This window comes from Streptomyces sp. CB02980 (genome assembly GCF_014451325.2).
GTDB lineage: Bacteria > Actinomycetota > Actinomycetes > Streptomycetales > Streptomycetaceae > Streptomyces.
On the sequence record NZ_JACSCH020000001.1, the window covers coordinates 450,797 to 845,781 of the forward strand.

The 394,985-nt window shown below is 71.9% G+C and carries 313 protein-coding genes and 13 pseudogenes (1 of these 326 cut by a window edge); 144 read left to right on the forward strand and 182 right to left on the reverse strand.

Going from position 1 to position 394,985, the window contains the following annotated elements:
* Positions 1-927 carry the 3' portion of an oxygenase MpaB family protein gene (locus E0F75_RS02200; protein WP_187620691.1) on the forward strand. 237 nt of this gene lie to the left of the window's left edge, so only the last 927 of its 1,164 coding nucleotides appear in the window; its start codon lies beyond the left edge, outside the window; its stop codon occupies positions 925-927.
* Between the two features lie 263 nt (positions 928-1,190).
* On the opposite strand, the gene E0F75_RS02205 is transcribed toward E0F75_RS02200, so the two are convergent.
* Positions 1,191-2,237, reverse strand: a complete 1,047-nt coding sequence (locus E0F75_RS02205; protein WP_187620692.1) for a hypothetical protein — start codon at positions 2,235-2,237, stop codon at positions 1,191-1,193.
* A 222-nt stretch (positions 2,238-2,459) separates the two neighbouring features.
* Between E0F75_RS02205 and E0F75_RS02210 the strand changes: the two genes are divergently transcribed.
* The 3 genes and pseudogenes from E0F75_RS02210 to E0F75_RS02220 all read left to right on the forward strand — a co-directional run bounded on the left by E0F75_RS02210 (position 2,460) and on the right by E0F75_RS02220 (position 4,942).
* On the forward strand, positions 2,460-3,317 hold the full coding sequence (locus E0F75_RS02210; protein WP_187620693.1) for a maleylpyruvate isomerase N-terminal domain-containing protein: 858 nt from the start codon (positions 2,460-2,462) through the stop codon (positions 3,315-3,317).
* 120 nt (positions 3,318-3,437) lie between these two features.
* Positions 3,438-4,025 (forward strand): annotated as a pseudogene (locus E0F75_RS02215) (cation:dicarboxylate symporter family transporter); the annotation flags it as partial.
* Between the two features lie 263 nt (positions 4,026-4,288).
* Entirely contained in the window at positions 4,289-4,942 is a 654-nt protein-coding gene (locus tag E0F75_RS02220) for a GNAT family N-acetyltransferase (RefSeq protein ID WP_308189535.1), read from the forward strand.
* A gap of 246 nt (positions 4,943-5,188) precedes the next feature.
* Here the strand turns inward: E0F75_RS02220 and E0F75_RS02225 are convergent, their stop codons facing one another.
* Positions 5,189-5,623, reverse strand: coding sequence for an SSI family serine proteinase inhibitor (locus E0F75_RS02225; RefSeq protein ID WP_187620694.1), 435 nt, complete (start codon positions 5,621-5,623; stop codon positions 5,189-5,191).
* 470 nt (positions 5,624-6,093) lie between these two features.
* On the opposite strand from E0F75_RS02225, the gene E0F75_RS02230 reads away from it, so the two are divergent.
* Both E0F75_RS02230 and E0F75_RS02235 read left to right on the forward strand, forming a co-directional pair.
* Positions 6,094-18,945: a non-ribosomal peptide synthetase/type I polyketide synthase gene (locus E0F75_RS02230; RefSeq protein WP_187620695.1), complete on the forward strand. Its 12,852-nt coding sequence runs from the start codon at positions 6,094-6,096 to the stop codon at positions 18,943-18,945.
* A 180-nt stretch (positions 18,946-19,125) separates the two neighbouring features.
* Positions 19,126-19,791: a hypothetical protein gene (locus E0F75_RS02235; RefSeq protein WP_187620696.1), complete on the forward strand. Its 666-nt coding sequence runs from the start codon at positions 19,126-19,128 to the stop codon at positions 19,789-19,791.
* A gap of 74 nt (positions 19,792-19,865) precedes the next feature.
* Here E0F75_RS02235 and E0F75_RS02240 read toward each other — a convergent pair whose 3' ends face one another.
* The 4 genes from E0F75_RS02240 to E0F75_RS02255 form a co-directional block, all read right to left on the reverse strand.
* Positions 19,866-20,795, reverse strand: a complete 930-nt coding sequence (locus E0F75_RS02240) for an SCO0930 family lipoprotein (protein ID WP_187620697.1) — start codon at positions 20,793-20,795, stop codon at positions 19,866-19,868.
* A gap of 226 nt (positions 20,796-21,021) precedes the next feature.
* On the reverse strand, positions 21,022-21,750 hold the full coding sequence (locus E0F75_RS02245) for a zf-HC2 domain-containing protein (RefSeq protein ID WP_187620698.1): 729 nt from the start codon (positions 21,748-21,750) through the stop codon (positions 21,022-21,024).
* Complete coding sequence (locus tag E0F75_RS02250) at positions 21,747-22,325, reverse strand: sigma-70 family RNA polymerase sigma factor (RefSeq protein WP_187620699.1); 579 nt, start codon at positions 22,323-22,325, stop codon at positions 21,747-21,749. Before E0F75_RS02250 ends, E0F75_RS02245 begins: the two co-directional genes overlap by 4 nt.
* A 109-nt stretch (positions 22,326-22,434) precedes the next feature.
* Positions 22,435-23,448, reverse strand: coding sequence for a DUF1996 domain-containing protein (locus E0F75_RS02255; RefSeq protein ID WP_187620700.1), 1,014 nt, complete (start codon positions 23,446-23,448; stop codon positions 22,435-22,437).
* Between the two features lie 272 nt (positions 23,449-23,720).
* Here E0F75_RS02255 and E0F75_RS02260 point away from each other — a divergent pair, with 272 nt between their 5' ends.
* Both E0F75_RS02260 and E0F75_RS02265 read left to right on the forward strand, forming a co-directional pair.
* A complete protein-coding gene (locus tag E0F75_RS02260; protein ID WP_187620701.1) occupies positions 23,721-24,920 on the forward strand; it encodes a S8 family peptidase in 1,200 nt (399 codons plus the stop codon).
* Positions 24,921-25,035: 115 nt separating this feature from the next.
* Positions 25,036-25,830 (forward strand): YqjF family protein, encoded by a 795-nt coding sequence (locus tag E0F75_RS02265; protein WP_187620702.1) that lies wholly within the window; start codon positions 25,036-25,038, stop codon positions 25,828-25,830.
* Positions 25,831-25,843: 13 nt separating this feature from the next.
* On the opposite strand, the gene E0F75_RS02270 is transcribed toward E0F75_RS02265, so the two are convergent.
* The 10 genes from E0F75_RS02270 to E0F75_RS02315 form a co-directional block, all read right to left on the reverse strand.
* Positions 25,844-26,302 carry an SRPBCC family protein gene (locus E0F75_RS02270; protein WP_187620703.1) on the reverse strand — a complete coding sequence of 153 codons (459 nt, stop codon included), beginning with the start codon at positions 26,300-26,302 and terminating at the stop codon, positions 25,844-25,846.
* Positions 26,303-26,563: 261 nt separating this feature from the next.
* Positions 26,564-27,235, reverse strand: coding sequence for a FadR/GntR family transcriptional regulator (locus E0F75_RS02275; RefSeq protein ID WP_187620704.1), 672 nt, complete (start codon positions 27,233-27,235; stop codon positions 26,564-26,566).
* Between the two features lie 211 nt (positions 27,236-27,446).
* Positions 27,447-28,907 carry a polysaccharide lyase 6 family protein gene (locus tag E0F75_RS02280; RefSeq protein ID WP_187620705.1) on the reverse strand — a complete coding sequence of 487 codons (1,461 nt, stop codon included), beginning with the start codon at positions 28,905-28,907 and terminating at the stop codon, positions 27,447-27,449.
* 44 nt (positions 28,908-28,951) lie between these two features.
* Positions 28,952-30,283: an alpha-L-fucosidase gene (locus E0F75_RS02285; RefSeq protein ID WP_187620706.1), complete on the reverse strand. Its 1,332-nt coding sequence runs from the start codon at positions 30,281-30,283 to the stop codon at positions 28,952-28,954.
* 50 nt (positions 30,284-30,333) lie between these two features.
* Positions 30,334-31,602 carry an enolase C-terminal domain-like protein gene (locus E0F75_RS02290; RefSeq protein WP_187620707.1) on the reverse strand — a complete coding sequence of 423 codons (1,269 nt, stop codon included), beginning with the start codon at positions 31,600-31,602 and terminating at the stop codon, positions 30,334-30,336.
* Positions 31,599-32,609 (reverse strand): 5-dehydro-4-deoxyglucarate dehydratase, encoded by a 1,011-nt coding sequence (locus tag E0F75_RS02295; protein ID WP_229312437.1) that lies wholly within the window; start codon positions 32,607-32,609, stop codon positions 31,599-31,601. The genes E0F75_RS02290 and E0F75_RS02295 overlap by 4 nt, the downstream gene beginning before the upstream one ends.
* 36 nt (positions 32,610-32,645) lie before the next feature.
* On the reverse strand, positions 32,646-33,512 hold the full coding sequence (locus E0F75_RS02300) for a carbohydrate ABC transporter permease (protein WP_187620708.1): 867 nt from the start codon (positions 33,510-33,512) through the stop codon (positions 32,646-32,648).
* Positions 33,509-34,504: a carbohydrate ABC transporter permease gene (locus E0F75_RS02305; RefSeq protein ID WP_187620709.1), complete on the reverse strand. Its 996-nt coding sequence runs from the start codon at positions 34,502-34,504 to the stop codon at positions 33,509-33,511. Before E0F75_RS02305 ends, E0F75_RS02300 begins: the two co-directional genes overlap by 4 nt.
* Complete coding sequence (locus E0F75_RS02310; RefSeq protein ID WP_187620710.1) at positions 34,501-35,826, reverse strand: sugar ABC transporter substrate-binding protein; 1,326 nt, start codon at positions 35,824-35,826, stop codon at positions 34,501-34,503. Before E0F75_RS02310 ends, E0F75_RS02305 begins: the two co-directional genes overlap by 4 nt.
* Before the next feature lie 300 nt (positions 35,827-36,126).
* Positions 36,127-37,137 carry a hydroxyacid dehydrogenase gene (locus E0F75_RS02315; protein ID WP_187620711.1) on the reverse strand — a complete coding sequence of 337 codons (1,011 nt, stop codon included), beginning with the start codon at positions 37,135-37,137 and terminating at the stop codon, positions 36,127-36,129.
* Positions 37,138-37,390: 253 nt separating this feature from the next.
* Here E0F75_RS02315 and E0F75_RS02320 point away from each other — a divergent pair, with 253 nt between their 5' ends.
* Positions 37,391-38,029, forward strand: a complete 639-nt coding sequence (locus E0F75_RS02320; protein ID WP_187620712.1) for an SGNH/GDSL hydrolase family protein — start codon at positions 37,391-37,393, stop codon at positions 38,027-38,029.
* 155 nt (positions 38,030-38,184) lie between these two features.
* Here the strand turns inward: E0F75_RS02320 and E0F75_RS02325 are convergent, their stop codons facing one another.
* Positions 38,185-40,164, reverse strand: coding sequence for a DUF11 domain-containing protein (locus tag E0F75_RS02325; protein ID WP_187620713.1), 1,980 nt, complete (start codon positions 40,162-40,164; stop codon positions 38,185-38,187).
* Between the two features lie 474 nt (positions 40,165-40,638).
* Here E0F75_RS02325 and E0F75_RS02330 point away from each other — a divergent pair, with 474 nt between their 5' ends.
* The 7 genes from E0F75_RS02330 to E0F75_RS02360 all read left to right on the forward strand — a co-directional run bounded on the left by E0F75_RS02330 (position 40,639) and on the right by E0F75_RS02360 (position 46,507).
* Positions 40,639-41,877 (forward strand): serine hydrolase, encoded by a 1,239-nt coding sequence (locus E0F75_RS02330; RefSeq protein WP_187620714.1) that lies wholly within the window; start codon positions 40,639-40,641, stop codon positions 41,875-41,877.
* Between the two features lie 129 nt (positions 41,878-42,006).
* The gene (thpR, locus tag E0F75_RS02335; protein ID WP_187620715.1) at positions 42,007-42,630 is read left to right on the forward strand and encodes an RNA 2',3'-cyclic phosphodiesterase; all 624 of its coding nucleotides are present in this window, start codon (positions 42,007-42,009) and stop codon (positions 42,628-42,630) included.
* A 158-nt stretch (positions 42,631-42,788) separates the two neighbouring features.
* A complete protein-coding gene (locus E0F75_RS02340; RefSeq protein WP_187620716.1) occupies positions 42,789-43,481 on the forward strand; it encodes a VOC family protein in 693 nt (230 codons plus the stop codon).
* A gap of 192 nt (positions 43,482-43,673) precedes the next feature.
* Positions 43,674-44,585, forward strand: a complete 912-nt coding sequence (bla, locus tag E0F75_RS02345; RefSeq protein WP_374115362.1) for a class A beta-lactamase — start codon at positions 43,674-43,676, stop codon at positions 44,583-44,585.
* Positions 44,586-45,004: 419 nt separating this feature from the next.
* Positions 45,005-45,448: a DUF3995 domain-containing protein gene (locus E0F75_RS02350; RefSeq protein ID WP_187620718.1), complete on the forward strand. Its 444-nt coding sequence runs from the start codon at positions 45,005-45,007 to the stop codon at positions 45,446-45,448.
* Positions 45,449-45,521: 73 nt separating this feature from the next.
* The gene (locus E0F75_RS02355) at positions 45,522-46,001 is read left to right on the forward strand and encodes an RNA polymerase sigma factor (RefSeq protein ID WP_187621013.1); all 480 of its coding nucleotides are present in this window, start codon (positions 45,522-45,524) and stop codon (positions 45,999-46,001) included.
* Entirely contained in the window at positions 45,998-46,507 is a 510-nt protein-coding gene (locus E0F75_RS02360; protein ID WP_229312438.1) for an SRPBCC family protein, read from the forward strand. Before E0F75_RS02355 ends, E0F75_RS02360 begins: the two co-directional genes overlap by 4 nt.
* A gap of 27 nt (positions 46,508-46,534) precedes the next feature.
* Here E0F75_RS02360 and E0F75_RS02365 read toward each other — a convergent pair whose 3' ends face one another.
* From E0F75_RS02365 to E0F75_RS02375, 3 genes are read right to left on the reverse strand one after another with little or no spacing between them, the layout of a single operon-like run.
* Positions 46,535-47,365 carry an ABC transporter permease gene (locus E0F75_RS02365; RefSeq protein WP_187620719.1) on the reverse strand — a complete coding sequence of 277 codons (831 nt, stop codon included), beginning with the start codon at positions 47,363-47,365 and terminating at the stop codon, positions 46,535-46,537.
* Positions 47,362-48,579: an ABC transporter ATP-binding protein gene (locus E0F75_RS02370; RefSeq protein WP_229312439.1), complete on the reverse strand. Its 1,218-nt coding sequence runs from the start codon at positions 48,577-48,579 to the stop codon at positions 47,362-47,364. The genes E0F75_RS02365 and E0F75_RS02370 overlap by 4 nt, the downstream gene beginning before the upstream one ends.
* On the reverse strand, positions 48,579-49,382 hold the full coding sequence (locus E0F75_RS02375) for an ABC transporter permease (protein WP_187620720.1): 804 nt from the start codon (positions 49,380-49,382) through the stop codon (positions 48,579-48,581). The genes E0F75_RS02370 and E0F75_RS02375 overlap by 1 nt, the downstream gene beginning before the upstream one ends.
* Positions 49,383-49,582: 200 nt before the next feature.
* On the opposite strand from E0F75_RS02375, the gene E0F75_RS02380 reads away from it, so the two are divergent.
* From E0F75_RS02380 to E0F75_RS02395, 4 genes are all read left to right on the forward strand, one after another.
* On the forward strand, positions 49,583-50,464 hold the full coding sequence (locus E0F75_RS02380) for a winged helix-turn-helix transcriptional regulator (protein WP_187620721.1): 882 nt from the start codon (positions 49,583-49,585) through the stop codon (positions 50,462-50,464).
* Between the two features lie 285 nt (positions 50,465-50,749).
* Positions 50,750-52,720: an NAD(P)-binding protein gene (locus tag E0F75_RS02385; protein WP_187621016.1), complete on the forward strand. Its 1,971-nt coding sequence runs from the start codon at positions 50,750-50,752 to the stop codon at positions 52,718-52,720.
* Positions 52,721-52,896: 176 nt separating this feature from the next.
* Entirely contained in the window at positions 52,897-54,207 is a 1,311-nt protein-coding gene (locus E0F75_RS02390; protein ID WP_229312440.1) for a hypothetical protein, read from the forward strand.
* Positions 54,208-54,381: 174 nt separating this feature from the next.
* Positions 54,382-55,728 carry a phytase gene (locus E0F75_RS02395; protein ID WP_187620723.1) on the forward strand — a complete coding sequence of 449 codons (1,347 nt, stop codon included), beginning with the start codon at positions 54,382-54,384 and terminating at the stop codon, positions 55,726-55,728.
* 71 nt (positions 55,729-55,799) lie between these two features.
* On the opposite strand, the gene E0F75_RS02400 is transcribed toward E0F75_RS02395, so the two are convergent.
* Genes E0F75_RS02400 through E0F75_RS02420 form a run of 5 tightly spaced genes read right to left on the reverse strand, consistent with a single transcriptional unit; the run spans position 55,800 to position 63,261 of the window.
* Positions 55,800-58,787, reverse strand: a complete 2,988-nt coding sequence (locus tag E0F75_RS02400; RefSeq protein WP_187620724.1) for a DUF5682 family protein — start codon at positions 58,785-58,787, stop codon at positions 55,800-55,802.
* Positions 58,784-59,905, reverse strand: a complete 1,122-nt coding sequence (locus tag E0F75_RS02405; RefSeq protein ID WP_187620725.1) for an AAA family ATPase — start codon at positions 59,903-59,905, stop codon at positions 58,784-58,786. Before E0F75_RS02405 ends, E0F75_RS02400 begins: the two co-directional genes overlap by 4 nt.
* Before the next feature lie 22 nt (positions 59,906-59,927).
* Positions 59,928-61,358, reverse strand: a complete 1,431-nt coding sequence (locus E0F75_RS02410) for a VWA domain-containing protein (protein ID WP_187620726.1) — start codon at positions 61,356-61,358, stop codon at positions 59,928-59,930.
* Positions 61,355-62,749, reverse strand: a complete 1,395-nt coding sequence (locus tag E0F75_RS02415; RefSeq protein ID WP_187620727.1) for a hypothetical protein — start codon at positions 62,747-62,749, stop codon at positions 61,355-61,357. Before E0F75_RS02415 ends, E0F75_RS02410 begins: the two co-directional genes overlap by 4 nt.
* Positions 62,749-63,261 (reverse strand): hypothetical protein, encoded by a 513-nt coding sequence (locus E0F75_RS02420; protein ID WP_187620728.1) that lies wholly within the window; start codon positions 63,259-63,261, stop codon positions 62,749-62,751. The genes E0F75_RS02415 and E0F75_RS02420 overlap by 1 nt, the downstream gene beginning before the upstream one ends.
* Positions 63,262-63,273: 12 nt before the next feature.
* Between E0F75_RS02420 and E0F75_RS40650 the strand changes: the two are divergent.
* Positions 63,274-63,696, forward strand: a pseudogene (locus E0F75_RS40650) (GNAT family N-acetyltransferase); the annotation flags it as partial.
* A 22-nt stretch (positions 63,697-63,718) separates the two neighbouring features.
* Here the strand turns inward: E0F75_RS40650 and E0F75_RS02430 are convergent.
* The gene (locus E0F75_RS02430; protein ID WP_187620729.1) at positions 63,719-65,143 is read right to left on the reverse strand and encodes a tetratricopeptide repeat protein; all 1,425 of its coding nucleotides are present in this window, start codon (positions 65,141-65,143) and stop codon (positions 63,719-63,721) included.
* Positions 65,144-65,243: 100 nt separating this feature from the next.
* Complete coding sequence (locus E0F75_RS02435) at positions 65,244-68,141, reverse strand: CHAT domain-containing protein (protein ID WP_187620730.1); 2,898 nt, start codon at positions 68,139-68,141, stop codon at positions 65,244-65,246.
* Between the two features lie 48 nt (positions 68,142-68,189).
* Here E0F75_RS02435 and E0F75_RS02440 point away from each other — a divergent pair, with 48 nt between their 5' ends.
* Positions 68,190-68,546, forward strand: coding sequence for a hypothetical protein (locus E0F75_RS02440; RefSeq protein WP_187620731.1), 357 nt, complete (start codon positions 68,190-68,192; stop codon positions 68,544-68,546).
* Between the two features lie 2 nt (positions 68,547-68,548).
* Positions 68,549-69,607: a hypothetical protein gene (locus tag E0F75_RS02445; RefSeq protein WP_187620732.1), complete on the forward strand. Its 1,059-nt coding sequence runs from the start codon at positions 68,549-68,551 to the stop codon at positions 69,605-69,607.
* 98 nt (positions 69,608-69,705) lie between these two features.
* Here E0F75_RS02445 and E0F75_RS02450 read toward each other — a convergent pair whose 3' ends face one another.
* Positions 69,706-70,527, reverse strand: coding sequence for a DUF6042 family protein (locus E0F75_RS02450; RefSeq protein WP_187620733.1), 822 nt, complete (start codon positions 70,525-70,527; stop codon positions 69,706-69,708).
* 449 nt (positions 70,528-70,976) lie between these two features.
* Between E0F75_RS02450 and E0F75_RS02455 the strand changes: the two genes are divergently transcribed.
* The 4 genes from E0F75_RS02455 (at position 70,977) to glsA (ending at position 74,577) form a co-directional block, all read left to right on the forward strand.
* Entirely contained in the window at positions 70,977-71,660 is a 684-nt protein-coding gene (locus E0F75_RS02455; protein WP_187620734.1) for a hypothetical protein, read from the forward strand.
* A 276-nt stretch (positions 71,661-71,936) separates the two neighbouring features.
* Positions 71,937-72,599 carry a thioredoxin domain-containing protein gene (locus E0F75_RS02460; protein WP_187620735.1) on the forward strand — a complete coding sequence of 221 codons (663 nt, stop codon included), beginning with the start codon at positions 71,937-71,939 and terminating at the stop codon, positions 72,597-72,599.
* 68 nt (positions 72,600-72,667) lie between these two features.
* Positions 72,668-73,129 (forward strand): DUF3093 domain-containing protein, encoded by a 462-nt coding sequence (locus tag E0F75_RS02465; RefSeq protein ID WP_187621017.1) that lies wholly within the window; start codon positions 72,668-72,670, stop codon positions 73,127-73,129.
* A gap of 116 nt (positions 73,130-73,245) precedes the next feature.
* The gene (glsA, locus tag E0F75_RS02470) at positions 73,246-74,577 is read left to right on the forward strand and encodes a glutaminase A (RefSeq protein ID WP_187620736.1); all 1,332 of its coding nucleotides are present in this window, start codon (positions 73,246-73,248) and stop codon (positions 74,575-74,577) included.
* A gap of 18 nt (positions 74,578-74,595) precedes the next feature.
* Here the strand turns inward: glsA and E0F75_RS02475 are convergent, their stop codons facing one another.
* Both E0F75_RS02475 and E0F75_RS02480 read right to left on the reverse strand, forming a co-directional pair.
* Positions 74,596-75,030, reverse strand: a complete 435-nt coding sequence (locus E0F75_RS02475; RefSeq protein WP_187620737.1) for a hypothetical protein — start codon at positions 75,028-75,030, stop codon at positions 74,596-74,598.
* 179 nt (positions 75,031-75,209) lie between these two features.
* Complete coding sequence (locus tag E0F75_RS02480; protein WP_187620738.1) at positions 75,210-77,711, reverse strand: RICIN domain-containing protein; 2,502 nt, start codon at positions 77,709-77,711, stop codon at positions 75,210-75,212.
* A gap of 521 nt (positions 77,712-78,232) precedes the next feature.
* Here E0F75_RS02480 and E0F75_RS02485 point away from each other — a divergent pair.
* On the forward strand, positions 78,233-79,420 hold the full coding sequence (locus E0F75_RS02485) for a serine hydrolase (protein ID WP_187620739.1): 1,188 nt from the start codon (positions 78,233-78,235) through the stop codon (positions 79,418-79,420).
* A gap of 41 nt (positions 79,421-79,461) precedes the next feature.
* On the opposite strand, the gene E0F75_RS02490 is transcribed toward E0F75_RS02485, so the two are convergent.
* Positions 79,462-80,475 carry a LacI family DNA-binding transcriptional regulator gene (locus E0F75_RS02490; RefSeq protein WP_187620740.1) on the reverse strand — a complete coding sequence of 338 codons (1,014 nt, stop codon included), beginning with the start codon at positions 80,473-80,475 and terminating at the stop codon, positions 79,462-79,464.
* 351 nt (positions 80,476-80,826) lie between these two features.
* Here E0F75_RS02490 and E0F75_RS02495 point away from each other — a divergent pair, with 351 nt between their 5' ends.
* Together E0F75_RS02495 and E0F75_RS02500 are read left to right on the forward strand one after the other, a co-directional pair.
* Positions 80,827-81,792, forward strand: a complete 966-nt coding sequence (locus E0F75_RS02495; protein ID WP_187620741.1) for a glycoside hydrolase family 6 protein — start codon at positions 80,827-80,829, stop codon at positions 81,790-81,792.
* A 94-nt stretch (positions 81,793-81,886) separates the two neighbouring features.
* Positions 81,887-83,167: a glycoside hydrolase family 6 protein gene (locus E0F75_RS02500; protein ID WP_187620742.1), complete on the forward strand. Its 1,281-nt coding sequence runs from the start codon at positions 81,887-81,889 to the stop codon at positions 83,165-83,167.
* A gap of 115 nt (positions 83,168-83,282) precedes the next feature.
* On the opposite strand, the gene E0F75_RS02505 is transcribed toward E0F75_RS02500, so the two are convergent.
* The 4 genes from E0F75_RS02505 to E0F75_RS02520 form a co-directional block, all read right to left on the reverse strand.
* On the reverse strand, positions 83,283-84,266 hold the full coding sequence (locus E0F75_RS02505; protein ID WP_187620743.1) for an acetylxylan esterase: 984 nt from the start codon (positions 84,264-84,266) through the stop codon (positions 83,283-83,285).
* A 212-nt stretch (positions 84,267-84,478) separates the two neighbouring features.
* The gene (locus E0F75_RS02510) at positions 84,479-87,334 is read right to left on the reverse strand and encodes a glycoside hydrolase family 3 protein (RefSeq protein ID WP_229312441.1); all 2,856 of its coding nucleotides are present in this window, start codon (positions 87,332-87,334) and stop codon (positions 84,479-84,481) included.
* A 258-nt stretch (positions 87,335-87,592) separates the two neighbouring features.
* On the reverse strand, positions 87,593-88,114 hold the full coding sequence (locus E0F75_RS02515; protein WP_187620744.1) for a universal stress protein: 522 nt from the start codon (positions 88,112-88,114) through the stop codon (positions 87,593-87,595).
* 4 nt (positions 88,115-88,118) lie between these two features.
* Positions 88,119-89,378 carry an SLC13 family permease gene (locus E0F75_RS02520; RefSeq protein ID WP_187621019.1) on the reverse strand — a complete coding sequence of 420 codons (1,260 nt, stop codon included), beginning with the start codon at positions 89,376-89,378 and terminating at the stop codon, positions 88,119-88,121.
* Positions 89,379-89,634: 256 nt separating this feature from the next.
* Between E0F75_RS02520 and E0F75_RS02525 the strand changes: the two genes are divergently transcribed.
* Positions 89,635-91,800, forward strand: a complete 2,166-nt coding sequence (locus tag E0F75_RS02525) for a glycoside hydrolase family 9 protein (protein WP_187620745.1) — start codon at positions 89,635-89,637, stop codon at positions 91,798-91,800.
* Positions 91,801-91,900: 100 nt separating this feature from the next.
* Here the strand turns inward: E0F75_RS02525 and E0F75_RS02530 are convergent, their stop codons facing one another.
* From E0F75_RS02530 to E0F75_RS02580, 11 genes are all read right to left on the reverse strand, one after another.
* A complete protein-coding gene (locus E0F75_RS02530; protein ID WP_187620746.1) occupies positions 91,901-92,533 on the reverse strand; it encodes an LUD domain-containing protein in 633 nt (210 codons plus the stop codon).
* The gene (locus E0F75_RS02535; RefSeq protein WP_187620747.1) at positions 92,530-94,044 is read right to left on the reverse strand and encodes a LutB/LldF family L-lactate oxidation iron-sulfur protein; all 1,515 of its coding nucleotides are present in this window, start codon (positions 94,042-94,044) and stop codon (positions 92,530-92,532) included. Before E0F75_RS02535 ends, E0F75_RS02530 begins: the two co-directional genes overlap by 4 nt.
* Entirely contained in the window at positions 94,041-94,793 is a 753-nt protein-coding gene (locus tag E0F75_RS02540; RefSeq protein WP_187620748.1) for a (Fe-S)-binding protein, read from the reverse strand. Before E0F75_RS02540 ends, E0F75_RS02535 begins: the two co-directional genes overlap by 4 nt.
* A complete protein-coding gene (locus tag E0F75_RS02545) occupies positions 94,784-95,662 on the reverse strand; it encodes an amidohydrolase (protein ID WP_229312442.1) in 879 nt (292 codons plus the stop codon). The genes E0F75_RS02540 and E0F75_RS02545 overlap by 10 nt, the downstream gene beginning before the upstream one ends.
* Before the next feature lie 26 nt (positions 95,663-95,688).
* On the reverse strand, positions 95,689-96,000 hold the full coding sequence (locus tag E0F75_RS02550; RefSeq protein ID WP_187620750.1) for an L-rhamnose mutarotase: 312 nt from the start codon (positions 95,998-96,000) through the stop codon (positions 95,689-95,691).
* A complete protein-coding gene (locus E0F75_RS02555) occupies positions 95,997-97,028 on the reverse strand; it encodes an aldo/keto reductase (protein WP_187620751.1) in 1,032 nt (343 codons plus the stop codon). The genes E0F75_RS02550 and E0F75_RS02555 overlap by 4 nt, the downstream gene beginning before the upstream one ends.
* Entirely contained in the window at positions 97,025-97,798 is a 774-nt protein-coding gene (locus tag E0F75_RS02560; protein WP_187620752.1) for an SDR family NAD(P)-dependent oxidoreductase, read from the reverse strand. The genes E0F75_RS02555 and E0F75_RS02560 overlap by 4 nt, the downstream gene beginning before the upstream one ends.
* Entirely contained in the window at positions 97,795-99,132 is a 1,338-nt protein-coding gene (locus tag E0F75_RS02565; RefSeq protein WP_187620753.1) for an L-fuconate dehydratase, read from the reverse strand. The genes E0F75_RS02560 and E0F75_RS02565 overlap by 4 nt, the downstream gene beginning before the upstream one ends.
* Positions 99,133-99,146: 14 nt before the next feature.
* Positions 99,147-99,998: a fumarylacetoacetate hydrolase family protein gene (locus E0F75_RS02570; RefSeq protein WP_187620754.1), complete on the reverse strand. Its 852-nt coding sequence runs from the start codon at positions 99,996-99,998 to the stop codon at positions 99,147-99,149.
* Between the two features lie 428 nt (positions 99,999-100,426).
* Complete coding sequence (locus tag E0F75_RS02575; RefSeq protein WP_187620755.1) at positions 100,427-100,759, reverse strand: hypothetical protein; 333 nt, start codon at positions 100,757-100,759, stop codon at positions 100,427-100,429.
* Positions 100,756-101,571 carry a phytanoyl-CoA dioxygenase family protein gene (locus E0F75_RS02580; protein WP_187620756.1) on the reverse strand — a complete coding sequence of 272 codons (816 nt, stop codon included), beginning with the start codon at positions 101,569-101,571 and terminating at the stop codon, positions 100,756-100,758. Before E0F75_RS02580 ends, E0F75_RS02575 begins: the two co-directional genes overlap by 4 nt.
* 143 nt (positions 101,572-101,714) lie before the next feature.
* On the opposite strand from E0F75_RS02580, the gene E0F75_RS02585 reads away from it, so the two are divergent.
* The 3 genes from E0F75_RS02585 (at position 101,715) to E0F75_RS02595 (ending at position 106,212) form a co-directional block, all read left to right on the forward strand.
* Complete coding sequence (locus E0F75_RS02585; protein ID WP_187621020.1) at positions 101,715-102,515, forward strand: helix-turn-helix domain-containing protein; 801 nt, start codon at positions 101,715-101,717, stop codon at positions 102,513-102,515.
* Between the two features lie 194 nt (positions 102,516-102,709).
* A complete protein-coding gene (locus E0F75_RS02590; protein WP_229312443.1) occupies positions 102,710-103,642 on the forward strand; it encodes an expansin EXLX1 family cellulose-binding protein in 933 nt (310 codons plus the stop codon).
* A 137-nt stretch (positions 103,643-103,779) separates the two neighbouring features.
* Positions 103,780-106,212: a SpoIIE family protein phosphatase gene (locus tag E0F75_RS02595; RefSeq protein WP_187621021.1), complete on the forward strand. Its 2,433-nt coding sequence runs from the start codon at positions 103,780-103,782 to the stop codon at positions 106,210-106,212.
* A 21-nt stretch (positions 106,213-106,233) separates the two neighbouring features.
* On the opposite strand, the gene E0F75_RS02600 is transcribed toward E0F75_RS02595, so the two are convergent.
* A complete protein-coding gene (locus E0F75_RS02600; RefSeq protein ID WP_374115356.1) occupies positions 106,234-107,448 on the reverse strand; it encodes an RICIN domain-containing protein in 1,215 nt (404 codons plus the stop codon).
* Positions 107,449-107,788: 340 nt separating this feature from the next.
* Between E0F75_RS02600 and E0F75_RS02610 the strand changes: the two genes are divergently transcribed.
* Positions 107,789-108,511 (forward strand): FadR/GntR family transcriptional regulator, encoded by a 723-nt coding sequence (locus tag E0F75_RS02610; RefSeq protein WP_187620758.1) that lies wholly within the window; start codon positions 107,789-107,791, stop codon positions 108,509-108,511.
* A 64-nt stretch (positions 108,512-108,575) separates the two neighbouring features.
* Here E0F75_RS02610 and E0F75_RS02615 read toward each other — a convergent pair whose 3' ends face one another.
* A complete protein-coding gene (locus tag E0F75_RS02615) occupies positions 108,576-110,480 on the reverse strand; it encodes an alpha-L-fucosidase (protein WP_229312444.1) in 1,905 nt (634 codons plus the stop codon).
* Between the two features lie 530 nt (positions 110,481-111,010).
* Between E0F75_RS02615 and E0F75_RS02620 the strand changes: the two genes are divergently transcribed.
* Positions 111,011-112,117: a ricin-type beta-trefoil lectin domain protein gene (locus E0F75_RS02620; RefSeq protein ID WP_187620760.1), complete on the forward strand. Its 1,107-nt coding sequence runs from the start codon at positions 111,011-111,013 to the stop codon at positions 112,115-112,117.
* Positions 112,118-112,199: 82 nt separating this feature from the next.
* Here E0F75_RS02620 and E0F75_RS02625 read toward each other — a convergent pair whose 3' ends face one another.
* Positions 112,200-112,961 (reverse strand): class I SAM-dependent methyltransferase, encoded by a 762-nt coding sequence (locus tag E0F75_RS02625; RefSeq protein WP_187620761.1) that lies wholly within the window; start codon positions 112,959-112,961, stop codon positions 112,200-112,202.
* Positions 112,962-113,314: 353 nt separating this feature from the next.
* Between E0F75_RS02625 and E0F75_RS02630 the strand changes: the two genes are divergently transcribed.
* The 5 genes from E0F75_RS02630 (at position 113,315) to E0F75_RS02650 (ending at position 122,159) form a co-directional block, all read left to right on the forward strand.
* On the forward strand, positions 113,315-115,300 hold the full coding sequence (locus E0F75_RS02630; RefSeq protein ID WP_187620762.1) for a beta-galactosidase: 1,986 nt from the start codon (positions 113,315-113,317) through the stop codon (positions 115,298-115,300).
* Positions 115,301-115,316: 16 nt separating this feature from the next.
* Positions 115,317-117,452 (forward strand): alpha-galactosidase, encoded by a 2,136-nt coding sequence (locus tag E0F75_RS02635; RefSeq protein ID WP_187620763.1) that lies wholly within the window; start codon positions 115,317-115,319, stop codon positions 117,450-117,452.
* Between the two features lie 44 nt (positions 117,453-117,496).
* Positions 117,497-119,011 carry a glycoside hydrolase family 43 protein gene (locus E0F75_RS02640; RefSeq protein ID WP_229312445.1) on the forward strand — a complete coding sequence of 505 codons (1,515 nt, stop codon included), beginning with the start codon at positions 117,497-117,499 and terminating at the stop codon, positions 119,009-119,011.
* 131 nt (positions 119,012-119,142) lie between these two features.
* Positions 119,143-120,909, forward strand: coding sequence for a cellulase family glycosylhydrolase (locus tag E0F75_RS02645; RefSeq protein WP_187620765.1), 1,767 nt, complete (start codon positions 119,143-119,145; stop codon positions 120,907-120,909).
* Between the two features lie 233 nt (positions 120,910-121,142).
* A complete protein-coding gene (locus tag E0F75_RS02650) occupies positions 121,143-122,159 on the forward strand; it encodes a LacI family DNA-binding transcriptional regulator (protein ID WP_187620766.1) in 1,017 nt (338 codons plus the stop codon).
* A 70-nt stretch (positions 122,160-122,229) separates the two neighbouring features.
* On the opposite strand, the gene E0F75_RS02655 is transcribed toward E0F75_RS02650, so the two are convergent.
* From E0F75_RS02655 to E0F75_RS02685, 7 genes are all read right to left on the reverse strand, one after another.
* Positions 122,230-122,946 carry a hypothetical protein gene (locus E0F75_RS02655; protein WP_187620767.1) on the reverse strand — a complete coding sequence of 239 codons (717 nt, stop codon included), beginning with the start codon at positions 122,944-122,946 and terminating at the stop codon, positions 122,230-122,232.
* A gap of 39 nt (positions 122,947-122,985) precedes the next feature.
* The gene (locus E0F75_RS02660; protein ID WP_187620768.1) at positions 122,986-125,202 is read right to left on the reverse strand and encodes a glycoside hydrolase N-terminal domain-containing protein; all 2,217 of its coding nucleotides are present in this window, start codon (positions 125,200-125,202) and stop codon (positions 122,986-122,988) included.
* A complete protein-coding gene (locus tag E0F75_RS02665; protein WP_187620769.1) occupies positions 125,199-127,166 on the reverse strand; it encodes a beta-galactosidase in 1,968 nt (655 codons plus the stop codon). The genes E0F75_RS02660 and E0F75_RS02665 overlap by 4 nt, the downstream gene beginning before the upstream one ends.
* Entirely contained in the window at positions 127,166-129,394 is a 2,229-nt protein-coding gene (locus tag E0F75_RS02670; protein ID WP_187620770.1) for a sialidase family protein, read from the reverse strand. Before E0F75_RS02670 ends, E0F75_RS02665 begins: the two co-directional genes overlap by 1 nt.
* A gap of 133 nt (positions 129,395-129,527) precedes the next feature.
* Positions 129,528-130,454 carry a carbohydrate ABC transporter permease gene (locus E0F75_RS02675; protein ID WP_187620771.1) on the reverse strand — a complete coding sequence of 309 codons (927 nt, stop codon included), beginning with the start codon at positions 130,452-130,454 and terminating at the stop codon, positions 129,528-129,530.
* Positions 130,451-131,503, reverse strand: a complete 1,053-nt coding sequence (locus tag E0F75_RS02680; RefSeq protein WP_187620772.1) for a sugar ABC transporter permease — start codon at positions 131,501-131,503, stop codon at positions 130,451-130,453. The genes E0F75_RS02675 and E0F75_RS02680 overlap by 4 nt, the downstream gene beginning before the upstream one ends.
* The gene (locus tag E0F75_RS02685; protein ID WP_187620773.1) at positions 131,503-133,167 is read right to left on the reverse strand and encodes an extracellular solute-binding protein; all 1,665 of its coding nucleotides are present in this window, start codon (positions 133,165-133,167) and stop codon (positions 131,503-131,505) included. The genes E0F75_RS02680 and E0F75_RS02685 overlap by 1 nt, the downstream gene beginning before the upstream one ends.
* A 338-nt stretch (positions 133,168-133,505) precedes the next feature.
* Here E0F75_RS02685 and E0F75_RS02690 point away from each other — a divergent pair, with 338 nt between their 5' ends.
* Complete coding sequence (locus E0F75_RS02690) at positions 133,506-136,352, forward strand: glycoside hydrolase family 3 protein (protein ID WP_187620774.1); 2,847 nt, start codon at positions 133,506-133,508, stop codon at positions 136,350-136,352.
* Positions 136,353-136,468: 116 nt separating this feature from the next.
* On the opposite strand, the gene E0F75_RS02695 is transcribed toward E0F75_RS02690, so the two are convergent.
* On the reverse strand, positions 136,469-138,610 hold the full coding sequence (locus E0F75_RS02695; RefSeq protein WP_187620775.1) for a beta-galactosidase: 2,142 nt from the start codon (positions 138,608-138,610) through the stop codon (positions 136,469-136,471).
* 227 nt (positions 138,611-138,837) lie between these two features.
* On the opposite strand from E0F75_RS02695, the gene E0F75_RS02700 reads away from it, so the two are divergent.
* The gene (locus E0F75_RS02700) at positions 138,838-140,256 is read left to right on the forward strand and encodes a GH1 family beta-glucosidase (protein WP_374115357.1); all 1,419 of its coding nucleotides are present in this window, start codon (positions 138,838-138,840) and stop codon (positions 140,254-140,256) included.
* Positions 140,253-142,535, forward strand: coding sequence for an alpha-xylosidase (yicI, locus tag E0F75_RS02705; RefSeq protein ID WP_187620776.1), 2,283 nt, complete (start codon positions 140,253-140,255; stop codon positions 142,533-142,535). Before E0F75_RS02700 ends, yicI begins: the two co-directional genes overlap by 4 nt.
* Positions 142,536-142,632: 97 nt before the next feature.
* Here yicI and E0F75_RS02710 read toward each other — a convergent pair whose 3' ends face one another.
* From E0F75_RS02710 to E0F75_RS02760, 11 genes are all read right to left on the reverse strand, one after another.
* Positions 142,633-143,799 carry an aldose epimerase family protein gene (locus tag E0F75_RS02710; protein ID WP_187620777.1) on the reverse strand — a complete coding sequence of 389 codons (1,167 nt, stop codon included), beginning with the start codon at positions 143,797-143,799 and terminating at the stop codon, positions 142,633-142,635.
* Positions 143,800-144,006: 207 nt separating this feature from the next.
* The gene (locus E0F75_RS02715) at positions 144,007-145,473 is read right to left on the reverse strand and encodes a non-reducing end alpha-L-arabinofuranosidase family hydrolase (RefSeq protein ID WP_187620778.1); all 1,467 of its coding nucleotides are present in this window, start codon (positions 145,471-145,473) and stop codon (positions 144,007-144,009) included.
* Positions 145,473-146,228: a cupin domain-containing protein gene (locus E0F75_RS02720; RefSeq protein WP_187620779.1), complete on the reverse strand. Its 756-nt coding sequence runs from the start codon at positions 146,226-146,228 to the stop codon at positions 145,473-145,475. Before E0F75_RS02720 ends, E0F75_RS02715 begins: the two co-directional genes overlap by 1 nt.
* A complete protein-coding gene (locus E0F75_RS02725; protein ID WP_187620780.1) occupies positions 146,180-147,040 on the reverse strand; it encodes a PmoA family protein in 861 nt (286 codons plus the stop codon). The genes E0F75_RS02720 and E0F75_RS02725 overlap by 49 nt, the downstream gene beginning before the upstream one ends.
* On the reverse strand, positions 147,037-148,083 hold the full coding sequence (locus E0F75_RS02730; RefSeq protein ID WP_187620781.1) for a Gfo/Idh/MocA family protein: 1,047 nt from the start codon (positions 148,081-148,083) through the stop codon (positions 147,037-147,039). Before E0F75_RS02730 ends, E0F75_RS02725 begins: the two co-directional genes overlap by 4 nt.
* A complete protein-coding gene (locus E0F75_RS02735) occupies positions 148,080-149,114 on the reverse strand; it encodes an endo-1,4-beta-xylanase (RefSeq protein WP_229312475.1) in 1,035 nt (344 codons plus the stop codon). The genes E0F75_RS02730 and E0F75_RS02735 overlap by 4 nt, the downstream gene beginning before the upstream one ends.
* 29 nt (positions 149,115-149,143) lie before the next feature.
* A complete protein-coding gene (locus tag E0F75_RS02740; protein WP_229312446.1) occupies positions 149,144-149,671 on the reverse strand; it encodes a glycoside hydrolase family 30 beta sandwich domain-containing protein in 528 nt (175 codons plus the stop codon).
* Positions 149,569-150,519: a glycoside hydrolase gene (locus E0F75_RS02745; RefSeq protein ID WP_229312447.1), complete on the reverse strand. Its 951-nt coding sequence runs from the start codon at positions 150,517-150,519 to the stop codon at positions 149,569-149,571. The genes E0F75_RS02740 and E0F75_RS02745 overlap by 103 nt, the downstream gene beginning before the upstream one ends.
* A 36-nt stretch (positions 150,520-150,555) precedes the next feature.
* Positions 150,556-151,386, reverse strand: a complete 831-nt coding sequence (locus tag E0F75_RS02750) for a carbohydrate ABC transporter permease (protein ID WP_187620783.1) — start codon at positions 151,384-151,386, stop codon at positions 150,556-150,558.
* A complete protein-coding gene (locus tag E0F75_RS02755; RefSeq protein WP_187620784.1) occupies positions 151,383-152,372 on the reverse strand; it encodes an ABC transporter permease subunit in 990 nt (329 codons plus the stop codon). The genes E0F75_RS02750 and E0F75_RS02755 overlap by 4 nt, the downstream gene beginning before the upstream one ends.
* On the reverse strand, positions 152,365-153,657 hold the full coding sequence (locus tag E0F75_RS02760) for an extracellular solute-binding protein (protein WP_187620785.1): 1,293 nt from the start codon (positions 153,655-153,657) through the stop codon (positions 152,365-152,367). Before E0F75_RS02760 ends, E0F75_RS02755 begins: the two co-directional genes overlap by 8 nt.
* Positions 153,658-153,891: 234 nt before the next feature.
* Between E0F75_RS02760 and E0F75_RS02765 the strand changes: the two genes are divergently transcribed.
* The 5 genes from E0F75_RS02765 (at position 153,892) to E0F75_RS02785 (ending at position 160,697) form a co-directional block, all read left to right on the forward strand.
* Entirely contained in the window at positions 153,892-154,905 is a 1,014-nt protein-coding gene (locus E0F75_RS02765; RefSeq protein WP_187620786.1) for a LacI family DNA-binding transcriptional regulator, read from the forward strand.
* A 593-nt stretch (positions 154,906-155,498) separates the two neighbouring features.
* On the forward strand, positions 155,499-156,941 hold the full coding sequence (locus E0F75_RS02770) for an endo-1,4-beta-xylanase (protein ID WP_187620787.1): 1,443 nt from the start codon (positions 155,499-155,501) through the stop codon (positions 156,939-156,941).
* A gap of 74 nt (positions 156,942-157,015) precedes the next feature.
* Positions 157,016-157,270, forward strand: coding sequence for a hypothetical protein (locus E0F75_RS02775; protein WP_229312448.1), 255 nt, complete (start codon positions 157,016-157,018; stop codon positions 157,268-157,270).
* Between the two features lie 531 nt (positions 157,271-157,801).
* The gene (locus E0F75_RS02780) at positions 157,802-159,559 is read left to right on the forward strand and encodes a VCBS repeat-containing protein (RefSeq protein WP_187620788.1); all 1,758 of its coding nucleotides are present in this window, start codon (positions 157,802-157,804) and stop codon (positions 159,557-159,559) included.
* Between the two features lie 4 nt (positions 159,560-159,563).
* Positions 159,564-160,697 carry a hypothetical protein gene (locus E0F75_RS02785; protein WP_187620789.1) on the forward strand — a complete coding sequence of 378 codons (1,134 nt, stop codon included), beginning with the start codon at positions 159,564-159,566 and terminating at the stop codon, positions 160,695-160,697.
* A gap of 196 nt (positions 160,698-160,893) precedes the next feature.
* Here the strand turns inward: E0F75_RS02785 and E0F75_RS02790 are convergent, their stop codons facing one another.
* From E0F75_RS02790 to E0F75_RS02805, 4 genes are all read right to left on the reverse strand, one after another.
* On the reverse strand, positions 160,894-162,513 hold the full coding sequence (locus tag E0F75_RS02790) for a cation acetate symporter (protein WP_187620790.1): 1,620 nt from the start codon (positions 162,511-162,513) through the stop codon (positions 160,894-160,896).
* Positions 162,510-163,112, reverse strand: a complete 603-nt coding sequence (locus tag E0F75_RS02795; protein WP_187620791.1) for a DUF485 domain-containing protein — start codon at positions 163,110-163,112, stop codon at positions 162,510-162,512. Before E0F75_RS02795 ends, E0F75_RS02790 begins: the two co-directional genes overlap by 4 nt.
* A 461-nt stretch (positions 163,113-163,573) precedes the next feature.
* The gene (locus E0F75_RS02800) at positions 163,574-164,674 is read right to left on the reverse strand and encodes a molybdopterin molybdotransferase MoeA (protein WP_206706102.1); all 1,101 of its coding nucleotides are present in this window, start codon (positions 164,672-164,674) and stop codon (positions 163,574-163,576) included.
* Positions 164,675-165,142: 468 nt separating this feature from the next.
* Positions 165,143-165,562, reverse strand: a complete 420-nt coding sequence (locus E0F75_RS02805) for a molybdopterin-binding protein (RefSeq protein ID WP_187620793.1) — start codon at positions 165,560-165,562, stop codon at positions 165,143-165,145.
* A 515-nt stretch (positions 165,563-166,077) separates the two neighbouring features.
* Between E0F75_RS02805 and E0F75_RS02810 the strand changes: the two genes are divergently transcribed.
* The 7 genes and pseudogenes from E0F75_RS02810 (at position 166,078) to E0F75_RS02840 (ending at position 173,394) form a co-directional block, all read left to right on the forward strand.
* Positions 166,078-166,509 carry a VOC family protein gene (locus tag E0F75_RS02810; RefSeq protein WP_187620794.1) on the forward strand — a complete coding sequence of 144 codons (432 nt, stop codon included), beginning with the start codon at positions 166,078-166,080 and terminating at the stop codon, positions 166,507-166,509.
* Between the two features lie 324 nt (positions 166,510-166,833).
* Entirely contained in the window at positions 166,834-167,985 is a 1,152-nt protein-coding gene (locus E0F75_RS02815) for an SMI1/KNR4 family protein (RefSeq protein ID WP_187620795.1), read from the forward strand.
* A gap of 218 nt (positions 167,986-168,203) precedes the next feature.
* Positions 168,204-168,698: pseudogene (locus E0F75_RS02820) on the forward strand (IS110 family transposase); the annotation flags it as partial.
* Between the two features lie 391 nt (positions 168,699-169,089).
* Positions 169,090-170,055, forward strand: a complete 966-nt coding sequence (locus E0F75_RS02825; RefSeq protein ID WP_187620796.1) for a hypothetical protein — start codon at positions 169,090-169,092, stop codon at positions 170,053-170,055.
* 760 nt (positions 170,056-170,815) lie between these two features.
* Entirely contained in the window at positions 170,816-172,042 is a 1,227-nt protein-coding gene (locus tag E0F75_RS02830) for an MFS transporter (RefSeq protein ID WP_187620797.1), read from the forward strand.
* A 43-nt stretch (positions 172,043-172,085) separates the two neighbouring features.
* Positions 172,086-172,505 (forward strand): heme-binding protein, encoded by a 420-nt coding sequence (locus E0F75_RS02835; protein ID WP_187620798.1) that lies wholly within the window; start codon positions 172,086-172,088, stop codon positions 172,503-172,505.
* Positions 172,506-172,569: 64 nt separating this feature from the next.
* Complete coding sequence (locus tag E0F75_RS02840) at positions 172,570-173,394, forward strand: aldo/keto reductase (RefSeq protein ID WP_187620799.1); 825 nt, start codon at positions 172,570-172,572, stop codon at positions 173,392-173,394.
* Positions 173,395-173,490: 96 nt separating this feature from the next.
* Here the strand turns inward: E0F75_RS02840 and E0F75_RS02845 are convergent, their stop codons facing one another.
* The 5 genes from E0F75_RS02845 to E0F75_RS02865 all read right to left on the reverse strand — a co-directional run bounded on the left by E0F75_RS02845 (position 173,491) and on the right by E0F75_RS02865 (position 180,493).
* On the reverse strand, positions 173,491-174,663 hold the full coding sequence (locus tag E0F75_RS02845) for an alpha-hydroxy-acid oxidizing protein (RefSeq protein WP_187620800.1): 1,173 nt from the start codon (positions 174,661-174,663) through the stop codon (positions 173,491-173,493).
* A 136-nt stretch (positions 174,664-174,799) separates the two neighbouring features.
* A complete protein-coding gene (locus E0F75_RS02850; RefSeq protein WP_187620801.1) occupies positions 174,800-175,906 on the reverse strand; it encodes a hypothetical protein in 1,107 nt (368 codons plus the stop codon).
* A 163-nt stretch (positions 175,907-176,069) separates the two neighbouring features.
* Positions 176,070-178,235, reverse strand: coding sequence for a pectinesterase family protein (locus tag E0F75_RS02855; protein ID WP_187620802.1), 2,166 nt, complete (start codon positions 178,233-178,235; stop codon positions 176,070-176,072).
* 114 nt (positions 178,236-178,349) lie between these two features.
* Positions 178,350-179,558, reverse strand: a complete 1,209-nt coding sequence (gene fabV / locus E0F75_RS02860) for an enoyl-[acyl-carrier-protein] reductase FabV (RefSeq protein WP_187620803.1) — start codon at positions 179,556-179,558, stop codon at positions 178,350-178,352.
* Positions 179,559-179,782: 224 nt separating this feature from the next.
* The gene (locus tag E0F75_RS02865) at positions 179,783-180,493 is read right to left on the reverse strand and encodes an NPP1 family protein (protein WP_229312477.1); all 711 of its coding nucleotides are present in this window, start codon (positions 180,491-180,493) and stop codon (positions 179,783-179,785) included.
* A 403-nt stretch (positions 180,494-180,896) separates the two neighbouring features.
* On the opposite strand from E0F75_RS02865, the gene mgt reads away from it, so the two are divergent.
* A complete protein-coding gene (gene mgt, locus E0F75_RS02875) occupies positions 180,897-182,099 on the forward strand; it encodes a macrolide-inactivating glycosyltransferase (protein WP_229312449.1) in 1,203 nt (400 codons plus the stop codon).
* 132 nt (positions 182,100-182,231) lie between these two features.
* Here the strand turns inward: mgt and secD are convergent, their stop codons facing one another.
* Positions 182,232-184,622 (reverse strand): protein translocase subunit SecD, encoded by a 2,391-nt coding sequence (gene secD, locus E0F75_RS02880; RefSeq protein WP_187620805.1) that lies wholly within the window; start codon positions 184,620-184,622, stop codon positions 182,232-182,234.
* A 147-nt stretch (positions 184,623-184,769) separates the two neighbouring features.
* A complete protein-coding gene (locus E0F75_RS02885; protein WP_187620806.1) occupies positions 184,770-185,177 on the reverse strand; it encodes a hypothetical protein in 408 nt (135 codons plus the stop codon).
* A gap of 293 nt (positions 185,178-185,470) precedes the next feature.
* On the opposite strand from E0F75_RS02885, the gene E0F75_RS02890 reads away from it, so the two are divergent.
* From E0F75_RS02890 to E0F75_RS02925, 8 genes are all read left to right on the forward strand, one after another.
* Entirely contained in the window at positions 185,471-186,145 is a 675-nt protein-coding gene (locus E0F75_RS02890; RefSeq protein ID WP_187620807.1) for a 1-acyl-sn-glycerol-3-phosphate acyltransferase, read from the forward strand.
* A 182-nt stretch (positions 186,146-186,327) separates the two neighbouring features.
* On the forward strand, positions 186,328-187,077 hold the full coding sequence (locus tag E0F75_RS02895) for a cupin domain-containing protein (RefSeq protein ID WP_187620808.1): 750 nt from the start codon (positions 186,328-186,330) through the stop codon (positions 187,075-187,077).
* Positions 187,074-188,132: a hypothetical protein gene (locus E0F75_RS02900; RefSeq protein WP_187620809.1), complete on the forward strand. Its 1,059-nt coding sequence runs from the start codon at positions 187,074-187,076 to the stop codon at positions 188,130-188,132. Before E0F75_RS02895 ends, E0F75_RS02900 begins: the two co-directional genes overlap by 4 nt.
* The gene (locus tag E0F75_RS02905) at positions 188,129-189,232 is read left to right on the forward strand and encodes a hypothetical protein (protein ID WP_187620810.1); all 1,104 of its coding nucleotides are present in this window, start codon (positions 188,129-188,131) and stop codon (positions 189,230-189,232) included. Before E0F75_RS02900 ends, E0F75_RS02905 begins: the two co-directional genes overlap by 4 nt.
* The gene (locus E0F75_RS02910; RefSeq protein WP_187620811.1) at positions 189,229-190,248 is read left to right on the forward strand and encodes a hypothetical protein; all 1,020 of its coding nucleotides are present in this window, start codon (positions 189,229-189,231) and stop codon (positions 190,246-190,248) included. The genes E0F75_RS02905 and E0F75_RS02910 overlap by 4 nt, the downstream gene beginning before the upstream one ends.
* Positions 190,249-190,291: 43 nt before the next feature.
* Complete coding sequence (locus E0F75_RS02915; RefSeq protein WP_187620812.1) at positions 190,292-190,870, forward strand: hypothetical protein; 579 nt, start codon at positions 190,292-190,294, stop codon at positions 190,868-190,870.
* Positions 190,871-191,029: 159 nt separating this feature from the next.
* Positions 191,030-192,805 (forward strand): asparagine synthetase B, encoded by a 1,776-nt coding sequence (locus E0F75_RS02920; RefSeq protein ID WP_187620813.1) that lies wholly within the window; start codon positions 191,030-191,032, stop codon positions 192,803-192,805.
* Positions 192,806-192,839: 34 nt separating this feature from the next.
* Positions 192,840-194,219, forward strand: coding sequence for an aldehyde dehydrogenase family protein (locus E0F75_RS02925; protein ID WP_187620814.1), 1,380 nt, complete (start codon positions 192,840-192,842; stop codon positions 194,217-194,219).
* Positions 194,220-194,262: 43 nt separating this feature from the next.
* Here E0F75_RS02925 and E0F75_RS40335 read toward each other — a convergent pair whose 3' ends face one another.
* Entirely contained in the window at positions 194,263-194,691 is a 429-nt protein-coding gene (locus tag E0F75_RS40335; protein ID WP_308189536.1) for a DUF6086 family protein, read from the reverse strand.
* Between E0F75_RS40335 and E0F75_RS02935 the strand changes: the two genes are divergently transcribed.
* A complete protein-coding gene (locus E0F75_RS02935) occupies positions 194,575-195,339 on the forward strand; it encodes a class I SAM-dependent methyltransferase (protein ID WP_187620815.1) in 765 nt (254 codons plus the stop codon). The two genes, E0F75_RS40335 and E0F75_RS02935, sit on opposite strands and share 117 nt — an antisense overlap.
* Here E0F75_RS02935 and E0F75_RS02940 read toward each other — a convergent pair.
* The 8 genes from E0F75_RS02940 to E0F75_RS02975 form a co-directional block, all read right to left on the reverse strand.
* A complete protein-coding gene (locus E0F75_RS02940) occupies positions 195,336-195,803 on the reverse strand; it encodes an NUDIX domain-containing protein (protein WP_187620816.1) in 468 nt (155 codons plus the stop codon). The two genes, E0F75_RS02935 and E0F75_RS02940, sit on opposite strands and share 4 nt — an antisense overlap.
* A 110-nt stretch (positions 195,804-195,913) precedes the next feature.
* Positions 195,914-196,843: a glutaminase gene (locus E0F75_RS02945; RefSeq protein ID WP_187620817.1), complete on the reverse strand. Its 930-nt coding sequence runs from the start codon at positions 196,841-196,843 to the stop codon at positions 195,914-195,916.
* Complete coding sequence (locus tag E0F75_RS02950; protein ID WP_374115358.1) at positions 196,840-198,066, reverse strand: enoyl-CoA hydratase/isomerase family protein; 1,227 nt, start codon at positions 198,064-198,066, stop codon at positions 196,840-196,842. The genes E0F75_RS02945 and E0F75_RS02950 overlap by 4 nt, the downstream gene beginning before the upstream one ends.
* 181 nt (positions 198,067-198,247) lie before the next feature.
* Positions 198,248-199,048 (reverse strand): 4-hydroxy-tetrahydrodipicolinate reductase, encoded by an 801-nt coding sequence (dapB, locus tag E0F75_RS02955; RefSeq protein WP_187620819.1) that lies wholly within the window; start codon positions 199,046-199,048, stop codon positions 198,248-198,250.
* A 272-nt stretch (positions 199,049-199,320) separates the two neighbouring features.
* On the reverse strand, positions 199,321-200,004 hold the full coding sequence (locus tag E0F75_RS02960; RefSeq protein WP_187620820.1) for a GNAT family N-acetyltransferase: 684 nt from the start codon (positions 200,002-200,004) through the stop codon (positions 199,321-199,323).
* Between the two features lie 297 nt (positions 200,005-200,301).
* Positions 200,302-201,030, reverse strand: coding sequence for a ribonuclease H (locus E0F75_RS02965; RefSeq protein WP_187620821.1), 729 nt, complete (start codon positions 201,028-201,030; stop codon positions 200,302-200,304).
* Between the two features lie 64 nt (positions 201,031-201,094).
* Positions 201,095-202,012, reverse strand: coding sequence for an AAA family ATPase (locus E0F75_RS02970; RefSeq protein ID WP_229312451.1), 918 nt, complete (start codon positions 202,010-202,012; stop codon positions 201,095-201,097).
* Between the two features lie 2 nt (positions 202,013-202,014).
* The gene (locus E0F75_RS02975; RefSeq protein ID WP_187620822.1) at positions 202,015-203,223 is read right to left on the reverse strand and encodes an RNA ligase; all 1,209 of its coding nucleotides are present in this window, start codon (positions 203,221-203,223) and stop codon (positions 202,015-202,017) included.
* A gap of 191 nt (positions 203,224-203,414) precedes the next feature.
* Between E0F75_RS02975 and E0F75_RS02980 the strand changes: the two genes are divergently transcribed.
* Both E0F75_RS02980 and E0F75_RS02985 read left to right on the forward strand, forming a co-directional pair.
* Positions 203,415-203,747, forward strand: a complete 333-nt coding sequence (locus tag E0F75_RS02980) for a hypothetical protein (protein ID WP_187621040.1) — start codon at positions 203,415-203,417, stop codon at positions 203,745-203,747.
* A gap of 295 nt (positions 203,748-204,042) precedes the next feature.
* The gene (locus E0F75_RS02985) at positions 204,043-204,624 is read left to right on the forward strand and encodes a dienelactone hydrolase family protein (protein WP_187620823.1); all 582 of its coding nucleotides are present in this window, start codon (positions 204,043-204,045) and stop codon (positions 204,622-204,624) included.
* Here E0F75_RS02985 and E0F75_RS02990 read toward each other — a convergent pair.
* Complete coding sequence (locus E0F75_RS02990) at positions 204,614-205,045, reverse strand: protein phosphatase (RefSeq protein WP_187620824.1); 432 nt, start codon at positions 205,043-205,045, stop codon at positions 204,614-204,616. The genes E0F75_RS02985 and E0F75_RS02990 overlap by 11 nt on opposite strands.
* A 211-nt stretch (positions 205,046-205,256) precedes the next feature.
* Between E0F75_RS02990 and E0F75_RS02995 the strand changes: the two genes are divergently transcribed.
* Complete coding sequence (locus tag E0F75_RS02995) at positions 205,257-206,435, forward strand: YncE family protein (protein WP_187620825.1); 1,179 nt, start codon at positions 205,257-205,259, stop codon at positions 206,433-206,435.
* 6 nt (positions 206,436-206,441) lie between these two features.
* On the opposite strand, the gene E0F75_RS03000 is transcribed toward E0F75_RS02995, so the two are convergent.
* Both E0F75_RS03000 and E0F75_RS03005 read right to left on the reverse strand, forming a co-directional pair.
* Positions 206,442-207,011: an NADPH-dependent FMN reductase gene (locus E0F75_RS03000; RefSeq protein WP_187620826.1), complete on the reverse strand. Its 570-nt coding sequence runs from the start codon at positions 207,009-207,011 to the stop codon at positions 206,442-206,444.
* 134 nt (positions 207,012-207,145) lie between these two features.
* Positions 207,146-207,379 carry a hypothetical protein gene (locus tag E0F75_RS03005; protein ID WP_187621041.1) on the reverse strand — a complete coding sequence of 78 codons (234 nt, stop codon included), beginning with the start codon at positions 207,377-207,379 and terminating at the stop codon, positions 207,146-207,148.
* Between the two features lie 23 nt (positions 207,380-207,402).
* Here E0F75_RS03005 and E0F75_RS03010 point away from each other — a divergent pair, with 23 nt between their 5' ends.
* Positions 207,403-208,785: an FAD-dependent oxidoreductase gene (locus E0F75_RS03010; protein WP_187620827.1), complete on the forward strand. Its 1,383-nt coding sequence runs from the start codon at positions 207,403-207,405 to the stop codon at positions 208,783-208,785.
* A 129-nt stretch (positions 208,786-208,914) separates the two neighbouring features.
* On the opposite strand, the gene E0F75_RS03015 is transcribed toward E0F75_RS03010, so the two are convergent.
* Positions 208,915-209,742: a hypothetical protein gene (locus tag E0F75_RS03015; protein ID WP_187620828.1), complete on the reverse strand. Its 828-nt coding sequence runs from the start codon at positions 209,740-209,742 to the stop codon at positions 208,915-208,917.
* A 175-nt stretch (positions 209,743-209,917) separates the two neighbouring features.
* On the opposite strand from E0F75_RS03015, the gene E0F75_RS03020 reads away from it, so the two are divergent.
* The 3 genes from E0F75_RS03020 (at position 209,918) to E0F75_RS03030 (ending at position 212,013) form a co-directional block, all read left to right on the forward strand.
* Complete coding sequence (locus tag E0F75_RS03020) at positions 209,918-210,358, forward strand: GNAT family N-acetyltransferase (protein WP_187620829.1); 441 nt, start codon at positions 209,918-209,920, stop codon at positions 210,356-210,358.
* A 90-nt stretch (positions 210,359-210,448) separates the two neighbouring features.
* Positions 210,449-211,528: a dihydrodipicolinate reductase gene (locus E0F75_RS03025; RefSeq protein ID WP_187620830.1), complete on the forward strand. Its 1,080-nt coding sequence runs from the start codon at positions 210,449-210,451 to the stop codon at positions 211,526-211,528.
* On the forward strand, positions 211,525-212,013 hold the full coding sequence (locus E0F75_RS03030) for a carboxymuconolactone decarboxylase family protein (RefSeq protein WP_073902518.1): 489 nt from the start codon (positions 211,525-211,527) through the stop codon (positions 212,011-212,013). The genes E0F75_RS03025 and E0F75_RS03030 overlap by 4 nt, the downstream gene beginning before the upstream one ends.
* 75 nt (positions 212,014-212,088) lie before the next feature.
* Here E0F75_RS03030 and E0F75_RS03035 read toward each other — a convergent pair whose 3' ends face one another.
* The 4 genes from E0F75_RS03035 to E0F75_RS03050 form a co-directional block, all read right to left on the reverse strand.
* Positions 212,089-213,732: a GMC oxidoreductase gene (locus E0F75_RS03035; protein ID WP_187620831.1), complete on the reverse strand. Its 1,644-nt coding sequence runs from the start codon at positions 213,730-213,732 to the stop codon at positions 212,089-212,091.
* A gap of 82 nt (positions 213,733-213,814) precedes the next feature.
* Positions 213,815-214,591, reverse strand: a complete 777-nt coding sequence (locus E0F75_RS03040) for an aminoglycoside adenylyltransferase family protein (RefSeq protein ID WP_187620832.1) — start codon at positions 214,589-214,591, stop codon at positions 213,815-213,817.
* Positions 214,592-214,664: 73 nt separating this feature from the next.
* Complete coding sequence (locus E0F75_RS03045) at positions 214,665-216,098, reverse strand: aspartate ammonia-lyase (RefSeq protein ID WP_187620833.1); 1,434 nt, start codon at positions 216,096-216,098, stop codon at positions 214,665-214,667.
* 349 nt (positions 216,099-216,447) lie between these two features.
* Positions 216,448-217,563: an asparaginase gene (locus E0F75_RS03050; RefSeq protein WP_187620834.1), complete on the reverse strand. Its 1,116-nt coding sequence runs from the start codon at positions 217,561-217,563 to the stop codon at positions 216,448-216,450.
* A gap of 118 nt (positions 217,564-217,681) precedes the next feature.
* Here E0F75_RS03050 and E0F75_RS03055 point away from each other — a divergent pair, with 118 nt between their 5' ends.
* From E0F75_RS03055 to ehuA, 10 genes are all read left to right on the forward strand, one after another.
* On the forward strand, positions 217,682-218,146 hold the full coding sequence (locus tag E0F75_RS03055; RefSeq protein ID WP_187620835.1) for an Lrp/AsnC family transcriptional regulator: 465 nt from the start codon (positions 217,682-217,684) through the stop codon (positions 218,144-218,146).
* A 235-nt stretch (positions 218,147-218,381) separates the two neighbouring features.
* On the forward strand, positions 218,382-219,185 hold the full coding sequence (locus E0F75_RS03060; protein WP_187620836.1) for an endonuclease I family protein: 804 nt from the start codon (positions 218,382-218,384) through the stop codon (positions 219,183-219,185).
* Between the two features lie 363 nt (positions 219,186-219,548).
* Entirely contained in the window at positions 219,549-220,079 is a 531-nt protein-coding gene (gene ectA, locus E0F75_RS03065; RefSeq protein WP_187620837.1) for a diaminobutyrate acetyltransferase, read from the forward strand.
* A 52-nt stretch (positions 220,080-220,131) separates the two neighbouring features.
* Positions 220,132-221,403 (forward strand): diaminobutyrate--2-oxoglutarate transaminase, encoded by a 1,272-nt coding sequence (gene ectB / locus E0F75_RS03070; protein ID WP_187620838.1) that lies wholly within the window; start codon positions 220,132-220,134, stop codon positions 221,401-221,403.
* 105 nt (positions 221,404-221,508) lie between these two features.
* Positions 221,509-221,925: an ectoine synthase gene (locus tag E0F75_RS03075; protein ID WP_187620839.1), complete on the forward strand. Its 417-nt coding sequence runs from the start codon at positions 221,509-221,511 to the stop codon at positions 221,923-221,925.
* 47 nt (positions 221,926-221,972) lie between these two features.
* Positions 221,973-222,869, forward strand: coding sequence for an ectoine hydroxylase (gene thpD, locus E0F75_RS03080; protein WP_187620840.1), 897 nt, complete (start codon positions 221,973-221,975; stop codon positions 222,867-222,869).
* Positions 222,866-223,783 carry an ectoine/hydroxyectoine ABC transporter substrate-binding protein EhuB gene (gene ehuB, locus E0F75_RS03085; protein WP_187620841.1) on the forward strand — a complete coding sequence of 306 codons (918 nt, stop codon included), beginning with the start codon at positions 222,866-222,868 and terminating at the stop codon, positions 223,781-223,783. The genes thpD and ehuB overlap by 4 nt, the downstream gene beginning before the upstream one ends.
* Before the next feature lie 57 nt (positions 223,784-223,840).
* Positions 223,841-224,515 carry an ectoine/hydroxyectoine ABC transporter permease subunit EhuC gene (ehuC, locus tag E0F75_RS03090; protein WP_187620842.1) on the forward strand — a complete coding sequence of 225 codons (675 nt, stop codon included), beginning with the start codon at positions 223,841-223,843 and terminating at the stop codon, positions 224,513-224,515.
* Positions 224,515-225,150 carry an ectoine/hydroxyectoine ABC transporter permease subunit EhuD gene (gene ehuD / locus E0F75_RS03095; protein ID WP_187620843.1) on the forward strand — a complete coding sequence of 212 codons (636 nt, stop codon included), beginning with the start codon at positions 224,515-224,517 and terminating at the stop codon, positions 225,148-225,150. The genes ehuC and ehuD overlap by 1 nt, the downstream gene beginning before the upstream one ends.
* Entirely contained in the window at positions 225,140-225,955 is an 816-nt protein-coding gene (gene ehuA / locus E0F75_RS03100) for an ectoine/hydroxyectoine ABC transporter ATP-binding protein EhuA (protein ID WP_187620844.1), read from the forward strand. The genes ehuD and ehuA overlap by 11 nt, the downstream gene beginning before the upstream one ends.
* 63 nt (positions 225,956-226,018) lie before the next feature.
* On the opposite strand, the gene E0F75_RS03105 is transcribed toward ehuA, so the two are convergent.
* Positions 226,019-226,891 carry a SigB/SigF/SigG family RNA polymerase sigma factor gene (locus tag E0F75_RS03105; RefSeq protein ID WP_187620845.1) on the reverse strand — a complete coding sequence of 291 codons (873 nt, stop codon included), beginning with the start codon at positions 226,889-226,891 and terminating at the stop codon, positions 226,019-226,021.
* A 189-nt stretch (positions 226,892-227,080) separates the two neighbouring features.
* Here E0F75_RS03105 and E0F75_RS03110 point away from each other — a divergent pair, with 189 nt between their 5' ends.
* Positions 227,081-227,527, forward strand: coding sequence for an ATP-binding protein (locus E0F75_RS03110; RefSeq protein WP_187620846.1), 447 nt, complete (start codon positions 227,081-227,083; stop codon positions 227,525-227,527).
* A gap of 97 nt (positions 227,528-227,624) precedes the next feature.
* On the opposite strand, the gene E0F75_RS03115 is transcribed toward E0F75_RS03110, so the two are convergent.
* Positions 227,625-229,136: a SulP family inorganic anion transporter gene (locus E0F75_RS03115; protein ID WP_187620847.1), complete on the reverse strand. Its 1,512-nt coding sequence runs from the start codon at positions 229,134-229,136 to the stop codon at positions 227,625-227,627.
* Between the two features lie 388 nt (positions 229,137-229,524).
* Between E0F75_RS03115 and E0F75_RS03120 the strand changes: the two genes are divergently transcribed.
* Together E0F75_RS03120 and E0F75_RS03125 are read left to right on the forward strand one after the other, a co-directional pair.
* Positions 229,525-230,328, forward strand: coding sequence for an N-formylglutamate amidohydrolase (locus E0F75_RS03120; protein ID WP_187620848.1), 804 nt, complete (start codon positions 229,525-229,527; stop codon positions 230,326-230,328).
* Between the two features lie 369 nt (positions 230,329-230,697).
* The gene (locus E0F75_RS03125; protein ID WP_030314849.1) at positions 230,698-231,414 is read left to right on the forward strand and encodes a flavodoxin family protein; all 717 of its coding nucleotides are present in this window, start codon (positions 230,698-230,700) and stop codon (positions 231,412-231,414) included.
* Positions 231,415-231,568: 154 nt separating this feature from the next.
* Here E0F75_RS03125 and E0F75_RS03130 read toward each other — a convergent pair.
* A pseudogene (locus E0F75_RS03130) lies at positions 231,569-232,507 on the reverse strand (ABC transporter permease); the annotation flags it as partial.
* A gap of 70 nt (positions 232,508-232,577) precedes the next feature.
* Positions 232,578-233,375, reverse strand: a pseudogene (locus E0F75_RS03135) (helix-turn-helix domain-containing protein); the annotation flags it as partial.
* A gap of 347 nt (positions 233,376-233,722) precedes the next feature.
* Here E0F75_RS03135 and E0F75_RS03140 point away from each other — a divergent pair.
* Together E0F75_RS03140 and E0F75_RS03145 are read left to right on the forward strand one after the other, a co-directional pair.
* Positions 233,723-234,997: a VWA domain-containing protein gene (locus tag E0F75_RS03140; protein WP_187620849.1), complete on the forward strand. Its 1,275-nt coding sequence runs from the start codon at positions 233,723-233,725 to the stop codon at positions 234,995-234,997.
* A complete protein-coding gene (locus E0F75_RS03145; RefSeq protein ID WP_187620850.1) occupies positions 234,997-235,833 on the forward strand; it encodes a hypothetical protein in 837 nt (278 codons plus the stop codon). Before E0F75_RS03140 ends, E0F75_RS03145 begins: the two co-directional genes overlap by 1 nt.
* A gap of 82 nt (positions 235,834-235,915) precedes the next feature.
* Here the strand turns inward: E0F75_RS03145 and E0F75_RS03150 are convergent, their stop codons facing one another.
* Entirely contained in the window at positions 235,916-237,196 is a 1,281-nt protein-coding gene (locus E0F75_RS03150) for an MFS transporter (protein ID WP_187620851.1), read from the reverse strand.
* Between the two features lie 61 nt (positions 237,197-237,257).
* Here E0F75_RS03150 and E0F75_RS03155 point away from each other — a divergent pair, with 61 nt between their 5' ends.
* Positions 237,258-237,632, forward strand: a complete 375-nt coding sequence (locus E0F75_RS03155; protein WP_187620852.1) for a MerR family transcriptional regulator — start codon at positions 237,258-237,260, stop codon at positions 237,630-237,632.
* 117 nt (positions 237,633-237,749) lie between these two features.
* On the opposite strand, the gene E0F75_RS03160 is transcribed toward E0F75_RS03155, so the two are convergent.
* The gene (locus tag E0F75_RS03160; RefSeq protein WP_187620853.1) at positions 237,750-238,856 is read right to left on the reverse strand and encodes a helix-turn-helix transcriptional regulator; all 1,107 of its coding nucleotides are present in this window, start codon (positions 238,854-238,856) and stop codon (positions 237,750-237,752) included.
* Positions 238,857-238,975: 119 nt separating this feature from the next.
* Here E0F75_RS03160 and E0F75_RS03165 point away from each other — a divergent pair, with 119 nt between their 5' ends.
* On the forward strand, positions 238,976-240,469 hold the full coding sequence (locus E0F75_RS03165) for an FAD/NAD(P)-binding protein (RefSeq protein WP_229312452.1): 1,494 nt from the start codon (positions 238,976-238,978) through the stop codon (positions 240,467-240,469).
* Positions 240,470-240,599: 130 nt separating this feature from the next.
* Here the strand turns inward: E0F75_RS03165 and E0F75_RS03170 are convergent, their stop codons facing one another.
* The 3 genes from E0F75_RS03170 to E0F75_RS03180 form a co-directional block, all read right to left on the reverse strand.
* Positions 240,600-241,079: a (2Fe-2S)-binding protein gene (locus tag E0F75_RS03170; protein WP_030314833.1), complete on the reverse strand. Its 480-nt coding sequence runs from the start codon at positions 241,077-241,079 to the stop codon at positions 240,600-240,602.
* Between the two features lie 17 nt (positions 241,080-241,096).
* Positions 241,097-243,496, reverse strand: coding sequence for a molybdopterin cofactor-binding domain-containing protein (locus tag E0F75_RS03175; RefSeq protein WP_187620854.1), 2,400 nt, complete (start codon positions 243,494-243,496; stop codon positions 241,097-241,099).
* Between the two features lie 195 nt (positions 243,497-243,691).
* Entirely contained in the window at positions 243,692-244,150 is a 459-nt protein-coding gene (locus E0F75_RS03180; protein ID WP_229312453.1) for a hypothetical protein, read from the reverse strand.
* Between the two features lie 187 nt (positions 244,151-244,337).
* Here E0F75_RS03180 and E0F75_RS03185 point away from each other — a divergent pair, with 187 nt between their 5' ends.
* Positions 244,338-245,162, forward strand: a complete 825-nt coding sequence (locus tag E0F75_RS03185; RefSeq protein WP_187620855.1) for a type 1 glutamine amidotransferase — start codon at positions 244,338-244,340, stop codon at positions 245,160-245,162.
* Between the two features lie 117 nt (positions 245,163-245,279).
* Here the strand turns inward: E0F75_RS03185 and E0F75_RS03190 are convergent, their stop codons facing one another.
* Positions 245,280-245,705: a hypothetical protein gene (locus E0F75_RS03190; RefSeq protein ID WP_187620856.1), complete on the reverse strand. Its 426-nt coding sequence runs from the start codon at positions 245,703-245,705 to the stop codon at positions 245,280-245,282.
* Between the two features lie 168 nt (positions 245,706-245,873).
* Here E0F75_RS03190 and E0F75_RS03195 point away from each other — a divergent pair, with 168 nt between their 5' ends.
* A complete protein-coding gene (locus E0F75_RS03195) occupies positions 245,874-246,311 on the forward strand; it encodes an OsmC family protein (protein ID WP_073902499.1) in 438 nt (145 codons plus the stop codon).
* A gap of 54 nt (positions 246,312-246,365) precedes the next feature.
* On the opposite strand, the gene E0F75_RS03200 is transcribed toward E0F75_RS03195, so the two are convergent.
* On the reverse strand, positions 246,366-247,067 hold the full coding sequence (locus tag E0F75_RS03200) for an RraA family protein (RefSeq protein WP_187620857.1): 702 nt from the start codon (positions 247,065-247,067) through the stop codon (positions 246,366-246,368).
* Between the two features lie 297 nt (positions 247,068-247,364).
* Here E0F75_RS03200 and E0F75_RS03205 point away from each other — a divergent pair, with 297 nt between their 5' ends.
* A complete protein-coding gene (locus E0F75_RS03205; RefSeq protein ID WP_187620858.1) occupies positions 247,365-248,864 on the forward strand; it encodes an APC family permease in 1,500 nt (499 codons plus the stop codon).
* Position 248,865: 1 nt separating this feature from the next.
* Positions 248,866-249,282 carry a universal stress protein gene (locus E0F75_RS03210; RefSeq protein ID WP_187620859.1) on the forward strand — a complete coding sequence of 139 codons (417 nt, stop codon included), beginning with the start codon at positions 248,866-248,868 and terminating at the stop codon, positions 249,280-249,282.
* A gap of 36 nt (positions 249,283-249,318) precedes the next feature.
* Here the strand turns inward: E0F75_RS03210 and E0F75_RS03220 are convergent, their stop codons facing one another.
* From E0F75_RS03220 to E0F75_RS03230, 3 genes are all read right to left on the reverse strand, one after another.
* Complete coding sequence (locus E0F75_RS03220; protein WP_187620860.1) at positions 249,319-251,562, reverse strand: sulfatase-like hydrolase/transferase; 2,244 nt, start codon at positions 251,560-251,562, stop codon at positions 249,319-249,321.
* A gap of 406 nt (positions 251,563-251,968) precedes the next feature.
* Positions 251,969-253,459: a carboxylesterase/lipase family protein gene (locus tag E0F75_RS03225; RefSeq protein ID WP_187620861.1), complete on the reverse strand. Its 1,491-nt coding sequence runs from the start codon at positions 253,457-253,459 to the stop codon at positions 251,969-251,971.
* 58 nt (positions 253,460-253,517) lie between these two features.
* On the reverse strand, positions 253,518-254,789 hold the full coding sequence (locus E0F75_RS03230; protein WP_187620862.1) for an MFS transporter: 1,272 nt from the start codon (positions 254,787-254,789) through the stop codon (positions 253,518-253,520).
* 135 nt (positions 254,790-254,924) lie between these two features.
* On the opposite strand from E0F75_RS03230, the gene E0F75_RS03235 reads away from it, so the two are divergent.
* Both E0F75_RS03235 and E0F75_RS03240 read left to right on the forward strand, forming a co-directional pair.
* A complete protein-coding gene (locus tag E0F75_RS03235; protein WP_187620863.1) occupies positions 254,925-255,899 on the forward strand; it encodes a LysR family transcriptional regulator in 975 nt (324 codons plus the stop codon).
* Positions 255,900-255,947: 48 nt separating this feature from the next.
* The gene (locus E0F75_RS03240; protein WP_187620864.1) at positions 255,948-256,313 is read left to right on the forward strand and encodes a hypothetical protein; all 366 of its coding nucleotides are present in this window, start codon (positions 255,948-255,950) and stop codon (positions 256,311-256,313) included.
* Here the strand turns inward: E0F75_RS03240 and E0F75_RS03245 are convergent.
* From E0F75_RS03245 to E0F75_RS03285, 10 genes are all read right to left on the reverse strand, one after another.
* On the reverse strand, positions 256,304-256,651 hold the full coding sequence (locus tag E0F75_RS03245) for a DUF4440 domain-containing protein (protein WP_187621027.1): 348 nt from the start codon (positions 256,649-256,651) through the stop codon (positions 256,304-256,306). The genes E0F75_RS03240 and E0F75_RS03245 overlap by 10 nt on opposite strands.
* A gap of 71 nt (positions 256,652-256,722) precedes the next feature.
* Positions 256,723-257,232 carry a DinB family protein gene (locus E0F75_RS03250; protein ID WP_187620865.1) on the reverse strand — a complete coding sequence of 170 codons (510 nt, stop codon included), beginning with the start codon at positions 257,230-257,232 and terminating at the stop codon, positions 256,723-256,725.
* A 69-nt stretch (positions 257,233-257,301) separates the two neighbouring features.
* Positions 257,302-259,647 (reverse strand): arylsulfatase, encoded by a 2,346-nt coding sequence (locus E0F75_RS03255; RefSeq protein WP_187620866.1) that lies wholly within the window; start codon positions 259,645-259,647, stop codon positions 257,302-257,304.
* Positions 259,644-260,600 carry a formylglycine-generating enzyme family protein gene (locus tag E0F75_RS03260; RefSeq protein ID WP_187620867.1) on the reverse strand — a complete coding sequence of 319 codons (957 nt, stop codon included), beginning with the start codon at positions 260,598-260,600 and terminating at the stop codon, positions 259,644-259,646. The genes E0F75_RS03255 and E0F75_RS03260 overlap by 4 nt, the downstream gene beginning before the upstream one ends.
* Positions 260,597-262,519 (reverse strand): ABC transporter ATP-binding protein, encoded by a 1,923-nt coding sequence (locus E0F75_RS03265; RefSeq protein ID WP_187620868.1) that lies wholly within the window; start codon positions 262,517-262,519, stop codon positions 260,597-260,599. The genes E0F75_RS03260 and E0F75_RS03265 overlap by 4 nt, the downstream gene beginning before the upstream one ends.
* Positions 262,516-263,373 (reverse strand): ABC transporter permease, encoded by an 858-nt coding sequence (locus E0F75_RS03270; protein WP_187620869.1) that lies wholly within the window; start codon positions 263,371-263,373, stop codon positions 262,516-262,518. The genes E0F75_RS03265 and E0F75_RS03270 overlap by 4 nt, the downstream gene beginning before the upstream one ends.
* A 5-nt stretch (positions 263,374-263,378) precedes the next feature.
* Positions 263,379-264,323 (reverse strand): ABC transporter permease, encoded by a 945-nt coding sequence (locus E0F75_RS03275; protein WP_187620870.1) that lies wholly within the window; start codon positions 264,321-264,323, stop codon positions 263,379-263,381.
* Between the two features lies 1 nt (position 264,324).
* The gene (locus E0F75_RS03280) at positions 264,325-265,917 is read right to left on the reverse strand and encodes an ABC transporter substrate-binding protein (RefSeq protein ID WP_187620871.1); all 1,593 of its coding nucleotides are present in this window, start codon (positions 265,915-265,917) and stop codon (positions 264,325-264,327) included.
* Between the two features lie 318 nt (positions 265,918-266,235).
* Positions 266,236-266,307 carry a putative leader peptide gene (locus E0F75_RS40655; RefSeq protein ID WP_319313152.1) on the reverse strand — a complete coding sequence of 24 codons (72 nt, stop codon included), beginning with the start codon at positions 266,305-266,307 and terminating at the stop codon, positions 266,236-266,238.
* Between the two features lie 76 nt (positions 266,308-266,383).
* The gene (locus tag E0F75_RS03285; RefSeq protein WP_308189539.1) at positions 266,384-267,586 is read right to left on the reverse strand and encodes an ROK family transcriptional regulator; all 1,203 of its coding nucleotides are present in this window, start codon (positions 267,584-267,586) and stop codon (positions 266,384-266,386) included.
* 626 nt (positions 267,587-268,212) lie between these two features.
* Here E0F75_RS03285 and E0F75_RS03290 point away from each other — a divergent pair.
* Positions 268,213-269,163, forward strand: coding sequence for a TauD/TfdA family dioxygenase (locus E0F75_RS03290; RefSeq protein WP_187620873.1), 951 nt, complete (start codon positions 268,213-268,215; stop codon positions 269,161-269,163).
* Between the two features lie 304 nt (positions 269,164-269,467).
* Here the strand turns inward: E0F75_RS03290 and E0F75_RS03295 are convergent, their stop codons facing one another.
* On the reverse strand, positions 269,468-269,836 hold the full coding sequence (locus E0F75_RS03295; protein WP_187620874.1) for a cupin domain-containing protein: 369 nt from the start codon (positions 269,834-269,836) through the stop codon (positions 269,468-269,470).
* A 374-nt stretch (positions 269,837-270,210) separates the two neighbouring features.
* Between E0F75_RS03295 and E0F75_RS03300 the strand changes: the two genes are divergently transcribed.
* The 3 genes from E0F75_RS03300 (at position 270,211) to E0F75_RS03310 (ending at position 272,745) form a co-directional block, all read left to right on the forward strand.
* Positions 270,211-270,570 carry an SPW repeat protein gene (locus E0F75_RS03300; protein WP_229312454.1) on the forward strand — a complete coding sequence of 120 codons (360 nt, stop codon included), beginning with the start codon at positions 270,211-270,213 and terminating at the stop codon, positions 270,568-270,570.
* Positions 270,571-270,760: 190 nt separating this feature from the next.
* Entirely contained in the window at positions 270,761-271,114 is a 354-nt protein-coding gene (locus E0F75_RS03305) for a DUF805 domain-containing protein (RefSeq protein ID WP_187620876.1), read from the forward strand.
* A 341-nt stretch (positions 271,115-271,455) separates the two neighbouring features.
* A complete protein-coding gene (locus tag E0F75_RS03310; RefSeq protein ID WP_187620877.1) occupies positions 271,456-272,745 on the forward strand; it encodes an ATP-binding protein in 1,290 nt (429 codons plus the stop codon).
* Here E0F75_RS03310 and E0F75_RS03315 read toward each other — a convergent pair.
* Positions 272,723-273,661: a carbohydrate kinase gene (locus tag E0F75_RS03315; RefSeq protein WP_187620878.1), complete on the reverse strand. Its 939-nt coding sequence runs from the start codon at positions 273,659-273,661 to the stop codon at positions 272,723-272,725. The two genes, E0F75_RS03310 and E0F75_RS03315, sit on opposite strands and share 23 nt — an antisense overlap.
* A 186-nt stretch (positions 273,662-273,847) precedes the next feature.
* On the opposite strand from E0F75_RS03315, the gene E0F75_RS03320 reads away from it, so the two are divergent.
* Positions 273,848-274,399, forward strand: coding sequence for a YdeI family protein (locus tag E0F75_RS03320; protein ID WP_187621028.1), 552 nt, complete (start codon positions 273,848-273,850; stop codon positions 274,397-274,399).
* A 19-nt stretch (positions 274,400-274,418) separates the two neighbouring features.
* On the opposite strand, the gene E0F75_RS03325 is transcribed toward E0F75_RS03320, so the two are convergent.
* On the reverse strand, positions 274,419-274,928 hold the full coding sequence (locus E0F75_RS03325) for a GNAT family N-acetyltransferase (RefSeq protein ID WP_229312455.1): 510 nt from the start codon (positions 274,926-274,928) through the stop codon (positions 274,419-274,421).
* Positions 274,929-275,063: 135 nt separating this feature from the next.
* Between E0F75_RS03325 and E0F75_RS03330 the strand changes: the two genes are divergently transcribed.
* Positions 275,064-275,741 carry an NADPH-dependent F420 reductase gene (locus E0F75_RS03330; RefSeq protein ID WP_374115359.1) on the forward strand — a complete coding sequence of 226 codons (678 nt, stop codon included), beginning with the start codon at positions 275,064-275,066 and terminating at the stop codon, positions 275,739-275,741.
* A gap of 30 nt (positions 275,742-275,771) precedes the next feature.
* On the opposite strand, the gene E0F75_RS03335 is transcribed toward E0F75_RS03330, so the two are convergent.
* Complete coding sequence (locus E0F75_RS03335) at positions 275,772-276,779, reverse strand: hypothetical protein (protein WP_187621029.1); 1,008 nt, start codon at positions 276,777-276,779, stop codon at positions 275,772-275,774.
* Between the two features lie 512 nt (positions 276,780-277,291).
* On the opposite strand from E0F75_RS03335, the gene E0F75_RS03340 reads away from it, so the two are divergent.
* Positions 277,292-278,761 carry a PP2C family protein-serine/threonine phosphatase gene (locus E0F75_RS03340; RefSeq protein WP_187620881.1) on the forward strand — a complete coding sequence of 490 codons (1,470 nt, stop codon included), beginning with the start codon at positions 277,292-277,294 and terminating at the stop codon, positions 278,759-278,761.
* 265 nt (positions 278,762-279,026) lie between these two features.
* Here E0F75_RS03340 and E0F75_RS03345 read toward each other — a convergent pair whose 3' ends face one another.
* Positions 279,027-280,520, reverse strand: coding sequence for a hypothetical protein (locus E0F75_RS03345; protein WP_187620882.1), 1,494 nt, complete (start codon positions 280,518-280,520; stop codon positions 279,027-279,029).
* A gap of 231 nt (positions 280,521-280,751) precedes the next feature.
* Here E0F75_RS03345 and E0F75_RS03350 point away from each other — a divergent pair, with 231 nt between their 5' ends.
* The 3 genes from E0F75_RS03350 to E0F75_RS03360 all read left to right on the forward strand — a co-directional run bounded on the left by E0F75_RS03350 (position 280,752) and on the right by E0F75_RS03360 (position 286,520).
* The gene (locus E0F75_RS03350) at positions 280,752-281,879 is read left to right on the forward strand and encodes an aminoglycoside phosphotransferase family protein (RefSeq protein ID WP_187620883.1); all 1,128 of its coding nucleotides are present in this window, start codon (positions 280,752-280,754) and stop codon (positions 281,877-281,879) included.
* 351 nt (positions 281,880-282,230) lie between these two features.
* Positions 282,231-284,162 (forward strand): N-acetylmuramoyl-L-alanine amidase, encoded by a 1,932-nt coding sequence (locus E0F75_RS03355; RefSeq protein WP_187621030.1) that lies wholly within the window; start codon positions 282,231-282,233, stop codon positions 284,160-284,162.
* A 159-nt stretch (positions 284,163-284,321) separates the two neighbouring features.
* A complete protein-coding gene (locus E0F75_RS03360; protein WP_187620884.1) occupies positions 284,322-286,520 on the forward strand; it encodes a germacradienol/geosmin synthase in 2,199 nt (732 codons plus the stop codon).
* A 45-nt stretch (positions 286,521-286,565) separates the two neighbouring features.
* On the opposite strand, the gene E0F75_RS03365 is transcribed toward E0F75_RS03360, so the two are convergent.
* The 9 genes from E0F75_RS03365 to E0F75_RS03405 form a co-directional block, all read right to left on the reverse strand.
* The gene (locus tag E0F75_RS03365; protein WP_187620885.1) at positions 286,566-286,931 is read right to left on the reverse strand and encodes an RNA-binding S4 domain-containing protein; all 366 of its coding nucleotides are present in this window, start codon (positions 286,929-286,931) and stop codon (positions 286,566-286,568) included.
* Positions 286,932-286,948: 17 nt separating this feature from the next.
* Positions 286,949-287,449 (reverse strand): hypothetical protein, encoded by a 501-nt coding sequence (locus tag E0F75_RS03370; RefSeq protein WP_073902472.1) that lies wholly within the window; start codon positions 287,447-287,449, stop codon positions 286,949-286,951.
* Positions 287,450-287,505: 56 nt separating this feature from the next.
* A complete protein-coding gene (locus tag E0F75_RS03375; RefSeq protein WP_374115363.1) occupies positions 287,506-290,346 on the reverse strand; it encodes an AAA family ATPase in 2,841 nt (946 codons plus the stop codon).
* Positions 290,347-290,785: 439 nt separating this feature from the next.
* Positions 290,786-290,989, reverse strand: a complete 204-nt coding sequence (locus E0F75_RS03380) for a hypothetical protein (RefSeq protein ID WP_187620886.1) — start codon at positions 290,987-290,989, stop codon at positions 290,786-290,788.
* An 8-nt stretch (positions 290,990-290,997) separates the two neighbouring features.
* A complete protein-coding gene (locus E0F75_RS03385; RefSeq protein ID WP_187620887.1) occupies positions 290,998-291,417 on the reverse strand; it encodes an ACT domain-containing protein in 420 nt (139 codons plus the stop codon).
* 36 nt (positions 291,418-291,453) lie between these two features.
* Positions 291,454-292,623 carry a thiolase domain-containing protein gene (locus E0F75_RS03390; protein WP_187620888.1) on the reverse strand — a complete coding sequence of 390 codons (1,170 nt, stop codon included), beginning with the start codon at positions 292,621-292,623 and terminating at the stop codon, positions 291,454-291,456.
* Positions 292,613-293,683, reverse strand: coding sequence for a thiolase domain-containing protein (locus E0F75_RS03395; RefSeq protein WP_187620889.1), 1,071 nt, complete (start codon positions 293,681-293,683; stop codon positions 292,613-292,615). The genes E0F75_RS03390 and E0F75_RS03395 overlap by 11 nt, the downstream gene beginning before the upstream one ends.
* On the reverse strand, positions 293,680-294,639 hold the full coding sequence (locus E0F75_RS03400) for a Zn-ribbon domain-containing OB-fold protein (RefSeq protein ID WP_187620890.1): 960 nt from the start codon (positions 294,637-294,639) through the stop codon (positions 293,680-293,682). Before E0F75_RS03400 ends, E0F75_RS03395 begins: the two co-directional genes overlap by 4 nt.
* A 235-nt stretch (positions 294,640-294,874) precedes the next feature.
* Positions 294,875-295,684, reverse strand: a complete 810-nt coding sequence (locus tag E0F75_RS03405) for a crotonase/enoyl-CoA hydratase family protein (protein ID WP_187620891.1) — start codon at positions 295,682-295,684, stop codon at positions 294,875-294,877.
* A gap of 164 nt (positions 295,685-295,848) precedes the next feature.
* Between E0F75_RS03405 and E0F75_RS03410 the strand changes: the two genes are divergently transcribed.
* Positions 295,849-297,549, forward strand: a complete 1,701-nt coding sequence (locus tag E0F75_RS03410) for an acyl-CoA synthetase (RefSeq protein ID WP_187620892.1) — start codon at positions 295,849-295,851, stop codon at positions 297,547-297,549.
* A gap of 17 nt (positions 297,550-297,566) precedes the next feature.
* Here E0F75_RS03410 and E0F75_RS03415 read toward each other — a convergent pair whose 3' ends face one another.
* Both E0F75_RS03415 and E0F75_RS03420 read right to left on the reverse strand, forming a co-directional pair.
* Positions 297,567-297,980 carry a VOC family protein gene (locus E0F75_RS03415; RefSeq protein WP_187620893.1) on the reverse strand — a complete coding sequence of 138 codons (414 nt, stop codon included), beginning with the start codon at positions 297,978-297,980 and terminating at the stop codon, positions 297,567-297,569.
* Between the two features lie 140 nt (positions 297,981-298,120).
* Positions 298,121-298,786, reverse strand: coding sequence for an NADPH-dependent F420 reductase (locus E0F75_RS03420; protein WP_187620894.1), 666 nt, complete (start codon positions 298,784-298,786; stop codon positions 298,121-298,123).
* Between the two features lie 76 nt (positions 298,787-298,862).
* Between E0F75_RS03420 and E0F75_RS03425 the strand changes: the two genes are divergently transcribed.
* Positions 298,863-299,213 (forward strand): helix-turn-helix domain-containing protein, encoded by a 351-nt coding sequence (locus E0F75_RS03425; RefSeq protein ID WP_187620895.1) that lies wholly within the window; start codon positions 298,863-298,865, stop codon positions 299,211-299,213.
* 51 nt (positions 299,214-299,264) lie between these two features.
* Here E0F75_RS03425 and E0F75_RS03430 read toward each other — a convergent pair whose 3' ends face one another.
* On the reverse strand, positions 299,265-300,785 hold the full coding sequence (locus tag E0F75_RS03430; RefSeq protein WP_187620896.1) for an alpha/beta fold hydrolase: 1,521 nt from the start codon (positions 300,783-300,785) through the stop codon (positions 299,265-299,267).
* A 103-nt stretch (positions 300,786-300,888) separates the two neighbouring features.
* On the opposite strand from E0F75_RS03430, the gene E0F75_RS03435 reads away from it, so the two are divergent.
* Positions 300,889-301,704 (forward strand): pentapeptide repeat-containing protein, encoded by an 816-nt coding sequence (locus E0F75_RS03435; RefSeq protein WP_187620897.1) that lies wholly within the window; start codon positions 300,889-300,891, stop codon positions 301,702-301,704.
* Position 301,705: 1 nt separating this feature from the next.
* Here the strand turns inward: E0F75_RS03435 and E0F75_RS03440 are convergent, their stop codons facing one another.
* On the reverse strand, positions 301,706-303,742 hold the full coding sequence (locus E0F75_RS03440; RefSeq protein WP_187620898.1) for a serine/threonine-protein kinase: 2,037 nt from the start codon (positions 303,740-303,742) through the stop codon (positions 301,706-301,708).
* A gap of 104 nt (positions 303,743-303,846) precedes the next feature.
* Complete coding sequence (locus tag E0F75_RS03445; protein ID WP_187620899.1) at positions 303,847-304,623, reverse strand: GNAT family N-acetyltransferase; 777 nt, start codon at positions 304,621-304,623, stop codon at positions 303,847-303,849.
* 295 nt (positions 304,624-304,918) lie between these two features.
* Between E0F75_RS03445 and paaK the strand changes: the two genes are divergently transcribed.
* Both paaK and E0F75_RS03455 read left to right on the forward strand, forming a co-directional pair.
* A complete protein-coding gene (gene paaK, locus E0F75_RS03450; RefSeq protein WP_187620900.1) occupies positions 304,919-306,208 on the forward strand; it encodes a phenylacetate--CoA ligase PaaK in 1,290 nt (429 codons plus the stop codon).
* A 138-nt stretch (positions 306,209-306,346) separates the two neighbouring features.
* Complete coding sequence (locus E0F75_RS03455) at positions 306,347-307,963, forward strand: serine/threonine-protein kinase (protein ID WP_187620901.1); 1,617 nt, start codon at positions 306,347-306,349, stop codon at positions 307,961-307,963.
* A 51-nt stretch (positions 307,964-308,014) separates the two neighbouring features.
* Here E0F75_RS03455 and E0F75_RS03460 read toward each other — a convergent pair whose 3' ends face one another.
* Positions 308,015-309,523 (reverse strand): fatty acyl-CoA synthetase, encoded by a 1,509-nt coding sequence (locus E0F75_RS03460; RefSeq protein WP_187620902.1) that lies wholly within the window; start codon positions 309,521-309,523, stop codon positions 308,015-308,017.
* Positions 309,524-309,680: 157 nt separating this feature from the next.
* Between E0F75_RS03460 and E0F75_RS03465 the strand changes: the two genes are divergently transcribed.
* A complete protein-coding gene (locus E0F75_RS03465; RefSeq protein ID WP_187620903.1) occupies positions 309,681-312,128 on the forward strand; it encodes a penicillin acylase family protein in 2,448 nt (815 codons plus the stop codon).
* 30 nt (positions 312,129-312,158) lie between these two features.
* Here the strand turns inward: E0F75_RS03465 and E0F75_RS03470 are convergent, their stop codons facing one another.
* Together E0F75_RS03470 and E0F75_RS03475 are read right to left on the reverse strand one after the other, a co-directional pair.
* Positions 312,159-313,256 (reverse strand): calcium:proton antiporter, encoded by a 1,098-nt coding sequence (locus E0F75_RS03470; protein ID WP_187620904.1) that lies wholly within the window; start codon positions 313,254-313,256, stop codon positions 312,159-312,161.
* Positions 313,257-313,297: 41 nt separating this feature from the next.
* A complete protein-coding gene (locus tag E0F75_RS03475; RefSeq protein ID WP_187621032.1) occupies positions 313,298-313,702 on the reverse strand; it encodes a MarR family winged helix-turn-helix transcriptional regulator in 405 nt (134 codons plus the stop codon).
* A gap of 153 nt (positions 313,703-313,855) precedes the next feature.
* On the opposite strand from E0F75_RS03475, the gene E0F75_RS03480 reads away from it, so the two are divergent.
* Positions 313,856-314,770, forward strand: coding sequence for a nitroreductase/quinone reductase family protein (locus E0F75_RS03480; RefSeq protein ID WP_187620905.1), 915 nt, complete (start codon positions 313,856-313,858; stop codon positions 314,768-314,770).
* Between the two features lie 46 nt (positions 314,771-314,816).
* Positions 314,817-315,158, forward strand: a pseudogene (locus E0F75_RS03485) (TetR-like C-terminal domain-containing protein); the annotation flags it as partial.
* A 56-nt stretch (positions 315,159-315,214) separates the two neighbouring features.
* Here the strand turns inward: E0F75_RS03485 and E0F75_RS03490 are convergent.
* The 3 genes from E0F75_RS03490 to E0F75_RS03500 all read right to left on the reverse strand — a co-directional run bounded on the left by E0F75_RS03490 (position 315,215) and on the right by E0F75_RS03500 (position 318,750).
* Positions 315,215-315,919, reverse strand: coding sequence for a GNAT family N-acetyltransferase (locus tag E0F75_RS03490; RefSeq protein ID WP_187620906.1), 705 nt, complete (start codon positions 315,917-315,919; stop codon positions 315,215-315,217).
* A 153-nt stretch (positions 315,920-316,072) separates the two neighbouring features.
* Positions 316,073-317,629 carry an acyl-CoA synthetase gene (locus E0F75_RS03495; protein ID WP_187620907.1) on the reverse strand — a complete coding sequence of 519 codons (1,557 nt, stop codon included), beginning with the start codon at positions 317,627-317,629 and terminating at the stop codon, positions 316,073-316,075.
* Positions 317,626-318,750, reverse strand: coding sequence for a nitronate monooxygenase family protein (locus E0F75_RS03500; RefSeq protein ID WP_187620908.1), 1,125 nt, complete (start codon positions 318,748-318,750; stop codon positions 317,626-317,628). The genes E0F75_RS03495 and E0F75_RS03500 overlap by 4 nt, the downstream gene beginning before the upstream one ends.
* A gap of 172 nt (positions 318,751-318,922) precedes the next feature.
* Here E0F75_RS03500 and E0F75_RS03505 point away from each other — a divergent pair, with 172 nt between their 5' ends.
* The gene (locus E0F75_RS03505) at positions 318,923-320,731 is read left to right on the forward strand and encodes a serine hydrolase domain-containing protein (RefSeq protein ID WP_187620909.1); all 1,809 of its coding nucleotides are present in this window, start codon (positions 318,923-318,925) and stop codon (positions 320,729-320,731) included.
* 238 nt (positions 320,732-320,969) lie between these two features.
* Complete coding sequence (locus E0F75_RS03510; RefSeq protein WP_187620910.1) at positions 320,970-322,982, forward strand: sialidase family protein; 2,013 nt, start codon at positions 320,970-320,972, stop codon at positions 322,980-322,982.
* A gap of 92 nt (positions 322,983-323,074) precedes the next feature.
* Here E0F75_RS03510 and E0F75_RS03515 read toward each other — a convergent pair whose 3' ends face one another.
* The 8 genes from E0F75_RS03515 to E0F75_RS03550 form a co-directional block, all read right to left on the reverse strand.
* On the reverse strand, positions 323,075-323,851 hold the full coding sequence (locus E0F75_RS03515; RefSeq protein WP_187620911.1) for an alpha/beta fold hydrolase: 777 nt from the start codon (positions 323,849-323,851) through the stop codon (positions 323,075-323,077).
* A gap of 80 nt (positions 323,852-323,931) precedes the next feature.
* Entirely contained in the window at positions 323,932-324,840 is a 909-nt protein-coding gene (locus E0F75_RS03520; RefSeq protein ID WP_187620912.1) for a LysR family transcriptional regulator, read from the reverse strand.
* Between the two features lie 37 nt (positions 324,841-324,877).
* The gene (locus E0F75_RS03525; protein WP_187620913.1) at positions 324,878-326,077 is read right to left on the reverse strand and encodes a glycine C-acetyltransferase; all 1,200 of its coding nucleotides are present in this window, start codon (positions 326,075-326,077) and stop codon (positions 324,878-324,880) included.
* A gap of 3 nt (positions 326,078-326,080) precedes the next feature.
* The gene (gene tdh / locus E0F75_RS03530) at positions 326,081-327,115 is read right to left on the reverse strand and encodes an L-threonine 3-dehydrogenase (protein WP_187621033.1); all 1,035 of its coding nucleotides are present in this window, start codon (positions 327,113-327,115) and stop codon (positions 326,081-326,083) included.
* Between the two features lie 236 nt (positions 327,116-327,351).
* On the reverse strand, positions 327,352-328,962 hold the full coding sequence (locus E0F75_RS03535) for an NAD(P)/FAD-dependent oxidoreductase (RefSeq protein ID WP_187620914.1): 1,611 nt from the start codon (positions 328,960-328,962) through the stop codon (positions 327,352-327,354).
* 346 nt (positions 328,963-329,308) lie between these two features.
* A complete protein-coding gene (locus tag E0F75_RS03540) occupies positions 329,309-331,612 on the reverse strand; it encodes a serine/threonine-protein kinase (protein ID WP_187620915.1) in 2,304 nt (767 codons plus the stop codon).
* 26 nt (positions 331,613-331,638) lie between these two features.
* Positions 331,639-332,502, reverse strand: coding sequence for an oxygenase MpaB family protein (locus tag E0F75_RS03545; RefSeq protein WP_187620916.1), 864 nt, complete (start codon positions 332,500-332,502; stop codon positions 331,639-331,641).
* Between the two features lie 113 nt (positions 332,503-332,615).
* Positions 332,616-333,986: an FAD-binding oxidoreductase gene (locus tag E0F75_RS03550; RefSeq protein ID WP_187620917.1), complete on the reverse strand. Its 1,371-nt coding sequence runs from the start codon at positions 333,984-333,986 to the stop codon at positions 332,616-332,618.
* Positions 333,987-334,208: 222 nt separating this feature from the next.
* On the opposite strand from E0F75_RS03550, the gene E0F75_RS03555 reads away from it, so the two are divergent.
* Complete coding sequence (locus E0F75_RS03555) at positions 334,209-334,490, forward strand: pyrimidine/purine nucleoside phosphorylase (RefSeq protein ID WP_187620918.1); 282 nt, start codon at positions 334,209-334,211, stop codon at positions 334,488-334,490.
* Between the two features lie 142 nt (positions 334,491-334,632).
* On the opposite strand, the gene E0F75_RS03560 is transcribed toward E0F75_RS03555, so the two are convergent.
* From E0F75_RS03560 to E0F75_RS03570, 3 genes are read right to left on the reverse strand one after another with little or no spacing between them, the layout of a single operon-like run.
* The gene (locus E0F75_RS03560; RefSeq protein ID WP_187620919.1) at positions 334,633-335,883 is read right to left on the reverse strand and encodes an MFS transporter; all 1,251 of its coding nucleotides are present in this window, start codon (positions 335,881-335,883) and stop codon (positions 334,633-334,635) included.
* 7 nt (positions 335,884-335,890) lie between these two features.
* Positions 335,891-336,358: an ArsI/CadI family heavy metal resistance metalloenzyme gene (locus tag E0F75_RS03565; protein ID WP_187620920.1), complete on the reverse strand. Its 468-nt coding sequence runs from the start codon at positions 336,356-336,358 to the stop codon at positions 335,891-335,893.
* Between the two features lie 38 nt (positions 336,359-336,396).
* Entirely contained in the window at positions 336,397-337,764 is a 1,368-nt protein-coding gene (locus E0F75_RS03570; protein ID WP_229312456.1) for an NAD(P)-binding domain-containing protein, read from the reverse strand.
* Between the two features lie 324 nt (positions 337,765-338,088).
* On the opposite strand from E0F75_RS03570, the gene E0F75_RS03575 reads away from it, so the two are divergent.
* The 3 genes from E0F75_RS03575 (at position 338,089) to E0F75_RS03585 (ending at position 340,132) form a co-directional block, all read left to right on the forward strand.
* The gene (locus E0F75_RS03575; RefSeq protein ID WP_187620922.1) at positions 338,089-338,430 is read left to right on the forward strand and encodes a hypothetical protein; all 342 of its coding nucleotides are present in this window, start codon (positions 338,089-338,091) and stop codon (positions 338,428-338,430) included.
* A 65-nt stretch (positions 338,431-338,495) separates the two neighbouring features.
* Positions 338,496-338,858 (forward strand): helix-turn-helix transcriptional regulator, encoded by a 363-nt coding sequence (locus E0F75_RS03580; RefSeq protein WP_187620923.1) that lies wholly within the window; start codon positions 338,496-338,498, stop codon positions 338,856-338,858.
* A gap of 137 nt (positions 338,859-338,995) precedes the next feature.
* Positions 338,996-340,132: a hypothetical protein gene (locus E0F75_RS03585; protein WP_187620924.1), complete on the forward strand. Its 1,137-nt coding sequence runs from the start codon at positions 338,996-338,998 to the stop codon at positions 340,130-340,132.
* Positions 340,133-340,198: 66 nt separating this feature from the next.
* Here E0F75_RS03585 and E0F75_RS03590 read toward each other — a convergent pair whose 3' ends face one another.
* Positions 340,199-341,014: a sulfite exporter TauE/SafE family protein gene (locus E0F75_RS03590; protein WP_187620925.1), complete on the reverse strand. Its 816-nt coding sequence runs from the start codon at positions 341,012-341,014 to the stop codon at positions 340,199-340,201.
* Between the two features lie 173 nt (positions 341,015-341,187).
* Between E0F75_RS03590 and E0F75_RS03595 the strand changes: the two genes are divergently transcribed.
* Positions 341,188-341,700, forward strand: a complete 513-nt coding sequence (locus E0F75_RS03595) for a GNAT family N-acetyltransferase (RefSeq protein ID WP_187620926.1) — start codon at positions 341,188-341,190, stop codon at positions 341,698-341,700.
* Between the two features lie 119 nt (positions 341,701-341,819).
* Here E0F75_RS03595 and E0F75_RS40660 read toward each other — a convergent pair.
* Positions 341,820-342,011, reverse strand: a pseudogene (locus tag E0F75_RS40660) (ArsR/SmtB family transcription factor); the annotation flags it as partial.
* A gap of 135 nt (positions 342,012-342,146) precedes the next feature.
* Between E0F75_RS40660 and E0F75_RS03605 the strand changes: the two are divergent.
* A pseudogene (locus tag E0F75_RS03605) lies at positions 342,147-342,275 on the forward strand (phosphotyrosine protein phosphatase); the annotation flags it as partial.
* Between the two features lie 83 nt (positions 342,276-342,358).
* Here the strand turns inward: E0F75_RS03605 and E0F75_RS40340 are convergent.
* From E0F75_RS40340 to E0F75_RS03625, 4 genes and pseudogenes are all read right to left on the reverse strand, one after another.
* Positions 342,359-342,523 (reverse strand): annotated as a pseudogene (locus E0F75_RS40340) (ArsR family transcriptional regulator); the annotation flags it as partial.
* 57 nt (positions 342,524-342,580) lie between these two features.
* The gene (locus tag E0F75_RS03615) at positions 342,581-343,639 is read right to left on the reverse strand and encodes an ArsO family NAD(P)H-dependent flavin-containing monooxygenase (RefSeq protein ID WP_187620928.1); all 1,059 of its coding nucleotides are present in this window, start codon (positions 343,637-343,639) and stop codon (positions 342,581-342,583) included.
* A 75-nt stretch (positions 343,640-343,714) separates the two neighbouring features.
* Positions 343,715-344,800, reverse strand: a complete 1,086-nt coding sequence (gene arsB / locus E0F75_RS03620; RefSeq protein ID WP_187620929.1) for an ACR3 family arsenite efflux transporter — start codon at positions 344,798-344,800, stop codon at positions 343,715-343,717.
* Positions 344,797-345,105 carry a helix-turn-helix transcriptional regulator gene (locus E0F75_RS03625; RefSeq protein ID WP_187620930.1) on the reverse strand — a complete coding sequence of 103 codons (309 nt, stop codon included), beginning with the start codon at positions 345,103-345,105 and terminating at the stop codon, positions 344,797-344,799. The genes arsB and E0F75_RS03625 overlap by 4 nt, the downstream gene beginning before the upstream one ends.
* A gap of 71 nt (positions 345,106-345,176) precedes the next feature.
* On the opposite strand from E0F75_RS03625, the gene E0F75_RS03630 reads away from it, so the two are divergent.
* Entirely contained in the window at positions 345,177-345,596 is a 420-nt protein-coding gene (locus E0F75_RS03630; protein WP_187620931.1) for an arsenate reductase ArsC, read from the forward strand.
* 55 nt (positions 345,597-345,651) lie between these two features.
* Positions 345,652-346,599: a thioredoxin-disulfide reductase gene (trxB, locus tag E0F75_RS03635; protein ID WP_187621035.1), complete on the forward strand. Its 948-nt coding sequence runs from the start codon at positions 345,652-345,654 to the stop codon at positions 346,597-346,599.
* Positions 346,600-346,646: 47 nt separating this feature from the next.
* On the opposite strand, the gene E0F75_RS03640 is transcribed toward trxB, so the two are convergent.
* Positions 346,647-347,498: an MBL fold metallo-hydrolase gene (locus E0F75_RS03640; RefSeq protein ID WP_229312458.1), complete on the reverse strand. Its 852-nt coding sequence runs from the start codon at positions 347,496-347,498 to the stop codon at positions 346,647-346,649.
* Between the two features lie 221 nt (positions 347,499-347,719).
* Here E0F75_RS03640 and E0F75_RS03645 point away from each other — a divergent pair, with 221 nt between their 5' ends.
* Positions 347,720-349,639, forward strand: a complete 1,920-nt coding sequence (locus E0F75_RS03645; protein WP_229312459.1) for a pyridoxal-dependent decarboxylase — start codon at positions 347,720-347,722, stop codon at positions 349,637-349,639.
* 308 nt (positions 349,640-349,947) lie between these two features.
* On the opposite strand, the gene E0F75_RS03650 is transcribed toward E0F75_RS03645, so the two are convergent.
* Positions 349,948-350,712, reverse strand: coding sequence for a hypothetical protein (locus E0F75_RS03650; RefSeq protein WP_187620933.1), 765 nt, complete (start codon positions 350,710-350,712; stop codon positions 349,948-349,950).
* A gap of 456 nt (positions 350,713-351,168) precedes the next feature.
* Here E0F75_RS03650 and E0F75_RS03655 point away from each other — a divergent pair.
* Positions 351,169-351,310 (forward strand): annotated as a pseudogene (locus E0F75_RS03655) (IS5/IS1182 family transposase); the annotation flags it as partial.
* 133 nt (positions 351,311-351,443) lie between these two features.
* Here E0F75_RS03655 and E0F75_RS03660 read toward each other — a convergent pair.
* A complete protein-coding gene (locus tag E0F75_RS03660) occupies positions 351,444-352,331 on the reverse strand; it encodes a PhzF family phenazine biosynthesis protein (RefSeq protein WP_187620934.1) in 888 nt (295 codons plus the stop codon).
* 258 nt (positions 352,332-352,589) lie between these two features.
* Here E0F75_RS03660 and E0F75_RS03665 point away from each other — a divergent pair, with 258 nt between their 5' ends.
* Both E0F75_RS03665 and E0F75_RS03670 read left to right on the forward strand, forming a co-directional pair.
* Positions 352,590-353,258 (forward strand): TetR/AcrR family transcriptional regulator, encoded by a 669-nt coding sequence (locus E0F75_RS03665; RefSeq protein ID WP_229312460.1) that lies wholly within the window; start codon positions 352,590-352,592, stop codon positions 353,256-353,258.
* A gap of 897 nt (positions 353,259-354,155) precedes the next feature.
* Positions 354,156-354,338: a hypothetical protein gene (locus E0F75_RS03670; RefSeq protein WP_229312461.1), complete on the forward strand. Its 183-nt coding sequence runs from the start codon at positions 354,156-354,158 to the stop codon at positions 354,336-354,338.
* A 124-nt stretch (positions 354,339-354,462) separates the two neighbouring features.
* Here the strand turns inward: E0F75_RS03670 and E0F75_RS03675 are convergent, their stop codons facing one another.
* The 3 genes from E0F75_RS03675 to E0F75_RS03685 all read right to left on the reverse strand — a co-directional run bounded on the left by E0F75_RS03675 (position 354,463) and on the right by E0F75_RS03685 (position 357,150).
* Positions 354,463-355,164, reverse strand: coding sequence for a DUF1345 domain-containing protein (locus tag E0F75_RS03675; RefSeq protein ID WP_229312462.1), 702 nt, complete (start codon positions 355,162-355,164; stop codon positions 354,463-354,465).
* Between the two features lie 302 nt (positions 355,165-355,466).
* Positions 355,467-355,754, reverse strand: coding sequence for a hypothetical protein (locus E0F75_RS03680; RefSeq protein ID WP_187620937.1), 288 nt, complete (start codon positions 355,752-355,754; stop codon positions 355,467-355,469).
* Positions 355,755-355,818: 64 nt separating this feature from the next.
* Positions 355,819-357,150, reverse strand: a complete 1,332-nt coding sequence (locus E0F75_RS03685) for an FAD-binding oxidoreductase (protein WP_187620938.1) — start codon at positions 357,148-357,150, stop codon at positions 355,819-355,821.
* 285 nt (positions 357,151-357,435) lie between these two features.
* Here E0F75_RS03685 and E0F75_RS03690 point away from each other — a divergent pair, with 285 nt between their 5' ends.
* Positions 357,436-358,017, forward strand: coding sequence for a TetR/AcrR family transcriptional regulator (locus E0F75_RS03690; protein ID WP_187620939.1), 582 nt, complete (start codon positions 357,436-357,438; stop codon positions 358,015-358,017).
* A gap of 112 nt (positions 358,018-358,129) precedes the next feature.
* Here E0F75_RS03690 and E0F75_RS03695 read toward each other — a convergent pair whose 3' ends face one another.
* The 8 genes from E0F75_RS03695 to E0F75_RS03730 form a co-directional block, all read right to left on the reverse strand.
* A complete protein-coding gene (locus E0F75_RS03695) occupies positions 358,130-359,665 on the reverse strand; it encodes a class I adenylate-forming enzyme family protein (RefSeq protein WP_187620940.1) in 1,536 nt (511 codons plus the stop codon).
* A gap of 200 nt (positions 359,666-359,865) precedes the next feature.
* Positions 359,866-361,581 carry an aldehyde dehydrogenase family protein gene (locus tag E0F75_RS03700; RefSeq protein WP_187620941.1) on the reverse strand — a complete coding sequence of 572 codons (1,716 nt, stop codon included), beginning with the start codon at positions 361,579-361,581 and terminating at the stop codon, positions 359,866-359,868.
* Entirely contained in the window at positions 361,581-363,134 is a 1,554-nt protein-coding gene (locus E0F75_RS03705; RefSeq protein WP_187620942.1) for a GMC family oxidoreductase, read from the reverse strand. The genes E0F75_RS03700 and E0F75_RS03705 overlap by 1 nt, the downstream gene beginning before the upstream one ends.
* 84 nt (positions 363,135-363,218) lie before the next feature.
* Entirely contained in the window at positions 363,219-364,169 is a 951-nt protein-coding gene (locus E0F75_RS03710) for an alpha/beta hydrolase (RefSeq protein ID WP_187620943.1), read from the reverse strand.
* Positions 364,169-365,713, reverse strand: coding sequence for an NAD(P)/FAD-dependent oxidoreductase (locus E0F75_RS03715; RefSeq protein WP_187620944.1), 1,545 nt, complete (start codon positions 365,711-365,713; stop codon positions 364,169-364,171). Before E0F75_RS03715 ends, E0F75_RS03710 begins: the two co-directional genes overlap by 1 nt.
* On the reverse strand, positions 365,710-366,984 hold the full coding sequence (locus tag E0F75_RS03720; RefSeq protein ID WP_187620945.1) for an acyl-CoA dehydrogenase family protein: 1,275 nt from the start codon (positions 366,982-366,984) through the stop codon (positions 365,710-365,712). Before E0F75_RS03720 ends, E0F75_RS03715 begins: the two co-directional genes overlap by 4 nt.
* 2 nt (positions 366,985-366,986) lie before the next feature.
* Entirely contained in the window at positions 366,987-368,030 is a 1,044-nt protein-coding gene (locus tag E0F75_RS03725) for a phosphotransferase family protein (protein ID WP_187620946.1), read from the reverse strand.
* Positions 368,030-368,785: an SDR family oxidoreductase gene (locus E0F75_RS03730; RefSeq protein ID WP_187620947.1), complete on the reverse strand. Its 756-nt coding sequence runs from the start codon at positions 368,783-368,785 to the stop codon at positions 368,030-368,032. The genes E0F75_RS03725 and E0F75_RS03730 overlap by 1 nt, the downstream gene beginning before the upstream one ends.
* 191 nt (positions 368,786-368,976) lie before the next feature.
* Between E0F75_RS03730 and E0F75_RS03735 the strand changes: the two genes are divergently transcribed.
* From E0F75_RS03735 to E0F75_RS03790, 12 genes are all read left to right on the forward strand, one after another.
* Complete coding sequence (locus E0F75_RS03735; RefSeq protein WP_229312463.1) at positions 368,977-369,621, forward strand: TetR/AcrR family transcriptional regulator; 645 nt, start codon at positions 368,977-368,979, stop codon at positions 369,619-369,621.
* 291 nt (positions 369,622-369,912) lie between these two features.
* Positions 369,913-370,269, forward strand: a complete 357-nt coding sequence (locus E0F75_RS03740) for a hypothetical protein (protein WP_187620948.1) — start codon at positions 369,913-369,915, stop codon at positions 370,267-370,269.
* Positions 370,270-370,273: 4 nt separating this feature from the next.
* Positions 370,274-371,878: a transporter gene (locus E0F75_RS03745; RefSeq protein ID WP_187620949.1), complete on the forward strand. Its 1,605-nt coding sequence runs from the start codon at positions 370,274-370,276 to the stop codon at positions 371,876-371,878.
* Between the two features lie 170 nt (positions 371,879-372,048).
* Complete coding sequence (locus E0F75_RS03750; protein ID WP_187620950.1) at positions 372,049-373,023, forward strand: nitronate monooxygenase family protein; 975 nt, start codon at positions 372,049-372,051, stop codon at positions 373,021-373,023.
* 35 nt (positions 373,024-373,058) lie between these two features.
* Positions 373,059-373,943 (forward strand): crotonase/enoyl-CoA hydratase family protein, encoded by an 885-nt coding sequence (locus E0F75_RS03755; protein ID WP_187620951.1) that lies wholly within the window; start codon positions 373,059-373,061, stop codon positions 373,941-373,943.
* Between the two features lie 281 nt (positions 373,944-374,224).
* Positions 374,225-375,751, forward strand: coding sequence for a Re/Si-specific NAD(P)(+) transhydrogenase subunit alpha (locus E0F75_RS03760; RefSeq protein WP_187620952.1), 1,527 nt, complete (start codon positions 374,225-374,227; stop codon positions 375,749-375,751).
* A gap of 1 nt (position 375,752) precedes the next feature.
* Entirely contained in the window at positions 375,753-377,171 is a 1,419-nt protein-coding gene (gene pntB, locus E0F75_RS03765) for a Re/Si-specific NAD(P)(+) transhydrogenase subunit beta (RefSeq protein WP_187620953.1), read from the forward strand.
* Between the two features lie 234 nt (positions 377,172-377,405).
* Complete coding sequence (locus E0F75_RS03770) at positions 377,406-379,601, forward strand: SpoIIE family protein phosphatase (protein ID WP_187620954.1); 2,196 nt, start codon at positions 377,406-377,408, stop codon at positions 379,599-379,601.
* Positions 379,602-379,835: 234 nt separating this feature from the next.
* Complete coding sequence (locus E0F75_RS03775) at positions 379,836-381,086, forward strand: saccharopine dehydrogenase family protein (protein WP_187620955.1); 1,251 nt, start codon at positions 379,836-379,838, stop codon at positions 381,084-381,086.
* Positions 381,087-381,335: 249 nt separating this feature from the next.
* Positions 381,336-382,229, forward strand: a complete 894-nt coding sequence (locus tag E0F75_RS03780) for an MBL fold metallo-hydrolase (RefSeq protein ID WP_229312464.1) — start codon at positions 381,336-381,338, stop codon at positions 382,227-382,229.
* 105 nt (positions 382,230-382,334) lie between these two features.
* Positions 382,335-383,690, forward strand: a complete 1,356-nt coding sequence (locus E0F75_RS03785) for an FAD-dependent oxidoreductase (RefSeq protein WP_187620956.1) — start codon at positions 382,335-382,337, stop codon at positions 383,688-383,690.
* Positions 383,691-383,933: 243 nt separating this feature from the next.
* Positions 383,934-385,157: a cation:proton antiporter gene (locus E0F75_RS03790; RefSeq protein ID WP_187620957.1), complete on the forward strand. Its 1,224-nt coding sequence runs from the start codon at positions 383,934-383,936 to the stop codon at positions 385,155-385,157.
* A gap of 77 nt (positions 385,158-385,234) precedes the next feature.
* Here the strand turns inward: E0F75_RS03790 and E0F75_RS03795 are convergent.
* The 3 genes and pseudogenes from E0F75_RS03795 to E0F75_RS03805 all read right to left on the reverse strand — a co-directional run.
* Positions 385,235-386,419 (reverse strand): annotated as a pseudogene (locus E0F75_RS03795) (IS1380 family transposase); the annotation flags it as partial.
* A 190-nt stretch (positions 386,420-386,609) separates the two neighbouring features.
* Positions 386,610-387,398, reverse strand: coding sequence for a transposase (locus E0F75_RS03800; RefSeq protein WP_187620958.1), 789 nt, complete (start codon positions 387,396-387,398; stop codon positions 386,610-386,612).
* A gap of 42 nt (positions 387,399-387,440) precedes the next feature.
* Positions 387,441-388,010 carry a hypothetical protein gene (locus E0F75_RS03805; protein WP_187620959.1) on the reverse strand — a complete coding sequence of 190 codons (570 nt, stop codon included), beginning with the start codon at positions 388,008-388,010 and terminating at the stop codon, positions 387,441-387,443.
* Between the two features lie 458 nt (positions 388,011-388,468).
* Between E0F75_RS03805 and E0F75_RS03810 the strand changes: the two genes are divergently transcribed.
* The 3 genes and pseudogenes from E0F75_RS03810 to E0F75_RS03820 form a co-directional block, all read left to right on the forward strand.
* The gene (locus E0F75_RS03810) at positions 388,469-389,488 is read left to right on the forward strand and encodes a hypothetical protein (protein ID WP_187620960.1); all 1,020 of its coding nucleotides are present in this window, start codon (positions 388,469-388,471) and stop codon (positions 389,486-389,488) included.
* A gap of 13 nt (positions 389,489-389,501) precedes the next feature.
* Positions 389,502-390,587 (forward strand): hypothetical protein, encoded by a 1,086-nt coding sequence (locus tag E0F75_RS03815; protein ID WP_187620961.1) that lies wholly within the window; start codon positions 389,502-389,504, stop codon positions 390,585-390,587.
* A 235-nt stretch (positions 390,588-390,822) separates the two neighbouring features.
* Positions 390,823-391,269, forward strand: a pseudogene (locus E0F75_RS03820) (3'-5' exonuclease); the annotation flags it as partial.
* A 154-nt stretch (positions 391,270-391,423) separates the two neighbouring features.
* On the opposite strand, the gene E0F75_RS03825 reads toward E0F75_RS03820, so the two are convergent.
* The 3 genes and pseudogenes from E0F75_RS03825 to E0F75_RS03835 form a co-directional block, all read right to left on the reverse strand.
* Positions 391,424-392,614, reverse strand: a complete 1,191-nt coding sequence (locus E0F75_RS03825) for an acyl-CoA dehydrogenase family protein (RefSeq protein WP_187620962.1) — start codon at positions 392,612-392,614, stop codon at positions 391,424-391,426.
* 321 nt (positions 392,615-392,935) lie between these two features.
* Positions 392,936-393,136, reverse strand: a complete 201-nt coding sequence (locus E0F75_RS03830) for a hypothetical protein (RefSeq protein WP_030314702.1) — start codon at positions 393,134-393,136, stop codon at positions 392,936-392,938.
* A 357-nt stretch (positions 393,137-393,493) separates the two neighbouring features.
* A pseudogene (locus tag E0F75_RS03835) lies at positions 393,494-394,985 on the reverse strand (AfsR family transcriptional regulator); the annotation flags it as partial.

Genomic DNA, 394,985 nt, shown 5'->3' on the forward strand with positions numbered 1-394,985 from the left:
CGGCTGTTCTTCATCGACAACAACGTGCACATCGCCACCGCCCTGTCCTTCGCCTCCATGCCCGCCTGCTATCTCGTCCCCCACGTGGCGAAGCTGCTGTCGACGACCCACGGTCTGAACTACCCCTCGACGCGTATGGCGGCGACCGGCCAGTTCACCGTCTATCTGATGCAGCCCGATGCCTTCGAGGCCGGCAGCCGTTTCATCCCCGCCGCACAGAAGGTCCGTCTGCTCCACGCCTCCATCCGCCACCACCTCACGCGCGAGGACCGCTGGGACGCCGGGATGTCGGGGGTGCCGATCTGCCAGGAGGACATGATCGGCGGGCAGATGTTCTTCTCGCTGCTCGTCCTCGACAGCCTGCACCGCCTCGGCATCCACATGTCGCAGGAGGGAGCGGAGGCGTACTACTACGCCTGGCGTGTGGTCGGCGCGATGCTCGGCGTCGACCAGGACGCCGTCCCCAAGTCCCTTGACGAGGCACGCCGGTTCCTCGATCAGTACATGATCCGGTACATGGGGCCGTCCCCGGAGGGCGCCCACCTGACCCGGCAGCTCATCCAGCTCTACGAGGACATCGTGCCCGGGACGCTGCTCGACCCGGTCGTGGCCGCTCTCGTCCGGTACCTCATCGGCGACACCAGTGCCGACTGGCTCGAGGTTCCCAGCACGCCCTGGGACACCGTCGTCAAGGCCGTGCCCCATCTCCTGGGCGTACTGGAGACCGTCGAGGACCGCTCACCGCTCGGCGCCTGGGCGCTCGACCGGCTCGGGCACCTCACGACGGTCTTCGAGCTGTCCTCGCTCACCCGGGGGCGCGTCATGCACTACGCCATCCCCGAGCACCTCAGGAAGGAGTACGGCGTCCCCGACGCACCGTCCCGCGCCCGTCGTTGGACTCCACCTGCCGCCACGCTCGCTCCGTGAGCCGACCGCCCCGGGCTCAGGCGGCATCCCGCTCTGCTTGAAGCCGCACGAGATGCGGTCCCTCCCCGCACGCCTCGTGCTGGTATGCGCGGTCATGCGCCTGGCAGAAGTACGAGAACACCGTGCAGTCGTCCTCGTCGGTCGGCTCGTGGAAACCGGGCCCGGCTCGATACCCCGCGGCAGCAAGGGCTCAAGCCGGGCCCGGTGGCCAATCGTCAGATCCTCGCGTCCCGCAGACGCGAGCCGGTCGCGGGCGTTCTGTGTCAGGGAAGGGTGGCCGCGAGCGCCAGGCGGGTGGCGCGCTGACTGCGGTACGCCGCGAGGTCGTCCGCGACCTCGGAGGCGACGCGCTTCTGGTGGGCCGTCTCGATCGCGGCCCCGAAGCCGACCAGGTTCACCTTCCGCTTGCACGCGACGTCGCGGACTGCGGCCGCGATCGCAGCGGGCCCGTCGAGGTCGTCCCCGAAGTCGAGCTTGCGCGTCACCTCGTACGGGGTCTCGATGCCCGGATAGCCGGCGCGTGCCATGCAGCGCGACCAGAGCCCGAAGACCCGCTGCATCCGGGAGTCCGCCTTGGCACGGGTGTGGGCCTCGGAGGAGAGCATGAACGGGAAGAGCGCGTCGATGCTCGTCCGGGTGGGGAAATAGAGCGTGCGATATCCCTCGCCGAGGCAGCCGTGGACGGGGACGCTCACCCCGTTGACCTTGATCCCGGTGTCCGTCTCCTGCGCCTCCTCCTCGGAGAGCGGGTCCGGCATCGGGAGCGTGTCGCCCGGCCGGTGGCCGTACAGGGCGGTGAGGCCGTCGTCGTTCAGGGGCGGCTCCTCCGGGCGCGGCGGGCGGGGCGTGCCGGCGGTCGTGTCGTAGCCGTGCGTCGCCGCGAACGCCGGGTCGGCGAGCCCGAAGAGGTAGCGGTGGGGATCCTCGGGGCCGGTGACCGGCGCCGGGTCCTGGCGTACGTACGTGATGCCGTAGCGCGCCATGCACCGGGTGATCAGCCGATTCTGGGCGACGTCGGTCATGCGGCGTTCCGCGGCCGTGTCCGTCACGCTGTCGAAGGGAAGCTTCAGGTCGGCGGTGGCCGGGTTGATCAGGATGCGACCGAGGGCGGGCTCGCCGTTGCGCGGCTGTGCGGACTGCGCGGGCTGATTGGTCTGTGCGGGCCGGGTTGTCTGTGCGGGCTGAGCTGCCTGTGCGGACGGGGTTGTCTGTGCGGCTGCGGAGCCTGATGCGGCCGGCAGCCAGGTGAGTAACGCGGCTGTCAGTACGCCGGTCGCTGCCGCCGCTCGGCGGTGTCGGACGGAATGCATGCTGTGGTCTGCTCCCTGGTCGTGGGAATCGGATCTGTCGCGCTTCCGGCGGGAGTCTGCGGATCACGCGGGCGGGTGGGCAAGGCCATCGGCGACATATCGACGCCCTGTGACAGAACGGACTCATTGGATCGGGGTCGGATCGCCGTGCGGAAGCACTGTCGCAACCCCACTACCCGGCGGTAACCTTCGTTTCCCGTACGCGACTTGGGGGGGCGCTGCATGGGTACCGTCACGAGGTTCGACACCGTCGCGGAGCACGAGAGGACCCGTGCCGCACTGAGGGCCGTGGTCCTGCGCCTGGTCCGGCTCTTGCGGGACGTGCCGGACATGGAGGCGGCCTCCGGGGTCCCCGTGTGGACCGTGGGGGACGTCGGCACGCACCTCGCGGGCGTGCACTTCGCGTACTCCGCCGGTTTCACCGACGAGGCCATGGAGTGGGACGCCCTCCTCCCGCCGGGCGACGGCTCGTTCAGCGAGCGGATCGCGGCCTTGAACGCCACCTCCATCGGCCTCTTCGGCGGCGGGGAGCGTGCCCGTATCGGCGAGTTCATCGGCGAGCGGAGCGAGATGTTCCTGCGGGTCACCGAGGGGCTCGCACCTGACACCCCCGTCAACGCACCCTGGCTCGGGAAGGACCTGTCCCTCACGCTGGCGGCTGCGACCGGTCTGATGCTCAGCGAGACTCTCGTACACGGCCTGGACATCGCCCGCGGCGCCGGACTCCCCTGGCCGATCGGCCCCGACGAGGCGAGCCTCGTGCTCGGTCAGTCGATGCCGACGATGATGCCGCTGGGCCTGGACGCGGAGAAGGCGAGGGGCGTCGGCATCGCGTTCGACCTGGCCATCAAGGGCGGCCCGCGACTGGCGGTCGTCGTCGAGAACGGGGCGGCGACCGTGACCCGTGACGCCCCGCCGCGCGCGTACGACTGCCGGATCACGGCGGAGCCGGTCGCGTTCCTGCTGGTCTCCTTCCGCCGCATGCCCGTGTGGAAGGCGATCGCGTACGGGCGGATGCGGGCCGGCGGTCGCAGGCCGTGGCTCGCCATGCGGCTCGGCGAGCTCATCGGCAGTCCTTGATCCGAGGGCGTACGACGGGTTCGCGTCTTCACAGTGGTCAGCCGTTCCGACGGCATCTCACAGGCCGCGCCGCTGCACTCCGACGATCGCCGGCGCCGCCGTGCCCGGCGTCCAAGTCGCGTGCGCGCCGCAGGCTGCAGGGACGACGCGGTCGGGCTCGTACTGCCCACGGGCTACTCGTTCAATCTGGACGGGGCCTCGATCTACCTGTCCGTCGGGACGCTCTTCATCGCCCAGGCGGTAGGCGTCGACCTGACGCTGGGCCAGCAGATCACGGTGGTCCTGGTCCTGATGCCGACCAGCAAGGGCATGGCCGGTGTCCCCGGCTCGGCGTTCCTCGCGCTCTCCGCGACGGCTTCCGCCCTCGGGGTCATCCCGGCCGGTGCCGTGGCCCTGCTGCTCGGCGTCGACCGGATCATGGACGCGATGCGCGTCGCGACGAATCTGCTCGGCAACTGCGTGGCGGTCTTCGTGGTCTCGCGGTGGGAGGGCGCGCTCGACCGGGTGACGGCCAGGAAGGTACGGAACGGCGAGATCGAGTTCGTACCGGACAAGACGCCCGAGAAGTCGGTGAAGACGGAGGAGACGCCGGAGAAGGCGCCGGAGGACGCGCCGGGGAAGGCCTCCGAAGCTGGAGCGGCGGGCGAGGCGGTCGGGACGGCAGTGGCTGCCGAGACTGCACCCGAGGCAAAGTCCCTGCAAGCGTAGGCGAGTTGCCCGATTGAGGCGGCGGTTGCGGGGCCCGGCCGATGCGAGCCGGGCCCCCGGCCGGGCCACTCCTCCCCAGCCGGACCGCTGCTCCCCGCCGGTGAGAGGATCACGGCATGGCTGCTGACATGTCCCATGCTGATGCCGACGCCATCGCTGACCATCCGTTGCTGAACCGCGCCCGCAGGCTGTGGGAGACGCTGGCCAACGCGCCGGTGTCGTTTGCGTCGTCCGGTGGACCCGCTGGTCCCGCTGGTCCCGCCGTGGTCGTTTCGCCGGCCTCCGCACTGTGCCCGCCCTCCTGGGCGGGAATCGTGGTCCTGGGCGACGCGGCGATCGCCACCGCGCCCACGGAGAGCGCAGCCCTGGTACTGCGCCGCGCGCTCGCTTCGGTGCCGGTCGACTCGCTCACCCGGCCGGAGACGGTTCGGGCCGTACTGCCGGTGTCGGACGTGCCAGGTCCGGCGAGCTTGGCGTACCTCTCCGGCGCCGCCTTCCGTCCCGCGCACCCGGACGGCGCTGTCGAGCCCCTGGCCTCCGACCATCCCGACCTTCAGGGGTTGTTGCGGTCGGCCGAGCCGGAGGACGTCGCGGAGAGCGGTATGGAGGAGATCACCTCTCCAGCATTCGTCGTGCGCGAAGGAACGGACGTGGTGGCCGCGGCGGGATACCGCACCTGGCCCGCCGAGACCGCGCACGTCTGTGTGCTGACGCATCCGCGGTGGCGCGGCCGCCGACTCGCCCGCCACACGAGCTCCGCCGCCGTGGGGCACGCACTGGCCGCGGGCTCGCTCCCCCAGTGGCGTGCCCGCCCGCCGGCCTCTCGAAGAGTCGCGCGGTCGCTCGGGTTCCAGGAGCTGGGACGTCAGCTGAGCATCCGCTTGGCGGTGGACGCGCTCGGCGGCGCACGAGGGTGAGCTGCGCAAGGATGGTGCGACGTCCTGTTCGGTGTCGCGAACCGGCCGTTCCCCTGGGCCGTGGTTCACCTGGCATGGACAGGCCTCGAAGAACGTGCGCCGTGGCCGACGACAACGCCGCTTGCGAGCTTGGAGTGGTCACGGTGGTCAGCCGCTCCGTCTGGTGCTGGGCTTCATGTGGCGACCCTGCGTCGACTCACTCGGCGGGCGGGTGAGTCGACACGGCCGGGCTCACCGTGAGCGCGGTCAGGTGCCGGTCCTCGTGGGCAGTACAGGCGCGAAGTCGTCCCAGCGGGCGATCTCGCAGCCGTCCGTTCGCTTGTAGCTCGCGTCCACCGGTCGGCCCGCCCAGGTGCCCGTGACGTGGGCCGTGGCCGGTCCTCCGTACTGCATCGTGCAGAGGGAGTCCGGCGGCACCGGTGCGAAGGGGTCGGTGCCCCACGTGGTCAGTTCGTCGAGCCTGTCACAGGCCGTCTGCGGTGCGGGATGAGTGCCGGCCGCCGGATGGCAGATGAGCTCATACGTGCCGTCGGAGGCCCGGTCGGCGCTGTCGGTCACCGTCAGGGTGAGGTGGTCCAGAGGGACCGGTGCGGCTGCGGCGGCGGATGCAACCGAGGCGGTGGAACAGGTGGAGAGGGCGGCCAGGGCCAGGGCGAGCGCAAGGCCTGTGAAACGCGGCATGGACGACTCCGGGTCATGAGGATCGACGCGGCCCGGGACGACGGCCGGGCGGAGCGCCGACCGGGGGTGGTGGTGGGCGGGGTGCTGTGCCGAAGCACTTCCTCCGCCCCCAACCCCGTTGCACGCGAAGAGGTCACGCCGCACGGACTTCCGGCGCCGCCCCTCGGGCCTGATCAACCCCGATGGCCCACCGGCCCGTCGCGCCTTCCCACCGTCGCACCGTCACACCGGTGCCGCGGGCATCGGGCCATCAGGGCCATCGGCCGAGCCGACGGTGAATGCGACCGGTACTCGGCCAGTGCTGTGCGGGATCTGCGATCAGTCATGATGACTGGAGACTGAAACAGACCAGTCCAGTCCACTCCAGTCATGGATCAGCACAGAGCAGAGCACAGCAGAGCAGACCGGGGGCGGTCCATCTCGCACGGACCGCGGGAGGACCCACCTCGGGCGGATGCACGGGGGCGTTGATGCGGGGATACGGCGAGACAGTGCTGCTGGACGTGTTGGCCGGGGCGGCCGAGGCCGCACCCGGCCAGGCCATCGTCCATGTCGACGGGAACGGTGCGGAGAGGACCGTCAGCCATCGCGCGCTCTTCGCCGATGCCCTGCGCGTTGCCGGAGGATTCCTCGACGCCGGGCTCGCGCCGGGAAGCCATGTGGTGCTGCCCGCCGAGCGGAGCGAGGAGTTCCTGCCGCTCTTCTGGGGCGCCGTCGCCGCCGGGCTCGTACCGGTGCCGCTCGCCCCGGACGTACGGCGAGTGCTGCCCGTGTGGGAGTTTCTCGGCCGGCCGCCGGTCGTCGTCGGCGAATCCACCGCGTCGCTGCTCGACGCCTTGCCCGGCTCCGTACATCCCCTGACGCTCGACGAGCTCCGCCGGCACGCGGCTCCTCCGCGCCTGCCGCAGCGGGTGCCCGGCGACGTGGCGTTTCTGCAGTTCTCCTCCGGCAGCACGGGGGCCCCGAAGGGTGTCGAACTGACCCACGCGGCCGTTCTCGCCAATCTGGCGCAGATCCGTGCCGCGGCCGGTATCAACTCCGCTGATGTGCTCGCCACCTGGATGCCGTACTTCCACGACATGGGGCTGATCGGCACCCATCTCGTGCCGTTGTCGGCCCGGATCAGGCAAGTGCGGCTCGAACCGCTGACGTTCGCCAAACGGCCCCTTCGGTGGCTGGAGGCAGCCTCACGGCACCGGGCGACGCTGCTCTCGGCCGCCAACTTCGCCCTGGCCCTCGTCGAACGGCGCGTACCTGCGGACGCACTCGCACGTCTTGACCTGACGTGTGTACGGATGCTCCTGGTCGGCGCCGAGCCGATCTCGCCGGCCGTGTGGCGGGCCTTCGTCGGGCGGATGCGGCCGGCGGGGCTCCCGGCGTGCGCGCCCACGCCGGTGTACGGCCTCGCGGAGTCCACCCTCGCGGTCACCTTCCCACCGCCGGGGGAGGTCGCCCGGCCGCTCGCCCTGGACAGGGCCGCGCTCGGCCGCGGCCGCGCCGTGGACACCGCGCCCGGACCGGACGCGGTGGAACTGATGGACGTGGGCAGCCCCGTGCACGGGTGCACCGTACGGATCACCGACGACTCGGGTCGCCCCGTCGAGGAACGCCGGGTCGGCCACATCGAGGTCAGCGGCCCCCAGCTGGCCCGCGGCTACCACCGGGCCCCGGAGGCGACGGCGGACGCGTTTCGTGGTGCGTGGCTGCGCACGGGTGACCTGGGATTCCTGCGCGAGGGGCGTCTCTGTGTGACCGGCCGGTCCAAGGACGTCGTCTTCGTCGACGGGCGCACCCTGCACGCGTCGGACCTGGAGGAGGTCGCGGCGAACACTCCGGGGCTTGGTCGGTGCCCGGTCGCGGTCGTGGGATCGACCGATCCTTCGGACGGCGGCGGCGAGCGGGTGGTCGTCTTCCTCGCGCCCGCGCCTCCCCTGTCCTCCATGACCGCCGAGCTCCTGCACGCGGTCCGCGGACGGGTCCGCGAGGTTGTGGGGCACGAGGACGTACGGGTGTTGGCGCTGCCCGTACGCGGGTTCCCGCGGACGACGAGTGGCAAGGTGCGTCGCGGGGTCCTCCGCGAGCGCTTCGAGGGCGGGGAGTATCCGGAGATCGCGGGGCGGGCGGCCGTGGGGATGGTGGGCAGGGGAACCCTGACGGCCACGGCGACCACGGCGGCTTTGGCGACCACGGCGACCACAGCAGCTTTGGAGGCCGTGACGCATCCTTCTGAGGTGGGGACGAGGGCAGGCTCCCAGCCGGGTGCGGCGGTTGGTGCCCTGCCCGGGCAGCGGTCCGGGTCCGTGGAGGGGGAGCCGTCCGGCTCTCGTCGCGACGGCGGTGCGGGCGCCCCCTGTGCCGGCGACGGTCCGTCCGGAGCCCTTCCGTCGACCGGCGCACCGCTGCCCCGCCCGGACGTCGAAGCCGTCGTGCGCGGTATCTGGGCTCGGGCGCTGGGGCTTCCGGGCAGCGCCATCGGGCTGGACGACGACTTCCGGGCGCTCGGGGGCTCGTCGCTCAAGGCCATGGAGGTCCTGGCCGGGCTTGAGGACGCGTTCGACGTGGCGCTGCGCCCGTCCGACGTACGTGACCACACCACGGTGGCTGCCCTCGCCGGGCTGATTCTCGCCGGCGGCGGTTCTGAAGGCTCCGGGGCGAGTGAGTCCCAGCCGCACGCCACTCCGCACGAGTCGGCTCAGGCCGTCGCGCCGTTGGTCGCCGTCTCCGCACTCGCCTGTCGTTTCCCCGGGGCCGATACCCCCGAGGCCTTCTGGGACCGGCTCCTCGACGGCTACGACGCCGTCACCCCCGTACCCGACGGGCGATGGGCCGATCCGGCGGACGGACACGCCCGGTGGGGTGCGTTCCTCGACGAGCCCGGCGGTTTCGACGCGGGGTTCTTCGGGATCGGGGAGGAGGAGGCGCGGGCGGCCGACCCTCAGGCGCGGATTCTGCTGGAGCTCGCCCACGAGGCCCTGGAGCGGGCCGGCTATGCCGGGCCGCGGCGGCGCGGGCGCCGGGTGGGGGTGTTCGTCGCGGCCGGTGACAGCGGCTATCGGGGCGTTCTTGAACAGGGCTGCGGTGAAGGCGAGTTGCCCGCCGCCGCCCTCACCGGGAACCTTCCCAACATGCTCGCCGCGCGCGTCGCCCACTGCCTCGACCTGACCGGGCCCACGCTCGCGGTCGACACCGCCTGCTCCTCGGCCCTCGTCGCGCTCCACCTGGCGCGCCGCAGTCTCCAGGCCGGTGAGTGCGACATCGCCGTGGTCGGCGGCGTACATCTCCATCTCTCGCCGGCCGGCTACGCGCTCCTGGAGAAGGCGGGGGCGCTTTCCCCGACCGGACGTTGTCACGCGTTCGGCGCGGCGGCCGACGGGTTCGTCCCCGGCGAGGGCGGCGCGGCGCTCGTGCTGACCCGGCTCGACGAGGCACAGGAGGCCGGGGATCCCGTCCTCGCGGTGCTTCGCGGCACCGCCGTGAACAACGACGGCCGTTCGCTCAGTCTGATGGCACCCAATCCCCTGACCCAGCGTGAGGTCATCACGCAGGCGTACCGCGACGCGGGCATCGACCCCGAGAGCGTGTCGTACGTGGAGGCCCACGGCACCGGCACGCCGATCGGCGACCCCGTCGAGGTGCGCTCGCTCGCCCACGCCTTTCCGCCGCTTCCCGACGGACGGCTCCGCCTGCTCGGCTCGGTCAAGACGAACATCGGCCATCTGCTCAACGCCGCCGGAATGCCGAGCCTGGTGAAGGTGGTCCTCGCGCTCGGTCAGCGGCGCCTGCCGCCGTCACCGCTCCGGACCGCGCCCTCGACCGCGCCCTCGACCGCGTCGGTGCCGCCGCCGGCGCCGGCACCCTCGCTCTCGGCCTCGCCCTCGCCCGACCTGGCCGGGTCCGGGTTCGCCCTGGTGGATGCCGTACGCGACTGGGAGGCGCCCGGCCCGCTCGTCGCCGGGATCAACGCCTTCGGCTTCGGTGGCACCAACGCCCATGCCGTACTGGAGGAGCCGCCCGCCCCGCATCGGCCGGAGCGGGTGTCGTCACGCGGGCCCCGGCTGCTGACCCTGTCGGCTCATGGGGAGGACGGGCTGCGTGCCGCTGCCACCGGACTCGCCGCCCGTCTTCGCGACCACCCCCGTCTCGACGAGGGCGACGTCTGCGCCGCCGTCGCCGCCGCCCGTGACGAGGGGCCCGATCGTCTCTCCCTCGTCTCCGACGGTGATCTCGCCGCGCGGCTTGAAGCCGTACGCGACGGGGTGACGCCGGTCAGTCCCCCCGTACGGTCCCGGGCTCGGCTCGTTCTTCTCCTTCCCGGGCAGGGCGTACGGCCGCACGCTCAGATCCGCTCCCTGTACGCCGACGCGCCCGTCTTCCGCGAGGCGCTCGACGAGGCCTCCGGCCACGTCGGGGTGATCGGCGGGCGCAGTCTCGCCGCCTGGTGCCTCGATGACGACGAGTCGTCGCCCGACGCGCTCGCCCGTACCGACATCGCGCAGCCGCTCCTCGTCGCGTACGGAGTCGCGCTCGCCCGTCAGGTGCGGGCCTGGGGCATCACGCCGGACGCCGTCGCCGGGCACAGCGTCGGGGAGATCGCCGCCGCGTGTGTCGCGGGGACGCTCTCGCTCGCCGACGCCGTGCGGTTCGCCGCCGACCGTGGCCGCCTGATGGCCGAACTGTGTGCCCCCGGCGCCATGGCGGCCGTGCGGTGCAGTGAGGAGTCGGTCGCTGACGTGGTGGCCGGGGCGCGGGGCGCGCTGAGCCTCGCCGCCGTCAACGGTCCCGACCAGGTCGTCCTCGCCGGCACCGAGGCCGCTGTCGGGTGCGCGATCGTCACCCTGTCCGCTCGGGGCATCGTCGCACGTCGGCTCGGCGTGTCCCGGGCCTTCCACTCGTCCCTGATGGATCCGGCCCTGGACGCGCTCGCCGAAGCCGCGCGGACTCTCGTGCTCCGGCCGTCGGTGAACTCGACGAGGTCGACGATGTCGACACCGCTGATCAGTACGGTCACGGCCGGTTGGCAGCCCGTCCTGGACCCGGCCTATCTGCGTGGCCATGCCCGGCTGCCGGTGCGTTTCGGTGCTGCGGTGGAGCGGCTGCTCGGTGACGGGTACGACACGTTCGTCGAGCTCGGCGCCGACGCCCTCGGTGGCTCCGTGCGTGCCGTCGCGGCCGCGCATGCGCGCGGGGGTGGGGCGGTCGCCCTTGCCGCCGGGCACCGGGGCGGTGCCCGGGGGCTCCTGGAGACCGTCGGCCGGCTCTGGGAGCGGGGGGTGCCGCTGGACCGTACCGGGCTGGACGCCGGACGGGCCCGGATCTCCGGCATACCCACGTATCCCTATCAGCGGCGCCGCTACTGGCCGGCCCCCGCTCCCCGGCCGCGGCCGCCGCTGCTGCACCGGCTCGGGTGGGACGACGACGCCCCGTCGACCGTCGGATCCGGGCCGCGTTCCGTCCTTCTGGCGGGGCCGGAATCGCCGCTCTCCCGTGCGTTCGCGGACCGGCTCACGAGGCGGGGTGTCACTGTGGGCCGGGCAGCCGGGGACGTGCTGGTCGGCTGCGGGCCGGTGACCGAGGGCGCGTCGACCCCCGAGGTCGTCGTGCTGCTCGCAGGTCCCGCCGTGGAGCCGGAATCCGCCGACGCCCTCGACGCGGCCCACCGCGCCATGGCGGCCGGGCTTCAGGAGCTCCTGCCGGAGTTCGCGCTCCACCGCCCGCGCGTGCTCGTCGTCACCGAGGACGTCCACGTCACCGGTGCCGGACCCGAGCGTCCGCGCCCGGTGCAGGCGGTCCTGACCGGGCTGACCCTGGCGCTGCCCGAGGAGTTCCCCGGCGTGGTGGCCCACAACGTCGACCTGTCGTCCCTCGACGCGGTAGGCGCACGGCTCGACGCACTCGACCACGAGCTCGCCGCACGGCCCACCGCGCCGGACGACGGTGCGGACTTCCGCCCGGCGCACGCCGTCGCCTGGCGGGCGGGGCGACGCCTGAGCCGGACGACCGAGCCGGTCGCCACGGGGCCTGACAGCGGGCCCGACACGGGGCCTGGCACGGGACCCGACATGGGGCCTGGCACGGGACCTGACATGGGGCCTGGCACGGGACCTGACGCCGAAGTTGCGGCGTTGCCGCCCCACGGCACGTATCTGATCACCGGGGGAACCGGCGGTGTCGGCGCCGCGTTGGCCCGCGATCTCGCGGGGCGGGGCCGGCCCACCCTGCTGCTGACCGGCCGCTCCGCCGAGCCGCCCGCCGGGCTGCTCGCCGAACTCCGGGCGCTCGGCGCCACCGTGGAGTACCGCGCCGCCGATGTCTCCCGCGAGGCCGACGTCGACACGCTGCTGGCCGGTCTGCCGCGACTCGACGTGCTGGTCCACGCCGCCGGAGTCGTACGTCCTGGCACTCTGCGAGCCAAGACGCCCGACGAGATGGCCGAAGTCCTGGCCGCCAAGACGCGCGGCACCGACCTGCTCGCCCGTGGAGTCGTCAAGCACGACCTGCGCCCCTCCCTGTGCGTGGCGTTCTCCTCGGTCGCCTCGGTGCTGCCGGGCCTGGCGGGCGCGATCGGCGACTACGCCGCCGCCAACGCCTACGTCGACGCCTTCGCCTCCGCCGAACGCGCGGCAGGTCGGCCGTGGCTGGCGGTCAACTTCGCCGCGTTCGCCGAGACGGGACTCGTCGCCGGTACGGGACTCGTCGCCGGTACGGGAGCCGTCGCCGGTACGAGCACGTTCGCCCGCGGTGCCGGTGCCGGTGCTGGTACCGCCGCCGGCTCCCGTACCGCGACCGGTGCCGCGCGCGGGCCGCTGCCGCTGGCGACCGGCGAGGCACTGGAGGCCCTGCGTACGGCCTGCGGCATCGACGCCGCCCAGCTCATCGTCGCCGACCTCGGCCAGAGGGCCACCGCGCCTCGTACCTCGGCCGGCTTCCGCGTACCCCCGCTCCCCTCCACTCCCCCGACGCCCCCCACACGCACAGAACAGGCAGCGACCTCCCGACCGGACGGTGTGTCGGACGTCCTGCGGCAGCTCCTGTCCGACGCGCTCCACGTCTCCCCCGACGCCCTCGGTGACGACGAACCGCTCCTCGGCCTCGGGCTCGACTCGCTCATGGCCGTCGACCTCGTGAAGCGGCTGGAGCAGGAGCTGGACCGCTCCCTGCCCATCACTCTGTTCTTCGAGCACCGGACGCTGGGCGAACTCGCCCGCGAACTCGGGCGCGAACCCGCCCGGGAACCCGTCAGGTCCGAGGAGGACCTCTCCCCCGCCCTCCAGGAGTCCGCGGCAGCGCCGTCGACCGACGACGGCGTTCCCTTCCCCCTGACGCCGGTCCAGCTCGCCTTCCACACCCAGGGCGGGCTGTACCCGGATGTCCCCGCCTACGGGTACGTGACCCAGGACGTCCGCGGCCCCCTCGACCCCGATCTGCTCGGCAAGGCACTCGGCCTGCTCGCCGACCGTCACGCGATGCTTCGCATCCGGGTCCTCCCCGGGGATGCGGCACCCGCCCAGGCCGCCGCCGTACCGACCGGGTACGACGACACACGGACTCCCGATTGGTACGAGGTACGCGAGCTGCCCGGGACCCGTGCCGCCGAGGAGGAGTTCGAGGAGCTCGAAGAGGCCCTGTGCAACCGGCCGTTCGACCTCACCGTCGAGCCTCCGATCCGCGCCGTACTCGCCCGCGCCGGCGGTGGCGGGGACGGTGGCCCCGCCGCCGGTGGCGGGGACGGTGCCGGTGGCGGGGACGGTGCCGGTGGCGGGGACGGTGGGGTCGCCGAGGGGTTCACCCGTCTCATGCTCGTCGTGCACCACGCCGCCGCCGACGGCTTCAGCCTCAACATCCTCGGCGAGGAACTCTGGACCCTCTACACCGCCCTGTCGCTGGTGCGCGCCCCAGAACTCCCTCCGCTCAGCACCGATTTCGCCGCCTACGTCGCCCACGAGCGGTCCGAGCGTTCGGACGCCGTCCTCGCCGAGGACCGGGCGTACTGGCGTGAGGTACTCAGCGCGCAGAGCGAGCCGCTCGCGCTCCCGTACGACGGTGATCCGCTGGGCCTCCCCGAACCCCCGCTCCTCGCCCACCAGGTGGATCCGGGGCCCGGCCTGACGGCCGCACTCCGGGAGACGGCCGCCGCCCACGGCGTATCCCTCTTCCACCTGCTCCTCGCGGCATACGCGCGCTGCCTGTCGCGATGGAGCGGCGGGCGGGAGGACGTGACCGTGAACGTCGCCAGGGCCCGTCGCGAGACGCGGCTGGCCGGCATCGACCGGCTGGTGGGACCGCTGGCCGACACCCTCCCGATCCCTCTTCACGTCGGACCGGACGACTCGGTGCACGCCCTCGCGGTACGGCTCCGCAACGCGTGGCCCGTGAGTGAACGGCACAGCCGGCTCACGAGCCTGGACCTCGCCCGGCTCCTGCCGGCGAACGGGGCGGGACCTCGTACCGCCGCGCCCGCGTCCTTCAGCTTCGCTCGGTTCCCGGTCTCCGTCGACCCCGACTGCCCTGTGCAGGTGCGTCCGACCTCGGCCGGGACGGCCTCCGCCGCCACCCGGCTCAGCCTGCTGTGCTGGGAGTCCGACGGGGAGCTGGCCTTCTCGTGGAACTTCCCGGCGCGGCTCTTCGACCGGTCCACGATCGCGCGCCTTGCCGCCGAGCACTTGGCCGAACTCGCCGAGACGGCCAGGCTCGAAGGGACGGCCGGGCTCGAAGGGACGGCCGGGCTCGAAGGGACGGACTCGCCCGACAAGACGGACGAGCTCGGGATGACCACAGCCGAGCTCAACGGGACCGCTGCTGAGAGCGCACCCCCGGCCGGAGACGTCGTCGCCCGCCTGCGCGCCCGGTTCCGAGCGACGCCGGACGCGGTGGCCGTCGACACGGACGGCGCCACCCTCACCTACGCCGAGCTGGACCGGGCGTCGGGCGCCCTCGCAGCCCGCCTGCGCTCCCGCGGCGTGGTCCCGGGTGACCTCGTGGGCCTCCTGACCGAGCCCGGCGCCGACGCCGTCATCGGTGTGGTCGGCATCCTGCGCGCCGGTGCGGGCTGGGTCCCCCTGGACTCCGCCCATCCCCCCGTACGCCTGGCCGATCAGCTGGAGCGGTCCCGCGCCGGGGCGCTCGTCTGCCATGCGGCCACCCGGGACGCGGCGGCGGAGCTCGCCTCGTCAGCGAGCATCACGCTGCTCACGACCGACGGCCCCTCCCCCGAGCCGCACTCCCCCTCTCCGGAGGGGGAGTCCCCCGCCCCCGATCCCGACTCCCTCGCCTACGTCATCTTCACCTCCGGATCCACCGGGCGCCCCAAGGCCGTGCCCATCACCCGCCGTTCGATGACCAACTACCTCGACTGGGCGCTCGCCACCTTCGGTTACGGCGAAGGTGACCGGCTCGCCCAGACGGCGTCGCTGTGCTTCGACGCGTCCGTACGCCAGCTCCTCGCGCCCCTCCTCGTCGGGGCGACGGTCGTCACCCTGCCCCGGCAGCTCCTCCGGGACCCCGAGGCGCTGCTCGACCGGGTCGAGCAGGCCCGGATATCGGTGTGGAGTTCGGTCCCGAGCCTGTGGTCGCGGCTGCTCGAAGCCGCAGAGACGCGTGCACGGGAGGGCGGGCCGGCGCCGGACCTGTCGGCCCTGCGCTGGATCCACGTCGGCGGCGAGGCGCTCCCGCCCGCTCATGTTCGCCGCTGGTACGACCTGTTCGGGCCCGGACACCGGATCGCCAACCTCTACGGGCCCACCGAAGCCACCATCAACGCCACCTTCCACATCATCGAGACCCGCCCCGCGGACGACGTGCGGACCCTCCCCATCGGAACCCCCCTCACCGGCACGGAGGTCGACGTCGTCACGGCCGACGGAAGGCGGCGCTGCGCACCGGGTGAGCCCGGCGAGCTGCTCATCGCGGGCGTGGGGCTCACGCCCGGCTATCTGCACGCCCCGGAACTGACCGCCGCCGCGTTCACCGAACGCGGCGGCCGTCGCTGGTACCGCAGCGGCGACCGGGTCCGGCGCGACAAGGACGGCGTCCTGGAGTTCCTCGGGCGCCTCGACGACCAGGTGAAGATCCGCGGCCACCGGGTGGAACCGGGCGAGATCGAGTCGGCGCTCCTGACTCATCCGGCGGTCGCCCGCGCCGCCGTGGTCCACCGCGAGGATCGGCTGAGCGCCTTCGTGCAGTGTCTGCCGGGCGTCACGGCTCCGGATTCCACGGCACTGCGCGCGCACCTGGCGCGGACGCTTCCGGAGTACATGCTGCCGACCCGTATCCACCTCGTCGAGGAACTCCCCCTGACGGGAACCGGCAAGATCGACCGCGCCGGTCTGAGATCCCCGGTGACCGAACCGCAGGAGCCCGAGGGGGGATCATCAGGATCGCTCCCCGCGACCTCGACCGAGGTCCTGCTGTCCCGCGTCTGGTCCGAACTCCTCGACGCGGACGCGGACGCGATCCGGCGCGAGGACGACTTCTTCGCCCTCGGCGGCGACTCCCTGCTCATCCTCCAGGTGTTCGCCCGGCTGCGGGAGACGATCCCGGCCCTGCCTCGGCCCACGGTCGTGTACACCCACCGCACGCTGGCCGCGCTCGCCGCCGCCGTCGACCGCGGCCCGACGGACGAGCCTGCGGCGACCGATCAGGGGAAGTCCCTGGTCGTCGAGCGCCCTCAGGACGGACCGGCCTCCCCCTTCCCCTCCCCCTTCCCCCTCTCCCCCTCGCAGCGCGGGTTCCTGCTCGCGGAGGCCATGGCGCCCGGCTCGCCCACGGCCTGGCTCGCCTGCCTGCGAGTTGACGGGCCCCTCCGGCCCGACGCTTTCCAGCAGGCCGTCGACGCCTGCGTCGTACGCCATCCGATGCTGCGGACCGTGTTCCCCGCCGGGGTGCGACCGCCCGTCCAGCAGGAGCTCCCGCCCGCCCTCCGGCTGCCGGTCGACTTCGAGACCCTCGCCGCGCCGGATCTCCTCGCGTCGCGGATCGCCGAGGAACGCGAACGGCGCTTCGAGTCCTGGGCCTGGCCGCTGCTGCGCCTGCGGGTGCTCACCCTCGGGCCCGACGAGCACGCGCTCGTCGTCCATGCCCACCACCTGATCGGCGACGGTTACAGCGTGGCGCTGCTCGGCCGGGAGCTGCTCGCCGTCTACGACCGTGTCGTACGGGGTGGGGCCGCCGAACTCCCGTCATTGCGGGGCACGTTCCGCGACCACGTCGTTCTTCAGGAACGCAGGGCCGCGGCCGGCGGCGCCGACACCCGCGGGACCGCCGCCCGACTCGACAAGCCGTACCGGCGCCCGGTCCTCGGAGGCCGTGCCGGGGAGCGGACGTCTGCCAAGGACCTCGACGCGCCTCCGTACCGCTCGACCGGGTTCACCCTGGCCGCCGACGAGGTCGCCGCGCTGCGCCGGATCGCCGCCGACGCGGGTACGACTCTGTTCGCCCCGGTCCTGACCGCGTACTACCGGACGCTGGCGGCCACGACCGGGCAGGCGGATCTGATGCTCGGTCTCGCCGTGTCCGGCCGCGACGACGCGCATCCGGACGCCCACCTGGTGTTCGGCCCGTACGCCGCGGCTGTACCTCTCCGGCCGGGTCTCCGGTCACCTGCTGAGAGGGCGGCCGGCCGCACGTTCGCGGACGACCTTCGGGCGGTCGTGGAGGAGGTCGAGGCATCCCGTACCCAGGAGGTCCGGCCCCCTCGGAGTGACGGCGGGCTTCCGCCGGCGGCCCAGTTCTTCTTCACCTTCCTGGACTTCTCCGCTCTCGGGCCGATGAGCGGCGACACGCTGAGCGTGCGGTGGGACGACGCCGACGCCGAACTCGCACCTCCGCCGGTGGGCACGGACACGTTCCTGGCGGTACGGCCGGTCGGAGAGGGACAGCTGCGGGTGACGCTGCGCGCGGCCACCACGGCGTTCCCCGAGGAGGCGGCGTTCGCCTCGTTCACCGGGGCCTTGCGGAGCGGGCTGACCGAGGACGCGGTCGGGGCGGCGGGAAGGCGGCCACGTCACTCGGTCGAGGCCTCGTCCCCCGGCGTCCTGGACTCCGCGCTCGTCGGGTACCTCCCGCCGCCGGGGTTGCTTGCCGCACCGGTGGCGGTCGGCGGGCTCGGCGGGCACAGCGGCCCGGGCGGGCTCGGCGCGCCGGGAACCGACGCGGCAGCGTCGCGTGAGCAGCTCCGGGAGTTGCTCTTCCCGGGCGGGCGCCCACGGCTCGTGGAAGAGATCGACACGCCACTGGGGCGCTCGGGATTCGTGTGCCTGCCGCTGTTCGCGGACGAGCTCGCGTCGACGGCCGACCTCGGCGCTCGGACGGCCCGGGCCGTCGAGCTGGCGGCGTCGTTGGGCGCCCGTTCCGTCTCGCTCGCGGGGATGATCCCGTCCCTCACCGCGTACGGCTTCGGTGTTCTGCGGGAGACCGAGGGGACGACGGCGCTGACGACCGGGCACGCGGCGACCGCGGTGTCCGTGGTCAAGACCGTCCATGCCGCGCTGGTCCGGACGGGCCGCGAACCCGTCGGCCGACGTGATCTCGGAGATCTCGTCGATCTCGTCGATCTCGCTGATCTCGCCGTTGCCGTGGTCGGCCTGGGCTCCATCGGCCGTTCGTCGCTCGAACTGCTCCTGACCCTCGCGCCCGAGCCGCCCGCCCGGCTGCTCCTGTGCGATGTCGCCGGCAGTGCGTCGCGGCTGCACACGCTGGCCGACGACCTGACCGCCATCGGTCTGGCCCGGAACGTGGAGATCCACGAGTCCGGCCGGTCCGCCCTCCCGGCCGCGGTCTACGAGGCCGACCTCCTCGTCACGGCCGTCAGCGGGGGCGGCGCGCCGCTCGACGTGTCGCGCCTCCGGCCGGGCACGATCGTCGTCGACGACTCCTTCCCCCACTGCTTCGACACGACGAGGGCACTGGCCCGGATGCGGGAGCGGCGCGACGTCCTCATCGTCGGCGGCGGTCTGCTCTCGGTCGGTGCGGGAGGAGCAGCTGGATCCGCCCGCGGCGGCGGATCCGGTGGACCGGCCGGCGCCGGTGGGTCGGTGGAACGCCGTACGGCTCCGGGGCTGCCGCCCGCCGCCGCGGCGGGGTACGCCGCGCGCTCGTGGCTCCCCGACACGGTCGCCTCCTGCCGCCTGGAGTCGCTGCTGCACGCCGCCGACCCGGAACTCCCCCTGGTTCACGGCCTGGTGGACGCACGGCTCGCGCTGGCGTACTGGCGGGGGATGGAAACGGCGGGTGTCACAGCAGGCCCGCTGCACCTCCTGGGACACGCCGTCGCCGCCAAGGACGACGACCTCGACGGCTTCCCGCCCCGACCGTCCGGAGTCCGCTGAAGCCTGTTCCGAAGGGGCAGCCGGAGATCCTGGCGGCAGGTCAGCCGGGGGGTTGCTCCGGCGCGGCCTGCCCCGAGCCCGAGCCCGAGCTCAGAAGTGGCTCAAGTCCCTTGATCGGCAGGTTTCCTGCCGGGCAGGATCGACCGCACCATCTGACCAGTGGTTCCGGGGGGACACAACATGAAGATCAAAAAGACGGTTCTGTCAGCGTGCGCCGTCGCCGCGGTGCTGGCGGGCACGGCTGCCTGTACGTCGGACGGCGAAGGGCCCGGCGTCAAGGCCTCAGCCGCACCCACGGCAGCGGCCGACACCACCTGCAAGAACGGCGCCTACTCATGGTTCAACGTGGACAAGCGGGACGTCCTGACCGGTGTCGCCGAGAAGGAGAAGGTCAGCAGGAAGGGCACCAGGCTCACGCACAAGCTGGCGACCCTTCACACACCGCGTACCGCCGTCACCTTCGAGCAGGGATCGCGGGCAGGCAACGCCAAGGCCGTCCTCCGCTCGCTCGCCGTCCTCATCGGAGAAGCGGACCCCGATGACCACGGGGTGAGCACCGAGTTCACCAATGTCCGCAGGGCCGCACCGGACATCAACAACGGCAGCACCACCATCGACGGTGTCGGGACCATCGTGCACTACGCCTGGGTGGAACAGGTCACCGCCGACTTCCGGTACACCTGCGGGGGCGGCAAGCCGGTGACGGGCCGGGCAACCGGCTGGGTCATCGACGGCTCAGGCATCCTGGAATGCTCCACACCGATCAAGGACGCGAAGGAGGGGGAACCGGCCCTGACGGCCGCCCGCCTCTCCTGCGCCCCCGACGCCCCGGCCGCCAAGCCCTGACCGATCGGTCGGACACGTCCGCCCGCCCCCGTGGTGTCGGGGGCGGGCGAGTCATGTGGCGGGGATCGAAGCACCTACTTGGCGAGCTTGCCGTTCGCCGTGACGGCGAACCACGTGCCGCCGACGCCCTGGCCGTCGGTGTCGCCGGGGGTCTTGTCGCCGGTGAACCAGTAGAGGGGCCAGCAGTCGATCGTGAGCTGCTTCGTGCCGTCCGAGCGGGTGTAACTGATCAGCTTCTTGGGGTCGATGCCCTCCACGTCGTTGAGGTCGACCAGCTTGGCGGGCCGCCACTTCTCGAGGCAGCCGCCCTCGCAGTTGGACTTCATGGGCCAGGCGGTGTCCTTGGTGAAGCGGTAGAGGGTGCGGCCCTTGCCGTCGCGGATGATCTTGCCGAGCTTCGCGTCGTCGGCGAGCGAGAGGGCCGGGAGCGACTCGGCCGCCTCCTTCACGCCCGCCTTCTTGCCGTCCGGGGTGACGGCGAACCAGGTGCCGCCCACGCCCTGGCCGTTCGTCTGACCGGGCGCGGTGTCCTTGGCGAAGCGGTACACCGGCCAGCCGGCGATGGTCAGCTGCTCCGTGCCGTCGGCCCGCTCGACCGAGCCGATCTTGGCGGCGTCGACGCCACCGGGCTTGGTCGCGGAGGCGGGGACCGGGGGCCAGGCCTTGGCGCAGTCACCGGCGCAGGCGGACGAGGACGGGTTGGCGGTGTCCTTGTCGAAGCGGTACAGGGTGAAGCCCGCCGCGTCGGCCACGAGCGGGCCCAGCCTGGCGTCGTCGCGGACCGCCAGCGGGCCGGACGCGGTCCCGGCGGCGGCTTCGGTGCCGGAGTCCGCGCCGTTGCCGTACGCGTCGGCGCTGCTGTCGCCGTCGGCGGCGGGGGCGGCCGTCTGTGCCGGGGCCTGCTGCGGGGAGCCGTTCGTGGTGCCCTGCGTTCCGCAGGCCGTCGCCCCGAGCACGAGTGCGGTCCCGGCTGCGGCGATGGTGAGCTTGCGCAGGTTCATCATGAGAACTCCTCTTATCCGGTGCTTCGTTGGTCTCTGTCGGCACCGGAAACACGCGGGCCGTACGGGGCCGGTTCAACGGATCCGGAAATTCTTTTCGGCGCCTCTCGCACGAGAGCGCCGGCCGGGGTCGTCCCCGACCGGCGCTCTCGTTCCGGTTCCGTCTTCGTCCGCGCCTGAGCCTGAGCCTGCTCCCGGTCCTGCTCCTACTCCTGCGCGCCTTCGCCTGCTACACCGGCACGGTCACGAAGGTCTTTCCCGCCTCGTTCTCGACCACGACCGCTTGCACGTCGGCCGGGTCGACCGCCGCCGAGCCGTCGAGCGAGGCTCCCTTGCCCTCGCCGCCGCCCGGGGCCTCGCCCACGACCCAGCTTCCGGCCGTCGTCCTGCTGCCGTCGCGGCCGACCACCACGAGCTTGCAGCGCTCCCCCGGGGGCAGGCCGGTCACCGCCGCGTGAACGCGGACCCAGGCGGCCGCCGGGGTCACCCGTACCGTCATCCGGGCGCCGCTCGTGGCGTCCGTGGCCGAGGCCACGCGGGTGCCCGGCGGCGGCGTGGCGGGGGCCGTCGTGGACGTCGGCGGCGGGTTCGGTGGCAGGGCGACCGGATCGCCGGCGCCCGAGGTCGCCGTACCGGCCCAGAAGACGCCGGCGAGTGCTGCCGCCGCCGCGAGGCCGATCAGTCCGCCGCGGCGGTTCCGCGCTTTCGCGCTCTCGCCGCGCATCTGCCGCAGGGTGCGCTGGAGGAGCAGGTCGCCGCCCTGGGGCGGGCCGTCGAGGAAGGCTTCCGGCGGCACTTCGCCGAGCGCCGCTTCCATCTCACGCAATGCGGACACCTCCTCCCGGCACGCCGCGCAGTCGTTCACGTGCGCTTCCAGGCGCCGGGTGTCGGTTTCGTCGAGTACGCCGAGCACGTACGGGCCGAGGAGTTCCTCCTCTTCGTGCTGCTGCCGGTTCATGCGACCACCTCCCTGAGTCCGGCGGGCTGCTGCGGCGCGCTCGGCCGGTTTCCTTCTCTGAACGTCTCGCGCAACGCCTTCAGCGCGTAGTGCGAGCGGGATTTCACCGTGCCGGCCGGGATGCCCAGGGTGTCGGCCGCCTCCGCGACGCTGCGTTCGCGGTAGTACAGCTCGGTGAGCACGTCGCGGTGCTCGGGTGACAGCCGGTCGAGGGCGCCCAGGACGGTCATCGTGTCGACGACCGAGTCGGCGTGGTCCTCCTCGACGGGGGGTGTCGCGGGGGATTCGGCCACCTCTGCGGGGCGGGCGGCCTTGGCCCGGTAGCGGTCGGTGATGATGTTCCGGGCGACCGTGAGGAGCCACCCGCGTACCGAGCCCTTTCCGTTGACGAGGGCCTCGGAGTGGCGCCAGGCGCGGATGAGGGTCTCCTGTACGACATCCTCCGCGGTGGCCCGGTCGCCGGTCAGTCGGGTGGCGTACGCGAGGAGGGCGTTGCCGTGTTCCTCGTACACCGCCCTGATCAGTGCTTCGTCGGTCGATCCCCGCCTGCTGCGGGGCCATCGTGGTCCGGCCATCCCATCCACTCCGTCTGCGGTGCCAGCATCGTCGGCGCCGTCCGCGCCGTGCCCAACACGTCGCCCCGGCACCCTTGGTTCATGTGACGTGGGTCACTCGCATGTGTTTTCAGCAGTGCCGGCCCGTGTTGACGCAGGTGACGAGCTTCGTCATCCGGTCGTCCGTCATCACGTTGACGAACATCGCGTGGTCGGTCTTCGGGCTGTGGCGCTGCTCGGGGAAGGAGTCCAGGGCGATCGGCGCGTCGGCCGGGGGTGCGTCGTAGGCCAGGGTGATGCGCAGTTCGGGGACGGCGAAGGTGTTCTGGGGGCAGACACCGTTGGCGGCGGGGAAGAGCAGGTGGGTGCGTTCGGGGCCGGCGGTGTCGAGGCCGTTCCAGCAGCTGGGGAAGACCAGGGTGCGGGTGAGGCGGTCGCCCACCGGGCAGCGCGGGTAGCGGGTGGTGGAGCGGTCGGGCAGGCCGACGCAGCCCCAGCGCGCCTTCACGCCCTCGTCACCGCGTGCGGTGAAGGCGACGGCGTCACCCGTGAAGGCGCGCAGGAAGCGCGGCATCGGGACGACCTGGCCGGCCGGGTTGCCGTGGAACGTCAGGCGCACGTCGACGGGCGTGAGGATCCGTCCCGTGTTGCCGTGGCCCGCCGCCTTCTCGTACGGCCGTGTCGCCGGCAGGTCGGGACGGCGGAGGACGGGCCAGTAGTAGGTGGAACGGTCGCCGCCGCGGCAGGTGGTGGGGGCGGCGGCGAGGCTCTCGTCGGTGGAGAACGCGTCGGTGGAGCGGTTGCCGACGTAGGCGTGGGTGTGATGGGCGCCGTGGCGGAGTCCGGGTGAGATCACCACGTTGTCCTGGTTGTAGTGGCCCTCCTCGTTGCGGCCGCAGTCGACGGTGAAGGAGCCCGTCGAGGCGTCGGGGCCGGGGCGCGACGCCTGTTCCCGGGTCGGCGGTACGTCACGGATGTCGACGAAGTCGCCGGGCGCGGGGGCGCCGGACCCGGCTCCGGGCATCGCGCCGGACATCGCCTCGTGCGGCCCTTTCCCTTCGGACGCTCCCAGCACGGCGGCGGTCAGGGCACCCCCCAGGACCAGGCAGACCAGCAGAACGAGCAGTCGGTGTTCTCTCCCCATGCCGGTCACCGTCGCCGCTGCACACGGTCGACGTCAACCGGGTCCGTACGTCCCGGCCGCACCCGGGGGCAGGGTGGCCGAACGTGACCATTTCACGGAGGAGTTGGCCAGGGGACGTGTGCGACATGGAGGCGGTGCGGAGAGCTGTTTAAGAAACCTTGTTGAAAAAGCCTTTACCCCTGGTTCGCTCTTGATTTGCTCCTGCCAATCCGAACAGGCTTCTCTCGAACGTTTGACGCCCCACACGTCAACACGAGGAGAGATCCACTTTCATGGCAACTCACAAGCGGTCCCACGGACTTCGCAACGCGGCCATAGCCACAGGTACTGCTGCCGCGGCCGCCGCAGCGCTGTTCGCGGGCAATCTCGCCGGGGCATCCACCCCGGCCGAGGGCACCGTCCACGGACTCGGCGCCCCGGGCGCCGTCGACGGCAGCTTCATCGTCATCCTCGACGCATCCGCGAACAAGGGGGACCTCGCAAAGAAGTACGGCGGCAAGCTCGTCCGCTCCTACGGCTCCGAGGTCAACGGCTTCTCGGCGTCCGGCCTGTCCGTCGACGAGGCCAAGCGCCTCGCCGCCGACCCCGCGGTCGGGACGGTCGTGCAGAACAAGCGGTTCAGCATCAAGGAGACGCAGGAACAGCCCCCGTCCTGGGGCCTGGACCGGATCGACCAGGCCGACACGGCCGGCGACCAGAAGTACACGTACCCCGACAACGGCGGGGAGGGCGTGACCGCGTACGTCATCGACACCGGCGTCCGGGTCTCGCACCAGGACTTCGGCGGCCGGGCGACCCACGGCTTCGACGCCGTGGACAACGACGACAGCGCCGACGACGGCAACGGCCACGGCACCCACGTGGCGGGCACCATCGCCGGCACCGCCCACGGAGTCGCCAAGAAGGCCAAGGTCGTGGCCGTCCGCGTCCTCGACGACAGCGGCTCCGGCACCACCGAGCAGGTCGTGGCCGGCATCGACTGGGTGACCAAGAACCACTCCGGGCCCTCGGTGGCGAACATGAGCCTCGGCGGCGGCGCCGACGAGGCCCTGGACGCGGCGGTCCAGCGGGCCATCGCCTCCGGCGTGACCTTCGCGGTGGCGGCCGGCAACGAGTCCTCCGACGCCGGCCAGGGCTCGCCCTCCCGGGTGCCGGAGGCGCTCACCGTGGCGTCCAGCACCAAGGACGACCAGCAGTCGGAGTTCTCGAACTTCGGCTCGGTGGTGGACCTGTACGCGCCCGGCTCGGAGATCACCTCGGCCTGGAACGACAGCGACACCGGCGTCAAGACGATCTCCGGAACGTCGATGGCCAGCCCGCACGTGGCGGGTGCCGCGGCCCTCTACCTGGCGGCCAACCCGTCGGCGACGCCGGCCGACACGGCCGCCGCGCTGACCGGGGCGGCCACCGCGGACGCCATCAAGAACCCGTCCTCCGGCACCGCGAACAAGCTCCTCAAGGTGACGCCGTAACAGCGTGTCCACGACTCGCCGGGGCCGTATCCGCCCCCGATGAGCTGTGAAGAGGTGGCCCTCCACACACCCGTGGAGGGCCACCTCCTTCGGTTCGGTGCCCGATACTGCTGGGATGCCGCAGACGCCGCCCGCCGCGCTCCCCGAGCCGATATCGGCCGAGCCGCCGCACCGCCCGGACCTCACCCTGCTCACCCAGTCCTGGCTCGACCTGGCGTTCCTGCACTGGGCCGTGGACCCCGCCGACGTGGCCCCGCTCCTGCCCGCCGGAACCGTGCCCGACACCCACGACGGCGTCACCTACGTGGGCCTGGTCGCCTTCCGGATGCACCGGGTCGGCTGGCTCCGGCTCCCCGGGATCCCGTATCTCGGGACCTTCCCCGAGACCAACGTCCGGCTCTACTCCGTGGACGCCCACGGGCGCCGGGGTGTCGTCTTCCGCTCCCTCGACGCGTCCCGGCTGATCCCGGTGGCCGTCGGACGGTGGGCGTTCCGGATCCCGTACGTCTGGTCCAGGATGAGCATCCGGAACGACGGCTCCACCGTGACGTACACCAGCAGCCGGCGCTGGCCCGGCCCGCGCGGCGCGCGCAGCGCGATCAGCGTGGAGGTCGGGGAGCCGGTGGAGGAGCCCACCGCGCTCGAACACTTCCTGACCGCCCGCTGGGGCATGCACAGCTCGTTCCGCGGGCGGCCGCTCTATCTCCCGAACACCCACCCGCGCTGGCCGCTGCACCGCGCCCGGCTGCTCGACTGCGACGAGACGCTGCTCACCGCGGCCGGTCTGGAGCGGCCGTCCGGCCCGCCGGTGAGCGTGCTCTACTCGCCGTGCGTGCCGGTCCGCTTCAGTGCCCCGCCGAGGGATCCGCGGGTCGTGTCGATCCCGCGCCCGAGGGACGGGGACAGGTAGCTCGCTCGCGGTCTCAGCGCGGGGCGATCCCCGCCTCCGCCGCCCCCTTGATCCGGGCGCCGAAACCGGGGGCGTCCTTGCGGGCGGCCGAGAGCGCCAGGCCGGCGAGGAGTTTGCCCACGCCGTGGCCTTCGAGGACGTTGTAGATCCGGACCTGGGTCCGGCCGTCGGTGAGCGGTTCCAGGTCGTAGCCACCCTCACTCGCCGTGATGAGGTTCTTCGACACCTCCGCCCAGCGGATCTTCACGGGCGCTTCGAGGGCGGTGATGCGGAACTCCCTCGCGGTCTTCATCCCGGCGTCCTTGACGGTGCTCCGGAAGACGGTGCCCACGGCGGTCGGGGTGTCCGGGACCCGCTCGATCCTGAGCACCCGGGGGCTGAACTCCGGATCGTTGCGTCCGTCGGCGAGAAAGGCGAACACGTCCTCCACCGGCCGATCGACCTCGAACGTCGCTTCGAACTGTCCAGTCATGGGCACCCCAGATCGATCGAGCGGCGCCCCCGCACGCGCCTGCGGCGACGAGGCGTTCACCCTCGCCGTAGCACCGCGACTGTCGTAGCGGCATCACGACACTACGTGACCGCCGGCCCGCCCGCCCGGTGAGCGGCGCGCTCTCCCCGTCGGTACGTCTCCACTGCCGCGCCCGGACATCGGACGTTTCTCTCCGGGTAGCGCCCGCCCTCGTCGTACGTCAATGACGGTGGAGGCGGAGGAGCGAGTCGGGACAGCAGGTCACAGCGCGCTGTCGAGCCAGCGGACGACGTTGGAGATGTGGATCGTCGCCCAGGCCTCCGCCGTCCGCGCGTCCCGCGCGGCGAGCGCGTCCAGGATCGCCCGGTGCTCCGACAGGGTCCGGGCCACGGCCGTCTCCTCGGTGATGCCGCGCCACAGCCGCGCCCGTACGGTGGCCCCGGAGATGCTGTCGAGGAGCGAGCACAGCAGGGGAATCCCGGAGGCCGCCGCGATGCGCCGGTGGAACTCCAGGTCGCTGGCGACGAGTTCGTCCAGACTCGGGGCGTCACCGAGCCGGTCGAGGAGCTCCCCGAGCTCCCTGATCTCGCCCTCGGGGATGCGCTCCGCCGCCAGCGCGGTCGCCGCCGGCTCCAGGATGCCCCGTACCTTCAGGGCCTGGAGCGCCTGGTCGTCCTGGTGGAAGTCCAGGACGAACGACACCGCTTCGAGCAGCAGCGGCGGTTCGAGGCTGGAGACGTACGTCCCGTCGCCCTGCCGTACGTCGAGGATGTTCAGCAGGGACAGCGCCTTCACCGCCTCGCGCAGGGAGTTGCGCGACAGGCCCAGTTCGGCGGCGAGGTCGGCCTCCTTGGGCAGCCGGTCCCCCGGGCGCAGCGCGCCGGAGACGATCATCTCCTTGATCTTGCCGATCGCCTCGTCCGTAACCGCCACAGCGTCCTCCTGTCCAAGGCCATATACATCGGATGTGTCTGCCGGGCGCCACCTTACTGCAGGGTGGCGTGGGGCCGGCCGGCCCCGTCCACGAGGGGAGGTTCAGGGGACGACAGCCGGCCCGGAGCGGACGTACGACGGGCCGACTGTCCTTCACCGCTCTCCCTTCCCGCTCTCCCTCCCCGCTCCCCTTCTCCGCTCCCCTTCCCCGTCAGCGGGCGTTGGGGCCCACGTCCGCCGGGGTCAGCGGCCGGCGGATCGGCGTCGCCGTCGCGTACTCGTCGGCACCGACGTCGCGCACGCTGCCCCGCGCGTCGCCGTCGATGTCATGGGTGACCGGCGCCGGGGACAGCGTGGCCGCGCCGATCGCCCGGCTCGTGCTGGACAGGCGGTACACCCCGTCGGAGCCCCGTAGCAGGCGGGGGTCGGCCCGCAGGAACCCGCCGGCGGGGATGTTCCCGTCGGCCGCCGCGCCGAACAGGATGTTGCTCTGCCAGGTGAAGCGGACCGTGGTCGCCATCTCGACCAGGCTGCCGGTCTGCCCGACCAGCAGATTGTCGGCGACGGTGACGTCGCGGGGTTCGTGCGGGCGGTGGCTCTCGCCCGAGAGCGCGCCGCCCGCGTTGTCGAGGAGGGTGTTGTGGGCGATGAGCACGCGGTCGGGTGCGTCGTTGCCCCGGCGGGCCTCGGCCGATTCGCCGGGGACGTGGTCGCGTTCCGTTCCGCTGCCGATGACCATCGCCCGCCCGCTGAGGCCGGCCAGGTAGTTGTTGACGATGACGTGGTCGTTCCCGTAGATCCGCACGCCCTCCTCGCCGCCGATGAGGTAGTTGCTGTCGACGAGGGTGCCGTTGCCGTGGCGCAGGACGATGCCGCCGAGGCTGTCGCGGATCGTGTTGTAGCGGATGACGTTGTCGGAGCTCTTGACGGAGATGGCCTCGGGGTCGCCGTCGGCCCGCTCGAACAGGTTGTACTCGACGAGCGCGTGCGCGCTGGACAGGGCACGGGGGCTGACGCCGAGGCGGATCGGTTCGCCGCCGTTGGCGCCCGCGAAGGTGTGGTCGGAGAAGTGGTTGCGGTGGACGTGCACGCCCTGGGCCATGGCTTCGCTGCCCGAGCCCTCGATGCCGAGGAAGATGCCGAGCGTGGTCTTGCCGTGGAAGTGGTTGCGGTCGATCACGGCCTCGTCGCCGCGCACCATGACCCAGTGCAGGCCCTCGATGTCCGCGAGCTGGAAGTCGTTGCGGGTGAGCCGGATGTACGTGCAGGTCGGCGGGATCTCCAGGGTGGTGCTCTGGCGGAAGGAGAAGCCGCTCACGGTCACGTTGCTGGACGCGTCGAAGACGAAGCTCCGCTCGCCACGCAGCACGGCGCCGCCCCGTGACGCGGCGACGATGGTGATCGGCGCGGTGCGGGAGCCGTTCTTGCCGCTGATGGTGAGGGGCTTGGCGGCGGGGACGGTGTAGGTGCCGTTCGCGAGGACGATGCGGGTGCCGGGTCCCGCCGCGTCGATCGCGTCCTGGAGGTCGTCCAGGGAGCCGACGTCGACGGTGGGACCCAGTGGGCGCGCGGGTTCGCACCGGGCGGCATTCGCGTACGCCGGGGCGGAGAGGGGCAGGACGGCGGCTGCCGCCCCTACAGCGGTGCCGGTGAGGAACGTGCGTCGTTGCATGGTGCCTCCGTGATCGGTCGGATGAGTGGTACGCGTACGGCCCGTCACATCGAGGCGCCGGGCCCGGACGGGTCCGTCAGGTGCAGCTCGATGACGGGCACGGGTGTGTCGGGCCGCTGCACCGGGAGCCGGAGCGTGAGGGTGCCGGCCGGCTGGCCGCCCATCTGGGTGTTCATCGCCGGGCGGTCGGGGTCGAGCGGTTCCTGGACGATCTCCGAGGCGTCGTTCAGGAGTTGGGCGTAGCGCACCCGGCCCGCGAGACCGGGCAGGTGCAGATGGCGCAGCGGCCAGGAGAAGAGGTGGACGTAGAGCCGGTCGCCGCGCTGGGTGTACCGGCAGTCGGCGGGCGGGGTGTACGGGGAGGGGCCGCAGCCGCGTACGGACCGTTCGTGCAGGTCGGTCCAGCGGCCGATCTCGGCGAGGGCGGCGGTGTCGCGCGGGTCGAGGTCGCCCCGGCCGGTGGGGCCGACGTTGAGCAGGAGGTTGCCGCCCTTGGAGACGCCGTCGACAAGCATCCGGATGAGCAGGTCGGGGCTCTTGTGGTCGAGGTTGTCCCGGTCGTAGCCCCAGCTTCCGTTGAGGGTCTGGCACGCCTCCCACCGGACGGGCCGGCCGTCGACGGTCATCGGGGCGGACGGCTGGTACTGCTCGGGCGTGACGAAGTCCCCCGGGAGGCCGGCCCGGTCGTTGACCAGGATGTGCGGCTGGAGCTCGCGGACCATCGCCATGAGCCGCGGGGAGTCCCAGTCGTCGGGGCCCTTGCCGCCCCACCATTCGCGGCCCGCGTAGGAGAAGTCGAAGAAGAGGTAGTCGACGCGTCCGTACTCCGTGAGCAGTTCGCGTACCTGGCCGTGCAGATACTCCTGGTACGCGCGGATGTCGCGGTCCGCGGCCGCGGCCTTGAACTCCTCGTCGTCGCGCTGCGGGTGCGTTCCGTCGACGGGGAACGACGGGTGGTGCCAGTCGATCAGGGAGTGGTAGAAGCCGACCTTGAGGCCCTCGGCGCGGCACGCCTCGACGAACGGTCCGACCAGGTCGCGGCCGTGGGGTGTCTTCGTCACCTTGTAGTCGGTGAGCCGGCTGTCCCAGAGGCAGAAGCCGTCGTGGTGCTTGGTGGTCAGCACGACGTACCGCATGCCGGCGGCCTTCGCCGTCCGCGCCCACCGGACCGGGTCGTAGCGGTCGGGGTCGAAGTGGTCGAAGTACACCTGGTACTGCTCGTCCGTCATCTTCTCCCGGGTCTTCACCCACTCGTGGCGCGCGGCGAGGGAGTAGAGGCCCCAGTGGACGAACATGCCGAAGCGGTCGTGGGTGAACCAGGTCGTGTCGGGCGAAGGGGCCGACAGGAGGTCGGCGTCGGCGCTGGTGGAGGTCATGGGGCATCGTTCCTGTGCGGTCGGGAGGGGCGGGCGGTCCGGCGACGCCGTCAGGCCGGTTCGTGGACGTCTTCGCGGAGCCGTACGTCGGGGGCGACGCGGGCCAGGTAGCCGGCGTCGTCGCGACGGGTCAGGCCGCACGCCAGGTACTGCTCGTGCAGCCGGTCCAGTGCGTCGCGGTCGAGCTCGACGCCGAGTCCGGGTGTCCGCGGGACGGTGACCGCGCCGTCCGCGAAGCTCCACGGTGTGGTGACGACGTCGTCCTCGGGCCGCTTCCAGGGCCAGTGGGTGTCCAGGTCGTGGGTGAGGGCGGGGGTCGCGGCGGCGAGGTGGACCATCGCGGCGAGGCTGATCCCGAGGTGAGAGTTGGAGTGCATGGACATCCCGATGCCGAAGTGGTGGCAGGCGGTCGCCAGGTGCTGGGTGGCCTTGAGGCCGCCCCAGAAGTGGTGGTCGCCGAGCAGCACGCCGACGGCCCGGGCGGGGATCGCCTCGGTCAGGTGCTCCCAGGTGACCACGCACATGTTGGTGGCGAGGGGCATCGGGGCGGTCCGGGCGAGGTCCGCCATGGCGGGGATGCCGGCGACCGGGTCCTCGAGGTACTCCAGTACTCCCGTCAGCTCGTCGGCCACCCGGGCGGCGGTCTCCGGGTCCCAGCTCGCGTTGGGGTCGAGGCGGAGCGGATGGTCCGGGAACGCCTCGCGCAGGGCACGGATCGCGGCGACCTCGTCGTCCGGAGGGAGTACGCCGCCCTTGAGCTTGAACGAGCGGAAGCCGAATCGGTTCGCCAGGAGCCGGGCCTGCGCCACGAGTCCGGCCGGGTCGAGGGCCGGTCCCCACGTGTCCGGCTCGTGGCCGGGGTGCGCGGCCCACTTCGCGAACAGGTAGCCGCAGAAGTCGATCCGGTCGCGGGCGGCGCCGCCGAGGAGGTCGGACACGGGCCTGCCGAGGTGTTTGCCCTGGAGGTCGTGGCAGGCCACCTCGAACGGCGAGGTGACGCCGGCGACCGTCTTGGCGGCCCCGCCGTCACCGATGAGGCCGTGGGCGTCGCGCGCCACCCGGCCGCCGACGATCGCGGTGACTCTCCGGGACAGCTCGTTGAGGTCGAAGGCGTCGAGGCCGGGCAGGTCCTCGGCGACGGCGCGGAGCAGTTCGAGGTGGGCGGCGTCGCCGTAGCTCTCGCCCAGGCCGTAGGCGCCGGTGTCGGTCCTGACCTCCACCACCGCGCGCAGGGCGTACGGCTCGTGGACGCCTACGGCGTTGAGCAGCGGCGGGTCGGCGAAGGCGACGGGGGTGACGACGACGGAGGTGACCTTCACGAGGCCACCGCCACGGCGGTGGCGCCCTGTTCCGGAGTGCGTTCGGCGCCGGCGCCTTTCGTCACGGCGGGCTCGGCACCGCCGCCGCCCTTCAGTTCGGCCAGCGCGCGCCGGCCCTGGGCCAGGAGGTCCTTCAACCGGTCGACGTGGTCCGCTGCCGCGTCCACCAGGGGTGCGCGGACGTGGCCGACGTCGAGCGAGCGCAGGCGGGCTCCGGCCTTGACGAGGGAGACGGCGTAGCCGGGGACCTGGTCGCGGAGGGCGGTCAGCGGCAGGTAGAAGTCGGCGAGGAGCCGGCCGGTGGTGGCGGTGTCGCCGGTCGTCAGGGCCGTGTGGAAGGCGCGGGCGATGTCGGGGGCGAAGCACAGGACGGCGGAGGAGTAGTCGCGGATGCCGATGGCCCGGCAGGCGGTCGCGCTGACCTCGGCGGTGGGCAGGCCGTTGAGGAAGGCGAAGGTCTCGGCGCGGGGGTGGCCGCTGGTGCGTACGGCGGTGACCATGCGTGCCATCGAGTCCAGGTCGCCGTTGCCCTCCTTGATCCCGGCGACCTGGGGCACGGAGAGGAGCCGGAGGGCGGTGGACGCGCCGATCCTGGCGAGGCCGCGCCGGTAGACGAGGACGGGGAGGCGTCCGGCGCGGGCGACGGACTCCACATAGGCGAGGTAGCCGTCCTCGGTGCCGCCGACGAGGTACGGGGGCAGCAGCAGGATCCCGTCGGCGCCCGCGTCCGAGGCGGCGGCGACGGCTGCCCGGGCGTTGCCGAGGCCTCCGCCGGCGCCCGCGAAGACGGGCACGCGGCCGGCGACGACGCGTACGGCGTGCCGGACGACCTCGGCGTACTCGGGGGCGCTGAGCGAGGAGTACTCCCCCGTGCCGCAGGCGACGAAGAGCGCGGCGGGGCCGTGGGCGAGCTGGTCCTCGACGTGGTCGGCGAGCACGCCCGTGTTCACCTCGTCGGCGGGGGTGAACGGCGTGAGCGGGAAGGACATCAGGCCGGACGGGATCACGGGTGGTGGTCCTTTCGGAGGGGTCGGCCGTTCGGGTCAGCCCTTGAGGGCGCCGCTGGACAGGCCGTGGACGAAGGAGCGCTGGAAGAAGAGGAAGACGACTACGGACGGCAGCAGGGCGAGCAGCGACGCGGCCATCACCACGCCGGGGGTGACGAGGGGGTCGACCCGCAGCGTGCGCAGGGCGAGCGGCAGGGTGTACGAGGAGGAGTCGGTGGCCACGAGCAGGGGCAGCAGGTACTGGTCCCAGATCATCGTGAAGCCGAAGACTCCGATGACGCCGAGCGCGGGCTTGCACATGGGAAGGATGATCTGCGCGAAGATCCGCAGGTCTCCGGCGCCGTCGATGCGCGCCGCCTCCTCCAGTTCCTTCGGTACCTCCTTCATGAACTCGGTCATGACGAGGATGGAGAACGCCCAGGCGCCGAGGGGCACGATCATGCCGGCGAGGGAGCCGATCAGATTGATGTGGACGACCGGCAGGTCGGCGAGGATCACGGAGAGCGGGATGGCCAGGATCTCCTCGGGCAGCATCAGCGTGGCCAGGATCGCGACGAACGCGAGGGTCATGCCCCGGAACCGCTTCCTGGCGAGGGCGTAGCCCGCGAGGACGGAGACGGCGACCTGGAGCAGCAGCCCGAGGCCGACGACGAAGAACGAGTTGAGGAGGTACTTCAGGACGCCCTGGTCGAAGGCGACGGTGAAGTTGTCGACGGTGGGGTCGGAGGGGACGACGCTGAGCTGGGTGGGGTCCTTGACGTGGTTGAACGCGCTGACGAGCAGGGCGAGCAGCGGTCCCGCGAACACCACGAGGACGAGGAGGTACGTGAGGACCTTCAGGGCGCGGCCGGCGGCGCTGCGGCTCTCGGTCAGCCCGAGGGCGGTCTCGGTCGGCGCGCTCATTCGTTACCCCTCCGTCGGAACAGGTGGACGCCGACCGTGAGGAGCAGCGTCGCCAGGAACAGCAGGACCGCTCCGGCCGCGCCGACGCCGAGCCGGTTCTGTTCGAGGCCCAGCTTGTAGATCACGGTCATGACGACTTCGGTCGAGCCGTCGGGGCCGCCGTTGGTGAGCAGGAAGACCTCGGTGAAGACGCGCAGGCCCCGGATGGCGGCGAGGATGAAGAGGATGGTGAGGACGGCGCGCAGGCCGGGGACCGTCACGTGGCGGATGCGCTGGAACCTGGACGCGCCGTCGACCTTGGCGGCCTCGTACAGTCCGCGGTCCACCCCGGCGAGACCGGCGAGGAAGATCATCATGTCGTAGGGGGCGCCCCGCCAGATGCCGGTGAGCATGATGGAGGCCATCGAGGTGTCGGGGTCGTTGATGAATCCCGACGGGCCGAACCCCACGAGGCCGAGGAGGGAGTTGAGCATGCCGTCCTCGGTGGGGTGGTACATGATCCGCCAGAGTTCGGCGACGACCGCGATGGGCACGACGACGGGGAGGAAGGCCGCCGAGCGGACGAAGCCGAGCTTGCGTCCCTGTCCCTCCATGAGGAGGGCGAGGGTGAGGCCGAGCAGCATCGAGCCGGCGGTCTGGCCGACGGCGAGGACGACGGTGTGCCAGGCGGCCTCGCGGAAGCCGTCCGAGGAGAGCACGGTGGCGTAGTTCTCGCCGCCGACCCACCGGTTGCCGAGGTAGGGCTGGACTTCCTGGAAGGACATGGTCAGCGCGCTGGCCATGGGGATGAACTTGAAGTAGAGGAAGAGGATCAGGGCCGGGGCGAGGAAGAGCCACGGCGTCCACCATCTGCCTCCGCGGCGGTTCCTCACCCGGCGGGAGACGGGCGGCGCGCTTCCTCCCGGCGCGGTCGGCGCCGGCCCGCGCCGGGCGGGCGGGGTGGAGCCGGCCGCCGGGCCGGCGGCCGCCTTCACCTGGTCGAGGCTCGTCATCCGGCGATTCCCTGCTCCTGGAGGATCCCGGCGAGCTTCGTGTCGAGTTCGCGCAGCTTCTCGCCCAGGTCGAGGGAGCAGTCGGCCATCAGCGCGTTGACGGTCTCGGCGGTGGTCTGCCGTACGGGGGTCCAGTTGGGGATGGAGGGGGCGTAGCGCCCGGAGGAGCGGTAGACGTCGGCGTACGTCTTCCAGCGGGGGTCGGGGCGTACCTCGGTGACGTCGACCTTCTTGTTCACGGGGAGCTGGACGGTGGAGCCGTCGACGCCCTCCATGCCGAGTTTCTGGCCCTCGGCGGAGATGGCGTACCCGGCGAAGGCGTCCTGTCCGGCGCGGTTCTCCGAACCGGCCATCAGATAGACGGAGCCGCCCTCGGCGAGCACGGTGGCGTCCTTCGGTCCCTTGGGCATGGGGACGACCTCGTACTTGTCCTTGCCGAGGGACTTGTCGAAGCGGGGCATGAGGTAGGGGCCGACGACGAACATGCCGGTCCTGCCCGCCTCGAAGGTCTCGTTCGTCGGCGGGGTGTCCATGGTGACGGCGCCGGGCTGGACGACCTTCTTGTCGCAGCCGAGGGCGCGGAACCAGCGCATGGCCTCCGTCGACTCCTTGCTCGTCATCGACGGCTTGTACGTGCCTTGGCCCGCCTCGGTGATGAAGTCCCCGCCGGCGGCCCAGAGGAAGTTGGAGAAGTACCAGGAGGCGTAGCCGCGCTTGGTCGACAGCGGGGCGGCGAGGCCGTGGGTGTCCTGCTTGCCGTTGCCGTCGGGGTCGCGGGTGGTGAAGGCGGTGGCGAGCGCGGCGAGGTCGTCCCAGCTCTGCGGGGCCTCCAGCTTCAGCTTCTCGCGCCAGTCCTTGCGGATGAGGAGGGCGCCGGCCTGGGCGGAGTACGGGATGCCGTACTGCTTGCCGTCGACGCTCTTGCCGGAGTTCAGGCCCTGTTCGACGAGGTCCTGGCTGTTCTTGATCCTGCTGAGGTCGATCTCCCTGAGGAGCCCCTGGCTGTGCATCGCGCCGAGCTGGGTGACGTCGTTCATGACGATGTCGGGCAACTGCCGCTGGGCGGCACGCTGCTGGAGCTTCGTCTCGAAGTCGTCGAAGATCGCCGTGACCTTGACCTTGTGTCCGGTGGCCTTCTCGAAGCCTTCGACCAGCCTCAGGGTGGCCTTCTCGCCGGGGCCGCCGGGTGTGGTCCTGGTCCACAGCTCCAGCTCCGCCTTGGAGTCCTGTTCGGCGTCCGCCCCGGCAGGACCGGACGTACAGCTCGTCAGGGCCAACGCCGAGGCGAGAAGACCCGCACCGATCCATCGCGTTCTCTGCATGACAACTCCTGTTCGCCGCCGTCGGCAGCTGGCCTGTAAGCGCTTGCCGGGGACGCTAACGCGCGGCCGAACGAGGGTCAATAGTCCGATGACTGCTAAGAGTTGAAGGGAATGAGGGCACTTGCCGACGCGTGCCCGACGGGGCCCTCATCACCCGCTTGAGCAGTCATGAAGCGAGATCAAAAAGCGAAGCGCTTCACCTCTACACCGGGAGCGCTCCCCGAGACCACCGCTCAGACATCGATAAAAGCTCCGATGTCTGAGCGGATGTGAGAGCTCGGGGTGTGGGAAACAGGACAGTTACGCCCGGGTCGACGCCCGGGCCGGCGCGACGGCGTGCCGCAGGGGCTCGCCGCGTACCAGCCGCCGCAGTTCGTCACGTACGAGCTCACCCAGGCGGGCGCGTTCCCGGCCCATGGCGCCGGCGAGGTGCGGGGTGAGCAGGACGTTCGGCAGCGCGAAGAGCGGCGAGTCGGAGGCGGGCGGTTCGGGCCAGGTCACATCGAGTACGGCGGTGAGGTCGGGCCGGTCGCGGAGAACTCCGATCACCTCCGGCTCGTCCAGCACGGCACCGCGTGCCGTGTTGATCAGGGTCGCGCCCTCGGGGAGCAGCGCCGTCAGCCGCTTGCCCACGAGGCCTTCGGTCTCGGGCAGGAGGGGGGCGTGGACGCTCACGACGTCGCAGGAGGCGAACAGCTCGTCGATTCCCGTCAGTCGGACGCCCAGCTCCCCGGCGGCGGCCGGGTCGACCACCGGGTCGCAGGCGAGCACCTCGACGTCGAAGGACCGTAGGTGCCGGGCGACGAGCCGGCCGATCTCCCCCAGTCCGAGCAGGCCCACGCGGGAGCCGTACCCTCCGGACACCCGCGGGTCGTGCGGGAAGCGGCGGCCGGCCGTCACCTCGCGACCGAGGCGGTGGACCTGCTTCAGGCCGAGCAGGATCTGGGCGAGGCTGAACTCGGCGACCGGGACGGCGTTGGCCGCGGCCGCGGAGACGATGGGGATGCCTCGGGCCCAGAACTCCGGCGGCGTCAGGTGCCGCACCGAACCGGCCGCCACCATCACCGCGTTCAGCCTCGGCGCACGGGAGAGCAGCGCCGCGCCGAGCACCGGGGCTCCCCAGCCGGTGAGCAGGACGTCGACCTCTTCCAGTACGCCGGGGTCCCGGAGAAGGGCGTCACGGGTGAGGGCGGGGGCGTGCCAGCGCCCCAGGTGTCCGATCTCCTCCAGGACGTGCGCCGGATAGACATCGGCTCTGCGCTCCTCCTCCATGACCAGTAGGACGTTGGGCGTTGTGGTCGCAGCTGCCATCGGCTCGGCCTCCTGGGGCGTGGCGGTATCGGCGGCCACACGATACATCGGAGGACAAACCTGACTCGGTCGAAGGGCTGGACAAAACTGCGGACGATTGTTTGCATTCCCGAGTCGATACATCCGATGTCTATCGCGCCTCAGTCGGCCCGAGCCCCGGCCGTACCTGCGGCACGGCGATGTGGTCGCGTGCGGGATCAACGGCTTCGGCACCATGGGCCAGACCTACCGACAGACTTGAGAGGAGACGCGCATGCGGTTCACCCGGGACGACCGGCTGCTCTTCATCGGTGACTCCGTCACGGACACCGGCCGTGACCGCGAGGACCCCACATCCCTGGGCGACGGATACGTACGGATGATCGCCGAGGCCCTGCCCTCCCCCGCCACCGTCGTCAACAAGGGCGTCGACGGCCATCGGGTCCACGACCTGGAGGCACGCTGGGCCACCGATGTCCTCGCCCTCGCCCCCTCGGTCGTCACCGTGCTGATCGGCATCAACGACACCTGGCGCCGCTACGACCGCGGACTCCTCAGCCCGGTACCGGAGTTCGAGGCGTCCCTCGACCGCATCCTCACCCTCGCCGAGGAGAAGTGCGGCGCCCGGCTCTTCGTCATGACGCCGTTCCTGCTCCCGGCCGGCCCCGAGCAGGAGACGTGGTTCGAGGACCTCGCGCCCCGCACCGACGCCGTCCTGCGCACGGCGACCGCGCACGGCGCGACGGTGGTCCGCACGGACCTGGCACTGCTGCGCGCCGCCGAGGAACACGGCGCGGCGGCCCTCGCCCCGGACGGGGTCCATCCGAGCCCGCTCGGCCACCGCGTCGTCGCGCGCGCGTGGCTGGCGGCGGCCGGGGTGGAAGGGGGGAACACCTCGTCCGAGAGGCTGTGAGCATGACCGACGTGCCCCACCGGGTGCGGACGCGATGCGGGGCGGCGCCCGCATCGCGTCGCTCGTCGAGCACGGCTTCCGTCCCCGGGACGGGCACGTCAGCCGTGAAGGGGTGGTCCGGGCCTCGGGGCCCGGGCGGTCTTCCCGGGGTCTTGTCAGGGGCAGCTGATGCGGATGTCGCCCGGGTCGGTGGTGCAGGTGTCCGTACCGGCGCCGCCGTTGGCGGTGTCGTTGCCCGAGACGCCGTCGGTGGTGGTGAGGCGGTCGTTGCCGTAGTAGCCGGTCAGGGTGTCGTTGCCCGGGCCGCCGTTCAGGGTGTCGTCGCCGTAGCCGCCGTCGATGTTGTCGTTCCCGAAGCCGCCGTGGACCGTGTCGTTGCCGTAGCTCGCCCGGATGGTGTCGTTGCCGCCGAGGCCGCAGATCACCTCGTTGCCGAAGCCGCCGTTGATGGTCTCCGCGGCGCTGGTGCCGATGATGGTGCACCCGCGCGCGTTGTTCACCGAAGTGGTCGCGGTGGCCGTGTTGTTGGAGGTCACCGGGTCCTGCGGCGAGCCGCTGACGCCGACCGCGTTGGTCAGGGTGCCGGCGGCGCGGGGTTCGGCCGTGACCGTGACGGTCGCGCTCGCGCCCGGGGCCAGGGAGCCGAGGGCGCAGGTGGCACCGGTCGTGGTCGTCGCACAGGTGCCCTGTGAGGGAACGGCCGAGACGAGCGTCGCACCGGTTCCGGAGAGCGTGTCGGAGAGCGAGACGCCGGTCGCGGTGGCCGTGGACGTCGTGGCGTTGGTGACCTGCACCGTGTAGGTGGCGCGGTCGCCGATGCTCACCGTGGTCGTCCCGGTCTTCGTCACCGACAGGTCGGCGCGCGGCGGGGGCGGAGTCGTACCGTCACCGCCCTGGTAGCGGGCGAGGGCGAAGGCGAAGCCCGCTCCGTACCCGGCCGCGACGATCTTGCCGTCGGGCTGGACGAGCACACCACGCGCCTCGTCGAAGTCGTTGAAGCCGGTCACGACGAAGCCGTCGCCGCCGAAGCCGGTGTCCACCGCGCCGTTGACGTGGAGACGGGCCAGGCCGAAGTCGTTGGCCTCGGAGCTGTTCGGGTCGTCCGCACGTCCGGCGAGCACGATCCTGCCGTTCTGCTGGAGCGCCAGACCGTACGCGATGCCTCCGTCGCCGGGGGCGTTGACCGACGTACGGCCGCCCGTGCCGAAGCCGACGTCCGGGGTGCCGTTGGCGTTGTAGCGGAGGACGGCGAAGCCGAGGCCGCCCGATCCCGCGGCGACGATCCTGCCGTCGGGCTGGACGGCCACGGCGTTGCCGAACTCGGTGCCGCCGAAGTCCGCCGTCACCATGCCGTCACCGCTGAAGGTGGTGTCGAGGGTTCCGTTGGTGTTGTAGCGGGCCACGCCGATGTCGAAGGCGGTGTTGCCCACGTAGCCGACGGACACGATCTTGCCGTCCGGCTGGAGCGCCATGCCCCGGGCGATACCACCACCGTCCTGCGGCGACGTGGGGGTGAAGCCCGCGACGACCGCCCCGTCACCGCCGAGGCCGGGGTCGAGGGTGCCGTCGGTGCCGAGGCGGACGAGCGCGAAGCCTCCGCCGCCGCCCTTGCCCGCGGCGACGATCCTGCCGTCGGGCTGGACGGCCACGTCCGCGCCGTCCGCGGACCCGCCGAACTCCTCGACGCGCACCAGGCCGCCGTCGCCGAAGCCCGTGTCGAGACTGCCGTCGGTGTTGTACCGGGCCACGGAGAAGAAGCAGCAGCCGCCGCCCTCCTCCGCGATCACCTCGGTGGTGCCCGCCACGACGATCTTCCCGTCGGACGGCTGGATCGCGACGGCGTTGGCGGTGTGACCGCCACCGCCGAAGTCGCTGGTCACGATGCCGTCCCCGCCGAAGCCGGTGTCGAGGCCGCCGTCGGTGTCGTAGCGGGCGAGCGCGAAGCCGGCCTCGCTCACACCGACCACGACCAATCTGCCGTCGGCCTGGCGCGCGATGTCGTGGCCTTCCGCGTACCCGGTGATCGGGGTCGTCACCCGGCCGTCGGGGCCGAACGTCGGATCCAGATCGCCGGGCGCGGCGAACGCGGTACCGGGCAGCGCGAGGACGAGCGCCATGCCGAGCGCGACCGGCATCCCGGCCCTTCCGCCGGGCCTGCGCCGCCGAACCGCCGGTCTCAGCTGTACGTGGGTCATCTGCGTACGAACCTCCGTCTTCGTGGTGTACGGGGAGCAGCGCACAGCTTCGTGCCGGAGCGGGCCCCGTTCCCGCGGGCCGTGCCGGACTACGCCCACCGGCCCCCGGGAACCACCCCCGCGAGGGAGCGCACGGGGGTGGTTCCCGGGCGCGATCCCTGTGCCGGACGGTCGTGCCTGACCGTCGTCCCTGATCGCCGCGCCGGACCGTCGTGCCGGACCGTCGCCGGGGTGCTCCACCTCGACGGGCGTGCCGTGGTTGCTCCCGATTCGGCCATGCGGTGGCCGGAAATGATCCCCTGATGTGGCGTCAGGGATGGTTCAGGGTGAAGCCGGGGGTGGTCCCTGGCGAACCGGGCGAGGCGGTCGGGCAGACTCGAAGAAGTTGATCATCACCTTCCCGGGGGAGTCCCCATGCGTCGTTCCTCGTCCCTGCCGTTCCACCTGTCGCTGGCCCTCGCCGCCACGATGACGATCGGTGCCGCCGCCCCCGCGCTCGCCGCGACCGGGGACGGCGGGCCCGGCCCCGCTCCGGGCCACGCCTCCCCCGGCCTGGACCGGGGCGCCCTGCGCGAGGCGATCACCGTGCGCCCGGAGGACGGGACCGCCGGTGTCCTGGCGCAGGTGCACAGGAACGGAGAGACCTGGCGGGGCGCCTCGGGCGACGTCGTGACCGGGCAGCGGCTCAGCCGTGACGCCCGCTTCCGGATCGGCAGCATCAGCAAGCCCATGGAGGCCGTGATCCTGCTCCAGCTCTCCGCCGAGGGCCGCGTCGCCCTGGACCGGAGTGTTCAGGACTACCTTCCCGGGCTGCTGCCGGAGAACCTGTTCAAGGAGCCGGTCACCGTACGGCAGCTGCTCGACCACACGAGCGGCCTGCCCCAGGAGTTCGAGGGTGCCCCGGCGTCCACATCCCCGGACGAGGACATCGAACGCCGCCTCGACTACGTCACCTTCGACGAGGTGATCCGGCAGACGCTGCGCCCGGAGGGCAGGCCGGCTCCCGGCCCGCGTTTCAGCCCCGGCACGCGGCAGGAGTACAACTCCTTCGGCTACCGCGTCGCCGGGAAGCTCATCGAGGAGATCACCGGGCACTCGTTCCAGCACGAGGTGACGGCCCGCATCCTCGAACCGCTGAGGATGCGGGAGACGCGGGCCACCGTGCCCGGCCGCAGTACGCCCGTGCCCCGCCCCTACCTGCCCGGCTACGAGGCGGCGAGCGACGGCCGGCTGGTCGACGTCAACGTGCAGGGCGGACTGCCCGCGAGCATGACCTCCACCACCGCCGACCTGGACCGCTTCATCAGGGGCCTGTTCGACGGCCGACTGCTGCGACCGGCCCAGACCGCCGAGCTGTTCGCACTGCCGAAGGGCCCCGACGGCAAGCCCCTGCCCTACGTCGGCGGCTCCAACTGCAACACCGGGCCCGCCAAGGGCACGGCCTGCTTCAGCGTCGCCCTGATGTACACGCCGCTGCCGGACGGCTCGGTCCTGTGGGGCAAGACGGGATCCGACATGGGATACCGGAGCGGTGTCTTCGCCACCCGTGACCTGAACCTGCGCGCCGTCTACGCGACGGGCACCTCGGGCCCGTCCGGGAACGGCGCCCCGGCGGTCGCCCAGCGTCTCGTCGGCGCCCTGTTCGCGCGCTGACGGTCAGGGTCCCCAGCAGCGGGGGGCGCTCGGACACCGCGTACCCTCACATCCGAAACGGGCACCGGCCTCGCCGGGTGCAGGACAAGCAGGGCGAGCACGGCCGGCAGGGCGAGCAGGGATCGGAACATGACTCAGGTGCGGGGGCAGGGGACGGAGCCCGGTGGGGGCGAGCGGGATCGGGACCGGGCGGCGACGGTTCGCGTCTTCATCGCCCTCGCCCCGCCCGACGAGGCGAAGGACGAGCTGGAGCGCGAGCTCCGCCCCGCGTACGACGCGTACCCCCGGATGCGGTGGAACCGCATCGAGGACTGGCACATCACCCTGGCGTTCCTCGGCGAGCTGCCGGTCGAGACCGTGCCCCTGCTCCGGCCGCCGCTCGGGGACCTCGCGGCATCGCGCGGGCCGGTGGAACTGGCGCTGCGGGGCGGCGGGCACTTCGACGAGCGGGTGTTGTGGAGCGGGATCGACGGAGACGTCGAGGGACTGCACCGGCTCGCCGCCGACGTGCGCGGTGTGGTCAAGGAGTGCGGCATCCCCTTCGAGGACCGGCCGCTGCGGCCCCATCTGACGCTGGCCCGCGCCCGCCGCGACGACCAGTCGAGCGTGGTGGACGTGGCCGACGGTCTTGCCGGCTTCACCGGTCGCCCCTGGCGGGCCGAACGGCTCCACCTGGTGGCCAGCGACTTCGGCCGGGGCCCGGGGCCGATCCGGTACCGCGACATCGAGGCCTGGACGTTCGGCGGGCGCTGATCCCGCCCTGGTGGTGCGGCAACCCTGGTGGTGCGCCACCACGGTCGGCGCAGCACCCCTGTCTCCCTGATGCTGCATCGACTGTCTCCCTGATGCTGCATCGCCTGATTCCCTGATGCTGCATCGCCCCGGTGCCCGTGGCTGCGAGGATGCCCGGCATGGAGACGACACTGAACGGCTCGCGCGCCTCGGCCGCGGTCGGTGATTCGGGTTGGCGCTATCTGCTGGGCGGCCTCCGCACGGCCGTCCCGGTCGGGTCGATGGCGCAGGCGGCCGACGTCGCGGCGCTGGCGGTCGCCGCGTGCGGTGACGACGCCGACCGGCACCTGGCCCTCGACATCCGGCCCGGGCGGATCCTTCTGACCCTGCAGTCCGCCGAGCACGCGGGCGTCACCACCCTGGACGTCGAGCTCGCGCACCGGGTGTCCACGGCAGTCGGCGGGCTGGGGCTGCGCACCGAACCCGAGATCGCGACGGGGGCACCGCGGTCGCTCCAGCTCCTGGAGATCGCGATCGACGCGCTCGACATCGCCGCGATCCGGCCGTTCTGGAAGGCGCTCCTCGGGTACGCGGACGAGCAGGGCCACGACGGACCCGCCGACGCGCTCATCGATCCCCTCTGGCAGGGCCCGGCGGTGTGGTTCCAGCAGATGGACGTTCCGCGCCCGCAGCGCAATCGCATCCACTTCGACCTCTGCGTGCCGCACGACGAGGCGCTGCGGAGGATCGACGCCGCGCTGACGGCGGGGGGCCGTCTCGTGTCCGAGGATCGGGCCCCGGCCTTCTGGGTCCTGGCCGACCCCGAGGGCAACGAGGCCTGTGTCACGACGTGGCAGGGACGGGACGGCTGACAGCGGCGCGGCTGCCTGCGGGCCCGCCGCAGCGGCCACCCGGTGCCCGAGGTCCGTGCCCGCCGCCGCGGCCACCCGGTGCCGGAGGTCCGCGCCCGTCCCCGGGACCCCCGTGCCCGTCGAAACCGGCCGGGGGTGCCTGTGCGTGTTTCCCTGTGCAGTGATCGCTCCGGAAAGGGAATCACCTTGTCCATCACAGGTTTCAGCCCGTCCCGTCGCAGTGTCCTCGGCCTCGGTGCCGGTGCCGCGCTCGCCGTCGCGTTACCGCTCGGCGGGACGGCGTACGCCTCCGCGCCCGGCGGGGAGGACCTCGTCGCACGGCTTCGGGAGCTGGAGGAGCGGCACTCCGCACGGCTCGGGGTGTTCGCCCACGACGTGCGGACCGGGCGGTCCGTCGCGTACCGCGCCGACGAGCGCTTCCCGATGTGCTCGGTCTTCAAGACCTTCGCCGTCGCGGCCGTGCTGCGCGACCTCGACCACGACGGCTCCTTCCTCGCACGGCGCATCCGGTACACGACGGCGGACGTCCGGCGGTCCGGCTGGTCCCCGAAGACGGATCTGCCCGAGAACCTCGCGCACGGGATGACCGTCGCCGAGCTGTGCGACGCCACGCTGCGCTTCAGCGACAACACCGCCGCCAATCTGCTCCTCCGCGAGCTGGGCGGCCCGACCGCCGTCACCCGGTTCGCCCGGTCGATCGGCGACCGTACGACCCGGCTCGACCGCTGGGAGCCCGAGCTGAACTCGGCGGAGCCGTGGCGGGAGACCGACACCTCGACGCCCCGCGCCGTCGGGCGGAGCTATGGACGACTCGTCCTGGGCGACGCGCTCCCGCGCAAGGACCGGGAGCGGCTCACGGCGTGGATGCTCGCCAACACGACCAGCGGTGAGCGGTTCCGCAAGGGGCTGCCCGCCGACTGGATCCTCGCCGACAAGACCGGCGGCGGTCGCTACGGCGGAAACAACGACGCGGGCGTCACCTGGCCGCCGGACGGCGGCCCGATCGTGCTCACCGTGCTGACCACGCGTTTCGTGGAGGACGCGGCGCCCGTCGATCCGCTGGTGGCCGACGCGGCCGCGCTGGTCGCGGCGGAACTCCGCTGATCAGAAAAAGAGCTCGCGATAAATCGCTTGAGCGTCGCCGCGGGCTTTCCTAGGCTGTGGTCACACGCTGAAAGGAGGTGATCCGAGAACATGGTTTCTTTTCGGATTCGTGAGGTGACTGCGGGCTAACGGCCTGCCGTCGCACTCTGTGCACCTCGGCAGGTCATCTGCCGAAAACCACGCAGTCACCCGACCCGTGGGCCGCCGGTAATCCGGCCGGCTCCCGTCCGAACTCGAGCGGACGGGACCAAGGCCCACGGGTCGTCTGCGTTCCCGGCCCCCTGCACCGCCCCTGCACCCCCTGGCGCCAGCCTGCACCCGTTGCTGTGAGCCGGATCACAGGGAACCTTCGGGCGGTACCGCTCCTCCTCGGGGTGTCGGCGCACTGCGGCGCCGGCCTCGGAACGGAGGGGAACCCCATGGCGGTCATCGACATCGAGCGGCCTCGCACGATCATCGGCGGACGCGGCGTCGCCGCGCTGCTCGCCGTCCTCGCGCTCGTGCACCTCTACTGGGCCACCGGCCTGACCTGGCCCGCCGCCGACGAGCCGGCCCTGTCGCTCGCCGTCCTCGGCAGCGTCGTCTCCTTCGGGCCGGCCGTGGTCCTGCCGCTCGCGGCCCTTGAGGGGTGCGCGGCGTTCGCCGTCGCGCTCCACGCGCGCGGTGGTGGCCGCCGACGCGGAATTCCGCGCCTGGTCACGGCAGCCGTCGCCGCCGGGATACTGCTCCGCGGGGCTGTCGGGCTGGTCTGGATCGTCGTCGGCAAGGACGGCTCGGGAGCGGCGTTCCCCTGGCTGAACGCGCTGGTGTACACCCCCCTGTGCCTGGTCTTCGGAGGGGCGGCCCTGCGTGCCGCCCGCTGACCCCGTCCACGCCGTCGAGCCCGTCCACACTGCCGAGCCCGTCGACCCCGTCGACCCCGCCGTCCGGGGCGTCGTGCTGGTCCGGGCCGCCCGGCGCGGCGACACACTGGCCCTGCACGACCTGCTCGATCACCTCACCCCGTACATCTCCCGGATCTGCCGTCCCATCGCGCTGGACGACGGACCGGACGCCACGCAGGAGGCCCTGATGGCGGTCTTCACCTCTCTGCGTTCGCTGCGGGAACCGGAGGCGCTCTACGGGTGGGTGCGGGCGATCTCCGTACGGGAGGCGGTGCGGGTGGCGAAGCGGGCGGGGCGGGCGCGGCCGGCCGAGCTGGCCGACGTACCGGAGCGGGGAGATCCACAACTGGCCGCCGACATCGACGACGTCCTGGCACGGCTGTCGCCCGCGCACCGGGCCGTCCTCGTGCTGCGGGACGTCGAGGGGATGGACGAGGAGTCCGCGGCGGCGCTCCTCGGCGTACCGACCGGCACGGCGAAGTCCCGGCTGCACCGGGCCCGGCAGAGTTTCCGAAAGGCGTGGTCCGCGTGAACGAGAGCGACGCGAGCAACGAGAGCCGTGGTGGCGACGCGAGCGAGGGGGGCAGGGGTGGCCTGCTGCTCGACGACGTACGGCGGATGCACGTCATGGTCGCGGGTGTCCGGGGGGCCCGGCTCGTCGAGCGGGTGCTCCCCGCGCCGCTCCCCCGGGTCTGGCAGGTGATGAGTGATCTGGAGGGCGGCTTCGGGGAGTTCCAGCCCGACATGCGGTCGGTCCGGATCCTGCGGCGCGACGGTGACCGGGTGGAGGCCCTGGCCCGCAGCCGCTACGGGCTGCGGGCGCACTTCCACGGCGTGCTGCGGCCGGGCTGGTGCTGGCTGCAGAGCCGGTTCCTGGTGATCGGGATGGCGGCCGTGGAGGCCGAGGACGAGAGCGGGCACACGCGGGTCGCGCTCACCGGTGGCGTACGGGTTCCCGGCCGCGCGGCGCTGGTGCCGTTCGGCGCGCGGCGCGAGCTGGAGGAGGCGATGACGCGGCTGGCCGCGCGGGTCAGGTGATGCGCCTGGTTCCGGCGGCCCGCCCTGTCAGGCCAGACTCAGCGCGCCCGTCCTGCGGGCGCGTGCCTCGCCCACCCGCAGGATCAGCGCGGCGGCCACGAGGAGCAGGGCGCTCAGTGCTCCGAGGCCGAGCAGGGTCGGGGCGAGTTCGCCTGCGGTGCGGTGTTCGAGCAGGGCGCCGCGGACGGCGAGCAGGCTGCCGGTGAGCGGGAAGACCGCGCCGACGACCTGGACCGCGGCCGGGAGTGCGAAGTGCGGGAGGCGGACGCCCGAGACGAACCAGAGGGGCTCGTCGAGGATCGTGTACAGGAAGGCCGAGTCCCGGGAGAAGACCAGGAGGCTGTTGAGGAACGCTCCCCACGCCACCGCCGGGATCAACAGGGCCAGGAGAACGATCCCGTACATCCACCAGGCCGACACCGACAGCGTGCCGAAGCCGGTCAGGGCGGCGACGGTGAAGCAGGTGAGCAGCCAGGCGTTCTGGAGGAGCGCGCCGGCGCCGTTGGCGATCATCAGGGTGAGCCGGCCGGCCGGGGAGAGGAAGAGCAGTTCGAGGGTGCCGGTGGTCCGCTCGAAGGAGAGGTGCCAGGCGCTCTGGACGAGGGAGAAGAAGAAGGCGTACGCGAGGGTGCCGGTGGCCAGGAAGGCGAGCAGGCGCTCGGGGTCGGCGGCGAGGGGCCAGTTCTCGGCAGCCCGCGAGGCCGTGGCGACGGGGCGCAGGGTGTAGTAGGTGGTGGCCAGTTGGAGGACGGGCCAGACGAGCATGGAGAAGACGACGAGCGGCTGGCCGAAGAGCCTGCGGTGCTGCTTGAGCGTCTCCGCGGCGAAGACCCGCAGGGCGTGACGGAGAGGGTTCACGAGGTGCCGCCCTTGGCTCCGGCGGCCGCGGCCTCCGAGAGGACGGTCTCGGCATCGGGCCGGACGGTCTCGGCATCGGGCCGGACGGTCTCGGCATCGGGCCGGACGGTCTCGGCGCCGGCCCGGACGGTCTCGGCGCCGGGCGGAACGACCGCGGCGTCCGGCCGCACGACCGCGGCGCCGGACCGGATGGTCGCGGCATCGGGCCGACCGGTCCCCGGGCCCGCGAGGCCCGCCTCGCCCCGCTCCGCGAGGGTCAGGATCGCGTCCTCCAGGCTCGCCTCGGCGATCTCCAGGCCGCCGATGGAGCCGCCCGCCTCGAACACCGCCGCTGCCAGCGGTCCCGCCATGTCCCCGGGGTGGCGCAGGGTGATCACCTCTCCCCCGTCGGAGAGGGTTTCGCGGGTGGCCCCGAAGGCGTCCGCGACGGCCCGGGTGCGCTCCGTCGGGTCGGTGACGGTCAGACGGACGGTCCGGTGGCTGCCGGTCGCGGCCTTCAGCTCGGCCGGGCTGCCCTGGGCGAGGTGGCGGCCGGCGGAGATCACGTACACATGGCCGCAGAGCTCCTCGACCTCGGCCAGGTAGTGCGAGGTCAGCAGCACCCCGGTGCCGTCGTGCGCCGCGAGGTCGGCGACGACCCGGCGCAGGTCGCGGGCGATGGGAGCGTCGAGGCCGAGGGTCGGCTCGTCGAGGAGCAGGTAGTCCGGACGGTTGATGAGGCCGCGGGCGATGGCGAGCCGCTGGGTCATGCCGCGCGAGTACCGCTCGACCATGGTGTCGGCGGCGTCGGACAGACCGACGAGATCGAGGAGTTCGCCGGTCCTGCGGCGCAGCTCGGCCTTCGGGACGTCGTAGAGCTGGCCGAAGTACCAGAGGTTCTCGCGGCCCGTCATGCGGGTGTAGACCATGCGTTCGCCGCCGGCGATGAGGTTGATGCGACGGCGTACGGCGCGGGCGTCGGCGACCGCGTCCAGGCCGTCGACGCGGACGGTGCCGGCGCTGGGCCGCAGGAGCGTGGCGAGGATCTTGATGGTGGTGGTCTTCCCGGCGCCGTTGAGGCCGAGGAGCCCGGTGACGCGGCCGCGGGGGATGTCGAGGTCGAGGCCGTCGACGGCGCGCTTGAGGGTGCGGGGGCCGAGAATCCCCTTCTCCCGGACGGGAAAGTCCTTGCGCAGGCCGCGGACTTCGATCGCCGTGGTCATGGTCGTGGTCATCAGTACGTCCTTTCGACCGCACGGGCCTCGGCCCGCGGCAGGTAGGCCAGTCCCAGGAAGAGGTAGGCGCAGGTGAGGGCGGCGCAGACGGCGAGCCTCGGGAGGAGTTCGGGGAGGGTCTGGCCGCCGGTGAAGCTGCCGTGCAGGACGTCCATGGCCGAGGTGGTGGGGAGGAGTTCGGCGAACCAGCGGGCCGGCTCCGGCAGGTAGTCGCGCGGGAAGGTGAAGCCGCCGACCAGGCCGAGCACGATGAAGACGGTGTTCTGCGAGATGTGTGCCTCGCCTGCCGCGATCATCAGTCCGCCGAGGCCGACCGAGAGCGCGAAGACGGCCGCGATCAGCGCGAGGACGCCGAGCAGCGCGCCGGGCACGGAGGAGACCGGCACGGTGATGCCGAGGACGGCGACGACCAGGCCGAGGGTCAGGAACTCGAGAACGCTGCTGAGCACCGCGAAGCCGGTGAAGCCCAGCAGGTACGGGAGGCGGCCGGCGGGGGCGATGAGCAGGGCGCCGAGGGTGCCCTGCCGCTGTTCGGTGATGAGGGCCTTCGCGGACCAGAGGATCAGCCGGACGGCGAAGTGGAAGGCGGTGGTGCCGACGACCATGTAGGCGAGGTAGTCGGTGGTGCCGCTGCCCGCGGCGAAGTCGTCGCCGACGGCACCGCCGCCGATGACGTGGAAACCGAGGTAGGCGAGCGCGATGGTGAGCGCGGCGGGCAGGACGGTGCCGACGGCGTACGTCCATGGGTAGGCGCGGCGGGTCATCTGCCAGGTGCGCCAGGCGGTTGCCCAGGCTGTGGGCATGAAAAGGATCCCTCCCCCGAAGAACAGTGGAATCGAGCGAGTTCCTATTGGGAACTTATAATGAGTTTCTATCGGGAACTCACTCGATGGCGCAAGATGGATCACTGACGGACCGCATCCGGACCGGACGGGCCGGGACTGGACCGACCGGCCCGGGCGGGCCGGGACTGGACCGGTGACCCGAACGAGGAGGACACGTCATGGCGCGAACCGTTCCCGACCGCGACGCCGCCTGCGCCATCGCCCAGGCCGCGGCCGTCGTCGGCGACTGGTGGAGCCTGCTCCTCGTCCGCGAGACGGCGCGGGGGCGGCACCGCTTCGACGAGCTCCAGCGCGAGCTGGACATCTCCCGCAAGGTGCTCACCGAGCGGCTCAACCACCTCGTCGACAGCGGGGTGCTCGACAAGGTCCCGTACCAGGAGGGACCGGTCCGGTTCGAGTACCGGCTGAGCGACGCCGGGCGCGCGCTGCTGCCCGTCCTGGTCTCGATGCAGGACTGGGCCGACCGCTGGCTGCTCGGCGACGGCTCGCTCACCGCCTCCGCCGACGAGCGGAGCGCCGAGGCGCACCGCGTCCACGACCTGCCCGGCACCCGGCTGCCCCGGCTCACGCTGCCCGCGCACACGGGCGGCGCGCTCGACCCGGTCGACGCAGGAGCGGGTGCCACCGTCCTGTTCTGCTTCCCGGCGACCGCCCGGCCCGCCCCGCTGCCGGACGACTGGACGGACATCCCCGGCGCGGCGGGGTGCACGCTGGAGAACCGGCTGTTCCGGGAGGAGTACGAGAGGTTCGCGGCGGCAGGCGTCTCGGTGCGCGGCATCAGCACCCAACGCCCGGACGAGCAGCGGACGTTCGCGGTGGCCGAGGAGATCCCCTTCCCGCTCCTCTCCGACATGGACAACGGGCTCTCGGCGGCGCTCCGCCTCCCGACGTTCCGCGCGGGCCAGGCCCTCCGGCTGAAGCGCGCGATCCTGGTCGTGGACCGCGAACGGACCGTTCGGCACGTGCAGTTCCCCGTCGTGGACATCCCCGCGGCCGTGGAGACGGCGTGGCGCGAGGGGGCGTCGGTCGCCGAGGGGTGATCGGGCCGCCACCACGCCACACGGCCGCACTGGTAGGGAAGTTGGGTGTCAGCACCCATGCCGGGGTGACGGTGCGGCTGGAAAGCTGGGAGCGGCTCCGCCGACGCGGGCCGGAACAGCATCAGGACTCGGCCCAGGACCGGGTCGGCACCCACGACCAGACCCAGGACCGGGTCGGCACCCGGACGAGAGGCGACCATGACCGCCGTACCGCGTCAGGTCACTCGTCGGGAGACCGGCACGGGCACCCGGCCCGCCGGGCCGTCCTCGCCGCAGGACGGGCACATGGTCGTGTGCGGGGACGACGCCCTCGCGCACCGAATCGCCGGTGAACTGGCCGAGGTGTACCGGCAGGACGTCGTCCTCGTCGCGCCCACCGGGGGCGGACCGGACACCGACGAGCCGCGCGTGCGCGTCCAGCAGGCCGACCGGATACCGCCAGACGAGCCGACCCTCGTGGAGGCGGGTGTACGCCGGGCCCAGGCACTGGCGCTGCTGTACGAGGACGACGAGGTCAACATGCGGGCCGCGTTCCTGGCCCGCCGGCTCAATCCGCACATTCGCCTGGTCCTCCGGATGTACAACCGCAACCTCGGCAGACGGATGGCCGAGCTCCTCGACCAGGCCCGAGGCCAGGCCCGAGGCCAGGTCGAGGACCGGACGACGGCCGACGACGGGCCCGGCCACGGGAACGGGCAGAGGCACAGGGACGGGCACGGGCACGACGCCACCACGATCGTCCTGTCCGACGCGGACACCGCCGCGCCGGCGCTCGCCGCCACGGCCGTCACCGGAACACGCAAGATCGTCCAGGCCGACGGCCTGCTGCTGCGCGCCGCCGAGCGGATCCCCACCGAGCAGAGCCCCGCCGCAGCGCAGGCCGCCGAGGCCGAGGACGCGGCCGACGTCGCGGCCGACCCCGGCCTCGTCACCCTCGCCCTGCTGTCGTCGACGACGCGCGACCCGGCGGGCGCGGACGGGTCCGACCGCAGCGGGCGGCTCGCGCCCCGGCTGCTGCCCGACGACGCCGAGGTACGGGCGGCGGCCGGGCACGGCACCGTCGTCCTGGAGGCCGTCACCCACGAACCGGTCCTCCCCCGGCGCCGGGAGAGCCGGGGCGCCTCGCCGCGCGAGCTCCTGTCTCCCCGGGTGCGCTGGGCTCTCGCCGGTGTCTGCGCGGCGGTCGTGGCGCTCGCCGTCACGTCCTCGGTGACCACCGGGGACCACCTGCTGCACGCCGCGTACCTCACGCTGCTCGACCTGTTCGCGATCGGCGACCCCGCCGTCGGTGAACCCACCGCCCGCCAGGTCCTCCAGATCCTCGCCGGTCTGCTCGGCCTCGTCCTGCTGCCGCTGCTGATCGCGGGATCCCTCGAAGCTCTCGGCGCGTACCGCAGCGCCGCCGCCCTCCGGCGCCCGCCGCGCGGCCTCGCCGGCCATGTGGTCCTCCTGGGCCTGGGGCGCATCGGTACCCGCGTCCTGGTCCAGCTCCACGAACTCGGCGTGCCCGTGGTCTGCGTGGAGGACGACCCCGAGGCGCGGGGCGTCGCCCTTGCCCGCACCCTGCGCGTGCCGGTCGTCCTGGGCGACGTCACGCAGGAGGGGGTCCTGGAGGCGGCGAAGATCCAGCGGGCCCGCGCCCTGCTCGCCCTCACCAGTGCCGACACCACCAACCTGGAAGCCGCGCTGTACGCGCGGACACTCCACCCGGACCTGCTCGTGGCCCTGCGCCTGTACGACGACGACTTCGCGTCCACCGTCTACCGCACGCTGCGCGCGGCCCATCCCGACGCGCTCACCCGCAGCCGCAGCGTGTCGACGCTCGCCGCGCCCGCCTTCGCCACGGCGATGATGGGCCGCCAGATCCTCGGGGCGATCGCCGTCGAACGCCGGGTGCTCGTGTTCGCGGCACTCGACATCGCGGGCCAGCCCCAGCTGGAGGGCCGAACGGTCGCGGAGGCCTTCCGCCCGGGTGCGTGGCGCGTCCTCGCCCTTGACACGAGTGCCCCGGATCCGACGGAGCCGTCGGACCTCCGGGACCCCCAGGACGGTCCGGAACCGAGGACGCGAACGTCCGCCGCCGACGAACCGCCCGGGCTGCTCTGGGACCTCCACCCCGGCTACGTGCTCCACCCCGGCGACCGCGTCGTCGTCGCCGCCACCCGCGCGGGCCTCGCCGAACTGCTCGGCCAGGCGGAAGCACCGGCGACGGGACGAACGCCCGCCGGGGCGCCGCCGTCACCTCCGGGTGACTGAACGACACGGACAATCCGGCCGCCCGCTCGCCCACCCATGTGCTCGCCCGCTCCCCCGCTCGCCCTGAGCGAACGGAACACGCAACCTTGGCTGGAATCTTGCCCTTTAGGCCCTCGTCATGATCATATTCAGGCCTTTCTTGTGATCATTACCTGGGGGTAGAAATGACCAGAGGCATGGACCGTCGTTCCGTCATACGCGGCGTGGCGACAGCGGGAGTCGGAGTCGCCGCCGGCGCTCTGACCATGGGTGGCGGTACCGCGTACGCGGCCGGCTCCGGGGGCGACCCGTACAGCGTCGATGTCATCAGCAAGGGTGCGGACCCGACCGGCGCCACCCCGAGCGACGCAGCCTTCCGTGCCGCCGCGGCCGAGGTGCTCGCCTCGTTCCAGCCCGGTCCGATCTCCGGGGCCATCCCGAAGAAGGTCCTGGTCGTCCCGCCCGGCACCTATCTCCTGACCCAGCCGGACTCGCTCCTGCCGAACGTCAACGGCGAGGGCAACGGCGGGATCGTCGACGGGGTGTCGATCACCGGCTACGGCAAGCGGCTTTCGCGGATCGTGTACTCGCCGGCGGCCGACGACACCACGCTCTGGACGAACTACCAGCGCTACAAGAACATCCGCATCTCGGGCCTGACGTTCACCAGCACCAACGCCACGTCGAGCTTCAACTACGCCTACTCGTCGGCCGACTACGGCGTCCAGGACACCTGGTACAGCGACGTGGAGTGGCGCGGCAGCTGGAAGCGGGGCATCGGCCTGGACGGCCCGGCCACCACGTCCAACCTGAACAGCGAGATGGGCTGGGACCACTGCCAGGTCGGCGGCTCCTACTCCGACGCGTTCCTCGTCATGGGGATGACGACGGCCGCGACCCAGCAGGACCAGTTCCTCAACTACTGGTTCCGCGACTGCAAGGTGGAGTACCAGTCCGGGGTGTTCGTGAAGAACAACCGCGGCGGTTCGATGAACTTCATCGGCGGCTCGTACATCCTCACCGACGCCGCGTCGACCGGCACGTTCTTCAAGCTCACCCCCGACGCCACCACCCGCGCCGACTCCGTCATGCGGCTGTACGCGCAGGGCATCCGCTTCGAGCTGCGCGGCGTCGGCCACAAGGTCATCGACTCCCAATGGTACAAGGGCAACATCACCTTCGAGTCCTGTGACGACACCGCCCTGAGCTTCAAGTCCTGGGCGCCGAACGCCGTCACGCACGTCTACGACTTCAACGCCAACGGTGCCCGTGGCCCGATGGTGCGGTACGTGGACTGCGGCCTGATGGGCTCGCACCAGGTGTCGACCGGGGCCACCCCGACCACCTACGGCAAGGTCCTGTACGACGGTTGCCGGTTCATCGACATGTCGGCGGCGACCGGGACGACCGGTTTCCTCCGCTGGACCGGGGCCGTCGCGCCCCGTTACGAGATGCGCGACTGCCTCATCGGTGCGAGCTACCTGGCGGACGTGAAGAACCCCGCCTGATCGCCTGCCGCAGCAGCCGGGCGCGGGCCGCGACACACTGTCGCGGCCCGCGCCGCGGTTCATCGCGCGTACACCTGGACTTCGGGCCTCCGGTCGGGCGGAGGCCGCCGGGCCGACACGGAAGGGCACCACGCTCACGCAGGACGTACAAGCCCCCCTCCTGAGGAGACTTGCGTGACTCGCCCCAGTACCGCCCGGTCGCTCGTGCTCGCCGTCACCACGGCGCTCGCCGCGGCCGCCCTCGCCGTGCCCGCTCGGGCCGACACCGACGCCGGTGCCCAGGCGCAGGCTCAGGCCCGCCACCGTGGTCCCGCCCGCTCGCTGCCGGCCGTGACCCCCCGCGCGGAGACGCCGGTGCTGCACGACGACGACGCGGGCGGCAACGCCGACGCGGACGACCCCGCCATCTGGCGCAACGCCGCCGCTCCCGGCCGCAGCCTTGTCATCGCCACTGCCAAGGAGGGCGGGCTCCGCGTCTACGACCTGGACGCGCGCCCGGTGCAGTCGATAGCCGCGCCTCCGGCGGACGGACCGGACGACGCCCCCGGCCGGTTCAACAACGTGGACCTCGTCCAGGGCCTGCGGCTCTCCTCGGGACGGGCCGACCTCGCCGTCACCAGCGACCGCGGCCACGACCGGCTGCGGTTCTACCGCATCGACCGCGACCGCGCCGGCGGCCCGCTGACCGATGTCACCGATCCCGCCGCCCCGGCAGTCTTCTCGCGGGACCAGGCCGAGATCAACGACCAGCGGACCGCGTACGGTCTGGCGACCTGGACGGACCCGGCGTCCGGGAAGTCCTTCGCGCTCGTCAGCCGCCGCGAGCGGACCAGCATCGCCCTGCTCGAACTGCTCCCGGCCGGCGGCGACAAGGTCACGTACCGCACGATCCGCACCCTGGACCTGCCGGCCACGTTCCGGCTGCCGAACGGCACCTCGTGGGCCCCGTGCGGCGAGCCCGGCGAGCTGCCGCAGGTCGAGGGCATGGTCGTCGACCCCGCCAACGGCACCCTGTACGCCGGCCAGGAGGACATCGGCATCTGGCGGCTGCGCGCCGACCTCACCGGCACGCCGAAGCTGCTCGACAAGGTCCGCGAGTACGGCGTCCCCGGCGTCTACGACGAGGAGACCGAGGAGTGCACGCCGGGCGCCGACCCGGGCTTTGGCGGGACCAGGATCTCTTCGGACGTCGAGGGCCTGACGCTGGTCACCGAGTCCGACGGCGACGGATACCTGCTCGCCTCCAGCCAGGGCGACAACACCTTCGCCGCCTACGACCGGGAGCTCGCGGACCACAACGAGTACGAGGGCGGATTCCGGGTCGCGTCCGCGAGCGGCGCCCTCGACGGTTCCGAGGAGTGCGACGGCGCCGCCGCCCTGAACGCTCCCCTGGGTTCGAAGTACCCGAACGGCCTCCTCGTCGTGCAGGACGGCCACGACGCCCCCGGCGACGGTGACCGCCCCGCGACCAACTTCAAGTTCGTCGACCTCGGCCCCGTCCTGGACGCCCTCGACGACTGATCCGCCCCACGACCGCTCTCCCTCACCCGCACCGGCCGCCGGGGTCCGACGACCCGGCGGCCGGTGCGCCGTCACGGCGTCGCGAGAAGCGCCGCCACCGCGTGGGCCGTGGCGGGGTGTCTCGTCGTCAGCGGGGCCGAAACGGGGAGCGCCGAAGCCACGGGCGTCCAGGGATCGCCGCAGCCCAGGAGGTCCGCGACGGCGTCGCAGGTGGCGCGGTGGGCGAACAGGAGCGCCGCGCCCGTCGAGGCCGTCGTGCCCGTCGTCGGGCCGTCCGCCGGGGCCCACCCGTCCGTGCAGCCCAGGAGGTCCGCGACCGCGTCGCAGGTCTCCGGGTGGAGGGGGAGCAGCGCCGCGCCGCGTGGCGCGGCCAGGGGCGCCCGGGCCACCGGCTGTGCGTGCCACGGGGGGACCCAGGTGTCCAGGGCCGCCAGCCGTGCCGGGAAGATCCGGCCCGCCTCGCGGACGATCAGCGGGGCGAGGTCGGCGGCGTTCGACCGCAGCGTGGTGATGAGGGTGGGCAGCCACGGCAGCAGGACGGGGTCGGGGAGCCGTCCGAAGGCGTTCGACACGGCCTCCACGACGACGTCCGCGAGTCCCGGGACCGGCTCGAGCGCGTGCACGAAGCCACTGAGGTAGCGGGGGTACGAGGGGACCACCAGGGGGTTGCCGAGGAGTTCGTCGCAGCGGCCGCGCAGTTCGCCCCGGGAGAGCGTGCCGAGCTGGACCTGGGCGGCCCACAGCAGGGCCGTCTTGGCCGGGTCGTTCGGGTGCGACTGCGCGACCGCGAGCTCCAGCTGCGTCCGGTCGCAGCCGAGCGAGAGTGCCAGGCTTTCCATGCTGAACAGGAAGCCCAGCATCGCCGCCACCTGCCCCACGGTCGCGTCCTCGTCCCGGAAGGCCGTCGGCAGCAGGGTGCAGTAGTGCGCGTACCCGGCTCTGACGAAGGACTCGATCCACGGCGGGAGGACCGGTTCGCTGGTGCGGTAGTACGCCAGGAGGCCGCGCACCCGGCGCAGTACCGCCGGGGCGCCGTCCACCGTGCGCTCGCCGGCGAGGACTTCCAGGGCCCGGGTGCCGAGCTCCTCGGCGAGGCGCCGACCGCCGAGGTAGAGCGTCGCGTCCTCGACGGCCGCGAGGACCTCGGCCGTGGTGGCCTGCGGTCCGTACGCCGCGCGGCGCAGCCGCTGCTCCAGCACCTGCTCCAGGCTCACGCCCTCGTACCCGAGCTCGATGAGCGCGCGTTGGTGAGTACCGAGCGAGAGGTCCCAGGACTCCTGGATCGACCGCTCGCCGAGCCGCCGCTCCCCCATCACCGTGCGGGCCGCGCCGGGCGGCAGCAGGCGGCGCAGCATCCACAGGACGTCCGAGCAGGCGCGCAGCTCCGGCCGGGACGCCATGTCGAGCAGGGCCCGGCGTACGCCGCGCTGCTGGAGGTTCAGTTCCAGGGGCGCCAGCCGGTCGTGCACGTCACGGGCGAGGGGCGGCAGCGCGTCGTAGCCGACCTGGCCGATCCGGTCGCCGCCCATCATGATCTCGACGAGCCGCCGCACGTCCCGTCGGCCGGGGACGGTGTCCTTCTCGATGCAGGTGACCGCCGCGTCCTGGAAGTCGTACGGCGTCGGCTTGGCCCGGTCCCGCATGGCGGCGAGCAGGATGGACGTCTCGAACACGGCGATGGCGTCGGCGGTGGAGGCCAGATAGCCGCTGCGGCGGGCGGCGCGCACGATGTCCACGGACCAGCCGAGCAGTTCGGCCTCGTCGAGGGTGTGGAGGACGGGCGGCTGCCGGAGGAAGCCGGTGAGCCGGTCCTCGGTCGGACCGGACGCGAGGTCGGGCGCGGGTACGGATGTGGGCGTGGCCGCCGGGGCCTTCGCCGCCGTCTTCTTCGCGCTCGGCTTCTTCGTGCCGGACTGGCCCTCCAGGCGGTACGGCTTCACCCGGGTGCGCTTGAGGTTCTTCGCCCACTCCGTCGCGGCGATCGACACCGAGCCGGACGCGAGGCCGAACTGTGCCTCGATCGCCGCGTGGCTGGAGGGAATCAGCCCGTACTGCCAGGTCGTGGCGGTCCGTGGGGAGATGGCGAAGTCGCCCGTGCCGTGGACGCCGAACTCGTCGACGTGGCTGGCCGCGTGGAAGGCGCCGCACACGTACAGGCAGTCCGCGGGGTCGGTGCCGGTCGCGGTGAGGTGCTCGCGCATCCGGGTCCACATGTAGCGCTCGCGGTCCTCGTCGACCCGTACCCGCTCGCCCCGGCCCGGGGCGAGTCGCCGGAACAGGCTGCCGATGAGGAACATGACCTGGCGGTAGGTGTCGTGGTCGCTGTCGCCGAGGGGGACCTCGACGTACTGGTGCCACCACTCCGACCAGTGCCGCACCTTGCCGTGCCGCAGCAGGTGCTCCTCCAGTTCGGCGAAGCGCGGACGCAGGTCGCCGATCTCGACGCCCACGGCCTCGCCGTGGAGGGCCGCCTCGGGCTCGGTCCCGGCCGTGGGCTCGGGCTCGGTCCCGGCCGTGGGCTCGGTCTCGGTCCCGGCCGTGTGGGTCTCGCCGTCGGCAGGCTGTCGGGTGTCCCACTGGAAGACGTGGTCGGAGGAGCGGTCGACGAGAACGAGGTCCACGCCGGGGGTGTCGAGCGCGTACGCGATGGCCTGGTACTCGGCGGAGGCCTCCGTGATCGGGGCGACGACCGAGAGCGGGGCCCAGTCGGGCGGGAAGCCGTCGATGTCGCTCGCGAAGGCCTGTACGGCGACCGGCAGCCGGCAGTTGCGGAGCTCGGTGAGGAGCGGGGCCATGTCCTCGCACAGCTCCAGGTACACGACCTTGGGCTGCTTCTCGCGCAGCCGGCGGGCCATGGCGAGCGCGGAGGAGGGCGAGTGGTGGCAGACGGGGAAGATCTCCAGCGGTTCGGCGGCCGCCCGGTCGACGTCGTCCACCATGCCGAGCAGGATGCCCTCCAGAGCGTCCTGTCCGCCGGCGAACTCGGCCGCCGCTTCGTGGAGTTGCCCGCGCAGGGCGGCGAAGGAGGCGCTTGTCGGCTTCTCGGAGGTGGTGCTCATGCCAGCTTCGCGATCGCCTCGCGGCCGCCCTCGAGGAACTCGGGCCAGGAGCCGCCCTGCTCCTTGCCGCGCGGCTCGACGACACCGTGCAGGTACTTGTTGAGGATGGCCAGGTCCTCGGGCTCGCGGCGGGCGAGCGTACCGACCAGGGAGGCGGCGAGGGCGCGGGCCGTGAGCGTGCGCTCGCCGAAGAAGTCGCTGTGCAGGACCGCGTCCTCCAGGACGCCGATCTGCTCGGCGGTGGACAGGGCGGACTCCAGCTTCTCGTCGTCGCTCCCGGCCGCGGCGGCGGAGGCGCGGAGGTCGGCGAAGCTCTGGAGGAGGACGTCGAGGAGGGTGGGCGGCACGTCCAGCTCGATCGAGTGCCGGCGCAGGAGTTCCTCGGTGCGGAAGCGGACGATCTCGGCCTCGCTCTTCTTGTTCGTGACGACCGGGATGCGGACGAAGTTGAACCGGCGCTTGAGCGCGGAGGACAGGTCGTTGACGCCGCGGTCGCGGCTGTTGGCGGTGGCGATCACCGAGAACCCCGGCTGGGCGAAGACGATGTTCTCGCCGCCGGCGCTGTCGAGTTCCGGGACCGAGATGTACTTCTCGGAGAGGATCGAGATGAGCGCGTCCTGGACGTCGCTGGTGGAGCGGGTGAGCTCCTCGAAGCGGCCGATGGTGCCGGTCTCCATCGCGGTCATGATCGGCGAGGGGATCATCGACTCGCGGGACTGGCCCTTGGCGATGACCATCGAGACGTTCCAGGAGTACTTGATGTGGTCCTCGGTGGTGCCCGCGGTGCCCTGGACGACCTGGGTGGAGTTGCGGCTGATCGCGGCGGAGAGGAGCTCGGCGAGCCAGCTCTTGCCGGTGCCGGGGTCTCCGATCAGGAGCAGTCCGCGGTCGGAGGCGAGGGTGACGATCGAGCGCTCGACGAAGCTGCGGTCGCCGAACCACTTCTGCGTCACCTCCCGGTCCAGGCCGTCGGCTCGCTCGGAGCCGAGGACGAAGAGGCGGACCATCTTCGGGGAGAGACGCCACGAGAACGGCTTGGGGTTGTCGTCGATCGACTCGAGCCAGTCGAGTTCCTCGGCGTACTTGATCTCGGCGGGGGCGCGGAGCAGGTCGGACATGCGAGGGCCTTTCTGGGCAGGCTCAGGTGAGGAAGGTCTTGAGTTCGTGCACGAGCTTGTTGATGTGGCCGGAGACCACCGGGGTGCCGAGCGCCTTGAACCGCTCCCGGAACCAGGGGTTGACCTCCTGCCGTCCCGAGCTGGTCACCGAGCCGACGGGGATGAACCGCACGCCGGACCGGTGGACCGCCTCGATGCCCTCGAACAGCGGCTGTGAGCGGCCGAACTCGTAGAAGTCGGAGATCCACACCATGACGGTGTTCTTCGGCTCGGCGATCTTCGGTCTGGCCATGGCCATCGCGACGGGTCCGTCGTTGCCGCCACCGAGGTTGGTGCGCAGGAGCACGTCGAACGGGTCGTGCACCCAGGGGGTGAGGTCGATCGCGCGGGTGTCGTACGCGATGAGGTGGACGTCCACCTTCGGCAGTCCGGCGAAGATCGAGGCGAGGATGGTGCAGTTGACCATCGAGTCGACCATGGAGCCGGACTGGTCCACGACGACGACGAGCCGCTGCGGTGTGGTCCGGCGAACGGTGTGCCGGTAGTAGAGGCGGTCGACGTAGAGCCGCTCCTCCTCCGGGCTCCAGTTGGTGAGGTTCTTCCAGATGGTGCGGTCGAGGTCGAGGTTGCGGAAGACCCGCTTGGGCGGGACCGAGCGGTCCAGCTCCCCGACGGTGGCCTTCTCCACCTGGGTGCGGAGCACCTGGGCGACCTCGTCGACGTAACGCCGGATGAGGGACTTGGCGTTGGCGAGCGCGATGCCGGACAGGTTTCCCTTGTCCCGCAGGAGCTGCTCGATCAGGGACATGCTGGGGGTGAGCCGGGCGGCGAGTGCGGGGTCGGCCAGCACTTCTCTCAGGTGCATCCGGCGGACGAGGTCGGCCTCGACGGCACCGAGTTCGAGCCCCGCGCCGCCGCCGTCGACGACGGCCCCGGCGCCCCGGCCGCCGCGCAGCCCGCCGGGCGGGCAGCCGAGCGAACGCTCCAGCCAGCCGGCGTCCGACTGCCATCGGGCCAGCTGCCCGGCGGAGACCGTTCCCGATCCGGTGGAGAAGACGTTGAGCAGCAGCTTCGACGCGAGTGCGGCACGCCGCACTTCGGCCGCCCGGTCCCGGGCGCCGTCCGGATCGGGCTCCGGGGTCATCAACCCGTCGAACTCGTCGGCCAGTTCCGGATGGCGCTGGACGACGGAGTCGACGGACGCACCCGGGTCGAGCAGCGCGGACGGCAGGCCGATGTCCTCGACGACGGCGAGGCTCGCCGCTTCCAGGGCGGCCTGCTCCTCGGGGTCGAAGAGCCGGGCGAGGAGCCGCCAGTAGAGGACCTGTCGACGGTTGTCGTCGGGGTCGGGGGCCGGCGGAAGGTCGGTGGACCTGCGGTCGGCCGGCGGGAGGTCGGTGGACCGGCGGTCGGCCGGCGGGAGGTCGGTGGAAGAGGCGTCGGCGTCGGTCATGCGCGCAGCAGCTTCCCGGCTCGTTCGCGCAACACGGCGACCGAGTCCGTGGCCGCCTTCTCCGCCCTGACACCCGCCTTGTCGGTGGTGCCTCCTGCCCACTCGCCCGCGTGGACGGCGACGGCCTTCTTCCGGACGGTCGTCTCGACGGCCAGCGGCTGGAGGACGAACTCCCCCGCATCCCACCGGAGCAGCCCCAGGCACGCACCGGACGCGGCGACCACCTCCGGGGTGAGCGGACCGGCCGCCGGGATGCGGTCGGTGTCGACGGCCAGCCGGTGCCCGGCGAGCGCGAACGTCAGCCGGCCGTCGCCCTCGTCCCCCACCGTGTACCCCTCCAGGAGGACGGGGACGGCGATCCGCACCGGGTGGCGGTCCAGCGGCGCGGTCACCGGGTCGATGGCGGTGGAGAGGATGACCCGGGCCGTGCCGAACGGGTCGACGGGCTCTCCCGTACGTGCCCGCTCGTCGTCCCAGACGAGGTCGCCCTCGTCCGTGACCGGCATGCCGTCGAGCTCCATGGTGCGGCACTCCCCCGCGGCGGCGAGCAGCGACATCCGCGGCCGGAGCAGCTGCCACAGGCCCGCGCCCACGACCGTGTCCGGCTTGGGTGCGGACACGGCCGCCCTGACCAGACGGGGCTCCGTGCCGTCGGCGGGTTCGAACACCGCGTGGACCTGTGCCTGTACGGCTGTCGCGTGTTCCTGTACGTCCACGCCGAGCGGCAGCAGACGGCCGGTCGCGGTGGACAGGTCCGGGGTCCGGGCGGCTCCCGGCAGGGTCAGGAGCAGGGCGCGTGTCCACAGGTCGGCCCAGCGGCGGACCGGGACGCGGTCCAGGGTGGCTCCGGGGCAGGAGGCCGCGAGTTCGGCGGCGAAGCCGTCCAGCAGAGTGGCCTGCCGGCGCAGCCGCAGGTCCGGGAGCATCGCGGAGACGACGGGCGCGGCGCCGGCGACGAGATCGTGGTCGATGCCCTGCCAGCCCGCTCGGGCGAGGTCGCACAGCCAGGCGCGGGCGGCGGCCAGCACGTTGGCTCCGGGCTCGTCCACCGTGGCGTCCGGGGTGTTCCGTTCGGCGCGCGGCCGGCCGGTGATGTCCGCGACGCGTTCGGTCAGGGCGTCGTGGAGGGAGCCCATGAGGGCGGTGCGGGCGGCGGCGAGCGCCATGAGGTGGTCCTCGCCCGCGGCGCCGGCGGCGGCCTTGTCGGCCGCCTCGGCGACCGGCGCGGCCAGCGGCGTTCCGGCGACGGCGGCGGCGAGTGCCGCAAGTCCCGCGGCCTGGTCGGGCTGCGGGCGGAGCAGTCCGGAGACGAGTGCCCGGTCGAAGGCGTCGACGGCGGACAGCGCCTCGTCGAGCCCGTCGACGGGGTCGGTGAACAGGTCCGTACGCATCAGGCGACCGTCCTCGTCGGCGGGAACCACTGCATCTCGGGCAGCGGCGCGGTGGTCGGCTCCAGTTCCAGATACGCGAGGTGCCGCAGGAAGCGGCTGAACACCGGCGCCGCCGCCGAGGTGTCGCCCTGCGAGGGCCGCGTGGCCGTCATCAGCGAGACGAGCCTGTGCGCGTCGGGCTCGGTGGCCGACGTGTCGCCCGTGTCGGCCTTCAGGTAGCGGGCGACGCGCTCGGCGCCGTACTGCAGGACGGCCTCGCCGACGAGCGCCCGGATGTGGTTGCAGAAGCTGCCCCGAGCGCCGCCGCAGGGGCGGTTGTTGTTCGTGCTGCAGGCGAACGCGTACGTCCCGGTCGCGATCGAGGACACGTACACGCGTCCTGCGTCGGACCCGCTGGACACGACTCCCTGCAAGCGTCCGTCGGCCAGTTCGACGAACGGCACCTTGGCGAGTTTCCGCGGTCGCGCGGGCGGTACCACCCGCGCCGTACTCGACAGCTCCCAGACCGGCAACGTACCTCTCCCATGCACGACGAAGGGGATGTTCTCGCCGTTGCGGCGGAACAGGAACGAACCTATCCCCGGCCACTGACAACGGCCTTCGAGGGTGATCGACGAGCGGGACAGCGTCGCTCGGAGCGCGCTCCCGCCGTCGCGGGCGCGACGAAACCGGAATTGCTCACGCGGGAGCAGAGCGACGCCGTGCTGTCCGGCGTGCGGGCCGACTTCCACGAGCGAGGCTTCGGGTGGTGGGCGCTCGAATCACGCGAGACCGGTGAGTTCATCGGCCGCGCCGGCCTGGACGTGGTGGGCCCGGACATGCCGTTCGCGGGGGTGGACGTGGGGTGGTGGCTGACCCGTTCGGCGTGGGGGAACGGCTACGCCACCGAGGCGGCCCTGGCCTGCCTGGCCTTCGGCTTCGAGACGCTCGGCCTGCCGGAGGTGATCGCGCGACCGCACAGGTCGTGTTTCAGCGGGTTCCTTGTTCGCCGTCCAGGAGGTCGAGTGCGGCGCGGGCGTCCGCGTCGCCCGCGCGGGCGGGGCCGCCGAGCCAGTCGGCCACGGCCGCGAGGTCGGGTCCGACCGGTTGGTCGTCGACGGCGGGCCCGTCCGGCGGCGGCGCCCCGTGGGATCCGGAAGGGAGCGGCGCGGCGGCGTCGGTGTCGGTGTCGACGGAGCGAAGCCATCGTTCCGCCTCCTCCATGCGGCCCGTGCGCGCCAGGGCCCCCACGAGGTTGAGCCGCGCCGCGGCGTGTCCCGCCTCGGCCGCCCGGCGCCACAGCGGCTCCGCCGCGTCCCAGTCGCCGCGCTCGGCGAGGACGGCGCCGTAGCTGACGAGCGCGTCCCTTTCGCCCGCGTCCGCCGCTTCGCGCCACCACCGTTCGGCGCCCGCCAGGTCGCCGCGCTGGCGCAGCAGATTGCCGAGGTTGTTCATTCCTGCGCTGTCGCCCGCCTCGATGGCCCTGCGGTAGCACGTCTCCGCGCCGTCGAGGTCGCCCCGGCCTCGCAGCAGGACGCCGAGATTGACGTAGGAGTCGGTGTGTCCGGCATCGGCGGCGAGCCGGTAGTAGTGCTCCGCCCGTGCCGTGTCCCCCTCCTCGGTCAGGAGCACGCCCATGGTGTGCTGGGAGGTCGTGTGTCCGGCGTCCGCCGCCCGTCGGATGTGCTCGCGCGCGCCGTGGAGCCCGTCCTGGGCCACGTGCATCCGGGAGACCCAGAAGAGGACCTCGGGATCGCCGGACGCGAGGGCGCCCGCGACGTACGCGCGGGCGCCTGCCGCGTCGCCTTCCTCGGCCTTCAGCACGGCCATGGCCATGAGGACGTGGGGGTGGTGATCGTCATCCGGGTGGAGGAGCAGCTGCCGCGCCGCCCATTCCGTGGGGGAAGCCGCCGGAGGCACGGAAGCGGGCGCCGACTCCGCGGGTGGACGCACCGGCTCCGGCCTCGACGGCGGCGGCGTGCTGCGGGCCTCGGTCTCGCGCAGGGCCTTCAGTTCGGCCAGGGCTTGGCGGGCGCCGACATGGCCGGTCTCGGCCACCGGCCGGAAGTACCGTTCCGCCGCGGCGAACTCTCCTCGGTCCATGTACAGCGTTCCGAGCGCGAGCGCGGCCATCCGGTCACCGGCGACCCGTGCGCGCCGGAGCCACTCCTCGGCCTCCTTGACGGCTCCCCGGTTGCCGAGTCCGATGCCGTACACGGTCATCGCCCGCACGTCGCCCGCGCGTGCGGCCTCCGCGGCGAGCTCCTCCGGGATCGGGGCGCCTTCCTCGTACGCCGCTCGTACCAGCTCGTCGAGCGCCGCCTCCCGCGCCGCGCCGCGGACCGGTCCGTCGTCCGCTCCGCCGGCCGCAGCACCGGATCCCCGCCCCGCCCGCCTCCGCCACCACCCGACCACGTCACTCCCCCGTCCACCGCCGTGCCGCCATTGTGACCCTCACGCACCCGGGCGCAACACCTCCAACACGCCTGAGCGGCAAAGGAGTTCGACGGTGAGCTCAGGGTCCGACATGGATGTGGGCGGCCCACAGGGAGGGGGTGCGGGGGTACCGGTCGCGTACGCCGCGCACCGCCTCGCGCACCGCGTACGCGGCCCGGTCGGCCACCGGGTTCGGTGCGCCCAGTCCGGCGTACACCTGCTCGGCGATCCGTACGGACATGGTGTCGTCGATCTCCCACAGGGTCCCCACCACATGGCGGAACCCCGCGAGTTGCAGGCCGCCCGCGAGGTGCAGGCCCTCGTCCATGACCGTGAATCCCGACCGGGCCGTGCCGCAGGCGGACAGGTACGCGAGCTCCGCGCCGGACAGGTCGAGGCGGGAGATCCCCGCCACGGTCAGGGGGTGGTCGAGGTGGTCGTGGACCAGCAGCCTGCTGCCCACGGCCGTGAGCGGCTCGGAGGTCCCGTGGCCGCAGAAGTGCAGCCAGGTGTGGTCTGTGAGGGCGGTGACGACCGCGTCCCTGGTGGCGGCCTCGCCACTGAGCAACCGCGCACCGGGCAGTGCTCCGACGACGGCGGCCCCCTCACCCGCCGCTCCGGGAAGCGGCCGGGCCCCGGGTGCGTCGGCTACGGCGACCACCAGGAACGAGGGCGGGGGCGCGGGGGTGCGGCAGCGTCCTGCGGCGAGCGCGCGGACGGTGGGGGCGTACGAGGGGACGGTCCGGTCGAGCACCGTGCGTCCGCCGGCCTCACGGTGGTGACCGGCGGCGTGCAGCGGCAGGAAGGCCAGGGGGCCGGTGGGGATCCACCAGACGCGGGGCGGGCGTTCCCCGGCGGGCGTCCCCGTGATGCCGAGGGCGTCGAGCACCGGTCCGGTGATCGTGTCCCACAGCCATCCCAGATGTCCGTCGATCTCGTCCTCGGCGGCGGGACCGGCCATCAGGTCGTCGCCCTCGTCCGCGGCTTGGAGCCGTTCGAGGGCGCCCAGGAAGGCAGTGGTCCGGTGGACCACCTCATGCAGGGCGAGCCGGGGCAGCGGTACGGTACGCAGTCCCCCTGCCGTGATCGCCAGGGCGTCACAGCGGAAGCGGCTGACGTTGACGAGGACGACGGGTCCGTCCGCCCCTTCGGCGAGGAGGCCGGCGGGGTCGGGCGGAAGCAGGAAGTCCTCGAAGCCGTCGCGGCGCCGGACACCGGCGAGCGTCCGTTCCCATTCCGAGACGAGCGCGTGGCGCTCGTGTGTGGCTCCCGCCCCGTCCCCGGATCCTGCGGGGACTTCGGCTTCCTCGGGTCCTTCGGGGCCTTCGGGGCCTTCGGCTTCATCGGGGCCTTCGGCGTTCAGCCGGGTACGCAGCCACGCGAGCCGGTCCGCGGTACGGGGGTCCTGGGCGCGCAGCCGGGCCAGGTCGTCATCGTGCCGGCCGAGGCCCTGGCCGAGGAGGACACCGCGCCCCGACTCCAGGAGGCGCAGCGCCTGGGTTGGGTCGCCGGCGGCGAGCGCGCAGGCCGCCGCGTCCCCGGCGAGGCCCCGGCTCTCGGCGAGGGCCCGTTCCGCGTCCACGAGGGGGAGGTGACGGGAGGCGAGAGCGGGGAGTCGGGCCAGGGCGTGGCCATACGCGACGGCGGCCTCCTCCGGCCGGTGCGCCGCCATCGCCTCGAACCCCCAGGCGTGTGCCGCCCGCAGTCGTGTCAGGGGTGCGGCGGTGGGGTGGAGGGCGGCGGCGCGAAGGGCGGCTGCGGCTCCGGGCCGCTTGCGCGCGGCCAGGACGAGGCCCAGCTGGTACTGGACGCCCGCGTGCAGGGGATGACGCGCGGGCACCGATTCGGCTGCCGTACGGAGCAGGCTCTCGGCTCGATCGGCGTCCTCAGGGCGGCCGTCGAGCTGGTAGCGCTCGGTCAGCGCGGAGGCCAGATTGACCAGGGCCCCGACACTCGCTCCGACGGCTCCGGCCGTGTCGGCCGGTCCGACGCCGCCGTCCGGCCGGGCGACCCCCTTCGCCTGCGCCGCCTCAAGGGCGTCGAGCCGCTCCCGCACGTCCGCCTCGGCGGCGGTGTGTTCGTGCCGTACGCGCAAGGCGTTGGCGAGGCCCTGCTGGAGGAGGGTGTGGTCGCGGTGGCCCGGCGGGGCCAGAGCGACGGCCTCCCGGTGTACGGCGACGGCCTGGGCGAGGTCCGTCGGGTCGCCGGTGCGTTCATGGCGCAGGCGCAGGGCGAGGCCGAGGTTGTGCAGTCGTCCGCCACGGCCCTCCGGACCGCCTTCGTCGACGGCCGCCCGGGCGACCCGTACCGCTTCCATCAAGTCGTCGAGCGCGCCCCGGAGTTCGTACCGCTCGCGCAGTGCGGCGCTCAGCCCGCTCAGGACGAGGTTCCGCTCGGGGTGTCCGGTGCCGGCCGCGGCCTCGGCCCGGCGCAGGGCCGTGACCGCGTCGTCGAGGTCCTCCGACCTGCCCTCGCGCTCGTACCGGAGGCGCAGGGCCACTCCCCAGAGGGCCAGGGCGGAGGCGCGGAGGGGGCGCGCCCGCACGGGAGTTCCGTCGACGGCGGCTTCACAGGCCAGGATCGCGCTCTCCAACCGGCCCCGGTCCCGGTGGCGTTCCGCCGCCAGGACGCCCTCCCTGGCCCGCGCGTGGAGCGCGGCGACGCGGGCGGTCGCTTCGGCGGTCTCGGGGTCGGGGTCCGCCTCCCCCTGGCCTGCGTACCGCTCAAGGGCTGTGGCGATGGCCGCGTCCTCACGGCCGGCCTCGTCACCCAGCAGCACGCTCCGGCACCGGTGAAGGTCGGCGAGCGTCAGGACGGCTTCGAGGTCGACGGACGGGTCGGGCACGTGTCGCATCAACTCCCGCGCCATTCGCAGGGCTTCGGGGTCCAGTACCGCCGTCCCGTCCATGTTCGTCCGGAACAGCAGTACGCGTGCCGCCAGGGCGCGCAGCAGATCGTCCCGCCTCGTGACCGCCATACGGGTTACGGTACCGAGCGTGGCGGCGTCGACCGAGGGGGCGGTTGCATGGCGGGCGAGGAGAGGATCCGGCTCGGTCGGCTGTGCGCGCAACTCGGCGCGATCCGGGGGCTCGTGGAACGTCAGGGGGAGGCGGCGGAACTGGACGCCGTCCTGACCGGACTCCGGACCGGCGGCGACATTCCCGAACTCACCTCACGTGCGGACGAGTTGGTGCGCCGATGTGGCGTGGCCCGGGGGCTCGGCGAGCTGCGCTCCCCCGGCGGGGTGCTTCCCGGCCTGGGCGGCGGGCATCCGGTGGAGGAGGCCCATGTGTGTCCGGGGGGCCGCTGTGACCGGGTCGTCCTCGACGGCGGCGGCACGTGCGAGCTGTACGACGCCCCGCTGCGTCTGGTCAGGTGGTGAGCGTGACGACGTTCCTGGCGACGCTGGGCGGCAAACTCGCCGACACCTGGGTCTCGTTGCTGGTCCTGCCCGGTCTGCTGTACCTCGCCGTGGCCTCGGGCGCCTCGGTGCTCGGGCACCGACACGCCCTCGACCACGGCCTGTTGACCGCCCGGATCGACGCGCTGGCCGACGACCCCGCAGCCCACGCGCCCGGTACGGTGATCGTCTTCGGGCTGCTCCTCCTGGTCGCCGCCGCGGGCGTCAGCCGACTGGCCGCCGCGCTGGGGGCCGGGGTCGAGCGGCTGTGGCTCGGCGACTGGCCCGCCCCGCTGCGGCCCGCCGCGCGCACCCTGACCCGGCGGCGCGCCACGCGGTGGGAGGCTGCCGACGCGGCCCACCGCCGGGCGGTGGCGGCAAGGGCCCTGCTGGTCGCCGCGGACGGGCGGCACGCGGCCGCACCGGATGCCACGGGGGCGGCCGGCCCGGCCACGACGTCGGAGGACCCGGCCGCGACGGACCTCGTCGGCCGGATGCCGGAGGCCCCGGCGGCCCCGGCGGCCCCGGCGGCCCCGGCGGCCCCGGCGGCCCCGGCGGCCCCGGCGGCCCTGGACACCGTCGGTCTCAACGAGGCCCGCAACCGGATCGCACCGGCCCGGCCGGCCAGGCCGACCTGGATGGGCGACCGCCTGATCGCCGCCGACGCCCGGGTCCACCGGACCTACCGGATCGACCTCGTCTCGGCCTGGCCCCGGCTCTGGCTCCTCCTGCCCGACACGGCGCACGGCGAGGTCCAGGCCGCCCGGTCCGCGCTCACGGCCGCGACCCGCCGCGCGGCATGGGGGCTGCTCTACGTACTGCCCGCCCTGTGGTGGTGGCCGGCCGCCCTGGTCGCCGTGGTCACCTGGACCGGCGCCTGGCGTCAGGGACGGGTGGCGGTCCACGAGTTCGCCGAACTGGTGGAAGCCGCCGTCGACCTCCACGGGCGGGACCTCGCCACCGCCCTGGGCATCCCCTGCGAGGAGCAACTGACCACCACCGTCGGCCTCGCGATCACCCGTACCCTGCGCAAGGGAACGTGACCCCACCACTGGCGCACCGTCGGCTCACCGGCCGCACCGGCCACGGGCAGCCGCAGGCGGGCCGCCCGCCTTCCCCGGTATTCGCGAACAGCCGTTCATCAGACTCGTCCGACGATGATCCGGTTCTCCTCGAAGTGCTGCCAGTCCAGCACGAGATGGAACCGCTCGTGACCCTTCAGGTCATCGAGGGCCGTTCGCTCTCGGCCCCGGCCACGCTCGAGCCGGGCATCGCCCTCCTGGATCAGTCGGCCGAGCGCGTGGCGAAGGTCGTCCTCGTCCAGGTCGGTCGCCCTGGCCAGCCGGTCGACGGACGTGAACACCTCCGCCGGACGGTTCAAGTCGTCCACGAGGTGGTCCATCAGGGCTTGGTCCGCGGGGCCGCACTCCCAGATCCGTCGGAGGTCCACGATCTCGGCCCGCTCGTCGTCCGTCAGGGCCAGGACGGTCTCGGGGCCCGGAAGTCGGTCGGGCATGGACCACTCGTCGTCGTGCCGGGTGGCGATGCCCACCGCGAGCATGGTGTCGGCGAGCTCGCGGATCGTCGTCGGGACCGGCAGGCCGGCCGTGCGGAGCAGTTGCTCGCACCGGGCCCGGTGCTGTTCGGCATCGACGAGGAGCCGGTTCCTCTCCTCCTCGGTCTCGGCGTACTCCAGTGCGTCCGGGTCCATCCAGGCGACGGGTGAGTCGAGGGAGTCGCCGACGCGACCGAAGAAGCGGCCGGGTTCGCCGCCGAACTGCTGCTCAAGGACATCGTCGATGCTGCCGCGCAGGCCCCGGACGGTGGCGGTGCCGAAGAGCATGCACAGCGTCATCGCCTGGTGCCGGGGAAGGTGGCTCGACCAGCCGCTGGGAAACCAGTCGTTGTGCAGGGAGAGTTGACCGGCGCTGCGGTCCTGGTCGGTGTCCTGGTCGACGGACATGGATCTCCTTACGGGCGCTGTGGGGAGCGGACGCGGGGTACGAGGGCAGCTTCCTGACCAGTTCGACAGGCATGGGGTCATCCTGTCGGCCAGGTGCATCTCCGGAGGCGGGTCCGAACAGATCCCACCCTCTGGAGGGACACAGCGGTACCGGGTTGCCGTGGCCGTCGCCGACCTTGCCGACGGGCTCCTCGCCCTGGGGGACCGGCCCCCGTTCGTCCGGACCGTCCTCGAAGGCGACCTCGGTCCGGCGGATCAGCCCGGTCGCGTACCCACGAGGTGAGGCTCACGCTCAGGACCGTCCTCCATCAGCGCGGCGGCGTACGCCTCGCGGGTCCGGCTGCGGTGAGGCCGGGTCGGACCGTTCGGAGCGGCGGGATACCCTGCGTGAACTGCCCGGTGCCACCCGTACACCTGGGCCCCCGAGTGAATCTGGAAGCACGGACGACATGGCACGCGCACGCGTCACCGGCTGCGCATCGCCCCTCCCGGAGGCGATGCGCGGACTGTGGACGGCGATCGCCGCCGCCGTCTGCGTGCTCCTGCCGTTGGCCGGTCACCTGCTGGTCCAGGGGCATCTCCCCCGGTGGATGGTCCTCTCCGTGCTGCTGTGCGGCGCGGGCTCGGGGGCGGTCGTCCTGTCGCGGCGCCGCCTCTCCGACACCCAGCTGCTGACCGCACTCGTGGGTACGCAGGTGGCGTATCAGGCCGCCTACGCCGTACCGGGTGTCTGCGCCGTCGTGGGTGTTCCCGACGGCTTCGCGACCTCGCTCGGCCATGGCGCCGCCGCCGGAGCACCTCCGAAGGCCTTCGCCGCCGGGCACATGATCACGCTCGTTCTGGCGGCCCGGCTCCTCAGGGTCTTCGAGCGGTTCCGGTGGCAGACGCCGCCGGTGCTCACCGCCGTGGTGGCGTTGCTGCGTTTCGTCTGGCTGTGCTGCGGCGTCCCCGGCTGGGGGCCCAGGCCGGCCCGCCGCCCCGCCCAGGACGACGCTCTGCCGCTCTCGCGCTTCATCGCCCGGTTGCACGCCGGGCGTGCGCCGCCTCGTGACCGGCGCGGCCTGACCGTCCGCGCCCCTCTCCTCGACCGGGCCGTGTCCCTCCGGTTGCCTCCGTACGCCCTCGCGGCGTAGCCCGGGGCCGCTGCGGGCTCGGCATTCCCGACCCGCCCGTCCGGGCGGGCCCGCAGAGAGCCCTGAGTCCCCTGCATTCCTCGACGCCGGGGAGGCGTGCCGTCCGTACGGTGGCGCGCACCCTGACCCTGCCGCTCGCACTCACCGTCACCTGGGCCGCGACGCCGCACGCTGCCGCACACACCGACCTCCACGCACACGACCGGGCCCCGCAGCTCGCCAGGACCCGGGGCAGCCCGGCGGCACGGCGACCGACCACCCCACGCATGAGGACTCATGACCAAGCTCAAGAAGAACCTCCTGGCCGCCGCGGTCCTCGTGGCGGCTCTCGGCGTCGCGTTCGGCTCGTTCCTGCTCTTCGCGCCGAGGGACTCCGCCTCCGTGACCACGGAGCCCGCCGCGGACGCCCGTCCCGTCCGGGACGACAGCCACCGCCTGACCACGCCCCGACGCAGCGAGCTGACCGTCGTGGAGTTCCTCGACTTCGCATGCGAGGGCTGCGGTGCGGTCCACCCCACCGTCGAGAGGCTGCGCGCCGAGTACGGGGACCGCGTGACGTTCGTCGCCCGCTACTTCCCGATGCCCGGCCATCGCAACAGCACGACCGCCGCCCTCGCGGTCGAGGCAGCGGCCCGGCAGGGCAGGTTCGAGGCCATGTACGGCAGGCTGTTCGCCACGCAGAAGGAGTGGGGCGAGGCGAAGGAGTCCAAGGCCGGCCTCTTCCGTACGTACGCCGTCGGCCTGGGTCTCGACCTGGCGAAGTACGACGCCGCGGTGAACGCACCGGCGACTCTGGAGCGCGTCGAGGCCGACCAGAGGGACGGACTCGTTCTCGGCGTGCGGGGAACGCCGGCCTTCCTCGTCGACGGGGTGAAGATCCAGACCCCCGGCACCCACGAGGACTTCAAGGCCCTCATCGACTCCCGGCTCGCCCGGTGACCACCGACGACGACCTCCCCGGAGTGGACTGCTCGCTCCGCGCGACCTACGGAACAGGACCACGTGCCATGACGACCGCCCTCTCCCCCACGTACGACGAACGACTGACGGCTCCCCGCTCCTCCTGGGTGATCGCCGTCCTGGTCGGCCTCGCCGCGGCGCTCATCGTCTTCCCGTACGGCCTGCCCGCCGCCCTCGGCGGATGGGCGGTCGGCACGGCGGTGGCGGGCTCCTGGGTGAACGCGCAGGGCTCCTCCCGGATCAGGATCGTGGGCGATCTATTGGTGGCCGACGACGCGCGCGTCCCCCTCGCGGCGCTCGGTGACGTCGAGGTCCTGAAGGGAGAGGAGGCACGGGCCTGGCGCACGTACAAGGCCGACCTTCGGGCGCACATGCTGATGCGGAGCTTCGTGCCGGGCGCGGTCCGGATCGAGGTGGTCGATCCCGGTGATCCGACGCCGTACGTCTACTTGTCGACCCGTACGCCCGAGGCACTCAGGGACGCGATCGCCGCGGCTCGGGGTGCGTGAACCACGCCCCGGAGGGCGGCTGTTCCCCCGGCCCGCGGACGTAGCGAGCCGGCGCGACCGGCGACGCTCGCGCCCCTCCGGTGGGGCGTCATCGATATCTGGACGAGGATGGCCGCATGGTGAAGGGTGTCGTGGTCGATGCGGTGAACGCCTTGCTGGCGAATCTGTGCCGTGAGTTCCGGGAACTGAACAGCGGGCACCTCGCCACGTACATTCCGCCTCTGACGCAGGCAGATCCGGCAGATTTCGGCATCGCCCTGGCCAGTGCGGACGGGCATCGCTACCAGGCGGGCGAGGCGGACAGGCTCTTCACGATCCAGTCGGTGTCCAAGCCGTTCGTCCTCGCGCTCGCGCTGAGCGAACTCGGCGCGGGCGAGGTCTTCCGCCGCGTGGGGGCCGAGCCGAGTGGTGAGCCGTTCAATGCGATCAGTCTGGATCCGGAGACGGGCCGGCCGGCGAACCCCATGATCAACGCAGGGGCCATCGCGACCACTGCCCTGGTTCCGGCCGCAAGCGCGGAGCAGCGGTTCTCGCGCATCCTGGAGTCGCTGAGCGGCTTCGCCGGGCGGGCTCTCGACGTCGATGAAGAGGTCTACCGCGCCGAAGCCGCCACGGGCGACCGAAACATCGCCCTCGCGCACCTGATGCGCGCGGCGGGGTCCCTCACGGGTCGTCCGTCAGAAGCACTCGACGTCTACTTCCGGCAGTGCGCGATCCGGGTCCATGCCGTCGACCTGGCGGTGATGGCTGCGACTCTCGCGAACGGCGGGGTCAATCCCGTCACCGGCGCGAGGGTCGTCCCTGAGCCGGTGACCGTTCAGGTCCTGGCCGTCATGGCGACATGCGGGATGTACGACGGTTCGGGCGACTGGCTGCTCCGCGTGGGGCTGCCGGCGAAGAGCGGCGTTTCCGGGGGCTTGGTGGCCGTCAGTCCGGGGCGGTCCGGAATGGGCTGCTACAGCCCCCTGCTCGACGCCGCCGGGAACCCCGTCCGCGCGGTCGCGGCGCTGACCGTGCTGTCGCAGGAACTCGGGCTCCATCTGATGCACAACCCTCCGCCCGGCACCCCGACGATCATCGAGCCCGCCCCGAGCGACGGACCCGGTGGGGCCGCGTGGTCCCGGGCCGGGGGCGAAGCGGCGCCCGGTGATCTGCCCACCTGGGTCGCGGCACAGGGAGAACTCGACTTCACAGCCGCCGAACGGTTGGCCTACGCCCTGGCGGAGCGCCTGCCCGAGGTCGGCCACGGCCGTGCTGTCGTCGACCTCGTGCACGTCACGGCCGTCGACGCGGCCGCGGAGACCCTCATCCGCGCGGTCCTGGAGCGCGTCACGACCATGGGACACCTCGTGGGTCTCGTGGGCGAGGCCGCAGTGCCCTTCGGCAGCCATGGGGTCATGCTCGCCTCACGGTCCGCCGCCGCCGACTGGGCACGGCTGCCCTCGTGATCAGTGCGGCGGGCCCGATCAGGCCACGCCGTGCTTCTTGAAGGAGGTGTCGTCCGTGGCCAGTGCCCAGATCACGATGATCGAGATGGCCATCGAGAAGAGTGCCCACCAGGGGTGATAGGGCAGGAACAGGAACTGGGCGACGGTGTTCAGGACGGCCAGCGTGATGCCGCCCATCCGTCCCCACTCGGAACCCATGAGGATTCCGGCGCCTGCGAGGCCGACGAGGATGCCGAGGACGACGTGGGTCCAGCCCCAGCTGGTCAGGTTGAACTCGAAGACGTAGTCGCCGACGCGGGCGTAGACGTCGTCCTTGGCGATGGCGACGATGCCCTGGAGGATGTCCAGGATACCGATGACCACCATGAGGACACCGGCGAACAGGGTTCCGCCGGCGGCACCTCTGGCACGTGCGTCGGCGCTGGGCGGGCGGGGTGCGGTGTTCTGGCTCATGGGGTCATCGTCCGGCCGTCGCTCCGGGAGCGATCGTTCAACTACTCCGAACGGGTGAACGTGTGTGGTGAGCCGACGCCGGCCCGGCTCGTACGCCGGACCGGCGAGGGAACGCCTGCCGGGCCCCGGCAGCTGCGCAAGGGCCCGGCAGGTCGGTCACAGCCGTGCCGGCATCACCGTCAGTTGACGGTCCACCGCTGAAGCGACGTGCCGGTGTCGGACTGCTGGGTGACGAGGGCTCCGTCGGCGGCGGATGCGGTGGTCAGGAGCAGCCCGCTCGCCGCGGAGGTGACGGTAGAGGTGCCGGCGGCCTGGCGGACGATGTTCCAGCGCTGGTTGGCCCCCTTGGTGCAGGTCCACTGGATGATGCGCGCACCCGCGCTGGTCGAGCCGCCCTCGACGTCGGCGCACAGCCCGGACTCGCTGTTCTTGAGCTCGTAGGTCCCGTCGGTCTGCTGGGTGAAGGTCCACTTCTGGTTGAGGCCGCCGGTCGGCGCCCAGGTGATGAGCCGGGTGCCGACGGTGGTGCTGTGGTCGGGGTTGTCGAGCGCCTTGCCCGCGGCGGTGAGGGTGTGGACGCCGTCGAGAGAGGCCGTCACGGCCCAGGTGAACGTGGTCGTGCCGGTGGCGCTGCCGGAGGACGCGGTGACGGTGACCGTGGACGTGCCCGCCGCGGTGGGGGTGCCGGTGATCAGTCCGCCGGTGCTGATGCTCAGACCGGTGGGAAGGCCGGTGGCGGCGAAGGTCAGCGGCTTGCCCGCGGAGTCGGCGGCTTCCATCTGGAGGGAGACGGGCTTGTTCGGGGTGGTCGTCCGGTTGCCCGGATGGGTGACCGTCACCGTCTCGGGGACCTGAGTGGTCGGGGCCAGTGTGAGGGCCTGCTCACCCGCCGTCCGGGTGCCGCCGACCGCGTTGCCCGTGGTGTTGCTCCAGCTGCGGGTGGGCGTGGTCTCGGCGAGGCGGCCGGAGTCGGCGGAGAGGCCGATCACGAGGCCGCTGTAGCGGTTGACGATCTTGTAGGTGCCGGTGGCGGTGCCGTCGGTGGACGAGGTGCCCCGGATGACGAACCACTGCTGTCCGACGGTGGGACCGCCGGTCGGGGCGGCCGTGACGGTGGGTTTCGTGCCCCAGGCCCGCGTGGCGGTGGACGTGGTGCTCACGCCGAGGAGGTGGCCGGAGCCGGAGTTGGCGATGCGGTACGAGCCGTCGCCGTTCGGCGTGAAGGTCCACGACTCGAGGCCGGAACCGGTGGCGGCGGCCAGCGAGGTGGTGGCCGAACCGCCGGAGACCTGGGCCAGGACACGGCCACCGGAGCTGGAGATGCGGTACGCCTTGGTCGTGTCGACGGGGGCCGCCGGCTCGGTGGTGCCGATCGTCAGGTTGACGTACTCGCTGCTGGTGCCGTTGGAACAGCCGAAGGAGCAGTACGAGCGGAAGTTCTTGCCGACGATCCCGGAGCCGGTCTTGTTGCCGCTGTCGAGGAACCAGCGGTACCAGGACGCGTTCTTGTAGCTGCCGGTGTCACCGAGACGGAACCACTTCTGGGTGGCCAGGTTGTCGGTCGCGTAGATCTCCTGGGAGGCGTTGCCGCTCTGGTCGACCGCCTGGGGCTGGCCGATGTACAGGCCGAGATGGGCGTTGTACGTGATGTCCATGACGAACAGCGGGGACGTCGGGGGCATCAGGCCGGCGGCCACCTGCTGGCTCACGGTGCCGCTGCCGGCCGGGTTGTACTCCTTCGACGGCGGGATGTAGCCCGTCGTGCTGCCGGGGCCGACCGGGACCATGGTGCTCTCGCGGCCTCCGACGCCGGGCTCGGACCAGGCGCCGTCGTACCACTTCTGCCAGGAGCCGGGCGCCATCTTCGACGCGATCGGAGCCCGGGCGACGTGCCCGTAGAACGCGGCCCAGCCACCGCCCTTGTTCACGATCCGGGAGCCGTAGAAGGCGTAGAAGTAGCCGGACGCCATGTCGACGAACAGGCGCTGGTCACCGGTGCCGTAGTGGTAGGTCTGCTGCGGGAAGGCAGCGGTGTCGCCGCGCTTGGTGCTGTAGTGCGAGGTGATGACGTGGTCCTTGATCGTCCACGTACGTCCCTGGTCCTTGGAGACGGCGTAGTCGATGCCGTCGTAGTGGATGCCGTCGCCGAAGGGCTGCGGGGTGAACTCGTTGTGCACGAGTCCGTACCAGTCGCCGGTGTCCGGGTCGACCCAGACACCGGCGAGGTCGCAGTAGTTGCGGTGCGCGTACGAACCGGTGGACGGCGCCTGGGTGGACTCCACACCCGTCGGGCTGTTGTTGCAGCGCCAGGTGGTGTCGTTGTTGCGGTCGTTGGAGTTGGCCGGGTTCACCGCGTCGCTGATGCCGCCGGACCGGGTGGCATCGTCGAAGTTCGTTCCGGTGTAGAAGGTCCACTTGCGGGGGTCGCTCGCGCCGTACAGCGCGTGCGCCTGCTGGAAGTAGAAGGTGCCGTCCTTGTCGATGTACGTGCCGGCGGGGGTGTCGTCGGGGTGGGTCCACGAACCCTTGGCGCCGACGGTGACGGTGTAGGTGGCGGCGCTGGGTGCCGCGGCCGCCACGTCCGCCGCCGACGCCATGGGCGTCGCCAGCGTGCTGCCGCCGGTGACGACCAGCGCGGCGGCGACGAGCGCCGCGGCCAGTCTGCTACGAGGAGTGGGCATGGTTCTCCCTGATCGGAGGAGCCGCGAGGGGGAGGGCTCCTTGACGGTCCGGCGTCCTCGGGGACGGCCGACGAACTGACGGGCGGGGCGCGGCCGGCTGTCGGGGTGGGGGTGAGGGCGTGGGGGGTGGGGTGGGGTGGGTGCACGGCATGCGGCCAAGCGGCACTCAGACTGCTCGCACCCGCGTCATGGCTCATAGGGACGAATCGCCGCGGCGCTTGGACTTTCCGTCTGGACGACGAGTCGCCGCCTCGCGCACCGCACCGCAGCACACCGGACCGCAGCGCACCGCAGCGCACCGCAGCGCACCGGACCGCGTCGCTCGCGGCCCCGAGCGGAGGCTGCTCAGCGCGTACCGGTGGGACACGTCCGCCGACCGGCCCTGGGCGGGGCGTGCCGCGGGCTCGTACGGCTTCCGGTCTGCTAGGCAGGCAGGTGCCCCGACCGGGTCTCCCGGCCCGGGCCGAGGGCCGGGCGCCGGCCCGCCGCCCCCAGCTCACCGCACCCAGGGAGATCCGCACGTGCCCACCCGCACCCGTGGCCGCCGCCGCCCGCGCACCGTACTGCCCGCCGCCGCCTTCACCGCCGCCGTGCTCGGCGCGACGCTGCTCCAGCCCGCGCAGGCCGCCGACGGCCACCCGCCGCGGCACGACCCGCGCCTGCAGCGGCAGCTCGACCGGCTCGTCGCCCAGGACGACGGCCCGCCCGGGGTGATCGCCCTGCTCACGAGGGGCGACCGTACCCAGGTGTACACCGCGGGCGTCGGCGACATCACCACCGGCCGGCCGCCGCGCCCCGACGACCACATGCGGATCGCCAGCACCGCCAAGGCGTTCAGCGGCGCCGTCGCCCTCCGGCTCGTCGACCAGGGCCGGCTCTCCCTCGACGACACCGTCGCCGACCTGCTGCCCGGACAGCCCGCGGCCTGGGGTGCGGTGACGCTGCGCCAGCTCCTGGCGCACACCAGCGGTCTGCCCGACTACTCCGCCGACCCCGAGTTCGTGGCCATCCTCACCGCCGACCCCCACCACGTCTTCGACCCGCGCCGGCTCCTCGACTTCGTCGCCGACAAGCCGCTGCTCTTCAGTCCCGGCTCGCTGTACGAGTACTCCAACTCCGACAACATCGCGGTGGCGCTCATGGCGGAGGCCGCGACCGGCCGCTCCTACGAGGACCTCCTCGACGAGCTCGTGTACCGGCCCCTGGGCCTGCACCGCACCAGCCTGCCGCTGGGCTACCGGCTCCCGCGGCCCTATCTCCACGGCTACGCGGTCGCCCCGCCGGCCGCCCCCGAGGACGTGAGCGAGGCCTTCGGCGCCTCCGGGGCCTGGGCTTCGGGCGGAATCGTCTCCACCCCCCGAGAGCTGGGCAGGTTCATCCGCGCCTACGCCGGCCCCGCGCTGCTCTCGGATCAGACCCGCAAGGCGCAACTCGCGTTCCGCCCCGGCGACTCCTCCGAGCCCCCGGGGCCCGGCACGAACGCCGCCGGGCTGGCGATCTTCCAGTACACCACCCGCTGCGGAGTGCTCTACGGCCACACCGGGAACACCACCGGCTACACCCAGCTCATCGCTGCCACCCCCGACGGCACCCGCTCCCTGACCTTCTCCATCAACACCCAGACCAGCCCCCGCAACAAGCCCGCCCTGCTCGCCCGACTGCGCACCGTCCAGGAGGACTTCGCCTGCGCCCTTCTCAAGGACGGGTGAGGCGACCCCTCGGCCGCGGCACGGCTGAGCGCGCGGTCTCGTCAGGAGCTGGCGCGGGCGACCAGGCGCGTGGGCAGGATCAGCGGGGTGGGGTCCTGCCCGTTGATGAGCGCGACGAGCATGCGCGCCATCTCCCGTCCGAGACCCTCTATGGGCTGGTGGACCGTGGTCAGCGGCGGATCGGCCATCCGGGCCACGGCAAGGTCGTCGAAGCCGACCACGGCGACGTCACCGGGGACCGGCCGACCGGCCTCGCGCAGCGTGCGCAGCGCGCCGACTCCCATGTTGTCGCTCGCGGCGAACACCCCGTCCACGTCGGGGTGGTTCGCCAGCAGGGCGGCCATGGCTTCGGCTCCGCTGGACTCGGTGAAGTCGCCGACCTCCGGCGGGTACGGTTCGAGGCCCGCCGCCAGCATGGCATCCCGGTAGCCGCGGTACCGGGCGCGCCCGGCCTCGGTGTCCAGGCGCCCGCAGATCGTGGCCACGCGGGTCCGGCCGGCCGAGATCAGGTGCTCGGTCGCCGCGCGCGCTCCGCCGATGTTGTCGACGTCCACGTACCACCGGGGGTCCAACCCGACCGGGCGCCCGCCGAACACGACGGGCATCTCCGCCTCCTGGGCCATGCGGGCCAGCGGATCGTCCTCGCGCAGCGCCATCAGCATCACGCCGTCGGCACCCTTGGACCGCAGAAGCTGCTCCACTCTCCTGCGACCCCGGTCGGAGGCGGCCAGGCACAGCATCAGGTGCAGATCGGCGTCCTCCAGGGCGGCCGAGGCCCCCACGATCACCTGGGCGAAGAACGGATCCGCGAAGATCGACGGATCCTCCCCCGAGACGACCAGGGCCGCCGCGCCCGTCTGACGGGTCGCCAGCGCACGGGCCGTCGGATTCGGTACGTAGTCGAGTCGGTGGACGGCCCGTTCGACCGCCTCGCGTTTGGCGCGGCTGACGTGCGGGGCGTTGTTGAGCACACGGGAGGCCACCGACCGCGACACACCGGCCAGTTCGGCCACCTCGTCGAGTGTCGACTGCCGGCGTGGCACACCTTCGGCCATGATCTGCCCTCACTGTCGTGCTCTGAACCGGTGGAAGACTGGGAGCGCTTCCAGTTCCTGGACTGTAGAGCTTTCTTTCCGCCGCGTGAAGTGCGGGTTACATGACGGCTCTTGACAGTGCTTGTGGGCGCGTCACACGATACGGCCACACCCCAGGCATGCAGAGCGTGCACTGGAATCGCTTCCAGTGGGAGCGCTTCCACGCATCCTCGTACGCCTGAGGTGCCCTCTTGTCCCCGCCGGTGCGGAACCGCCGCAAGGGGACGCCGTACCACCGCACTTCCTCAGTGCGTCGCCGGATCGGGACGAGACTGCGCGACGCGTCCGCCGTCAGGAAACCGAGGTACAGCCATGCGCCACAGAATCCGCGCCCTCGTGGCAGCCCTTTCCGCGCTGCCGTTGGCGCTCGCCGTCGCGCCGTCCGCCCACGCGGCGGACCCGACCACCATGACCAGCGGGTTCTATGTGGACCCGAGCTCCAGCGCGAAGCAGTGGGTCGCCGCCAACTCCGGTGACGGTCGAGCGCCCGCGATCAACGCGTCCCTCGCCAACACCCCCATGGCCCGCTGGTTCGGCTCCTGGAGCGGCACCATCGGCACCGCCACGGGTGCGTACGTCGGGGCGGCGGACCACTCGGACAAGCTGCCCGTCCTCGTCGCCTACAACATCTACAACCGCGACACGTGCGGCGGGCACTCCGGAGGCGGCGCCGCCTCCCCGTCCGCCTACGCGACCTGGATCGCGCAGTTCGCCGGCGGGATCGCCGGCCGCCCGGCCGCCGTCGTCCTCGAACCGGACTCCCTCGCGGACTACGGCTGCATGAACCAGACGCAGATCCGCGAACGCCAGGGCATGATCATCGGAGCACTCGCCGAGTTCAACCGCCAGGCGCCCCACACCTGGGTCTATCTCGACGCCGGCAACCCCGGCTGGGTGAGCGCGGCGACGATGGCCCAGCGCCTCCACGAAGCCGGCCTCCGGCAGGCCCACGGCTTCTCCCTCAACATCTCCAACTACTACACCACCGCGCAGAACACCGCCTACGGCAACTCGGTCAACAGCGAACTGGCCGCCCGCTACGGCTACACCAAGCCGTTCGTCGTCGACACCAGCCGGAACGGCAACGGATCCAACGGCGAGTGGTGCAACGCCGCGGGCCGCCGCATCGGTACCCCCACCCAGCTGGGAGGCGGCGCGGAGATGCTCCTGTGGATCAAGACCCCGGGTGAGTCCGACGGCAACTGCGGCGTCGGAACGGGATCCTCGGCCGGACAGTTCCTCCCCGAGGCCGCCTACAAGATGATCTACGGCTACTGACCCCGGACTCCTGTGGCCCGGTTCCCGCCGCCCCGGGACCGGGTCGCAGGAGCCACCGGCCCGCCCCTCATCCATCCCTCGACCAGGAGCCCCATTGAAGCCACGCAGCCTACGGCGCCGTGCGACCGCCGCCCTCGCGGCGCTCGCGGCCTGTGCCGCCCTCACCGCGACGCAGGGCCAGGCGCAGGCCGCCCCCGCCGGGGACGGGATCACCCCGACCACCCGGTTCTACGTGGACCCGCACAGCAAGGCAGCCAAGCAGGCCCTCGTCGACTTCGGGAACGGCGACTTCGCGAACGCCGTGAACATGGCCAAGCTCGCGAGCTGGCCGCAGGCCGAGTGGTTCACCGAGGGCACGCCCGCCGAGGTACGGGGCAAGGTGAGAACTCTCGTCCGCGAGGCCCGGGCGGTGAACCGGACCCCCGTCCTGGTCCCCTACAACGTGCCGGGTCGGGACTGCACCCAGTACTCCAGCGGCGGAGCCGCGTCCTCAGCCGCCTACCGGCAGTGGATCGACGCCTTCGCCGCCGCTATCGGCGACAGCAAGGCGGTCGTCGTGGTCGAGCCCGACGGCCTTGCCCTCCTCCCCAGGGACTGCGGGCCGGCCGTGGACCCGACCGGCGAACTCACGGCGACCCGCATCGCCGATCTCGCATACGCGGTCAGGACCATCAAGTCCAAGGCCGGCACCGCGGTCTACCTGGACGCGGGCAACGTCCTGTGGCGTCCCGTCGGCGACATGGCGCGGCGGTTGCTGGACGCCGGCGTCCGGTACGGCGACGGCTTCGCCCTCAACGTGTCCAACACCCACCCCACCGACCACAACGCCAGGTACGGCACGTGGATCGCGAAGTGCATGTGGTTCGCCACCGAGGGGCCCGCGGAGGCGCGCGGCCACACCGACTGGTGTGCCACGCAGTACTACTCGTCCGCCGCACCCAACGACGGCGCCCCCGGCAACGCCGTCGACTCCGCCGACCCCGCCACCTGGCGCTGGACCGACGCGTGGTTCGACCAGAGCGTGGGCACCCCGCCCACCGACGCGCTGCACCACTTCGTCATCGACACCAGCCGCAACGGTCTGGGCGCCTGGACCCCGGAGCCCGGCAGGTACAGCGGGGACCCTGAGATCTGGTGCAACGCGCCCGGCCGTGGCCTCGGCCCGCGTCCCACCGCCGAGACCGGCGTCCCGCTCGTCGACGCCTACCTGTGGGTCAAGATCCCCGGTGAGTCCGACGGCAGCTGCACACGCAACACCGGCGGCACCATCGACCCCGAGTACGGCATCGTCGACCCGCCCGCCGGCACCTGGTGGCCCGCCCAGGCACACACGCTCGCCCGCAACGGGGCCCCGCGCCTGACGTTCAACCGCTGAGCTCCGCCCCTGTCCCCCCGCCCGAGACACCAGGGGGCAGCCCCCGGGGGGAGAGGATGACGGCAGGCGCGATGCCGGCGGGGAGGCGCGGGAAGGCGGGGGTGCTCATCCGCGGTCAGATCTCCGGTGAGAGCCCGCGCTCGCGCAGCCAGGACAGTTGGACCGGCGGGTTGGAGCCGCAGCCGCCGCCGTGGTCGCCGAAGGGCCAGACGGTCATCGTGCGGTCCTTCCCCTGGTAGCTGTTGAAGGCGGCGTAGACCGTCGAGGGCGGGCATATCGGGTCCATCAGGCCGACGCTGAACAGTGCCGGAGCGGTGGCCCGCTGGGCGAAGTGGACGCCGTCGAAGTGGTCGAGGGTGGCGAAGGTCTGCTCCACGCGGTCGCGGCTGTGCCAGCGCAGGTACTCGACGATCTCCGGGTAGGGGCCCTCCCCGGTGATCTGTACGGCCCGGCGGAAGTGGCACAGGAACGGGACGTCCGGCAGCGCCGCCGCGACGCGGTCCCCGGCGAGACCGGCCACGGCGAGGGCCAGGCCGCCCCCCTGGCTGCCTCCTGCCACGACCACCCTCTCGGGGTCGAGCCCGGGCAGTTCCGTGACGGCGTCCACGGCGCGCACGCAGTCGGTGATCAGGCGCCGGTAGTAGTAGTTCTCGGGGGAGTCGATGCCACGGGTCATGAATCCCCCGGCCCACTGCGTGCCGTCGCCCGCCGTACGGTCCGGCGTGTCGTGACCCTGGCCCCGGCTGTCGACGACGAGCTGGGCGTAACCGGCGGCGGACCAGAACAGGTGGTCGGTGGGCAGACCACGACCACCGCTGTAGCCGATGTACGTGACGACGACCGGCAGCGGTCCCTCCGCGCCGCGCGGGCGCAGCAGCCAGGCGGCCACCGGCTCGCCGTTCCAGCCAGGGAAGCGCACGTCGTCGACCTCGACGGTGTGCAGCAGGTGTGCGGACGTGACGCGTTCGGTCTTGACGGTCCCGTCGTAGGACCTGGCTTCGGCGAGGGAGCGGGACCAGAACGCGTCGAAGTCCCGCGGGGCGGGCAGTTGCGGCCGGTAGCCGACGAGTTCGTCGGTACCGAAGTCGGTGAGCGGCATGGTGCTTCCTCCGGTCGGAGTGTGGACGAGGTGACGGGGTGGTGGGGTTCACGTGACACCGGGAACGCGCGCCCGGCGGACACGGCCCTGGGGGTGTCTTGTCGATCAGGCCGGATCAGCCGCGAGCCCGGCCTGATCGGCAAGACACCCCCAGGAGGTGGCGGCCCGTCCCCCCACGTCGGACGGGCCGCCGGACCATGGGGCGCAGGCGATCAGCCGGTCCTGCCGGGTCCGCAGAAGCGGAAGGCGGCGAGGCGGAAGTCCCCGTGCAGGGTCAGGCGCAGGTCGTGGACGCCCTCGGGCAGGGCGGCCAGGTCGGCGGCGACGGTCGTCCACGCGTAGCGGTCGCCGGTGACGGGGACGTCGAGCTCGGCCACCACCTGGTCGACCGTTTCGAGGACGAGCCGCGCCTCGCCCGGTCCGGTGTCCTCGCGGGCGGTCTCGGCCTCGATCCGGACGGCCCCCGAGAGGTCGGCGTCGCGGAAGAGGAGCGTCGCGGGCCGGGCGGGGTCGGTGGGCGTGACCGCGTCACCGTCGGCGCGGGTGGCGTCGACGAGGGTGGCGTCCGCGTAGTCGTCGAAGTCGACCGCCGGGGTCCGCCGTTCCACGACGTCCCGGGGCGCCGGGGCCGTCCCGGTCACCGTCAGCGGCGCGCTGAGGACCGGGTGATCGGCCGAGCGGGCGACGATGATCTCGTAGCCGCCGGGGTCGACGGTGAAGGCCGAGGTGGCGACGGACCAGTGGGCGAGCTGTTCGGCGGGCAGCCGGAACGTCACCTCGCGGCTCTCCCCCGGTGCCAGGCGCACCTTGCGGAAGTCGGCCAGGCGGAGCCTGGGCGCCTCGTGACGGGCGTCCAGCGCCCGGACGTAGAGCTGCACCACCTCGCTGCCTGACCGGGCACCGATGTTGGCCAGGGTCACCGTGACGTCGACCGAGCCGTCCTGGTCGATCGACGACCGCGAAAGGCGCAGGTCGCGGTGGGCGAAGTCGGTGTAGGACAGGCCGTGGCCGAAGGGGTAGCAAGGCGCGGTCGGGTGGTACTGGTAGGTCCAGCCCGCCGTGATGATGTCGTAGTCGAGCGGGGCCGGCAGCGGATCGTCGCCCCGGTACCAGGTCTGTGGCAGGCGGCCGGCGGGCTCGGCCTCGCCGAGGAGTACGGCGGCGAGCGCGTGGCCTGATTCCTGCCCGCCGTGGGAGGTCCACACCACGGCGGGCAGGTGCTCGTCGGCCCAGTCGACGGCGTACGGGTAGCTGCTCATCACCACGAGTGCCGTCTCCGGGCGTGCGGCCGCGACCGTCCGCAACAGCTCCTCCTGCGACTCGGGCAGGTGGATGTCCGCGCGGTCCTCGGTCTCGCGGCCGTGGATCAGGGGGTGGTTGCCGAGGACGACGACCGCCGCGTCGGCCGCCTCGGCGGCTGCGCGGGCCTCGGCCACGCCGTCGAGCAGCAGCTCCCGCTCGAAGCGTTCGGCGGAGTCCGGGTCATCGGCGGTCAGCGCGACCTTGCCGTCGGCGGGGTCCACGGCGGCGTAGCGACCGGTGAGCACGGAGCGCAGCAGCACCGTGCCGTCCCCGGCCGGTTCGAGGCGGAAGGTCTCGTGGATCTCCCAGGTCTTGAGCACCTCCTGGTCGGCGATCACGGTGGCGTCGTCCTTGAGGCTCACGTAGCGGCCGGTGTCGGCGGCGCGGAGGGTCAGGACGCCTCGGCCCCAGTCGGTCACGTCGAAGGCGGTCCCGCCGAGGAGCTCGCCGGTGGTGCGGACGCGCAGGGCGATCCGATCGGCGCCCTCGACTCGTACCACCTCGCCGTCGTGGGCGCGGAGGGCGGCGGCGAGGCCGTCGGCGACGGTCACCCGGTAGGGCATGGTGCCGCTGTACCAGTCCTCGCAGAGGGTGTCGGCGAGGGGGCCGATGACGGCTGTCCGCGGGGTCCGGGCCGGATTCAGCGGCAGCAGGGCGTCGTTCTTGAGCAGCACGACCGACTCGGTCGCCGCGTGTCGCGCCAGGGCTCGGTGCTCGGGGCAGTCGATCGCTTCCGGGCCGATCCCGGCGTACGGGTCCAGCTCGGGGTCGAACTCCCCCAGCCGGAAGCGGAGTTCCAGGTGTCGCCGCACGGCGCGGTCCACGTCGGCCTGGTCGATGAGACCGCGCTCCCGCGCCTCGCGCAGCCGGTCGATCGGTGTGGCGCTGTCCTCCCAGTGGTCGGTGAAGCTGTCGATGCCGGCCTTGAGCGCAGCCGCGTGGGACTCGGCGTGGTCGTCGAAGTAGTGCTGCGGGTCGACCAGGTTGGAGGGGGCCTCGGCGTCACTGACCACGAACAGCTCGTGGCCGGTCGGCTGTGCCCAGCGCCGCAGCTCCGTCTCGATCAGCGGACTGACGTGGCAGGGGCGGCCGTTGACCAGGTTGTAGGCGGCCATGGCTCCGGTCGCGGCGCCGGAGGCGACGACGGGGCGGAAGGCGGCGAGGTCGTACTCGTGGAGGACGCGCGGGCGCAGTCCGGAGGAGGTGGTACAGCGGTCGTCCTCGTTGTTGTAGGCGAGGAAGTGCTTGAGCACCGGGGCCGCCCGCAGGTAGGCCGGGTGATCGCCGGCCAGCCCCTTGCAGAACGCCTCGCCGAGCCGGGCGGTGTGCACCGGGTCCTCGGAGTAGCCCTCCTCGTTGCGCCCCCATCGGGGATCGCGCAGCGGGTTCAGGACGGGGGCCCAGGCCTGCAGGCTGTTGGCGCCGCTGCCGGTGACGGGCGGGCGGTGACGGTGGCAGGCGCGCAGCTCGACCGAGATCGCCTCGGCGACCCGGTGCACCAGGGCCTCGTCCCAGGTGGCGCCGAGACCGACGGCCTGCGGAAAGACGGTCGCCACGCCCATCCAGGAGACCCCGTGCAGGGCCTCGCTGCCGGTACGGAAGGCGGCGATGCCGAGCCGTGGGACGGCCGGCACGTACTGGTGCAGCATCGCGATCCGCTCGTCGGGCGTGAGCCGTGAGAGCAGGTCGTCGACGCGCTTGTGCAGGTTGAGCGCGGGGTCGCGGAAATCGGGCCGCTCGGATGCGGACGCGGGCACGGAACTCACGTGGAGAACCCCTCAGGCGGCTGGGCACGGTGGGTCGGTCGTCGAAGCGCTTCGACGGTCCCATTCGCCTGAACGACCTGTCAACGGAAGCCGGAAAGAAAGTTCCTCCCTCACGATCTCTCGTTTCGCACGAAACGAGTCCGCCACCTCTGCCTGCCAAGGGAAGCGATTCGACGCGCAGTTGGAGAAGCGGCCCGCGTCATACGCCCTCCGGGACGCCACCGGGACGCCACCGGACGTACGGGGCTTCGCCGCCCGTCAGGCGGTGTGGTGGCCGGGAGGCCGCGGCATCGTGGGGAGCCCCGGCGGCGGCTCGGGCCAGACGAGCAGTACCGGGCAGGGGGCGTGGTCGACGACGAAGCGTGCGGCGGGGCCGAGGCTGTGCGGACCGAGGTGGGTGCGGTCGCCGTCACGGGCCAGGATCAGCAGGTCGCATCCCTCGGCCGCGGCGACGACCTCGCGCTCGACGCGCCCGGTGCGCTCGGTACGGGCGCAGGGACGGCCCAGGCGGTCGGCGGCGTCCTGGAGCAGCTGCCGCCCGGAGGCGGCGGCGAGGTGCTCCAGACGCGTGCCGGGATCCCTCCCCCAGCCTTCGGCCGGGCGGTCCCCCGAGGGGTGACCGCGGCCGAGCAGGCCGGCGAAGGCTCCGTGCGCCGCGCCGGGGACGTCTGCGGGGGTGACGTGCAGCAGGACGACGTCGGCATCCGCCGGGGTGTGCGTGCGGGCGGCATCCACGCAGGCGCGCCAGGTGCCCTCGACGATCCAGACGACCACGGCCATGGGGTCAGCCTCCTCCGATGACGGTCAGCGAGAGCCACAGTGCCAGGACCGCGGCGAGGAGGCTCGCGGGTACCGTGTACACGCCGAGCCGGGTGAACTCCTTCAGCTCCACCTCACCGTCGTGGGCGTGGACGATACGCCGCCACAGCAGCGTGGCCAGCGAACCGGCGTAGGTGAGGTTGGGGCCGATGTTGACCCCGAGCAGGACGGCGAGGACGGCGCCGGGTCCCGACGGGGCGGTCAGCGGCAGCAGCACCAGGGCCGCGGGCAGGTTGTTGATGACGTTCGCGAGGACGGCGGCCAGCGCGGCGAGGGCGAGCAGTTCCGGCAGCCCCGTGCCCTCGGGGATCAGATGTCCCAACGCGTCGTCGAGACCGTTGTCCACCACCGCCAGGACCACGACCCCGAGGGCGAGCACGAAGGCGAGGAAGGGCACGGAGGCGGCCCGGACCAGCGCCCGGGGAGTGGTGCGGCGCCGGACCAGGGCCCGCACGGCGAGGGCCAGCGCGCCCGCCAGGGCGGCCCACGCCGGGTTGATGCCGACCACCGAGGTCAGCACGAATCCGGCCAGCGTGCACCCCACGGTCACGAGGGCGAACAGCGGCAGCGGCGGCGGTTCCACGGCGGCGGGGGCCTGCGCCCCGGCGTCCAGGTCGGTGGCGAAGAAGCGCCGGAAGACCAGGTACTCGACGCCGATCGCCACCGTCCACGGCAGTGCCATCAGTGCGGCGAACCGGGTGAAGGTCAGCCCGCTGGCCGTGAAAGCCAGCAGGTTGGTGAGGTTGGAGACGGGCAGCAGCAGGGAGGCCGTGTTCGACAGGTGGGTGCAGGCGTACACGTGGGGCTTGGGGCGGGCCCCGATGCGTGCCGCGGTGGCGAACACGACCGGGGTGAGCAGCACCACCGTGGCGTCCAGGCTGAGCGCGGCCGTGATGACCGATGCGGCCAGGAACACCTGGGTGAGCAGACGGCGTGGCCGACCCGCCGCCGTACGTGCCATCCACGCGCCGCACGCCTGGAACAGCCCTTCGTCGTCGCAGAGGTGAGCCAGCACCAGTACGGCCGCCAGGAAGCCGATCACCGGCCCGAGCCGTTCCGCCTCGGCCAGCGCGTCGTCGAAGGAGATGGCCCCGGTGGCGATCACCAGTACCGCGGCCGGGACGGCCACGACGGCTTCCGGCCGGCCGAAGGGGCGGATGACCGCGCAGGCGAGCACGAGGAGGAGCAGGGCCGCGGACAGCGTCTCCGCGAGCGGGGGGTTCAGGATCGGGTCCTTCCGTAGCGGCGGGTCGGGCCGTCCGCGCCGTCGCGCCGAACGCTACGCCCTGCGACATCGCGCTCCGCGCATTGACCGGTGGCCGACTTCTCGCCGCTCCGGTCGACCCCGTTGACGGTGACGACAGGCGTCATTACGGTGCGCTCCAGATCCCCGGCCCATCGACCCTTGTTCGACACTTCGTCAGAGTGGGAGCGCTCCCAACTCCCTCGGCTGACCCACCACCGACACACAGGAGCCGCTCATGCCCCGCACCACCCGGTCGTTACGCCGCCCCCTGCGCCTCTCCACCGCACTGCTGGCAGGGACCCTCCTCCTCGGCGGTCTCACGACCGCACCGGCCGCCGTGGGCGCCACCGCCTCCGCGGCGGCGACGACCACGGCCGTACGGGTCAACCAGGTCGGCTATCTGCCGGACGGCCCCAAGCGCGCCACCGTCGTCACCACGGCGACGGGCTCGCTCGCCTGGCAGCTGCGGAACGCGTCCGGGACGGTGGTCGCCTCGGGCTCGACCGTCCCGTACGGCGCCGACGCCCCCTCCGGCCAGTCCGTCCAGGTGGCCGACTTCTCCGCGTACAGGAGCACCGGCGCGGGATACGTCCTGGCGGTCGACGGCGGCAGCAGCGTCCCCTTCGACATCCGCGCGGACCTCTACGACACGCTGCGCTCCGACTCGATGGCGTTCTTCCACCACCAGCGCAGCGGCATCTCCATCGACGCCTCCCTCGTCGGCTCCGCCTACGCGCGCCCGGCCGGACACCTCGGCGTCGCGCCCAACAAGGGCGACACCTCCGTCCCCTGCCAGGCCACCGTGTGCGACTACACCCAGGACGTCAGGGGCGGCTGGTACGACGCGGGCGACCACGGCAAGTACGTGGTGAACGGCGGCATATCCACCTGGCTGGTCGTCAACTCCTTCGAGCGTGCCAAGCGCGCGGGCAAGGACGCGGCGCTCGGCGACTCCACCCTGCGCGTACCCGAGCGGGGCAACGGCGTACCGGACGTCCTGGACGAGGCCCGCTGGGAGCTGGACTTCCTGATGCGCATGCAGGTGCCCGAAGGCAGGCAGTACGCGGGCATGGCGTTCCACAAGATCCACGACGCGGCCTGGACCGGGATGCCGATGCGCCCCGAACAGGACTCCCAGCCACGCGAGCTGCACCGCCCGTCCACGGCGGCGACCCTCAATCTCGCGGCGGCGGCCGCGCAGTGCGCCCGGGTCTTCCGGCCGTACGACTCCGCGTACGCGGACCGCTGCCTCTCGGCGGCCCGCCGTGCCTGGACCGCGGCGCAGGCGAACCCGGCCCTGTACGCGCCGGATTCGGACGGTACGGGTGGAGGCGCCTACGGGGACGCGCAGGTCACCGACGAGTTCTACTGGGCGGCCGCCGAGCTGTACGCGACGACCGGGGAGAACGCCTACCGGGACGCGGTCACCTCATCGTCCTGGCACACCTCCGCCACCGCCTTCACCCCCTACGGCTTCGGCTGGGCGGACACGGCCGCGCTCGGCCGGCTCGTCCTGGCCACGATCCCCAACGGGCTGCCCGCCACCGACGTCGCCCGGGTCCGTTCTTCGGTGACCGCGGCCGCCGACGGATACCTCTCCAGGATGACCGCCCAGGGATACGCGGTGCCCGTCCCCGCGGACGGGTACTTCTGGGGCTCCAACGGCGAGGTCGCCAACGACGCGGTCGTCATGGCCGTCGCCGGGGAGCTGACCGGCGACGGGCGCTACCGCGCCGGCGCGCTGGAGACCATGGACTACCTGCTCGGCCGCAACGCCCTCGGCCTGTCGTACGTGACCGGCTACGGCGAGACGTCCTCGCAGAACCAGCACCACCGCTTCTGGGCGCATCAGCTGGACCCCTCGCTGCCCCACCCGCCGGCCGGATCGCTCGCGGGAGGCCCCAACAGCGCGCTCCAGGACCCCGTGGCGGTGGAGAAGCTGACCGGCTGCGCCCCCGCCGCCTGCTACGTCGACGACATCGGCTCGTACTCGACCAACGAGGTGGCGGTCAACTGGAACGCCCCGCTGGCCTGGCTCGCCGCCTACGCCGCCGAGCGGGCGTCCGGCGGCGGTGAACCGCCCACCCCCGCCTGCGCGGTGACGTACACGGTGAGCAACGTCTGGAGCACCGGCTTCACCGCGACGGTCACCGTCGAGAACACCGGCCAGACGACCGTGGACGGATGGCAGCTGGCCTGGTCCTACCCGGGCGACCAGCGCGTCACGAGCGCCTGGAACGCGACCGTCACCCAGAACGGCACCGCCGTCGGCGCCCGCAACGCCGACTGGAACCGGGCGATCGCCCCCGGCGGGACCGCGAGCTTCGGGGTCCAGGGAACGCACAGCGGGACCAACCCCTCCCCCGCCGCGTTCACGCTCAACGGGAACGCCTGCGCCTGATCCGCTGCCGGCCGGGCCCGGGCGGACGGTTCCGCCCGGGCCCGGCCGGCACCGCACCCACACCGTCCCAGGGGGCCGCCGGCAAGGGCGGCCGCCTTGATCAGGCCATCACCAGAACGATGTCCAGGGTCCTGGGGCCGTGCACGCCCTCGACACGCTCCAGCTCGATGTCACTCGTGGCCGAGGGACCGGAGATGAGCGTGAGCGGCCGGCGGGGGTCGAGCCGGCTCAGCGCCTCGGGCACGTCGGGGACGATCTGGTCCACCCGGACCACGCAGACGTGCTGGTCGGGCAGCAGGGTGAGGGCCCTGCGGCCCTGGCCGGGTCCGTGGTCGAGGATCACGGTACCGGTGACGGCGATCGCGGTGGCGACCGTGGTGACCACGGCGTCCGCGCCGTCGAGTTGCCCCACCGTCAGCGGCGGAGCGTCCGCCAGCCGCGACCACGGCCCCTCCGGGACCAGGTCCTCGGGAAGCCCGGACGGCACCACCAGGGAGCGTGCTCCGGTGCGGGCCAGCGCGCGGCCGACGGCCGCCGCCGCCTCGGCCGCCGGAACCCGGACCACCGTGGCGCGGTACTCGGCGGCACGCTCGGCGAACAGCCCGACGACGTCCGGTCCCGCGTGGTCGGCGCGTCGGATGGCCGGGAGCGGTATGTCGTCGGGGTTCTCCGAGCCGGGCACGCCGGCCAGGGCTCCCCGCACCGCGTCCAGGATGCTCTTGCGGCCGTTCATCGTCGTCCCTTCCTCTCCCCCGTCGCGGGGCCGTCCTCATGCGCGGGTGTTCTCGTCCGGCGCCACCAGGCACGGAGCGTCTCCGGGGGCGGCACAGGCGTGTCACGGCTGTCGGACCAGCGGGCGAGCGGACCCGGCAGGGCGCCGATCCGGCCGTTACGGGCCACCAGGCGGGCCCCGAAGGCGGCGAGCCTCTGGGCCGCGGCCAGTCGACCCGGGGAGGACATGGCGGCGCCCGCGGCCTTCATGGCGAGCGACTCGACGGAGGGCAGGAGTCTGTTCCGCCGCCCCGCCTCCACGGCCTCCGCGCGCAGGTGGACCAGCACCTCGGGAATGTCGATCTTCACGGGACAGGCGTCGTAGCAGGCGCCGCACAGGGTCGAGGCGAAGGGCAGAGAGGCCGCGTTCTCGATGCCCACGAGTTGCGGGGTCAGTACGGCGCCGATCGGGCCGGGGTAGACGGATCCGTAGGCGTGGCCGCCTGTCCGCTCGTACACCGGGCAGACGTTCAGGCACGCCGAGCAGCGGATGCAGGCGAGGGCCTGGCGGCCCACCTCGTCGGCCAGCGTCGCGGTGCGGCCGTTGTCGAGGAGGACCAGATGGAAGTTCTGTGGACCGTCGCCCTCGGTGACGCCGGTCCACAGGGAGGTGTACGGGTTCATGCGCTCGCCCGTCGACGAGCGGGGCAGGAGCTGGAGGAAGACCTCCAGGTCGGCGAAGGACGGCAGGACCTTCTCGATGCCCATCACGGTGATCAGCGTCTCCGGCAGGGTGAGGCACATCCGGCCGTTGCCCTCCGACTCCAGCACCACCACCGTTCCGGTGTCGGCGGCGGCGAAGTTGGCGCCCGAGACGGCCACCTTGGCCCGCAGGAACTTCTCCCGCAGGTGGAGCCGGGCCGCCTCGGCGAGATCGCGGGGGTCGTCGGAGAGCCCTTCGGGAGCCGGCCTTCCCCACTCCCCCATCTCGCGCCGGAAGATCTCCCGGATCTCGGAGCGATTGCGGTGGATGGCCGGCACCAGGATGTGGGAGGGGCGGTCGCTGCCCAACTGCACGATGAGTTCGGCGAGATCGGTCTCGTAGGCGCGTATGCCGGCGTCGGCGAGCGCCTCGTTGAGGCCGATCTCCTGGGTCGCCATCGACTTGACCTTGACGACTTCCTGCTGCTCGGTGTCACTGCCGCCGGCCGCCCGCACCAGGTCGGTGACGATGCGGTTGGCCTCGGCGGCGTCCGCCGCCCAGTGGACCACTCCGCCCGCGGCCGTCACGGCCTTCTCCAGGCGGAGGAGATGGTGGTCGAGGTGGCGCAGGGTGTGACGCTTGACGGCCGCGGCCGTCTCCCGCAGATCCTCCCAGTCCTCCAGTTCGGCGGCGACCGCCAGCCGCTTGTCCCGGATGGTGCCGGTGGCCCGGCGCAGGTTCGCCCGCAGTCGGGTGTCCGCGAGCGCGGCACGCGCCGCCTCCGGGAAGGCCGGTGTGCCCAGCCATACGACGTTGTCCGCGCCGCTCACCGTACGTCCCCCTCCGTGGAGGCTTCCGTGGAAGCCAGGATCTCGGCCAGGTGCATCGTGCCGACGCCGGTGCGGAGGCGGGACAGGCCGCCGCCGATGTGCGTGAGACAGGAGTTGTCGCCCGCGCACAGGAACTCGGCCCCGGTGTCGAGGACATGGCGCATCTTGTCGGCGAGCATGGCGTTGGACACCTCGGCGTTCTTCAGCGCGAAGGTGCCGCCGAAGCCGCAGCAGGACTCGGCGGCGGGCAGTTCGACGAGGTCGATGCCCTTCACGGCGCGCAGCAGCCTGAGCGGCCGGTCGCCGACGCGGAGCATGCGCAGCGAGTGGCAGGTCGGGTGGTAGGTGACGCGGTGCGGGAAGTACGCGCCGACGTCGGTGACGCCGAGGACGTCGACGAGGAGTTCCGACAGCTCGTACACCGTCGGCGCCACTCGCTCGACCGCCTCGGTGAGGGCGGCGTCGCCGTACTGGGCGGCCACCACCCGGTGGTGGTCGCGCACCATGCCCGCGCAGGACCCGGAGGGAGCGACGACGGCGTCGTAGCCCGCGAACACCTCGGCGAAGCGGCGCACCATGGGCAGGGTCTCGGGCCGGTAGCCGGTGTTGAAGTGCATCTGGCCACAGCACGTCTGGCCCTGCGGGAACTCCACGGTGTGGCCGAGGCGTTCAAGGAGGGCGGTCACCGCCTGGCCGGTGCGGGGGAACATCGTGTCGTTGAAGCACGTGATGAAAAGGGCTATGCGCATGGGGGTTCCTGGGGCGGGACCGGGGGTGCCGGGATGGTCAGGCCATAGGTCCGTACAGCCGTGCCGGTGAGGACGTCGCGGCGCTCGGCCGGGCTGAGCTCGGCGGTCATGTCGACCGCGGTGGCGAGGACTTCGGCGTAGGTGGCGGCGAGCCGGCAGACGGGCCAGTCGGAGCCGAACATCAGCCGCGCGGGTCCGAAGGCGTCCAGGACGGTGTCGGCGTACGGCCTCAGCTCATCCACCGTCCAGGAGTCCCAGTCGGCCTCGGTGACCAGGCCCGAGAGTTTGCAGACGGTGTTGGGGAGGGCGGCAAGGCGTCTGATCTGCTCCGCCCAGGGGGCGAGTTCGCCGGACGCGATGGGCGGTTTGCCGAGGTGGTCGAGGACGAAGGTGAGGCCGGGCAGGCGCTGCGCGGCCTCGACGGCGGCCGCGAGTTGGTGCGGCTTCACCAAGAGGTCGTAGACGAGTCCTGCCTCGGCGATCGCGGTCAGGCCGCGCAGTGCCTCCGGGCGCACGAGCCAGCGGGGGTACGGCTCGCCCTGTACCTGGTGGCGCATTCCCACCAGGTGTTCCCCACCGAGGCCGGCGCGCAGCCCGGCGAGGGTGTCCGCGACGTCGGGTGCGGTCAGGTCGGTCCAGCCGACGACCCCGGCGACCAGGTCGCTGCGCGCGGCCAGGGCGAGGAATTCGGGGGTCTCTTCCGGCACGGTGATCGTCTGCACCAGCACGGTCGCGGTGACGCCGGCCGCGCGGGCCTCCGGTGTCAGGTCGGCGAGGGAGAAGTTCCTTCGCAGCGGGGAGAGTTCGGGCCCGGCGATCCAGTCCTGGTCGCGGACGGAAAGGTCCCACACGTGGTGGTGTGCGTCCACGATTCCCGGCCCGTGGTCCGCCCGGGTCACAGCTCCCACACCACCGGCAGCGAGGCGTCCGTGCCCTGCGCGGAGTAGTCGTGGACGACGTCGAGGAGCTCGGCCATCCGTGCCTGCCATGCGATGTTGACCGGCAGCTTCGCGAGTGCGGCGATCATGGCCTGGTAGTCCTGGACCTCCAGCACGTGGAACAGGTCGGTGCCGCTGCGCCAGATCGTCCACTCGCTCACCCCCGCGGCCCGGATGGCCGCGGCCAGCTCCTCGGGCACCTGCCGGTGCGCGGCGTCGTACTCCTCGATGCGGTCGGCGCGGACCTTGGTGTGCAGGGCGACCTTCATGACGCCTCCTTCGGCGACGGGGCTTCTTTCCCGGTGGGTGCGGTGACGGGGACGGGCGTCTCCGGGTCCAGCAGGCCCTCGGCGCGCAGCTCGTCCCACAGGGCGTCCGGGATCGGGCGCCGCAGCTGCGCCACGGTGTCGCGCACCTCCTCGGGGGAACGGGCACCGGTCAGGACGCTCGCCACGGCCGGGTGGCCGAAGGGGAAGCGCAGCGCGGCGGCCCGCAACGGCACGCCGTGGCGCTCGGTGACCGCGAGCAGCCGCAGCGCCCGGTCGAGCACCGGCTGCGGGGCCGGCGCGTAGTCGTAGGTGGCGCCCGGCCGGGGGGCGGACAGAAGCCCGGAGTTGAACACTCCGCCGATGACGACGCTGCGGCCCCGGGCAGCCGCCTCCGGCAGCAGTTCGGTGAGCCCGTCCTGTTCCAGGAGGGTGTAGCGGCCGGCCAGGAGCACCACGTCGACATCGGTCTCGCGCAGGAAGCGGGCGGGCAGGGCGGACCGGTTCATGCCGATGCCGATCGCCCCGACCACGCCTTCGCCTCGCAGCCGCTCAAGGGCCGGGTAGGCCCCACGCAGTGCCTGCTCGGCGTGGTCGTCCGGGTCGTGCAGCAGGGCGATGTCGACGCGGGCGAGGCCGAGGCGGTCCAGGCTCGCCTCGAGGGAGCGCAGCACTCCGTCGGCGCTGAAGTCCCAGACCCGGCGGTGGGTGGCCGGGACGGCGAAGCCGTGGGCGAGGTCGTTCCCGGGACCTCCCCGAGGGCTCGGGACGAGGAGCCGGCCCACCTTCGTGGAGACGGTGTAGGTGTCGCGGGGGCGGTCGCGCAGGGCGGCACCGAGCCGCCGTTCCGACAGGCCGAGTCCGTAGTGGGGGGCGGTGTCGAAGGTGCGGACGCCGGCGTCCCAGGCCGCGTCCACCGTGGCGTGGGCGGCCTCGTCGGTGACCGGGTGGTAGAGGTTGCCGAGGGCCGCGCAGCCCAGGGCGAGCTCCGAGACCGGTACCTCGCTGCCGCCGAGCCCGGTGGTCCTCACGACCGGGCCGCCGGGCGCAGCCGCAGTCCTTGCATGCCGCCGTCCACCGCGAGCGCGGTGCCGGTGACGGACGCCGCGGCCGGACCGGCCAGGTAGACGATGGCGGCCGCCACCTCGTCGGCGGTCACCAGACGGCCCATGGGCTGGCGGGCGTCGAGTGCGGCCCGTTCGGCCTCGGGGTCGTCGGCGGCGTCGAGCAGCCGGGCCACCCACGGGGTGTCGGCGGTGCCGGGGTTGACGCAGTTGACCCGGATGCCGTCACGGACGTGGTCGGCGGCCATGGCCAGGGTGAGAGACAGCACGGCGCCCTTGCTGGCGGAGTACAGGGCGCGCTGCGGCAGTCCGGCGGTGGCCGCGATGGAGCAGGTGTTGACCACGGACGCGGTGCCCGGACGGGCAGTGGCGGCGCGGCGCAGATGGGGCAGGGCGGCGCGGGTGGTGCGAACCATGCCGAGGACGTTGACGTCCAGGACGCGGTGCCACTGTTCGTCGGGGTTGTCCTCGACGGTGCCGGTGGCGCCGATGCCCGCGTTGTTGACGAGGATGTCGATGCCACCGAGCCGCATGGCCGTCTCCTCCACGGCGGCGCGTACGGAGGCGTCGTCGCTGACGTCGGCCTTGAGGCCGAGCAGGGGTTCCCGTATGCCTTCCGGATCGAGGTCGAGTACGGCGACGGCCGCACCCCGCGCCGCCAGCGCGCGGGCCGTGGCGAGCCCGATACCGGACGCGCCGCCCGTGACGAGAGCCTTGAGGCCGGTCAGTTCGGTCATGCCGCTTCCTCCTGCGCGGCGCGGTCGGCAACCCAGAACGTACCGTCCGGGTAGCGGTACTCGGCGATGGACTCCTCACGCATGGCTGCGGAGAAGCCGGGGGCGAGCGGCGCCGTGTAGTGGCCGTCCCGGATCACCACCGGTTCGACGAAGTGCTGGTGGAGGTGGTCGACGTACTCGATGACGCGGTTCTCGGTGGTTCCGGCGAGGGCCAGGTAGTCGAACATCGACAGGTGCTGCACCAGCTCGCACAGCCCCACTCCGCCGGCGTGCGGGCACACCGGCACCCCGAACTTCGCGGCGAGCAGCAGGATCGCCAGATTCTCGTTGACCCCGCCGACGCGCGCCGCGTCGATCTGGAGGACGTCGATGGCGCCGGCCTGGAGGAGCTGTTTGAAGACGATCCGGTTCTGCACGTGCTCGCCGGTGGCCACCTTCACGGGAGCGACGCCCTGCCGTACGGCCGCGTGGCCGAGGATGTCGTCGGGGCTGGTCGGCTCCTCGATCCAGTACGGGTCGAACGCGGCGAGCGCGTTGGTCCACCTGATCGCCTCGGCCACGTTCCACCGCTGGTTGGCGTCGATGGCGATGCGGATGCCGTCACCGACAGCGGCGCGGGCGGTGCGCAGCCGACGGATGTCGTCGCTGAGGTCCGCGCCCACCTTGAGCTTGATCTGCGTGAAGCCGTCGGCCACGGCCTGCTTGGCCAGTCGGGTGAGCTTGTCGTCGGTGTAGCCGAGCCAGCCCGGGGAGGTGGTGTAGCCGGGATATCCGCGCTCCAGCAGGGTCGTCTCACGCTCCGCGAGGCCCGTGCGGCCCTCGTGGAGGAGCGTGAGGGCGTCCTCGGGGGTGAGGGCGTCGGCGATGTAGCGGAAGTCGACCTGGGAGACCAGCCACTCCGGCGAGGCGTCGGCGAGCAGCCGCCACAGCGGCTTGCCCTCCCGCTTGGCGGCCAGGTCCCACACGGCGTTGACCACGGCGCCGATCGCCATGTGCATCACGCCCTTCTCGGGGCCGAGCCAGCGCAGTTGGCTGTCGCCGATCAGGTCCCGGCTGACCGATCCCGGATCGGCGCACAGTTCCGCTACGGAGCGGCCCACGACGTGGGGCCGCAGTGCGTCGATCGCGGCGACCTGGACGTCGTTGCCGCGTCCGATGGTGAAGGTGAAGCCGTGGCCCTCGTGGCCGTCGCCGGCGTCGGTGCGCAGTACGACGTAGGCGGCGGAGTAGTCGGGGTCCGGGTTCATCGCGTCGGAGCCGTCCAGTTCCCGCGAGGTGGGGAAGCGGACGTCGTAGGTGTCGACGGCGGTGATCCGAGCGGAGGTTGCAGTCAAGGTGGTGCTGCCTTTCACGCTTGGGCGAAGGTCTGGCGCTGGCTGCCGAGGCCGTCGACGGAGAGCTCGACGGTGTCGCCGGGGCGCAGGAAGGGAGTACCGGGGAGGCCCAGAGCCACACCCGCGGGGGTGCCGGTGTTGATCACGTCGCCCGGCTCCAGGACCATGTACCGGCTCAGGTACCAGACGATGTGGCCGACCGTGAAGACCATGTCGCTGGTGTGACCGTTCTGCCGCTTGGCGCCGTTGACGCTCAGGTGCAGGCCGAGGTCCTGCGGGTCGCCGGCCTCGTCGGCGGTGACCAGCCACGGCCCGAGCGGGTTGAAGGTCTCGCAGGATTTGCCCAGGTCCCACTGCGACGAGTACTCCAGCTGGAATTCCCGCTCCGACACGTCGTGGCTGATCGCGTACCCCGCGATCACGGCCCGCGCGGCATCCGGTCCGTCCAGGTAGCGCGCCTGGCGGCCGATGACGATCGCGAGCTCGACCTCCCAGTCGGTCTTCACCGATCCACGGGGTATCAGCACCTCGTCGTACGGGCCGACGACCGTGCTCGGGTCCTTCATGAACACCACCGGACGCGGGGGGATCGCCGCGCCGGTCTCGGCGGCGTGGTCGCGGTAGTTCAGGCCGATGCAGACGACCTTGCCGGGGCGGGTGACGGGCGCCCCGATGCGCAGCCCGTCCGGGTCCAGTTCGGGCAGCCGCCCCGCCGCGACCGCCGCGCGGGCCCTGTCGATCCCCCCGGAGGCGAGGAAGGCACCGTCGATGTCCCGGGTCACGGAGGACAGGTCAAGGAGACGGCCGTCGTCGGCGCGTACCGCGGGCCGCTCTTCACCTGGGGATCCGACTCGTAGCAGTTTCACCGGGCAACTCCCTTGCCGAGTTTCGGTTTCGTCTCTGGGGTCGGCCGGCCGTACGGGTCAGACGACCTGAGGTGCGCCGGTCCGGGCCGTTCGCCAGGGCTTCGGTCATCCACACCGTCAGTCATGGGATGTTTCACGAGCCACAGCGACCTTAGACGCGGAGATCGCCGCTGACAATGGATTCCTCGGATGTATTTCCTCGGCATGCCCGTCGACGACGCTCCCCCGGGGCCGCATGTCGCCGGTCGCGCACTCTTGTCAACGCCGCCAACGTCGCCGTAACGTCCTCGACGTCCGAGATACATCGGAGGAATGGCCGGTTCATTGGGTGCGCTCGTCGGGCGCCCCGCCGTCTGAGGGGGGCGTCGCCGGCGAGGCGATCGACAGGGTGCGGGCTGCAACGCCCTCCCGGCGTCCTTCTGTCGTGGCTACGCCCGCACGTCGACGAACCGTTCGAACAAGAACTCGTGCTTGAGGAAGGACACGTCGTACTCGTGACCCGGATACGGCGGAATCAGCTGGGCGGCCTGGAACAGCCGCCAGCCGTCCCGGAGCGCTGCCACCCCCGACTCGTACGGCGGCTCGTCGCTGTCGCCCGTGGTGGGCGAGGTGTGGCCGGTGCCGTCGTAGCGCGACCAGCCGACCACAGAGGAGTCCAGCGCCGAGTCCGCCAGGTACAGCACGAGCACCTGCTGCCGCAGCACCGGGGCGGTGGCGTCTCCGGTGTCCGCCCGCGCGGGAAGAATCGCTTCGGTCGTCATGCCACGGCCCCCTTCGGGCGGTTGGAGACCCTGGTCACCCAGTGGTCGAGGTCGAAGCCGTCGTCGCCGGTCAGCTCCCGCCACAGCAGGATGCGGTTGTACCGCTCCAGCCGGCCGGTCGCTCCCTCGTACCACGGGAACATCGTGTCCAGCTCCGCGGTCACCTGCGGGTCGTGGAGATCCGTGGTGTCCCACAGACGTCGTTGACGCACCCTGGGGTTGAAGCGGATCTTGAACATGTAGCGGAGGGTGTCGCTGTCGTTGCGCCGACCCCCGTGCCAGATGCCGTGGTGCAGAAACACCACGGTGCCGGCCGGGCAGACCAAGCGGTTCTGACCGCGCAGGTTCTGGTAGCGGCCGGTGTCCGATTCGTTGGTCCGCCGCAGATGGCTGCCCGGCACGCTGAGCGTTCCGCCCATCTCGAGCGTCACGGCCTGCGGGTAGTACATCAGCTGGACGTCGAAGGCGTCCGGCCGGACGTCGATGATGGCGTCCCCGTGCAAGGCCTGCGCGGCGCCTCCGTGCGGCTCGCGGGTGTGCACGAAGTGGTGGTCCACCCATGGATCCGGACCGACCAGGCTGCGCAGGGCCCCCGCCACCTGCGGCAGTTCCAGCAGCCTGCGGACGAAGGAGCCGTTCGCGTACGCATCGGACAGGGGCGTCCCGTACGGCACCGGTGGCACTCCGTCCGCCAGTACCGCCATGCCCTCGGCGTTCATCTCCGCCGGGACCACCGCGTCAAGCCGTAGTGACCCGGATGCCACGAAGCGCGCCATCTGCACGGAATTGAGCAGTTCTTGCCTGTTCTCCATGACCGCCACGCTAGGTCCCGCCGCCGCGCACCGCGTGGGCCGCGCTCACCCTCCACTGGTCGATTATCACCATGCTGTCCGACGGGTCCGTCGAGGACCGCGCCCAGGAGCGGGCCGCGTATGCCGTGGTAGAACACGTGACCATGCAGACGGTTCTCGCCCATCTCGACGAGCCTCCCACGCTCGCCGCCCTCGGCATCGGCGTGCACGGACCGGCCGGCCGGGTCGAGGTGTTCTCGCTGCCGGACCTGTGGCAGCTCCATCTGTACGGCTACGAGGCCGACTTGACGGTCGACGGCACCGAGCACGCGATCCGCCCCGGGCGGGTCAGCCTCGTACCGCCCGGAACCGAGGTGCGTTACCGCTACCGGGGCCGCTCCGAACACCTCTACGTCCACTTCCGCCTGGGCTCGGCGGGGACACCCCACGGCATTCCCGTGATCCAGCCCGCCGGCCACGAGCTCGACCTGCTCACCGCACAGTTGCGGCAGGCACTGGCAGCCTGGCCGAACACCCCGGCCGGGGCCACCGCCGAGGTGTGGGGCGCCCTGTGGCGGATCGCCCGGCTCACCTCGGCGCGGGAGCAGAGCGCCCGGGCCGTTCATCCGGCCGTGGCGGCCGCGACGGCCCTGATCGAGGCGCGGCTGACGGAGGCCCTGACGGTGCCGGAGATCGCGAAGGCGGCCGGCGTCTCCCACAACCATCTGACCCGGCTCTTCCGCGCCGCCACCGGGGAAACCGTCGTCGGCTACATCCGGGCCCGCCGGATGGAACGCGCACGCCATTTCCTGCGGGCCACCACCCTCTCCATCCCCGCCGTCGCCGCCTCGGTCGGCATCCCCGACCTCCAGGCGTTCAACAAGGCCTGCCGCCGTGAACTCGGGGCGTCACCACGCGGCATCCGTACCGCCGGCCCCGCCCCGCGCAACAGCGCGGATCAGTAGGCACAGACCATCGGCAGACCGCCTCCCGCCTCCCCCAAGACCCGATCGGCTCCTGCTCCGAAGATCTCCGGCAACCCTTTCGCCTCCGGCGGCAACCAAGCAGTGCACCATCGGCTCGATCTTCCGGACGGACGGACATGCGGACAGCACGGCAGGCATCGCGGCAGCGCAGGCACAGACGCAGGCAAAGGCTGATGTGGAGCACGACGGCGGTGATGGCAGCCGCGGGCGCTCTGATCTGCCTGGTGGTGGCGCTGCGCCCGGGCCCTCCGGCGGATGCGGGGGCGGCCACGACCGTAGCCCCCGTCAACGGCACCGAGGCGGCGCCGACGACCACTCCCACGACCAGTTCCGCGACCCCGGCCAGGGCCTCTCACACGCCGACGACCCCGGCGTCGCCCCCCACCCCGACCCGGAACCCGACCACGGGCACGGCCGCGGGCACGACCACCGCGGCGCCGAAGCCCTCGCCGACGGTCCGCTCGCGGACGACCGGCCGCGCGGCACCCCGGACCGGACGCATCCAGCCCCACACCCCCTACAAGGGGGTCGCGACCGCTTACAAAGCCGCGGACGGCAACGGCGCCTGCCTGTTCGGGCCGAGCGACGACCTCATGGTCGCGGCGATGAACACCACCGATTACGAGTCGTCCAGGGCGTGCGGTGCGTACGTGCGCGTCCGCGCCTCCAACGGCGCCTCGATCACGGTCCGGATCACCAACGAATGCCCGCTGCCCTGCGCGCCCGGACAACTCGACCTCAGCGAGCAGGCATTCGCCAAGCTGGCGGACCTCAAGGTCGGCCGGCTCCCGGTCACCTGGAGCCTGCTGAGCCCCGGCACGCTCGGCCCGCTCTCCATCCGGTACAAGACCGGGTCCAACCCCCACTGGTGCGGCATCCAAGTGATCGACCACCGCAACCCGGTCGATCGGCTGGAGGTCCGCACCGCCCAAGGCTGGCGACAGCTGCCCCGTACCGAGTACAACTACTTCCTCGCCACCGACGGCAGCGGATGCGGCAGCTCGATCAGGATCACCGACATCTACGGAGAACGGCTGACGGTCGACGGGATCGCGCTGAGGCCGGATGTCGCCCAGCCCACCCGCGTCCAGTTCGCCCCGCGCTGAACCCGCCTCGACGTTCACTCGCTGTCACGAGTCGTGACCGGGGCGCGGGGCGGACGGAGCGGACCTAGGCTGGAAACAGCCGCTGGACACCGGTCCTGGCGAGCAACGCTGTCCGGACGGAGGCGTGGCGCGTGGAGATGGCTGCCGAGCAGGATGCCCCGACTGCCGCTGTCGTGGTCGACCCGGACGGCACGGTGAGCGGCTGGAGCGAGGGCGGGCGGCTGCTGCTGGGCTGGACGGCGGAGGAGACCGTGGGGCGGCCCGTGACCGATCTGCTGGTCGATCCCCCACCACCCGGCTTCCCCGAGTCCGACGGTGCCGGCCCCGCGGGGTTCATCCCCCTGCGCCACCGGGACGGTTCCACGGTGGACGCCGTGGTGACGGCTCACCCGCTGTTCGGCCCCGGCGGGCGGGCACTGGGCCACGCGATGACCGTCCAGCGTTGGGGACGCCGCCCGGTGATCGCCGACCGGGCCTTCGAACAATGCCCCTTCGCTCTGGGCGTCTACGACCCTGACCTGCGGTTCCTATGGATCAACGCCTCCTCGGGCCGGGTGATCGCGCACTCCGAGGAGCAGGTGCTCGGTAAGAAGTACCGCGAGGTGCTTCCGGAATTCGACCGCTCGCTCTTTCCCGAAAGGGACGACAAGCCCTACACCGACCAGCTTTCCGAAGTGGCGAGGACGGGCAAGCCCGCGCGTCTCATCACCGTCTTCCGCCCGCTCGGCAGTAACTACCCCAACGCCTGGGCCACCAGCATCTGGCCCGTCCGCGATGCCGAGGGCAGGGTCCGTGCCGTCGCCAACTGGGGATTCGACATGAGCGCCGAGTACTGGGCTCGGCAGCGCCTGCTCCTCCTCAACAAGGCCAGCGGCGGCATCGGCCGGACACTCGACGTGATCGGCACCGCCCAGGAACTGGCCACGACCGCGGTGCCGGGATTCACCGACCTCGTCACCGTCGATCTCTTCGACGAGGTGCTGCGCGGAGAGGAACCGCCCTCCGTGTCCGCGTTCACCCCCGGCGAGACCATCGTGCTCAGCCGTGCCGCCCAGCACCGCGCGAAGGAGGACACCGACCGGGCGCCCGGGCCCACGACGCCGGTCAGCCACCCTCCCGGTTCCGTCGCCGCCCGCTGCATGGCCACCGGCAGTTCCACGGTCGAGCTCGCCGCCGAGCCCGGCCAGGGCGGCGAATGGGCCTTCGGGCCCGGGCTCGCCGCCGACCCGGCCCACTGGCCGCCGGGCAACCCGTTGATCGACGAGTCCCTTGTCGCGGACGGGCTGACCGGCCGGATCACCGTGCCGCTCCGGGCGCGCGGCGCGCTGCTCGGGGTCGTCGCCTTCTCACGCCTCGACCGGCCCGAGGCCTTCACCGCCGACGACCTGATCCTCGCCGAAGAGCTGACCGCCAAGGCAGCCGTCGCCATCGACAACGCCCGCCGGTACTCGCGCGAGCGCACGACCGCGCTGACCCTGCAACGCAGCCTGCTGCCACAGGGGCTGCCGAACCAGGAGGCGGTCGAGGTGGCGTCCCGCTACCTGCCCGGTGGGGCCGACGCCGAAGTGGGCGGTGACTGGTTCGATGTCGTTCCGCTGTCCGGCGCCCGGGTCGCCCTGGTCGTCGGCGATGTCGTCGGCCACGGCCTGCACGCCGCGGCCAGCATGGGCCGGCTGCGCACGGCGGTCCGCACCCTCGCCGACGTCGACCTGCCGCCGGACGAGTTGCTGACCCACCTGGACGACCTGGTCCTGCACCTCGGAGTCGACCTCCAGCCCGCCGGTCACTTCCAGCCGACCGGCGAGTCCGGAGCCACCTGCCTGTACACCGTCTACGACCCTGTCTCCCGGCGCTTCACGCTGGCGAGTGCCGGCCATCCGCTGCCGCTGATCGTCTCCCCGGACGGCACCAGGACGCCGGTGGCCTCACAGCCGGGACCGCCGCTCGGCATCGGTGGGCTGCCTTTCGAGGTCACCGAGCTCGAACTGCCGGAGGGCAGCCTGCTCGCCCTCTACACCGACGGGCTGGTGGAAAGCCGCGAGCGCGACGTCGACCAGGGCATCGCCGAACTGCAGCGGGTCCTCAACCACTCGGCCACCTCGCTGGAGGCGCTGTGCGACACGGTGATGGACGCCATGCTCCCCGAGCGCCGCACCGATGACGCCGCCCTGCTGCTCGCCCGCACCCACGCGCTGGATCCCCACCACGTCGCCGACTGGGACGTCGAGCCCGACCCCTCGCAGGTGCCGCGCGCCAGGAAGTCCGCCGTCGACCAGGTGGACGCCTGGGGCCTGGAGGAGCTGTCGTTCGTCACCGAACTGGTCGTCAGCGAGCTGGTCACCAACGCCATCAGATACGGCGAGCCGCCGATCAGGCTGCGGCTGATTCGCGATACGTCCCTGATCTGCGAGGTCTCCGACGCGAGCAACACCGCTCCGCACCTGCGCCGGGCCCGCACCTTCGACGAGGGAGGCCGGGGCCTGTTGCTCGTCGCCCAGCTCACCCAGGGGTGGGGCAGCCGGCACACCACCGACGGCAAGACGATCTGGTGTGCGCAGACCCTCCCCTGAGGAGCGCCTTTCCGGGCACCGTCACCAGCCGGTCGGCAGACCGGCGACGAACGGGACGAGCCGGTCGGCGATGAGTCGGTCGTCCCGGGCCGAGTAATGCCAGTCGCAGCCGAGGAAGTCCAGGCCCGAGTCGTCGAGGAACCAGTAGCGGACGCCGCTGTCGCCGGCGTCGTTGCGTGTCTTGACCACCTGCTGGACGTGGCCGGCGTACTGGCCGGCGCCGACGGCGACGATGGTCGTCCCCGTTCCGTAGCGTGTACGCAGCTTCTGGAGGAAGCCGTCGTAGGCGCTGCGGTAGCCGGCCGCGAGGCTGTCGGGCGTCCAGGGCTCGCCGGGGTTGACGGCGGTCGAGAAGTCGTTGGTGCCGAGGTTGACCACCACGACCTGGGGGCGCCAGGTGCCCGGGTTCTGCCAGACGTCGCCGGACACGTTCTGCAGGGCCCGGTCGTAGAAGGTCCGGTACGTGACGTCCGGCTCGCCTCCGTTGAAGTTGCGCACCATGCCACGGCCCGAGTAGCCGTTGATCTGGTAGTCGGCGTTCAGTTGCCGGGCGGTGAGGGCGCCGTAACCGACATCGGAGTTGGTGTTCCGCTTGACCTGGTCCCAGGTACAGGTGCGGGAGGTCGAGAGGTTGCCGTAGCCCACCGTGAGGGAGTCACCGATGAACTCGATCTGACGGCTGCGGGCGGCCGGCTTGCTCAGTACGGCACCGCCGGGCGCCGCGACGAAGCCTCCGAACGTGCTGGTGTCCCCCGGAGTGTCGTTGCGCTTGACGAGTCGGACCGAGTGCTCTCGGTCCTGCAGCCCGTCGATCCAGTGTGTGGTGTTGCCGGGCGTGACGAGTGTGGCGACAGTGGCTCCGTCGATCTGGATGTCGTAGTCGGCTGCCGAGTCGTTGAGTACGACCCCCACACCGGTGCCCCTGACGCGGCCCTCGAAGTACACGCCGGGCCAGCTGTACTGCACCGTGTTCCCGGCGTCCTTGACCCGCCCCGCGGTGTGCACCTGTGCCGCCACTCCCGACGCGCGGACCAGTTGCCATTGCTGGTTGGCCCCGCCCCAGTCGGTGAACTGCACGACCTCGGCGCCGTCCGCGGTGGAGGCGTTCTGGACCTCGACGGCCCTGCCGCTGTTGCGGTTGACCAGCACGTACCAACCACTCGTGTCCACCGTGGCCGCCTGCGCAGCCCCGGCGGCACCAAGCCCGGCCACCAGCGCCGCCATCAAAGCGGTCACCGCGGCAAACACCCCCACGCGCCTCCCCCGCCCCCACACCCGGAATGTCCTCTGCATGCCGTCTCCCTGCATTCGTGTCCCTTTCACTGAGTAGGCGCCGGCCGGCCGGCGAGGTCCGTGCGGCGCACGGGAGCGCGCTGCCCGCCGCCGCGAACGCCTTCCCGTACACGCGTCCCCGTATCATCAACGTCACCCTCGGCATGCGGACTCGGGAACAGGTCGGACGAAACGTGGAAATCCATGATCAGCACGTCCCGGACGGCCTCTGGGGCGCTCTCCGCACTCAGGGCCTGAGCAGGTCGGACGTGCCCACCGGGCACGGTGGGGGGAGGGATGAGCGGTGTCTCTGACGGACAAGGCCATCGAGCGGATCCGCGAGCTGATCCGGACCGGCGCCCTGCCGCCGGGCTCGAAGCTCCCACCGGAGCCTGACCTGGCGGCTCAGCTGGGCCTGTCCCGCAACCTCGCCCGGGAAGCGGTCAAGGCGCTGGCGGTCGCGCGGATCCTGGAGGTCCGGCGGGGCGACGGCACGTATGTGACCAGCCTCCAGCCGAGCCTGCTGCTCGAAGGGCTCGGCAGCGCGGTGGAACTCCTGCAGGGCGACGCGATCGCGCTGCAGGACCTCATGGAGGTACGGCGGCTCCTGGAACCGGTCGCCACGGCACTGGCCGCGACCCGGATCTCCGACGACCAGCTCGCCGAGGTGGAGCATCACTTGGATGCCATGCGCGAGGCCCGCGACGACGTCGAACAGCTCAACGCCCACGACGCCGCCTTCCACCGCGCCGTCGTCTCCGCCACGGGCAACGAGACCCTGCTCACCCTCCTGGAGGGGATCTCCGGCCGCACGCTGCGCGCCCGCATCTGGCGCGGTCTTGTCGACGACAAGGCCGCGGGCCGCACTCTCGCCGAGCACGAGGCGATCTTCGACGCGCTGTCCAGCCGTGACGCCGTCCTCAGCCAGGCCGCCGCACTGCTGCACGTGAGCAACACCGAGCAGTGGCTGAGAGAACACCTGCGCTCAGGCGAACCCCTCCCCTTCGGGACGACTGCGCAGAAGTGACGGCAGGCGCTGCCCGCACAGCGCCCTGCGACGCCGGGCGCCCGCACCTTGCCGCTCCAGCGGTTCACCGCCCTGGAGGTGCGACGTCCGGGTCGAAGGGCCGGTCGTAGACCTCCAGGCTGCGGATCGAGGCCCAGACGCCGTGGGGAAGACCGGTGACGGTCACCCGCACATGGCGTGCCTGGGCGCGGAAGACGGAGACCTGCACCTGTCCGGTGCCGGTGGTGGTGGTCAGGTCGGCCAGAGTGGTCCAGGTGGCGTTGTCGGTGGAACCCTCGATCCGGTACCGGTAGTTCGCGCCCGCGGACTCCCAGGCGATACGGGTGCCGGTAAGCGACCTCTCCGATCCCAGGTCCACCTTCAGCCACTGTCCCGCGTCGCCGTCGTGCGCGCACCAGCGCGTGGCGGTGGAGCCGTCGACGGCCTTGGCCGCGGTGTTGCCCCGGGAGGTCTCCTCGCTGCCGGCCGTGGCCGTCCTGCCGGCGGCGATGTCGGCCGGCTGCACGGAGCGGTCCAGCGTGACGCCGACGACGCTGTCCTCGGGGATGCGGATGCGGTTGATGTCCGTGATCGTCACCCTGCCGTCCGCACCGACGGCGTACGGCAGGTCGGAACCGGTGGCGACGTCGAACACCCGGGTGACGTGCGCGTCCCCGATGGACGGGGTGGTGAAGCCGGTGCCGCTGTGGCCGGGCAGCAGATGGACGTAGAAGGTGTCGTCCCCGTACGTGTAGCCGTACTGTCCGTCCACGGGTTCCCACGGCCCGCCGCGCGTGCCGTAGACGGCCTGTCCGCAGGTGGACAAAAAGGAGCCGACCCTGCGCACCGCCGCCGCCTGGTCGGCCGGTACCACGCCGGTACGGTCCGGGCCGACATTGAGCAGGCAGGTCATGTTCCGCACCCAGGCGTTGACCAGAATGTTCATGATGTCGCCGAAGCTCATCACGGTCGCGCCGGCCGTGTGACCCCAGGCGCCGCCGATGGTGAAGCACTTCTCCGCCAGCTTGCCGGTGCGGATCGCTCCACTCGGGACGGAACCGCCTTCCTCGCTGGTGTAGTCGCCGATCCAGCCGGAGCGCAGAGTGGTGACGATGTCGGGCTGGTGCTTGCGCACCATGCCGGTCAGCCCCAACGGCCTGCCGGTGGCGGGGTCGGTCTCGCTGTACGCGGAGTCGACCGGCCATTCGTTGGAAGGGGCGCGGAACCTGCCGGGCTCCCAGAAGAAGGCGGCGTCCGCGTCGGTGCCCGTCTGACCGAGCCAGCCGCCGTCCCACCACAGGTCGTCGATCTTGCCGTACTGGGTGATCAGCTCCTTGATCTGCTGGTACACCTCGTTCTTCATGATCCGCGCGTCCTCCTTGTGCGCGGGATCGGTCACGTATCCCCATGTGTTCGGCAGGCAGTCGGTGCCGCGGACGTCGAAATAGCCGGGGTGGCGCCAGCTCATCGGCGAGTAGTACAGACCCACCTTCAGCCCGGCGGCGCGCACAGAGGTGACGTACCTGCTGATGAAGTCGCGCTGCAGAGGCGCCTGTCCGGCATGCCAGGCGTTCGGGTGCGTGGACGGCCACAGCGCGAACCCGTCGTGATGACGGGCCGTGAGTACCGTGTACGTGGCGCCCATGTCCTTGGCCAGCTGCGCCCAGTCGGCGGGGTCGTACGCGGTGGCGGTGAACTGCTCGCTGGTGGCCTCGGTGACGTACTCCCTGTAGTCCTCCGGGGTGACGGCGGCGTTCTCCATGTACCACTCGCCCTTGGCCGGGCCGGAGTAGACGCCCCAGTGGATGAACATGCCGAGCTTGGCGTCCTGCAGCCACTGGATCTTCTCGTCGGACTGCTGCTCGACACCCAGGTCCGACTTGGGGATCCGTAGGGGGAGAAGGGGCAGCGGCTGCGGGGAGGAGGCAGCGCGGGCCGGCGTCGTCGGCGTCGGCGTCGGCGTCGGCGAGACGTCTGCGGCAACCGTCATGGCGGTTATGCCGGTCAGCACGTTGCGGCGACCGAACGGTGGGGACAAGGCTCTCTCCTGACAGTTCGCAGAACAGCACGGACGATGTCGCAGCCGTCTCGGGAGCAGGAGCGGAGAGGGCACCTCGGTGGTGAACCGCATGTCGCCGCAGCACTCCAGACATGGGATGCATTAGTAGCCACAGAGAGGCACTCTGTCCATAGGCGGGACGAGAATCCCTGACCTCGCAGGAGTTGAGCATCGCTATCCGGATGCCGATCCGCTCATCATGGGATGTATCCACCGTGGGGCACGCATTGACGAGACCATGCCGCATGCCTACTGTCCTGCGACGGAGCCCGGTCGCCGACCGGCGTCCCGTCTGCCCCGGCCCTCGTCAGCCGACTCTCGGCCCACGAGGCCGCCACCCACGCCGTCCTGTCAGCACGTCAGCCGACCGCCGACGCCGGCCAGACGCTACGGTCGAACCGCCGACGGAACGGCGCCCGGCCCCGCTGACAGGGCTATCACTCGCAGAAGAGGACACCTGTATGAGAAGGCCTTGGTTTCTCCCCCTGATCATGCTTGTCGCTGTCACGCTCGGGGTGACGGCGGCCGGCGTGACCCCTGCCTCCGTCGCCTCGACCACGTCCTTGAGGGTCATGCCGTTGGGCGACTCGATCACCTGGGGCGTGGGCAGCAGTACGGGCAACGGCTACCGAAGCCCATTGCGGAACAGGCTTGCGGCAGACGGCCATCTGCTGGACTTCGTGGGCACGTTGCGTGGCGGTTCGATGCCCGACTCCGACAACGAGGGTCACTCCGGATACAAGATCCACGAGATCGCCGCACTCGCCGACGCCTCTCTGACCCGCTACCGGCCCAACGTCGTGACACTGATGGTCGGCACCAACGACCTCAACCAGAGCTACCAGGTCTCCACCGCCACCGCCCGGCTGAGGGCGCTGGTCGACCGGATCACCGCCGCCGCCCCCGACGCGACCGTCCTCGTGGCCTCCCTGGTCGTCTCCACCAGCGGCTCGGAGGAGCAGTACCGCGCCGCGTACAACCAGGCCGTCCCCCACATCGTGAGGGACGCTCAGGCCACGGGCAGGCACGTCGCCTACGTGGACATGAGCAGCCTGACCACGGCCGACCTGGCCGACGCCCTGCATCCCAACGACGCGGGCTACCAGAAGATGGCCGACGCCTTCCACCGCGGCATCAAGACCGCTGATGGCGCCGGGTGGCTGAGGAATCCCGTCCCCGCCGCCTCACCCGTGCGGTCCGGCATCACCGGCAAGTGCCTGGATGTCAGCGGCGCCGGCACCGCCGACGGGACCGCCGTCCAGATCCGGGGCTGCGGCGACGGTGTCAACCAGCTCTGGTCCGCCTACACCGACGGCACCGTGCGCTCCATGGGCAAGTGCCTCGAAGCCGCCGGCCGGGGCACCGCCAACGGCACCAAGGTGCAGATCTGGGGCTGCCACGGCGGCGCCAACCAGGTCTGGGAGCCCTACAACGGCGGCTACCGCAACCCCGTCTCCGGCCGCTGCCTCGACGTTCCGGGCTCTTCCACGTCCGACGGCACGCAGCTCCACCTGTGGAACTGCCACGGCGGCTCCAACCAGAAGTGGACCACTCTGGCCACCGGATGACCCCCGCGCCCGGGGCCGGAACCCTTTCCGGGCTCCGGCCCCGGGCGAAACCGGTGGCGGACACTGCCGGGCCCGAGTGGCGTCAGCCCGCCAGTCGAGCTTTCCAGATCTCCTCGCTGGGCCATCGCCGGGCCCAGTCGGCGGAGACTTCCGCGTAGTCCCGCGCAGACCCGGGTGCTTGGATCTCGATCAGGTCCTCCACGACGAAGCCGCAGTCCCGCAGCAGCCGGAGCATCTCACCGTGCGGCAGGACGAACTCCACATGATTCCCCGAGTGCAGTCGATGCAGACCGAATTGCCCACGGGACAGGGTGGTGGACGCCGGCCCCTCGGACGACGCGCACAGCGCGTACAGCGGTGAGTAACGCATGAAGACCAGCCGGCCTCCGGGAACGAGAAGCCGGGCCGCCTCCGGGATCCACTGGTAGGGATCGCACCACAACGAGGCGCCGTATTCGCTGATCGCCAGGTCGAACGTGTCGTCCTCGTAGGGCACCTTCTCGGCATTGCCCAGGACAAGGGGGAAGTCGATGCCGAACTCCGCCTGCATCGCGCGAGCAGTGGCGAGCTGCTTCTCCGAGAGGTCGACGCCGACCGGGCGGGCGCCTGCTCTGGCCAGCCAGGCGGAGACGTAGGCGGTCCCGCAGCCCAGCTCGACGGCGCGCATCCCGTCGATGCCGTCGGGAAGCACGCGGACCCGCGATTCAGGGGTGCCCCACAACCCCCAGGACGGTTCCCTCTGCGCCCAGTGATCACGGGCCAACGGCCCGTGCCACGCTGCCGCCTCGTCATCCCAGAATCGTCGGTTCTGCTCCAGATGGTCCGCCAGGGCGTCATCAGTCATGGAGGCATTCCATCGAAGGGGCCGGCGTGCCGGCAACGGGATTACCCACGGCGCCGCAAACCCGAGACGTCGAAGCGCTTCGACGATCCCATGTGCCCTGTTGAGCTGTCAACAAACCAGTAGAAGAATCCGTCGAACGGTAGAGACTCTTGTTTCGCACGAAACAAGTCCGTTAACTTGCGTCTGGAAGCGAAGCGCTTCGACTGCGGCCAGGAGCACCGACCCCGCTGCTGTCCGGCCTACGGGCGGTGGCCCGGTCGCCGAAGCAACACGCACCTGCCTTCGCCAACCGTCTCCGGCCCCGCACAGGGCCGTCAGAGCACCACGCGACTCTCCGTCCCCAAGGAACCGTCATGACGACTCGCAGCATCACCGACCGCCTCGGCGGCCTGGCCTTCGGCGGGGACTACAACCCCGAGCAGTGGGACGAGGCGGTCTGGAAGGAGGACGACGAGCTCATGCAACGGGCCAGGGTCAACCTGGCCACCGTGGGCGTCTTCTCGTGGGCCCTGCTCGAACCGGAGGAGGGGCGCTACGACTTCGCCTGGCTCGACGCCCAGATCGACCGCCTCCACGCGAACGGAGTGGCCGTCGACCTCGCCACCCCGACGGCCTCCCCACCGCCCTGGTTCACCCTGGCCCACCCCGACGCGCTGGCGGTCCTGCCCGACGGCACCCGCCTCGTCCACGGCAGCCGCGACACGTACTGCCTCGCCGCCCCCGCCTACCGCAGCGCGGCCCGCCGGATCGCCTCCGCGCTCGCCGAGCGATACGGCGACCATCCCGCCCTCACGCTGTGGCACGTGCACAACGAGTACGGCACACTCTGCTCCTGCGACCATGCGGCCGCCGCCTTCCGGGTGTGGCTGCGGGCCCGCCACGGCTCGCTGGACTCCCTCAACGACGCCTGGGGAACGGCCTTCTGGAGCCAGCGCTACACCTCCTGGGAGCAGGTGCTGCCGCCGCGCGCGACGCAGTGGCACAAGAACCCCGGCCAGGCCCTGGATTTCCACCGCTTCTGGTCCGACGAGATCATCGCCGCCTACCGCGAGCAGCGCGACGCGATCCGCTCCTACAGCGACCTGCCGGTGACGACCAATCTGATGCTCCCCGCCTACCAGAACGTGGACCTGTGGGCCTTCGCCCGCGAACTCGACGTCGTCACCTCCGACCAGTATCCGACCGCACCCGGCCTGGACGCCTCCGCCGACGCCGCGTTCCACGCGGACCGCACCCGTTCCCTGGGCGGCGGACACCCCTGGCTGCTGATGGAACAGGGCACGAGCACCGTCTACGACGGCGACCAGACACTCGGCAAGGAGCCCGGCGAGATGCTGCGCCACACCCTCGGCCACATCGCCCGCGGTTCGGAGGGCGCACTGTTCTTCCAGTGGCGGCAGTCCCGGGCCGGCGCCGAGACCTGGCACTCGGCCATGGTCCCGCACGCGGGTCGGGACAGCCGCATCTTCCGCGAGGTCACGCAGGTGGGCGAGGCGGTCGCCCGGCTGGGCGAGCTGGCGGGATCGATGGTCACCGCGTCGGTGGCCGTGCTTGACGACCCGGACGCCTGGTGGGCGCTCGACGTGGACGGGCTGCCCTCCTCCCGCCTCGACTACCACGCGGCACTCGTCCGGGCGCACCGTGCGCTGTGGGACGCGGAAGCCACCGTCGACTTCGCCCACCCGGAGCACGAGTTGAGCCGCTACCGGCTCGTCATCGCCCCGGCCCTGTTCCTGCTGTCGGACAAGGGCGCCGCGAACCTGCGCCGTTACGTCGCCGGCGGCGGGACGCTCCTGGTCCAGCACGCGACCGGTTTCGTCGACGACCGGCTGCACGCCAGGCTAGGCGGCTATCCCGCCGAGCCGCTGCGCGAGGCGCTGGGCATCCGCGTCGAGGAGTACCGGCCGCTGCGGCAGGACGAGCGGATCACCCTGTCGGACGGGTCGCTCGGCACGGTCTGGAGCGAGTCCCTGCGCACGGAGGGCGCGGAGACGCTCGCCACCTACACCCACGGCATGCTCACGGGCCGCCCCGCGCTCACCCGGCACCGCTCCGGCACCGGGCAGGGCTGGTATCTCTCCACCCTCCTGGACGACGCCGACTACGCCGCCCTGGTCGGCCGCCTGCTGAAGGAGGCCGGCGTCGCACCGGACGTGCCGGGCCTGCCGGCCGGTGTCGAAGCCGTCACCCGACACGCACCCGACGGCCGCAACTGGCAGGTCCTGCTCAACCACAACTCCGAGGCCGTGCCCTTGCCGGACCCCGCCCACGACCTGCTCACCGATGCCCTCACGCACGAACTGCCGCCCGGCGGTTGCGCGGTACTGCGCGGAAACTGACCTCGAAAGGGTCGTCATGACCGAGGAACACGCAACCTTCCCCTGGGGGCACGAGGCCCTTCACCTCGACATCGCCCTCGATGACGACGGCAGCCCGCGTCTCACGCACCTCGGGCTGCCGGGCGAGGCTCACAGAATCCCCGGTGCGTCCCTGCCGCTGGTGGAGGTGACGGCCACGGGGCACGGCCGCGGCTGGTCGGGCGACCGGCTGATCGACACCGATCTCGGCCGGCGTCTGCGCCACCGGAGCCACCGCGCGACCCGCGACGGCGACTGGCACACGCTGACCGTGCACCTCCACGATCCGGAGACCGGGCTGGCCGCGGAGGTGACCTACCGATCGCCGGACGGCGTCCCCGTGCTCCGCAGCGAGGTGACCCTGCGCAACGAAGGGCAGACCGCGCTGCACCTGGAGTCGGTCAGCTCGCTCGCGGTGGGCTGCCTCACCCCGCAGGACCCGGCGGCCATCGACGCCGCGGACCTGCTGTGGGCGGAGAACGACTGGCTCGCCGAATGCCGCTGGCAGCGACAGCCGATGCGCGTGACCACACCGGCCCGCAACGGCCGGGTGAGCCGGGCGCACGGCAGAGCCGGCTTCACCCTGAACGGGCAGGGCACCTGGTCCAGTTGCGGGCGCCTCCCCATGGGCGGCCTGACGGACCGGCATACCGGCCGCACCTGGGTGTGGCAGATCGAGCACAGCGGCGGGGGCTGGCGCTGGGAGTGCGCGGAGCACGAAGAGGTCGCCTACGCGGCGCTGTTCGGACCCACCGACACCCACCACGGGTGGCGGCACTCCCTCGAACCCGGCGCCGTCTTCCGCACCGTACCCGCCGCCCTGTCGTTCAGCGCCGACGGCGGCCCCGACGCCGCGTTCGCCGCGCTGACCCGTTACCGCCGCGCCCAGCGCCGCCCGCATGCCGACCACCAGCGCCTGCCCGTCATTTTCAACGACTACATGAACTGCCTGATGGGCGACCCCACGACCGAGAGGCTGCTGCCGCACATCGACGCGGCGGCCGACGCGGGCGCGGAGTACTTCGTGATCGACGCCGGCTGGTACGACGGCGACAACGGCGGCTGGTGGGACAGTGTCGGCGCCTGGGAGCCTGCGGCCTCCCGGTTCCCCGGGACGCGCGGGATCCACGAGGTCCTCGACCGCATCCGGGAGCGCGGCATGGTTCCCGGCCTGTGGCTGGAGCCCGAGGTGATCGGCGTACGCAGCCCCATCGCCAAGTCCCTGCCCGACGCGGCGTTCTTCCGCCGCGACGGCGCCCGCGTCACGGAGGCGGGCCGGCACCACCTGGACCTGCGCCACCCCGCCGCCCGTGCCCATCTGGACCAGGTCGTGGACCGCCTGGTCGGCGAGTGGGGCGTCGGCTACCTCAAACTCGACCACAACATCGACCCCGGTTCCGGCACCAGTGCCCACCCCGGCGAGACCCCGGGCGCGGGCCTGCTCGGCCACAACCGGGCGCACCTCGACTGGCTCGACGGCGTCCTCGACCGGTACCCGCACCTCGTCGTGGAGAACTGCTCCTCCGGCGGCATGCGCTGGGACCACGCCCTGCTCTCCCGGATGCAGCTGCAGTCCACCAGCGACCAGCAGAACCTGCACCTCTACGCGCCCATCGCGGCCTCCGCCCCCACCGCCGTCACGCCCGAGCAGGGTGCCGTCTGGGCGTACCCCCAGCCGGAGGACTCCCTCGACGAGGTGGCCTTCACCATGGCCAACGCGCTCCTCGGCCGGATCCATCTCTCCGGCCGCATCCCCGAACTCCAGCCGGAGGCCCGCGCCCTGGTCTGGGAGGCGGTAGCGGTGTACAAGGCCATCCGCGCCGACCTGCCGCAAGCCGTACCGTCCTGGCCGCTGGACCTTCCTGCCTGGGACGACCCCTGGATCGCCCTGGCCCTGCACACTCCCGCCACCACCTACCTCACCGCCTGGCGCCGCCCCGGAACCGACGCCACGGCGACGCTGCACCTGCCCCACCTGCGGGACACCGCCGCGCGAGTCGAGGTGCTCTACCCCTCGGTCAGCCGGGCCCTGGCCGCATGGACGCCCGGCACGGCCGAGCTGAGCCTGACCCTGCCCACCGCGCCGTCCGCCGTCCTGCTCCGCATCACTCCCACGGACCCCGGCGCTCCCTGAACCACCCCGCCCCCGCATCACGAATCGACGAGAGGACCTGTCAGGTGCCCCCTGCGCGCCAGCCGGACGAACGCTTCGCCAACCCGGTGATCCCCGGCTTCCACCCCGACCCCAGCGTCTGCCGCGTCGGCGACGACTACTACCTGGTGTGCTCCAGCTTCGAGTACTTCCCCGGCATCCCCGTCTTCCACAGCCGTGACCTGGTGCACTGGACGCAGATCGGCAATGCCCTGGACCGGCCCGAGCAGTTGCGCCTGCCGGCGGACATGCCGTCCTCCGGAGGGATCTACGCCCCCACCCTGCGCCACCACGACGGCCGCTTCTGGCTGATCGTCACCAATTGCAGCGAGGGCGGCGGCAACTTCATCGTCACGGCCACCGACCCCTCCGGACCGTGGTCGGACCCCGTCTGGGCGCCGGGTGTCCCCGGCATCGATCCCGACCTGGTCTGGGACGAGGACGGCACCTGCTGGTGCACGGTCGCCGGGGTCTCGCAAGTCCGTATCGACCCGTCCACCGGGCAGACGTACGGAACGCCGCACAAGCTCTGGTCCGGCGGACCCGGTGCCAAGGCCCCGGAGGCGCCGCACCTGTACCGGATCGGGGACTACTGGTACCTGCTCATCGCCGAGGGCGGCACCGAGCGCGGCCACGGTGTCTCGATCGCCCGCGGCCTCAGTCCCGCCGGCCCGTTCGAGCCGTGCCCGGCCAACCCGATCCTCACCCACCGCGGCACCGACCGCCCCGTCCAGAACACCGGGCACGCCGACCTGGTCCAGGGCCCCGACGGCTCCTGGTGGATGGTGCTGCTCGGCGTCCGGCCGGGCGGCGGCACGCCGGGCTGGCACGTGCTCGGCCGGGAGACCTTCCTGGCCCCCGTGACCTGGGTGGACGACTGGCCGGTCGTCGGCGAGGTCACCCTGGACCTGCCCGAGCTCCCGTGGCCGCTCTCCCCCGGCCCGGCCGAGGAGCAGCGGGACGACTTCGAGCTCGCCGAACTGCGCCCGTCCTGGATCTCCCTGCGCGACCGGGCCGCCGAACACTGCACCACCAAGGAACGTCCCGGCTGGCTGACCCTCCGCGCGCGGGCCGGTTCCCTGGACGAACCCGACGTGGTGTTCACCGGCCGGCGCCAGCAGCACCTCGCGTGCCGGGCGCGCACCCTGGTCGATCCTTCCGAGGGGCGCGGCGGCCTCGCCGTCCGGCTCGACGAGCAGCACCACTACGCGATCGAGGCGTCCGGTACGAAGGTGCGGGTCGTCGCGCACGTCGGCTCCCTGCGCACGGTCGTGGCCGCGCGGTCCGTGCCGGCCGGGCCGGTGGTCCTCGTCGTCACGGTCACCGAGCCGCCGTCTCCGCACGGACCGTGCACCGGACCCGACGTCGTCTCCCTCGGCGTCGAGCAGCCCGACGGCACGTACACCGTGCTGGCGACCCTCGACGGCCGCTACCTGTCGACCGAGGTCGCCGGCGGCTTCACGGGCCGGGTCATCGGCATGTACGCCGCGGCGGGCACCGTCCACTTCGACTGGTTCGACTACGAGCCCCTCGACGGCTGAACCAGGCCCCGAGAACGGCACCACACACCTCACCCGACGAACCTGCGGCGGCAGGTGTGGCCGGCGACGGCGTCCTGCCGCTGCCGGCCACGGACCGGATCACCCGTACGACCCACCGAAAGGCATGACACATGAAGGACATACGACCAGCCGCGCGTCACCGCAACCGCGGTCCCGGACGCCTGGCCGGCCTGCTGATGGCGCTGCTCGTCGTCCTGGGGCTGGCCGGCAGCACCGCGATCGCCGCGCCCGGCGGCACGGCACAGCAGGCACGCGTCACGGTCAAGGTTCCGGCCCGCGCCCTGGACGCCGTCGCCGCGATGCAGCCCAGCTGGAACCTGGGCAACACCCTGGACGCGATTCCGGACGAGACGTCCTGGGGCAACCCCAAGGCCACCAGGGAACTGTTCAAGACCATCCGGGCGGAGGGCTTCCGCAGCGTCCGCATCCCGGTGTCCTGGCATGACCACCAGTCCACCACCGCGCCGTACAGCGTCGACGCCGCGTACATGAGCCGCGTCAAGGACGTGGTCGACTGGGCGCTGGCCGAGAACCTCTACGTCGTGCTCAACGTCCACCACGACTCATGGCAGTGGATCGAGAAGATCGCCACCGACCACGACAACGTGGTCGCCCGCTTCGACGCCCTGTGGACCCAGATCTCCGCGACGTTCCGGAACGAGCCGCGCACGCTGCTCTTCGAAGGCGTCAACGAACCGAACTTCAGCAACGCCACGGCCGCGCAGAAGACGCAGTTCATGGACGAGTTGAACACCTCGTTCCAGAAGGTCGTCCGCGCTTCGGGCGGCGGGAACAAGACTCGCCTGCTCGTCCTGACCACACAGGTCGGCACCCCGTCCCAGGACCTGATGGACGACCTGTACGCCACGATCACGGCGCTGCGCGACAGCAACCTGGTCGCCACCGTGCACTACTACAGCTACTTCCCGTTCAGCGTGAACATCGCGGGCGGCACCCGGTACGACGACAACGCCCGCAACGACGCGGAGGACGTCTTCGCCCGCATTCACCACACCTTCGTCGCCAGGGGCATCCCCGTCTACCTCGGCGAGTACGGTCTGCTCGCGTACCCGGACGACAACCACCCCTCCCGCATCGAGCGGGGCGAGGCGCTGAAGTACTACGAGCACGTCGGACACCTGGCACGCGCCGCGGGTGCCACCACCGCCCTGTGGGACCCCGGCTTCGCGTACCTGAACCGCGCGACCCTGAAGTGGCGCGACCCCGCCCTCTTCGCCTGGATCAAGTCGAGCTGGACCACCCGCTCGGGAACCGCCTCCTTCGACAGGGTCTACCTGGCCAAGTCGAGCCGGATCACGCCCCAGTCGCTCACCCTGAACCCGAACGGCACCAAGTTCCGGGGGCTGTGGCACGGCGACACCAAGCTGGCCGAGGGCCGGGACTACACCGTCTTCGAGAATCGGCTCACCCTCACGGCACCGGCCCTGACCCGGCTGGCCGGCGATCGCGCCCACGGGGTCGACGCGACGCTCCAGGCCCGGTTCTCCAAGGGGCTGCCCTGGCAGATCGACGTGGTCACGTACGACACCCCGGTGCTGTCGGACGCCACGGGCACGGCCGAGCAGTTCGCCGTTCCCACGAAGTACCTGGGAGACGACCTGGCGACGATGGAGTCCACGTACTCCGACGGCACCAACGCCGGCCAGACCGGCTGGACTCCGTACCAGGAGTTCAACCAGTCCTTCCGGCCGGACTTCCGGAACGGCACGATCATCCTCACCACCGCGTACCTGAAGGCACTGCGTGACGGCGATCCGGCCACGCTGACCTTCCACTTCCACAGCGGCGCCAAGGTGAAGTACAAGGTGACGAAGTCCGGCGACTCGGTCACCGGTACGGCCGTCAAGGAATCCTGACCGGTCGGCCCTCGCCCTGGTCGCCCACCTCACCGGGCGACCAGGGCACTGTCGTCTCCGCGCGCCGCTCCAGAAGCACAGAAGCCCAGAAGCCCAGAAGCCCATCGAAGCGGATCGAAGCGCATCGACGTACCATGGACACGCGCTCTGGATGGAGCTAGGGTCGGCATGCATTTCCTGCAAACATGATCCGCACGCATTGTCGAAGCGCTTCACAAGGCTGGGAGAGCTGGATGGTAACCCTCGCCGAGGTCGCCCGGCACGCCGGAGTGTCGGCCAGCACGGTCAGCTACGTGCTCAGCGGCAAGCGGTCCATCTCCGCGACCACCCGGCTGCGGGTCGAGCAGAGCATCCACGAGCTGGGATACCACCCGAACGCGGGCGCGCGGGCCCTGGCCAGCAACAGGTCGAACGTCATCGCGCTGATGATTCCGCTGCGCACCGACATGTACGTGCCGGTGATGATGGAGATCGCCGTCGCGGTCGCCACGACGGCCCGGACCCACGGGTACGACGTGCTGCTGCTGACCGGCGAGGAGGGTCCCGACGCCGTCCGCCGTGTCACCGGCAGTGGTCTCGCCGACGCGATGATCCTGATGGACGTCGAACTCGACGACGAGCGGCTGCCGTTGCTGCGTGGCACCGACCTGCCGGCCGTACTGATCGGACTGCCCGCCGACACCTCGGAACTGACCTGTGTCGACCTCGACTTCAAGGCGACGGGCGCGCTGTGCGTCGAGCATCTGGCGACGCTCGGCCACCGCGACATCGCCGTCATCGGCGAGGCCCCCGCGGTCTACGAACGGCACACCGGCTTCGCCGAGCGGACGCTCTACGGACTTCGGTCCCGAGCGGCGGAGCTGGGCATCAGCGTGCTGCACCGGCCGTGCGAGGGCGGCTACGACGCGACGGCCGGCACCCTCGCCCGCATCCTCGACGAGCGCCCGGGCACCACGGGGTTCGTCGTGCAGAACGAGCAGGCGGTCGAGCCCCTGCTCGCCCTGCTGCGCCAGCAGGGCCGCGCCGTGCCCGAGGACGTGTCGGTGGTCGCGGTCTGCCCGGACCAGGTGGCCGTCCAGGCCTCGGTGCGACTGACGTCGGTCTCCATCCCCGCACAGGAGATGGGCCGACAGGCGGTGCAGCGACTGGTCGCCAAGCTCGAAGGCCGCGGGACGGACGAAGTGGTGCTCATCGCACCCGAGTTGACGGTGCGCACGAGCACGGGGTCGGCGCCCTCGACCGTCGCCTGAGCAACGCACCGCGGGCCGAGGCCGACCGCGCCCGAGAGGGACGCGGACCGACCTCGGCCCTGGTGTCGAATCAGCCGCCGTTGACGGTCAGACTGTGGGTGTTGAAGTCGAGTCCGCCGGCCGACGAGGTGATCTCATAGCCGAACTGGACGTCACCGATGGTCTCGCTGCCCGGCATCCAGCCCTTGGTGTAGGCGATCCAGTTGAGAATCGGCTTGATGTCCACGGTGCCGGAGCCGGAGTCGGACGTCCGCAGGAACGAGAACACCTGGTTCGACCCGTTGGTGCCCTTGTAGACGTTCCAGCTGTGGCCGCCGAGCGTGACGTTGGCCTGCCAGGTGCCGATCGGACCCACGGCACCGTTGTCGTTGACCCAGAGCATGATCTCGTACTGATGGTCGGTGTCCCAGATGTCGTACGACGTGTTGTACGCGCCGGACGACGGGACACTGACGTTGTAGCTGCTGGTGAGCCGGGCGAGCGAGTCGATCGTCTTGTTGATCGACTTCGTCGAGTTGGGGTACGACTTGATGCCGCCGGTGTTGGGGTGGTCGGCCCAGACGCCCCAGCCGGTACCGGAGTTGGCCCAGGTGCACTGGCTGCCCGCGCCGGAGCCCCAGATGTTGTTGTAGAGCGTGTAGCCGTCGAGGCTGGTGCTGCCCCACTGGTCGCAGGTGTTCCAGAGTGCCGCCGAAGCGGGGGCGGCGGCGAGACCGACGGTGGCACCGAGAGCCATCGCCGGCGCCAGCACCGCCATCGTGATCTTGCGAATCGTGCTCGTGGCCATGGGTGTCCCTTCCATGGGTGGGGAATTGTGGGGGGGGGGCTACCACGCCTCCATGCTGAGGACGTGGTCCTCTCCGGCGACGAGATCGATCGGCTGCGCGTCACCGGAAGAAGTCCTGAGTTCGATGCGGACCGTGCGAGTCGGCTTCAGAACCGCCGTCGCCCGGCCCGGCGCCCAGGTCAGTTCGACCTCGGCTCCGAACCGCGTGCGTACGCCCGTGAGCCGGCCCGCCGGGAGAGCGGGCGGCAGCGCGGGCAGGAGGACCAGTCGGTGGGGAGTCGACTGGAGAAGCGTCTCGATCAGTGCGCCGGGCAGGGTGTGCGCGGCGTCGGCGTTGTAGACGTGGCGGTTCGGGTAGTGGGCGCTCATCAGGGAGGCGTGGAAGAAGTCGCCGTCCAGGACCTGGCCGAGGGCGTGGGCGACGCGTTCGCCGTCCCGGAGCCGGGCCGCGATGAGCGCGTGGTGGAGGTGGCCGTGCGCGGAGTCGTTCTCGGCGCCGCGCAGTTCGAGGGCGCGGTGGGCGGCCGCGGCGAGGTCGGGGGTGTCGTAGGGGGTGATCTCGTCGAGCGGCCAGGCGCCGTACAGATGGCTGAGGTGGCGGTGGTCGTAGGAGTCCTGCAGGCCGGGCCAGGCCCATTCGGCCAGGGCACCGTCGTCGTTGATCCGGTGCGGCGGGAGCCGGTCGGCGAGCGCGCGCCAGCGGCCGGCGTGCTCCGGGTGGTAGTCGGCGGCCGTGAGCAGCGCGTGCCGGGCCGCCGACAGGTCCATGGCCGCGTTGATCGTGCCCCAGCTCGCATTCGCCGGACGGTTCTCGGGCGAGTAGGAGGGGACGACGACCACCTGGCCGTCGTCGTCGGTCCGGGTGAGGAAGTCCTCGTAGAAGCGGGCGACTTCGGCGAGGGCGGCAGCGGTGTGCGGGTCGCGGCCGCCCCGGGTCTCGTCGTGGTCGACGAGCGGTTTGAGCAGCCAGTCGGCGCCGGCGGTCCACAGGTGCAGGGGGTACTCGCGGTTGAAGTGGTACGAGTGGCCCGACTCGCCGTCGGTGTGACCGGGGGCGACCACTCCCCGCGTCCCGAAGATCACGCGGGCGTTGTCGCGCCAGTCGGGCAGCTGACGCCGGATCAGCGCCGCGTGGGCCTCGGTGACCTCGGGAAGTGCGGCGGCCGGGGCGGAGGCGGTCTGGAGGTTGAGGTTGGCGTCGTTGGTGAACGCCCCCGACCAGGCCGTGTTCCAGTCGCCGGTCCACAGTCCGGTGAGCCGGGGCGGGAAGAGGCCGCTGGCGGACAGCAGGTGGTAGCGGCCGGCCGCGAACAGCCGCTCCAGGAGGGCGGGGTCACGCGGGCGCTTCAGCAGCTCGGAGCCGGGCAGCGCCCGTTCGGCCGGGGCGGCGGCGAGGTCGAGGGTGACACGCTCGTACGCGGTGCGGTGGAGGGAGACATGGCGGTCGAGGAGCTGGTCGTACTCCGTGGCCAGCTCGCGCAGCGCGCGGCCCTCCTCGGTCACGTCGAGTTCGCCGGTGTGCCGCCTGACCTTGGTGAGGAGCAGGACGGACCGGGCTCCCTCGATGTGCGCGCCCGGAGGGGCGAGGGCCGTCGTGCCGCCGGTGACGACGATCAGCGTGACTCCGGTGAAGGCACGATCGCCCTCGGGGTAGCGGGCGCGCAGGCTGAGCAGGGCGCCCTCGGGGGTGAGGACGGCGCCGTGGCCGACGGCCAGCCCGGCGGGAGCACCGGGGAGACGGTGGTCGAGGGAGACGTCGAGGGTGAGGCCGGGCGCCGTCACCTGCTGGACGATCACGTCGTCGGCGCGGGAGACGAAGACCTGGCTGGTCCAGTCGGCGCGCTCCGCCCGGACGACGCCCGTGGCGAAGTCGACGGACCGGCGGTAGCCCTGCCCCTTCCTGGACGGCCCTTTCCTGAGCTGCCCCTTCCTGGACGGCCGGTGCAGCCGGATCTGGAAGGCGGGATGGAAGGGCCGAACCCACTGGAGCGGACGGCCGTCGGTGAAGTTCTCCGCGGCGGTGCGGTCGCCCGCCAGGAGGCGGTCCTGGAGGGCGGGGAGCTCGGCGGCGAGCCGCGGGGGCCGGGTGTCGCTGCCGTTGGGGCGCACCAGGGTGTGGTGTGTGACGATGACACGATCGTCGTTCGGATCGCCGAACACGAGGGTGCCGTGGTGGCCGTTGCCGCTGAGGAAGGCGTCCTCCCAGCGGGCGGCCGGCTGGGGCTCCCAGGTTCCGTGGACCGGTGTTCGATTCATGGCCGCAGCACCGCCACGTCGTAGCGGCCGAGGGTCACCCGATCGGTGACGGCCGTCCCCGTGAGCAGGTCGGTGTGGGTGCCGGGGACCTCGACGGTCACCTGCTCGCGGCCGTGGTTGAGCACGAACAGCGCTTCGCCCCTGCGGACGGCCTCGACCTGCTCGGGGAGGCCGTCGAGCACCGGCCGGACGCCCGCGCCTGAGGTGATCCGGGCCAGCAGGTCGCGCAGCCCCTCCGGCTCCGGGAGCGTGGAGACGTACCAGGCCCGGCCCTTGCGCAGGACGGCGGGCAGTCCGTCGAGTTCACCGCCCTTGTACGGCACGGTCTCGTCGGCGGTGCCGTCGGCCTCCAGTTCCTCGGACCACAGGGTTCCCCGGAAGCCCTCACAGGTGACGGTCTCCCCCTCGTCCAGGGGCCACCACTCGTGCAGGGTACGGATGCCGAACAGATCGCGCAGCCGGGTGTCCATGCCGCCGGGGCGCACCCGGTCGTCCTCGTCGGCGACGCCGGTCTGGAAGCCGCAGACGAGGGTGCCGCCCCTGCCGACGTGGGCGAGGAGGTTGTCGATCGCCGTGTCGGTGAGCGCGTACAGCTGCGGCACGACGACCACGGAGTACGGCGTCAGGTCGTGCTCGGGGTGGGCGAAGTCGGTGGTGAGGTGCTCCTGCCAGAGGGCTCGGTGCCAGGCGCCCAGCACGTCCGGGTACTCCGCCCGGTTCGACAGGCGGCCGTCCTGGGCGCCGGCCCACCAGGCGTGCCAGTCGTGCAGGACCACGATGTCCGCGGTGATGTTCCGGCCGGTCACCTCGGCACCGATCCGCTCGAGCTCCGCGCCGAGCCGCTTGACCTCCTGATAGGTCCGGCCCTCCTCACCGGCGTGGCTGACCATGCCGGAGTGGAACTTCTCCGCGCCCTGGCGGGACTGCCGCCACTGGAAGTAGCAGACGGCGTCCGCGCCCCGGGCCACCGCCTGGAGGGACCAGAGCCGGTTGAGGCCGCGGGGCTTGGGGTGGTTCACGCCCCGCCAGTTGACGGGCCCGGCCGCCTGTTCCATGAGCATCCACGGCCCGCGTGCCTGGGAGCGGGTCATGTCCTGGACGAGGGCGCCGCTCTGGGCGCCCAGCGGGTCGCGCGGGTCGGGGTAGATGTCGACGGACACGACGTCCTCCTCCGCCGCCCAGCGCCAGGCGTCCTGGCCGATCCACAGCGGCATGAAGTTGCTGGTGACCGGCAGGTGCGGGGTGTGGCGGCGGACGATGTCCCGCTCCGCGACGTAGCACTCCAGGAGCATGTCGGAGGTGAAGCGCCGGAAGTCCAGGACCTGGCCGGGGTTGCGCATGTAGTGCGGCAGGCGCGGCGGCAGGATGCCGTCCCAGGTGTCGTAGCCCTGGCTCCAGAAGGCGGTGCCCCAGGTCTCGTTGAGGGCGTCGAGGGTGCCGTACCTCTCGCGCAGCCAGCGGCGGAAGGCGGCCGCGGCCTCGTCGCCGTAGTCGAAGGTGCAGTACTCGTTGTTGATGTGCCACATCGTCAGGGCCGGGTGGTCGCCGTAGCGTGCGGCGAGGTCCTCGGTGATGGCGGCGGCATAGCGCCGGTAGGTGGCGCTGGAGTGCGCGAAGTGCTGCCGGCCGCCCCACCACTCGGTGCGGCCGTCCTCGGTGACGGGCAGGGTGTCGGGGTGGAGCCGGCCCATCCAGGGCGGGGGCGAGGAGGTGGGGGTGGCGAGGACGACGCCGATGCCGTTCGCGTGCATCAGGTCCATCAGCGTGTCCAGCCGGCCGAACTCCCTTGCTCCCGGTTCCGGTTCCAGCATCGACCAGGAGAAGACACCGAGGGTGACCGAGTTGACCCCGGCCGCCTTCATCAGGCGTACGTCCTCGTGCCAGGTCTCCTCGGGCCACTGCTCCGGGTTGTAGTCGCCGCCGAAGATCAGGCGGCCTCGTGTCGCGTCGCTCAGGCCGGGCATCAGACGGGCTCCCCGTACTGCACGCCGCGCCCGTTGGTGGCGAGGTAGACCCGGCCGTGGACGCGTGGATCGCCGGTGACGGCCGTGCCGGTCCAGCCCCACTGGTGCTGGTCGTCGTTGATCCGTGTCCAGGTCCTGGCCTCGTCGTCGGAGCGGTGGACGGCGGTGAAGTCCTCGATCCCGCCGACCATGTAGATCGCCGGGTAGGAGGCGCCCTCGGCGGCCTTGCCGAAGCCCAGGGTGTGCGAGGCCCGGCAGCTGCCGACCCTGGTGAAGGCGGCGCCGCCGTCGGTGGAGCGGTAGAGCCCGTTCGCCTTGGCGCTGAGCCACAGGTCACCGGAGCGTCCTGGGGCGGCGGCCAGCTGGAACCCGGCGTCACCGGAGCTCAGGCCGGTGGCCCGGGCGGTGAAGGTCAGGCCGCCGTCGGTGCTGGCGTGGAGCGTGCCGGCGGTCGTGTCGAAGGCGTAGAAGCGCGCCGGGTCCACGGGGTCCGCGACCAGGACGGCGCCCTTCGGGAGGGAGGTGACCTCGGACCAGGTGGCGCCGTTGTCCGCGGAGCGGTGCGCCGGGTGCAGGGTGCCGTCCCAGTGCGCGAGGGCCCACAGCAGCACGCTGCCGTCGGCGTTGCTGACGATCAGGCCGGGCGCGTCCTCGGCGGCGGCGGGCTGTGCCTCGAAGGGCGCCCAGGTCTTTCCGCCGTCGTTCGACCAGGCGCCGTTGCCGTTGTCGCCGGAGCCGGTGCGCACGACGTACGAGGGCTTGGCCGCGGCCTGGGCGAGTCCGGTGGAGGACCCGAACACGGGGTTCGTGGCCAGGCCGCGCGACGGCGAGGCGGTCAGTCGCTCGTGGTAGAGCACGCCGATGTCCCGCGACCCGCTGATCAGATGGGCCTCTCCCGTCGGAGGCGACAGGAGCTGCACCACGGACGCCTCCTCGAGACCGCGGATCTGCGGGGCCCAATGCTTGAGGTCGCGTGTGCTGTAGAGGGTGGCGCCGGTGCCGTGGACGACGTGCTGCGAGTCGTACGGGTCGAGGCCGACGGCCTGGATCCACCAGCCGAACTTGGGCTTGTCCTTGCCCCATGTGAGGTAGGGGGTCTCGGAGACGTCGAGGACGGCCTCGTCCTTCAAGGACTTCCAGGTGTGGCCGCCGTCGGTGGAGCGGAAGACGGTGTCGGTCTCGGCCCAGCGGTTGTTGGTGGACACGACGAGCGTCCCGGCCCGGCCGGCGTCGACGGCGACACCGCCGTAGCCGAAGGCGTCTGTCCCGCCCTCGCTCGTCGTGCCGCCGGGCTTCACGGGGGTGACCTCGGTCCACTTCCCGTCCGTCGTCCGCAGCTTGTGCACGCTGCCGTCCGACTGCCCGTTGGGGCCGGGGGCGTTGGCGTACGTCAGGTAGAGCTCGCGGGCGCGGTGGTCGTACGCGGCACGGATCGGCACCTTGGCGGCGCCACCGGCGGGCTGCCCGGGGACGGGCTCCCAGGTCTTCCCGTCGGACGTGCGGTACAGGTTCGGGCTGCCCGCGGTGCCGTCGGAGTCGCCCCAGCCGGCATAGACGCCGCGGCCCGCGGCGACGAGGAGGGTGATGCCCTGGCCGGTGGCGCTCGGGGTGGCCGGGAAGCTCACGGCCGTCCAGGTCGCGCCGCGGTCGGTCGACCTGAGCAGCCCGTCGTGCCGGGTGCCGAGCCACAGGGTGTCGCTGTTCCGTGGGTCGACGAGGAGTCGTTCACCGCAGCCCCGTCCGTCCTCGTTGGCGCCGAGCTTCACGGTGAGGTCGGTGCGCTTCCAGGTGGCTCCCCGGTCCTCGGAACGCAGCACTGCTCCGTTGCCGGCCCAGGACTGGGTGTAGGTGCCGAGGGCGAGCCAGACCCGGTCGGGGTGGGCGGGGTCGAGGGCCATGGCCTCGACCCCGAGCAGGTTCGAGTCGTCCCAGCCGAGGTGGTCGGTCAGCGGGATCCACCGGTCGGTCCGGTCTTCCCAGCGGTAGGCGCCCCCGATGTCGGTCCGCGCGTAGGCGAGCCCTCGCACCGACGGGTGGAACAGCACCCCGGTGATGAACCCGGTGCCGCCCATGACGGCGTTGCGCCATCGGTAGCCGCTCTTCGCGGCGGCCGCGGGAGCCGCGGGGACGGCGGCCCGAGCCTGCCCCGAAACCGCCGGCAAGGAGACGGCGGCGACGACGGCGGAACCGGCGAGAACGGAGCGTCGGCTGAGATGGAACGTGCTCATGACATACCTCGGTCGTTACGAAGGGGGAAGTCGAGCTGGGATCAAGGGCGCGGGGGCCCCGCGCGACCAGCCGGCCGGAGCCGCGGAGGGCATACGACGGACGGCACGGCGGCGGGACCCGGACCCACGGGCGTCAGCCCTTGATGGCGCCGGTGAGCATGCCCTTCTTGAAGTGCCGCTGGACGAAGGGGGAGGCGACCGCGACGGGGATCAGGGCGAGGACCATGACGGCCATCTGCAGCCCCAGGGCGGAGAGTTCACCGGTGCGGACCGCCTGCTGGAGGCCGGTCGGCGCCTCGGTGTTCTTCTGGACCAGTTGGATGAGCACGTTCTGCAGCGGCATCATCTCCTGGTCGGTCAGGTAGATGGAGGCGTTGAACCAGGCACTCCAGTAGCCCACCGCGTAGAACAGCGAGATGACGGCCAGCACCGCGCGCGACAGCGGCATGATGATGGTCAGCAGGATGCGCAGATCACTGGCCCCGTCGATGCGGGCGGACTCGGTGAGCTCGGGTGAGATCCCCATGAAGAAGGCCCGCAGGACGAGGATGTTGAAGATGCTCACCGCGCTCGGCAGGACCAGCGACAGATAGGAGTCGGTGAGGCCAAGCGACTGCACCAGAAGGTACGTCGGAATGAGCCCGGCCCCGAAGAACATGGTCGCCATGATGAACATCAGGAAGAACCGCTGGCCCAGACTGCCCGACCGGGACAGCCCGTAGGCCGCGAGCACCGACACCGCCATCGAGAACAGCGTGCCGAAGAGCGTGACACCGACCGAGACCATGATCGCCCGGCTGACCTGGCCACCGCCGAGCAGTTCGGTGTAGTTGACGAAGGTGATGCCCTGAGGAATCACGACGAGGCCGCCGACCCGGTCGATCACGGGTTTGGGAGAGAGGCTGGTGACGATCACGATCCACAGCGGACCGAGCACGGCCAGGCAGCAGAGCAGGAGGAAGCCGCTCTTGGCGGTGATTCCGGCCTTGCTCGGCGGCTCCTCCCACACAGGGCGAGGGGGAGCCTTGAGGCTGCGGACGAGTTGCGTGTTCAGGCTCACTTCTTGTACACCCCCTGCTCGCCCAGCAGGTGAGCGAACTTGTTCGCACCCAGGACGAGACCGACACCGATGAGTCCCTTGGCCAGGCCGACGGCGGCCGCATAGCTGAAGTCGCCGTTCTGGAGACCCACGTTCCACACGTATGTGTCGAGGACCTCGCTGGCCCCGGCGCCGACCGCGTCCCGCTGGAGCAGGTACTGCTCGAACCCGACGCTCAGCGCGTCACCGACCCGCAGCACGAGCAGCAGCGCGATCACCGGGCGCAGCGCCGGCAGCGTCACGTGCCACATGCGTCGCCAGCGCCCCGCGCCGTCCATGGCGGCGGCCTCGTAGAGATCGGTGCTGACGGCGGACAGGGCCGCGAGGAAGACGATGATCCCCCAGCCGGCGTCCTTCCACACGGCCTGCGCGGTGACCAGATACTTGAAGAGGTCCGCGTTGGTCATCAGGTCGAAGCCGCTCCACCCGTGGTCCTCCAGGGTCTGGGCGATGAGGCCCGCGCCGCCGAACATCTGCTGGAAGACGGTGATCACGAGGACCCAGGAGAAGAAGTGCGGCAGATACATGATCGCCTGCGCGACGGCCCGCACCCGGGGCCGGATCACACTGTTGATGACCAGGGCGAGAGCGATGGGGACCGGGAAGAACAGCACCAGTTGGAGCACGAACAGAACGAGGGTGTTCTTCGTTGCACTCCAGAACAGCGGGTCTTCGACCATCCGCTGGAACTGCTCGACACCGACCCACGGGCTGTGGAAGATCGCCGTGATGCCGTTGTCGGAGACGTACGGGTCGTACTCCTGGAACGCGACGACGTTGCCGAGCAGCGGAACATAGTGGAAGAGCAGGAGCAGGACGATGACGGGCAAGGTCATCAGGATGAGCGTGCGGTCACGGCGCAGCCGGATCCGGAACGGCACCTTGCCGACCTTCTCGGCCCTGCGCGGCGCCCGCGCCTTCGCTCGCGCGGCGGCGACCTCGACCGTCCCCTCCTCGACGGCCCCGGCGAGATGCGTCCCGTCGGGCTTGCTCCCGGTCGTGACGGACATCAGTTGCCACTGCCGTTCTTGTCGAGAAGCTCCTTGTACCAGTCGCGCAGCTTGTCTCCGCCGGAGGACCGCCAGGTGGAGATGGCGGCCTGCACGTCGGACATCTTCTTGTTGCCCCGGACGTAGTCGATCTGCAGCTGCTCGTGCTGGCTGCGGAGGTTGGCGTAGCGGGAGGGCTCGATGACCTTCATACCGTAGGTGGACCCCTTCTTCATGAAGGCACCCATCCGCTGCTGGTACTCGGCCTGCTTGCGGGCGACGTCGGGGAAGTCGGGGTGCGCGAAGTAGGGAGCCGGGGCCGCCAGCATCCCCCAGGCGTTGATCACTTCGGAGTTGCCCTGGTCGCTCTTGACCGGCACGCCGTCCTTGACCGTGTAGTGGGTGCCCTCGACGCCGTAGTCGACGAGCATCCGCTCCTTGGTGCCGTAGGGCGCTGCCGCGAAGTCGGCCGCGGCGAGGGCGTTCTCCACGGTCTCCTTCGAGGCGCCCTTGCGGATCATCGACCAGATGTTGGCGGGCGAGGACGCGTACAGCGTCGGGTTGCCGCCGTCGGCACCGAAGATGTCCATGGCCTCGATCTTGAAGTCCGGGTTGGCCGCGGCCTGTTCGGCGGTCTTCACGTACCAGGCGGAGGAGTCGCTGACCCAGGTGAGGATCTGTCCGGAGGTGAAGCGCTGGCCCGCGTCGCCGGAGCGCGCCCTGTCGTCGGGGTGGACCACACCGGCGTCGAACAACTTGCGGGTCCACTCCAGGGCTTCGAGGTATTCGGGCCGCTCGATGCCGTACCGCAGCTTGCCGTCGTCGTCGATGTTCCAGTCGGGGGCGGCACCGAAGATGGACCCCGAGATCCAGGACAGGTCACCGCAGGCCCACACCTTGGCCTTGGCGCTGGTGGCGTCCTTGGCCCAGCTGAGGAACTCATCGGCCGACTTGGGTACGGAGTACCCCTTCGCGTCGAAGATGTCCTTGCGGTAATACGGCGTGATCATGCTCGCGGGGGCGGAGGGCATCGGAATGCCGCGCAGCGCCCCGCCGAAGATGCCCATGCGCCAGGAATCGGACGGGATCGCGGCCAGGTTCGGGTACTTCTTGGCCTTGTCGCCCTGCAGGTAGGGGCCGAGGTCCATGAACTTCGCGGTGACCGCGTTCGCGATCTTGCCGTCGAGGATCCAGTTGGGCACGACCACCAGGTCGGGTATGGAGCTGGAGGCCAGGACGGCTCCGAGCTTCTGCGCGTAGGTGTTGCCGTCCTGGTTCTGCCAGGTGACCGCGGTGCCCGCAGCAGCGTCGACCGCCTTGTAGTAGTCGCATCCGGGCTTCGGCGGGGTGCCCCAGAGCGGGGACATGACCTTGAGGGGGGCGCCGGTGCCGAGCTTCTGCGGGACCGCGGTGACGAGGGCCGCAAGCTCGAGCTTGCCGGTGTAGCCGGCCGAGGAGCCGTTCTTCGACGGAACGTCCGGCTTGGCGACCGTGCTGGCCACGTATGTGGGGAGCAGCTTGTCGGCGGCCTTGCCCGTCGTGGCACCCTCTCGCGAATCGCCTTCCGAACCGCCGCTGCAGGAGGTGAGCAGGGGGATCCCCCCGGCCACTGCCGCGGTGGCGATTGCCGTGGTGGCGAGAAAACTTCTCCGGCTCGGTCCGGAGGAGGCGACATTCGGCGTCATTGCGTCAACCCTTCGTGGCGCAGCTGGACACCCGGCGGTGGGCCGTCGGCTGCGGTGTCATGACTGGAACTGGCTGAGCTGAAAGCGGACATCCGACCACTGCTGTGCGTATTGCAGTCGAAGCGCTTCGATGTTGCTGCGAGGTTAAGTGAAGGCTCATGGACGCACAAGAGTCGGTTCCAAGATTCCTCCGAGGTCTTGCCGTAAGGGCCTTTCCACGCCCGCTGCTTCATGGAACGGTGGTGCCCCTTGACATGCCCCTTGACACTCACCCTGATGTCTGACGAGCATCGAAGCGCTTCGAAAGTACTTGATGCGCCATTTCTAGGAGATCCCAGGTGTCCGCACACACTCCGCACACGCCGCCGCCTTTCCGCGATCCGCAGCTGCCTTTCGCGAAGCGCATCGACGACCTTCTGTCGCGGCTCACCCTCGATGAGAAGATCGACTTCCTGCACCAGTTCGCGCCGGCCGTGGAGCGGCTCGGCGTCGCCGCCTTCCGCACCGGCCAGGAGGCCCTGCACGGCGTGGCGTGGATGGGTCCGGCCACCGTCTTCCCGCAGGCGGTGGGCCTGGGCGCGACCTGGAACACGGATCTCGTACGACGGGTCGGCGAGGCGGTGTCCAAGGAGGTCCGGGCGATGCGCGCCCGCGACGACCGCGTGGGACTGAACGTCTGGGCCCCGACCGTGAACCTGCTGCGCCACCCTCTGTGGGGCCGCAACGAGGAGGGCTACTCGGAGGACCCGAAGCTCACCTCGGCCATCGCCACCGCCTACACGCACGGCCTGCGCGGCGAGCACCCGACGTACTGGCGCACCGCGCCCGTCCTCAAGCACTGGCTGGCCCACAACAACGAGACGGGCCGTGACGTCCTGTCCTCCTCGGTCCGCCCGCGCGTCCTGCACGAATACGACCTGCGCGCCTTCCGCGAGACGGTCGAGGCGGGCGCCGTGGCCGGTGTGATGCCGGCGTACAACCTGGTCAACGGCCGCCCGAACCACGTCTCGCCGTATCTGCGCGAGCAGCTGCGCACCTGGACCGACGAGGAGCTGATGGTCTGCTCGGACGCGGGCGCGCCCTCCAACCTGGTCGACTCCGAGCACTACTTCGACACCCACGAGGAGGCGACGGCCGCTTCGCTGCTGGCCGGCGTCGACAGCTTCACCGACCACGGCACCGACAGTTCGAAGATCACCGGACGGCTCCGTGGCGCCCTGGAGCAGGGCCTGCTGACCGAGTCGGACCTCGACGCGGCGGTCCGCCGCCAGCTCTCGGTCCGTTTCCGCCTCGGCGAGTTCGACCCGGAGCACGACCCGCACGCGCTCACCACGGACTTCGACACCCCGGCCCACCGGGCCCTCGCCCAGGAGGCGGCCGAGCAGGCGGTCGTGCTGCTCAAGAACAGCGGTGACCTGCTGCCGCTCGCGCCCGGCACCCGGCTCGCGGTGGTCGGCCTGCTCGCCGACGAGTGCAAGGGCGACTGGTACAGCGGCACGTTCCTGCACCGCTCCACGCCGCTGGAGGGCCTGTCCGAGCGGTTCGGCCCGGAGCACGTGCAGTTCGCGGAGGGCGTGGACCGGATCCTGCTGAAGACCTCGGCCGGAACGTTTCTGCATGTCCCCGAGGCGGACGCCGAGGACGAGGTGCGCGGCGCCGAAGGCGCCCTCGACCCGGCCCTGCTCGCGGGCCGGACCGACCTGCCCCCGCTCACCACCGACGACGCGATCGGCACCGAGTTCTCCCTCGTCGACTGGGGCGAGGGCGTGCTGACCCTGCGCGCCCCCGACGGCCGCTATCTCTCCGTCGCCGAGGACGGCCTTGTCCGAGCCTCCGCCGACCAGCCCGGCGGCTGGGTCGTCCAGGAGACGTTCCGCCTGGAACCACATGAGAACGGACACCTTCTTCGGCACATCGGTACGGGTCACCCCCTCTCTGTTGCCGCCGACGGCCTGAAGGTTGCCGCCGGGAACGGCGAGATCTTCGAGATCGTCGTCGTCGAAAGCGGCGAGGACGCGGTGAGCAAGGTCGCCTCGCAGGCGGACGTGGTCCTGGTGGTCGCGGGCAACGATCCGCACATCAACGGACGCGAGACCGAGGACCGTACGACCCTGGCCCTCCCCGCCCACCAGGAGCGCCTGCTGCGCGCTGCCCGCGCGGCCAACCCGAACACGGTGCTGGCGCTGGTGTCGGCGTACCCGTACGCGGTCGATCACGCGGAGGTCCCGGCGCTGCTGTGGACGGCCCATGGCGGCCAGGCGGCCGGCAGCGCCCTTGCCCGGGTCCTGGCCGGCGACGTCTCCCCCGCCGGACGCCTCCCGCAGACCTGGTACGCCGACGACTCCGACCTGCCCGACCTCCTCGACTACGACGTGATCGGCGGCCGCCAGACGTACCTCTACTTCGAGGGCACGCCTCTCTTCCCGTTCGGCCACGGCCTGTCGTACGCGTCCTTCTCCTACGAAGGCCTCACGACGCGCGTCGAGGACGGGACGCTGCACGTGTCCTTCACCGTCGCCAACACCGGTGAGGTCACGGCGGACGAGGTCGCCCAGCTCTACACGCGGACCGTGGAGTCGTCCGTGCCGCGGCCCCGCAGGGAACTGGCCGCGCACCAGCGCGTGACGCTCGCGCCCGGCGAGGTCACGGAGATCGCCTTCCGGGTGCCTCTGTCGGCCTTCGCGTTCTGGGACGTGGCGCAGGGACGTCAGCGGGTGGCACCGGGCCTCTACGAGATCCTCGTCGGAGGGTCCAGCGAGGACATCCGCCTGGATCAGACCGTCGACCTCGACGGCGAGCCGTCCCTCCCCCGGCCGGTCATGGTGGGCGGCCTGGACGCGGCGGACTTCGACGAGCAGAGCGACACGGAGATCGTGGACCGCACGAAGACGTCGGGTGACTCCGTCACCCCTGTGGCCGGCCGAAGGGGCGAACTGGTGTTCCGTGACGGTGACTTCGGCAAGGGTGCCGCCGGGATCACGGTGGAGGCCTCGGGTGAGGGCACGGTCGAGTTCTCGCTGGGTGACGGTCCGGTGCTGGCCGTGCTCACGCTCTCCCCGGGTTCGGCCGGGCCCTACGACTACACCACGGTGAGCGCCCCCGTCGTCGCGGCTGCCGGTGTGCACGACGTCCGCCTCGGGCTGCGCGGCCCGGTGCGGCTCGCGCGCGTCGCGTTCTCCGACTGAGGTCCGCACCGACCCCCTGCGCACGGGAGTCGACACGCAGGAGTCCGGCACCGGAAGGCTTCGGTGCCGGACTCGGCTTCTTCAGGCCTGCGTTCGAGACGCTCTTCGGGCGAATGTCACCGGTCTTCCGCGGCAGACCCCGGTGCGGCGGCGAGGACGCGGACGTCCCAGGCACCGAGCCGCACGGGCGTACCGGCCGGGACCACGCTGCCGTCCAGGGCGTCGGTCAGGCCCACCGGGGCCTGGGCGGTGGCCGGCTGCCAGTTCCAGTTGTGGACGACATGGACGCGCCGGCCGTCGGGGGCGGTGCCGGTGGCGACGGTGACCGAGTCCGGCAGGTCCTGCCATCCGCTGCACGGGGTGGGCGTGAGCCACGCGGCGAGCGCGCGCGCCAGGTCACGGCCGGGCACGGTGCCCACGCACGTGACGCGGCCCGCGCCGTGGCGGCGGGTGGTGACGGCGGGCCAGCGCCCGAAGTGCGGGTGGTCGTACGCGGCCAGGACGTCGGCGTCCTCGACGGCCAGGCCCTCCACCCAACGGGTGGCCACCGCGTCGGCGGGCAGCCGGAGCGGGCTGTCCGGTGGGGTGTGCAGTGGCACGTCGGCGTGCAGGTTGCTGAACTCGTCGTAGCGGACGCCCGCGGCCCGGACCAGTCGCGCCGGTGTCACCTCGTGGCGCGCCCGCGCCTCGTGGTCGCCGTAGCCGGTGCGGGGACCGAGCACGAGGTGGCCGCCCGCCTCCGCGTAGGCGCCGAGCCAGTCGAGCATCCCGTCGTCCGCCACGTACAGCGCGGGAGCGATGAGCACGGGGTACAGCTCGGCCGCCGACTCAGGGGTCATTCCCGGGCGTTCGCGGTGCGGGTCGTGCAACTGGCGGGCGTGCAGGATCCGTATCTGGCGCCCCGCCTCGAACGCGCCCCGGTAGAACGGCTCGAAGATGCCCTCGTAGGCACCCGCGTCCGGGCCGCCGTCGGGGCCGGCGAGCGGCGGATGCTTCTGCATCAGCCACCGGCTCGGCGCCGAGTACACCATCGCGATGTCCGCGTCCGGCGTGATCCCGGCGACCAGTTCGCCGGCACGCTCGAACTCGACGCCCAGTCGGGCGATTTCGCGGTACGCGCGCCCGGGCCGCCCACTGTGCGGGAGGACCCCGCCCCAGTACGTCTCGGTGCCGAAGTGCAGCGTGTGCCAGTGCCAGTACTCGATCATGCGGGCCCCGCGTGCGACCAGCGCCCACGCGGCCTGCCGCCACTGCCCGTCGAAGGCCGGCCGGTTGTCCGAAGTGCCGCCGATCGCCTGGGCGTTGGTCTCCGTGATCAGGAAGGGCTCCTGACGCGAGGAGTAGATCCGGTCTGCGCTGTGGTGCAGCGCCCACGCCCCGTACGCCATCCACTGCTGCGGCAGCTTCTCCCGCGGCGGCTCGGGCATCGTAAGGCTGTCCTGCATGTCGTAGTACGGGTTGCCCGCGGTGACGTCCAGGCTGTCGGTGAGCTCGTCGTCCTCCAGGCCGGGCAGGCCGTAGGCAAGGCACGAGGTGACGAACTGGCCGGGCTTCGCGCACTCGCGCACGATGCCGGCCTGCCAGGCGATGAACTCGGTGGTCTGACGCGCCTGGAACGCCCGCCAGGCCAGGTCGTACTGGGGCTGCGCGTTGCCCTCCGGGGTCCACAGGTCGGCCCAGGTGGACAGTCGGTGCGACCAGTACACCAGCCCCCACTCGCGGTTGAGGGTCTCCACGTCGCCGTACCGCTGCCGCAGGTCGTCCACGAAGCGCTGGAAGACGCCGTGGTTGTGCGGGAGTCGCGGGCCGGGTTCGTTGTCGACCTGGAAGCCGATGACCGCCGGGTGGTCGGCGTAACGGGCCACGATCGCGCGGATCACCCGCTCCGCGTGGAAACGGAAGGCCGGGTGCGTGAAGTCGACCTCCTGCCGGGCGCCCCACGCGGCGCGGCGCCCGGTGGCGTCCTCGGCGGCGATCTCCGGGTACTGCCGGGCCAGCCACGGCGGCACCGCGTAGGTGGGAGTCCCGAGGAGGACGGCGATACCGCGCTCGTGGGCGCCGTCCAGGACGGGTTGCAGCCAGTCGAGTTCGAACCGGCCGTTCTCGGGTTCCCAGGTGGACCAGACCGACTCGCCGACGCGGATGACGGTGAACTTCGCCTCCGCCATGAGATCGAGGCCGGTCTTGAGCCGCTCGTACGGCTGGTACTCGTGGTAGTAGGCGGCGCCGAACAGGACGCGCGCGGGCAGATCAGTCATGCGGGGCCCTTCAGGGACGTAGGGGTTCCGGCCGCCCCCTCGGCGGATCACGGATCGTCGAAGCGCTTCACCTTGAGATGCAAGGTATTGAGGTACTCAGGACGAAACAAGAGGCCGTGGATAAGGGAACGTTCTTTCCTGCCAGGCATTGACAGCGCATCTTAGGCGGTGGGAGCGTCGAAGCGCTTCACCAATCGCCCCTGTCTCTCCCTCTCGTTGAGGTGGCCGTGTCCGACACACCCGGGCCCACCGTGCGCCCGTTCCCCGACCTGCCCGCCGGGTTCCGCTACGGAGCCGCGACCGCCGCCTACCAGATCGAGGGTGCCCATGACGAGGACGGCCGCGGACCGTCCATCTGGGACACCTTCAGCCACACCCCTGGCCGCACCCTCGGCGGCGCCACGGGCGACACCGCCTGCGACCACTACCACCGCCACCGCGAGGACATCGCCCTGCTGCGCGGGCTCGGCGTCGACGGCTACCGCTTCTCGATCGCCTGGTCCCGCCTGCTGCCCCGGGGCACCGGGCCGGTCAACGCCAAGGGCCTGGACTTCTACGACCGGCTGATCGACGATCTGCTGGCCGCCGGGATCGCGCCCGCCGTCACCCTCTACCACTGGGACCTGCCCCAGGCCCTGGAGGACCGCGGAGGCTGGCGCGTCAGAGAGACCGCCGAGGCGTTCGCCGCGTACGCGGCCCTTGCCGCCGAGCGCTACGGGGACCGGGTCGAGCGCTGGATCACCCTCAACGAGCCGTACTGCTCCGCCTTCGTCGGCTACGCCGAGGGCCGGCACGCGCCCGGCGCCCAGGAGGGCCGCGGAGCCCTGGCGGCCGCCCACCACCTGCTGGTCGCCCACGGCCTCGCGGTACGGGAGCTGCGCACCGCGGGCGCCCGGGAGGTCGGGATCACGCTCAACCTCGACCGGCTCCACGCCGCCTCCGACCGCCCCGAGGACCTCGACGCGCTGCGCCGCGCCGAGGTCCTCCACAACGAGGTCTGGACCGAGCCGCTCCTCGCCGGGCGCTACCCCGAGCACGAGCCCGAGACCTGGGGCGGCCTCGCCGACGGCCCCTGGCGGCAGCCCGGTGACCTGGAGGTGATCGGCGAGCCGTTGGACTTCCTCGGCATCAACTACTACCGGCCGGTGACCATCGCCGCCGCACCACGCCGTACGGACGACCCCGGACTCCGCACCGCCGTCGACATCGGCGTCGCCGAGCAGGACCCGTACGGGACACGGCACACCACCATGGGCTGGCCCGTCGTCCCGGCCGCGCTCACGGAGCTCCTCCTGGACCTGCGCGCCCGCCACCCGCGGCTCCCACCGGTCTGGATCACCGAGAACGGCTCCGCCGAGGACGACACCGTCGCCCCCGACGGCCGGGTCCACGACCCGGACCGGATCGCCTACCTGGCCGACCACCTGACCGCCGTCGCCGACGCCATCACGGCCGGGGTGGACGTACGCGGCTACTACGCGTGGTCCCTGCTCGACAACTTCGAGTGGGCGCGCGGCTATGACCGGCGCTTCGGCCTCGTCCACGTCGACTACACCAGCCTGACCCGAACGCCCAAGGACAGCTACGACTGGTACCGGGGCCTGATCACCGCGCACCGCGCGCGGACGGAGGAATCCACCCCATGAAGTTCACCGACGGCTACTGGCTGATGCGTCCGGGCGTCACCGCCCGCTACGCCACCGAGGTCGCCGACGTCCGCGCCGACGAGCACCGGATGACCCTCTACGCGCCGGTGAAACATGTGCTCGGTCGCGGCGGCATGCTCAACAGTCCGCTGCTGACGATCGAGTGCTGGTCGCCGGCCGAGGGCGTGATCGGGGTGCGTGCCACCCACCACGCCGGTTCGGTGCACCGGGGGCCGGAGTTCGCACTGCCGGGCGGGCAACCGGATGCCGGGAAGGTACACCGGGACGGCACGGTGGTCGAGCTCAGTGCGGGTGAGCTGTCACTGCGGGTGGACACCTCCGAGCCGTGGCGCCTGGAGTTCACCGCGGGTGGCCGGGTGCTGACCTCCGTGGGTGAGCGCGGGACCGGTTTCGCCACCGACGCCGAAGGCCGCCACTTCATGTTCGGACAACTCGCCCTGGGAGTCGGCGAGCTGGTCTACGGACTGGGCGAACGGTTCACCCCGTTCGTCAGGAACGGCCAGGTCGTGGACATCTGGCAGGCGGACGGCGGCACCAGCAGCGAGCAGGCGTACAAGAACGTCCCCTTCCACCTGACGAACCGCGGCTACGGCGTCTTCGTCAACCACCCCGGCAAGGTCAGTTACGAGGTCGGCTCCGAGTCGGTCGGCCAGGTCCAGTTCAGCGTCGAGGACCAGTCTCTGGAGTTCTTCGTCGTCCACGGCCCGACCCCGAAGGAGATCCTCCAGCGCTACACCGCGCTCACCGGCCGCCCCGCCCTGCCGCCGGCCTGGGCGCTCGGCCTGTGGCTGACCACCTCCTTCACCACCGACTACGACGAGGCCACCGTCACCCGCTTCGTCGACGGCATGGCCGAACGCGGCATCCCGCTGAGCGTCTTCCACTTCGACTGCTTCTGGATGCGCGGCTACCAGTGGAGCGACTTCGTCTGGGACTCCGACACCTTCCCCGACCCGGCCGGCATGCTGGCGCGCCTCAAGGAGCGGGGGCTGCGGGTCTCCGCCTGGATCAACCCGTACATCGCGCAGAAGTCGGCGCTGTTCGAGGAGGGTATGCGAGAGGGCTACCTGGTGCGCCGCCCGGACGGCAGCGTCTGGCAATGGGACCTGTGGCAGCCCGGCATGGCCCTGGTGGACTTCACCGACCCCGCCGCCCGCGACTGGTACACGGGCAAGCTGAAGACGCTGCTCGACCAGGGCGTGGACTGCTTCAAGACCGACTTCGGCGAGCGCATCCCCACCGACGTCGTCTGGCACGACGGCTCCGACCCGGAACGGATGCACAACTACTACACCCACCTCTACAACCAGGCCGTCTTCGACCTCCTGCGCGCCGAGCGAGGCGAGGGCGAGGCGCTGCTCTTCGCCCGCTCCGCCACCGCCGGAGGCCAGCAGTACCCGGTCCACTGGGGCGGCGACTGCGAGTCCCACTTCAACGCCATGGCCGAGTCGCTGCGCGGTGGGCTCTCCCTCGGACTGTCCGGCTTCGGCTTCTGGAGCCATGACATCGGCGGATTCGAGGGCACCCCGACCCCCACCGTCTTCAAGCGCTGGGTGCAGTTCGGGCTGCTCTCCTCGCACAGCCGCCTGCACGGCAGCAAGTCGTACCGCGTGCCCTGGGACTACGGCGAGGAGGCCGTCGAGGTCACCCGCGAGTTCACCCTGCTCAAGCACCGTCTCGCCCCCTACCTCCAGCGCGCCGCCCAGCAGGCGCACGCCACCGGCGTCCCGGTGATGCGGGCCATGGTGCTCGAGTTCCCCGACGACCCGGCCGCCGCCACGGTGGACCGGCAGTACATGCTCGGGGACGACCTGCTCGTCGCCCCGGTCTTCACCGACGACGGCACAGTCGAGTACTACGTGCCGGACGGCACATGGACCAATGTGCTGACGGGCGCCCAGGTCACCGGGCCTCGCTGGGCCCGTGAGCAGCACGGCTTCCACACCCTGCCACTCCTTGCCCGCCCGGACTCCGTCATCGCGCTGGCCGCCGACGACCGGCACCCGGTCTCGGCCTGGGCGGACGGCGTCGAACTGCGGGTCCACGCCTTCGCCGACGGAGCCGAGCGCACCGTCCTGATCCCCAGCACCGACGGCACAGGTGAGACCGCCCGCTTCCACCTGCGCCGCCGGGGCGACCGCCTGTACGTGACCACCGACAGCCCGCACCCGTGGCAGCTGCGGATCGGCAGCCCGGACGCGACCGCGCACACCCGGCCGGCCGGCACCTCGGAGGCCGATCTTCCCTACCCGGGCTGAACCCGACCGTCAGGGCGGGGGCCCCGCGGGGCCCCCGCCCTCGGCGCGGTTGCTCACCGACGCCGTCGATGCCCACATCCCGGCAGCGTGCCGCGATTCAGCGGGCGCCGAAGGAGTGCACCGTCGTCGAGCGGTAGGTCCGTCCCGGGCGGAGCACCGTCGACGGGAAGGACGGCTGGTTGGGCGAGTCGGGGAAGTGCTGGGTCTCCAGGCAGAAGCCGTCGCCCTGGCGGTAGACCTTCCCGGAGGTACCCGCCAGCGCGGCGTCGAGGAAGTTGCCGCTGTAGAACTGCACGCCCGGCTCGGTGGTCGCGATCTCCATCACGCGGCCGAGGACGGGCTCCGTCACGGTCACGGCATGCTGCGGGGTGTCGGTGGGTCCCTTGTCGAGCACGAAGTTGTGGTCGTAGCCGCGGCCGAAGAGGACCTGCTGGTGCGCCTCGCGGATGTCCCGGCCCATGGGCTTGCCGCTGCGGAAGTCGAAGGGGGTGTGTGCGACCCTCGCGAGTTCGCCGGTCGGGATGAGGGTGGAGTCGACGGGGGTGTATCGGGAAGCGGCGATCCTCAGGGTGTGGTCGAGGATGCTGCCGCTGCCCTCTCCCGCGAGGTTGAAGTACGTGTGGTTGGTGAGGTTCACGACGGTGGCCCTGTCCGTCGTGGCCCTGTAGTCGATGCGGAAGTCGCCGCGGGGTGTGAGGACGTAGTCGACCCGGATGCGCAGGGTGCCGGGGTAGCCCATCTCGCCGTCGGCGCTGACGTACCGCAGGGTGAGGCCGGTGTCCCGCCCCTGCGCGTACGGCTCCACGTCCCACACCCGCTTGTCGAAGCCCTTGTCCCCGCCGTGCAGGCTGTTCGGGTCGTCGTTGACGGGGAGTCTGTACGTGCTGCCATCGAGGGTGAAGGCGCCGCCCGCGATGCGGTTGCCGTAGCGCCCGATGACGGCGCCGAAGTACGGGCTGCCCGCCACGTAGTCCTCGAGGTTGTCGAAGCCCAGCGACACGTTCGCGTACCGCCCACGCCGGTCAGGGACTTCGAGGGCCTGGACGATGCCGCCGTACGACAGCACGCGCAGCCGGGTGCCTCCCGCGGCCACGGTCCAGCGGTGGACGCGTGTGCCGTCGGACAGGGTCCCGAACAGCTCCTTCGCCGGCCTGCCGCCTAACCGTTCCGTGCCGCCCGCGGCGAACGCCGAGGTCGGCCCGGCGGCCGCTGCCGCGATTCCGGCGGCGCCCGCCGCCATCACCGTACGCCTGTCGATGGTCATGTCGATGGAGCTCCTTGACGTAGGACGTTCGATATTTCGTCACATGTTCGAAATCGTGGCGCGACCGTAGTGACGCCACGAGGACCATGTCAACGGTCCCGGCTCGCACCCGCCTCAGGCACCCTGAGCGCGTGGCCGTGGCGGGCTCGGCCTTCCGCCGAGCCCGCCGCACCGGCTCCGCACCGGAGCCGGACCCGCGTCATGTCGTCAGCGCTGCAGTGTCAGCAGGCCCGGCCGGTAGGGCAGGAGACCGTAGTCACCGCCTGAGTCGGGGCTGCGTCCCTGGTAGAGCAACTGCAGATTGCACGGATCGACGGTCATGGTCTGATCGGCGCTGGTGCGGATCAGTTCGCCATGGCTGATGTCGTCGGTCCAGGTGGCGCCGCTGTTGGCCTTGCCTGCGAACGGGTTGCTCTCGGTCGCGGCCTGGGGAGTCCACGAACCGTTCAGGCCGGTGGCCGTGAACGAGCGGAAGTACCGGCCCTGCGAGCCGATGGCCTCGACGATCATGAGGTAGCGGTCCTGGCCCTGGAGCTTGTAGACCTGTGGGGCTTCGAACAGGTTGTTCGTCGTATCGCTCATGATCACGGTCGAGTTCGTGCCGAAAGTGCCCGGGAAGTTCCCGATCGGCATACTGGCCCGGTAGATCTTGCCGTTGTCACCGGCGAAGAACAGGTACATGTTCGTCCCGTCACCGATGAGCGTCTGGTCGATGGGTCCGGTTCCGGAGCCGGTGATGCTTCCGGAGAAGAGCACCTGCTCGGATGACCAGCCGTTCGGGTTCGTGGGGTCGCTCGATGTCCGGTAGGAGAAGGCGGTCCCACCCCACTGGTAGGCGAGCACCCAGATGTTCTTCGGCGCGAAGTAGAAGAGCGTGGGCGCGACGGTGGAGGTAGACATCGTGTTCTGGCCGGCCGAGGCCATCTCCGACCAGTTGGTGAACAGGTTGAAGTTCATCGAACCCCACCTCGTCCCCGTGTCGTGCGTCGTCGCGTAGACGAGTTGCCTGCCGTTGTGGGGGACGACGGTGAAGTCCTTGAGCGACGCCCAGCCCGGCTTGGGCTGCGCCAGCGCGCCTGTCGACGTCCAGCGGTACGTCGACGGAAGAGCGCACACGCCGGGGTTGCCGCCGCCGACCTTGACGAACTGCCACTGCTGGTTGGTGCCGCCCCAGTCGTCGTACTGGACGATGTTCGCGTTGTCGGCGGTGGAGGCGCCCTGTACTTCGAGGGCCTTGCCGCTGTGGCGTGCGATGAGCCTCACGTAGCCGTCGGAGCTGTCGGCCAGCCGCCACTGCTGATTGGTGCCGTTCAGGTCCGCCCACTGGACGATCGAACCGCCGTTGGCGGTGGACCTGTTGTGGACGTCCAGCACCTTGCCGGAGTGGCGGGACTTGAGGCGGTAGTAGCCGCCGCCGGAGTCGACGAACTGCCACTGCTGCTGGTTCTGATCGTTCCTGGCCCACTGGGTGATGCGGGCGCCGTCGTCGGTCGCCAGGTTGTAGACGTCCAGGGCCTTGCCGCTGTTGCGGTTGACCAGCACGTACGAGGCGTTGGGGTCGACGGTCGCCGCGCCGGCGGGCTGGGCACTGAAGAACGTCGCCAGGAGCAGCAGGGGTGCGAGGACGGCGAGCAGGCGTTTCAGGTGGACCGAGGAGGGATGGCGGGACCGCATCAGAAGAGCTCCTTCGGGGAGTGGGGGTGGGGGTGATGAAGAACGGGATAGGTGTGAAGGCGGCCGCACATGCCGAAGAGTCGGCGCTCCGGGCGCTCCAGTCGGGACACCGTGCCGTGGCTGAGGTGAGAGAGGTCTCCGGCCTTCAGCCGTTCCAGCTGGCGGCCGGTCGTGACGGCCGCGGCCAGGGGGCCGTCACGCCAGCGGATCCGCCAGGCGTCAAGCAGCTCGGTCTTCAGGCGGTGGGCCGCGATGTGGAACTCCCGCAGACCGCCTTCGCGCAAGGCCAGAAAACCCTCGATCGCCAGGTCGCGGCGGCGGCGCGCCGCCGCGGAATGGTCGCCGGTCAGGGCGGCCGCCCTCCGGTAGGCATGGGGATCGGCCAGCACAGGAGCGGGGAAGGTGAAGACGGCGTCGCCTGCCTCGGGGAGTCCGCTGTTCTGCATGAGCACCACGAGGCGCAGGCCGCCGCCGTTGACGAGACGGTGGATCGTGCCGGGGGTGAACCAGACGACGTCGCCGGGGTGCAGCGGGGTGTCGGCGAAGCCGGACGTGGTGAGCGTCTGGACGCTGCCCGCGCCGCCGATGACGACGTAGGCCTCGGCGCAGACGAGGTGCATGTGGGGTGTGCCGCCGCACAGCCCGTCGGCCGCCTCCCAGTCGTACACGGTCAACCCGGAGATCCCCACGCCGCCGGGGAGCGGGGTCACCACGGGTGTTCCGCGACATGGCGGGCCAGGCGGCTGCGGGTCCATGCGCCGTCGGCCACGACGATCCGGTAGCGGCGTGACAGGGATGCGCCCGGGGCCAGCGGCAGTTCCTTGTCGAACGCCAGGGACGGGTTGACGGCGGGGATGGGCTCGCTGCGGACGAACCAGTGGCAAGGGGCGTCCGGATCGTCCAGGAACAGGAGCGTGGAGGAGCGGTCGACCTCGTCGTGCGTGCCGATGAAGGCCAGCCAGTCGCCCTGCTCGCCCATCGCGGGGCCGATCACGTGGCCGCCGGTGAAGTCGCGCGGGCCGCGCCAGAACAGGCCGGAGTAGCCCGCGAGCCTTCTGCCCTGTGTACCGGGGCTGCCGAACATCAGATCGGTGTCGAGGACGTTGGTCAGCGCGGTGGTGACGTCCAGGGTCCAGGAGTCGGCCTCGACGTCGCGTGCGGTCAGCGTGCGGCGCTCGTCGATCCAGCGCTCCCCCGCCATCGTGTGCCAGGCGAGGTCCTCGGTGATCACGGCGCGGCCGTGGCCCGTTTCGGCGGACACGGTGAGGCTGCGCATCGTGCCGAGGTTCAGCAGGTCCACGTAGCCCTGGCCGCGCAGGTAGGTGCCGCCGCCCCAGAAGTTCTGCCCCGACACCCACGACGCCGTGATCTGGACGCCCTTGTGCCAGCGGTGGTCGTGCGGCCGGTACCCGGTGACCACGTCGCCGGCGAGCGTGCGCACCGGGTGCAGGTAGGGCTTCGGCGCCTCGAAGGGGTCCATGACCGGCCGGTGCACATACCGGAAGAGGTCGACGTCACGAGCGCGGACGATCAGCGAGTCCTCGTTCTCGAGGAGTTCGAACGTCATCGGAACACCTCCGGCCGGCCGCCGTCGAGTGAGCCGTAGAACGGGTCGGCCGCGTCGATCTCTCCGCGCCGGACCGGCAGGCCGGTGATCGCGGCCTTGTACAAGGCCGTGACAAGTTCCATGGTGGTCCTGCCGAGGTCGGGCCTGATCCCCGCGTCGTAGCCGTCCAGGTAGGCCGCGAGCTGGGCGGTGTGCGAGCTGGGCAGGTCGTCCGGCGGCTCCCACTTCACGCCGGCCGACCTGGTGGTGAACGTCCAGTCCGCGTTGGAGTAGCCGTACAGGTGCCGCAGCTCGACCGTGGCGTCGGTGAGGTCGAACCGCAGGTAGCTCTCCTCGCGTGGGGACAGGACGCTGTTGACGACCGTCGCGATGGCTCCGTTGTCGAACCGGACCAGGGCGGCGGACACGTCCTCGGTCTGGACATCGCGCTCCAGGCGGCCGGCCATCGCGCGTACCTCGGCCCATTCGCCGAGCACCGCGAGCATCAGGTCCATCTGGTGGATGCCGTGGCCCAGCGTCGGGCCACCGCCCTCGCTCCCCCAGGTGCCGCGCCAGGGCACGTCGTAGTAGGCGTCGTCGCGGTACCACGCCGTGACGCACTGCGCGACCAGCGGGCGGCCCAGCGCCCCGGCCGCGATCCGGTCGCGCAGGTAGCGGGCCCCCGAGCCGTACCTGTGCTGGAACACCGCGCCCGCGGCGGCGGGCCCCTCGGCGGCACTGATCCGGTCGAGTTCGGCGAGGGACAGCGCCACCGGCTTCTCGCACCACACCCACGCCCCCGACTTCAGGCAGGCCACGGCCTGGTCGGCGTGCAGGAACGGCGGCGTGCACAGGTGCACGAGGTCCGGCCGCTGCGCCTCGAGCATCGTGTGGAGGTCGGTGTAGACCGCGGGAATGCCGTGTTCGGCCGCGAACGCCTCGGCGCGCGCGGCATCCACATCGACGGCTGCCACGATCACGGCCCGGTGCGCCTGCGCCCGGAGGGCTGGAACGTGGCAGATGCCCGCGATCCCGCCCGTTCCGACGATCGCCGTTCGTATCATCCGCCCAGCACCGCCTTGATCGAGTGGTAGGCGGGCTTGGGCAGCAGGTTCTCGTCGTAGGGCAGTGCCGCGCCCTCGCCGGGGAAGACGGAGGGGATCCACGAGTACTTGTCCGTGTAGTCCCAGATGGTGATGCCGACGCACTTCCTGACCGCCAGGCAGGCCTTGACGTAGTCGGCGTACCAGGTGGCCTGGGTGGCGAGCTTCTCCGAGGTCGCGGGGAGGGTCATCCGGATGTCGAGCTCGGTGATCGCGACCTCGACCCCGAGGTCGGCGAAGCGCTGGATGTTCTGCCGGACGTCGGCGGGGAAGCCGTACTGGAGCGCCAGATGGCCCTGGATGCCGAAGCCCTCCACCGGGACGCCGTCGGCCTTCAACTGCTTGATCAGGGTGTAGTAGGCGTCGCTCTTGGGGCCGATCCCGTCGACGTTGTAGTCGTTGAGGTACAGCTTGGCGTGCCGGTCGGCCTCATGGGCCCAGCGCAGGGCATCGGCGATGTAGCCGGGGCCGAGCGTCCTGAGGAAGAGCGTCTCGCGGTAGGTGCCGTCCTCGTTGAAGGCCTCGTTGACGACGTCCCAGTGGATCACCTGGCCCTTGTGGTGCCGGACCACGGTCTGTATGTGGTTCTTGAGGATGGCGCGCAGTTCGTCGGCGGTCCAGGTGCCCTCGGTGAGCCAGTCGGGGAGCTGGTTGTGCCAGACGAGGGTGTGGCCGCGGACCTTCTGGTGGTGGGCCTTGGCGAAGGCCGTCACCTGGTCGGCGGCGGTGAAGTCGAAGACGCCGCGCTCGGGTTCGGTGGCGTACCACTTCATGGCGTTGCCGGGGGTGGTCTGCCCGAATTCGCTGCCGAGGAGCTTCAGATAGGCGGCGTCGGTGAACTCGGGGTTGTCGGTGGCGGAGCCGAAGTACTTGTGGTGCCTCTCGGCCAGTTCGCCGAGCGTCCTGGGGCGGGACTCGGCGGCTGCGGGGGCGGCGACGAGGCCGGCCGCGAGGCAGATGACGGCGGACAGGGCGGCGAGATTTCGAGACATGAGCATGACAAGCTCCTGTACTGGGCGGATCAGTCGAGGACGATCGTGGTCAGGGCGCGCGGGGCGAGCGTCGCCGTGAGGGTCGTGCCGTGCGTGGAGACGATGTCGGCCGGGGTGATCGAGCGCGTCTCGTCGGTGACGTAGCCGTCGGGGTGCCGGTCATGGCCACCGCGAAGAGAGAACTCGGCGGAGCTCTCGGTCGTCGCGGTGTTGAGGATCTCGATCACGCGGCTGCCGTCGGCGTTGCGGAAGGCCGTGATCTTCAGGGCCGGGTCGGCGTTCGTGACCGGTACGCGGACGGCGCCGGGGCGGATGAACCGGCTGAAGGCGGCCAGCGCCCAGTACCGCTTGGACACCCGGTAGTCGTCACCGGGGTCGGCGAGCCGGATCAGCCCCCGGGTCGCGCCGAGGGACGCGCCGGTCCAGTAGACGTAGGCATTGGCGTTGCCGACGGTCAGGGTGTGCTGGATGTCGGCCGCGACGGTGAGACCGTCGTAGCCGCTGCCGTCGTCCCAGTTCTCGTTCCAGGTGGAGCCGTCCGGCGACCATTCCGACATCCACACGCGCTTGTCGGTCGGCTGCGGGACGTCGGCCGGACCGCCGTAGCGGTGGCCGGTGATGGTCCGTACGGCCCTGCGGCGGCCGGGTCCGCCTCGATGGCCTCGGTGTAGGCGACCTGCCGGTCCCAGCCCGCGGCGTCGCAGCAGACCACCCCGGTCCTCAGCCCGGACGCGCGAACGGTCGGTCCGAGCACCTTGAGGAAGTCGACGGCCTGCTGCGGGGTGAACCGCATCGAGGCGTAGGTCGCCGTCCAGTCGGGTTCGTTGGTGAACCCCAGGTCGGTGATCCTGATGCCTTCCTGCCGGTAGAACTCGGCGTACTGGACGAGGTAGTTCGCGTAGGCCTGACGCCATTCGGGCAGGAGCTCGCCGCCGTCGTTCTCGCTTCCGTTGGTCTTCATGAAGGCCGGGGCGCTCCATGCGTCGGCGAAGAACCGTGTGACGCCGTAGGCCTTGGCCTCCTTGGCGAGCCAGACCTGGCCGCCGTCCCAGCCGTCCCAGACGTACTCCGGCGTGGCGTCCGGCCCGCCGGGATCGGCCGGCAGGATCGTCGGCATGTGGTCGTAGACCCTGTCGGTGGACGACCCGATGCCCAGCCGCAGGATCGAGAGGCCCGCGCCCTTGTCCTCGCTGAGCAGCAGGTCGAGCACCTCGCGCTGCTTGGCCGGGCTGAGGCCGCGCGCGCCGTGCAGCAGGTCGGCCCGCTGGAAGGCCATCGAGAAGCCGAATCCGTCGATGGGCTGGAGTTCGGCGCGGAAGTCGATGCCGGATCGCGCGGGGGCGGCCACGGCCTGCGACGGTAACGCGAACATCAGTGCGGCAGTGAGTGCGGTCAGGCGTTTCACAACGTCTCCTCGGGGGTGGAGGTCGCGCGGACGGGGTCAGCCCTTGGTGGCGCCCGCGGTGAGGCCGCCGATCAGCTGCCGTTCGGCGAGGGCGTAGAAGGCGAGGGCGGGGACCATGGCGAGCACGATGTAGGCGAGGACGAGCGCGTAGTCGGTCGAGTACTGGCCCTGGAACTGTTGGACGCCGACCGGGATCGTCTGCCATTTCGGGTCGTTGAACACCAGCAGCGGCAGGAAGAAGTTGTTCCAGCTCGTGACGATCGCCAGCACCGAGACCGTGCCGAGCGCCGGACGCGCCATCGGCAGCAGGATCTTCCAGAAGAAGCGGAACTTCCCGCAGCCGTCCACGATGGCCGCCTCCTCGACCTCCGCCGGGACGGTCCGGAAGAAACCGCGCAGAATGATGATCGTCATGGGGAGCCCGAAGGCCGCCTGCGGGAGGATCACCCCGAGCGGGTTGTCGAGCAGGTCGAAGTTGCGCAGCATGAGGAACAGCGGCAGGACGGCCACCGCGAACGGGAACATCAGCCCGATCGTGAACAGCGTGTAGAACAGCTCCCTGCCCCGGAACGCGTAGCGGGCCAGCACGAACGCCGCCATCGCGGCGGCCGCCACCGTGCAGCACGTCGTGCCGATGGCGATACCCGCGCTGTTGGCGATCTGTCGCCAGAACATTCCGTCGCTGAGAATGCCGGTGTAGTTGCCGGTCCTCCAGTGCTCCGGCAGCCCGAACGGGTTGGTCGTCAGCTCGCCCGTGCTCTTGAACCCGGAGATCACCGCGTAGATCAGCGGCACGACGACGAATGCGCCGATCAGCCAGACCACCGCGTGCAGCGACAGGCCGCGTGCGGTTCTGCGGGCGTTCATCGACCGCCTCCCGTGGTGACGGCCCCGCTCAGGTCACGGCGGAGCACGTAACGCTGGTAGAAGAGGGAGAAGACCAGGCTGATCATGAACAGCACCACGCTGATCGCACTGGCGTAGCCGACCTGGTACCGCTTGAACCCGAACTGGAACATCGAGATCGCCATCGTCTCGGAGGAGTGGTTGGGCCCGCCCGCGGTCATGACCCAGACGAGGTCGAAGAGCTGGATGGACCCGATGATCGAAAGGAAGACGCTGATCCGGATCGTCGGGCCGAGCAGCGGCAGCGTCACGTGCCGGAAGCGCTGCCAGGCGCCGGCGCCGTCGATGGAGGCGGCCTCGAGGATCTCGCCCGGGATGCTCTGCAGCCCGGCGAGGAAGAGCATCATGTGGAAGCCGAAGTACTTCCAGATCATGACCACGAACAGGGTCGGCATGACCGTCGAGGGATCGGCGAGCCACTTGCCTTCCAGGCCCTCCAGGCCGAGGACGCCGACGAGATGGTCGGCCATGCCGTCGCCCGGAAGGAAGATCATCGTGAAGAGGACCGCCGTGACCACCTCGGACAGGATGTACGGCGCGAAGAACAGCATCCGGTAGACGGCCCGGCCGCGCAGCCTCTGGTTGAGCAGGACCGCCGTGAACAGCGCGAACGGCAACTGCACCGTGATCGACAGGACGATCAGGTACAGCCCGCGCCCCAGATCGCCGAGGAAGACCTGATCGTCGAACAGCTTGGCGTAGTTCGCCAGGCCGACGAAGTCGTCCATGGGGCCGACCCCGCCCCACTTGAAGAAGCCGGTGTAGACGGCGACGACGATCGGGGCGAGGACGAAGACGAGGAAGAGGACCAGAGCCGGGACGAGGAACCAGGCGACCGACGCCCAGCTTCGCCATCCGCGCAGGAGCGACCGGGCCGGGGCGGGCGGGCGCACCGGCACGGCGTCCTCCGTCCGCTCCTCGGTCAGGGTGGACACGGCGTCAGGCACCCTTCGCAGCCTCGGTGATCGACCTGGTGACCTGCTCGGGCGTCTTCTTGCCCGCGATGAGGTCGGCGACGCTGTCGTTGACCTCCTGGCCGACCGCCGGCGGGTAGGCCTGGTCGAGGAAGAGCTGGAAGCCCGTCGCCCTGACCAGGCTGTCGGCCACCACCTTCCTGTTGGCGTCGGTGAGCTGGCTCTCCGCGCCCTTGACCACCGGCAGGTAGCCGTTGGAGGCCAGCAGCTTGGACTCGTTCTCCAGCACGAGGAACTTCAGGAAGTCCAGTGCCTCCTTCGGGGCGCCCTTGCGCAGCGCGAAGCCGCCGCCACCGCCGAACACCTCGGTGACCTGGCCGACACCGCCGTCGACCGCCGGGAAGGGGAAGAAGCCCAGGTCCGCTCCGAGGTCGGCGCCCGCGTCCTTCTGTACCGACGGTCCCCACTGCCCCATCAGCTCCATGGCGGCCTTGCCGTTGCCCATGGTCGCGGCCTGGCCGCCGGGAGTGGCGTAGCCGGCGCCGAGGAAGGCCGTCTGGAACGGCTGGAGGTCGACCAGCTCCTTGAGGTGGGTGCCCGCCTGGACGAAGCCAGCGCCGGTGAAGTCCTTGGTGGTCGCGGCCCGCTGCAGCGCGGGGAGGCCCGCGACGCGCATCGCGAGGTAGGCCCAGTAGTAGTGGCCCGGCCACTTCTCCTTGCCCGCGAGGGCGATCGGAGTGATGCCCGCCGCCTTGAGCTTCCTGACGTCTTCGAGGAGCTCGGCCCAGGTGGCCGGCGGAGCGGTGATCCCGGCCTCGGCGAAGAGCTTCTTGTTGTACCAGAAGCCGACCATGCCGACGTCGTAGGGCACCCCGTAGGTCCGGCCCCCGAACTGATAGGCCTGCAGCGAGACCGGGATGAGGTCGGACGACCAGCCGAACGCGTCGGTGAGGTCCTCGACGAGACCCGCGTCGACCTGCTGCTGCAGCACGCCGCCGCCCCAGGTCTGGAAGACATCAGGGAGCTTTCCCGAAGAAGTGGTGGCGGTCAGCTTGGACTTGAACGCCTCGTTCTCCAACGAGGTCGTCCTGATCGTGATGTTCGGGTGAGCGGACGTGAACGCCGAGGAGATCTGCGGGAAGAGGGACTTGCCCGGTTCTGTCGTGGCGATGTTCCACCACGCGAACGTCACCTTGCCGTCGGCCGCCGGCTCGCCGCCGGAGTCGTCGACGCCGCAGGCCGCGGCCAGGGAGGCGGACAGTACGGTCAAGCCCGAGAGCGCCAGGAAGCTTCGTCGGCTCGGGGGGGTGCTGGCCATGGGACCTCCGGGGTGGGGAACGCCGGTTCGCGCCCGAAAACTTTTCGAAATACTCTCGAATTCGGTGCTGCCATAAACTAGGAACACAGGGCTTCTCGGTCAAGACCCCCGTCGTCAATTGCTCTGGAAACAGCGGCTGTTCATAGGCTTGACAAGCCGTCGCGCCGACCAGAAACTCTTCGAAAGTTTGCGATACCTGTCGCCAGCCGAAGGCGTCCGCGCAGAGGAGAGAAGTTGAGCGAGCAGCGTCCGACCCTGGCCTTCATCGCCGCGGAGGCAGGGGTCTCCCAGGCCACCGTGTCCAAGGTGATCAACGGCCGCTCCGATGTCGCACCCTCGACACGCGAACGGATCGAGGGCCTGCTGCGATCTCACAACTACCTCTCCCCCGGCCGACAGGGCAGGGCCCGCAGGTCGGGCCTCGTCGACCTGATCATCGGCGGCCTGGACAGCGCGTGGGCGGTGGAGATCCTGCGCGGCGTCGAGGCCGAGTGCGCCCAGCGGAGCGTCGGCACCGTCGTGTCGCTCGTCCCGCCGGGCGAGGCCACGCCGTCGAGCTGGGCCGCACTGCCGGTCCTGCACCACAGCGACGGCGTCATCCTCGTCACCACCTCGGTCACCCAAGCCCAGCGCGCCCAGGTCGAACGCGCCGGGGTGGCGCTGGTCGTCATCGACCCGATCGACCTGCCGGGCAACGGTGTGCCGAGCATCGGCGCGACCAACTGGGCGGGCGGCCTCGCCGCCACCGAGCACCTCCTGGAGCTGGGGCACCGCCGGATCGCCGCGATCGGCGGGCGCAAGGAGATGCTCTGCAGCCAGGCCCGCATCGACGGGTACCGGGCCGCGCTGGAGCGGGCCGGGATCGAGATCGACCGCGACCTGATCCGGTTCGGCGACTTCCAGCACGAGGGCGGGTTCCAGGGCGCCCGGGAGCTGCTCGCCCTCCCCGAGCCGCCGACCGCGATCTTCGCCGGTAGCGACCAGCAGGCGATGGGCGTCTACGAGGCCGCCCGGCAGGGCGGCCTGAGGATCCCGCAGGACCTCAGCGTGGTCGGCTTCGACGACCTGCCGATGTGCGAATGGCTGTCACCGCCGCTGACGACCGTGCGCCAGCCGCTGGAGGAGATGGGCCGGCTCGCCGCCCGCACGCTGTTCCAGCTGCTGGAGGACCAGCCCCTGGTCAGCCCTCGGATGGAGCTCTCGACCGAACTCAAGGTCCGGCTCTCCACGGCCCCGCCCCGGCCCTAGGAAAGACCTTGACGGGTCCCCGGCGTGACCCGGTCCCGCACTCCTGCCCGCGTCCGTACGCGTCGCCGATCTACTGAGGCCGGAGGAAGCAGTCGTTTATGGAGGCATCTCTCCTCAGGATCCACAGTTCGGAATCCAGCACCCATTTGTCGGCTCTGACATCCGCACCGGACACGGATTTCTCTCCATTCGTCCGAATGTGAATGTGGACGCGTCCGGGACGTCCACCGGAGACGACGAGGGACGTCAAGCGACCACCGTATTCCGTCTCAGTTTTCAACTGATAACGCCAGATCAGAGCGCCCTCCATCGAAATACTTTCGACAGGGAGCGTGCTACCGAAAGCCGCTACGGGGCCACTTCGAGGGCCAGGATCACCGAAACTCTTTCGAAACTCTTGACATGTTTCTGCGGGGTTTCCACACTGAGTTCCAAGGCGGTGACACCCCTCTGCCTGAATTCCGGGTGCAGGCCTTGAACCATTACGCCCTGGTGGTGCGCGTCCTTTTACTCATGGACGGGGGCGTCGTTCACGCGAATTCATTCCGCCCGCGCTCAAATCCTTCCGTGATTTCCATCCTGGAGGCTCATTCATGCGCTCACATACCGTTCCACCGTCCACCGCCCGCCGGAAGATCGGCAGCCTGTGTGCGGCGCTGATCGTCGGCGTCCTCGGTTCGGCCGCCGTGCTGGTGGCGCCGCAGACCTCACAGGCCGCCGAGAGCACACTCGGCAGTGCGGCGGCGCAGAGCGGCCGATACTTCGGCACCGCCATCGCCTCGGGCAGGCTCAACGATTCGGCGTACACGGCGATCGCGGCCCGCGAGTTCAACTCGGTGACGGCCGAGAACGAGATGAAGATCGACGCCACCGAACCCCAGCAGGGCCAGTTCAACTTCGCCGCCGGCGACCGCGTCTACAACTGGGCGGTGCAGAACGGCAAGCAGGTGCGCGGCCACACCCTGGCCTGGCACTCCCAGCAGCCCGGCTGGATGCAGAACCTCCGCGGCAGCGCGCTGCGGCAGGCGATGACCCACCACATCAACGGTGTGATGGGCCACTACAAGGGCAAGATCGTCCAGTGGGACGTCGTCAACGAGGCCTTCGCCGACGGCAGTTCGGGTGCCCGGCGCGACTCCAACCTGCAGCGCTCCGGCAACGACTGGATCGAGCTCGCCTTCCGCACCGCGCGCGCCGCCGACCCGGCCGCCAAGCTCTGCTACAACGACTACAACGTCGAGAACTGGACCTGGGCCAAGACCCAGGCCATGTACTCCATGGTCCGAGACTTCAAGCAGCGCGGCGTGCCGATCGACTGCGTCGGCTTCCAGTCCCACTTCAACAACGACAGCCCCTACAACAGCAACTTCCGCACCACCCTGCAGAGCTTCGCCGCCCTCGGCGTCGATGTGGCCGTCACCGAACTCGACATCCAGGGTGCCTCGGGCACGACCTACGCCAACGTGACCAACGACTGCCTGGCCGTCCCGCGCTGCCTCGGCATCACCGTCTGGGGCGTGCGCGACACCGACTCCTGGCGACCGGAGCACTCGCCGCTGCTCTTCAACGGCGACGGCAGCAAGAAGTCCGCCTACGCCTCCGTCCTCAACGCACTCAACGCCGCCTCCCCCAACCCGAATCCGACCCCCTCGCCCGGTTCCGGGCAGATCAAGGGCGTTGCCTCGGGCCGCTGCCTGGACGTGCCCAACGCCGGCACCACCGACGGCACCCAGCTCAACCTGTGGGACTGCAACAACCGCACCAACCAGCAGTGGACCTTCACCGCGGCAGGTGAGCTCAGGGTCTACGGCGACAAGTGCCTGGACGCCGGCGGCACCGGCAACGGCGCCAAAGTCCAGATCTACAGCTGCTGGGGTGGCGACAACCAGAAGTGGCGCCTCGAATCCGACGGATCCATCGTCGGCGCCCAGTCCGGACTCTGCCTCGACGCCGCCGCCAACGGCACCGCCAACGGCACCCTGATCCAGCTCTACTCCTGCTGGAACGGCAGCAACCAACGCTGGACCCGCACCTGATCCGGCGCATCGAGGGCGGCCTCTGCGTCAACCCGGCACAGCGTTTCGCCACCGGTTTCAGCTCGGACGGCGGGTTGAGCTACACCCTCGCAGGCACCCGGGCGAACCTGTTCAGGGCAGTCGCGGTCGTCTCCGGCGGCGAGAACAGCGGGTGCAGCGGCGGCACCCGGCCCATCGCCTACTCCGGCTGCCGTGCCGGGTACCCGGCCCAGTGGGCCGCGTTCGACGGAGGCCACCTGCCCGGCCCGGTCGACGGCTCCCCCGACGAGAGCGGCGTCACCACCTGGACCAAGGGAGGGATCTGGAGGTTCTTCGCACAGTTCCAGTGACAAGTCGCACCAGGAAGTGGAGCCGGGATGATCCTGGCTCCACTTCGTCGTCACCCTTCATGGTCCGGCGAGCGCGGCGCGCCGCGACGACGTCCTCGCGCTGAAGTGAAGCCCCTCCTCGCATCGCGCGGCGGCGTCGGCGATCACGAACGCGGCGCCGGCGTCGGCGTCCGGCCCACGCCGGCTGTGCCACCCTCGCTACCGGAGCACGGGGACGGGCCCTGGCCGGCAGTTCGCGGTTCTTCGCGGTCTGGCCCGGTGAGTGGTCCAGCCACACCTGCTCGTGATCGACGACCTGGACCAGTACGCCAAGGCCCAGTCCCCGTCCCCGTCCCCGTCCCCGTCCACAGCCGGCCGGCCGGCCGGCCGTAGGAATCACCAGGTCACACCTGCGGTGCGGCCCCCGGAACTGGTGGGACATCCACTGATCTTTCCCGGCGCTGCGGTGTTGACTGCAACCAACCCTCCCAACACCACCGCAGGTCGACTCCTCCCGTCGGCGTGCCTCGACATCGTCAAGGGGCAGGTACGTTGAAGACTTCCACACCACGCAGAGCCGGACTCGTGCTCGGCTCCGCAGCCGCGCTCGTGGCCGGGCTGTGTCTGGCGCCGGCCGCCCAGGCTGCACCGGATCCCGGCGTCTCCTTCGGCGGGGCGACCGCCGTCCCGCTGCCCGCGGGCTCCGGAAAGGGCACCGCCCCGGCGCTGGGCGACCTGAACGGCGACGGCAAGGCCGACCTCGTCACCCCGGTCCGGGGCTCGAACACCCTGGTGGCCGCGCTCGGCGACGGCAAGGGCGGCTTCGCCCCCGGTGTCTCCTTCACGCTCGACACCGGCGCCTACCCGACGGCGGTCGCCCTCGCGGACCTCAACGGTGACGGCCGGCTGGACGCGGTCGTCGCCGCTGCCTTGACCAGGCAGCCCACGCAGCACGGCACGGAGAGCATGGGCAGCATCGTCGAGCTGCTCGGTGACGGCAAGGGCGGCTTCGCCCCGGCCACCTCCTACTTCGCGCCGACGCTGGTCAACCCGTCGACGAACGCCATGTTCCCCGCGGACATCGCGGTCGCCGACATGAACGGTGACGCCAAGCCCGACGTGCTGACCTCCAACACCAACGGCGACAACGTCTCGGTGTGGACCAACGACGGCACCGGTGCACTGGGCACCGCGAGCAACTACTACGTCGGTGGCGGTCGGCCCACCAGCTACTCCGCCGCGCAACTGCGCCCTTCCGGCTTGAGGACCGGGGATGTGAACGGCGACGGCAGGACCGACGTGGTCACCGTGAACACGGGTACGTCCGACATCTCCGTCCTCCTCGGTGACGGCAAGGGCCGTCTCGGCCCCGCCACCCGCTTCGCCGACGGCGTCTTCCTCGGCCGGGCCATCGCCCTCGGCGACGTGAGCGGCGACGGCAGGCCGGACGCGGCCGTCGCGCACACCGACCGGACGATCACCGTCTTCCTCGGCGACGGCGCCGGAGCCTTCGGCGCCCCGGTCACCTACCCGGTCGGCGGCAGCGCTCTTGCGGGCGTGGCCCTCACCGACGTCAACACGGACGGGAAGCCGGACCTGGTCACCGACAACGGCCCCGACAACCAGCCCACCGTCCTCCTCGGCGACGGCACGGGCACCTTCCGCAACGCCGGCCCGCTGTACGGCACGGCGAGCGGCGCGAACGGCGCGTACGCCGTCGGAGACCTGAACGCCGACGGCCGGCCCGACTTGGCGGCCGCCTCCACTGCCCCGGGCGTGGCGGCGCAGGTACTGCTGAACACCTCGAAGCCGAAGGGCACGGCCCAGTCGATGTCGGTGCAGGTCGCCAAGGCGCCCGGTGTCCTGTCGATGGAGGTGAACCTGCCGGCCGTCAACTTCGGCACGCCGGCACCCGGCACCGTCAGCACTCCGGCCGGACTCGGCACGTTCACGTACACCGACACCCTCTCCACCACCGCCCCCTGGTCGGTGACCGTTGCCACCACCGACCTGGTCAGCGGCACGGACACCATCGGGTGGAAGAATCTGAGGATCACGGCCGGCGGACACCTCAACGGGACCGGCGGCCAGTGGACGGGCATCGCCAAGCCCGGCCCAGGCGGCCACTTCCCCGAGGGCGCCGACCCGCAGCCGGGCACCAGCCTCTCCCCGGCCGTGACGATGGCGACCGGCGACGGCGGCACCCGCGGTGTCTTCACCCACGACGGGTCGACGGCGCAGTGGAACATCCCCGCGGAGACCGCCCCCGGCTCGTACAGCGGCACCCTCCAGTACACGATCACCGGCTGATCCCGTGAACAGTTGTCTGCGCGCCCAGGGCGGCGCCACCGCCACCTGCCGGGCACGGTTTCCCGCCCTGTGGAGCATCCTCCTCACGGGCCTCGTGCTCGCTCTGGCGCCGGGCGCGCAGGCAGCGCCGGCCTCCGTACCATCGCCCACTCCACCGGAATCCGCCGCGGGCGCGCCGTTCGGCGTGCGGGCCGGGCTCTACGGTCTGACGACGCTGACCGGCGGGCACTTCGGGTACGCGCTGAAGGCCGGCGCCCGGATCGAGGATTCCGCGGTCATCTCCAACGAGAGCGACGAGGCCCGGACCTTCCACGTCTACGGCGCCGACGTCGCCAACGCGGCCGGCGGCGGCCTGGCCCCCGCGCAGGAAGGCCAGAGCATGGGAGCGGTCGGGGCCTGGCTGAAGCTGGACTCCGAGGCCACCGTCACCGTGCGGCCGAAGAGCAGGGCCACGGTCCGCTTCTCCCTCGCGGTCCCCGCCGGCACCCCGCCGGGCAGCTATCTCGGCAGCCTGGTCACCGCGCTGCGCACCCCCGCGGTCAGCGGCAGGGTGAACACCGAGACCCGTATCGCCCGGCTCGTCGAACTCACCGTCCCCGGCACCGCCGACCTCCAGGTCTCCCTCACGGAACTGGAACACCGGCCTGCGGGCGGCGGCGAGGAGTTCACCGTGACCGTACGGAACACGGGCAACGTCCTCTACACCTTCGCCGGAACGCTGCACATCACCGGCGGCAGCTCCCCGCGCACCGTCCCGCTCACCCCCACGGGGATCTACGTGATCCCCGGTGGCAGCGCCACCATCACCGGCCGCCTGGCCGACCTCCCCGCTCTCGGCCGCCGCACGGTCACCGCCTCGGTGACCGCCACGGTTCCCGGCGGCGCGGCGAAGACCGTGGACAGCAACACGGTCCGGCTGTCCTCCTTCCCCTGGCTCATCGCCGCCCTCACCGTCGGCGGCCTCCTTGCCCTGGGCCTTCTCCTCGTCATCACGCGCAAGCGACGGCGTGCCTGGCTGCGTCGTCACGCAGAGGAACGCACCGCGCTGCGCGCACTGCGACGGGAACTGCGGGCGGGCAACCCACCTGCCGACGACGACCCTCATGAATCACGGGCAGGCGGCGCCGAACACCCGTAACCGGCGCAACGGACTCTGGCGGGGCCGGTGTTTCCAGGCAGGCGGAGCACTGCGACCGACGACAACGCGGCGAGGTGCGGCACCAGGGCACGCGAGCCCGGCACGATCCCACGTGAGGCCTAGGCACCTCGGGACAGCCGAAAGGGCGCCAGGCCTGGAAGTTCAGGCCGGGCGCCCTTTCGTCGGGGCGTGCGCGTCAGGACGCGGAGGCGCTGTTCGACGCGGGCGTGCCGGCCAGGATCGTCTCCTCCACCGCTTCGTACCGCATGCGCTGGTCGGCCGGGTCACGTTCGCGGAGGACCGTACCGAGCCAGCCCGCGAGGAAGCCCAGCGGGGCCGAGAGGATGCCCGACGTGGTGAACGGGAACCAGTTGAAGTCCTGGTCCGGGAAGATCGCCTGGGGGGATCCGGACACCAGGTTGCTGCCGATCATGAGGATGATCGCGGAGGCACTGCCCACGATGAGGGTGCAGAGCAGTCCACTACGGGAGTACCGGCGCCAGAAGAGGCTGTAGATGAGGGCCGGTGCGACCGCGGACGCGCCGATGCAGAACGACAGCGTGAGCAGTGCCTGAAGGTTCAGATGCCGTGCACCGGCGGCGATCGCGATCGCCACGAGCCCGACGCCGGCCGCGGCGATCCGGGCGATGGCCATCTCTGCGGAGTCCTTCAGTTGCGCCTTTCGCCGCAGCCCGTGCGTGATGAGGTCGTGCGCCAGGGTGTTGGCGCAGGCGAGGGTGATCCCGGCCACCGAGGCCAGCAGGGTCAGGAAGATGGCTGTCGCCACGGCCGTGAACAGCAGTGTCTCGACGGTCGTCTGGTCCGTGCCCATGACGGCCTGGCTGACCATGAGGAACGCTGTCTTGCCCTGCGGGTCGCCGGCGACGATCCCCTGGTGGCCGACGATCGCCGCCGCGCCGAAGCCGATGACGGCGATCAGCAGACAGGTCACGACGACGGTCGACACGGCCCAGGACATCGAGCGCCGCACGGCTGCCGCGCTGCGCGCGGTGAACATGCGCATGGTGATGTGCGGCAGCACCGCGGCGCCGAGCACGACCGTCAACTGAGTGCTGATCATGTCGAGTTCGTTGCCGCCGAACTGCAGACCGGAGGCGAGATAGGCGTCTCCCGCCCCGCTGCCGCGCTTGGCGGCCTCCAGCAGGGAGGGCAGGCTGAAGTCGAACCGGTTGAGGATGAGCACGGCGATCGCGAGGGACGCGCCGAGCAGGGCGACGGTCTTGACGATCTGGATGAAGGCGGTGCCCTTCATGCCGCCGAGCGCCGCGTACGCGATCATCAGCAGGCCCAGGAACACGATCGCCCCGGTCTTGAAGCCGTCGGCGTCGAAGCCGAGGACGACGGAGAGGAGATCGCCGGCGCCCGCGAGCTGGAAGATCACCAGCGGCAGCAGTGCGGTCAGGGTGACCGCGGCCGTGGTGATCCGCACGGCGGGGCCGGGGAGACGCCGGGTGAAGACGTCGCCGATCGTGAACCGGCCGGCGTTGCGCAGCGGTTCGGCGAGCAGGAACATCATCAGGACCAGCGAGAGCACGGTGCTCAGGGCGAGCGTGACGCCGTCGTAGCCGACGAGCGCGATGATGCCGATGGTGCCGAGCACGGTGCCGGCGGAGATGTAGTCGCCGGCGATCGCGAGGCCGCTCTGCACGGGGGAGAGCGAGCGGTAGCCGGTGTAGAAATCGCTCAGGTCGTCACGATCGGGGCCGGTCATCACGCACAGCAGCAGCGTGACGGTGATGACCGCGATGAACGCCATCAGCGACATGGTCTGGGCCTCGGAGCTGAAGCTGGTCATGCGCGCGCACCTCCGGTGGGCTGCTGCCACACGGGACGTCCGGAGCGCCTCGGGCGTTCCGGCCGGGGCGCGGCTGCCGCGGCCGCCTGCTCGGCGCGTTCGCGGATCGCCGCGGCGAGCGGGTCGACGCGGTTGCGCGCGATCCGCTCGTACAGCGCGATCGCAGCCAGCGCCACGGGCAGCTGGAGGAGCCCCAGGACCAGACCGGTGGTGAGACCACCGGTGATGTTGCCGGTCATCATCGAGGGGGCGTAGCCGGACAGGAAAAGGAAGATGACGAAGTAGCCGAGTGCGGTGAAGGTGGCGACGCGGCGGAGCCTGCGGTAGGCCGATCCGAGCCGGTGCAGGTCATCACGATCGTCGGTGGCGGCGGGCGGTTGCGGCTGCGGGGACGCGTCCCAGGGCTGCTGCGCGGAGTCCCAGCCCTGCGGCGAGGAGTCCCACGCTGGCGGGGACGAGTCCCAGGCTGCCTGTGGATCGGTGTCCCAGGACGGCGATCCGCCCTCCCAGGACTGCGACGCCGCCTCTTGGCGGTGCCGCCCGGCATTCCGGTGCTGGGGTACGGGTGGTGGGCCGGGGAAAGGCTGGTGGTACGACATCGATCTTGCTCCTTGCCGCCCCGGGGAACGGGCGGGTGGCGCTGGTGGTCCGCGTACGTTACTCATGGGTATGGCTCCTGCGTAAGGGGGTGTCCGACCGCTCGGTATGTCGGTTCGGTGACGATCCTGTGCGCGTGGCGACGAAACCGGCGGAAACCCCCTCGTGGATCTTTCCGCAGGTCACGGGTGTGTCTCGGGCCGCCCCATGGGCAGGGCAGACCGCTCGGCACGACCGGTCCGGCGAATGCGCCGGGCGGGCCGACGATGTGATCGGGTCGATGCCCTCGGCTGTCCTCGGCCCGGATCGGCCCGGCCTGCCGCCGATGACAGAAACGCCTCCGCCCAGGTCTCCGCCCGCCTGCAGCACCGGCGACCGGAGGCATCTCCCCGCAGGACTCCGGTGGGACCTCGGCGTCCTCACGGCCGGCGGCGCTCAGACGACCCCGCCGGGACGGCCCTCCTCAACTGTCCTGGAGCAGCAGGGGCGCCGGGTCCCCGTCGTTCCAGCCCGGGGGAAGCGCGGCCAGGGCGTCGGCCACGGCGGCGCCTCGGAGGAAGGCCGCCCGGTGACCGCCGACGATGCGGGCCTCGCCGCCGGCCCAGGAGACGGGTACCAAACGGGTGAGCCCGGGCGACGTCCGCGCCCGGCCCCGGACCGGTAGGCATGGGAGGGGCGCAAGGGGGCGCCCCGACAGTCCGGCGATCAGAGGGCCGAGAAGGGTGCGGGCGGCGACCAGGGCCGCGTACGGATTGCCCGGTAGTCCCACCACCCAGCGCCCGGTGCGGAGTCGGGCGAGCAGCATGGGATGGCCCGGGCGGCAGGCGACGGTGTCGACGACCAGGTGGGCTCCGGCGTCGGCGAGGAGCCGCCGGAGCTGGTCGGTGTCTCCTACGGAGGTCGAGCCGGTGACCGCGACGACTTCGGCGTCGTGTCGCGCGTGCACGGCTGCGGCGAGGCCGCCCGCCGGCAGGTCCGGGACGTGCCGCGATGTCACCATCTCGCCACCGAGTTCGGCCACCAGGGCGGGCATCAGCGGCCCCAGCGCGTCACGGACCCGACCGACCCCCGGGACACCCGAGAGGTCAAGTTCGTCACCGCTGACCAGCAAGCCGACATGGGGACGTGGGCGGACCGGCAGGGTGTCGTGGCCGCACACGGCGGCCAGCCCGATCAGTGCCGGAGAGATGCGCGTTCCCGCCGGAGCAAGGCGGTCGCCGGGCTCGGCATCCTCGCCCGTGCGACGGATGTGCCGACCTTCCGCTTGCGCAGGCCCGAACAGCCGACCGTCGTCGAACGACGCCAGCTCCTTCGGCAGGACCGCGACTGCCCCCGACGGCACCAGCGCTCCGGTGGAGATCTCCACACCGTCGCCCGGTCCCAGCTCTCCCCGCCACGGCGTCCCGGCCCGGGCCGTACCCCGAATCCTCCACGGTCCCGGACCGGACACGGCAAAGCCGTCCATGGCCGCCGTGTCGAACGCCGGGACGGGCCGGAGGGTACACAGGCCCTCGGCGAGCGTCAGCCCCGCGGCATCGCGCAGCGAGACGGGCCCGCTGCCCATCGGCCGCGCCGCTCCATGCGCCAGCATCCTGCTTTCGGCCCACGTCACCGCGTGCGTGACCTGCGGATGTGGCGGCGCAAGCGCGGCGGACACCGAGGGGGATGCGTGCGTCGTGGGCGGCATGGCACCCAGTGTCGGGCCGCGGCGTTTCCGGTCGCCGCCCGTGAGATTTCCCGGCGCGCCGTTTGGCTCACCGTCCAAGCCGGGCACCTGAGAAGACTCCCCCGGAACCCCCCTATGGGTGTTCGTCCTCCTCGTACGAATGGCGCTGCTCGGTCCACGGGTCGGCGATGTTGTGGGCCACCCCTTGGCAGGCCGCCGAAACCCGTGTTCACGTCCGGCTCCGGTACGAGAGGGAGCCGGACGGCCGGCACGGACGTCAGCTCTGGTCCTGACGCCCGGTTCACCGACGCGAGAGGGCCGCGCTCCCGGCCTCGGAAGCGCGGCCCTCTCACTGGGCACGAGTGATCAGGCGGAAGCGAGGGAGATCTCGGTCGACTTGATCAGGGCGACGACGGAGGCGCCGGCCTTCAGGCCGAGGTCCTCGACGGCGTCCTTGGTGATCGCGGCGGTCAACTCGCCGCCCTCCACCGAGACCTTCACCGAACCCATGGCCCCACCGGTCGCCACCTCGGTGACGGAGCCCGCGAGTTGGTTGCGGATGGAGATGCCCTCCACCGGGCCGGTCGCGAGGGCGACCTCGGTGGACTTCACCAGGGCCTTGACCGCCGACCCCTCGGCCAGGCCCAAGTCCTTGACGGCGTCGGCGGTGATGGCCGCGGTGATGTCCTGACCGCCGTCCAGGCGCACCTTCACGGACGCCATCGCCTCGCCCGCGGTGACGGACGTGACGGTACCGGGGAGCTGGTTACGAATGGACAGAGTCATGGAACACGCCTCACAAAGCCGGAAACGAGCAGCCGTCACTTCTGTGACCTGCGTCTCGACCGACGCTACCGGAAAGAAAATCGCCTTCGGCGCCATGCGTCGCATCCACCAGCCGAATGGACGAATTCCCCTCGCTCATTCCATGAAGGTCTCCAGACCTCAACGTTTCGGGCCCATCAGCCTTCTGAGCTGGGACTCATTTCCCTTCACATCGGATCCACTCCCATTCGAAATGGTTCCGGGAAATCGCAGATGCGCAGATTCCACAGCGATCTCGACCGCATTTGCCGACTCCTCTCCAGGATCTCACCCCAAGGGCTGTCCCGTAAGTGATCTTTAGTACGAGGGTGGTCGGCTGAGATCGGATCCTGGGTCCCACCCTTCGGAAGAGGCGCCGACCTCGGTTCACCCCTGTGACCGCACGACATGGCAGCGGATGGCAGGGGCCGTCCTCCCGGCAACGTGTGGATCCACCCGCCCCGGGAGATGGGCAGGGCCCCTGTTATCGTGCGCCGATGTCAACGATCAAGCAGTTCCAAGTGACCTTCGACTGCGCGGAACCTGCGCGCCTCGCCGCCTTCTGGTGCGAGGTGCTGGGGTACGTCGTACCGGCAGTCCCGGAGGGCTTTGCCACGTGGGAGGAGTACCACCACTCGCTGCCGCCTGAGGACGAGGTCTACTTCGCGTGCGCTGATCCCTCGGGTGTGGGCCCGCGCGTGCTCTTCCAGCGAGTTCCCGAAGGCAAGGTCGTCAAGAACCGGGTGCATCTCGATGTGCGGGTCGGGACAGGGCTCGTGGGTGACGAGCGCCTGGCCACACTTGAGGCCGAATGCGCACGGCTGATGGCGCTCGGCGCGAAACACGTGCTGACGCAGCGCGCCGATGGCGTCAACGAGTCGTGCATCACGATGCAGGACGTCGAGGGCAACGAGTTCTGCCTCGCCTGATTCTCCTCCGAGACTGCGAGGGGGAGCCGTCTCCCGGGACCTCTCAGAGCTGGTTCACCTCGGACACGTACCGGCCGCCGTGCGTGTCCTGCGGGACGACGAAGTGCGGACCGGCCGCGTCGTCAAACGGCTTGCCGTCCTCCGAAACCGCCGGCAGGATCCGGGACTTGGCGAAACCGGGGTCGAGCTCGGCCCAGCCGGGGTCGAGCTCGGCCCAGCCGAAGACGGCCCGGTAGTCGCCGCCGGTCGCCGCGACAAGGCCCCGTAGCTGTCCGTTCTTCTTCGACGATCAAGCTGTCAGTGTCTGACACTAAGGTCAGCCCTATGACAGCAGACCTGGTCCGGGACTCATGGAACCGCATCGACGCGTGGCTGCGCGAGCACGCGCCTCGTACTTTCGCCACGCTTCAGCCGCCAGCGGGAGATGAGGAGATTGTGGCAGCGCAAGAGGAACTCGGTGTCACCTTCCCTCCGGACCTGGTCGCTTCACTGCTCCGGCACAACGGGGCGGTGGACGGGGCGGAGGCTTTCCGGTTCAGCACGGACGACCGGCTGCTCGGAGTGAGTGGGATCCTCGGAGATACCGGGTTCATGCGCGGCGTCGCCCAAGACCTTGACGAGGAGGGGGCCGAGCACTATTGGCATCACGGCTACGTGAAGTTCGGTTCCTATGGGGCGACGTCGGACGGTCTCATGATCGATTGCCGCACTGGGCGGGACTCTTTCGGTGCGATCGGACGGTTCTTCGACGAGACCGGCACCAGTTTCGGTCAGGCCGACTCGCTGGGTGGGTATCTGGCAGAGCTGGCCGGCCGGCTCGAGCGCGGGCAGGACGGTGGTGTCGTGACGTTCAACGGTCGGCTGTTCTGGGAGTCGGCCATGTCTGCCCGCCCTGAGTGGGGCAGCGCCGACGATCCCCTTCCCGCACCGGACGAGCCGCTACCTGAGCTGGACCTTTCCTGCAGTCCCACCGACCTCCTCCACGTGAGTTACCTGGACGGATTTGAGGAACTCGGTGCACTGCTCGCGGTCCTGCCACGTGAGCAGGTGGCTGAGGCTGCGCGGAAGCAGCTGCGCAGACTGGCGGTCGAAACGGGCTTGAACAAATACCCGGAGGTCAAGTCAGCTCTGGACGCGTTGGAGCGGGGTGAAGCCCCACCACGGCTGGACCAGACCGATCCACTGGCCTTGCGCCTACGCGCGGTGCTTGTGCAGGCGAACACCCACCGAGACGTCACTCGCAGGTGGGCCGCGGAGAAGATGGCACACGGGATCTGGGGGTCCCCCTACAGGTCCGTGTACGAGAGCGCGGGGATCCGGAGTCGCCTTACTGTCGACTGGCGTGCGGATCTGCATGCGGACCTGGGCAATCCTCCACTGCCACCGATACCTGACGATCGATTCTGGGGGACCCTGCGCAACCCCGCCATCGACTCCAGCTGGTACGCAGCTCAGTACGCCCGAGATCAGGACTGACCCCAGCGGCTCCGGTTCCGCGTGAGCGCTTCATGTGGCGGTCATCGCCACATGAAGCGCTCCGTCACAATGATGGATCGTGAAGTGCGGCGAGCGAGGGCCCTCGGGCTGTTGGTCGAGATGTCTGACGTCTCAATCACGTTGCGCGGAGGCCTCGTTGGTCGTCCTTCCGTGCCTCAGTCCAATCGCCTCTTCGAGGCGAAGCCTGTTCGACTGCTCACCGGCTCCGGGCCCGGCTCTCCGGAATCTTCCCGGGCCTGGAGCGGGCCTTGGACCTCACGAACAAGGGCCCGCTGACCCTGCTGACCGGTTACCAGACCCCTTCGGCCGTGCGCCGGCTCGGCGCCGAGCGCCTGGAGACCTGGCTGCGGAACTGCAAGGTTCTCCACGCCGATCCGCTCGCCGAGACCGCGGTTCAGGCCGCCGAACGTCAGCACACCAGCCTGCCCGGGGAGAAGCCGACCGCTCAGATGGTGCACACGCTGGTGAAGGAGCTGATGGCCCTCAACGAGGAGGTCGCCGAGGCAATCTGCGGCGCCCCCCAGCGGTACAACCGACGGCTCCAGCGCGTGCTCTACACCTCCGCGCTGTTCAGCATCCGACGGTCCGAGGAATCCCGCCGGTTCTACGACCGCAAACGAGCCGAGGGCAAGCGCCACACCCAAGCCGTCCTCGCCCTCGCCCTCGCACGCCGCCGCGTCAAGGTCCTCTGAGCCCTCCTCCGCGGCGGACGGACCTACGAGCTCACACCGCGACCGCCCTCGCGGCTTGACAGACGGCATGAGGAATCGGCGGCACGGGACAAAGGGTGGCCCCTGTCGCGTCTCCGGTGATCTGGCCCCTGTCTCAAGTGACTTGGTCCGATTCACTCGAGGTCTCAGAAGATCTGGTTCGCCGGCATGCGGGATGTCCTGTCACCTCGCAGCCGGCGGCTTCCCATGGGGCGCACTCCGCGCTGCTCGATTCCCACCGCGCGCGGGTGACCATTGGCCGGCCTCGGGCCCGTTGTGCCCTTCTGGCTGCCCTTTCGGCCCTCACAGGGGCCGTACAGAGGCCCTAGTCTCGGACTTCGGGGCCGAACAGCGACCTGGAGAGCTGGCAAGCATGCACGAGACAAGGACGCCCGAGGTGTCACCGGCAGCTGCGGCAGCACCGAGGAGGCAGGCACAGGGCGCGGCCCCGGAGCACTCCGCCCGACAGGTGCCGCACCCCGCCGTACTCGCCGACCTCCAACGGACGGTGGGCAACGCGGCCGTGACGCGCTGGGTGCAGTGCCAGGAAGATCCCGGGGCCAGGGAGGAGGCGCGGCGGCATGCCGCCGATCCCACCGTGCACGGCGAGTGGGGCACTTTCCGCGACACGATGGCGCAGGCGGGCTTCCCCAACGACGTCACGGACGACGCCTGGCAGCTCATCCTCAGTGGCATCGCCGAACAGGGGCAGCTCAACGACGAGGCCATGGCGAAGTACGCCGGCCGCCAGGAACAGCGCGACCATCGCGCGTCGAACAGCTGGTACCAAGAGCTCGTGCAGCTCATCGGCGAATACCTGAAGATCGACACGCCGACGCTGGCTCTCTGGTCGGGCGGCAGGCAGGTCAGCGACTACGCCCTTGCCAAGGGCCACACCCCCCTGGAGTCCACCCCCTTCGGGGGCGTGGTCGACAAGCTGACCTTGACCCCTGACTGGATGCTCAAGACACCGATGTGGAACGTCCTGTCCAAGGCCTTCGTGAACCATGCCCGCGGCCCCGTCCACATCTTTCTGCGGGCATTCAACCCCGACAGCGTTCTCATCTCGCAGGAGGTCCCGCAACTGCGCGTGGTCATGGCGCTCAACCCGGCAGTGCGGCTCATCTGGCACCCGGTGTACGTCGCGGCCGACGGGAAGCTGATGGAGGTCACCAAGAGCCTTGAGCTGGCCTCCGACACGTCCTACTCCACCCGGGACGAGTGCGTGCAGGTCCTCTACGACTACCTCCGGCTCAAGCACGACCCGGCCAACGCCCACTCCCAGCGTGCCCACATGGAGATGAGCGCCCACCTCGCCGCCAACGGCAACCCGCAATAGCGCCGGCTTCACGGTCCCTGCGGCGCACGCAAACCGATGTCCAGGTCCGTCTTCGACGGACCAGATCGTTTGATACGGGACTGCCATGTGACGGCGAAACCCGAGCATGTGTCACTCAAGGCTGAGTGCATCGTTGCGGTGCGACTCAGGCCGGCGGGTCCTGCCACGCCGCAGCGGCGCTGGACGACCCGCTGCGGCGTAGCAGAACGCCAACGCTTCAGCGTCGGATGCGGATGGTCACCTGGATGCCACCGGCGGCACTCACTCCGCCGCCGATGACCCCGACGGCGGTGGCCGCGACGGCGTGATCAGTCAGGGCCAGGATGACCACGGCGACAGTGCACCGCGCTCCCGAAGGAGCCGACCCACAGCCCGGGCGCAAGGTCACGGCGGGTGACGCCGAGCGGGTTCCGTCCCGTCGCGGGGGCCTGCAGGTGACCGCCGCCTCGATCGCCTTCGGCGTCTTCTTTCACGCTGGCCGGCCGCACCGGGGCCCCGCGCGGGCACCGCTCGTTGCGACGGTGGGGGCAATGTGCCTCACCTTCCCTGTGCCAGCAGTGCCGCCCGGCCCCGACATCGCCCCGGGACCCGGATTCCTCCACCACGCGCCGCGACTGGGGAGCGTCGGCGCTCCCCACGGTGCATGCAATCACCGTCATCCCGAGCACACCGACTACCTGCGGTTGCATTTATAGCGCGTCTGCAATTATTGTCGAGGCACGTAAGGAGCCTACTCAAGCAATCACAGAAGGGGTGAGCCATGCCGCTCGCACTCCTCGCCCTGGCAGTCGGGGCCTTCGGCATCGGCACGACCGAGTTCGTCGTCATGGGGCTACTGCCCGAGATCGCCGGCGACTACGGCGTCTCGATCCCCACCGCCGGTCTGCTCGTCACCGGCTACGCGCTCGGCGTCGTCGTCGGCGCGCCACTGCTGACCGTCCTCGGCAGCAAGGTGAGCCGCAAGCGGATGCTCATGCTGCTCATGGGACTGTTCGTGGTCGGCAACATACTCTCCGCCATCGCCCCGAGCTTCGGATTGATGGTGACCGGCCGTGTGATCGCCTCGCTCGCGCACGGCTCGTTCTTCGGCATCGGGTCCGTCGTCGCCGCCGGACTCGTCGCCCCGGACAAGAAGGCCGGCGCCATCGCCACCATGTTCACCGGCCTCACCGTCGCCAACATCGTCGGCGTGCCGCTCGGCACCCTCATCGGGCAGGCCGTCGGCTGGCGCACCACCTTCGCGATCGTCGCCGCGCTCGGAGTGATCGGCCTGTTCGGCATCTCCAAGCTGGTCCCCGCCATGCCCCGCCCGGAGGGCACCCACCTGCGCCGGGAGCTGAAGGCGTTCCGCAACCCCCAGGTACTGCTCGCGATGGCGATGACCGTGCTCGGCTTCGGCGGCGTCTTCGCCGCGATCACCTACATCGCACCGATGATGACCGAGGTCGCCGGCTACTCCGACGGCGCGGTCACCTGGCTCCTGGTCCTCTTCGGCGTCGGAATGTTCCTCGGCAACCTGCTCGGCGGCCGGTTCGCCGACCGCGCGCTGATGCCCCTGCTGTACGCCGCCCTGGGCGGGCTCGTGATCGTCCTCGCCCTCTTCACCGTGGTCGCCCACGACAAGGTCCTCGCCGCGATCGCCATCTTCCTCGTCGGAGCGCTCGGCTTCGCCACCGTCCCGCCGCTGCAGAAGCGCGTCCTCGACCAGGCGCACGGCGCACCGACCCTGGCCTCCGCCGTCAACATCGGCGCCTTCAACCTCGGCAACGCGCTCGCCGCCTGGCTTGGCGGCCTCGTCATCGCCGCCGGCCTCGGCTACACCGCGCCGAACTGGGTCGGCGCCGTCCTCGCCGGAGCCGCGCTCGGCCTCGCCCTCTGGTCCGCCGCGCTGGAACGCCGGGCCCCCGCGAGCACCGATGCCTCCGATGCCGCGACCGCCGATGCCGCGGACACCAGCGCCGTCGCCCGTGTCGCCGTACACCACTGACCCCCTCCTCTCCCCCGCCGCACACCACCCCAGGAGAAGCGCCATGACCACCACCGCCGTCGCCCCGCTGACCACCCAGGACGCCGAGATCCTGCTCACCGCCGCCCGTCGCGCCGCCGAGGCCGCCGGGGCCACCGTGAGCGTCACCGTCCTCGATGCCGGCGGCCACCTCCTCGCCTTCCGCCGCGACGACCGCGCCGTACTGATCTCCGGCGAGACCAGCACCCGCAAGGCCTACACCGCCCTGCAGCTCAACGCCCCCACCGCCGACCTCGTCGACCTGGTCAAGCCGGACGGCCCCTTCCACTCCCTGACCACGGCCCTGGACCGCCCGCTCCTCTTCATCGCCGGCGGCGTCCCCGTCCACCGCGGCGGCACGCTCATCGGCGCCATCGGTGTCGGCGGCGGCGCGCCCGAGCAGGACCACTCCTTCGCGGTCACGGCCACCGCAGCCCTCGTCTGATCCGTACCGGCGAGAAACCCGTAGCGACATCCGCAGAGAAACCCGTAGAGAAAGCAGTCCACGCATGTCCCACCTCCCCACCGTCACGCTCAACAACGGCGTGGAGATCCCGCAGTTCGGCTTCGGTGTCTTCCAGATCCCCGACGACGAGACGACCGCCGCCGTCGGCCACGCCCTCCAGGCCGGTTACCGCTCCTTGGACACCGCCGCCGTCTACGGCAACGAGGCCGGCGTCGGACGGGCGCTCGCCGACTCCGGCATCGACCGCGACGAGCTCTTCGTGACGACCAAGCTCTGGAACGCCGACCAGGGGTACGACTCCACCCTGCGGGCCTTCGAGGACAGCCTCGCCAAGCTGGGCCTCGACCACGTGGACCTGTACCTGATCCACTGGCCGACGCCGGCGCGTGACCTGTACGTCGACACCTGGCGCGCCATCGAGAAGCTGGTCGCCGACGGGCGAGTCCGCGCCGCCGGAGTCTCCAACTTCCAGCCCGCGCATCTGAAGCGGCTGCTCGACAGCAGCAGTCTCGTCCCGGCCGTCAACCAGATCGAGCTCCACCCGGCGCTCCAGCAGCGGGAACTCCGCGACCTGCACGCCGCCCACTCCATCGCCACCGAAGCGTGGAGCCCGCTCGCCCAGGGCGCCGTCCTCGCCGAGCCGGCCCTCGTGGACATCGCCGCACGGCACGACAAGTCCCCCGCCCAGGTGGTGCTGCGCTGGCACCTCCAGCTCGGGAACGTCGCGATCCCGAAGTCCGTCACCCCCGCTCGTATCCGCGAGAACATCGACGTCTTCGACTTCGTCCTCTCCGACGAGGAGATGAGCGCGCTCGGCGGCCTCGACCGCGGACTGCGCACCGGGCCGGACCCCGACACCCTCAACTGAGCCCGTCCCGGCTCCCGGATCGTCCGCGCCCCCGCCGCCCGTCGGCCGCGAGGGCGTACCGCAGGGCTCGGGCCGTCCGCGACGCGCGCGCCGGCCCTACGCCCGGACCGTGCGCAGCGAACCGTCCGTGCGGAGGTCTGCGAGCGTCGGGTAGCCGTCGACGGCCATGATCAGGTCGGCCTCGGCGAGGAGGGCGCGCAGGACGTGCACGATGCCGTCGGCGCCGCCGAGGGCGAGTCCGTACGCGTACGGGCGCCCGACGCCCACCGCCGTGGCCCCGAGCGCGAGGGCCTTGATGACGTCGGCGCCGCTGCGGACCCCCGAGTCGAAGAGCACGGGGAGGCCGTCGGCGGCGGCGACCACGTCGGGCAGGGCGTCCAGGGCGGGCAGGCCGCCGTTGGCCTGGCGGCCGCCGTGGTTGGAGCAGTAGATGCCGTCCACGCCGCCGTCCCTCGCGCGGCGGACGTCCTCGGGGTGGCAGATGCCCTTGAGGACGATCGGCAGGTCGGTGAGCGAGCGGAGCCAGGCCAGGTCGTCCCAGACGAGCGGCTTGCCGAAGACGCCCACCCACTCCAGGACGGCGGCGCGCGGGTCCTCCTCGGGGCTCTTGGCCAGCCGGGCCCGGAAGACGGGGTCCGAGGTGTAGTTCGCGAGCGCGTGTCCGCGCAGCTGGGGGAAGTTGCCGGTGGCGAGGTCCCTGGGCCGCCAGCCGGTGATCCAGGTGTCGAGCGTGACGACGATGCCCTTGAAGCCGGCGGCCTCGGCACGGCGTACGAGGCTCTCCGCGAGGTCGCGGTCGGTGGGCGTGTAGAGCTGGAAGAAGCCCGGCGTGTCGCCGAACTCGGCGGCGACGTCCTCCATCGGGTCCACGCTGAGCGTGGAGGCGATCATCGGCACGCCGGTACGGGCGGCGGCGCGGGCGGTCGCCAGGTCGCCGTGCCCGTCCTGAGCGCAGAGGCCGATCACGCCGACCGGCGCCATGAACAGCGGAGACGGCAGCTTGAGCCCGAGCAGGTCGACGGACAGGTCGCGCCGGGCCGCGCCGACCATCATGCGCGGCACGAGCCCCCAGGTGCGGAAGGCCGTGGCGTTGGCCTCCTGGGTGGACTCGTCACCCGCGCCGCCGGCCACGTACGACCACAGCGAGGGCGGGAGCGCGGCCCGCGCCCTCGTCTCCAGTTCGGCGAAGGTCATCGGCTGTGTGGGCAGGACGCCGAAGAGCCCGTCGAAGTAGATCTCGTGCTGGTAGTCGCCGTAGTGCTGGGGCATGGGGTGACGTGTCCCTTCCGGTTCCTGACGGCGCGCTCGGGGCGCCCCGCCGTGGTGGCCCCCATGGTGCCCGCCCCGCGCGCCCGTGACCATGGAACGGCGGCCGGGAATGGACAGGTCTCGGTGTGACCGGTGGTCAGGAGCGCGACGCGGTCCTGCACCCGCCGTCCGGGCTCGCTGTCCCGCCGGACATCGACGTGCTGCGGTTGTACGGGTCGACGGTCTCGCCGTCGGGCGAACCGCCGTCCGACCCCCGGGTACCGAACTCCGGGGTGAAGTAGCCGGTGTGGGTGTCGCAGCCGCCGTTGGTCATGTCGACCTTGTACGAGACGAGGGAGAGGGTGCCCGGCTCGGTGATGATCTTCGAGGGGTCGTCCCAGTTCACCACGACCTCGCGCCGCGCGATCGTGCGCACGACCTCGTCGCCGCCGGCCCCGGCCCGTACGACCGGGTAGACGTAGGTGACGTCGGTGGTCACCTGAAGCGCGCCGCGATCGCCCTCCCGGAACGTCATCCGGCCCCGGGTCTTGACGATGTCGCCGGCCAGGCGCGCGTACGAGGTGTCGAAGCGGCTGAAGAGGAGGAGCGGGTCGTTCTCCTCCGTCGGCGTGCCGAACGCGGCGGCCAGATAGTCCTTGACGTCCTTCTGGTGCGGGTTGATCAGGGCGATCGCCTGGGTGGGACGCCCACCGCGCAGCACGGCCGGGTCCAGACTGGTCGCGACGAGGAAGTCGCGCGTCTGCCGGAGCGCCTTCTCCACCTGTGCCTTGCTCATCCAACCGGTCGCCCGTGCGTCGGGGACGGTGATCCCGGCCGTGCCGTCCGCCCAGCGCACGGCGGGCGAGCCTCGGAACGGTTCGGCGGGCGTGGGGCGGCGGGCCGGTTCCACGGGCGGCGCGTCGGTCGGACGCCCCGACTCCTGGGCGAGCGGCGGTCCGGACGCCGCGCCCCCGCCGGAGGCGCCGATCATGTTCCACGGGTCGAGCGCCACGACCAGCAGCGCCGCGGCGGCGAGCAGCCCGACCAGGTACCGGCCCTTCCTGCGCCGGGCCGGGGCGGCGGGCGTGTACGTACGCCAACCGTCGTTTCCCGCAGGCTCGTTGCGCAGCCGGTCCGTCACGACCCGCGCCCGCGCGGACGGCTCCTTGGGCGCGTCCGCGACGCCTTCCACGGAATCCCGCAGGAACTGTTCCCACACGTCGTCCGGCACCGACGAATCGCCCCGGTCCCCACCCGTATTCACACCGCGCTCCTCGTATCGCACACGCCCGAATGGGCGGCCCACCCCCGGGGCAACCGCATGATCCCATCCCGGACTTCGGGGTGTTGAGGCAGGTCAGGCCGTCCACGGCGCTCGGCCGGGCGCCCCTGGGATGAGGGCGACGGGGCGGGGCAAGGGCGGGGGCTCAGCTTGTCCGAGGAGTCCAGTCGCCCAGCCAGTGGAGCGTGTCCTGGGTGGCCGCCTCCGTGGGGGTCAGGTGGGGGCGGTCCGGGTGGGCCGGGCCCGAACCCGGGCCCGTGTTGCGGTATTCAGCGAAGCGGTCCGCCTTCCAGGAGAAGCCGCTCATGTCCGTCCAGGGCGTGGGCTTCACCGCGGCGCTCAGGACGCTGTCGCGGACCGTCGTCTGGGGCGAGAGCGTCGCGTCTCCGCCCGCGTGCCAGGGGCGTCCGAGGAAGAAGCCGCCCGCGGCGACGTCACCGTTCACCGTGGAGCGGGTGATCAGGAAGCCCTTGCGCCCGGCCGGGGTGCTCGGGGCCGTCACGTACCCCGCCGACGTGCCGTCCCAGCGCTTCTTCAGGGTGAGGACCGACCTGTCGATCACCGCCGTGGCCCGCCCGAAGACGAAGTCGACGTTGCCGATCACGTAGGAGTGGGTGACGTACACCCGGCCGGGCCTTTCCTTCGCGGCGGTGTCGAGCAGGAGGGTGTCCTGGTCGCCGGTGACGATGACGCCGTCGAGGAGGATCCGGTCGGCGGCCGTGCGGAGGGCCACGGCCTGATGCCCGTTCAGGTCGCGGTTCGCGGCCTCGTCGAAGTCGTTCGAGATGGTGAGGTTCCGCGCCTGGAAGTCGTCGGCCTCGACCGCGACGGTGGCGCTGCCGCTCGTCCCGTACGTTCCCGAGCCGTCCGGCCTGGTCATGCCGGAGGCGTGGCCCTCGACGAGGACGGTGTCCTTGCGGCTGCCGCCCGTGCCCTCGATCGTGACCTGCGGCTTGTTCGAGGGGACCTTGACCGTCTCCCGGTAGACCCCGGGCGCCACCCGGATCACGACGCGCGAGCTGTTGCCCGCCGGAACCGCGTCGACGGCCTTCTGCACGCTGGTGAAGCGGCCGCTGCCGTCCTTCGCCACGGTGAGGACGGTCGGCGCCGCGGCCGGCGCCGCGCTCGGCGTACCCCCCGCGCTCGCCGTGCTCGCCGTGCCGATCGTCGGCCGCGGGCCCGCCCCCGACCTGAGCAGCGCCGGTACCTTCGCGGTCGGATCGAGCGTGTACGGGTAGAAGGTCCTCGGGTCGAACGCCGTACCGCCGCTCTCGTTGCGGCCCGTCGTACCCGAGAAGACGTTTCCGCGCTGCACCAGCGCCGCCGTACCGTCCTTGACGACGGGGTTGTTCACGCCCTGGAAGACGCTGTTCTCCAGGACCATCCTCGTCTTCCCCCGCGCGTAGTTCCCGTACGACGACGTGATGTTCGTGCCCGGGTCGTCCTGGAGGAGGTTGTTGTAGAGGTGCGCGTGGGCGACGTTGTCGGTGGACGGGTTGCGCTGTTCCGTCTCGCGGAACCAGTTGTGGTGGATGGTCAGGTCGGCCGTGACGTTCTCCGTCCAGCCGATGCCGAAGGTCTTGTTGTTGGTGCCGAGCCTGTTCCAGGAGACGGTGACGTACGTCGTGTCCTTGCGGCTGTCGATGAGCCCGTCGGCCATGTGCCGCAGGTCGTTGTGGTCGATCCACACGTGGTGCGCGCCGTCCATCTGGACGGCGTCGAAGTCGTGTTCCTTGTCGTTCCAGATCCCCTGGTACGCGTCCCGGATCGTCAGGTTCCGGATGATGACGTTGTGCACGCCCTGCCCGAGGAAGAAGCCTCCTCCGACGATGTGGCCGGACGTCCCCGAGCCGACGATGGTCTTGTCGGAGGCGACCTTGATCTCCTTGCCCGTGGGGTTCACCGTGATCGTCCCGGCCACGACGATGACGTACGGCTCAGGGGCGGTCGCGTACTTCTCCAGGTCGGCGAGGGTCCGCACCGTGACCGTCCTGCCGTCCCGCCCGCCGTACGTGCCCTGCTGCCCCAGCGCGTCGACCGAGGCGAAACCGTCGGCGACGGCACGGGCCCAGACGGGCGCCTCAGCCGCCGGCGCTGTCGACGCGGGGGCCGCCCCGGCCTTCGCCGCCCCGGCCTTCGCTGCCCCTGCCTTCGCCTCCACGGCCGCCGCCCCGGCCCGCGCGTCCGCGCCGAACACGCCGAAGGCCGTGCCGTAGGCAAGCACCCCCGCCGCGGTGAGCACCGCCGGGACACCGATCACCAGCGCCTTGCCGCGTCTGCGGTGCCTCGCCCTGCCGCGCACCTCGGTCATGTCGTACGTCCTTCCGTGTGGGGGCGCCCGCCGGGAAGGGCGGGCACCCGGTAGTCGCCACGGGAAGGGGAAAGGTTGCCGCCGCTCGCGCGATCGGGGCACTCGGGGCACGGTTCAGATGGTGGGGGCGGGCCAGGGGACGTCCGTCTCGACGGCGACCGTGTAGTCGACTCCGGGGACGGAGAAGCCGTAGAGGCGGCGGACTTCGTCGCTGAACCAGTCGAGGTCGGCGAGTCCGGTGATGGTGTCGCTGGTGGCGCTGCTCCAGCGTTCGGAGACCGCGTTCTGCACGGCGGGGTCGAGTTCCCAGGTGTCGAGGCGGACCCGGTCCTCGTCGTCGAGGTCGAGGGGGCGGGCGCCGGTCAGCTGGTCCCACAGCTCCACCAGTTGACCGATCGGGGCCGTCATGGCGTCGCCGAGGACGCCGCGCAGCAGCCCGACGTACAGGGCGATCCCCGGGATGGCGGTGGAGGACTGGGTGACGGCGGCGGCGTTGACCGAGGTCACGGCCCGACCGCCCAGGGTCTTGCCCAGGCGCTCGTCCAGCGTGCGTGCGGTGGCTTCCAGATGGGCCTTCGCGGCGCCGATGGTGCCCTGCCGATAGATCGCCGCGGTGAGCGGCGAACCGATGTAGGACAGGGCCGCGGTCGCGAAGCCGTCGGCGAGCAGGGACCGGTCGGCCAGGAAGGTGATCCATCGTTCCCAGTCGGCGCCGCCCATCACCGCCACGGTCTGCTCGATGTCATCGCCCTCGGCCGGCGCCGTGGTGACGTCCTTGACCTCCGGGGCGCCGTGCTCGTCGAAGACGAGGGTCTTGGTGGTGTGGGGCGAGCCGACCGGCTTCAGGACCGAGGAGTACACGTCGCCGCTGTCCGGGTCGGTGCGACGAGGCGCGGCCACCGAGTAGATCAGGTAGTCGAGTCGTCCCCCGAAGCGCTCGGTCAGCAGGTCGGCGACCTGCTCCTTCATCGTGTCGCCGAACGCGTCACCGTTGAGGAAGACCATGTCCCGCCCGTGCTCCCGGGCGAGCCGCGCGGTGGCGGCGGTGCGATACCAGCCGGCCGTGCCGGTGCGGCGCGCGGGCGCCTTCTCGAAGCACACGCCGATCCCACGGATACCGACCCGGGCCAGGCCCGCGATCGTCGCGGCCAGGCCGTACCCGGCGGACGAGCCGATGACCAGAGCCACCGGCCCTTCGCCTCCTGCGGCGGCCGGGGCCGGGACTGCCTGCCACATCTCGTCCACCAGCTGCCGGCAGCCGTCGGGGTGGGAGTCGAGGAACAGGAAGCCCCGGTTCTTGGGCGTGATGACGCGTTCGCTCACGTGTGGTGTCCCAGGTGTCGATACGGACGAGGCCGCGGCAGCGGCCTCGTCCTGCAAGTCTGCGGTCGTGCGGACGAGCATGGTGATCTTGACCTGGCACAACGATGCGCGGCCCGCCTTGGAGGGTTTCCACTGGCTCTGGCAGGCCGGCAACGCCCGGGGGCCGAGAGACGTGGACCGGCGATGTCGGCCGCCGACTGCCGAAGTCTCGGGCCCCTGTCGGATCAGGCGTACGGGTCGAAGGGGATGCCGGCCGGCTTGGCCTTGGCCAGGTGGGGAGCGAAGTTGCCGTCCTTCAGGCCGAACACCGCGCTGCCGAAGTTGGCCTGGCTGAGCTTGTCGCGCAGGCCGGCCGGGTAGCCGTTCCAGCCGACCAGGCTCGGGAACTGCCAGGTGTGCTGGTGGTTCTCCGGCGGCTCGTCGTTGGAGTTGGCGGGGCGGAAGCAGTGCGTGCTGATGCCGTCCTTGTGGTAGACGACCTTCGGGTGGGTGCCGTCCCAGCGGATCGCGTCCCGGCCGTAGGTGTTGAAGTTGCCGTGGGCGGACGTGGAGACGTACTGCGCCTGGTTGTTCTGGACCCAGACCACGACGTGTTCCCAGTCGTGGCGGTGTCCCCCGAGGCCGCTGCCGATGACGGCCTGGTCCTTCTCGAAGTACAGGCCGTAGAGGATCGCGCACCAGCCGTTGTTGCACTTCGCGCGGGAGTAGCCGTTGGTCTGGGTGAGGTCCCAGGAGTCGCGGCACTGGCCGTTGAGGGCGCCGGACGGGTTGAGCCCGCCGTTGACGGTGCCGTCGGGTCCGATCGCGGCGGTGGAGTAGCAACCGTCCGTGTCGTAGTCGTAGGCCGGCTGGAAGGTCTGCTCCAGGCCGTCGGCGTTGGCAGGGAGCGGGGGAGGCGGTGCGGCGAACGCGCTGCTGGGCAGGGCGATGATCATCGTGAGGGCGGCGGCGAGGGCGAGCGCGCCCCTGGTGGCGTACACCTGTGTCTTCACTGTGTCCCCTGGGTCGGGCGGCATGATTCGACAGGCGACATCTTGGCATGAACAGTTCACCCCGATGGGGTTCGATCATGAACTCGGCGCATCGCGGCCCTGACCGGTCACCCAACTCGGGCCGGCACACGCTCAACTCGGGCCGGTGCACGCCCTCCAGGGCGCAGGCGTAGCGCGTGAGCGAACGACGCCACCCGTCCCCCGCGAGCCGCCGCTCGACGCAGGCGACAGGACCGGCGACGAGTTCCTCGGCGTCACGTGGCACCGGGGTGCGCTCCCCCGCCCCTTGGGGCTCTGCGACACAATTGAGTAGACGAGACGTCTCGTCTCATCTAGAGTGGTCGTCATGACCTCCACCGCGTCTCCCGCACACATCGCCATGTTCTCCATCGCCGCGCACGGCCACGTGAACCCGAGCCTGGAGGTGATCCGCGAGCTCGTCGCGCGTGGCCACCGCGTCAGCTACGCCGTCCCCGCGTCCTTCGCCCAGAAGGTCGCGGAGACGGGGGCCACACCCGTCGTCTACACCTCGACCCTGCCGACCGACGACGACCCGGACGCCTGGGGAACGGAACTGATCGACAACCTCGAACCCTTCCTGAGCGATGCCGTGCAGGCGCTGCCCCAGCTCGCCGAGGCCTTCGAAGGGGACCGGCCGGACCTCGTCCTCCACGACATCACCGCCTACCCGGCCCGTGTCCTCGCCCACGGCTGGGGAGTACCGGCGCTCTCGCTGTGGCCGAACCTCGTGCCGTGGGAGGGGTACGAGGAGGAGGTCGCCGAGCCGATGTTCGCCGAGCTCAAGGCCTCACCGCGCGGCAAGGCGTACTACGCGCGGTTCGCGGCCTGGCTCGCCGAGCACGGGCTCGACACCGACCCGGACAGGTTCGTCGCCCGCCCGCGCCGCGCGCTCGTCCTCATCCCGAAGGCGCTGCAGCCGCAGGCCGACCGGGTCGACGAGTCCGTCTACACCTTCGTCGGCGCCTGTCAGGGCGAGCGCGCCGACCAGGGCGGCTGGGAGCGGCCGGCGGACGCGGAGAAGGTGGTCCTGGTCTCCCTCGGCTCCGCGTTCACCAAGCTGCCCGGGTTCTACCGGGACTGCGTGGAGGCGTTCGCCGGGCTTCCCGGCTGGCATGTCGTCCTCCAGATCGGCAAGTTCGTCGACCCCGCCGAGCTCGGCGATGTGCCGGCCAACGTGGAAGTGCGCTCCTGGGTACCGCAGTTGGCGATCCTGCGGCAGGCCGACGCCTTCGTGACCCACGCGGGCGCGGGAGGCAGCCAGGAGGGACTGGCCACGGCCACGCCCATGGTGGCCGTTCCGCAGGCCGTCGACCAGTTCGGGAACGCCGACATGCTCCAGGCGCTGGGCGTGGCGCGGCACCTGCCGATGGACGAGGTCACCCCGGAGCGGCTGCGGAAGGACATGCTCGCGCTCCTCGACGATCCCGAAGTGGCCCGCCGCGCCCGGGAGATCCAGGAGTCGATGGCCCGCGAGGGCGGCACCCGCCGTGCCGCCGACCTGATCGAGGCGGAGCTCGCGGGGGCGTGACCGGGCGGCGACCCGTCAGCCCTCGTACGGGGAGGCCGTACGAGGGCTCCGTACGGAGAGGCCGTACGGTGCGGGTGACGGGTCGCCGCCTCCGCCGGAGGAACTCCGGGCGCGCCGCTCGGTCCGCCCGGGTCAGACCACCGCCCCCGAGCGGTCCCGGTCCGCGCCGGCACCGCCCGCCCGCTGCCGAGTGCCGGAGCCGGAAGGGCCGCCCGATGCGCCGGTCGCGGCCGGCGCCGGGTTCCTGGCCTCCAGGGCTACGGCCAACGGCATCGCCGTGAACACCGTGGACGCCATGCCGAGCACGACCCCGGCGAGCAGCGCGACGGAGAAGTCCGTGAGCGAGTCGCCGCCCAGGGCGGCGAGCGCCACCAGGACGAAGAGCGCGCCCATACCGGTGTTGACCGTACGGGGCAGGGTCTGTGCGACGGCCCGGTCGGCGAGGTCCGCGAGCGGAACGCCCCCGCCTCGCCGCCGCAGCTCCCGCAGCCGGTCGAGGACGACCACGGAGTCGTTGACCGAGTAGCCGACGACCGTCAGGAGCGCGGCGAGGAAGACGCTGTCCACCGGCTTGCCGAGCCAGGCGAACAGGCCGATCACGAGCAGCACGTCCTGGGTCATGGCGGCCACCGCCGCCGTCGCGTACGTCCAGCGGAACCGTACGGTCAGATAGAGGAGTTGGGCCGCGACCGCCAGTCCGAGCGCGAGCAGGGCGTGGGTGCGCAGCTCGCCGCCCAGGCTGGGGCCGATCAGGTCGTCGCGCTCCACCTCCACCGGGCCCGCGACCCGGGTGAGCGCCTCCCGGATCTCCCGCTGTTCGCCGTCCCCGCTCTCCCGGACGCGTACCGACACGTCGCTGTCGCCAGTCGTCTGGACGACGGCGTCGGGGAAGCCCGCCGTCGCGATCGCCGCGCGCGCCGCGTCCGCGTCGACGGGTCGCTCGGCCGTGTACTGGACGACCCGGCCGCCGGTGAACTCGACACCGAACTCCACGCCCCGGACGCCGATTCCGGCGAGGGCCACCATCAGGAGTCCGGCGCAGGAGAGCAGCCAGCGGCGCCGGTGGGCCATCAGGCGCGGCACCCGGCGGGTCAGCCGGGTGCGCAGCCGGCCGAGTCCCGCCATGCCGGTGACCGCCGGCCGTCGGCGCACGGCGGGGAGGCGCAGGGCGAGGTCGGCGAGGAGGCGGGTGATCACCATCGCGGTGAGGAGGGAGGTCACGACGCCGATCGCGAGGGTCACGCCGAAGCCCTTGACGGGGCCGGTGGCGAAGACGAACAGCAGGCCCGCCGCGAGCAGGGTGGTGACGTGCGAGTCCGCGACCGCGCTCCACACCTTGCCGAAGGCCGTCGTCAGCGGCCGCCGCAGATCGAGCCCGGTCGTGGCCCGGCCCAGTGCCGCGTATTCCTCCCTCGCGCGTTCGAAGACGAGGACGTTCGCGTCGACGGCGATGCCGATGGCCAGGACGAATCCGGCGAGGCCGGGGAGGGTGAGCGTGGCGCCGAGGGCGACCACGGCGGCGTACGAGATCAGTCCGTAGAGGAGGAGCGCGGCGGTCGCGAGAACGCCGAGGAGCCGGTAGATCACCATCACGAAGACCCCGGTGCAGGCGAGGCCGATCACCGCGGCCCAGGCGCTGGCCCGGATCGCCTCGGCGCCGAGCGTCGGGCCCACGGTGCTCTGCTCGATCGTCGTGACGGGAACCGGCAGGGCGCCGCCCTGGACGAGGGCCGCGAGGTCGCGGGCGTCCTGCGCGGAGAAGCCGCCGGTGATCTGCGCGGAGCCGCCGCCGATGCCCGAGCCGCACGGGACGCCGGTCTGCATGGCGGGGGCGGAGACGATGCGGTCGTCGAGGACGATCGCGACCCTGCGGGCCGGGTCTCCGGGCGCCGCGCAGGCGGCGGCGCCGGTCAGCCGGGCCCAGGTGTCGGCGGCGCGGTCGCGGAAGGAGAGGTCGACCGTCCAGCCACGGCCGCTCGTGGTGTCGAGCACGGCCTCGGCGCTCTTGACGCCGTCGCCGGTGAGTACGGGTGCGGCGAGGCCGAGGAAGCGGCCGGGCGCGTCGGGGTCGGCGAGGACGCGAGGCGTCCCGCTCTTCGCGACCGTTCCGGCCTGCCCACCCGACCCGCTCGAACCGTCCGACGCAGCCGGTCCGGCCGGGCGCTGCGCCTCGCCCGTGACGGCGTGGAAGGTGAGCTGGGCCGTACGGCCGATGACCTCGGCGGCCTGACGCGGGTCGCGGAGTCCCGGGAGTTCGACGACGATGCGGCGTTCGCCGGAGCGGGCGAGCGAGGGTTCGGCGACGCCGAGCCCGTCGACGCGCTTGCGGAGCACCTCCAGGGCGCGGTCGGTGGCCGCGGCGTCGGCGCGGGCGGTGGGCCCGTGCTCGGTCTGGAGGACGATACGGGTCCCGCCGCGGAGGTCGAGTCCGAGGCGGGGCGGGGTGGTCAGGGTGATCCAGAGGGACAGTGCGACGACGGCGAGCGCGAGCAGCGCACGCCAGAAGGCGGAACGAGAGGACACGGTTGCTCCACGGGCGGCGCACGGCGACGGCGCGCGTCCACGCGGAGGGTGGGAGCGCGCGCCGGCCGTGCCGGACGTACGGATGGATACGCGTCGTGGACCGGTCCGAGGGCATGCCGATGGCCCGGACGGCGACGCGGGAAGACGTCAGCTGTGCCGGGTGGAGGGAGGGCCGCGAGGGGCCCGCGGGTCGTGGGCCGTGCCGGGCGGTGCGCGCTCCCGGCGGGGGTCGCCGGCGAGGACGCCGCGCGCCGGGAGGGAGAGGTCGACGGGAACGGCGACCGTGCCCGCGGGCGTGACCGGGATCCGTACGGGGTTCTCGACGGCGGCGGGGAGCCGTACGACGGCGGTGGGCGCGAAGTGCGGCTCGGGAGCCGCGGCGCGGGGTCCGGCGCCGTGGGACGCGGCGGGCGCCACGGTCCTGGTCGGAGCCGGGCCGGCCGCGGCCGTGTGGTCCGTCGGCTGCGCCGTCGACGCGGGCAGGACGAGGAGGGACCAGACCGCGCAGAGCATCGCGGGCAGGAGGGCCATGAGCTGTCGCGTCGAACGTCCCACCGTCGTCCCCCCTCTCCCGCTGATCCCTGTCCCCGGTCCCGGCGTCCCCGGTCCCGGCGTCCCCAGTCTGGTGTCCCCGGTCCGGCGTCCCCGGTCCGGCGTCCCCGGTCCGGCGTCCACCATCCCGGCCGTCGAGCCATCAGCGTAGACCGCCCCGCGAGACTACCCGCCACCGCGCCCCGCATTCATGACCTTTGGGTACGGGAGCTGAGTACGCGTGCTCATGTGAGGGGACGCCCGGTCTCGCACGATGAGTGGGTCAGCGCCTCGTCCTCGGAGCCAGGGGGCCCTTCGTGCTCAGCCGTCTCGCCGCCCGCGTCGTCCCGTTCTTCGGGCGACTGACCGTCACCGCCGATCCCGGGGCACGCCTCGAACCCGGCAGCATCCTCGTCGTGAACCACACCTCGACGGCCGACCCGGCACTCGTCCTCGCCGCGCTCCGCCAACGGCTCGCCGTCGAGCCGGTGCTGCTCGCCACCGCGGGGCTGTGGCGGATCCCCCTGCTCGGCCGGGCCTTGACCCGCGAGGGGCATGTGCCCGTCCACCGCGGCTCGGCCCGCGCTGCCGCCGCCCTCGACCACGCGGCGGTGGCCCTCGCCTCGGGGCGGCACGTGATGCTGTACGCGGAGGGCCGCATCCCGACGCGTCCGGACTCCGCCGAGAACCCGCCGGAGGCGTTCCGTACGGGGCTCGCGCGGCTCGCCGAGGCCACCGGGCGGCCGGTCGTGCCGATCGGTCAGGCGGGCGCCCGCCGGATCACCTCGGGCGGGCGCGTGAAGCAGATCGCCGGGGTGCTCACCGCGCCGGTCCGGAGGCCGTGTCTGCATGTCCACATCGGGGCGCCGCTGCGGCTGCCCGCCGATGTGACCGCCGCGACGGAGCTGGCCCACGGCGCCGTCACGGCGGCGTGGCGGACGGCGGCGGGGGCGCTCGGCGAACCGGCGGCGACGGCGGACCGACGGCTCTGATCGGGGGCGCTGGGCCCGGCGGAGGGACCGGCGGAGGGCCGGCGGAGGGACCGGCGGAGGACCGGCGTTCACCCCCGGGTCCCCCGAGAGTGGTCCCGAGGACTCCCGCTGTTACCGATCAGCGCTCTACCATGCGGTTGGTTGTGCGTGAGCACGCACAACGGGCGTCAGGGGGAGGCGCGATGGCGGTACGACCCGTACGACAGGTACGAGCGCAGGACCGGATACCGGACGGGATACCGGGCCGGGTCCCGCGGGATCTGCCCGGTGGGGTGGAGCTGTACCACCTGAGGCCCGACGGCGGCATTCTGCTCGCCGACCGGGAAGGCAGCCGGGAGCTCGGACCGGAGCGGGAGTTCCTGCGGTTCATCGACGACGGGCAGTTCGCCCACTATCTGGTCGGGGACGCGGGGACCTCGCCCGAGCGGCCGTCGAACGCCACCGTCAAACTCGGGGTCGTGGGCCCGCGCAGCGCCTTCACCCCGCACGCGCACGGCGGCGAACACTTCGTCCTCAGCCTCGGTCATGCCTCCTGCGGGCTGTACGACGAGGTCCGCGGGCGCGTCACCGACGTCCCGCTCGCACCGGGCATGCTGATCCGGATCCCGGAGATGATGCCGCACTCCTTCGCCAACCGCGGCGACGCCCCGCTGACGATCCTCGCCGCGAACACCGGCTACGGGATCGACCACGAGGACTACGCGATCACCGCGGCCGAGGCCGAGCGGCGGGCCCAGTCCCCCGGCGGCTCCCCCGCCGGCGGCCGGACCGCCGTGGCCGCCGAACCCGTCACGGACTACCGGGCCCTGGCCGCCGAGCTCCGGGACATCGAGCGCGCCCAGCGGGTCCACGGCATCGCCGCCACCACCGTCCGCGAGCGGCTCGCCGCCCGGCTGCGCCGGGTGGCCGCCGCACTGGAGGTGCCCAGGTGATCTGTCCGCACTGCGAACGCAACCTGCTCCGCAAGGAGCGCACCGGCAACCGCTGCACCCATTGCAATCGCTCCTACGCGCTGGACCCCAAGACCAACCCGCTCCGTCTCAACGACCTCCGGGTACGCCGGATCACCGCCGCCCTCACCGACGGGGGCCGGATCGGGATCGTCCCCGACCAGCTCTGGTACGCCCTCTCCCGCAAGCGCCTCCGGGACAGTGAGTTCGGGCAGGGCTGCATGGGCGGGGCGTTCGTGGTGGCCGGCTTCGTCACCGTCATCGCCTTCTTCGCCGAGGCACCGGTCCTGCTGATCGGCTCCGCCGTTCTGCTGCTCATCGGCCTGGGCATCTCCGTGGCCCGGGCCATGGGCGCGGGCAAAGGCGTCCCGCCGGTCGTGCGGGAGGCCTTCCCCGCGCTGGTGCTCTCCCCGTGGCGTGCGGTGTACGGGGTGCTCCCGCCCGGTGTGCTCGACACCGCGGGCTCCGACGGCGGCACGGCGGACCCGGCGGGTGCGGCCGGCACGACCGGGGTACTGGTCTGCCCCGACCGCGCCGTCGTCGCGTTCCTCGTCGCCGACGGACTGCCCGCCCGCCACGGCCTCGTGGTGGTCCGGAGCACCGCGGAGGCCGCGGCCGTCCTGTCGAAGGGGCCGGTGCTCGTGCTCCACGACGCCGACGCGGACGGCGAACTGCTCGTACGAAGCCTCCGGGACGCCCTGCCGGACCGGACGGTCATCGATGTGGGACCGCCGCTGCGCACCGTACGGGCCCTGCCCCAGGCCGTTCCCTACCGGGACCCGCGGCGGAAGCCCGGCCCGGCGGACATGCGGATCCTCACCGCACTGGGGACGTACACGTCCGAGGAGCTGAAGTGGCTCGGGCAGGGCTGGCGGTTCCCGCTCGTCGGACTGCCGCCGGCCCGGCTGCTCGCGGTCGTCGACCGGGTCGCCGGGCAGGTCGCACACGGGGTCGACCCCGACCGGCGGCGCGCGGCGGACCTGGGGTTCCTCACCTGGCCGGAGACGGCAGGACCGGACCCGGTGGGTGGCCGGTGATCTGCCCGCACTGCGCCGCCCAGCTGGCGGCCAGGGAACGGACCAGGCAGACGTGCTCGCGCTGCGAGCGCCGGTTCGCGCTCGACCCGAAGCTCCACGGCCGGGGCATGCACGATCTCCGGATCCGGCGGATCGCCGGGCGCGCCACCGACGACGGACGTCTGAAGGTGACGCTCACCCAGCTCTGGTACCTCTCCCGGGTGTCCACCCACCTCTGGGACGCGAGGCCCGCTCGCGGGATCCGGCCCGGTGTCCGGTGGCTGGTCGCCGTGCCCCTCTCCGTTCTCCTTCTCGTCGTCGGCAATCTCGTCCACGGCGTGGTGGGCGCGATCGGCGTCACCGCCGCGGTCGTCGTCGTGGTGGTGGCGTCGGCCATGCGGTACAGGCCCGCCGGCAAGGCCTGGTGGAACATCACTCCCTCGGAGTCCGCGTTCCGCCAGGCGATGACCGGTCCCTGGCGAACCGTGTACAAGCGGCTGCCACCGGGTGTGGTGGACGACGACCCGCGCACGCCCGCACCCCGTGAGTCCGTCGACGGCCGCCGCGAGGCCGTCATCCTCTGCACCGATCACGCGGTCGCCGTGTTCCTCCGGGTCAACGCCATCCCCGCGAGGCTGAGGGCGCGGCTCGTCGAGGCCGAACCGGCCGCCGCGCACGAGGCGCTGGCGGACGTGCCCGCCGGGCTCCCGGTGGTGGTGCTCCACGACGCGAGCGCCCTGGGGGCACTGCTCGCCCCGCTGCTGCGCCTCGCCCACCCCGGCCGGGTCGTGGTGGACGCCGGCCTCCCGGTCTCGGCGGTCAGGACCCGCCGGGGTGCCGTGCACCGGGTCTCGACCACGTCCACGGTGGACGCGGCGGACCTCCGTTCCGTCGCGGGCCTGGCCGAGGAGGACGCCGCGTGGCTGGCCGGGGGCCGCTGGAGCCCGCTCGCCGCCGTCCCGCCGCCCGTCCTGGAATCGGTCGTCACGGCGGCCGTGGAACGGGCCCTGTCCGCCCGCCCCGCCGAACTCCGCTCCACCGACGGCTTCCTGACCTGGCCGGCCGAGGCGCCGGCGCGGGCCGGCGGCCCGTCCCGTACGAAAGGCGCCACGGCCGGATGAGCCAGCGACACCTCCCGCCTCCGCGCACCGGCCCGACCACCGGGACCGGGCAGCCCGCCGGGCAGCCCGCCGGGGTCAGCCGGGCCGCCAGTGCCGGTCAGGCCGCCCGCACCGGGGGTCGCCCCACCCTCGGGTTCGCCGCCCGCACGACGATCGGGGTGGCCGGCCGGGCGATCACCGCGGCCGCGGCCCGCGCCGGAGCACCCGGCGGGCTGCGCTTCACCGAGCGCCAGCTGTACTACGAGACCTGCCGCGTCCTGAGCCCCGGCTCGACGCTCCTGCGGGGCCGGGTCCCCGGCACCCCTGCCCCGGTCCTGCAGCTGCCCGCGTTCACCCGTGCCCTGGAGGCGCGCGGCCGGGAGACCGTACCGGGGCTGCTTCCGCCGCTGCCCGAGCCGGCCGCGCGGGTGCAGCCGCCCCAGTCGCACGGGCCGTCCGAGCCGTCGGGATCGTCCGAGCCCGACCTCTACGACTACGGGCTGCCCCGGCTGCTGATGTGCCAGGACCGCTCGATCGCCGGGATGCTGCTCGCCAACCACGTCCATCTGGAGGCGGCCTGCCCGGTGTTCGCCGCCGCGGACGCCCTGCCGCTCGACCCGCGGCTGCTCGCCGCCCTGCAGCGGGCCGAGGGCGCCACCGTGTACGTCCTGCACGACGCGAGCCCGGCCGGGCTCGCGTTCCCGGCCCTGGTGCGGGCCGGTCTGGGGGCGGTGCCCGGAGTCCGGGTGGTGTCCCTCGGCCTGGTGCCCCGGCACGCTGCCGCCCTGCGCCTGCCCACCGGCCGGGGCCCCGCTCTCGGTCCCGCCGACCTCGCCGCCCTGCCCGCCGCACTGCGGCCGCGGGAGGCCGCCTGGCTGGCGGAGGGACGGTTCGCCGAGGTGGCGGCCGTGCCCCCGGACCGGCTGTTGCGCACGGTACTGCGTCTCACGCGGGGGCCACGACCGCCTCGCGACTCCCTGTGGAGCGGTCTGCGCGGACTGCGCGGAACCGGCTTCATGACCTGGCCCGCCGCGTGACCCGTCCCGGCGCTCCCTCCCACCGACCCGAGGTACGCACACCATGAACCGTCCCGAAGAGATCGGCTACGCGGACGAACTGCTCGCCGACGGCACCGTCCACCGCCGCTACGAGAACGGCCTGGAGGAGTGGCGCCGCCGCACCTCCGGCCACCCGCACCTCGTGCACTGGCACGACAACCGCGGTGCCTCCGGCACCGACGAGCTGCTCGGCGACCGCATCATCAAGCGCAGCCTCGCCGACGGCACCGTCACCTACGCCCGGGACATCGGCTACGGCCGCACCCTGTGGGCACGCGGCGAGCAGGTCCTGGTCAACCGGAGTTCCTTCGGCGGCCGGATGGGCGTCCTGCTCGCGGGCCTCGGGGTGGCGACCCTCGCCGTCACCGCCGCCCAGCTGCCGCCGCTGAGCATGTCCCCCGAGCAGGAGGAGGCGCTGCGCCAGCAGCAGGCGCAGGCCCAGCAGTCCGGCGGCGGAGGCGGCGACAGCAGTGGCTCGGGGTACGCCGACGACGGGTCGGAGGGGACCGACGGGTCCGGGGACGGGTCCGGCGACGGGAACGACTGGGACGCGAACTGGGACGGTGACGGGGACGCCTGGAACGACGACGACTTCGGCTGATCCGCGCCCCGGCGCGGCCGCGCCCCGGCCCCCGTCACCCGCCGCGCCCCGGCATCCGCGGCGCCCGCCGCGCGCCCGCCTCGCGCCCGGCACCACCCGCACCACCCGCACCACCCGCACGACAGCACGACCGGTTACACCAGGAGAAGGAGCAAGTTCGTGGCACGTCTGTGCGCCTGTCTGGCCGCCACCACCGGGCAGGCCCGCGCCCATCTCGACGCGATGGGCGCCCTCGGCGCCGGCCATGTCCCGGCCGAGGTCCCCGGCGCCGAGCTGTCGCTGCTCCCCGGTGAACACGGCTGCGCCGAGGGCCCGTTCACCGCGCACGGGCGGACGGCCGTCGGAGAGGTCACCCTGCACAACCGTCCGGTGCTCCTGGCCGCGCTCGCGGAGCGGGCCGTTCCCCCGCCGTCCGACTGTCCGGACGGCGAACTCCTGCTTCGCTGCTGGGCGTTGCTCGGGGACGCGGGGGTGGCCCTGGCCGAGGGAATGTTCGTGCTCGCCGTGCTCGACGGCCCCGACCTGGTCCTGATCCGTGACCACGTCGGCGCCCGCACCCTGTTCTACGCGCGGGCCGACGCCGCCTGGGCGGCTTCCACCTCGCTGCGCGCGCTGCGCCGCTGGCCCGCGCTCGGCACCTCGATGAACCTGTCCGCGGTCCGCTCCTTCCTCACCTTCGCCTATCTGCCCGGCGAGGAGACCCTGCTGACCGGCGTCCGGGAGGTGCTGCCCGGCCGGGTGCTCCGGCTGCACCGGGACGGAACGTCCACCGAGACCGTGCACTGGGAGCCCCGGGAGCGGATCGAGGACCCTCCGCCGGAGGACCCCAGCGGCCATGTCCTCGCGCTGCGGGGCCTGTTGGAGCGGGCGACGGCGAGTCGGCTGCCCGTCGCCGAGCCGGCCGCCGTGCTCCTCTCCGGCGGGATCGACAGCTCCCTGGTCACGGCCCTCGCGGCGAAACTCCACAGCCATCCGGTGCACACCTACTCGATCAGCTTCGGCGACGACCTGCCGAACGAGCTGGGCTACTCGGGTCTGGTGGCCGCTCACTGCCACACCCGCCACCGGGTCCTGAACGTCTCGGGCGCGGCCGTGGCCGCCCGGCTCGCCGAGGCGGCCGCCCTGCTCGACAGCCCCGTCGGCGACCCGCTGACCGTGCCGAACCTGATGCTCGCCGAGGCCGTGGCCGCCGACGGCGCCTCCGTGGTCCTCAACGGCGAGGGCGGGGACCCCGTCTTCGGCGGGCCGAAGAACCTGCCCATGCTGGTGCACGAGATGCACCGGACTCCGGGGGCGCCCTGGGACGAGGACCGGGCGACCGCGTATCTGCGCTCGTACCGCAAGTGCTGGACGGACCTGCCGGACCTGCTGACCGCGCCGGCGCTCGACGCCCTGCGGGACGCCCCGCCCCTGGAGCGGCACGTGGCGCCGTATCTGACGGCCGCCGGCGGCAGCCCGTACCGGATGGGGCACCTCCTCAACCAGCTGCTCCACTGCAACCTGCGGACCAAGGGCGCCCACCACATCCTCACCAAGGTGGAGCGGCTGACCTCCTCGCAGGGGGTGGAGGGCCGTTCGCCGCTCTTCGACCGGTCGGTCGTCGACCACGCCTTCGCCACCCCGCCGTCCTTCAAGCTCCGCGGTACGGCGGAGAAGTGGATCCTCAAGGAGGCGGTACGGGACCTGCTCCCGGGCACGGTGGTCGACCGGCCCAAGAGCGGGATGCGGGTGCCGGTCCAGCAGTGGCTGACGGGTCCGCTCCGCGACCTCGGCCAGGACCTCCTCCTCGGGCCCAGGTCTCTGCAGCGGGGCCTGTTCCGGCCGGAGACGGTCCGGGACTGGCTGCGGGGCGAGGGCGCTCTGCTGCCCCGGCAGGGCGGCAAGTTGTGGCTGGTGCTCACCCTGGAGCTCTGGCTGAGGTCGTACGACGTGTGAACCCGCACCACCCCGATGGACGAGAGGCCCCCGCATGACCAGCGACGCAACCGGCTCCCCCGCCGTGACCGAACTGACCGACCCCCGTACCGGGGCGCCGCGGGGTACGGCCGTGCTGTCCCGGCTGCCCGAGGTCCGGGCCGCCGTGGCCGGCGCGCGTGCCGCCCTGCCCGGCTGGAGTGCCCTGACGCCCAAGGACCGGGGTCGGCGCCTCGACCGGCTCGCGGGTCTGGTCGAGGAGCACGCGGCGGAGTACGCGGCCCGCGAGGGGGCCGGGACGGGCAAGCCGGAGGCGGAGACGGCGGGCGAGATCGAGCAGGTCGCGGACCTGTTCCGGTTCTTCGCGACGGCGGCCAGGACCCGTACGGCACCGGCCGCAGGCCTGCTGGTGGCGGGCCACGAGAGCTGGGTGCGCTGGGAGCCGGTCGGTGTGGTGGGGGTGGTCGTGCCGTGGAACTATCCGCTGCTGATGGCGGCCTGGCGGTGTGCGCCGGCCCTGGCGGCCGGGAACACGGTGGTGGCGAAGCCGGCCGAGACGACCCCGGACAGCCTGGAGCTCCTCGCGGAGCACGCCGCGCTCGCCCTGGGACCGGGGGTCCTCGTGCAGCTCCCCGGCGACCGGGAGACGGGCCGGCTGCTCGTCGAGTCGGCGGTGGACATGGTGGCGTTCACGGGTAGCGGCCGGGCCGGGGCGGATGTGGCGGTCCGCGCGGGGACGCGGCGGGTGAGTCTGGAGCTGGGCGGCAACGCTCCGGCGATCGTCCTCCCGGACGCGCCCGCCGACACCTGGGAGTCGCTCGCCGACGCCGTCACGTACAACGCGGGGCAGAGCTGCGCCGCTCCGGCACGGGTCATCACCCTGCCGGAGAACTACGAGGCCGCCGTCGCCGGACTGACGGCGGCGATGGCGGCCCGGGTGGCCGGACGGGACTTCGGCCCGCTCAACAACCCCGACCAGGCGGAGCGTTACGACCGTCTGGTCGCCGCGTCCGACGCCAAGCGGAACATCGTCGCTGACATCGCCCCGGCGCCGGGCGAGGAGGCGGGGCACTGGCGGCCGGCGCGGGTGCTCGCCGACCTCCCGGACGACGACCCGGCGGTCACCGAGGAGGTGTTCGGCCCGCTTCTCACCGTGCAGCGGGCCGACGGGTTGGCGGCCGCGCTCGCCCTGGCGAACGGTGTCCCGCAGGCCCTGGCCGCGAGCGTGTGGACCACCGACCTGACGACCGGCCTGGAACTGACGGCCGCGCTGGACGCGGGCGAGACCTGGGTCAACTGCCACCTCGTGCAGACGGCGGAACTCCCGCACGGCGGCCGCGGCGCCTCCGGCCACGGAACCGACCTGAGCACGCTGGCACTCCAGGAGTACCAGCGCCCGAAGACGGTCACGGTCCGGCTGGGACGCCGGTCCTGAGACGTCGTCTCATTCGTCGGACTGAGTGGTCTGGCTGCTCCGGTCAGCGGGGCATGCGGCGTCCCAGCTCCTGTGCCTTCTCGCGCAGACCCGCAGCCCAGGCTGCGCCTTCCGCAGGAGTGGACATCCCGGTGACGGTGGAAACCTGTACGTCTTCGAGTGGGGCTTCCGGGGCTGCTCCCTGCCGTGCCCAGTCCACCTTGATCACGGCGCGTTCTGCGAGAACGAGCACTGTGGCAGTGAAGCCTTCGGAGAGCGCGAGCCAGATGGTGTGGCTCGTTCTCCGGCCGTGCGGCCACGCGGCCGCCGGGCCGATGGCCCCGTCCCGGGCCGGGTGACGGGAGATGATGAAGGGATGACACTCTCCTTCGAAGAACTCGTCGCGGAGGCCTCCGAGGCCTCCGTCGACGGCTGGGACTTCTCCTGGCTCGACGGCCGGGCGACGGAGCAGCGGCCCTCCTGGGGATACCACCGGTTGCTCGGCGAGCGGCTCGCCCGTGCCTCGGCCGGCCTCGACGTCCAGACGGGCGGCGGGGAGGTCCTCGCCGGTGTGCCGACGCTGCCGCGGACGATGGTGGCCACCGAGTCGTGGCCCCCCAACCTCGCGCGGGCCACGGCGCTGTTGCACCCGCGGGGAGCCGCCGTCGTCGCGGATCCCGACGAGCCTCCCCTGCCCTTCGCCGACGCCGCGTTCGATCTCGTCACCAGTCGCCACCCCGTCACGGTGTGGTGGGCGGAGATCGCCCGCGTCCTGCGGCCGGGCGGCACCTATCTCGCCCAGCACGTCGGTCCCGCCAGCGTCTGGGAGCTGGTCGAGTACTTCCTGGGCCCGCAGCCGGAGACGGCCCGTCACCGGCATCCCGACGACGAGAGCGCGGCGGCGCGCGGCGCCGGTCTCGACATCGTCGATCTACGCTCCGAGCGGCTGCGGATGGAGTTCCACGACATCGGTGCCGTCGTGTGGTTCCTGCGCAAGGTCATATGGATCGTGCCGGGGTTCACGGTGGAGTCCCACCTGTCCCGGCTGCGCGCGCTCGACGCGCTGATCCGCGCGGAGGGTCCGTTCGTGGCCCACTCCGCGCGGACCCTGATCGAGGCACGCAGGCCGGAGACTGCCTAGCGTTCCAGATACGCCGCGTGGGGGACGGTGCCGGACACCAGCGGGGCCATGTGCCGGCGGTAGCGGGGTGACAGGGTTTCCAGTGAGGTGATCTTCTCCAACGGGATCCAGTCGAGGCCGATCTGGTCGATGTCCTGCTCGGTTCCGCCGACGAGTTCGGCGCTGCCTTCCACGGTGCAGAGGAAGACGACTTCGACCCGGTGGAAGTTCTCCGAGCTGATCACACCGGGGTCCTCCGTCCAGCCCTCCAGGACCCAGAGCAGCGGGCCGACCCGCACGGTCAGCCCGGTCTCCTCGCGTACCTCGCGGCGGAGCGCGTCGGGCAGCAGCTCGCCGGTCTCCTGGCCGCCTCCGGGGAGGAAATGGCACTCTCGGCCGTTCCAGAGGTTCCGGGTGAGCAGGACGGACCCCTCGTGGAGGACGACGGCCTTCGCGGAGTTGCGGATACGGGTGGGGACGGTCATACGGGTCTCCTCGGTCCGGGCGGTCGGCCACCCCGGCAGCATGCCCACCCCGTCCTGCGGCATGCCGCTCCCCCACCGACCGCGGGGCGGAGGCCCGCCGACCGGGAGGGTCAGAAGACCGACAGGCCCGTGATGGTCGTGAAGCGGTCGAGGGCGGTCACGCCGGCCACCGAGTTGCCCCGTTCGTCGAGACCCGGGCTCCAGACGCAGAGGGTGCAGCGGCCCGGCACGACGGCGACAACCGCTCCGCCGACGCCGCTCTTGCCCGGGAGACCCACCCGGTAGGCGAAGTCACCGGCCGCGTCGTACGTACCGCAGGTGAGCATGACGGCGTTGACCTGCTTGGCCTGGCTGCGGGTCAGCACCCGTGAGCCGTCGGCGCGCAGGCCGTGGCGGGCCAGGAAGCCGGTGGCCAGGGCCAGGTCGGCGCAGGACGCTTCGAGGGAGCACTGGCGGAAGTACTCGCGGAGCAGGTCGGGCACCGGTCCCGTGATGTTGCCGTAGGAGGCTATGAAGTGGGCGAGGGCCGCGTTGCGGTCGCCGTGGGCGGCTTCCGACGCGGCCACGTCGGTGTCGAAGTCCAGGTCCTGGTTGCCGCTCTCGGCGCGCAGGAAGGCGAGGAGGCTGCCCGAGGCGTCGCCGGTCAGCCGGTGCAGGCGGTCGGTGACGACGAGCGCGCCGGCGTTGATGAACGGGTTGCGGGGGATGCCGTTCTCGTACTCCAGCTGGACCAGGGAGTTGAACGGGTCGCCGGAGGGTTCCCGGCCGACATGGGCCCAGAGCGCGTCGCCCTCTCCGGCGAGGGCGAGCGCGAGGGTGAAGACCTTGGTGACGGACTGGGTGGAGAAGGGCCGCCGCCAGTCCCCCACCCCGTAGACCGTGCCGTCGAGTTCCGCCACGGCCATGCCGAAGTCGGTGGGGTCGCCGGCGGCGAGCGCGGGGATGTAGTCGGCCGGGGTGCCCCGGTCGGCGAGCTCGGCGATCTCCTCGGCGATGCGGTCGAGGACGGGCTGGAAGGAGGTGGTGGCGTTCGTGGTCACGCGTGGTCCCGTGGTCCCCGGTCCTCGGCGGCCTGCCGGAGGGCGGTCCGGTCCTCGGCGGCCTGCCGGAGGGCGGTCCGGTCCTCGGCGGCCTGCCGGAGGGCGGTCCGGTCCTCGGCGGCCTGCCGGAGGGCGGTCCGGTCGTCGGCGGCCTGCCGGTTCGCCTCGTCCTGCCGGGCGGCGGCGAGGCCGAGGTCGCCGCCGGCCGGTACGGCGAAGGAGCGGGCGACGGCCTCGTCCGTGACCTCGGGGAGCGTGGCCGGGGTCCAGCGGGGGTTCCGGTCCTTGTCGACGACCTGGGCGCGGATGCCCTCGACGAGGTCGGGGGTGGTCAGGGCGGCGCAGGAGACGCGGAACTCCAGGTCCAGGACCTCTTCAAGGGTCGCGAGGGCCCGCGAGCGGCGCAGGGTGGCCAGGGTCGCCTTGAGGGCGGTCGGGGACTTCGCGAGCAGGGTGGTGGCCGCCTCCTTGGCGGCGGGCACGCCGGTGTCGAAGAGGCGCTCCACGACGGTCTCGACGGTCTCGGCGAGGTAGCAGGCGTCGATCCAGGCCCGCTGCTCGGCGAGGACGCCGGGCGGCGGCGTGGCGGTGTGCCGGGCGACGGCCTCCTCGGCCGGAAGCCGGGTCAGGTCGTGGACCAGGGCGGGCAGTTCGGCGGAGGGGACGAAGTGGTCGGCGAGGCCGGTGAGGATCGTGTCGGCGGCGCCGACGTGGCCGCCGGTGAGGGCGAGATGGGTGCCGAGCTCGCCGGGGGCGCGCCCGAGGAGGTACGTGCCGCCGACGTCGGGGACGAATCCGATGCCGGTCTCCGGCATGGCGACCCGTGAGCGTTCGGTGACGACGCGGACGGAGCCGTGCGCGGAGACGCCGACGCCGCCGCCCATGACGATGCCGTCCATGAGGGCGACGTACGGCTTCGGGTAGCGGGCGATACGGGCGTTGAGCCGGTACTCGTCGCGCCAGAAGGCCGCGGAGGCGGAGCCGCCGGCGCTCGCGTCGTCGTGGATGGCCCGGATGTCGCCGCCGGCGCAGAGCCCGCGCTCCCCCGCGCCCTCGATGACGACGGTCGTGACGGCGGGGTCGTGCTCCCACTCGGTCAGGGCCGCGTCGAGGGCGAGGACCATGGTGTGGGTGAGCGCGTTGATGGCGCGGGGGCGGTTCAGGGTGAGGAAGCCGGCCCGGCCCTCCGTCCGGAGGAGTACGTCGGCGGTTCCGGTCGGCACGTTCACTCGGTCCCTTCGGTGGCGCGGGGCGCTGTCGCGATCACCGTACCGGGCGGGCCGGGACGCGGCCCAGGTGGATCCGGGGGTCGCGCCGCTCATCCGCTCCGGTCGCGCCGGTCACCGGATCGGTCGCCCGGTCGCCGGATCGGTCGCGGTCTATGTCGCCGGATCGGTCGCCGGGTCAGTCGCCGAAGAGGAGGGAGTCGATGCCCCGGCGGACGCCCGGGGTGTCGTGCGCGTGGCGGGCGGCGAGCAGGGTGCCCGCGACGTACGGGTCGGGGTCGGTGCCCGGGTCGTGGCGCAGGACGAGCCGCTCGCCGGGGCCGCCGAAGACGACCTCGGTGGTGACGGAGTAGCTGGGCAGCCGGACGGAGTGGACGCGGGTGCCGGCGATGTCGGCACCGCGTGCCTCGACGGGTCCGTGGAGGTCCTGGAGCGGGACGGCGGGGGCGGGGGTACGGACGGCGCCGAGCGTCTCGGCGAGTTCCCGGGCGGTGCCGCTGGGGACGTCGGGCTTGGTGGCGCTCGCGTAGTCGATGATCTCCCAGTGGTCGAGGTGCTCGGCGGCGAGGGCGGCGGAGCGGCGCAGGAGGGCGGCCATGATCGAGAAGTTGCCCGCGGCGATGACACCGACGCCGTGGGTGCGGGCGAGGGCGTCGAGCTCCGTGTAGTCGTCGGCGGTGAGGCCGCTGGAGCCGACGACGACGTGGACTCCGGCCCGGACCGCGGTCAGGACGTTCTCCTTGACGGCGGCGGCGCTGGTGTAGTCGATGAGGAGGTCGACGGGGGCGGCTGCGAGGGCTTCGGCGACCGTCGCGTGGACCGTGCCGTCGGAGCGGGAGCCGGCGGCGTCCGCGAGGCTCCGGCCGGCCGCCGAGCGGGAGACGCCGGCGGTGAGGGTGAGGTCGTCGGCCGCGTCGAGGGCGGCGACGAGAGGCGGCGCGGTCCAGCCGGTGACGCCGGCGAAGCAGACGTTGATCATGCCGGTCACTGTAGGCGCGGGGAGGCGCCGGGAGCGGGAGGACGGGAGGCGCCGGGAGCGGGAGGACGGGAGGCCCCGCGGCGGGGAGGAGGGCGGGTGGACAGGGGGGCGGGAAGGACTCATCCGCTTCTCGCGGATCCTGATTGCACGGTGCACGGTCCTGTGACGGCCGCTACCCCGCGTCCTCATATGTCGAGTCCTTCCCGTCCCTTCCATGGAACCACCGCTCCGGCGGGGGCGCGAGCGCCCGCCGGAGCGGTGCCGGAAGGGGTTCAGGCCGGGAGCAGATCCTGCGGAACGCGCACCTGGCGGGGTGTGGACAGGCGGAGTTCGATGATGTCGCGGACGGTCGGCCACTCCTCGTCGAGGACCGAGTAGAAGGCCGTGTCGCGGACGGCTCCGTCGAGCCCGCGGGAGTGGGCGCGACGGACTCCTTCGCAGCTCGCTCCGAGGCGCTCGATCGCGATTCTGGAGCGGGTGTTGCGGGCGTCCGCGCGCATCGTGATGCGGCGCACGCCCCAGGCTTCGAAGGCATGCCGGAGCATGAGGTACTTGGCCTCGGTGTTGATGCCGGTACCCCGGGCGTCGCCCGCGATCCAGGTGTTGCCGATCTCGGCGGCGTCCGGCACGGAGGTCAGCGGATCTCCGTGGGGCATGCCGGGGACGGGCGGCCAGACCAGCGGCCCCCGCCAGTAGTCGAGTTCGAGGAAACGGGTCGAACCGATGACTCGCTCGTCGGCCGTACTGACCAGGGCGAAGGGCAGGGATCTTCCTGCCGCCTGCTCGGTCAGGGCACGGGCGATGTAGTCGAGGGCCGATTCGAAGCCGTCGGGTACGGGGGTGAAGGCGTAGGCCGATCGGTCCGCCCCGCCGGCCCGGGCGAGGGCTTCGGCGTGCCGCATCGCCAGCGGCTCCAGGCGCACGGAGCGCCCGGTCAGGAGAACAGGTACTGGCACGGAACCTCGGGTCTTTCACGGGCAGGGAAAGCTTCCGCCGAGGGGTCGCCGCGGCGGCAGCAGGAGGGAGGTTCTCGCCGGTGCCGACCACGTCAAGAGAGCGACAAATAAGCAGGTAAAACGGTTCGTCACCGGTGGCGAGGAGGACAGTATGCAGCCACAAGCGCTCGGAGAACAGAACCCCCGGCGAACCCGGGTACACGCCTGGGTGAAGGCTGGCGCGCGCCCGGGTGGACCGGTCTCAAGCAACGGACGGAGCCGCCCGCCAGTCGGACGGCCGGAGGGCCCGGAAAGGGGTCAGACGCAGGTGGGATGGCCCCAGCCGTCGGGGTTCTTCGCGATGGTCTCGCCCTTGTCGTAGGCCTTGCCGCAGCGGCAGCGGCCCGAGAATCTCGCCTTCAGGGTGCCGCCGGACGGGCGAGTCCGGCGGGCGGCCGAACCGCCGCCGGAGCCACCGGAGGAAGCGGCCGACGAGGCGCCCGCGGAGCCGGACGGCGCTGAGGAGCGCGCGCGGGGCGCGGAGGCGCGTGTCGGGGCTTCGGGGGGCGGCAGCGGGGCTCCGGCGTCGGAGCCCGTGGGCTCCTGCGTACGGGCGGTGTGGCTGGCCGCGCGGTCGGCCGCGTCGTTGAGGGGGTCGCCGTCGACCTGGTGCGCGGGGACGTAGACGAAGTCGACGTCCCGGCCGGTGAGGAGCGCGTCGATCCGGACGACCAGGTCCTTGTTGGCCACGGGGCTGCCGGAGGACGTCTTCCAGCCCTTGCGACGCCAGCCGGGCAGCCAGGTCGTGACGGCCTTCATGGCGTACTGGGAGTCCATCCGGACCTCGACCGGCACCGCCGGGTCGAGGGTTTCGAGCAGCCGTTCAAGGGCCGTGAGTTCGGCCACGTTGTTGGTCGCGCGGCCGAGCGGGCCGGCCTCCCAGCGGTCGATCGCTCCGTCGGTGCGGCCGATGACCCATGCCCAGGCCGCGGGCCCGGGGTTTCCCTTCGACGCGCCGTCGCACGCCGCGATGATCTTTTCCAACATCCCACGATCCTGACACGGCGGCGGGGGTGGGCGGTCCCACCCCCGCGGCGCCGGCCGTCGTGGGTCAGAAGTCGCCGTAGTTGACCTGCCAGGTGGGCAGGCCCATCCGGCGCCAGAGGGCGACGACGCGGTCACGGTCGTCGAGCGAGACGCGGACGTTGTACCGGTGGCGCACCTGGGCGTCGAAGAGCTCGGCCTTCACGAGGTCGTCGCCGCGGCCGTCGCCGGACGCCCGCATCCACAGTTCGTCGTACGGCACCTCGTGGTGGGCGAGCCAGGACTCGGTGATCGCGCGGTGGTCCTCGCTCCGGCCGGACAGCAGCACGATCCGGTCCCGCTCGGTGTGGCGGAAGGCGCGCAGGGCGTCCCGCACCGAGACGTTGAGCAGGTCGCGGTCGCAGTACCTGAAGTCGTACGGGCCCCGGTTCACGCGCAGGGCGAGGGTGCCGTCGATGTCGCACATGACGGCGGTGGGGAGGCTCGGGTCGGGGACGTAGGGCTCGCCGACCGTGGGGCGGTCGTTGAGCCAGTCCGCGGTGAGCCGCCAGCCGCCACGGGTGGCCTTGGCGTGCTTCTCGGCGAGGATGCGGATGATCTCCTCGCCGACGGGCCGCTCGCGGGCGGCGTCGCGGCGCACGCACTCGTCGACGGGGACGTCGGTGAAGTCGTGGACGGCGAAGGTGGCGAGGCCGCCCACGGCGGCCTTCAGCCGCTTCGGGATGTGCGGGGTCAGATGGGTGTTGTCGACGACGACGTCGAAGCCGTCGTCGACGGCGGCGCGGACGGCGGAGTCCTGGATGCCGAGTACGGTCTGCTCGTGCTTGTGGGACCGGCCGCGGTCCGGCGACGGGACGTCGAGCATGGAGCGGAGGTCGTCGAGGTTGACGCGCCGCACGCGTCCCTCGGCGGCCGCCTGGAGGGCGCGGGCGGCCGTCGTCTTCCCGGAGGCCGGGAGGCCGGTCATGACATGGACGACAGGCACGGTCAGTTCTCCTGGTCGTGGGCGAAGGGGTCGGTGGCCTCGGGGCGCAGCTGGCGCCAGAGGAGGAGGTCGGTGGGGCGCCCGTCGAGGCGCAGGAACAGGGCGGCGCGCAGGCCTCGGTCGGGCACCCCGGCCGCGGCGCGGGCGAAGGCGCCCCGGTCGCCTGCGAGGTGGGCCAGGCGCACGTACGCCTCGTCGACGGCCCGCTCGCGCTCGGCGGCCGCGGCTTCGAGGCCGCCGATCACCTCGCGCACCCAGGCGTCGAACTCGTCCGGCACCTGCTCGAGGAGGGCGTCCAGCGGCTTGCCGCCGTCGGCCTCGACCTCGGTCACGGAGCAGCCGAGGCCCTTGGCGAGTTCGCCGGCCGGGAGGGAGGCGAAGCGCTGGATGCCGTGGCCGCGCCAGATGTCGCGCTCGGTGACACCGGTGAGCACCTTGTGGAGGCGTACGTACTCGGCGAGCTTGGCCTTGGCCCGCAGGCCGGAGGCGAAGCGCAGGACGAAGCCCTCGGCGTCGGTGCCGGTGGCCCGGTGGCCGCCGGGGAGGGTGTTGGACTCGGTCAGGGCGACGAGCTCGGCGATGTCCATCGCGGGCCAGGTGCGGACGACGGAGCCGACGGGCTGCCAGCCGGTGGCGGCCTCGGCGAGCGGCACCTCGGTGCCGTCCCGGCCGAAGGCGGCGAGCAGGACGAGGTCGCGGCGCTCGCCGTAGTTCACGACGATGCGGTTGCCCGGGTAGAGGATCTCGGCGAGGTACGTGACGCCGGGCGTCAGGCCCGCCGTGTCGGCCGCGTCGAGCCGGCGCTGCGCCCAGGTGGCCTGGGTGCTGGTGAAGGAGCCCTTGGAGGCGACGTGCCAGCGGCCGTCGTAGTGGAAGAGCACGCCGAGACTGCCGTCGACCTTGTCGTACACCTCGAAGGGCTCGTCGGGGAGCGGCGGCGCGTAGGGGCGGCCGACGGCGTGCTCGGCGATGTTGAAGAACTTGGGGAGGGGGAGCGCGACGATCCGTCCGGTGGCGTCGTCGGCGACGAGTCCGCGGCAGCGTGTGGTCACCCGGTTCCAGAGCTGGGCGTACTGGCACGCGCGCGTGTACGTGTAGATCGACAGCGGCAGCTCGGGGTGCCGCTTGCGCGTGACGTGCCCGTCCGTGAGTGCGGCGGCGAGCTCGTCGGACGGCATCAGGTCGTGCAGAGTCAGGGTCGCCTGGCTCATGGGGTCCCTCCCGGGTGTTCGGTGATCCATTCTCTGCGGTCGGAGGAGTGGGAGGACAGCGAATATCCGGCGCGGCGGGGCGCGGCGGGGTGGTGTGCGGGGGCTCGCTCCGGGGTGTGTCGGTGGTGCCCCGTAGACTCGCCGTCTCCCCGTCGGTGACGTCACCGGCGCAGACGAAGGAAGCGAGCCCCATGAACCACGCGGACGGCACGGCACCGATCTACGCCGAGCTCATACGGGAGCGGGGGGATGTTCCGGGTGACGTCCGCCAGGTCGCCGAGGAGGTTCTGCGGGACCTGAGCCGGGTCATCCAGGTGCCGCCGCAGGGGGTCCAGGGACCGCAGCAGGGCGTCGTCGCGCACGCGGGAGCGGGCGCGCACCAGGGGGCGCACCAGGGCGCCGTCGTCCTCGCGCACCAGGGCGGCGTCCAGCACTCCGGCGTCGGTGGCCCGATGGGCGTCGGCGGGCCCGCGGGTGTCGTGGGCCAGGCGGGCGCCGTCCTGCCGCAGCGGCCGATGCGCTAGCCGACCGTTCCGGGGCCGTCCGTCACGCTTCCGGCCGGCCCCGGCCCTTCGGCCCGTTTCCGGTCGTCGCCCCGGCCCCCGTCTGCCCTGTTCCCCGTCGGCTCCGTTCCCCGTCGTCGACCCGGCCCCGGCCGCCCCGATCCCGCTCGGCGCCCCGGCCCGACCGCCCCGATCCCGCTCGGCGCCCCGGCCCGACCGCCCGTTTCCGGGCGTTGTCAGTGCCGTAAGCCATGCTGCTGCGATCGGCCCGTGCCGCAGTGGGGCGGGCCACGTACGGACGACTGGGGATGGCGACATGGCCGAGGTTCTGCTCTTCCACCACTCGCTCGGGCTGACCGAGGGAGTCGGCGCGTTCGCCGAGGAGCTGCGGCGGGCGGGGCACACGGTGCACACACCAGATCTGTACGAGGGCAGGACCTTCACCGACCTCGAGGCCGGCGTCGGCCACGCCCAGGAGATCGGCTTCGACACGCTCGTGGCGCGCGGTGAGCAGGCGGCCTCGGAGCTGCCCGAGGCCCTCGTCTACGCCGGGTTCTCGCTCGGTGTGCTGCCCGCCCAGAGGCTGGCGCAGACCCGGGCCGGGGCGCTCGGCGCCGTGCTGTTCAGCGCCTGCGTGCCGGTGTCGGAGTTCGGCGCGGCCTGGCCGGAGGGCGTCCCCGCGCAGGTGCACGGGATGGACGCCGACCCCTTCTTCGTCGACGAGGGCGATCTGGCGGCCGCCCGCGCGCTGGTGGCGGACGCTGCGGACCGGAGACTCTTCCTGTACCCGGGGAGCGCGCATCTGTTCGCCGAGCGCGGGGCGCCGTCCTTCGTGCCGGAGGCGGCCGCGCTGTGCCTGGAGCGGGCGGTCTGCTTCCTGGACGCCGTCAAGCGCTGAAGCGGCGGACGTAGCGGCGCTGCCAGGGGGTCTCGACGGCGTGCCGGTCGTAGTGACGGCGGACGTGGTCGACGGCCTCGTCGGCCGGGACCCCGTCGAGGACGGCGAGGCAGGCCAGGGCGGTGCCGGTGCGGCCCCGCCCGCCTCCGCAGGCGATCTCGACCCGTTCGTCCGCAGCGCGTCCCCAGGCCTCGGTGAGGACGGCTCGTGCGGTGTCCCGGTCCGTGGGGAGGCGGAAGTCCGGCCATCGGAGCCACACCGACTCCCACGGGACCTCGGGCGGCCTCTTGCCGAGCAGATGGACCGCGTAGGTCGGCCGGGGCCCCCCGGGAAGCGGGCGGCGCAGGGCGCGGCCGCGTACCAGCCGTCCGGAGGGAAGTCTCAGGACGCCGGGGGCCGACTCCTGCCAGGGTTCGGTCATCCCGTCACCGTAGGGGCAGACGGGGCTCGGGGGACAGCATCGGGATCACTTCGGGGTCAGCCGATCGGTCGACCCCGGTGTCGTCCGTCCCGCCCTCGGGCCGGGGCCGGCCGTCGGACCGTACACGGCCGTGCGCGGGCGGAGGATCGGTGCAGGGTGCGGCCCGTCCTCGGACGGGGCCGCCCGTGTCCGCCGTACCGAGGAGTCCGTCATGACGAAGTACCGCCGTGCGTCCCGTACCGCCCGGGTGCTCCTGCCCGGAGCCGTGGCCGTGGTCCTGCTCGCCGGGTGCGCTCAGGGGTCCGGAGGGGCGGCCTCCGCGACGGGACCGACGTCGTCGGCCGGGGTGTCCCCCACCGGTGCGCCGCCCACCGCCGGCTCCTCCGTCACCGTGACACCCGCCCCGGCCGGCAGGCCCGCGCCGGGCACGCTCCTGGTCGCCGACTTCGGCTCCGACACGGTGACCTTCGTCGACCCCGCCCGGGGTGCCACCGGCTCGGTGAAGGTCGGCACCGCTCCCTACGGTCTGGTCCTCGGCAAGGACGGGCGGGCCTGGGTGGCGACCGCCGAGGGCGTCGCGGTCGTGGACACGACGACCCGGCAGCGGCTCGCGCTCATCCCGTACGAGACGGACACGGGTCCGGTGACCACGGGCGAGTACCGGGGCGGCGGCATGGGCATCGCCCTCGCGCCGGACGGGCGCCGGGTGTACGTGGGGGTCAATGTGCCCGGCGGGAACGGCACCCTGGAGGTGATCGACACGACGGCCCTGCGGGTCACGGACACGGTGCCGGTCGGCCGGCGCCCCTTCGACGTGGACGTCTCGCGTGACGGCGCCGAGGTGTACGCGACGAACCACGACTCCTTCGACGTCACGGTCGTCGACGCGGGGACGTGGGAGTCGCGCCGGGTGGAGGTCGCCCCGTACGGCACGGAGGGCGGGCTCGGTTCCTGGCTGAAGCCGCACTACACGGCCGTGCGCCCCTCGGACGGCAAGCTGCTGCTGCCCTTCGAGGGCGAGCGGCTCGCGGTCGTCGACCCGCGGACCGGCCGGACGACCATCGAGCCGATGACCGCGAACACCCACCAGCACGGTGCCGCGGTGACCGCCGACGGCACGCTCCTGACGGTGGGCACGGGACCGATCGACCCGGACGAGGACGAGGGGCCCTCCCTGACGGTCAGGACCCCCGGCGGCGCCGAGCGGGTCTACCCCCTGGAGGGGCCGCACGAGGACGTGGCGGTCTCCGAGGACGGGCGCACCGCCTATGTGACCGGCGGGTTCACCCGCGACGGGTACTGGGACGGCCTGAGCGTCGTCGACCTCGAAACGGGTGACGTCCGCAGGCTGGAGGCGGGTTCGCGGCCGCTGGGGGTGGTGGTCCTCTGACCCCGTTCAGCGCTGGGGCAGGACGGTGAGCACCCGCTCGATGAAGGTCTTGAAGTCGGCCATGAAGTCGGTCAGGAACTGCTGGGTCGTCTGGTCGGTGACCTCGCCGTCCGGTGTGAAGAGCCCCGGGACGAACTGGATGTAGGCCTCGGGGGCGTTCATCTGCGGGGAGTTGCAGAAGCTCAGCACCGAGCGGAGGCTCTGCTGGGCGACGGCGGTGCCGATCTTGCCGGGCGAGGCGCCGATGACGGCCGAGGGCTTGTGGGTGAAGGAGTTGGTTCCCCAGGGGCGGCTGGCCCAGTCGATGGCGTTCTTGAGGCCGCCGGGGATGGACCGGTTGTACTCGGGGGTGACGAAGAGGACGGCGTCGACGGCGGCGATGGCGTCCTTGAGGGCCCGGCCCTCGGGCGGGTAGTCCGCGTCGAAGTCGTGGTTGTAGAGCGGCAGGTCCTTGATGGGGATCTCCTGGAACTCCAGCTCCGGCGGTGCCACGCGGAGGAGGGCGCGGGAGAGGATCCTGTTGATGGAGTCCTTCGACAGGCTGCCGACGAAGTAGCCGACCTTGTACGTGGTCATGCGGGGTGTTCCGCCTTCCGGGAGGGGGGTACGGCCTCCGCGCGGGGCCTTCGGCAACGTAACCCGCCCGTGGCACGGCTGCGACCGGAGTCCTGCCACCGGCCAGGCGATCGGCTACCCCCCAGCCGTCGTCCTCACCGTCCTCTTCGTCTCGGCCGTCGCCGCCGCCCGCAACTGGCCAGGCCGTCGAGCGAGCCGAGCAGCAGGCCGGCGAAGAGGACGCCGGCGGGGCCGAGCGTCACCGGACCGAAGCGGACCATGCCGAGGAGCGATCCGGCCGCAATGACGATAAAAAGGGTGAACCACGGATAGCCAGCGAAAAACTGCCATATGCGGCTTACTCGGCCATATCCGATGGCTTCTTGCACGCTCATACGGAAGGGCGGACAGCGTGACGCGACCGAGGATTCTCGTGGTGGGCGCCGGATTCGCCGGAGTGGCCTGTGTACGGCGGCTCGAACGACGCCTCGCGGAGCGGGAGGCACAGCTCGCACTCCTTTCACCGTTCTCGTACCAGCTGTACCTGCCCCTGCTCCCCCAGGTGGCGGCGGGGGTGCTGACCCCGCAGTCGGTCGCGCTGTCGCTGCGCCGCAGCGAACGGCACCGCACCCGGATCGTGCCGGGCGGTGTGGTCGGCGTGGACACGGCGGCGAAGGTCTGTGTGGTGCGCACGATCGCCGGGGAGTACGTGACCGAGCCGTACGACCATCTCGTGCTCGCACCCGGCAGCGTGACCCGCAGTTTCGACATCCCCGGGCTCGCCGAGCACGCGCGGGGGATGAAGACCCTCGCCGAGGCCGTGTACATCCGCGACCACGTCATCGCGCAGCTGGACCTGGCGGACGCGAGCAACGACGAGGAGGAGCGGGCCGCGCGGCTGCGGTTCGTGGTGGTCGGCGGTGGTTACGCGGGTACGGAGACGGCGGCCTGTCTCCAGCTGCTCACCCACAACGCGGTCAAGCGGTATCCCCGCATCGACCCGAAGCTCATCAAGTGGCACCTGGTCGACATCGCGCCGAAGCTGATGCCCGAGCTGGGCGACAAGCTGGGCGCCGCCGCGATGGACATCCTGACCAAGCGTGGCATCGAGGTGTCCCTGGGGGTGTCGGTGGCCTCCGTGGACGACGACGCCGTGACGCTCACGGACGGGCGGGTGCTGCCGAGCCGGACGCTGATCTGGACGGCCGGGGTGGCGGCGAGCCCGCTGATCGGCACGCTGGGTGCGGAGACGTTCCGGGGACGGCTCGTGGTCACGGCCGAGATGACCGTGCCGGGGCTCGACGGGGTGTGGGCCCTCGGAGACGCGGCGGCGGTGCCGGATCTCGCCAAGGGCGAGGAGGGCGCGATCTGTCCGCCGACCGCCCAGCACGCGATGCGTCAGGGCAAGGCGCTCGCCGACAACCTGGTCGCGACGCTGCGCGGCGAGCCGACACATCCGTACACCCACAAGGATCTGGGTCTGGTGGTGGACCTCGGCGGGATGGACGGGGTCTCCAAGCCGCTCGGTGTGGAGCTGCACGGGGCGCCGGCGCAGGCCGTCGCCCGCGCCTACCACTGGGCGGCCCTGCGGACCAATGTGGCGAAGACCCGGGTGATGACGAACTGGCTGCTGAACGCCGCGGCCGGGGACGACTTCGTACGGACCGGGTTCCTGGCGGCGAAGTCGGGCACGCTGCGGGACTTCGAGTACACCGACGCGTATCTGACCCCGGAGCAGGTCCGTCTCCACACGGGCGCGTTCCGCGGGGCGGTCGGGACCGGCGGAGGGAACTGAGGGGCCCGCGCGCGTACGGGGCCGGACGGCGAGGGCGCGTCCGGCCCCGGCGCTGTGCCCGGCGTGCCCGCCCGCCGGGCATGCCCGTCGCTGTGCCCGGCGGGCGTGCCCGGAGACTCCCCGCCTCGCTCAGCGGGCCAGTTCGGGCGCCGGGCCCATGACGATGACGGGCTCCTTGGCCGGGTCGAGGGCGCGGATGAGTTCGCGCAGTGACGCGCGTTCGAGGGCGATGCAGGCGTGGGTGGGGCCGCCGTGGTCGACGTGGATCCAGACTCCGCCGCCCTTCTCGGCACCGAGCGGGCGTTCCTTGTCGAGCGGGGTCCGGCCGGGGACGCGGTTGTAGTCGATGGCGACCACATGGTCGAAGGAGCCTTCGAGGGGTTCACCGGCGAAGCCGGTGCCGCTGATGGCGAACTCGTCGTCCTGGTCGTACGGGAGGCGGGAGCCCGGATCGGGCAGTCGGCCGCCCGCGTCACCGAGCCGGAAGACCCCGATGGGGCTGCGCAGGTCGCCGGCCGTGTGGTCGGCGGTCCAGCCCCGTAGCGCGTTGTGGGCGGGCCACGGCCCCGCCGACTCGATCCATTGGCCGCCGGGGTCCTTCTCGTAGAGGGTCGCGGTGGAGGTGTCGTCGTCGGAGTCGGCACCGGTGACGACGAGGGCCTGGGTGGTGCCGTCGGGGACGAAGGCCTGGGTGGCGGGGCCGACGCCGGGGAGCCCGGGCGTGGGGACGGGCGCGGAGGCGATGCTGCTGGCCGGCTCCCCCGGCCCGCCGGCGCCTCGCGCGGCGCCGGGTGGGGCGCCCGCGGGGCGGGAGTCCCCGGCGGACGCGGCCGCGGCGGCCGTCCCTGCGGGTGCGGCGGGGGCGGGGGGCGCGGTGTTCGCGCAGCCGCTGAGCAGCAGGGCCGCGCACAGTGTGCCGGCGCTCAGCAGCGCGGGGGCGCCCTTGTGGACGGACATGGACGGATCCTCCTGGCCGGGGGCAATGCGTGGATCCGTACCCGTTCGGCGGGCGGCGCTGCGGTGGTTCCGGTGCCCTCACCCGTACGGCCGCGTCCGGCGGTGTCGCTGTCCCTCGCACCGTTCCGTACCCGAAGCGGTTGACCGGGGGGACGGGGCACGCTTTCCTGCACGCATGAACGATCTTCGTATCGAGCCGGCCCGGAGCGAGGGGCGCCTCGCGGACTGGCGGGACGTCCACAACACGATCATCCCGACGGCCGTGCTCTCCCCCGACGAGGTGCGCGAGCGCGCGGGCCGGAACCGACTGGAGGTCGTGTATCTCGGGGAGGTGGCGGTGGGTTGTTCGACGGTGCGGCCGCCGGACGAGGAGACCGCGGCGGCGACGGTCATCGCGCGGACGCTGCCCGGGTTCCGGGGGCGGGGTGTCGGGACCGCGCTGTACGAGCGGGGGCTCGCGCACGCGCGGACGCTGAGCGACGAGGGTGTGGAGACGGTGGTGCTGGCCTCGAACGAGGAGGGGCTGCGGTTCGCGCTCGCGCGCGGCTTCGTCGAGGTGGAGCGGTACGTCCTGCCGGGCGACACGGTGCCGTTCGTGACGCTGCGGCTGGCCTGACGCGCCCGGCCCACACCGGGATCTGACGATTCGTCAGATCGTTGCGTCGCGGGTCTGGGAACCTTCGGGGCCCGGCGCTACCCTCCGCGCATGATTCGGACGGTGGTGTGGGGTACGGGAAATGTCGGGCGCGCGGCGATCCGCGCCGTGGACGCCCATCCAGGGCTGGAACTCGCGGCCGTACTGGTCTCCGATCCGGCGAAGGTCGGACGGGACGCGGGCCGGCTTGCGGGGCTCGGCCACGACCTCGGGGTCGTGGCCGTCGACGATGTGGGCGCGGTGCTCGGCGGGCGGCCGGGGGCGGTGGTGTACGCGGCTTCCGGGGACACCCGGCCCGACGGGGCGCTCGACGACGTGGCGCGCGCGGTGCGGACGGGCGCGGTGGTGGTCACCCCCGCGCTCTATCCGCTGTACGACCAGCGCAACGCGCCGCCCGAGTTCCGGGATCCGGTGCTGGCCGCGGTCGCCGAGGGCGGTGGTTCGCTGTTCGTGTCGGGAGTGGACCCGGGCTGGGGCAACGACGTCCTGCCGCTGCTCGTGAGCGGGCTCGGCAGCACGGTGGACGTGATCCGCTGTCAGGAGATCTTCGACTACTCGACGTACGAGCAGGAGGAGTCGGTCCGGGACCTGATCGGGATGGGCCGGCCGCTCGACTACGAACCGCCGATGCTACTGCCGTCGGTGCCGACGATGGTGTGGGGCGGGCAGATACGCCTGATGGCCCGCGCGCTCGGCGCCGAGCTCGACGAGATCCGCGAGACGGTGGACCGGCGTCCGCTGGAGTCCACCGTGAAGACCCGCACGATGGGGGTCTTCGAGGCGGGCACGCAGGGAGCGATCCGCTTCGAGGTGCAGGGCGTCGTCGGCGGGGAGCCCCGCATCGTGATCGAGCACGTGACCCGCATCCATCCCTCGTGCGCGCCGGACTGGCCGGTGCCGCCGGACGGGGCGGGGGCGCACCGGGTGATCGTCGAGGGCAGTCCCCGGATCGAGGTGACGGTGGCGGCGACCGCCGAGGGCGAGAACCGTTCGGCGGGCGGGAACGCGACGGCGGTGGGCCGGCTGGTCGGGGCGATCGACTGGCTGGCGGCGGCGGAACCGGGGCTGTACGACGCGCTGGACGTGCCGTTGCGGCCGGCGGTCGGGAAGCTGGGAAGGAGACCACGGTGATCATCGACATTCCCGAGGGCCAGGAGCCGATCGGGTACGTGTGGGGCGACATGGTCCCGGAGATCGGGACGGCGGCGGCGAACTTCTCGCTGTCGGTGTACGCCCATACGACGCTGGGGCTGCGCGAGTTCGAGGCGGCGCGGCTGCGGATCGCGCAGATCAACGGCTGCGGCTTCTGTCTGGACTGGCGTACCGACCGGGACGGGGTGAAGGTCGAGGAGGGCTTCGACGAGGTCGTCGCGGCCTGGCGGGAGACGGAGGTCTCGGAGGGCTTCGACGAGCGGACGCGGCTCGCGGCCGAGTACGCGGAGCGGTACGCGCTGGACCATCACGGTCTGGACGAGGAGTTCTGGGAGCGGATGACGGCCCGGTACAGCCAGGCGGAGATCGTGGAGCTGACGATGAGTCTGGGCTCGTGGCTGGCGTTCGGGCGGCTCAACCGGGTGCTCGGGCTCGACGAGGTGTGCGTGCTGCCGACGCACTGAGCGCGCGAGGAAGGGCCGGCCGGGTGGTTCCCGGCCGGCCCTTCCCGTTCGACGTGCGCGTGGCGCGCTTCGGGCTCAGAAGTCCTCGGCGACGATGCGTTCGATGTTGCGTTCGGCGAGGGCCGTGATGGTGACGAACGGGTTGACGCTGGCGTTGCCGGGGATCAGGGATCCGTCGATGACGTACAGCCCGGAGTAGCCGTGGAGGCGTCCGTGGTTGTCGGTCGCCTTGCCCAGGACCGCGCCGCCGAGCGGGTGGTACGTGAGGTGGTCGCCCCAGATCTTGTACACACCGAAGAGGTCGGTGCGGTAGATCGTGCCCTCCTTGGAGTTGATCTTGTCGAAGATGGTCTTCGCGGCGTCGATGGAGGTCTGCTTCCAGGCCCTGTCCCAGCTGAGGTCGACCTTGCCGGTGGCCGGGTTCCAGGTGAACTCGGCCCGGTGGGGCGTCTTGGTGATGGAGAGGTAGAAGGAGGCGTACGTCTCGATGCCGGTGGGCAGCGGGGCGACCTCGGCGAAGGCGCCGCCCGCGTCCCAGTTGTCGATGCCCGCGGTGGGCATGGCGGACTGGAGCTTGCCGGTCGGGTCCCACATGTGGTTGGCGCGGCCGCACATGACGTTGCCGTTGTCGCCCCAGCCCTTGCCGATCTCGTTGTTGAGGGCGGGGAGTGCGCCGGTGGCCTTGAGGCGGGTGAGGAGCTTGCTCGTGCCGATGCTTCCGGCGGCGAAGAAGACCTTGTCGGCGGTGACGGTCTTGCTCGCGAGGGTGGCGCCCGTGGTGTCGATCTGGTCGATGGCGACGGTGTAGCCGCCGCCGGCCGCCGGGGTGACGGAGGTGACCTTGTGCAGGGCGGAGACGGTGACCCGGCCGGTGGCGGCGGCCTGGGCCAGATAGGTCTTCTGGAGGGTCTTCTTGCCGGCGTTGTTGCCGTAGATGACCTCGCCGTCGAGGGCGGACTTCGGGACGGCCCCGGCGGCCTCCTGCTTCATGTAGTCCCAGTCGTAGACGTTCGGGACGAACACGAAGGGGAAGCCGGAGCGCTGGGCGTGCTTGCGGCCGACGCGCGCGTACTGGTAGCAGGCGGCGCTCTCCCACCAGGCCTTGTCCACCTCGGTGACGCCGAGTCCCGCGTTGGCGCGCGGGTAGTACGTCGAGTACATCTCGGCCGCGTCGACGGTGGGGAGGATGGCCGCGAAGTTCTCGCGGCGCGGGGTGACGGCCATGCCGCCGTTGACGAGGGAGCCTCCGCCGACGCCCCTGCCCTGGTAGACGGTGATGCCGGCGAAGTCCTCGGCGTCGAGGATGCCCGTGTGCCGCGGGACGTCCTTGTCGAGGGGGAAGCCGAGGAAGTTGCTCAGCGGCTGCTTGGTGCGGGTCCGCAGCCAGAAGGAGCGGTAGTCGGGCCGGGTGGTGTTGGCGAAGATCTTGCCGTCCGGTCCCGGGGTGTCCCAGGCCATGCCCATCTCGACCATGTGGACGGCGACGCCCGCACGGGCGAGCCGGAGGGCGGCCACGGAGCCGCCGTATCCGGTGCCGATGACGAGGGCGGGCACGTGGGCGCCGGTGGGGATGGGGGTGTCGGCGAGGCGGGCTTCGGCCTGGGCCGGGGTGCCGTGGCCGACGAGGGCGGCAGCACCGAGAACAGAACCTGTTCCCGCGAGGAATCGACGGCGACTGACGCCACCGATTCCCCTTGCGGGCAGGGGGTGTTCGCTCATGTGATGTTCCTCACTCAAGGGCGAATGGGAACATGTTCTACTGTCGGCCATCGGGGAAGTCACGAGAAACCGACGGGTAACTTCAGGTCGAGTACACCTCTCGAACGGATGCCGTCAGATACCGGGCGACCGCATGGACTTCCGGCAGTCTGTTCGTCCAACTCCCGTACTCCCCCGCCACATAGAGCGCACGAGCCTCGGCGAGGGCCGGACGGTGGATGGCCGGAAGGCGCTCCAGGACCCAGTCGGCGGCGGCGTCCTTCGAGCGGATCTCGCCGGTGGCGAGGGTGCTGAGGACCCGCGCCAGGGTCAGCAGGACGTTCCGGGTGTCACCGTCCAGGTCCTCGATCAGCTCGGGGACACCGGCCACGATCGCGGCGCGCAGGTCCGCCTCCGGGACCGGGTCGAAGACCTCCGTGGGAGGCGGGCCGAGGAGCGGAGCGTTCCCCGCCCGCGCCATGGTGATCAGCGGGGCGAGATCCGGGCACGGCCCGGGAACGGGGGCCTCGCCCGCCTCGAATCCGTCGCGGAGCCACTCCCCGTAGAGGAACTCGCAGACCGGCGGGTACCGCCAGGGACGGACCTCGGAGTGCACCACAACGCTCAGTTCCACGGGCCTGGCCGGTCCCTCGTACGCCCGCTCCCCCGAGACGGCGAGCAACGCCTCGACGAGGGCCCGCCGTTCGGCCCCGGTGGTGCCGCGGCGCACGGTCACGAGCACGTCGATGTCGCTGCCCGGCCGCAGTCCGCCGAGCACGGCGGAACCGTGAAGACAGGCGGCGAGCACCTCGGATCCGAGTACGTCACGGACCAGGCGTACGACGTGCTCGGCCTGCTCCCTTCCCTCCGCGTGGGTCATGCGTGGCCTCCTCGGCTCCGGATGCGTCAGGCGTGAACCCGTCACCGTACCGGGGGCCGAGGAGGCGGCGAGGTCAGGCCAGGGCCGGGCCCGGCGCCCCGGTGAGACGCTCGGGGGTGAGCAGCTCGGCGAGGCGTTCGGCGGGCAGCAGGCCCTTCTCCAGGGTGAGTTCGACGACTCCGCGCCCGGTGGCGAGTGCCTCCTGCGCGATGGCCGTGGCCGCGGTGTAGCCGAGGTGCGGGTTGAGCGCGGTGGCGAGGCCGATGGAGTTCTCGACGGCCGCCCGGAGCGCCTCGGTGTTGGCGGTGATGCCGCTGACGCAGCGGTCGGCGAGGGTCAGGCAGGCGGCGCGCAGGGAGAGGAGGCTCTTCGAGAGGGCGTGGAAGATGACCGGCTCGAAGGCGTTGAGCTGGAGCTGCCCGGCCTCGGCGGCCATGGTGATGGTGATGTCGTTGCCGATCACCTCGAAGGCGACCTGGTTGACGACCTCGGGGATCACCGGGTTGACCTTGCCGGGCATGATGCTGGAACCGGCCTGGACCGGCGGCAGGTTGATCTCGTTGAGCCCGGCGCGCGGTCCCGAGGACAGCAGCCGCAGGTCGTTGCAGGTCTTGGAGAGCTTGACCGCGATGCGCTTGAGGACCCCGGAGAGCTGGACGAAGGCGCCGCAGTCCTGGGTGGCCTCGATGAGGTTGGCGGAGGTGACGAGCGGCAGGCCGGTCAGCTCGGCGAGGTTGCGGCGGGCGGTCTCGGCGTAGCCGGGGGCGGCGTTGAGGCCGGTGCCGATGGCGGTGGCCCCGAGGTTGATCTCGTGGATGAGCTCGACGGCCTCGGCGAGCCGGCTGCGGTCCTCCTCCAGCATCACGGCGTACGTGGAGAACTCCTGGCCCAGCGTCATGGGCACCGCGTCCTGGAGCTGGGTGCGGCCCATCTTGACGACGTCGCGGAACTCCAGGGCCTTGGCTGCGAAGGCGTCCTGGAGCACGGCCATGGCGAGGAGGAGTTCGCGGGCGGCGCCGATCGCCGCGATGCGGATGGCGGTCGGGTAGACATCGTTGGTGGACTGGCCGAGGTTGACGTCCTCGTTGGGGTGGAGGCGGTCGTAGTCGCCCTTGGCGTGGCCGAGGAGTTCCAGGGCGCGGTTGGCGACGACCTCGTTGGCGTTCATGTTGGTGGAGGTGCCGGCGCCGCCCTGGACGACGTCCACGACGAACTGGTCGTGGAGCCGTCCCGTACGGATCTCCCGGCAGGCGCCGGCGATGGCGGCGGCCTTGTCGGCGGGCAGCAGCCCCAGTTCCTCGTTGGCGCGGGCCGCGGCCTCCTTGACGGCGGCGAGCGCGTCGATCAGGAGCGGGTACACGGAGATGGGCGTGCCGGTGACGGTGAAGTTCTCGCTGGCGCGCAGGGTGTGGACACCCCAGTAGGCGTCGGCGGGAACGTCCCGGTCGCCGAGCAGATCGTGCTCGCGGCGGACGGGAACGGGGTGCGGGGCCGGTGCGGGAACCATGAAGCGTCCTTGAGGGGTGGGGAGGGTGGGGGCGCGTCGCGGGTGGCGAGCGCCGAAGTGCGGAGGAGGGCGCTGAGGGGGGTCGGCGGGGCGTACCCGGGCCTGTCCGGGTGCACGCGCACGCGTGGGGCCGTGTCCGGCGGTACGTGGACGCGTCACGGCCCGTCGCGGGTACGCGGGGCGGGTGCGGGCGGCACCGGTGACGGGCGGGCGGGGCGGGCGGCGAAGGGCGGCGGCCCGCCTCGGGGCCGTACGGACACGGCCCGGGAGACCCCGCGAAGGTTGGCTCCGGCTCGCGGACGGGCGGGGGGTGCGCCGCCCGCGAGCCGGGGTTCTGGGGTGCGCCGGGTCAGGCGCGGGCGGCGACGGCCGAGGCCGAGCGGGAGCCGCCGGTGGCGAGGGCCGGTTCCGCGCGCACGGGCCCGTCGAGGAGGCGCCTCATCAGGGCGGTGCTGCGGACGGGGTCTGCCGCGCCGCTGCCGCCTTCGGCGAGGAGCGTCGCGAGGACCGCGATCCGTGCCTGCGCGGCGCGGAGCGTGCCGGTGAGCACGGCTCCGGCGGCGACGAGGTCGACGGCCCCGCCACCGGTGTAGATCTCGGCGAGCGGCCCGGCGGGGACACGGGTGGTCACGGCGACCAGGACGCCCTGGGCGACCGCGTCGGCCACCGCGGCGGCGATCTCGGGGGTGGCGTTGCCCGCGCCGGTGGCGACGAGGACGATGCCCCGGGCGCCGGCGCCGACGGCCGCGTTCAGGAGGAAGGGATCGCCGTCGGAGTGGTGCGTGACGATGGCGACCCGGGGCAGCGGGACGGCGTCGGGGACGTCGGGGTCCGCCTTGTCCGCGGCGGCGGGCAGCGGCAGCGGCGTCGGACGCTCCGGCTGCCGCTCGATGTCGACACGGGAGAAGCCGACGCGGCCCAGGCGCTCGGCCGAGGGGTCGGAGAAGGCGTCGGCGGCGAGCGTCTGGGTCTTGACGGTGCCGCGGGCGGCGTGGACGCGTCCGTCGAAGACGACGAGGACACCGAGGTCGCTGACGGAGGAGGCGACCTGGAGCGCGTCGTACAGGTTGCCGGGGCCGTCCCCGTCGCCGGTGCCGAACGGGCGCTGGGCGCCGGTGAGGACGACCGGGCGGGCGTCGGTGTGGTGGAGGTCCAGGAAGAAGGCGGTCTCTTCGAGGGTGTCGGTGCCGTGGGTGATCACGATGCCGTCGACGCCGGGGTCGGCGAGGGTCTCGTGGACGGTCCTGAGGAGGGCGAGCTGGTGCGCCGCGGTCACGCGGGAGCTGTTGACGTTGAAGAGGTCGACGACCTCGACGGTGACGCCCTCGGGAAGCGGGGCGGTGGCCAGCACGTCGTTGCCGGAGGCATCGGCGGCGTATCCGGTGCCCTGCCAGCGGCTGGCGATCGTGCCGCCCGTGCTGATGACGACGATCCGGCGCGCTCCCCCGTCGTTCGTCCGCTTCATGCCTGCCGTCCTTACTCCGTACCGAAATCGCCCTGCGTCGCAACGATAGGACAGAAGGCGCGCAAGACGATTGCGAAATCAGCCGCCGTATCGTTTCGCCGTGGTAGATAATTGCGCCATGGACCGAATCGATCTCCACATCTTGCGCGAGCTTCAGAACGACGGCCGGCTGAGCAACCAGGAGCTGGCCCAGCGGGTGGGGCTCAGCCCGTCGCCCTGTCTGCGCCGGGTCCGTCAGCTGGAGCAGGACGGGGTGATCCAGGGGTACCGGGCGATCATCGATCCGGAGGCGGTGGGGCGGGGCTTCGAGGTCCTCGTCTCGGTGGAGGTGCGGCGGGACCGGGAGACGGTGGAGGCCTTCGAGGAGGCGCTCCAGGACGTGCCGGACGTCATCGAGGCGTACCGGCTGTTCGGGAGCCCCGGCTGTCTGCTGCGGATCGCGGTCGCCGATCTCGCGGCGTACGAGCGGCTGTGGATCGAGCGGCTGACGACCCTCACCGGGGTCACCGAGGTCAACTCGCAGATCATCATGAAGCGCATCAAGGAGCCGAAGGGGATGCCGGTGGACGTCCGGGGCGACTGAGGGCGCCCGGGCCGGCCGACCCCGACGAGGACGAGCCCTGCGGCGAGCCCTGGAGCGACCCCCTCGTTTCGGCCATATATGCGAACTCGTCATGGAACAGTCTTCTCCTCGTTACATGACAGGTACCTGCCGTGTGCCACTCTCCCGATGACACGAAGTCAACACGCGTAGACAGCGGAATCGTTGAGCCGACGCCCGCCGTCCCACGCGCACCGTCCCCGGGAAAGGGCCCCCCATGTCCGTTGTGCGGATCGGCAGATGGAAGGTGTGGGCAGCGGCCGTCGCCGCCACCCTCGTCGGCGTCACGCTCCCCACGGTCGCCGCTACCCCCGCCGGCGCCACCACCACCGCGTACGACAGCACGTACTACAAGAACGCGATCGGCAAGACCGGCACGAGCCTCAAGTCCTCGCTGCACACCATCATCAGCAGCCAGAGCAAGATCTCCTACGACGCGGTCTGGAACGCGCTGAAGGTAGCCGACCAGGACCCCGCCAACACCAACAACGTCATCCTGCTCTACAGCGGGACCTCGCGGAGCAAGAGCCTCAACGGCGGCGACGTCGGCGACTGGAACCGCGAGCACACCTGGGCCCAGTCCCACGGCAACTTCGGCACCTCGGCCGGCCCCGGCACCGATCTGCACCATCTGCGTGCGGCGGACGTCCAGGTCAACAGCATCCGCGGCAACAAGGACTTCGACAACGGCGGCAGCGCGGTCAGCGGCGCTCCCGGCAGCTACACGGACAGCAACTCGTTCGAGCCGCGCGACGCCGACAAGGGCGACGTGGCCCGGATGATCCTCTACATGGCCGTCCGCTACGAGGGCGACGACGCCTGGGCCGACCTGGAGCCCAACGAGTCGACCACCAACGGCAGCGTCCGCTTCCACGGGCGCCTCTCGGTCCTGAAGCAGTGGAACGAGCAGGACCCGCCGAGCGCCTTCGAGGAGCGTCGCAACGACGTCATCCACAACACCTACCAGGGCAACCGGAACCCGTTCATCGACCACCCGGAGTGGGTCGAGGCGATCTGGTAGGCCGAGCGCCACAGCAGTGATCGGAGCCGGGCCGGGGTCGTCGTACCCGGCCCGGCTCCGGCGTGCTCCGGGCTGGGCGTCGGGCTCCGCACACGGAAGGGCCTCTACGCCTGACCGCTGAGGCGACCTTCAAACGTCAAATGGCGGATGTTCTCATGTTCTTGGCGCGAAGGACGGATGCACCCTGGAGGCGTTATCCATCCGTTATAAACGGTGAGTTCGCCCCGTTTCAGGCGCCTTTTCCGTGCGGCATGGCGCACATTTCCGCCCTGGAAGCCGCCGGTGCATCTATCACGCCCCGGTGTCCGTAACAACCCCTCCGGGCCAGGAAGTTCCGAGATCCACTGGGTAGCTTCGGCGCCCATGACCCCGTTGACCACTGGCCTGACGACCACGACTCCCCGCACGACCCCCCCGACGCTCGCGGACGGCGCCGAGCTCTGGCGGATCGCACGCGGCGCGGGCGAACTCGACCTCAACTCGCCGTACAGCTATCTGCTGTGGTGCCGCGACTTCGCCGGCACGACCACGGTCGCCCGTGACGCCTCCGGACGCCCGATCGGCTTCGTGACCGGCTATCTGCGCCCCGACGAGCCGGAGACCCTCTTCGTCTGGCAGATCGCCGTCGAGGGTTCACACCGCGGAAGCGGGGTAGCCGGGACCCTGCTCGACGCTCTGTCCGCGCAGGTCGCGGCCGAGCACGGGATCAATCGGATCGAGGCGACCGTCACCCCGGGGAACCTCGCCTCCGACCGGCTGTTCCGGTCGTTCGCACGCCGGCACGGCGCGGAGGTGACACAGGAGGTCCTCTTCCCGGCCGCCGCGTTCCCCGCGGCGGGACACGAGTCCGAGGTGCTGTACCGCATCGGCCCCCTCGGCCCGCCGGTCTCCTGAGCCGTCGACCGCGCACGCCACACCCCCGAACCACACTCTGGAGAAGAGCTTCGTGACCCTGACCGACATCGCCACGCCCTCCGTCTTCGAGACCGTCGAATCGGAGGTCCGCAGCTACTGCCGTGCCTGGCCCGTCGTCTTCGAACGCGCCAGTGGCAGCAGGCTGTACGACGAGCAGGGGCGTCCGTACCTCGACTTCTTCGCCGGTGCCGGCTCGCTGAACTACGGCCACAACAACCCCGTGCTCAAGCGGGCCCTCCTCGAGTACCTCGGCAACGACGGCATCACCCACGGCCTCGACATGTCGACCACCGCCAAACGCGACTTCCTGGAGGCCTTCCACACCACGGTCCTGGAGCCCCGCGCCCTGCCCTACAAGGTGATGTTCCCTGGCCCCACCGGCACCAACGCCGTCGAGGCGGCGCTGAAACTCGCCCGCAAGGTCACCGGGCGGCAGACGGTCGTCTCCTTCACCAACGCGTTCCACGGCATGTCGCTCGGCTCGCTCGCCGTCACCGGGAACGCCGCCAAGCGCGCCGGCGCGGGCGTCCCGCTGCACCACGCCATCCGCATGCCCTTCGACGACTACCTCGACGGGCAGCTCCCCGACTTCCTCTGGTTCGAGCGGCTCCTCAACGACGCCGGCTCCGGCCTGGATCACCCGGCGGCCGTGATCGTCGAGACCGTCCAGGGCGAGGGCGGCATCAACGTCGCACGGGCCGAGTGGCTGCGCGCCCTCGCGGAGCTCTGCCGCCGGCACGAGATGCTCCTCATCGTCGACGACATCCAGATGGGCTGCGGCCGCACCGGCGACTTCTTCTCCTTCGAGGAGGCGGGCATCACGCCCGACATCGTCACCCTGTCCAAGTCCATCAGCGGGTACGGCCTGCCCATGGCCCTCTGCCTGTTCCGGCCGGAGCTCGACGTCTGGCAGCCCGGCGAGCACAACGGGACCTTCCGCGGCAACAACCCCGCCTTCGTCACCGCCACGGCCGCCCTCGACGCCTACTGGCGCGACGGCGCCCTGCGCGGGCGCACCCTGAGCCGGGCGGACCGGGTGGAGCGCGCCCTCCTCGACCTGTGCGGGGGCGACGGGCGCACCGGCCTGTCCGTCCGCGGCCGCGGACTCGTGTGGGGCCTGGAGTTCGCCGACGGGGAGCGCGCCGACGCCGTGTGCCGGCGTGCCTTCGAGACCGGCCTCCTGGTGGAGACCTCGGGTCCGCGCGGCGAGGTGGTCAAGCTGCTGCCGCCGTTGACCGCGACGGACGACGAACTCGACGAGGGCCTCGGGATCCTCGCCCGATCCGTCCGCCACACCGCCTGACCCCTCTCCCGACCCCATGTTCCGATGGCCGGCCGACCCGTCGGCCCGATGACCCGTCGGCCCGATGACCCGATGACCCGATGACCCGAAAGGCAGTCGTACCCCATGATCGTCCGTACCTTCGACGAGCTGGAGAACACCGAGCGGCACGTGAGGGCCGCCTCGGGCACCTGGGAGAGCAAGCGCATCGTCCTGGCCCGCGAGCGGGTCGGCTTCTCCCTCCACGAGACGGTGCTGTACGCCGGCACCGAGACCGCCATGTGGTACGCGAACCACGTCGAGGCCGTGGTCTGCACGGCCGGCGAGGCCGAGCTCACCGACCACGAGACTGGCCGCACGTACACGATCGTGCCCGGAACGATGTACCTGCTCGACGGGCACGAACGCCACACCCTCAGGGTCAAGGCCGACTTCCGCTGCCTGTGCGTCTTCAACCCGCCCGTGACGGGGCGCGAGGACCACGACGAGAACGGCGTCTACCCGCTGCTGACGGAACCCGAGCCCGCGTCCGACGACGTCTGAGCCCGGCACGCGACCACACCCCTACGTGAAAGGAAGCACGCTCCCCCATGCCCTCCGCACCCACCCGCCCCGTCGACCTCTACCCCACCCGTGGCCCCAACGAGGAACTGATCGGCCGCAAGGACCCCGTCGTGTGGTCCGGGCCCGGCACGGCGGGCCCCTTCTGGGCCCGTGAACTGGAGGAGTACGACCGCGACGGCTTCGTCACGGTGGACGAGATCGTCACCCCGGACGAGGTCGACGTGCTCCGGGCGGAGCTGGACCGGCTCGTCTCCGACCCGGCCGTACGGGCCGACGAACGGGCGGTCGTCGAGCCCCGTTCCCAGGAGATACGTTCCGTCTTCGAGGTGCACCGGATGAGCGAGGTCTTCGGCCGGCTCGCCGAGGATCCGCGGATCCTCGGGCGCGCCCGCCAGATCCTCGGCTCCGACGTCTACGTCCACCAGTCGCGGGTCAACGTCAAGCCCGGCTTCGGGGCCAGCGGCTTCTACTGGCACTCGGACTTCGAGACCTGGCACGCGGAGGACGGCCTGCCGAGGATGCGGACCGTGTCGGTGTCGATCGCGCTCACGCCGAACCACACCACCAACGGCAGCCTGATGATCATGCCCGGTTCGCACCGCACCTTCCTCGGCTGCGCCGGTGCCACTCCGAAGGACAACTACAAGCGGTCGCTCCAGATGCAGGACGCCGGTACGCCCTCCCACGAGGCGCTGACCACGTTCGCCGACGCCTGCGGCATACGCCACTTCACGGGTCCGGCCGGCTCCGCCACCTGGTTCGACTGCAACGCCCTGCACGGGTCGGGCGACAACATCACCCCGTACCCCCGGAGCAATGTGTTCCTCGTCTTCAACAGCGTCGAGAACCAGCCGGAGGCGCCCTTCGCCGCCCCGGTCCGGCGGCCCTCCTTCATCGCCGCGCCCTCATCGGATCACGCGTGACCGGCACGCCGCGCCTGGACCGACGCGGCTTCCTCGGCAGAACGGCGCTCCTCGGCGGCCTCGCCCTGGCCCCGGGGCTCCTTTCGGCCTGCACCCGCACCCAGGTCGGTTCGGGCGCGCCCGAGGACGACGGCGCGCTCCTGGCGCGGCTGCGGAAACAGGGCTTCGTACGGGTCGGGTTCGCCGGTGAGGCGCCGTACGGCTTCCAGGACGGCGCCGAGCCGGCCGGCGAGGCCCCGACGCTGCACCGCGAGGTGTTCACGGCGCTCGGGGTGCGCGAACTGCGGCCGACGCTGACCGAGTTCGGGGCGCTGATCCCCGGTCTCCTCGCCGACCGCTTCGACGTCGTGAGCGCGGGCATGTCGATCACGCCCGAGCGCTGCGCCAAGGTGATCTTCTCCGAGCCGGAGTTCGTCTCCCCCACCGCGCTGATGGTCCGCAAGGGCAATCCGAAGGGGCTGAGCGACCTGGCGTCCTGCGCGGCGAAGCGTGCCACCGTCGGTGTGCTGACAGCCGCGGTGGAGGCGTCCTTCGCGAAGGCCGCGGGTGTTCCCGACGGGTCGGTGAAGACCCTGGCCAAGCAGCAGGACGGTCTCGACGCCCTGCTCGCCGGGCGGATCGACGCCTTCGCGCTGACCGCCATCTCCCTGCGCTGGCTGGCGCGGACGAACCGGGACGCGGCGGTGGAGGTGACCGAGGCGTTCGTGCCGGTGGTCGACGGCGTACGGCAGCTGGGCGCGGGCGGAGCAGTGTTCCGGCCGGGCGCGACCGGGCTGCGGGACGCGTTCGACAAGGAGCTCCTCAAGATCACCGGTTCTCCGGACCGGTTCGTGGAGCTCCTGGGCCGTTACGGCTTCACCGCGCGCGAGGTACCGCCCCGCTCCCTGCGGACCGCCGACCTGTGCGCCGGGTGAGGGGCGGCCCGGAGGAGGGCGGCCCGGTGACGGGCGCGGTGTCGGGGGGCGGCCTGAATGGCTGAGTTCCTCCCCGAGCTCCGCCGGGCGCTGCCCCGGCTCGGCGAGGGGCTCCTGACCACGGTGGAGGCCACGGTGCTCGGCGCCGCGCTCGCCCTGCTCCTCGCGTACACGCTCGGTCTGCTGTCCCGGTCGGCCCGGCTGCCGGTGCGCGGAGCGACGCGGGTCGTCGTGGAGTTCTTCCGGGGCACCTCGCTGTACGTGCAGCTCTTCTGGCTGTTCTTCGCGCTGCCGATGGTCGGCTTCCGGCTGGAGCCCTTGGCCTGCGGTGTGCTCGCGCTCGGTCTCAACTTCGGGGCATACGGCTCCGAGGTCGTACGGGGCGCGGTGACCGCGGTCCCCCGCGCCCAGACCGAGGCGGCGATCGCGCTCGGCATGGGCCCGGTGCTGCGGCTGCGGCGGGTCGTCCTGCCGCAGGCGCACGCCCTGATGGTGGCGCCGTTCAAGAACCTGCTCGTCCAGCTGCTCAAGGCGACGCCGCTGCTCTCCCTGGTCACGGTCCCGGATCTCACCTTCCAGATCGACCAGTTGCGCTCCTCGACGGGCGCCACGGCCGCCTCGTACCTGCTGCTCCTGGGGCTCTACTTCGGCATGGCCGTCGTCCTGAGCCTCCTCATGAACGCACTGGAGCGGGCCGCGAAGGCCCGTCTCGGGCAGGAAGGAGGCGTCTGATGTGGGACGGAGAGGCGGCCCGGGCCGCTCTGCCGACCGTTCTCGAGGGCTTCGGCGTCACCCTGGTCGCGACGGTGCTCGCCTTCGCCGTCGCGATGGTCCTGGGACTCGCGCTCGCCCTCGCGCAGCGCGCGGGTCCCGCGTGGCTGGCCCTTCCGCTGCGCGGGGCGGCCGGGTTCGTCCGCTCGACCCCGCTCCTGGTGCAGCTGTTCGCTGCATGGGTGCTCGTCCCGGGGCTCGACGCGCCGACGCTCGGCGTCCTGGTCCTGGGCGTGCACTACGCCACGTACCTCTCCGAGGTGTACCGGACGGGCATCGACGCCGTGCCGAAGGGGCAGTGGGAGGCGTGCACGGCGCTGTCGCTGCCGCGCCGGCGGGTCTGGCGGGCGGTGGTGCTGCCGCAGGCCGTGCGCAACGTGCTGCCGCCGCTGGGCAACTACGCGGTCTCCATGTTCAAGGAGACACCCCTGCTCTCGGTGATCACGGTGCACGAGATGGTCCACGAGGCGAACACCTTCGGCAGCACCCACTTCGCCTATCTGGAGAGCTTCACCCTGGCCGCCGTGGTGTTCCTGCTCGCGAGCTGGCCGACCTCGGTGCTGATACGACGACTGGAGGCACGCCTTGCCCATTGAGGAGCTGTCCGAGGACCTCACCAAGGCCCCGACCGCGCACCCGGCGGTCCGCTTCGACCGGGTCACGAAGCGGTTCGGGGACCACACCGTGCTCGACGGCCTCGACCTGGAGGTGGCCCGCGGGGAGCACGTGACGCTGATCGGCCCGAGCGGCTCCGGGAAGACCACGATCCTCCGGCTGCTCATGACGCTGGAGCGGGTGACCGACGGCGTCATCCAGGTGGACGGCGAGCCCTTCTCCCACATGCCGGGCCGGACGCCCGGAAAGCTGGTGCCGGCGAGCGAGCGTCATCTGGCCGCGCGACGGCGGCGGATCGGCATGGTGTTCCAGCAGTTCAACCTCTTCCCCCACATGAGTGTCCTGGAGAACGTCGTCGAGGCGCCCGTGCACGTGCTCGGCGAGGGCCGGGAGGAGGCCGGACGCCGGGCCCGGGACCTGCTCGACCTGGTCGGGCTCTCCGACAAGGTCGACGCACGGCCGACCCGGCTCTCCGGCGGCCAGCAGCAGCGGGTGGCCATCGCCCGCGCGCTGGCGATGCGTCCCGAGATCCTGCTCCTGGACGAGGTGACCTCGGCGCTCGACCCGGAACTCGTGGCGGAGGTGCTGGACGTGCTGCGGGACGTCGCCCGGCGGACCGACATCACGCTGCTCTGCGTGACGCACGAGATGGGCTTCGCCAGGGACGTCTCGGACCGGATCCTGATGTTCGACGGCGGCCGGATCGTCGAGTCGGGACCGGCCGACGAGCTCCTGGACGCGCCCGTGGAGGAGCGCACCCGGGCGTTCCTGAGCTCGGTCCGCTGACTCCGCCGACGCGCGGCCCGGGGCGGGCCGGCCCGCGCGTCTCTCTCAGCTCTCTCGGCCCCCTCAGCCGTCACCACCGTCCTCGACCATGCCCTGCCGCAGCCGGTCCAGGCTTCGGGCGAGCAGCCGTGAGACATGCATCTGGGAGACGCCGAGCCGCTCGCCGATCTGCGTCTGGGTGAGCTCCTCCACGAAGCGGAGGTGCAGCAGCAGCCGGTCGCGCGGGGCGAGGGCCTCGACGAGCGGGGCGAGGGTGTGGAACTCCTCGAAGAGCGCGAGCGCCGGGTCCTCCTGGCCGATGAGATCGGCCAGGGCGGCATCCTCCTCCTCGCTGTCGCCGCCGGCGAACGTGGCGTCCAGGGACGTGGAGTGGTAGCCGTTGGCGGCGACCTGGGCCTCGACCACCTCGTCCTCGGACAGGTCCATGACCGGCGCCAGCTCGGAGAGGCGCGGGGCCCGGCCGAGCCGTGAGCTCAGCTCGTCGGTCGCCTTCGCCAGCTCCACCCGCGCCTCCTGGAGGCGGCGCGGGACGTGCACGGCCCAGGTGGTGTCGCGGAAGAAGCGCTTGATCTCGCCCACGATGTACGGCACGGCGAAGGTGGCGAACTCCACCTCGCGCGACAGGTCGAAGCGGTCGATCGCCTTGATCAGGCCGACCATGCCGACCTGGAGGATGTCCTCCCGCTCGTCGCCGTGGGCCCGGAACCGCCCCGCCGCGTAGACCACCAGTGACATGTTCATCTCGATGAGGGTGTTCCGGACGTACTGGTGCCCCGCAGTGCCCTCCTCCCGCGCCGCCAGTTCACGGAGGAACACCTTCGACAGGGCACGCGCGTCCCGGGGTGGAATCGCGTGCGGGACCTCGGGAAAGGGCAGTTCCTCTCCCACGCCGTTCGTCGCGTACGTCGTCGTCGCCTCGGCCGGATCGGTCCGCACAGGAACAACCTCCTCTGGCTCGCGGTCCGTTCAGCGGTCCCGGTTCTCGTACCCCCGCTTCCCGAACGCACTCCTCGTCCGCTCCCGGCCGATTTCGCCCGGAAGGAGCGCATCACCGTGGTTCGAACGGGCAGACGAAACCCATCACCTGCTGAGGAACCGGCCAGATCAGGAAGAAAGGGATGTGCGATGAAGACCCGGAGCGACACCCGGTCCCCGGCCCCCGGGGCGGACCCTCGCGGCGCCGGGAGCTCCGGTTCGCCCCCGGTCCGTACCCCGGCCCAGGCGCGGCAGCTCGTCCGTCACACCCTCGCGGCGCTCGGCCCCCTGCGGCCCGCCCAGGTGGAGGACCTGCTGCTCGTCACCTCGGAGCTCGTCACGAACGCGCACCGGCACGCGGGCGGCGTCACGGGCTTCGGGATCGGGGTCGGACGCGACCGGGTGACGGTGTCCGTGTCGGACGCCAGCGGGGAGCCACCGCTGTACGAGCGCCACGAGGGACTCCGTCCCGGTGGCTACGGCTGGCCGATCGTGCTCCGGCTGTGCCGTGAGGTGACCGTGGACGCGGGTCCCGACGGCAAGACCATCCACGCGGCCGTGACGGTCGACCGGCGACCACCGACCGGCGACCCGTGACCTGGGCCGACGGGCGACCGGCGACCGGCGACCCGTGACCCGGGGCGGCCCGCGCCCTGTGACCGGAGCCGCTCCCGCGGGCGCGGGCTGTCGCGGATCAGGGGGCCGCGGGGGCGGGTTCCCCGTCCGCCGGCCGGTCGGGGCGCTGTTCCGGGAGGGCGTGGAGCCGTACGGCTCCGGGGCCGGCCGTGGAGTGGCGCTCGGCCCAGCCTTCGAGCGCCGTACGGCAGGCGTGGTCGAGGTGGTGGAGTCCGGAGAGGTCCAGTTCGACCGGGCGGTCGCGGGGCAGCGCTTCGAGCACGTCGAGCAGCTTGGGCAGGCGCAGGAAGTTGGCGTTGCCCGACAGGCTCACCCGCGCGGGGCCGAGACCGTCGTCGGCGCGGTCCACGCGGACGTGGGAGAGGTCCCACGCGGCCTTGGCCACCGAGAGGGCGAGGCCGATCAGGACCCCTTCGAGCATGTTCACGCCGACGATCGCCACGGCCGTCACGACCAGGACGAGCGCCTCGCCCCGGTGACCGCGCCACAGCGCGACCACTCCCCTGAAGGGGATGAGCTTCCAGCCGGCGTGGACGAGGATGCCGGCGAGCCCGGCGAGCGGGACGTAGGTGAGGGTGCCGGGGAGCAGGGCGGCGAACAGCAGCAGCCACACCCCGTGCAGGACGCGGGACGCCTTGGTCCTCGCTCCGGCCTGGGCGTTGGCTGCGCTGCGGACGATCACCGCGGTCATGGGCAGCGCGCCGAGGAGGCCGCAGACGGTGTTGCCGCAGCCCTGGGCGAGCAGTTCCCGGTCGTAGTCGGTGCGCGGCCCGTCGTGCAGCCGGTCCACGGCCGCCGCGCCGAACAACGACTCCGCCGAGGCGATCAGGACGAAGGCGAGGACGGTACCGAGCAGGGCGACGTCGGTGAGGGCGGCGACGTCGTCGGCCCCGGGAACACGGACGGCGTCCAGCACCCCGCTCACCCGGACGGTCGCGATCGGCAGGTCGAACAGGGCGGTCGCGAGAGCGGCCAGCAGGACCGCGACGAGCGCGCCGGGCACCCACCGCACGCGTCGCGGCATGTGACGCCATCCCACGATCACGAGGACGGTGGCGGCGGCGACCGCGAGCGCGGTCAGGGTGGCGGCACCCGTCAGGGCACGGGCCAGGGCGACCGGCAGCCCTGCGAGCCGGTCCGCACCCGAGGCCGGGGCGCTGAGGCCGGCGGCGGCGTAGAGCTGACCGGCGACGATGACGAGGCCAATGCCGGCGAGCATGCCCTCGACCACGGAGAGGGAGATGGCCCGGAACCAACGGCCCCACTTCAGCAGGCCCATCGCGATCTGAACGAGTCCGGTGAGGAGCACGGCGACACCGAGCCCGGCCGGACCGAGGGTGCGGACCGCCTCGAACACGAGGACGGTCATACCGGCGGCCGGTCCGGAGACCTGGATGCTGCTGCCGCGCATCGGACCGGTGACGAGGCCGCCGACGATGCCGGTGACCAGGCCTAGTTCGGCGGGCACGCCGGAGGCGACGGCCACGCCGATACAGAGCGGCAGCGCCACGAGGAACACGACGAGGGACGCGGCGACGTCGTGGCGGAGGTGGGGCAGGGAGGGCGGCATACGGTTCTGTCCCCTTCACTTCACCGACTGGGTCCGGGCGGGTCGGAGCAGGGCGGGCCCGAGCGGGGAGGGTCCGAGCGGAGACTCGGGACCGCGAGGCTCCGGGCCGGGAGCCTCCGAGCCGGCGAATCCGAGCACGGCCGCACGAAAGCGCCCATGAAGGTCATACGGACCCGCCGGGCCGATCGGGGACAGTTCCGCGCACCACGAGGTCTTTCCGTCCGGAACCCGCCGGAACTTGACCCGATCACCTGCGAGAAGAGCGCGCGGAGGTGCGGCGTCCCGGGGCGCACCCGGACCCTGGCGCCCGCTCGCCCGCGCCCGGCGGGGCGTACGGCGCGCACCGGGCGCACGCCACGGCGGGCCCGACCTGTGGAAGGCTGAGCCGATGACCTCACGCTCGTACGACGTCCTCGCCGGCGCCCCGGACTCCCCCGTCCTCCTCCATGTCCCGCACTCCTCCCGGGTGATACCCCCGGACGTACGCGACGGCATCCTGCTCGGCGACGGGGAACTGGACCGCGAGCTCGACCACATCACCGACGCCCACACGGCGGAGATCGCGGCCGTGGCCGCGGCGGCCGCCGGCGCGACCCCCTGGCAGTTCGTCAACCGGCTGTCGCGCCTGGTCGTCGACCCCGAGCGGTTCCCCGACGAGCGCGAGGAGATGCTGGCCGTCGGGATGGGCGCGGTGTACACGCGGACCACGCACCGGGCGGCGCTCCGCCCCGCCGGGTTCGACCCGGCGCCGCTGATCGACCGGTACTTCACGCCGTACGCCGAGGGCATGGCCGCCGCCGTGGCCGGGCGGCTCGACGCGACGGGGCGGGCCGTGATCGTCGACGTCCACTCGTACCCGACCGGGCCGCTGCCGTACGAGCTGCACGGCGAGGGTCCCCGCCCGCCGGTCTGCCTCGGTACCGACGCCTTCCACACGCCGCCGGCCCTGCTGGACGCCGCGCGGGAGGCGTTCGGCGGGTTCGGGGGCCTGGCGACGGACACGCCCTTCGCCGGGACGTACGTGCCGCTGTCGTACTACGGCAAGGATCCTCGGGTCAGCGCGCTCATGATCGAGATTCGGCGCGATGTCTACATGAGTGAGCCGGGCGGCGCGGCGGGCCCGGGGCTACAGGCGCTCGGAGCGGCCCTGGCCGCGCTCGTCGACGCCGTGCCGCCGCACCCCGCGGCGTAGGGACGGCATCGCGGTCCCGGACGCCTGCGCATGCGTTCGGCCGCGGCCGAGCGGCCCGGGGGCGAGGGCGTGCGCAGGCTGGGGGTGGTCCCGGGAGCACATGCCTTCTCGGAGAGGGGGCGGTTGTCGCGCGTGAAGTCGGCCATCCGGTCGGATACTCCCCCAGGGCCAAGCACACCGCGCCGGCAGCGGGCCATGCGGGTGATCGGGGGCGACTTCGCTGCCGTTGGCGCGGCGTTCGGTCATTCCGCTCGACGAGGCGAGACAGTGGACGGGATTTTCGGCCGGACCGACCCGGGGCCGCATCGACCTCGCGGCTGGGTGTGTTTCGCCGTCCGACCGCCCACTCGCCCGCAAGAGGATGCATCGATGACCGACGCCGGCACGTCCTTCCGTGATCTCCGCGCCCTGGTGATCAACTGCACCCTCAAGCGGTCGCCGGAGCGCAGCCATACACAGGGGCTGATCGACATCAGCACCGGGATCATGGAGCGCCAGGGCGTGCAGGTCGAGGTGCTCAGGGCGGTGGACATCGACATCGCGACCGGTGTCTGGCCGGACATGACGGAGCACGGGTGGGAGACGGACGAGTGGCCGGTGATCTACTCGCAGGTGATGGCCGCCGACATCCTCACTCTGGCGGGGCCCGTGTGGCTGGGAGACAACTCCTCGGTCATGAAGAAGGTGATCGAGCGTCTGTACGCCTGCTCGTCGATCCTCAACGAGCGCGGCCAGTACGCCTACTACGGTCGTGTGGGCGGCTGCCTGATCACTGGCAACGAGGACGGCGCCAAGCACTGCGCGATGAACGTCCTCTACAGCCTCCAGCACCTCGGATACGTCATTCCGCCGCAGGCGGACGCGGGCTGGGTCGGCGAGGCCGGCCCGGGCCCGTCGTACCTCGACCCCGGCTCCGGCGGGCCGGACAACGACTTCACGAACCGCAACACGACCTTCATGACCTGGAACCAGCTCCACCTGGCGAGGATGCTCAAGGACACCGGTGGCATCCCCGCCCACGGAAACCAGCGCTCCGAGTGGGACGCCGGCTGCCGGTTCGACTTCGAGAACCCCGAGCACCGTTGAGTGCGTGCCGGAACAGTCGGAGGTCCGGTGGAGGTCAGTCCCGGATCAGGCAGGTCCATCGCGCGGCGGTGCCCGCGACGACAGCGGCCTCAGCCTGACGCCCTGCCTCGGGGCCGCGCCGAACAGCGGCCCGGCTGCCTTCGGCAAACGAGCGTCAGCCGCGGAGGGCCTCGGCTGGTTGTACCGAGGAGGCGCGGCGGGCGGGGTAGATCCCGGCCACGACTCCGGTTGCCAGACCGATGAGTGGGGCGGTGGCCAGGATCACCGGGTGCATGACCGGCGTCCAGTCCCTGATCAGCGCCACCGCCAGGACGACCAGCGTGCCGATGGCCGTACCGACGAGTCCGCCGAACGCGCCCAGCGTGCCCGACTCGGCGAGGAACTGGACGGTGACGTGCCGCCTCTGCGCGCCGAGTGCGCGGCGCAGGCCGATCTCCCCGGTGCGTTCCAGGACTGCCACCAGGGTGGTGTTGGCGATCCCGACCGCTCCGATGACCAGGCACACGGCGGCGAGCAGCAGAAAGAGCTGTTCGAGGTCGGAGGTCACCGAGGACCGCAGGCTCTTCGGGTCGGGCGGTGGCACCGCCTTGAAGTACTCCGGGTGGTCGGGGCGCAGCGCCGTCGCGGCCTCCCCGGCCACCTGACGGGCCGCGCCCAGGTCGGTGGCGATGAGCATCCTGGCGCCCTGGACGGGCCGCCCCCAGAGCTCCACCGCGGTGGTTTCCGGCACGAGGACGGAGAGCAGCAGATCCGGCTGGCGCTGGACGTTCTCGACGATGCCGGCGACGGTGAACGGCTGTCCCCCGATGAAGATCGCCGGCTCGGTCTCCAGGGTGGTGATCCCCAGCCGTGCGGCGATGCCGGAGCTGATCACGGTGACACGCTGGCGGGTGTCGGTGTGGAAGTCGTCGTACAGCCTGCCCTGCGAGAGCCGGGGCTCGGCCGCCAGCAGGGCACCGGGGGCGGCGGCCACGACGTTGAGAGGTTCCCCCGCGGCGTCGCCCACCGGGGCGGCGGCGACGGTGAGTTCGGCGGCGCTCTGCCGGGACTGCACCGTCCACAGGACGCCGGCGTGCCGCACCCCGTTGAGCCGGGGAGAGGGCGCGGTGTTCCACAGGGGTGATTCCGTAGGCCTCGCGGAACGCCCGGCTGAACCCGGTCGCGCTGGAGAAGCCCCAGCGAGCCGCGATCGTCTGAACGGGCTGACCGCTCAGTTTCCCGCGTGCGAGGTCGGTGTGGGCGTGCTCCAGGCGGCTCTGGCGGATGTGTGCCGCGACGGTCCGGGGCTGGTCGCCGAACAGGCGGTAGAGACCCCGCACGGACATGTTGTGCCGATCGGCGATCAGCTCGGGAGTCAGGCCCGGGTCGCCGAGGTTGCTCTCGATGAAGCGGTAGATCCGCTGCAGCGTCTCCTGCGCGCGCGCCTCGGCGGGCGCCTCACCTGGGTCACCGAGCTGCCGCGCGAGGAAAGCCGTGGCCAGGTCGAGGGCGACGGACCCCATGGCGCGCAGCTCCTCAGGGCGACATTGCGGGCCTCGTGAGTGCAGCGCCTTCAGGAAGTCGGCGAGGATCGCCCCTGACCCGGCGTCCGTGGCCAGGTTCCGTGCGAGGAGGCTGTCCACCCGGTCGGGTCTCAGCACCAGCGCCTGGCGGGGGATCTGCAGGACCACCGACTCGATCTGCCGCGCTGTGCACGCCCCCTCGCTCGGCCGTGAGGTGTCCGTGAGCACGAGTCCCCCCGCGACCACCGATTCGTTGCCCTGCTGGGAGACCCACACTTCGCCTTGAGTGACGAGTGCCAGCTGCAAATGCTCCGGATCGGCACGCCGGACGTGCGTCGGGGTGCGACGCGAGAGCACGGGCGAGCAGGACACGGCGGACAGCCGCACCGTGCCGAGATCCAGGTCCGTCATGCTCGCCCGGAAGTCGGCCGCATGCCGTGTGCTGAGCATGACAGGCATGACGGCACGGGAGACCGTCTCGCAAAACCAGTCGAACCTGTCCTCCCCCACCCCGGCGGCATCGGTCAAAGTCGGCAAACCCACGTGTTTCCCCCACACTTCGGCGCGCCCGCCCACAGCCTCTCACCCGGCTTTCGCCCAGCCGCGCTCCACCCCGCCGGTGCGCGAGCCCCCTGGGGGGCTGCCGTGAGGCCGAGTTCGTCGAGGAGACAGCGGACGCGCCGCCCGATCCGCTCGCGGAGGGACCGTCGCGGCGAGCCGCCCGGTCTCCCCGTTCTGACCGCATCTCAGGCCTGGGCACGCACCCCCGTTTTGGATTGTCGGAGGATCATCAATACGATCCGGCGATGATCACGAGAAAACGGCTGGCGACCGGGGCCTGCGCGCTGCTCGCCGCCCTGAGCGTCGCGCTCCTGCCGACGGGCGCGACCGCGGACGCACCGGTGGCGAAGGAATCCCCCAAGGTCGAGCTCGTCCTCGACGTGAGCGGCTCCATGCGGGCCAAGGACATCGACGGCAAGTCCCGGATGGCCGCGGCCAAGCAGGCCTTCAACGAGGTCCTCGACGCGGTGCCCTCGGAGGTCCGGCTGGGCATCCGCACCCTGGGCGCCGACTACCCGGGGCAGGACCGCAAGCGGGGCTGCAAGGACACCCGGCAGCTCTACCCGGTGGGCCCGCTCGACCGGACCGAGGCCAAGACCGCCGTGGCCACCCTGGCCCCGACCGGCTGGACCCCGATCGGTCCGGCGCTGCTCGGAGCGGCCGAGGACCTGGAGGGCGGTGACGCCACCCGGCGGATCGTCCTCATCACGGACGGCGAGGACACCTGCGCCCCGCTCGACCCGTGCCAGGTGGCGCGCGAGATCGCGGCGAAGGGCATCCATCTCGTCATCGACACCCTGGGCCTGGTGCCGGACGCCAAGACCCGGCAGCAGCTCACCTGCATCGCGGAGGCCACCGGAGGCACGTACACCTCCATCCACCGCACCGAGGACCTCTCCCGCCGCGTCCGGCAGCTGGTCGACCGTGCCGCCGACCCGGTCGTCACGCCCGTGGCCACCGAGGGCGCGCTGCGCTGCGCCGACGCGCCGCAGCTCAAGCCCGGCCTGTACACCGACCGCGAGGCCTTCGGCCAGCACCGCTGGTACCGGGTGGACCTGCTGCCCGGTCAGGAACTCCGCGCCTCCGTCAGTGTGTCGGCCGACCGCGCCGTCAACAACGACTACGGCGTGCTGCTGCGCGCCGTCACCCGCCACGGCCGGGAGATCGTCCGCGGCTCCGAGGCCGGTGACGGACGCACCGACGTCATCTCGACGGGGCTGCGCTACCCGAAGCCGGAGCTCGACGACGAGCCCGAGGACGGCAAGCCTGCCGCGGAGACGGTCTGTCTCCAGGTCAGCAACTCGTTCTCCGCTCCCCCGTCGGTCAAGACGACGCCGGGCATGCCCATCGAGCTGACGGTGGACGTCGTCGACGGCCCGTCGACCGCCTCGGACGTGGCCTCGTTCGGTCTCGGCCGCGGCTGGTGGCTGCTCGGCGCGCTGGTGCTCGTCGGCTTCGTGGCCGGTCTGCTCTGGGGCTGGCTGTCCCGCTGGCGCGTCGCTGTCTGGAGGACCCACTGATGCGTACCGTACGCACGCTCGCCACGGTCGCCCTCGCCGGCGCCGCTCTCCTCGGACTCGCGGCCCCGGCCGCCCTGGCCGACTCCCCCTCACCCTCGACCGCCTCGGGCAAGGACGGTTCCACCGCGGGGCCGACGGAGGCCGGCACCACGTTCCGCACGGCCGCCGGGTTCCTCCCCGGGCAGGAGGCCACCGCGCAGGCCGCCACGGGTGACTACCTGTACTGGGTGTTCCCGGCGGACACCGGGCAGCGGCCGACGGTGAACGCCACCGTCACCCTGCCCGACGCGGCTCTGCGGCACGGCCCCGCCACCTGGCGGGTCGACGTGTACGACGGGCTCCGGCGGCGTCAGCCGTGCATGTACGGGACCCAGTCCCGTGCCGCGGCGAAGGAGACCGCGACCGTGCGGCTCACCTGTGTGCTGCGGCCGGTCCGCGCCTCGGCCGACACCTGGTCCAACGACCCGCTGCCCGGCAGCTACTACGTGCGGCTGACCGCCACCTCGCTGCCGGACGAGGACCTCGGCCAGCCGTTCACGGCCCGGCTCGGGGTGAGCACCGTCGACAAGGGCGGCGCCTACGCGACCGACGGCTCGCTCGCCGCGCCGCTCGTGCCCGGGGCGACCACGGCCGACCAGGCGGAGGCCGACGAGGAGGCCGGCCGGCCCTCCGCCGTCGAGGCCGCGGCCCCGGAGGACGGCTGGTCCTCCGGCTGGTGGTCCGACCGCTGGCTCTGGACCGCGGCGGGCGGCATCCTCGCGGCCCTCGCGGGCATCGGCGGCTATGTGCTGACGCGCGGCGTCGGACGGCCGTCCCGGGTCCCGCCGGCCGCCTGACCGGTCCACGGAACACCCGAAGGCCCCCACCGCGTCGACGCGGTGGGGGCCTTCGGGTGTTCCGGTCCGCGGGCGCTCCGGTTCACCGGCGGGAGGCCGGGCGGGCAGGGAAACCGTGGACGCGGGCCCCCGCCACGATCGCCACCACCGGGACGAGGAGGACGAGCACGCTCCAGGAGAGGGCGCCCGCGCCGAGGACGTCGAGCAGGACACCGCCGGCGATGCCGCCCGCCGCCATGGCCGCGTTCCAGAGGCTGACCAGCAGCGTCTGGGCGGTGTCGGCGTGCTCGCCGCCCGCGTCGGCGACGGCCGTCTGGAGGAGGGTGGGCGCGCCGCCCCAGCCGAACCCCCAGAGCGCGGCGGCCGTCAGGACGAGCGCGGTGCTGCCGGCCGGGACGGCGAGCACGGCGGCCGCCACGGCGACGAGGATCGTGCCGCCGAGGGTCAGGATCCGGAGCCTGCGGTCGATGTGCCGTCCGGTGAACCAGATTCCGGCGAGCGAGGCGGCGCCGAAGACCAGCAGGACGAGGCCGGTGGAGCCGGCCAGGCCGAGATGACCGAGGTAGGCGGCGACGTAGGTGTAGAGGACGGTGTGGGCCAGGACGAGGGTGAACGTGACGGCCAGGACCGGGAGGACACCGGGCGCCCTCAGGGTCCGGGCGACCGGGGCGCGCCCACCGTGCGCCTCGCCCGGCAGGTCGGGGACGGCGAGGGCGATCCAGCCGAGGAGCACGACGGCGATCACGGTCATGGCGGCGAAGGCGATCCGCCAGCCCACGGCCTCACCGAGGAAGGTGCCGGCCGGCACGCCGAGGGAGAGCGCCAGGGGGATGCCGGTCATGGCGACGGCGACGGCCCGGCCCTGGAGGTGGGGCGGGGCGATGCGCCGGGCGTATCCGGCGAGCAGGGCCCAGGCGACGCCCGCGGCGACCCCGGCGAGGAACCGGGCGCCCATGGTGAGGGCGTACGAGGAGGAGACGGCCGTCACGGTGTTGGCGGCGGCGAATCCGGCGACCGAGGTGAGCAGCAGGCGCTTGCGGCGCCATGCGGCGGTGCGGGCGGCCAGGGGGACGGCGGTGAGGGCGGTACCGAGGGCGTAGACGGTGACCGCCTGGCCCATGGCGGCCTCGCCGACGCCGAGGTCGGCGCTCATGCCGGGCAGGACACCGGCGGGGAGGGTCTCGGTGAGGCTCGTGACGAAGACCGCGGTGGCGAGGGCGAGCAGCGCGAGGAGCGGAAGCCGGCCGGAGGGGGTCTCGGGGGTGGCACGAGCCTCGGGGGTGGAAGGGGTCTCGGGGGTGGAAGGGGTCTCAGAGGTGCCGAGGGCGGCGGAACGGGCCGCCGCTGTCGTGTCGTTGGCCATGGATCTATGCTCGAACCCTCACATTGATGTGAAGGTCAAGCGAGTCCCTGGAGGGGCGTCCATGCGGATCGGGGAACTGTCGGAGCGCACCGGAACACCACGCCGGCTGCTGCGCTACTACGAGGAGCAGGGCCTCATCGTCGCGGACCGGCTGCCGAACGGCTACCGGGTCTACGACGAGTCGAACCTGGACCGGGTCATGCAGATCCGGGGCCTTCTGGACGCCGGTCTGCCGACCCGGATCATCAAGCAGATCCTGCCCTGCCTGAACAAGCCGCGAATCATCCATTTCCCGGACGCCACCCCGGAGATGCTGGCCACCCTGGAGGACGAGCGGGACCGGATGACCGAGCGGATCCGCTGCCTCACCCGGAACCGGGACGCGGTGGCGGAGTACCTGGACGCGGTACGGGAGAAGCCGGCGCCGTCCGTCTGACCGGGACCCTCCGGGCCGTCCGTACGCTCCGGCGCCCGCAGCCGCTCGCGCGTGAGCGGCAGCCCGAAGCAGGCGCCGCGCGGACGGCCCGAAGGCGACGCCCGAGGGGTGGGGTGCTCACACGGGCCGGTAGTGCTCGGCGAACAGTCGCGCGACGAGTTCGCCTCGGGTGTTGACCTCCGCCTTGCCGAAGACGGCCTTGAGGTGGTCGCGCACGGTGTGCGGGGAGATGAACAGCGTCGAGGCGATCTCGGTGGTGGGCAGCCCGCGCGTGACGAGCTGGGTGATCTCCAGCTCGCGCGGCGTCAGGCCGTACGCCTCGGCGATGAGGACCGCCCGTTCGGCGGCGGCCGCCGGCTCGATGACGAGTGCCACGGGACCGGGTTGCCCAGCGGGGCCGCTGAGACAGGAGGCGTGGCAGGTCAACCAGCGGCCGTCAACGGTCCGGATGCGCACTCTCGCGCCGCCTGCCCGGTCGCGGCCCCGGGCGATCGCCCGCGCCTGTAGCGCGGTGGCGACCACCCAGATCGGCAGCCTCAGGCCCAATTGCGAGGGGATGGAGGGGCCTTCAGGGAGTTGCGAGAGGTACTGCCGCGCCTCCTCGTTGATCGACGTCGGCTCGCCGGAGGGACCGAAGAGCACCAGTCCGGGCGCGGGTGCGTCGGTTGCGCCGCCGGACGCCGACGGGCGGGCGAACCGGCGTACCCGGGAGGCCAGCGGACCTGACAGACCGGCGAGCAGCGTGGTCTCGGCCGGACCGAACGGGAGGCCACCGCGCATGCGGAACAGGCTCACCACGGCCCATGGCCGGTCGCCGACCCGCAGCACGGCCCGTAGTTCGTCGTCCACGCCCTGGCTCCCGAGCAGCCGGCGGAAGCGCGCGCTGCGTGCCGGCAGGTCACCGGTGGCCGCGCGCAGGCCGGCCGCCGGGACGGCGGCGCGGGCGAGATCCCGAAACGGGAGGACGTTCTCCTCCAGGAGTTCGCTTTCCCAGTAATCGGCGCAGCTCTCGCCGGCGCCGAGGTTCTCCACCAGCATCGGCGCGGTGATGAGGCCGGTCTCCGGGTCGGTGGCCGCCCATACGGCCGAGTCGAACGGGACGAGCCGTCGCAGGTGGGTGGACGTCCGGCTGAAGAGATCGCGTGTGTCGGTGGCCCCCTCCGCACCCGACAGCACCTTGGCGTGACCTGACAGCACCTCGGCGTGGCGGCGCGCATCAGGCATGGAGATCCCTCCCGTGGTGTGGATGCAGGCCAGCCTGCCCGCCCTCTTGTCCTGCGCCAACCCCCCGTTTGAGGGGGTCATTCCCGGCAGGTCACCGCTCGTGGGGGATGGGGCTCGGCATGGGCGGCGGCGAGGCTCGTAGAGGCCGCGGCTCCGTTCGGCGCGGCCCGGAATATGAAGGGAAGAACATGGACATCGCAATCGTCGGAGCGGGTGCCGCCGCCGTCGGCCTGCTGGACTCACTGGCGGCCACCGCCGAGAGCCCTGGGGCCATCACGGTGTTCGAGCCGTCCCCGCATCTTTGGCGAGGCCGCCCCTACGGCCCGGACCTGGACACGGTGTTGGTCAACGCACCACCGGCCATCATGTCGATCCGCCATCGGGACTTCGGGCACTACGCGGCCTGGCTGGGCACGCGTGGCACCGCCCACCTCGACGAACGGCTGGGCCGGCCGCTGGTTCCGCGCGCGCTCTACGGCGCATACCTGACGCACACCGCGGAGACGGCGTTGGCCACCCTGCGCGAAGACGGCTGGCGGGTTCGCATCGTGACCGCCCGCGTCACCGGGGTGGCCCGGTCCGGGGCCGACTGGTCGCTGCGCACCGAGGACGGACGTGGGCACGAGGCCGGCCACGTGGCTCTGTGCGTGGGCGGGGGGACACCGCAGGACCACTACGGTCTCGGCGGCGCCTCCGGTTTCGTGGATGATCCGTACCCGCTGGCACGCACACTCGACAGGGTGCCGCCCGGCAGCGACATCGCGGTCATCGGGAGCGGCCTGACGGCGGTCGACGTCGTCGTGTCGCTCGCCGCGCGCGGGCACACCGGGCCGATCACGCTGCTGTCCCGCAGCGGTGTGCTGCCCCACGTCTGGCAGCGCCCGGTCGACCACCGGCCGCGGCACGTGACCGCCGAGCGGGTGGCGGCGCTGCACCGGCAGCACGGTGTCGTCACCCTCGATGACCTCATCGGGCTGATGCGCGCCGAGCTGGCGGAGACGGGAGAGGACTTCGAAGCGTTCGTGGCCGAACTGCTGGCGGCCGAGACTGAAGAGCCGGTCCACCGCTTGCGGGCGCAATTGGCCGCTGTCGACGACTCCGGGATCGGCCGCCGGGTCCTCCAGGAGACGGCGCACAGCGTCGGCCCGTACGCGTGGCGGCTGCTGCCCGAGCCCGACCGCATGCGGCTGCGGCATCACTTCCGTACGGCGACGAGCGTGGCCTCACCGATGGTCCCGGTGAACGCCGCCACCATGATGCGGCTGTTGGACTCCGGGCAACTCTCTGTCGCCGCGGGCGTCCGCAAGATCGAGGCTGCGGACGGGGTGTTCCGGGTGCACGGCGACGACGGCGAACGCACTTTCGACGTCGTCGTCAACGCCGTGAATCCGCTGCCGCGAGCGATCCCTCGGACGGCCGGCTCGCTGGTCACGGCCCTGCTGGCCGACGGCTCGGCCGAGTTGCACCCGGCCGGGGGGCTGGTTCCCGCCGACCCGCGTCTGCACGTGGTGGGAGACCTCGCCGGGGGCGGTCCGTTCATCACGTCGAGCATTGCGGGCATAGCGGCCCAAGCCGCAGGGGCCGCGCAGACGATCGTCGCGGCCAGGTACTGAATCCCCGGCGGATCACCGGTCGAGGCGTGGCTCTTCCCTCGCCGGCCGGGCCATGGACGGCCCGGCCGGCGAGGGAAGCCTTTCAGCAGGAATCAAGCGATCGCGTTCGGTCGGGACACTGCTTCTCAGGTCAGGTCATCCTGCGCGCGCCGTCGAGCACGGCCTGCCGGATGCGGTGGTAGGTCCCGCACCGGCAGATGTTGCGGATCGTGTCCAGGTCCGCCTCGGTGATCTCGCGCCCGGCCTCGCGGGCCCGGCGCACCTCCGCGACCGCGGTCATGATCTGGCCAGGCTGGCAGTAGCCGCACTGGGCGACGTCGAGGTCGAGCCAGGCCTCCTGCATGGGGTGGAGGTCGCTTCCGACGGTGTCGGGGAGCCCCTCGATGGTGGTGACCTCGTCGTTCGGGGCGAGGTCCTCGACGGGCACGGCGCAGGGCGTGAACGCCTTGCCGTTCAGGTGGCTCGTACAGGCCCGGCAGACGCCGACCCCGCAGCCGTACTTGGGTCCGGTGACGCCCAGGACGTCCCGGAGGACCCAGAGGAGCCGGACGTCGCCCTCGACGTCGGCGGTGACGGCCTTGCCGTTCAGGATGAAGGTGTGCTGCGGCACGGATGCTGCTCCAGGTCTCAGAGGGCGCGGTCGCGGCCGTCGGTCGGCGAGGCGGGGACGGGCGGGACGGTCGGCAGGGGGGTGAACGCGAGCGGATCGGCGTGGTTGACGGGGAAGACCGTCGGCATGGCTCCGGTGGCCCGGCCGTAGGCGCAGGCGACGGCTGCCATGGCGCCGGCGACCGCGAGTTCGCCCGCGCCGCCGGGCTTGTCGCCGGTCGAGGGCATCACGATGATCTCGAGCTCGGGCGGGGTGTTCCACTGCCGGGTGTAGAAGTACTGGTCCCAGCTGCCTTCGAGGAAGTGGCCGTCGCGCAGGTGGAGGCCGGACGTCAGGGTGATGGCGATGCCGTCCGAGATGCCGCCCATCATCTGGGCCTCCAGGCCGCGCGGGTTGACGGCCAGACCGACGTCGACGGCGCAGACCACCTTGGTCACCCGAGGTCCGGTGACCGCGCCGGGGATCTTCCGCCCGGTGGTCCCGGGGCGGCAGTCGATCTCGACGAGCATGGCGACGACGGAGTGGTACTCGGTGTGGACGGCGATGCCCTGGGCGGTGCCGGCGGGCATGGCGCGGCCCCACTCCCCCACCTCGGCGACCTTGTCGAGGACGGCGCGGGCGCGCGGGTCCTTCAGGAGCCGGCGGCGCATCGCGTACCCGTCCTGCCCCATGCGCCGGGCCAGTTCGTCCATGACGAGTTCCTGTGCGCAGCGGACGTTGGGCGAGTAGATGTTGCGCATCGACCCGGTGTTGAAGCCCTTGTCGGTCTCGGAGAGCAGCTGGGTGGTGACACCGAGGTGGTAGGGGCTGATCTGGGTGAGCTGGAACATCGTCTGGGAGAACGCGAGGTCGCCGACGGGCAGCCGGGCCGCCTCGGCCGTGAGGACCTCGCCGATGCCGTGCCCGAAGTCGGTGGCCACGGAGGTGTGCCGCTGCTCGTACGTGAGGACCTCGCCGAGCGTGTACGTGGCGCGGACGCGCGAGGTGGACATCGGGTGCGTGCGGCCCTGGCGGAAGTCGTCGGTCCGGTGCCACATCAGCTTGACGGGCTTGCCCATGGCGCGGGAGATCTCGACGGCCTCGTCGGCGGCGTCGTGGAAGAGCTTGCGGCCGAAGGAGCCGCCGCCCTCGGTGACATGGACGCGGACGGCGGAGACCGGCAGACCGAGCTTCAGGGCGATCTGCTCCTGGGCGACGATCGGGGCCTTGAGCGAGCCCCAGATCTCGGCGGAGTCCTCCCGGACGTCGGCGATCGCGCAGTTGGTCTCCAGGGCGGCGTTGCTGGCGAAGTGGAAGGTGAAGCGGGCGTCGACGGCCTTGGTGAGCAGCGGCAGCGCCGGTACGACCAGGGGCAGTTCGGCCCGGCGGAGCTTCGCCAGGACGGTCGCGTCGGAGGCGCCCTCTGCGGTGCCGGGTCCCCAGTCGACCCGGAGGGCGCGCACGGCGTCGACGCACTGGCCGAAGGTGCGGCCGCGGACGGCGACGCCGGTGGAGACGGCGACGACGTCGGTGACGCCGGGCATGGCCCGGACCTCGGCGAGGTTGGCGACGGAGCGGACCGTGCCGTTGATGGTGGGCGGGCGGCAGACCATGGTGGGCAGGGCGTCCGGGACCTGGAGGTCCATCGCGAACTTCTTGCGGCCGGTGATCGCTTCGAGGGCGTCGACGCGGCGCTGCCCGGTGCCGATGAGCCGGAAGCGGTCGGAGTCCTTGAGGGTGACCTCGACGGCGGTGTCGGACACGGCGGCCGCCTTCACCGCGAGCTCGCCGTAGCCGAGCAGCGCGCCGGCCGGGGAGAGGACGGCGCCGGCCTTGGTGGTGAGGGTGCCGACGGCCTCGCCGAGGACGAGGGAGGCGGCGCGCAGGAGCCGGCCGCGGGCGACGGCGGCGGCGACGCGCAGGGGGTGGTAGGTGGAGTACGTGGTGTTGGAGCCGCCGGTCAGCTGGTTGAAGAGCAGCTCGGGCCGCGCGTCGGCGAGCGTGACCTTGACCTTGTCCAGGGGCAGGTCGAGTTCCTCGGCGACGATCATGGCGCTGGAGGTGGTGATGCCCTGGCCGACCTCGGCGCGGGGCAGCGCGAAGTGGGCGGTGCCGTCCTCGTCGAGACGGATGGTGATGAGGTGGCTGGTGGGCAGGGCCGCGAGGGTGAGCAGCTCGTTGAGGTCGAGGAGTTCGGCGGGTCCGGGAAGCGAGGGGATGAGCGCCGGGGCCGCGGCGGCGGCCTGCCGGGGCGCGAGCGCCTCGGCGCCGAGCTGTGCGGCGACGGTGAGGGTGGGGGCGGCGAGGACGTACCCGAGGAAGCGGCGCCGGCTGGTACCGCGTGTCGCGTCGTCACCGTCCGCACCCTCGGGACGCGCGGTTCCGTCCCCGCTGCCGCTCGTGGGGTGGTCGTCCCGCACGGGGTGCCGCCTCGCCATTCGGTGTGCCCTTCGTCATGGCCCCGAAGCTGACGCCCGGATGCCTCCTCGGATGTGATGATCATCGCTCATGTGGGTGCCCGTGGGGAGTCGTTCGACCCGGCGAGTGTCAGGTCACCGTCAAGCCGGGGAGAGGGCGCGTACGCCTTGAGCGGGCGTACGGCCACGAGGTCACGCTCGACGTGTACCGCTTGGTCACCGGACCACGTCGCCGAGCTCCTGGCGGCGGCCGGCCTCGTCGAGTCGGCCCGTCTGGTCCGTGAGCCGCACCCCCAGGAGAAGACGCCGCAGGGCTTCCTCCTGGCGCGCAAACCGCGCGGCTGATCCGGCCCGGCGCGGCAGCGGAGCCGTACGGGCGAGCCTGCGAACCGGTGCCGTACGGGCGCCTCGGGGCGGGCGGACGGCCCCCCGCGTCGCCCGGGAGCGGAGTCGCGCGCCCGAGCGGCGCAGGGCGGACGAGCGGAGCTGGGCGGACGAGATCCTGGCGCGCTGGCCGCCGCCCGCGATCAGGGCGTTGACGGATGCCATCGGGTCACCGCCCACCGACCGGGCGAGCAACGCACCGACGACCACCGGACCGAGGGCGACGGCGAGTGCCGTGCCGGTGGCGGTGACGTGCTGGAGGGGGCGGGTGCGCAGGACGTCGAAGGTCATGGTCACAGTCCAGCAGCGCGCGGGCGGCGCCGTATCGGTCCAGGTACTCAGACGGGCGCGGGTGGCTACTCAGACGTGATCGCGCAAGAGCCCCCGAGGGGTCCCGCGCGAACGTTTCTTCCGCGATCCTCGGGTTCGGCGAACGCGACGAGGCGTTCCCGGGCGGGCCATGGGAGGCGGACCGACCGTGACGACGGAGACGACAGAAGCGACGGGGACGGCGGAGGCGGCTGAGGCGGTGGAGATAGCCGGGAGCCGGGCGCCGATAGGTACCGCGTCCGTGCCCGCCGCCGTGCTCGTGGTGCAGCACGAGGAGGAGGCGGGCGCGGGGCTCGTCGGTGAGCGCCTCGTACGGGCAGGCCTCCGGCTCGACGTGGTGCGCGCCTGGGAGGGCGAGGCGCTGCCGGCCGACCTGGGCGGCCATGCGGGGCTGTTGGTCCTCGGTGGAGCGGTGAACTGCGCGGACGACGAGGCCGCTCCCTGGCTGCCAGGTGTCCGGGGGCTCGTCCGGGAAGCCGTGACCGAGGAGATACCGCTGTTCGGGATCTGCCTGGGCGGCCAGATCGTCGCCCATGCCCTGGGCGGTTCGGTCACGACACGTCCCCAGGGACCGGAGTTGGGCGCCGTACCGCTCCGGAGGCTGCCGGCCGCGACGGAGGATCCGGTGCTCGGAGGAGTGCCGGACGGCGCCCTCGCGGCGCAGTGGCACTGGGACGACGTGGACCGGCTGCCACCCGGCGCGGTCCCGTTGCTGACGGGCGACGACTGCCCGTACCAGGCGTTCCGGGTCGGGAGCGCCGGCTGGGCGGTGCAGTTCCATCCGGAGGCGGGTGGGAACACGGTGGCGGAGTGGGCGGCCGAGGACGGCGAGCGGATACGGGAGTCGGGCACCGACCCGGAGGCCCTGCCGGCCGCGGTACGGGACGCGGAGCCCGAACTCCGCACGGTCTGGGGCGCGGTGGCGGAGGCCTGGGGAGCGGTGGTCCGGGCCCACGCGGACGCGAGGCGTTAGCGTCCGGAGGAACCGCCGGCCGGGCTGCGGCACGTCGAACCGGGTGTTGGCCGATCCCGAGGGGAACGAGGCGTGCGCCGGCGCGACCGGCGCGCCTCCGCGTGCGGAAACGCTCGACTAGGGCCAGTCGACGAGCCCCAGGAAGAGGAGATAGAGCAGCACGACGGAGAGCGGGGCCAGGGCGGCCGTCGTCAGGCGGCGGGCCGTGTGGCGGCGGCGGCGCGGCAGGGCCCAGCTCGTGACGAGCAGCCCGAGCGGCAGCACCAGGCCGACGAGGAAGGTCCAGAAGGCCGGCACGAAGTCCGCGCTGAACTCGGCGCTTCTCGGCCCGGAGCAGGGGTCGCAGGCCATCGGGGAGAGAGCCACACCGATGAACGCGACGAACGCGAGCGGCAGGGTGAGGACGGTGGCGACGAGTGGGGCGATCCAGGCATGCGGGGTGTGCTCGTCGCCGTCGGGGGCGGGGCCGGTGGGCTCCGGGCCGATGTGCTCACGGCCGGTGGTCTCCGGGCCGGTGGCGACGGGAAGGGTGCGGTGGGGCATGACCCCATCCCATCCCCCGGTCCCGTCCGCGCACATGAGTCCCGGTACTCACCTCTCCGGTGAGTGCCTGCCCGGCGCGTCCCCTTGGCCGGGCGGGGGTGGTGGGGTTGCTTGATCGCGGCGCCGTACCGTACGAGCACGCACCCCAGAACGAAGGAGACCGCCGCCATGGCCGACTACCGGATCGAGACCGTCCGCACCGGGTACCGGAACTGGACCGCCCGGAACGACCGGGGCGCGGAGGTCCGGATGGCCGCCGCCGACGACGCCGACGCGCAGCCCTCGTTCACCCCGGTCGAGTTGCTGCTCGCGGCGATGGGCGGCTGCGGCGGGCTCGTCGTGGACCGGACCGCGCGGGCCGTGGACCACGACGACCTGAAGATCGTGGTGGAGTCGGTCTCCGGGCCCGAGGACGACGGCCGGGTGGGCCGTATCCGGGTCAGCTACGAGTTCGAGCTGCCGGACAACAACCCGAAGGCGGCGGAGGTGTTCGCCCGCGGGGTGCGTCTGACGCACGAGAAGTTCTGCACGGTGAGCCGTACCGTGGAGCACGGCGCGCGCGTGGAGGCGATCCTGCCGGACGGCACGGTCGGCTTCGAGGGCTGATCCCCACCGCATCCCCCGCCGCACGCCCCGGTATCCCCCGCCGCACGCCCCGGTTCACTCCTCGATCGCGCCGCCGATCCGGCGCAGATGCTGCCGGAAGGTGTACGTGGGGTCCTCGGCCCTGGCCGCCAGATAGGCGTCGAACCCGGTCTGGGCGCGCAGCGTCTCCCCCGCCCTGATGCGGCGGGCCTGGTCCCGCTCCGTGCGGAACAGCGTGCGGGCCACCTCGAGGACGGCGTCCACCCGGTCGGCCGACACGAAGAGCACACCGTCGTCGTCGGCGAAGACGACATCGGCGGCGGTCACCGCATGCTCGCCGAACCGGGCCGTGGTCAGCGCGTCGGGGTCCCGGGGGTCGACACGTACGGGGCCGGGCGCATGCCGTCCGTACGAGAAGACGGGCAGCCCGATCTCGACGAGGTCGGGCGTGTCCCGGTGCAGGCCCCAGACGACGACCCCGGCGACACCCGCCGCTTCCGCCTCCAGGACGGCGAGGTCGCCGATGCAGGCCTCGTCGCGGCGGCCCGCGTTGTCGATGACGAGGACGTCACCGGGCCCGGCCCGGGTGAACGCCTCCAGGAAGACGTCGACGCTGCCGTAGTGGCGTACGGGCAGCGCCCGCCCGGCGAGCCGCCGCCCCGCGACGACGGGCAGAATCCCGGCGGGCGCGGCGCGCAGCGGCTCGCCGAGGCGCACGCAGGCGTCGGCGACGAGAGGGGTGGAGAGCTCCGCGAAGTCGTCCAGATCCTTCGGCATCAGGCGTTCCGTTCGGTGACGAGTACGGTACGGCGGGCTGCGCGATGCTATCGGGTGACCGTGTGCGACCGGCCGACGTCCCGCGAACGGCTCACGTCCTACGCCCGGCCGACGTCCCGCGAACGGCTCATGTTCCTGCGCCCGGCCGACGGCCTGCGAACGGCCGACGGCGTGGGCCCGACCCGGCCTCACGCGCCCGGCCTCGCGCGCCCGGCCCCCGTCCGCCGCGCGCTCCTGGCGTGCAGGCCCGGCCCTCCCTCCCTACGATGAAGGCATACCTCTCCAGAGCGAGGCACCATGGCCGCAGAGGATGCCGCCTCACCCGCCGGTCGCCCCCCGGGTCTGAAGGCCAATGCGATCGGGTTCGTCGACGCCCTCGTCATCGGACTCAACTCGACCTCCCCCGCGTACTCCCTGGCCGCCGTCATCGGCCCGATCGTCGCGCTCGCCGGGATCTACGCGCCCGGCGTGATGTTCGCGTCCTTCGTCCCGATGCTGCTCATCGCGTCCGCGTTCTACTACCTGAACAAGGTGGACCAGGACTGCGGCACGACGTTCTCCTGGGTCACGCGCGCGATGGGCCCGTGGGCCGGGTGGCTCGGTGGCTGGGCCATCGCGATGACCGGCGTCCTGGTCGTCGGCTCGCTCGCGGACGTGGCCGTGAGCTTCGCGCTGCTCTCCTTCGGCCTCGACAGCTGGGTGGACAACGCCTTCGTACGGCAGTCCCTCACCGTGCTCCTGATCCTGGTGATGACGGCCGTCTGCGTCATCGGCACCGAGCTGTCGGCCCATGTGCAGAACGTCCTCATCCTCGCGCAGGTCGCCTTCCTGCTGATCTTCGTGGGTGTGGCGATGTACAAGGTGTACGACGGCACGAGCGCGTACGACTCCGTCGAACCCGCCCTCAGCTGGCTGAACCCCTTCGGCGCCGGAGGCGCGGCGCTGACCGGCGGGCTGCTGCTCGGCGTGTTCATCTACTGGGGCTGGGAGTCGGCGGTCAATCTCACCGAGGAGGTCAAGGACTCCGCGACCGCTCCCGGCAAGGCCGGCCTCTGGTCGACCGTCATCCTGCTGGTCACGTACGTGTCGGTCGGGTTCGCGGTCGTCGCGTACGCCGGTCCGGCGTTCCTCGCGGAGAACGCGGGCGAGGAGGAGTTCATCTTCGCCCAGCTCGCCACCGATGTGCTGGGCGGCTGGGACTGGGTGCTGCTCCTGGCCGTCTCCACGTCCGCCATCGCCTCCACCCAGACGACGATCATCCCGGCCTCGCGGACGGCGCTCTCCATGGCCCGCCGGCGTGCGCTGCCCGCGCACTACGGCCACATCAGCCCCCGCTTCCGTACCCCCGACGTGAGTACGTGGTGGGTCGCCGGCATCGCCATCGCCTGGTACCTGGTGGTGAACCAGATCAGCACCAACGCCCTCTTCGACTCGCTGACCGCGCTGTCGCTCCTGATCGCCTTCTACTACGCGCTCACCGGAATCGCCTGCGCCGTCTACTACCGGCGTCATCTCCTCGAGAGCGTCCACAACTTCCTGCTGATCGGGCTCGGCCCGCTCGTCGGTGCCGGGCTCCTGACCTGGCTCCTGGTGAGGTCGGTCTCCGACATGTCCGATCCCGCGAACTCGTACAGCGGCACCTCGTGGTTCGGCCTCGGGCCGCCGCTCGTCATCGGTATCGGCATCGCCCTCACCGGGGTGCTCGTCATGATCGTGTGGCGGCTGCGGTCTCCCGCCTTCTGGGAGGAGCGGCCGAGCGTGGCCGACCCCGACCTGGTGCACGGCAAGGAGCACTGAGATGTCGGTCGTGCTCGGTTACGACGAATCCCCCGGCGCGGCCCGCGCCCTGCGCATCGCGGTCGAGGTGGCCTCGGCTTTCGACGAGCGGCTCGTGCTGGTCTACGGCGCGGCGGTGCCCGGTCCGCTGGGCGAGGAGTACCGGTCCCACCACGAGGCCATCCGCCAGACCGGCCGCGCCGGCCTCGAGCACGCGGTCACGGAGGCCGACCGGGCGGGGGTGCCGACCGTCGTCGAGGTGCTCGACAAGAATCCGGCCCAGGCCCTCATCGACGCGGCGACCCGGCACGCGGCCCGCGTCATCGTGGTGGGCAGCTGGGGCGAGAGCCCGATGCGCGGCGCGCTGCTGGGTTCCACACCCCACAAGCTGCTCCACATGTCGACCGTGCCGGTGCTGTGCGTGCCGCCGGAGGAATGACCGCGCGCCCCCGGGCGACCGTGACCCGCCGGCCGCTCATGTCCGCGGGAGGACCGTGACGCGGGCCAGGGCCCAGGAGGTGTGGTCGAAGGAGGTCTTGGCGTTGGCGTCCGCCACCTCCAGGCGCAGCACCCGGACGCCCCGCACGTCGACGTCCACCGGGACGGGGCCGCCGGCTGCGGTCAGGACGGGGGTGGTGAACAGAACGCGGTCGTCGCCGTACACGGTGGCGCGGGTGGCTCCGGCGGAGCTCTGGCGGGCCGAGAAGTCGTCGATGCCGACCAGGGCGGTGAACCGGTCCCCGGCGCCGCCCAGGTGGAAGGCGACGTCGCTGTGGGCGTGGACGCCGAGCCCCTTGGCGTAGGTGGTGCCGCCGAAGGCGATCGGGGTGCCGTCGCCCCCGGCGTTCTTGCCGTTGGACGTGTCGCGTTCCACCGGGCCCCAGCCGTTGACGGCGTGGATCCAGGTGAGGTCGGAGAGGTAGCTGTCCCGGGCGGGTGCCGAGGGCGGGGTGGTGACGAGGCCCGCGTCCTCGTACCGCACGGGAGCTCCCGCGGCGAGCGCGGTGCCTTCGGCGGTGAGGGTCCACGGAGTGGAGGCGGGGACGCCGGCGGGCGGAGTGACCTGCCAGCCGACGGTGAGCGCGGCGCCCGGAGCGAGCTGCCCGGCGGTGGTGGGCGTGATGGCCTGAACGGTCCAGCCCGCGGGCGCACGCAGGGCGAGGGCCGCGGAGCTCCAGGGGCGTGACGAGCCGTTGGCGAGCGCGGCGGTGACGGTGAAGGCCTGGCCCGGGACGGCGAGCGGCGGCACGGTGAGGGTCGTGCCGAACGCGGCGCGGGGGTAGGTGTCCTGCCATGAGGAGCGCATCAGCGCGACGAGTTCGGCGGCCCGGGCGGGGTGGCGGGACGCGAGGTCCGAGCTCTCGCCGATGTCGGTGGCCAGGTCGTACAGCTCCACCTGCCACTGGTCGTCCGGCAGGGCGTGGTCGCGGACGGGGGCGAACCTGACCGCCTTCCACCGGTCCTTGCGGAGCGCCTCGGCGAGCCAGGTGGCCCGCTGCTTGTCCTGGGCGTCGGCGCGGGAGGTGACGCCCCGCTCGTCGCGGAACCAGTACAGGTGGTCGTGGAGTGCGGCCTCCGTGCCTCCGGCGAGCAGCGGTGCGACCGAGAGTCCGTCGACGTCGGAGGGCGCGGGGGCGCCGCCGAGCTCGGCGAGGGTGGGGAGGAGGTCGGTGAGCGGGGTCGGGCGGTCGCTCGTGCCGGTCCGGATCCGGCCGGGGCCCCAGGCGACGAGGGGGACGCGGACGCCGCCCTCGTACAGGTTGCGCTTGTAGCCGCGCAGCGGTCCGTTGGAGTCGAACAGGTCGGGGTTGACGCCGCCCTCCTCGTGGGGGCCGTTGTCGCTGGTGACGAGGACGATCGTGTCGTCCGCGAGGCCGAGGGAGCTCAGCCGGTCGACGACGTCGCCGACGAGGGCGTCGAAGAGGCTCACCTGGGCGGCGTGGCCCTTGTTCGCGGCGCTCCACGTCCGGGAGGCGTACGCGCCGTGGTCGGGGATGTCGCTGGGGGCGTGGGGCACGGTCGGGGTGAGCAGAAGGAGGAACGGTTCGGCCGCGTGTCGGTCGAGGAAGTCCAGCGCCCGCTGCCGCAGCAGGTCCGGGGCGTAGGCGCCCTTGGCGCCGCCCGCGTTGGCGGCGATCGGCTCCTTGACGCCGTTGTGCCAGAGGTAGGCGGGGTAGTACTGGTGGGCGTGACCGTGGTCGATGTAGCCGTGGAACTCCTCGAAGCCCCGGGCGTTGGGGTGGCTGTCCTGGCCGGCGCTCTCCGGCCCGAAGCCCCATTTGCCGATCACCCCGGTGCGGTAGCCGCGGGCCCTGAGCACCTGGGCGAAGGTGGTGTCGGCGGCGGTGAGGGAGCCCTGCGCCCCGGACGGGTTGGCCCGGACGGTCGCGTGCCCGGTGTGCAGACCGGTGAGGAGCGAGCAGCGGGAGGGGGCGCAGACGGCCGCCGTCGAGTACGCGTCCGTGAACCGCAGCCCCTCCGCGGCGAGTCCGTCGAGGCGCGGGGTGGTGATGAGCTTCTGGCCGTACGCGCCGAGTTCGCCGTGTCCGAGGTCGTCGGCGAGCACGACGACGAGGTTCGGCGGGCGGGTCGGTGCCGCCGCGCTCCCGGTCCCGGCCGCAGCCGGTGCCGGTGCCGCCTGGGCGTCGGCGACGGCGGTCGCGGGCAGGGCGCCGAGGGTGGCGGCGGACCCGGCGATGAAGCGGCGGCGACTGGACATGGTGGGGCTCCTTGGGCGGGGAGTCGGACGCGGCGCGCGCGGGCATGCCGGGAACGGCTGGATGCCAGGGGCGGGCAAGGGCCTGTCGTCCGCCCCCGGCATCCAGCCGAGCATGGCGGCCCCCGCCCCGGCGGACCATGCACGGCGTATGAAAAGCGTGTGACACGCGCCTGTTGAGCCGGTCCGCCCCCTGTGACGAGCCGGACCGGGCCCCCACCCGGGGCCCACCGCCGGGGCGTGTCCGGCGCTGATCCGCCGGACAGGCCCTGGTCCGCCGGACAGGCCCTGGTCCGCTCCCCGCGTGGGCCGGCATCGCACGCGTCCACCCCCGGGCCGGCACCGCACGTCTCCATCCCCGGGTCGGCCGCCGCGCGGGCACACCACCGCCCGCGCCCGCCGCCACCGCTCAGTCCAGGTGTCCGGGCCCGCCCGGCGCTCGGTCCAGCCAGAGTTCGCGGACCCGGTGGACCGGGTCCGAGGCGATCCGGGGCTCGGTGTCCCAGATCATGGTGGCTCGTCCGGCCTCCGTGTAGCGGGGCCAGTCGGCGCCCGGGTCCTGGTCGGTCACGAAGGCGACCCAGGCCCGGTGCATGGCGTCGGCCAGCGCGCGCGGCGGCGCGTCCCCGGCGACGGCCGGGACTCCCTCGGCGTCGAGGAGGTCGAAGGCGAAGGGCAGGTCGACGCAGTGGAAGGCGAGGTCCGCGGCGGGTGAGCGCCAGGCGAACTCATAGAGCCAGGTGGGCCGTTCGCGGGCGGCGCGGGCGTCGGCGACGGCGAGGTTCGGGGCGCGGAAGGTCGCGTCGGTCAGCGCCTGGCCGAAGAGCCGCTCCGGGCCGCCCTCCGCGTACTCCTGTGTGAGGGCGTCGGTCCGCGCGGGGTCGAGGCCGAGGCCGCCGAGGAGGACGGGCAGTGGCGGGGCCTCCGGGCCGGGCGCGGGGAACATCGTGAACTCGTGCTCGGTGAAGCCGAGCATCAGCGGCACGTCCGCGCCCGCCTCGCCCGTCGTGAGCGCGTCGAGGACGGGCAGCGGGATGAGCTCGCCGTCGGCGAAGGGGGCGAAGGACAGCATCGGCGGCAGGCCCTCGCGGTCGGGGCCCGGCTCGTTCATGCGGTCCTGGAGGGCGAGGATCTCGTCGTCTCCCAGGTCGCGGAGGGCGGCGGCGGTGGCCGGTACGCCGGTGCGGGCGGTGAGGAGCCGGGAGGCGGCACGGGCGGCCTCCGGGCCGTCGGGCCGCGGGACGGCGCCCGAGACGGAGAGCGCGCCACGGAACAGGCCCTGGGCGGCGGGGACGGCGAGGAGGGTCTGGACGGCGCCGCCGCCCGCCGACTGTCCGGCGACGGTGACCTTGGCGGGGTCGCCGCCGAAGGCCGCGATGTTGTCCCGTACCCATTCCAGGGCGGCGATCCAGTCGCGTACGCCCCGGTTGTCGGGGGCGTCCTCCAGGTGCAGGAAGCCCTCGATGCCGAGGCGGTAGCCGACCGAGACGAGGACGACGCCGTCCCGGTTGAAGGCGGCTCCGTCGTACCAGGGGCTGGCCGCCGAGCCGGCGACGTAGCCGCCGCCGTGGATCCAGACGAGGACGGGCAGCGCGGCGGCGGGGTCGGTGCCGGGGGTGAAGACGTTGAGGTTGAGGATTCCGGCGCCCGGGACGGAGGGCTCGGGGATGGTGGTGATCTCGGCGAAGGGGCGGCGCTGGGCCGTCGGGCCGTACGCGGTGGCGTCCAGCGGCTCCGTCCACGGCTCCGGCGGCACGGGCGCGGCGAACCGCAGGTCGCCGACGGGCGGCTGCGCGTACGGGATGCCGAGGAAGCGCAGGCTGCCGTCGGCACGGCGCTCGCCACGGACGGGACCGCGGTCGGTGGTCACTGTGCTGCCGGTGGTGGCCGTGGTGCTCATGGGTGCTGCTCCTTCTGCGCGGGGGCACACGAAGCCCGGGGCAGGAGCCTGTCATCCGCTACTTACACGTGTCAACGTTCGCTGTCGCACGCGCCTCCTCCCTGGGCAGCAGCAGCGGCGTGGCCAGCAGCAGGACGCCTGCCAGGCCGATCGCCGCGCGGGGTCCGACAGCGGCAGCGAGGAGCCCCCAGAGCGCGGTCAGGGCGGCGAGGGAGGCCTTCGCGGTGACGGACCAGGCGGTGAGGGTACGGGCGACCCGGTCGGTCGGCGTCAGGTCGAGGCGGTGGGCGGCGAGCACCGGGGTGAACACCGCGGCGCAGGTGATCAGCGCCAGCTCCACCGCCATCACGAGCACGAGGCCGGTGACGCCCGGGTGGACGAGGGCGAGGCCGACGGGCCAGCAGGCCCGGAGCACGCCCGAGGTCCGCAGGACCCGGTGCCGGCCGTACCGCGCGACGAGCGGCCGGGAGAGCCGTGAGCCGATGAGCCCGCCGATACAGGGCACGGCGAAGGCGAGCCCGTACTGCCAGGGGGCGAAGCCCAGCGGCCCCAGCATGAGGACGGCGAGAAGGGGTGCGGTCGCCATGATCAGCCCGTTGACCAGGACGGAGTTGAGGAACAGCGGGCGCAGGACGGGCTGGGCGAGGATGTGCCGCCACCCTTCGAGAAGGTCGCCGGCCCTCATCCCCGCCCCCTTCCTGCGTGCGGCGCCGGCCCTCATCCCCGACCCCTCCTTACGTGCGGGGCGGGGCTCGCGCCCCTTGATCGCGCGGATGCCCGCCGCCGAGAGCAGATAGCTCAGGGCGTCCACCAGTACGGTCGCCACCGGGCCGAGGAGGGTGACCAGAGCGCCACCGAGCGGCGGTCCGAGGACGGTCGCGGTCCAGGTCGTGGATTCGAGCCGGGCCTGCGCGACAAGCCGGCCCTGCGCCGGTACGAGCGCCTTCAGGCAGGCGCCTGAGGCAGCGCCGAAGGTGATGTCGGCCGCGGAGACGACCACGGAGACGACGAGGAGCTGGACGAAGCCGAGCCGGTCCAGCGCGTACGCGGCGGCGACGCTCAGCATCGCCGCGCACCGCACGAGGTCCATGGCGATCATCACGGGCCGCTTGAGGCGGAACTCCACCCAGGGGCCGAGCGGCAGCGCCACCGCCGCGCCGACGGCGGCCCCCACGGCGGCCAGCGCCGCCACCTCGGCGGAGCCCTTGTGGAGCACGGTGATGGCGAGCAGCGGGAGGGCGTTGAAGGCGACCCAGGTGCCCAGGGTGCCGGCCGCGTACGCCGCCCACAGCCACCCGAAGTCCCGTCCGAGGGACGCCCCACCCGCCATGCCCGTACCCCTCTCGCGGAACGGCCGCACAACCGCGGACCGTCGGCCGCCATCAAAGCGAGTCGAGGACGCGCAGATCAAACAACCGGGGCGCACCCACGACACAACCCACGGTTGTCGGTCTAGGCTCGGGGCGTGGATCTCGAAGCCGTGCGCACCTTCCTGGCCGTGGTGGACTCGGGCCGGTTCCGGGAGGCGGCCGCCGAGCTCGCGGTCACCCAGCAGGCCGTCTCCAAGCGGGTCGCCGCGCTGGAGAGGGAGCTCGGCGTGCGGCTGCTCGCCCGCACCGCACGCGGGGCGGAGGTGACGATCGACGGGCAGGCGTTCCTGCCGCACGCGCGCGCCCTGCTCCACGCCGAGGCGCGGGCGATGGCCTCCGTACGGCCCGAGCGGCGCGCGCTGCGCGTGGACGTGATCGGCCGGCGGCTGGCGACCGCGGGGCTGCTGCGGGGGTTCCACCGGGCGTATCCGGAGATCGAGCTGGACGTCGTGACGCTCTTCGACGCCGACGCGGCCGTCGCCGCCCTCGGGGCCGGCACGATCGACGCGTCCTTCCGGGCGGTCACGATGCCCGGCCGTCGGCTTCCCGAAGGCATCGAGGCGCTCCCGGTCCTGGACGAGCCGCTGCAGCTCCTGACGGGTCCCCGGCACGCGCTCGCGGGCGCGCGGTCCGTCCCGCTCACGCGGCTCGCCGGCCATCGGATCTGGATTCCCGGCATCGTCGGCGGGACCGAGTGGGCGGCCTACTACGCGGACCTGGCCGCCCGGTTCGGGCTCACCATCGAGGTGACGGGCCCGGACTTCGGCCCCGAGGCGCTGTTCGACACCATCGCGGACTCCCCCGAGCTTGCGACGTTCGTCGGCGAGGGCACCCGCCTCGTCTGGCCGCAGGGGCACGACCTGCGGCGCGTCGCCGTACACGGTCCGACTCCGGTATATCCGCACTCACTTCTGTGGGCCGCGGACAACCCGCACCCCTCGCTGCTCACCCTTCGCGACCACCTCGCCGCCTCGCCCGGGGCCCCCGGGTCCCCCGCCGCGGCCGGGCGGCAGGCCGACATCTGGACACCCGCCTGGGCACGGCCACGGGATCATCCTCCCGAGCCCTAGACTCTGAACGCCCGGGGGACGGGCAGGCGCAGGGAAGGGCGGCCCGTGATGCAGTGGATCCATGATGCCGTGGGGGGCGCGCTCGTGCTCCTGCTCGGTGCGGGGCTCATCACCGCCGGCGTGGTCTGGAAGGGGCGCGCGGTCCGGCCGTTCGCCGCGTCCCGCGCGCGTTCCGTGGCCCAGCAGGAGTACGCCCGCGATCTCCAGCGGGCGGCCGACCATGTGATCGCGCTGGCCCGCCGGTCGGCCGGCGAGGGCGAACCGGCGATCGTCACCGTCGAGGCCGTGGTGCGCACCACGCAGGAGCGTTACGGGTACGCCGGGGTGGAGCGGAGGCACGCGGCGGCCGCGCTGCGCCGCCGGTTCGAGCACTGGCGCTGCGCGGTCGACTGCGTCACCGACGCCTACGGCTGAACGTCCGCCTCGGGTACGGGCGTTCCCTGGTGGTAGTACATCCGCAGGGCGGTTCCGGCCGGCGCGGCGGGGCCGCGGCGCCAGAGCGAGCTGCGTCTGGCCCTGCGGCCGTCGTGGAGCGTCTCGTACGTGAGGTGGACGAGGCCGGGGGCGAGCAGCGTGGCCGAGAAGGCGGTGGGCTCGTAGCGCGGTCCGTCCTCCGTCGCGCCGGACATCTCGGGGAGACCGGCGAGCATCTCCTCGTACGTCCAGCGCCGGCCGGAGGCGCCGACCTCGACGAACTCGGGGTCGAGCAGTTCGGCGGCGCGCGCCCGGGAGACGCGTACGGCCGGGTCCATGAGCGCCAGTTCGCCGGCGACGGCCTCGGCGATGTCGGGGTCGTCGGGGGGTGCGAAGGCGGTCACCCGTGTCACTCCCCCGTCGTGCCGTCGAGGCGTTCGCGCAGCAGGTCGGCGTGGCCGTTGTGCCGTGCGTACTCCTCGATCATGTGGGCGAGGACGTAGCGCACGGAGTACGTCTCCTCCTCGTGGGTTCCGGTGACGTCGAGGGAGTCGGCCGCGGCCACGATCGCGCGGGCACGGGCGCACTCCTCGCGCCAGACGGTGAAGGCCTCGTCGACGTCGGCCTCGTCCACGTCGAAGTCGGCCCAGTCGGTGGAGCCCGGCGGCGTCCAGGGGCTGCGGCTCCGCTCGCCGTTGAGAGTGTTCCGGAACCAGCCGCGTTCGACCTCGGCGGCATGGCGGACGAGACCGAGGAGGGAGAGCCCCGAGGGGTCGACCGCCCGCGTCCGCAGCTGCTCAGGCGTGAGCCCCTCGCACTTCAGGGCGAGGGTGTCGCGCTGGAAGTCGAGCATGGCCGTGAGGACGGCGCGTTCGTCCCCGGTGTACGGCACGGACGTGCGGTGATCTCGGATGGTCATGCGGTCATTGTGCCGCCGTCCTCCGGGGGTGGCCCGGGAATTTCCCCGGCGACCCCCGGACGGGCAGGTCTACTCGAAGGCGGCTGCGGCCTCCTTGAGCGCGGCGGCGACGGCTTCGGGCGCGTCGGGGCCGGGGGCTCCGGGCCGGTAGGTGACGGACTTCAGCCGACCGGTGTAGCGGAAGGACCGGTGGCGTTCGAAGAGCGGCCAGGAGACGGGGGACTTCCGGTCGACGCCGATGCTGATGCCCTGGAACGGAGCCATGCCGATGAGTTGGTGCACGCTGTCGGGGGCGGCGCGGTGCTCGCCGTCCACGGTGATCGTGAACCGCCAGCGCAGTCCCTCCTCCGCCGTGGCGGCGAGGAGGATCGCGTGCGGGCCGGGGCCGAGGGGGCCCGCGTCGGTCTCGTGGAGGGTTCCGTACTCGTTGTACGCGAGGGCGAGCCGGCCGTTCTCGACGTAGAGGCTGTAGCCGCCGCCCTGGTCGCCGTGGGAGACGAGGACGCCGTCCCCGGTCTCGTCGACGGCCACGGCGATCTCGAAGGAGCGCAGCGAGACGAGCCGGGAGGAGCGGTAGCGCTCCAGCTCCGGGGTGCCGGCCAGCAGGGTGAGGGGGCGGGTGAGGCGCTCCTCGGCCGGGTTGCGGCGGGCGAGTGCCCCGCTGTGGTCGGGCAGCGGGAAGACTCCGTTGCGCCAGGCGGCGTCCTCCCAGGCCGCGGAGAGTTCCTTGACGAGTTCGGGGTGGGCTGCGGCGAGGTCGTGGATCTCGGTGGGGTCGGTACGGATGTCGTACAGGGCCCATTCGGAGTCGTCGTAGGGGGCCCCGGGCCGGTGGAGGGTGACGAGCTTGTGGCCGTCGCGGTAGTGGCTGCGGTTGCCGGTCATCTCGCAGTACTGCTCGGGGTGGGTGGACGCGTGGGCGGGGTCGGCGAGGACGGGGGTGAAGCTGATGCCGTCCGGTTCCTGGAGCGGGACGCCCGCGCGGCTCTCGGGCCGGGCGAGACCGGCGAGTTCGAGGAGGGTGGGCGCGATGTCGGTGACGTACTGGTACTGGGGGCGCGGTCCGCTCGCGAGCCGGCCGTCCCTGACGCCTTCGGGCCAGGAGAGGACGAACGGCACGCGGACGCCGCCCGCGTAGGTGTGGCCCTTGTAGAGGCGGAAGGGGGTGTTGGAGGCCATGCCCCAGCCGCGGGGGTAGTGGACGAGGCTGCGGGGGCCGCCGATGAGCTCGGGGTCGCGGTCCACGTCGGGGTCCCAGTCGCCGGGGAGGCGGGGGTGGTGGACGAAGCGGCTGAAGTACGAGCGGGTGCCCTCGGCGCCGCCCTCGCCGGTGCCGCCGTTGTCGGACGTGAACACGATGACGGTGTTGTCGAGTTCACCGAGGGCGGCGAGGGTGTCGGTGAGCCGGCCGAGGTTCTGGTCGATGTTGTCGACGAGGGCCGCGTACACCTCCATGTAGCGGCAGTAGAGCTGCTGTTGACTGTCCGTCAGGGAATCCCACGCGGGGGCGTCGAGTCCGGCCTCGCTGTTGCGGGCGGGGAGTTCGGTGCCGGGCGGGAAGAGGCCGGCGGCGAGCTGGGCGGCGAAGCGCCGCTCGCGCAGGACGTCCCAGCCCTCGTCGTAGCGGCCGCGGTGGCGGACGATGTCCTCGGCCTTGGCCTGGAGGGGGCCGTGGACGGCGTTGTGGGCGAGGTAGAGGAAGAAGGGCTTGTCGGGCTCGTGGGCGCGCAGCGACTTCACCATGGAGATCGCCTGGTCGGTGATGTCGTCGGTGTAGTAGTAGTCGTCGGCGAACTCGTCGATGTCGAGTGGGCTGTTGTCCCGGACGAGCTGGTGCGGGTGGAAGAGGCTGGTGAGCCCTTCCAGGACACCGTAGTACTGGTCGAAGCCCTTCTGCAGGGGCCAGTTGACGCGGTCGTTCGCCGCGTTGGAGGCGGAGTCGCGGACGAGGTGCCATTTGCCGACGGCGTAGGTGGCGTAGCCGGCGTCGTGGAGGAGTTCGGCGAGGGTGGGGATGTCGTCCGCGATCTCCATGCCGTAACCGGGGAAGCCGGGGTCGGAGTTGGCGACCATGGCGTAGCCGACGCGGTGCGGGTTGAGGCCGGTGAGCAGGGCGGCACGGGCCGGTGAGCACAGGGGCATGGTGTGGTAGTTGGTGAGCCGGACGCCCGTGTCGGCGAGTCCGTCGAGGACGGGCGTGGGGATCTCGGAGCCGAAGGGTCCGATGTCGCTGAAGCCCATGTCGTCGACGAGGACGACGACGATGTTGGGGGCCTTGGCGGGCGGGGTGGTCCGGGTGGGCCAGGCGGGCTCGGACTCCGCGAAGGTGCGGCCGACGCGCCCGGCGAACCCCTCGTAGGGGTCGCGCCGGGCGGCGGTGGGCCGAGTGGCTTCGCGTGGGGTGCCGGTGGTCATGCGGGGTCGGGTCCTTCCGGGGGGAGCGAGCGGGCGACGCGGAAGCCGCCGTGGCCGGTCGAGGAGTCGGGGGTGTTGTGGGAGCGGGCGGCGACCCGGTAGCGGTTGCAGTAGGAGGCGTGGCAGAGGTAGGAGCCGCCGCGGATGACGCGCTCGGGGACCTGGCCGGGGGTCGGCGGCCGCACCGGGCCGAAGGGGTCGGCGCACCACTCCCAGACGTTGCCGGAGGTGTTGTGGAGGCCGTACCCGTTGGGGGCGTACGCGGTGACGGGGATGGTGCCGATGCGTCCTCCGGGCCGCTCCGAGCGGTGCGGGAAGGTGCCGAGCCAGGTGTTGCACATCTCCCGGCCGCCGGGGGTGAAGTCGTCGCCCCAGGGGTAGCGGGCGCCGTCGAGGCCGCCGCGGGCCGCGTACTCCCATTCGGCCTCGGTGGGCAGCCGGACACCTGCCCAGGCGCAGTAGGCGAGGGCGTCGCCGTGACTGATGTGGACGACGGGGTGGTCGGCGCGGCCTTCGAGGTCGGAGCCGGGGCCCTCGGGGGCGTGCCAGGCGGCGCCGCTGACGCCGAGCCACCAGGGGGCCTGTGGGACGGCGCCGAGGACGTGACGTTCGGCGGCGGGGTGGAGCAGCAGGTGGAAGACGAAGGAGGAGCCGAAGCGTTCGGCGTCGGTGCGGTGTCCGGTGGCCTCGACGAACTCGGCGTACCGGGCGTTGGTGACGGCGGTGGCGCCGATCGCGAAGGGGGCGACGGTCACCTCCCGTACGGGTCCCTCGTGGTCGGCGGGGTAGCCCTCGCCGAAGGCGTCGCCCATGCGGAAGGTGCCGCCCGGCAGCTCCACCAGCGGGTGGAGCGGCGGGGCGGTCCGCACGGTGGGCGACGGGAGGAGTGCGAGGGCGTCCGGACGGCCGGTGCCGGCGGTACAGCCACGTCCGGGGGTGCAGCAGGCGCTCATACGGTCACCGCCTCGGTCGTGCGCGGTGCGGGCTGCCGGGCCGCGACGGGAACGGGCTCGGGTGCGGCGGCGAGCAGCGCGCGCGTGTAGGGGTCGCGGGGACGCTCGCACAGCTCGTCGGCGCCGCCGGTCTCCACGATCCGGCCGTCGTGCATCACCGCGATGCGGTGGCTGACCTGGCGGACGACGGCCAGGTCGTGGGCGATGAAGACGAGGGCGAGGCCCAGGTCGCGCTGGAGGTCGGTGAGGAGGCCGACGATCTGGGCCTGGACGGAGACGTCGAGCGCGGAGACGGGTTCGTCGCAGATGAGGACGGCCGGTTCCGGGGCGAGGGCGCGGGCGATGCCGATGCGCTGTCGCTGGCCGCCGGAGAACGAGCGGGGGTGCCGGCCGGCGGCTGCCGGGTCGAGGCCGACGAGGCGGAGGAGTTCCGCGACGCGGGCGGGGCGCTCCGCGGGGGTGCCGATGCCGAAGGCGCGCAGCGGCTCGGCGACGATCTCCCCCACGGTCATACGGGGGTTGAGGGAGGCGTACGGATCCTGGAAGACCATCTGCACACGGCGGCGTACGGAGTGCAGCTCGGCGCGGTCGGGGCGGGTGACGTCCCGGCCGTCGAGGAGGATTTGGCCCGCGTCGGCGGGGTGGGCGTGGGCGAGGACCCGGGCGAGGGTCGACTTGCCGGAGCCGGACTCGCCGACGATCCCGAGGGTCTCCCCCGCCGCGAGGGTGATCGAGACGTCGTCGAGGGCGGTGAGGCGACGACGACGACTCCTGTAGGTCTTGTGCAGTCCCTCGGCGGCCAGGACGACGGCTCCCGGCGCGGGGCGGTCGATCCGCGCGGGCGGCGGGGCGGGCGGCAGTGGTTCGGCGTGTTCGGCGGCGGGCAGGCAGGCGGCGCGGACGGTGCCGCCCACGGCGGCGCCGACGGCGGTGAGCGGTGGGGCGGTGGTGAGGCAGCGGTCCTCGACCAGGGCGCAGCGGGCGGCGAAGGCGCAGCCGGTGAGCGGGAGGCTCAGGTCGGGCGGGGTGCCGGGGATTCCGGTCAGCCGGGTGCCGGAGGGGGTGGAGAGCCGGGGCACGGCGGCGAGGAGACCGGCGGTGTAGGGGTGGCGGGGGCGGGTGAGGACCTCGGCGGTGGGGCCGTCCTCGACGACCGTGCCTCCGTACATCACGAGGACGCGCTCGCAGGCGCGGGCGACGACGCCCATGTTGTGGGTGATGAGGACGACTGCGGTGCCGGTGGTACGGGTGAGCTCACCGAGGAGGGTGAGGATCTGGTCCTGGACGGTGGCGTCGAGGGCGGTCGTCGGTTCGTCGGCGAGGAGGACGTCGGGTTCGCCGGCGAGGGCCATGGCGATGAGGACGCGCTGGCGCTGGCCGCCGGAGAACTGGTGCGGGTGGTCGTCGAGACGCCGCTCGGGGTCGGGGATGCCGACGAGGCGGAGGAGCTCGACGGCCCGGGCGCGCCGGGCGGTCCTGTCACGTCGGACGGGAGCGTGTCCCGCCCTGGCGCCTCCCGCCCTGGCATGTCCTGCGGGAGCGTGTCCCGCGTGGGCGCGGAGGACCTCGTCGAGGTGGCGGCCGATCGTGAGGACGGGGTTGAGGGCCGTCATCGGGTCCTGGAAGATCATGCCGATGCGGGCGCCCCGTACGGCCCGGAGCCGGTCCTCCCCGGCCGCGACGAGGTCCTCCCCGTCGAGCCGGACCGAGCCGCCGCGGACCCGGCCCGTGCCGGGCAGCATCCCGAGCAGGGCGAGGGCGGTGGTGGACTTGCCGGAGCCCGACTCGCCGACGACGGCGAGCGTCTCGCCCCGGCGGAGGGTGAACGACACGTCCCGGACGGCGTGCAGCCTCCCCCCGTCGGGAGTGGTGAACTCCACGTCGAGGCCCTGGACTTCGAGCAGCGGTGGGGTGGTCATCGGCGTATCTCCCGGTTCAGTGCCTCGGCGGTCAGGGAGAGGCCGAGGACGAGCACGGTCACGGTCACGAGCGGTCCGGCAGCGAAGTGCGGGGCCTGGGCGAGATAGGGCATCGATTGGCTGAGGACGGCTCCGAGGGTGGGTTCGGGGGGCCGGACGCCCACGCCGAGGAAGCTCATCGCGCCTTCGATGAAGACGGCGACGGTGAGGGAGACGGCGATCTGGACGACGAGCGGGTCGGCGGCGTTGGGCAGGATGTGGCGGGTGAGGATCCGGCCGCCCGAGGTGCCGCCGACGCGGGCGGCCGTCACGTACTCCCGGCCGCGCTGGACGAGGATCCCGGTGCGGAGGAGTCGTCCGAAGACGGGGATCTCGGCGAGCGCGATGACGAGGATCACGGGGAGCCGGCCGGGGCCGAGGACGGCGGTGACGGCGAGCGCGAGGATCAGTCCGGGGAAGGCGAGGATCAGGTCGAAGGTGCGCTGGACGACGGTGTCCGCGATCGGGTGGACCGCTGCCGCCAGGGCGAGGAGGCAGCCGAGGGCGGCGCCGAGCGGCACCGCGACGACGATGATGCCGAGGTCCGCGCGGATGCCGTGGAGCAGCCGGGCGAGGAGGTCGCGGCCGAGGTCGTCGGTGCCGAGCGGGTGGCCGGGGGTGCCGGGCGGGGCGAGCGCGAGACCGCTCTGGTCGGTGGGCCCGTGTCCGGCGAGGAGCGGCGCGAGGAGTCCGGCGAGGACGACCAGGCCGACGAGGACGAGTCCGGTGCGGCCTCGGGCGGTGGCGAGGGCGGCCCGGTAGGGATGGCGGCGGCGCGTGGCGGGCGGCGCGGCCTTCGTGAGGGTGGTGGTCATGACGGTCACTCCCACCGGATCCGGGGGTCGAGCCAGGCGTGGACGAGGTCGGTCAGCAGCTGGACGAGGACGAAGACGGTGACGAGGAGCAGCAGCAGGTCCTGGACGACGGGGTAGTCGCGGCGGACCAGGGCCTGTTCGGCGAGCTGGCCGAGGCCCGGCCAGGCGAAGATCGCCTCGACGAGGACGGCGCCGCCGAGGAGGTGGCCGGTCTGCATGCCGAGGAGGGTGACGACGGGCGGGAGGGCGTTCGGCAGGGCGTGTCGCCAGAGGAGGCGTCGTGGGGCGATGCCGGCGGCGGTGGCGGTGCGGACGTAGTCCTCGGCGAGGGCGCGTTCGATGCCGTCCTTGAGGTAGCGGCCGAGGACGGCGGCGCTGGGCAGGGCGAGGCAGAGGGCGGGCAGCAACAGGTACTGGACGCCGAGGTCGGGTGCGGTGAGGAGCGGGACGCGTCCGCCCGGGGGCAGGACGCCGAGGACGACCGCGAAGAGGAGGACGAGGAGGACGCCGGTGACGAAGGGCGGCACGGCGAGCGCGGTGGTGGTGAGGATCCGTACGGCTCCGCCGGCCCAGCGGTTGCGGGAGGTGGCGCCGAGGATGCCGAAGGCACCTCCGAGGACGACGACGAACAGCAGGGCACCGAGGGTGAGTTCGACGGTGGCGCCGAGCCCTTCGCCGATGAGGTCGGCGGTCTGTCCGCCGATCGCGTAGGACGGTCCGAGGTCCCCGGTGAGGAGGTCGCCGATCCACCGGAGGTACTGGGTGTGCAGCGGGGCGTCGAGTCCGAGGCGGGCCCGGATGGCCGCCTCGGTCTCGGGGCTCGCGTCGGGTCCCGCGAGGACGGCCGCGGGGTCTCCGGGGACGAGCCGGAGGACGGCGAAGGCGACGAAGGAGGCGACGAGGAGGACGAGGAGGGCGGAGGGGAGTCTCCGCAGCAGGTAGCCGCGCATCTCAGCCCGCCAGGTAGGCGTCGTCGAGGTTGAGGTAGGAGAACTTGTTGAGGGTGACGCCGTGCAGCTTCTTCGCGGAGACCTGGACGGCGCCGCGGATGACGAGGTCGATGATGAACGCCTCGTCGAGGAGGGTGTCGGTGATCTGCTGCCGGAGGGCGTTGGCGCGGGCGCCGGTCTCGGGCGTGGTCCAGGCCTCGCGGACGATCTTCGTGTAGGCGGCGGAGCGGAACTTCGAGGTGTTCTTGGCCTCGTTGAAGGGGTACGCGCTGACGGCGAGGGTGGAGGGCTGGACCTGGGCGAAGCCATGGCTCATGGCCCAGAGACCCGGCATCTTCTGGGAGATGAGGTTCTTCTGCGCGGTGGCCGGGTCGGTGGGCTGGAGGGTGACCTGGACGCCGATCTGCTTGAGGTCGTACTGGATCGCCTCGGCGACCGCGGTGTCTCCGGGCAGGTTGATGTGGAGGAGCGGCAGGTCGAGCCGGGTGTGGCCGGCCGACTTGAGGAGCTCGCGGGCCTTGCCGGGGTCGTACGTGTAGTGGGTGCGGCCGGCCTCGGTGAAGGCGGGCGAGGACTTGGGCCAGGGGGTGGCGGAGGCGAGCCCGTAGCCGCCGAGGACCTGCTTGAGGATCCGTTCGCGGTCGATGGCCCGGGCGAGGGCCTGCCGGACGGTCTTGTCGTTCAGCGGGGCGACGGTGGTGTTGACGCCGAGGTAGTAGGCGCCGCCTCCGGTGGTGTACTCGCTGATGGCGAGCTCGGGGGTGGAGGCGATGACGGGGAGGTTCTTGCCGGGGACGCTGAAGGAGAGCTGTGACTGGCCGGTGCGGAGGGAGGACAGCAGGGCGTCGGCCTGGGGCACGACGCGGAGTTCGACAGCGTCGAGGTAGGGGCGGTCGGGCTGCCAGTACTTCTCATTGCGGGTGAGGCTGAGGCCCGTGCCGGGGCTCCACTTGGTCAGCCGGAAGGGTCCCGTGCCGTTGAGCTTCCTGCCGGTGACGGCGTCCTCGACGCTGTTCCGATCGGTGATGATCATGAATTCGAAGAGGTCGAAGAGGTTGTTCACGGGATGGGCGAGCCGCAGGACGAGCTCGTGGTCGCCGCGCTTCTCGAAGCCGGTGACGGCGGCCGCCGTGGCCCTCAACTGGGCTGCGCGCAGCGGGTTCTGAAGGTTCTTCACCGCGAAGATCACATCGTCGGCGGTGAACGGACGGCCGTCGTGGTAGGTGACTCCGGTACGGAGCTTGAGGGTGATGCCGCGGCCGTCCTCGGCGTAGTCCCAGGAGGTGGCGAGCTCGGGCTGCGGCTTCAGCCGGTCGTCGTATCGGGTGAGGGTGTTGTAGATCAGTCGCTGCTGGAGCGACTGGCCGCTCTGGGCGAAGAGCAGGCTGGGCGTGAAGTCGCTGTTGACGGCGACGGTGACGGTGCCGCCGCGGCGGGGCCCCGCACCGGCCTTTCCGGCGGGCGCCTCGGCCTCGGAGACCGCCGAGCGGCAGCCGGCGAGTCCGAGACCGAGCAGCAGGGTGCCGCCGCCCGCGGCGCGCAGGGTGGTGCGCCGCGAGGGGGCGGAGGGTGCGGAGGAGTACAGCTCGGTCATCGATGCCTGCCTGTGAAAGAGGTCGGAGGCGCGCGGGACGCACGGATTCGGCCCGCTGCGGAAGAAAGGGAAGCGGAGAGCGGGGAAGGGGGGCCGGGGGTCCCCAGAGGTACGGGGTTCCGGGGCGACACGCGGGGATGCGGCGACGTGGTGAGGGTGTGACGCGGTGAGGGCGTGGCGCAGTGAGGGTGTGACGCGATCCGGCCGGCGTTCAGGACTTCAGGGGGCGCGGCCCGTCAGCGGAGCGACGGCGGGCGACCCGCCTTCGGCAGGGCCGGAGCGGAACGGGTGGGGCCGGTGCGGTGGCCGGCGCCTGGGTCAGACGCGGACGGCACAGACCGCGCCGGCCTGTCGACAGAGGTCGACGTGCCTGCGGGAGATGAGGCTCATGTCCGGATTCACGGGAGCAATATGACAGCGGCTTCGCAGGGCGGTCAACCGGCCTTGACCGCATTCTGAGACGACATCAGCTGTCGCCCTCCACAGGGAACAGCTCACCCATGGCCTCAAGAGGCCTTCTGAACAGGGAATTCAACAGAACCGTGCCCGCCGCGACGGGCAGCGTGGCCGGTCCGGCATGTGGACTGACGATGCGTTCGGGATCGTCGCAGACGTGCGAGAGGTCGATCGCGGCCCCCCGGATCTCCTCCAGGTACTCCGGCGCGAGGACGCTCGCCTGCTCGGTCACCACGACCAGATCGGGGTTGACGACGTCGAGCAGGAGGGCGACGGCGCGGCCCACCGCGCGGGCCCGCTCGCGGAGCAACCGGTCGGCACGCCGGTCCCCCGCCGCCGCCGCGTCCACCACGAGGGAGGTGTCGGGTTCGGGCACGATCCCGCGACGAACGGCGGTGCGGCCGAGCGCGGTGTTCGAGGCGGTCGCCTCCAGACAGCCGGAACGCCCGCACGGGCAGGGAACGGTGGAGTCCGGCACGGGCAGGTGCGCCACGTCGCCGGCCGCGGCCCCGGGGCCCTGGTGGACGACCCCGGCGAGCCCGACGGCCGCGTCGACGACATTGCCGATGAACAGATGGACCAGGCTCCGCCGGGCGGCGGGCCGGCCGAAGAGGATCTCCGACTGGGCGATGGAACGGGCGTGGTTGTCCACGCGCACGGTGCGTCCGCCGAGGCCACGGGCGAGTTCGGCGGCGAGCGGACGGCGCCGCCACCCCAGGGCCTGGTGGCGGACGACCACACCCTCGGCGGGATCCACCCAGCCGCCGACCGCGGCGCCGACCCCGAGCAGCGGCCGCCTCCTCGTGTGGGCGTCGAGGAAGGCACGGAGTTCGCGGGCGACGGCACCGGGCAGCCCGTCCGGCGGGATGCCGTCGTGGGGGTACGAGTGCCGGGCCAGGACCTGTCCGCGCAGGTCGACGAGGGCGAAGGTCGAACTGGGGACGCCCAGATGGACACCGCCCGCGACCGGCCCGCCGGAGGCCCCGATGTGCAGGTCGACGGGGATCTGGGGCCGCCCCACTCCCCCGCTCCCGGCCGGTTCGGGCAGCTCGCGCAGGAGGCCCAGACGGGTGAGGTCGGTGGCCTGGCGCGAGACGGCGGCGGGGCTGAGGCCGGAGAGCCGGGCGACGGCACTGCGGGCCACCGGTCCGTGATCGAGGACGGTCCGCAGGACGGTGGCGGCGTTGGCCTCGCGCCGGCCGTCGCCTGCCATCCGGGGACCGTGCGGGGAGTTCCTCGTCATGGGTGCCTCTCTGGTCACTGTTGCGGTGGTGTGAAATCCGTGGCGGTCCCCGCGGGGACCGCCGGCCTGCCGCCCGCGCCGCTCCCGCGCCTGCCGCGACGGGAAGTCACCGCAGGTCACTGGCGGTTCGACGGGATGATTCGGAGCGGGTCGGCGGCGCCGGGCAGGCGCCGATTCAACCATCGGGGGCGACCGTTCGGGGAGCGGACTGGCGCTTGACGCGCCGCGGCGGGCGCTGCGAGTCTCCGGGACATGTTCGCGACCTCCTCCTGTCCCGCCGTCTCCGGCGTCTGATCCTCGCGACCCCCTCCTGCGAGCGGTACGCCGCTCCGGCTCTCGCACGTCGTGTCCCGCCCCGAGGCCCGTCGGCCGTCGCCCGGCCCGTCGCGGCGCTCGTACGACGCAGGAGAACCGGTGGGAACTCACCGGCTCTCGTCGGGGCTTCCCACCTCCTCATTGCTTCCGCTCCGGGATTAATTCCGTCCGGGGCCCGCCCGGGCCCCTGTCCAAGCCCTGTCCAGGCCCTGTCCAAGCCCTGTCCAAGCCCTGCCCGAGCCCTGTCCGGAACCCGTACCGGACCCATGAAAGGACCCACCATGTCGACCGCGACCAGCACCGAGTCCGTCACCGTCCAGAAGGTCGGCGGCCGCCTCGGCGCCGTCATCTCCGGCGTCCGCCTCGGCGGCGACCTGCCCGCCGAGACCGTGGCCGAGATCCGCTCCGCGCTCCTCGCGCACAAGGTCGTCTTCTTCCGCGGCCAGGACCACCTCGACGAGGACGCCCACGAGGCCTTCGGCCGGCTCCTCGGCACACCCGTCGCCCACCCCACCGTCCCCTCGGCCGACGGCCGTTACTCCTTCCCGATCGACTCGGACTACGGCGGCCGCGCCAACCAGTGGCACACCGACGTGACCTTCGTGCCCGCCTACCCCGCCTTCTCGATCCTGCGCGCGGTGGTGATCCCGCCGTACGGCGGCAACACCCTGTGGGCCAACACCGCCACCGCGTACGAGAACCTCCCCGAGCCGCTGCGCGCCCTGGCCGACAGCCTGCGCGCGGAGCACTCCAACGACTACGACTACGCGGCCCTGCGCCCCGGCGCCCTCCCGGAGCAGCTCGCCCGCTTCCGCGAGATCTTCGCCTCCACGAAGTTCCTCACGGAGCACCCGGTGGTGCGGGTCCACCCCGAGACCGGCGAGCGGACCCTGCTCCTCGGCAACTTCGTCCAGCGGATCAGCGGACTGACGGGCGCCGACTCCCGCGCCCTGCTCGGCCTCTTCCAGTCGCACGTCGAGCGGCCGGAGAACACGGTGCGCTGGCAGTGGCAGGTCGGCGACGTGGCCATCTGGGACAACCGCGCCACCCAGCACTACGGCGTGGACGACTCCGACGACCACGTGCGCAAGCTGCGCCGCGTGACCGTCGACGGCGACGTGCCGGTCGGCGTGGACGGACGCGCCTCGGTCCTCCTCGCGCCCGAGTCCGTCCCGGACCCGGCGTTCGGCATCGCCTCCGGCGACTCGACGGAGGAGCCCGCCGCCGTATGACCGGCGTCCCGCCCCAAGTGATCGTGGCCCGGGCGGCGGGGCGGCTACACCCACTGGCCGGCCTCGGACCGGCTCCCCATCGCGAGGTGGCCGACGGCTGCGCGACGCGCCGCCCGAGTGGCTGCTGCGGGCCGAGGGGGCGGGGCCGGTGATCGAGGCCGCCCCCTCACGGAGCCTGGACCAGCGGCGTCCCGAGTCGTTCTCGGACGGCCGGGTCCCCTGGGAAGGGGTGCGCTTCGGCCACCGCTGACCCGGGGGCGCCGCCGCTGGTCGCGTCAGGACATGGAGGGCTTGGCTTGTCCGGTCAGCCGGACGGCTTCGCGTAGTCGGCGAAGCCCGTCCAGTCCAGCGCGACGCAGGCCTCGTCACCGAGGACCCACGCGTCGTGGCCGGGCTGGACCTCCATGTAGTCCCCGGCGCCGTACTCGGTCGTCTCGCCGTCGTCCATGACGACCTTCATCCGGCCGCTGACGATGTATCCCATGTGCGACGCCTGGCAACTGTCGGTGCCGGCGATCGGTTTGACGTGCTTGGACCACTGCCAGCCCGGCTCGAACACGGCGCGGCCGACCGCACCGCTCTTACCGCTGACCAGGTCGAGCCTGCCCTTGCCGTCCTCGAAGGGGCGGGTCTCGTCCGCTGCGTCGAAGCTCTTCTTGACGATGCCGGCCATCATTCGCTCCCGGCGATGGAGAGGCGGAATCCCCGAGTCCACTTCCAGGCTACGCGGCGACAATCCAGCGGGCACCTCTGCATACCCATGCCGCAAGTGGTTCATATTTGCATTGAATTTTTGTTGAACGGAGATCGCCATTTGGCGGGTCCACGCATATCCGCAGCTCAAATTCTGTGCGCATCCCTTACCGGGCAGACCTACACATAAAGGCCAGATAAGAGCACAATGAAGCAGCGGCAGCATTTGCCGCAAGTGCGGTCAGACGTGCATGACGCCAGAAGGAGGCGAGTCGTATGGCCGACGTCTCTCACCGTCCTGGTGATATCGCAGGACACCCCGATGCGCCGGAAATGCGGGACCGGTATGCCCGTATGCTCCAGACCCGAGGTGTCGCGGCGGTCGAGGAACTCGTGATCCTCGCCGGTATCTACGCCGCGATCTCCGCGTGGACGGTCCACTTCTCCGCCACCCAGCCCGCGCTCGCCATCAGCAACCTGGTCGTCGGCATCGCCCTCGCGGTCCTCGGCCTGTGCATGTCGATGGTTCCGGAGCGGTCCCAGGACCTCAACTTCGTCGTCCTGTTGATGGGTGCGTGGCTGATCGTCGCCCCGTGGGTGGTCGGGTCGAGCCCCGACACCGGCACCATCCTCAGCAACGTCATCACCGGCGCGTGCGTCTGCCTGTTCTCCCTCACGGCCGGCGGACTGCTCATGACCAAGCAAAGGACGTGACGCTCTGATCCTCTCCCGGAACGGCGGCCCCTCCACCCCCGGAGGTGCCGCCGTTCACTGTTTTCCGCCCCGGAACGGCCACTGCCCGGTAACGAATTGACCCATGTGGTTTCAGCCACCTAAGTTCTGCGTAAAGCTTGCTCCACAGGGACAGGCTCCCGCTCGCATACCCAGTCCTTGGGGGGACAAAGTGAACTGGTACCTCGACGTCATCAAGAAGTACGCGGTCTTCAACGGCCGGGCACGCCGCCAGGAATTCTGGATGTTCGAGCTGTTCAACTTCATCATCGCGGTCGTGCTGATGATCATCGGCTTTGCGCTCGACTTCTCGCTCCTGAGCACGCTTTACTCGCTCGCCGTCTTCCTGCCGTCCCTCGGTGTGACCGTCCGCCGACTCCACGACACCGGCCGCTCGGGCTGGTGGGTCCTCATCGGCCTGGTGCCGCTCGTCGGCTTCATCGTCCTCATCGTCTTCGCGGCCACCGAGGGCGACCAGCACGAGAACGCGCACGGCCCGAACCCGAAGCTGGCCCCGGCCTACTGACGGTCCCGACCCTCGGCGGGTCCCGACCTGCCGAAGGTCAGGCCCGCTGAAGGCCAGGCCTACTGAAGGCCTCGTACGCGCATGCGGCCCCCGGAGGAATCCTCCGGGGGCCTTCCGCGTATCGGAGGGCGATCCAACGTGCCGACCGGGGTACGTCTTCCGCGGCACGTCATCGCGCGGCACGTCTTGCGCGGCACGTCATCCCGCGGCACGGCGCCGCTGCCGCATAGAGCCGCCACGGCGCGTTCGCCCGCGCCGCCTTGTGCAGGATGGCGCACGACCGGGACCGAAGCCCCCGCCTAGCCTCGCCGCAACGGCACCAACGAGGGGCGGTACCACCGGTGAACTGGCACATCCACGACTACCGCGAGAGCGATCTCGCCGCCGTCGTCCATCTGATCGACACGACCGCGGAGCTCGGTCAGGAGTCCGTGTTCTCGCTGGCCGAGTGCATCAGCGCCCTGACCACCCGCCAGCCCGCCGTGGTCGCCGTCCACCAGGGCGTCCCCATCGGCGCCGCGCTCGCCTCCGTCTCCGGCGAGCGGGCGTGGGTCATGCGGATCGCGATCTCCTCGGTCTGGCGCGGCCGCGGTCTCGCCAGCGCCCTTCTCGTGGAGCTGGAGCGGCGGCTGGTGGCGGCCCGGGTCGGGCGGATCGCGTACGTCCTGCCGGAGGAGGACCTCCTCGGCGAGGGTCTCCTCAACGCCGGGTACACACGCCGGCCGGCCGTCGCGTACTTCGAGAAGGTGGAGCCGCTGCACGGTCCCGCCGCCGGGCTCCTCGACGATCTGGGCGGCCGGCTCCTGCCCGGCGACCTGTGGGCCAAGGTCGCCGGCATGGAGCGGGAGAAGGACCTGATCGAGCGCCGGGTGGTGCTGCCGCTCGCCGAGCCGGAGCGGGCCGGCCGGCACGGGGTGCGGCCGCCGCGCGCGGTCTGTCTGTTCGGTCCGCCGGGCACCGGCAAGACGACCTTCGCGCGCGGGATCGCCTCCCGGCTGGGCTGGCCGTTCGTGGAGATCCTGCCGTCCCGTCTCGCCGACGAGGGGAACCTCGCCGCCGCCCTGCGGTCCGCGTTCGCGCGGATCGCGGAGCTGGAGCGGGTGCTCGTCTTCATCGACGAGGTCGAGGAGATCGCGCCCGTACGCTCGGAGCCCGCGCAGCCCGGTGGCATGCACGGGGTGACGAACGAACTCCTCAAGCTGATACCGGGGTTCAGGGAGCGGGACGAGCGGCTGCTCGTCTGCGCCACCAACTCGATCCGCTCACTGGACCCGGCGTTCCTGCGGCCCGGCCGCTTCGACTACCTCATCCCGATCGGTACGCCGGACAAGGCAGCGCGGGCGGCGATCTGGGCCCGGTACACCGACGGCAGGACGGACGTCGACATCGACGAACTGGTCGTGGCGAGCGACCTGTTCACCCCGGCCGACATCGAGCACGCGGCCCGGATCGCCGCCCAGGCCTCCTTCGAGCGGGATCTGTTCGCCGTCGGCGGGCGGGGCGGCGAGGGTCCGGTGCCGGGCGCGAGCACCGCGGACTATCTGGCCGCCATCGGTGAGTGCCGGCCGACGGTCACACCGGAGATGGTCGAGCAGTTCGCCTCGGACATCACCACGCACGCACGGACCTGAGGGCGAACGTCGCGCGGGCGGCGTCCAGTTCGGTCCGGTCGGGCGGCTGGGCGCCGGCCCGGGAGACGGTGACGGCCGCTGCCGCGCCCGCCCTCCCCAGGAGCCTCGCGAGGTGCTCGGCGCCGAGTGTGCCCAGGGCGTCCCGCTCCCACCCCGCGAGTGCGTCGAGGACGGCGGACATGAAGGAGTCGCCCGCACCGACCGTGTCGACGACGGTGACCGAAGGCGCCTCGGCGGCGACCGTGCTGTGGCGGGTGACGGCGAACGACCCGGCCGCTCCCAGGGTGACGAGGACGACGGCCGGGCCGAGGGCGAGCCATCGGGCGGCGACCGTGCGCGGATCCTCGCCCGGGTACAGCCAGGCCAGGTCCTCGTCGCTCGCCTTGACCAGGTCGCTGAGGGCGACGCAGCGCTCGACGCGGGTCACGGCCGACCCGTGCTCCCCCATCAGTCCGGGCCGCACGTTGGGGTCGTAGCTGACGGTGGCGCGCTCCCGCAGCCGCTCGGTCTCGGCGAGGACGGCGGCCGCGCCGGGCGCGGTGACGGCGGCGATCGAGCCGATGTGCACATGGCGGGGCACCAGTTCGGCCGGCGCCCCGCCCTTCAGCGTCCAGGCGATGTCGAAGGTGTACGAGGCCTGACCGCGCGCGTCGAGGCCGACGACCGCCGACGGGGTGCGTTCGGGCACGTCGCCGACCGCCACCCGGACGCCCGCGCCCTTGAGGTGGGCCTCGATGAGCCGCCCGGTGGGGTCGTCGGCGAGCTGGGTGAGCAGGGTGACGTCCCGGCCGAGCCGCCCCAGACCGTAGGCGACGTTGGCGGGACTGCCACCCGGGTGGACGCGGTCGGCGGCGTCGGAGCCGGCCGGGGCGCGGACGATGTCGGCGACGCACTCGCCGATGACCAGGAAGGACATGGGTCGGAGCTCCTTGGCGTGGACGATCCGCAGATCGTACGTGGCCGCGTGCCGCACCGGAGCGGGGCGGTCGTCGACCGGGCGATGCCCATATCGTGGTCACGAGCGCTGCGGGCGACGTCCGGGAGCGACGAGCGACGACGACAGGGGGCCGGTCCGGTGGAGCAGTACGAGGGACTCGACCTGATGACCTTCACGGAGACCGCGGCACTGGAGGCATGGCTGGAGAGTCACCATGCCGACCGGCCCGGGATCTGGCTGATGATCGCCAAGAAGGGCAAGGGGGGCGCGTCGCTGACGAATCCGGAGATCCTCGACAGCATGCTCTGCTTCGGCTGGATCGACGGACAGCGCAAGGGCGGGGACGGGGCGTACTACTTTCAGAAGTACACGCCGCGGCGCTCGCGCAGCCTCTGGTCGCAGGTGAACGTCCGCAAGGTCGCGGTGCTCACCGAGTCGGGGCGGATGCGTGAGCCGGGCCTCGCCGAGGTGCGGGCGGCGCAGGCGGACGGCCGGTGGGAGTCCGCGTACCCCTCGCAGGCGGAGGCGACCGTGCCGGACGACCTCGCGGCGGCACTCGCGGCCGACGAGGCGGCACGGGCCGGCTACGAGGCGCTCGGGAAGACCGACCGGTATCTGATCATCATGAAGCTGTGGCAGGCCCGCACCGAGAAGGGCCGTGCGCAGCGGCTGGAGCGGACGATCGCGAAGCTGGCGGCGGGCGAGAAGGTCCAGTGAGCGACGGAGGGCCGGGAGGTCAGCGGCTGCGGCGGTAGAGGACCTGGTGGGCGTCGTACTCGACGAACGAGGAGACGTGGGTCATGCCGACGGCCTCCAGGAGCCGCCGGGAGCGGTGGTTCGCCTCCTGGGTCAGCGCGACCACGCTGGGGGTGCCGAGGAGCGTCGCCTCGACGACGGCGGCCACGGCCTCGCGCGCGTAGCCGTGCCCCCAGTGCTCGGGCAGGAACTGGTACGAGACCTCCGTCTCCCCCTCCCGTGCCGCGGGCTCCACCGTGACGAGGCCGAGCAGGACCTCGTCGGCCGTCCGCACCACCGCGTACACGCCGGGCGCCCCGGGGACCCGCCGCTGCCGGATCCGTACGACCTGCTCGGCGACGGGCCCGCCCAGATGACGCCTGACCTCGGGGTCCGTCCACAGCCGGGTGACCGCCGGCACGTCGGCGGCGCGCACGGGGCGCAGCAGGAGCCGCTCCGTGGTGAGGGGGGCGGTCCCCGGTGTCGGGGCTGAGATCGACGAGGTGGTCATACGTCCGATCATCTCAGCCCCGACACGCGGTCGGCGGATCGGTGATCGGATCCGGTCGGCGATTCGGCCTAGGACGAGGGGCCCACGCGGGTACGGTCTCCGGGCCGAGGTGCGGGCGGGGGCGGCGGCACCAGGATGACGCTCATGCGAATCGGAATCCTCGGTACGGGAAATGTAGGACAGGCACTCGCCTCGGCGTGGGCGCGGGCCGGCCACGACGTGGTCCTCGGATCACGTCGGCCGGACGACCCGGAACTGCTCGCGAAGCTGAAGGAACTCACCTCGTCGGGATTACGGATCGACAGCCCGGCGGGAGCGGCGGCGCACGCCGAGGTGCTGGTGAACGCCACCCCGGGCACGGCCTCCGTGGCCCTGCTGCACACGATCGGCGCCGAGGCGCTCGCCGACAAGGTCGTTCTTGACGTCGGGGTCGGCTTCCTCGATGACGGATCGCTCTCGCACCCGGGCGTCAGCCTGGGCGAGGAGATCCAGCAGGCGTTCCCGGAGACACGGGTGGTGAAGACGCTCTGCACCGTCGACCGGAAGGTGATGATCGCGCCGGACTCCCTGGAGGGCCCGGCCACGGTGTTCCTCTCGGGCGAGGACGCGGAGGCGAAGAAGGTGGTGCGCGGTCTGGTCGGCGACCTCGGCTGGGCCGACGACGCGCAGCTCGACCTGGGTGGGATCGCGACGGCGCGGGGCCAGGAGAACTTCGCCCTGCTGTTCATCGGGATCGCGGCGGCGACGGGCACCTACGAGTTCGGCATCCGGGTCGTCCTCCCCACCTCGGGCGGGAGCGGCCTCGACCACTAGCCGATCACCCCCGCCGGCGTCCGTACCGGCTCAGTCCGCCATGCGGCGCGTCAGTGCGGCCAGGGCTCCGGGCCGGCGGCCCGGGACCCGCTGCCGCAGGGCGATGAGCAGGGGCCCGAGGGCGCGGGCCCGCGCCCGGTCGCCGATCCGTTCCCACTGGTGGTGGGCCCGGTCCACGGCCCCTTCGACGTCGGCGTCGTCCGTGCGCTGCCCCAGCGCGAGCCGGGCCTCGGCTGCGGAGAGCCACAGTTCGCAGCTGCGGGCGGGCTCCCCGGCGAGGCGGGCGAGGTCGGCCCGCACCTCCGTCCAGTGGACGGCCTCCGCGGACCGGGGCCCGTGGCGGCGCAGCGCCTCGCGCTCCCAGGCCGCTGCCACCGCCGCCGCCTCGCCGTGACGCCCGGCCGTCGCGGCGGCCAGGATCGCTGGGTGCGGGTCCTGCTCCACGACCGGTACGGGAGCGGGGGCGGGTGCCAGGAGGAACGCCTCCGGCGCGGCCCCGGCCGCGTGGGCGGCGGCCTCCGCGTGGAGCGTGGCGTACGGGAGGCGGGCGCCTGAGCGCCAGAGCTCCGCCCAGGACCGCAGATAGGCGGGCGCGAGGGGCTCGCCCCTCCGCGGGGCGGGGGTCACCCTCCCGTAGAGGGTCGGACCGGGTCCCAGATGCAGGAGGTCCCGTGTGGTGGTGAGGCGTTCCCAAACGGCGGGGTCCGCCGCGAGGTCCGCGACGACGGTCGTGGTGCCGGGGGCACGGGCGGCGAGTTCGACGGCGAGCCAGTGCCAGGGCAGCGCCGTGTAGCGGAGGGTCGCCGGGGTGGTGCGGGCGAGGGCGAGGTGGGGCAGCTGCTGCCGGCGGTCGAGATGGAGCTGGCCCGCGAGGCAGAGCACGAGCGGACCCGGGCTCGCCGCGGCGGCACGCAGGCGGGTGAGGACGGTCTGCGGGTCGAGCGGATCGGCGAGTTCGACGAGCGTGGCGGTGCTTGTTCCGGTGAGGACACCGGGCGGCACGGCGGCGAGGGCCGGCAGCACGGACGCGGCGTCCATGGCGCGCCCGCGCCCGGCGGGCGCCGCGGCGAGCAGAAAGGCGGTGCCGGTGGCGGCGGTTCCCGGTGCGCCGGTACGGGCCTGAGGCGTCACGCCCGCCGCGGGAGCGGCGTGGGCCGCCGGCATCACACCCGTCGTCGGCATGGCGTGGGCCGCCGGCACCACACCCGTCGTCGGCATGGCGTGGGCCGCCGGCACCACACCCGTCGCAGGCATCGCGTGGGCCGTCGGCACCACACCCGTCGTCGGCGTCATGCCCGCCCCCGTACCCGCCCCGCCCGTGACCGCCGTGCGCGTGCTCACCGTGCCGATTCCGTCGTCGTTCACCACCCCCGCACCGTAACCCGTCGTGCCCTGGCCGATAATCGCTGGGCCTTTGACATATGCCAGAAGCACCACCGGATCGAGTGTTGCCAAATCCCTTACGGGCTGTGCCGGGCTGTGCAACAGTCGTATGCGGGCCTCACTTTCACACCTGGCCTGGCCGTGCCGCGCCTGTATCGGAGTACGACATGCCGTCCCCACTGTTCGCGGATCGCCCCGCCCAGCAGCCGGAGCCGGGCGCGGTGGACGCGCTGATCTCACAGACCCGCCGCCTGCGCGGCGAACTCGTCGCCGTGCGCCGGGAATCCGTGGTGAACGACGACGACCCCCAGCAGCGCTGGCAGCGTGCCCTGTGCGACCTGGCCGTTCACCAACTCGACGACCTCGGAGCCCACTTGGGTCAGCTCCGTGCGGGCGTCCCCGAGCAGGTCGTCATCGAGGAGCCCGCCGAGCCGGTCCCCGACACCGCGCTCCCCACCGCCCCCGGCACCGCGTACGGCGAGATCGCCCCGCAGCGCACCGGCTCCCTGCTCTCCCGCGTCGGCAGCGCCGAGTGGAACCTCCTCACCGACGAGGTCAGCTGGTCCGAAGAGCTGTTCCAGATCTTCGGGCGTACGCGCGAGAGCGGCCCGATGTCACTGGACGAGATGCCCACGATGGTCTTCGTCGAGGACCAGTCCGTCCTCCAGGGGATGGTGACGGACTGCCTGATCGACGGAAAGCCGATCGACGGCGAGTTCCGGATCGTGCGGACCGACGGCTGCGTGCGCACCCTGCACATGACGGGCGAGCCCGTCCTCGACGCCGACGGCTGCACCGCCTCGATGTGGGCCGTGCTCCGCGATGTCAGCGAACTGCGGCGCAGCGAGCGGGCGGTCCGGGAGAGCCGGGACAGCCTGGAGCGCAGCCGCCACATCGAGCAGACCGAGCGACGGGTCGCCGTCGAACTCCAGGAAGCGGTGCTCCCGCCCTGGCGCGGCTCGCTCCGCTTCGCCCACGACGGCCCCGCTCCGCTGGACGTGGCCGCCCACTACCTCCCGGCCGCAAGCACCGGTCTCATCGGTGGCGACTGGTACGACGCACTGGCCCTGCCCGACGGGGACGCACTGCTCACCGTCGGTGACCTGACGGGCCACGGGGTCGCCGCGACCTCCTCGATGGCCATGCTCCTCGGCGCGCTGCGCGGCATGGCCGTGGCCGGGATCCGGCCCGCCGCCCTGATGGGTCATCTCAACCAGCTCCTGGAGACCTCCGTACAGCCGGCGCTCGGCAGTGCGATGTGCTGCCGCTACGACCCGGTCGCCCAGACACTGACCTGGGCGCAGGCCGGCCACCCCGCCCCGCTGCTGTTCCGCGACGGGACGGGGCACGTCCTCCGGCGGCCCGAAGGCGTCCTCCTCGGGGCCACGACCGGGGCCGTGTACGGCGAGGCCGAAACCCGGCTGATCCCCGGTGACCTGCTCGTCCTGCACACGGACGGGCTCACCCGTGGCAGCGGTCCGGACGACGACACGGGCACGCGACGACTGCTCGCGCTCGGCCGGCGGCTCATCGGGGCGCGGGACGCCCAGGACGGTGTGCGCGCGGTGGTCGAGGAGTTCGGCGAGGAACAGCGCGAGGACGACGCCTGTGTGATGGTGGTCCGGGTCGGACGCTGAACCACCGGGCGACGACCGGGCGCAGGGCCTGCCGGGGCGGGGCCCGCCGTGAGACCGCGACAGCGGCCTTGCGCACTGGCGCGCCACGACGCTGTGGCACGGCAGCGCGATCACAGGGAACCACCCTGTCATCGACAACCGCGACTTCGGCGATCCCGACATCGACAGCCCGGGTCACCGACTGCCGCTCGGGGACAGCCCGTTGACGACCGCGCGCATCGACCGTACGTGGGGCTCCCCTACCTAGCCCCCGGAGTTCGGCCCCTCAGGCCTGCCCCGTCCTCGGTCGGTTGACCGGGGACCTCGGCAGTGCCAGCTCGATCTCCTCGCGAAGGTGCTCGATCTTCGCGTAGCCCGCGTACTGCCCGGTCAGCCGGTACATCTCGCGGAGCCGGTCCCAGGTGCGGTGGGACGAGGTCTCCCCCATGGACATCAGGGCGAGCCGGGCATACCGGTCGGCCTGCTCGGGGTCGTCGGCGATGAAGCAGGCCGAGGCGAGCGAGATGTGGTCGAAGAGCTTCGAGCGGTCGTGACCGCCGCGCCGCAGTTCGAGCGCCAGCTTGGCGTGGCGCTGGGCGGGTACGGCCGCGGCCGGGTCGTGATCCGCCAGGGTGCGGTACGCGAGGGCCTGCATGCCGTGCATGTCGGCCTCGTCGAAGTTCTGCATCCAGCTGGGGTGTTCCTCGTCGCGCCGGTCGGACACGAACAGGTCCTCGGCCTCGCCGAGGGTGCGGCGCATGGCCTGGCCCCGGCCCATCGAGGCCTGCGCCCAGGCCTCGATCGTGTGGAACATGGCCCGGGTCCTGGGCAGGACGCGTTCGCCCGAGCCGTCCTTGGCGAGCTTCATCAGGTCGAGGGCGTCGTCGGGCCTGCCCAGGTGCACCATCTGGCGGGCGGCACGGGACAGCGCCTCGCCGGCCCTCGGCCGGTCGCCGCCCTCGCGGGCCGCGTGGGCGGCGATCACGAAGTACTTCTGTGCGGTGGGTTCGAGGCCCACGTCGTGGGACATCCAGCCGGCCAGGACGGCCAGGTTGGCGGCGACGCCCCAGAGGCGTCGCTGCAGGTGGTCGGCGTGGCGGTAGGCGAGCATGCCGCCCACCTCGTTGAGCTGGCCCACCACGGCCTTGCGCTGGAGTCCGCCACCCCGAGAGGCGTCCCAGGCACGGAACACCTCCACCGAGTGTTCCAGCGCCTCGATCTCCTCCGACCCGATGGGGGCGGCCTCGTAGCGGTCGAACCCAGCGGGGTCGGCGTGGAGGGGATCGGTGGCCCGTTGGGGGGTTCCCTGGCGAGCGGGGTCGGTCTGCAGCCAGTCGTGCATGGCATTGCTGAGTACGGAGCCGGCGGCAAGCGCGGCACCCGCGCCCACCAGGCCGCGTCGGTTGAGCATGAGGTCCATTCCCGTGAATTCGGTGAGGACCGCCGCCGTACGATCGGGTGCCCAGGGCAGCCCGTCAGGGTTCTCCGTCTTCCTGACGTCCTGCCGCTTTCCGCTGCGCCCGTGTCGTACGAACCCGAGGTCCTCGATGGTCACGACACGGCCGAGTCGCTCGGTGAACAGTGCTGCCAGCACCCGGGGGACGGGATCGCGGGGGGTTTCGCCCCGGTCGATCCACCGCCGCACCCGCGAGGTGTCGGTCGCCAGCTGGGGGTGGCCCATGGCCGCCGCCTGCCGGTTGACGAGTCTCGCGAGTTCGCCCTTGGACCATCCGGCCAGGCCGAACAGGTCTGCCAGGCGGGTGTTGGTTTGTCCGGTCACGTCTAAGCCCCCAGGTTCTCGGCTGAGTTGACAGTAGCCCGCTGTCATAGGCCTGGCGACAATTCGCCAGGGTTCGCCAGGGCCCGCTCGATGTTCCGCCACCCGCACGCGGGTGTCAGGTAGGAACGCGCCACCCCGCCCCGCCGACCGGCCCTCATTCCCCAGGGTGCGGACCGGGGGCGGGCGGGGCGACGCACGCAACTCGTCGGCACACGAAGGGATCTGTCACCCATGTACACAGCATCGTCCTCCGTGTCCGCCCCGCCCCGGCCGCAGCACCGCATCGTCCCGGCAGGCGCCGGGCCCTACCTCGCTCCCGCCCCGCAGGCCGTACGGCCGAGGCGCTGGGTGGCGGGCACGGGTACCCAGCCGATCAGCGGGAGAATCGATCTGTCCGGCCCCCAGGGGGCGCAGCTGAAGATCGCGATCGCCTCCGTCCACCGCATCTGCCCGGAGTTCAACCCGGTGCAGGTGCTGCGGCGCAGCGGGCGTTCCGTACTGATCGTCGGAACGACCGGGCGGACCACGGCGGTCGCGAAGTGTTTACTGGACCACTCCCCCGCGTGGGTCGAGCAGTTCAGGCACGAGATAGCTTCCTACCGCTCCTTCGTCCGCCACCGTCCGCCGGTGCGGGCGCCCCGGCTGATCGCGGCCGACCCGGAGAACTGCACGCTGGTGATCGAGCGGATGCCCGGACGGGCGGCGGCGCTCTCGCGCCACCCCGTCGAGGCTCCGCCCCGCGCCGATGTGCGGGCCGCGCTCGGCGCGATCGCCCGGCTCAACGCGTGGCGGCCGCCGGCCGGGACGTTCGACGCGCCGCTGGACTACGGCACTCGCATCACCCGCTATCACGAGCTCGGTCTCTTCACCGACCGGGACCGGGACGACCTGCAGAAGCTGCTGCACGGTCTGGCGCACGCGGGCGGCCGCCAGGGCATGGGCCAGTTCTGTCACGGTGACGCGCTGCTCTCCAACATCCTCCTCTCCCCCGCCGGACCGGTCCTGGTCGACTGGGAGCACGCCGGCTGGTACCTGCCCGGCTACGACCTGGCGACCCTCTGGGCCGTGCTCGGTGACGCGCCGCTCGCCCGGCGCCAGATCAGTCAGCTCGCCCAACAGGCGGGCCCGGCCTCCCGGGACGCCTTCCTGGTGAACCTGATGATCGTGCTGACGCGGGAGATCCGGACCTACGAGACGGCGGTGCAGCGCACCATGAAGGAGGCTCCGCCGGCGGGTTCCGTACCGGTGCCCACGGGCGCGCTCGCGCCCGGTGAGGAACAGCGGCTGCTCCTGAGGCGGCTGCACGACGACTGCGCCATGGCACGGCGGGCCGTGCGCGCGGCGGTCGGGACGCGCTGAACAGGCGGGCCCGACCGACGACACGGGGGGTGCGCCGTGCGCCCGGTGCCGACACACCGGGACGCGGCGCACCGGCACCTCCGCCCTCGGGCGGGCCGAGCCAATGGTCCACTCCACTGACGCGTCCCAGGCCCGGGACCCGTCTCCGCGAAACTCCGCCGGATGGCCTCCATTCCCGCTCTGACGTGGGAACTTCCCGTCGCGCGTGCGTGATTGACGGATCGTCCGGGAGCCGATACCCCTGTACGGGTTCGGTCCCGCACGCCCCGGTGTCACCCCCCGCCCCTGGAGGCTGCCTTGCTCCGTTCCGCGTCCCTCAGACGTGCACGGTCACGTCGTCTGCCGAAGGCCCTGGGCGCCCTCGCGTCCGCCGCCCTGTTGCTCCCGCTGTTGTCCGCCGCCCCGCCGGCCGGTGCCGAGGTGCCCGAGGCGGGTGTCCTCCAGGAACAGTTCGCGCGGGCGGCCGCGCGGCACGGCGTACCGGAGCGTGTGCTGCTCGCCGTCTCGTACCTCCAGTCGCGCTGGGACGCCCACGGTGGTGCGCCGAGTGTGACCGGTGGCTACGGGCCGATGCATCTGACGGACGCGGTGACGGCGCTGGCCGAGGCGCCCCCGCACCACTCGGAGGGTACGGAGGACCCACGCGGTGACTCCTCGCGCGCCGTGCGCTCCGGCGCGCGGGCGCCCGGGTCCGCCGCCGTCCCGGCCGCCGGTTCGCTTCCCGCGCGGCTGCGCACCCTGGAGCGGGCGTCCGCGCTGTCCGGGATTCCGGCCGAGGAGCTGCGGACCCGTACGGCCGCGAACATCGAGGGCGGGGCGGTGCTGCTCGCCGCCGCGCAGCGGGAGTCCGGCCGTCCGGCGAGCACGGACCCGGCCGACTGGTACGGGGCGGTGGCGCGGTACTCGGGCGCCGACGACTCGGCGACCGCCGCCAGGTACGCGGACGACGTGTTCGACGTGATCCGGTCCGGCGAGTCGCGGACGACGGACAGCGGGCAGGTGGTGACGCTCGCGGCCGCCCCGGCGGTCGCGCCCGACACCGCGCAGGTCGCCGGTCTCGGCCTGCGCCGGCCCGCCGGCGGCCCGGTGGAGTGCCCGCGCACGGTGGCCTGCGAGTGGATCCCGGCGCCGTACGAGGAGTTCGGCGACGGCGACTACGGCAATCACGACAAGGCGAACCGGCCGGTCTCCCAGTCGATCGACTACATCGTCGTCCATGACACCGAGGCCACCTGGGACGTCACCCTGAAGCTGGTGCAGGACCCGACGTACGTCTCGTGGCAGTACTCGCTGCGCTCCTCCGACGGGCACATCGCCCAGCACCTGGCGCTCAAGGACGTCGGCTGGCACGCGGGCAACTGGTTCGTGAACGCCAAGTCCGTGGGCCTGGAGCACGAAGGTTTCCTCACCGCGCCGGACTCCTGGTACACGGAGGCGATGTACCGGTCGTCGGCACGGCTCGTGCGGTATCTCGCCGCCCGGTACGACATCCCGCTCGACCGGCAGCACATCCTGGGCCACGACAACGTGCCGGGCACGGTGACGTCCACGATCAAGGGCATGCACACGGACCCGGGGCCGTACTGGGACTGGGCGCACTACTTCAAGCTGCTCGGCCGCCCGATCACGCCGAGTGCCGGTCCCGGGGCCGGTGTGGTGACGATCCGGCCCGCGTACGGCTCCCACCGGCCGGTCTACACGGGCTGTGTCACGGCGGGCGAGGCGTGCGCGCCGCACGGCAGCGGGGCGGTGCGCCTGCACACCGGGCCGAGCGCCGACGCGCCCCTGGTGAGGGACATCGGCCTGCGGCCGGACGGGCAGGAGTCGACCACCGGGGTCAACGACACGGGGGCGCGCGCATCGACCGGGCAGAGCTACGCGGTGGCGGATCGCCGGGGCGAGTGGACGGCGGTCTGGTACCTCGGGCAGAAGGCCTGGTTCCACAATCCGGCGAAGGAGCCGACCGCCGTGAACGCGCGCGGTCTCGTCCTGACACCCCGCGAGGGGTCGGCATCGGTGCCGGTGTACGGGCGGGCGTATCCGGAGGCCTCGGCGTATCCGGCGGGTGTGCCGGTGCAGGCGGTGTCGCCGCTGCCGTACCGGCTGCTTGCGGGTCAGCGGTACGTGGTGGGCGGACGGACCCCGGGCGAGTACTACTTCGCGCCGGTGTTCGACAGCAGTGGGCACACGGTCGTCCGGGGGCAGGAGGAGTACTACCAGATCCAGTTCGGCCACCGGGTGGCCTTTGTGAAGGCTGCTGACGTGCGGGTTTCCCAGTCCTGACGGAAGCATGGCCGAAAGCCGAGGGGCGGTGCCGGATGAACGATCCGACACCACCCCTTCGGCGTTCATAGGACTATTCAGGAGATCGCGTGCGCCGTACGGGCTACGGGTAAAGGTGGGCCGGACACAGCCCATGCTCACCGGAAGGCCCCTCAGCAGATGCCTCAGCCCTTCGTTATGCCGGATTTCTATGTTCCGTATCCGGCGCGGCTCAATCCCCATGTGGAGGCCGCCCGCACGCACACCCGTGACTGGGCGCGGGAGATGGGGATGCTGGAGGGTTCGGGGGTCTGGGAGCAGCACGACCTCGACTCGCACGACTACGCGCTGCTCTGCTCGTACACCCATCCCGACTGCGACAAGGAGGCCCTCGACCTCGTCACCGACTGGTACACCTGGGTCTTCTTCTTCGACGACCACTTCCTGGAGATCTTCAAGCGGCCCCAGGACCGGGCGGGCGGCAAGGCCTATCTCGACCGGCTGCCGCTGTTCATGCCGGCCGATCCGGCGGCGGGCATGCCCGAGCCGACCAACCCGGTCGAGGCGGGGCTCGCCGATCTCTGGCGGCGGACCGTTCCCTCGATGTCGGCGGGCTGGCGGGTGCGGTTCGCGGAGGCGACGGAGCATCTGCTGTACGAGTCGCTCTGGGAGCTCGACAACATCAACGACGGGCGGATCGCCAACCCCGTCGAGTACATCGAGATGCGGCGCAAGGTGGGCGGCGCGCCCTGGTCGGCGGGGCTCGTCGAGTACGCGGCGGGGGCGGAGGTCCCGGCCCAGGTGGCGTACTCGCGGCCGCTGCGGGTGCTCAGGGACGCCTTCTCCGACGCCGTCCATCTGCGCAACGACCTCTTCTCGTACCAGCGCGAGGTGGAGGACGAGGGCGAGAACAGCAACGGCGTGCTCGTCCTCGAGAAGTTCCTCGGCTGTACGACCCAGGAGGCGGCGAACGCCGTCAACGACCTGCTGACCTCACGGCTCCAGCAGTTCGAGAACACGGCCCTCACCGAAGTGCCGCTGCTCGCCGCCGGCAAGGGTCTCGACGCGGCCGAGTGCGCGGCCGTCGCGGCGTACGCGAAGGGGCTGCAGGACTGGCAGTCCGGTGGCCACGAGTGGCACATGCGCTCCAGCCGGTACATGAACGAGGGCATGGTCGGCGGCCCTTCGCACCTCGAAGGGGTCCTCGGCACCTCCGCGCTCGACATCCGCACCCTCTTCGGGCGCCCTGCGGCGTCGCGGCTTCGGGCGCTCACCCACGTGCCGCACCGGAAGGTGGGCCCGTCGCTGCTGCCCGAGTTCGACCTGCCGTACCCGCTCGCCCTCAGCCCGCACCACGCGGAGGCGCGCCGGCTGTCGCTCGACTGGGCCGAGCGGTTCGGGCTCCTGGACGACATCTGGGACCGGCCGCTGGCGGAGGGGTTCGACCTGGCGCTGTGCTCGGCCGGGCTCGATCCGGACGCCACCCTGGAGGAGCTGGAGCTCAGCGCTGAGTGGCTGACCTGGGGGACGTACGGGGACGACTACTACCCCTCCGTCTTCGGCCGCTCGCGCAACCTGCTGGGGGCGAAGGAGCAGACCGACCGGTTCAAGTCCTGCCTGTTGTTGGAGGATCCGGCCGCGGGTGCGGCGCTCGCCGTGAACCCGATGGAGCGCTCGCTCGCCGACCTCTGGGCCCGGACCGCGGGGCCCATGGCGGCGGAGGCCCGCACCCAACTGCGGTACGCGCTCGACGTCATGCTGGACAGCTGGCTGTGGGAGCTGCACAACCAGGCGCAGCACCGGGTTCCCGACCCCGTCGACTACATCGAGATGCGTCGCAGCACCTTCGGCTCCGAACTGACCATGCTGATGTGCCGGTTGCGGCACGACGAGGTGCTGCCGCCGGAGCTGTTCCGGTCGGGGACCGTGCGCGCCCTGGAGAACGCGGTCATGGACTACGGGACGCTGATCAACGACCTGTTCTCGTACCAGAAGGAGATCGAGGTCGAGGGCGAGGTGCACAACGGCGTGCTGGTGCTCCAGAAGTTCTTCGACTGCGACTACCCGACGGCGGTGGCCATGGTCGACGACCTGATGCGGGGCCGGCTGCGCCAGTACGAGCATCTCAAGGCGCGTGAAGTCCCGTTGATGTACCAGGAGTTCGGGCTCGGCGCGGCGGGGCGCGCCGCCTTCGAGTCCTATCTGCGGGAGTTGGAGGACTGGCTCGCGGGCATCCTGAACTGGCACCGGAAGGTGCGGCGTTACGGGGCGGAGGACGTGCACGCGGGCAGCGGTACGGCACTGCTGCGGCGTGGGCCGACCGGTCTCGGCACCTCGGCGGCCCGGATGGCGGATCTCCTTGGGCCGGTCAGGGTCTGAGGCGGAGGGCGGAGCGGCCCCGAGGGCCGCTCCGCGCGCCGGCGATCAGCCGTGACGGCCGCGCAGCTCGTCGAGTTCGCGGCGGTCGCGCTTGGTGGGGCGGCCGGCGCCCCGGTCCCGTACGGCCGCGACGGCGACGTGCTCGCGCGGCGGCGGGGGCGGGCTGTTGTCCACGTACGCCTCGACGGCGACCGGTGGGCCGACCCGCTTGGTGTGGAGTTCCTTGACCTCGACGATCCGTTCCCGCCCGCCGTGGAAGACCCGGACCTCGTCGCCGGGCTTCACCGCCTGGGCGGGCTTGGCCCGTTCGCCGTTGACCTTGACGTGTCCGGCCCGGCAGGCCGCGGCCGCCTGGGCGCGGGTCTTGGTGAGGCGGACCGCCCAGATCCAGCTGTCGACGCGTGCGCTCATCGGCCCCCGCTCCCCCGTCAGCCCTGCTGGAACAGCTCGGCGGGCAGCGGCTTGAGCAGCGCGTACAGGTCGTCGGTGATCGGCCGGTCCCAACTGGCGATCGTGACGAGGACGTTGTCGCTGCGGTCGAACTGGACGCAGGAGATACGGCTCTCGGAGAGCTTGAGGCGACGGACGATCAGCAGGTTGTCGCCCTGCATCACGGGGACGTCCTCGGTGTCGAGGACCTCGACCGGTTCGTCGTTCTCGAGGGCGGCGAGGAGCTGGGCCACCTCGAAGGGGATCTGGCCGTCGGTGAGCTCGCGCGCCGGGGAGCCCTCGGGCAGGTTGCCGATGATCATCGCGGGGCCGCGGCCGCCGAACAGGTCGTACCGGAGGAAGACGCCCTGGCAGGAGCCGTCGGGAGCGGGCAGCAGGCCGGCGCCGAGGTTGCCGGGCCAGTCCCCCGGGTCCATGGCCAGGACATCGAAGTCCGGGCCCGCGGGAGTGGCGGCGCTGCGGCGGCGGAGGAAGGACATACGGCCATGGTACGTGCCCCGGCGCGCGATGCGACGCGCCGGGCGGGTCCGGACGGTCAGTCCTGTCCGGCGGGGTCCCGGGGCTCCCGCCCGGTGTTCCGGAGGGCCTGCGCGAGGCCCGTCCGGTCGGTTCCGAGCTTGCGGTAGACGGCCGAGAGGAGCCGGGCCACGGTGGTCGCGTCGACGCCGAGGACGGCGCCGGCGTCCTGGTCGCGGACGGTGAGATCGGCGGCGGCGCGCTCACGGGCGGTGAGCGTGTCCGTGCCCGCGGGGTGGAGCGCCCGGGGGCGGAGTCCGGCCGCCGCGAGCTCGGCGCGGGCCACCTCGACGAGGGCGTCGGCGCCGCAGTCCTGCGCGGCCTCCAGACCCCGGTAGAGGTGCTCGGCGGCCTCCGCGGCCCGTTCGGTGCGTCGCAGGGCCGCGCCGAGGGCGACGAGGGAGCGGGCCAGCTCGTACGCGGCGGGTGACTGGTCGAGCCAGTCGACGGACTCCTCCAGGAGCTTCACGCGATCGGCGGGCTCGGACACCTCGGCGGTCACGCGGAGCGCCTGGCCGATCGCGGAGGGCGCCCCGTACTGGCGGGCGCGGGCGACGGCCTCGTGGGCGGTGGCGAGGGCCTTCGACGGGGAGGTCGCCGCCTCGGCGAGCGCGAGGTGGAGCTGCCAGGGGCAGCAGGAGGGGTTGCGCTTGCCCCGCGGGTCGAGGCGCCTGCCGACGGCGGCCAGCTCCTCGGCGGCCTCCTGGGTGCGGCCGGTGGCGAGCAGCAGTTCGGCGTGGACGGTCTCGCAGTCGGGAATGGTGATGGCGGCGGGGAACGGTTCGCCGAAGTCGTGCTCGCGGGCGACCCGTACGGCCTCGCCCGTACGGCCGCGGGCGATGAGGACCTCGATCATGACACCGGTGGCGTACCAGAGCGCGGGGGTGCGGGCGCCGACGCGCTCGGCGAGGCGGAGTCCGGCGCGGGCGAAGTCCTCGGCCTCCATCAGCCGGCCGCGCCGGAAGCGGATGTAGCCGATGAGGGTGTACGCGAAGGCCAGGTGGGCCCCGCGCCAGCCCTGCTTCTCGAATTCGGCGGTTCCGGCGGCGAACAGTTCCTCGGCGCGGCCGGGCCGGTCGGCGTAGAGGTGGAGCAGGGCCACGAGGACCGGCACCTCGAAGCCCCGGCTCTCGTCGGCCCAGGTGAGGCCGCCTTCGAGGGCGCGTTCGGCCTCCTTGAGGGCGAGCGAGGCGGGTTCGGCGCGCAGGGTGGCGTCCCAGGCGCGGAGTCCGATGATGTACCGCTCGGTGACGTCGCGGCCGGTGAGCCGGTCGGCGAGCGCCGCGAGGCGCCGGGACCGGGCGGGCGATTCCGGTTCGTCGGCGCGCAGGGCGTCCCACATGAACTTCTCGGCCTGCATCCGCAGTCGGCTGCGGGCGTCGGTCGCCTTCCGGGCCTCCTCGCCGAGGAGCTCGGAGGCCTCGACGAGCCGGTCGCTGTGGGCGAGGACCTGGGCGAGGCGGTAGACGATGCCGTGGCGGAGCGCCGGGTCGCTGACCGGCTCCTCCAGGGCGGCCCGCAGATGGTTGACGGTGGTGGCGGGCTCGGTGAGGAGCGAGGAGCAGCCGAGTTCGAAGAGGACGGCGGCCCGGTCGTCGGGGGCGGGCGGCTCGCGCAGGGCGCGGGCGAGGAAGCGGCGGGCCGCGTCGGGGGCTCCGGCGCGGAGGTTCTCGCCGGCGGCGGCGCGCAGCTGGCCGACGACCCAGGGGTCGCCGTCGGGGTGGGTCTCCAGGAGATGGCGGGCGGCCGCGGTGGGGCCGAGTCCGGCGTCGACGACGCACCAGGCGGCCTGACCGTGCAGGGCGACGCGGGTGGCGTCCGGGATGGACCGGTAGACGGTGGTCGCGATGAGGGGGTGGGTGAACTGGAGGGGATCGTCGGCCTGTTCGGCCTCGGCGAGGACGCGCGCCTCGCGGAGCCGGGCGGCGCAGTCGGCGACGGCCTCGCCGCCGAGACCGGCGACGGCGCCCGCGAGCTGGGGTGAGATCTCGGTGCCGAGGACGGCGCAGGCCCATGCGAGGCGGACGGTGGCGGGTCCGAGCCGTTCGAGCCGGGTGACGAGGCCGCTGCCCTTGAGGGCGGCGGAGAGGTCGGGGAGTTCGTGGGCTCCGTCGGCGGTGGGTTCGAGGCCCTGGTCGCGGACCTTGGCGGCGAGTTCGACCGCCTCGAAGGGGTTGCCGGCGGTGACGGACCAGAAGTCGCGGCAGAAGCTGTCGTCGGCGTGGGCGCCGACGCGGTCGCGGACGAGCCGGGCCACGGCGGACGAGGTCAGCGGGGCGAGGTCGAGGGGGCGCTGGCCGGACCGGCGGCCGGTGAACTCCACACCCTCGGCGGGGAGTTCGTCGGGGCGGTAGGCGACGACGAGGAGCATGGGCAGCTCCTCGGCGCGCGGGGCGAACGCGGCGAGCCAGCCGAGGGATTCGGGGTCGGCCCAGTGGACGTCGTCCAGGACCACGACGAGGGGAGCGCGGCGTACGGCGAGATGGGTGAGGACCCAGTCGAGCCCGTCGCGCAGACCCTGCGGGTCGGGCGGCGAGCCTTCGGCGGAGGCGCGGAGCCCGAGGGCGGGGCCGACGATGTCGTACCAGGAGCCGAGCCGTTCGCGCAGTTCGGCGTCGGTGGCGTGGGCCAGCTGCGGCTGGAGGAGCTGCCGGGCGACGTGGAAGGCGACCCGCTGTTCCTGGTCGCCGCCGCGCGCGGAAAGCACCGTGCAGCCGCGGGCGCCGGCGCGGCGCCGGATCTCGGCGAGCAGGGTGGTCTTGCCGAGGCCGGCCGGGGCGGCGTAGGCGAGTATGCCGCCGCGGCGGACGACCTGGGGGCGCGCGGAGGTCGCACTCTCGTCGGCTGCGGAGGTGAACACGGAACCGGGGCCGGGACGGGGCTCCGGGGGCGACGTGGGGCCGGCGTCGGGCACGGGGCGCAGTCCGGTCCGGCCGCCGGGGACCCGGTCGTTGTCGGGCGGTGTGGGCAGCGGGCCGGTCGCCGGATCGGCGTCCTGGCCGGAGGTCCGGGTGGGGACGGCGACCAGGTGCGGGCCCCGCGTCTCGCGGGGAGAGGGTACGGCGACCGGCCACAACGGCTCGTCCGCCAGACCTGTCAGGAGGTCGAGCGCCTCCTCGGCAGCGGTGAGCGCCGCCTCGCGCTCGAAGAGGCCGACTCCCTGACGGGCCGACCCGCCGTCCTGACGTGCCACGTTCCACCCCCACACAGGGGGCGCGCGCCCGGCGCACGGTCAGGAGTGCCGAGCGGGATGCCCCGCGAAAGTCCCAGCGTACGCCCGAAGGAGTGAGCTGGGGCGGTCAAACGGCCAAGCAAAATACCGTCGTGTCGTCAGTGGCATATTCGGCTCGGTGCAGTGCGGTGGAGAGCACCTTCGTCGCGGCCGTCGCGGCCGCGTCCGTCATGGTCAGGCCGGTGTTGACGGCCAGGGCGACCTGCCGCTCTCCGTCCGCGGAAGTGAAGCCGAACGTCTGGTAACCGACGACCTCGCCCGTGTGCCCCACGACCGGCCCTAAGGATGCCCCTGAGGGTCGCCGGAGCCGCCTTCCGCGAGCCGTTCGAGCACGGCCAACGCCTCCTCCGCGCGCGCGTGTTCCACGAAGAGGTGGTCGTGGTGGAAGCCCGCCACCACGTTGCAGCTGAGTCCCGCCGCGGCGAGCGCCCCGGCGACGGCGGCCGTCAGCCCGACGGCGTCGAGTGCGGAGTGCACGCGCAGCGTGATCCGGCCCGCCACGTAGTCGTACGGGAGGGCGGCGGCGTCCGCCTCCTCCTGGCGTACGACGAGGGTGAGACCCTCGTCCTCGGTGACGGTGACCACCGGGGCGACCCCGGCCGGGGCGGGGCCGTCCACCGTGGTGAAGACGTAGCGGCCGGGGTCGAGTTCCGGCCGCATCCCGGCGAGCAGCCGGGTCAGATCACGTTCCGCGTTCATGGCCGCCAGGGTAGGCGCCCGGCCCGGCGGCGCGGCTCACCCGGCGGGCGGGGTGTCTCCCACGAGCCACATGGAGAAGAACTGGGCGCCGCCTCCGTAGGCGTGTCCGAGGGCCCGGTGTGCGCCGTCGACCTGGTGCTCGCCCGCCTCGCCCCGTACCTGGAGCGCGGCCTCGGCGAAGCGGATCATCCCGGAGGCTCCGATGGGGTTGGTGGAGAGCACCCCGCCGGAGGGGTTCACGGGCAGGTCGCCGTCGAGTTCGGTCACTCCTGCCTCGGTGAGCTTCCAGCCCTCGCCCTCCTCCGCGAAGCCGAGGTTCTCCAGCCACATCGGCTCGTACCAGGAGAACGGCACGTACATCTCCACGGCGTCGATCTCCCGCCGGGGGTCGGTGATGCCGGCCTGCCGGTAGACGTCGGCGGCGCAGTCCCGGCCCGCCTGCGGGGAGACGAAGTCCTTGCCCGCGAACAGGGTCGGTTCGCTGCGCATCGCGCCGCCGTGCACCCAGGCGGGCGGGCGGGGCGCACGGGCCGCGCCCGTCCGGTCGGTGAGGATCATCGCGCAGGCCCCGTCCGATGAGGGGCAGGTCTCGGAGTAGCGGATCGGGTCCCAGAGCATCGGGGAGGCCTGCACCTTCTCCAGGGTGAGGTCGTGCTCGTGGAGATGGGCGTACGGGTTCTTGAGCGCGTTCCGCCGGTCCTTGTACGCGACGAGGGAGCCGATCGCGTCGGGTGCGCCGGTCCGCCGCATGTACGCGCGCACGTGCGGGGCGAAGAAGCCGCCGGCTCCGGCGAGCAGCGGCTGCTGGAAGGGCACGGGCAGGGAGAGGCCCCACATGGCGTTGGACTCGGACTGCTTCTCGAACGCCAGGGTGAGGACGGTCCGGTGGACCCGGGCGGCGACCAGGTTCGCGGCGACGAGCGCGGTGGAACCGCCGACGGACCCCGCCGTGTGCACCCGGAGCATGGGCTTGCCGACCGCGCCGAGCGCGTCGGCGAGGTACAGCTCCGGCATCATGACGCCCTCGAAGAAGTCGGGCGCCTTGCCGATGACGACGGCGTCGATGTCCGCCCAGGTCAGCTCCGCGTCCGCCAGGGCGCGGACGGCGGCCTCGCGGACGAGTCCGGCGATCGACACGTCCCTGCGTGCGGCGACGTGCTTGGTCTGGCCTATGCCGATGACGGCGACGGGCTCTTTACCGGACATGCGGCTCTCCTTCCAGGACGGCGACCAGGTTCTGCTGGAGGCAGGGCCCTGAGGTGGCGTGGGCGAGGGCGCGGTCGGAGTCGCCCCGGTGGATGCGGGCGGCGGCCTCGCCGAGCCGGATGAGGCCGGCGGCCATGACGGGGTTGGCGGCGAGCGCTCCGCCGGACGGGTTGACCCTCACGCTCTCGTCGAGGTCGAGGGCCCGGCGGAGGACGACCTCCTGGGAGGTGAAGGGCGCGTGGAGTTCGGCGGTGTCGACGGGCGCCTCGAAGGCTCCGGCGCGTTCCGCGGCGAGGCGGGTGGAGGGCGAGTCGGTGAGGTCGCGGACGCCGAGCGAGTGGGCCTCGATGCGGTGGTCCATGCCCCGGATCCAGGCGGGGCGGGCGCAGAGTTCGCGGGCCCGGTCGCCGACGGCGAGGATCACGGCGGCGGCGCCGTCGCCGATGGGCGGGCAGTCGCCGGTGCGCAGCGGCTGGACGACGTACTCGCCCTGGGGGCGGGCGCCGGGCAGCTGGGCGTGGGGGTTCGCGGTGGCGTCCTCGCGGCTGCGGGTGGCGATCGAGGCGAGGGCGGGTTCGTCGGTGGCGCCCGCGTCGACGAGAGCCTGCGCCTGGAGCGCGGCGAGGGCGACCGAGTCCGGCCAGAGCGGGGCCAGGTAGTACGGGTCGAGCTGACGGGTGAGGACGTCGCGGACGGAGCCGGGCGAGGACTTCCCGTAGGAGTAGACGAGGGCGGTGTCGGCCTCACCGGTGAGGAGCTTCACCCAGGCCTCGTACAGTGCCCAGGCGCCGTCCGTCTCCACGTGGGACTCGGAGATCGGCGGCCAGGCGCCCACGCCGTCGAGGGCCATCGTGAAGGAGAAGGCGCGGCCGGCCAGGTAGTCGGAGGAGCCGGAGCAGGTGAAGCCGATGTCGGAGGTCCTGAGGCCGGTCTGCCGCAGGACGTCGTGCAGGACGGGCATGACCATCTCGACCTCGGAGAGGTCGTCGGTGCGGCGGCGGTGGTCGCTCTGGGCGAAGGCGACGATCGCCACCTCTCGGTCCGGCCGGTGCGGCGTCACAGCAGCTCCTTGTAGGTGTCGTAGTCGGCGTCGGGCTCGCCGGCGGGCCGGTAGTGGTCGGGGTAGCGGCCGTCCTCGCTCCACACGGGTTCGACGCGCAGGCCCATGCGGACCTGGTCGTACGGGATGCCTCCGATGCGGCCGTGGAGGGCGAGCCCGGCGCCGTCGAGGGCGATGTGGGCGTAGACGTACGGCACCTCGATGTCGAGGTTCTTCGCCTTGATGTTGACGATGCAGTACGTGGTGACGGTGCCGCGCGGTCCGACCTCGACCTGGTCGGTGGTGGCGACTCCGCAGGTGGGGCAGGCGCCGCGGGGCGGCACGTACACCTTGGCGCAGGAGGGGCAGCGCTCGCCGACGGTCCGGCGCTCGGCGAGGGCCTGCAGGTAGCGGGTCTGGGCGCGGCCGGGACTGTAGGTGTAGTCGAGGCGGGCGGCGGCGACGATGCCGGTGACGGGGTCGGTGAACCGGCCGTCGTGGGCGCCCGGTTCGGCCGCCGGATCGCTGTCGTACGGCTCGAAGCACGCGATGTCCGTGATGGCACCGGACCGTTCGGCGGCCCAGCGGATCCGGACCCGCATGCCGGTGCGGACGGCTTCGGGGCCGGGGGCGTCGAGGGCGTGCAGGAGGGCGGTGTCGGCGCCGTCGAGGCGGACGAGGACCCAGGCGAAGGGGGTCACGAGGGGCTGCCCGGGGCGGGGCTCGGGGTTCCAGGCCCAGGTGGTGACGGTCCCGGTGGCACCCACCTCGACGAGATCGCGGAGCTCGGCGGCGGTGGCGGGGTCGTACTCGACGGGCGGGACGAGGACCTCACCGGTCTCGGTGCGGACGCCGAGGACGGTCTGCTCGCGCAGACCGGTGAGGAAGGCGGACTGGACGGGTCCGAGGGAGCGGGTGAAGGGGAATTCGACGACGAGGGGTGCGCGCAGGATTTCAGGGGGCGGGGTGACGGTCATGGGGCGGGCTCCTTGGTGGCCGGTCGGTGGTGGTGGATGCGATGAGGCCGCTGCGCGGGGCCGTTTCCCCCACCCCGCCCCTTCCCGTGACCGGGGGGCTCCGCCCCCGGACCCCCACGCCTCACACGCTGGCGGGGCTGGACTACGGCGGCACATCCAGCCCGTCCGGCGTTCGAGGACCGGGGCCTGGGGCGGAGCCCCCGTTCGGGAAGGGGCGGGGTGGGGTGGGGGAAACTCACTCCCGGCGGTACTCCGGCGTCCGCTTCTCCGCGAACGCCCTCGCCCCCTCCTTCGCGTCCGCCGTGTCGAAGATCGGCCACCCCCGCTTCAGTTCGGCGGCCAGCCCCTCCGTCTCCGTCATCTCGGCGGTCTCGTACACGGACGCCTTGACCGCCTCGACGGCGAGCGGCCCGCACGCGTTGATCCGCTCGGCGATGTCGAGGGCCGCGTCGAGTGCGGTGCCGTCGGGGACGACCCGGCCGACGAGGCCGATCCGGGCGGCCTCCTCCGCCGAGTACGGGCGGCCCGTGAGGAGCATTTCGAGGGCGTGGGTACGGGCGATCTGCCGGGGCAGGCGGACCGTGGAGCCGCCGATCGGGAAGAGGCCGCGCCGGACCTCGAAGAGTCCGAACGTCGCCGAGGCCGCCGCGACCCGGATGTCGGTGCCCTGGAGGATCTCGGTGCCGCCGGCGACGCAGTGGCCCTCCACCGCGGCGATGACGGGTTTGCGGGGGCGGTGGTGGCGCAGCATCGCCTTCCAGTGCAGGTCGGGGTCGGCCTTGAGCCGGTCCCGGTACTGCTCGCCCTCCATTCCCTTGCCGGCCAGGGCCTTGAGGTCCATGCCCGCGCAGAAGGAGCCGCCCGCGCCGGTGAGGACGACGGAGCGGATGCCGTCGTCGGCGTCGGCCTCCAGCCAGCCGTCGTGGAGGCCGACGAGCATCGGCAGCGAGAGGGCGTTCTTGGCCTCGGGCCGGTTCAAGGTGAGGACGAGCGTGGCGCCTTCGCGCCGTACGCCGAGATGTTCGGTGCCACCAGTGCCACCCATGGGGGTCTCCCGTCTCCAGTTCTGGAACAGGTTGCAGTAGCCGGGGGTCCAGTTCAATAGTTTTCTGACACTCAGTCAGATTCTTCTGCGCACCCCCTTCCCCCTGTCGCCGGTCGGCGCTCTAATGACCGCCGAGTCAGTGCGAACCGGGGTCAGGAGGAACGGTGGAGTACAACCTTGCCGACCTGTTCGAATCGGTGGTCGACGCGGTCCCCGACCGCGAGGCGCTGGTGTACGTCGATCATCCGGGGACGGGCGAGGAGCGCCGGCTCACCTACGCCGAGCTCGACGAAGCCGCCAACCGGATCGCGCACCACCTCATCGACGCGGGCATCCGGCCCGGCGAGCACCTCGGCCTCCACCTGTACAACGGCATCGAGTACCTGCAGACCGTCCTCGCCTGCCTCAAGGCACGGATCGTGCCGGTCAACGTGAACTACCGGTACGTGGAGGAGGAGCTCGTCTACCTCTACCGGGACGCCGACCTGGCCGCACTCGTCTTCGACGCCGAGTTCACCGACCGGGTCGCGGCGGCGCTGCCGCAGACGGAGAAGCTGCGGCACCTCGTGCGGGTGGGGACCCCGCCGACCCGTCGCCCGACCACCACCCCTCAAGGATCCGCTGCACAGCGAAGCGCCGAACGCGAGGGAGCGGCCGCGCTGGACTGTGTCCCGTACGCCGAGGCGGAGGCCGCCGGTTCACCCGCGCGCGGCTTCGGGCCCCGCTCGGCCGACGACCTCTTCATCATCTACACCGGTGGCACGACCGGGATGCCCAAGGGCGTCCTGTGGCGCCAGGAGGACCTGTTCTTCGCGGGGCTGTTCGGCGGGGACCCCTCGGGCGAGGCGGTGAAGCGCCCCGAGGAGCTGGCCGAGCGAGTCGCCGCCGGCGGCGCCGGCATCACCTTCTTCCCCGCGCCGCCGCTGATGCACGGCACCTCCACGCTGACCGCGTTCATCGCCTTCAACTACGGCCAGCGGGTCGTCCTGCACCGCAAGTACGTCCCCGAGGAAGTCCTCCGCACCCTGGAGAAGGAGAGGGTCTCCAGCATCTCCCTGGTCGGGGACGCGATGCTGCGGCCCCTCGTGGACGCGCTGCGCGGGCCGCTGAAGGGCACGGACCTCTCCGCCCTGTTCAGCCTGTCCTCGTCCGGGGCGATCATGTCCGAGACCGTACGGGCCCAGCTCCAGGAACTGATGCCGAACGTCCTGCTGCTCAACAACTTCGGCTCGACCGAGTCCGGTTCCAACGGCCGCGCCACCGACGACTCCGGCCCGGCCAGGGGCTTCCGGCTGCACGTCAACGAACGCACCCAGGTCGTCGACCCGGTGACCCGTGCCCCCGTCGCCACCGGCGAGATCGGCCGGCTGGCCCAGCGCGGCCACGTGCCGCTCGGCTACTACAACGACCCGGAGAAGACCGCCGAGACGTTCTTCGAGCGGGACGGGGTCCGGTGGGTGCTCCTCGGCGACATGGCGACCGTGGACGAGACCGGGGTGGTCACCGTCCTCGGGCGCGGCTCGCAGTGCATCAACACGGGTGGCGAGAAGGTCTATCCGGAGGAGGTGGAGCAGGCCCTGAAGTCCCACCCCGACGTGTACGACGCGCTGGTCGCCGGAGTGCCGGACGCCCGCTGGGGCAACCACGTCGCCGCGGTCGTCCAGCTCCGCGCTGACGCTCCGCCGCTGGACCTGGAGACCCTCCAGACCCATTGCCGTCCCCGCCTGGCGGGGTACAAGGTCCCGCGCCAGCTGGTCCTCACCGACCGCATCCAGCGCTCCCCCAGCGGCAAGGCGGACTACCGCTGGGCCCGCACGGTGGCGGTGGAGGCGGACACGAACGCGGGCCCGGACACGAACCCGTAGGCGGAAGCGGAGCCAGGTCAGCTCCGCTCGGTGATGTTGACCATCCACGTGACGCCGAACTTGTCCGTGCACATGCCGAACACATCGCCCCACATCTGCTTCTCCAGGGGGACGGCCACGGTGCTGCCGTCGGACAGCCCGCCCCAGTAGCCGCGCAGCTCCTCGGCGTCGTCGCCGCTCAGGCTCACCGCGAAGCCGCCCCCCGGGGTCTGCTCCGTGCCCGGCGGATTGTCGGCGGCCATCAGCGTGAAGCCGCTGGGCGTCTCCAGCATGCCGTGCATGATCTTGTCGGCGTACCCGGGCGGCGCCTCGGCGCCGAACCCGCCGTACGTGTTGAGGTCGAGGGTGCCCCCCAGGACCTGCTGGTAGAACTCCAGGGCCTGCTTCGCGTCGCCGGAGAAGCTGAGGTAGGGGTTGAGACGAGTGGTCACACCTGGCTCCTGTCATGTCGCGCCGTGGCGATGTCGGGCACCGTCCGAGGGCGCCGCCCGACCGATCCTGCACCGGGGTCCGTCCGATCGGCCGAGGCGCGCCGCGCCTGGGCCGATCGGCCCATGGCCACGGACACCCGCTACCTGCCGTCCGGCCTCTCTCCCGGCCCCGCCGCGAACGCCAGCGGCGGCGCCATCGCCCGGGCGTCCGCGTTCTCCCCGACCCACAGGCCGATGAAGAGCGCGGCCGTCGCCTCCAGGAGCCCCGCCCTGTCGAGGCCTCCCCCGGTCAGCGGTACGCAGCCCGCGTCCCTCACCAGCTGCCGTACGAGCGCGAGCGCGGTCTCGTCGTCGCCGCACACCGGGACGGCGAGAAGCTGCCCGTCGAAAGCGGGAGGGTCCATCCTCCACACGTCCTCGTGGCACAGGTTGAAGGCCTTGACGACCCGTGCGCCGGGCGCGGCGTCCGCGAGGCGGCGCGCGGCCGAGGGGCCACCGTCCGTGAGCAGCCGGAAGCCGGGTCCCACCGGGTTGGAGCAGTCGAGCAGCACCTTCCCGGCCAGGGGCGCCCGCAGCTCGCCGACGATCGTCTCCCCCGCCCCGTACGGCAGTGCGGCGAGGACCACGTCGCCGAATCCCGCCGCCGCGCGCAGGCTGCCGTACCCGGTCGCGCCGCCCAGGCGGCTCGCGAGGTGCCGCGCCTTCGTCTCGTCCCGGCCCCCGACGAGGACCTCGTGTCCCGCCCGTACCCAGTGGGTGGCCAGGGCGTCCGCCATGTTGCCCGTGCCCAGTACGCCGATCCTCATCGTCCGTCCCCTCTCCGCGCCGGCTTTCGGCACCTCGGGAACGACACTAGGAAGGCGGTCGGGCACCATCTGGTACGTGACTTCCGACGCCTACCTCGCCGACTGCCGCGCCCGCCTCGCCTTCGACCTGCTCTCGAACACCTGGAACGCCGTGGTGCTCTGGTCCCTCCGCCGGGGCCCGAGCCGCCACGGCGAACTCCGGGAGCACATCGGCGGCATCAGTTCCAAGGTCCTCACCGAGACGCTGCGGCGGCTGGAGTTCAACGGCCTGGTGGAGCGGCGCGTCGAGGACGGCGCGCCGGCCAGGATCAGCTACGAACTCACCGGCCTGGGGCGGACCTTACTGGGTCCGATCGACGCGTTCGGCGCGTGGGCCTTCGAGCACGGCGACGAGGTGATGGCCGCCCAGGAGCGCCACGGCGGGTGACGGCGAGATGACGTCGGCCGCGTCGACCCGGCGCGACCGGCACGACACCTCCTAGAGGCCGAACTCCCGCAGTGCGCGCAGGAATTCGTCCGGCGCGTCCGTGTGGACGAGGTGCCCCGCCCCGATCGTGACGAACCGAGTGCCGGGGATGCGGTCGGCCAGCCAGGACAGCTGGTCCTGGCGGACGTGGCTGGTCGGGCCGCCCGCCAGGACGAGCGTCGGGGCCGTGATCGCGGGGAGTTCTGCGCGCCAGGCCGGGTCGGGCTCGTTCAGCTGGGCGTCGGTGGACGGGACGATCTCCCAGTCGAAGCCGAGCGGGCCCTCGGGGCGTTCGGCCCGGGGGCGCGGCGGGTCGAGCGGGAAGAACACGGGGACGTCCTCCAGGACGAGCCGCCCGATCAGGTCCGGTTCCCTGGCGGCGAGGAGATATGCGGACCCGCCGCCCATCGAGTGGGCGACGACGGTGGCGCCGGTGAGGCCGAGGGCCTTGAGGAAGCCGCCGAGTTCGTCGCGGAAGACGTCGAAGCCGTAGGTGCCGGGCCGGTCGCTGAGTCCGTGGCCGCGCAGGTCGACCGCGTACACCCGGTGGTCGGCGGCGAGATCGGCCGCGATCCCCGTCCAGGTGGTGCTGTTCTCGCCCCGCCCGTGGACCAGGACGATGGGCGGGGCGTCCTCGGAGCCCCGTACCCGGTAGGCGAGGCGGACGCCGTCCACCGTGACCGTACGGACCTCCGGGTCGAGGAAGGCGGCGACGGGGCGGACGAACGCCTCCGCGTCGTCCACCCACGGGAAGTGTCCGGCGCCCGGCACGACGACGAGCTCGGCGTTCGGGAAGAGGGCGGCGGCCTCGGCGGCCTTGGCCGGGGTGGGGCCGGGATCGCACTCCCCCGCGAGCAGGAGGACCGGCGCCGTGAGCGCGGTGAGCGCGCGGCGGGTCGCCTCCGGGGTGTACGCGCCCTCGCCGTGGTACGCGGGGGCGGCCGCCCGGTTCACCTGCTCGGCATCGCGGGCCGCGTGGTCCTGGGCGGCCGCGTCCCAGCGGCCGTACGCGAAGGGCGCGACGATCTCACGGACGCGGGACTCCGGAGTGTCCGGGCCGATCGCGTCGAGCGCGGCCCTGGCCTGCGCGTACCAGGGTTGGTCGGCGAAGATCTCGACGGCCTCGTCCCACTCCTCGTCGGTGGTGCCGACGCCGAGCGCGCGGCCCAGGCTGGTGACGAGCACGAGGGAGCGGATCCGCTCGGGGTGGGCGGCGGCGTACAGGGTGGCCAGGTTTCCGCCCGCCGAGTGGCCCAGCAGGTCGATCCGCTCCAGGCCGAGGTGGAGGCGGAGCGCCTCGACGTCGCCGACCTGCCGGTCGCAGCGGTACGTGTCGGTGTCGGCGGGCTCGGCACTCGCCCCGGTCCCCCGGGCGTCGAGCAGGACCAGCGCGCGGTGGGCGGCGAGTCCGCCCAGGTCACCGAGGTAGACAGCGTCGCGCATCGGCCCGCCCGCGAGGCACACCAGGGGCTCGCCCTCCCCCACGATCCGGTAGGCGAGTTCGGTTCCGTCGTATGAGGTGAACTGTGGCATGGCACCGATCCTCAAGGACCACGAACGATCTTCGCAACGGGTTTGACGGGGAGCGCGATACGGTGGGTGGACCGTCCCCGACCAGCGAAGGAACCATCCCACTGTGCCCGAATCCCGGGAATCCGCATTGCGCGGCGACTGTGCCAACTGCTTCGGACTGTGCTGTGTCGCGCTGCCCTTCGCGAAGTCGGCCGACTTCGCCGTGAACAAGGCGCCGGGCGAGCCCTGCCGGAACCTTCAGGAGGACTTCCGCTGCGGCATCCACACCCGGCTGCGGACGAGCGGCTTCCAGGGCTGCACGGTGTACGACTGCTTCGGCGCCGGCCAGCAGGTCTCCCAGGTGACCTTCGGCGGTGTGTCCTGGCGCGAGGCGCCGGAGACCGCGAGCCGGATGTACGACGTGTTCTACGTGATGCGCCAGCTCCACGAGCTGCTGCGCTATCTCACGGAGGCGCTGGGCCGCCCGGCGGCCCGTCCCGTCCACGCCGAGCTGCGGACGGCACTCGCCCGGGTCGAGGGCCTCACCGGGGGCTCGGCGGACGACCTGGAGGAGCTGAGGGTGCCGGAGGTGCGCGCCGAGGTGAACGAGCTGCTCCTGCGGACGAGTGAACTCGTCCGCGCCACGGCCGGCGGGAAGCCGAAGAGCCGGCGCGGGGCGGACCTGATCGGCAAGCGGCTGCGCGGGGCGACGCTGCGCGGCACCGACCTGCGCGGGGCGCTGCTGATCGCGGCGGATCTGGCGGGTGCCGATCTGTCGCTCGCGGATCTGATCGGTGCGGACCTGCGGGACGCCGATCTGTCGGGTGCGGACCTGACCGGCGTCCTCTTCCTGACGCAGCCCCAGCTGAACGCGGCGCGCGGGAACGCCGAGACCCGCCTTCCGGAGGGTTTCGAGCGCCCCGCGCACTGGGCGTCCTGAGCTACGACGCGGGGGCCGCGTTGCGCCAGACCGTCACGTCGAGCGTCATGTAGGTGCTGGGCGAGTCCTCCGGAGAGATGCCCCTCACGGTGACGAGGCCCATGTGGCCGGTCCCTGTCGTGACGCACAGCTGGCGGCCCTGGGACAGCTTGTTCACGTACACCTCCTTGGTGAACCGGGTCTCCGCGCGGCACACGTCGAGGGAGCCCTCCTGCCCCGGGTCGAGGAGCACCATGTTGCCGCCGCTGCTCTCGGCGTCGAGGTAACCGCCGGTGTCGTAGGAGAGTTCGTACCCGCCGTCCTCGCCGTCCTGGGGCCGTACGACCTCGTCCCCGAGGGTCAGGTGGTAGCCGGCGGTGAGGTTGATGCTCTCGAAGTCGGCGGGCTTCGCGGCGGCCGCCGTCGGGGGCTTCGCACTCGGCGTGCCGCCGGTTCCGTTGCTGCCGCCGGTCCCGGTGGGGCCCGAAGCCGTCGGGCCACCCGTACCGCCGCTCGGCTTGTCGTCGTCCGCGGCGTTCGTCCGCTCCTTGTCCTTCAGGAGCGTGTAGGCCGTGACACCGCCCACGGCGCCGAAGGCGAGCACGGCGGCCACGGCGACGAGCAGCCCCTTCCTGGCCGAGCCGCGCCGTGCGCCGGGCGGCCCGGACATCGGCCCGCCGGGGGCTCCGGGGTGCGGGTACGACGACGGCGGGTACGGCCCCTGTGGCGGCTGGTAGGCGTGACCGGGTGCCGCATGGGTCGGCGCCGCGTGCGGCGGGGCGGCATGGGTCGGCGCCGTGTGCGTCGGGGCGGCATGGGTCGGCGCCGTGTGCGTCGGGGCGGCATGGGTCGGCGCCGTGTGCGTCGGGGCGGCATGGGTCGGCGCCGTGTGCGGCGGGGCGGCATGGGTCGGTGCCGCGTGCGGCGGGGGCGTGCTGTACGGCCCGGGCGGCGGGGTCGCCTGGTGTCCCGCGGACGGCCCGTACGCCCCGGGCGGGGCGGCCGGCGGAGCCGGGGTCGACGGAGCGGTCGGCGAGTAGGCCACGGCGGGCGCCGGCGGCCCGGCCGGAGCGGTGGGCGGGTAGCCGCCCGTGGGCGCGGTCGGCGGGGGCGGCGGCGTCTGGACGGGCGCCGGAGCGGCCGCACGCGCCGTGATGTCGGCGGAGACCGGGCCCGGCAGCCAGTCCTCGGGCCGGCGGAGCACGGTCGACGCGTTCGCCGCCTGGCAGAGCTGGATGATCTCGGCGAGCGACGGCCGCGCCTCCGGGTCCTTCACCAGGCACCGGGTGACCAGCTCGCTCAGGCGCTCCGGCACCGCGCCGAGGTCGGGCTCCTCGTGCACGATCCGGTAGAGGACGCCGTGCGAGGTCCCCTCGCCGAACGCCGGGACCCCTGTCGACGCGTACGCCGCGACCTGCCCGAGCGCGAAGACGTCGGTGGCCGCGGTCACCCTGCGCCCGGCGGCCTGCTCGGGCGCCATGAACGACGGGGTGCCGATGGTGACGCCACTGCCGGTGAGGGAGGTCGCGTCGGCCGCGTGCGCGATGCCGAAGTCGATGACGCGGGGCCCGTCGGCGGCGAGCAGTACGTTGGACGGCTTGAGGTCGCGGTGCACGATCCCGGCGCCGTGGATGACGTGCAGGGCCTCGGCCATGCCCGCGACGAGCAGCAGCACCGTCTCCACGGGCAGTGCGCCGTGGGAGACGACCGCGTCGGCGAGCGAGGGGCCGGGGACGTAGGCGGTCGCCAGCCAGGGCTGTGCCCCCTCGGGGTCGGCGTCGATCACGGGCGCGGTGAAGAGCCCCTGGACGCGCTGCGCGGAGCGCACCTCCTGGGCGAAGCGGCGGCGGAACTCCGCGTCCTCGCCGAACTCGGGGCGGATCAGCTTGATGGCGACGGGCCGGCCTCCGGGGGTGTACGACAGGTACACCTTGCCCATGCCGCCGGCGCCCAGCCGTGCGGCGAGCCGGTATCCCGCCACTGTGGTGGGGTCGTCTGCCGCGAGCGGCTGGAAGACCTCGCCCGTGCCGCCCCCGCGACCCGACTGCTGACCACTCATGAACTCGTGTCTCCCCACGCAGACCTCAATTGCCGGACGGCACCCTACCGTTTCCGGACACCGGTCCCGCCCTGTCTACGGGGAGCGCCGGGGAAGGGTTCGGTTCAACCGCCGTATGTGTGAGGGGTCGTGGTGGAAAGGGTGAGGAATCCGAGGCGGTGGAGGATGGGGCGGCTCGTGTCGGCCGCGTCGACCTGGACGTAGCGGTGGCCTCGTTCGGCGGCGATGCGCGCGCGGTGGGCGACGAGTGCGCGGTAGAGGCCGCGGCCGCGCCAGGACTCGACGGTGCCGCCGCCCCAGAGGCCGGCGAAGTCGGTGCCGGGGCAGAGTTCGAGGCGGGCGGCGCTGACGGGCTCGCCGTCCGCGAGGGCGAGGACGGCGGTGACGGTGTCGGGGTCGGCCGCGAGCCGGTCCAGGAGCTGGCGTTCGAGGTGCCCGCTGTCGGTGCCGAAGGCGCGTTCGTGGACCTCGGCCACCTGGCGTACCCCCGACTCGTCGGTGACGGCCCGGAGCTCGACGCCGGCGGGCAGCGGTACGTCGTGGGGCAGCTCGGCGGCCTCGGCGGCCATCAGGGTCTCGGGGTCCTCGGCGGCGAAGCCCGCGGCGAGGAGCCTTTCGCCGAGGTCGACGGGGGTGTCGTGGGCGTACAGCTTCCACTCGAAGGGCAGCCCTTCGGCGCGGTAGTGGTCGATCTGGCCTGCGATGGCACGGTCGGCGTTCTCGGCGTCGAGACCGGACCAGAGGACGCCGTTCCAGGCGTGCGCGGGTCCGGTCTGGCGGACGACGTCGCCGACGCGCTCGACCCGGCAGCCGGGCCCGTCGGGGCGGGCGTCGCGTCGGAGCTGACGGTCGTACAGGTCACGGAGGTGCTGGGGTTCCATGCGGGCCACTCCAGCACCCGTCCCCGCGCCCGGCAACGGGTTTACCGGAGGGGCCGGAGGCCGCCCGGCTACGGGATGACCGCAGGGGCCGGAGGGGCCGGAGGGGCCACCCCTCCCCGCAGGAGCCGCCCGCCCTGCCCGAACCACCCGAAACACCCCGAGGTGGGATTGCGGCACAAGCCGGGAACCTTGCTCCGACCCCTTGCCAACCCCCCGGTGCCTCCGGTTTTACTGACCGGGAACGGATCGACCGAATGATCGGTCGTCCGTTTTACGACCGTGGAGGAGTGGCGCGATGACGGAACTGCTGGACAGCGGCGAACGGCTCGGACGCGAGGAGCTTGCGGCCCTCCAGCTGGAGCGGCTGCGGGCGAGCCTGCGCCACGCGTACGAGAACGTGGACTTCTACCGGCGCTCCTTCGACGCGGCCGGAGTGACCCCGGACGACTGCCGTACGCTCGCGGACCTGGCCCGCTTCCCCTTCACCGCCAAGACGGACCTGCGCGACCACTACCCCTTCGGCATGTTCGCCGTCGACCAGTCCCGGATCCGGCGCATCCACGCCTCCAGCGGCACCACCGGCCGGCCGACCGTCGTCGGCTACACCGACGGCGACCTCGACATGTGGGCCGACGTGGTCGCCCGCTCGCTGCGCGCCGCCGGGGCACGCCCCGGGCACAAGGTGCACGTGGCGTACGGATACGGCCTGTTCACGGGCGGACTCGGCGCGCACTACGGCGCGGAGCGGCTCGGGTGCACGGTGATCCCCGCGTCGGGCGGCATGACGGCCCGGCAGGTGCAGCTCATCCAGGACTTCCGTCCCGAGATCATCATGGTGACCCCCTCGTACATGCTGACGCTGCTCGACGAGTTCGAGCGGCAGGGCGTGGACCCGCGCTCGACCTCCCTGAAGGTGGGCGTCTTCGGCGCCGAGCCGTGGACGGAGGCGATGCGGAAGGAGATCGAGGAGGCCTTCGCGATCGACGCGGTCGACATCTACGGCCTGTCGGAGGTGATCGGCCCCGGCGTGGCACAGGAGTGCGTGGAGACGAAGGACGGCCTGCACATCTGGGAGGACCACTTCTACCCGGAGATCGTGGACCCGTTCACGGGCGAGGTGCTGCCGGACGGCGAGGAGGGGGAGCTCGTCTTCACCTCGCTCACCAAGGAGGCCATGCCGATCGTCCGCTACCGGACGCGCGATCTGACCCGACTGCTGCCGGGGACCGCGCGAGTGTTCCGGCGGATGGAGAAGGTCACGGGGCGCAGCGACGACATGATCATCCTGCGCGGGGTGAACCTCTTCCCCACCCAGATCGAGGAGATCGTCCTCCGCACCCCGGCCGTGGCCCCGCACTTCCAGCTCCGGCTGACCCGCGAGGGCCGGCTCGACGCCCTGACCGTACGGGCCGAGGCCCGCGCGGGCGCGACGGTCGAGCAGCGCGCGGAGGCGGCCCGGACGATCTCGGCGGCGGTCAAGGACGGCATCGGGGTCTCGGTGGGCGTGGAGGTGGTCGACCCGGAGACCCTGGAGCGCTCGGTGGGCAAGATCAAGCGGATCGTGGACCTGCGGAAGACGTCCTAGCCGGCCGCCCGTCACCTCCGTGGCGGACCTGGCCGATCGTATGCGAACGGCCCCTGCGCACGTACCCGATCGCGTACGGTCTGCGGCAGGGGCGGGACCACCCTGGCCCCAGGCGTCACCGGGAGCGGGGGACTCGGCATGGGCGGGCCACGGCTTGAGCCGTTACAGGGGGACGACCCGCGCCGGCTGGGCACGTACCGGCTGATCGGCCGGATCGGCTCCGGCGGCATGGGGCGGGTCTATCTCGGCCGCACCGTCAGCGGCCGGCTGGTCGCGGTCAAGACGCTGCTCGCCGACGGCGTGCCCGAGGAGTCCGACCGGCGGCGCTTCGCCCGTGAGGCCGCGCTGGCCCGCCGCGTCACCGGGGCCTTCACGGTATCCGTGATGGACGCGGACGCGGAGGCCCCGAGGCCGTGGATGGCCACCGAGTACATCCCCGCCCCCTCGCTCGCCGAACTCGTCCGGGAGGCAGGCCCGCTGCCCGCCCCGGCCGTGCGCTGGATCGCCGTCGGCATGGCCGAGGCCCTCGCGGACCTCCACGGCGCGGGCGTCGTCCACCGCGACGTCAAACCCGGCAACGTGCTGCTGCCGCTGTCCGGCCCCCGCCTCATCGACTTCGGCATCTCCCACGCCCTCGACCTGACCCGCACCACCCTGACGCTGGGCACGATGGCCTTCACCTCGCCGGAACAGGCACGCGGCGAGGCGTCGACGGCTGCATCCGACATGTACTCCATGGGGGCGACGCTGCTCCATCTCGCGACGGCGCGGTTCCCGTACGGGCCGGTGAACGACGCGTTCCGGCTGCTGGCTCGCGTCCAGCGCGCCGACGTCGACGATCGCCTCCTGCCGGAGGAGCTGCGGGAACTGGTCCTCCCGCTGCTCTCCCTGTCCCCGGCGGACCGGCCGACACCGGCGGCTCTGCTCGCCGGCTTCGCGAAGGACCCGACCGGCGGCAGCGAACTGCTCCCCGCGTCGTGGACGGCTGCGATCAGGGCGCACCAGGACTTCGTGGCACCGCGGCCGGACGAGGAGTCCGCGGCCTTCGACGCCCCCATGTCCTCGACTCCCGGCACGCCGGAGGAAGGCGTCCTTGAAGCATCCTCGCCTCCCGCTGCCCCGGCGGGATCCCATGAGGCGCCCACTCGCACGGCCCCGCCCCGCGCCCCCCTTCCCTCGTCCCAGCCCGCGCGTGTGCCGCCGGGGCCGCGGCGCCGAGTCCTGGGTGCGGTGGCCGGCGTACTCGCCGTCGTGCTGGCGACGGGCGGCTATGTGGGGTACCGCCAGGGGCTGTTCGACACCGGCGACCCCGACCTCGCCGACAAGGTCCCCGCCGTCGGTGACTGCCTCGGCAACACCCGCTCCGGCAAGGAGACGTTCACTCCCGGCCGGCCTCGTGTAGTCGACTGCGGCACGACCGGCGCCCGGACGGTCGTGATGGGGGCACGCGCGGACGGCTCCTGCCTCAACGTGTCCGTCGTGGGCGAGCGCTGGGCGGCGCAGAAGCTGTGCGTGGCACCGCACGTCGTGGCCGGCGACTGTCTCGATGCCGGCCAGGGCGACGGTGGATTCCTCTCCATCGACGTGCTGTGGTCGGAACGGACCTGCGGCGAAGGAAGGCAGCTGAAGGTGGTCAAGGTCGTCGACGCGCCCCGGGACGCGTTCACCGACTGCGGCACGGAATGGAACGCGCGGCCGAACAGCCTCCCGTACACCGAGACCTGGGACCGGGACTACTGCCTCAAGCCCGCCTAGGGCCTGTCCGGCGGATCAGGGTCGGCCCCGGCCATGATCCGCCGGACAGGCCTAGCCGTCCGCGTACCGCTCGCGCAGCTCACGCTTGAGGATCTTGCCGCTGGCGTTGCGGGGCAGCTCCGGGAGGAAGTGGATGCGCTTCGGGGCCTTGAAGTGGACCAGGTTCTCCCGCGCGTGGGTGAGCAGTTCCGTCTCGGTGACCTCGCCGCGCGGGACGACCACCGCCGTGACCGCCTCGATCCAGCGTTCGTCGGGGAGGCCGATCACGGCCACCTCGGCGACCCCCGGATGGGTGTAGAGCGCGTCCTCCACCTGGCGCGAAGCGACCAGCACGCCACCGGAGTTGATGACGTCCTTCACCCGGTCGACGATCGTGAGATAGCCCTCGGCGTCGCGGACGGCGAGGTCGCCCGAGCGGAACCAGCCGTCCCTGAAGGCCGCCTCGGTCTCCTCGGGCTTGCGCCAGTACCCGTCGCACAGCTGCGGGGAGCGGTAGACGATCTCGCCGGGGGTGCCGGCGGGCACGTCCTTGCCGTCCTCGTCGACGACCCGCGCCTCGACGTGGCGGACGGGCCGGCCGCAGGAGTCCATCCGGCCCTCGTGCTCGTCGGGGCCGAGGACCGTGGCGAGGGGGCCGATCTCGGACTGGCCGAAGCAGTTGTAGAAGCGCAGTTCGGGGAGTCGTGCGCGCAGCCCCTCGAGGACCGGTACGGGCATGATCGAGGCCCCGTAGTAGGCCTTGCGCAGGGCCGACAGGTCGCGGTCCGCGAACTCGGGGTGGTTGGCGAGGCCGATCCACACCGTCGGAGGGGCGAAGAGGCTGTCGGCGCGGCCCGCCTCGATCAGGTCGAAGAGGACGGCCGGATCGGGTCCGTCGACGATCGTGTTCTCGGCGCCGACGGCGAGATACGGCAGCAGGAAGACGTGCATCTGGGCCGAGTGGTAGAGCGGCAGCGCGTGCACCGGCCGGTCGTCCTCGTGCAGGTCGAGCGCCTCGATCGCGCTCGCGTACTCGTGGACGAGCGCCCGGTGGGTCATCGTCGCGCCCTTGGGCAGCGCGGTGGTGCCCGAGGTGTAGAGCAGTTGGACGACCTCCCGGGCGTCACGGTCGCTGTCGTACGCCTCCGGCTCCGCGAGCGCGTCGAGGAGTGAACCGGGCGCGTCCCGCAGCGCCTTGACCGCGAAACCGTCCGGTACGCGCTCCGCGAGGGCGGGGTCGGCGAGGACCAGGGAGGTCTCGGACTGTTCGAGGAGGTACGTGAGGTCCTCGCCGGTCAGGTGGTGGTTGACCGGCACATGGATCAGGCCCGCCCGGGAGCAGGCGAGGAACGCGATGAGGTAGGCGTCCGAGTTGTGGCCGTAGGTCGCGACCCGGGCGGCCTCGGGCAGGCCGAGGCCGTGGTGCGGTTCCCGCAGGACGGCCGCGGCGGTGGAGACGGCCGTGTCCAGCTCGGCGTACGTCCAGGTCCGGTCGGCGTAGCGGAGGGCGATCCGGTCGGGGACGCGCTGAGCGCTCATGCGCAGGACACCGTCGACGGCGCGGCTGAGGAGTCGATCCATGCCGTGATCCTCCGCGCGCACCGGGCGGAAGGTCAAGTACCGTGCGGGCGCGCCGGACAGGCCCGGACCTCGGATACCGAACGGGATGTTGACACGGGGGCCCGCGACTGCGTGCATGGTCCAACCCGTAGTGCTCATCCGCCCGTTGGGAGGCACCTTGCACCTCCGTACCCGTCTGAAGCACCTGGCGCTCACCGCATCCGCCCTCGCCGTCGTCACCGCCACGCTGCCCGGCGCGGCGGCCGCCGACTCCGGGGGCCGGGGCCACCGTCCGTCCGACCGGGGCTTGTCGGCGGTCATCCGGTACACCGAGTACGGCATCCCGCACATCGTGGCCGAGGACTACGCGAACCTCGGCTTCGGGACGGGCTGGGCCCAGGCCGCCGACCAGGTATGCACGCTCGCGGACGGCTTCCTGACGGTGAACGGGGAGCGCTCCCGGTACTTCGGCCCGGACGCCGCCCCGGACGGCTCGCTGTCCTCCGCCGCCACGAACCTCTCCAGCGACCTGTACTTCCGCGGGGTGAGGGACGCCGGAACCGTCGAGGCGCTGGTCGGCACTCCGGCGCCGACCGGTCCGAGCCGCGATCTGAAGGAGCTCATGCGCGGCTGGGCGGCCGGGTACAACGCCTGGCTGCGGAAGAACCGCGTCACTGATCCCGCCTGCGCGAAGGCCGACTGGGTCCGCCCGGTGACGGCCCTCGACGTGGCCCGGCGCGGTTTCGCCGTCTCGGTGCTCGGCGGCCAGGGCCGTGCCGTCGACGGCATCACCACCGCCCGGCCGCCGGCCACTCCCGCCGGCCCGCCGACCGGCGCACCGCACACCGGCGCGGACGGGCAGACGCCCGCACCGCCGGCCGGTGCCTCCGGGCAGCTGCCCGACCCGGAGCGGGCCGCCGAGGCCGCGCGGGAACTCTTCGCCGCCGAAAACGCCACGATGGGCTCCAACGCCGTTGCCTTCTCGGGGGCCACCACGGCGAACGGGCGCGGCCTGCTCCTGGGCAACCCCCACTACCCCTGGCAGGGCGGCCGCCGCTTCTGGCAGTCGCAGCAGACCATCCCCGGGGAGCTGAACGTCTCGGGCGCCTCGCTCCTCGGCACGACCGTCGTGAACATCGGCTTCAACGACAAGGTGGCCTGGAGCCACACCGTCGCCACCGGCGTCCCGTTCAACCTGCACCAGCTGATGCTCGCCCCGGGCGACCCGACCTCGTACCTGGTGGACGGCCGGCCGGAACGGATGACCCCGCGTCAGGTGACCGTCCCGGTCAAGGGCGGCGCCCCGGTCACCCGGACCCAGTGGTGGACCCGGTACGGCCCCGTCGTCGGCGGTCTCGGCGCACAGCTCCCGCTGCCGTGGACGGCGAGCACGGCGTACGCGCTCAACGACCCCAACGCGAGCAATCTGCGCGGCTCCGACACCGCGCTCGGCTTCGGCAAGGCGCGCTCCACCCGGGACATCGCCGAGGCCCTGCGGCGCACCCAGGGGCTGCCCTGGGTCAACACGATCGCGGCGGACTCGGCGGGCCACTCCTACTTCAGTCAGTCGCAGGTGCTCCCCCGGATCACCGACGAGCTCGCCGCGCGCTGCTCCACCCCGCTGGGCCGGGCCACCTACCCCTCGTCGGGGGTGGCGGTGCTCGACGGCTCGCGGTCGGACTGCGCGCTCGGCTCCGACCCGGACGCGGTGCAGCCGGGCGTCTTCGGGCCGGCGAGGATGCCGGTGCTGCGGGACACGCCGTACGTGGAGAACTCCAACGACAGTGCCTGGCTGGCCAACGCCGACCGGCCGTTGACCGGCTACGAGCGGATCTTCGGCACGATCGCCACGCAGCGCTCGCTGCGTACCCGCGGCGGTGTCGAGGACGTGGCGGCGATGGCGGCGCGCGGCGATCTGACGGTCGCCGACCTGCAGCGCCAGCAGTTCGCCAACCGGGCTCCGGCCGGTGATCTGGCGGCGGCCGACGCGGCACGGTCCTGTGGGACGGCGCTGCCGGACGATCCCGGGGCCTGCCGGGTGATCGGCGCCTGGGACCGGACGGTGAACACGGACAGCAGGGGCGCGCTGCTCTTCGACCGCTTCTGGCGGAAGTTCACGGCGGCGGTGCCGTCGGCCCAGCAGTGGACGGTGCCGTTCTCGGCGACGGATCCGGTCCGTACCCCGAACACCCTGAACACGGCGGCACCGGGCTTCACGAAGGCCCTGGCGGACGCGGTGGCGGAGCTGCGGGCGGCGGGGATCCCGCTGGACGCACCGCTCGGCGCGCACCAGTTCGTCGTACGGAACGGGGAGCGGATCCCGGTGAGCGGCGGCACCGAGTCGCTGGGCGTCTGGAACAAGACGGAGCCGGTGTGGAACGCGGCGGGCGGCGGCTACCCGGAGGTCGCGCACGGGACCAGTCATGTGCAGGCGGTGGGCTGGGACGGCGGCCGGTGCCCGGTGGCCCGCACCCTGCTCTCGTACTCCCAGTCCTCGAACCCGATGTCGCCGCACTACAGCGACCAGACCCGGCTGTACGCGGGCGAGCGCTGGGTGACCTCCCGGTTCTGCGAGAAGGACATCCTGCGCTCGCCGGCGCTGCGGGTGGTGGTCGCCAGGGGCTGAACGGTTCTGCTCGGTCTGACGCAGGGCTCGTCAGGGGCTGAACGACAGGAACACGAAGGCGGCGAAGATCGCGAGATGGACGCCGCCCTGGAGGAGCGTGGCCCGTCCGGGCACCACGGTCAGGGCGCTCACCACACTGGTGAGGACGAGCAGGACCATGTGGAGCGGGCCCAGGCCGAGGACCAGGGGTCCGGACAGCCAGATCGAGGCGAGCGCGATCGCCGGAATCGTCAGGCCGATGCTGGCGATCGCGGAGCCGTACGCGAGGTTGAGGCTGGTCTGGACGCGGTCCCTGCGGGCCGCGCGGACGGCGGCGAGGGTCTCGGGCAGCAGCACCATCAGGGCGATGACGACACCGACGACCGCCTTGGGCAGGCCCGCCGACTCGACGCCGTCCTCGATGGTCGGCGAGATCAGCTTGGCGTTGCCGACGACGGCGACGAGGGCGACGACCAGGAGGCCGAGGCTGGTCCAGGCGTCGCGCCGGGTCGGCGGGTCCGCGTGCTCGTCCTCCGAGTCATGGCCGGGACGCGGTACGGGGAGGAAGTAGTCCCGGTGCCGTACGGTCTGGACGCCGACGAACACCCCGTACAGGCAGATGGAGGCGACGGCGGCGAAGGCGAGCTGGGCGGAGGAGAACTCGGGGCCCGGGTGGCTGGTCGTGAAGGTCGGCAGGACCAGTGTCATCGTGGCCAGGGTGCAGACCGTGGCGAGCGCGCCGCCGGAGCCCTCGGCGTTGAAGACCGCGACCCGGTTGCGGAGCGCGGCGACGAGCAGGGAGAGGCCGACGATGCCGTTGCAGGTGATCATGACGGCGGCGAAGACGGTGTCGCGCGCGTAGGTCGAGGTCTTCTCGCCGCCTCCCGCCATCAGTGTGACGATGAGTCCGACCTCGATGACGGTGACGGCCACGGCGAGGACGAGCGAGCCGTAGGGTTCGCCCACCCGGTGGGCGATGACCTCGGCGTGGTGGACCGCGGCGAGGACGGCGGCGATCAGGCAGAGCGCGATGAGCCCGACGGCGAAGCCCGGCAGGTCGCGCCCCCAGGCCGCGACAAGCGCAAGCGCCGCCACCACCGGCCCCCAGGTGGTCCACTGCCGTGCCAATGACGCCGTGCTCGAACTCATGATCCGCATCCTGCCACAAAGGGGGCTTTCGCCCGGTTCGGTCAATCCAAGGGGTCGCTGAGGCCGCGCTCGTACGCGCTGAGGGTCTCGAGGAACATCCGCCGCTGCGCCGCGTCGAGCGGGGCGAGGGCGAAGCGCCAGGCGTCTGCGCTGCGGCCGAGCCAGCCGTCGATGGCGGCAGCGTGCGCCGGCGCGATGGAGACGATCTTGCGCCTGCGGTCGGCGGGGTCCTCGACCCGTTCCAGCACGCCCTTCTTCGCCAGGTCCCCCACCATGAGACTCACGGTCGTCGGGGCGATCTCCAGGCGGGCGGCGAGCTCGTTGACGCTCAGCGACCCGTCGAACAGGAGATAGGCGAGCAGGGAGAGATGGCGGGGCGCCAGCGTGAGCGTCTGCAGCTCCTCAGGAATCCTGATCCGCTTCGCCCTCGAGACCATCCGAGGCATGAGCAGCAGCAACGTGCGCACGGCCTCGTCGAGTTCCGGCCCGTCGGCGGCCTCGTCCCCCTCGTGTGCGGTTGACACCGTGCACCCTCCCTTTTAGCTTTGCTTTCAAAGCAAATAGATCCGTCGGGATCGATGCTACCGGAAGGCACAGCCATGCCCGATTTCAACCAACAGGTCATCGAGGAGTTCCGCGCCAACGGCGGCCGGGTGGGCGGGATGTTCGAGGGCGCGGCCCTGCTCCTGCTCACCACGACGGGCGCCCGCAGCGGGCGGGCACACACCAACCCCGCCGTGTACGTGCGCGACGGGGCACGGCTGCTCGTCTTCGCGTCGAACGCCGGCGGGCCGAAGCACCCGGCCTGGTTCCACAACCTCAGCGCCGACCCGTACGTGACCGTCGAGCTGGGCACCCCCGAGGGGACCGTCGAGCGCTTCGGGGCGACGGCGGTGGTGACGGAGGGCGAGGAGCGGGACCGGCTGTACGCGGAACAGGCGGGCCGCGACCCGGGGTTCGCCGCCTACCAGGCGGCCACGGACCGGATCATCCCGGTCGTCGCCCTGCACCGGGTGGACCTCGGGGACCCGGCGCGGCACCGGGCGATCGCCGACCACCTGGTCAAGGTCCACGCCGAACTGCGCGCCGAGCTGACGGCGTTACGCGAGGGGCTGGGGTCCGCGGCGGAGGAGGCGACGGATCCGGCGGGCTCGACGGACACCGCAGGCACGGCGGTACGGCACACCCCGACTCTCGGCAGCCGGCTGGCCCGCCACTGCCTGACCTTCTGCGGCGCGCTGCACGCCCACCATCACAACGAGGACAGCGCCTTCGACCTCCTGGAGCGCGAGTTCCCGGAGCTGTCCGACTCGCTGGACCGGATGCGCGAGGAGCACAAGGTGGTCGCCCGCACGGTGGAGGAACTGGAGGCGCTCCTCACCTCGGGGGCCGCACCCGCGACCCTCCGCGCCGAGGTGGACCGGCTGGCCACCCGGCTGGAGGAACACTTCACGTACGAGGAGGCACAGCTGGTCCCGGCCCTCACGCGCTCCCGGGCCGTGCCCGGCACGTAGCCCCGGCGGCGGACCTCGGGTCACCCGGCTTCGGCGGCGGACTTCAGGTCTCGCAGCCACGCTTCGAGGCCCTCACGTCCCCGGGTACCAGGCGCCCGCGGACACCACCGCCGTCTCCGCCGAGATCATGACGACGCTGCTCGACGCGTGCGCGTCGCTCCCCCGGGCGGGCGCGACGACCTCCTTCGGCAGCCATCTGGAGGACCATCGGGGCTGGGCCGCGGGCCATCCCGCCCCGCCCGGCGCCCTCCACCGGTTCCTGACCTTCTGGACCCGTGTGCACGGCGTCCTGTCACTGGAACTCGCAGGCCACTTCACCGGCATGGACTTCGACCCGGCCCTGCTCTTCGCGGCCGAACTGGACGAGCTGCTGGCACCCCGGCCCTGAGGCCGGCCGCAGGGCCCGGAGGCCGGCCGCGGGGCCCGGAGGTCGGCCGCGGGGCCCTACGGCGTACGGAAGCCGCGGAAGGTCACGTGTGTGCGCGTCACGAAGCCGAGCTTCTCGTAGAGGGCGCGCGCACCGGCGTTCGCCTCGGCCACATGGAGGAAGGCCCCCTCGCCCCGCGCCTCGATGCGTGCCGCGAGCGCGCCGACCAGGCGGGCGGCGTGGCCCTGCCCGCGGGCCTCGGGGGCGGTGCAGACCGCGCTGATCTCGGTCCACCCCGGAGGCCGGAGCCGCTCGCCGGCCATGGCGACCAGCGTGCCCTTCGCACGGATGCCGAGGTAGGTGCCCAGTTCGGGGGTCCGGGACCAGAACGGCCCGGGTCGCGTGCGTTCGACCAGGTCCAGCATCTCGGGCACGCTGTCCGCGCCCAGTTCGACCACGCCGTCGTCCGTCTCGTCTCCCGGAAGCCCGGGCGCGCCGTCGCCCGGCCGGATCATCTGGCGGCCTTCCAGGACGAAGACGGGCTCCCAGTCCGACGGCGGGAGAACCGGGCAGCTGAACATGTCGGCGAACGCGCCCCGGCCGAGGAGTTCGGTGAGGTCGGCCCACCTCGCCGGATCCGGGTCGGTGGAGACGGCGGCGAAGGTCGAGACGTCCGGCAGATAGGTGACGGCCCTGCCGACGCGGCGGGCGAGATGGGCGTGACGGCCCCGGAGGGACTCGCCCACGGGGTCGTCCAGTACGAAGGGATCGCGGCCCGCCATCGTGTCGTCCCTCTCATGCTCCGTGTCGAACGGGGAAGGCGGTCACCGTGGGAGACCTCCTCGCGCACGAAGTCTAAGCGGACGCAGAAAGCTGTTCCTGATCACCCTCGCGGTCGACGGGCGCCGCCCGCGGGCCGGGAGCCGTCGGGGTCCTCAGAGCGGGCGCTCGCGGCCCTCCCAGTACGGGTCGCGCAGGCGGCGCTTGTACAGCTTGCCGTTGGGGTCGCGCGGCATGGCCTGGACGAAGTCGACCGACTTCGGGCGCTTGAAGCCGGCGAGGCGGTCGGCGCAGTGGGCCAGGATCTCCTCGGCGAGCGCCGCCCCGGGCTCGTACCCCTCGGCCGCCTCGACGACCGCCTTGACCTCCTCGCCCCAGTCGGCGTGCGGGATGCCGAAGGCGGCGGCGTCGGCGACGGCGGGGTGGGCGAGGAGGGCGGCCTCGATCTCGGCCGGGTAGATGTTGACCCCGCCGGAGATGATCATGTCGATCTTGCGGTCGCGCAGGAAGAGATAGCCGTCCTCGTCGAGGACGCCGAGGTCCCCGACGGTGAAGAAGTCGCCGATGCGGTTCTTCGCGGTCTTCGCCTCGTCCTTGTGGTACTGGAATCCGCCGGTGTTCATCTTCAGGTAGACGGTGCCGAGTTCACCCGGAGGCAGCCGGACCCCGTCGTCGTCGAAGACGGCCAGTTCGCTGATGGGCCAGGCCCGGCCGACCGTCCCGGGCTTCTTCAGCCACTCCTCGGCGGTCGCGAAGGCGCCGCCGCCCTCGCTCGCGGCGTAGTACTCCTCGACACACCGGCCCCACCAGTCGATCATCGCCCGCTTGACGTGCTCGGGGCACGGTGCGGCGCCGTGGATGGCGTGGCGCATCGAGGAGACGTCGTACCGGTTCCGTACCTCCTCGGGCAGGGAGAGCAGGCGGTGGAACTGGGTGGGGACCATGTGGGTGTGGGTGCAGTCGTACCGGTCGATCAGACGGAGCATCTCCTCGGGCGTCCACCGGTCCATCAGGACCAGCGGGTGCCCGATGTGCAGGGCGGCGGCGGCGAACTGCAGCACCGCCGTGTGGTAGAGCGGCGAGCAGACGAGGTGGACGTTTCCGTCGGCCGGCCGGATGCCGAAGATGCCGAGGAAGCCGCCGAGATGGGTCTCCTCGGGGAGCTTCCCGGGGAGGGGCCGGCGGATGCCCCGGGGACGTCCGGTGGTGCCGGAGGTGTAGTTCATGACCCAGCCGAGGGTGCGGTCGGCGGGCGGGCTCGTGTCCTGTCCTTCGAGGAGTTCGCCGTACGCGCGGAAGCCGGGGATCGTGCCGACGGCGTACCGGTGGGTGGCGGCGAGTCCGGCCTCGTCGGCGGCGAGGGTCACGGCCTCGGCGAACCGCTCGTGGGCGACGAGGACCTTGGCGCCGGAGTCGGCGACGATCCAGGCGATCTCGGGGCCGACGAAGTGGTGGTTGACCGGGACGAGGTAGAACCCGGCCTGGCTGGCGGCGAGATGGGCGGTGAAGAACTCCGGCCCGTTGGGCAGGACGACGGCGAACGCGTCGCCGCGCTCGAGGCCGGCCGCCCGCAGCCCGTGGACCAGTCGGTTGGCCTCGGCGTGCAGCCGGCCTGCGGTCCACTCCTCGCCGTCGGGTGCGATCAGGACCGTACGGCCGGGGTCGGCGGCTGCCTGCGCCCAGAATCCGGCGGCTGCGACTGACTGGCTCATGCCTCGCTCCGTCCGGCGATGCGGTTGATCCGGTCGACGGCCTTCTCGAAGCCGCGGGTGAGCTCGTCCACGACCTGCTGGACGCTGCGCTCGGAGTTCATCCGGCCGACGATCTGCCCGACGGGGGTGCCGAGCAGCGGTTCGACCTCGTACCGCTGGATACGGGAGACGGCCTCGGCGACCAGCAGTCCCTGGAGCGGCATGGGGAGCGTGCCGGGGCCCGCCGGGTCGTCCCATGCGTCGGTCCACTCGGTACGGAGCTGCCGGGCGGGCTTGCCGGTCAGGGCGCGGGAGCGGACGGTGTCGCCGGAACCTGCGGCGAGGAGCTTGGCGGTGAGGGCGCGGGAGTGCAGTTCGGCCTCGGTGGTGGTGAGCCAGACCGAGCCGAGCCAGACGCCCTGGGCGCCGAGGGCGAGTCCGGCGGCGATCTGCTCGCCGCTGCCGATGCCGCCGGCGGCGAGCACGGGCAGCGGCGACACGGCGTCGACGACCTCGGGGGTGAGCACCATGGAGGCGATCTCGCCGGTGTGGCCGCCGGCCTCGTAGCCCTGGGCGACGACGACGTCGATCCCGGCGTCGGCGTGGTGGCGGGCGTGCCGGGCGCTCCCGGCGAGGGCTGCGACGAGGACGCCGTGGTCGTGGGCCCGGGCGACGACGTCCGCGGGCGGGGAGCCGAGGGCGTTGGCGAGGAGCTTGATCGGGTAGTCGAAGGCCACGTCGAGCTGGTTGCGGGCGACCTGCTCCATCCAGCCGGTGATGCGCCAGCCGGAGGCCTCGCCCTCGGCGAGTTCGGGCACGCCGTGCTTGGCGAGCGTGGCGCGGACGAACGCCCGGTGCTCCTCCGGGATCATGGCCTCGACCTCGGCCTCGGTCAGTGTTCGGTTTCCCGGGGCCTCGACCTTCTTGGCGGGCATCACGACGTCGAGGCCGTAGGGCAGGCCGTCGGTGTTGTCCTGCATCCAGTCGAGGTCGCGGGCGAGGTCGTCGGGGGCGGTGTAGCGGACCGCGCCGAGGACGCCGAACCCGCCGGCTCTGGTCAGTGCGGCGGCCACCGCGGGGAAGGGCGTGAAGCCGAAGATGGCGTGCTCGATCCCCAGGGTGCGACTCAGCTCCGTCTTCATGGGCGGCAGGATGCCGCAGCGGCGCGACGGAGGGAAGAGGTTTTCTGATGCCTCGTCAGATTCTTTGGAACGCCGCACGCTTCCGCGACGCACCTCGACTCCGGTAAGAAAGTTTCAGATCTTTCCGGCGTGGCCGAAGTTTTCTTTCAAAGGGCTGTGGGAGAGGGTGGGCATGACGGAGGAGTCCATGAGGGGCCGGGGCCCGAGCCGCCGGGCGTTCGGCGGCGGAGTCCTCGCCCTGGGAGGTGCGCTGATGATCGGTTCGATTCCGGGGGCCGCGGCGGCGCCGGGACCGGGGAGCCGAGGAGCGGGGAGCCCGGGAGCGGCGGGGGGCGGTGGTGCACCCGGCGCGCGCAGGACCACCCTGCGACGCGGGTCCGCCGCACGGGCGGGGCTCCTGTCGGAGCACCTGGACCGGCTGGTCACGGACGCCGAGGCCTTCCTCGGCCCCTCCCCCACGCACCCCTGGTACGCGGGCGCCGTACTGCTCGCCGGGCGGGGCGGGACGGTGGCGCTGCACCGGCCGATCGGCATGGCCGTGCGGTACGCGTCGTACGACGAGAAGACCGACACCGGCGTGGAGCTGCCACCGCACGAGCAGGTCCCGATGGCCGAGGACACCGTCTTCGACCTGGCTTCGGTCTCGAAGCTCTTCACCTCGATCCTCGCCGTGCAGCAGATCGAGCGCGGGGCGCTGGAGCTTGAGGCGAGGGTCACCGCGTACCTTCCGGAGTTCGGCGGTGGCGGGAAGCAGGACGTGACGGTGCGTCAACTCCTCACCCACACCTCGGGGTTCCGGGCGTGGATCCCGCTGTACAAGGCGCCGACGCGCGAGGGGAAGCTGCGGCTGATCTGGGACGAGGTCCCGGCGAACCCGCCGGGGTCGACGTACCTCTACTCGGATCTGAATCTCATCACTCTCCAGCTGATCCTGGAGAAGATCACCGGTCTCGGTCTGGATGTGCTGCTCCACGACGAGATCACTGCTCCGCTCGGGATGCACCGCACTCGTTTCAATCCCCCGCTCTCCTGGCGGCCGGGGATCGCCGCCACCGAGGACGCCCGCCCGCCGTGGTCCGGTCTCGACCGCGGCATGGTGCGCGGCGAGGTCCACGACGAGAACGCCCACAGCCTGGGCGGGGTCGCGGGACACGCCGGGATCTTCTCCCGCGCCTGGGACCTCGCGATCCTCGCCCGCACCCTGCTCAACGGCGGGGCGTACGGCAAGGCCCGCATCCTCTCCCCCGCCTCGGTGGAGCTGATGTTCACCGACTTCAACACCGCGTTCCCCGGCGACGAGCACGGGCTCGGCTTCGAGCTCTACCAGCACTGGTACATGGGCGCGATGGCCACGCCCCGGACTGCCGGACACACCGGCTTCACCGGCACCAGCCTGGTCCTCGACCCGACCACCGACGCCTTCCTGATCGTCCTCGGCAACTCCGTGCACCCGATGCGCTCCTGGCGCTCGGGGTCGGCTCCCCGCGTCGCTGCGGCGGACAACCTGGCCCGCGCCGTGCCCGTCCGCCCCGACCGGGGCCGCATGTCCTGGTTCTCCGGCATGGCGAGCGCTACGACCGCCACCCTGACGCTCCCTCATGTGCCGCGCGCCGCACGCCTGGAGTGCGCGCTGTGGTGGGACACCGAGCCGGGCGCCGACACGGCCGCCCTGGAGGCCTCGGCCGACGGCGGCACGACCTGGCGGCCGGTTCCCTTCACCACCGACGGACGCACGGAGCACCCGACGGGCACGGCGGGCGGCTGGTCCGGCCGCCTCTGGCACTCCGTGTCCGCCCCGCTGGCCGGGACGGACACTCTCCTGCGCTGGCGGTACACGACGGACCGGCGGTACGTGGGACGGGGCGTGTACGTGGACGGGCTGCGGCTCTTCGACGGAGCGGGACGCCCGGTGTTCGACGAGGCGCGGCCGGCGGACGGGGCGCGGATCGAGGCGAACGGCTGGATCAGGTCGGCCGATTGAGCCCGCCCGCCCACCTGATCGAACTGCGTACAAGTGATCATGTGAGGTACCGTCCCGGCGGGAAGATCTCACCGGGGGGATGAGACGAACGCGAGGGCGAGCGTCTGTCGTGTCGCCCGTTCGCGGTGCCCTTCCGTCCGCGGGGGCCGCCGCAACCGGCCCGTCGGCGAGCGGCACGACCGCTTCGAGACCCAGCCGCTCCCCCGTCGTTCGCCCTTCCTCCACGAGGTGTTCCTTCATGCCGTCCCTGTCCGAACGCCGTCCACCGGGCGCGCGCCGCTTCGCGCTGTCCGCATGGCTGTGCGCGCTCGCCCTCGCCGTCCTGGCCGCGGTCGTCCTGGCGGTCGCTCCGCAGTCGCCCGCGACGGCGGCGACGACGGGCGCCACCGCGGCACCGCTCGCCACCCAGGTGTCCAACACGCCGTTCAAGGCTCGCGAGAACTACTACTGCACGCGCATACCCGCCCTCGTCACCACCACGAAGGGCGTCCTCCTCGCCTTCGCCGAGGGCCGCACCCGGCTGACGACGACCGGCTGCCACGACGTCGGCGACAACGACATCGTGCTCAAGAGGTCCCTCGACGGCGGTGCGACCTGGCAGACCCTCCAGGTCGTCGTCGGCGCGGGCGACGAGCTCGCGCACGGCAACCCCGCGCCGGTGGTGGACGCCTTCACCGGCCGGATCACCGTGCTGTACTCCAGCAGCGACTGGAACCGTGACCAGACCAACCCCAAGCGCGACGCCTTCCCCCGCACCGTCCACGCCGTGCACAGCATGGACGGCGGTGCCACCTGGTCGCAGAGCGTGCCGCAGCCACAGCTCAAGGCCGCCGGCTGGGGCTGGGTCTCCACCGGCCCCGGCCACGGCATCCAGCTCGGCCGCGGGCCGCACCACGGTCGGCTGATCGTCCCCGGCGACCACACGGCCGGCGGCGACACGACCGCCGGGGGCCAGCTGTACCTCAGCGACGACGGCGGCCTCACCTGGCGTCTCGGGGCGACGTCCGAATCGAGCAAGTCCGGTGCGTATCCCGCCGAGTTGACGGTCGCCCAGACCACCGACGGCGGCGTCTACGTCAACGCCCGCAACTCCGAGCCGACGCGCTGCCTGACCAACGAGCACCGCCTGGAGTCCGTCAGCGCCGACGGCGGAGGCTCCTTCGCGGCCCCCTTCACCCCGGTGGCCAACCTGGACACCTCCCCGGTCTTCGGCTCGCTGCTGCGACTGCACGCCGAGGACCAGGACGCGAAGCCCGACAGGCTGCTGTACTCGGGTGGCTCCCGGCTCGGCCCCAGCCCGCTGGAGGACCGGCGCGAGCTGGCCGTCCGCTCCTCGTACGACGAGGGGAAGACCTGGCAGACCGTCGGCACCCTGATCTCGCCCGCCCGCACCGGCTACTCCGATCTGACGGTGCTGCCGAGCGGTTCCATCGGCGTCCTGTACGAGACGGCCGGCAACATCCCGCACGGCAACCTCGCCTTCAGCGCCTTCACCGAGCAGGCCATGGACGACGCCGGCACCGGACTGCGCCGCCCGCGCACCGCCGACACCCGCGTACGGGCGCCCGGCGAGGCCGGTAACCACGCCGTCATCCACGGCGGGGCCCAGCTCGGGACGCGTCTCGGCGGCGTCGCCATGGACTTCGACGGCCAGGACGACTACCTGCGTCTCGTCTGCTCGCCGTCCCTGCGGGTCGGCGAAGGGGACTTCACCGTCACGGCCTGGTTCCGGCACTCGGCCACCACCGGCACGCTGCCGATAGTCTGGGCGTACGGCATGCCGGGCACCGACCCGGCGAAGAAGGGCCGCCACTTCTCGGTCCGGGCCGAACCCGGCGTCGGCAACGTCCTGCGCGCCACCGTCGGCACGGACATCGGCTCCACCGAGGTGACGCTGCCGTCCTCGTACAACGACGGCGCGTGGCACCACGTCGTGTTCACCCGGCAGGGTCTCTCCCTCGGCCTGGCGGTGGACGGGGCCGCTCCGGCGATCGCGACCATGCCGGCGGGTACCAAGGCGTCGGACCGGAACGTCTCCCCGGGGGCCGAGTTCAACATCCACATCGGGGCCCGGCCCGACTTCCCCAACCAGCCTGCCGGGGTCGCGCAGCTCTTCCGCGGCACCCTGGACGACGTACGCCTCTTCGGGACCGCGCTGACCGAGGCCGAAGCGGCCGAGGTGAGGGCCGGATCGCTCGCCGTGGCGAACGACAAGGAGAAGCTCCGTCTCGGCTTCAGCACCATCTGGTAGCCGGCGCGAACCCCCGGCCGACGGGCGTAGCGCGCTTCGGCCGCGGGCTTCGGCCGCGGGCTTCGGGTTCCGGTGCTCCGGTGCTCCGGTGCTCAGGCCGCCTCCGCGTACAGCTCCTCGATCAGGCGGACGACCTGCTCCGGCTCGCGCAGCGTCGGGTAGTGGTCGGAGGCGGCCAGCCGGACGAGGCGGCAGCCCGGGATGCGTTCGGCCATCCTCTCGTTGCAGCGCACGACCTCCGGCCGGTCCTGTTCGCCCAGCGCGAGCAGGGTCGGTGCGGAGATCTCCCCGAGCCGGTCGAAGGCGGGCGGGCCGGTGAGCTGGTGGCCGATGTTGCTGAACCAGGCGGGCAGCACGGCCCGGCAGAGGGCGGCCGCGACCGGATCGGACTCGGGGGTGCCGCCGCCGGCCTTCGCCCACGCGCGGAGGCCGAGCCGGACGATGCCGTCCATGTCGCCGGCCGTGGCCAGCGGCTCCAGGCGCTCGAAGAACTCTCCCGTGGCCAGCCCCTCGTACCCGGAGACACCGGGGACGAGGAGGGCGAGGCCCGCCACCCGCTCGGGCGCCTCGAGCGCGAAGTCGACCGAGGTGGCCCCGCCCATGCTGGAGCCCACGAGGACCGCTCGCTCGATCTCGAAGTGGTCGAGGACCTCGGCCAGATCGCGGACCGGGAGGTACTCGGCGGTGGGCGCGGGCGAGCGTCCGTAGCCGCGCACGTCGTAGCGGATCACCCGGCGCCGCGCGGTGAGCGCGGGCAGGACCGGGTCCCACACCGCGGAGTCGCCGACGCCGGGATGGAGCAGGACCAGCGGCAGGCCGTCCCCTCCCGCGTCGTCCGCCCAGACTTCACCGTGACTGACACGCACCATGGTCTCCACGGTTCCCCAGTCTGGTGGGGCCCACGGGGCTCCGCCAGCACCCGAACGGTGTTTGGCGGACATCGCACCCGTCAGGCGCCGGATTCCGATGCCACGCCCAGGGCGGTCAGTACGGGGCTGATCAGGGGGTGGTCCTCCGCGCCCCGCCGGACGGCGGCGAAGACCCTGCGGGTCGGGGCGACGCCCTCGATCGGGCGGACCTCCACGCCCGTGAGCTCCATGCCGCGCAGGGCCGAACGCGGCACGAGCGCCACGCCGGCGGACGCGGCCGCGAGGGCGACGACGGCGCGGAAGTCGTCGGACGAGTGCTCCGGGTTCAGCGTGAACCCGGCGTGTTCGCAGGCCAGGACGGTGACGTCATGGCAGGGGTTGCCTGCGGACTGGCCGATCCAGGCGTCCTTCGCGAGGTCGCCGAGCGCGACCCGCTCGCCGGCCGCCAGCGGGTGGCCGGGCGGGAGGACCGCGTCGAAGGGCTCCGCGTAGAGCGGGACACGGGTGAGGCGGGCGTCGTCCTCGCCCGGCGCGCCCCGGTACTCGACCGCGACGGCGACGTCGACCTGCCGGTCGAGGACCATCATCAGGCTCTCGTCGCCCTCGGCGTCCCGGACCCGGACCCGGATGCCGGGGGCGGAGTCGGCCAGTGCCCTGATGGCCGGGGCCACCACGAGTCCGATGCCGGTGGCGAAGGCGGCGACCGTGACCGTACCGGCCTCGCCGGAGCCGTAGGCGGCGAGTTCCGACTCGGCGCGCTCCAACTGGGCGAGGACGGCGTTGGCGTGGCTGAGCAGGATCTCGCCGGCCGGGGTGAGCCGGGCGCCGCGGGCGCTGCGGTCCACCAGGCGGTGGCCGGTCTCCTGCTCCAGGGCGGCGAGCTGCTGGGAGACGGCGGAGGGGGTGAGATAGAGCGCGGCGGCCGCCGCCGTGACCGTGCGGTGGTCGGCCACCGCACGGAGGATGTGCAACCGCCGCGCTTCGATCATTCCCCCAGTCTCGCAGGCCGTGGGGCCCGCGCCCGCCTCAGCCCTGCAGGGCCGCGCGGGCGTCGACGAAGGCGTCGACGGCCCGGTTCACGTCGTCCGTGGAGTGGGCGGCGGAGAGCTGGACGCGGATGCGGGCCTTGCCCTGCGGCACGACCGGGTACGAGAAGCCGATCACGTACACACCGCGCTCCAGGAGCAGCTCGGCCATGCGGCCGGCCTCGGACGCGTCGCCGATCATGACGGGGGCGATGGCGTGGTCGCCGGGGAGGATGTCGAAGCCCTCCGCCGTCATCCGGGTCCGGAACAGCTCCGTGTTGGCGCGCAGCCGGTCACGCAGGTCGCCGGCGGACTCCAGCAGGTCGAGGACCTTGAGGGAGGCGGCGGCGATCACCGGGGCGAGGGTGTTCGAGAAGAGGTACGGGCGGGAGCGCTGGCGCAGCAGGGCGACGATCTCGGCACGGGCCGCGACGTAGCCGCCGGAGGCGCCGCCGAGGGCCTTGCCCAGGGTGCCGGTGATGATGTCGACACGGTCCATCACGCCGTGCAGCTCGGGGGTGCCGCGGCCGCCGGGGCCGACGAAGCCGACGGCGTGCGAGTCGTCGACCATGACCATGGCGTCGTAGCGCTCGGCCAGGTCGCAGATCTCGCCGAGCGGGGCGACGTAGCCGTCCATGGAGAAGACGCCGTCGGTGACGATGAGCTTGCGCCGGGCGCCGCCCTCCGTGGCCTCCTTGAGCTGCTGCTCCAGGTCGGCCATGTCGCGGTTGGCGTAGCGGAAGCGGCGGGCCTTGGAGAGGCGGATGCCGTCGATGATCGACGCGTGGTTGAGGGCGTCGGAGATGACGGCGTCCTCGGCACCGAGGATCGTCTCGAAGACACCGCCGTTGGCGTCGAAGCAGGAGGAGTAGAGGATCGTGTCCTCCTGGCCGAGGAAGGACGAGAGGCGTGCCTCCAGCTCCTTGTGCACCTCCTGCGTGCCGCAGATGAAGCGGACGGACGCCATGCCGTAGCCCCAGCGGTCGAGCGCCTCGTGGGCGGCGGCGACCACCTCGGGGTGGTCGGCGAGGCCCAGGTAGTTGTTGGCGCAGAAGTTCAGCACCTCGCCCGGGCGGCCGCCCGAGGTGACGGCGACGGTGGCCGACTGGGGGGTGCCGATGACGCGCTCGGGCTTGTGGAGTCCGGCCTTCTGGATCTCGTCGAGAGTGGCACGGATGTCGTCGCGTACGGAATCGAACATGGGTCAGGCTCCCGCAGTCCAGTCGAGGATGATCTTGCCGCTCTTGCCGGAGGCCGCGTCGTCGAAGGCGGCCTCGAAGTCGGTGTACGCGTAACGTCCGGTGACGACGGGCGAGAGGTCGAGTCCGCCCTCCAGGAGCACCGACATCGCGTACCAGGTCTCGAACATCTCGCGGCCGTAGATGCCCTTGATCGTGATCATGGAGGTGACGATCTTCGCCCAGTCGACGGCGAAGTCCTCGCTGGGCAGGCCCAGCATGGCGATCTTGCCGCCGTGGGTCATGTTGGCGACCATGTCGCGCATCGCGTGCGGGTTGCCGGACATCTCCAGGCCGACGTCGAAGCCCTCCTTGAGCCCGAGGGTGCGCTGGCCGTCGGCGATGGTCTGCTCGGCGACGTTGAGGGCGAGCGTGACGCCCGTCTTGCGCGCCAGGGCGAGGCGCTCCTCGCTGACGTCGGTGATCATGACGCTGCGGGCGCCGGCGTGCTTGGCGACGGCGGCGGCCATGATGCCGATCGGGCCCGCGCCGGTGACGAGCACGTCCTCGCCGACGAGCGGGAAGGAGAGCGCCGTGTGCACGGCGTTGCCGAAGGGGTCGAAGATCGCGGCGATGTCGAGGTCGACGGGGACGCGGTGCACCCACACGTTGGAGGCGGGCAGCGCCACGTACTCGGCGAAGGCGCCGTCCCGGCCGACGCCGAGGCCGATGGTGGCGCGGCAGAGGTGGCGCCGGCCGGCCAGACAGTTGCGGCACCTGCCGCAGACGAGGTGGCCCTCGCCGCTGACCAGGTCGCCGATGGTGATGTCGGCGACGTCACGGCCGACGGAGACGACCTCGCCGACGAACTCGTGGCCGACGGTCAGCGGGGTGGCGATCGTCTTCTGCGCCCAGCCGTCCCAGGAGCGGATGTGCAGGTCGGTCCCGCAGATACCGGTCCGCTTCACCTTGATGAGTACGTCGCCGGGACCGGTCTCCGGCTCGGGCACGTCCGTGAGCCAGAGTCCCGGCTCCGCCTTCAGCTTGACCAACGCCTTCAATGCCACGGCTCCCGACGTGCGTGTCCTGTGATGTGCGGGGTACGGGCGCGGCAGCGCGCCCAAGATCCCTGGAACAGAATCTTCCGTACGGAGCGCTCGCGGTCCATCGAGGATTTCTTAAGCGCGCTCGCAGATCAGCTTCACACCACAGGCGGGGGCGGGGCGACGTCAACGCGTCCGAACGGAGAGGCCACCCTCGGGGTCCCTCCGTCCGGGCTGCGTGACGGACATCCGGGTCAGCGGCCGAGGGCTGCCATCGCCGCGTTGTGGCCGGGGATTCCGCTGACTCCGCCGCCCCGGATCGCGCCCGCGCCGCACAGCAGCACGTTGGCGTGGCGCGTCTCGACACCCCAGCGGCCGGCCCTCGCGTCCGTGCCCGTGCTCGCGTCCGTGCTCGCGTCCGCGTCCTCCGCCCCGTACGGGAAGGACAGGTCGCGGTGGAAGATGTGGCCGCCCGGGAGGCGCAGCTCGCGTTCGAGGTCGAGCGGGGTCTTCGCCTCGATGCAGGGACGGCCGTCCGCGTCGAGGGCGAGGCAGTCGGCGATCGGCTCGTCGAGGTGGGCGTCGAGCTGGTCGAGGGTCGCCGCGAGGAGCGCGGCGCGGGTGCCGTCGTTGTCGGCGGCGAACAGCCGGGCGGGGGTGTGCAGCCCGAACAGGGTGAGGGTGTGGTGCCCCGTGGCGGCGAGTTCGGGGCCGAGGATCGTCGGGTCGGTCAGGGAGTGGCAGTAGATCTCGGAGGGCGGCGCGGAGGGCAGCCGGCCGGCGGCGGCCTCGGCGTAGGCGAGGGCGAGCCGGCCGTACCCCTCGGCGATGTGGAAGGTGCCGGCGAAGGCCTCGTGTGGGTCGACGGAGCGGTCGCGGAGCTTCGGCAGCCGGGTCAGCAGCATGTTGACCTTGAGCTGGGCGCCTTCGGGTGCGGGCGGGGGCGTGTCGCCGAGCAGGGCGGCGAGGTCACGGGGTGAGGCGTTGACGAGGACGTGGCCTGCCTCGACGGTGCCCTCGCCGTCGGCGGTGCGGAAGGTGACCGCGGCGCGCTGCCCGTCGGTCTCGATCCGGGTGGCCTCGTGGCTGGTGCGGATGTCGGCCCCGGCGGCTCGGGCCGCGTCGGCGAGGGCGTCGGTGAGGGCTCCCATGCCGCCGACGGGTACGTCCCAGTCGCCGGTGCCGCCGCCGATGACGTGGTAGAGGAAGCAGCGGTTCTGGAGGAGCGTCGGGTCGTGGGCGTCGGAGAAGGTGCCGATGAGGGCGTCGGTGAGGACGACTCCGCGGACGAGGTCGTCGGCGAACTCCCGCTCGACGGTGACGCCCAGCGGTTCCTCGAAGAGCATCCGCCAGGTGTCGGCGTCGTCCACGCGGGCGCGGAGCGCGGCGCGGGTGGGGAGGGGTTCGGTGAGGGTGGGGAAGATCCGGCGGGCGGCGCGGCCGGTGCGCTCGTAGAAGGCCTGCCAGGCCTCGTACTCGCGGTCGGACCCGGTGAGTTCGGCGAAGGAGGCACGGGTGCGATCGGCGCCGCCGCCGACGAGCAGGCCGCCGTCGCCCTTCGGGGTGTACGAGGAGATGGACCGTTTCCGTACGGCGAACCGCAGCCCGAGCTCGCGCACGATCTTCTCCGGAAGGAGCGAGACGAGGTACGAGTACCGGGACAGGCGCGCGTCGACCCCGGCGAACGGCCGGGTGGACACGGCCGCACCACCGGTGGAGCCGAGCCGCTCCAGGACGAGCACGGAGCGCCCGGCACGGGCGAGGTAGGCGGCGGCGACGAGGCCGTTGTGTCCTCCGCCGACGACGACGGCGTCGTACGAGCGGGCGGCGGGCCGGGCGTCCGGAAGCAGGTCAGGGGCAGTCATGGCTCATGCTCACACGGAGGCGACGGCCGGGGAAGAGGACGGCACGGCGGGCCGGCCAACGCCGGGCCCGCGGGATCGTGCCTGCCGCGGGGCGCGCCCCCTGCGGGCGGCCGGACCCGTCGTCGGCGACACGGGGGCGTGGAAGCGCCGGCCCCGGTGGGCCCCCGCCCGGTGGGGCCGGGTCTGCGGCGGCGGCCCCGGTCCGCTCGGGTCCGCGGCGGTGCGGTGGCCGCCCCGGTCTGCGGCGCAGGCCCCGGCGGCCGCCCACCTCGGCGACGGCCCCGGTGGGCCCGGGTCTGCGGCGGCGGCCCCGGTCGCTCAGGTCCGCGGCGGCGACCCCGGTCGCTCAGGTCTGCGGCGGTGCCGTGGCCGCTCTCAGGTGGAGGGCGGCGGCCTCTGCGTGGCGGCCCAGGCGCTCCAGGCAGTGGGCCTCGTCGTCCAGGGCCGCGAGGGTGTCGGGGTGGGCCGGGCCGAGGAGCCGGGTGCGGGCGGCGGCGACCGCGCTGTGCGAGGCGAGCGCCTCCTCCCAGCGGCCGAGGCGGCCGAGGGCGACGGCGGTCTCCCGGCGGCTCAGGAGGGTGTCCGGGTGGTCCGGGCCGAGGACCCGCTCGCGGTCCGCGTGGACGCTCTCGGACTCCGTGAGCGCTTCGGGCCAGCGGCCGAGGCGGCCGAGGTTGACGGCCAGGGCGTGGCGGGCGCGGAGGGTCTCGGGGCCGTCGGCGCCCTGTGCGCGGGTGCGCGCGGCGACGAGGTCGCGGCAGACGCCCATCGCGTCCGCGGCCTGCCCGAGCCGGCCGAGGAGGACGCCGGTCTCGTAGCGGGCGGCGAGGGTGTCCGGGTGGTCGGGCCCGAGGGCGGCGGCGCGTGCGTCGGCGACCGCGCGGTACTGGGCGAGGGCCTCGTCGCCCCGCCCCAACCGCCCGAGGGTGTAAGCCACTTCGCGCCGGGTCACGAGCGTGTCGGGATGGTCCTCGCCGAGCAGCCGGGCCCGTGCCTCCGCGACCTGGTGCGCCGTGCGGTACGACTCCTCGAAGCGGCCCAGGCGGCCGAGCGTGAAGGCGAGGTTGTGGCGGCAGCGCAGGGTGTCCGGGTGGTCGGGGCCCACGGTGCGCTCGCGTGCGGCGAGCACGGTGACGTACACCTCGTACGCCTCGGGGTGCCGTCCCAGGCGGCCGAGCGCGTACGCCCGCTCCTGCCGGGCCGCGAGGGTGTCGGAGTGGTCCTCGCCGAGGACGCGCGCGCGGGTGGCGGCGACCATGCCGAAGACGCGCAGGGCGTCGGCGGGGCGGTCGAGCCGGGCGAGGGCGAAGCCGACCTCGTAGTGGCTGGCCAGGGTGTCCGGGTGGTCCTCGCCGAGGGCCGCCGAGCGGTGCTCGGCGACGGACCGGTGCACGGACTCGGCCTCGTCCCAGCGGCCGAGCCGTCCGAGGCCCATGCCCGCCCGGTACCGGCCGGCGAGTACCGCGATCAGCTCCGCGGAGGCGGCGGGGCGCACCGGCGCGGGCTCGTGCTGCGCGGGCGCTCCGCCGGTGCCGATGGCGGTCGTCCACTCCGTGGTGAGAACGGCCGCGGCGGGGTCGTGGGCGACCGGGCGCGGCGCGCCGGCGACGTCGGCGGGCCGGTGCCCGCCGGTGATCGTCCGGACCCACGCGGGCATGGGAGCGGTCACGCCGGGATCGGCACCGGGCCCGGACTCGGAGGCGGACCCGGGCCCGGCGGCGGAACCCGGCCCCGGCCCCGGAACGACGGTCGCCCCGGCCTGCGCCGCGGCGGCGGCGCCCGCCCCCGGCAGGGACAGCGCGACCCGCCCCGTCACGATCCGGCGGCGCAGGTCCCCCGCGTCGGCCGGCCGCTCCGCCGGCACCTTGGCGAGCAGGTCGACGACGATCCGGTCGAAGTAGTCCGGGAGTTCGGCCCGGTGCGCGCGCGGCGGACTCGGCACCGTGTCGCGGTGTCCGATGAGGATCGCCCAGGAGTCGCCCAGGTCGAAGGGCGGGACGCCGGTGGCGAGTTCGTACAGCACGCACCCCAGCGAGTAGAGGTCGCTGCGGTGGTCGATCTCGCCGCCGCCGATCTGCTCGGGCGACATGTAGTGGGGCGTGCCCATGGCGATGCCCGTGCCGGTGAGCTTGGACGTGAAGCCCACGTCCGCGCCGAGGCGCGCTATGCCGAAGTCACAGATCTTCACCGTGCCGTCCCGCAGCCGCATGATGTTCGCGGGCTTCAGGTCGCGGTGCACGATCCCGTGCCGGTGGGTGTACGCGAGGGCGTCCGCGACCTGGTCGGCGATCTCGACGACGTCGTGGACGGGCAGCGGATGCTGGGCGTTGGCGGCGAGGAGCTGGCTGAGGTTGCGCCCCTCGAGGAGCTCCATGACGAGGAAGAGCACGCCGTCGTACTCGCCGAAGTCGTGCACGACGGTGATGCCCCGGTGCTGGAGCGCGGCGGCCACCCGCGCCTCGCGCCGGAACCGCTCGCGGACCACGGCGAGGACCTGTGGGTCCTGCTGCGGTCCGATCGGCTTGAGGCACTTCACGGCGACCCCGCGGCCGAGCGCCTCGTCCGTGGCGCGCCACACCTCGCCCATGCCCCCGCGACCGATGACCTCGTGCAGGCGGTACCGGCCCTGGATCAGTCTCGAGTCCCCCATCGTGTGCTGCCGCCCCCGTCGATTTCCTACGCCTTTCCCGGCTCCTCCAGTATGGACGGCGGTTCGGACAGTGGGTACGGGGCGGGGTACGCGTAAGGATCGGGTCGCGTCCCCGGGCCGAGCCGGTCCATGGCGCGGAGGATGTGTCCGGGCGGCAGCCGCCAGCGCAGGCGGGCCGGGATGCGGCGCAGCAGGTCGGCCGTGGTGACGAGGCGGCGGGTGACGGTCTCCGGCGGCGGCGCGGGACGACCGTAGAGCTTGTGGGCGTAAGGGGGCAGAGTGTCGTACGCGAGCGCCGCGACGCGCCGCCAGATCACCTCGCGCGCCGGTACGAGCGCGGGTTTCACCGGCGGCCGGCGCAGGAAGTCCTCGACGGTACGGGCGTCCGCGCCGGCCTCGAGCCGGGGCCGCACGGTCTCGAAGTAGGCGGCGAGCGCGGCGGTGGATCCGGGGACGGCGGCCGGATCAAGACCGACGAGCCGCGCCGAGGTGCGGTGTTCGTCGACGTACCGGTCGGCCTGGGCGTCGGTGAGCGGGATGCCCGAGCGGCGTGCGACCGAGAGGTACGAGTCGGTCTCGGCGCAGTGCACCCACAGGAGCAGCTCCGGGTCGTCCACGCCGAGCCGCCGGTGGATCCGGCGCACCCGGGCCCCGGCGGCTTCCGCGGCCTCGGTGGTCCCGTAACTCAGCGTCCCGACGAAGTCCGCGGTCCGCATGAGCCGACCCCAGGGATCCTTCCGGAAGCTGCTGTTGATCATGACGCCGCGCACGGCGACGGGATGCAGCGCCTGCAGCCACAGCGCCCGCACACCCGCGATCCACATGACCGGGTCGCTGTGCACCTGCCAGGTCACGGAACGGGGTCCGAAGAGCCCCGGGTCGGCACTCAAGAAGCGTCCTCGCTCATACCGTTCAGGCTACGTCGGAACCGGCTCCCTGGAACCGGTCGTGCACGACGGGGCGAGCGGACGTCCCGGGAGTCACGGGAGCACCGGTGCGGGCCTCAGGGCTCGATGTTCTGGTTGAGGTGGAACAGGTTCCCCGGGTCGTACGTCCGCTTGACCTCGACCAGGCGGTCGTAGTTCGCCCCGTAGTTGGCCCTGATCCGGCCCCGGTCGTCGTCGGCCATGAAGTTGATGTAGCCGCCCTCCTCGGAGTGCGGCGCGGTGGCCTCGTAGTAGTCGCGGACCCAGGCGATGTTGGCCTCGTTGGCGGAGGGGTCGGGCCACATGCCGGCGATGACGGTGGCGAACGAGGCGTCCCGGTAGGCGAAGGCCGTGGCGTCCGGGGCGACGCGGTGGCAGGCGCCGTTGATCGGGTAGATGTGGACCGTCGAGTTCACGGCGGGCAGCCCGGCGGCGTGCTCGACGTGCGCCTCGATCGCGGCGTCGGTCAGCTCGGTCACGAAGTTGGCCTTCCAGTAGTGCTGGAGGCCGGGCGGTACGAGCGCGTCGAAGGCGCTGTTGAGCGCCGGGTACGGCATGGGCCCGACGTGTTCGGCGACCACCGGCGCGAAGTCGCGGAGGGGCCGCAGGGCGTTCTCGCCCTCGTCGAGCGGTCCGGCCCAGCACGCCACGACCAGGGCGAAGGTGTCACCGTGCCGGTCCTCCGGGATGAAGGGGAGCGGCGGGGCGATCTGGAAGGCGGGGAACCCGCCCAGTTGCTCCGGTGCGTCGGCGATGTAGTCGGCGAAGGCACGCACGACGGTGGCCGCGTCCTCCAGTTCGAAGAGCATCGGTCCGCCGTAGATGTCCTTGACGGGGGCGAGCCGGTACTCGAACGAGGTCACGGCGCCGAAGTTGCCGCCTCCTCCGCGCAGGGCCCAGAACAGGTCGGCGTTCTCCTCCTCGTCGGCGACGACGAGCCGGCCGTCCGCGGTCACCACATCGGCCGAGACGAGGTTGTCGCAGCTCAGACCCAGCCCTCGGGCCAGATAGCCGATGCCGCCGCCGAGGGTGAGTCCGCCGACGCCGGTGGTGGAGATGATCCCACCGGTGGTGGCGAGGCCGAAGGGGTAGGTGGCCGCGTTGAAGTCGCCCCAGGTCGCCCCGCCCTCCGCGCGGGCCGTCCGCCGCACGGGATCGACGCGGACGCCTCGCATCCCGGAGAGATCGGCCACGACTCCGTCGTCACAGGTCCCGAAGCCGGGCACACTGTGCGCGCCGCCCCGGACCGCCAGATCGAGCCCGTTCTCGCGGGCGAAGTCGACCGCGGCCATGACGTCGCCCGCGTTGACACAGCGCACGACGACGGCGGGTCTCTTGTCGATCATGGCGTTGTGCACCGTGCGCGCCTCGTCGAAGGCGTCGTCGTCGGCCGTGACGACCGTCCCGCGCACCCGTTCGCGCAGCTGGTCGCTCGAGAGCTTGCCCATGGCCACCGCTCCTCGTTCGAATCATTTCCACGCTACGCCGATGACGCCGGGCCTCAACCGGAGCCCGGAGGCACGGACACCGGCCCGCTCCGTCCAGTACGTGAGACCGGGCCGTCCGGGGATTCGTCGACCCCCGTCGCGCCCTTAAAGTGCCCCTACGCGTGGCCGGTACGCGATGCCCCGACCACCCCTTTCAGTCACCTGATTCGCATGAGGATGCCCATGTTTACGGTCAACGAGTACTTCGACGGCACGGTCAAGTCGATCGCGTTCACGCAGGAGCAGGGCCCTGCGACCATCGGCGTCATGGCCCCCGGGGAGTACGAGTTCGGCACCGCCGCCGCGGAGATCATGCACGTGGTCAGCGGCGCCCTGACGGTGCGGCTGCCCGGCGCCGACGCGTGGGAGACCTTCGCCGCCGGGGACCACTTCAAGGTCGCAGGCGACAGCCGGTTCCAGCTGCGGGTCGCGGTGGAGACCGCCTACCTCTGCGAGTACCGCTGACCCTGCCCGGCCCGTCGGCGCTCCCGGCCCGTCGGCGCTTCCGGCCCGTCGGCCATTCCGGCACGGACGGCCTCCGGCACGCCGGGCCGTCACGCCGGGGGTGTCGTGTGACCCGGATTGCCACGCGGCACCCGGGCAACGTTCATGACCTGCGCTGATGCCGGGTAGCGCCACCGGCTCGAGGGCCTCGCACAGAGGTCGCCGTGGCGACGAAAGCAGCCGCGGCCGCAAGGCCGGAAAGCACTCCGAACAATTCCGGGTAGCCGTCCAGAATCGAGGCGAGGGTCGCTGCCGCGAAGGGGGCGAGCGCTGCGGCCGTCATGGCGGGGGCGCTGAGAATTCCGGAGAGCCGGCCGTAGTGCTCTGTTCCCCAGCGGTCGGTGATCGCCGTGGCCTGGAGGAGGGTGAGGTTGCCGCGGACCATGCCTGCCGCGATCGACACCGCGATCACCATGCCGTACGGGCCCGGCGTGACGGCGAGCGCCGCGGTGGTCAGGGCGCCGAGGGCGATGAGGGTCGTGGTGCGGACTGTCGTCCCGGTATGGCGGGCCAGTGGCGCGTAGAGAGTGCGGCCGAGGGTCTGGCCTGCGCCGCCGAGGCCGAGAGCCCAGGCCGCTTGGGATGTGGTGTAGCCGCGTTCGAGCAGCAGCGGGACGAGAGTGACGACGACGGCGTACATCGCGAAGGCCGAGAGCGTGAACGCGACCGCGAGCAGGAGGAACGGTCGGCTTCGGGCTACGGCGCCGGGGCTCGCGTCCGTACCGACCGGGGAGGGTGCCGCCGGGGGCCAGGGGGCTCTGAGGGTGATCGCGTGGGCCGGGATCGTGATGGCGGCGAGGATCGCCGCCAGCACCAGATAGGTCTCCCGCCACGACAGTTGCTCGGCCAGGGCGGCCGTGAGCGGCGCGAAGACCGTGGAAGCGAGGCCGCCGGCGAGGGTGACGATCGTGAGGGCGCGGAGGTGATCGGGGGCCCACCAGCGGGTGAGTGCGGCGAACGCGGGCTGGTAGAAGGTGGCCGCCATGGCGAACCCGCCCAGCAGCCACCCGGCGAAGAACACCGGCAGGTTCGGCGCCAGGGCCACGATCACCAGACTCAGGACCCCGGCCACGGAGCCTGCCGTCATGACCGTGCGTGGGCCGCGGTGGTCGATGATGCGACCCACGCGGATCCCGGCGAGGCCGGAGACGACCAGGGCGAGTGAGAACGCGGCCGTCGTGGCGCCGGTGGACCAGCCGCTGTCGGCGGTGATCTGCGGGTTCAGGACCGGGAAGGCGTAGTAGACGATGCCCCAGCTGGTGATCTGGGTGACGCAGAGCGCGGGCATGACGGCGCGGGGCCGCGACCGGTCCCCTGTTCCGGTCGCGGCTCCGCCGGTGTGAAGGTCGGTCATAGAGAGATCAGCAGCATCCGCCGGCGGCGACCGGTTCACTCGCCTCGTTGTCGGCGGTGGCCGCTGTGCCGGCGCAGCAGGTGCTGCCCTGTTGCTTGGTCAGGGTGTCGGCGTCTGCCTTGACGACGTACACCTCCCACGGTTCGCGGCCGGGGCCGTGGACCCACACCTTGTCCTGGAGGGCGTAACAACAGGTGGTGTCGTTCTCCTCCGTCGTCGGCAGACCGGCCTCGCCCAGGCGGGCGGTGGCGGCGTGGACCGCCTCGGTGCTGTCGACCTCGACGCCGAGGTGGTCCAGACGGGTGTCCTCGTTCTCGGCGCCTTCGATGAGGACGAGCTTGAGCGGCGGTTCCGCGATGGCGAAATTGGCGTAGCCGTCACGGAGCTTGGCCGGTTCGGTGCCGAAGAGCTTGGTGTAGAAGGCGACGGATGCCGCCAAGTCGGGAACGCGCAGGGCGAGCTGTACGCGGGACATCGTGTTCCTCCAGCTGCGGGTGGGTGGATGGGGCGGGGTCAGCAGCCGCCGGAGGCGGCCGGGGCTCCGACGCCGATCTGGAGCGCCGTCGGGCTCGCGCAGCAGCCGCCGTCGCCGGTCGGGGTGTCGGCGGGCTGATCGAAGAGGCCGGCGCCGCCGCAGACCCCGGTCTCCGGGAGTACGAGCTCGACGCGCTCGGCGGACTCACGGTCACCGGCAATGGCGGCGACGACCGAGCGGACCTGCTCGTAGCCGGTGAGGGCAAGGAAGGACGGCGCGCGGCCGTAGGACTTCATCCCCACCAGGTACACGCCCGCCTCCGGGTGCGCCAGCTCCTTCACACCGTGCGGGTAGACGGTGCCGCAGGAGTGCTGGTTCGGGTCGATGAGCGGAGCGAGCTCGACGGGGGCCTGGAGGCGGTCGTCGAGACCCAGGCGCAGTTCGTCGAGGAAGGTCAGATCGGGGCGGAAGCCGGTCAGGACGATGACCTCGTCGACCGGCTCGAGCCGGCGGCCGTCCTCGGCGACCAGGACCAGGCGCTCGCCGTCGCGCTCGATCGCATCCGTACGGAAGCCGGTGACGGCGTTCGCGTACCCCTCGTCGACCGCTGCCTTCGCCGCGAGGCCGAGGGCACCGCGGGCGGGGAGCTGATCGGCGCCGCCCCCGCCGAAGGTGTTGCCCGAGATGGCGCGCCGCAGGATCCATGTCGCACGGGTGTCCGCGCCGTCCTGGGACTTCGCAAGGGCGGCGAGCGAGGCGAGGGCGGTGAAGGCGGAGGCTCCGGAGCCGATGACGGCGGCGCGCCTGCCTGCGTAACGCGCCCGCACGGCGGGGTCGTTGAGGTCGGGAACGCGGTAGGAGATCCGATCGGCCGCCGCGCGCTCGCCGAGGGCCGGGAGGCCGTCGCCGCCGGCGGGGCTCGGGGTGGACCACGTACCGGAGGCGTCGATCACCGCCCGGGCGAGGACGCGCTCCTCGCGTCCGTCGCCGTACCGGATGTGCACGGTGAAGGGCTGCTGCTCGCGGTCGGCGTCGACAACGCGGTCGCGTCCGGTACGGGAGACGCCGGTGACCAGGACGTCGAGCCGGATCCTGTCACCGAGGACGTCCGCGAGCGGCTGGAGGTAGGCGGCCACCCAGTCCCCGCCGGTCGGATAGGTGTCGGCGTCGGGCTTCACCCAGCCGGTCGGAGCCAGGAGCTTCTCGGCGACGGGGTCGACGACCTCGGCCCATGCGGAGAAGAGCCGCACGTGGGACCACTCCCGCACAGCGGCTCCCGCCTGGGTGCCGGCCTCCAGCACCAAGGGTTCCAGGCCCCGGTCGACGAGGTGCGCGGCAGCGGCCAGACCGGCGGGCCCGGCTCCGACGACCACGACGGGCAGCTGGTCGATGGCGGTGACGTTCACGGCTCTTCCCCTTTTGATTCGACGTTTGTCGATGTCTTGCACCTTCAGCATGGCACTTGATTCGACAAGCGTCAACATAGACATCTATCGAAGCCGTGATTGCCCAATCGCTCGCCGGTTGAACGAGGCCGCCCGACCGCATGGGCGCGCGACAGGGCGGCGCAACTGCGTCGCGCAATTCCGGCCGAAGCCGGTGACGACCGCGTCAGTACGGCTGGAACGAGGCTGGGTGCGGCTCAGGGTGCGGAACTACGCTCGCTCGCCATGGCCCGGACATCGAGGCACTCACGCCTCCTCGGAATTGCGGCGGCGGTCACCGGATTGGTGGCACTGTCGGCAAGCCCTGCCACTGCGGACGGCTGTAGCGGGTGGCAGTGCGAGTGGACCTTCTACAACAACCAGATCGAAGTCGACAACGGCCCCGACCAGGCCGGCAACCAATCGTGGGTATGGGTGTACGACGGAAACGCCGACGGCTCCGCGATCGGGGCGTACATCCAGTGGAAGAACAGCCTGACCTACTCCGACCAGATCGACGACAACGGCTCCGGCAACTCCGGCAAGGCCGTGACCCACACCGAGGACGTACTGCGGGTCAAGTTCTGCTTCTACAGGAACGGGGTGCGCGTCGACTGCGAGGACGGGCCGTGGCGCTACGCGCCATAACAACCCCGGCCATCCCGCCCGGCAGAGCCTTAGGCCGCTGGTTCGACATGTGTCAACATAGATACATGTCGAACGTGAAGGTGCTGCCGGTACTGGAGCCCGAGATAGAGCCCTGCTGCCCGCCCCTCAATGAGCGGCCGCTGACCGCCGAGGAGGCCGAGCGGACCGCTGTCATGTTCAAGGCGCTGGGCGATCCGGTCCGGCTGCGGCTCTTCTCCTCCGTCGCCTCGCACGAGGGCGGCGAGGCATGCGTCTGCGACATCTCCGACGTCGGCGTCTCCCAGCCCACGGTCTCCCATCACCTGAAGAAGCTGAAGGAAGCCGGGCTGCTCTCCTCGGAACGGCGCGGCACCTGGGTCTACTACCGCGTCGAGCCCACCGTCCTCGCGGCCATGGGCGCCCTCCTCACCAAGGCCGCCTCGGCCTGACCCCGGTCTCTCGGTCGCCAGAGTGCCACGGGCGCCGCAGGCTCATGGCGCCGCCCGTAGGCGAACTGCGCGCTGCGCGGCCGATGTCCGAGGCGCGTCGTACTCTTCCCCGAGTTCGACTGCCCCGGGAGATTCGCTTGTCCGCTCGTGCTCGGCTCCGTGCCACCGTCCCCGCCCTCATGCCCTCGTCACAGGCCGGTCCGCCGGAGATCGTGGGGCCGCCCGAGCGCAGGATGCTCGTCCAGCGGAGCGACGACGAGATCGTGGCCCAGCCCCTGGACGACGCCTTCGTCGCCCGCACTGGGGCGAGCGTTCGCTTCCCCGCGCCCTGGCCTCGTAGTCGCGGGACGTGGGAAGTGGCGCCGGACGCGAGTCTGGCCGTCTTCGCCGGGGTCCATGCCGTGCGCGCGGTGGATCCGTCGGGTGCGACACGCTGGGAGGTCCGCCACGGATGCTGGTACGGCGCGTGCCGGGAGATGCACGAGTCGTACGACGAGTACACGGACCGGCAGGACCATCGGTACCCCGAGAGCGGCTCGGTCGGTTTCTCGGCGGACGGCAGGCTCGTCTGGGCGCACGTACGCGGCCCGTTGTCCGAGGGCGAGCTGAGCCCCGACACGGCCGACGAGTGGCTGGTCATCGACGCCGAGAACGGTCGCGTGCTCGCGCGGGCCGACGCCCAGGCCGCAGCAGCCGGCAGCTTCCACCTTCCCCACCCGACCGATCCTCATCAGATGGGGCTGAGCATCGGCGAAGGGCAGGACGGCGCACCCCTGCGATGGGGCCGCTGGGACGGGAAGGAACTGACCGTGGACTGCCTGGACGGCGATCTGTGCCTACTGAGCCTCAGCCCCACGGGCGACCGGCTCATGACCGTCTCTCACGACCAGGACTCCCTCGCCGTACGAGACTCTCGTGGCGCCGTCGTCGAGGCACTGGACTGGAACGCCGAAGCAGCGATTCCCCGACACCCGGACGCTCCCGCCGACACCGACGCCGAGGAGGACGAGGGCGAGCTGCACGTCTGCTGGGACTGGGCGGGCGGCTTCCTCGACGAGACGACCCTTGTCGCCTCGACTGCCGAGAGCGACGAGGAGTGGGGGCAGGGCCGACACTGGCTGGTCGACACCACGGGACACCACGGTTTCGTGCCGATCGACTACCCCTCGCCGATCTCCTGCGAGCCGACCGCGCTGGGAAACGGTGTCTGGTCGACGCTGTCCCAGACTCGTGACGTCCTCCACGTCTGGGGTCTCCACGGACTGGAAGGCTGATCTCGGCAGGACTTTCACGTGACCGCCGAAGTACCGGCGATGCTGATCACCGGTACCTCGGCGCCGTCATTCGTGGCGGGCGAGCTTCACCGCCGAGACCAGCAGGATCAAAGCCAGCGCTGGAATCAGTACCGCATCCGGGAAGACTCCAAGGAGCAGCGCGCCCCCTACCGCGCCCATGACCGACCCTGCGGCCATGACCATGGCGAAGCGCACGTTCGCGCCGAGCACCGCGAAGCTGCCGTCCCGGCTGTAGCGGGCGAACGCCACGAGCATCGTCGGCAGGGAGACCAGGAGGGAGAGGCTGCCCGCGGTCCTGACGTCCTCTCCGAACAGCAGCACGATCGTGGGAATCAGCAGCTCGCCGCCGGCCACGCCCATGATCGCCGCGACCACCCCGATGCCGAACCCGGCCACGACACCGGAAGGCACCTCTGCCCACAGCGGCAGGTCGAGTGTCCCCAAGGTCGTGGTGTGCGTGACCACCAGGGCAGCCGCCATCAGGACCATCAGCCCGGCCAGCACCTTGTAGAGGCTGGCGGTGCGCATGCGCACCGCCCAGGAGGCTCCGGCCCACGCACCGATCAGACTGCCGGCCAGCAGGTTGAGCGCGACGGGCCAGCGTGCGGCCACCTCCGCTGCCGGGACCGCCGCGAGTCGGGCGGGCAGCGCGACCAGGACCACGACCAGGCTCATCGCCTTGTTCAGGATGACGGCCGACAAAGCGGCGAACCCGAACAGGCCGATCAGCAGCGGGAGCCGGAACTCGGCGCCGCCCAGTCCGATCATTCCACCCAGAACGCCGATGGCCGCTCCCGCCCCGAACACGACGGGTGCCGAGCGCGTCGAACGAAGCGGAACGAGGTTCTGGCCGGTGGTCACGACAGGGATCCTCGCCGCTGAGCACCCTTGCCCACTACGGCTCTGCCCGATCTTCGGGGGAAGGCACCGGGTGTCCACTCAACGTTCGTCCACTTCTCCGATCCCAGCCTCGGCACTCTTCCGATCCCTGCCTCGGCGCCGGACCCACAGCTCTGTCTGGGAGACTCCGCCCCATGACCGGATCAGCCACCCGCACCATCACCGTCGTACCCCTCACGGCCGATCACGCCGACGAGGTCGTCGCGATCTACCAGGCCGGCATCGACGAGGGCAACGCCACCTTCGAGACCGTCGCTCCGACCTGGGAGCAGTTCGACGCGGCCAAGCTGCCCGAGCACCGATTCGCCGCGCTCGACGAGGCCGGCCGGGTGCTTGGGTGGGTGGCGGCCACGAAGGTCTCCGACCGGTGCGCGTACGCCGGAGTCGTCGAGCACTCCGTGTACGTACACCCCGACGCGCGGGGGCGCGGCGTCGCCTCGGTGCTGCTGAAGGCGCTCATCGACTCCACCGAGGCGGCCGGGATCTGGACGATTCAGTCCGGCATCTTCCCTGAGAACACCGCCAGCCTCGCCGTCCACGCCCGTGCGGGCTTCCGGGTCATCGGCACGCGTGAGCGCGTCGGCCGTCACCACGGTGTCTGGCGCGACACCGTCCTCGTGGAGCGTCGCAGCCCGCACATCGACTGACGCAAGCAAGCCCGGACGCACGCCTGCCCGCCCGCCCGCATGCAGGCAGGCAGGCAGGCAGGAGGCACACCACGACAGAACGGCGCCGTCGCCCTTGTTCAGGGGCGACGGCGCCGAACTCAGGATGCCTGGGCCGCCAGAGAGACCTCTTCCTTGCCGGCGTTCCCGGTGTCGGCGAGAAACGCGCCCAGCGAGGCCAGGACCCCGGGCGCCGGGCGGTAGTACACCCAGGTACCGCGCCGCTCGGAGGTGAGCAGGCCCGCTTCCCGGAGCTTCCTCAGATGGTGGGACACCGTCGACTGTCCGACGCCGGGTCCGCCAGGGCCCTCGGCAGATCCGCGTTCACCGACGTCAGCATGGCCTGATCGTGACACACCCAGCACAACCGGTGTCAACCACCGGAATTCTGAACGCCCTTGTACCGAAACCCATTTGAGGAGACCGACGTGTCCCGGATGCCCTCTGTCCTGTTCGTCTACATGCACAACGCCTGCCGGTCCCAGATGGCCGCCGCGTGGCTTCGCCACTTGGCCGGCGACCGGATCGAGGTCCGTTCGGCGGACTCCGCCCCGGCCTCGGCGGCGTGCTTCCTGAGCTCCTGAAGAGCATCCCAGCGGACCGAGAACCAGGCCCAGGTTCCTCGCTGTTCACGGCGCAGCAGCCCTGCGGTGGTGAGGATCTTCAGGTGCCGGCTCACCGTGGGCTGCGCCAGGTCGAACGCCCCGGGGAACAGGGCACACAGTGCTCCCCGCTCACGTCCTCGATCGGTATGCCTGCCAACGGAGTTGCCCTCCGGGCACCATACGAGCCGACAAGATCGCACGGCGAATCCGACGATCGATGTCCGTCAGGCGTTCACCCTTCGTTCACCCATGCGGCCTCACCGCAGAAGGGCAGCAATGGCCCGCGCGGCTTCGCGGGCGGGACGACCGACGCCGACGAGGGTGGCCGAGGCGGGGCCGGTCCAGTCGCCGTACCCGAGCAAGTGAAGTCGGGGCTCCCCCACAGCCTCTGTTCCCCGGGTGGGGATGTGTCCGCGAGGACCGCGGAGCCCGAGCGGGGCGAGGTGGGCGAGAGCAGGACGGAAGCCGGTGCACCAGATGATCGCGTCGGCCTCGGCACGCGTACCGTCAGCCCACTCGACACCGGTCCCCGTCACACGCTCGAACATCGGTTGCGCCTTGAGGAGGCCCGTATCGCGGGCTTCGCGTACGGGCGGTACGGCGACGATGTCACCGAGCGAAGCGACTCCCCCGCCGTCGGTGCGGCCTTCGTCGAGGGCACGGCGGCGGGCGGTGGCGTGGTCGAAGAGGGCACGTCCGTCGATGTCGTCGGCGAGGAACCGCGCGGGGCGCTGCGTGACCCAGGTGAGGTCGGTGCCGTACGCGAGATCGGCGGCGACCTGCGCTCCGGAGTTCCCGCCTCCGACGACGATCACTTGCATTCCGGCGAACTCGCCGGGGGTGCGGTACTCGACGGTGTGGAGCTGCCGCCCCTGGAACGCCTCGCGGCCGGGGACGGCGGGGAGGAACGGCCGTGACCACGTTCCGGTGGCGCTGACGACGGCGCGGGCGCGCCAGGTACCGGAGTCGGTCTCGACGCGAAGGTGCTCGCCGTCGCGGCGGACCGCCGCGACGCGAACGGGCCGATGGACGGGGAGCTCGTACCGCTGCTCGTAGTCCGTCAGGTAGTCGACGACGTGCGCGGCGTCGGGGTACGTCTCCCCCTGCTGCGGCGGCATCAGGCGACCGGGCAGGGACGAGTAGGCGGCCGGCGAGAAGAGGTGCAGCGAGTCCCACGTGTGCTGCCAGGCTCCACCCGGCGTGGGCTGAGCGTCCAGGACTGCGAAGTCGAGGCCGCCGAGGCGGCGCAGGTGGTATCCGGCGGCGAGTCCCGCCTGGCCACCGCCGATCACAACGACGTCGAGTGGCCTGCTCATCTCTCCGGCTTCCCTTCGTGCGACGGTGCCTCGCCCGGTCGGAGGGGCGAGGCACCGAGGAGTGGCGTGGCGGGGTTACCGCTGAGCAGGGGCGAACTTCTTGCGCCAGGCCAGCGACACGTACACGAGCGCGACCAGGACGGGAACCTCGATGAGCGGGCCGACGACTCCGGAGAGCGCCTGGCCGGAGGTGACGCCGAAGGTGGCGATGGCGACGGCGATGGCGAGTTCGAAGTTGTTGCCGGCGGCGGTGAAGGCGAGCGTTGCGGTGCGGTCGTAGTTGAGGCCGATGGCCTTGCCGAGGGCGAAGGTGCCGAACCACATGACCGCGAAGTAGACGAGGAGCGGCAGCGCGATCCTCGCGACGTCCAGCGGCTGCGAGGTGATGGTCTTCCCCTGAAGGGCGAAGAGGATGACGATCGTGAACAGCAACCCGTAGAGCGCCCACGGTCCGATCTTCGGCAAGAACTTCGTCTCGTACGACTCCCGGCCCATCCTCTTCTCGCCGATCCGGCGGGTGAGGAATCCGGCCACCAGCGGAACGCCGAGGAAGATGACGACGTTCAGGGCGATCTTCCACATCGAGATGTCGAGCGTCTCGCCCTCGCCGAGGCCCAGCCAGCCGGGCAGCAGGTCGAGGTAGAACCAGCCCAGGACGCCGAAGGCGATGACCTGGAAGACCGAGTTCAGGGCGACGAGGACAGCGGCGGCCTCACGGTCGCCGCAGGCCAGGTCGTTCCAGATGATCACCATGGCGATGCACCGCGCCAGGCCGACGATGATCAGGCCGGTGCGGTACTCGGGCAGGTCCGGCAGGAAGATCCAGGCGAGGGCGAACATGAGTGCCGGGCCGAGGATCCAGTTGATGACGAGCGACGAGACCATGAGCTTCTTGTCGCCCGTGACGGCGTCGAGCTTGTCGTACCGGACCTTGGCGAGGACCGGGTACATCATGATCAGCAGGCCGACGGCGATGGGCAGCGAGATGCCGCCGATCTCGACCTTGGCCAGGGCGTCGTTCAGGCCTGGGATCAGCCGCCCGAGCCCGAGGCCGAGGCCCATGGCGAGGAGGATCCAGACGGCGAGGAAACGGTCGAGCGTCGACAGCTTCGCGACGACCGAGGAATCCGCCGCCGGAGCGGGCGCTTGGGTGGGGGTCACGGACAGGCCCTCTTGTTCTCGGCAGCGGTACGGGCGGACTCGGCCAGGTCGGCGAACTGGCCGGCGAGCTGGGCGATGACGTCCGGCTTCAAGCGGTAGTACGTGAAGCGACCGCAGGGCTCGGTCTCCACCACACCGGCCTCGCGCAGCACGCGCAGGTGGTTGGAGAGGTTGGTCTGCTTGGCGCCCGTCTCCTCGACGAGGTGGGTGGTGCAGAGGGTCTCGCGGGCGAGCAGGGTCACGATCTGGAGCCTGAGGGGATCGGCCAGAACCCGGATCAGATCAGTATCGACTGACGTCATCATGGACTGATACTGTCACATCACTCGCTGCTGATACCAGCCGGGGCTGACCTCTTGCCGGCAAGGAAGATCCGATGACCACCGCTCCGCTCGCCTCCGTGCTCTTCGTCTGCGTCCACAACGCGGGCCGCTCCCAGATGGCCGCCGGGTTCCTCAACCACCTGGCCGGCGATCGCGTCGAGGTCCGCTCCGCCGGCTCGATCCCGGGCGACCAGGTCAACCCGGCCGCCGTCGAGGCCATGGCCGAGGTCGGCGTCGACATCTCCGATCAGAAGCCGAAGGTGCTGACCACCGAGGCCGTCCGGGCATCCGACTACGTCATCACCATGGGCTGCGGAGACGCCTGCCCGATCTTCCCCGGCAAGAAGTACCTCGACTGGGCCCTGGAGGACCCGGCCGGCCAGGGCGTCGAGGCCGTCCGTCCGATCCGCGACGAGATCAAGGTCCTCATCGAAGGCCTCATCGCCGAGATCGACGCGAAGCAGGAGGCGTGACTCCCTTGACCGACTCGAATGCGGCGACCGGGGGCGACGTCCGTGGGTCGTCGTCATAGGCTCCGGCCCCGCCGGATACACCGCCGCCCTCTACACCGCCCGCGCGCAGCTCAAGCCGCTGCTCTTCGGCAGCTCGATCTTCGTCGGCGGGTCCCTCACCACCACGACCGAGGTCGAGAACTTCCCCGGATTCCCCACCGGCATCGAAGGCCCCGACCTCATGGACAACATGCGGGCCCAGGCCGAGCGCTTCGGCGCCGAGATGATCGACGACGACATCGTCTCCGTCGACCTGACCGGCGACATCAAGGAAGTCACCGACAGCGAGGGCACAGTTCACCGCGCCAAGGCCGTGATCATCGCGACCGGCTCCGGCTACCGCAAGCTAGGCCTCCCGAACGAGGACGAGCTGTCCGGCCGCGGTGTCTCGTGGTGCGCCACCTGCGACGGCTTCTTCTTCCGCGACCGCGACATCGTCGTGGTCGGCGGCGGCGACACTGCCATGGAGGAGGCCACCTTCCTCACCCGCTTCGCCCGCTCCGTCACTGTCGTCCACCGCCGCTCGACCCTGCGCGCCTCCAAGACCATGCAGAACCGGGCCTTCGCGGACGACAAGATCTCCTTCGCCTTCGACAGCGAGATCGCCGAGATCAAGGCCGAGAACGGCATGCTCGCCGGCGTCGTCCTGCGCGACACCTTCAGCGGCAAGACCCGCGACCTCGACGCCACCGGTCTCTTCATCGCCATCGGCCACGACCCGCGCGCGGATCTGTTCACGGGGCAGATCGACCTCGACGACGAGGGGTACATCAAGGTCGAGGCGCCCTCCACCCGCACGAACCTGCCAGGGGTCTTCGCCGCCGGCGACGTCGTCGACCACACCTACCGACAGGCCATCACGGCCACGGGCTCCGGCTGCCAGGCCGCACTCGACGCGGAGCGATACCTCGCCGCCCTCGCCGACAGGAGCACGGCCGCCGCGAGCGTCGCCGTCACAGCCTGAGGCCACACCGAAGCCCACGCTGCCCGGCCCGCCTGGGTCGGCGCCGCTCACGTCCCCGACGGCCGCGGCTGCTCCGGCGGAACCGAGCTCTCGGCAGCCGCCATCCACTGGTCCAGGTCGGCCTGGGTGAACTCCGCCCACGGTGGGATCTCGGGGAGCCGGCGGAGGAGGTCGTAGGCCTCGGGGATCTGGGGGCCGCGGAGGACCGGGCAATGACAGCCGGCGATGACCTCCGCGTTCAGGCGTTGGAAGTCGGTGACGACCGCCCCGAACTTCTGGGCGTCCAGCAGGGCGACCCAGGGGGACACCAGGCGCCCGCCGAAGAGCTGGCCGTCGCGGAATTCGTCCGGCGACATCGCTGCCGTTTCGGGCATGGGAGCCGACACGTTCGTGGCGAAGGTGTCGACGGCCCACAGGACGTCGGTCTTCGGGTCGAAGAGTGCGCGGGTCGTGGGGTTGTCGTACAGAGGCGGTCGTTTGGCGACCAGGGTGCGGTCGCCCGCGTCGATCGTGTCGCCGTCGGTCATGAAGCGGCACCGGTTGATGGGAGTCTCCCACTCCTCGGCCATGCGGCCGAGGGAGAACCACGTCGTCAGCAGGGTCGCGTTCGGGCATGCCGCGAGGACGGCGAGGAGGTTGCCGGCGTGGTCGCGGTCGTCGTGGGTGAGGAAGATCCACCGCACGTCCAGGGGATCCACGACGGACCAGGCTGCCTCCAGCCACTGGGCGCGCACCGCCGGCGCCCCGGTGTCCACGAGGATCGGTTCCGCTCCCCGGATCACCATCGAGTTCATCGGGAAGTGGCCGACCGGCGGGGCCTCGAGGGCCCATGGGATGACGAACGTCTCCTCGGCGATCTTGTACGGCTGCAGAAGGGTGAAACTTTCCATGGTGGTCATCGCTGCTCTCCTTAGGGCGGAGTTGCCGCAGCGTCCATGACTCCAGTGCAACCCCGTGCCTGGTTGTCGTCAAACGCGACGGATCGACCACGCTCGGACCGGCCGGCCACGCTCACCGGCCTGCTGCTCGGACTGGCCGGCGCGGCGGGCGAGACGGCCCCCTGATCTTCACCGCCACGGTGTTCCTCGGGGCCCCCACCCTCCCAACCGGTGCCACGACCATGGACAACAAGGTCGACAGGACTGTCATCTCGGTCCGCGACCTGCAGATCCTCGACGGCACCAAGCGCCTGGTCGGACCGGTGACGTTCGAGCTGGCCGCCGGATCCACCACCGGCCTGTGCGGTCCGTCGGGCGCCGGCAAGTCCACCGTGCTTCACACCCTGGTCGACCTGCTGCCCCACGGTCTCCGCCGTCAGGGCGAGGTGGAGGTCCTCGGCCGTCCCGTCCGGCACGGCAAGGGCGACGCCGGCCTGCGCAGCACCGTCGTCCTGGTACCGCAGACCCCCGTGGTCTTCTGCGGCAGCATCCTGGACAACGCCCTGTTCGACCTCCGTCACCCGGTACGGGCGTCCCCACAAGCGCCCTGGACGAGCGGAGCCGCGACACGGTCGAGGAGTCCGTGGCGGCCCTGCGGGGCAATCGGACGGTCCTGCTCGTCTCGCACGACCCCGCGCAGCCGGAACGCCTCCGGACCCTCGCTCCGGATCTCGCGGGGGACGCCGACCGCGGTCGGCTTGCGGGGTGGCGGCGACGGTCGCATAGTCCGAGGTATGGACGCGCGTGAGGCGGCGCTCCGACAGGCGTACGAGCATGCTGTCCGGTGGCTGGCGAGCCTGTCCGACCGCCGGATTCCCGCCCGCGCTTCGGTCGACGAGATCGTGAACGCGCTCGGTGCCGAACTGCCTGCCGGCCCCGGCACGCCCGCCGACGTCGTCGACCTGCTGGCCACGGCCTGTGAACCGGGGCTCACCGCGTTCCCCAGCGGCCGCTTCTACGGGTTCGTGGTGGGCGGCACCGAGCCGGCCGCGCTGGCTGCCGACTGGCTGGTCAGCGCCTGGGACCAGAACTGTGTGATGCGCACCGTCTCGCCCGCGTACACGGCGGCGGAGGAGATCGCCGGCGCCTGGTTGCTCGATCTGCTCGGCCTGCCGGGGGACAGCTCCGTGGGCTTCACCACGGGTGCGACGATGGCGAACTTCACGTGCCTCGCCGCCGGGCGGGACACGGTGCTGCGGCGCACCGGCTGGAACGTCGCCCGTGACGGCCTCACGGGTGGCCCGCCCGTGCGTGTCGTCGCCGGCGAGTCCCGGCACATGGCCATCGACCTGGCCTTGCGCTACCTCGGGCTCGGCCGGCCCGACCTGGTGGCCGCGGACGATCAAGGACGCATCGAGCCCGAGGCCCTGCGCAGGGCGCTGACCACCGGCGGACAGAGCCCCACGATCGTGATCCTCCAGGCCGGCGACATCCATTCCGGCGCCTTCGATCCCTTCGCCGCCGGCATCCGTGCCGCGCGCGAGGCAGACGCCTGGGTCCATGTCGACGGCGCGTTCGGACTGTGGGCAGCCGCCTCGCCGCACTACGCCCACCTGACGGCGGGCTGCGCGGACGCGGACTCCTGGGCGACGGACGCCCACAAGACGCTGAACGTCCCCTACGACTGCGGACTCGCGATCGTGCGCGACGCGTCCGCGGTCCGGGCGGCGATGGGCCAGCGTGGCGACTACCTCATCCAGCACGAACACGGCGACCCCATCGACAAGGTGCCCGAACTCTCCCGGCGCGGCAGAGCGTTCACCGTGTGGGCCGCCCTCAGGTCCCTCGGCCGATCAGGCGTCTCCGACCTCGTCGAGCGGCTGTGCCGCCACGCCTCCGCGTTCGCCGCCGGCATCACCGGGATCGACGGCGCGACCGTTCTCAACGAGGTCGCGTTCACACAGGTCTGCGCCGAGTTCGGCAGCGACGGACGCACCGACCGGGTACTTGCCAGGCTGCTCGACGACGGCACCGCCTGGATCAGCGGCTCCACCTGGCACGGCAGACGCGTCATGCGGATCTCGGTGAGCAACTGGTCGACCACCGACGACGATGTGACGCGCACACTCGACGCGATCCGGCGCGCGGCCGCAGAGGCCTGACGGCAGTCGAACCGCCCGTCGAACCACCCGTCGCACGCCCCTGCACCAGGAGTGGCACGAGCTGGAGGACGCAAAGGGGCCCGCCAGCACTCCGAGGGCGGTGTTCGAGGCGTGGTCGACGGTGATCGACGCCTTCCGGCAGGTCGGGCCCGAGACCGTCTCCACGCCACCTGCGTTCGAAGACTCCGCACACCTTGCCGCCGGACTTCGTCGTTCGAGGCCCGGCGGCACGGTATGCGTGGGGGAATCGCTCCGGCGTTCATCTCTCTGCGCGGACGGAGTGCACTGTCGTGTCGCGCGGAGTGCGGCTAGATGCTTGATCCGCCGCCGGATGTGTTGTTCCACCAGGCGCTGTAGGAGTTCAGCGAGTACCGCTTCTGCACGCCGCTGGTCGAGGTGATCTCAAGGCCGAACTGCATCGTGTCGAAATCGGTGTTGCGCAGGAGGTTCTGCGACGCGGCCCATCGCCAGACCGCCGAGGCGTCGATGCTGCCGGTGTCGGTCTGTTGGGCGGGGATGAGCTGCAGGACGTTCCAGCCGGGATCGACCTGCCAGACCGACGCGTACAGGATGCCGCCGACGGTCACGTTGGACGCGATCTGCCTTCCCCAGCCGCCTGCCGTCCCGGACCAGCTGGTGAAGACCATGATCTCGTCCTGGTTGCCGGTCGACCAGAGGTCGCTCGTCCAGTTCCAGTGGTCGCTGCCGGCGACGGGAGCCGACGACGTGTTGTACCAGAAGCCCGCCGAGTTCAACTGCGACAGGGGCGTCCGGGGCCGGACCGAGGTGTTCGGGTAGGACTTGATCCCGCCGCCGGAGTGGTTGGCATCGACGTACCAGGACTTGATGCTGTTCACGGTCTGACACTGCGTGCCGTGGTTTTCGCCCCAGACGTTGTTGTAGATCGTCCAGGTGCCCTGGGTGTACTGACCCCACCGGTCGCAGGTGGCGCTTGCCTGGGCCTGCGCCGGAGACGCGAAGCTCAGGAACCCGGCGATCACGGCGACGATCAGGGCGAGCCGTCCGAACCCGGCCGACTTGCTGCTGATGGATTCAAGGGATTGCCCACTCATGTGTCCCTCCAAGGACGGCGATGGGTTGTTCCGGACCCCGCCGAAAGCGATTCGGCCGAGACGGTCGATCGGCTGACGTGGTGACACCTTCGCTCCGTTCGCATGCGGTGCAGCTCGCGATGGTGGGTGGCTCGTGTCGTCGAGGTGGCGCGCTCAAGAGCTGCGGGAACGGTGCTCGGTCCCCTTGCTTTCAAGCACCGGTCTGCCAGACGCAGTTGCACACTGTCGAAGCGCTTGCGTCCCGCCGGACAGTAATGATGGGACGTCTGAACAGCAAGACTCTGCGCAGGAAGACACACTTCTTTCACCTGTGGACATCGCCGTCGATGCGCTTCGAACAGCGCCGCCGCGCCCGCCACCTGGCCTTCACGGAACCGCTACTGGCCCCGGTGGATGTGGCGGAAGGTGCCGGGGCGGGTGCCGGTCAACGGGATCTTGTGAACGATTTCCACCGGCGTCTGCGTGAACTCGACGACGGTGCGGGCGCATCAGCATGCGGCCGGGGCCAGAAAAGAGGGCCTGGGAAGGCGAAGCGGTCGGTCGGTCACGCGGCGGGCTGACCACCAAGATCCACCTCGCCTGCGTCGGCGAGGGCCGGCTCAAGCAGAGCCGGGCCCTGGCCACTCGCTACGACAAACGCGCCCGGCACTGCCGAGCCATGGTCACCGTCGCCCGCCTACGACTCCGGCTCCCATGACTGCCCGGACACTCCCTGAAGCCTGTCGTTCGGATCAGGCCGGGATGCGGGTCCCTGCGCCGCCGACCCTGATCCGCCGGTCGCCCGCCCGCAGTTCCACCGTCAGGACGCCGGGGCGTCCCATGTCCTCCCCTTGGTGGAGGGTGAGGACCGTCGCCTCGGGGACGAGTCCGAGCTCACGGGCGTACGCGCCGAAGGCGGCGGCCGCCGCCCCGGTCGCCGGGTCCTCGACCACACCGCCCACCGGGAAGGGGGCGCGGACGTGGAAGACCTCCGCAGAGGCGCGCCAGACCAACTCCAGCGTCGTCAGGTCGAGCCGGTGCATGAGGGTCTCCAGGCGGGCGAAGTCGTACGCCAGGTGGGCCAGGCGCTCTCGGCTCGCGGCGGCAAGGATCAGATGGCGGGCGCCCGCGAAGGCGATGCGGGGAGGCAGGGCGGGATCGAGGTCGCCGGCCGGCCAGTCGAGCGCGGCGAGTGCCTCTGCCAGGTCATCGGCCGCGACCTCCTCGATGTGCGGCTCGACGCTCGTGAGTGTGGCCCGCAACGCCCCGCCCTCGCGCGTCACGGTGACCGGCACGGTCCCGGCCCGCGTGGTGAATACCAGGTCGCCGGGACCGATGCGCTCGCCGAGGGCCACGGCCGTCGCGACGGTGGCGTGACCGCAGAAGGGCACTTCCGCCTTGGGGCTGAAGTAGCGGATGGTGTACGCGCGCCCGGCGTCCGACGCGCCGGAGCCCGCTCCCTCGGACGGCGCAGTCAGGAACGCGCTCTCGCTGTAGCCGACTTCGGCGGCGATCGCCAGCATCTCCTCGTCGCTGAGGCCCGTGGCGTCGAGAACGATTCCGGCGGGATTGCCTCCCTCGGGATCGTCGGAGAAGGCGGTGTAACGCAGGACGTCGGGGGTTTCCCGTGTGGAGTTCATGCCGGGGCAACGGCGGGGGCCCCCGGGTTGATTCCCCAGGTAGGGACCGTCTCGGAGCTCCGCTCCGCGGTCACGATCTCGGCGATCTCGGCTTCTGCGCTCATGGCATACACCCCCTCGTGTCGATCCGCTCCCGCCCCCGACGATGCTCAACGCGCGCGAGCGGACAAGGCACATGGCCGTCCCCGGGTTCCACCGCGCGCGCTCCGCGGCAGCATCGCCGGGAGCTTGAGGCGTGAGCACGGCGATAGAGGCCGTGTGGAATCTGGAACCGGCCGCCGAGTTGATCATCGGTGCCAGATCCGCCGCGAGACGGAACGTGAGATTCTCGACGCCGCCGAGCGGTTGCTGCGCGAGCGGCCCTTTCGTGAGATCAGCGTCGATGCCGTGATGAGCCAGACCGGGCTCAAGCGCCCTGCGTTCTACGTGCACTTTCGAGACCGGCACGATCTGGCCCTGCGCGTCGTGGAGAACGCCGGCCGCACCCTGTTCGAGATGACCGACCGCTGGTTGCGCGGCGAGGACCCGGCGGCCGACGCCCGTCGCGCCTTCGAGGGCTTGGTCGAGGTCTACGTCGAGCACGGCTCTGTCCTACGCGCGCTGGCCGACGCCGCCGCGAGCGACGAGAAAGTCGAGCGCGCCTATAACGCGCTCGTCCAGCGCTTCATCGACGCTACCGTCCGGCACATCCGAGATGAGCAAGCCCGCGGTCGAATCGGTGAACTCGCGGATGTCGAGCAGACGGCCCGTGCCCTGATCTGGATGGACGAGCGGTACCTCTCCGAAGCCCTTGGTCGCGAACCGCACGCCGATCCGCAGGTGGTTGCCGACGTCCTCTACAACATCTGGATGTCGACGCTCTACAGCGCCGACCCAGCGGTCGCCTCACACCGAAGCGCCGCGTCACTACCTGCCGCCGGGCAGTAGCGGGGCTGCATCCAGGAAGCTGCCGCCCGGGCACGAGGACCAGGGCAACGCCCGCATCGGGATCTCCCCAACCCGGCGATGTCTACCTCGCCCCGGCAAGGCGCCCTGGCCACCACACCAGCCGGTGACCACCCACGCCCGAAAGCCCATGGGCACTGCGCACACCCCTGCAGATGAGGGCAGCGGGCCTCGGGCAGCCTGCTGCGTCCTCACGCAGGTCGCCGCGAGCAGATCCGCTGACCGGCAGGGCCATGGGAGTAGCGGTGATGCAAAGGCTCGCCGCAGGGGCGGCAGTCGGTCGACTGCCGCCCCTGCGACACGTTCACAGGCGCCACGGCACGCGCCTCGCACCTCCCGGCCGCTACTCCTGGGCGCGCGCACCCAGCATGTCCACCGCGTTGAGGAACAGATACGCGCCGAGGACGTAGAAGAACACTCGCCATGCGACACCCTTCGTCTTCCATCGCTCGGACGCTCGTTCCGTGTCGTCACCCTCGCTGATCGCGACAGCCTCCTCTCAGGACGGCGCATGGCCGGCGGGGGTGCTGCGGATGCGGAACTTGACAACCCCTCGCCGGAACATTCTAAACTCAAAGTGGAATCGAAGACGACTTTTGTTTCCGGCTCACCATCCACCAGCGAGATCTCAGCTGATCGTGGCCAGGGCCGCGCGGATCGTCGGTCAGCGCGGCGGTCTCCACGGCTGGGCAGGCAGGAGCACGAACTCATGAGCGGCACGATCGACAGCCATGCCCTTGCGGGCACACCCCGATGAACACCGATGCCTGCGGCACCACCCGACACGTCGACCTTCGGGGGTACTCCGGCAGAGCGCGTGAATGGCAGAAGGCGAGCTGGAACCGGGTACTGCGTGAAGTGGTCGTCGGAAGCCTGATCATGCTCATACCTGCCCTCCTCCTGGGATTCTTCATCTCCTGGGAGATGGGCACAGCCGTCATCATGGTGACCGCGGGAGCGGCCGCACTCTCCTCGCTCTTCTTCTCCTTCAGGGGGCACACGCTGAGATGCGCGGCCAAGAAGGGCGTCGTTCTCGCGCTCGGTTGGTGGGAGCGGGTCTGAAGCCCGCGCTGTTCACTCCTGTGACATGACGCCTCAGCGGCGATGGCACATCCCGCCTGCGAGCCTCGGCCGGCGCGGTGCATGCTCCCCGCGCCACGACCGCCTTCGGCCACTTCGGCCCTCGTCAGACGCTGTCCAGAGCGGAGACGAGACTGGCCACGGTGATGGTATTGAAAACGAACGCGATACACGCGTTGGCCGTCACAGTCCGGCGCATCTCCTTGGACATCACGGTGACATCGGTCGTGCCGAACGTCGTCATGACCGAGAAGGCGAAATAGATGTAGTCGATCCAGATCAAGTTTCCGTCGCCGGGAAACTCAAGTGCCCGCTCTCCTTCCACAAGGTTGTCGGCTTGGAAGGCGACCGCGAAGGAGACGGCGACGCAGATCCAGGCGACGGCCACCAGGGCGAGGGCCGCAAGCGCTCGGGGAACCGGTTCGAACGCAGAGCCGATGTGCCCGGGACGCCACACGACCGCCACGACCAGGGCGGCGGCCGCGATGAAGAGGGAAACCCCTGGCCCGGGTGCCGTCCCGTACACGTACCGCTGGAGCATCGTGCCCCGCGTCTCCCGGCCGGCCCAGGTGCGCACCCGCTCCGGAGGGGCGGTCGAGAAGGCGATGGTCGTGATCAGGAGATAGGGAAAGAGGTAGGCGAGCAACAGCAGCACGCACACATCAGCCCCCGAGTAGCGCGCCCAGCTGCGATCGATACCGAGAAGCAGTGCTGCTGTTCCTGCGGCGATGCATCCACTCAGCGCCGACCGGCGGCGTTCGGAGAGCCACTCGTTCCGGCTGCGAGCCCCGGGACGCGACTGCTGCACGGGCGAACTCCTCAGGACTTCCGGCTGTCGACCACGTCGAGTCCCGAAGCTACGGCATCACGCCGGCCCACCAGCGGTGCGCGCCGGGGTGTCGTCATGCTCGAACGCCCGCGGGCCACCTGGGCGCCCGTGGAGCACCCTTCGTGCCGTTCTCGACCCACGACGGCATTTGAGCACCATGCTGAACGGCCTCGGGCCGATAGGCGGCCCATCGGGACCGAGGGGACGAAGCGAGTAGCCAGACCGCAACGAAGCCGATGAGTTCGCCGGCCAGAACCGCGTACCCGGGCCCCTGAAAACGTTCACGACGAGGTCGTGAAGCCGTCGCCGTCGGCCGGGAGCTGATTGGCCACGCAGAGTACGACGACGAGGGAGATCAACCCGTCGTCGAAACCTCCCTCGATGTTCAGGGCCGCCCGTACCCGCAGGGGAACCCTTTCGTCCCTCAGGAGGACCGGGGCGAGATCCATAGGCATCACGCAGACTGCGGCCACGGTAGGGAGCCACCAGTTCGTTCCGGGGAAGAGCAGGGCGCCGGCGAGGATGACGGAGGCCGGCAGGGCCGGGCTCAGCAGACGGACTTCTCCCACCGTCCTCCTCGGCTACGGGAGGTTCGGCCGACAGTGCTCGTCCCTGTCTTCTACGGATGCCCTCTCAGGCCCGCCGGCCGTTGTGCCGGCCGCCGTTGAACCAATCGGCGATACGGTCCACGAGCCAGACCGCACGGAGACCGGCCCGGGACATGGCCGGCGCGGGGAAGAACCTGGGCTTCTCGCGCCACAGGGCGAGGAGGTCCTCGTGCGGGGTGTCGCCGGCAACGTGGTCGGCGATCAGCTGCCCGAGGTAGGGGGCTTGCCCCAGGCCGTGCCCATTGCAGCCGATCGAGTAGTGGATGTTGTCGGCGACCCGGCCCGCCACGGGCAGCCAGCTGGGCGTGACCGCCACCCAGCCGCCCCACGTGCGGTCGAACTCGACGTCCGCGAGGGAGGGGAAGTACGTCCTGAACCCCTCCAGGAGACCGGCCACTACCGACTCGTCGGCCGTGCGTCCTGGCGACAGCGGGTACTTTCCGCGCTGCAACCTGCGCACGCCGGTGACGATCGTGTTGCGCGACGTCAGCCGGAAGTTCTGCATGATGGCGTGCTGGGTGACGAGTCCGGACCGGCTGGTCCAGCCCAGAGCGGCGAGGCGGGCGGGATCGATCGGCGCGGTTTCGGCCTCCGTGACCCAGATCGGAGAGGCCAGTCGCTTCGGGGTGACCGCCAGCTCTCCGCCGAACGCATTCGCGGCCAGCACCACTCGGTCGGCCCGGACGTGACCACCGGGCACCGAGACCCGTACACCGGCGCCGGACGCCTCGACGTTCTCGACACGTGTTCGTTCGTATACGCGTACCGTCGAGGCGAGCAGGGCGCGACGCACGCCCATGGTCAGCTTCCCCGGGTCCAGCATGCCGCCGACCGGTTCGCGTACCCCGCCGATGAAGCCCCGCGGGATACCGAGTTCGGTGCTGTCCCCGACCTCGACCGTCGCGCCCGCTGCGGCGAGGATCTTGGCGACTCGGCGGACCCTGCCCATCTGGCCCTTCGACACCGCGACACCGACATTGCCCGTCGGCTCGTAGTCGCACTCGATGCCGAGGCGGTCGATGAGAGCCTCGATGAAGTGGGCGGAGTTCTCGGCGAACCTCACGATGGCGGGCAGGCGCTTGGGATAGAGGAGATTGAGCAACTGGATGTCGCCGCCAGGCCCGCCCGCCAGCTGTCCGGCGTTTCGCGAACTCGAGCCATGGCCGCAGAACTCCGCCTCGAGCAGAACGACGTCGACTCCGCGTTCGGCCAGGCGCAGGGCGGTCGACATGCCTCCGAGCCCGCCCCCCACGACCGTCACTTCACAGGTCAGATCGCCCTCTAGCGCTGGACTCACATCGGACGGTGCCTCGATCCATCCGGTGAACGTCCTGTAGTCGATGCTGTGGCTTGCCATCTCACCGTTCCTTGCGCGCGCTGCACCCGTGGTGCGAGCAATTCATTAATATCAAACTCGATTCGAGTTTGATATCGAGACGGAGCGATGTCAAGGGCAAGGACGCGATGCCGCCGGAGGGCTGCTTGCTAGACTGTCGACTCATGATCGACTTTGCTTGTCCGGCCGGGGGGTCGCGTGGTTGAGGAACGTACCGGCGAGCCGAAACGCGGCCGCTCGGCAACCGCCACTGCGGGAGCGCCTCAGGCTCCTGCCCGGCCGGAAGCGGCACTGCAGCGTCGCGGGGTGGCCCGGGTCAAGGCGATCCTGGACGCCGCGGAGGAGATCCTGGCCGAAGGCGGCTACGAAGCAGCCACCCTCAAGGCGATCGGAGAACGGGCGGGCATCCCGACGCCGTCCGTCTACCACTACTTCAAGGACCGCTACCAGGTGGACGCGGCCATCATCACGCGTCACAGCGACGCGCTGCTGGGCGTGCTCGACGGCATCGACGGCGAGGCGTTCGGATCGGTCTCCGACGTCGTGGGCCTGGTGTTCGACCCGATCGTCGAGTACTTCCGGGCGCACCCGAGCTGTGTCCAGCTCTGGTTCTCCGGTCGTCACGAGGCTCTGAGTGCCCAGTTCCAGGAGTTCGACGACCAGGTCGCGGAACGCCTGTGGCGACTGGGGATCGGTCGCGGACTGCTGCGCGTCGACACGCCGCTTCTCGTGATGAGGCTGGCGTTCGAAGCCGGCGGACGCCTCTTCGACGTCGCCTTCCAGCAGGACCCGAACGGGGACGAGAGGACGATGACCGAGGCGAAGCGGATGGTGACCGCCTACCTCGAGACCTACGCGGAGAAGGGCACGGCCAACCGGGCCGACTGACATCTCCGGGCACCAGCCGGGTGCCCGCGCCCTTCTGCGGCGCCGCACGCCAAGGGCGGGGCGGCCATCGGCGGGGCGGCCGTCGGCGGGCCCGCCCCGCCCTGGCGGTATGTCACCGTAGCGGGGCGCCCCACCGCACCTCTTCCCGGATCCGGTTCTTGAGGAGCTTGCCCCCCGCGTTGCGCGGGAGCGCCTCGGTGACGACAGTGGCGTACTGGGGGATCTTGAAGTCGGCGAGCCGGTCCCGACAGTGCGCAAGGACGGCGGCGAGGTCGATCTCGCCCCGGTCGCCGTAGAGGACGGCCCCGACCTTCTCGCCCATCACGTCGTCGGGCACACCGAGGACCGCGGCGTCCGTGACGCCGGGGGCGGAGAGCAGGACCGCCTCGACCTCCACGCTGGAGACGTTCTCACCGCCGCGGTTGATGATGTCCTTGATCCGGTCGACGATGTGGACCCGTCCGGCGTCGTCCACCCGGACGATGTCACCGGTGTGCAGCCACCCGTCCACGACCGCCGCTGCCGTGGCCCCCGGCCTTCGCCAGTAGCCGACCGTCACGTTGGCGCCGCGGACCACCAGCTCCCCGAAACTCGCGTCGTCCCCGATGGGGACGACGCCGAGGTCCACCGAGGGGACGGCGTAGCCCACGGAATCCGCGTGCTCGACCGCGTCCCCGTCCGGCAGGACGGTGATCAGCGAGGCCGTCTCGGTCATGCCGTACCCGTTGATGACTCTGGCCTGCGGGAACGCCTCTCGGAGGGCCCGCACCAGGACGGGGGCGATCGGCGCGCCCCCGTACGCCACCGTACGCACGCCGGACACGTCGGCGCCGACGAAAGCCGGGTGGCGCAGCAGCAGGGCGTACACCGCGGGCACGGTGACCAGGAAGGAGATCCGCTCGGAAGTGATCGCCTCCGGCAGCGCCGGCAGGTCGAGCGCGGGCATGATCACGGACGTGCCGCCGACGTACGCGGCGACCATGAGCTGCGCGTTGCAGGCGGTGACGTGGAACAACGGCACGGAGATCAGCGTCCGCAGGTCGGGACCCGCGTCGCGCGGTATGCCGAGGCAGCGGACCATGTTCTCCGCGCTGGTGACGAATGCCTCGTGGGTGGTCGGCACTCCCTTGGGATGCCCGGTCGTCCCCGAGGTGTAGAAGAGCGCGGCGACATCGTCACGGTCGGGGTCCGCCGTCACGTACGGAAGCCCGTCGGGCAGCGGGGCGTCGGCCGACAGGTCCACCCGCACGCCGGCGTCCTCGAGGACGAACTCGACCTCCGGCCGGGCGGACCGCGTATTGACCGCGACGGCGATGCCGCCGGCCATGACGGTGCCCCAGAAGGCGAGCACCCAGTTCGTACCGGCCGGGTACCGGACGGCCACCCGGTCCCCGTGTCCCACGCCGAGGGCGCGAAGCCCGCCGGCGACCCGCGTCGCACGCTCCCACAGCTGCCCGTAGGTGAGTCGATCCCCGCCGAGCTCGACGAGGGCTTCGACGTCGGGCCGTTCCTCGACGTGCTTGCGGAGCAGGTCGAGGAGCGTCGCGGGTACGTCCGCGTAGTGGGGGTGGCCGTTCGCGTCTCTTGTCAGGTCGTCCTGGGGAAAGGGATCACGCGCGCGCGTGAGGGGAATGATGGCGTGGGGCATGGCAGCGGCTCTCCTCGGAAGGGCGTGGACCGTCGACGTACGCACGGTGTACGGGGTGACCAGGGCGTCGCAGCGACTCGACCTCCCCGGTGCGAGGTCGCGGCGACGCCCTGGTCGGAGTCGAGTCGGGAGCGTCCCTGGTGCGCCGACTCGACGTCTTGGTGGCGCGGACTGCCGGCACGGATCGGGCCGGCACCTGGTCAGCCGCGCAGGGCGGAGGCGAAGATCTTCGGCAGGGCGGTCCAGCGGGGCGAGGCGGCGAAGTCGGCGAGGAGTCGGCCCGTGGTGGCCGCCGTGCGGTTGCTGACGAACCACGGGGGCTTCGGGGACAGGGTCGTCCTGCCGTGCAGGATGGCCCGGGGCGCCGGGTGGAACGGACCGCGGACGACGGTGCGTTCCGGCCCGTCCAGGAGGAGGGCGTTGTGCACGACGCCGATGCCGCTCTGCACGTCGTCGAGGGTGTGGCCCGGGTAGGCGCCCCAGCTGGCGGTCGCGGTGAGGTAGCCGACGCCGGTCCAGGCGTTCAGGGCGACCGTCCCGTATCGGAGTTCGGCGATGACCTTGTCGAGCGCGTCTCCGAGCGCGGCGATGGTCCGGGGGTGCGCGATCAGGTTCACCCCGAGCGTTCCGGCGAGTCTCTCGTTCGCGGTGTGGATCGCCTCGTCGAGGAACTGTCCCATGTCTCCGGGGAGTGCCAGCACCGCGAGCACCGGTCCGAAGTACTCGGTGGTCAGGGCGGGGCCCGGATCGGCCGGGTCGAGGTCCGTGAGGAGCACCCTGCCCCCGGCGAGGCGCCGTGCGTCGGCGTACGCGTCGACGGCCCGGCCCACGCGGGCGTCGCTGCCCGGGTAGTAGGCGGGGCGCGCCGGCGCGTCGGACAGCGCCTGCCGGAGATGGGTGAGGAAGCGGTCCTTCTGCGCCCAGTCGGAGCTGATGAGGACGACCTGGCTGGCGACGCAGTTGTAGCCGCCGTTGTGGAGCTTCTGGGTGGCGATGTGCTCGGCCTGGTAGCGCAGGTCCGCCTCGGACCAGTCGCCCGGGATCACGATCGTCGGGGACACCCCGCCCAGTTCACTCGTCACCGGCTTGCCGAGCAGCGGAGTGCCGGCCGCCTTCCGGGCGGCGCCCTCCTTGCCCGAGCCGAAGACGATCGCGTCATGGGTGGCGGCGCTGCCGGTCATGTGGACGTGGGAGACCTTCGGGTGGTTCACGAGGTACCCGCCCACGTCGGCGCCGCCGGTGAGGATCCGTACCGCGCCCAGGTCGATCAGCGGGGCGAGGACCTCGCCGAAGACGTCGAGGAGACCGTCGGTGACCGGGTTGAGCTTGAGGGCCACCACCCGGTTGTTCGCGTACAGCTCGTACAGCACGTCCAGGATCGGGATCGAGGTGATGTTCCCCGCGCCCAGCACGACGCCCACGCCGTCCGTCTCGGCCGGGCGGAGCTGGGCGAGGCCCGCGCGCGTCCGTACCTCCTCCTTGGTGACACCCGGGGGCATCCACACCTCGGCGCTGAAGCCGTTCAGGAGCAGCTGATCCCAGATGCTGTGCGGCAGCACTCGGACCGACACGCGCCCGCCGGGCGCCCGGCCGAAGGAGAAGTCGTCGACGGGGCTGCGGCTCTCCTCCAGGGCCTCGATGCTGGCGGCGAGCGAGCCCAGGGAGGTGAGGACGGGATACGGGCCGGTGATCCACTCCTCGCCGACCAGAGGGCTGTCCTCCGGCAGGCGTTTGTACGCGACGGCCGCGCGGACCCACTCCTCCGCGTGCTCGGTGGTGGAAACACGCATCCGCTCCAGGAGCTCGCGCCGCTTCGCCCGGTCGCAGGCGGCCCACGCGGCCTCGCCACGGACCAGGTCATCGACGGCCCGGTCGATCTCCCACACCTGCTCGGTGGTCGGCGACGACGTGGCCATCAGACGGCTCCCTTGATGAGGTCGGCCGCCTTCTCTGCGGCCATGATCGTGGGCGCGTTGGTATTGCCTCGCGGCACCGACGGGAAGACCGAAGCGTCGACGACCCGCAGGCCCTGCACGCCGAACACGCGCAGATCGGAGTCGACGACCGAGCCGATGGCACAGGTCGACGTCGGGTGGAACAGTGTCTGGCCGGACCGCTGGGCCCAGGCGAGGAGGTCCGCGTCGGAGTCCGAGGCCGGCACGTCGAACGGCTCCGTGACCAGGTCGGCGACGGCCGACTGCGCGGCGATGTCCAGGGCGATCCGGATGCCCGCGACGATCGCGTCCCGATCCTCGGCCGTGGTCAGGTAGTTGTGCACGATCCGCGGCGCCGCGTCGGGGCGCGGGGAGCGCAGGGTGACCGATCCGCGGCTCGTCGGGGCGACCACGCACGGCCCGAAGGAGAAGCCGTGCTCGACGGGCGCGCCGAGCCCCTCCTGGTGGAAGAGCACCGGGGCGGCGTGGAACTGCACGTCGGGGGCGTCCAGTTCGGGTCGGCTGCGGAAGAAGCCGCCGGCCTCGCCGATGTTGGAGGTCAGCGGACCGCGCCCTTCGCTCTGCAGCAGGGCGGCGTTCTCCGCGGTGGCCGCGCCGATGAGCGACTCGGTGTCGGTACGGAGGTTCAGCAGGGTCATGTAGTGGTCCTGCAGGCCTTGGCCGACCGGCAGGTCCTGGACGACGTCGATGCCGAAGGGGGCCAGAGCGGCGGCGGGCCCGACGCCGGAGAGCATCAGCAGCTTCGGGGACGCGTACGCGCCGGCGGACAGGATCACCTCGCTCTCGGCGCGGACCACCTCGACGGCGCCGTCCCGCTCCACCTCGACGCCCGTGGCCCGGCCGTCCTCGATCACCACGCGGTGGGCGAGGGCCGAGGGGATCACGGTGAGGTTCGGCCGTTCGAGGGCGGGGTGCAGATAGGCGACGGCCGCGCTGCAACGCAGGCCGCCGCGCTGGGTGAGCTGGTAGCGCCCGACGCCGAACTGCGTCTCGCCGTTGAAGTCGTCGTTCGCCTTGTGCCCGGCCTGCTCGGCGGCCCGGACGAAGGCGGAGGCGAGCGGGTGCACGGACCGGCCGTCGCTGACGGTCAGCGGCCCGCCCGCGCCGTGGTACCCGTCCGCGCCGCGCTCGTTGTCCTCGCCGCGCTTGAAGTACGGCAGCACCTCGTCGTACGACCAGCCGGTCGCCCCGGCCGCGGCCCAGCCGTCGTAGTCGGCACGGCTGCCGCGGATGTAGATCATCGCGTTGATCGAGCTGGAACCGCCGAACACCCTCCCCCGGGGCAGATAGGCCCGCCGTCCGCCGATGCCCGGCTCCGGGTCGGTGTCCAGGTCCCAGTCGAGGGCGGACTTGAACAGCTGGGGGAAGGCCGCCGGAACATGGATCTCCTGTGCCGTGTCGGGGCCGCCGGCCTCGATCAGGGCCACCCGGACCGCAGGGTCCTCCGAGAGTCGCGCCGCGAGGACACAGCCTGCGGATCCTGCACCGACAATGACGTAGTCGTACATATTCATCCCGTCCCTTGAATGAAGAGTGCGTGGTCACGAACGAAGGGGTGGAGCGCTGCCGAAGAAGGGCCTGCGCTCCCCGGTGCGCCGTTATGTCCGAGGGGCCCGGTGACGCCCCGGGCGCCGGGGTGAACTCCGCGGATCGAGGCAATGCGTCAGGAAGTCGAGCTGATCGGCGAGCGCCCGCGCCTGTCCCGGTCCGTCGTAGACGTCGAGATGGTCGACCGGGTACTCACGCAGCTGTGCCGGCGTGCCGGCCCTGTCGGCCGTCCGACGCGCCGCTTCGGGCGGCGCGATGCGATCGTTCGTGCCGACCTGCACCAGAATCGGGCAGGTCAGGCGTCCGACAAAGGTGCTGGGCCGGTTCAGTCCGACCTTGAGCGCCGCACGGGCGCACACCTCGTTGCGGAAGGTGGGGCCGGCGAACGAGGCGGCGGTCTTCAGGGCGTCGGGGAGGGTCATCATCGCGAGGGATCCGGGATCCCCCACGACCGGCACGTGGTGCGGCGGTCGGCCGGCGAGGGCGCGAGCGGCGTCCCACAACCCGTGCCCTGCCAGGCGGCGCAGCGGGCGGACCCCGGCGTGGCGCAGGAGATGTGCCAGCGAGGCGAGGCCGTCCGTCACCGGCGTCAGGGACACGACCGCCGCCGCCCGGCCGTCCTGCGCCGCGACCACCAGGGCGTGACCTCCGGCGTACGAGGCGCCCCACAGCGCGACCCTGTCCGGGTCGACGCCGGCCAGCCGGCGGGCGGCCGCGAGGGCGGCATGGTAATCCTGCCGCTGGCGCCGGACCGAGACGTCCTGGCGTGGCCTGCCGCCGGAGTCCCCGAAGCCGCGGTAGTCGAAGACGAGCGAGTCGATACCGGCCTCGGCGAAGGGCTCGGCGTAGTTCAGCAGGCCGCTGTCGCGGGTCCCGCCGAAGCCGTGGGCCATCACCACACACGGTCGCCCGCCCGGACCCGCCAGTCCCTCGTTCGTGGCGGGCACGTGCCAAGCGGCGCAGGTGACGCCGTGGCTGGTGAAGCGGATCTCCCTCTTCATCACGCTCCCTCCGACCGGGACCGCGAGCGGGCGGGCGCCGCGGGGGCGGCGCTCCTGGTGAACTGCAGCGCATCGTCGTCGACCGGCTCCTCGCGCAGCCGCTCGATGTCCTTCTCGTACGCCATCTCGACCGTCCACGGTCCCTTGGTCCCGCGGCGGGGGAACGTTCCGATCCCGCGCTGGACGTAGCCCGAGGTCAGGTCCATGTAGGGCAGGCGGTCCATCGTGGGGTCCGTCAGGACCGGTTCGGCGGTGGTGTAGTCGTGGGAGTCCATGTGGTCGAGCAGACGACAGAAGTGCGCGCAGACCAGGTCGACCTTGAGCGTCCAGGAGAGGTTCGTGTAGCCCAGCGCGAACACGAAGTTGGGCACACCGGAGAGCATCATGGCCTTGTACGCCGTCGTGTCCGGTACGTGTACCTGCTGCTTGTCGATGCTCAGCCGGATCTTGCCGAACACCGCCATGGTCAGACCGGTCGCGGTCACGACGACGTCGGCGGCGACTTCCTGGCCGGACTTCAGCCGGATGCCGGTCTCGGTGAACCGTTCGATGTGGTCCGTGACGACCGAGGCACGGCCGGAGGAGATCGCCTTGAAGAGGTCGCCGTTGGGCACCACGCAGAGCCGCTGGTCCCAGGGCGCGTAGTGCGGCGTGAAGTGGGTGTCGACATCGAAGTGCCGGGGCAGCTGCCGTCGCACGCCGGCGATCAGCAGCTTGCGCGTCAGCTTCGGGGCGCGGCGGCATGCCTTGAAGAGCCCGCGGGTGACGAAGACGTTCTTGCGCCGGATGACCTCGTGGGCGCGTCGGTGGCCGAGCAGTGTCCTGAGCGCGTTGGCGATCGCGTCCTTGGCCGGCATCGAGAACACGTAGCTGGGCGAGCGCTGGAGCATCGTGACGTGGGCCGCCGTGCGGGCCATGGAGGGGATCAGAGTGACGGCGGTGGCGCCGCTGCCGATCACCACCACCCGCTTGCCCGCGTAGTTCAGCTCGTGCGGCCAGTGCTGCGGGTGTACGACCTGGCCTGCGAAGTCCTCGATGCCGGGGAACTCGGGGGTGAAGCCGGCGTCGTGGTCGTACGGACCGGTGCCCACGAACAGGAACCGCGCCGTGAACCGTACCGTCTTGCGGCCACCGGACGGCTGGGCCGTGACGGTCCAGCGACCGGTCGCCCTCGAGAAGTCGGCACCGAGCACGCGGTGACCGAGGCGGATGTGTCCGGTCAGATCGTTCTCGGCGGCCGTCTGCCGCAGGTAGTCGAGGATGAGGTGCCCGTCCGCGATCGACTTCCCGTGGGTCCACGGCCTGAATCCGAAACCGAACGTCGGCATGTCCGAGTCGGAGCGGATGCCGGGGTACTGGAACAGGCTCCACGTGCCGCCAATTTCGTCCCGTGCCTCCAGGATCGCGAACGACGTGCCGGGGCGATGGGCACGAAGGTGACTGCCCATGCCGATGCCAGAGATCCCGGCACCGATGATCAGGACGTCGACGTCTTCATGGGCGGCGGCCCCGGAGGGCGTCCGGCTGGTGTTCGTGCGGGTCACTGGTGCCTCCTGGCCGCGGGGGTGAAGGAATGCGCGGAGCCGGAGCCCGCCTCTCGGGTGGCCCTCCGGCCGAGTTCGGCGCGTGCGAGGGCGTTCTTGTGCACCTCGTCGGGACCGTCGGCGAAGCGCAGCGAGCGGATGCCGGCGTATGCGCGGGCGAGCGGGAAGTCCTGGGACAGGCCGGCGGCTCCGTGGATCTGGATCGCCTTGTCGAGAATCCACTGGACCGTCCGGGGTGTGGCGATCTTGATGGCCTGGATCTCCGTGTGGGCGCCCTTGTTGCCGACGGTGTCCATCAGCCAGGCGGTCTTGAGGACGAGGAGGCGTAGTTGCTCGATCCGCACCCTCGACTCGGCGATCCAGTCGCGGATGACGCCCTGGCGGGCGAGGGGCTTGCCGAAGGCCACTCGCTCCTCGGCGCGGGCGCACATCAGCTCGATGGCCCGCTCGGCGACGCCGATGAAGCGCATGCAGTGATGAATCCGTCCCGGGCCGAGGCGGGCCTGGGCGATCGCGAAGCCGTCGCCTTCCCGACCGATGAGGTTCGCGGCCGGGACCCGTACGTCGTGGAACACCATCTCGGCGTGACCGCCGTGGTCGTGGTCGTCGTACCCGAAGACCTCCATGGACCGTCTGATCTCGAGGCCGGGAGTGTCGCGGGGGACGAGGATCATCGACTGCCGGCGGTGCCGCTCGGCCTCCGGGTCGGTCCGGCCCATCACGATGAACACCCGGGCGTTGGGGTTCATCGCCCCGGTGATCCACCACTTCCGCCCGTTGATCACGTAGTCGTCGCCGTCACGGACGATCGAGGTGGCGATGTTGGTGGCGTCGGAGGAGGCGACGTCGGGTTCCGTCATCGCGAAGGCGGAGCGGATCTCGCCGGCGAGGAGGGGTTCCAGCCACTCCTTGCGCTGGGCCTCGGTGCCGAACATGGACAGCACTTCCATGTTGCCGGTGTCCGGTGCCGCGCAGTTGAGTGCGGCGGGCGCGAGTTCCGGCGAGCGGCCGGTGATCTCGGCGAGGGGCGCGTACTGCAGGTTGGTGAGCCCGGCGCCCTCCTCACCGGGAAGGAAGAGGTTCCACAGGCCGCGGCGGCGGGCCTCGGCTCGCAGCTCGTCGAGCACGGGTACCGAGTCCCAGGCCCAGCGCTCCTCCAGGACCCCGAGCTGCTGCTCGAACACGGGTTCCGCGGGGTGGATGTGGCTCCACATCAGGTCCTGGAGGTTCTCGCGGAGCATCTCGGTGCGGCGGTCGAACGCGAAGTGCATAGTCAGTGTTCCTTGAGTGCGGCGATTCCGGCGTCCAGAAGGGGGTGGACCACGTCGCCGATCCGGTCGAAGCCGGGGCCGACCGTCTGCCCCTTGAGGTGGCGGTAGTGGATGCCTTCGAGGATCGCGGCGAGCTTGAAGGCCCCAAGGCCGAGGTGGAAACCGAGGTCGCCGAGGTCGCGCGCGCTGCGGGTGGCGTAGCGGGCGACGATCTCCGTCTCGGTCAGGAAGCCGGGCGCCAGGCCGGCGTCGGGGGCGACCTCGGCGCCGACGAGGCGGGCGAGCCGGGTGTAGAGCAGCATCAGCGCCAGGTCGGTGACCGGGTCGCCGACGGTGGCCATCTCCCAGTCGATGACCGCTCGGAGCCGGTCGTCGCCGTCGACCAGGACGTTGTCGAGTCGGAAGTCGCCGTGGACGATTCCGGGCCGGGCCGCGGCGTCCGCCGCCGGGGCCCGCTGCTCCAGCGCGGCGTGCAAGGTGATGGCGTCGGGCAGGTCGCGGGAGTACGAGGCGCCCAACTGGCGTCGCCAGCGCGCGACCTGCCGGGTGAGGAAGCCCTCGGGGCGGCCGAAGCCGCCGAGCCCGACGGTGTCCGGGTCCACCGTGTGGAGGTCGGCGAGGGTGTCGACGAGGGCGCCGGAGATCCGCCGGACCCGGTGCGGGCCGAGCGGCTTCAGGTCGGCCGCCGTGCGGTACGGCCTGCCGGGTACCGCTTCCATCACGTAGAACTCGGCGCCCAGGACGCCGGTGTCGAGGCACAGTCCGTGCATGGCAGGCACGGGGACGGGGGTGTCGGCGAGCGCCGCCATCACCGCGTACTCGCGTCCCATGTCGTGGGCCGTGGCGAGGATGTGGCCCAGGGGCGGCCGGCGAAGGATCCAGTGGGACGCGCCGTCGGTGAGGCGGTAGGTCAGATTGGACTTGCCGCCGGTGATCAGGGTGGCCGTCAGCATGCCTGCCCGCGCTGTCGGCACGGTCTCGGTGAACCAGGGGCGGAGCCGGGCGAGGTCGAGCCCCGGAGTCGCGTCTGCCTCGTGCGCTCCCATCAGGCACCGCCCGCGGCTGCGAGGCCGCCGTCGACGACCAGGGTCCGACCCGTCATCCACGCCGCGTCCCCGGAGAGCAGGAACGTCACGACGCCGGCGATGTCATCGGGGGCTCCGAGTCGCATCAGCGGATACTCCGCCGCGACGGCTTCCTCCCGCCCCTCGTAGAGCGCGGCGGCGAACCTCGTCTTCACCACGGCGGGCGCGACCGCGTTGACCCGGACACGTGGGCTCATCTCGACGGCCAGTTCCTTGGTGAGATGCATCAGCATCGCCTTGCTTGCGCCGTACATTCCGATGCCGGGCTCCGGCCGGATGCCGCTGAGCGAGGCGATGTTGACGATCGCGCCGCCGTGTCCGGACATCCATGCCTTGTAGGTCTTCTGGACCCATGACAGCGCGGACAGGACGTTGACCTCGACCACGTTGCGGGCCACCGTGGGATCGAGTTCCATCAGCGGCCCGTACACCGGGTTGATGCCGGTGTTGTTGACCAGCAGGTCGGCGCTGCCGAAGGTGTCGATGGCCCGGGTGACGGCCTCGTCCTGGTGGGCGGTGTCGGCGGCATGCCCGGCGACGCCGAGTGCGTGGTCGGGCCCGCCGAGGCAGGCGACAGCATCGGCCAGTGCATCCGCCTTGCGTCCGGTGATCACGACCTTCGCGCCTTCGGCGACGAGTCGTTCGGCTATCGCGAGACCGATGCCACGGCTGGCGCCGGTGATGATCGCGGTCTGTCCCGCGAATCTGTCGGACATGGTTCCTTGCTTCTCCTCGAACGGGGAGCGGACTGCGGAGGTGGCCATCGGCAGGAAGTCGACCGCAGGTGGAGCTGCTCACTCCGCAACAAAACCCAAAATCGACTTGAATTTGAGTTTAGGGCGCACCCCTGAGCTGTCAACCCTCCAGACAGCAAGGACAGACGGTTTGCCTGATATGATCTCGAATCGTGTTCGAGAAAAGCTTGACTGTGCAGACACCCTCGCGACCGGCCGGGGCACAGCGGCGCGGGATCGCACGGAGGCGGGCCCTCCTCGACGCCGCCGAGGCACTGCTCGGCGCGCAGGGCTACGAGGCGGCCACGCTGAAGGCGATCGGAGAGCGAGCGGGCATTCCCGTCGCTTCCGTCTACCACTACTTCTCGCACCGCCATCAGGTGGAGGCCGAACTCCTGCGGCGCCATGCCCACGAGCTCGACACCCGCATCGGTGCCGCGCTGGCCGACAAGCGGCCGCACACGCTCTCCGACGTAGCCGACGCGGTCATCGACCCGCTGCTCGGCTACTTCCGCAGCCACCCCAGCTGTGCCGAACTGTGGTTCAAGGGGAGCTCCGAGACGGTCGGTGAACACGTCCGCGCATTCGACGAGGCCCAAGCCGAGCGGGTCTGGCAGCTCCTGGTCGCGCGCGACCTCGTCCCCACCGACCTGCCCCTCCTCGTCGTGCAGCTCGCCTTCGAGGTGGGCAACCGGCTCTTCGAAGCGGCCTTCCGGCGCTCACCGGAGGGCGACGACGCCACCATCCACGAAGCGCGCCGCATCGTGATCGCGTACGTGGAGTCCTACGTCACCGAAGGTCGCGTCCGCCGGAGCTGATCCTCCTGCCCAGTGAGGGCCGGCAACGGCGCCACCGGGCCCCGGGCGCCCCTCACAGGCCGTGGCGGTTGACGTTGCGCGACCGGCCGTGCATAAATGCGGAGTCGATTCGAGATCGACTTGCCATCGACTGGCCCATTCCCCGGCGTGATCGCCTCTCTTCTCACGGCCCGCAGCCCGGCACCCGGCATACGGCGGTGAACCACGGCTGCCCCCCACGTCCGCCGGGAGAGGCCTCGCCCCTCTCGTACGCGGCCCCTCGCCCACACCCTTCAGCGCCCGGAGGTTTCCTTGCGCGCCTTCTTCGTCCCGACTCCCCCAGGCGGTCCGCCTGCCTCGCCAGGTGGCTCCGGCCCCGATGGCACCGGCCGGAGCGTCCGGCGAGCGTTCCTGGTCGTCAACGCGGCCACCCTGGTCCTCGGCGTGGTGCTGTCCTGCGCCCCCGTGATCGCCGGCGTCACCGTGTACGGGCAACTGACGCTCGGCGTCGTATGGGTCTCCCTGCAACTCGGCCTTTTCCTCGCCAGTACGTGGTGGTACGAGTACCGGTCCACGCGGCTGCGCGACGGCGTGGACAAGGACGCGGCAGCCGGCCTGCCCTCAGTCGGGACCAAGGGAACATCTTCCTCGCGACAGCCCGGGCGGTGAGCCGGTGACGACGCAGCTTCTCCTGAGCTGGGGCACGGTCGACCCGGTCGGCCCGGCCGCCCGGGGGCCCGTGATCAGCGCCTTTCTGGTCTTCATCGGCCTCTGCCTGCTCTGGGTCTTCACTCTCGCATCTCAGGACGATCACCCCGAGAGGCTCTACGTCGCCGATCGGTCGCTCTCCCCGGTTCTCAACGGGTTCGCGCTGGCCGGCGAGCACATCACGGTCGTCACCCTGTTCGCGGCGCCGGGGGCGGTCGCCCTCTTCGGCTACGACGGATTGGTCTCCGTCATCGCCAACAGCGTCATCGCGCTCGGCGTTCTCCTCCTTCTCGCCCAGAAGATCCGCGACAGCGGCCACTACACACTCGGCGGTCTCTTCTCCCTGCGCGCGTCCGGACCGGGTACGCGTACGGCAGCCGCCGTGGTGACGCTCGTCATCACCGTTCCCCTGCTCATGGTCCAGCTACGCGCCGCAGGCATCAGCGCGGCCCTCCTGATCGGCATGTCGAGCCCCGCCGCCCAGGTGGCCTGCACCGTGATGATGGGCTGCCTCATCGCGTGCTTCGCCGCCGTGGCGGACCTGAGGGGCACCACCTTCGTCCAGGTCGTCAAGGTGCCCGTCACGCTGGCAGTGCTCGCGGTGGTCACCCTGCTCGCCTTGAACACGTTCTCGTGGAATCCCGGCGACCTGCTGTCGGCCGCCAGGGAACAGAGCACGGCGCCGGACAGGTACCTGAGCCCGGGGCTCTGGGCGCACACCGTGAATCTCGGCCCGATGAACACGATCAGCGACCACCTCGTCGTGGTTCTCGGCACAGCGATGATGCCGCACCTCGTGCTCCGCATCGCCGCATCGCGAAGCGGGAGGTCGGCCCGGCGCTCCACGAGCCTCTCGGTGGGACTGACGGGCGCGTTCTACCTCCTTCTGGCCACGACCGGGTTCGCGGCGGCAGCCGTGGTCGGCAGCAAGGAGATCGGCGCGGTCGACGCGAACGGTCAAGGGGCCGCGATCCTGCTCGCCTCCGACGTGATCGGGCACGCGTCGACGTCACGCGTGGTGCTCATCACCCTCGTGGCGTGCGTCGCGTTCCTCGCGGTGCTGACCGCGGTGAGCAGCCTGACCTTCGCCGCTTCGGTCGCCCTCACTCATGACGTCCTCACCCGGTCCGGACGCTCCCTCACCGGGGCCGGAGAGATAAGGGCCGTTCGTCTCTCCGTCGTCCTCCTGTGCGTCGGGGGAATGGCGCTGTCCGTCGCCTTCCACCGGTATCCCGTCGAGTTCCTGGTGACCTTCTCGCTCAGCGTGGGGGCGACATGCGTCTTTCCCTCGCTCGTCTACTCCTTCTTCTGGCGGAGGTTCAATCGTCGGGGTCTCCTGTGGTGCGTCTACGGGGGGCTGATCGTCTGCACAGTGCTGACGATCTTCTCCCCCACCGTTTCCGGGACGGACTACGCACTGCTGCCGCAGGCGAACTTCGACTGGTACCCGCTTCACACATCGGGCGTGATCTCCGTGCCGACGGCGTTTCTTCTGGGCTGGCTGGGCAGCACGAGAACACCGCGAGGAGCCGTGCTCGAATCCCGACCCGCTGACACCGTGAAGGCATAGGTTCCGACCACCGTGCCCCGGCGCACCTGCGAGTTCCACCGACCGGACGGAGCTTGACAGGCTCTCGACGGAAACCTCTAGAGTCAAAATTCGACTTAGAATCGACATCAAGTTTATCCCTTGCTGCTGTCCGCTCATCGGCGACGGCACCAGATTTGAGAAGGACTCACATGATCGCGACGCGCTTCACCGAGACATTCGGGGTGGATCACCCGGTCGTCTGCGGCGGGATGACCGGCGTCGGCACGGCGGAACTCATCTCCGCCGTGGCCGAGGCAGGCGCCCTGGGGTTCCTTACGGCCCTGACCCAGCCCACTCCGGAGGCGCTGGCGCGGGAGATCGCGCGATGCCGCGAGATGACCGACAAGCCGTTCGGCATCAATCTGACCATCCTGCCCACCCTCAAGCCAGTGCCCTACGCGGAGTACCGGGCAGCGATCATCGAGAGCGGAATCAAGGTGGTCGAGACGGCCGGCCGCAATCCGGCCGAGCACGTGGCCGCCTTCAAGGCGGCGGGCGTCAAGGTGATCCACAAGGCAGTGGCCGTGCGACATGCCGTCAAGGCACAGAAGCTCGGTGTGGACGCGGTGAGCATCGACGGCTTCGAGTGCGCGGGGCACCCGGGCGAGGAGGACATCCCCGGCCTCGTCCTCATCCCCGCCGCCGTGCGACAGCTGGAGATCCCGGTCATCGCCAGCGGCGGCTTCGCGACCGGCAGCGGCCTCGCCGCCGCCCTCTCGCTCGGGGCCTGCGCCATCAACATGGGCACACGGTTCGTCGCCAGCGCGGAGGCCCCGGTGCATCCCAACGTCAAGGCACAGATCGTCACCAACGACGAGCGGGCCACGCAGCTCGTCTTCCGGCAGTTCGGCAACACCGGCCGAGTCGCTCGCAACGCGATCTCCGAGGAGATCGTCCTCCGGTCGCGGCGCCCCGGAGCCGTCTTCGAGGACGTCGCCGAGCTGGCTTCGGGCATCCGTGGCCGTACCCGCGTGCTCCAGGAGGGGCAGATGGACGACGGCCTGTGGTGGGCCGGCCAGGCGCAGGGACTCATCGAGTCCGTCGCCACCTGCGACGAGATCGTCAGCAGCATCGTGACCGACGCCGAGAAGATCATCGACCGGCTCGCCGGACTGCGCGGATGAGCCCGGACACTCCAGACGACAACAGGAGGCACGCCATGACCTGGACCACCCTCCACCACCGCGTCGACGACGGCATCCTCACCGTCACCCTCGACCGGCCCGGACACCTCAACGCGTTCACGCCCACGATGGCCGCGGAGCTCGAGCAGACGTTCACCGAGGTCAACGAGGACGACGACGTACGCGCCGTCATCGTGACCGGCGCCGGAAAGGCCTTCTGCGCAGGCATGGACCTCAGCTCGGAGGGCAACGTCTTCGGCCTCGACGAGTCACGCACCCCCACGCTGGCCGACATGGCCGACCTGGACAGCCCCGACATCCGCCGGGTTCGGGACACCGGAGGCAGGGTCACGCTGGCGATCCACGCGTGCCGGAAGCCCGTGATCGCCGCGATCAACGGTCCCGCCGTGGGCATCGGGGCCACCATGACACTCGCGATGGACGCGCGGCTGATGTCGGCGGCGGCACGTTTCGGTCTGGTCTTCGGCCGGCTCGGCATCACGCCCGAGGCCGCCTCCACCTGGTTCCTGCCCCGCCTGGTCGGCCTGCCGAAGGCCCTGGACCTGCTGTACTCCGCGGAGATCCTCGACGCCGAAGCCGCCGCCACCGCCGGAATCGCCCAAGCGGTTCACGCCCCGGACCAGTTGTACGCGCAGGCACGGGCGCTGGCAGACCGCTGGACGCTGGGACGCTCGCGCGTCGCGACCGCCCTCACCCGGCAGATGACGGTCCGCAACGCGACCCTCGAACGCCCGGAGGACGCACACCGCGTGGAGTCCCTCGCGATGTTCTACAGCAGCGTCGGAGACGGGCGCGAGGGCGTGACCGCCTTCCGCGAGAAGCGCTCCCCGCAGTTCTCCCGGAAGGCCTCCACGATGCCGCCGTTCTACGACGACTGGCTTGATACGCCCGCGTCCTGAACTCCAGCCACTTGCCTGAGCGTCGAGGCCGCCGACCTGGAACGGCTCCATCGCCGGGATGGTCGCCCTCCGGTGAGCATTCCTCTCCACCGCCCATCGCAGTTGCGGCAGGGTATGGCATTAATCACGGCTGGCACGCTTCCGATCGAGGCGACAGCGGACCGATTCTGAGGGACGACAAAAACTCGATTCAGAGTCGGAATTAATGACGACTATGACGGCTATGACGGCTATGACGGCTATGACGGCTATGACGGCTTGGTAGCGAACGGAGAACACACGTGATTGTCGGAGTCCTCAAGGAAGCGCGGGCAGGTGAGAGTCGCGTTTCGGCCACGCCGGCCACTGTCGAGCAGATCCGCAAACTGGGGTACGGCGTGGTCGTCGACCCGGACGCGGGTCTCGCGGCCGGCTTCACCGACGGCGCCTACGAGGCCGCCGGTGCGACCGTCGGCGTCGCGGTGGCGACGGACGTGGTGCTCGGGGTCAACGCCCCGGCCCCGTCGCAGCTGGACCGGATCCGGCCGGAGGCGACGGTGATCGCCCTGTTCGCACCGGCCTTCGACCCGGCGATGGTCGAGGATCTGGGCCGGCGTCCCTTCACCGCGCTTTCGATGGACGCCGTGCCGCGCATCAGCCGGGCCCAGTCGATGGACGTCCTGTCGTCGATGGCGAACATCGCCGGCTACCGGGCCGTCATCGAAGCCGCGCACGAGTTCGGCCGGTTCTTCACCGGCCAGGTGACGGCGGCGGGCAAGGTGCCCCCGGCGAAGGTGCTCGTCGCGGGCGCCGGCGTCGCCGGTCTGGCGGCGATCGGCGCGGCGGGCTCGCTCGGCGCGATCGTGCGGGCGACCGACCCGCGGCCGGAGGTGGCCGACCAGGTGCGTTCTCTGGGCGGCGAGTACCTGTCGATCGAGTCCGCCGAGGTCGAGGTCTCCAAGACCGGTTACGCCAAGGAGATGGGCGACGACTACAAGGCGCGCGAGGTGGAGCTGTACGCCGCGCAGTGCCGCGAGGCCGACATCGTCGTCACCACCGCGCTGATCCCGGGCCGTCCCGCGCCGACGCTGATCACCGCGGAGATGGTGGCGAGCATGAAGCCGGGTTCGGTGATCGTCGACATGGCGGCCGCCAACGGCGGCAACGTCGAGGGCACCGTGAAGGGTGAGAAGACCGTCACGGCCAACGGCGTGACGATCATCGGCTACACCGACCTCGCGGGCCGACTGCCCGCGCAGGCGTCGCAGTTGTACGGCACCAACCTGGTGAACCTGCTCAAGCTGATGACGCCGGACAAGGACGCCCGCCTCGTCCTCGACTGGGAGGATCCGGTACAGCGCTCGATCACCGTCGTACGCAAGGGTGAGTCGGCCTGGCCGCCCCCGCCGGTGCAGGTCTCGGCGGCCCCGGCCACCGCACCCGCGGCGGCCGTACGGGAGCCGGCGCCGAAGAAGCCGCCGATGACGGCGAAGCAGAGGTTCGGCGCAGTGGCCCTCGGCGCCCTGGCGCTCTTCCTCACCGCCGGGTTCGCCCCCGCAGCGCTGCTCCCGCACGTGACGGTCTTCGTGCTCGCGATCGTGATCGGCTACTACGTGATCGGCCATGTGCACCACGCGCTGCACACGCCGCTGATGTCGGTGACGAACGCGATCTCCGGGATCATCGTCGTCGGCGCGCTGCTGCAGATCGGGCGCACGAACGCGGTGGTCACGGTGTTGTCGGCCGTGGCGATCCTGCTGGCAAGTATCAATGTCTTCGGCGGCTTCGCGGTGACGCGTCGCATGCTCGCGATGTTCAACCGGAGCTGACATGTCTGCGACCATTGCCGCACAGGCGGCCTACCTTGTTGCCGCGCTGCTGTTCATCCTCGCCCTGGCAGGACTCTCCAAGCACGAGACGGCCCGGCTCGGCAACGCGTTCGGCATGCTCGGCATGGGCGTCGCGCTCGTCGCGACGGTCGTGCTCGCGGTGGACGGCGACGTCAGCACCGCCGGCCTCGCCCTGATGGGCCTCGCGATGCTGATCGGCGCGCTGATCGGCCTCCAGCGGGCCCGCGGCGTCGAGATGACCGGCATGCCCGAACTGATCGCCCTGCTGCACTCCTTCGTCGGTCTGGCCGCCGTACTGGTCAGCTGGAACGGCTTCCTGAACGTCGAGCACGACCCGAACGGCCACGAGGCCCAGGCCCTGGACACGCTCGGCACCCTGGGCATCCACCACGCCGAGGTGTTCATCGGCCTGTTCATCGGCGCCGTGACCTTCACCGGCTCCATCGTGGCGTACCTGAAGCTCTCCGCGAAGATCAGCTCCAAGCCGCTGGTGCTGCCGGGCAAGAACGTACTGAACCTCGGCGCGCTGGGTCTGTTCGTCGCCCTGACGGTGTGGTTCGTGATCACGCCGGAGCTGTGGCTGCTGATCACCGTGACGGTCCTGGCACTGGCGCTGGGCTGGCACCTGGTCGCCTCGATCGGCGGCGGCGACATGCCGGTCGTGGTCTCGATGCTCAACAGCTACTCCGGCTGGGCCGCGGCCGCCTCTGGCTTCCTCCTCGGCAACGACCTGCTGATCATCACCGGCGCGCTCGTCGGCTCCTCCGGCGCGTACCTGTCGTACATCATGTGCAAGGCCATGAACCGCTCGTTCCTCTCCGTGATCGCGGGCGGCTTCGGCATCGAGGCGCCGTCGGGCTCGGACGTCGACTACGGAGAACACCAGGAGATCACCGCCCAGGGCGCCGCCGAACTGCTCGGCTCCGCCCGCTCCGTGGTCATCACACCCGGCTACGGCATGGCTGTGGCGCAGGCCCAGTACCCGGTCGCGGAACTCACCTCGAAGCTGCGTGCCAAGGGTGTCCACGTACGGTTCGGCATCCACCCGGTCGCCGGCCGCCTGCCCGGCCACATGAACGTCCTCCTCGCCGAGGCCAAGGTGCCGTACGACATCGTCCTGGAGATGGACGAGATCAACGAGGACTTCGCGAAGACCGACGTCGTCCTCGTCATCGGCGCCAACGACACGGTCAACCCGGCCGGAGCCGAGGACCCCGGCAGCCCCCTCGCCGGCATGCCCGTCCTCACCGTCTGGGAGGCCGGCAAGGTCATCGTGTTCAAACGCTCGATGGCCTCCGGCTACGCGGGCGTGCAGAACCCGCTCTTCTTCAAGGAGAACACCTCGATGCTCTTCGGCGACGCGAAGGCCCGGGTCGAGGACATCGTCGGCGCCCTCTGACGCACCACGACGTCGAGAGGGTCGCCGTGACACCCCTGCCGACCGCCCTCCGCCTGGAGGGCGGTCCACCCCGCATACGCCGTGCGCTCTCGGCACAGGCCTGCTCGCGGCCACGGCCGCAGAATCGGCTGAGGGAATCCGATTTCGAATCGAATACAGGCACCGCTCTTACCATCGGCGAAGCTCCCGCCGCCAGGACAGGCGGGCGACCGGGTCCTTGGATACGTTTCCCTCATGGAGAAGGACGTCTCCGCCTTCCTCGGGCGCCTGGCGCGCGATCTGAGACCGCGCTCGGATCAGTGGGCCGGTCTCCTGATGGAGCAGATGCGCGGTGAGCTTCCCGAGCTGTGGCAGCGCGCGGACCTCGCCCAGCGCGCCCTGAGCGAGACGGCCGACCACGTCACCGCCTTCCTCGACGCCTTGGAGCACGGCCGCGACGTCACCGAGGCCCAGGCACCTCCCGCTGCCCTGGAACTCGCCCGCGGGTTCGCCGAAGCCGGCGTACCGCTCAGTACGCTCCTCCGCACCTACCGCCTCGGGCACGTCGGCCTGCTCCAGCTGCTCCAGGACGAGGTCACCCGGTTCACCGACGACCAGCGGCTGGCAAACGCCGCGACCCTCCGGCTGATCAAGACCGGATTCGCGTACGTCGACCAGAGCTCGGAGCAGGTGGTCGCCGCCTACCAGGAGGTGCGCGACCGACGGGTGCAGCGCAGGCTGATGATCACCAACGAGGCGAGCAGGCGGATCGGGACCACCCTCGACACCGTCCGCACCGCCGAGGAGCTGGCGGAGGTCGGCGCCGACGGATTCGCCGACCTCGCCACCGTCGACATCCTCGACTCCGTCCTCCAGGACGGAGAGCAACTCCCGCCGGCGGATGCGCCGGTGCTGCGGCGCGTCGCCCAGCGGTCCGTCCTGGACGGCTGCCCCGACTCCCCCGTCGCCACGGACGAACGGCACGTCTACGCGCCGGATTCGGTGCCGGCGGAGGTGCTGGCCACCGGGCGACCCGTGCTGCTGCCGGTCACGGCCTCGGACGCCCCGCCGTGGCTCGCGTCCCCGGGTCCGCCCCGTTTCGGTTACCACTCGGTCCTGCTGCTGCCCTTGTACGCGCGGGGAACCACCCTGGGCCTGGCACAGTTCGTCCGCCATCGCACGCCCACCCCGTTCGACGACGACGACCTTCTTCTGGCGCAGGACATCGCCGCGAGAGCCGCGCTGTACATCGACAACGCCCGCCGGTACACCCACGAGCGCACCACCGCACTCACGCTCCAGCGCAGCCTGCTGCCCCAGCGCCCGGTGGAGCAGTCAGCCGTCGATACCGCTGCCCGCTACCTCCCCAGCGGCTCACGGGCAGGCGTGGGCGGCGACTGGTACGACGTGATCCCTCTGTCCGGCGGCCGCGTCGCCCTCGTCGTGGGCGACGTCGTCGGCCGCGGACTGCACGCCGCCGCCACCATGGGCCGCCTGCGCACCGCAGTCCGCGCCTTCGCCGACATCGACCTGATGCCCGACGAACTGCTCACCCACCTCGACGACGTGGTCATCCGCCTCCAGAGGGAGGAGTCCCGCGAGGACGGGGAGATCAGCGCGACCTGCCTGTACGCGATCTACGACCCCGCCACCCGACTCTGCTCCCTCGCCAGCGCCGGGCACGTACCGCCGGCCGTGGCTACGTCTGCGGCGACGCCTGCGGCCGACACCGGGACGACCGGCGCTGCCCCGGCAGAAGTCCCGAAGGCCGGGACGGCGCCGGCCGACCTCCCGGCCCTGCCGATCGGCCCACCGCTGGGACTCGGCGGCCTACCGTTCGAGACCGCCCAGTGGGAACTGCCCGAGGGCAGCCTGCTGGCCCTGTACACAGATGGCCTCGTCCAGAGCCGTACGCGCGATCTGGACGCGTCGCTGACGCTGCTCAGCGACACCCTCGCACGGGCGTCGCAGTCCTCGGCCTCACCGGACGAAGTATGCGAACGGCTACTGGCCACGATGCTCCCAGCGCGCCCCTCGGACGACGTGGCCCTCCTGGTAGCTCGCACCCGGGCACTGGATCCCGGCCATGTCGCCACACTCGACCTCCCGTCGGACCCCGCCGCGGTCTCGGGAGCCCGCCGCTTCACCGCCGACACGCTGGGCTCGTGGGGTCTCGACGAGCTGTCCTTCACGACGGAACTCATCGTCAGCGAGCTGGTGACCAACGCGATCCGCTACGGCAAGCCCCCCGTGCACCTGCGGCTCGTCCTCGATTCGGCTCTGACCTGCGAAGTGTTCGACGCCAACAGCACCGCGCCGCACATGCGCCGCGCCCGGACGTTCGACGAGGGCGGCCGCGGACTGCTGCTCGTCGCCCAGTTCGCCGAGCGCTGGGGCACGCGGCACGGCCGCGAGGGCAAGACCATCTGGGCCGAGCAAGCACTTCCGTAGGCAGGCGCGCCCTGCCGGGCCGCAGGTATCGAGTCGACCTCATCCCCACCAAGACCTTGACGGCACACGACCGACGACTAAACTCGAATTCGATTCGAGAATGAATCTTGCATCTTCGGCCTTCCGGCCGTCCACGAAACGAAGCTCGCCGCGCATGCCCGGCGACGACAACAGAACGGAGCGGGTCATGACCCACTGTTACGGCGTTGTGGTGCTCACGGCCGGAGTCGTCGCATGACGGCGCGGCGGGTCGTTTTCATCGGCGCCGCGGGCGAGATGTGCAAGGTGGCCATCGAGCGCTTCGCGCGGGCGGGGGGCGACTTCGACCTCACCCTGTGCGACATCCGGCCCGAGCTGCTGCAGCCGCTCGTGAAGAGGCTCCCGGCCGGCCGGGTCAAGGTCCGGCGGCTCGATCTCTACGACCGCGACGCCCTCCTCGACGTGGTGGACGGCGCCACCCTCGTCGTCCTGGGTGCGGGGCCCTACATCCGCACCTCCGAACCCGTGATCACCGCCTGCATCGAGCTGAAGGTGCCGTACCTCGACTTCGACGACGACGTCGAGAGCACCCAGCACGCCCTGAGCCTCACCGACAAGGCCCAGGAGGCGGGCATCCCGCTCTACATCGGCTGCGGCGCCTCACCGGGCATGAGCAATGTGCTGGCCGTGGACGCCGCGAGCGAGCTGGACACGGTCGACGACATCGAGATGTTCTGGACGGTGGGCGACGAGCGACCCCACGTGGGCAGGGCCGTGATCCACCACCTCATGCACATCGCCGCCGGCGACTGCCTGACGTGGGAGAACGGCGGGCCGGTCACCCACCAGTCGTACGTGGAGACCGGATCGGCGCCGATGGGCGGCGGCCTGGGCGAGACCCTGCTGTACGAGACGGCCCATCCGGAGCCCGTGACCATGCCCCGCCGCTTTCCCGGGGCGCGGCGCATCCGCTGTCTCGGCGGCATGGACCCGGCGCCGGTCAACGGCCTGGTCAAGGGCCTCGGCCAGGCCATCGAGTCGGGTCGGATGACCTCCGACGAGGCGGTCGACTTCATGATGGCAATCGTCAAGAGCCGCTTCGGCACTCCCGCGGGCTGGCGCAACGCCCTGGGCGGCATGATCACGCAGGTCCGCCGCGGCGAGAGCGGAGCAGGAGAGCTGCTCAGGTTCCTCGGGGCCTCGGCCGTCCGTCGTCGCTACACCTGGCGAGGCGGCCTGCTGGCCCGCGTCAGCGGTACCCGCAACGGGCGCCCGGCCGTAGCCGTCCGTCGTACGCCGGTCAGCGGGCCGGGGTCGTATCTCAGCGCCAGCATGGCTACGGGTACGGGCACCGCCTGCGCGGCGTTCATGGTGCTGGCGCTCGACGAGGCCGGCAAGCGCGCCGGGTCGTTCGCGCCGGAGGACTGGGCCGAGCCGGAGTCCTTCTACAACGCCCTGGAGCGCGTGGGGACACCGCGCCACGAGATCGTCGAGTCGGTCCTTTAGGGAGGTCCCCGACCCGGCCTGACCAGGACATCGCCGCGCCCGCGCACCCGGGAGGTCCGGGTGCGGCGATGCCCTGGTCGCCACCACCCCCGCAAGGCGGCCGTGCACGACGCCTGCTCATGGGCGGACCGGAACGCACCGTCGCCCGGGGCCCGTTCCACCCCGCACCCCGGGTCCTCCCCCCACGGGAGGACCCCGTGTCCGCAAGCCCCTGTTCCGTAGCCTGCGCCCATACGAAGGAGTGCGACCTTGCTCAACACCGGATACACGGAGACGGGGTACGGCGGCGGAGTCACCGTGATGGTCGGCGCGGAGCGAGGCGCCTACCCCTACGCCAACTCGGTCCTCGTACGCGGCGCCGCCGAGACGTTGGTCATCGACCCGTCGCTGTCACTCGTCGGAGCGGCACCACCCGCCGATGTGGTCCTCGTGAGCCATGCTCACGAGGACCACATCGCGGCTCTGGGTGACTACGAGACACCTGTTCACGTGCACGTGCAGGATCTGGCGGCGGTGCGATCCCTCGCGGCAATGGTCGAAGGCTACGGCCTCCCTCCGGAGGCCGCCGAGTACACCACCCTGATGCTGCGCGACCGCTTCCACCTCCAAGACCGCCCCGAGGCGACGGGTTTCGAGGACGGCACGGTCTTCGATCTCGGCGGTCGCACGGTGACCGTCGTGCACCTGCCCGGCCACACGGCGGGCCATTGCGGTTTCCTCATCGAGCCGGACGGCTTCCTCTTCGTGGCGGACATCGACCTGACGTCGTTCGGCCCCTTCTACGGAGACGTCGGCAGCAGCCTCACCGACTTCGAGGCGTCCATGCGCCGCTGCCGGGATGTCGACGCCCGGTGGTACGGAACGGCCCACCAGAAGGGTGTCATCGCAGGCGCAGCCGAGTTCTCGGAGCGCCTCGACGCGTTCGTCGGCGTGATGGCGACGCGCGACGACACCCTCTTGGCGTTCCTCTCGGAACCCCGGACCGTCGATGAGATCGCCCGCCGTCGGCTGGTGTACCGCCCGCACGTCGAGGGCCCCCACGTCATGCCGGTGGAGCGCCGGACCGCGGTGCAGCACCTGGACCGTCTGGCCGGCGCGGGGCGGGTCGCCGAGGTCGAACCGGGACGGTTCCGCGCCACGTAGCGGGCACGGTCCGGGTGTCCTGGAGTCGCCGACCCCGATAATCTCGACATGGATTCGAGTTTGAGTAATTCAGCATCGAAGAACAGGTACAGGGAATCGCGAATCATGGCCGCAGCGCAACACAGTGACGAGGAGACCTGCGACGTCGTGGTCATCGGCGCGGGAATGGCGGGTCTGATGGCGGCCACGACCCTCGCGGACGAAGTCGACGTCGTGGTGGTCGAGGCCGAGGACCGGCCGGGCGGACGGGTCGAAACGGTCCGCAAGGGCGAGTACTGGATCAACGTCGGCACCCAGTTCACGGAGGGGACCGGGCCGTTGATCGACGCTCTCGACAGGCACGGCGTCGAGATGGGGTCCCTGGCCGACACGAGCGTGGCTCTCGTCCTCAACGGTGCACTGATCGACACGTCCGACGTGCTCGCCCTCATGTTCCGCACCCGCATGAGCTTCATGGACCGGGTCGGCATGGCCCTGGTCGGTGCCCGCATCCTCTCCGCGGTCCCGTTCCTGGAGTCGGACGGCCGCCTGGCGCGGAGGGTGCGGGCCAGGCTCGACAGGCGTCCCGCGTCGGACCTCCTGCGCGGCGTCCGCTCCGAGCTGACCCGGGCCGTGGTCCGGTCCTGGTCGGGGCAGTGGATGGGGTGTGAGCCGGAGGAGACGGCGGCGACACAGCTCGTGGCGTCGATCGGAGTCGCCCTGACGGACCCGGCGAAGGTGCCGAACTTCGCCCTGCCGGTCGGGGGCAATCAGACCCTGACCGACATCCTGGCCGCGGACCTCGGTGAGCGTCTTCGGCTCGGGTCGACCGTCCGGTCCGTGGAGAGGAGCAGGGACGGCGTCGTCGTGAACCACGTCGTCGCGGGCCGCCCGGCGCGCATACGCGCCAAACGCGCCATCGTGACGGTTCCCGGGGACGTCGCCTCGCGGATCCTTCCCGACCTTCCCCAGAGGCACCGTGAAGCCTTCGATAGCATCCGCTACGGCCGGTACGTGATCGTCGGCTTCTTCACCGAAGAGGAGGGCCCTCAGCCCTGGGACGGACTCCTCGGCGTGTCCACGCCGCAGCTCTCCTTCCAGGCGGTGTTCAACCACGCCGCCGCCCTGCGCAGGAACGGCCCGAGAAAGCCGGGCGGCGCGCTGGCGTGCTTCGCCGGTGGCGCCTCGGCCGACGCCCTCTTCAAGCTCTCCGACGAGGAGATCGTCGGTCGATTCTCCGGGGACCTGCTCACGGTCTACCCCCAGCTCGAAGGGAAGCTCGGGGAGGGGATCGTGCGACGTCACCAGCGTGTGGTGCCGTTCTGGGCACCCCGGGGGCGCGAATCGTTGCCGACGCTGCGCGCCCCCCTCGGACCGATCCATCTCGCCGGCGACTATCAGCTCGACATGCCGTCGCTCGCCGACGCGGCCACGTCGGGCGCGAACGCGGCGAAGGCCGTTCTGTCGAGCCTGGGCCACTGATCCATCGGCTCTGTTCGGCCCGCCCCCGCCGCGAGGGCACGCGGCCGACCGCAGTCCTCGACAGAGCAGCGCGAACACCCGCGAGGAGGACCGGCCCGCGCATCCCCACGCCCAAACCGAGTGCGGCAAACGCGGAGTGTCCGGGGCCGACGCTCTCCCCCTCGCTGTGAGGATGGCGCCGTCGGCCTGGGGACCTCCCCGCCCCTCCCTGTCTTCTCTCCCCCTCCCGCTCTGCGAGTCGCCGTGATCGCTCTCCTCGTCCTCCTGTCCCTGCTGTTCCTGTGGACCGTCGTGTCCGACCGGCTGGCGCGGTGGAGCATCACCGCCCCGATCACCTTCGCCCTGGCCGGGATCTTCCTCAGCGGTCAGGACCACCCGGTCGTACCGCTCGACATGGACACCCACACCTTCCAGCGGGCCATCGAACTCGTCCTCGCGGTGATGCTGTTCACCGACGCCACCGAGGCCCGGGACTACGCCCGCCTGCGGGGCCCGGTCGGCGAGGGAAGACTTCTCGGAATCGCCCTGCCGGCCTCGGTCGTGCTCGCGACACTCGCGGGCGCCCTCGTCTTTCCCGGCAGGAGCTGGTGGCTGCTGGCCGTCGCGGCCCTCGTCGTCATGCCCATGGACCTCGCCCCGGTCCTGACGATCCTGCGTGACGAGCGTGTGCCGCTGCGGGTGCGGGCCGCGCTCAACATCGAGGGCGGGTTCAACGACGGTCTGATCTCCCCGCTCTTCGTCTTCTGCGTCGCCAACCTTGTCTCCGCCGAGGGCGAGACCTTCGGCGACCTCCTCCTCAACGCCCTCAAGGGCGCGGCGTACGCGGCGATCATCGGCAGCGTCCTGGGGTGTCTGGCCTCGCAGGTGGTACGCCGGGCCCTGGAGTCCGGGTGGGCCAGGCCGGCGAGTCTGCGCATGGCGGGGCTCGCCCTGCCGTTCCTGACGTACGCGGCTTCCGTTCTCGTGGAGGGGAACGGCTTCGTCGCGGCCTTCGTGGCGGGTCTCTGGTACGCGAACACGGTCTTCGTGATCGGGGGTGACTCCCTCGCCCTGGTGGAGGACGTAAGCCACCTGCTGGCCCTGGCCGCCTGGTACGCCTTCGGCGCGCTGGCCGCGGAGGCGTTCGCCGACGGAATCGCGCTCCAGGTCCTCGCCTACGCACTCCTCGTGCTGACGGTGGCCCGCTTCGTCCCGGTGGTCGCCTCGCTCACCGGGACGGACTTCACCCGCGCCGAGCGGGCCGCGATCGGCTGGCTGGGGCCACGCGGCGTCACTTCCATCGTCTTCGCGGTCCTCGCCTACCTCCAGCTCCCCAGGGAAGAAGCGGACTTCGTGGTGAACGTGACCGCCGCGACAGTCCTGCTCAGTGTGATCCTGCACGGCGTGTCGGCGGAACCGGTCGCCCGCTGGTTCGCACGGCATCCGCAGCCCGAGGAGCCGGCGGCACCACCTGGTCCCGGCCGATGAGGATCCCGGAGGCGGATCAAGCAGCCGTGCTCAGCGCGGACACGAAGCCGGCCACCGTGATCGTGTGGAAAGACGAACATCCAGGCCAGCAGGTCCAGGGCGAGCTGGACGATCTCCAGCCAGATCCGGTTCTGCGCGGTGTCGTGCAGGGGCAGGTTGCGCAGGCCGGTGGTCCGCGCGGCCCGGATGCGGTCCTCGGCCCGCGCCCGCTGGCGGTGTCGTAGCTCCAGTGCAGCGATCGGCATGACGGTGGTGTTGGTGGCGAAGCAGGTCAGCCGCAGTCCATCGGCGTCGGTGATCCGCAGCTGGACACCGGGGTGGGGCCGTTCCTTGCGGACGATCAGCCGCATTCCCTTCGGCCGGCCCTTCAGGCAGTCGCCGGACAGTTCGGCGACCCAGGCGCCGTCGCGGATCTCGCCGCCGGGCTCGATCGCTGCCGTCCAGGACGTGGCGGGAACCTTGAGGACGGCCTGGTGGATCTGCTCGGTGATGGTCATGCCGACCGAGTACGACAGCCACCGGCCGCGCTGGGCGAGCCAGGCGACGAGCTCGTGGGTTCCGCCTCCGGAGTCGGTGCGGATCAGGGTCCGGCGTCCGCGCCGGTACTTCTTCGGCATTTGGGCCAGGGCAAGTTGGGTGGTGGTGATGTGGTCGTGGCGGTGTTGCTGCCCGCGTTGCCCGGCCTGAGCAGGGCGGCCACCGGCTCCCCGCTCCCGCCGCTTCCGTGGTCGACGAAGGCCGTCAGAGGATGGTGTCCGAAGGTCTTCTTCCAGGTCGCGGTGGCGTCCTGCTTCTCGGAGTGAGCCAGCACGAGCACCCCGTCCAGGTCCACGATCACCTGCCCCGCGGCATCCGGCGCCGCAGTGCCGGCCAGCTTCCACACGTGCTCGCGCACGCCGGCCCGAGCGGTCCTGATCGCGGACAGGGCCTTCGGCCCGGCTGCGGCGAGGGCGTCGACGAGCCGGGAGACCGTGGGGTCGGAGGCCACCGGCCCGAACACGCCGGGCTCGGCCCGCAGCGTCCCGACATCCGCGAGGCAGTCCCCGCCCAGCGCGACCGCGAGGTGCTGCGTCCAGGAGGACCTTGCCTGGATCGTGCACCGCCCGCGGCCGTCGCCATGGCGCAAGCGCCGCCGACATCGCCTGGTCCAGCCCGGTCTTGCGGACCGTCTCGACCAGCAGCACGGCCCCGGCCTGGGACACCACCGCACGGCCACCGCCCTCGACGCGGACGCGTGGGTAGGACCCGATACGCTTCTTCACCTGAGAAGTGCCTCCGGCGGTGGCAGGAACAAGGACCTCGACAATCCTCATTCTTGCTGGTCAGAGGCATTTCTCGCTTACCTGCCCACCCGTCGGACAGCCCGCTTCATGAAAACGCGAGGCTAAGGCTTGTCCCGTAAAGATCTTCGAGTCAGTGGGGCCGTGATCGGCTGCTGCCCGCTCGGCTTGCCTATCGGCCGAGTGCGAGGTTGTGCAGGTGGGCGATTCCGTTCATTGCGTGATGGACGCCGTCACCCTTCAATCGGCAGTCTCGGAGGATCTTCCAGGTCTTCATGCGGGCGAAGGCGTGCTCGACACGGGCGCGGACCTGGCGGTGGGGAGTGTTGTGCTCTTCCTTCCAAGTCGGCAGTTCGCTCTGCCCGCGCGCGCGGCGGTGCGGGATGACCAGGCCGGTGCCTCGGTAGCCGCCGTCGGCGATCACGGTGGTGCGGCCGACTGCGTCCTTGGCTCCGGACAGCGCCCACGCCTTGCAGTCGTTGCGGTTGCCGGGCAACGGCCGGCCGACCACGACAACGCGCCGGGTATCTGCGTCGATTACGACCTGGTGGTTGGTGGAGTATCGGTAGTTCTTCGACCGCTCGGCCACGGTGTGGTCGCGGGTGGGGACCAGGGTTCCGTCCACGATGAGCACGGTGTCCTTGCGGAACCGCCTGCGGGGCTTGAGCGCGAGCAGGGGGCCGAGGTGGCCGAGGTGGCCGAGGTGGCCGATGATGCGGTCAGCCGCGGACTTCGAGACGCCGAACAGCGGTGCGAGCTGCCGTAGCGTCAAGTTGGTGCGCCAGTAAGCCGTGACCAGCAGTACCCGGTCCTCCAGCGGCAAGCTCCACGGTCGGCCTCTGCGGACCGCGTCAGCTCCTTCACGCCGCAACTGTGTCACCAACGTGTCAAAACAGCGGGGACTCAGCCCAGTGAACGGGGCTATCCAGGAAGGCTCCGACGCCGTAATCACACCAGACACCGCAAGATCTTTTCACGGGCCGCAGTGCCGGCTTGCGGGTAGTCAGGAGGGACATCGCTGCGGTTCCACAGCCCTGAGCAGACACTCGCGGTCATCCACGCTGATCAATCCGTCCGGAAGGGTTCCCTCCTCCAGCAACGCGCGCAGGTCGGAAGCGTGTGCGGCGAAGGCAGCCCTGCACCACTCGCGTTCCGGGTGATCGCAGTCCTTCCCGAACATCATCACCTGGCGTTCATCGTCGGCGTTGACGGGCCGAGACAGCTCCGCGGCAAGGACCAAGAGTTCTACCAGGTCGGGCCGCACCGCGATGCCAGGGACGGCTGCCAGCCGGATCAGGAAGGGCAGGACGGCCGGCATCACGGCGCTCACGCGGAAGGCGCTGTTCATCAGGACGTTCTCCAGTACGGGCAGAGCCGCGGGGCCGGCTACCTCATCCAGGAGACTGCGGAGCAGGACCGGGATCCCCGCAGGGCACCCGGGAATCCGCGACCAGTCGACATCCGTGCAGCCCAGCAGCGCGGGGTGGTCGCATGCAGCTCGCTCCATCTGCGGATACTCGCGGAGGAACTGAGCAACGACAACCTCTTTGGCCGCCGCATCCATCACGCACATCTCTCTGCCCCTGCCCGCACGACTTCGCCCCGAACGGCGTCCGCGAAACTCTTCCCGGGGCAGGCACCAAACGCAAGTGCCAGGCCAGTAGCCGCCACCTCCCGCCCTGGGGTAGTCGCGCCCCAGCCCGGCACTGGATTTCGGGACAGCCCTTAGCGTGGTGCACGCGCCAGTTACGTTCAAGGGAATGCACAGAAGCGTGTGAAGTGGCAATTGCCAGCGCCCGGACAGGGGTCACCGGGCGCAGGACTGGGGGCGCCGGCTACCGGACAGGGGCGCCTCTCGCGCCTCTGGCTGCGCGTCGCACCCCGTCGGCCTCAGCGGCATCAGGCCAAGGGTGGAAGACAGTTTGTCTTCGGGTTCGCGCCGTCTCAGTCGGCGGCCGTGAACAGGGGTGGCGTGGGCAGCCCCTCCGGCGTGTGTCACGATCTCCCCCAACCTGTGGGGGGTGTTGCTGAATGGCGCAGGACATTGCGCTGCGGCCGGTGGTGGATCCGGCCCTCGAAGACGCGGAGCGCGCGCTGCTGGAGAAGTCCGCCGACGGACTCTTCCCAGCCACGCTGCCGCTGCCCGAGGAGCCGGGGCTGGGCGGCCGTACCAAGGCGGACATCTGGACGGCTCTGGGGGGCTCCGCGGTGTGCGCGCTACTGCCGGTGACGATCCTGTGGGCGCTGATCGGCGTGTGGCCCGGCCTGGTCGTCGGGCTCGCGGCGCAGGCGGGGCTGATCTGGGTCGGGGTCCAGTTCGGGTTCGAGGCGTTCATCCTGACCGTCGTGGGCGTGCACCTGCTGGCCTGGCTGCTGATCGTCGTCCTCGGCTGCGGGACCGACGAGCGGCAGCGGGTGGCCCGGCTGCGCCACGGCCGCTACTACCTGGCCGAGGACTTCGGCGACGACTCCCTGCGCGAGCTGCTGGGCCACTCGCCGCTGCGCCGGATGGAGCGCGCCCAGGCCGCCGTGACGGCGGTACTCCAGTCGCAGGTCGACCGGGACGGGCTGCTGGACGACATCGCCAACGACGTGACGCTGCCAGCCCAACAGTACGAGATCGCCCAGCGCCTGGCCGAGCTGACCCGGCTGGCGCGGAAGGTGCGCACCGCTGCCGGGGACGCCTCCGGCTCGCGGGTGGAGGAGGTGCTGCGGACCCAGCGGCAGGCGCTGCGGCTGTCGTCGAGCGCGCTGGAGGAGCGGGTGGAGGCGCTGGAGCGGTACGCCGAGAACACCCGCGCGGCGGACGCGGCGTACCGCGAGTGGGAGGCCGTACGAGAGCTGGAGGAACTTGGCGAGGACATGCACGAGCTGGTGGTGAACACGGTGCGGGACGAGCTGGCCGTCGCCGAGATCGAGGGGCTCGCCGACCGGTCCCGGTTCCAGGACCTGCACCGGATGCTGGACGAGGCGCGGGAGGCGGGGCTGCTGGCCACGCGGTTCGCCGACGAGCCGGCCGACCGCCGGTCCGGCGACAGCGGCCGGGCGTGAGGGGGAGGACGACATGACGCAGACATCCCAGCCGAGACGCGAGTTCCACTCCGGCCGCGGCAAGAAGACCTTCGACCGGATCCCGGGCGGGTTCTACCTGGTCGGCGCCCTGGTGATCCTCTTCGAGGTGGTCACGCTCGGCGCGGTGGGCCTGGCCCTGGCCGTCGGCGACCCGAGCGACGACGGGGCATCCCCGGACAAGGAATCCCGGCGGGTCGAGGTCACCTACATCGCGACGGGCGACCACCCCTCGGTGAACCTCACCGTCGGGGAGGCGAACGGCAACCACGAGCCCCACGCGGTCGTCATCCTGCCGTACCGCAAGACCGTCGAGCTGGCGGCGGGCGCCGACTTCTATCTGGACGTCAGAAGCCGCGAGGACCAGGAAGGGGGCACTCTCACGTGCACCGTGCTGGTCGGCGGCAAGGTGGTCCAGCAGGCGCACAGCACACCGGACTCCTCGTCCGCCACCTGCGCGGGCAGCACCGCGGACGCCCCGCAGCGGGGCATCCCCGTGCCCACTCTCACCCCCGGCGCCTCCCCGCTGCCCGAGGAGCGGCGGCTCACCGGGACCGTCAAGGTGCCGGACTACCCGGGCGAGGGCTCGCCGGTCATCGGCACCGTCACGGACTCCTCCCTGGAGTACGCGGAGCTGGGCGGCACGTGGGACCGGAGCAAGACGCTGGATCCGGTCTTCGACGGCTTCACCCGCAAGCAGGAGGGGCGCCAGCGCGCACTCGTGAAGTCCACGCAGGTCGACGAGGACATCATGGCCGCGGCCGGCGGCACCGGGGAGCTGCGGGGCGTGGCGGGCGCGGTGATGGACGAGCGGCGGCGCTACGAGTACCCCCGTGACCAGGCGATCCTGGTCGACGTCGCCTCGCAGCCGCTGAAGGTCGACGGACATGACGCCTGGCTGCTGGTCAGCGAGATCCACTTCCACAAACGCGGGGTGCCGTCCACGATGGACCTGAACGCGGTCCTGGTGGTCGACACCGGGCGGGTCCGCCCCTCGGTGCTGTGGGTCGTACTGCCGGAGACGAACAAGAAGCTCTGGCCGGACCTAAACACTCTGGTCGCATCCGTCCAGGTCCGCTGACCTGCACCGATACGGGACGGGCCCGGGCGCGCGACGCGTCCCGGGCCCGTCCGGTAGAGCGCGACGCTGGCCGGGCACGGCATCGAGTCGGCGGCGACCAGGTCGACGAGCGCGCCCGACGCACGGGTGCGGTGCCAGACGATCGCGCAGTAGCGCGAGCGGAGCCACTGCTCCACGTGCTCGTACGTGGTGGCGGCGGCTGGCCATCCGTAGAGGCGTGCGACGTTCAGGCGCAGCACTCGCGCTCGCCGCCCAGCAGCTCCAGGAGGGCCGCCCACAAGCCACCCCGAAGTCGTCCTGTTCCCCACCTGGGGAGCCGTTCAGGACTACGCCGCCTACGACCCCTCCGGACGAGACCTCCAGCCCCTGGTGGACCTCGTGGACACCCACGGAACCCCGGCCATCCTCGCCGCCGTCGGCAGGCTCACCCACGAACTCCACGCCGAAACCACCGTGTCCACGGCTCACAAGGCCAAAGGGCGGGAGTGGGACAGCGTGAAGATCGCCGACGACTTCATGCCTCCCCAGGACCACCGAGCAGGACAACACGGGACGGCCGGTGCCGGGTCCGATCGACGTAGGCGAAGCACGCCTCGCCTACGTCGCCGTCACCCGCGCCAGCCACCGGCTTGACCTCGGCAGCCTGTCCTGGATCAACGAACACCCTCAGGGCCAAACCTGAGGGTGTCATCAACCCCGCACTCGGACCGTCGAGTCAGTTTGACGAGGCCCACTGGCGAACTCGTCCGACAACCGAGATCACCTCAAAGTGGACGACCGAGCATGGCGCCAACTACCCATCTTTTGTGCCAACTAAAAAGCCTCGTCACATGTCGCTACCGGCGGACGCGGGGCATGCCCAGGCCGATCCAGGAGATGATCTCGCGCTGGATCTCGTTGTTGCCGCCGCCGAAGGTGAAGATGACGGCCGAGCGGTAGCCGCGTTCCAGGTCGCCGTGGAGGACCGCGCCCGCCGAGCCCTCCTTGAGGGCGCCCGCCGCGCCGACGACCTCCATGAGGGCCGCGTAGGCGTCGCGGCGGGCCTCGGAGCCGTAGACCTTCACGGCGGAGGCGTCCTGGGGGGTGAGGGTGCCGTTCTGGACGGCGTTCACCATCTGCCAGTTGAGGAGTTTCATCGCGTCGAGCCGGGCGTGGGTGCGGGCCAGGGTGCGGCGGACCCAGGGCAGGTCGATGACGCGCCGGCCGTCGGTGAGCGGGGTGGCGGCGGCCCAGTGCTGGACGTCGTGGAGCGCGCGGATCGCCATCGTGCCGTGGGCGGCGAGGGTGACGCGCTCGTGGTTGAGCTGGTTGGTGATGAGGCGCCAGCCCTTGTTCTCGTCGCCGACCCGGCGCGAGGCGGGGACCTTGATGTTGTCGTAGTAGCTGGCGGTGGTGTCGTGCGAGGCGAGGGTGTTGATGATCGTGCAGGAGTAGCCGGGGTCGCCGGTCGGGACGAGCAGCATCGTGATGCCCTTGTGCGGCGGCGCGTCCGGGTCGGTGCGGACCGCGAGCCAGACCCAGTCGGCGGTGTCGCCGTTCGTGGTCCAGATCTTCTGCCCGTTCACCGTGTACGTACCGGTGGTCTCGTCCCCCTCCCGGACCGCGCGGGTCTTCAGGGCGGCGAGGTCGGTGCCCGCGTCGGGCTCGCTGTAGCCGATGGCGAAGTCGATCTCGCCGGAGAGGATCCGCGGCAGGAAGTACGCCTTCTGCTCGTCGGTGCCGAAGCTCATGATCGTCGGTCCGACGGTGTTCAGCGCCATGAGCGGCAGGGGTACGCCCGCCTGCGCGGCCTCGTCGAAGAAGATGAACTGTTCCATCGGGGTCAGCCCCCGGCCGCCGTACTCGGTCGGCCAGCCGACCCCGAGCCAGCCGTCGGCGCCCAGCCGGCGCACGGTCTCCCGGTAGAAGCGCTTCTGCGCCGCCGGGTCCGCGTAGCGGGTGTGGACGTCCTCGGGGACCAGCTCGGCGAAGTACGCACGCAGCTCGGCGCGCAGGCTGTTCTGAGCGGGCGTGTATGCGAGGTGCATGGGGCGGGCCTCCCGTGGCGGCTGTCCTGCGGCGGCGGTCCTGCGGGGTCCTCGGCGCCACCCGGGCGGGGCGACGCGCGACGGCGGCCACGGTAGAACGTGTTCCATAAATGCGGAAGCCTCGGAGCGGCTTCGGAGTGGCTCCGGAGTGGCTCCGGAGCGGCTCCGGAGCGGCTCCGGACGGCCCTCGGCCCCGGTTCGCAGCTGCCGAACCGGGGCCGTGGGGGTTGTCGAGGGGTACTGCTCATCAATCTGATCACTGTGGATCGCTGCTGATCCCTCCGGATCACTGCGGATTGTCGGCGCCTGGGCCGGGGCGGCCTACGGCAGCAGCTCGTCCATGGAGGCGCGACCCTTCTCCGCCATGCGGCGTTCCGCCCAGGCGAGGGTCTTCGGAGTCACGTCACGGCCGGAGGCGAGGACCAGGTCCTCGGCCGTGAACTCGCCCTCCGACCCGGAATGCAACAGCCGGTCGGGCGTCGGGAAGTCCCCCAGGGACGTCTTGTCGGGCTCAGCGTTCATGCCGCCTCCTACGTGTTCGTCCGGCACTCGCCATTCTCGTGTCCGGTCAGCGCGTCCGCATCCGGGAGCGGCGTAGACCGGTGTCTCCCGGCCGCCGGTACCTCAGCGCCGCCGCACCTCCCGGCCGCCGGTACCTCGCCGCCGCACCTCCCGGCCTCCGCGTCCCCGTGTCGACGCGGTCGCGGTGCGCTGTCGGTGCGGCCCGGGAAGGTCGGGGGTGGTCGCCGCCCGCCGCATCACCGCCCGCACCCGGCGCGTCACCCTCGGCGGACCCTCCCTCGACGGCTTCGTGCTCGCCCGCCGGCGCCACTGGATCGGCTGATCGGCTGACCGCGTCCGGGCCTCGTCCGGAGGCGGTCAGCAGGCCGGAGCCGCCCCCGGGTTCCGGACGAGCTCCGCGGCCGTGCGCGCGGCGAGCCCCGTCCCCTCCTCGAAATGGCGGGTGTACGCCTCCGAAGGGAGCGCCGCGCGGAGGGTTTCCTCGGCTCGCGCCCTGATCAGGGCCTCCGTCTCGGCGGTGAAGGGCCGGAAGCCGCCGTCCGTGCCGGAGCCGGCGTGGGCGTCGTACGCGCCGAGGAGCCGCGCCCCGGTCTCGGCGTCGCCCGGCCCGCCCCGCCCGCCGAGCGCCCACGCGGCCGTGGCGAACTGGGTGACGAGCAGGTACGGGGCGACCAGATGGGCGAGGGTCTCCACCTCCGCGACGGCGTGCGCCAGCCGCTCCACGGCCCGGTCGTAGGCGCCGTCGAGGCAGTCGAGCCAGGCCCACGCGCCTCCGGCGAGCCCCCAGAAGAGGCCCGGGGTCACGTCTCCGAACTCACCCTCCAGGCGGGAGAGCTGAGCCCGGGCGAGACCGGTGCGCCCGGTGTGGCCGTAGTGCTGGGTGAGCAGCAGCCGTGCGGAGCCGGCGACCTCGGCGCCCCACTCCCCCGCCGCGTCGGCGGCTTCGGCCAGGAGCTGTTCGGCCGCCGGGTCCCCCTCCGGGTGGAGCCGGAGCCGTACGGCCGCGAGGCGCGCGGTGTAGAGGGGCACCTGGGAGCGCGCGCCGACGTGGGCGGCGGCGTCCGTGGCCCGCTCGAAGTCGGCGGCGGCCTCGACGAGCCGGCCCGCGCGCTCGTAGGCCTCGCCCCGGGCGGCGTGCGATTCGGCGATGCCCCAGGAGTCCCCGGCGGTCTCGAAGAGGGCGAGCGCCTCGGCCGCGTCGTGGGGGCCGTGGACGACGAGCTTGGCCCGTACGAGGAGGGCGAAGGCCAGGTCCCAGCCGGGGGCGTGGTCGCGGCAGGCGTCGACGATCGCCGTCAGGGTCTCGTCGAGGCCGGTGAACTCTCCGGTCATGAGGCGGGCGAAGTACCACATCATCGCCGGCTGGCGGCAGGTCTGAGGAAGGCCGGGGCGGTACGCGGAGACCAGCGCGGCGAGCCTGGCGCGGGTTTCGGGGTGTTCGAACGAGCTGGCGCCCCGGCCGCCCTGGGTCGCGAGCACATAGAGCCGCCCGCCGCGCCGTGCCTCGGCGAGTCGCTCGCCGTGCCACGGCGGCGGGACGTCCGTACACAGGCCGTCGAGCGGCTCGGCCGGGCGGACGGGCTCCTGGAACGGGTCGGGGCCGAGCCGGCCCGCCTCCACGGCCCAGGTGCGGGCGTCGACCTGGTGGTGGCGCAGTTGCCAGAACCAGCTGAGGGAGTGGACGAGGCAGAGCACCTCCTGCTCGTCTCCGAGTGCGACGGCCGTCCGCAGGGCCCCGCGCAGGTTGTCGTGCTCGCGCTCCAGGAGGGCGGTGGCGGCGACCTGCCCGGAGCCGCGCAGTTCGGGGTCGGTGGTACGGGCGAGTTCCCGGTAGTACGTGAGATGGCGC

Bases quoted from the DNA above. Each gene is read 5' to 3' on its own strand.
- E0F75_RS02205 (WP_187620692.1), bottom strand. From the start codon at position 2,237: ATGCATTCCGTCCGACACCGCCGAGCGGCGGCAGCGACCGGCGTACTG.
- E0F75_RS02210 (WP_187620693.1), top strand. From the start codon at position 2,460: ATGGGTACCGTCACGAGGTTCGACACCGTCGCGGAGCACGAGAGGACC.
- E0F75_RS02225 (WP_187620694.1), bottom strand. From the start codon at position 5,623: ATGCCGCGTTTCACAGGCCTTGCGCTCGCCCTGGCCCTGGCCGCCCTC.
- E0F75_RS02230 (WP_187620695.1), top strand. From the start codon at position 6,094: ATGCGGGGATACGGCGAGACAGTGCTGCTGGACGTGTTGGCCGGGGCG.
- E0F75_RS02235 (WP_187620696.1), top strand. From the start codon at position 19,126: ATGAAGATCAAAAAGACGGTTCTGTCAGCGTGCGCCGTCGCCGCGGTG.
- E0F75_RS02240 (WP_187620697.1), bottom strand. From the start codon at position 20,795: ATGATGAACCTGCGCAAGCTCACCATCGCCGCAGCCGGGACCGCACTC.
- E0F75_RS02245 (WP_187620698.1), bottom strand. From the start codon at position 21,750: ATGAACCGGCAGCAGCACGAAGAGGAGGAACTCCTCGGCCCGTACGTG.
- E0F75_RS02250 (WP_187620699.1), bottom strand. From the start codon at position 22,325: ATGGCCGGACCACGATGGCCCCGCAGCAGGCGGGGATCGACCGACGAA.
- E0F75_RS02255 (WP_187620700.1), bottom strand. From the start codon at position 23,448: ATGGGGAGAGAACACCGACTGCTCGTTCTGCTGGTCTGCCTGGTCCTG.
- E0F75_RS02260 (WP_187620701.1), top strand. From the start codon at position 23,721: ATGGCAACTCACAAGCGGTCCCACGGACTTCGCAACGCGGCCATAGCC.
- E0F75_RS02265 (WP_187620702.1), top strand. From the start codon at position 25,036: ATGCCGCAGACGCCGCCCGCCGCGCTCCCCGAGCCGATATCGGCCGAG.
- E0F75_RS02270 (WP_187620703.1), bottom strand. From the start codon at position 26,302: ATGACTGGACAGTTCGAAGCGACGTTCGAGGTCGATCGGCCGGTGGAG.
- E0F75_RS02280 (WP_187620705.1), bottom strand. From the start codon at position 28,907: ATGCAACGACGCACGTTCCTCACCGGCACCGCTGTAGGGGCGGCAGCC.
- E0F75_RS02285 (WP_187620706.1), bottom strand. From the start codon at position 30,283: ATGACCTCCACCAGCGCCGACGCCGACCTCCTGTCGGCCCCTTCGCCC.
- E0F75_RS02300 (WP_187620708.1), bottom strand. From the start codon at position 33,512: ATGAGCGCGCCGACCGAGACCGCCCTCGGGCTGACCGAGAGCCGCAGC.
- E0F75_RS02305 (WP_187620709.1), bottom strand. From the start codon at position 34,504: ATGACGAGCCTCGACCAGGTGAAGGCGGCCGCCGGCCCGGCGGCCGGC.
- E0F75_RS02310 (WP_187620710.1), bottom strand. From the start codon at position 35,826: ATGCAGAGAACGCGATGGATCGGTGCGGGTCTTCTCGCCTCGGCGTTG.
- E0F75_RS02315 (WP_187620711.1), bottom strand. From the start codon at position 37,137: ATGGCAGCTGCGACCACAACGCCCAACGTCCTACTGGTCATGGAGGAG.
- E0F75_RS02320 (WP_187620712.1), top strand. From the start codon at position 37,391: ATGCGGTTCACCCGGGACGACCGGCTGCTCTTCATCGGTGACTCCGTC.
- E0F75_RS02325 (WP_187620713.1), bottom strand. From the start codon at position 40,164: ATGCCGGTCGCGCTCGGCATGGCGCTCGTCCTCGCGCTGCCCGGTACC.
- E0F75_RS02330 (WP_187620714.1), top strand. From the start codon at position 40,639: ATGCGTCGTTCCTCGTCCCTGCCGTTCCACCTGTCGCTGGCCCTCGCC.
- thpR (WP_187620715.1), top strand. From the start codon at position 42,007: ATGACTCAGGTGCGGGGGCAGGGGACGGAGCCCGGTGGGGGCGAGCGG.
- E0F75_RS02340 (WP_187620716.1), top strand. From the start codon at position 42,789: ATGGAGACGACACTGAACGGCTCGCGCGCCTCGGCCGCGGTCGGTGAT.
- E0F75_RS02350 (WP_187620718.1), top strand. From the start codon at position 45,005: ATGGCGGTCATCGACATCGAGCGGCCTCGCACGATCATCGGCGGACGC.
- E0F75_RS02370 (WP_229312439.1), bottom strand. From the start codon at position 48,579: ATGACCACGACCATGACCACGGCGATCGAAGTCCGCGGCCTGCGCAAG.
- E0F75_RS02375 (WP_187620720.1), bottom strand. From the start codon at position 49,382: ATGCCCACAGCCTGGGCAACCGCCTGGCGCACCTGGCAGATGACCCGC.
- E0F75_RS02380 (WP_187620721.1), top strand. From the start codon at position 49,583: ATGGCGCGAACCGTTCCCGACCGCGACGCCGCCTGCGCCATCGCCCAG.
- E0F75_RS02385 (WP_187621016.1), top strand. From the start codon at position 50,750: ATGGTCGTGTGCGGGGACGACGCCCTCGCGCACCGAATCGCCGGTGAA.
- E0F75_RS02390 (WP_229312440.1), top strand. From the start codon at position 52,897: ATGGACCGTCGTTCCGTCATACGCGGCGTGGCGACAGCGGGAGTCGGA.
- E0F75_RS02400 (WP_187620724.1), bottom strand. From the start codon at position 58,787: ATGAGCACCACCTCCGAGAAGCCGACAAGCGCCTCCTTCGCCGCCCTG.
- E0F75_RS02405 (WP_187620725.1), bottom strand. From the start codon at position 59,905: ATGTCCGACCTGCTCCGCGCCCCCGCCGAGATCAAGTACGCCGAGGAA.
- E0F75_RS02410 (WP_187620726.1), bottom strand. From the start codon at position 61,358: ATGACCGACGCCGACGCCTCTTCCACCGACCTCCCGCCGGCCGACCGC.
- E0F75_RS02415 (WP_187620727.1), bottom strand. From the start codon at position 62,749: ATGCGTACGGACCTGTTCACCGACCCCGTCGACGGGCTCGACGAGGCG.
- E0F75_RS02435 (WP_187620730.1), bottom strand. From the start codon at position 68,141: ATGGCGGTCACGAGGCGGGACGATCTGCTGCGCGCCCTGGCGGCACGC.
- E0F75_RS02440 (WP_187620731.1), top strand. From the start codon at position 68,190: ATGGCGGGCGAGGAGAGGATCCGGCTCGGTCGGCTGTGCGCGCAACTC.
- E0F75_RS02450 (WP_187620733.1), bottom strand. From the start codon at position 70,527: ATGTCCGTCGACCAGGACACCGACCAGGACCGCAGCGCCGGTCAACTC.
- E0F75_RS02455 (WP_187620734.1), top strand. From the start codon at position 70,977: ATGGCACGCGCACGCGTCACCGGCTGCGCATCGCCCCTCCCGGAGGCG.
- E0F75_RS02460 (WP_187620735.1), top strand. From the start codon at position 71,937: ATGACCAAGCTCAAGAAGAACCTCCTGGCCGCCGCGGTCCTCGTGGCG.
- E0F75_RS02465 (WP_187621017.1), top strand. From the start codon at position 72,668: ATGACGACCGCCCTCTCCCCCACGTACGACGAACGACTGACGGCTCCC.
- glsA (WP_187620736.1), top strand. From the start codon at position 73,246: ATGGTGAAGGGTGTCGTGGTCGATGCGGTGAACGCCTTGCTGGCGAAT.
- E0F75_RS02475 (WP_187620737.1), bottom strand. From the start codon at position 75,030: ATGAGCCAGAACACCGCACCCCGCCCGCCCAGCGCCGACGCACGTGCC.
- E0F75_RS02480 (WP_187620738.1), bottom strand. From the start codon at position 77,711: ATGCCCACTCCTCGTAGCAGACTGGCCGCGGCGCTCGTCGCCGCCGCG.
- E0F75_RS02490 (WP_187620740.1), bottom strand. From the start codon at position 80,475: ATGGCCGAAGGTGTGCCACGCCGGCAGTCGACACTCGACGAGGTGGCC.
- E0F75_RS02495 (WP_187620741.1), top strand. From the start codon at position 80,827: ATGCGCCACAGAATCCGCGCCCTCGTGGCAGCCCTTTCCGCGCTGCCG.
- E0F75_RS02505 (WP_187620743.1), bottom strand. From the start codon at position 84,266: ATGCCGCTCACCGACTTCGGTACCGACGAACTCGTCGGCTACCGGCCG.
- E0F75_RS02515 (WP_187620744.1), bottom strand. From the start codon at position 88,114: ATGGCCGTGGTCGTCTGGATCGTCGAGGGCACCTGGCGCGCCTGCGTG.
- E0F75_RS02525 (WP_187620745.1), top strand. From the start codon at position 89,635: ATGCCCCGCACCACCCGGTCGTTACGCCGCCCCCTGCGCCTCTCCACC.
- E0F75_RS02530 (WP_187620746.1), bottom strand. From the start codon at position 92,533: ATGAACGGCCGCAAGAGCATCCTGGACGCGGTGCGGGGAGCCCTGGCC.
- E0F75_RS02540 (WP_187620748.1), bottom strand. From the start codon at position 94,793: ATGCGCATAGCCCTTTTCATCACGTGCTTCAACGACACGATGTTCCCC.
- E0F75_RS02550 (WP_187620750.1), bottom strand. From the start codon at position 96,000: ATGAAGGTCGCCCTGCACACCAAGGTCCGCGCCGACCGCATCGAGGAG.
- E0F75_RS02560 (WP_187620752.1), bottom strand. From the start codon at position 97,798: ATGACCGAACTGACCGGCCTCAAGGCTCTCGTCACGGGCGGCGCGTCC.
- E0F75_RS02575 (WP_187620755.1), bottom strand. From the start codon at position 100,759: ATGACGACCGAAGCGATTCTTCCCGCGCGGGCGGACACCGGAGACGCC.
- E0F75_RS02580 (WP_187620756.1), bottom strand. From the start codon at position 101,571: ATGGAGAACAGGCAAGAACTGCTCAATTCCGTGCAGATGGCGCGCTTC.
- E0F75_RS02585 (WP_187621020.1), top strand. From the start codon at position 101,715: ATGCAGACGGTTCTCGCCCATCTCGACGAGCCTCCCACGCTCGCCGCC.
- E0F75_RS02590 (WP_229312443.1), top strand. From the start codon at position 102,710: ATGTGGAGCACGACGGCGGTGATGGCAGCCGCGGGCGCTCTGATCTGC.
- E0F75_RS02595 (WP_187621021.1), top strand. From the start codon at position 103,780: ATGGCTGCCGAGCAGGATGCCCCGACTGCCGCTGTCGTGGTCGACCCG.
- E0F75_RS02615 (WP_229312444.1), bottom strand. From the start codon at position 110,480: ATGACGGTTGCCGCAGACGTCTCGCCGACGCCGACGCCGACGCCGACG.
- E0F75_RS02620 (WP_187620760.1), top strand. From the start codon at position 111,011: ATGAGAAGGCCTTGGTTTCTCCCCCTGATCATGCTTGTCGCTGTCACG.
- E0F75_RS02625 (WP_187620761.1), bottom strand. From the start codon at position 112,961: ATGACTGATGACGCCCTGGCGGACCATCTGGAGCAGAACCGACGATTC.
- E0F75_RS02630 (WP_187620762.1), top strand. From the start codon at position 113,315: ATGACGACTCGCAGCATCACCGACCGCCTCGGCGGCCTGGCCTTCGGC.
- E0F75_RS02635 (WP_187620763.1), top strand. From the start codon at position 115,317: ATGACCGAGGAACACGCAACCTTCCCCTGGGGGCACGAGGCCCTTCAC.
- E0F75_RS02645 (WP_187620765.1), top strand. From the start codon at position 119,143: ATGAAGGACATACGACCAGCCGCGCGTCACCGCAACCGCGGTCCCGGA.
- E0F75_RS02650 (WP_187620766.1), top strand. From the start codon at position 121,143: ATGGTAACCCTCGCCGAGGTCGCCCGGCACGCCGGAGTGTCGGCCAGC.
- E0F75_RS02655 (WP_187620767.1), bottom strand. From the start codon at position 122,946: ATGGCCACGAGCACGATTCGCAAGATCACGATGGCGGTGCTGGCGCCG.
- E0F75_RS02660 (WP_187620768.1), bottom strand. From the start codon at position 125,202: ATGAATCGAACACCGGTCCACGGAACCTGGGAGCCCCAGCCGGCCGCC.
- E0F75_RS02665 (WP_187620769.1), bottom strand. From the start codon at position 127,166: ATGCCCGGCCTGAGCGACGCGACACGAGGCCGCCTGATCTTCGGCGGC.
- E0F75_RS02670 (WP_187620770.1), bottom strand. From the start codon at position 129,394: ATGAGCACGTTCCATCTCAGCCGACGCTCCGTTCTCGCCGGTTCCGCC.
- E0F75_RS02680 (WP_187620772.1), bottom strand. From the start codon at position 131,503: ATGTCCGTCACGACCGGGAGCAAGCCCGACGGGACGCATCTCGCCGGG.
- E0F75_RS02685 (WP_187620773.1), bottom strand. From the start codon at position 133,167: ATGACGCCGAATGTCGCCTCCTCCGGACCGAGCCGGAGAAGTTTTCTC.
- E0F75_RS02695 (WP_187620775.1), bottom strand. From the start codon at position 138,610: ATGACTGATCTGCCCGCGCGCGTCCTGTTCGGCGCCGCCTACTACCAC.
- yicI (WP_187620776.1), top strand. From the start codon at position 140,253: ATGAAGTTCACCGACGGCTACTGGCTGATGCGTCCGGGCGTCACCGCC.
- E0F75_RS02710 (WP_187620777.1), bottom strand. From the start codon at position 143,799: ATGACCATCGACAGGCGTACGGTGATGGCGGCGGGCGCCGCCGGAATC.
- E0F75_RS02715 (WP_187620778.1), bottom strand. From the start codon at position 145,473: ATGCGGTCCCGCCATCCCTCCTCGGTCCACCTGAAACGCCTGCTCGCC.
- E0F75_RS02720 (WP_187620779.1), bottom strand. From the start codon at position 146,228: ATGGACCCGCAGCCGCCTGGCCCGCCATGTCGCGGAACACCCGTGGTG.
- E0F75_RS02725 (WP_187620780.1), bottom strand. From the start codon at position 147,040: ATGACGTTCGAACTCCTCGAGAACGAGGACTCGCTGATCGTCCGCGCT.
- E0F75_RS02730 (WP_187620781.1), bottom strand. From the start codon at position 148,083: ATGATACGAACGGCGATCGTCGGAACGGGCGGGATCGCGGGCATCTGC.
- E0F75_RS02735 (WP_229312475.1), bottom strand. From the start codon at position 149,114: ATGTCTCGAAATCTCGCCGCCCTGTCCGCCGTCATCTGCCTCGCGGCC.
- E0F75_RS02740 (WP_229312446.1), bottom strand. From the start codon at position 149,671: ATGTCGGAATGGTCGCCGGACGGCTCCACCTGGAACGAGAACTGGGAC.
- E0F75_RS02750 (WP_187620783.1), bottom strand. From the start codon at position 151,386: ATGAACGCCCGCAGAACCGCACGCGGCCTGTCGCTGCACGCGGTGGTC.
- E0F75_RS02760 (WP_187620785.1), bottom strand. From the start codon at position 153,657: ATGGCCAGCACCCCCCCGAGCCGACGAAGCTTCCTGGCGCTCTCGGGC.
- E0F75_RS02770 (WP_187620787.1), top strand. From the start codon at position 155,499: ATGCGCTCACATACCGTTCCACCGTCCACCGCCCGCCGGAAGATCGGC.
- E0F75_RS02790 (WP_187620790.1), bottom strand. From the start codon at position 162,513: ATGACCAGCTTCAGCTCCGAGGCCCAGACCATGTCGCTGATGGCGTTC.
- E0F75_RS02795 (WP_187620791.1), bottom strand. From the start codon at position 163,112: ATGTCGTACCACCAGCCTTTCCCCGGCCCACCACCCGTACCCCAGCAC.
- E0F75_RS02800 (WP_206706102.1), bottom strand. From the start codon at position 164,674: ATGGGCAGCGGGCCCGTCTCGCTGCGCGATGCCGCGGGGCTGACGCTC.
- E0F75_RS02805 (WP_187620793.1), bottom strand. From the start codon at position 165,562: ATGACTCTGTCCATTCGTAACCAGCTCCCCGGTACCGTCACGTCCGTC.
- E0F75_RS02810 (WP_187620794.1), top strand. From the start codon at position 166,078: ATGTCAACGATCAAGCAGTTCCAAGTGACCTTCGACTGCGCGGAACCT.
- E0F75_RS02815 (WP_187620795.1), top strand. From the start codon at position 166,834: ATGACAGCAGACCTGGTCCGGGACTCATGGAACCGCATCGACGCGTGG.
- E0F75_RS02825 (WP_187620796.1), top strand. From the start codon at position 169,090: ATGCACGAGACAAGGACGCCCGAGGTGTCACCGGCAGCTGCGGCAGCA.
- E0F75_RS02830 (WP_187620797.1), top strand. From the start codon at position 170,816: ATGCCGCTCGCACTCCTCGCCCTGGCAGTCGGGGCCTTCGGCATCGGC.
- E0F75_RS02835 (WP_187620798.1), top strand. From the start codon at position 172,086: ATGACCACCACCGCCGTCGCCCCGCTGACCACCCAGGACGCCGAGATC.
- E0F75_RS02840 (WP_187620799.1), top strand. From the start codon at position 172,570: ATGTCCCACCTCCCCACCGTCACGCTCAACAACGGCGTGGAGATCCCG.
- E0F75_RS02845 (WP_187620800.1), bottom strand. From the start codon at position 174,663: ATGCCCCAGCACTACGGCGACTACCAGCACGAGATCTACTTCGACGGG.
- E0F75_RS02855 (WP_187620802.1), bottom strand. From the start codon at position 178,235: ATGACCGAGGTGCGCGGCAGGGCGAGGCACCGCAGACGCGGCAAGGCG.
- E0F75_RS02865 (WP_229312477.1), bottom strand. From the start codon at position 180,493: ATGATCATCGCCCTGCCCAGCAGCGCGTTCGCCGCACCGCCTCCCCCG.
- mgt (WP_229312449.1), top strand. From the start codon at position 180,897: ATGACCTCCACCGCGTCTCCCGCACACATCGCCATGTTCTCCATCGCC.
- E0F75_RS02895 (WP_187620808.1), top strand. From the start codon at position 186,328: ATGGCGGTACGACCCGTACGACAGGTACGAGCGCAGGACCGGATACCG.
- E0F75_RS02910 (WP_187620811.1), top strand. From the start codon at position 189,229: ATGAGCCAGCGACACCTCCCGCCTCCGCGCACCGGCCCGACCACCGGG.
- E0F75_RS02915 (WP_187620812.1), top strand. From the start codon at position 190,292: ATGAACCGTCCCGAAGAGATCGGCTACGCGGACGAACTGCTCGCCGAC.
- E0F75_RS02925 (WP_187620814.1), top strand. From the start codon at position 192,840: ATGACCAGCGACGCAACCGGCTCCCCCGCCGTGACCGAACTGACCGAC.
- E0F75_RS02935 (WP_187620815.1), top strand. From the start codon at position 194,575: ATGACACTCTCCTTCGAAGAACTCGTCGCGGAGGCCTCCGAGGCCTCC.
- E0F75_RS02940 (WP_187620816.1), bottom strand. From the start codon at position 195,803: ATGACCGTCCCCACCCGTATCCGCAACTCCGCGAAGGCCGTCGTCCTC.
- dapB (WP_187620819.1), bottom strand. From the start codon at position 199,048: ATGATCAACGTCTGCTTCGCCGGCGTCACCGGCTGGACCGCGCCGCCT.
- E0F75_RS02965 (WP_187620821.1), bottom strand. From the start codon at position 201,030: ATGTTGGAAAAGATCATCGCGGCGTGCGACGGCGCGTCGAAGGGAAAC.
- E0F75_RS02975 (WP_187620822.1), bottom strand. From the start codon at position 203,223: ATGAGCCAGGCGACCCTGACTCTGCACGACCTGATGCCGTCCGACGAG.
- E0F75_RS02980 (WP_187621040.1), top strand. From the start codon at position 203,415: ATGAACCACGCGGACGGCACGGCACCGATCTACGCCGAGCTCATACGG.
- E0F75_RS02985 (WP_187620823.1), top strand. From the start codon at position 204,043: ATGGCCGAGGTTCTGCTCTTCCACCACTCGCTCGGGCTGACCGAGGGA.
- E0F75_RS02990 (WP_187620824.1), bottom strand. From the start codon at position 205,045: ATGACCGAACCCTGGCAGGAGTCGGCCCCCGGCGTCCTGAGACTTCCC.
- E0F75_RS02995 (WP_187620825.1), top strand. From the start codon at position 205,257: ATGACGAAGTACCGCCGTGCGTCCCGTACCGCCCGGGTGCTCCTGCCC.
- E0F75_RS03000 (WP_187620826.1), bottom strand. From the start codon at position 207,011: ATGACCACGTACAAGGTCGGCTACTTCGTCGGCAGCCTGTCGAAGGAC.
- E0F75_RS03015 (WP_187620828.1), bottom strand. From the start codon at position 209,742: ATGTCCGTCCACAAGGGCGCCCCCGCGCTGCTGAGCGCCGGCACACTG.
- E0F75_RS03020 (WP_187620829.1), top strand. From the start codon at position 209,918: ATGAACGATCTTCGTATCGAGCCGGCCCGGAGCGAGGGGCGCCTCGCG.
- E0F75_RS03025 (WP_187620830.1), top strand. From the start codon at position 210,449: ATGATTCGGACGGTGGTGTGGGGTACGGGAAATGTCGGGCGCGCGGCG.
- E0F75_RS03035 (WP_187620831.1), bottom strand. From the start codon at position 213,732: ATGAGCGAACACCCCCTGCCCGCAAGGGGAATCGGTGGCGTCAGTCGC.
- E0F75_RS03040 (WP_187620832.1), bottom strand. From the start codon at position 214,591: ATGACCCACGCGGAGGGAAGGGAGCAGGCCGAGCACGTCGTACGCCTG.
- E0F75_RS03045 (WP_187620833.1), bottom strand. From the start codon at position 216,098: ATGGTTCCCGCACCGGCCCCGCACCCCGTTCCCGTCCGCCGCGAGCAC.
- E0F75_RS03050 (WP_187620834.1), bottom strand. From the start codon at position 217,563: ATGAAGCGGACGAACGACGGGGGAGCGCGCCGGATCGTCGTCATCAGC.
- E0F75_RS03055 (WP_187620835.1), top strand. From the start codon at position 217,682: ATGGACCGAATCGATCTCCACATCTTGCGCGAGCTTCAGAACGACGGC.
- E0F75_RS03060 (WP_187620836.1), top strand. From the start codon at position 218,382: ATGTCCGTTGTGCGGATCGGCAGATGGAAGGTGTGGGCAGCGGCCGTC.
- ectA (WP_187620837.1), top strand. From the start codon at position 219,549: ATGACCCCGTTGACCACTGGCCTGACGACCACGACTCCCCGCACGACC.
- E0F75_RS03075 (WP_187620839.1), top strand. From the start codon at position 221,509: ATGATCGTCCGTACCTTCGACGAGCTGGAGAACACCGAGCGGCACGTG.
- thpD (WP_187620840.1), top strand. From the start codon at position 221,973: ATGCCCTCCGCACCCACCCGCCCCGTCGACCTCTACCCCACCCGTGGC.
- ehuC (WP_187620842.1), top strand. From the start codon at position 223,841: ATGGCTGAGTTCCTCCCCGAGCTCCGCCGGGCGCTGCCCCGGCTCGGC.
- ehuD (WP_187620843.1), top strand. From the start codon at position 224,515: ATGTGGGACGGAGAGGCGGCCCGGGCCGCTCTGCCGACCGTTCTCGAG.
- E0F75_RS03110 (WP_187620846.1), top strand. From the start codon at position 227,081: ATGAAGACCCGGAGCGACACCCGGTCCCCGGCCCCCGGGGCGGACCCT.
- E0F75_RS03115 (WP_187620847.1), bottom strand. From the start codon at position 229,136: ATGCCGCCCTCCCTGCCCCACCTCCGCCACGACGTCGCCGCGTCCCTC.
- E0F75_RS03120 (WP_187620848.1), top strand. From the start codon at position 229,525: ATGACCTCACGCTCGTACGACGTCCTCGCCGGCGCCCCGGACTCCCCC.
- E0F75_RS03125 (WP_030314849.1), top strand. From the start codon at position 230,698: ATGACCGACGCCGGCACGTCCTTCCGTGATCTCCGCGCCCTGGTGATC.
- E0F75_RS03140 (WP_187620849.1), top strand. From the start codon at position 233,723: ATGATCACGAGAAAACGGCTGGCGACCGGGGCCTGCGCGCTGCTCGCC.
- E0F75_RS03145 (WP_187620850.1), top strand. From the start codon at position 234,997: ATGCGTACCGTACGCACGCTCGCCACGGTCGCCCTCGCCGGCGCCGCT.
- E0F75_RS03150 (WP_187620851.1), bottom strand. From the start codon at position 237,196: ATGGCCAACGACACGACAGCGGCGGCCCGTTCCGCCGCCCTCGGCACC.
- E0F75_RS03155 (WP_187620852.1), top strand. From the start codon at position 237,258: ATGCGGATCGGGGAACTGTCGGAGCGCACCGGAACACCACGCCGGCTG.
- E0F75_RS03160 (WP_187620853.1), bottom strand. From the start codon at position 238,856: ATGCCTGATGCGCGCCGCCACGCCGAGGTGCTGTCAGGTCACGCCAAG.
- E0F75_RS03165 (WP_229312452.1), top strand. From the start codon at position 238,976: ATGGGCGGCGGCGAGGCTCGTAGAGGCCGCGGCTCCGTTCGGCGCGGC.
- E0F75_RS03175 (WP_187620854.1), bottom strand. From the start codon at position 243,496: ATGGCGAGGCGGCACCCCGTGCGGGACGACCACCCCACGAGCGGCAGC.
- E0F75_RS03180 (WP_229312453.1), bottom strand. From the start codon at position 244,150: ATGACCTTCGACGTCCTGCGCACCCGCCCCCTCCAGCACGTCACCGCC.
- E0F75_RS03190 (WP_187620856.1), bottom strand. From the start codon at position 245,705: ATGCCCCACCGCACCCTTCCCGTCGCCACCGGCCCGGAGACCACCGGC.
- E0F75_RS03195 (WP_073902499.1), top strand. From the start codon at position 245,874: ATGGCCGACTACCGGATCGAGACCGTCCGCACCGGGTACCGGAACTGG.
- E0F75_RS03200 (WP_187620857.1), bottom strand. From the start codon at position 247,067: ATGCCGAAGGATCTGGACGACTTCGCGGAGCTCTCCACCCCTCTCGTC.
- E0F75_RS03205 (WP_187620858.1), top strand. From the start codon at position 247,365: ATGGCCGCAGAGGATGCCGCCTCACCCGCCGGTCGCCCCCCGGGTCTG.
- E0F75_RS03210 (WP_187620859.1), top strand. From the start codon at position 248,866: ATGTCGGTCGTGCTCGGTTACGACGAATCCCCCGGCGCGGCCCGCGCC.
- E0F75_RS03220 (WP_187620860.1), bottom strand. From the start codon at position 251,562: ATGTCCAGTCGCCGCCGCTTCATCGCCGGGTCCGCCGCCACCCTCGGC.
- E0F75_RS03225 (WP_187620861.1), bottom strand. From the start codon at position 253,459: ATGAGCACCACGGCCACCACCGGCAGCACAGTGACCACCGACCGCGGT.
- E0F75_RS03230 (WP_187620862.1), bottom strand. From the start codon at position 254,789: ATGGCGGGTGGGGCGTCCCTCGGACGGGACTTCGGGTGGCTGTGGGCG.
- E0F75_RS03240 (WP_187620864.1), top strand. From the start codon at position 255,948: ATGCAGTGGATCCATGATGCCGTGGGGGGCGCGCTCGTGCTCCTGCTC.
- E0F75_RS03245 (WP_187621027.1), bottom strand. From the start codon at position 256,651: ATGGACCCGGCCGTACGCGTCTCCCGGGCGCGCGCCGCCGAACTGCTC.
- E0F75_RS03250 (WP_187620865.1), bottom strand. From the start codon at position 257,232: ATGACCATCCGAGATCACCGCACGTCCGTGCCGTACACCGGGGACGAA.
- E0F75_RS03255 (WP_187620866.1), bottom strand. From the start codon at position 259,647: ATGACCACCGGCACCCCACGCGAAGCCACTCGGCCCACCGCCGCCCGG.
- E0F75_RS03260 (WP_187620867.1), bottom strand. From the start codon at position 260,600: ATGAGCGCCTGCTGCACCCCCGGACGTGGCTGTACCGCCGGCACCGGC.
- E0F75_RS03265 (WP_187620868.1), bottom strand. From the start codon at position 262,519: ATGACCACCCCACCGCTGCTCGAAGTCCAGGGCCTCGACGTGGAGTTC.
- E0F75_RS03270 (WP_187620869.1), bottom strand. From the start codon at position 263,373: ATGACCACCACCCTCACGAAGGCCGCGCCGCCCGCCACGCGCCGCCGC.
- E0F75_RS03275 (WP_187620870.1), bottom strand. From the start codon at position 264,323: ATGCGCGGCTACCTGCTGCGGAGACTCCCCTCCGCCCTCCTCGTCCTC.
- E0F75_RS03280 (WP_187620871.1), bottom strand. From the start codon at position 265,917: ATGACCGAGCTGTACTCCTCCGCACCCTCCGCCCCCTCGCGGCGCACC.
- E0F75_RS03285 (WP_308189539.1), bottom strand. From the start codon at position 267,586: ATGGCAGGCGACGGCCGGCGCGAGGCCAACGCCGCCACCGTCCTGCGG.
- E0F75_RS03290 (WP_187620873.1), top strand. From the start codon at position 268,213: ATGTCGACCGCGACCAGCACCGAGTCCGTCACCGTCCAGAAGGTCGGC.
- E0F75_RS03295 (WP_187620874.1), bottom strand. From the start codon at position 269,836: ATGGCCGGCATCGTCAAGAAGAGCTTCGACGCAGCGGACGAGACCCGC.
- E0F75_RS03300 (WP_229312454.1), top strand. From the start codon at position 270,211: ATGCTCCAGACCCGAGGTGTCGCGGCGGTCGAGGAACTCGTGATCCTC.
- E0F75_RS03315 (WP_187620878.1), bottom strand. From the start codon at position 273,661: ATGTCCTTCCTGGTCATCGGCGAGTGCGTCGCCGACATCGTCCGCGCC.
- E0F75_RS03320 (WP_187621028.1), top strand. From the start codon at position 273,848: ATGACCTTCACGGAGACCGCGGCACTGGAGGCATGGCTGGAGAGTCAC.
- E0F75_RS03325 (WP_229312455.1), bottom strand. From the start codon at position 274,928: ATGACCACCTCGTCGATCTCAGCCCCGACACCGGGGACCGCCCCCCTC.
- E0F75_RS03330 (WP_374115359.1), top strand. From the start codon at position 275,064: ATGACGCTCATGCGAATCGGAATCCTCGGTACGGGAAATGTAGGACAG.
- E0F75_RS03335 (WP_187621029.1), bottom strand. From the start codon at position 276,779: ATGGACGCCGCGTCCGTGCTGCCGGCCCTCGCCGCCGTGCCGCCCGGT.
- E0F75_RS03340 (WP_187620881.1), top strand. From the start codon at position 277,292: ATGCCGTCCCCACTGTTCGCGGATCGCCCCGCCCAGCAGCCGGAGCCG.
- E0F75_RS03350 (WP_187620883.1), top strand. From the start codon at position 280,752: ATGTACACAGCATCGTCCTCCGTGTCCGCCCCGCCCCGGCCGCAGCAC.
- E0F75_RS03360 (WP_187620884.1), top strand. From the start codon at position 284,322: ATGCCTCAGCCCTTCGTTATGCCGGATTTCTATGTTCCGTATCCGGCG.
- E0F75_RS03365 (WP_187620885.1), bottom strand. From the start codon at position 286,931: ATGAGCGCACGCGTCGACAGCTGGATCTGGGCGGTCCGCCTCACCAAG.
- E0F75_RS03370 (WP_073902472.1), bottom strand. From the start codon at position 287,449: ATGTCCTTCCTCCGCCGCCGCAGCGCCGCCACTCCCGCGGGCCCGGAC.
- E0F75_RS03385 (WP_187620887.1), bottom strand. From the start codon at position 291,417: ATGAACGCGGAACGTGATCTGACCCGGCTGCTCGCCGGGATGCGGCCG.
- E0F75_RS03390 (WP_187620888.1), bottom strand. From the start codon at position 292,623: ATGTCCGGTAAAGAGCCCGTCGCCGTCATCGGCATAGGCCAGACCAAG.
- E0F75_RS03400 (WP_187620890.1), bottom strand. From the start codon at position 294,639: ATGACCGTCACCCCGCCCCCTGAAATCCTGCGCGCACCCCTCGTCGTC.
- E0F75_RS03405 (WP_187620891.1), bottom strand. From the start codon at position 295,684: ATGGGTGGCACTGGTGGCACCGAACATCTCGGCGTACGGCGCGAAGGC.
- E0F75_RS03420 (WP_187620894.1), bottom strand. From the start codon at position 298,786: ATGAGGATCGGCGTACTGGGCACGGGCAACATGGCGGACGCCCTGGCC.
- E0F75_RS03430 (WP_187620896.1), bottom strand. From the start codon at position 300,785: ATGCCACAGTTCACCTCATACGACGGAACCGAACTCGCCTACCGGATC.
- E0F75_RS03440 (WP_187620898.1), bottom strand. From the start codon at position 303,742: ATGAGTGGTCAGCAGTCGGGTCGCGGGGGCGGCACGGGCGAGGTCTTC.
- E0F75_RS03445 (WP_187620899.1), bottom strand. From the start codon at position 304,623: ATGGAACCCCAGCACCTCCGTGACCTGTACGACCGTCAGCTCCGACGC.
- paaK (WP_187620900.1), top strand. From the start codon at position 304,919: ATGACGGAACTGCTGGACAGCGGCGAACGGCTCGGACGCGAGGAGCTT.
- E0F75_RS03455 (WP_187620901.1), top strand. From the start codon at position 306,347: ATGGGCGGGCCACGGCTTGAGCCGTTACAGGGGGACGACCCGCGCCGG.
- E0F75_RS03460 (WP_187620902.1), bottom strand. From the start codon at position 309,523: ATGGATCGACTCCTCAGCCGCGCCGTCGACGGTGTCCTGCGCATGAGC.
- E0F75_RS03470 (WP_187620904.1), bottom strand. From the start codon at position 313,256: ATGAGTTCGAGCACGGCGTCATTGGCACGGCAGTGGACCACCTGGGGG.
- E0F75_RS03475 (WP_187621032.1), bottom strand. From the start codon at position 313,702: ATGCCTCGGATGGTCTCGAGGGCGAAGCGGATCAGGATTCCTGAGGAG.
- E0F75_RS03480 (WP_187620905.1), top strand. From the start codon at position 313,856: ATGCCCGATTTCAACCAACAGGTCATCGAGGAGTTCCGCGCCAACGGC.
- E0F75_RS03490 (WP_187620906.1), bottom strand. From the start codon at position 315,919: ATGGCGGGCCGCGATCCCTTCGTACTGGACGACCCCGTGGGCGAGTCC.
- E0F75_RS03495 (WP_187620907.1), bottom strand. From the start codon at position 317,629: ATGAGCCAGTCAGTCGCAGCCGCCGGATTCTGGGCGCAGGCAGCCGCC.
- E0F75_RS03500 (WP_187620908.1), bottom strand. From the start codon at position 318,750: ATGAAGACGGAGCTGAGTCGCACCCTGGGGATCGAGCACGCCATCTTC.
- E0F75_RS03505 (WP_187620909.1), top strand. From the start codon at position 318,923: ATGACGGAGGAGTCCATGAGGGGCCGGGGCCCGAGCCGCCGGGCGTTC.
- E0F75_RS03510 (WP_187620910.1), top strand. From the start codon at position 320,970: ATGCCGTCCCTGTCCGAACGCCGTCCACCGGGCGCGCGCCGCTTCGCG.
- E0F75_RS03515 (WP_187620911.1), bottom strand. From the start codon at position 323,851: ATGGTGCGTGTCAGTCACGGTGAAGTCTGGGCGGACGACGCGGGAGGG.
- E0F75_RS03520 (WP_187620912.1), bottom strand. From the start codon at position 324,840: ATGATCGAAGCGCGGCGGTTGCACATCCTCCGTGCGGTGGCCGACCAC.
- E0F75_RS03525 (WP_187620913.1), bottom strand. From the start codon at position 326,077: ATGTTCGATTCCGTACGCGACGACATCCGTGCCACTCTCGACGAGATC.
- E0F75_RS03535 (WP_187620914.1), bottom strand. From the start codon at position 328,962: ATGACTGCCCCTGACCTGCTTCCGGACGCCCGGCCCGCCGCCCGCTCG.
- E0F75_RS03540 (WP_187620915.1), bottom strand. From the start codon at position 331,612: ATGGGGGACTCGAGACTGATCCAGGGCCGGTACCGCCTGCACGAGGTC.
- E0F75_RS03550 (WP_187620917.1), bottom strand. From the start codon at position 333,986: ATGGGCAAGCTCTCGAGCGACCAGCTGCGCGAACGGGTGCGCGGGACG.
- E0F75_RS03555 (WP_187620918.1), top strand. From the start codon at position 334,209: ATGTTTACGGTCAACGAGTACTTCGACGGCACGGTCAAGTCGATCGCG.
- E0F75_RS03560 (WP_187620919.1), bottom strand. From the start codon at position 335,883: ATGACCGACCTTCACACCGGCGGAGCCGCGACCGGAACAGGGGACCGG.
- E0F75_RS03565 (WP_187620920.1), bottom strand. From the start codon at position 336,358: ATGTCCCGCGTACAGCTCGCCCTGCGCGTTCCCGACTTGGCGGCATCC.
- E0F75_RS03580 (WP_187620923.1), top strand. From the start codon at position 338,496: ATGTCGAACGTGAAGGTGCTGCCGGTACTGGAGCCCGAGATAGAGCCC.
- E0F75_RS03595 (WP_187620926.1), top strand. From the start codon at position 341,188: ATGACCGGATCAGCCACCCGCACCATCACCGTCGTACCCCTCACGGCC.
- E0F75_RS03615 (WP_187620928.1), bottom strand. From the start codon at position 343,639: ATGAGCAGGCCACTCGACGTCGTTGTGATCGGCGGTGGCCAGGCGGGA.
- E0F75_RS03625 (WP_187620930.1), bottom strand. From the start codon at position 345,105: ATGATGACGTCAGTCGATACTGATCTGATCCGGGTTCTGGCCGATCCC.
- E0F75_RS03630 (WP_187620931.1), top strand. From the start codon at position 345,177: ATGACCACCGCTCCGCTCGCCTCCGTGCTCTTCGTCTGCGTCCACAAC.
- E0F75_RS03640 (WP_229312458.1), bottom strand. From the start codon at position 347,498: ATGACCACCATGGAAAGTTTCACCCTTCTGCAGCCGTACAAGATCGCC.
- E0F75_RS03645 (WP_229312459.1), top strand. From the start codon at position 347,720: ATGGACAACAAGGTCGACAGGACTGTCATCTCGGTCCGCGACCTGCAG.
- E0F75_RS03650 (WP_187620933.1), bottom strand. From the start codon at position 350,712: ATGAGTGGGCAATCCCTTGAATCCATCAGCAGCAAGTCGGCCGGGTTC.
- E0F75_RS03660 (WP_187620934.1), bottom strand. From the start codon at position 352,331: ATGAACTCCACACGGGAAACCCCCGACGTCCTGCGTTACACCGCCTTC.
- E0F75_RS03670 (WP_229312461.1), top strand. From the start codon at position 354,156: ATGCTCATACCTGCCCTCCTCCTGGGATTCTTCATCTCCTGGGAGATG.
- E0F75_RS03685 (WP_187620938.1), bottom strand. From the start codon at position 357,150: ATGGCAAGCCACAGCATCGACTACAGGACGTTCACCGGATGGATCGAG.
- E0F75_RS03695 (WP_187620940.1), bottom strand. From the start codon at position 359,665: ATGCCCCACGCCATCATTCCCCTCACGCGCGCGCGTGATCCCTTTCCC.
- E0F75_RS03700 (WP_187620941.1), bottom strand. From the start codon at position 361,581: ATGGCCACGTCGTCGCCGACCACCGAGCAGGTGTGGGAGATCGACCGG.
- E0F75_RS03705 (WP_187620942.1), bottom strand. From the start codon at position 363,134: ATGAATATGTACGACTACGTCATTGTCGGTGCAGGATCCGCAGGCTGT.
- E0F75_RS03710 (WP_187620943.1), bottom strand. From the start codon at position 364,169: ATGAAGAGGGAGATCCGCTTCACCAGCCACGGCGTCACCTGCGCCGCT.
- E0F75_RS03720 (WP_187620945.1), bottom strand. From the start codon at position 366,984: ATGCACTTCGCGTTCGACCGCCGCACCGAGATGCTCCGCGAGAACCTC.
- E0F75_RS03725 (WP_187620946.1), bottom strand. From the start codon at position 368,030: ATGGGAGCGCACGAGGCAGACGCGACTCCGGGGCTCGACCTCGCCCGG.
- E0F75_RS03730 (WP_187620947.1), bottom strand. From the start codon at position 368,785: ATGTCCGACAGATTCGCGGGACAGACCGCGATCATCACCGGCGCCAGC.
- E0F75_RS03750 (WP_187620950.1), top strand. From the start codon at position 372,049: ATGATCGCGACGCGCTTCACCGAGACATTCGGGGTGGATCACCCGGTC.
- E0F75_RS03755 (WP_187620951.1), top strand. From the start codon at position 373,059: ATGACCTGGACCACCCTCCACCACCGCGTCGACGACGGCATCCTCACC.
- pntB (WP_187620953.1), top strand. From the start codon at position 375,753: ATGTCTGCGACCATTGCCGCACAGGCGGCCTACCTTGTTGCCGCGCTG.
- E0F75_RS03770 (WP_187620954.1), top strand. From the start codon at position 377,406: ATGGAGAAGGACGTCTCCGCCTTCCTCGGGCGCCTGGCGCGCGATCTG.
- E0F75_RS03775 (WP_187620955.1), top strand. From the start codon at position 379,836: ATGACGGCGCGGCGGGTCGTTTTCATCGGCGCCGCGGGCGAGATGTGC.
- E0F75_RS03785 (WP_187620956.1), top strand. From the start codon at position 382,335: ATGGCCGCAGCGCAACACAGTGACGAGGAGACCTGCGACGTCGTGGTC.
- E0F75_RS03805 (WP_187620959.1), bottom strand. From the start codon at position 388,010: ATGTGCGTGATGGATGCGGCGGCCAAAGAGGTTGTCGTTGCTCAGTTC.
- E0F75_RS03810 (WP_187620960.1), top strand. From the start codon at position 388,469: ATGGCGCAGGACATTGCGCTGCGGCCGGTGGTGGATCCGGCCCTCGAA.
- E0F75_RS03815 (WP_187620961.1), top strand. From the start codon at position 389,502: ATGACGCAGACATCCCAGCCGAGACGCGAGTTCCACTCCGGCCGCGGC.
- E0F75_RS03825 (WP_187620962.1), bottom strand. From the start codon at position 392,614: ATGCACCTCGCATACACGCCCGCTCAGAACAGCCTGCGCGCCGAGCTG.
- E0F75_RS03830 (WP_030314702.1), bottom strand. From the start codon at position 393,136: ATGAACGCTGAGCCCGACAAGACGTCCCTGGGGGACTTCCCGACGCCC.